322 protein-coding genes, 3 tRNA genes and 1 other RNA gene are annotated in these 331,261 nt (G+C 50.0%); 160 read left to right on the top strand and 166 right to left on the bottom strand.

All coding sequences use genetic code 11. The features are described 5' to 3' along the window. The 3 genes from Q0X97_RS03245 to Q0X97_RS03235 all read left to right on the top strand — a co-directional run. Positions 1 to 422 (top strand): DUF2345 domain-containing protein (locus Q0X97_RS03245; protein ID WP_302067665.1); only part of this gene is annotated, 422 nt, incomplete at its 5' end. Further along, positions 415 to 1,218: a polymorphic toxin type 44 domain-containing protein gene (locus tag Q0X97_RS03240; RefSeq protein ID WP_302065528.1), complete on the top strand. Its 804-nt coding sequence runs from the start codon at positions 415 to 417 to the stop codon at positions 1,216 to 1,218. The genes Q0X97_RS03245 and Q0X97_RS03240, both read left to right, overlap by 8 nt. After that, on the top strand, positions 1,215 to 1,772 hold the full coding sequence (locus Q0X97_RS03235) for a hypothetical protein (RefSeq protein ID WP_302065529.1): 558 nt from the start codon (positions 1,215 to 1,217) through the stop codon (positions 1,770 to 1,772). The genes Q0X97_RS03240 and Q0X97_RS03235 overlap by 4 nt, the downstream gene beginning before the upstream one ends. A 75-nt stretch (positions 1,773 to 1,847) precedes the next feature. Here Q0X97_RS03235 and Q0X97_RS03230 read toward each other — a convergent pair whose 3' ends face one another. Beyond that, positions 1,848 to 5,525, bottom strand: coding sequence for a nitrate reductase subunit alpha (locus Q0X97_RS03230; RefSeq protein WP_302065530.1), 3,678 nt, complete (start codon positions 5,523 to 5,525; stop codon positions 1,848 to 1,850). A 437-nt stretch (positions 5,526 to 5,962) separates the two neighbouring features. On the opposite strand from Q0X97_RS03230, the gene Q0X97_RS03225 reads away from it, so the two are divergent. From Q0X97_RS03225 to ubiE, 4 genes are all read left to right on the top strand, one after another. Continuing rightward, positions 5,963 to 6,391 (top strand): molybdopterin-binding protein, encoded by a 429-nt coding sequence (locus Q0X97_RS03225; RefSeq protein ID WP_302065531.1) that lies wholly within the window; start codon positions 5,963 to 5,965, stop codon positions 6,389 to 6,391. Positions 6,392 to 6,571: 180 nt separating this feature from the next. Beyond that, the gene (locus tag Q0X97_RS03220) at positions 6,572 to 9,259 is read left to right on the top strand and encodes a M16 family metallopeptidase (protein ID WP_302065532.1); all 2,688 of its coding nucleotides are present in this window, start codon (positions 6,572 to 6,574) and stop codon (positions 9,257 to 9,259) included. Positions 9,260 to 9,403: 144 nt separating this feature from the next. Continuing rightward, the gene (locus tag Q0X97_RS03215) at positions 9,404 to 9,826 is read left to right on the top strand and encodes a DUF971 domain-containing protein (RefSeq protein ID WP_302065533.1); all 423 of its coding nucleotides are present in this window, start codon (positions 9,404 to 9,406) and stop codon (positions 9,824 to 9,826) included. 21 nt (positions 9,827 to 9,847) lie between these two features. Next, positions 9,848 to 10,585 (top strand): bifunctional demethylmenaquinone methyltransferase/2-methoxy-6-polyprenyl-1,4-benzoquinol methylase UbiE, encoded by a 738-nt coding sequence (gene ubiE, locus Q0X97_RS03210; protein ID WP_302065534.1) that lies wholly within the window; start codon positions 9,848 to 9,850, stop codon positions 10,583 to 10,585. A gap of 157 nt (positions 10,586 to 10,742) precedes the next feature. On the opposite strand, the gene uraH is transcribed toward ubiE, so the two are convergent. The 5 genes from uraH to cysD all read right to left on the bottom strand — a co-directional run bounded on the left by uraH (position 10,743) and on the right by cysD (position 15,326). Beyond that, on the bottom strand, positions 10,743 to 11,153 hold the full coding sequence (uraH, locus tag Q0X97_RS03205; RefSeq protein WP_302065535.1) for a hydroxyisourate hydrolase: 411 nt from the start codon (positions 11,151 to 11,153) through the stop codon (positions 10,743 to 10,745). A 189-nt stretch (positions 11,154 to 11,342) separates the two neighbouring features. Further along, positions 11,343 to 12,416 (bottom strand): sulfate/molybdate ABC transporter ATP-binding protein, encoded by a 1,074-nt coding sequence (locus Q0X97_RS03200; RefSeq protein ID WP_302065536.1) that lies wholly within the window; start codon positions 12,414 to 12,416, stop codon positions 11,343 to 11,345. Then, positions 12,413 to 13,273, bottom strand: coding sequence for a sulfate ABC transporter permease subunit CysW (cysW, locus tag Q0X97_RS03195; RefSeq protein WP_107727218.1), 861 nt, complete (start codon positions 13,271 to 13,273; stop codon positions 12,413 to 12,415). The genes Q0X97_RS03200 and cysW overlap by 4 nt, the downstream gene beginning before the upstream one ends. Before the next feature lie 100 nt (positions 13,274 to 13,373). Continuing rightward, positions 13,374 to 14,210 (bottom strand): sulfate ABC transporter permease subunit CysT, encoded by an 837-nt coding sequence (gene cysT / locus Q0X97_RS03190; protein ID WP_302065537.1) that lies wholly within the window; start codon positions 14,208 to 14,210, stop codon positions 13,374 to 13,376. Between the two features lie 201 nt (positions 14,211 to 14,411). After that, entirely contained in the window at positions 14,412 to 15,326 is a 915-nt protein-coding gene (cysD, locus tag Q0X97_RS03185; RefSeq protein WP_302065538.1) for a sulfate adenylyltransferase subunit CysD, read from the bottom strand. Between the two features lie 251 nt (positions 15,327 to 15,577). On the opposite strand from cysD, the gene argB reads away from it, so the two are divergent. Beyond that, on the top strand, positions 15,578 to 16,486 hold the full coding sequence (gene argB / locus Q0X97_RS03180; RefSeq protein WP_302065539.1) for an acetylglutamate kinase: 909 nt from the start codon (positions 15,578 to 15,580) through the stop codon (positions 16,484 to 16,486). A 146-nt stretch (positions 16,487 to 16,632) separates the two neighbouring features. Here argB and leuD read toward each other — a convergent pair whose 3' ends face one another. From leuD to leuC, 3 genes are all read right to left on the bottom strand, one after another. Further along, positions 16,633 to 17,274, bottom strand: coding sequence for a 3-isopropylmalate dehydratase small subunit (leuD, locus tag Q0X97_RS03175; protein WP_302065540.1), 642 nt, complete (start codon positions 17,272 to 17,274; stop codon positions 16,633 to 16,635). A gap of 63 nt (positions 17,275 to 17,337) precedes the next feature. Next, a complete protein-coding gene (locus Q0X97_RS03170; RefSeq protein ID WP_302065541.1) occupies positions 17,338 to 17,472 on the bottom strand; it encodes an entericidin A/B family lipoprotein in 135 nt (44 codons plus the stop codon). Between the two features lie 133 nt (positions 17,473 to 17,605). After that, positions 17,606 to 19,012, bottom strand: a complete 1,407-nt coding sequence (leuC, locus tag Q0X97_RS03165; RefSeq protein WP_302065766.1) for a 3-isopropylmalate dehydratase large subunit — start codon at positions 19,010 to 19,012, stop codon at positions 17,606 to 17,608. A 238-nt stretch (positions 19,013 to 19,250) separates the two neighbouring features. Between leuC and gshA the strand changes: the two genes are divergently transcribed. Further along, a complete protein-coding gene (gshA, locus tag Q0X97_RS03160; RefSeq protein ID WP_302065542.1) occupies positions 19,251 to 20,606 on the top strand; it encodes a glutamate--cysteine ligase in 1,356 nt (451 codons plus the stop codon). A gap of 148 nt (positions 20,607 to 20,754) precedes the next feature. Here the strand turns inward: gshA and Q0X97_RS03155 are convergent, their stop codons facing one another. From Q0X97_RS03155 to Q0X97_RS03135, 5 genes are all read right to left on the bottom strand, one after another. Beyond that, entirely contained in the window at positions 20,755 to 21,288 is a 534-nt protein-coding gene (locus Q0X97_RS03155; RefSeq protein WP_302065543.1) for an NUDIX hydrolase, read from the bottom strand. 12 nt (positions 21,289 to 21,300) lie between these two features. Further along, complete coding sequence (gene bioA, locus Q0X97_RS03150) at positions 21,301 to 22,590, bottom strand: adenosylmethionine--8-amino-7-oxononanoate transaminase (RefSeq protein ID WP_302065544.1); 1,290 nt, start codon at positions 22,588 to 22,590, stop codon at positions 21,301 to 21,303. A gap of 70 nt (positions 22,591 to 22,660) precedes the next feature. After that, positions 22,661 to 23,344: a DNA repair protein RadC gene (gene radC, locus Q0X97_RS03145; protein ID WP_302065545.1), complete on the bottom strand. Its 684-nt coding sequence runs from the start codon at positions 23,342 to 23,344 to the stop codon at positions 22,661 to 22,663. A gap of 123 nt (positions 23,345 to 23,467) precedes the next feature. Continuing rightward, positions 23,468 to 23,776, bottom strand: coding sequence for a Grx4 family monothiol glutaredoxin (gene grxD, locus Q0X97_RS03140; protein WP_085389775.1), 309 nt, complete (start codon positions 23,774 to 23,776; stop codon positions 23,468 to 23,470). Between the two features lie 22 nt (positions 23,777 to 23,798). Further along, positions 23,799 to 25,058, bottom strand: a complete 1,260-nt coding sequence (locus Q0X97_RS03135; protein ID WP_302065546.1) for an RsmB/NOP family class I SAM-dependent RNA methyltransferase — start codon at positions 25,056 to 25,058, stop codon at positions 23,799 to 23,801. A 263-nt stretch (positions 25,059 to 25,321) separates the two neighbouring features. Here Q0X97_RS03135 and Q0X97_RS03130 point away from each other — a divergent pair, with 263 nt between their 5' ends. Then, the gene (locus Q0X97_RS03130) at positions 25,322 to 25,834 is read left to right on the top strand and encodes an undecaprenyl-diphosphatase (protein ID WP_302067664.1); all 513 of its coding nucleotides are present in this window, start codon (positions 25,322 to 25,324) and stop codon (positions 25,832 to 25,834) included. A gap of 49 nt (positions 25,835 to 25,883) precedes the next feature. Here Q0X97_RS03130 and Q0X97_RS03125 read toward each other — a convergent pair whose 3' ends face one another. Continuing rightward, a complete protein-coding gene (locus Q0X97_RS03125) occupies positions 25,884 to 26,285 on the bottom strand; it encodes an RNA-binding S4 domain-containing protein (RefSeq protein WP_302065548.1) in 402 nt (133 codons plus the stop codon). A 217-nt stretch (positions 26,286 to 26,502) separates the two neighbouring features. Here Q0X97_RS03125 and Q0X97_RS03120 point away from each other — a divergent pair, with 217 nt between their 5' ends. The 6 genes from Q0X97_RS03120 to Q0X97_RS03095 all read left to right on the top strand — a co-directional run bounded on the left by Q0X97_RS03120 (position 26,503) and on the right by Q0X97_RS03095 (position 31,969). Beyond that, positions 26,503 to 27,462, top strand: coding sequence for an acetyl-CoA carboxylase carboxyltransferase subunit alpha (locus tag Q0X97_RS03120; protein WP_302065549.1), 960 nt, complete (start codon positions 26,503 to 26,505; stop codon positions 27,460 to 27,462). A gap of 236 nt (positions 27,463 to 27,698) precedes the next feature. Beyond that, positions 27,699 to 28,199, top strand: a complete 501-nt coding sequence (locus tag Q0X97_RS03115; RefSeq protein ID WP_302065550.1) for a hypothetical protein — start codon at positions 27,699 to 27,701, stop codon at positions 28,197 to 28,199. Position 28,200: 1 nt separating this feature from the next. After that, entirely contained in the window at positions 28,201 to 29,409 is a 1,209-nt protein-coding gene (locus tag Q0X97_RS03110; RefSeq protein ID WP_302065551.1) for a beta-ketoacyl-ACP synthase, read from the top strand. 45 nt (positions 29,410 to 29,454) lie between these two features. Continuing rightward, positions 29,455 to 29,943 (top strand): thioester dehydrase, encoded by a 489-nt coding sequence (locus Q0X97_RS03105; RefSeq protein ID WP_302065552.1) that lies wholly within the window; start codon positions 29,455 to 29,457, stop codon positions 29,941 to 29,943. Positions 29,944 to 30,011: 68 nt separating this feature from the next. Then, positions 30,012 to 30,740: a 3-oxoacyl-ACP reductase FabG gene (gene fabG, locus Q0X97_RS03100; RefSeq protein ID WP_302065553.1), complete on the top strand. Its 729-nt coding sequence runs from the start codon at positions 30,012 to 30,014 to the stop codon at positions 30,738 to 30,740. Next, positions 30,734 to 31,969 (top strand): beta-ketoacyl-ACP synthase, encoded by a 1,236-nt coding sequence (locus tag Q0X97_RS03095; protein WP_302065554.1) that lies wholly within the window; start codon positions 30,734 to 30,736, stop codon positions 31,967 to 31,969. Before fabG ends, Q0X97_RS03095 begins: the two co-directional genes overlap by 7 nt. Before the next feature lie 331 nt (positions 31,970 to 32,300). On the opposite strand, the gene secF is transcribed toward Q0X97_RS03095, so the two are convergent. From secF to yajC, 3 genes are all read right to left on the bottom strand, one after another. Next, positions 32,301 to 33,236: a protein translocase subunit SecF gene (gene secF, locus Q0X97_RS03090; RefSeq protein ID WP_302065555.1), complete on the bottom strand. Its 936-nt coding sequence runs from the start codon at positions 33,234 to 33,236 to the stop codon at positions 32,301 to 32,303. Positions 33,237 to 33,241: 5 nt separating this feature from the next. After that, positions 33,242 to 35,092 (bottom strand): protein translocase subunit SecD, encoded by a 1,851-nt coding sequence (gene secD / locus Q0X97_RS03085; protein ID WP_302065556.1) that lies wholly within the window; start codon positions 35,090 to 35,092, stop codon positions 33,242 to 33,244. A 67-nt stretch (positions 35,093 to 35,159) separates the two neighbouring features. Then, complete coding sequence (yajC, locus tag Q0X97_RS03080) at positions 35,160 to 35,456, bottom strand: preprotein translocase subunit YajC (RefSeq protein WP_302065557.1); 297 nt, start codon at positions 35,454 to 35,456, stop codon at positions 35,160 to 35,162. Positions 35,457 to 35,635: 179 nt separating this feature from the next. Here yajC and Q0X97_RS03075 point away from each other — a divergent pair, with 179 nt between their 5' ends. Continuing rightward, positions 35,636 to 36,685 (top strand): histone deacetylase family protein, encoded by a 1,050-nt coding sequence (locus Q0X97_RS03075; RefSeq protein WP_302065558.1) that lies wholly within the window; start codon positions 35,636 to 35,638, stop codon positions 36,683 to 36,685. 182 nt (positions 36,686 to 36,867) lie between these two features. Here the strand turns inward: Q0X97_RS03075 and Q0X97_RS03070 are convergent, their stop codons facing one another. Continuing rightward, complete coding sequence (locus Q0X97_RS03070) at positions 36,868 to 39,966, bottom strand: right-handed parallel beta-helix repeat-containing protein (protein ID WP_302065559.1); 3,099 nt, start codon at positions 39,964 to 39,966, stop codon at positions 36,868 to 36,870. A 489-nt stretch (positions 39,967 to 40,455) separates the two neighbouring features. Here Q0X97_RS03070 and Q0X97_RS03065 point away from each other — a divergent pair, with 489 nt between their 5' ends. Next, positions 40,456 to 42,054: a peptide chain release factor 3 gene (locus Q0X97_RS03065; protein ID WP_302065560.1), complete on the top strand. Its 1,599-nt coding sequence runs from the start codon at positions 40,456 to 40,458 to the stop codon at positions 42,052 to 42,054. Positions 42,055 to 42,123: 69 nt separating this feature from the next. Here the strand turns inward: Q0X97_RS03065 and Q0X97_RS03060 are convergent, their stop codons facing one another. Both Q0X97_RS03060 and Q0X97_RS03055 read right to left on the bottom strand, forming a co-directional pair. After that, positions 42,124 to 42,609 (bottom strand): NemA protein, encoded by a 486-nt coding sequence (locus Q0X97_RS03060; RefSeq protein WP_302065561.1) that lies wholly within the window; start codon positions 42,607 to 42,609, stop codon positions 42,124 to 42,126. 220 nt (positions 42,610 to 42,829) lie between these two features. Further along, positions 42,830 to 43,177, bottom strand: coding sequence for a TonB family protein (locus tag Q0X97_RS03055; RefSeq protein ID WP_302065562.1), 348 nt, complete (start codon positions 43,175 to 43,177; stop codon positions 42,830 to 42,832). Positions 43,178 to 43,772: 595 nt separating this feature from the next. Here Q0X97_RS03055 and dapF point away from each other — a divergent pair. The 8 genes from dapF to Q0X97_RS03015 all read left to right on the top strand — a co-directional run bounded on the left by dapF (position 43,773) and on the right by Q0X97_RS03015 (position 50,030). Next, positions 43,773 to 44,621 (top strand): diaminopimelate epimerase, encoded by an 849-nt coding sequence (dapF, locus tag Q0X97_RS03050; protein WP_302065563.1) that lies wholly within the window; start codon positions 43,773 to 43,775, stop codon positions 44,619 to 44,621. A gap of 1 nt (position 44,622) precedes the next feature. Then, on the top strand, positions 44,623 to 45,273 hold the full coding sequence (locus tag Q0X97_RS03045; protein WP_302065564.1) for a DUF484 family protein: 651 nt from the start codon (positions 44,623 to 44,625) through the stop codon (positions 45,271 to 45,273). After that, positions 45,274 to 45,879 (top strand): hypothetical protein, encoded by a 606-nt coding sequence (locus Q0X97_RS03040; RefSeq protein ID WP_302065565.1) that lies wholly within the window; start codon positions 45,274 to 45,276, stop codon positions 45,877 to 45,879. It begins immediately after the preceding gene. A 139-nt stretch (positions 45,880 to 46,018) separates the two neighbouring features. After that, the gene (cysK, locus tag Q0X97_RS03035; RefSeq protein ID WP_302065566.1) at positions 46,019 to 46,951 is read left to right on the top strand and encodes a cysteine synthase A; all 933 of its coding nucleotides are present in this window, start codon (positions 46,019 to 46,021) and stop codon (positions 46,949 to 46,951) included. Positions 46,952 to 47,064: 113 nt separating this feature from the next. Continuing rightward, a complete protein-coding gene (locus tag Q0X97_RS03030) occupies positions 47,065 to 47,556 on the top strand; it encodes a prokaryotic membrane lipolipid attachment site family protein (RefSeq protein ID WP_302065567.1) in 492 nt (163 codons plus the stop codon). Between the two features lie 285 nt (positions 47,557 to 47,841). Beyond that, positions 47,842 to 48,402, top strand: coding sequence for a hypothetical protein (locus Q0X97_RS03025; RefSeq protein ID WP_302065568.1), 561 nt, complete (start codon positions 47,842 to 47,844; stop codon positions 48,400 to 48,402). Between the two features lie 110 nt (positions 48,403 to 48,512). Next, positions 48,513 to 49,460, top strand: a complete 948-nt coding sequence (trxB, locus tag Q0X97_RS03020; RefSeq protein WP_302065569.1) for a thioredoxin-disulfide reductase — start codon at positions 48,513 to 48,515, stop codon at positions 49,458 to 49,460. A 78-nt stretch (positions 49,461 to 49,538) separates the two neighbouring features. Next, positions 49,539 to 50,030 carry a peptidylprolyl isomerase gene (locus Q0X97_RS03015; protein ID WP_302065570.1) on the top strand — a complete coding sequence of 164 codons (492 nt, stop codon included), beginning with the start codon at positions 49,539 to 49,541 and terminating at the stop codon, positions 50,028 to 50,030. 126 nt (positions 50,031 to 50,156) lie between these two features. Here Q0X97_RS03015 and Q0X97_RS03010 read toward each other — a convergent pair whose 3' ends face one another. The 13 genes from Q0X97_RS03010 to Q0X97_RS02950 form a co-directional block, all read right to left on the bottom strand. Next, a complete protein-coding gene (locus tag Q0X97_RS03010) occupies positions 50,157 to 50,774 on the bottom strand; it encodes a phospholipid-binding protein MlaC (RefSeq protein ID WP_302065571.1) in 618 nt (205 codons plus the stop codon). Positions 50,775 to 50,812: 38 nt separating this feature from the next. Next, the gene (locus tag Q0X97_RS03005) at positions 50,813 to 51,409 is read right to left on the bottom strand and encodes an outer membrane lipoprotein carrier protein LolA (protein WP_302065572.1); all 597 of its coding nucleotides are present in this window, start codon (positions 51,407 to 51,409) and stop codon (positions 50,813 to 50,815) included. A gap of 15 nt (positions 51,410 to 51,424) precedes the next feature. After that, on the bottom strand, positions 51,425 to 52,165 hold the full coding sequence (locus tag Q0X97_RS03000) for a nitroreductase family protein (protein ID WP_302065573.1): 741 nt from the start codon (positions 52,163 to 52,165) through the stop codon (positions 51,425 to 51,427). 20 nt (positions 52,166 to 52,185) lie between these two features. Further along, entirely contained in the window at positions 52,186 to 52,623 is a 438-nt protein-coding gene (locus Q0X97_RS02995; RefSeq protein ID WP_302065574.1) for a thioesterase family protein, read from the bottom strand. After that, positions 52,616 to 53,557, bottom strand: a complete 942-nt coding sequence (locus Q0X97_RS02990) for a glycosyl transferase family 2 (RefSeq protein ID WP_302065575.1) — start codon at positions 53,555 to 53,557, stop codon at positions 52,616 to 52,618. The genes Q0X97_RS02995 and Q0X97_RS02990 overlap by 8 nt, the downstream gene beginning before the upstream one ends. 113 nt (positions 53,558 to 53,670) lie before the next feature. After that, positions 53,671 to 54,384: a glycosyltransferase family 2 protein gene (locus tag Q0X97_RS02985; protein ID WP_302065767.1), complete on the bottom strand. Its 714-nt coding sequence runs from the start codon at positions 54,382 to 54,384 to the stop codon at positions 53,671 to 53,673. A 60-nt stretch (positions 54,385 to 54,444) separates the two neighbouring features. Continuing rightward, positions 54,445 to 56,160, bottom strand: a complete 1,716-nt coding sequence (locus Q0X97_RS02980; RefSeq protein ID WP_302065576.1) for an AMP-binding protein — start codon at positions 56,158 to 56,160, stop codon at positions 54,445 to 54,447. Positions 56,161 to 56,170: 10 nt separating this feature from the next. Then, a complete protein-coding gene (locus Q0X97_RS02975) occupies positions 56,171 to 56,659 on the bottom strand; it encodes an SHOCT domain-containing protein (protein WP_302065577.1) in 489 nt (162 codons plus the stop codon). Positions 56,660 to 56,854: 195 nt separating this feature from the next. Further along, the gene (locus Q0X97_RS02970) at positions 56,855 to 57,394 is read right to left on the bottom strand and encodes a hypothetical protein (protein WP_302065578.1); all 540 of its coding nucleotides are present in this window, start codon (positions 57,392 to 57,394) and stop codon (positions 56,855 to 56,857) included. Positions 57,395 to 57,396: 2 nt separating this feature from the next. Next, positions 57,397 to 57,645 carry an acyl carrier protein gene (locus Q0X97_RS02965; RefSeq protein WP_302065579.1) on the bottom strand — a complete coding sequence of 83 codons (249 nt, stop codon included), beginning with the start codon at positions 57,643 to 57,645 and terminating at the stop codon, positions 57,397 to 57,399. A gap of 12 nt (positions 57,646 to 57,657) precedes the next feature. Beyond that, positions 57,658 to 57,918, bottom strand: coding sequence for a phosphopantetheine-binding protein (locus tag Q0X97_RS02960; protein ID WP_302065580.1), 261 nt, complete (start codon positions 57,916 to 57,918; stop codon positions 57,658 to 57,660). Then, positions 57,915 to 58,673, bottom strand: a complete 759-nt coding sequence (locus Q0X97_RS02955) for a 1-acyl-sn-glycerol-3-phosphate acyltransferase (protein WP_302065581.1) — start codon at positions 58,671 to 58,673, stop codon at positions 57,915 to 57,917. Before Q0X97_RS02955 ends, Q0X97_RS02960 begins: the two co-directional genes overlap by 4 nt. After that, positions 58,670 to 59,413: a beta-ketoacyl synthase chain length factor gene (locus tag Q0X97_RS02950; RefSeq protein ID WP_302065768.1), complete on the bottom strand. Its 744-nt coding sequence runs from the start codon at positions 59,411 to 59,413 to the stop codon at positions 58,670 to 58,672. Before Q0X97_RS02950 ends, Q0X97_RS02955 begins: the two co-directional genes overlap by 4 nt. A gap of 145 nt (positions 59,414 to 59,558) precedes the next feature. Here Q0X97_RS02950 and ttcA point away from each other — a divergent pair, with 145 nt between their 5' ends. Continuing rightward, positions 59,559 to 60,506 carry a tRNA 2-thiocytidine(32) synthetase TtcA gene (gene ttcA / locus Q0X97_RS02945; protein WP_302065582.1) on the top strand — a complete coding sequence of 316 codons (948 nt, stop codon included), beginning with the start codon at positions 59,559 to 59,561 and terminating at the stop codon, positions 60,504 to 60,506. A gap of 96 nt (positions 60,507 to 60,602) precedes the next feature. After that, positions 60,603 to 61,091, top strand: a complete 489-nt coding sequence (locus tag Q0X97_RS02940; protein WP_302065583.1) for a DUF456 domain-containing protein — start codon at positions 60,603 to 60,605, stop codon at positions 61,089 to 61,091. Between the two features lie 54 nt (positions 61,092 to 61,145). On the opposite strand, the gene Q0X97_RS02935 is transcribed toward Q0X97_RS02940, so the two are convergent. Further along, on the bottom strand, positions 61,146 to 61,829 hold the full coding sequence (locus Q0X97_RS02935) for a class I SAM-dependent methyltransferase (protein ID WP_302065584.1): 684 nt from the start codon (positions 61,827 to 61,829) through the stop codon (positions 61,146 to 61,148). Positions 61,830 to 62,029: 200 nt separating this feature from the next. Between Q0X97_RS02935 and Q0X97_RS02930 the strand changes: the two genes are divergently transcribed. Continuing rightward, positions 62,030 to 64,138, top strand: a complete 2,109-nt coding sequence (locus tag Q0X97_RS02930; RefSeq protein WP_302065585.1) for a LysM peptidoglycan-binding domain-containing protein — start codon at positions 62,030 to 62,032, stop codon at positions 64,136 to 64,138. A gap of 136 nt (positions 64,139 to 64,274) precedes the next feature. Here the strand turns inward: Q0X97_RS02930 and Q0X97_RS02925 are convergent, their stop codons facing one another. The 6 genes from Q0X97_RS02925 to Q0X97_RS02900 are packed head-to-tail and all read right to left on the bottom strand — an operon-like array spanning position 64,275 to position 70,560. Then, the gene (locus tag Q0X97_RS02925) at positions 64,275 to 64,931 is read right to left on the bottom strand and encodes a MarC family protein (protein WP_302065586.1); all 657 of its coding nucleotides are present in this window, start codon (positions 64,929 to 64,931) and stop codon (positions 64,275 to 64,277) included. 29 nt (positions 64,932 to 64,960) lie between these two features. Continuing rightward, a complete protein-coding gene (gene rodA, locus Q0X97_RS02920) occupies positions 64,961 to 66,070 on the bottom strand; it encodes a rod shape-determining protein RodA (protein ID WP_302065587.1) in 1,110 nt (369 codons plus the stop codon). Then, on the bottom strand, positions 66,067 to 68,121 hold the full coding sequence (gene mrdA / locus Q0X97_RS02915; RefSeq protein ID WP_302065588.1) for a penicillin-binding protein 2: 2,055 nt from the start codon (positions 68,119 to 68,121) through the stop codon (positions 66,067 to 66,069). The genes rodA and mrdA overlap by 4 nt, the downstream gene beginning before the upstream one ends. After that, positions 68,121 to 68,621 (bottom strand): rod shape-determining protein MreD, encoded by a 501-nt coding sequence (gene mreD, locus Q0X97_RS02910; protein ID WP_302065589.1) that lies wholly within the window; start codon positions 68,619 to 68,621, stop codon positions 68,121 to 68,123. The genes mrdA and mreD overlap by 1 nt, the downstream gene beginning before the upstream one ends. 8 nt (positions 68,622 to 68,629) lie before the next feature. Beyond that, positions 68,630 to 69,499: a rod shape-determining protein MreC gene (mreC, locus tag Q0X97_RS02905; RefSeq protein ID WP_302065590.1), complete on the bottom strand. Its 870-nt coding sequence runs from the start codon at positions 69,497 to 69,499 to the stop codon at positions 68,630 to 68,632. A gap of 20 nt (positions 69,500 to 69,519) precedes the next feature. Further along, positions 69,520 to 70,560 (bottom strand): rod shape-determining protein, encoded by a 1,041-nt coding sequence (locus Q0X97_RS02900; RefSeq protein WP_107879142.1) that lies wholly within the window; start codon positions 70,558 to 70,560, stop codon positions 69,520 to 69,522. A 218-nt stretch (positions 70,561 to 70,778) separates the two neighbouring features. On the opposite strand from Q0X97_RS02900, the gene gatC reads away from it, so the two are divergent. The 7 genes from gatC (at position 70,779) to Q0X97_RS02865 (ending at position 76,812) form a co-directional block, all read left to right on the top strand. Further along, the gene (gene gatC, locus Q0X97_RS02895) at positions 70,779 to 71,069 is read left to right on the top strand and encodes an Asp-tRNA(Asn)/Glu-tRNA(Gln) amidotransferase subunit GatC (RefSeq protein ID WP_302065591.1); all 291 of its coding nucleotides are present in this window, start codon (positions 70,779 to 70,781) and stop codon (positions 71,067 to 71,069) included. Positions 71,070 to 71,184: 115 nt separating this feature from the next. Beyond that, positions 71,185 to 72,639: an Asp-tRNA(Asn)/Glu-tRNA(Gln) amidotransferase subunit GatA gene (gene gatA / locus Q0X97_RS02890; protein ID WP_302065592.1), complete on the top strand. Its 1,455-nt coding sequence runs from the start codon at positions 71,185 to 71,187 to the stop codon at positions 72,637 to 72,639. 36 nt (positions 72,640 to 72,675) lie between these two features. Beyond that, positions 72,676 to 73,464, top strand: a complete 789-nt coding sequence (locus Q0X97_RS02885; protein ID WP_302065593.1) for a DpnI domain-containing protein — start codon at positions 72,676 to 72,678, stop codon at positions 73,462 to 73,464. A 16-nt stretch (positions 73,465 to 73,480) separates the two neighbouring features. Continuing rightward, positions 73,481 to 73,654: a hypothetical protein gene (locus tag Q0X97_RS02880; protein ID WP_302065594.1), complete on the top strand. Its 174-nt coding sequence runs from the start codon at positions 73,481 to 73,483 to the stop codon at positions 73,652 to 73,654. Continuing rightward, positions 73,617 to 74,246, top strand: a complete 630-nt coding sequence (locus tag Q0X97_RS02875; RefSeq protein WP_302065595.1) for a zeta toxin family protein — start codon at positions 73,617 to 73,619, stop codon at positions 74,244 to 74,246. The genes Q0X97_RS02880 and Q0X97_RS02875 overlap by 38 nt, the downstream gene beginning before the upstream one ends. 35 nt (positions 74,247 to 74,281) lie before the next feature. Then, positions 74,282 to 75,709, top strand: a complete 1,428-nt coding sequence (gene gatB, locus Q0X97_RS02870; protein WP_302065596.1) for an Asp-tRNA(Asn)/Glu-tRNA(Gln) amidotransferase subunit GatB — start codon at positions 74,282 to 74,284, stop codon at positions 75,707 to 75,709. Between the two features lie 92 nt (positions 75,710 to 75,801). Continuing rightward, on the top strand, positions 75,802 to 76,812 hold the full coding sequence (locus Q0X97_RS02865; protein WP_302065597.1) for a 2Fe-2S iron-sulfur cluster-binding protein: 1,011 nt from the start codon (positions 75,802 to 75,804) through the stop codon (positions 76,810 to 76,812). 97 nt (positions 76,813 to 76,909) lie between these two features. On the opposite strand, the gene Q0X97_RS02860 is transcribed toward Q0X97_RS02865, so the two are convergent. Further along, positions 76,910 to 78,067 carry an alpha-hydroxy acid oxidase gene (locus Q0X97_RS02860; RefSeq protein WP_302065599.1) on the bottom strand — a complete coding sequence of 386 codons (1,158 nt, stop codon included), beginning with the start codon at positions 78,065 to 78,067 and terminating at the stop codon, positions 76,910 to 76,912. A gap of 385 nt (positions 78,068 to 78,452) precedes the next feature. Between Q0X97_RS02860 and iscR the strand changes: the two genes are divergently transcribed. From iscR to iscA, 7 genes are all read left to right on the top strand, one after another. Next, positions 78,453 to 78,896 carry a Fe-S cluster assembly transcriptional regulator IscR gene (gene iscR / locus Q0X97_RS02855; RefSeq protein ID WP_302065600.1) on the top strand — a complete coding sequence of 148 codons (444 nt, stop codon included), beginning with the start codon at positions 78,453 to 78,455 and terminating at the stop codon, positions 78,894 to 78,896. A 33-nt stretch (positions 78,897 to 78,929) separates the two neighbouring features. Further along, on the top strand, positions 78,930 to 80,144 hold the full coding sequence (locus tag Q0X97_RS02850; protein WP_302065601.1) for an IscS subfamily cysteine desulfurase: 1,215 nt from the start codon (positions 78,930 to 78,932) through the stop codon (positions 80,142 to 80,144). A gap of 215 nt (positions 80,145 to 80,359) precedes the next feature. Further along, positions 80,360 to 81,151: a nucleotide-binding protein gene (locus Q0X97_RS02845; RefSeq protein WP_302065602.1), complete on the top strand. Its 792-nt coding sequence runs from the start codon at positions 80,360 to 80,362 to the stop codon at positions 81,149 to 81,151. A 195-nt stretch (positions 81,152 to 81,346) separates the two neighbouring features. Continuing rightward, positions 81,347 to 81,733, top strand: a complete 387-nt coding sequence (gene iscU / locus Q0X97_RS02840; RefSeq protein WP_085362860.1) for a Fe-S cluster assembly scaffold IscU — start codon at positions 81,347 to 81,349, stop codon at positions 81,731 to 81,733. 11 nt (positions 81,734 to 81,744) lie between these two features. Further along, entirely contained in the window at positions 81,745 to 82,011 is a 267-nt protein-coding gene (locus tag Q0X97_RS02835) for a DksA/TraR family C4-type zinc finger protein (protein WP_302065605.1), read from the top strand. A 43-nt stretch (positions 82,012 to 82,054) separates the two neighbouring features. After that, positions 82,055 to 82,291, top strand: coding sequence for a hypothetical protein (locus Q0X97_RS02830; RefSeq protein WP_004284917.1), 237 nt, complete (start codon positions 82,055 to 82,057; stop codon positions 82,289 to 82,291). Between the two features lie 195 nt (positions 82,292 to 82,486). After that, entirely contained in the window at positions 82,487 to 82,807 is a 321-nt protein-coding gene (gene iscA / locus Q0X97_RS02825) for an iron-sulfur cluster assembly protein IscA (RefSeq protein ID WP_302065606.1), read from the top strand. A gap of 88 nt (positions 82,808 to 82,895) precedes the next feature. On the opposite strand, the gene coq7 is transcribed toward iscA, so the two are convergent. Next, entirely contained in the window at positions 82,896 to 83,519 is a 624-nt protein-coding gene (gene coq7 / locus Q0X97_RS02820) for a 2-polyprenyl-3-methyl-6-methoxy-1,4-benzoquinone monooxygenase (protein ID WP_302065607.1), read from the bottom strand. Between the two features lie 145 nt (positions 83,520 to 83,664). Here coq7 and Q0X97_RS02815 point away from each other — a divergent pair, with 145 nt between their 5' ends. From Q0X97_RS02815 to Q0X97_RS02800, 4 genes are all read left to right on the top strand, one after another. Next, a complete protein-coding gene (locus Q0X97_RS02815; protein WP_302065608.1) occupies positions 83,665 to 84,198 on the top strand; it encodes an inorganic diphosphatase in 534 nt (177 codons plus the stop codon). Between the two features lie 173 nt (positions 84,199 to 84,371). Then, positions 84,372 to 86,000 (top strand): ABC-F family ATPase, encoded by a 1,629-nt coding sequence (locus Q0X97_RS02810; protein WP_302065609.1) that lies wholly within the window; start codon positions 84,372 to 84,374, stop codon positions 85,998 to 86,000. 202 nt (positions 86,001 to 86,202) lie between these two features. Further along, positions 86,203 to 86,487 (top strand): metal-sensing transcriptional repressor, encoded by a 285-nt coding sequence (locus Q0X97_RS02805; RefSeq protein ID WP_302065610.1) that lies wholly within the window; start codon positions 86,203 to 86,205, stop codon positions 86,485 to 86,487. A gap of 61 nt (positions 86,488 to 86,548) precedes the next feature. Then, positions 86,549 to 87,667 (top strand): S-(hydroxymethyl)glutathione dehydrogenase/class III alcohol dehydrogenase, encoded by a 1,119-nt coding sequence (locus Q0X97_RS02800; protein WP_302065611.1) that lies wholly within the window; start codon positions 86,549 to 86,551, stop codon positions 87,665 to 87,667. Between the two features lie 82 nt (positions 87,668 to 87,749). Here the strand turns inward: Q0X97_RS02800 and Q0X97_RS02795 are convergent, their stop codons facing one another. Both Q0X97_RS02795 and ssrA read right to left on the bottom strand, forming a co-directional pair. Continuing rightward, a complete protein-coding gene (locus tag Q0X97_RS02795; RefSeq protein WP_302065612.1) occupies positions 87,750 to 87,953 on the bottom strand; it encodes a (2Fe-2S)-binding protein in 204 nt (67 codons plus the stop codon). A 272-nt stretch (positions 87,954 to 88,225) separates the two neighbouring features. Beyond that, positions 88,226 to 88,587, bottom strand: a transfer-messenger RNA (tmRNA) gene (gene ssrA / locus Q0X97_RS02790). A 143-nt stretch (positions 88,588 to 88,730) separates the two neighbouring features. On the opposite strand from ssrA, the gene Q0X97_RS02785 reads away from it, so the two are divergent. The 8 genes from Q0X97_RS02785 (at position 88,731) to efp (ending at position 94,773) form a co-directional block, all read left to right on the top strand. After that, on the top strand, positions 88,731 to 89,234 hold the full coding sequence (locus Q0X97_RS02785; RefSeq protein ID WP_302065613.1) for a DUF1841 family protein: 504 nt from the start codon (positions 88,731 to 88,733) through the stop codon (positions 89,232 to 89,234). Positions 89,235 to 89,329: 95 nt separating this feature from the next. Continuing rightward, entirely contained in the window at positions 89,330 to 89,647 is a 318-nt protein-coding gene (locus Q0X97_RS02780; protein WP_107928236.1) for a hypothetical protein, read from the top strand. Next, positions 89,647 to 89,850 (top strand): cbb3-type cytochrome oxidase assembly protein CcoS, encoded by a 204-nt coding sequence (ccoS, locus tag Q0X97_RS02775; RefSeq protein ID WP_302065614.1) that lies wholly within the window; start codon positions 89,647 to 89,649, stop codon positions 89,848 to 89,850. The genes Q0X97_RS02780 and ccoS overlap by 1 nt, the downstream gene beginning before the upstream one ends. After that, complete coding sequence (locus Q0X97_RS02770; protein WP_302065615.1) at positions 89,834 to 91,144, top strand: MFS transporter; 1,311 nt, start codon at positions 89,834 to 89,836, stop codon at positions 91,142 to 91,144. The genes ccoS and Q0X97_RS02770 overlap by 17 nt, the downstream gene beginning before the upstream one ends. A 142-nt stretch (positions 91,145 to 91,286) precedes the next feature. Next, on the top strand, positions 91,287 to 91,658 hold the full coding sequence (gene rbfA / locus Q0X97_RS02765) for a 30S ribosome-binding factor RbfA (RefSeq protein WP_302065616.1): 372 nt from the start codon (positions 91,287 to 91,289) through the stop codon (positions 91,656 to 91,658). A 14-nt stretch (positions 91,659 to 91,672) separates the two neighbouring features. Then, positions 91,673 to 92,587, top strand: a complete 915-nt coding sequence (truB, locus tag Q0X97_RS02760) for a tRNA pseudouridine(55) synthase TruB (RefSeq protein WP_302065617.1) — start codon at positions 91,673 to 91,675, stop codon at positions 92,585 to 92,587. 428 nt (positions 92,588 to 93,015) lie between these two features. Beyond that, entirely contained in the window at positions 93,016 to 94,167 is a 1,152-nt protein-coding gene (gene earP, locus Q0X97_RS02755) for an elongation factor P maturation arginine rhamnosyltransferase EarP (RefSeq protein WP_302065618.1), read from the top strand. Positions 94,168 to 94,212: 45 nt separating this feature from the next. Further along, positions 94,213 to 94,773 carry an elongation factor P gene (gene efp / locus Q0X97_RS02750; RefSeq protein WP_085359345.1) on the top strand — a complete coding sequence of 187 codons (561 nt, stop codon included), beginning with the start codon at positions 94,213 to 94,215 and terminating at the stop codon, positions 94,771 to 94,773. 80 nt (positions 94,774 to 94,853) lie between these two features. Here efp and mpl read toward each other — a convergent pair whose 3' ends face one another. The 3 genes from mpl to pgeF all read right to left on the bottom strand — a co-directional run bounded on the left by mpl (position 94,854) and on the right by pgeF (position 98,761). Continuing rightward, positions 94,854 to 96,233 (bottom strand): UDP-N-acetylmuramate:L-alanyl-gamma-D-glutamyl-meso-diaminopimelate ligase, encoded by a 1,380-nt coding sequence (gene mpl / locus Q0X97_RS02745; protein WP_302065619.1) that lies wholly within the window; start codon positions 96,231 to 96,233, stop codon positions 94,854 to 94,856. 122 nt (positions 96,234 to 96,355) lie between these two features. Next, positions 96,356 to 97,684 (bottom strand): branched-chain amino acid transport system II carrier protein, encoded by a 1,329-nt coding sequence (gene brnQ / locus Q0X97_RS02740; RefSeq protein ID WP_302065620.1) that lies wholly within the window; start codon positions 97,682 to 97,684, stop codon positions 96,356 to 96,358. 291 nt (positions 97,685 to 97,975) lie between these two features. After that, on the bottom strand, positions 97,976 to 98,761 hold the full coding sequence (gene pgeF / locus Q0X97_RS02735) for a peptidoglycan editing factor PgeF (protein ID WP_302065621.1): 786 nt from the start codon (positions 98,759 to 98,761) through the stop codon (positions 97,976 to 97,978). A 373-nt stretch (positions 98,762 to 99,134) separates the two neighbouring features. On the opposite strand from pgeF, the gene upp reads away from it, so the two are divergent. Both upp and Q0X97_RS02725 read left to right on the top strand, forming a co-directional pair. Further along, positions 99,135 to 99,761, top strand: a complete 627-nt coding sequence (upp, locus tag Q0X97_RS02730; RefSeq protein WP_302065622.1) for a uracil phosphoribosyltransferase — start codon at positions 99,135 to 99,137, stop codon at positions 99,759 to 99,761. A gap of 75 nt (positions 99,762 to 99,836) precedes the next feature. Further along, positions 99,837 to 100,154, top strand: a complete 318-nt coding sequence (locus tag Q0X97_RS02725) for a DUF2322 family protein (protein ID WP_302065623.1) — start codon at positions 99,837 to 99,839, stop codon at positions 100,152 to 100,154. Positions 100,155 to 100,279: 125 nt separating this feature from the next. Here Q0X97_RS02725 and Q0X97_RS02720 read toward each other — a convergent pair whose 3' ends face one another. The 3 genes from Q0X97_RS02720 to lon form a co-directional block, all read right to left on the bottom strand. Next, the gene (locus tag Q0X97_RS02720; protein WP_302065624.1) at positions 100,280 to 102,127 is read right to left on the bottom strand and encodes a SurA N-terminal domain-containing protein; all 1,848 of its coding nucleotides are present in this window, start codon (positions 102,125 to 102,127) and stop codon (positions 100,280 to 100,282) included. 320 nt (positions 102,128 to 102,447) lie between these two features. Beyond that, positions 102,448 to 102,717: an HU family DNA-binding protein gene (locus Q0X97_RS02715; RefSeq protein WP_085389847.1), complete on the bottom strand. Its 270-nt coding sequence runs from the start codon at positions 102,715 to 102,717 to the stop codon at positions 102,448 to 102,450. 190 nt (positions 102,718 to 102,907) lie between these two features. Then, positions 102,908 to 105,355, bottom strand: coding sequence for an endopeptidase La (lon, locus tag Q0X97_RS02710; protein WP_302065625.1), 2,448 nt, complete (start codon positions 105,353 to 105,355; stop codon positions 102,908 to 102,910). A 207-nt stretch (positions 105,356 to 105,562) separates the two neighbouring features. Here lon and Q0X97_RS02705 point away from each other — a divergent pair, with 207 nt between their 5' ends. The 3 genes from Q0X97_RS02705 to lipA are packed head-to-tail and all read left to right on the top strand — an operon-like array spanning position 105,563 to position 107,414. Beyond that, positions 105,563 to 105,832 carry a YbeD family protein gene (locus Q0X97_RS02705; RefSeq protein ID WP_302065626.1) on the top strand — a complete coding sequence of 90 codons (270 nt, stop codon included), beginning with the start codon at positions 105,563 to 105,565 and terminating at the stop codon, positions 105,830 to 105,832. 2 nt (positions 105,833 to 105,834) lie between these two features. After that, on the top strand, positions 105,835 to 106,455 hold the full coding sequence (lipB, locus tag Q0X97_RS02700; RefSeq protein WP_302065627.1) for a lipoyl(octanoyl) transferase LipB: 621 nt from the start codon (positions 105,835 to 105,837) through the stop codon (positions 106,453 to 106,455). Next, a complete protein-coding gene (lipA, locus tag Q0X97_RS02695; RefSeq protein ID WP_302065628.1) occupies positions 106,452 to 107,414 on the top strand; it encodes a lipoyl synthase in 963 nt (320 codons plus the stop codon). The genes lipB and lipA overlap by 4 nt, the downstream gene beginning before the upstream one ends. 175 nt (positions 107,415 to 107,589) lie before the next feature. Here lipA and kdsA read toward each other — a convergent pair whose 3' ends face one another. Both kdsA and panD read right to left on the bottom strand, forming a co-directional pair. Further along, positions 107,590 to 108,432: a 3-deoxy-8-phosphooctulonate synthase gene (kdsA, locus tag Q0X97_RS02690; RefSeq protein WP_302065629.1), complete on the bottom strand. Its 843-nt coding sequence runs from the start codon at positions 108,430 to 108,432 to the stop codon at positions 107,590 to 107,592. 82 nt (positions 108,433 to 108,514) lie between these two features. Then, positions 108,515 to 108,898, bottom strand: a complete 384-nt coding sequence (gene panD, locus Q0X97_RS02685) for an aspartate 1-decarboxylase (protein ID WP_302065630.1) — start codon at positions 108,896 to 108,898, stop codon at positions 108,515 to 108,517. Positions 108,899 to 109,201: 303 nt separating this feature from the next. Between panD and Q0X97_RS02680 the strand changes: the two genes are divergently transcribed. Together Q0X97_RS02680 and Q0X97_RS02675 are read left to right on the top strand one after the other, a co-directional pair. Continuing rightward, positions 109,202 to 110,440: a nitrate/nitrite transporter gene (locus Q0X97_RS02680; RefSeq protein WP_302065631.1), complete on the top strand. Its 1,239-nt coding sequence runs from the start codon at positions 109,202 to 109,204 to the stop codon at positions 110,438 to 110,440. A 65-nt stretch (positions 110,441 to 110,505) separates the two neighbouring features. Beyond that, a complete protein-coding gene (locus tag Q0X97_RS02675) occupies positions 110,506 to 111,888 on the top strand; it encodes a NarK family nitrate/nitrite MFS transporter (protein ID WP_302065632.1) in 1,383 nt (460 codons plus the stop codon). 68 nt (positions 111,889 to 111,956) lie between these two features. Here the strand turns inward: Q0X97_RS02675 and era are convergent, their stop codons facing one another. From era to Q0X97_RS02635, 8 genes are all read right to left on the bottom strand, one after another. Beyond that, complete coding sequence (gene era / locus Q0X97_RS02670) at positions 111,957 to 112,877, bottom strand: GTPase Era (protein WP_302065633.1); 921 nt, start codon at positions 112,875 to 112,877, stop codon at positions 111,957 to 111,959. Positions 112,878 to 112,952: 75 nt separating this feature from the next. Beyond that, positions 112,953 to 113,672 (bottom strand): ribonuclease III, encoded by a 720-nt coding sequence (gene rnc, locus Q0X97_RS02665; protein ID WP_302065634.1) that lies wholly within the window; start codon positions 113,670 to 113,672, stop codon positions 112,953 to 112,955. A gap of 72 nt (positions 113,673 to 113,744) precedes the next feature. Beyond that, a complete protein-coding gene (locus Q0X97_RS02660; protein WP_302065635.1) occupies positions 113,745 to 113,903 on the bottom strand; it encodes a hypothetical protein in 159 nt (52 codons plus the stop codon). Next, entirely contained in the window at positions 113,900 to 115,363 is a 1,464-nt protein-coding gene (locus Q0X97_RS02655; protein ID WP_302065636.1) for an NCS1 family nucleobase:cation symporter-1, read from the bottom strand. Before Q0X97_RS02655 ends, Q0X97_RS02660 begins: the two co-directional genes overlap by 4 nt. Before the next feature lie 286 nt (positions 115,364 to 115,649). Continuing rightward, positions 115,650 to 116,702 (bottom strand): AraC family transcriptional regulator, encoded by a 1,053-nt coding sequence (locus Q0X97_RS02650; RefSeq protein ID WP_302065637.1) that lies wholly within the window; start codon positions 116,700 to 116,702, stop codon positions 115,650 to 115,652. A gap of 423 nt (positions 116,703 to 117,125) precedes the next feature. Further along, entirely contained in the window at positions 117,126 to 117,878 is a 753-nt protein-coding gene (locus Q0X97_RS02645) for an amino acid ABC transporter ATP-binding protein (RefSeq protein WP_302065638.1), read from the bottom strand. Between the two features lie 9 nt (positions 117,879 to 117,887). Further along, a complete protein-coding gene (locus tag Q0X97_RS02640; RefSeq protein ID WP_302065639.1) occupies positions 117,888 to 118,604 on the bottom strand; it encodes an amino acid ABC transporter permease in 717 nt (238 codons plus the stop codon). After that, positions 118,594 to 119,433 carry an amino acid ABC transporter substrate-binding protein gene (locus Q0X97_RS02635; RefSeq protein ID WP_302065640.1) on the bottom strand — a complete coding sequence of 280 codons (840 nt, stop codon included), beginning with the start codon at positions 119,431 to 119,433 and terminating at the stop codon, positions 118,594 to 118,596. The genes Q0X97_RS02640 and Q0X97_RS02635 overlap by 11 nt, the downstream gene beginning before the upstream one ends. A gap of 329 nt (positions 119,434 to 119,762) precedes the next feature. Between Q0X97_RS02635 and Q0X97_RS02630 the strand changes: the two genes are divergently transcribed. From Q0X97_RS02630 to frdD, 11 genes are all read left to right on the top strand, one after another. After that, positions 119,763 to 121,694 carry an ATP-binding cassette domain-containing protein gene (locus Q0X97_RS02630; RefSeq protein WP_302065641.1) on the top strand — a complete coding sequence of 644 codons (1,932 nt, stop codon included), beginning with the start codon at positions 119,763 to 119,765 and terminating at the stop codon, positions 121,692 to 121,694. 84 nt (positions 121,695 to 121,778) lie between these two features. Further along, a complete protein-coding gene (locus tag Q0X97_RS02625; protein ID WP_302065642.1) occupies positions 121,779 to 122,306 on the top strand; it encodes a hypothetical protein in 528 nt (175 codons plus the stop codon). A gap of 129 nt (positions 122,307 to 122,435) precedes the next feature. Beyond that, positions 122,436 to 123,728, top strand: coding sequence for a 3-phosphoshikimate 1-carboxyvinyltransferase (aroA, locus tag Q0X97_RS02620; protein ID WP_302065643.1), 1,293 nt, complete (start codon positions 122,436 to 122,438; stop codon positions 123,726 to 123,728). Between the two features lie 133 nt (positions 123,729 to 123,861). Then, a complete protein-coding gene (locus tag Q0X97_RS02615; RefSeq protein WP_302065644.1) occupies positions 123,862 to 124,629 on the top strand; it encodes an endonuclease/exonuclease/phosphatase family protein in 768 nt (255 codons plus the stop codon). 296 nt (positions 124,630 to 124,925) lie between these two features. Next, positions 124,926 to 126,317 (top strand): acyl-CoA dehydrogenase family protein, encoded by a 1,392-nt coding sequence (locus Q0X97_RS02610; protein ID WP_302065769.1) that lies wholly within the window; start codon positions 124,926 to 124,928, stop codon positions 126,315 to 126,317. A gap of 361 nt (positions 126,318 to 126,678) precedes the next feature. Then, positions 126,679 to 127,530 carry a hypothetical protein gene (locus Q0X97_RS02605; protein ID WP_302065645.1) on the top strand — a complete coding sequence of 284 codons (852 nt, stop codon included), beginning with the start codon at positions 126,679 to 126,681 and terminating at the stop codon, positions 127,528 to 127,530. A gap of 207 nt (positions 127,531 to 127,737) precedes the next feature. Further along, positions 127,738 to 128,238 (top strand): SgcJ/EcaC family oxidoreductase, encoded by a 501-nt coding sequence (locus Q0X97_RS02600; protein ID WP_302065646.1) that lies wholly within the window; start codon positions 127,738 to 127,740, stop codon positions 128,236 to 128,238. Positions 128,239 to 128,416: 178 nt separating this feature from the next. Continuing rightward, positions 128,417 to 130,201, top strand: coding sequence for a fumarate reductase (quinol) flavoprotein subunit (frdA, locus tag Q0X97_RS02595; RefSeq protein ID WP_302065647.1), 1,785 nt, complete (start codon positions 128,417 to 128,419; stop codon positions 130,199 to 130,201). After that, positions 130,194 to 130,946 carry a succinate dehydrogenase/fumarate reductase iron-sulfur subunit gene (locus Q0X97_RS02590; protein WP_302065648.1) on the top strand — a complete coding sequence of 251 codons (753 nt, stop codon included), beginning with the start codon at positions 130,194 to 130,196 and terminating at the stop codon, positions 130,944 to 130,946. Before frdA ends, Q0X97_RS02590 begins: the two co-directional genes overlap by 8 nt. Continuing rightward, entirely contained in the window at positions 130,943 to 131,338 is a 396-nt protein-coding gene (gene frdC, locus Q0X97_RS02585; protein WP_302065649.1) for a fumarate reductase subunit FrdC, read from the top strand. Before Q0X97_RS02590 ends, frdC begins: the two co-directional genes overlap by 4 nt. A 10-nt stretch (positions 131,339 to 131,348) precedes the next feature. Then, positions 131,349 to 131,702, top strand: a complete 354-nt coding sequence (frdD, locus tag Q0X97_RS02580; RefSeq protein WP_302065650.1) for a fumarate reductase subunit FrdD — start codon at positions 131,349 to 131,351, stop codon at positions 131,700 to 131,702. Between the two features lie 172 nt (positions 131,703 to 131,874). On the opposite strand, the gene arcC is transcribed toward frdD, so the two are convergent. The 6 genes from arcC to adk all read right to left on the bottom strand — a co-directional run bounded on the left by arcC (position 131,875) and on the right by adk (position 138,479). After that, the gene (gene arcC / locus Q0X97_RS02575) at positions 131,875 to 132,804 is read right to left on the bottom strand and encodes a carbamate kinase (RefSeq protein ID WP_302065651.1); all 930 of its coding nucleotides are present in this window, start codon (positions 132,802 to 132,804) and stop codon (positions 131,875 to 131,877) included. Positions 132,805 to 132,870: 66 nt separating this feature from the next. After that, a complete protein-coding gene (gene allB, locus Q0X97_RS02570) occupies positions 132,871 to 134,238 on the bottom strand; it encodes an allantoinase AllB (protein WP_302065652.1) in 1,368 nt (455 codons plus the stop codon). A 27-nt stretch (positions 134,239 to 134,265) separates the two neighbouring features. Further along, on the bottom strand, positions 134,266 to 135,690 hold the full coding sequence (locus tag Q0X97_RS02565; RefSeq protein WP_302065653.1) for a YfcC family protein: 1,425 nt from the start codon (positions 135,688 to 135,690) through the stop codon (positions 134,266 to 134,268). 75 nt (positions 135,691 to 135,765) lie between these two features. After that, the gene (locus Q0X97_RS02560) at positions 135,766 to 136,794 is read right to left on the bottom strand and encodes an aspartate carbamoyltransferase (protein WP_302065654.1); all 1,029 of its coding nucleotides are present in this window, start codon (positions 136,792 to 136,794) and stop codon (positions 135,766 to 135,768) included. Positions 136,795 to 136,836: 42 nt separating this feature from the next. Beyond that, complete coding sequence (gene allE, locus Q0X97_RS02555) at positions 136,837 to 137,613, bottom strand: (S)-ureidoglycine aminohydrolase (RefSeq protein WP_302065655.1); 777 nt, start codon at positions 137,611 to 137,613, stop codon at positions 136,837 to 136,839. Between the two features lie 218 nt (positions 137,614 to 137,831). After that, positions 137,832 to 138,479, bottom strand: coding sequence for an adenylate kinase (gene adk / locus Q0X97_RS02550; RefSeq protein WP_302065656.1), 648 nt, complete (start codon positions 138,477 to 138,479; stop codon positions 137,832 to 137,834). A 213-nt stretch (positions 138,480 to 138,692) separates the two neighbouring features. Between adk and recA the strand changes: the two genes are divergently transcribed. Then, positions 138,693 to 139,739: a recombinase RecA gene (gene recA / locus Q0X97_RS02545; protein WP_085355456.1), complete on the top strand. Its 1,047-nt coding sequence runs from the start codon at positions 138,693 to 138,695 to the stop codon at positions 139,737 to 139,739. Between the two features lie 61 nt (positions 139,740 to 139,800). On the opposite strand, the gene Q0X97_RS02540 is transcribed toward recA, so the two are convergent. Next, positions 139,801 to 140,754 carry a bile acid:sodium symporter family protein gene (locus Q0X97_RS02540; RefSeq protein ID WP_302065770.1) on the bottom strand — a complete coding sequence of 318 codons (954 nt, stop codon included), beginning with the start codon at positions 140,752 to 140,754 and terminating at the stop codon, positions 139,801 to 139,803. 160 nt (positions 140,755 to 140,914) lie between these two features. Between Q0X97_RS02540 and Q0X97_RS02535 the strand changes: the two genes are divergently transcribed. Continuing rightward, positions 140,915 to 141,226 (top strand): hypothetical protein, encoded by a 312-nt coding sequence (locus tag Q0X97_RS02535; protein WP_244738475.1) that lies wholly within the window; start codon positions 140,915 to 140,917, stop codon positions 141,224 to 141,226. Positions 141,227 to 141,304: 78 nt separating this feature from the next. Continuing rightward, positions 141,305 to 142,336, top strand: a complete 1,032-nt coding sequence (gene ruvB, locus Q0X97_RS02530; protein ID WP_085362462.1) for a Holliday junction branch migration DNA helicase RuvB — start codon at positions 141,305 to 141,307, stop codon at positions 142,334 to 142,336. 55 nt (positions 142,337 to 142,391) lie between these two features. Here ruvB and Q0X97_RS02525 read toward each other — a convergent pair whose 3' ends face one another. Continuing rightward, positions 142,392 to 143,636, bottom strand: a complete 1,245-nt coding sequence (locus Q0X97_RS02525) for a multifunctional CCA addition/repair protein (RefSeq protein WP_302065657.1) — start codon at positions 143,634 to 143,636, stop codon at positions 142,392 to 142,394. Positions 143,637 to 143,772: 136 nt separating this feature from the next. Here Q0X97_RS02525 and rlmB point away from each other — a divergent pair, with 136 nt between their 5' ends. The 4 genes from rlmB to Q0X97_RS02505 all read left to right on the top strand — a co-directional run bounded on the left by rlmB (position 143,773) and on the right by Q0X97_RS02505 (position 148,324). Then, positions 143,773 to 144,522 (top strand): 23S rRNA (guanosine(2251)-2'-O)-methyltransferase RlmB, encoded by a 750-nt coding sequence (gene rlmB / locus Q0X97_RS02520; protein ID WP_302065658.1) that lies wholly within the window; start codon positions 143,773 to 143,775, stop codon positions 144,520 to 144,522. A 142-nt stretch (positions 144,523 to 144,664) separates the two neighbouring features. Next, on the top strand, positions 144,665 to 145,081 hold the full coding sequence (locus Q0X97_RS02515; protein WP_302065659.1) for an NfeD family protein: 417 nt from the start codon (positions 144,665 to 144,667) through the stop codon (positions 145,079 to 145,081). Between the two features lie 33 nt (positions 145,082 to 145,114). Further along, positions 145,115 to 146,080, top strand: a complete 966-nt coding sequence (locus tag Q0X97_RS02510; RefSeq protein WP_302065660.1) for an SPFH domain-containing protein — start codon at positions 145,115 to 145,117, stop codon at positions 146,078 to 146,080. A gap of 192 nt (positions 146,081 to 146,272) precedes the next feature. After that, complete coding sequence (locus tag Q0X97_RS02505; RefSeq protein WP_302065661.1) at positions 146,273 to 148,324, top strand: OPT family oligopeptide transporter; 2,052 nt, start codon at positions 146,273 to 146,275, stop codon at positions 148,322 to 148,324. Positions 148,325 to 148,431: 107 nt separating this feature from the next. Here Q0X97_RS02505 and cutA read toward each other — a convergent pair whose 3' ends face one another. From cutA to hda, 3 genes are read right to left on the bottom strand one after another with little or no spacing between them, the layout of a single operon-like run. Beyond that, complete coding sequence (gene cutA, locus Q0X97_RS02500; RefSeq protein WP_302065662.1) at positions 148,432 to 148,755, bottom strand: divalent-cation tolerance protein CutA; 324 nt, start codon at positions 148,753 to 148,755, stop codon at positions 148,432 to 148,434. Between the two features lie 11 nt (positions 148,756 to 148,766). Next, positions 148,767 to 149,435 carry an HAD family phosphatase gene (locus Q0X97_RS02495; protein ID WP_302065663.1) on the bottom strand — a complete coding sequence of 223 codons (669 nt, stop codon included), beginning with the start codon at positions 149,433 to 149,435 and terminating at the stop codon, positions 148,767 to 148,769. Beyond that, positions 149,432 to 150,100, bottom strand: a complete 669-nt coding sequence (hda, locus tag Q0X97_RS02490; RefSeq protein ID WP_244743147.1) for a DnaA regulatory inactivator Hda — start codon at positions 150,098 to 150,100, stop codon at positions 149,432 to 149,434. Before hda ends, Q0X97_RS02495 begins: the two co-directional genes overlap by 4 nt. Before the next feature lie 195 nt (positions 150,101 to 150,295). Here hda and Q0X97_RS02485 point away from each other — a divergent pair, with 195 nt between their 5' ends. Both Q0X97_RS02485 and mutL read left to right on the top strand, forming a co-directional pair. After that, the gene (locus Q0X97_RS02485; protein ID WP_302065664.1) at positions 150,296 to 150,946 is read left to right on the top strand and encodes a DedA family protein; all 651 of its coding nucleotides are present in this window, start codon (positions 150,296 to 150,298) and stop codon (positions 150,944 to 150,946) included. Positions 150,947 to 151,032: 86 nt separating this feature from the next. Beyond that, the gene (mutL, locus tag Q0X97_RS02480) at positions 151,033 to 152,982 is read left to right on the top strand and encodes a DNA mismatch repair endonuclease MutL (protein ID WP_302065665.1); all 1,950 of its coding nucleotides are present in this window, start codon (positions 151,033 to 151,035) and stop codon (positions 152,980 to 152,982) included. Positions 152,983 to 153,131: 149 nt separating this feature from the next. Here the strand turns inward: mutL and Q0X97_RS02475 are convergent, their stop codons facing one another. Next, positions 153,132 to 153,755: a riboflavin synthase subunit alpha gene (locus tag Q0X97_RS02475; protein ID WP_302065666.1), complete on the bottom strand. Its 624-nt coding sequence runs from the start codon at positions 153,753 to 153,755 to the stop codon at positions 153,132 to 153,134. A gap of 138 nt (positions 153,756 to 153,893) precedes the next feature. Continuing rightward, positions 153,894 to 155,390: a sodium/proline symporter PutP gene (gene putP, locus Q0X97_RS02470; RefSeq protein ID WP_302065667.1), complete on the bottom strand. Its 1,497-nt coding sequence runs from the start codon at positions 155,388 to 155,390 to the stop codon at positions 153,894 to 153,896. A gap of 189 nt (positions 155,391 to 155,579) precedes the next feature. On the opposite strand from putP, the gene Q0X97_RS02465 reads away from it, so the two are divergent. After that, the gene (locus Q0X97_RS02465) at positions 155,580 to 155,714 is read left to right on the top strand and encodes a hypothetical protein (protein WP_302065668.1); all 135 of its coding nucleotides are present in this window, start codon (positions 155,580 to 155,582) and stop codon (positions 155,712 to 155,714) included. 34 nt (positions 155,715 to 155,748) lie between these two features. Further along, entirely contained in the window at positions 155,749 to 156,603 is an 855-nt protein-coding gene (gene lgt / locus Q0X97_RS02460) for a prolipoprotein diacylglyceryl transferase (RefSeq protein ID WP_302065669.1), read from the top strand. Between the two features lie 78 nt (positions 156,604 to 156,681). Here the strand turns inward: lgt and trmB are convergent, their stop codons facing one another. From trmB to gyrA, 8 genes are all read right to left on the bottom strand, one after another. Next, complete coding sequence (gene trmB, locus Q0X97_RS02455; RefSeq protein ID WP_302065670.1) at positions 156,682 to 157,395, bottom strand: tRNA (guanosine(46)-N7)-methyltransferase TrmB; 714 nt, start codon at positions 157,393 to 157,395, stop codon at positions 156,682 to 156,684. 152 nt (positions 157,396 to 157,547) lie between these two features. After that, entirely contained in the window at positions 157,548 to 158,297 is a 750-nt protein-coding gene (locus tag Q0X97_RS02450; RefSeq protein WP_302065671.1) for an ABC transporter ATP-binding protein, read from the bottom strand. A 3-nt stretch (positions 158,298 to 158,300) separates the two neighbouring features. Further along, positions 158,301 to 159,242, bottom strand: coding sequence for an iron ABC transporter permease (locus Q0X97_RS02445; protein WP_302065771.1), 942 nt, complete (start codon positions 159,240 to 159,242; stop codon positions 158,301 to 158,303). Between the two features lie 221 nt (positions 159,243 to 159,463). Then, a complete protein-coding gene (locus Q0X97_RS02440) occupies positions 159,464 to 160,255 on the bottom strand; it encodes a hemin ABC transporter substrate-binding protein (RefSeq protein ID WP_302065672.1) in 792 nt (263 codons plus the stop codon). 317 nt (positions 160,256 to 160,572) lie between these two features. Further along, entirely contained in the window at positions 160,573 to 161,610 is a 1,038-nt protein-coding gene (locus tag Q0X97_RS02435; RefSeq protein ID WP_302065673.1) for a ChuX/HutX family heme-like substrate-binding protein, read from the bottom strand. Between the two features lie 82 nt (positions 161,611 to 161,692). Continuing rightward, positions 161,693 to 162,349 carry a class I SAM-dependent methyltransferase gene (locus Q0X97_RS02430; RefSeq protein ID WP_302065674.1) on the bottom strand — a complete coding sequence of 219 codons (657 nt, stop codon included), beginning with the start codon at positions 162,347 to 162,349 and terminating at the stop codon, positions 161,693 to 161,695. 77 nt (positions 162,350 to 162,426) lie between these two features. Further along, the gene (locus Q0X97_RS02425) at positions 162,427 to 164,658 is read right to left on the bottom strand and encodes a TonB-dependent hemoglobin/transferrin/lactoferrin family receptor (RefSeq protein WP_302065675.1); all 2,232 of its coding nucleotides are present in this window, start codon (positions 164,656 to 164,658) and stop codon (positions 162,427 to 162,429) included. Between the two features lie 320 nt (positions 164,659 to 164,978). Continuing rightward, positions 164,979 to 167,750 (bottom strand): DNA gyrase subunit A, encoded by a 2,772-nt coding sequence (gene gyrA / locus Q0X97_RS02420; protein WP_302065676.1) that lies wholly within the window; start codon positions 167,748 to 167,750, stop codon positions 164,979 to 164,981. Positions 167,751 to 168,219: 469 nt separating this feature from the next. Here gyrA and Q0X97_RS02415 point away from each other — a divergent pair, with 469 nt between their 5' ends. The 6 genes from Q0X97_RS02415 to Q0X97_RS02390 all read left to right on the top strand — a co-directional run bounded on the left by Q0X97_RS02415 (position 168,220) and on the right by Q0X97_RS02390 (position 173,073). Beyond that, complete coding sequence (locus Q0X97_RS02415; protein ID WP_367881728.1) at positions 168,220 to 169,488, top strand: mechanosensitive ion channel family protein; 1,269 nt, start codon at positions 168,220 to 168,222, stop codon at positions 169,486 to 169,488. Positions 169,489 to 169,500: 12 nt separating this feature from the next. Next, on the top strand, positions 169,501 to 169,950 hold the full coding sequence (gene nudB, locus Q0X97_RS02410; protein WP_302065678.1) for a dihydroneopterin triphosphate diphosphatase: 450 nt from the start codon (positions 169,501 to 169,503) through the stop codon (positions 169,948 to 169,950). A gap of 65 nt (positions 169,951 to 170,015) precedes the next feature. Beyond that, complete coding sequence (gene hscB / locus Q0X97_RS02405; protein WP_302067667.1) at positions 170,016 to 170,519, top strand: Fe-S protein assembly co-chaperone HscB; 504 nt, start codon at positions 170,016 to 170,018, stop codon at positions 170,517 to 170,519. Between the two features lie 117 nt (positions 170,520 to 170,636). Then, positions 170,637 to 171,287, top strand: a complete 651-nt coding sequence (locus Q0X97_RS02400; RefSeq protein ID WP_302065679.1) for a hypothetical protein — start codon at positions 170,637 to 170,639, stop codon at positions 171,285 to 171,287. A 32-nt stretch (positions 171,288 to 171,319) separates the two neighbouring features. After that, on the top strand, positions 171,320 to 172,273 hold the full coding sequence (locus Q0X97_RS02395) for a nucleoside hydrolase (RefSeq protein WP_302065680.1): 954 nt from the start codon (positions 171,320 to 171,322) through the stop codon (positions 172,271 to 172,273). Between the two features lie 317 nt (positions 172,274 to 172,590). Further along, on the top strand, positions 172,591 to 173,073 hold the full coding sequence (locus Q0X97_RS02390) for a GNAT family N-acetyltransferase (RefSeq protein WP_302065681.1): 483 nt from the start codon (positions 172,591 to 172,593) through the stop codon (positions 173,071 to 173,073). Between the two features lie 70 nt (positions 173,074 to 173,143). On the opposite strand, the gene Q0X97_RS02385 is transcribed toward Q0X97_RS02390, so the two are convergent. Beyond that, entirely contained in the window at positions 173,144 to 173,704 is a 561-nt protein-coding gene (locus Q0X97_RS02385) for a pseudouridine synthase (protein WP_302065682.1), read from the bottom strand. 142 nt (positions 173,705 to 173,846) lie between these two features. Between Q0X97_RS02385 and icd the strand changes: the two genes are divergently transcribed. The 4 genes from icd to Q0X97_RS02365 all read left to right on the top strand — a co-directional run bounded on the left by icd (position 173,847) and on the right by Q0X97_RS02365 (position 176,805). Then, the gene (gene icd / locus Q0X97_RS02380; protein ID WP_302065683.1) at positions 173,847 to 175,085 is read left to right on the top strand and encodes an NADP-dependent isocitrate dehydrogenase; all 1,239 of its coding nucleotides are present in this window, start codon (positions 173,847 to 173,849) and stop codon (positions 175,083 to 175,085) included. A 238-nt stretch (positions 175,086 to 175,323) separates the two neighbouring features. After that, positions 175,324 to 175,417, top strand: a tRNA-Ser gene (locus Q0X97_RS02375). A 277-nt stretch (positions 175,418 to 175,694) separates the two neighbouring features. Then, a complete protein-coding gene (locus Q0X97_RS02370; RefSeq protein ID WP_107879372.1) occupies positions 175,695 to 176,243 on the top strand; it encodes a DUF2062 domain-containing protein in 549 nt (182 codons plus the stop codon). Then, positions 176,230 to 176,805, top strand: coding sequence for a type IV secretion protein Rhs (locus Q0X97_RS02365; protein ID WP_302065684.1), 576 nt, complete (start codon positions 176,230 to 176,232; stop codon positions 176,803 to 176,805). Before Q0X97_RS02370 ends, Q0X97_RS02365 begins: the two co-directional genes overlap by 14 nt. 67 nt (positions 176,806 to 176,872) lie before the next feature. Here Q0X97_RS02365 and cysG read toward each other — a convergent pair whose 3' ends face one another. Both cysG and Q0X97_RS02355 read right to left on the bottom strand, forming a co-directional pair. Next, positions 176,873 to 178,279, bottom strand: coding sequence for a siroheme synthase CysG (gene cysG / locus Q0X97_RS02360; RefSeq protein ID WP_302065685.1), 1,407 nt, complete (start codon positions 178,277 to 178,279; stop codon positions 176,873 to 176,875). A 216-nt stretch (positions 178,280 to 178,495) separates the two neighbouring features. Next, entirely contained in the window at positions 178,496 to 180,292 is a 1,797-nt protein-coding gene (locus tag Q0X97_RS02355) for an assimilatory sulfite reductase (NADPH) flavoprotein subunit (RefSeq protein WP_302065686.1), read from the bottom strand. Between the two features lie 265 nt (positions 180,293 to 180,557). Between Q0X97_RS02355 and yaaA the strand changes: the two genes are divergently transcribed. The 7 genes from yaaA to Q0X97_RS02320 all read left to right on the top strand — a co-directional run bounded on the left by yaaA (position 180,558) and on the right by Q0X97_RS02320 (position 187,558). Beyond that, the gene (yaaA, locus tag Q0X97_RS02350; protein WP_302065687.1) at positions 180,558 to 181,337 is read left to right on the top strand and encodes a peroxide stress protein YaaA; all 780 of its coding nucleotides are present in this window, start codon (positions 180,558 to 180,560) and stop codon (positions 181,335 to 181,337) included. An 81-nt stretch (positions 181,338 to 181,418) separates the two neighbouring features. Further along, a tRNA-Ser gene (locus Q0X97_RS02345) sits at positions 181,419 to 181,509 on the top strand. Positions 181,510 to 181,530: 21 nt separating this feature from the next. Then, positions 181,531 to 181,621, top strand: a tRNA-Ser gene (locus tag Q0X97_RS02340). Positions 181,622 to 181,900: 279 nt separating this feature from the next. Next, positions 181,901 to 184,732, top strand: a complete 2,832-nt coding sequence (gene uvrA / locus Q0X97_RS02335; protein WP_302065688.1) for an excinuclease ABC subunit UvrA — start codon at positions 181,901 to 181,903, stop codon at positions 184,730 to 184,732. Between the two features lie 22 nt (positions 184,733 to 184,754). Continuing rightward, positions 184,755 to 185,198, top strand: coding sequence for a hypothetical protein (locus Q0X97_RS02330; protein ID WP_302067663.1), 444 nt, complete (start codon positions 184,755 to 184,757; stop codon positions 185,196 to 185,198). Then, positions 185,195 to 186,268, top strand: a complete 1,074-nt coding sequence (locus Q0X97_RS02325) for a hypothetical protein (protein WP_302065690.1) — start codon at positions 185,195 to 185,197, stop codon at positions 186,266 to 186,268. Before Q0X97_RS02330 ends, Q0X97_RS02325 begins: the two co-directional genes overlap by 4 nt. A 759-nt stretch (positions 186,269 to 187,027) precedes the next feature. Then, the gene (locus Q0X97_RS02320) at positions 187,028 to 187,558 is read left to right on the top strand and encodes a transposase (protein WP_302065691.1); all 531 of its coding nucleotides are present in this window, start codon (positions 187,028 to 187,030) and stop codon (positions 187,556 to 187,558) included. A gap of 621 nt (positions 187,559 to 188,179) precedes the next feature. Here the strand turns inward: Q0X97_RS02320 and Q0X97_RS02315 are convergent. Together Q0X97_RS02315 and uvrB are read right to left on the bottom strand one after the other, a co-directional pair. Further along, the gene (locus tag Q0X97_RS02315) at positions 188,180 to 188,563 is read right to left on the bottom strand and encodes a hypothetical protein (RefSeq protein ID WP_302065692.1); all 384 of its coding nucleotides are present in this window, start codon (positions 188,561 to 188,563) and stop codon (positions 188,180 to 188,182) included. Positions 188,564 to 188,881: 318 nt separating this feature from the next. Continuing rightward, on the bottom strand, positions 188,882 to 190,912 hold the full coding sequence (uvrB, locus tag Q0X97_RS02310) for an excinuclease ABC subunit UvrB (RefSeq protein ID WP_302065693.1): 2,031 nt from the start codon (positions 190,910 to 190,912) through the stop codon (positions 188,882 to 188,884). A 129-nt stretch (positions 190,913 to 191,041) separates the two neighbouring features. On the opposite strand from uvrB, the gene Q0X97_RS02305 reads away from it, so the two are divergent. Beyond that, the gene (locus Q0X97_RS02305; RefSeq protein ID WP_302065694.1) at positions 191,042 to 191,350 is read left to right on the top strand and encodes a general secretion pathway protein GspG; all 309 of its coding nucleotides are present in this window, start codon (positions 191,042 to 191,044) and stop codon (positions 191,348 to 191,350) included. A 14-nt stretch (positions 191,351 to 191,364) separates the two neighbouring features. Then, the gene (locus Q0X97_RS02300) at positions 191,365 to 191,571 is read left to right on the top strand and encodes an NF038104 family lipoprotein (RefSeq protein ID WP_302065695.1); all 207 of its coding nucleotides are present in this window, start codon (positions 191,365 to 191,367) and stop codon (positions 191,569 to 191,571) included. Positions 191,572 to 191,996: 425 nt separating this feature from the next. On the opposite strand, the gene Q0X97_RS02295 is transcribed toward Q0X97_RS02300, so the two are convergent. The 9 genes from Q0X97_RS02295 to Q0X97_RS02255 all read right to left on the bottom strand — a co-directional run bounded on the left by Q0X97_RS02295 (position 191,997) and on the right by Q0X97_RS02255 (position 203,666). Then, the gene (locus Q0X97_RS02295; protein ID WP_302065696.1) at positions 191,997 to 192,944 is read right to left on the bottom strand and encodes a hypothetical protein; all 948 of its coding nucleotides are present in this window, start codon (positions 192,942 to 192,944) and stop codon (positions 191,997 to 191,999) included. 32 nt (positions 192,945 to 192,976) lie between these two features. After that, the gene (gene tssE / locus Q0X97_RS02290; RefSeq protein WP_302065697.1) at positions 192,977 to 193,390 is read right to left on the bottom strand and encodes a type VI secretion system baseplate subunit TssE; all 414 of its coding nucleotides are present in this window, start codon (positions 193,388 to 193,390) and stop codon (positions 192,977 to 192,979) included. A 3-nt stretch (positions 193,391 to 193,393) separates the two neighbouring features. Further along, on the bottom strand, positions 193,394 to 193,963 hold the full coding sequence (gene tssJ / locus Q0X97_RS02285) for a type VI secretion system lipoprotein TssJ (RefSeq protein WP_302065698.1): 570 nt from the start codon (positions 193,961 to 193,963) through the stop codon (positions 193,394 to 193,396). A gap of 36 nt (positions 193,964 to 193,999) precedes the next feature. Then, a complete protein-coding gene (tssG, locus tag Q0X97_RS02280) occupies positions 194,000 to 195,133 on the bottom strand; it encodes a type VI secretion system baseplate subunit TssG (protein WP_302065699.1) in 1,134 nt (377 codons plus the stop codon). A gap of 70 nt (positions 195,134 to 195,203) precedes the next feature. Then, the gene (gene tssF, locus Q0X97_RS02275; protein ID WP_302065700.1) at positions 195,204 to 196,976 is read right to left on the bottom strand and encodes a type VI secretion system baseplate subunit TssF; all 1,773 of its coding nucleotides are present in this window, start codon (positions 196,974 to 196,976) and stop codon (positions 195,204 to 195,206) included. A gap of 21 nt (positions 196,977 to 196,997) precedes the next feature. Next, positions 196,998 to 198,614 (bottom strand): type VI secretion system protein TssA, encoded by a 1,617-nt coding sequence (gene tssA / locus Q0X97_RS02270; RefSeq protein WP_302065701.1) that lies wholly within the window; start codon positions 198,612 to 198,614, stop codon positions 196,998 to 197,000. Between the two features lie 15 nt (positions 198,615 to 198,629). Continuing rightward, the gene (locus Q0X97_RS02265) at positions 198,630 to 201,905 is read right to left on the bottom strand and encodes an ImcF-related family protein (RefSeq protein WP_302065702.1); all 3,276 of its coding nucleotides are present in this window, start codon (positions 201,903 to 201,905) and stop codon (positions 198,630 to 198,632) included. Positions 201,906 to 202,147: 242 nt separating this feature from the next. Further along, the gene (locus Q0X97_RS02260) at positions 202,148 to 202,411 is read right to left on the bottom strand and encodes a PAAR domain-containing protein (RefSeq protein ID WP_302065703.1); all 264 of its coding nucleotides are present in this window, start codon (positions 202,409 to 202,411) and stop codon (positions 202,148 to 202,150) included. Positions 202,412 to 202,472: 61 nt separating this feature from the next. Further along, positions 202,473 to 203,666, bottom strand: a complete 1,194-nt coding sequence (locus Q0X97_RS02255; protein WP_302065704.1) for a hypothetical protein — start codon at positions 203,664 to 203,666, stop codon at positions 202,473 to 202,475. A gap of 467 nt (positions 203,667 to 204,133) precedes the next feature. Between Q0X97_RS02255 and Q0X97_RS02250 the strand changes: the two genes are divergently transcribed. Further along, a complete protein-coding gene (locus Q0X97_RS02250) occupies positions 204,134 to 205,405 on the top strand; it encodes an O-acetylhomoserine aminocarboxypropyltransferase/cysteine synthase family protein (RefSeq protein ID WP_302065705.1) in 1,272 nt (423 codons plus the stop codon). Between the two features lie 131 nt (positions 205,406 to 205,536). Here Q0X97_RS02250 and nrdD read toward each other — a convergent pair whose 3' ends face one another. The 4 genes from nrdD to Q0X97_RS02230 all read right to left on the bottom strand — a co-directional run bounded on the left by nrdD (position 205,537) and on the right by Q0X97_RS02230 (position 209,386). Further along, entirely contained in the window at positions 205,537 to 207,318 is a 1,782-nt protein-coding gene (nrdD, locus tag Q0X97_RS02245; RefSeq protein ID WP_302065706.1) for an anaerobic ribonucleoside-triphosphate reductase, read from the bottom strand. Next, on the bottom strand, positions 207,315 to 207,788 hold the full coding sequence (gene nrdG / locus Q0X97_RS02240) for an anaerobic ribonucleoside-triphosphate reductase activating protein (RefSeq protein WP_302065707.1): 474 nt from the start codon (positions 207,786 to 207,788) through the stop codon (positions 207,315 to 207,317). The genes nrdD and nrdG overlap by 4 nt, the downstream gene beginning before the upstream one ends. 197 nt (positions 207,789 to 207,985) lie before the next feature. After that, entirely contained in the window at positions 207,986 to 208,789 is an 804-nt protein-coding gene (locus Q0X97_RS02235; RefSeq protein ID WP_302065708.1) for a tetratricopeptide repeat protein, read from the bottom strand. A 9-nt stretch (positions 208,790 to 208,798) separates the two neighbouring features. Continuing rightward, the gene (locus tag Q0X97_RS02230) at positions 208,799 to 209,386 is read right to left on the bottom strand and encodes a hypothetical protein (RefSeq protein ID WP_302065709.1); all 588 of its coding nucleotides are present in this window, start codon (positions 209,384 to 209,386) and stop codon (positions 208,799 to 208,801) included. 156 nt (positions 209,387 to 209,542) lie between these two features. Here Q0X97_RS02230 and Q0X97_RS02225 point away from each other — a divergent pair, with 156 nt between their 5' ends. Next, positions 209,543 to 209,887 carry a hypothetical protein gene (locus Q0X97_RS02225; protein WP_302065710.1) on the top strand — a complete coding sequence of 115 codons (345 nt, stop codon included), beginning with the start codon at positions 209,543 to 209,545 and terminating at the stop codon, positions 209,885 to 209,887. Between the two features lie 54 nt (positions 209,888 to 209,941). Here Q0X97_RS02225 and Q0X97_RS02220 read toward each other — a convergent pair whose 3' ends face one another. Further along, positions 209,942 to 211,138: an acetate kinase gene (locus tag Q0X97_RS02220; protein WP_302065711.1), complete on the bottom strand. Its 1,197-nt coding sequence runs from the start codon at positions 211,136 to 211,138 to the stop codon at positions 209,942 to 209,944. 256 nt (positions 211,139 to 211,394) lie between these two features. Here Q0X97_RS02220 and Q0X97_RS02215 point away from each other — a divergent pair, with 256 nt between their 5' ends. Next, positions 211,395 to 211,673, top strand: a complete 279-nt coding sequence (locus Q0X97_RS02215; RefSeq protein WP_302065712.1) for a helix-turn-helix domain-containing protein — start codon at positions 211,395 to 211,397, stop codon at positions 211,671 to 211,673. Positions 211,674 to 211,845: 172 nt separating this feature from the next. Here Q0X97_RS02215 and Q0X97_RS02210 read toward each other — a convergent pair whose 3' ends face one another. Next, entirely contained in the window at positions 211,846 to 212,220 is a 375-nt protein-coding gene (locus Q0X97_RS02210; protein ID WP_302065713.1) for an Mth938-like domain-containing protein, read from the bottom strand. A 118-nt stretch (positions 212,221 to 212,338) separates the two neighbouring features. Between Q0X97_RS02210 and Q0X97_RS02205 the strand changes: the two genes are divergently transcribed. The 6 genes from Q0X97_RS02205 to rbsB all read left to right on the top strand — a co-directional run bounded on the left by Q0X97_RS02205 (position 212,339) and on the right by rbsB (position 218,095). Beyond that, positions 212,339 to 213,658: a homoserine dehydrogenase gene (locus Q0X97_RS02205; protein ID WP_302065714.1), complete on the top strand. Its 1,320-nt coding sequence runs from the start codon at positions 212,339 to 212,341 to the stop codon at positions 213,656 to 213,658. Further along, positions 213,642 to 214,070, top strand: coding sequence for a hypothetical protein (locus tag Q0X97_RS02200; protein WP_302065715.1), 429 nt, complete (start codon positions 213,642 to 213,644; stop codon positions 214,068 to 214,070). Before Q0X97_RS02205 ends, Q0X97_RS02200 begins: the two co-directional genes overlap by 17 nt. Before the next feature lie 236 nt (positions 214,071 to 214,306). Continuing rightward, the gene (gene rbsD / locus Q0X97_RS02195; protein ID WP_302065716.1) at positions 214,307 to 214,708 is read left to right on the top strand and encodes a D-ribose pyranase; all 402 of its coding nucleotides are present in this window, start codon (positions 214,307 to 214,309) and stop codon (positions 214,706 to 214,708) included. Then, positions 214,705 to 216,201, top strand: a complete 1,497-nt coding sequence (locus Q0X97_RS02190) for a sugar ABC transporter ATP-binding protein (protein WP_302065717.1) — start codon at positions 214,705 to 214,707, stop codon at positions 216,199 to 216,201. Before rbsD ends, Q0X97_RS02190 begins: the two co-directional genes overlap by 4 nt. Beyond that, positions 216,198 to 217,136, top strand: a complete 939-nt coding sequence (locus tag Q0X97_RS02185) for an ABC transporter permease (RefSeq protein ID WP_302065718.1) — start codon at positions 216,198 to 216,200, stop codon at positions 217,134 to 217,136. The genes Q0X97_RS02190 and Q0X97_RS02185 overlap by 4 nt, the downstream gene beginning before the upstream one ends. Before the next feature lie 32 nt (positions 217,137 to 217,168). Further along, entirely contained in the window at positions 217,169 to 218,095 is a 927-nt protein-coding gene (gene rbsB / locus Q0X97_RS02180; RefSeq protein WP_302065719.1) for a ribose ABC transporter substrate-binding protein RbsB, read from the top strand. Between the two features lie 208 nt (positions 218,096 to 218,303). On the opposite strand, the gene Q0X97_RS02175 is transcribed toward rbsB, so the two are convergent. Continuing rightward, on the bottom strand, positions 218,304 to 219,227 hold the full coding sequence (locus Q0X97_RS02175) for an AEC family transporter (RefSeq protein WP_302065720.1): 924 nt from the start codon (positions 219,225 to 219,227) through the stop codon (positions 218,304 to 218,306). A 230-nt stretch (positions 219,228 to 219,457) separates the two neighbouring features. On the opposite strand from Q0X97_RS02175, the gene Q0X97_RS02170 reads away from it, so the two are divergent. Together Q0X97_RS02170 and Q0X97_RS02165 are read left to right on the top strand one after the other, a co-directional pair. After that, the gene (locus tag Q0X97_RS02170) at positions 219,458 to 220,318 is read left to right on the top strand and encodes a folate-binding protein YgfZ (protein WP_302065721.1); all 861 of its coding nucleotides are present in this window, start codon (positions 219,458 to 219,460) and stop codon (positions 220,316 to 220,318) included. Positions 220,319 to 220,374: 56 nt separating this feature from the next. Then, on the top strand, positions 220,375 to 220,869 hold the full coding sequence (locus Q0X97_RS02165) for a DUF4442 domain-containing protein (protein ID WP_302065722.1): 495 nt from the start codon (positions 220,375 to 220,377) through the stop codon (positions 220,867 to 220,869). A 76-nt stretch (positions 220,870 to 220,945) separates the two neighbouring features. Here the strand turns inward: Q0X97_RS02165 and Q0X97_RS02160 are convergent, their stop codons facing one another. Continuing rightward, positions 220,946 to 221,812: an ATP-binding protein gene (locus Q0X97_RS02160; RefSeq protein ID WP_302065723.1), complete on the bottom strand. Its 867-nt coding sequence runs from the start codon at positions 221,810 to 221,812 to the stop codon at positions 220,946 to 220,948. Between the two features lie 158 nt (positions 221,813 to 221,970). On the opposite strand from Q0X97_RS02160, the gene miaA reads away from it, so the two are divergent. Continuing rightward, positions 221,971 to 222,915 (top strand): tRNA (adenosine(37)-N6)-dimethylallyltransferase MiaA, encoded by a 945-nt coding sequence (gene miaA / locus Q0X97_RS02155; RefSeq protein WP_302065724.1) that lies wholly within the window; start codon positions 221,971 to 221,973, stop codon positions 222,913 to 222,915. Positions 222,916 to 222,930: 15 nt separating this feature from the next. Further along, positions 222,931 to 224,310 carry a DNA repair protein RadA gene (radA, locus tag Q0X97_RS02150; protein ID WP_302065725.1) on the top strand — a complete coding sequence of 460 codons (1,380 nt, stop codon included), beginning with the start codon at positions 222,931 to 222,933 and terminating at the stop codon, positions 224,308 to 224,310. Positions 224,311 to 224,944: 634 nt separating this feature from the next. Here radA and rplI read toward each other — a convergent pair. Genes rplI through rpsF form a run of 4 tightly spaced genes read right to left on the bottom strand, consistent with a single transcriptional unit; the run spans position 224,945 to position 226,334 of the window. After that, a complete protein-coding gene (rplI, locus tag Q0X97_RS02145) occupies positions 224,945 to 225,397 on the bottom strand; it encodes a 50S ribosomal protein L9 (RefSeq protein ID WP_302065726.1) in 453 nt (150 codons plus the stop codon). 18 nt (positions 225,398 to 225,415) lie between these two features. Then, on the bottom strand, positions 225,416 to 225,646 hold the full coding sequence (rpsR, locus tag Q0X97_RS02140) for a 30S ribosomal protein S18 (protein ID WP_004283421.1): 231 nt from the start codon (positions 225,644 to 225,646) through the stop codon (positions 225,416 to 225,418). Between the two features lie 6 nt (positions 225,647 to 225,652). After that, positions 225,653 to 225,949, bottom strand: a complete 297-nt coding sequence (gene priB, locus Q0X97_RS02135; RefSeq protein WP_302065727.1) for a primosomal replication protein N — start codon at positions 225,947 to 225,949, stop codon at positions 225,653 to 225,655. A gap of 7 nt (positions 225,950 to 225,956) precedes the next feature. After that, positions 225,957 to 226,334 (bottom strand): 30S ribosomal protein S6, encoded by a 378-nt coding sequence (gene rpsF / locus Q0X97_RS02130; RefSeq protein WP_107879231.1) that lies wholly within the window; start codon positions 226,332 to 226,334, stop codon positions 225,957 to 225,959. Positions 226,335 to 226,515: 181 nt separating this feature from the next. Here rpsF and dinB point away from each other — a divergent pair, with 181 nt between their 5' ends. The 3 genes from dinB to Q0X97_RS02115 all read left to right on the top strand — a co-directional run bounded on the left by dinB (position 226,516) and on the right by Q0X97_RS02115 (position 230,805). Continuing rightward, the gene (gene dinB / locus Q0X97_RS02125) at positions 226,516 to 227,577 is read left to right on the top strand and encodes a DNA polymerase IV (RefSeq protein ID WP_302065728.1); all 1,062 of its coding nucleotides are present in this window, start codon (positions 226,516 to 226,518) and stop codon (positions 227,575 to 227,577) included. 197 nt (positions 227,578 to 227,774) lie between these two features. Continuing rightward, positions 227,775 to 229,799: a site-specific recombinase gene (locus Q0X97_RS02120; RefSeq protein ID WP_302065729.1), complete on the top strand. Its 2,025-nt coding sequence runs from the start codon at positions 227,775 to 227,777 to the stop codon at positions 229,797 to 229,799. Positions 229,800 to 229,959: 160 nt separating this feature from the next. Beyond that, complete coding sequence (locus tag Q0X97_RS02115; RefSeq protein WP_302067662.1) at positions 229,960 to 230,805, top strand: 23S rRNA (adenine(2030)-N(6))-methyltransferase RlmJ; 846 nt, start codon at positions 229,960 to 229,962, stop codon at positions 230,803 to 230,805. A gap of 207 nt (positions 230,806 to 231,012) precedes the next feature. On the opposite strand, the gene gloB is transcribed toward Q0X97_RS02115, so the two are convergent. After that, positions 231,013 to 231,774: a hydroxyacylglutathione hydrolase gene (gene gloB / locus Q0X97_RS02110; protein WP_302065731.1), complete on the bottom strand. Its 762-nt coding sequence runs from the start codon at positions 231,772 to 231,774 to the stop codon at positions 231,013 to 231,015. A gap of 186 nt (positions 231,775 to 231,960) precedes the next feature. On the opposite strand from gloB, the gene Q0X97_RS02105 reads away from it, so the two are divergent. Both Q0X97_RS02105 and crcB read left to right on the top strand, forming a co-directional pair. Next, entirely contained in the window at positions 231,961 to 232,647 is a 687-nt protein-coding gene (locus Q0X97_RS02105; RefSeq protein WP_302065732.1) for an energy-coupling factor ABC transporter permease, read from the top strand. 65 nt (positions 232,648 to 232,712) lie between these two features. Beyond that, on the top strand, positions 232,713 to 233,090 hold the full coding sequence (gene crcB, locus Q0X97_RS02100) for a fluoride efflux transporter CrcB (protein ID WP_302065733.1): 378 nt from the start codon (positions 232,713 to 232,715) through the stop codon (positions 233,088 to 233,090). Positions 233,091 to 233,102: 12 nt separating this feature from the next. On the opposite strand, the gene Q0X97_RS02095 is transcribed toward crcB, so the two are convergent. Both Q0X97_RS02095 and Q0X97_RS02090 read right to left on the bottom strand, forming a co-directional pair. After that, positions 233,103 to 233,729 carry an NAD(P)H-hydrate epimerase gene (locus Q0X97_RS02095; protein WP_302065734.1) on the bottom strand — a complete coding sequence of 209 codons (627 nt, stop codon included), beginning with the start codon at positions 233,727 to 233,729 and terminating at the stop codon, positions 233,103 to 233,105. A gap of 198 nt (positions 233,730 to 233,927) precedes the next feature. Then, positions 233,928 to 235,835: an ATP-binding cassette domain-containing protein gene (locus tag Q0X97_RS02090; RefSeq protein WP_302065735.1), complete on the bottom strand. Its 1,908-nt coding sequence runs from the start codon at positions 235,833 to 235,835 to the stop codon at positions 233,928 to 233,930. Positions 235,836 to 236,031: 196 nt separating this feature from the next. On the opposite strand from Q0X97_RS02090, the gene Q0X97_RS02085 reads away from it, so the two are divergent. Beyond that, positions 236,032 to 236,280, top strand: coding sequence for a hypothetical protein (locus Q0X97_RS02085; protein WP_302065736.1), 249 nt, complete (start codon positions 236,032 to 236,034; stop codon positions 236,278 to 236,280). 149 nt (positions 236,281 to 236,429) lie between these two features. Here the strand turns inward: Q0X97_RS02085 and Q0X97_RS02080 are convergent, their stop codons facing one another. Then, the gene (locus Q0X97_RS02080; RefSeq protein ID WP_302065737.1) at positions 236,430 to 237,749 is read right to left on the bottom strand and encodes a tetratricopeptide repeat protein; all 1,320 of its coding nucleotides are present in this window, start codon (positions 237,747 to 237,749) and stop codon (positions 236,430 to 236,432) included. 332 nt (positions 237,750 to 238,081) lie between these two features. Beyond that, positions 238,082 to 240,976: an alanine--tRNA ligase gene (gene alaS, locus Q0X97_RS02075; protein ID WP_302065738.1), complete on the bottom strand. Its 2,895-nt coding sequence runs from the start codon at positions 240,974 to 240,976 to the stop codon at positions 238,082 to 238,084. A gap of 312 nt (positions 240,977 to 241,288) precedes the next feature. Here alaS and Q0X97_RS02070 point away from each other — a divergent pair, with 312 nt between their 5' ends. After that, the gene (locus Q0X97_RS02070) at positions 241,289 to 242,428 is read left to right on the top strand and encodes a polyamine ABC transporter substrate-binding protein (RefSeq protein ID WP_302065739.1); all 1,140 of its coding nucleotides are present in this window, start codon (positions 241,289 to 241,291) and stop codon (positions 242,426 to 242,428) included. Positions 242,429 to 242,496: 68 nt separating this feature from the next. Here the strand turns inward: Q0X97_RS02070 and Q0X97_RS02065 are convergent, their stop codons facing one another. The 5 genes from Q0X97_RS02065 to ung form a co-directional block, all read right to left on the bottom strand. Beyond that, positions 242,497 to 242,976 (bottom strand): copper chaperone PCu(A)C, encoded by a 480-nt coding sequence (locus Q0X97_RS02065; RefSeq protein WP_302065740.1) that lies wholly within the window; start codon positions 242,974 to 242,976, stop codon positions 242,497 to 242,499. A gap of 77 nt (positions 242,977 to 243,053) precedes the next feature. Next, positions 243,054 to 243,458, bottom strand: coding sequence for a diacylglycerol kinase (locus tag Q0X97_RS02060; protein WP_302065741.1), 405 nt, complete (start codon positions 243,456 to 243,458; stop codon positions 243,054 to 243,056). Between the two features lie 6 nt (positions 243,459 to 243,464). Beyond that, entirely contained in the window at positions 243,465 to 243,887 is a 423-nt protein-coding gene (locus Q0X97_RS02055; RefSeq protein ID WP_302065742.1) for a diacylglycerol kinase, read from the bottom strand. After that, positions 243,856 to 244,815 (bottom strand): glutathione synthase, encoded by a 960-nt coding sequence (gshB, locus tag Q0X97_RS02050; protein WP_302065743.1) that lies wholly within the window; start codon positions 244,813 to 244,815, stop codon positions 243,856 to 243,858. Before gshB ends, Q0X97_RS02055 begins: the two co-directional genes overlap by 32 nt. 81 nt (positions 244,816 to 244,896) lie before the next feature. Then, a complete protein-coding gene (ung, locus tag Q0X97_RS02045) occupies positions 244,897 to 245,556 on the bottom strand; it encodes a uracil-DNA glycosylase (protein WP_302065744.1) in 660 nt (219 codons plus the stop codon). Between the two features lie 188 nt (positions 245,557 to 245,744). On the opposite strand from ung, the gene Q0X97_RS02040 reads away from it, so the two are divergent. Then, entirely contained in the window at positions 245,745 to 246,011 is a 267-nt protein-coding gene (locus Q0X97_RS02040; RefSeq protein WP_302065745.1) for a DUF1040 family protein, read from the top strand. 116 nt (positions 246,012 to 246,127) lie between these two features. Here the strand turns inward: Q0X97_RS02040 and trpS are convergent, their stop codons facing one another. Further along, the gene (trpS, locus tag Q0X97_RS02035; RefSeq protein ID WP_302065746.1) at positions 246,128 to 247,138 is read right to left on the bottom strand and encodes a tryptophan--tRNA ligase; all 1,011 of its coding nucleotides are present in this window, start codon (positions 247,136 to 247,138) and stop codon (positions 246,128 to 246,130) included. 353 nt (positions 247,139 to 247,491) lie between these two features. Between trpS and clpB the strand changes: the two genes are divergently transcribed. Further along, entirely contained in the window at positions 247,492 to 250,065 is a 2,574-nt protein-coding gene (gene clpB / locus Q0X97_RS02030) for an ATP-dependent chaperone ClpB (RefSeq protein WP_302065747.1), read from the top strand. A gap of 221 nt (positions 250,066 to 250,286) precedes the next feature. Then, positions 250,287 to 250,916, top strand: coding sequence for a triacylglycerol lipase (locus tag Q0X97_RS02025; RefSeq protein WP_302065748.1), 630 nt, complete (start codon positions 250,287 to 250,289; stop codon positions 250,914 to 250,916). 16 nt (positions 250,917 to 250,932) lie between these two features. Here Q0X97_RS02025 and Q0X97_RS02020 read toward each other — a convergent pair whose 3' ends face one another. The 7 genes from Q0X97_RS02020 to dnaB all read right to left on the bottom strand — a co-directional run bounded on the left by Q0X97_RS02020 (position 250,933) and on the right by dnaB (position 256,887). Then, on the bottom strand, positions 250,933 to 251,616 hold the full coding sequence (locus Q0X97_RS02020; RefSeq protein ID WP_302065749.1) for a Sir2 family NAD-dependent protein deacetylase: 684 nt from the start codon (positions 251,614 to 251,616) through the stop codon (positions 250,933 to 250,935). Between the two features lie 248 nt (positions 251,617 to 251,864). Continuing rightward, positions 251,865 to 252,335 (bottom strand): PilX family type IV pilin, encoded by a 471-nt coding sequence (locus Q0X97_RS02015; protein WP_302065750.1) that lies wholly within the window; start codon positions 252,333 to 252,335, stop codon positions 251,865 to 251,867. 12 nt (positions 252,336 to 252,347) lie between these two features. Further along, positions 252,348 to 252,902, bottom strand: coding sequence for a PilX N-terminal domain-containing pilus assembly protein (locus Q0X97_RS02010; protein WP_302065751.1), 555 nt, complete (start codon positions 252,900 to 252,902; stop codon positions 252,348 to 252,350). Continuing rightward, entirely contained in the window at positions 252,881 to 253,867 is a 987-nt protein-coding gene (locus Q0X97_RS02005; RefSeq protein WP_302065752.1) for a PilW family protein, read from the bottom strand. Before Q0X97_RS02005 ends, Q0X97_RS02010 begins: the two co-directional genes overlap by 22 nt. A gap of 2 nt (positions 253,868 to 253,869) precedes the next feature. Further along, a complete protein-coding gene (gene pilV, locus Q0X97_RS02000; RefSeq protein ID WP_302067661.1) occupies positions 253,870 to 254,595 on the bottom strand; it encodes a type IV pilus modification protein PilV in 726 nt (241 codons plus the stop codon). Between the two features lie 33 nt (positions 254,596 to 254,628). Further along, positions 254,629 to 255,318, bottom strand: a complete 690-nt coding sequence (locus Q0X97_RS01995; RefSeq protein WP_302065754.1) for a Tfp pilus assembly protein FimT/FimU — start codon at positions 255,316 to 255,318, stop codon at positions 254,629 to 254,631. Between the two features lie 159 nt (positions 255,319 to 255,477). Continuing rightward, positions 255,478 to 256,887 carry a replicative DNA helicase gene (gene dnaB / locus Q0X97_RS01990; protein WP_302065755.1) on the bottom strand — a complete coding sequence of 470 codons (1,410 nt, stop codon included), beginning with the start codon at positions 256,885 to 256,887 and terminating at the stop codon, positions 255,478 to 255,480. 206 nt (positions 256,888 to 257,093) lie between these two features. Between dnaB and Q0X97_RS01985 the strand changes: the two genes are divergently transcribed. Beyond that, positions 257,094 to 257,675 (top strand): superoxide dismutase, encoded by a 582-nt coding sequence (locus Q0X97_RS01985; protein WP_302065756.1) that lies wholly within the window; start codon positions 257,094 to 257,096, stop codon positions 257,673 to 257,675. 57 nt (positions 257,676 to 257,732) lie between these two features. On the opposite strand, the gene Q0X97_RS01980 is transcribed toward Q0X97_RS01985, so the two are convergent. Both Q0X97_RS01980 and Q0X97_RS01975 read right to left on the bottom strand, forming a co-directional pair. Further along, positions 257,733 to 258,185 (bottom strand): DUF4124 domain-containing protein, encoded by a 453-nt coding sequence (locus tag Q0X97_RS01980; protein ID WP_302065757.1) that lies wholly within the window; start codon positions 258,183 to 258,185, stop codon positions 257,733 to 257,735. A gap of 60 nt (positions 258,186 to 258,245) precedes the next feature. Continuing rightward, a complete protein-coding gene (locus Q0X97_RS01975; RefSeq protein WP_302065773.1) occupies positions 258,246 to 258,443 on the bottom strand; it encodes a hypothetical protein in 198 nt (65 codons plus the stop codon). Positions 258,444 to 258,698: 255 nt separating this feature from the next. Between Q0X97_RS01975 and Q0X97_RS01970 the strand changes: the two genes are divergently transcribed. The 4 genes from Q0X97_RS01970 to thiD all read left to right on the top strand — a co-directional run bounded on the left by Q0X97_RS01970 (position 258,699) and on the right by thiD (position 262,740). Beyond that, complete coding sequence (locus tag Q0X97_RS01970) at positions 258,699 to 259,796, top strand: glycerol dehydrogenase (RefSeq protein ID WP_302065758.1); 1,098 nt, start codon at positions 258,699 to 258,701, stop codon at positions 259,794 to 259,796. A gap of 156 nt (positions 259,797 to 259,952) precedes the next feature. Beyond that, the gene (locus Q0X97_RS01965; RefSeq protein ID WP_302065759.1) at positions 259,953 to 261,014 is read left to right on the top strand and encodes an MBL fold metallo-hydrolase; all 1,062 of its coding nucleotides are present in this window, start codon (positions 259,953 to 259,955) and stop codon (positions 261,012 to 261,014) included. 144 nt (positions 261,015 to 261,158) lie between these two features. Then, positions 261,159 to 261,791: a pyridoxamine 5'-phosphate oxidase gene (gene pdxH, locus Q0X97_RS01960; RefSeq protein ID WP_302065760.1), complete on the top strand. Its 633-nt coding sequence runs from the start codon at positions 261,159 to 261,161 to the stop codon at positions 261,789 to 261,791. Positions 261,792 to 261,918: 127 nt separating this feature from the next. Continuing rightward, complete coding sequence (thiD, locus tag Q0X97_RS01955) at positions 261,919 to 262,740, top strand: bifunctional hydroxymethylpyrimidine kinase/phosphomethylpyrimidine kinase (protein WP_302065761.1); 822 nt, start codon at positions 261,919 to 261,921, stop codon at positions 262,738 to 262,740. Between the two features lie 165 nt (positions 262,741 to 262,905). On the opposite strand, the gene Q0X97_RS01950 is transcribed toward thiD, so the two are convergent. The 4 genes from Q0X97_RS01950 to Q0X97_RS01935 all read right to left on the bottom strand — a co-directional run bounded on the left by Q0X97_RS01950 (position 262,906) and on the right by Q0X97_RS01935 (position 266,213). Next, positions 262,906 to 263,280, bottom strand: coding sequence for a DUF488 domain-containing protein (locus Q0X97_RS01950; RefSeq protein WP_302065762.1), 375 nt, complete (start codon positions 263,278 to 263,280; stop codon positions 262,906 to 262,908). 4 nt (positions 263,281 to 263,284) lie between these two features. Next, entirely contained in the window at positions 263,285 to 264,007 is a 723-nt protein-coding gene (gene bioD / locus Q0X97_RS01945; RefSeq protein ID WP_302065763.1) for a dethiobiotin synthase, read from the bottom strand. 114 nt (positions 264,008 to 264,121) lie between these two features. Continuing rightward, complete coding sequence (locus Q0X97_RS01940) at positions 264,122 to 265,498, bottom strand: sodium:alanine symporter family protein (RefSeq protein WP_302065764.1); 1,377 nt, start codon at positions 265,496 to 265,498, stop codon at positions 264,122 to 264,124. Positions 265,499 to 265,862: 364 nt separating this feature from the next. Then, a complete protein-coding gene (locus Q0X97_RS01935) occupies positions 265,863 to 266,213 on the bottom strand; it encodes an arsenate reductase (protein ID WP_302065774.1) in 351 nt (116 codons plus the stop codon). A 115-nt stretch (positions 266,214 to 266,328) separates the two neighbouring features. Between Q0X97_RS01935 and Q0X97_RS01930 the strand changes: the two genes are divergently transcribed. The 4 genes from Q0X97_RS01930 to Q0X97_RS01915 all read left to right on the top strand — a co-directional run bounded on the left by Q0X97_RS01930 (position 266,329) and on the right by Q0X97_RS01915 (position 272,960). Then, complete coding sequence (locus Q0X97_RS01930) at positions 266,329 to 266,982, top strand: hypothetical protein (protein ID WP_302065765.1); 654 nt, start codon at positions 266,329 to 266,331, stop codon at positions 266,980 to 266,982. A 139-nt stretch (positions 266,983 to 267,121) separates the two neighbouring features. After that, complete coding sequence (locus tag Q0X97_RS01925) at positions 267,122 to 269,767, top strand: type VI secretion system Vgr family protein (RefSeq protein ID WP_302067660.1); 2,646 nt, start codon at positions 267,122 to 267,124, stop codon at positions 269,765 to 269,767. Beyond that, the gene (locus Q0X97_RS01920) at positions 269,760 to 271,718 is read left to right on the top strand and encodes a phosphatidylserine/phosphatidylglycerophosphate/cardiolipin synthase family protein (protein ID WP_302067108.1); all 1,959 of its coding nucleotides are present in this window, start codon (positions 269,760 to 269,762) and stop codon (positions 271,716 to 271,718) included. The genes Q0X97_RS01925 and Q0X97_RS01920 overlap by 8 nt, the downstream gene beginning before the upstream one ends. A 3-nt stretch (positions 271,719 to 271,721) precedes the next feature. Continuing rightward, positions 271,722 to 272,960, top strand: coding sequence for a DUF6396 domain-containing protein (locus Q0X97_RS01915; protein WP_302067109.1), 1,239 nt, complete (start codon positions 271,722 to 271,724; stop codon positions 272,958 to 272,960). A gap of 66 nt (positions 272,961 to 273,026) precedes the next feature. On the opposite strand, the gene Q0X97_RS01910 is transcribed toward Q0X97_RS01915, so the two are convergent. Further along, positions 273,027 to 273,686 (bottom strand): cytochrome b/b6 domain-containing protein, encoded by a 660-nt coding sequence (locus tag Q0X97_RS01910; RefSeq protein WP_302067110.1) that lies wholly within the window; start codon positions 273,684 to 273,686, stop codon positions 273,027 to 273,029. A gap of 65 nt (positions 273,687 to 273,751) precedes the next feature. Here Q0X97_RS01910 and Q0X97_RS01905 point away from each other — a divergent pair, with 65 nt between their 5' ends. After that, positions 273,752 to 274,639: an NAD(P)H-hydrate dehydratase gene (locus tag Q0X97_RS01905; RefSeq protein ID WP_302067111.1), complete on the top strand. Its 888-nt coding sequence runs from the start codon at positions 273,752 to 273,754 to the stop codon at positions 274,637 to 274,639. 196 nt (positions 274,640 to 274,835) lie between these two features. Here Q0X97_RS01905 and Q0X97_RS01900 read toward each other — a convergent pair whose 3' ends face one another. Further along, positions 274,836 to 275,249 (bottom strand): DUF417 family protein, encoded by a 414-nt coding sequence (locus Q0X97_RS01900; protein ID WP_302067112.1) that lies wholly within the window; start codon positions 275,247 to 275,249, stop codon positions 274,836 to 274,838. 302 nt (positions 275,250 to 275,551) lie between these two features. On the opposite strand from Q0X97_RS01900, the gene Q0X97_RS01895 reads away from it, so the two are divergent. Next, positions 275,552 to 277,285 carry a hypothetical protein gene (locus Q0X97_RS01895; protein WP_302067113.1) on the top strand — a complete coding sequence of 578 codons (1,734 nt, stop codon included), beginning with the start codon at positions 275,552 to 275,554 and terminating at the stop codon, positions 277,283 to 277,285. A gap of 124 nt (positions 277,286 to 277,409) precedes the next feature. On the opposite strand, the gene Q0X97_RS01890 is transcribed toward Q0X97_RS01895, so the two are convergent. The 3 genes from Q0X97_RS01890 to Q0X97_RS01880 form a co-directional block, all read right to left on the bottom strand. Further along, complete coding sequence (locus Q0X97_RS01890) at positions 277,410 to 278,075, bottom strand: YecA family protein (protein WP_302067114.1); 666 nt, start codon at positions 278,073 to 278,075, stop codon at positions 277,410 to 277,412. A 69-nt stretch (positions 278,076 to 278,144) separates the two neighbouring features. Beyond that, on the bottom strand, positions 278,145 to 278,939 hold the full coding sequence (locus Q0X97_RS01885; protein WP_302067115.1) for an RNA methyltransferase: 795 nt from the start codon (positions 278,937 to 278,939) through the stop codon (positions 278,145 to 278,147). A gap of 116 nt (positions 278,940 to 279,055) precedes the next feature. After that, on the bottom strand, positions 279,056 to 280,294 hold the full coding sequence (locus Q0X97_RS01880; RefSeq protein ID WP_302067116.1) for an NAD(P)/FAD-dependent oxidoreductase: 1,239 nt from the start codon (positions 280,292 to 280,294) through the stop codon (positions 279,056 to 279,058). Between the two features lie 235 nt (positions 280,295 to 280,529). On the opposite strand from Q0X97_RS01880, the gene Q0X97_RS01875 reads away from it, so the two are divergent. Both Q0X97_RS01875 and Q0X97_RS01870 read left to right on the top strand, forming a co-directional pair. After that, a complete protein-coding gene (locus Q0X97_RS01875) occupies positions 280,530 to 281,045 on the top strand; it encodes an RDD family protein (RefSeq protein ID WP_302067117.1) in 516 nt (171 codons plus the stop codon). A 212-nt stretch (positions 281,046 to 281,257) separates the two neighbouring features. Further along, complete coding sequence (locus Q0X97_RS01870) at positions 281,258 to 283,753, top strand: TonB-dependent receptor (protein WP_302067118.1); 2,496 nt, start codon at positions 281,258 to 281,260, stop codon at positions 283,751 to 283,753. Between the two features lie 68 nt (positions 283,754 to 283,821). Here the strand turns inward: Q0X97_RS01870 and hemF are convergent, their stop codons facing one another. The 5 genes from hemF to Q0X97_RS01845 all read right to left on the bottom strand — a co-directional run bounded on the left by hemF (position 283,822) and on the right by Q0X97_RS01845 (position 289,183). After that, on the bottom strand, positions 283,822 to 284,727 hold the full coding sequence (gene hemF, locus Q0X97_RS01865) for an oxygen-dependent coproporphyrinogen oxidase (protein WP_302067119.1): 906 nt from the start codon (positions 284,725 to 284,727) through the stop codon (positions 283,822 to 283,824). A 105-nt stretch (positions 284,728 to 284,832) separates the two neighbouring features. Then, positions 284,833 to 286,971, bottom strand: coding sequence for a polyribonucleotide nucleotidyltransferase (gene pnp / locus Q0X97_RS01860; RefSeq protein ID WP_302067120.1), 2,139 nt, complete (start codon positions 286,969 to 286,971; stop codon positions 284,833 to 284,835). A gap of 287 nt (positions 286,972 to 287,258) precedes the next feature. Beyond that, entirely contained in the window at positions 287,259 to 287,717 is a 459-nt protein-coding gene (gene ruvX, locus Q0X97_RS01855) for a Holliday junction resolvase RuvX (protein ID WP_302067121.1), read from the bottom strand. Continuing rightward, positions 287,710 to 288,258, bottom strand: coding sequence for a YqgE/AlgH family protein (locus Q0X97_RS01850; protein WP_302067122.1), 549 nt, complete (start codon positions 288,256 to 288,258; stop codon positions 287,710 to 287,712). The genes ruvX and Q0X97_RS01850 overlap by 8 nt, the downstream gene beginning before the upstream one ends. 121 nt (positions 288,259 to 288,379) lie before the next feature. After that, positions 288,380 to 289,183, bottom strand: coding sequence for an outer membrane protein assembly factor BamD (locus tag Q0X97_RS01845; protein WP_302067659.1), 804 nt, complete (start codon positions 289,181 to 289,183; stop codon positions 288,380 to 288,382). On the opposite strand from Q0X97_RS01845, the gene rluD reads away from it, so the two are divergent. Beyond that, positions 289,182 to 290,306 (top strand): 23S rRNA pseudouridine(1911/1915/1917) synthase RluD, encoded by a 1,125-nt coding sequence (gene rluD / locus Q0X97_RS01840; RefSeq protein ID WP_302067124.1) that lies wholly within the window; start codon positions 289,182 to 289,184, stop codon positions 290,304 to 290,306. The genes Q0X97_RS01845 and rluD overlap by 2 nt on opposite strands. A gap of 61 nt (positions 290,307 to 290,367) precedes the next feature. Here rluD and kdsB read toward each other — a convergent pair whose 3' ends face one another. The 4 genes from kdsB to lpxK are packed head-to-tail and all read right to left on the bottom strand — an operon-like array spanning position 290,368 to position 292,892. After that, on the bottom strand, positions 290,368 to 291,126 hold the full coding sequence (gene kdsB, locus Q0X97_RS01835; RefSeq protein WP_302067125.1) for a 3-deoxy-manno-octulosonate cytidylyltransferase: 759 nt from the start codon (positions 291,124 to 291,126) through the stop codon (positions 290,368 to 290,370). Next, positions 291,123 to 291,305, bottom strand: coding sequence for a Trm112 family protein (locus Q0X97_RS01830; protein WP_302067126.1), 183 nt, complete (start codon positions 291,303 to 291,305; stop codon positions 291,123 to 291,125). Before Q0X97_RS01830 ends, kdsB begins: the two co-directional genes overlap by 4 nt. Before the next feature lie 16 nt (positions 291,306 to 291,321). Beyond that, entirely contained in the window at positions 291,322 to 291,864 is a 543-nt protein-coding gene (locus Q0X97_RS01825; RefSeq protein ID WP_302067127.1) for a DUF2059 domain-containing protein, read from the bottom strand. Further along, positions 291,864 to 292,892, bottom strand: a complete 1,029-nt coding sequence (gene lpxK / locus Q0X97_RS01820; RefSeq protein WP_302067129.1) for a tetraacyldisaccharide 4'-kinase — start codon at positions 292,890 to 292,892, stop codon at positions 291,864 to 291,866. Before lpxK ends, Q0X97_RS01825 begins: the two co-directional genes overlap by 1 nt. A 370-nt stretch (positions 292,893 to 293,262) precedes the next feature. Here lpxK and Q0X97_RS01815 point away from each other — a divergent pair, with 370 nt between their 5' ends. The 7 genes from Q0X97_RS01815 to Q0X97_RS01785 all read left to right on the top strand — a co-directional run bounded on the left by Q0X97_RS01815 (position 293,263) and on the right by Q0X97_RS01785 (position 301,472). Next, positions 293,263 to 293,820: a YbhB/YbcL family Raf kinase inhibitor-like protein gene (locus Q0X97_RS01815; protein WP_302067130.1), complete on the top strand. Its 558-nt coding sequence runs from the start codon at positions 293,263 to 293,265 to the stop codon at positions 293,818 to 293,820. Positions 293,821 to 293,919: 99 nt separating this feature from the next. Next, complete coding sequence (xseA, locus tag Q0X97_RS01810; RefSeq protein ID WP_302067131.1) at positions 293,920 to 295,275, top strand: exodeoxyribonuclease VII large subunit; 1,356 nt, start codon at positions 293,920 to 293,922, stop codon at positions 295,273 to 295,275. A gap of 168 nt (positions 295,276 to 295,443) precedes the next feature. After that, positions 295,444 to 298,005 carry a [protein-PII] uridylyltransferase gene (gene glnD, locus Q0X97_RS01805; protein ID WP_302067132.1) on the top strand — a complete coding sequence of 854 codons (2,562 nt, stop codon included), beginning with the start codon at positions 295,444 to 295,446 and terminating at the stop codon, positions 298,003 to 298,005. Positions 298,006 to 298,165: 160 nt separating this feature from the next. Then, on the top strand, positions 298,166 to 299,056 hold the full coding sequence (locus Q0X97_RS01800; protein WP_302067133.1) for an NAD(+) kinase: 891 nt from the start codon (positions 298,166 to 298,168) through the stop codon (positions 299,054 to 299,056). Between the two features lie 83 nt (positions 299,057 to 299,139). Next, on the top strand, positions 299,140 to 299,982 hold the full coding sequence (locus Q0X97_RS01795; protein WP_302067134.1) for a neutral zinc metallopeptidase: 843 nt from the start codon (positions 299,140 to 299,142) through the stop codon (positions 299,980 to 299,982). 179 nt (positions 299,983 to 300,161) lie between these two features. Further along, positions 300,162 to 300,788, top strand: coding sequence for a phosphoribosylglycinamide formyltransferase (purN, locus tag Q0X97_RS01790; RefSeq protein WP_302067135.1), 627 nt, complete (start codon positions 300,162 to 300,164; stop codon positions 300,786 to 300,788). A 21-nt stretch (positions 300,789 to 300,809) separates the two neighbouring features. Continuing rightward, complete coding sequence (locus tag Q0X97_RS01785) at positions 300,810 to 301,472, top strand: DUF3108 domain-containing protein (RefSeq protein WP_302067136.1); 663 nt, start codon at positions 300,810 to 300,812, stop codon at positions 301,470 to 301,472. A gap of 75 nt (positions 301,473 to 301,547) precedes the next feature. Here the strand turns inward: Q0X97_RS01785 and Q0X97_RS01780 are convergent, their stop codons facing one another. Further along, positions 301,548 to 302,861, bottom strand: coding sequence for an anaerobic C4-dicarboxylate transporter (locus Q0X97_RS01780; RefSeq protein WP_302067137.1), 1,314 nt, complete (start codon positions 302,859 to 302,861; stop codon positions 301,548 to 301,550). 387 nt (positions 302,862 to 303,248) lie between these two features. On the opposite strand from Q0X97_RS01780, the gene grcA reads away from it, so the two are divergent. Further along, positions 303,249 to 303,635, top strand: a complete 387-nt coding sequence (gene grcA / locus Q0X97_RS01775) for an autonomous glycyl radical cofactor GrcA (RefSeq protein WP_302067138.1) — start codon at positions 303,249 to 303,251, stop codon at positions 303,633 to 303,635. 201 nt (positions 303,636 to 303,836) lie between these two features. Here grcA and clpA read toward each other — a convergent pair whose 3' ends face one another. Both clpA and clpS read right to left on the bottom strand, forming a co-directional pair. Next, the gene (clpA, locus tag Q0X97_RS01770) at positions 303,837 to 306,122 is read right to left on the bottom strand and encodes an ATP-dependent Clp protease ATP-binding subunit ClpA (protein WP_302067139.1); all 2,286 of its coding nucleotides are present in this window, start codon (positions 306,120 to 306,122) and stop codon (positions 303,837 to 303,839) included. A 5-nt stretch (positions 306,123 to 306,127) separates the two neighbouring features. Next, positions 306,128 to 306,439: an ATP-dependent Clp protease adapter ClpS gene (gene clpS, locus Q0X97_RS01765; RefSeq protein ID WP_302067140.1), complete on the bottom strand. Its 312-nt coding sequence runs from the start codon at positions 306,437 to 306,439 to the stop codon at positions 306,128 to 306,130. 249 nt (positions 306,440 to 306,688) lie between these two features. Between clpS and Q0X97_RS01760 the strand changes: the two genes are divergently transcribed. The 6 genes from Q0X97_RS01760 to guaA all read left to right on the top strand — a co-directional run bounded on the left by Q0X97_RS01760 (position 306,689) and on the right by guaA (position 310,130). After that, positions 306,689 to 306,892 (top strand): cold-shock protein, encoded by a 204-nt coding sequence (locus Q0X97_RS01760; RefSeq protein ID WP_085390429.1) that lies wholly within the window; start codon positions 306,689 to 306,691, stop codon positions 306,890 to 306,892. A gap of 81 nt (positions 306,893 to 306,973) precedes the next feature. Next, on the top strand, positions 306,974 to 307,189 hold the full coding sequence (locus tag Q0X97_RS01755; RefSeq protein WP_302067141.1) for a branched-chain amino acid ABC transporter: 216 nt from the start codon (positions 306,974 to 306,976) through the stop codon (positions 307,187 to 307,189). Beyond that, entirely contained in the window at positions 307,176 to 307,394 is a 219-nt protein-coding gene (locus Q0X97_RS01750; RefSeq protein ID WP_302067142.1) for a DUF1653 domain-containing protein, read from the top strand. The genes Q0X97_RS01755 and Q0X97_RS01750 overlap by 14 nt, the downstream gene beginning before the upstream one ends. 63 nt (positions 307,395 to 307,457) lie before the next feature. Next, positions 307,458 to 307,904 carry an SsrA-binding protein SmpB gene (gene smpB, locus Q0X97_RS01745; RefSeq protein WP_302067143.1) on the top strand — a complete coding sequence of 149 codons (447 nt, stop codon included), beginning with the start codon at positions 307,458 to 307,460 and terminating at the stop codon, positions 307,902 to 307,904. A 195-nt stretch (positions 307,905 to 308,099) separates the two neighbouring features. Then, positions 308,100 to 308,438, top strand: a complete 339-nt coding sequence (locus Q0X97_RS01740) for a hypothetical protein (protein WP_302067144.1) — start codon at positions 308,100 to 308,102, stop codon at positions 308,436 to 308,438. Positions 308,439 to 308,564: 126 nt separating this feature from the next. Continuing rightward, positions 308,565 to 310,130 carry a glutamine-hydrolyzing GMP synthase gene (gene guaA, locus Q0X97_RS01735; protein ID WP_302067195.1) on the top strand — a complete coding sequence of 522 codons (1,566 nt, stop codon included), beginning with the start codon at positions 308,565 to 308,567 and terminating at the stop codon, positions 310,128 to 310,130. A 401-nt stretch (positions 310,131 to 310,531) separates the two neighbouring features. Here the strand turns inward: guaA and ftsH are convergent, their stop codons facing one another. Further along, positions 310,532 to 312,556, bottom strand: a complete 2,025-nt coding sequence (gene ftsH, locus Q0X97_RS01730; RefSeq protein WP_367881755.1) for an ATP-dependent zinc metalloprotease FtsH — start codon at positions 312,554 to 312,556, stop codon at positions 310,532 to 310,534. 63 nt (positions 312,557 to 312,619) lie between these two features. Next, entirely contained in the window at positions 312,620 to 313,240 is a 621-nt protein-coding gene (locus Q0X97_RS01725; protein WP_302067145.1) for an RlmE family RNA methyltransferase, read from the bottom strand. A gap of 160 nt (positions 313,241 to 313,400) precedes the next feature. On the opposite strand from Q0X97_RS01725, the gene yhbY reads away from it, so the two are divergent. Next, the gene (gene yhbY / locus Q0X97_RS01720) at positions 313,401 to 313,682 is read left to right on the top strand and encodes a ribosome assembly RNA-binding protein YhbY (RefSeq protein WP_302067146.1); all 282 of its coding nucleotides are present in this window, start codon (positions 313,401 to 313,403) and stop codon (positions 313,680 to 313,682) included. A gap of 217 nt (positions 313,683 to 313,899) precedes the next feature. Here yhbY and Q0X97_RS01715 read toward each other — a convergent pair whose 3' ends face one another. From Q0X97_RS01715 to Q0X97_RS01670, 10 genes are all read right to left on the bottom strand, one after another. Further along, complete coding sequence (locus Q0X97_RS01715; protein WP_302067147.1) at positions 313,900 to 314,547, bottom strand: deoxynucleoside kinase; 648 nt, start codon at positions 314,545 to 314,547, stop codon at positions 313,900 to 313,902. Positions 314,548 to 314,587: 40 nt separating this feature from the next. Continuing rightward, the gene (folK, locus tag Q0X97_RS01710; protein WP_302067148.1) at positions 314,588 to 315,106 is read right to left on the bottom strand and encodes a 2-amino-4-hydroxy-6-hydroxymethyldihydropteridine diphosphokinase; all 519 of its coding nucleotides are present in this window, start codon (positions 315,104 to 315,106) and stop codon (positions 314,588 to 314,590) included. Positions 315,107 to 315,118: 12 nt separating this feature from the next. Beyond that, on the bottom strand, positions 315,119 to 315,490 hold the full coding sequence (locus tag Q0X97_RS01705; protein ID WP_302067149.1) for a SirB2 family protein: 372 nt from the start codon (positions 315,488 to 315,490) through the stop codon (positions 315,119 to 315,121). 63 nt (positions 315,491 to 315,553) lie between these two features. Continuing rightward, positions 315,554 to 316,120 (bottom strand): class I SAM-dependent methyltransferase, encoded by a 567-nt coding sequence (locus tag Q0X97_RS01700; protein WP_302067196.1) that lies wholly within the window; start codon positions 316,118 to 316,120, stop codon positions 315,554 to 315,556. Positions 316,121 to 316,219: 99 nt separating this feature from the next. Then, positions 316,220 to 316,504 (bottom strand): RNA chaperone Hfq, encoded by a 285-nt coding sequence (hfq, locus tag Q0X97_RS01695; RefSeq protein WP_302067150.1) that lies wholly within the window; start codon positions 316,502 to 316,504, stop codon positions 316,220 to 316,222. 260 nt (positions 316,505 to 316,764) lie between these two features. Next, positions 316,765 to 317,217 (bottom strand): dUTP diphosphatase, encoded by a 453-nt coding sequence (gene dut, locus Q0X97_RS01690; protein ID WP_302067151.1) that lies wholly within the window; start codon positions 317,215 to 317,217, stop codon positions 316,765 to 316,767. Positions 317,218 to 317,304: 87 nt separating this feature from the next. Then, entirely contained in the window at positions 317,305 to 318,504 is a 1,200-nt protein-coding gene (glp, locus tag Q0X97_RS01685) for a gephyrin-like molybdotransferase Glp (protein ID WP_302067152.1), read from the bottom strand. After that, positions 318,498 to 319,082: a molybdenum cofactor guanylyltransferase MobA gene (gene mobA, locus Q0X97_RS01680; protein WP_302067153.1), complete on the bottom strand. Its 585-nt coding sequence runs from the start codon at positions 319,080 to 319,082 to the stop codon at positions 318,498 to 318,500. Before mobA ends, glp begins: the two co-directional genes overlap by 7 nt. Further along, positions 319,079 to 319,546 (bottom strand): molybdenum cofactor biosynthesis protein MoaE, encoded by a 468-nt coding sequence (locus tag Q0X97_RS01675; protein ID WP_302067154.1) that lies wholly within the window; start codon positions 319,544 to 319,546, stop codon positions 319,079 to 319,081. Before Q0X97_RS01675 ends, mobA begins: the two co-directional genes overlap by 4 nt. 3 nt (positions 319,547 to 319,549) lie before the next feature. After that, positions 319,550 to 319,798 (bottom strand): MoaD/ThiS family protein, encoded by a 249-nt coding sequence (locus tag Q0X97_RS01670; protein ID WP_302067155.1) that lies wholly within the window; start codon positions 319,796 to 319,798, stop codon positions 319,550 to 319,552. A gap of 170 nt (positions 319,799 to 319,968) precedes the next feature. Between Q0X97_RS01670 and Q0X97_RS01665 the strand changes: the two genes are divergently transcribed. Both Q0X97_RS01665 and Q0X97_RS01660 read left to right on the top strand, forming a co-directional pair. Beyond that, the gene (locus Q0X97_RS01665) at positions 319,969 to 321,864 is read left to right on the top strand and encodes a type IV pili methyl-accepting chemotaxis transducer N-terminal domain-containing protein (RefSeq protein WP_302067156.1); all 1,896 of its coding nucleotides are present in this window, start codon (positions 319,969 to 319,971) and stop codon (positions 321,862 to 321,864) included. Further along, on the top strand, positions 321,861 to 322,514 hold the full coding sequence (locus Q0X97_RS01660) for a response regulator transcription factor (protein WP_302067157.1): 654 nt from the start codon (positions 321,861 to 321,863) through the stop codon (positions 322,512 to 322,514). The genes Q0X97_RS01665 and Q0X97_RS01660 overlap by 4 nt, the downstream gene beginning before the upstream one ends. Positions 322,515 to 322,612: 98 nt before the next feature. On the opposite strand, the gene Q0X97_RS01655 is transcribed toward Q0X97_RS01660, so the two are convergent. The 5 genes from Q0X97_RS01655 to pip all read right to left on the bottom strand — a co-directional run bounded on the left by Q0X97_RS01655 (position 322,613) and on the right by pip (position 326,753). After that, positions 322,613 to 323,272 (bottom strand): ABC transporter ATP-binding protein, encoded by a 660-nt coding sequence (locus Q0X97_RS01655; protein ID WP_302067158.1) that lies wholly within the window; start codon positions 323,270 to 323,272, stop codon positions 322,613 to 322,615. Further along, complete coding sequence (gene modB, locus Q0X97_RS01650) at positions 323,272 to 323,946, bottom strand: molybdate ABC transporter permease subunit (protein WP_302067159.1); 675 nt, start codon at positions 323,944 to 323,946, stop codon at positions 323,272 to 323,274. Before modB ends, Q0X97_RS01655 begins: the two co-directional genes overlap by 1 nt. Positions 323,947 to 324,049: 103 nt before the next feature. Continuing rightward, on the bottom strand, positions 324,050 to 324,814 hold the full coding sequence (modA, locus tag Q0X97_RS01645) for a molybdate ABC transporter substrate-binding protein (RefSeq protein WP_302067160.1): 765 nt from the start codon (positions 324,812 to 324,814) through the stop codon (positions 324,050 to 324,052). A 143-nt stretch (positions 324,815 to 324,957) separates the two neighbouring features. After that, entirely contained in the window at positions 324,958 to 325,716 is a 759-nt protein-coding gene (gene aroD / locus Q0X97_RS01640) for a type I 3-dehydroquinate dehydratase (RefSeq protein WP_302067161.1), read from the bottom strand. Positions 325,717 to 325,817: 101 nt separating this feature from the next. After that, positions 325,818 to 326,753, bottom strand: a complete 936-nt coding sequence (pip, locus tag Q0X97_RS01635) for a prolyl aminopeptidase (protein ID WP_302067162.1) — start codon at positions 326,751 to 326,753, stop codon at positions 325,818 to 325,820. Between the two features lie 155 nt (positions 326,754 to 326,908). Between pip and mfd the strand changes: the two genes are divergently transcribed. From mfd to Q0X97_RS01620, 3 genes are all read left to right on the top strand, one after another. Next, entirely contained in the window at positions 326,909 to 330,490 is a 3,582-nt protein-coding gene (gene mfd, locus Q0X97_RS01630; RefSeq protein ID WP_302067163.1) for a transcription-repair coupling factor, read from the top strand. 202 nt (positions 330,491 to 330,692) lie between these two features. Then, a complete protein-coding gene (locus Q0X97_RS01625) occupies positions 330,693 to 331,055 on the top strand; it encodes a transposase (protein WP_302067164.1) in 363 nt (120 codons plus the stop codon). Positions 331,056 to 331,058: 3 nt separating this feature from the next. Next, positions 331,059 to 331,229 (top strand): hypothetical protein, encoded by a 171-nt coding sequence (locus Q0X97_RS01620; RefSeq protein WP_302067165.1) that lies wholly within the window; start codon positions 331,059 to 331,061, stop codon positions 331,227 to 331,229. Positions 331,230 to 331,261: the final 32 nt, after the last annotated feature.

The raw sequence follows: 331,261 nt of genomic DNA, 5'->3' as shown, positions 1-331,261 counted from the left end.
TCAATGCGCTGAAAGATGCCGTCTTAACCAGTAGTGCCGGCAAAGTAACCGTAGCGGCGAAAGAGGAAATCCTGCTCACCAGTGGCGGGGCGTATATCCGGATTAAGGACGGCGAGATTGAATTGGGATGCCCGAAGGTGGTGCGGGTGAAGGCGGCGGCTTGGGAGGTTACGGGGCCAAGTAGTATGGCCATTCCTGCAATACCATTTTTTAAAATGACAGGAAATTACAAATTACAATACCAACTAAAAAATGATGACGGTATGCCTTATGCTAATAAAAAATATACATTGATTTTGGCTGACTATCAAAAAATTGAAGGGGTTACAGATCAATATGGCATGACGCAAATTTTCTATAGCGAAACGGGGCGATCAGCAGAAATCCATTTGCATTTAGATGAAAGAACGAAAAATGGCTGAAATAGATAAGACGAAAACTACTAAAGGCAGATTTGTCAAAGGTGATAATTATTTGGTTGTGCAGAAAATTACTCAGCCATGTGAACACAAAATTGATGGAGCGGTTAAAGTTGCAGAATATATCGTCGACGAAATTAAACGTAACGTGAAAAGCAAACAGGCTGAACAGATACGTTATTACAATGATCATTCAGGTCGTATGAAAGAATGGCAGGCTTTACCTTGGTACAAACGTTTAGGACAGCCGCCGCAGCCTATGTTGGTCGAAGCTATGATTGCTTGGACTATGATGGTAAGACAAAATGGCCCTTGGGATCATAAACCAATTATTCGTAAAAAATTTAGTAATTTTGCAGTAAAAAATAGACCGTTAAGTAACAAACAAAATGCTGCTTTATCACAAAGTCATTATCATAAATATAAAAAACATGATTATTTTTATGATGTATGGTCCAATATACATTATGGTTATGTTGGAATGGCTTGTGGATTTAGTGCCAGTATTTTATTAGATGGTGCAGGCTTGGAACAAATAGGTACAAATATTTTATCAGGCAAAAATGTAGAGAGAACAGGCAAAGAACAAACAGATAAACTTCGTGATTATGATAATATTGCGGATAGAGAAACTATTACTCTTGGCGTTAATCTCTTTAAAGATTTTGGTATAAAAAATATTTCAAAATTAACAATGATGGACGTTTTGCAAAGGCTAGAAATGATTCCTTTTCTTGATGATGCAAGGGTAATCCATTTATGTTTTGACAAAAATAGCACAAGGTTCACTAAAGAATGATTAGTATTCTTTTTGTTATATTGATTTTAACATTAGTATCTGGGATATGGTTTTTTTTATTAAGATTGATCCATAAAATTGGAATATATAATTTTTGGAAAAAAAGTTTAATTATAATAGTTATTTTTTTAATGCAACTTTATATTTTTAATCAATATTTTATATATAAAGAAAAAAAAATGTTCCCAACAGTAATAACACTTAAAAAAGGTGGGGATGGCGAAACGATCATTACTGGCAGTAATGCCCCCCTATCAATACCCTTCTTGCATTATTGCCGACGCATAAATGTAAATATTGATTCTAATTTTGAAAACAAATGGAATAATGAAAAAACTATTATAATCAATAAATTAAAAAAATACTCTGATTATTTTGAATATAAAGACCCTAATAGAATTTTTTTTACAAAAGAATTTACTCCCAATTTATCCCCTTTTTTTGGTTACGATGAGGTATTTTCTTTTTATGAGATAAATATTAATGATAAAAAAGGTACAATGATATATTGTAATTATGATGATTTTAGAGAAATTCCTGAAGAGTGGTTATAAATGAATAAATTAATGCCTGCCTGAAAACTCCCTTTCAGACAGGCATTTTTTACATACCAAGCTTTTCAGACGGCCTCACCTTGCCGGTTCATCCATCCAATCCACTTTGTTCATCTTACGCACAATCACCCATTCGTCGCGGTTGGAACCTACCGTGCCGTAGTAGTTGAAACCGTAAGCAAGCTGGGCGTAGCCGCCGATCATGTGGGTGGGCTTCAGGATGGCGCGGGTAACGGAATTGTGGATGCCGCCGCGTTTTTGCGAAACCTCGCCTGCGGGTGTGTGGACGATTTTTTCCTGTGCGTGGTACATCAGGATCATGGTTTCGGGGATGCGTTGGCTTACCACGGCGCGGCAGGCGATGGTGCCGTTGGCGTTGAACACTTCCACCCAGTCGTTATCGACAATGCCGGCTTTCTTGGCATCAATTTCGGAAATCCACACGTGCGGACCGCCGCGGAACAGGGTGAGCATGCGCAGGTTTTCCGAATAGGTGCTGTGAATGCCCCATTTTTGGTGCGGCGTGAGGAAGTTAAGCGTAATTTCCTTGTTGCCGTTAGGATATTTGCCGAGCAGTTTTTTGGTGGTTTTGAAATCGACGGCGGGCTTGTACACGCACAAGTGTTCGCCGAAATCACGCATCCATTTGTGGTCTTGGTAGAACTGCTGGCGGCCGGTGATGGTGCGCCACGGAATCAGTTCGTGCACGTTGGTATAGCCGGCGTTGTAGCACACTTCTTCGCTTTCCACGCCCGACCAAATCGGTGAGGTTACGATTTTGCGCGGCTGGGCGACGATATCGCGGAAGCGGATGGTGGTGTGCTCGCTCGATTTAATCAGGTGCGAGTGATCACGGCCGGTGGCTTTGCTCAACGCTTCCCATGCTTTAACGGCAACGTGGCCGTTGGTTTCGGGCGCGAGGGTCAGCACCATTTCGCAGGCATCAATGGCGGTTTCGATTTTCGGCTGGCCTTTGCCTACGCCGGTTGCTTGTACGCCGTTGAGTTTGCGCAGGAATTCAACTTCGTGCTTGGTGTCCCAAGCCATGCCTTTGCCGTTGTTGTTGATTTTTTCCAGCAACGGGCCGACTGAAGTGAATTTTTCGTAAATCGCGCCGTAATCACGCTCGACGACGGTAATTGCGGGCATGGTTTTGCCGGGAATCGGGTCGCATTCGCCGTGTTTCCAGTCTTTCGGGTCAAACGGCTGGCCGAGTTCCTGCGGGCTGTCGTGCATCAGCGGAGTGAGCACGATGTCTTTGCGTACGCCGATGTAGTCTTTGGCCAACTCGCTGAATTTTTTAGCGAAACCTTTGTAAATCTCCCAGTCGGTTTTGCTTTGCCATAGCGGCTGCACGGCCTCGGTGAGCGGGTGGATAAACGGGTGCATATCCGAGGTGTTGAGGTCGTCTTTTTCGTACCATGTGGCGGTCGGCAATACGATGTCGCTGTACAAGCAGGTGGTGGACATGCGGAAATCGAGTACGGTCAGCAGGTCAAGTTTGCCTTCGGCGGCGGGTCGCACGGTAATTTCAGACGGCTTGATGCACTCTTCGTCGTTTTCGTCGCTCAACACGGCGTTTTGCGTGCCCAGCAGGTATTTCAGGAAATACTCATGGCCTTTGCCCGAAGAACCGAGCAGGTTTGAACGCCACACAAACAGGTTGCGCGGGAAGTTTTGCGGGTTGTCGGGGTCGTTACACGCCATATCCAGCGAACCGTCTTTCAGACGGCCTGCCACATATTGGGCGGCATCCACTCCGGCGGCAGCGGCTTGATCGGCAATATCCAAGGGGTTTGCGCCCAATTGCGGCGCGCTCGGCAGCCAGCCCATGCGTTCTGCTTTGGCGTTGTAGTCGATCATGGAAAGCGAACCCATGCTGCCGTCGGCATTGGCGGCCAGAATTTCATCTACATGCACTTTTTCATGCCGCCATTGGCTGGTATGGGCGTAGAAGAACGAAGTGCTGTTCATTTGGCGCGGCGGGCGGTGCCAGTCGGTAGCAAACGTCAACGGAATCCAGCCACTTTGCGGGCGCAGTTTTTCTTGGCCTACATAGTGGCACCAGCCGCCGCCGGATTTACCGATAGAGCCGCACATCATCAGCATATTGATAATGCCGCGATACGCCATATCCATGTGGTACCAGTGGTTCAAACCGGCACCGACAATCACCATACTGCGGCCTTCGGTGTCGTGGGCGTTTTGGGCGAACTCGCGAGCCACCTGAATCACCAGCTCCGGTTTCACGCCGGTGTGTTTTTCCTGCCATGCCGGCGTGTAGGGCTTGTCGTCGAAATAATCTTTGGCAACATTTTCGCAGCCCAAGCCGTTGTCCACGCCGTAGTTGGCCACCATCAGGTCAAACACAGTCGCTACCAACGCGGTTTCGCCGTTGGCCAGCGGAATGCGTTTGGCGGGCACTTTGCGGTAAATCATGTCGTCGCATTCGCCGCCGAAGTAGGTAAAGCCTACGTTCACCACTTCATCGGCGCGCTCTTTCAGCGACAGGGCGGCGCGGACTTCTTTATCTTGTGCACGGGTTTCCAAGTTCCATTTTTGACTGCCGTCCCAGCGGAAACCGATAGAGCCGTTGGGCAGGCAGAGGGCGTCTGAAAGCTCGTCCCATATCAGAGTTTTCCAATCGGCGTTTTTTTCTTCGCCGAATGCAGACAATTCGGACGCGCGCAGGAAGTATTTGGGTGCGTAGCCTTTGCTGTCGGCATCCAAGCACACCAACATCGGCATATCGGTTAGGCGGCGCACATAATCGGTGAAATAAGGAGAAGGGTTGTCGATGTGGAACTCTTTCAGAATCACATGACCCATCGCCATCGCCAAAGCCGCGTCGGTGCCTTGTTTCGGCGCAAGCCAAATATCGCCAAACTTCGCCATCTCGCCGAAGTCGGAAGACACGGCCACGGTTTTGGTGCCTTTGTAGCGTACTTCGGTGTAGAAGTGGGCATCGGGCGTGCGTGTCATCGGCACGTTGGAACCCCATACCATTAAGTAATTCGAGTTGTACCAGTCGGCAGACTCGGCCACGTCGGTTTGCTCGCCCCAAATTTGCGGGCTGGCCGGCGGCAAGTCGCAATACCAGTCGTAGAACGACATCGCCACGCCTCCGAGCAGGCTCAAATAGCGCACGCCTGCGGCATAGCTCACCATCGACATGGCGGGAATCGGCGAGAAGCCGATCACACGGTCGGGGCCGTAGTTTTTAACGGTGTAAGCATTGGCCGCCGCCACCATTTCATTGGCCTCGTCCCAAGACGCACGCACAAAGCCGCCCAAGCCGCGTTGGGTTTTATACGACTTAGCCCGGTTTTCATCTTCCACGATCCACGCCCAAGCCTCAACCGGCGACATGGTTTTGCGCGCTTCACGCCACATTTCCGCCAACACGCCGCGTATCATCGGGTATTTCACACGCTGTGCGGAATACACATACCAACTGTACGAAGCCCCGCGCGGACAGCCCCGCGGCTCATGGTTGGGCAAATCGGGGCGGGTGCGCGGATAGTCGGTCTGCTGGGTTTCCCAAGTAATCAGGCCGTTTTTCACATAAACTTTCCAACTGCACGAACCGGTACAGTTCACCCCGTGGGTGGAGCGCACCACTTTATCGTGCTGCCAGCGGCTGCGGTAGGCATCTTCCCATTTGCGGTCTTCTTCGGTGAGCACACCGTGCCCGTCGGCAAAGGGTTCGTGTTTTTGGCTGAAAAATTTCAGGCGGTCTAAAAAGTGGCTCATGGAGTGTCCCTCACTTGTGCTTTATGGTGCTAAAGCTGTTTTTAAAACCTTTTTCGGATACCTGACAATATAAAACAGCCGTATGTCAAAAAATATGCTTCCAAAGAGGCTTATCACAAAGCATTAGAACAAGGGAAGAATTGCCCGAAAGAGCAGGATGCGTAATTCTTTAGAATAGGTAGTATAGTTCTTTATAATTAGTTCTTGTCGTATAGCGGCAGGCTTAAAAATCTTTTAAGGGCGGGTACAATCCCAGTTTTCATGCAGAGGCCGTCTGAAATCATGGTTGCAGACGGTTTAGATAAGCCTGTGGGAATGAATAAGGCAAAATATAAATATGCAAAATAACCTTGTACGATTGATTCGGCAGGTTTTACAATCGTTTTAACCATCGGCTTCAGCTTCTGAAATTTATTTATCCGGAAAAGGAATACTTCATGAAAACCAGCGCACGCAACCAATTGGCAGGTACCGTAAAACGCATCAAACAAGGTGCCGTAAACAACGAAGTCATTATCAATCTGCCGAGCGGACACGAATTAACCGCCATCATCACTTGCGAAAGCTGCGAAAATCTGGCACTTAAAGAAGGCAGCCCGGTTGTTGCGCTAATCAAATCGACCGGCATCATCATTGCGACTGATCTGGAGCACATCAAACTCTCAGCCCGCAACCAATTAAACGGCATCATCAGCAATGTTGAACGCGGAGCGGTAAACTCGGTTGTTACGATTGATTTGGGTAATGACGTTTCCATTACCGCAGGCATTACTATGCAAAGCACCGAACAACTCGATTTGCATCCCGGCCAACGTGCTACGGCCTTGTTTAAAGCCAGCAGCGTGATTTTGGGCGTGTTGGCTTAAATCACAGCCATCCGGCAGATTACCGGTTTGAATGCAAGTAAGGCAGGCCGTCTGAAAATCTTGTTTCAGACGGCCTCATCCGATTTAAAGTCTGCAAAAATGGCAGGATAAACGGTATTCAGAACGGATAAAACAAGGCATAATGCCGTTTAATAAAAATAACGGCTTCCACATTACACCATGTTATTTATCCGCCTGATTCTGATGATGTCGGTTGTCTCCGCCGCAATGTTTGTGCGTGCGGGGGAAATTGCCCACATGCAAGGCAAGCTCGCCAACGGTTTGGCGTATCACATTTTTCACGTTCCTTCGGCTGATAAAAGGTTGGTATTGCGTTTGCAGGTCAATGTCGGCGCGGCGGACGAAAACGCAGGGGAAGAGGGGCTGGCGCATATTGTCGAGCACATGGTTTTTCAGAGCGCCCCCGATTTCCCCGCAGGTTTATCTGACGCACTCAACAAGCAAGGCTGGCAGCTCGGCCGGCATTACAACGCCCAAACCGGTTATCATTTCACCCGTTACCTGCTCACTCCCCCACAAGGGAAAAAACAGCTTGGCAACGCTCTGGCCGTTTACCGTCAAATACTGTCTCCGCGCAGTTTCTCTCCGGCAGACTGGGCAAAAGAAAAACAGGTTATCCTGAGCGAATGGCGGCAGCAGCAAACGCTTGAAGGCCGTCTGAAAAGGCAGGAACACGCTTTGTTATACAGCGGTTCGCGGCAAGCGCGTTATGCGCCGATCGGCGGTAAAACGGCCATTGAAAATGCCCGAGTCGATGCTATCGATGCCTTCCGGCAAAAATGGTATGGCAGCAACAATGCCGTACTGGTGGTGATGGGCGATATTGATCCCGCACAAACCGCAGCCGCCATAGAAACCTCATTAGGCCGTCTGAAACCGATTCCGCTGCCGGAGCGCCGCCCCGAGGAATACGAGCCCGCCTTGAAAACCGGCTGGCATACCGGATATGTGCGCGACAAAGACAATACCGAGAGCAAAATCGCTTTGATTTTCCGTTTCGATAACGCTTTGTCTCAAAGCAATAATACCGAAGGATACTACCAGCAGCTGCTGGACAACTTTGCCGCATACATCATCCATCGGCGCATCGAACAATCAGGACAGCCGGTGTCGTTGAAATCCGGCAATATCGGTAAAAAAACCGGTTCGCTCGGCTTTTATATGGATGTCGCCCCGAACCGGCATGCAGCCGCAACCGATAATCTGCGCGAGTTGCAGCAACACATTTTGCAGCAGCCTGCTGCCGACGAAGAAGTCGCAGCCTACCGCAAAGTATTGCACGGCAATATGAAACCGACCGGTTTGGCGGACAATCTCGATCAAACCGTTCTTCTTGTCGATAATATTCTGCTGAACGACAAACCGCTGCCCACCGGAGAAAATCGTAAGACCGAGCGCGGCCAGCTCTACCGCATCAATACCGCCGCCGTAAACAAACGCATCGGCGAATGGCTGAGTGCAGACGATAAACTGTTGATTATCCAAGCGCCGAACTCGGAAAAGCCCGTGCCGCCGAAAATCAATCCTTTACCCGCAGGCAAAGCGAAAGCGGCAACGCAACCTGTTGCTGACAAACCGTTTTTTACCGTTCACAAGGGGCAGGGCAGAATCGTTTCCGAGGGGTACGACAGCGATAATAAAGTAAGCTATCTCCAGTTTGAAAACGGAGATAAAGCCGTGTTACTGCAACATCCTTCGGCAAACGGCAAGCTCTATTTCAAAGCCGTCAGCGAAACGGGTTATCTGCACAGCGGCGTGAACGCATGGCAGGCGCAATTGGCGGCAAAAATTATTGCGAACTCTGCTCCCGCAGGCTTTACAGCCACGCAACTCAAGCAATGGCAGCAACAGCAGGGCATAAAATTTGCTTACCAATTAAGCGGTGACAAACAAATTACCGATGCGCAAGTGCCGCAAGCCGGCTTTGAAAAGCTGCTGCAACTTTACCGCAGCCGCCAAACTGCGCCGACAACCGACAACTGGCAGGAAACTTTGGAAGCCGAAGCCGTAAAACTGCCTATTTATCTGCAATCCGTTCCCGGCAGGCAAGAATTGGAGCTGGAGCAGCTTCGCTTCGGCGTTCCGGAAAGCCGGCCGGCAAACGGTGATGAAATCCGCGCACTCGGCCGCGGCGAACTGCTGAACCGATGGCAAAACCTCGCTTCTTCTCCGGTGAACTACTATATCGTCAGCGACATGCCGTCTGAAAAAATCAAAACGCTGCTGGCGCAATATTTGGCGGACATTCCGCGCCGCACGGCCGTTCATACCGCGCCTGCGTTGCAAGAAGGTTCGACCTTGCGCCGCGCACCGATTAACGATACCGACGGCACCGACATCAACGCGTGGTCGTGGCAGGCATTTTACGATTGGACGCCGGATACTTCCGAGCAGATTCCGCTGCTGGTCAACCTTGCCAATGCCCGTTTGAAAGACGAATTGCGCAGCCGCCGCCAAAGCGCATACGGCGTAAAATTCAGCGCCATGCCGCAGCCTTCCCATAACAGGGTGGAAAGCAATTTGTTTTTCAGCACCACGCCCGAACAGGCCGCCGAAGCATGGCAGGCCGCCCGGCAGGTTTTAACGAGGCTGCCTGAAAACATCAGCAAAAGCGAAGCATACAATTTACAGCGGCTGTTTATCGAACAGGAAGCCAAACGCCGCCAAAACCCCGAAGTTTGGCTGGAACGGCTGGCCGCCAGCCACAGGCATTACGGAGATGCCCGTTATCTCAGCCGTTTGCCCGAACTGCACCGCACGATTATCCAAACCCGATTGCGGCAAACCGCCAAACTTTTATGGTCGGAGCAAAACGCAAGGGCGCTTTTGATTGATCCGCAAAAATAACCGCGGCTGCTTTCAAACGGCCCTACGGCAACATGAAAAAGGCCGTCTGAAACATTTTTTCAGACGGCCTTTCAAGCTGTTAAAATACCGTTCCGAGCCGGAGGGTGCCTGCGCACATTACCGGCCAAGCAAAAAGGCATTGCCATGAAATATAAAATTCCCCGTGAAATCCGCCTGCAAAGCAGCCGTACCGCCTTGACTTTGGTATACGACGATCTTTCCCGAAGCCTGCCCGCCGAGTTTTTGCGCGTTTATTCGCCTAGCGCGGAGGTGCGCGGCCACGCGCCCGGCCAAGAAGTATTACAAACCGGCAAGGCGGACGTAACCATTACGGGCTTGGAACCGGTAGGGCAATATGCCCTCAAAATCGTTTTTTCAGACGGCCACGACAGCGGGCTTTACGATTGGGATTACCTGTATCAACTCGTCCGCGGATACGATACAATGTGGGCGGATTATTTATGCAGAATCGAAGCCGCAGGCGCATCGCGTATTCCCGCGGCTGACGATGCCGACGCACAGAGGGCAGGGCGTTCGTGCGGTTCGGGCGGTTGCGGAAAACATTAAAGATTACATGGAAAGCAAAGTATGAGCGACAACAAAACCCATTTCGGCTATCAAACCGTCGATGAAAGCGAAAAAGCAGGCAAAGTGGCCGAAGTTTTTCATTCCGTAGCCAAAAACTACGACATCATGAACGACGTTATGTCGGGCGGCCTGCATCGGGTGTGGAAACATTTCACCATCAACACCGCACGCTTGCGCAAAGGCGACAAGGTGCTCGATATTGCCGGCGGCACGGGCGATTTGTCGCGCGGCTGGGCGAAACGTGTGGGCAAAGAGGGCGAAGTATGGCTTACCGATATCAACTCATCCATGCTCACGGTAGGCCGCGACCGCTTGCTGAACGAAGGATTGATTCTGCCCGTATCGCTGGCCGATGCCGAAAAACTGCCGTTTCCGGACAATTATTTCAATCTTGTTTCCGTTGCCTTCGGTTTGCGCAACATGACGCACAAAGATGCCGCCTTAAAAGAAATGCACCGCGTATTGAAACCCGGCGGGACATTGTTGGTGTTGGAATTTTCAAAAGTATTCAAACCGTTGGCTCCGGCTTATGATTTATATTCATTCAAACTGCTGCCGCTGATGGGCAAGATGATCGCCAAAGATGCCGACAGCTACCAATATCTCGCCGAATCCATCCGCATGCATCCGGATCAGGAAACTTTGAAGCAAATGATGTTGGATGCTGGTTTCGACAGCGTCGAATATCACAACATGACCGCCGGTGTCGTGGCGTTGCACAAAGGTGTGAAGTTTTAAAAAATTTCGGGTAAAGGCCGTCTGAAAGATTTTTAAAGCGGTATTCTCGAACGCACCGACCGATATGAAACCGCACCTTATAAAGCAGGTTTGAATACCCTGCTTTATAAGGTGCGGTTATTTTACGGCCAAGACCTTTCTACATTCCATCCGGCGGTTAGTTGCCGCGGTATGTGGAATAACCGAACGGCGACAGGGTAATCGGCACATGGTAATGGTTGTTGTCTTTCAACTCGAAAGAAACTTCGACAAACGGGTAGAAATTGTCGACTTTATCTTTGGCAAAATATTCTTTGGTTTTGAATTTAAGTTTATAGATACCTTTATTGTCGGTACCGGGTTTTAACGGCAAAAAGTTTTTGATCCGGCCGTTGCCGTCGGTTTTGTTTTCGGCAATTTCACGCCATTGGCCGTTGGCTCCCAATTTATAGAGTTCCACGCTGACATGCGGCGCGGGTTTGCCTTTGTTGATATCCAAAATATGGGTGCTCAATTGATAGTTGTCGGCGGCGAATGCTGAAGATACCAAGCCGGTCAAACCGATAAAAAGCATGGTTTTAAATTTCATAGCTCACTTCCTTGTTGAGTAAAAAATACATAAAATCAAATTCGTATGATGAATTTCTTCAACGTAAATCATTGAGGTGAATCCGACTGCAAGCCGTTTTTCAGACGGCCTCTCCGGGTAAAAAACATTCCGTTTGCCTAGAGTGTCGGAAAAATAATCTTACAACATTTCCCCTCGGCACTTAAATGCCTAAATCGAAAAATCAATCAGTTCATTTTGAGAAAATACGTAAATTTGTTTCGGCACCAGCGCGATATTCTGTCCGACCGCCAGCCCGAGGCGGACGGCGTCGCTGTCGGCAAAGGTGATGTGTATGTCGCGGCTGTTTTCCGCTACGGTCAGATGGGTGAGCGCGCCGGCGGAGCGGATGGTGTGGATGCGGCCGTTGAGCATCGGCGTTTCGTCGGCAGCGGCAACCGTCCATTCGTGCGGGCGCACGTAGGCGGTGGCGGTTTGTTCCTGCCATGCGCCGGAAAGGTCGAGAGGCCGTCTGAAGCCGTTGTAGTGCCATTCGCCTTTTTCGATGCTGCCTTCGAAGGCGTCGGTTTCGCCGAGAAATTCGGTTACGAAGGCGTTTTCGGGCTGGCGGTAGAGGCTTTCCGCGGTGCCGGTCTGCTCGATTCGGCCGTGGTTCATCACGACGATTTCGTCTGATACTTCAAGGGCTTCTTCTTGGTCGTGGGTAACGAGGATGCTGGTTACGCCGAGTTCGTGATGGATGTCGCGCAGCCATTTGCGCAGCTCTTTGCGTACTTTGGCGTCGAGTGCGCCGAAGGGTTCGTCGAGCAGCAGCAGCTTGGGTTCGACGGCTAATGCGCGGGCGAGGGCGATGCGTTGGCGTTGGCCGCCTGAAAGTTGGTGTGGGTAGGCTTTGGCCAGATGCGAAAGCTGCACGAGTTGCAGTAATTCTTCCACTTTGGCGCGGATGCGCTCTTTGCTCGGGCGTTCGGATTTGGGCAATACGGTGAGGCCGAAGGCGATGTTGTCGAACACGTTCATGTGGCGGAACAGGGCGTAGTGCTGGAATACGAAGCCGACTTTGCGCTCGCGCACATGCTTGCGGGTAACGTCTTGACCGTCAAACAGAATGCTGCCGCCGTCGGCGTTTTCCAAGCCGGCGATGATGCGCAGCAGGGTGGTTTTGCCGCAGCCGGACGGGCCGAGCAGTGATACGAGTTTGCCGGTGGGCACGTTGAGGTTGATGTTTTTGAGGGCGTGGAATGAGCCGAAGTGTTTGTTGAGTTTTTGAATGGTGATGCTCATGCGGCGTTCCTTTCGGCGGCGGCGAGTTTGCGTTCTTGAATGCGGGTAATGATGTTTTGCAGGGCGAGGGTGGCCAGTGCGAGCAGGGCCAACACGCCGGAGAGGGCGAATGCGCCGGTGAAGTTGTATTCGTTGTAGAAAATTTCCACCAGCAGCGGAATGGTGTTGGTTTCGCCGCGGATGTGCCCCGAAACCACGCTCACCGCGCCGAATTCGCCCATCGCGCGGGCGTTGGTGAGGATGATGCCGTAGAGCAGTGCCCATTTGATGTTGGGCAGGGTTACGCGCCAAAACATCTGCCAGCCGTTTGCGCCGAGAATGAGGGCGGCCTGTTCTTCGCTGTCGCCCTGTGCCTGCATCAGCGGAATCAGTTCGCGGGCGACAAACGGAAAGGTAACGAACAGCGTGGCGAGAATAATGCCGGGAATGGCGAAAATAATCTGAATGCCTTGCGCTTCGAGCCAGCCGCCGAATGCGGTGTGCGCGCCGAACAGCAGCACAAACATCAAACCGGCCACCACGGGCGACACGGAAAACGGCAAATCGAGCAGGGTGGTGAGTAACTGCTTGCCGCGGAAGTCGAAGCGGGTGAGCAGCCAAGCCATCGCCACGCCCAGCACGGCATTTACCGGCACCACCACCGCAGCGGTAATCAGCGTGAGCTTGATGGCAGACCACGCTTCGGGGTCGGTAATGGATTGCAGATACAGATTCCATCCGCCTTTCAGGGCTTCGTAAAACACGGCGGCCAGCGGCACCACCAGCATCAGCAGCAGAAACGCCAGCGCAACGGCAATCAGCGTCAGCCGCAGCCAGCGCGGTTCGGTAAGGTTGGGATTGGGTGGATTGGTTTTCATGGTTTTTTAGGTTTGGTCTTTTTTTATCGGTTTACTTTTAGAGGCCGTCTGAAAGCGAGCCGTGCGGGTTTCGCTAAAACTTTTCAGACGGCCTCAACTCTCAAACTTTCGCGCCCGCCCGTTTGCTCAAAGCCCATTGGCCGATGTTCAGCAAAAACAAAATCACAAACGAAATCATCAGCATAAACAAAGCCACGGCCGATGCGCCCTGCACGTCGAACTGCTCCAGCTTGCCGGTAATCACCAGCGGCAGAATTTCGGAAACCATCGGGATATTGCCCGCGATAAAAATCACCGAGCCGTATTCGCCCGTTGCCCGCGCAAACATCATGCCCGCGCCGGTGATCAGGGCGGGGGCGATTTCGGGCAGCAGCACGCGGCGGAAGGTGGTGAAGCGGTTTGCGCCCAAAGTGGCCGCCGCTTCTTCGTATTCGCCCGATAATTCTTCCAACACCGGCTGCACCGCCCGCACGATAAACGGCAGGCTCACCACCACCAGCGCAATCCAAATGCCGATGGGTGTGAACGCGATTTTGATGCCCAGCGGTTCAAACCACCGCCCCATCCAGCCGTTGGGCGCATACAGCGTGGCCAGCGCAATGCCGGTTACTGCCGTCGGCAGCGCAAACGGCAAATCCACCAGTGCATTGGCGATGCTTTTGCCGGGAAATTCATAGCGCACCAGCACCCACGCCACCAAAGTGCCGAACACGATATTGGTAAGCATGGCATAGAACGACATCCGCAACGTGAGCCACACCGCCGCCAATACGTTCGGCTCGGAAATGGTCTGCCAAAACGCCGTCCAGCCGATTTCGCCCGCTTTTACCGCCATCATGGTAAACGGCAGCACCACCAAGAGCGACAGGCACAACACCGTAAGGCCGAGGCTGATTTTGAAGCCGGGTAAAACGCTGGGGGTTTTCAGTAATAACATGGCAGAGGCTCTTAAAATTCGTTGTATGCAACTGTATAGAGGCCGTTTGAAAAAGGGAAAGAATGGTTGGTTTTAATTAAAGATAATTTTGTTATAAAAGAAGAAAAGGCCGTCTGAAAAGTTTTAGCGAAGCTCGTAAAGCTCGCTTTCAGACGGCCTTTTTGAACGGCACGGAAGCGCCGGAGATAACGGCGGGCTTGCTTAAAAATATCCTGCTTTTTTGCGCTCTTCCATGGCCGCTTCGGAAACGCGGTCGTCCATGCGGGTGGCGCTGCGTTCGGAAAGCGTGGCGGCGGCGGTTTCGGCGATGATGTCTTCCGGTGTGGCGGCGGTGCTGGCTACGGGGCAGGTGCAGGAAATGTCGCCGACGGTACGGAAGCGCACGCTACGCACTTGCGCGGTTTCGCCGTCGCGCTTGGGTGTGAGCGGGGTAACGGGCACGAGCAGGCCGCTGCGTTCTACCACTTCGCGTTCGTGGGCGTAGTAAATCGGCGGCAGGGCGAGGTTTTCGCGGGCGATGTATTGCCAGATGTCGAGTTCTGTCCAGTTGGAAATGGGGAACACGCGCATGTTTTCGCCGGGGAAGAGGCGGGTGTTGTAGAGGCTCCAGAGTTCGGGGCGTTGATTTTTCGGGTCCCATTGGCCGAATTCGTCGCGGAAGGAAAAAATGCGCTCTTTGGCGCGGGCTTTTTCTTCGTCGCGCCGTGCGCCGCCCATCAGCGCGTCGAAACCTTGTTCTTCAATGGTTTCGACGAGGGTAACGGCTTGGGCGGCGTTGCGCGAGTCGTTTTCGCGGCGCAAAACCACCGTGCCGCGTTTAATGGAATCTTCCACGCTGCCTACCACCAACTCCACGCCGGTGCGGGCGACGGTTTGGTCGCGGAACGCAATCACTTCGGGGTAGTTGTGGCCGGTGTCGACGTGCAGCAGTTTGAACGGCAGCTTGAGCGGCCGGCCTTCGATTTGGAAGGCTTTTACGGCCAGTGCGAGCAGCACCACGGAATCTTTGCCGCCGGAAAACAGCAGCGCGGGGTTTTTCGCTTCGGCAATCACTTCGCGGATGATGTAGACGGATTCGGCTTCAAGCCAGTTGAGGTGGTGGTTTTGGATAGACATGATGTGTTCTTTTCAGATGGCCTCGATGCGCTTTACTTTAATGAGGCCGTCTGAAAAAGGGAAAGAATGGTTGGTTTTAATTTAAGATGATTTTGTTATAAAAGGCCGTCTGAAAGCCGCATCGGTGTGAAAAGCGGTGTTCAGACGGCCTGTTCGATTGTATTTGGCCAACCGATGTTTTAACATGAGCCCGATGTTTTCATATAAACCGTTTTAACGAATATCGAAACTTTTCGGAATACAGAGGAACCATGAGCGATACCAAACATATTTCACCGGCCCAAAAAGCGGAAATCTTATCGGAGGCACTGCCTTATATCCGCCGTTTTTCCGGCAAAACCATCGTGATCAAATACGGCGGCAACGCCATGACCGAACCGTATTTGAAAGAATGTTTCGTCAAAGACGTTGCCTTGCTGAAATTGTGCGGGCTCAATCCGGTGATTGTGCACGGCGGCGGGCCGCAGATTAACGAGATGCTGAACAAGGTCGGCAAGCAGGGCGAATTCGTGCAGGGAATGCGCGTTACCGACGGCGAAACGATGGATATCGTCGAAATGGTATTGGGCGGCCATGTGAACAAAGAAATCGTGTCGCTGCTCAACCTTTATGGCGGCAAGGCGGTAGGCATCACCGGACGCGACGGCCATTTCATCAAAGCCAGAAAACTGCTTGTCGATACGCCCGAACGCAGCGGAGTCGACATCGGGCAGGTGGGCGAAGTGGAAAGCATCGATTGCACGCTGATTAAAGATATTATCGAGCACGGGCATATTCCCGTAATCGCCCCTATCGGCGTGGGCAGGCAAGGCGAGGCGTTCAATATTAATGCGGACTTGGTGGCGGGAAAACTGGCGGAAGGCTTGCATGCCGAAAAACTGCTGCTGCTTACCAATATCGCCGGCGTGATGGACGAAAACGGCGAGTTGATGCCGTGCTTAACCCTGAAGCGTATTAACGAATTGATTGCCAACGGCACGCTGCACGGCGGCATGCTGCCGAAAATCAGTTCGGCTCTGGAGGCTGCGCGAAACGGCGTGAAGGCCGTGCATATCATCGACGGCAGATTGCCCAATGCGCTGCTGTTGGAAATTTTCACCGACAAAGGTATCGGCTCGATGATTTTGGCCGAAGACGATGCGGACTGTATGCCGGATTGAAGCCGCGGCCTGCCAAACATCTAATTTGATGGCCGTACCGCCTGAACGTCGGCGTACGGCGGCCATAAAAAAACGCACCCCGAAAGTGGTTGGAAATCCGACTTTCGGGGTGCGGTTTTATTTTTCAGACGGCCTGACACGTTTAATCAGGCATTAAACAACCACGGCTGCGCTTGTTTGCGCTTGGCTTCAAATGCTTTGATTTCATCGGCGTGTTGCAGGGTCAAACCGATTTCGTCCAAGCCGTTGAGCAGGCAGTGTTTGCGGTGTTCGGTGATGTCAAAGCCGAAAGATTCGCCGCTTGGCGTGGTAACGGTTTGTTTTTCCAAATCAATCGAGAGTTTGTAGCCTTCGTTGGCCTCGGTTTCCTTAAATAGTTTGTCCACGGTTTCTTCGCTCAACACAATCGGCAGCAAACCGTTTTTATAGCAGTTGTTGAAGAAAATATCGGCGAAAGAAGGGGCGATAACGGCTCGGAAACCGTAGTCGTCCAAAGCCCACGGAGCATGCTCGCGCGATGAGCCGCAGCCGAAGTTTTTGCGGGTCAGCAGAATTTGCGCGCCTTGGTAGCGGGGCCGGTTGAGTGAAAAATCAGGGTTGATAGGGCGTTTGCTGTTGTCCATACCCGGTTCGCCGTGGTCGAGATAACGCCATTCGTCGAAACAGTTGGGGCCGAACCCCGAGCGTTTGATGGATTTTAAGAATTGTTTGGGAATAATCGCGTCGGTATCCACATTGGAGCGGTCGAGCGGGGCAACCAGTGCGGTGATTTGTGTAAATGCTTTCATTGTATGTACTTTCGGGGCGGTTTAAAAACGCCCCCGATAGCGTGCGGGGGCGTGCTTCACTATTTAGTGTGCGTGGCGGTCTGCACTTTGTTCCAGTTTGTCGCCGGCTTTTGATACGTCTTTACCGAAGCCTGATACGGTGTTGCAGGCTGAAAGCAAAGTCAGGGCAGTTAAAGCGGCCAATACGATTTTTTTCATAGTTAAGCTCCTTAGTATTTTTGAAAGTACAGACAATGTTTATTGCTGTGCTTTCTATAATGCCAAAATTCTTTTTAAAAAACAATTTGAAAGGGCATGCCGTCTGAAAAATTTTCAGACGGCATGCTTATCTTTACAGATTGCGAACATCGGTAAAGTGTCCGGTCACCGCAGCAGCAGCCGCCATAGCAGGGCTCACCAAATGAGTGCGCCCGCCGTTGCCTTGGCGGCCTTCAAAATTGCGGTTAGAGGTGGAAGCGCAGCGTTCCTGCGGCTCCAAGCGGTCGGCATTCATGGCCAAACACATCGAGCAGCCCGGTTCGCGCCATTCGAAACCTGCTTCGGTAAAGATTTTGTCCAAACCTTCTTTTTCGGCTTGTTCTTTAACCAAACCCGAGCCGGGCACCACCAAAACGCGCTTCACGTTATCCGCTTTTAAGCGGCCTTTGGCTACGGCGGCGGCTTCGCGCAAATCTTCGATGCGGCTGTTGGTGCAGGAGCCGATAAACACCACATCTACCGGAATTTTGTTCAGCGGCGTGTCGGCGGTTAAGCCCATGTATTCGAGGGCGCGCTCCATGCCGCTGCGTTTCACGGGGTCGGATTCTTGCGCCGGATTCGGCACTTTGCCGTTGATGTCCAACACCATTTCGGGCGAAGTACCCCACGTTACTTGCGGTTCGATATCGGCGGCATCAAACTCGAATACATTGTCGAATGGTGCGCCTTCGTCGGAAACCAACGTTTTCCAGTAGGCAACGGCTTGCTCCCATGCTTCGCCTTTGGGAGCGAAAGGTTTGTTTTTTACATATTCTATGGTGGTGTCGTCCACCGCCACGATGCCCGAACGCGCGCCGGCTTCAATCGCCATATTGCACAAGGTCATGCGGCCTTCCATGCTGAGCGAGCGGATGGCTTCGCCGCCGAATTCGATTGCATAGCCCGTGCCGCCCGCGGTGCCGATTCGGCCGATGATGTATAAGGCTACGTCTTTGGCGGTTACACCCGGTTTCAGACGGCCGTTGACCTTAATCAGCATGGATTTGGACTTTTTGGCGGTAATACATTGGGTAGCCATCACATGCTCGACTTCGGAAGTACCGATACCGTGTGCCAATGCGCCGAATGCGCCGTGGGTGGAAGTGTGCGAATCGCCGCAAACCACGGTCATGCCGGGCAGGGTGGCACCTTGTTCCGGCCCCATCACGTGTACGATGCCTTGGCCTTTGTCTTTGAACGGAAAATAAGCCAGCGCGCCGAATTCTTTGATATTGCCGTCTAAAGTGTCGACTTGCAGCTTGGAAATCGGGTCTTGGATGCCTTTGTCCCAGTTGTCGGTGGGCGTGTTGTGGTCGGCGGTGGAAACCACGCTGTCGACGCGCCACAGTTTGCGTCCGGCCATTTTCAAGCCTTCAAAGGCTTGTGGGCTGGTTACTTCGTGAACCAGATGGCGGTCGATATAGAGTAAAACCGTACCGTCTTCTTCTTGGCGGACGATATGGCTGTTCCAGAGTTTGTCGTAGAGGGTTTGCGGATTCATCATTGTACTTTTGTTTAAGGAGGTTAAATGGTTCGAGTGCTGCCATATTATGGTGTTCGGACGGCAATTGCAATCTTTTTTGTCTAATTTTTTTGTTCTCAAATTGTTTTCGAATTAATTTTATATATTTTTAGACAAATTGTCTTATTTTGTTGAGGCCGTCTGAAAAACTTGTCGCAAACCATCAAAAAATCTATCATGTTTCCGTTTTTCAACTCTATTAATGGAAGCCCTAACCATGAGCCTGCCCGTTATTTCCGCCGAATACGCCCGCCAATTGCAAGATTTTGAATACAAAATCTTAACCAATCAGCCCAAAATCGAAGCGTGGTTCCGTTCTCAGTGGGGAAAACACAAACCGCCGTTTTACGGTTCGGTCGATATCCGCAACAGCGGCTATAAAATGGCTTCCATCGATATGAACCTGTTTCCCGGCGGCTTCAACAATCTGAATCCCAATTTTATTCCGCTGGCCGCCGTAGCCGCCCAAGATGCGGTAGAGCGCGCCTGTAAAGAAGCCAAATCGGTATTAATCGTGCCGGAAAACCATACCCGCAACACTTTTTACCTGCAAAACGTTTATGCACTCAGCAGCATTTTGCGTTCGGCGGGTTTTGAAGTGCGTTTGGGCAGTTTGAATCCCGACATCGCCGAACCGACCGAATTTGAAACCGCTTTGGGCGATAAAATCTTGCTGGAGCCGTTGCTGCGTACCCGTGAGCGCGTGCATCTGGCCGACGGGTTTTCACCCTGCGTGGTGTTGTTGAACAATGATCTTTCCGGGGGCGTGCCCGAAATTCTGAAAGGGCTGAACCAAACCGTGTTGCCGCCGTTGCACGGAGGCTGGACAACCCGCCGGAAAACCACCCATTTCGGCGCATATAACCAAGTGGCGGCCGAGTTCGCCGAGTTGATCGGCATCGACGAATGGCAGATCAATCCTTATTTCGAACAAATCAGCGGTTTGGATTTTCAAGAACGCGAAGGCGAAGATGCTCTGGCCGATGCCGTGGAGCGGATGTTGGCGAAGATTCAGGCGAAATACGATGAAAAAGGCATTACCGACAAACCGTTTGTGATTGTAAAAGCCGATGCGGGCACTTACGGCATGGGTGTGATGAGTGTGAAATCCGCCGATGAAGTGCGCAGCCTGAACCGCAAAAGCCGCAATAAAATGGCCAAAGTCAAAGAAGGTTTGGAAGTCAGCGAAGTGATTGTGCAAGAAGGCATTTACACCTACGAAACCTTAAACGGTGCCGTAGCCGAACCCGTGGTTTACATGATGGACAGGTTTGTTATCGGCGGCTTTTACCGTGTGCACGAAGGGCGGGGAGCCGACGAAAACCTGAACGCTTCGGGCATGTTATTCGTGCCGCTCGAGCAGAGCATTCCGTCGGTTCACAGCAGCGGCAATGCCGATCCGGTTTTGCTGGCAACATGCAAACGCGTATTCGAGCAATGGCAAAATTTAGGCGTGCCGCATGTGGACATCGACAACCCCGACAACGAACCCAACCGCTTGTATGTTTACGGCGTGATGGCGCGTTTGTCGTTATTGGCGGCTTCGCTAGAGTTGGAGCAAACCGCTGCTTGATGCGGGTAGGGCCGCCGCAGCCGGATATTTCCAAGCATTATCCGGCCGTTGCTACATGATGCCCGCTTGTTATCCGCTGTTACCGATATAAAACAATCAGGCCGTCTGAAAATTTTTTCAGACAGCCTGATTGTTTTAAAGCAGATAGTTAGCTGTTCAGCAGCCAATATTGCAAACCGGCCAAGGTCTTGCCGTCTGAAACTTGGTTGTTTTTCAACGCCGCTTTCACTTCTTCGCGGCTCATCAGCACGGTTTCGGTAAATTCGTCTTCATCGTTCTGCAGCGTGCTGCCCTCGCGCACGCCTTCGGCTTGGTAGAGATACATCAATTCGTCGCAGAAACCGGGCGCGGTGTAGAAAGTGTGCAACAGTTTGACACTGTCGGCTATGTAGGGCGTTTCTTCGGCCAGTTCGCGCAGGGCGCAGACGGCGGGGTCTTCGCCGGCATCGAGTTTGCCTGCGGGCAGTTCCAGCAGGGCTTGGTCGCAGGCGTAGCGCCATTGGCGTACCAGCACCACTTCGTCATTGTCGGTTACGGCCAGCACGCAGGCGGCACCGGGGTGGCGGATGACCACGCGCATGCTTTCGTTGCCGTTGGGCAGGCGGATGGTGTCGCGGGTGATGTTGATGAACGTGCCTTGGAAAATCGGCTCGGAACTGAGTCGGGTTTCTTTCAAATCCATGATGATTCCTTGTTATTGAAACAATTCTGTTTTTTGAACGGCCGCGCCTACGGCATCGGTAAGCCGTTGCAATTCGTGCGGGCGGATGATGTAAGGCGGCATCAGGTAAACCAGCTTGCCGAACGGCCGAATCCACACGCCTTGCTGCACGAAAAACTGCTGCATGGCAGCCATGTTGACGGGGCGGCGGGTTTCGACCACCCCGACGGCGCCGATGATGCGCACGTCGGCCACGTTTTCATAGGCGGCAAGCAGCGTTAAGGCCGTCTGAAAATGTGCTTCGATGGCGGCGACTTGCGCCTGCCATTCGTTGCGTTTGAGTATCTGCATGTTAGCTTCGGCCACGGCGCAGGCCAGCGGGTTGCCCATAAAAGTGGGGCCGTGCATGAATACGCCCGCTTCGCCGCCGCATACGGTTTCGGCGACATGGCGGGTGGCGGAGGTGGCGGAAAGCGTCATCATGCCGCCGGTGAGGGCTTTGCCGATACACATGATATCGGGTTGGATGGCAGCGTGTTCACAGGCAAACAGCTTGCCCGTGCGCCCGAAGCCGGTGGCGATTTCGTCCAGAATCAATAAGATGCCGTATTCGTCGCACAAGGTGCGCACCTGCCGCAAATATTCGGGATGATACACGCGCATACCGCCCGCGCCTTGCACCATTGGTTCGAGAATCACGGCGGCAATATCGTTGTGATGTTGCGATAAGGCCGTCTGAAAAGCGGCGATATCGCTTGGCCGCCATTCTCCGTCGAAGCGGCTTTGCGGGGCGGGCACGAAAATGTGCTCGGGCAGGAAACGGCGGTAAAGATTATGCATAGAATTCACGGGGTCGCACACGCTCATGGCACCGAAGGTGTCGCCGTGATAACCGCGTTCGATAGTGAGAAATTTGCTGCGCGCTTCGCCCCGTGCATGCCAGTATTGCAAAGCCATTTTCAAGGAAACTTCCACCGCCACCGAGCCGGAATCGGCCAGAAAAATACAGTCGAGATTTTCGGGCAGCATGGTTTTCAGGCTTTGGCACAGGCGGACGGCGGGTTCGTGGGTAATGCCGCCGAACATGATGTGCGGCATGGTGTCGAGCTGCTTGTGGGCGGCGGCAAGCACTTCGGGATGATTGTAGCCGTGTTGCGCGCACCACCACGACGACATGCCGTCCACCAGCTTGCGGCCGTCTGAAAGCTCTATGTACACGCCTTCGGTGCGGGCGGCGGGATAGACGGGCAGCGGATCGATCACCGAGGTGTAAGGGTGCCAGATATGGCGGCGGTCGAAGTCTAAATCGGCGGAAGAAAGCATGAAGGTAAGAGGCCGTCTGAAAAAAGAATGGCGGAATTATAACGCTTTTCAGACGGCCTTGAATGTGTCTCTACACCGCGCGCATCAAGCCGCGCTCCTGCAAAGACGTTACTTGGCGGGCGGTTACGATGAAATGGTCTAAAAGTGTGATATCCACCAAATCCAAAGCCTGCGCCAGTTTGTGCGTGAAGGCAATGTCGGCATCGGAAGGCTCGGGCGAACCGCCGGGGTGGTTGTGGGCAATGATGATACTGCTGGCGTATTCGTCGAGCGCGAGTTTGACGATTTCGCGGGTGTAAACGGTGTTTTCCGCCACCGTACCGCGCGCCAATTCGTGCATGGCAATCAACTGGTTTTGCCGGTTCAGCAGCAGCGCAAGGCTCACTTCCACACGTTGGTGTGCCAGATGCAGACGCAGAAAATCGGCAACCTCGCGCGGATTATTCAACACGGCGGTTTCTCGCAACTCTTCGCCCAATATCCGCCGCCCGATTTCGCGCACCACGGCAAACTGCGTATAGCTCGCCAGCCCCATGCCTTTGTGCGCCGACAATTCTTTCATCTCCGCACTCATCAGCCGCCCCAAGCTGCCGAACTCGTTGAGCAGATGGCGCGCCAAATCCACCGCACTCATGCCGCGCGTACCCACCCGCAGCAATACCGCCAGCAGTTCGGCATCGCTCAACGCACCCGCACCGCGCTCCAACAGCTTTTCGCGCGGGCGTTCGCCTTCCGGCCATTGTTTGATACTCATGTAAGGTTTTCCCGTTTTATTATGAAATAATCATAACATTGATAGTTTTAAAAGAGAACGATAAAAAGAGGCCGTCTGAAATTTCTTTTTCAGACGGCCTCTTTATGAAAGGTTACTGCCGAATCAAACTTTCAACGCTTCTTGCAGTTCGCCGGCTTCGTACATTTCCATCATGATGTCGGAACCGCCCAAGAATTCGCCGTTAACATACAGTTGGGGAATGGTCGGCCAGTTGCTGTATTCTTTGATGCCTTGGCGTACGGCATCGTTTTCCAAAACATTTACAGTAACGAAGTCTTCGCAACCGGCAGCCTGCAACAATTGCACGGCGCGCGAAGAAAAACCGCATTGCGGAAACTGCTTGGTGCCTTTCATAAACAGCACGACGCGGTGGGTGGTAACAACTTCTTTGATTTGCTCTTGAATGCTCATGTGGGTTCCTGTGAATAAATGGTCAATTTTTGCGTTCCAACACGGCGGCGAAAAAGCCGTCGGTTTGATGCTTGGCCGAATCCAGCCGTAAGTATACGCCTGTATCGAGCGGAATTTTATAGCTACTTAGCAGCGCGGCGCAATCGACGGCGTGCCAATCGGGATGGTTGTCTAAAAAACGCTGCACCTGCATTTCGTTTTCTTCGGGCAGAATGCTGCAAGTGGCGTAAACCAAGCGGCCTTTTTCATGAACCAGCTTGGCCGCTTCGGCCAAAATGGATGCCTGCTGCTGTTGCAAGGAGGCAAGGGTTTCGGGCGATTGGCGGTATTTCAGATCGGGATTGCGGCGCAACGTGCCCAAACCGGAGCAGGGCGCGTCTACCAGCACACGGTCGGCTTTGCCGTAAAGTCTGCCGATGCGCGGGTCGGTCTCGCCGCCGATACGTTCGGGATGGATGTTGGTCAATCCGGCACGAACCATGCGCGGTTTAAGATTGGCGAGGCGCTTTTCGGCGATATCGAAAGCATAAATGCGGCCTTTGTTGGCCATCATTGCGCCGACGGCCAAAGTTTTACCGCCCGCTCCAGCGCAGAAATCCACTACGATTTCACCGCGTTTCGCACCGAGCAGCAAAGCCAAAAGCTGGCTGCCTTCGTCTTGCACTTCCAGAGTGCCGTCGAGAAAGCGCGGGTGTTTGTTGAGGGCTATTTTTTCTTTGAAGCGGATGCCCCACGGCGAATACGGTGTAGCTTCCGCATCAAGCTGTTCCGCCTGCAATTCGGCCAGCACTTTATCGCGCTTGTTTTTTAAGGTGTTGACCCGGGCATCCAGCGGCGCGGGTTGGTTGACGCTGCGTCCGAAGGCGAGGATGTCGGCTTCGCCGTAATGTTTTTGCAGCGTGCCGATCAACCAATCGGGCAGTTCGGAAGCGGTATCGAGGCCGTCTGAAAACTCGGTTTTACGGGCTTTTAAATTGCTTAAAAACTCGGTTTCTTCTTCGTCGAGCCAATCTTTAATGCTGTTGATATTCACGCTGCGGCCGAGCACCAGTGCGGCCAAAGCCGCTTTGCGCGGTTGCGCGTGGGGGCGGCGCAGGGCGGCGGAAATTTTTTGAAAATGGCGCAGGGCGGCAAAGGCCGTTTCGGCGATTTCGTAGCGGTCTTGCCGGCCTAATTTTTTATATTCGCGAAAATAGGTGGAAAGCACGGCATCGGCGGGTTGCTTGAAAGTGAGCATATCGGCCAATACGGTGGCGGTGTGTTCGAGTTGGATCGGGGTCATGGTCGGTTGTCTGATACGGTAACGGCGGAGATTATACGCGATAATGTGATGGCGGTATGCAGAGCTGCTGTGCGCTTCCGCCGTCTGAAACAATTATGGCGGCGTATTCGTAGCGCCTGTTTGCATGATAGTGGGAATTTTTTTCGAAACAACTACTCTTATCCTAATTTTCAGCTAATAATGATGATATAACATCATTAAAGGTGCTTTTAAAAAGTATAAGGGAGATGGATGTGCTGCATGAATTAAACAAGTATTTGTTTATGATGATCAATGCGGATGAAGATGCATACTCGCACAGCATTTATTTTGCTATTTTTTCCGCCGAGTATCTAATCGTGTGGTTCTTTTTTATTTTATTCATATACTTAGTCGCAAAACATAAAAACAACAAGCGTGTTTGGTTAAGCATAGTTTTCAGCATTGTTATCGGTGTCGCCATCACTTATCTGATTAGAAAAGGTTGGTATCATCCCCGTCCGTTTTTATTGCAGTTGGGCACGAATTTTCTGCCTCACGATGCCTCGTCGTCGTTTCCGAGCAAGCATCTGACGAGTGTTTTTGCCACCTTAGCCGGCTTGCTGGCATTGCAGCCGACGCGTGCTTTGGGATTATTGGTTTCCCCGATTGTTTTGACTATTGCGTGGTCGCGCATTTATTTGGGCGTGCATTGGCCGTTGGATATTTTGGGAGCTTTATTGGTTGGAATAATCGCGGCGGTATCGAGCAAATATATGGTTTACAAAAGCATGTCTTTTGCAGGATCGAGGCATTAAAACTAAAGAGGCCGTCTGAAAAGTTTTCAGACGGCCTCTTTACAATAATCTACCAATTCCCGCGCTTCAGTTTTTCAATCTGGCGGCGGTCGCGTTTGGTGGGCCTGCCTTCAGGATAAGCGGCCGTGATGCGGCTGGCTTGGTCGAGTAGTTTTTGCTCTTCCCGCAGGGCGGCGGTTTTCATATCTTCTTCATACAGCATACGCGCTTCGGGTGCCGGACGGCGTTGGTGGTTGAGGGCGACCACTTTGATTTTATAGGGCAGGGAATTGAGCGTTAAATCTACGGTGTCGCCGGCGGAAATATTTTTGCTGTTTTTCACTTTGGCACCGTTTACCTGCACGCGCCCCAGCTCGATGTGCTTTTGAGCCAGCGCGCGGGTTTTGAAAAAGCGGGCGGCCCATAACCATTTATCAAGGCGCATGGTATTGTTGTCATTGCTGTTTTTCATATCTAAACCGCGTGATTGAACTGTTTTGCAGTTTAGCATAAGATACAGAATTCTGCGCATTAGTATGCATGCACTAAAAATATGGTTAACGAGAAGCAGAGTGGCAGGGAGCGGCTATCGATTCTTGCCGGTATGTGAAAACATGCTGCCAAAGCAGCCATCTTCGCGTATGATTGCATTCTGATTCTTCTATTTTAATAATAAGAGCTTTACTCATATGAAACCCGTTTTTCTGGATTTTGAACAGCCTATCGCCGAATTAATCAAAAAAATCGACGAGTTGCGTTTTGTACAAGGTGAATCCGCCGTCGATATTGCCGACGAAATCGCCCGCCTGCAAAAGAAAAGCACCGATTTGACCAAGTCGATTTTCAACAAACTCACCCCCGCACAAGTATCGCAAGTATCACGCCACCCGCAGCGGCCTTATACGCTGGATTACATCAACGCCATTTTTACCGATTTTGAAGAATTGCACGGCGACCGCCACTATGCCGACGATCATGCGATTGTGGGCGGCTTGGCGCGTTTCAACGGCAGGAGTGTTGTGGTTATCGGCCATCAAAAAGGCCGCGATACCAAAGAAAAAATCCGCCGCAATTTCGGTATGCCGCGCCCCGAAGGTTATCGCAAAGCCCTGCGTTTGATGCAGACTGCCGAAAAATTCCAACTGCCGGTGATGACGTTTGTCGATACTCCGGGAGCTTATCCCGGCATCGGAGCGGAAGAGCGCGGGCAGTCTGAAGCGATCGGCCGCAACCTCTACGAGCTTACCCGCCTGCGTGTGCCGGTATTGTGTACCATCATCGGCGAAGGCGGTTCCGGCGGCGCATTGGCGATTGCCGTGGGCGATTATGTGAACATGCTGCAATATTCTACTTATTCGGTTATTTCTCCCGAAGGCTGTGCTTCTATTTTGTGGAAAACCGCAGAAAAAGCAGCCGATGCCGCGCAAGCATTGGGCATCACCGCCAAACGTTTGGCCGATTTGAACTTGATTGACCGCATCATCGAAGAACCTTTGGGCGGCGCGCACCGTGATCATGCCGAAATCGCCAAGCGTGTAAAAGAAGTGCTGGCAGAACAATTGCGTGAAGCGGAAAGCATGCCGATGGCCGATTTGCTGACGCGCCGTTTCGATCGGGCCATGGCTTACGGCGAGTTTGTCGAGAAGTAACCATATCGCCTTGGCGTGCAGACAATCTGAAAGAGCAGGCATTGCGTCTGCTCTTTGTTTTTTCAGACGGCCTGAACTTTATGGCGGAGCTATAAAACATCTGTCGTGATCCGTCATGCGCCGAATATCCGGCTTTTCGACCACATTGTTTACATCGGTTATATTTCCCGCTTTTTTCGCTACGGTGCAAATTCTCGGTTACAATACCAGAGTTTGCTGTTGCCTTTGATTAAGCTATGAAATTCAAAATATTTGTGCCGCTGTTTACCGCTTTTCTGCTGGTTGCCTGTTCAACCTCAAGCAGCTTGCCCGTGCCGCAAGTTCTGCCTGCTTTTCAGGCGGAGGATACGCGTTGGTTCAAGCTGGAGCAGACGGTTGCGGACGGTACGGTTATCCAAACCAGTTTGCTAGCCGTGCAGCCTGAAAAAGATATGCTGCGTTTCGTGCAAACCGATGCGTTGGGCGCGCCCGTTTCCCGCCAAACCGTAAGCAAGAGAGGGTGGAGCAACGACGGCTTTGTCGCCCCGAACAGCCGGTCGCGTCGTTTATTTGCTGCCATGTTGCCCCTTTTGGACGGCAATGACAAAATTTATCCGCAACAGCAAACGAAAAAGCAAGACGGAGCAACGGTTTACTTCGACCGTAACCAAGAGTTGTGGCGCAGTGAAGTTTCAGACGGCCTCATCAAGATTACTTTCCCAGACCGGACAGGCTGGCGTATTACCCCGTTAGAATAATATGAAAACCAACGTTTACCTCACCACTCCGGCTATTGTCAGTGCATTGGGCAGCGGTTTGCAGCACCATATCGACGCACTTTTAAATCCTGCCGACGAATCGCCGTTAACTTTCTCCGATCAGTGGGTTAAGAATAAAAACCGTGCTTTCGGGGTGGTGCATGAAACTTTGCGTCCGTTTCCCGAATCGTTACCTGATGTTCACCGCGGGCGCGACAATCAATTGCTTTGGCACGCGCTCGGGCAGATTGAAAATGATATTTATGCGGCAATCGAGCGGTTTGGCGCGGAACGTATTGCGGTGGTGATGGGCACTTCCACCAGCGGGGTAGATGAAAACCTGACTATGTTTCAAAGGGTGGCCGAAGGTGGAGAATGGGGGGAAATTCCTTTCAACCAAGAGCAGCAAACCCTGTCCGCACCGGCCGATTTGGTTGCGGAAGTATATGGTTTGAAAAACCTTTGCTATGTGGTTTCTACCGCATGCACTTCGGGAGCAAGGGCTTTAATCAGCGCGGCACGCTTACTGCGCGCCGGTTTGTGCGATGCGGTCGTTTGCGGCGGAGTCGATACGCTGTCGCCTTTGACCATCAACGGTTTTGCTTCGCTGGAAGTGCTTTCAGACGGCCTCGCCAATCCGTTTTCCGCCAACCGCAACGGCATCAATATCGGTGAAGCCGCCGCCGTTTTCATCATGACGCGGGAAGCGGATTTCGGTGAGAGCCTGCCGTTGCTCGGCTACGGAGCCAGCAGCGACGCGCATCATATGTCTTCGCCGCGCCCCGACGGTTTGGGAGCCGTCCAAGCTTTTCAGACGGCCTTAAACCATGCGCGGATGCCGTCTGAAAACGTCGGCTGGATCAACCTTCACGGCACAGGCACACTGCATAACGACAGCATGGAAAGCCTTGCCGTGCATCAAGTGTTCGGCAGCCGAACCTCGTGCACTTCCACCAAACCGCAAACCGGCCATACGCTCGGAGCGGCAGGGGCGGTTGAAGCCGCTTTTTTGTGGGGCATTGTCAGCCGCCGTTGCAATCCCGAAGGCAAACTGCCTCCGCAACTGTGGGACGGTGTGCACGATACCGGCTTGCCTGCCATAGGTTTAACCGACCAGAACAGCCGTTGGCCTCATGAAAAACGAATCGGTGCAAGCTCATCGTTTGCTTTCGGCGGCAGCAATGCGGTTATCGTTATCGGCGAAGAATAGGCCGTCTGAAATATGCCGTAATCAGATAAAATCAAAGAGGATATTATGCCGGCTCCTTTAGTTTGCCCCATTACCGAAGTCGCCCCTTTATTGCCGCACAGCGGGCATATGGTATTGCTGGATACGATTACCGAATACGGCGAAGGTTATCTGCACGCCACCGCCCAAGTGGGAGAAAAACATATTCTGCTGCAAAACGGCACGCTGCCTGCGCTGGCCGGAATGGAAATCATGGCTCAGGGCATTGCTGCCTTGGCCGGTTGCGAAGCACATAATGCGGGCGAACCCGTTCGTTTGGGTTTTTTGCTCGGCACGCGGAAGTTGAATCTTTTTACCGATGAAATTCCGATAGGTACCCGCTTGGCGATTAAAGTAGCCGTATCGACGCAAGACCAAACAGGCTTCGGCGTGTTCGATTGCGAATTACGTTGGACAGATGCTCCCGCCGACAAAAAACACATGCTGCCCGCCAACGGTTTGTTGGTGCAGGCGGCTCTGAACGTATTCAGCCCGAAAGAGGGTAAGGCCGTCTGAAAGCCATCGACCAACTTTTCAGACGGCCTGTTGAAATCAATCCGAACCCAATTAGTTAAGTGAAACGCATGAGTGAAACCATTTTAATTACAGGCTCCAATCGCGGTATAGGAAAAGCAGTTGCATTGGGATTGGCACAAGACGGCTACGATATTGTGGTGCATTGCCGCAGCCGTCGCGAAGAGGCGGAAGAAGTCGCCTCGGAAATCAAAGCTTTAGGCAGAAATGCCCGCGTATTGCAGTTTGATGTGTCCGACCGCGAAACCTGCCGCGAAATCTTAACCGCCGATGTGGAAGCACACGGTGCATACTACGGTGTCGTACTGAATGCCGGTTTAACCCGCGATAATGCGTTTCCTGCTTTGGAAGACGATGATTGGGACAGAGTATTGCGCACCAATTTAGACGGCTTTTACAATGTCCTCCATCCGCTTTCCATGCCGATGATACGCCGCCGCAAAGCCGGCCGTATCGTTTGCATGGCCTCGGTTTCAGGCTTAATCGGCAATCGCGGCCAAGTAAATTACAGTGCTTCCAAAGCGGGTTTGATCGGTGCGGCCAAAGCACTCGCTATCGAATTGGCGAAACGTAAAATTACCGTAAATTGTGTTGCCCCCGGCTTGATTGATACCGAAATTCTGGATGAAAACGTGCCAGTGGAAGAAATTTTAAAAGCCGTGCCCGCCCAACGTATGGGCACGCCGGAAGAAGTGGCCCATGCGGTGCGGTTTCTGATGGATGAAAAAGCAGCGTATATCACGCGCCAAGTTATTGCGGTAAACGGAGGTTTATGTTGAGACGGGTAGTGGTAACGGGAATCGGTGGCATCACCGCATTCGGCCGCGATTGGAAAAGTATTCAGACGGCCTTCAAACTCGGTCAAAATGCCGTGCAAACCATTGCGGAATGGGCGGAGCAATACCCCGAGCTGGAGGCCCGTTTGGGTGCGCCGATTAACGGCTATACCCCGCCGGCACATTGGACGCGCAAACAATTGCGAAGTATGGGGCGCGTGTCGTATTTATGTGTCGATGCGGCAGAACAAGCGTTGCAGGATGCGGGCTTGTTGGATGACGAGCGTATTAAAGACGGACGTATGGGCGTGGCATGCGGTTCTTCGACCGGCAGTACCAAAGATATTCGCGATGTCGGCGAACTGCTGATGACCGGTGCTTCTCCGCATTTCAGCGCCAACACTTATGTGCGCATGATGCCGCATACGACTGCCGCCAATATCGGTATCTTCTTCGGCCTTACCGGACGGATTATTCCCACTTCAAGCGCTTGCTCTTCGGGCAGCCAAGGAATCGGGTATGCCTACGAGTCGATTAAATACGGCATGATCGATATGATGCTGGCGGGTGGAGGCGAAGAGTTTTGCCCGTCTGAAGTGTATGTGTTCGATTCGCTGTATGCTGCCAGCCGCCGCAACGCCGAACCGGGAAAAACGCCGCGTCCTTACGATACGGAACGCGACGGTTTGGTTATCGGTGAAGGTGCGGGAATTTTGGTGCTGGAAGAATTGGAACACGCCCGTGCACGCGGAGCAAAAATCTATGCCGAGCTGGTGGGGTACGGAGCGAACAGCGACGGCAGTCATGTTACCCAACCGCAAAAAGATACGATGCAGCATTGCATGGAAATGGCTCTGCGTGATGCAGGTATCCGGCCGGACAAGGTAGGTTATGTAAATGGTCATGGAACGGCCACCGAAAAAGGCGATATTGCCGAAACACAGGCTACGGAAGCCGTATTCGGCAGCCGTATTCCGATGAGTTCGCAAAAAAGCTATTTCGGCCACACGCTCGGCGCATGCGGTGTGTTGGAATCGTGGTTTTCGATCGAGATGATGAACGACGGCTGGTTTGCACCTACCGTGAATTTGGACAATATCGATCCCCGTTGCGGCGATGTCGATTATATCCGCGGGGAAGGGCGTGAAATTCAAACCGATTATGTGATGAATAATAACTTTGCTTTCGGTGGGGTAAATACTTCGCTGGTATTTAAACGCTGGGTTGAATAAGCCGTGATTTAGTTCATGATCATTGGTTTGATGCCGTCTGAAAATGATTTTCAGACGGCATCATCATATGCATGGCTATAAAACTTAATAACTCAATATGATTGCAAATCATGGAATAAATCAGATTCGATGCCATTACGAATAAACCTTATTCTGTTACGGCGTTACTGCACCTTAGTTCGTAAAGCGGCAACAGAATCGGTTCCATACGACACGTATCATTTGCAGCTTACCGTGCCTTGTATCAAAAATAAGTTTATTTGCTACAAAAATAAAAAACGGATACCTGTTACCGGGTATCCGTTTTCAGACGGCCTCAAACTATATAACTTTAAACCACGGCCTCTTCTTTTTTCTTCTGCGGCTTGGCCAAGTTTTCCCGATCCAAACCGAACATCAGCAATAACGGGCTGGCAACCAATACGGAAGAATAAACACCGAAAACGATACCGATGGTCAAGGCCAAAGAGAATCCGTGCAAGGCGGCACCACCAAAAATCAGCATGGAGAGTACCATGGCCTCGGTCGAACCGTGGGTGATAACGGTGCGGCTCATAGTAGCCGTAATAGCGTTGTCGATAATTTGCGGTACGGTTTTATTGCGCATTGCGGGTTTGCGGAAGTTTTCGCGGATACGGTCGAACACCACCACCGATTCGTTAACCGAATAGCCCAATACGGCCAGAATACCGGCCAGCACGGTTAATGAGAATTCCCATTGGAAAAAGGCGAAAAAGCCGAGAATAATCACAACGTCGTGCATGTTGGCAATGATAGCCGAAACGGCAAAGCGCCATTCGAAACGCATCGACAAATAAACAATAATGCCGATAATCACCATGCCCAACGCAATCAAGCCGTTGTTTACCAATTCTTCGCCAACTTGGGGGCCGATAAATTCAACCTGACGCAAAGCAACGTCCGGTGCATCTTTTTTCAACAAATCCATTACGGAATTGGAAAGTTGGGAGGAAGGAGCGCCTTCTTTATTGGGCAGGCGGATCATGATGTGTTTGTTGGTGCCCAACGCCTGCACTTGTACGTCGCCAAGTTTCAGGGTGTTGAGCTTCTCGCGCACTTTGTTAACATCGGCACCTTGTCGGTATTGCACTTCCATTACCGTACCGCCCGTGAATTCCACCGAAAAATTCAAGCCTTTGGTAACCAAAAAGAATATGGCTAATACAAACGTAATTAGTGAAATAAGCGTGGTGAGCTTGCCGTAGCTCATAAACGGGATATCGCGTTTGATTTTAAATAATTCCATGTTGATTACTCCTTAACGGCCGTTTCGGTTTGTTGTTTCCATACCGAGCCGATAGAAATCTTTTGCAGCTTGCGGCGACGGCCATACCAAAGATTTACCAATGAACGCGATACCACTACAGATGAGAACATTGAAGTGAGAATACCCAAGCAATGCACCACGGCAAAACCGCGCACGGGACCGGAACCGAAAATCAACAGGGCGATACCGGCAATCAGCGATGTGATATTGGAATCGACAATGGTATCCCATGCGTGCTGGTATCCGAGGTTGATGGCGGCATGCGGCGAGGCTCCCGCCCGTAATTCTTCACGGATACGCTCGTTAATCAATACGTTGGAGTCGATCGCCATACCTAATGTCAGTGCAAGTGCGGCAATACCCGGAAGCGTCAGCGTTGCTTGCAGAGCAGACAGAATAGCAATTAAAAACAGAATATTGGTCGACAACGCAATCACGGAAAACAGACCGAATACGCGGTAATAAAGAATCATGAAAATGGCCACAACCGCAAAACCCCACAAGGTGGAATTAAAACCTTTTTCGATATTTTCTTTACCTAAAGACGGGCCGATGGTGCGTTCTTCCATGATTTCCATCGGGGCGGCAAGCGAACCGGCACGCAGCAGCAGTGAAACGTCGTTGGCTTCGGCAGTATTCATGCTGCCCGAAATCTGCACGCGGCCGCCGGTAATGGCAGAGCGGATAACGGGAGCGGTTACCACCTCGGCCTTGCCTTGGTCGATCAATACCATAGCCATGCGTTTGCCGACGTTTTGTGCCGTTAAATCGGCAAAAATGTTACCACCGGCACTGTCGAGGTTGATGTTGACTGCGGGTGCGCCTTTATCGTCAAAACCGGGTTGAGCATCGTTGATGTTGTCGCCGGTCAGTTCAACCTGTTTGTTAACCAAAGTAGGTTGCGGATGTTCGCCGGCGGTGTAGAGAAGTTCGTAACCTTCAGGCACATTGCCCGATAAGGCCGCCTGAATTTGTGCGGCATCATCGGACACCATACGCACTTCCAAAGTGGCGGTACGACCGATAATGTCTTTTGCCTTGGCGGTATCTTGAACGCCGGGCAACTGAACCACGATACGGTCGGCACCGGCTTGTTGGATAACCGGTTCGGCAACGCCTAATTCATTCACACGGTTGTGCAATGTGGCAATATTTTGCTTAACGGCATCGGTACGCACTTTATCCAGCACACTTTGCGACAAGGTTAATACCAGATTTTTACCGGAAGGCGTTAACGTTGCTTCAGGGAAGAATTTGCTTAATTCCGGCAATGCTTTCTGTAAATCGGCAGTATCTTGAAAGGGGATGGTTAAGCTGTTTTCCGTTTGGCGGATGCTGCCGATACGGATTTTTTTGCGACGCAATTCGCGACGGATATCGCCGGAATAGCGCTCAAACGTTTTATGCATGGCGGCTTTCATGTCTACTTGCATGGTGAAATGCACGCCGCCGCGCAAGTCCAAGCCCAAAAACATGGGGTTGGCTTTGATTTTGGCCATCCACTCCGGGCTGTCGGCCAAAAGGTTAAGCGCGGTAATGTAGCCGTCGCCCAAGGTGTTTTCGATAACATCACGGGCTTTAAGCTGGGTTTCGGTGTCTTTGAAACGTACTTTCAATGAGTTGTCGGCAATAAACATCCCGTCGGTTTGGATGTTGGCCGTCTGAAGAGCCGCTGCAACACGGTTTTCGGTTTGTTCATTGATGATGATGGATTGGCGGTTGGTGGATACCTGTACGGCAGGCGTTTCGCCAAAGAGATTGGGCAGTGTATAGATGATGCCCAAAATAATGGTGGCGGCAACCAGCAGGTATTTCCAAAGCGGATAGCGGTTCATGTTAAACCTTTAATTAACAATGCAAACAGCCGCAGCACGAATGCGGCGGCTTTCGGAAAATAAATGATTATGCGACTTTGCTGGCAATAGCGTTGCGTTCGACTTCAACTTCAACACCTCGAGCGATTTCTACGGTAAAAAATTGTTCGCCAACTTTTTTTACCGTGCCTTTGAAACCGGAAGCCAAGAGCACTTTATCGCCGACTTTCAATTCGGTCAGCATGGCTTGGTGGGCTTTGAATTTCTTTTGCTGCGGACGCATAATCAGAAAATAGAACACCACGAGAATCAGGACCAGAGGTGCGAATTGCATCAGAATATTCGGCTGGGCGGCAGCATCGGCGGCGTAAGCGAAATCAATCATGTTTTGTCCATTCTTTAATTATTTAAATAATGAAGGGCAGCAAACCGTTTGGATTGCCGTCGAAAGTAAGCTATTCTAAAGGGCAGGGAAGATTTTTCCAAGAAGTTTCCGTATTTATTAACCATTATTTGTCAGAAGGCCGTCTGAAAATACGGGCGGTATCGTGCGGTTTAAACGTCATGAAAAATATTATTCGCCGAATGTGCTCGCGGCTTCGGCATCTTGCCGGAAAAAAGGCCAGAACAGCATGGATAAGCCATCCGTTATTTTTGCAACATGAGCCCGGAGTGCATCATCCCGAAGCACCGGAACGTATCCGCGCCATCGAAGTGGAATTAAGAAAACAGGGTATATGGAACAGATTGCAAAAGATGGAAGCCGAAGAAGTAACCGACAAGCAACTCGCTTTGGTGCACCCGCGTAAATATTTGCGTTTTTTGGAATCTATGCAGCCGGAGAAAGGTAAAATTTACCGTATTGACGATGATACGGTAATGAGTCATGAATCTTTAACCGCTGCACGTTATGCAGCAGGAGCCGTCGTAAATGCTGTGGATATGGTAATGAATAAGAGGGCATATCATGCGTTTTGCGCGGTACGCCCTCCGGGGCATCATGCTCAAAGCGATAAAGCAGGGGGGTTTTGCCTGATTAATAATATCGCCGTCGGGGTTATGCATGCGATTGCACAATACCGCATACAAAAAGTAGCGGTGATCGATTTCGATGTGCATCACGGAGACGGAACAACGGAAATTTTTAAAGATGATCCGCGGGTATTGCTTTTAAACAGTTTTGAGAAGGATTTGTTTCCTTTCCCTTCCTCTGAAACGGTTGGAAAGAATCCCCATATCGTCAATATTGCTTTTCCGCCGGATACCGGCAGCTATGATTTCAGAAAGGAAATACGCGAAAAATGGCTGCCGAAGTTGGCAGCGTTCAAACCTGAGTTATTATTTTTATCGGCAGGGTTTGATGCGCACAAATCGGATGAAACAGGCCGTCTGAATCTTCACGAGGCAGACTATGCTTGGCTGTCGCATAAAATTATTCAGGCGGCCTCTATGTGCAAGGGTCGTATTGTTTCTGTGCTTGAGGGAGGATACACCTTGGAAAGCCTTTCAAAATCCGTAGCGGCACACGTATACGTGCTTGCCGGTATGGGCAAGCCTGACTGTGCAGTGCAATACGATAAATTGCTGAACAGGCAGATAACGGATAATGCTTAGAACCAATCGGTTAAACACCCCGCATCACTTTAATGAATTGTGCTGATGTTTGGTTTGGGTCGGGAAAATTTGGCCAAGCCACAGAAGAAAAAAGAAAAGGCTGTGGTTTAAAGTATATAGTTTGAGGCCGTCTGAAAACAATTTTCAGACGGCCTCAAACCCATCACGATGCAGGTCTTTAGTTAGAGGATATAAGCATTATTATCATGTTGCCAAGAGTCATCCTCCGGAATACTCAAGGAATGCTTATACTCCAGAATGGTAGCATGGTCTGTGAAAGCAGTTTTATTCTGCATCCCCAGAATGCCGGATAAATCCACAACAGCAGGCGACATCAAATCAGAAAGAACTAAATTGGCGCTATTTTCTTCTGTTTCTCCGTTTCCATCATCTGCTTGCAGCAAACCGGTTTTCTTCGCCGGAGACAGAACAACCGCTGAAACGGATGTCTCTCCCACGATACTGTCGGCACCGATTCCCAATTCCAGTTTTTTGTCGCTGTGATTCACCTCAAAAATAGGCTTACCGTTATGGTTATTATCATGGGCATGCACATCCGCACCGCGATATTCTATCCAACCGCGGTAAATCCCGTTGGTACGGTCGGTAATCAGCTCGTTGTCGGTTACGTTTAATTCAGGCACACCGTAGGTGCTGCGCCCGTGAATACTGACAATCGCCTGATTCATATTACCGTGCAGCTCAAAAGTATTGTTATGGATTTCATAACTTTCAGCATTGCCGATCATTTGTATACCTTCAATACTGCCGTTGGAGTTTTCCCTTACTTTAATGTAGTTGTTTTCTACGCTTACTTTGCCGCGCAGATAGCCGTCGGTGTGGTGTTCGTTAATAAATATCGGCATGGTTTTAGGGGCTATCGTTCCGATATCCGCATGGTTGTCGGATATTTCAATGGTGCCTGAACCCGGGCCATTGGTTTTGGTAAGCTGGTTTTTGGTATTGTTGATGACAGCAATCAAATATTTTGTCGAATCCCCTTCGATTTTGTTGCCGGAAATTTTAAGCGTGTAATCCATTTTCGGTTCATGATTGCGGAATTCGATACCATATGTTTGGATGGCATCTTTATATACGCTGAGATTCTTGATGGTATTTCCGCTGACTTCAAAATAACCGTAATCCTTGCTATGCAAATCTTTATACTGTGTATTGGTTTGCAATTGGATACCTGAGTAGCCGTGATAGTTAGGACGGAGGTTATCATCGGTTTCTAAACGGAAATTAGGATCTTGGATAATGGTGTTGCCGGTAACTTTGACATTATCCATACTAAACTGGCGGTTATATACGCCGATTCCGTAAAGGCGGTCGCCGATTGCAGTATTGTTTTCAATAACAATGTTATTACCATCATGCACATCGAAACCTTTGCGGTAGTTGTGATCGGTGGTATTGTTTCTAAAGGTAACGTCATAGTTGTAGCTTCCTGCCATAGCGGTAATACCGTAACCGGTGCCGCCGTCTTTTTCATGGCCGTTCCATGCAAAAAGATTACCTTCCGCAACGAAATTTTTTTGATAAGCAACCAATGCTCCGGCCGTACGGTTGTGATGCAGATGGCTGTCTACAAGGCGGTTGTTTTCGCCCAAGGGCAAGGTTTCATAGTCCTCTTGAATTTCACCGCCGATAATTCGGGCTTTGTAAGTTTTACCGCTGCCGTTAGGATCTTTCGCCAATGCTTCGGTAGACGTGAAAACCACTCCGGCACGGTTGGCACCGGAAACCTCCACTTTGCTGATTAAAGTATTATCGGCATCATTAACCAAAATACCGCTGACTTTGCCGAAATAGCTTTCTCCGGGGCGGTAGAAATCATTAACATTGGTATATTTCACAGACAAATCCGCAATGGTTTTGCCATTTTGCCCGTCAACCAAAATACCTGCATAGGCACGGATATCGTCCTGGTTAGTGTTGGAGTTGAAAACACCTGTTTGCTGTTTGTCGAAAGAAACGGTTGTGGCACCCATGCCATCACCGAATAAACCGGTAACGTTTTTATTATGGGTGTTCAATACGATTTGGTCGGAGATTTTCAGCTCTCCTTTTAAATATACGGCGGCATTTTCATGGTGTGCGGCAGCGAGAGCGGCTTTAATTGCAGCCAAGCTGTCTGTTTTACCGGTGATATCCGTACCGAATTCATGAGCATCAATATATTTACCGTAGGTCTGATGATGGTAAATATAATATTTCCCTGATGCACTGAGTTGCCTTTTGCCGGCATCGGTCGGCTGGGTTGGAGCTACAGGCTCTGCAGCATCGTTTTCTGCATTCAAACTGGCAGCGGTAATGGCGAGATCATTTTTTTCATCATGCTCACTCGGTAACAAATTTGATGTTTCAGACGGCCTCGACTCGGGATTATTCTCATGGTTGGTATTTTGGTCGGCAGAATTATTTGAAACGCTTGCAATTTGAGCGGCATCTGCAATCTCAAGTGCCGGTTTATTCTCGTTGGCAATGACTGGTTTAGGAGAATCTTCGGCTTCCGATACGATATTTTTTTCAATATCGGAACTAACCTTTACAGGAGCAATCGCGGCATTTGTATTAAGCTCAACAGGCTGTATACGGGTTGTTTCTGTTTTGGTTTCAAAATTCTCCGTATCTGCAGGAGCAGGGGATGCTTCAGTCTGTGATGCAGGAGAAGCAGCAGGGGCAATATGCCCACTTGTGTGCGAAAAAGAAGGTTGGGATGTATTATCAATCTTCGCAGGGGATGCTGCGGACGGAGCATCGTTATTTCCACCGCCGGAACCGCCGCCACCCGCAGCCAAAGCGCCAAGTAAACCTGCGCCTGCGATTCCACCCAGTATAGCCAATAATTTGCTGCCGCCAATGATGCTTTCGGCAGCATTTTTATTGATGGTAATTTGCTCTGCCAACAAATAATCGGAAGATGCTTGGATAGGGTAGGTTGCCAGCGTACCATTATTCTGCATGCCTAATACGGGGGCAGGGGGATGGTTGGCTGTTTGTGAATAATAGCCCTCAATAATTAAATCGGGACGTTCGGATTTTGTATCCTCGAAGCTGATATATAAATCCGTACCTACCTGTTCGTGTACCAATTGAGCGGGAGCCAAGCCGCTTTCCGCATCCGTCAGCTGATAAAAAACATTTTCGGCATCTACCGCTTGTATTTTGAGAGGGAGTTTGGAGTCCGTACGTAAACTGTAACGATCAAGGCGTACAGGTGTAGACATGTTGCCATTAACAACTTTGTTAATGGCTATGGTGATTTGTTTTGACATTTTGTAAATTTCCGTAATGTTTATTTTCCGACTTGCAATCGGGATTTATTTTATCTAGGTATTTTATGCAGCTTTTTATTGAAACATAGGTAAAAAATCAATAAGGCTGCTTAAATTTACCCTAGGCTTTTTATGTTATGTTTTGTAAAAATAACATAAAAAATATTTTTATGAAACTGTTATTTTATTTATTTGTTATAAAAATTGAGCCATGACAAATTAATGGTTAAAAGTGTGTTGTTAAGTAGATTTTTAACGGCTTAAATTTCGAGGCAAAATTGATACCTATTAACTGATATCAAACTGAATAAAATAAAAATTTATTTATAAATCAATATGGTTAAATTTATAATTAAATCAAAGAAAAAAAGTATTGCGAGGGTGTTTAAAATTTGAAATAAAGTGTTGTTTTTAGTACAATCGCGCATCTTTTCATCAGGCAGCTTGTGGGTTACGGCTGCCTGTTCATCATTTTTTCAAAGGCGAAGTATGTCTAATATTCCGGAACAGGTACGCCGCCGCCGTACCTTTGCCATTATTTCCCACCCTGATGCGGGTAAAACCACGTTAACCGAAAAGCTGTTGCTGTTTTCAGGTGCCATTCAAAGCGCCGGTACGGTAAAAGGTAAAAAAACAGGAAAATTTGCAACTTCAGACTGGATGGAAATCGAAAAGCAGCGCGGGATTTCGGTTGCTTCTTCCGTGATGCAGTTTGAATACAAAGACCATACTGTAAACCTGCTCGATACCCCGGGCCACCAAGACTTCTCTGAAGATACTTATCGCGTGTTAACTGCCGTAGACAGCGCTTTGATGGTGATCGACGCAGCTAAAGGTGTGGAAGCGCAAACCATCAAATTGTTGAATGTTTGCCGCTTGCGCAATACGCCGATTATTACCTTTATGAACAAATACGACCGGGAAGTGCGCGATTCTCTGGAGTTGCTGGACGAAGTCGAAAACATCCTTAAAATCCGTTGCGCTCCGGTTACTTGGCCGATCGGCATGGGTAAAAACTTTAAGGGCGTGTATCATATTCTGAATGACGAAGTGTATTTGTTTGATGCCGGCGGTGAGAAACTGCCGCATGAATTTGAAGTGATTGAAGGCATCGACAATCCGCGCTTAGATGAGTTGTTTCCACTGGAAATGGACAATCTGCGCGCCGAAATCGAGTTGGTTCAGGCGGCCTCCAATGAGTTCGTATTGGAAGAATTCTTGGCAGGCGAATTAACGCCGGTATTTTTCGGCTCGGCCATTAACAATTTCGGCGTGCAAGAAATTTTAAATTCGCTGATTGATTGGGCTCCCGCACCGAAAGGCCGAGATGCGACTGTACGTATGGTTGAACCATCTGAAGAAAAATTTTCAGGATTTGTGTTTAAGATTCAGGCCAATATGGATCCGAAACACCGCGACCGCATTGCCTTCCTGCGTGTGTGCTCGGGAAAATTCGAGCGTGGAATGAAGATGAAACACTTGCGCATCAACCGCGATATTGCCGCGTCCAGCGTGGTAACGTTCATGTCGCACGACCGCGAATTGGTTGAAGAAGCGTATGCCGGCGATATTATCGGTATCCCCAATCACGGCAATATCCAAATTGGCGACAGTTTTTCCGAAGGGGAGCAACTGGCCTTTACCGGCATTCCGTTCTTTGCACCCGAATTGTTCCGCAGCGTGCGCATTAAAAACCCACTGAAAATGAAACAACTGCAAAAAGGCTTGCAACAACTCGGCGAAGAAGGTGCCGTTCAGGTCTTCAAACCCCATAGCGGCGCAGATTTGATTCTCGGTGCGGTGGGTGTGTTGCAGTTTGAAGTGGTTACTTCGCGTTTGGCGGCGGAATATGGTGTTGAAGCGGTATTTGAAACGGCCTCCATTTGGTCGGCCCGCTGGGTGTCATGTGATGACAAGAAAAAACTGGCTGAATTTGAAAAAGCCAATGCGGCAAACTTATCCATTGATGCCGGTGGCAATTTGGCTTATTTGGCACCGAACCGTGTCAACTTGAACCTGACCCAAGAACGTTGGCCGGATATCGTTTTCCATGAAACGCGGGAACATTCCGTTAACTTAAATGCTTAGTTTATTTTAATCAAAAACAAGAGGCCGTCTGAAAAGTTTTCAGACGGCCTCTGTTTTGAAGGCTTCAAATTAATATCGTGCGCTGACCAATTTATCGTTTTGATAAACCTGTTGCTGCATTACGTTGCCATTATAAGCATAAGTAGTCAAAGTGCCGTCGACAGGGTGGGTACGAAAATCGAGTAAACGGTTACGGGGCAGGGTGTAGGGGTCGGTACGTTTCTTGCCATTATCGCCATAAAAATCCTGCACGATATATTCATTACCATGTTTACTGATTAATTGACGGTAGAAACCTCCTTTAACAGCTTGATTGCTGGTATTGCCCTTGGCATCGAAATGGGTGATGATTTGTTCTTCTATTACATGGATTCCACCATTGGTTTTACCGCTTCGAGTGCGTTCGAATCCTACCGGAATATTAATAGAAGTGCCCAAACCCACGTGCCTGCCGATATTGGTGCCGACTCCGACACCGACGGACATGCCCGGGGTACCGACCGTACAGGCTGAAAGTAATCCGGTAATCAAAGCGGCCGGGAGAATGCGTTTCATGGGTTGCTCCTCAATAATATAAATAAAAATAAGTATATCGGTATTTTCAAGCCGCTTATGTTAGTGTTGGTAAAGAGCCTGTTTTGGTATGTTGAAGTTACATGAAAACCTTCCTGTATCAATTAAACCGGTAAATCTAACCCAAATAACGGAAAAGGCATTCCTGTTCGTCAGAAATGCCTTTTAAGGCTACGGAATAGGAATGAGTGATTACCGATCATTAGCGTTTCAAGCTGACTTGAATAGCCGGTGAAGTGCTGAAATTGATTTCTTTAACGACGCTGAATTCAATCGGATCACCGTTTTTAGTTACAGGGCGCATGAATTGGGCTTCCATCCATTTTACTGCGTCTGCGTCGATAACTTTGGAACCGCTACTGCGAACAACACGCGCATTGCTTACGGCACCGTCGATACCGATGGTTAAACGCATGGCAACATTGCCGGAAATCGGAGCAGAGGCTTCGGAGGCTCTTTGATAAAACGATACTTTTTCTGCCAGTGCTGCTTGGGAACCTGCCAGCAAAGCAAAAGCAGTCAATGTAGAGAGAATGCGGCGGGTATTCATGGTGTTGTCCTCGTTTAGTAATGCATTTAAATGGGTAATGTGCTTTTTTGTGCCTTATGCTTTTTGCTTGGGCGTGAATTACCGGTCAAATAGATATAAAGCATCCGTATGCTTGTATGGATATGTATTCTGCATGCGGAGAAATAACTTTGCAATACAAGAATGAAGATAATCGGATTTTTATTTTGATAAACGGTTGTTTTCTGTTTGGGGAACACCAATCCGTTTTTTTGAGAGAAGGGATATTTTTATTTAATAATTGTTTATAAACATAGAGTTATATATTTTTCTATTTTTTGTTTTGACCATACTACTTTCAAAAATAATAAAATACCGATTATCTTGTTAAACTGCCGCTTGTCTCTTTTGTACAACGACGAAGTTCATATTTTCTTTTTTCCTATATTTCTTTAGATTATTGTCAGCATATTTATCAAAGCTTTCGGCATACGAACTGCAAAACAGGAAACAATCATAGTGATATGGTGTAAAATCTTTCGGTTTTCAGACGGCCTTCGATTTATCTTCGGCATATGGAGGCCGTCTTAAAATCTTAATAGATAGAGAATACAGAGTCTGCTTGAAGGAAAAGGCAATGAAAACGCTCAAATTTACCAAAATGCATGGTTTGGGTAATGATTTCATGGTAATAGATGGTATCAACCAGTCATTCAACCCTAAAGAAGCACCGTTAACCCTTTGGTCCGACCGCCACCTCGGAGTCGGTTTCGACCAATTATTGCTGGTGGAAAAAGCAGATTCCGATGCGGTAGATTTCCGCTACCGTATTTTTAATGCGGATGGTAGCGAAGTAGAGCAGTGCGGCAACGGAGCACGTTGTTTCGTACGTTTTGTGCTCGATAAAGGGTTAACAGATAAGCATGAAATCGTTGTTGAAACGGCACATGGCGTGATCGTACCCCGTTTGGCGGAAAACGGGTTGGTTTCGGTAAATATGGGAAAACCGCGTTTCATGCCGTCTGAAATACCGTTTATTCCTGCTGCAGGAGAAGCAGCGGATGCTTTAACACATATCGTATTGGCCGGTTTGGAGTCGATTCCGGTAAGTTGTGTAAACATGGGGAATCCGCATGCCGTTATAGTAGTAGAAGATGTAGAAACCGCACCGGTGGAGAGCTGGGGGGAAATCATTGAATCGCACGAACAATTTCCCGAGCGCGTGAATGTCGGCTTTGTGCAGATATTGGATAAACGGCATATCCGCTTGCGTGTTTATGAACGCGGAACGGGAGAAACGCAGGCATGCGGCACCGGAGCATGTGCCGCCGCAGTAGCAGGTATCCGTTTGGGGCTATTGGATGCGGGAGAACCGATATGCGTCAGCTTGTCCGGTGGCGACCTATATATAACATGGGAAGAGGGTAGCGATGTAACAATGACCGGCCCTATTGAAACCGTTTTTGAAGGTGAGTTGAAATACTAATATGGATAAAGAAAGCATTTTAGAATTTTTAAAAGCTCATCCTGACTTTCTGGCGGAGCATGCCGATGAATTGGGCATTCGCTTGCGGGATGAAAAAGTCCGTTCTTTCGCACAAGCACAGCTTGCAGCATCCCAGTTAAAAATCAATAAAATGGCCGGCCAGCTTGAAAACATGTTGGCTGATTCAGAAGTTAATAGAGCAACGGTTGAACGCTTATTGGCATTGGATTTGCAATTACTGAAAGCAAATACAATCGGCCAGTTGGTACAGGCGTTATATCAAGTCTTGAAAGACGGTTTCGGGATAAGCCAATTTAAGTTGGCATTGGTTGCAGAACCCAAAAACAAAGCACGAATTCCGGAAGAAATATTGGTAGCCGGCCATAAAGCGCGTTCGGAAATTGCAGCATTGGAAAGACCTGTTCTGGGCAATAAAATCAGCAAAGAAATGAGGAATTTACTACCCCAAAGCGAAATTGTGCCGGAAAGTTTCTTGCAACTGCCCGTACCTATCGGAAACAAAACGGGAGCGGTACTGCTGGCTGCCGATGCAGATGTAAATCGTTTTGCCGAAGATTTGGAAACAGAGTGGATTGAACGGATGGCCGAAGCGATCGGAACGGCATTGTCACGCATTATGGGCTACCGTTAAATGGCTGTAAGTTTGGATTTATGGATTTTAGCTGCTTATATATCCATATTTTTTACTGCAACTTATAAAGCCGGCGAGTTCCAATGGATGTGGGGCAGTATCCTTTTATGGTTGGGTTTCGGCACTGTCGGCTCCCGTCTGATGCCGGGTATTTGGGGCATTACCCATCTGATTACACTGTATATTCCTCACTTCTACATCACCTTAGCCAGCTTGTTTTTCTTCGTGAACCGCTGGAAAAAAATCCCTGACGAAAAAACAATGTGGCATGCCGAAGGCGGTAACAGCTTTTTAAGCCTGTTCGCCGTAAGCGGGATGCTGATGAGCATCGTATTTGCAATGTTGGCGCTTGCAGTATGGTCGCGTTTCCCGGTAGGCATTACACCGTATGTATTTCCTGCACTCTTACAGATGTATGTGTTGAAACCCTTATATTGGTTCGGTATGCAGGCCGTTATCATGAGCGTTTTCTATCTGCACCGCAGTTACATCATGCGTGAGCGGGCAAACCGCTTCAGCAGCAGCCAATTGAAGCTCGGCTTATTGCTTGCCTTGTTTCTTCAGACGGCCTGTGTGTTGATAGCTGTTTTACAGATACGCTATTAAAGTAAAGTAGGCCGTCTGAAAGCAAAACCATACAACCAAAAGTTATAAAGAAAGAAAAATTAGATATTGGTTTTTCAGACGGCATAACTTGTAAGATGCGGCCTATCGAAATTTATTGACTTCCTCTAGGAGCAAAAACATGAACATCGCACATAATATTACCGATTTAATCGGCAATACCCCGCTGGTAGAACTGAATCGCTTAAGCGAAGGTTTGCCCGGTCGCGTAGTTGCCAAATTGGAGTTTTTCAACCCGGGCAGCAGTGTTAAAGACCGTATTGCCATATCTATGATTGAAGCAGCAGAAAAAGCCGGCAAAGTTAATAAAAATACCACTATTGTAGAAGCCACCAGCGGCAATACCGGTATCGGCTTGGCTATGGTATGTGCTGCGCGCGGCTATAAATTGGCTATTACTATGCCTGAAAGTATGAGCAAAGAACGCCGTATGCTGTTGCGTGCTTTCGGAGCGGAATTGATCCTAACTCCCGCCGCAGAAGGTATGGGCGGAGCGATCGCCAAAGCTCAGGCTCTGGTGGATGAAAATCCGGAAGCTTACTTCATGCCGCGCCAGTTTGACAATGAAGCAAACCCTGAGATTCACCGTAAAACCACCGCTGAAGAAATCTGGCGCGATACCGACGGACAAGTAGATATTTTTGTAGCTGGCGTGGGCACCGGCGGCACAGTTACCGGAGTAGGCGAAGTCTTGAAAGCACGCAAGCCCGAAGTAAAAATTGTGGCAGTAGAGCCCGAAGCATCGCCTGTATTGAGTGGAGGGGAGAAGGGGCCGCATCCTATTCAAGGTATCGGAGCAGGGTTTGTGCCAAGCATTTTGAACACTGAAGTGTATGATGAAATTATCAAAGTACCGAATGAAGCAGCATTTGGAACTGCGCGTGCAGTGGCTGAAAAAGAAGGCATTTTGGTCGGTATTTCTTCGGGCGCAGCGATATGGAGCGCTTTGGAATTGGCAAAAAAACCTGAAAATAAAGATAAATTGATTGTCGTGCTGATTCCTTCTTATGGCGAGCGGTATCTTTCCACACCATTGTTTGCCGATTTAGCATAGTATTTCCATGATATTTCAAAGGCCGTTTTCAGACGGCCTTTTCTGTATAAACAAGCTAATGTGATGCAAATGCCTGTAATTGATTGTTGGATTATCTGTTAAATCTGATTATAATGTGTGATATGAAAAAGCATATCACACTCTTATTCTTATTGGGGGCACTTGCCGGCTGTGAAACCATTTACATGCCGACGTTGAAAGAAGTGCCGGTTCGCCCGACGAATGTGAAAAAGCAACCGTCGGAAAGTTATCGCTTGGCTGCAAGCCATTGGACGGATGTGTCCAAAATTCGCGATGAAGCCACCCGTTTGAGCTATCAAGTAAGTCAAGGGCAGCTTACCAAAGTGCAAGCGGCACAATATCTCAACCGTTTCCGCATTCAACAAGTTGGGCGTAATTCTGTAGACGACAGCATGTATGAAGTTTATCTGCGTTCTGCAGTAGATAGTCAACGCGGTGCCATTACTACCGAACAGTCTAAATTGTATATCCAGAATGCTTTGAAAGGCTGGAAACAACGTTGGCCCAATATGAAAAACAAACCTTCTAATCCGGCATTTACCAACTTCCTGATGGAAGTGATGCATATGAAGCCGTTGCAATAGTTGATTTGAAATTTGAACTGCATCTCTGAAGATTGATCATTTAAACCGATTTTCAGAGATGCAGTTAAATATTCATAGCAATAATTTAACATAATTATGATTATGCGAATAAATGAATATAAAAATTTATTAAACTTTCCCACAACAAAACCGATATGAATTTTAAATCCTAATTCTATTTTTTGATTCTTGATAAAATGATGTATTCCCCCATATTGAATTTCATTGGAAATCTCGGCCACATTGCCGTTTTATCTCTGTTTATCTAGCTTATACGGAACAATAATGAAACGAATTCTTGCCTTAACAGCTTTATCTGCATTTGTACTTACTGCCTGTAAAGACAATACTCAAGCGCAACTTGAACAGCAGCAAAAACAAATCGAAGCTTTGCAACAACAACTTGCGCAGCAAAATAGTCAGCAAGACAATACTGTTTATGAACTGGCTGCCAGTGCGGTTCAGGAAACCATTCCCGCTGAATTTTTGGCTAATGGCAATAATGGCGAACCTGTAACAGGCAAAGACGGCCAACAATATATTTACGATCAATCCACCGGCAGTTGGCTGTTGCAAAGTTTGATTGGAGCTGCCGCCGGAGCGTTTATCGGCAATGCTTTAGCAAACAAATTTCAAAAAGCCAAAGCCGATACCCCTGCCGTGCGTCGTGCTCAGGCCAATTATTACCAATCGGCTCAGGCACAACGCCGCACCAGCCAACAATTGAATACGAAAACAGTTCCTGCACAAAATAAAGCAGCCGCACCAACTTATCGCCAAACCAACAAAGCACAGCCTAATTACCGCAAACCGGCTCGCCGCAGTGGTTTTGGCCGCCGCCGTTAAATGAATCTGAGGCCGTTTGAAATATTGTTCAACGGCTTTGTTTTACTTATTCGGACAGCTGTTTTTTCATTTGAGGCCGTCTGAAAACTGATAGAAAACAAGGAAAAAGCATGAGCAAACATAGCAAATTGATTATTCTCGGTTCCGGCCCTGCCGGTTACACTGCTGCGGTATACGCCGCACGCGCGAATCTCCAACCTACCCTGATTACCGGTATTGCCCAAGGCGGTCAGTTAATGACGACTACCGAGGTGGATAACTGGCCCGCCGATGCCGACGGCGTGCAAGGCCCTGAATTGATGGCACGTTTTCAAGCACATGCGGAACGTTTTGGTACGGAAATGATTTTCGACCAAATTCATACCGTAGATTTACAAAACCGCCCTTTTACACTCAAAGGTGATATGGGCGAATATACTTGTGATGCTTTGATTGTCGCTACCGGAGCGTCGGCCAAATATCTGGGTTTGCCGAGTGAGGAAGCATTCTCGGGGAAAGGTGTTTCCGCATGTGCTACATGTGATGGATTTTTCTATAAAAAACAAGATGTGGCAGTAGTTGGTGGAGGAAATACGGCGGTTGAAGAAGCCTTATATCTGGCCAATATCGCCAATACCGTTACCCTTATCCACCGCCGAGACTCTTTCCGTGCCGAAAAAATCATGGTGGATAAACTGATGAAGCGCGTGGAAGAAGGCAAAATCATCTTGAAATTGAATGCACATTTGGATGAAGTGCTCGGCGATAGCAACGGTGTTACCGGCGCGCGTTTGAAGTTTAATGACGGCCACACCGAAGAAATTACGGTAAAAGGCGTATTTATTGCTATCGGCCACCAGCCTAATACGGATATTTTCAAAGGTCAGCTTGACATGAACGAAGCCGGTTATTTGAAAACCAAAGGCGGAGGCAGCGATAACGTAGGCGCTACCAATATTGAAGGTGTTTGGGCCGCAGGCGATGTAAAAGATTTTACTTACCGCCAAGCCATTACCAGTGCAGCTTCGGGTTGCCAAGCCGCTTTGGATGCGGAACGTTGGCTCGATCTCCAAAATTAATTTGAACAACAGGCCGTCTGAAACCTTTTCAGACGGCCTCGGCTGATATTTCATATAACCAACGAAAGGAATGTTTCCATGATTAAACTGCACACCAATTTCGGCACCATCGGCATTGAGCTGGATCACGAAAAAGCACCGGTTACTGCTGCCAACTTTGAGCAATACGTTAAAGACGGTTTCTACGATGGACTGATTTTCCATCGCGTGATCAAAGGCTTCATGATTCAAGGCGGTGGCATGGATGAAAACATGAAAGAAAAAGCCGGTCGCGCTCCGATTCAGAATGAAGCCCAAAACGGCTTGAAGAATGATAAATACACTATCGCAATGGCGCGCACCCAAGCGCCCCACTCTGCTTCTTCGCAATTTTTCATTAACACTAAAGACAATACGTTCCTGAACCATACCGAGCCGAGCCTGCACGGTTGGGGCTATGCGGTATTCGGTAAAGTGGTGGAAGGCCAAGATGTGGTGGATGCCATTGAAGGTGTGAAAACCAAAAACCATGGCTATCACTCCGACGTACCGGTAGATGCGGTTGTGATTACCAAAGCTGAAATCGTTTAATCAGATTGGTTTACATTACCTAAACAAAACCCCTTGTAAAAGCAAGGGGTTTTTAATGCCGTCTGAAAAATTTGATTCAAAATCTTTTCAGACGGCCTTTTAATAAGCAGTACTCTGATTAAAGACTCAGCTTAAGGATTCAGCTTTCTTCAAACCTTTGTTGCGCAGCACTTCAATTGTGCCGTCAACACCTTTTTGTTTGATCAACTCATTGAATTGATTCCGATAAACTGTAACCAAGCTCACTCCGTCCACACGGATATTATAGACTTTGTATACCGAACCGACTTGATACAGTTGATATGCCACTTCGTATTGTTTACCGTTTTTAGTGCGCACTTCGGTAAACACATCCACTTTATTTTTGCCGTTTTCAACAAACTTCGGCAATAGTTTAACTTGAGCATCTTCGGCACCCAACAACGCAGAATGGGAATACATGCCGATAATCATTTCTTTGAACGCATCAATGAAGTCGGTTTTTTGTTTGGGCGTAAATTGCCGCCATGGTAAACCGACCGCCAATGCGGAAATGCGCTGATAATCCAGATAACGGTTGGCATAGCGTTCGATCTGTTTGATTTTCTGCTGCTCGTTCAATGATTTATTCCGTGCTATCTGCAATACGGTATCCATATTCTGTTGCAGTTGCACTTGCGAAGGATGCCCGGTGGTTTGTGCGGCAGCACAAGGGGCAGCGATCACGATTGCAGGTACAGCCAGTAAAGTCATCAATTTATTCATAAAGTCTCCTTTTTCGAACCCGAATATGTCAACGGTTTCTACTGTAACGCCTGTTTTGCGAATTCATCTAAAGTTTGACCGGTTTTTACATTTTCAAACAGCATAACAGTTTTATCACCCTGCTTTTCATCCAATTCAATACGGCGAACCACATTGTCGCCGCTGATGTCGATACGGGTAAAAATCTGTTTCATCAGTGCGGTTTTCGGGTCTAAACGCAGCATCCATTTTTGCTGGGTGCCGGAAAGTTGCAGGTTAAACTGTTTTTCCAAACCGGTTGTATTGCCACCCAATAAGTCTAAAAACAGTTTGATTTGCTGCGATTGTCCGCTCATTTTACTCGGGTTTGCCGTTGTCCAATTTTTTCCGTTCCATTGCGTGATGCCGTCTGAACGTACGCGCAGACGGTTGTCGAACGGTTTTTGCATATGCCACAGCAGGCCTTTTTTCGGCAGCAGCACAAACCGGCCATTGGTTGTCATCGGCTTGGTCAACGATTTTAAATAACGTTGCTGGGTAAAGGCTCCTTGTACATTATCGGGTTTTTGCAGGGTTTGAGCCAAATCCGCCGTACCAAAAGCCCAAATCAGCGGGCTGAATAGGCTTAGTGCGGCAGTAAATATCAGTTTTCTCATTATGTTCCTTTAAAATCAGATTTCACGGTAAACATCTTCAAACGGCAAACGGAAGCGCTCGCCCCAAATGCCCCTGCCCTCTTTACGTATGCCGCAAGCCACAATCATGTTGATTTCGGCACCGCGCGGTAATTTGAGAATGCGTTTGGCCATACGGCTGTCCAGCCCTTCCATCGGGCAAGTGTCGTAGCCCTGCTCGGCCATGGCCAGCATAAAAGTTTGCGCTGCCAAACCACAGCTTTTATGAACCACCGTGCGCACGTCTGCTTCGGAAACATCCACTACAACCGGGCGGAACAGGCTGGCGCTGAGGGTAAGAATTTTACGCAGCAGCCCGAGCAAGCCGAAACAGCGTGCATAGATAAACGGCAACAGTTTGCCGTAATAAAATTCACTTTTTTTCAGACGGCCGGGTACTTTTTCGGGCGGGCTGTTACGATTGAGATTGCCGCGCTCGAAATCCAACACGGTTCGCGCACGCTCGCGGTATAAATCCTGACGGGTAACAAACACCACCATTTGCGGTGCGGTTGTTGCCGCCCCTTGGCTCAAACAGGCAACGGCAAGCTGCTTTAGTGTTTCCGGATCGGTAATATGGTAAAACTCGTAAAGCTGCATATTGGAACTGCTCGGCGCAAGTTGCGCCAACCGCAAACATTCACGCACTTTTTCGCTGTCTACTTTTTTATCCGCATCGTAATGCCGTACGGCACGGCGGTGGTTCAGCATATCGGCAAGCATCATCGGTTTCTCCATTCAAACGGGCCATATTATTTTCAGACGGCCTGAAAGCTGTGATGTTCCCGAACTGCTTTCAGCCAACTTTCAGGGGTTTGAAACTGCATTTCTCCGCTTTCGAGCGATACGGCTGCCTGAGTAGTGCCGGCTTTGGTGAGTTTCATACCGCTTTCGGCATCCACAATCGTGTAATCAATCCGCAGGCAGCTTTCAATTTCCACCACCTCCAAATCCACGCGGATTTTTTGGCCGAAACGGGCGGGCTTCACATATTTCAAATTCATCTGCACTACGGGCCAACTGAAGCCCTGCCGCCCCATTTCGGTATAGTCGTAACCAATTTCGGATAAAAACGCACAACGAGCCACTTCCAGATACTTCACGTAATGCCCGTGCCAAACAATATGCATGGCATCAACATCAAAAAAAGGCACTTCTATTTCAATGCTATGGCGGCAATAAACATGTTTAGCCATGTGTTTCGTCTTTCCAGAAATCGTAAAAATTAAACCATTGAAGCGGTGCGGCGGCGCACTCTTCCGCCAAACGGTCGGCGAAAGATTGGGCAGCCGCGGTTACGGCTGCATTGCGCTCTCCCCGCTTCCAGTTTGAGCAATCGATAAAGCGTTGTAATTTCAAGTGGTAACGCCCGTTTTGCATGATGCAGAACAAAGTATTCACACGTGTTTTCAGCAATCCGGCCAACAGCCAAGCTCCTTGCGGCATATCGGCTTCTTTTCCTAAAAACCTTACCGGTACGGTTTTGGCACCGCGTACCGGCACGCGGTCGGCGGCTATAGCAATCCATTCCCCCTGATCGAGGCGGTTGTGCAACTCCATCATTACCGAAGCATCCAAATCCGTTACCTGAATCAACTGGATTTCATCCGCCCCTGCTTTCGTTAGCGCTTCATTAAATGCCTGCGCATGACGGCTATGTACCAACACATTGAGTTTAAAGCCTTTATGGTGCGAAACCAATGCACGGCACACTTCCACATTGCCCAGATGAGAGCACACCAGAATCTGCCCGCGCAAACTGCGGTCGTCGATATCGGCATACACATTGTCCGGATCGTGCAGCACCAAATCTGCATAACGGATTTTGCGCTGCCACACGGCAAAACGGTCGCAAATTGCCTGACCGAATGCGATAAACTGTTTCAACACCGGCATACGGGCAGGCAGCTTCACATCGGGAAAAGCCGCTTTTAACCGTGCCTGATAGCGGGCGATATTGCGCCGCTGCTTGGGCGCAGTAATATAAAAATACAGCACCACAAACCAGATACACGGCTGCATCAAAAATGCAGGAAGCCAGCGCACCATCAGCGTGGTTATCGCCAGAAACAAACGGCTGCCGCGTTCGTTTTGGGCAGCCCAGTGATCGGGGTTTTTAGCATCAGCCATAATTTTCAGACGGCCTCAATTGTAGAGAGAAAGTCGGGCATTCAACCCTGACATTAAATTAATTTTCACTTTTTTTGCATTTCGTTGTTGTTAAATCTGCCAACAGGCTGCTTTCACATTCTTCCGTGCAACCGCCGCCCCAGCATCTCAAAAAACAACCGTGCGTGCATTTTGCTGATGCGCACATTGTCTTCCCAAGCATTGAAGTGCGACACGCCGCCGGTTTCGTATTTCACCGGCGTTTTGATCCATACCGGCTTGATACCCCGCCAATAGAGGCGTATCAGAATTTCAGTGTCAAAATCCATGCGGTCGCCCACATATTCTTCGCGTATCGCCGCCAATGCGGGGGCGAGCGGATAAAGGCGGAAACCGCACATACCGTCTTTGATGTCGGTAGATGCGGTGTGGATCATATTCCAAAAATCAGTGATTTTGCGCCCGTACAAACGCGATTTCGGCGCATCGCTGCCGTATTGCGGCCAACCGCAAATAACCGTTTCGGGGTGTTGCGCAGCCGCTTCGAGCAGCTTCGGCGTGTCGTCCAAACAATGTTGTGCATCGGCATCTACTTGCAAAACGTGGGTGTAGCCGAGCTGTTCGGCATATTTCAGACCGCTTTTCACCGCAGCCCCTTTGCCGCCGTTTACAGGTCGATATAATACTTCGATGCCGTCTGAAACAATTTGCTGCAATACCTCTTTGCATTCTTGGCGCGAACCGTCGTCGACTATCAACACATCCAAACCAAAACCGCGCATGGCTTGGGCGACTTGGGCGACGGTGGCAGGATGGTTGTAATGGGGGATCAGGGCTAGGATTTTCATCATTTTCTGTTTTTAAATTATTAAAACTACATCTATCAATCCGGTATTTGTAATTCTTTTTCAGACGGCCTCAAACGCCCCAAACACAATCCGCCCCGAAGCACATACCGCTTCTTGATTTTCCAATTTAAAAGTTAACTTGCTTTTTTCAGCGTCGTATTTCAGCTCAGCAGACACTTCGTCATTCGGGCGCAGAAATTGCTGGTATTTTAAGTTTTCCACACGAATGATGCTGCTTCTGCCCCACTCGAAACGCTCCGCCAAATCGCGCACCCATTGCAATTCCACCACGCCGGGCACCAACGGAAAATTGGCGAAGTGTCCGCCGAAATAGCTTAAATCGAGCGGCACGCAGGCGTTGAAGCGGTATGCTCCGTCATTTTCAGACGGCCTCTGTTGCCATTCGGGAGCGGTTAATGCCTCGGTAAAGGCCGTCTGAAAATCGACGGTAGTAATTTTCGACTGCGCATTACGCGGCAAAGATGCAGCAAAACGCCAGTAGCGCGGCAAGGCGATGGTATCCTGTGTGACGGCGAGATGTTTCTTCAATGCGGCCGATACCGCTGCCCTGCCCTGTTCCCTTAACGCCTGAATGCCGTCTGAATTCAATGCCGCCCAAACGGCCAGCCGTTTATGTTGCGGATGCAGACCGCAATGAGCATCGGCAATCCATTTATGAGCAAGCAGATCGTGCTCGATACGGGTGAGCGATACGCGTTTGTCTTCGAATTTGATGATGCGGTCTTTGCGGCCAAGCAATATAAAGCCGTCGTTTTGCGGCTCGATAACATCGGCAGTTTGCTGGCGGCCTGCCGTCCACGGTGATTCCGCCCACAATGCGCCGTCGTTATCTTGTCCGATGGAAACAGAGCCAAACGGTTGCCACGGCTTTTGATGGCGGCGGTAGGCAATTACGCCGGTTTCGGTGCTGCCGTAGATTTCAAACGGCATAACAGCATGTTGTGCCAGCAAATCGGCAGTGCTTTTAGGCAATGCCCCTCCCGCCGACACAATGCCGGCAATTTTATGCCCGACGGCCTGCCAATTTCGAGCCTCGCCCAGCCGGTTAAGCAAGGCGGGGCTGGCAATCCACACCACCCGCCGATGTGCCGAGGTAGCGGCAAGCAGGGTTTCGGGGTAGACGTTTTGTTGCCGTTCCATTGTCCAGCCCATGGTGAGCGGCAGAGCAAAACGGAACGTAAAACCGTATAAATGCTGCGGGCTGACGCTGCCGACCACAACGGCTTCTTCTTGCGTGAACGGAACCACATCGACCAAAGCCAAGGCCTCGGCCTGCATTTGGGCGGCCGTTTTTACGATAATCTGCGCCCCGCCTGTAGAGCCGGATGTTTTCAAATATGCCTCCGCATTCTCGGGAATTTGCCGGTTTTCCGGCAGATCGATTTCAGACGGCATGTCGCTTAACACAGCGGGAATGTCGTAAACCTTATTTGCATGGAGGCCGTCTGAAAACGCTTTTTCATGCGGTGCATCCGTCAACCAAACATCCGCAAAGCCGCCCCACTCCGCATTTTCTTGTGCCAGATTGGGCAACAATAAAACTTTCACTCCGGCATGCCAAGCAGCCAATACGGCACAGGCGAACAATGCCGCATCTTCAAACCATAATGCGGCGGTTTGCACATTCTGCTCTTTCAGACGGCCTGAAAGGTAGAGAACAGCATGGTTAAAGTCCGCACGTATCCAATCGGGGTTAGTGGCGATTAGAGTGGTTTGTGGGAGAGTTGGGGATAGGATTTGGGTTAGGTTATTCATAATATTTTTGCTAATGACCTAATATTTTTGCTTTTTCTTTATTAAATTCCTGCTCAGAAAGTACGCCTTGATCCAACAATTTTTTCAATTTTACTAGTTGGTCATATTTTTTATCATCAGAATAACTGTCTACATTTGCATGATTTGATTCCACACAAATAAAAATAATTTCAATTCTAGGCCAATTCCCTAAAACATGAGGTGGTACAGATGTTCTTTCTTTAATTGCTTTCATCTCCTTGTTTTGCTGACTACAAAAGGCTTTTGCTCTTTTTTCTGCACTATTTCTTATCGCTGTTGGAGGAGTAAATCCTGATGCCCCTTGATGAAAAATCCGATATTCCTGATCTTTATTTTCATTAACATTCAATATGGTTTCTTTTCCCTTATAAATCATAGCTGTATCAAATTTTGATATACTTTTTTCGATCGGTTGAATCCCTGAAGTCGTAGTGCATCCAGTTAGGATAAATGCCAATAAAATATTCAGTTTAGACATAACGTTTCCTCAATCAAATTAAATAAACAACAGTTTTTCATTTTCTTCTTTAATGTAAACCATTTTCCAAAATACTTACCGTTTAGGCAGCAAATTGAGAACTTAAATTTTCAACACTTTTTGTTAAGCTACATCTACAACTAGATATTGTAGGTTTTCAAATATCATGACAAAAATTTCGTTTTCAGACGGCCTTCAACCCTTCAAGACCACTTTCCGATAAACCCATTCCCCAGCAAACAGCAGCCCCATCAATACATAAGACACAATCCCCGTATAAAGCGCCCACCAGTCGAATTTCTCTATGTATACAAGCAGAGCGGCAATGCTGCCGTTAAGGATAAAAAAGCCGCACCAAATCTGGGTAACACGGCGGGTATGGCGCACGCCTTCGGACGGCAAATCGGGATGTTGCAGGCGGGCGAGACGTTCGATAAGGGTCTGTTTGGCAAAGAGGCTGCCGCCGAATACGGCAAGCATCAAGGCGCTGACGGCCACGGGATACCAATACATGCTGTCAGGCCGTCTGAAAAGCAGAACGGCGGCGAAAAAAGCAGCCAATATCAATGAAACAACCCGCTGCGCGCGGGTTTTCTGGATAACGGCACGGGCCAGCCAAAGGCCGCACATTAAGGCGGCGAGCCAAAAAAATGCGCCGTTGTCGCGGCCGTAGTACCACAACAACGGGTATGCAATGCTGAGCAGGCTCAGCAGTATCTGCCCTGCCGCTTTCACGTTTATTCAGCCGTGCTTTTTTTTAAGACGGCCTGTACAACGTCTTCGACGGTGCGTACGCTGCGGAAGTCTTCCGCCAGCAGTTTATGGCCGGTTTGACGTTTGATGTAATCGATCAGGTCGATGGCATCAATGCTGTCAATCTCCAAATCTTCATAGAGATTGGTTTCGGGTTGGATGCGTTCGGACTCGATTTCAAACAGATTAACCAGTGCATCAGTCAAGATTTGGCGGATTTCCTGTTCTGTCATATCGTTGCTCCTTTAAGCCTGTTGCTGGCTGCGGACAAAATCGGCCAATGTTTGCACGCTGGCGAAATGTTCGCGCAGGTTTTGCTGTTCGCCGTCCATTTGAAAGCCGAAGGCTTTTTGTACGGCCAAACCCAATTCCAAAGCGTCAACCGAATCCAAGCCCAAGCCGTCGTCGCCGAAAAGCGGGGCATCGGTTTCGATATCGGCTGCGGTGATGTCTTCCAAACCCAAGCTGTCGATAATCAGTTGTTTGATTTGTGTCTCTAAACTCATGTTGCTTTCCGTGTGAAATAGTCTTGTAAATAATCGTTCAACCGCCGGGCGGCTATCGGCAGCGGTTTTTCGGTAAGCCAATCTTGCGGATTGATGTCTTCGCCGACGGTAATTTCATAATGTACTTTGTGTGGTGGGATTTTATACCAAGGTTGGCCTTTTTTGAAATTCGGCGGACTCATTTTGATACAAACGGGCGTAATCACCACAGCACTGCGCAAGCCTATGGATACTGCGCCGCGATGCAGTTTGATTTTTCCGTCCCACTTTGTGCGCGTGCCTTCGGGAAAAATCAGCAGGCTTTGGCCGCTTTTGAATACGGCATCCACTTCGTCCAGCATTTCCATGGATTCATCGTTGGGAATATAACCTGCGGCGAGAATCGGGCTTTTCATGGCGGGGTTGTTCAATAAATCTTTTTTTACGATGCAGTTCAACTGCGGTACATGGCTGATCAACAATACTACGTCCAATAACGACGGATGGTTTGCCAATACCAACTGCCCCGGTCTGCCGAGTTTTTCCAAGCCGTCGAATTTCACATCCAACACACCGGAAATTTGGGCATAACGCACAAAAATTTTCCAAATACTCCCCACCAGCCGCCGTGCTTTCAGCTGCCTTCCGATATCGCCTTTGGTGCTTTTCAACGTATAAGGCAGTAAAACGATTTTAAACATCACTCCGGCCACGCCGAAAAGCACGAAACCGAACAGCGTGGCCAGAAAGCGGCGCAACCAATTCAAACTGTTCATTTCCGCTTCTGCCACAGCCAGCGGCGGGAACCGTAGTTCTGAGTATGCTCGAGGCCGTCTGAAAGCATGAAACGTATCCAATCTAAAGCACCGTAATATTGCTTGACCGGCTGCAAACAGTTGTTTTCAGACGGCATCATCGACACGGTATAGTCCCCGCCTTTCTCCAGCAGCATTGCCAAAGCATAAGGAAACGGCGCGCGTTTGGCTTCAACCGTATATTCGGGTTTCAGCGGCTCGTCTGCCAAAACAACCAACACCTGTTCCGCTCCTTCACACAATAGCGCATATGCTTCGGCCAAAGCGGTTTCCAAGCCGTCAAGCTGTACCGATAAAGCGGTATTTTCACTCATATCGCCGCGCAACATCGACCATTGCCCGGCCAGCGCATTATGCACCGACAAGCCGAACGAGGTCGGCGATACGTCGCCTTCTTTCAATAAAGCCAGCCACAACTCGAAACTGCGGTTCAATTCGCCGTCGTGCGAAGCAAATACCAACGGACAGTTTTCAGTCTGCTCCGCCAACGCCCACGCAGCGTCAAACATCAGCCGTGCAGATGCGCCCAATCTCCGGCGCTGCATCGCCGGTAAAAATGAAAGCGCCGGTTTGTATTCGGTTTCATCACCGGTCAGGCCGTCTGAAACCCATGCCTGCCATTGTGCGCGTTCGGAAAAATAACGGCTAACCGCCCGCCAACCTACTATATTGAAAGAAAAGTGATTCATGCCTGATTGCATTGTCATTACAATTGTTAAACCATTCTAGCTTATATTCACAGGGGCTGTCATTTTTCAGACGGCCTGCAAATGGATGCCGAACATTACCGGAAAGTTTTCAGGTACAATTCTGCCCTTTCCTATCCGTTTGCCCTGCTTTACCGAAATGTCTAAAAAATCAAAACACGAATTCGAAAACAATAAATTAAACAAACGTCTGCGCCATGCCGTCGGTGATGCCATCAATGACTTCAATATGATTGAAGACGGCGACAAAATCATGGTTTGCCTTTCCGGCGGCAAAGACAGCTACGCCCTTCTCGACATCTTGCGGCAATTGCAAGCCAGCGCGCCAGTTGATTTCGAGCTGATTGCCGTAAACCTCGATCAAAAACAGCCCGGTTTTCCAGAGCATGTTCTGCCCGAATACCTCGAAAGCATCGGCGTTCCTTATAAAATCGTCGAAGAAGACACTTATTCCGTGGTTAAGCGCGTTATCGAAGAAGGTAAAACCACTTGCTCGCTGTGCAGCCGTTTACGCCGCGGCGTGCTGTATCGCGTAGCCAAAGAGATCGGCTGCACCAAAATTGCACTCGGCCATCACCGCGATGATATTTTGCAAACCTTGTTTCTGAACATGTTTTACGGCGGCAAACTCAAAGCGATGCCGCCCAAGCTCGTAAGCGACAACGGCGAACATATCGTAATCCGCCCGCTTGCCTATGTTAAGGAAAAAGATTTGGAACGCTACGCAGAATTGAAGCAGTTTCCGATCATTCCTTGCAACCTATGCGGCTCGCAGCCCAACCTGCAACGCCAAGTGATCAAAGAAATGCTGCAAGATTGGGATAAACGTTTTCCTGGCCGCATCGAATCTATGTTTTCGGCCATGCAGAATGTCGTGCCGTCGCATTTGGCCGATACCGAATTGTTTGACTTTGCCGGCCTGCAACGCGGGCAGAAATTGAAACACGGCGGTGATTTGGCCTTCGACCGCGAAACCGTGCCCCAACGCTTTTCAGACGGCCTCGAAGACGATAACAATGAAATCAGGGTGGAAATGCCTACTCCGAAAAAAGTCATCAATATTTTGGCAAGCAAACCGAAAGAGTGAAGATCAAAAGCGCCTTAAGAGATTTGACTTTTATCCGACCTTGCCCAAAATATCATTCACTCATCCGCTTTGCCTTTTGAAATAAGGACAACTTACATGACCACCATTTTAATTATTCTCGGTCTGATTGCTTTGCTGGCCGGTTTGCTCGGCACAATTTATCCGGCCATTCCCGGCTTGGGACTAATGTTTGCAGGCGCTTGGATACTTGCCTATGTAGGCGATTATCAAATCATCGGCACCGGCACGCTGATTTTTTTGGGAGTCGTTGCTGCCGCAGGCATGGCTTTAGACTATGTAGCGGGCATGTTGGGTGCCAAATTTACCGGAGCAAGCAAAACAGCCATTTGGGGAGCATTTTTCGGAGGCATTGTCGGTGCATTTTTCTCACTGCCCGGTCTGCTGCTCGGCCCCTTAATCGGTGCAGCCCTCGGAGAGTTCTGGGCACGTAAAGATTTATGGTCGGCCGGAAAAGTAAGTATCGGCACGTTTATCGGTTTTATTATCGGAGTGGTGGCCAAAGTCGGTTGCGCGCTTACCATTATTTTGACACTGGCTGTTTTAGGTATTGTCAGCCTGTTTTAAATTTTAAAAAAGGCCGTCTGAAAACTTTCAGACGGCCTTTTAAACTACCGGTTGTTATAGTTTCAATTTGGCGATGCCCAAAGCTACTTCACCTTCACTTTCCAGCACCTGCTCATACTCCTGCAAAGGCCGCACACCTACTACCCGTTTCACCAAAACCAAACCATAAACCGCCGCACCTGCAGGCCACCAGCGGTTTCCTGCCAACTCCATAAAGCCCAACCATTTCAATGCAGTTTCATGATTTACGGGAGGCACATACACCATGAATTGCCCTCCCTCTATTTCAAACCCCAACGATTTGAATTGTTGTTTCACTTGGTGCAACGAGCGGCATTTTCGTTTTTCAGGAAGCCTGTTGCCGTCGAACCAACGGCTGAAATGCCATAATGAATGAGGGTTGAATCCCGTAAGCACGATTTTCCCTTCCGGCTTTAAAACGCGGAATGCCTCTATTGCCAAAATTTCAGGTTCAACGCAACATTCCTGCGCATGAGGCATCAATAGCAAATCAATCGATTCGTCTTCCCAAGCGAACGCCGATGTCTCCATGAAAACATCGCGTCCTATACATATCGTATTTTCAGACGGCACAAGCCATTCGGCCATTCCGGTCTGAACTGTCGTATTGGCTTGAATGCTTTTCAAACTGTGTGAAAAAAAACAACGCTCCTGATGTGCGGTATAGCGCCCTACTGGAGTATCCGTAAACCATTTCTCAAAAACCTTGCCCGCCATATAATTTAGCCTATTTTTCAAAATATATAATCATACCGCCATAAATTTATACCGTAAAAAATCTTTTCATACGGCATGATTTACATAGTAAACATTTAAATTATTTCAAATATTTTTTTTAGTAACATCTTGACGATATTTCATTCAGACATTACTATCCATTACATTCAAAATCACTATTAACAGTATATTTCAAGACTATGGCCAAATTAAAATCTATAGCCTTAGCCGTTACCGGCGTATCGGCGGTTTCAGGCGCGGCATATAGCCACGCCGCTCCTTCCAACCAAGTAGGGATGGCGATGATGCGCTTGAACTCATCACTGCTCGACCAAGAACAAAAAAACCTCGCATCCGGCAGCTTGTGGAGTGCCATGCGTAAAGATTTCCGCATGGCTGAAGTCAATTCTGAGCTTGTACGTCGCCATGAGAGCAAGTTCTCTGCAGGTCGCGCTTATTTCGACCGCACAATCAATCGCAGCAAACCCTACATGTACCATATTGCGAACGAAGTTAAAAAACGCAATATGCCTGCCGAAATTGCATTGCTGCCCTTTATTGAAAGCGCATTTATTACCAAAGCCAAATCACATGTCGGCGCATCCGGTTTATGGCAATTTATGCCTGCTACCGGCCGCCATTTTGGTTTGGAACGTACCGCCTTATACGACGGCCGTCATGATGTTTATGCAGCTACCAATGCCGCACTAAATTATCTCGAATATCTCCACCGCATGTTTGGGGACTGGTCATTAGCTCTGGCCGCGTACAACTGGGGCGAAGGCAACGTAAGCCGCGCTATCAACCGTGCACGAGCCCAAGGCTTGGCTCCCGTGTATGAGAATTTGCGTATGCCTGCGGAAACCCGCAATTATGTACCCAAACTGTTGGCCGTTCGCAATATCGTAAAAAACCCGCAAGCTTTCGGTATGGGGTTAAGTGAAATTGAGAACAAACCCTACTTTAAAACCATTAGCATTGACAAGCCGATTGATACAAGTGCAATCGCCCGTCTAGCCAATATTAGCGAAAGTGAATTTTTAGCTCTCAATCCTGCATTCAATGCTCCTGTGTTTGTTCCCAAAGCAAACCGTAAACTGTTGCTGCCTGTTCATGCAACCTCTACATTCGAGAAAAATTACCGCAATGCCAAACCTGAGACTTTGATTTCTTGGGATTTATACACAGCAGGCGGAAAAACCAAGTTAAGCAAAATTGCTGCCGAAGCGGGTATGAGTGTTGCAGAGCTCAAGCGGCTGAATAATACAAGCCGAAATTCTTTAGCTAACGGACGCAATCTATTGGTTGCAAAAGGTAGCACCAAAAAAAACAACGGTTTTAATTATGTTCGTGCAGGTGGAAATAACAATCTCACTCCTGATAGCTATCGCGAAAATACTGCATCACTGCAATATGCTGTTGGCCGCACTACTCTCGCAGCCAATGATATCAAGCTATCCGAATCTAAATCGGCTCCAATTGCAATCTTATCAAATAAACCAAAGGCTTCTCCTGAAACCCGTATCACTGCTTCTTCTGCTCCGATCTCTATAGCTGCATCTCTCATTGCAAAAAATGCAGCTCCTGAAAATTCGGCTGTTGCAGTAACAAATAAAACTGAAATTAAAAATATTCAGGAAAGCGTATTGGCTGTAGCAGAACCCCTGCCATTGCCTACTCAAACATCAGCAGCACCGGCTCCTGAACCTACTCCATCTGAACCTATAGATCTGGCAATATCTGAGCCTTTATCATTGCCTAACCGCTCTCCGGTAGCCGCTGAATCTTCTGAAGATGCATTAATGGCTTTAGTGAATGATACTGAACAAGATCGTATTAATGCTATTGATCGTATTAGAAATACGCTTACTCAATTGGAAGAAGAAACTGTTACTAAAGCGAGAATTGACCGTATCGTTGCTAGCCGAACCAAGCAGCAACAACGTACCGAAGCACGTTTGGCTCGTGCCAATGCTGCGGCACAACAAGTTGCATCGGCGACTACCCATCGTGTAGCTGCAGGTGATACTTTATTCAATATCTCCCAACGCTATAACTTGAGCGTAGCTGACTTGATTACTGTAAATAATATCAAGGGCAACAGTATCCGCAAGGGTCAACTTTTGAAAGTTACAGCAGCTCCTGTGCAACGTAATACTGTACGTAATGTGTCCTATACTGTACGTAAAGGCGATACGTTAAATACTATTGCCACTCGCTTTAATGTTGATGTTAATGATATCCGTCGCTGGAATCGTAACACCCGTTCAGTTACCCCAGGCCAACGCTTGAAACTCATGGGAAGCTGATTATTTCAATTTCATCATAAGCTTTGATATATACAAAATACCCGGCTCTGGAGCCGGGTATTTTGTATATTATATGGATAAACGTTTGTATTTAGGGCACTACTAAATTATTAATTATTAAAATTATTATTTCAACCTACCCTACCAGTTGCGGAAACAATCCCTTCACCCCGGCAACAATAATTTCAATAGAAACTGCCGCCAACAGCATGCCCATGATACGGTTAAGAATAGTTAAACCGGTATCTCCCAGCCATTTACTCACACTAATTGCAGCCATTAATACAGTAAAGCAAATCAAACTAATAATTAAGCCTGCAGCAAGAATAGAAAGAATATCCCAATAACCTTTAGCCGCCGACGCATAGATAATAACCGTAGAAATCCCCCCCGGACCTATCATCATAGGAATAGCTAATGGCACTACTGCAATAGCAGCAATATTTTGCATCTGTTTGGGCTGAATAGTAATGTCATTGCTTTCCTCGGTTCCTACATCCGGCTTGGCCGGATTATTACCGCCATTCATCATAGAAATAGCAATCAACAATACCAAAATACCGCCACCTACTTGGAATGAGCCGACACTAATACCCAACAACTTTAGAATTACCCCGCCAGTCAAAGTAAATGCTGTGATTACAATCAAGACCGTTAATGAGGCTAATTGTGCAACTTTACGGCGCTCTCGAGTGCTGAGATTACGGGTTAAGTCTAAATAAATCGACAATGCGCCAAACGGGTTAATCAGTACCATAAAGGCAAGTATTAATTTGCCGATTTCGAGTCCCATCGTGTGTATCCTTTTATTATCGTCATATCTTAATTACGGCGTTGATTGCCTATACTCATCAATAATGCCAGCACCACCATAATCGATAATGTTGCTGTGCCACCATAGCTAACCAATGGCAGTGGAACACCAACTACAGGTAGAATACCACTGACCATGCCCATATTCACAAAAGCATAACAAAAAAATGTCATCGTTAATGCACCGGCCAGCGTACGGCTATAAAGTGTAGGTGCTTTAGCTGCAATATATAAACCGCGTCCGAGGATTAACAGGTAAATTACCAACAATAAAACATTACCGATTAAACCGAATTCTTCACCATAAACTGCAAAAATAAAATCTGTAGTTGCTTCAGGAATATAGTCCAAATGGGTTTGCGTGCCATTTAGCCACCCTTTTCCCCAAATACCACCAGAACCGATAGCAATCATGGATTGAATGATATGATAGCCGGCACCTAAAGGGTCTTGCGTAGGGTCAAGCAAGGTCATCACTCGGGTTTTCTGGTAATCATGCATGCCGTAATTCCAAATTAACGGTAATGCGGCCATAAAACCGATGATGGCAGTAAAAATAACTTTCCATGGCAATCCCGCAAAAAAAATAACGAATAAACCGGATGCCATAATTAATGTAGCCGTACCTAAATCGGGTTGTTTTAAAATCAACGCCCCCGGCACCAATACCAACATTAATGCACCTAAATAGTGATACCAACGTAGCGACATTTCATATTTTTGAAAATACCAAGCCACCATCATCGGCAATGCTATTTTCATGATCTCAGACGGTTGAATACGGCCTATACCGATATTCAGCCAACGGGTGGAACCATTAACTGTTACACCGAAGAAATGCACGCCTAACAACAAAATCACACCGGTTGCATACATTGGCAGAGCAAAAGATGCCAAAACCTGTGGACGTGCACGGGCGATAAACCACAGTAAAATAAAAGCCAATATTGTATGAATGGTTTTATTTTCGAGCTGATCAATTGCTTGCCCATCAGCAGAATACAACAAGAACAGGCTCATGATATAAATGGCCAACATAGCGTAGAACAGCCATGGATCCATAGGCTCCCAGATAATGCGCCTAATTTTCCCCAACATAGTTTCTTCATTTATATTCATTTTATAGCTCCGGATGCCGACTGGGCTTTCACAGCATCATAGGCCGTCTGAAAAACAGATGGAACAGGATTTTTTACAATAGGTTCACTCGCTGCTGTTGACGCATTATCTTCTGCTTGCTTCTCCTTAATGGCGGCAGGCATGCCTATCGGCATATCTTGCCCTGTTTTCAATTTCAATAAATAAAAATCCGTTAAACTTCGAGCCAACGGTGCAGCGCTTGCCCCCCAACCACCATTTTCAAGCAAAACGGCAATAGCAATTTGTGGCTTTTCGACCGGAGCGAATGAAATAAACCAAGCATGGTCACGGTGTTGTTCGGCAAGTGAGGCAGCATTATACTTCTGCCCCTGCTTAATCTGTACTACTTGTGCCGTGCCAGTTTTCCCTCCCATGCTATACGGCATACCGTAACCTATGCGGTGTGCCGTTCCACCCGGTTGCAATACTTTGGCCATAGCTTGTTTAATATATTCAAAGTTACTCTGCTGAAACGGAATGGTACGTACCGGTTTAGGATCAATCAATGTAATCTCGCGACGTTCGTGGTTTAGCAACTCTTTTACCAAATGAGGTCGGTATACTACCCCGTTATTAGCTAATGATGCAGTAGCATGGGCCATTTGTAAGGGCGTATACGCGTTATAACCCTGCCCGATACTGACTGAAACCATTTCGGACGGATTCCATATACGTGCAGACTCACTCTTGGCTTTGGCGAAACGTTTGGCTTTCCATTCTCTAGATGGCAATACGCCTCTGTACTCATGCGGCAAATCAATACCTGTTTGATCTCCCAAGCCGAATTCAGCTAAATAGGGAACGGTTTTATCAATACCTAATTCGTATCCCAAACGGTAGAAAAATGTATCCGAAGACACTTGAATCGCTTTACTTAAATTGGCAGAACCATGTCCGCGCCGTACTGAATCCCGAAACAAATGACGGGACCCGGGAATACTCCAAGCTCCGGGAGCAGGTACTATGGTATCTTGAGTAATTTTTCCACTTTCCAGTAAAGCCATGCCCATGAAAGGTTTAAATGTGGAACCCGGAGGATACAGTCCTTGGGTAACCCTGTTAATTAATGGACGCTCCCAATCTTCATTCAACCGTTTCCAGTTTTCAGCATCAATACCGTCAATAAATAAGTTAGGATCAAATGAAGGCTTAGACACAAATGCCAGCACTCCGCCAGTTTGCGGATCGATAGCAATAATCGCTCCTCTTCGACCGCTTAAAAGACGGTCTGCCTCTTGCTGCATACGGATATCCATCGCCAAACGCAATGTTTGTCCGGTTTTAGAAGGCACGGTTTTCAATATCCTAACCACATTGCCATAAGCATCTTTTTCCACTTCCTGATAACCGGGAGACCCGTGTAGCTGGCGTTCATAGAAACTTTCCAGTCCCGATTTACCGATATGGGTGCTTCCCCGATACAGAGCCGTTAAATTATCTTCATCAATCTTTTTTTGATCACGATCACTAATTCGGCCGATATACCCGAGAAAATGAGCCGTCAATTCAGGATAGGGATACTCGCGGAACGTACGTGCATTGATTTCGACACCTTTAAAATGATAGAGCTGCGCAGCCAATCTTGCCGCTTCCTCGGGTCGCAACTTAAGTTTAAGCGGGATATTTTCGTAAGAGCGAAACTCTGTACGAAATTTTTTGAAACGCTTCAAATCACCATCGGTAATTTCCACATAACGGCGCAATGCTTCTATCGTGTCATCTATTTTGCCTTCCAGCTGGCTTGGAACTATTTCAAGTGAATAGGCAGGATAATTATGTGCCAACACTACACCGTTTACATCAACAACTTGCCCCCGTATTGGAGCGGTTGGTACTAAAGAAATGCGGTTTGTATTGGCTTTAACCACATATTCTTCATGTTTGAATATTTGTAGATAAACAAAACGCCCCAGTAACACCATAAAAAGAACCACGATTAATGCAAATGCCACAACCAGCCGCAGGAGATAATCTCTTTGGCTGGTTGCTGTATCCGGTGTGGGTTCACGATATTGACGGAGTGTTTTCATCAGCGGAGACGACGTGAATTGAGAATCGTGAGCATGACTTTGCTTAACAACGGCCACAGTAATGCCCCGACAAAAGGCGCGATAAAGCCGGGCAAATCGGTAAATCGATGATCTTGCAACAACCGTATAAGTGCCAATACTATACGGTTACAAAACAACGCTCCTAATGCCGCAACAGCTTGAAAGCCGTAACTGTATAATACAATCTGCCTTTGTCGTTGCTGGATAATAAATACCATCAACATATAAGACAATGCATGCATTCCGAGAGGAGCTGCGGTACCTATATCGATCAATAAACCGATCGGGAAGGCCGCACCTACCCCTATAAGCTGAGGTCGATGAAGTGCCCAATAAAGCAGAATCAGTGCGGTAAATTCCGGTAGCCAAAAAAACACTTCAAACGGAAACGGCATAAAATCCAGCAACATGACAACAATGAAGCTGGAAATGACAATGCGTTTTGGCACACGGCTATGAAAATCTTCAAAATCAGTCATGATGCAGACTAAGGATTACGCTCTACTGGCGGTGTCGATAATTGAAGGGGCGGTGTTTGCTGCGGCAAAGTCAATACGTATTTACTGCTTCTAAATGCAGCCAACGGCATCAGTGAAACCCGGTAATACGGCATGCCGGAAGATTTTACTGCTTGCTGAATTTCCGCTACGGGAATTCCTGCCGGATATACACTATCCAAACCCGAAGTAACTAAAATATCTTTAGGTCGCAAATCAGCATCGGCAGGAAAATAACGTAAATTCACTGTGCCGCCATTTCCATAAAGAAGGCTTCGCTCCCCTGTTCTGGCGACCATAACGGGAATAACCATTTTGCTATTGGTAATCAATGTTAATTCGGCGCTAAGCGATTGCACTTGCGTTATTTGTCCAATCAAACCGTTTTGATCAATGACCGCATCTCCGGCTCGCAAACCGCTTTGACTGCCTTTGTTCAAAATCAATTTGTCGGACAGAGGATCTTTACCATTGGAAATAACTTCTGCACTGCCTGTTGCCTGAATACCGTTTTGCTGCAAACCTTGCAGTTTTTTCAACTCACCCAATTCCCGCTGGTGTAATTCAGCTTGGCTAAGTAATGTTTTCAGACGGCCATTTTCAGCTACCAAACGTTGGTTATCCGCCATTAAATTGACTTGCGACTGTAAAAAACCATTCGTATATCGATACAACTGCACCGGTTGGTTGGCCAACCATTGCAACGGATAAAGCACAGTTGCCACATACCCTTTAGCATGTTGCACAGCCGAATAACGACTATCCAGCATCATCAAAGCAATACTGACAATGGACAACACGATCAGTTTGCTAACAGGTTTAATGCCTTTTTGTGCAAAATTTAAAGACGGTTCGGACATGGCTCAGGCGGCATTCAAAATTACGGATTAACCACGAATATAGAATTCAATTTACCAATCATATCCAGCGCCTTACCTGAACCGCGTGCCACGCAAGTAAGCGGATCTTCGGCAATCATCACAGGTAAGCCGGTTTCTTCTGCCAATAAACGGTCGAGTCCTTTCAGTAAAGCGCCACCACCTGTCAGCACCAAACCGCGCTCGGCAATATCCGCTCCCAATTCAGGCGGCGTTTGTTCTAAAGCATTTTTTACCGATTGAACAATTTGATTCAACGGCTCGGTTAATGCTTCTAATACTTCATTGGAACTGATGGTAAAGGCACGCGGAATACCCTCTGCCAAATTGCGGCCTTTTACTTCAATTTCATTTACTTCCATCCCCGGGAAAGCCGAACCGATGCTTTTCTTAATTTCTTCAGCGGTAGCCTCACCGATTAACATACCGTAATTGCGACGCACATAATTGATAATACTTTCATCAAACGCATCACCGCCCACACGGATGGAATGCGAATACACCACACCGCTTAAAGAAATCACTCCCACTTCAGTGGTACCGCCACCGATATCGACCACCATAGAGCCGGTAGCTTCTTCAATCGGTAAACCTGCACCAATCGCCGCAGCCATTGGTTCCTCAATCAGATTAACTGTCGAAGCACCTGCCGCCAATGCTGAATCCCGAATGGCTTTACGTTCCACTTGTGTCGAACCGCAAGGCACGCAAATGACAATACGCGGGGCTGCTGCAAAACGGCTGTTGTTCACTTTTTTAATAAACTGTTTCAGCATTTTCTCGGTAACATTGAAATCGGCAATCACACCGTCTTTCATCGGGCGGATAGCTTGAATACTGCCCGGCGTGCGGCCCAACATTTTTTTTGCTTCCGTGCCCACCGCCAAAATAGCACTTTTACCGTGGGAAGCATCGGTTTGCATGGCAACTACCGAAGGTTCGTCCAAAACAATACCTTTATTACGGATATAAATCAAAGTATTGGCTGTGCCCAAATCAATAGCGAGGTCATTAGAGAAATAGCGGGTCAAAAAGCGAAACATGGGGATTTCCTGAACAGAATAAATTCAATAACAATATTTTTAAGGGATGCAGAAAGCGGATGGGCATGGCTTTTCAGACGGCCTGCTTGAAGTGGAACTTGCTGAAATTCGCCATGCCGCAGCATTGGTTTTCGGTTATAATTCTTTGCTTCATTGAAGAAACACGCAATGATACCTTATATTAAGTATTTTGCTAATCGAAAATTAAGGATTTTTTTATGGCCCTGACCTTAAGTGATGTGGAAAAAATAGCCAAACTTTCCCGCCTGAGCCTTACAGAAGAAGAAAAAGCGCAAAATTTTCAAGAATTAAATGATATTTTTGCTTTAGTAGAAAAAATGCAAACCGTTGATACCGAAGGCGTTGAACCCATGGCCCATCCACATGAATTAGCTCTACGCCTACGGGAAGATACCGTTACAGAAACCGACCATGCCGCCGAATATCAAGCAGTCGCACCCGAAGTGCGCAACCGCCTATATATCGTACCTCAAGTGATTGAAGAATAATAAAGCCAGACGGATAATATCTAAATTTGGTACCGGCGCAAATTCACAATATTTTAAGACGGCCTCTTCAATCATATACTTCAAAGGCCGTCTGAAAAATGGTTGAAAGACGAACATGACTCAATATACCTTAAAACAGGCTAGCGAACTGCTGCAAAACAAACAAATCTCCTCCACCGAGCTGGCACAAGAATACTTAAACGCCATTGATGCCCGAAACCCCGCCATCAACGGCTACATCACTTTAGACAAAGACCTCACGCTCGCCGAAGCCAAAGCTGCAGACGAGCGCATCGCCTCCGGCAACGCAGGCATTCTCACCGGCGTACCCATTGCCTATAAAGACATCTTCTGCCAAAAAGGCTGGAAAAGCGCCTGCTCCAGCAAAATGCTCGACAATTTCATTTCCCCTTACACAGCTACAGTGGTTCAAAACCTGCTCAACGAAGGCATGGTAACCCTCGGCCGCACCAATATGGATGAATTTGCCATGGGGTCGACTAACGAAACTTCGTTCTACGGCGCCACCAAAAACCCGTGGAATTTAGAAAACGTGCCCGGCGGTTCTTCCGGCGGTTCCGCAGCCGTGGTAGCGGCCCGTTTGGCACCGGCAGCTTTAGGCTCAGACACCGGCGGCTCCATCCGCCAACCCGCCTCACATTGCGGCATCACCGGCCTGAAACCCACTTACGGCGTAGTTTCCCGTTTCGGCATGGTGGCTTACGCCTCCAGCTTCGATCAAGCCGGCCCGATGGCGCAAACCGCCGAAGACTGCGCCATTCTGCTCAACGCCATGGCAAGCTTTGACGAACGCGATTCCACCAGCTTGGAACGCGCCAAAGAAGACTACACCCGAGACCTGAACCAACCCCTTAAAGGCTTGAAAGTCGGCCTGCCCAAAGAATATTTCGGCGAAGGCATGAGAGCAGACGTACAAAAAACCGTTCAGACGGCCATCGACCTATTAAAAGCACAAGGCGCGGAAATGATAGAAGTGAGCCTGCCGCAAACCGAGCTTTCCATCCCCGCTTATTATGTACTCGCCTCCGCCGAAGCCAGCACCAACCTGTCGCGCTACGACGGCGTGCGCTACGGCCACCGCGCCGAGCAGTTCGGCAACTTGGAAGAGCTGTACAGCAATACCCGCGCCGAAGGTTTCGGCAGCGAAGTCAAACGCCGCATCATGATCGGCACCTATGTACTCAGCCACGGCTACTATGATGCTTACTACCTGAAAGCCCAAAAACTGCGCCGCTTGGTCGCCAACAATTTTCAGACGGCCTTACAGCAATGCGACATCATCCTTGCACCGACCGCACCGACCGCCGCGCCTAAACTGGGCAGCGACATCAACGACCCCGTGCAAATGTATCTGAGCGACATCTACACCATTGCCGTCAACCTCGCCGGCCTCCCCGCCATGACCCTCCCCGCAGGCTTCTCTTCAGACGGCCTACCGATTGGCGTGCAATTGATTGGCAATTATTTTGCCGAAGCGAAATTGCTGGGCGTGGCGCATCAGATGCAGTTGGAGAGTGAATGGCATATTAAGACGCCTGCCGGAGTTTAATAGAGGGCTACCTGAAAATAATGAGGCCGTCTGAAAATGAATTTGCAATTCAATACTCGGTTAGCCGAAGGCTATAAAAGTGCATCTCAAATTGCCCGTGTGTTGTCGGAAAACTGGATGGCCGAAAATGTTTATTGCCCGAGTTGCGGCCGCAAACCAATTAAAAAGGTAGAAAATAACCGACCTGTACAAGATTTTCTTTGCCATCAATGCGAAGAACAATTTGAATTGAAAAGCAAGAACGGCAAATCAGTAGGTAAAAAAATCAATGATGGCGCATATCAAACCATGATTGAGCGTATTCAGGCCGACGATAACCCGAACTTCTTTTTTCTGTCGTACAGAAAATCAGATTATTCCGTGCAGCAATTAATGCTTGTTCCCAAGCATTTTATTACTGTCGATATGATTATCCGCCGCAAACCTTTATCAGAAACAGCCAAACGAGCAGGATGGGTAGGTTGCACAATTGATATCGGCAAACTACCTGAAGGTGGCAAGATACTGTTGGTTCACAAGCAGCAAATCATTGAGCCTGAAAAAGTACACGAGCAATGGCAGACTAATTTGTTTTTAAGGCAGCAGCAATCTAAAAACAAGGGCTGGCTCTTGGCAATAATGAGATGTATTGAAAAACTGCCTGAGCAATTTGAGTTAAAACAGGTGTATGCGTTTGAGCAGCAATTGGCTATCCAATTTCCTGAAAACAACCACATTAAAGACAAAATCCGCCAACAGCTGCAAATTTTGCGTGATCAAAACATGATTGAATTTTCTGGTCGAGGACGGTATAGGAAAGTAATGCCAAATAATCCTGATTGGTAATAAAAAGGAGTTTCTAATGACTAAGCGCGAAGAACTTTTAGAAAAACAACGCCAGCTTCATGTTGTGTTCAACGCATGGATGGCAGATAAAAAACAGCGTGAAGTTGTGGTATACCTTCGTGAGAACGGTGATTTGATACGTCATTATCCTGATGGCAAAGAAAAAGTTATTAAATATGCCGTCAAATAATTTAGCTGTTTTCTACTGTGGCACGAATGGTGCTGGAAAATCCACATTGCGTTCATTTAATCAGGATGCTGTTCAAATCATTATCGATTCCGATCATATTGCGGCACAAATTCATCCTGCAGCACCACGTTCAGTAGATTTTGAAGCGGAAAAAGAAGCACTCAAGCTGTTTAAATTTGCTTTAGAGAAGCGTATTTCTTTTTCAATGGAATCCACTTTATCGGGCCATTCCATTGTGCAGCGAATCAAAAAAGCCAAACAATACGGGTTTTATGTGCGGCTAAATTATGTGGGTGTAGCCGATGTGGAGTTGAACGTAGAGCGTGTGGCTGCACGAGTAGCGGCGGGCGGACATTTTATTGACGAGCAGACAATACGGCATCGTTATGAAATCAGTCGGACAAATCTGCCTTTAGTTTTGCCGTTTTGTGACGAGGTCTTTATTTACGATAATTCGGATGACAAGCCTAAAATCATTTTTTGGTTACACAATAAAAATCTGATGCAAATGGAAACCAAACTGCCTAAGTGGTGCGCAATGTTAAAACAAGAATTACTGGATATGGGTTTCATATCCGACCTATCTACTTAAATTTTAAAATATTCTTTGATTTTGAAAGATTCTTTATGACCTGGGAAACCGTAATCGGACTGGAAATCCATGTCCAATTAAATACCAAATCCAAAATTTTCAGCGGTGCTTCTACCGCTTTCGGTGCCGAGCCGAACGCGCATGCTAGTGTAGTGGAATGCGCTTTGCCAGGTGTGTTGCCGGTGATGAACCGCGAAGTGGTGGAAAAAGCCATCAAACTCGGTTTGGCTTTGGATGCGAAAATCAACCGCAAAAACGTATTCGACCGTAAAAACTACTTTTACCCCGATTTGCCCAAAGGCTATCAAATCAGCCAGTTGGATTTGCCGATTGTGGAACACGGCAAATTGGAGATTATGGTGGGAGGCGAAGTCAAAACCATCAATGTAACCCGTGCGCACATGGAAGAAGATGCGGGCAAATCGGTGCATGAAGGTTTGAGCGGTGCAACGGGCATTGACCTCAACCGCGCCGGTACGCCTTTGCTGGAAGTGGTTTCCGAGCCGGAAATGCGTTCCGCCGCCGAGGCTGTGGCTTATGCCAAAGCTTTACACGGTTTGGTAACGTGGTTGGATATTTGCGACGGCAATATGGCGGAAGGCTCGTTCCGTATCGATGCCAACGTATCGGTGCGCCCGAAAGGCCAGCAGGAATTCGGTACTCGTCGTGAAATCAAAAACTTAAACTCTTTCCGCTTCTTGGAGCAGGCGATTAACTATGAAGTGGAAAGCCAAATTGAGATTTTGGAAGACGGCGGCAAAGTACAGCAGGCAACGATGCTGTTCGACCCCGATAAAGGCGAAACCCGCGTGATGCGCCTGAAAGAAGATGCGCACGACTACCGCTATTTCCCCGATCCCGACTTGCTGCCGGTGATCATTTCCGACGAGCAAATGGAACGCGCCCGCAGCGAAATGCCGGAGCTGCCGTCTGAAATGGCGCAACGCTTTATCTGCGATTTCGGCGTGAGCGACTACGATGCCCGTTTGTTGACCGCCAGCCGTTCACAAGCCGCTTTCTTTGAAACCGCCGCCCAAACCAGCGGACAAGGTAAATTGGTAGCAAACTGGATGAACGGCGAATTGGCTGCTACCTTGAACAAAGAAGGTTTAAGCCTGTCTGAAAGCCCGATTCAGGCCGACCGCTTGGCCGGGTTGGTAGCGAAAATCGCCGACGGCACATTAAGCAACAAACTCGCCAAACAGGTGTTTGAAGCGATGTGGGGCAGCGATTTAGATGCCGAAGCCATTATCGAACGCGACGGTTTGAAACAAATGACCGATACCGGTGCGATTGAGAAAATCATCGACGAAGTGTTGGCGGACAACGCCAAATCGGTGGAAGAATTCAAAGCCGGCAAGGAAAAAGCCTTTAATGCACTGGTGGGCCAAGTGATGAAAGCCAGCAAAGGCAAAGCCAATCCGCAGCAGGTGCAGGAATTGCTGAAAGCAAAACTGGCTTGATTGTGTAACATCTAAAGAGGCCGTCTGAATATTTTCAGACGGCCTGAAGCCTTTAAAGCCCTTCCGATAAACAATTTTATCTTCCGCAACTTATGTCTTACATTGTTACCCTTGTGCCGGATCATGCGACTTTTAGCGTTGAAGCCGGCGAACCGATATTGAATGCGGCCAAGCAGCAAAATTTCAATCTGCCCCACTCTTGCCAAAGCGGTATTTGTGGCCAATGTAAGGCTGAGGTACTCAACGGTTACGTCAAGCAAGGACCGCATGCTGAAATGGCATTAAGCAAGGAAGAACAAAAAAAGGGCAAAATCTTGATGTGTTGCAGCACAGCGGAAAGTAACATAGAGTTGAAAGTGCCCGGCTATAACGGTATAAATACCCCGCCCGTCAAAACCTTTCCCGCTCGGATTTCAAACATCAATCGTGTTCGCGATGTAGCCATCATTACATTGGCTTTACCCAAAGCACCTCCATTTGCATTTTGGCCGGGACAATATATCGATGTGCTGTTAAAAGACGGCAACAGCCGTAGTTATTCAATTGCCAGCAGCCCCTGCCGAACCGACATGATGGAATTGCATGTCCGATATCGGGAAGGTGGATTATTTTCTGAGATGTTGTTTGGTGAAAAGGCCGTCTTAAAAGAAAAATCCATCATGCGTATTCGCGGCCCTTTAGGTACGTTCACTCTCCAAAAAACTAATGCCCCTATAATTTTGCTTGCCACAGGCACAGGATTTGCCCCTATTGCCAGTATATTGCAGAGCATGATCATTAACGGCGATAAACGTTCCGTACATTTTTACTGGGGAGCAAGAACAGAAGCCGATTTATACCAATTGCAAACTGCTGCTGATTTGATCTCTCAACTGCCCCAAGCCCGTTTCACTCCCGTGCTTTCCCGCCCGCAAAATGATTGGAAGGGAGCCATAGGCTATGTTCAAAATCTTGTTGCCGAGGATTACCCTGATTTACACACTTACGAAGTGTATGCCTGCGGTTCGATGGCAATGATCACGGATGCAAAAAAGCTGCTGAAAGAAAAATGCAAGCTACCTTCCGAAGCTTTCTTTTCAGACGTATTCTTACCTGCAAGTTGAAATCATTCCCTCACACATTCAATATATCCACAAAAAAACGGCTAAATCTTCTCAAGAATGATTTAGCCGTTTTATTACCACTAAAAGAAAACTTAAATTAATAAGTGCCTTTTACCAGAATATCTTTAGTTACATTTTGAATATCACGATGGCCGGTAAACGCCATAGAAACATCCATTTCTTTATACAGGATTTCCAATGCGCGGGTTACGCCATCTTCACCGTAAGCTCCCAAACCATAAAGGAATGCACGACCGATCATCGTACCACGGGCACCCAGCGCCCATGCTTTGAGGATATCTTGGCCGCTGCGGATACCGCTATCCAACCATACTTCGATATCGCTTCCAACTGCACTTACCACATCCGGCAAGGCTTTGATAGAAGAAATGGTATCGTCAAGCTGGCGGCCACCGTGGTTGGACACCACAATCGCATCCGCACCGCTCTTCACGGCCAATTCGGCATCTTCCGGTTCCATAATACCTTTGATAATCAGCTTGCCGCCCCACAAATCTTTGATGCGGGCAACATCATCCCAACTCAAGCGCGGGTCGAACTGTTCCGAAGTCCAAGAAGACAATGAAGACAAATCGCCCACATTTTTGGCATGGCCGACAATATTTCGGAACGTGCGGCGCTCAGTGTTCAGCATTTTCATGCACCACTCGGGCTTGGTTGCCAAGTTAATCAAATTGGCCAGCGTCGGTTTAGGCGGTGCAGACAGGCCGTTTTTAATATCTTTGTGGCGTTGACCCAAAACCTGCAAGTCGGCGGTTAAAATCAATGCGGAACATTTGGCCGCCTGAGCGCGCTTAATCAGGTTTTCCATAAATTCACGGTCGCGCATTACATACAGTTGGAACCAAAAAGGTGCACTGGTATTTTCGGCAACATCTTCGATTGAGCAGATCGACATGGTAGACAAAGAAAACGGAATACCGAATTTTTCCGCCGCACGTGCAGCCAAAATTTCACCGTCGGCATGCTGCATGCCGGTAAAACCGGTCGGTGCGATGGCTACCGGCATTTTCACATCATGGCCAACCATTTTAGTTGCCAAGCTGCGGCCTTCCATATTTACCAACACTCGCTGGCGGAATTTAATCTTTTGAAAATCAGTGGTATTGTCACGATAAGTCGTTTCAGTCCACGAACCGGAGTCGGCATAATCGTAAAACATTCTCGGCACTTTGCGTTGTGCAACACGGCGCAAGTCCTCAATACAGGTCATTTTGCTCAAATCGCGTTTCATACTTAGCTTACCTCAGTGTATTGTTTGTTGTATTGTGTTATTGGAATAGCTGCATTTCGGATATATAAAACAAAGCCGTCTTAGAACGTTCAGACGGCATTATGAATCCGAAGACAATCAGACATAAATCTATACCAAGCCACCGAATATTGCAAATGCTTTTTTCGCCTGAAATTTTCCTTCCGTACACCCCTCAGAGGCCGTCTGAAATATATTCAGTCTAAATCACCTGCAAATACAAAATCTAAACAACAAACCACTACAAACATTTTTATCTTCCCCATAAAAACAAGCAATCATAACAGCCTTTAGATTACTTGACTAAAACACTCAGATATTAGACAATTCGCAACACTATACTAATACATAAACCACAAACACCATCATGCGATTAACCACCAAAGGACGGTTTGCCGTTACTGCCATGATAGATTTGGCGATGCACGCGCAAAACGGCGCAGTCAAACTCAGCGCCATCAGCGAGCGGCAGAATATTTCCCTTTCCTACCTGGAACAACTGTTCAGCAAACTGCGCCGTGCCCGCTTGGTAGAGAGCCTGCGCGGGCCCGGCGGCGGTTATATTCTCGCCGCACCAGCATCAAGCATCAACATCGCCCAAATCATTACCGCCGCCGAAGACAAACTCGATGCCACAAAATGCGGCAGCAAAGCAGACTGCCACAACGGCACCGCCTGCCTGACCCACGAATTGTGGGAAAGCCTGAACAAAACCATTCACGACTACTTAAGCAGCGTTACCCTGCAAAACATCGTCGACCAGAAAAACGAAAGCAACGGCAAAGTCGTTACCTTCACCCACATCCACTAAATACCGAAATATAAAAACGAAAGAGACCGAACCATGACCGTTAAAACCCCGATTTACCTTGATTACGCCGCCACCACCCCCGTTGACCCGCGCGTAGCCGAAAAAATGATTCCCTACCTGACCGAGCTTTTCGGCAACCCCGCTTCCAACAGCCACAGCTTCGGCTGGACGGCGGAAGAAGCAGTAGAAAACGCCCGCAACGAAATCGCCCGACTGATTAACGCCGATTCCAAAGAAATCGTTTTCACCAGCGGTGCCACCGAATCCAACAACCTCGCCCTCAAAGGCGCGGCGCACTTCTACAAAACCAAAGGCAAACACCTCATCACCGTTAAAACCGAGCACAAAGCCGTTTTGGACACCATGCGCGAACTCGAACGCCAAGGCTTTGAAGTTACCTACCTCGGCGTGCAAGAAAACGGCCTGATTGATTTGGAAGAACTCAAAGCCGCTATCCGCCCCGATACCATCCTCATTTCCGTGATGTGGGTCAACAACGAAATCGGCGTAATTCAAGACATTCCCGCCATCGGTGCCATCTGCCGCGAAAACAAAATCATCTTCCACGTAGATGCCGCCCAAGCCTGCGGCAAAACCCCTGTGGACGTAGAAGCCGCCAAAGTCGACCTGCTTTCCATGTCCGGCCACAAAATCTACGGCCCCAAAGGCATCGGCGCACTCTATGTACGCCGTAAACCCCGCGTACGCCTCGAAGCTCAAATCCACGGCGGCGGCCACGAACGCGGCTTCCGCTCCGGCACCCTGCCCACCCACCAAATCGTCGGCATGGGCGAAGCCTTCCGCTTGGCACGTTTGGAATTGGAACAAGACATCGCCCACGCCCTCAAGCTGCGCGAAATCTTCCTCAAAGGCATCGAAGGTATTGAAGAAGTGTATATCAACGGCGATTTGGAACACCGCGTCGCCACCAACCTTAATGTGAGCTTCAACTTCGTCGAAGGCGAAAGCCTGATCATGGCCGTAAAAGAACTCGCCGTATCCAGCGGCTCCGCCTGTACTTCCGCCTCGCTGGAACCCAGCTACGTTTTGCGCGCATTAGGCCGCAACGATGAACTGGCGCACTCTTCCCTGCGCATCACCTTCGGCCGCATGACTACCGAAGAAGAAGTGGCTTTCGCCGCCGAACTGATTAAATCCAAAATCGGCAAACTGCGCGAACTCTCTCCTCTGTGGGAAATGTTTAAAGAAGGGATTGATTTGAATACGGTTGAGTGGGCGGAGCATTAAGATTGATGCGTGAGGCCGTCTGAAACGGTGCGCCGGTTCTCGAAGCCAACAAAACACATTTTTCAGACGGCCTTGTAAACTATTTTTCGTCGAGTGTATACCCAAAGGCACGCATGCTGCGAGTGAGCAATACAAAACACATGAGAGACTATGCCGTTCCTCTGCATAAAGGCTACGCCTTGCTAAAAATTTAATTGAATTCGAGGTGTTGAATTATGAAATTTTCTGGTACAAAAGCTGAATTACAAGATAAATTACAGCAATTAGGATACTCATTTGAAATTAAAGAAACAGATAATTTTATCCAATTTAGAATGCAAGATGGTGGGATTCTGAATTGGTATCCTTCAACGAAAACGCTTCAGTGCCAAGGAGCTTCTACTGCTAAATCAGCGTTACAGTCTAAAATCAATACCATATTAGACGATAATAATACGGAGCATACCCGGCCCGTCATGATTCAGCAGGTAGAAACAATTACTCAAAAACAAAACTCAGCAATATCCCCATCCACATTTAAATCCAATGGTTCCAAGGAGAAAGTATTTGTTGTTCATGGGCACGATGAAAATGCAAGAGAACAACTAGAGCTTATTTTACATAAACTCGGACTAGAACCTTTTGTATTACAAAATACAGGAGGTTCTGGTTTAACTATTATAGAAGCATTAGAAAATGAGATAGGTTCTGCTACTAAAACAAAATTTGGCATTGTTCTACTAACACCTGATGATTTAGGCTACTCTCAATCAGAAGGCTCAGAAAATATTAAACCACGAGCTAGACAAAATGTAGTATTAGAAATGGGCATGTTGTTGTCTTCCATAGGAAGAAGAAATGTTGCCATTTTACAAAAAGGATATTTAGAAACCCCATCTGATGCACAAGGTATTTTATATATTCCTTTTAATAAACATGTAAAAGAAACCGTGCCAAAATTAGCTGATAGATTGCAAGCGTCAGGCTTTGAACTTGATGCTGCAGCTATTTCTAAAGCTTCATCTTAAAAATAACAAGCGACCTTCGAACTAAAAACCAACAGGCGTAGGTTGGGTTGAAAGCCCAACCTACTGAATACTGCAACCGATAAATTAAAAACTTTTGATTTATCAAACATATAACATCGTCTGAATACTTGAATTCTTTTTCAGACGGCCTTAAATAAACCGAATAACCCAATATATACACAAGGAACCCACATCATGGCATATAGTGACAAAGTGATTGATCATTACGAAAACCCCCGCAACGTCGGCTCGTTCGACAAAAACGACGAATCGGTCGGCACCGGCATGGTCGGCGCGCCTGCCTGCGGCGACGTGATGAAACTGCAAATCAAAGTGAACGACCAAGGCGTGATTGAAGATGCCAAGTTCAAAACCTACGGCTGCGGCTCCGCCATCGCCTCTTCTTCACTGATCACCGAATGGGTAAAAGGCAAAAGCCTTGACGAAGCCTTGGCGATTAAAAACAGCGAAATCGCCGAAGAATTGGAATTGCCGCCGGTAAAAGTGCACTGCTCGATTTTGGCGGAAGACGCGATTAAAGCCGCAGTTTCCGACTACAAAAAGAAACACGGCGCGGAATAAGGCTAAACAACATGGCGGGCGGCTGGGCGCCGGACGGCGCGGAGCAAGAGCAAATCGAAGCCTCGCTGGAAGATGCGCTGGCTTTGGTTCGGCAACACCTTCCCGCAGGTGAAAGTGCTCGCGAATGTATCGAATGCGGCGAACCGATTCCCGAAGCCCGCCGCCAAGCCTTGCCGGGTGTACAGTTATGTATTGCCTGCCAAGAACAAGCCGACAAGCAACAGGCTTTTCAGACGGCCTACAACCGCCGCGGCAGTAAAGACAGCCAATTGAAATAGGCCGTCTGAACACACAAACGCATTTAAAAACAAGGTGATCGCCATGCCCTTCACTCCCGAACAACAGCAATCCCTGCTGGCACAAAAAGGCGTGGGCAAAACCATTTTGCAACGCTTGCAGCAAATGGGCTTGGACGACACCGCCAAACTCGCCGCGGCAGATGTGGACGATATTTTGCAGCAAGGCGCAGCGTTAACCGGTTCAACCTGCTGGAAAAACAGCCCGCAAGCCAGAGCGGCCATTGCCGCAGCGGTAGAATGGGCTAAGGCGCAAAATTAATTTTCAGACGGCCTCAAGCTCATAAAGGCCGTCTGAAAAACCGTAGGGTGGGCATCCCTGCCCGCCGCTTGGGGAAATGAATAATTTTTACCGTATAACATTTTGCTCGTGATGCAACGGCGGGTAGGGATGCCCGCCCTACAACAAATACCCGCAGCAAAGAAATACCCGCACATAAGCGTAAAGGATAAGACGATGATTACATTAACCGAAAAAGCCGCCAACCATATCCAAAACTTCCTTACCAAGCGCGGCAAAGGCGAAGGCATTCGCTTGGGCGTGAAAACCAGCGGCTGTTCCGGCATGGCCTACACGCTTGAATTTGTGGATGAAATCCAGCCCGAAGATTTGGTATTCGAAGGCTACGGCGTGAAAGTGTTTGTCGATCCGAAAAGCCATGTTTACCTCGACGGCACACAGCTCGACTACACCAAAGAAGGCTTGCAGGAAGGCTTCAAGTTCCAAAACCCGAACGTGAAAGACGAATGCGGTTGCGGCGAGAGCTTCCACGTTTGATTTCATCCGATAAACAATGATTTCGATATAGCAAGAGGCCGTCTGAAACTTTTCAGACGGCCTCTTTTAGCTTTTAACAAACCGACTATCAAATGCGATAGCTGATGGTAGTCATAATTTTAGAAGTGAGTTTCATCATTTCTTTTACCGGCAACGGCAGCGGCGCTGCACCGAAGTTGCGCGCCATGTCGGCATGCTGCATTTCATCCAAACGCATTTGCGCTACGATGGCGCGGCTTTTGGCATCTTTCTCCGGCAAACCTTCCAAATGCTCTTCCAAGTGGGCGGTTACTTGATTTTCGGTTTCTTCCAAAAAGCCCAAGTTCCATTTATCACCCAATAAGCCCGCTCCCAAACCGATAAGCAGCGAGCCGGCATACCAAACGGGATTCAGCAGGCTGGTACGTCCGCCTAATTCTTTTACCCTCTTTTCCGTCCATGCCAGATGCTCCACTTCTTCATAGGCTGCGTATTGCAAGGCTTCGCGGTTGCTTTTGTCGCGCGCGGTCAAAGCCTGCCCTTGATACAGAGCCTGTGCGCACACTTCGCCCACGTGGTTTACCCGCATCAGCCCTAAAGCATGGCGCTTTTCCGCTTCGCTCAATTCGCCCTCTTCCAAACCCGCATCGGGATACGGGCGACCGGTTGTGGCAGGCGCGAATAAGGTACGTAAAACGGTGTCGATATGGGGAATCAGTTTTTTGGCCAACATAGCGGTTTCCAATCAATTAAATGCTGCCGCATTATACAACATAGGCCGTCTGAAAAATAAGTTTTCCTGTTTCAGACGGCCTTTAGCGCGCGCCTTAAAACTGCTATACTCACGCCCGTTCAAACCCTATTTTAAGGAACCGATTATGGCTGATTTTAACAAGATTCTTACGCCGGGTGATGTTGACGGCGGCATCATCAACGTAGTAAACGAAATTCCCGCCGGCAGCAACCACAAAATCGAATGGAACCGCAAACTGGCCGTTTTCCAACTTGACCGCGTAGAACCCGCCATTTTTGCCAAGCCCACCAACTACGGTTTTATTCCGCAAACACTTGACGAAGACGGCGACGAACTCGACGTATTGCTGATTACCGAGCAACCTTTGTCTACCGGCGTATTCTTGGAAGCCAAAATCATCGGCGTGATGAAATTTGTCGACGACGGCGAAGTGGACGATAAAATCGTTTGCGTACCTGCCGACGACCGCAGCAACGGCAACGCCTACAACAGCTTGGCCGACTTGCCGCAGCAATTAATTAAACAAATCGAATTCCACTTCAACAACTATAAAGCCCTGAAAAAACCGGGCTGCACCAAAGTCGAAAGCTGGGGCGATGTTGAAGAAGCCAAAGCCGTGATTAAAGAATCTATCGAACGTTGGAACAAACAAGCCTGATAAGATTTTGCACTGCAAGAGGCCGTCTGAAAAACTTTCAGACGGCCTTTAATTGTTTCGATTTCCCTACCCGCTTCGGGCAAGTTTTCAGACGGCCTCAGCGTTAAGATTTCCTTCAAAATATGCTATAATCTCGCACTTTAAATATTTCATTTTGCAAAAGGTTTATATCAATGATTTCTACCAACGGCATAACCATGCAGTTCGGCGCGAAGCCGCTGTTTGAAAACGTGTCTGTCAAATTCGGCGAAGGCAACCGCTACGGGCTGATTGGTGCCAACGGTTCGGGTAAATCCACCTTCATGAAAATCCTCGGCGGCGATTTGGAGCCGACCAGCGGCGAAGTGGCCATCGAAAACGGCGTGCGTTTGGGTAAACTGCGCCAAGACCAATTCGCTTACGAAGACATGCGCGTGTTGGATGTGGTGATGATGGGGCACACCGAAATGTGGGCGGCGATGACCGAACGCGATGCCATTTATGCCAACCTCGAAGCCACCGAAGACGATTACATGCGCGCCGCCGAATTGGAAGCCAAGTTTGCCGAATACGACGGTTACACCGCCGAAGCACGCGCGGCCGAGCTGTTGAGCGGCGTAGGTATCGAAGAATCATTGCACAATGCCCAAATGAGCGAAGTGGCTCCCGGCTTCAAACTGCGCGTATTGTTGGCGCAAGCCTTGTTCTCCAAACCCGACGTATTGTTGCTCGACGAGCCGACCAACAACTTGGACATCAACACCATCCGCTGGCTCGAAGGCGTGTTGAACCAATACGACTCGACCATGATCATCATCTCGCACGACCGCCACTTTTTGAACGAAGTGTGCACCCACATGGCCGACGTAGACTACAACAGCATCACCATCTACCCCGGTAACTACGATGATTACATGCTGGCTTCCGCACAATCCCGCGAACGCGCCATGCGCGACAACGCCAAAGCCAAAGAAAAACTACAAGAATTGCAAGAATTCGTGGCACGTTTCTCGGCCAACAAATCCAAAGCCCGCCAAGCCACCAGCCGCTTGAAACAGGCCGATAAGATCAAGGCCGAAATGGTGGAAGTGAAGCCGTCTACCCGTCAAAACCCGTATATCCGCTTTGAAACCGACGAAAAAGCCAAGCTGCACCGCCAAGCCGTTGAAGTGGAAGGCTTGAGCAAACGCTTTGAAAACCAATTGTTTAAAAACCTGAGCTTTATTTTGGAAGCCGGAGAACGTTTGGCGATTATCGGCCCCAACGGTGCCGGTAAATCCACCTTGCTGAAATTGTTGGCCGGCGCATTCAATCCCGAATACAGCGAAGGTGTCCAACCCGATGCCGGTACCATCAAATGGGCGGAAAAAGCCAACGTCGGCTACTATCCGCAAGACCACGAAAACGACTTCGATGTAGACATGAACCTCACCGAATGGATGCGCCAATGGGGTCAGGAAGGCGACGACGAACAGGTTATCCGCGGCACACTCGGCCGTTTGCTGTTCGGCAGCAACGACGTGGTTAAACAAGTGCAGGTGCTTTCGGGCGGAGAGAAAGGCCGCATGCTTTACGGCAAGCTGATTCTGCTGAAACCGAACGTGTTGATTATGGACGAACCGACCAACCACATGGATATGGAAAGCATCGAATCCTTAAACATGGCTTTGGAAAAATACAAAGGCACGCTGATTTTCGTATCGCACGACCGCCAGTTTGTATCTTCACTGGCCACCCAAATCATCGAACTGGACGGTAAAGGCGGTTACGAACACTATCTGGGCGATTACGAAAGCTATTTGGAGAAAAAAGGAGTGGTATAGTTTTTATAACTTTCCAATGTTCTTTTTCTTGAGAGGCCGTCTGAAATTGATTTTCAGACGGCCTCTCGCCTATTGTTTCTTTAAAGCATGTAGAAATTTCAATATTTTGTTTTATATCATTTTTTAGTTAAATCCGACCATCCGTTTCCTTTACTCTGCCCCACTCTCTCTATATACTCCCCATAGTATATGGAGATGAATCATGCCCTATTCACCGGAAGATAAAAAACGTGCCGTCAACCGCCTCCGCCGCATTCAGGGGCAAGCTGAAGCCTTGAGCAGACAAATCGAATCCGGAGCCGAATGCTCCGACGTATTGCAACAGCTTGCCGCCATGCGCGGCGCGGTAAACGGCCTGATGCGCGATGTAATGGAAAGCCATTTGAGAGAATCTTTCGGCCATGCGAACTGCGATAACCCACAACACCAAACCCTGCACCAAAGCATTGACGATGCCATCGCATTGGTGAAATCGTATATCAAATAAATATAGTGGGTGGTGTATGTCAAAGCCTTCCCGAAATATTCATAGCCGACAGGAGAACATTATGGACTACATTAAAACCCGTGCCGCGGTTGCTTGGGCACCGAACGAACCGCTGAAAATCGAAGAATTGGATTTGATGCCGCCGCAAAAAGGCGAAGTGCTGGTACGCATTATCGCCACCGGCGTATGTCACACCGATGCCTATACTTTAAGCGGGCAAGACAGCGAAGGCGTGTTTCCCTGCGTGCTCGGCCACGAAGGAGCAGGCATTGTGGAAGCCGTGGGCGAAGGCGTTACCAGTGTCAAACCCGGCGACCACGTGATTCCGCTTTACACTGCCGAATGCGGCGAATGCAAATTCTGCAAATCAGGCAAAACCAATCTGTGTTCTTCGGTACGCGCCACACAAGGCAAAGGCCTGATGCCCGACGGTACCGTGCGTTTCTTTAAAGACGGCCGGCCGATTTACCACTACATGGGTTGCTCCACCTTTTCGGAATATACCGTCGTGGCCGAAGTGTCTTTAGCCAAAATCCAACCCGAAGCCGACTTAAAAGAAGTGTGCCTGCTCGGTTGCGGCGTAACCACCGGCATGGGCGCAGTGATGAACACGGCCAAAGTAAAACGCGGCGACACCGTAGCCATTTTCGGCTTGGGCGGCATCGGATTGGCTGCAATCATCGGCGCCAGAATGACGGGAGCAAGCCGGATTATCGGTATTGACATCAATCCTTCCAAATTCCCGATGGCAGAAAAACTCGGTGCCACCGAATGTATCAATCCGAAAGACTTCGACAAACCCATTCAAGAAGTGATTATCGACATGACCGATGGTGGCGTGGACTTTTCATTTGAATGCGTCGGCGATGTGGACATCATGCGCGCGGCACTGGAATGCTGCCACAAAGGTTGGGGCGAAAGCGTGATTATCGGTGTGGCACCCGCCGGCGCGGAAATCCGCACCCGCCCGTTCCAACTGGTTACCGGCCGCGTATGGCGCGGTTCCGCATTCGGCGGTGTCAAAGGCCGCAGCGAACTGCCGGGCATTATCCAGCAATACATGAACGGCGAATTCGCCCTTTCCGACTTCATTACCCACACCATGCCGCTGGAGGACATCAACAAAGCATTCGATCTGATGCATGAAGGAAAATCCATCCGCAGCGTGATACATTACTAACCCCCCCCAAATCCTCAAACGATAAAAGCCGTCTGAATAATTTCAGACGGCCTTTTGCATTGAAAAGATCAACAACCGGCAATCAGCTTTGTACGTTGATGCCTGCAGTAACAGTGCTTTGTGTTTGATTGCTGCTATTTAAATAAGAAGCAGCCAGATCGCTGCAACATCCGCAGCAAGTGGCTACGCCCAATTGAGCCTGCAAATCGCTCAAGCTGCTCGCACCGGCTGCTACGGTTTCCTGAATTTGACGGTCTGTAATGGCATTGCAAATACATACAAACATTGTGTGCTCCTAATTCCGTAATATTGTAATATTAATGAGACTTAGTTTTATTATTAAAAGCAAATATAAATAAAAACCGTTCTTACTGCAAGTATAGATAATGTAAATTATGCGGATAAATTCACTTTAATATCACGTATTTCAAATTTATCCGCTTCTTTTCCACGCAACGGAAGTAAAAATTCGGTTCTTAAATTCGCCGTTTTCACGAACCTTACTGTTTCCAAACAGCAAAAAACCCGCAAAACCAAAAAGTTTTACGGGTATTGATCTGGTGGAGGCGGGGGGAATTGAACCCCCGTCCGAAAGTCCTCTACAAAGCGTTCTACATACTTAGTCTTGCCTACTTAAAATCTCGTTCCCATTCCGCCGACAGACAGGCTGTTTGGAAACCAGCTACCTTAAATCTTATTTCCTGCCAAGTAACCCGACAGAAAACCAGTCAATGTAAAATGACGTTGCCGTAGCTTGCGCTACACAGCCCATTGACCAACTGCTGCAACGGCTAGCCTTAAGCGGCTAAAGCGTAAGTTTCGTCGTTTGCGACTATTTTCGTTCAGTGTTTTACGGGAATCTGAGACCCCGGTATGCCCGCATCTGCTTCGCAACCCCCGTCGAAACCAAGATCGCCCCCAGATAGGAAAAATTTATTATACGCGGATTGTACATAAATTGCCAATAAATCTGATAAGGCCGTCTGAATGTTGCCGCAAGCGTTTCAGACGGCCTTATCGGTTATAATGGCCGTCTGAAAACAACAGCCGCGGATTTCAAACCATGTATGATGTAAACACCCATGATGTGCGCCGTTTTTTTGCGCAAGTCTGGCAGCAGCGTATGCTGCCTTTGCAAATGGATGCCTTGCAGCAAAAAGCATTGCGGATTATCGAAGCACATCCCGAATATCATCATTACTTGGAAAACATCGAAGACTATCTGGATAAAAACTGGACACCCGAGGCAGGCGAAACCAATCCTTTTCTGCATATGTCGCTGCATCTTTCGATACAGGAGCAGGCGGCGATAAATCAGCCGCCGGGTATCCGTGCCATTCATGAAAAGTTGTGCGCGAAACATGCGGGCGACTGGGTGAAAGCGGAACACGATATGGCCGATGCGCTGGCGGAAACGATTTGGGAAGCGCAGCGCTTCGGGCGCGGGTTGGATGTGAACGCCTACATCACGCGCTTACGCAAATTGATTGGTTTGGGGCAGGAAGACAATGCCCGCATCAATCCGCACGAAGTGGGTTTATCAGATAAAATCAGCGGGCGCGGATAAGAGGCCGTCTGAAACCTTCCGATTTCAAGCAATCCCTTATACTTCAATCTATTACATTACTTAAATTCTTTATCTGAGGCCGTCTGAAAACCATCATGCACTACTTCAGCATCCACACCCAAGCAGGCGAACATCTGGGCTTTTTGATTATGTTGCCCGACGACGAATCGGAAAATCCGCCGCAAAGCGGCCGTTTTGCGGTAAAACTGCAAAGCGAGCAACCTCCGCAAAACACTGCTGCCGTACATGCGCTGGAGCCTTATCAAAATGCCGCGCAGCCTCTTTATTGGGCGGTCGAGAAAGACTGCGTCGCTTTGTTCGACGACGAATCCGCCATCGGTCGAATCCGCAATGAATATTTCAGCATCGGCGGCCAAACGTTGGTGCTTAACGATTTAACGGGAATGATGTAATGGAAAGCGTATTTATCCTGATTCCTATCAGCATTATTTTGGCTTTTCTGATTGCTTATTTTTTCTGGTGGTCGGGTAAAAACGGGCAATTCGACGACCTTGAAGGCCCTGCCCACCGCATCCTGATGGATGATGACTCTACCGACAGGCTGAATCCCGACTTTGATCAAGAAAAAGACAATCAAAATGAGCCTGAAAGATAATCTGAACTTCTCTACCGGACGTCGTTTCGCACCGCTTTTCGGCACGCAGTTTCTCGGCGCATTCAACGACAATCTGTTCAAAACCGCGCTTTTTGTGATGATCAGCTTCTACGGCTTGGGCAAAAACGATATTTTGCCCGCCAGCCAAATGCTGAACCTCGGCGCATTACTGTTTATTCTGCCTTATTTTCTGTTTTCCGCCATTTCCGGACAGCTCAGCACCAAGTTCGACAAAGCCTATCTGGCACGGATAATCAAGCTGCTGGAAATCTTGGTGATGTCGGTGGCGGCTTTCGGTTTCTACATCCAATCCGCCCCGCTGCTTTTGTTTTGCCTGTTTTGCATGGGCACGCAGTCGACGCTGTTCGGCCCGTTGAAATATGCCATCCTGCCCGACTACCTTAACGATAAAGAACTGATTATGGGCAACAGTCTGATTGAATCGGGCACGTTTATCGCCATTCTGCTCGGCCAGATTCTCGGCACCGCCGTGGCAGGCGTGCCGCCGCATATTGTCGGCACGTTGGTGATGCTGGTGGCGGTCGGCGGCACGTTGACGAGCCTGTTTATGCCTTCCGTACCGGCCAAAGACACCGAAGCCCGTATCGAGCCGAATATTATCCGCGGTACATTCACGTTGCTGCGGCACACCTTCGCCCAACGCAAACTGTATGCGGCGATTATCGGCATTTCGTGGTTTTGGTTTGTCGGTTCGGTTTATACCACCCAACTGCCGACCTTCACGCAAATCCATCTCGGCGGCAACGACAATGTGTTCAACATGATGTTGGCCCTGTTTTCGATAGGCATTGCCGCAGGTTCGGTGTTGTGTGCCAAAATCAGCCACCACCGTTTGCATCTGGGCTTGGTAACGGTCGGTGCCATCGGATTGACAGCCAGCGGCCTGCTGCTGGTTTGGCTGACCCACGGCCGGCGCTTTACCGAACTGCAAGGAATCATGTGGTTTTTGTCGCAAGCCAATGCCTATCCGGTTATGCTCACCATGATTGCCATCGGCTTTTTCGGCGGCTTCTTTTCCGTGCCGCTTTACACTTGGCTGCAAACCGCCAGCACCGACACTTTCCGCGCCCACGCCATCGCCGCCAACAACATCGTCAACGGTATGTTTATGGTAACCGCCGCGCTGATAAGTGCCGCGTTGCTGTGGCTGTTTGACAGCATTACGCTGCTTTATCTCGCTGTGGCCTTGGGCAACCTGCCGTTGGTTGCTTATCTGCTGAAGCTGGAACCGCAATTTTGGAAAGACTTAAAAAGCTATTTAGGTTTGGCATAAATAACCGAGGCCGTCTGAAAACCTTTTTCAGACGGCCTTACCTTATCCGCCCCATCCGCTTTTAAGCTATAATTACGGCTATTGATTACTCAGGCCGTCTGAAACCTTTTTCAGACGGCATCATTGATTATTAAGGAATATCATGAGAAAACCACAACGCGGCTATGCCCGTCAAGACCGTGTAAAAGAGCAGATTATGCGCGAACTGGCGGAGCTGGTGCGCACCAGCCTGAAAGACCCGCGTGCAGGCTTCATCACCATCAACGAAGTAGACGTTACCCGCGATTACAGCCACGCCACCGTGTATTACACCGTGCTCGACGACAGCACCCGCGAAATCACCGAAGAAGCATTGGAGCACTCCAAAGGCTATCTGCGCAGCGAACTGGCCAAACGCATCAAACTTTTCCGAATCCCCGAGCTTCACTTCAAATACGACGAATCGCTGGAGCGCGGCATGAGTATTTCGCATCTGATCGAACAAGTTGCAGCAGAAAAACCGGTAGAAGACTAAGGCCGTCCGAAAGCATGAACAAACCGCAAAAACGCCCCGTAAACGGCGTGCTTCTGCTGGACAAACCCACAGGCTTGTCCAGCAACACCGCCTTGCAGAAAGCCCGCCGCCTTTATCGTGCCGAAAAAGCCGGACACACGGGCGTGCTCGATCCGCTGGCTACCGGCCTGTTGCCGGTCTGCTTCGGCGAAGCCACCAAGTTTGCCCAGTACCTGCTTGATGCCGATAAAGCCTACACTGCCACCTTAAAGCTGGGCGAGGCTACCAGCACCGGAGATGCCGAAGGCGAAATCGTTGCCACCGCCCGCGCCGATATTTCCCTTGCGGAATTTCAGACGGCCTGCCAAGCACTTACCGGCGCCATCCGCCAAGTGCCGCCGATGTTTTCCGCGCTCAAGCACGAAGGCAAACCGCTTTACGAATATGCCCGCAAAGGCATCGTTATCGAGCGCAAACCGCGCGATATCATCATCTACTCCATTGATATTAAAAGTTTTACCGCTCCCCAAGCCGTTATCGACGTGCGTTGCAGCAAAGGCACTTACATCCGCACCCTGAGCGAAGATATCGCCAAACACATCGGCACTTTCGCCCATCTGACCGCCCTGCGCCGCACCGAAACCGCCGGTTTTACCATTAGCGAAACCCATACTCTCGAACAATTGGCAACTTTAAGCGAACCCGAACGTGATGCGCTGCTATTGCCATGCGACGTTTTGGTTTCCCACCTGCCCCGCATCACCCTGCCCGAAAGCAGTGTGAAAATGCTGAAATTCGGTCGGCAGCCCGACTATCAAGCAGAGTTACCGGAAAGTACGCCCGTTCGGATTTATGCGGAAGACGGCAATTTTATCGGTCTGGCGGAATACCTGCCTCAACAAGGCCGTCTGAAAGCCTTGCGGCTCATGAATACGACTGAAAACAGATAACATTATTCGCCTGCCATGTTGAAGTAAAAACTCGGTTTTCAGACGGCCTACAAAGGCTGCAACCATAAAATTTCTCTTCTTACACAGCCCGATTTAGCACCTTTCAAAATATGCCATATTCCTAAAATCAAGCCCGGTCAAGCCTTTGACGGTTACTCACAAAAGCTGTGGATAAGTTTGTGGACAGTATGTGAAATACAGGCACTTTTCCCGAAAAATCAGGCTTTCCACATGGTTGCACAAAATTTAAGCCTTTTTATAAAATTTATATTTATCAATTGTTTAAGTTGTTTTTAAAGTTGTCAAGCCTTCCTGCCGTAGCGGTGTCATATCACGATACTGCCAATGTGGATAAAAGCTGTTTTTACTCTTGACAACCCCCAGATCAACATAAACCCTTATTCGACCAATATTTAAGCCCGATCATTATGCCGTCTGAAAATAAATCCCCTCAAATTTGCTGGTTGTTTTGCAATGTTATCGATAACTTCGGCGATATCGGCGTGTCGTGGCGGCTGGCAAAAATGCTCACCCGAGAGCTAGGCTGGCAGGTGCATTTATGGGTGGACGATACCGCCGCCCTGCGTGCCCTTTGCCCCGATTTGCCCGCTACGCCCTGCACCCATCAACACATCACCGTGCGAACATGGCAGGCAGAGCGTGCAGACGGCTTGGATAACGCCCCGCCGCCGCGCATCGTTATCGAAACCTTCGCCTGCGATTTACCGCCCGATGTTTCGGCAGTTATCCGCCGACACCGACCGCTGTGGCTCAACTGGGAATATCTCAGTGCCGAAGACAGCAATGAAAAACTCCATGGCCTGCCCTCGCCCCAAACCGACGGCCTGCAAAAATATTTCTGGTTTATGGGGTTCAGCGAACGAAGCGGCGGCCTCCTGCGCGAACGAGATTACGAAACACACTGCCGTTTCGACGAACACGCGTTCCGCCAAACCTTAAAACTCCCTCCGAAAACCGCCCCCGAATGGCTGCTGTTCGGCTATCACAGCCCTGCATGGGCAGAATGGCTGACCATGTGGCAGCAAGCCGGGCAGCCGCTTACCCTATTGTTGGCCGGCAACCCAATCATCGACAGCCTGAAAAAAGCGGGTGCCATTCCGCCTCATGCCTTAAACAGCGACGGCAGCATTTTTCAGACGGCCTCGGTTCGGCTCATCAAAATCCCGTTTATTCCGCAAAGCGATTTCGACCGCCTGCTGCACCTTTCAGACGGCCTCATCATCCGCGGCGAAGACAGCTTCGTGCGCGCCCAGTTCGCCGCCAAACCCTTTTTCTGGCACATCTACCCGCAGGAAGAATCCGTACATATCGACAAACTGCACGCCTTTTGGCACAAAGCCTATACGCACTACCCCGATAATATTCAGACCGCACATCAAGCCCTGTCGGACGAACTCAACGGCGCACGCTCCCTAACGCCCGCACAACGCCTCGAAGCATGGCAAACCTTACAGCGGCATGCCGACGAATGGCGGCAAAGTGTCGCGGATTGGAAAAACACACTTTTCAAACAGCCTTCCGCCATCGAAAAACTAGCCAAATTTATCGAACACCGCTAAAATAACGCGTTTATTTTTAACCGAATCATTGATTGGAAACACAACATGAAAACCGCACAAGAACTGCGCGCAGGTAACGTATTTATGGTCGGCAACGACCCGATGGTAGTACAAAAAACCGAATACATTAAAGGCGGCCGCAGCTCTGCCAAAGTCAGCATGAAACTGAAAAACCTGCTGACCGGCGCAGCCACCGAAACCATCTACAAAGCCGACGACAAATTCGACGTCGTGATTCTGGCCCGCAAAAACTGTACTTACAGCTACTTTGCCGACCCCATGTACGTATTCATGGACGAAGAGTTCAACCAATATGAAATCGAAGCCGAAAACATCGGCGACGCACTGAAATTCATCGTAGACGGCATGGAAGACGTATGCGAAGTAACTTTCTACGAAGGCAACCCGATCTCCGTAGAACTGCCCACCATCATCGTGCGCGAAGTAGAATACACCGAGCCTGCCGTTAAAGGCGACACTTCAGGCAAAGTGATGAAAACCGCGCGTTTGGTCGGCGGCACCGAAATCCAAGTTATGGCCTACATCGAAAACGGCGACAAAGTCGAAATCGACACCCGCACCGGCGAATTCCGCAAACGTGCTTAATATATAGTTTGCCGCACAGCAACAAAAGGCCGTCTGAAAATACTTTTCAGACGGCCTTCTAATTCATGATTATTTTCCCATCAGGCTTGCAAAGCGGTAAGCAGTTTGTCGTGAATACCGCCGAAGCCGCCGTTGCTCATTACCAAAATATGATCCCCCTCTTGAGCGTGCTTCACAATTTCCGCCACAAACGCATCAAAATCCTTGCCTGTGTGCAATTTGCCGCCAAGCGGCGCAAGAGCGCCGGCAACATCCCAATCCACACCGCCCGCATAGCAAAATACCAAATCGGCTTCCGTCAAACTTTCCGGCAATGCGGCTTTCATCGTGCCAAGCTTCATGGTGTTCGAGCGTGGCTCCAACACGGCGAGAATACGGGATTTGCCTACCTTCTGCCGCAAACCCGCTACGGTGGTGGTGATTGCGGTGGGATGGTGGGCAAAATCGTCATAAACCGTAACGCCTTTCACCGTGCCTTTGGTTTCCATACGGCGTTTTACGTTTTTAAATTCCGCCAACGCTTCACAGGCCGTCTGAATATCCACACCTGCATGGCGGGCAGCCGCAATAACGGCCAGTGCATTCATACGGTTGTGCTCGCCGATAATATCCCAAGCCACATGCCCTACCCGCTTGCCTTCCAGCAACACATCAAATGAACCGTCTTCGCCCACGTTCGCTATCTGCCAGCCGTTTTCACTGCCGAAAAATGCTACGGGAGTCCAGCACCCCTTATCTAAAGTGTTGCGCAGACTTTGTTCGGTTCCGTTGCAGGCAATCAGCCCTTCAGACGGCACGGTGCGGACGAGATGATGGAATTGGGTTTGAATTGCGGCCAAGTCCGCAAAAATATCGGCATGGTCGAATTCGAGATTGTTCAGAATGCAGGTGCGCGGGCGGTAGTGAACGAATTTGGAACGTTTGTCGAAAAACGCCGTATCGTATTCGTCGGCCTCAATCACAAAAAACGGCGATTGCCCGTGCGGGTCTTGGCGCGGAATCTGAGGCAGACGGGCCGATACACTGAAATTTTGCGGCACGCCGCCTATCAAAAAGCCCGGAGCCAATCCTGCATATTCCAGTACCCATGCCAACATGGATGCGGTGGTGGTTTTACCGTGCGTGCCGGCTACGGCCAGCACCCAACGGCTGTGCAACACGTTTTCAGCCAACCATTGAGGGCCCGAAATATAAGGCAATCCACGATTTAAGACGGCCTCCACCACTTCCATGCCGCGTTTGGCCACATTGCCGATCACATACACATCCGCTTCAAAAGTATCGAGTTGTGTGGCATCGAATCCTTCGTGAACGCCGATACCGAGGGCTTCAAGCTGTGTGCTCATCGGCGGATACATCTTCGCATCGCAACCGGTTACTTTAAAACCCGCTTCTTTGGCAATAGCGGCAATGCCGCCCATAAATGTGCCGCCGATACCGATAATGTGTATGTGTTTCATGATATGTTTCGTTGCTCGAAAAAGTGGAATTATAGCCGAATTCGACGGGCTTTAGGATATGACCTGCCGACAAAAGGCCGTCTGAAACCGGTTTCAGACGGCCTTTGGCAATCATGCTGCCATCAGGCTTTTTTCTTAATGGCCACATTCAGGATACAGCCCAAAATGAAGCCGGCGGAAGCGGGCACAATCCAGCCCAAGCCGATATCGTAGAAAGGCAATGTATTGTTAATGGCTTCGGCAGTTTCAGGGCTGAAACCGAATGCGGTTTTATACGCGTCCAACAAGCCCACAACCAGTGTGAAGAAGATAGTGCAGACATAAACCAAACGGCTGCCGTTGAAAAATTTATCTAAAAACGCCAGCACAATAATCACGACAGTAAGCGGATACAGCAGCAGCAGCATCGGAATCGAAAAGCTGATGATGCCTGCCAAGCCTTTATTGGCCAAGCCGCAGGAAACTAACGTAAAAATAACGGCGAATGTTTTATACGAAATGCTCGGAATCAAACGGTTGAAATATTCCGAACATGAAGTAATCAACCCCACGGAAGTGGTCAAACAGGCTAAGAATACGATCACGGCAAGCAGTATATTACCAAAGTTGCCGAAATAAAATTGCGCACTCTTCGACAATACGGCGGCTCCGTTTTCCTGTAAACCCAACTCCGCCACACTGGTTGCTCCCATATAAGCGATAAACACATAAACCACAGCCAAACAGGCGGCGGCAATCAAACCTGCTCCGGCAGTAAGCCCCAGCACTTGGCGGTTGTTGCTCACGCCCATTGCACGCACGGCATCGATCACAATGATGGCGAATACCAAAGAAGCCAACGCATCCATGGTGCCGTAACCTTCAATCATACCTTTTGCCAACGGCTGCAAAGCGTATTCGCCCTGCGCAGCTTGCAATTCGCCCATCGGATTCATGGCCGCATAACCGACCAAAATCACAATGGCAATCAATAGAATCGGTGTCAGTACTTTACCGATGCGGTCAACCAACTTACCCGGAGACATCGCCAACCAGTAGGAAACGGCGAAAAAGAGAATACTGAAAACGGCCAGTGCAACCGTTTTGTTTTCTTTGCCCCAAAATGGCGCGACACCGACTTCAAAAGACACCGTTGCCGTACGAGGCGTGGCAAACAGCGGGCCGATAGACAAATAAAGCAGTGAAGCGAACACGATGCCATACCACGGTGTAACGCGCGAAGCCAAGTCCTGCACGTCGCGCGAACCGGAATAGCCGATGGCAATCACACCCAGCAGCGGCAATCCCACGCCTGTCAGCAAAAAGCCCGTAACCGAACTGAAAATATTACTACCGGCCTGCTGCCCCAGCAAAGCCGGGAAAATCAGGTTACCCGCACCAAAAAACAAAGCGAACAGCATCAGGCCGGTGGCCACGAACGTTGCTTTCGTGTGCGTATTTGGGGTACTCATACAGACACCTTTTTCTTTCTTTATTACTTGAAGTTAAAAACCTTCACTCATTGTAAAAATGTGTGAATTGGCAGAATATAGCAGAAATCCTGAAAAAACCGATACTTCCGCAAAATATAAAAACAATCTCTCAATATTTAAATAAATACAGGCATTTTTTTAATTCTTTAACCGAAAATCAAGCATCATTCGGTCAAGATTCAGGAAAAATCGACATTGTCTGCACAACGCAACTGTAAAAGCAATAGATTTAAACATTATCTTAACGGTTTAATTCTCAGATAAACAGTTTCAGACGGCCTTTCCCAACCAAATGATGCTGGCCATGCGGCCGGTTTTTCCGTTGCGGCGGTAAGAAAAAAAAGTATCGCGTTCCAACACGGTGCAATGATGGCCTCCATAAATCATGCTCACTCCCTCCCGTCGCAACGTCATACGGGCCAGTGCGTAAATATCGGCCAAATATTTACCGTTCCCGATAGGTTCAAAGGCATTTTCCGCCTCGTGCATGCGGGCGTAAAAAGCATCGAACACATCCTGCCCCACTTCAAAAGCATCCGGGCCGATGGCCGGGCCGAGATAGGCCATAATTTCAACCGGCGGCACGTTCATGGCCGCAATGGTATTTTGCAATACCCCGCCGGCCAAACCACGCCATCCCGCATGTGCGGCCGCCACTACCGTACCCGCTTTATCGCAAAACAACACGGGCAAGCAGTCTGCCGTCATGCTGGCACAAGCCGCACTGCCGCTGCTGTCTACCGCTGCATCTGCATCGGGCGCATTGCCGATATGTTCTGCCGCTTTCACGACATTTGCGCTGTGTATCTGATTCAGATATACCACCGGCACACCGACTTGCTGCTGCACGATTTCACGATTTCGGGCTACGTGAAGCGGATTGTCGCCGACATGCGCCCCCAAATTCAAACTCGCAAACACTCCTTCGCTCACACCGCCGTTGCGGGTAGTAATAAGTGTTTTCACATGGGTTGGTGCCGGCCAGTCGGCATGCAGAAACGGGGCATTGTGTGTACCAATACCGATAGCGGCGTTTAAATCAAACGATTTGTCCATAAAACTCCTTGTTTTCAGACGGCCTGAAGCAAGACAAAGGCAAGATAATAAAGGAAGCGGAGTGAGCTTACAAATACGGCCAGCCAAACCGCACTTTTCAGACGGCCTGAAATCTTTTCACGGCACCCATCGCCCGTGCCACTATAAATGAACATATCTGCGCCCGCACTTGCCGCGTCTTAAACCGCATTTGCATTCAGAATATCGCTTAAATAAAGATTTCAACCCGTTCCTTACGAATAATTGGGCAAATACACATAGAGTCAAAACATCTGCTTATACGCTTTTGCCCCCTTAACCCGACAAAACCGCTTTTATCGTACCTGCCAACGTTCTATAATAACGCCGCGAAGAATGCCGAGAAAGATACACCATGAAAGTTACCATCATTGACCATCCGCTGGTTAAACATAAATTGACCTTGATGCGCGAAGCCGAATGCAGCACTTATAAATTCCGCACCTTAACCACCGAACTTGCCCGATTGATGGCTTACGAAGCCAGCCGTGATTTCGATACCGAAAAATATATTATCGACGGCTGGTGTGGTGAAATCGAAGGCGAGCGCATCAAAGGCAAAACGCTGACCGTCGTACCGATTCTGCGCGCCGGCCTCGGCATGCTTGACGGCGTACTCGACTTGATTCCTACTGCCAAAATCAGCGTAGTCGGCCTGCAACGCGATGAGGAAACCCTGAAACCCGTTTCCTATTTTGAAAAATTCGTTGACAGCATGGAAGAACGCCCTGCCCTGATTATCGATCCTATGCTTGCCACAGGCGGTTCTATGGTTGCCACCATCGACCTCTTGAAACAAAAAGGCTGCCACAACATTAAAGCCCTCGTGCTGGTTGCCGCCCCGGAAGGCGTGAAACTGGTTAACGAAGCCCACCCCGATGTTACGATATACACCGCCGCACTCGATAGCCACTTAAACGAACACGGCTATATCATTCCCGGCTTGGGCGATGCGGGCGATAAAATTTTCGGCACCCGTTAAATAACTTTGCCCTTAATCACGGAAGGCCGTCTGAAAAGTTTCAGACGGCCTTCCATCGAAATAAAGAAAGCACTTATGAATTTTCAAGAAAACCTTGCCGCCATGCCCGCTATCGACCATCTGAGCGGATTAGATGTTTGCAACTCCGATGGGCAAGTTGTTCACCATATTCCTGCCGCGCCGGGTAAGCTCGGCTCGCTCAAACTTTACAATGCATTGGCACAAGAATTTAATCATGAGTTAAATGCAGAGGCGGCCGAACGCGGCTTGATATGGTTTGCCGAACATGTAGCCGATGCCCAAGCCCACCCGGGCAAACATCCTAATATTGATTTGCTGTTTAAAGTTCAAGCGGAAAACCTTAAATTGCAGTTGAAGCCTTTAGCTGTTTAACCTGCAAACCCATATGGATTTCATGATGCCATAACTTTGTTTGCTTCAAAATATTTCACTATTTTAAAAAATAAAAAACGGAACCGTTATTTTACGGTTCCGTTTCTATCATCTTTCAGCGAATACTATTCCGCTGCGCCATTATTCACTTTTTGCGCACCCTGCTGCTGCTTAATATTACCGCGTAAGTAAGTCAGCAAACCGTTATACGCATTTTTCGTTTGGATTTCGGCCAACGCCCGCTTAGCCGGAACGAGCTGTTCGTCAACACGTTGGGGAGGCGTAATAGCTTGTACTTCCACTAATACCGGTGCAGGCAAACCGGACAACAGTACATAAGCCGGCTTGTCTTTAGCCGGACGCGCCTTCACCAATTGACCGTATGCCTCGGGAGGCATAGATTGGCGCGCCTGTTCAGCAGTCAGTTGAGATACGGGAGACCATTTCAAGTCAGGTTTGCCTCCTTTCTGCAATTCGGCCAAAGCATGTTTGGCTTGAGCATCTGCAAGTCTGGCAGTCTCTGTACGCAGATAATCCGCCTTCACATATTCTTTAGCCTGCTCAAAAGGCTGGGTCATTTCTTCACGCACCTCTTTGGCACGAACAACCCATATCAGCCCCTCGCCCACAGTTACCGGCTCGGAGTTGTGCTTTTTCTTAATCACATCTTCACTGAATACCGCATTAATCAGATTATCCGGCATTCCGGCTGCTTTACCGTTTTCTTTAGTCAACCAATCTTCAGGCGCTTCCAATTTCAGACCGGTTTTCTTGGCCGTTTCAATCAAACTGTCCGGGTGGTTAAAGGCTTCCTCCGCCAGTTTTTCCTTAGCTTCATTAAATGCGGATATCGCTTTTTTCTGTTTCAACCCTGCTTCGATACGGCCTTTTTCCTGATCGAATGAAGGGGCATCTTGAATATTTAAAATAGTAATGATGTGATAGCCTGCGGCCGTCTGCACCAAATCGCTGATTTCGCCTTTTTTCAACGAGAATGCGCTGTCTTCAAATTCTTTCAACAAACCGCCGTCTTTTGCCAGATAGCCGAGGTTCCCGCCATTCTCGGCAGAAGCAACATCACGTGAATGCTGTTTGGCAAGGGAAGCAAATTTTGACGGTTTTGCCTTAACTTGCGCCAATACCTTTTCGGCCTCGGCCTTGGCAGCCGTGCGCACGTTGTCAGGAGCATCTTGCGCCACTGGGAAAAGCATATGGGCTATTTCGCGCTTAGGTTTGATTGCCTTGCTGTTTTTTTCAAATTCCGCACGCAATTCTTCTTCGCTCACCACCTGTTTTGCAGCCAGATCTTTAACATCCAATGCCACATATTCCAGTTTTACCGCCTGAGGAATCACATAATCTTTTTTATTGGTTTCGTAATATTTTTTCAGTGCCGCATCATCAGCTTTAACTTGCGAAGCAAATGCTTGCGGGTCGAAAGAAACCGTGCGTACGGTACGTTCGGACTGCGTTAATCCAATTAACTGTTTGGCTTGCGCATCGCTAACCAGAGTACCGTTCTGTACCAAATTCATCAGATTTTGCAAGGCAAACTGAGCCCGTATCTCTTCGACAAACTGATCTTCGGTAAGGTAACGCTGGCTCAAATACTGATTCAGCAAGGCTTGGCTGAACTTGCCTTCGGCATCGTGAAAACTAGGATCGTCCACAATAATTTGTTTCAACTGCTCCGGTGAAACAGTAATACCCATCTGCTTCGCACCTTCGGTTAACAACGCACGCTGTACCAAAACTTCGAAAACAGCATCACGTGATTCATTACCACCTGTTGCCTGCACATTTTGCATAGCGTTGTTTAAATCATGTTCGCTTACTTTTTGATCACCAACTTTAACAATGTAATCCGAACCGGGAGAAGCTACGGTACTGACACCGAAACCGATAAACGTAAGTGCTATCAATCCCAGCAAAATTTTTGCCGGGCCGCTGTATTTTTCTACGGTAACAAACATAGTCTGAAAATGGAGTGGAAAAGTAAAACCGCATTGTAACAGTGTTTCATCAATACTGTGCATTTTTGCAGAAAGACTGCATATTTAAATACCGGAAAATTGAATTGCCCTGCCAATATATCGCCGATACATTTAATAATGCGAATCCTACTTTGCATTGCCGTACCATATGCACCTTTATATGAAATGGTGATTTGTTCAGACAATTAATCTTTCATATTTTTCTTCTTAACGTTTTCTCAGGCTGTCTGAAAACAATCAGCAAGAAAAAAAGCAGACGGATATGTCTGCTTTTTTGAAAACACATTATCTAAAAAATATTACAGCGCGTCTTTCAATGCTTTACCAGCACGGAATTTCGGAGTTTTAGCGGCTGCGATAGTCAAAGGAGCACCGGTTTTAGGATTACGGCCTTGACGCTCAGCACGCTCACCAACGTAGAAAGTGCCGAAACCGACCAAAGTTACGGTGTCGCCTTTTTTCAGTGCATTGGTAACGGCATTCATCATACCGTCCAAAGCTTTGGCTGCGGCAGCTTTAGAAATATCAGCTTCTTGAGCAATGGCTTCAATCAATTCAGACTTGTTCACAATAAGTCCCTTTCTATCGTTTGAAATAATGAAAGCCCCAACTATCGGGCGTTTAAGGTACAAATCTTGTACGTCTACGACTTTATAACAAGCCTAAAATCGCCGTGTCAAGCTAAAAGATGCGGAATCTTGAAGATTTGCAAAGAATTTTTATCAATCACCGCATCTTTTACAACACACACATATAAATTTAATGCTTGGTGGCCTTTACGCTTGACTTGTTACGTGATTTGGACAGTGCGGAATCCTCAGTGGTTCCTTCATTTTTCCAAGGTTCCGGCTGGCGTTCCAATCCAAAAGCCAATACTTCTTCTATCCATTTCACAGGGTGGATAGTCAGCCCTTCTTTAACATTATCGGGAATTTCTTCCAAATCTTTGACATTGTCTTTCGGAATCAGCACATGCTTGATACCTCCGCGAAGCGCCGCCAACAGCTTTTCTTTTAATCCGCCAATCGGTAATACTTCACCGCGCAAAGTGATTTCTCCGGTCATGGCCACATCTGCGCGTACCGGAATCTGTGTAAAAGCAGATACCATAGCCAAAGTCATCGCAATACCGGCACTCGGGCCATCTTTCGGCGTGGCTCCTTCGGGCACATGGACATGGATGTCTTTTTTCTCGTAAAAATCAGGGGAAAGCCCAACTGCTTCGGCACGTGAACGTACGACACTCCAAGCTGCCGATACCGACTCTTTCATCACATCACCCAATTGGCCGGTACGCAAAATATTACCTTTACCCGGCAAAGCCACCGCTTCAATAGTAAGCAGCTCTCCACCGACTTCGGTCCATGCCAAACCGGTTACTTGGCCTACGCGATTTTCATCTTCCGCAACACCATAATCAAAACGGCGGACACCTAAATAGTCATGTAGATTTTCCTTGTTAACCTTTACGGCTTTCGGTTTTGAACTACGTGTTGTTTTCACAGCTTTTTTGTCTTCTGCCAAAGTGATTTTCATCACTACTTTACGGCAGATTTTGGCGATTTCGCGGTCAAGCGAACGTACACCTGCCTCTCGGGTGTAATAACGTATGATGTCGCGCACCGCACTTTCATCGATAACCAATTCCCCATCTTTCACGCCGTTGCGTTTCATTTGCTTGGGCACAAGGTACTGCATGGCGATATTGATCTTCTCGTCTTCGGTGTAGCCGGACAAGCGGATGATTTCCATACGGTCAAGCAATGCGGGAGGAATGTTTAAGCTGTTTGATGTTGCAATAAACATCACATCGCTCAAATCATAATCAACTTCGGCATAATGGTCTGCAAACGTATTGTTTTGCTCCGGATCCAGAACCTCTAAAAGAGCGCTGGCAGGGTCGCCGCGAAAATCACTGCCTAACTTATCGATTTCGTCTAATAAGAAAAGCGGATTTTTCACACCGGCTTTTGCCATATTTTGCAGAATTTTACCCGGCATAGAACCGATATAAGTGCGTCGGTGCCCGCGGATTTCGCTTTCGTCGCGCACGCCGCCTAAAGCCATGCGTACATATTTGCGGCCTGTTGCTTTGGCGATAGACTCACCCAGCGAAGTTTTACCTACCCCGGGCGGGCCTACCAAGCACAAAATCGGGCCTTTGATTTTATCCATGCGTTTTTGCACGGCTAAATATTCCAAAATGCGTTCTTTGACTTTTTCCAAGCCGTAGTGATCGGCATTCAATATCAAATCTGCTTTAGCCAAATCTTTGCTGACGCGTGATTTTTTCTTCCACGGCAATTCAAGCAAGGTGTCAATGTAGTTACGCACTACGGTAGACTCGGCCGACATCGGCGGCATCATTTTCAGTTTTTTAAGCTCGGACAAGCACTTTTCTTCGGCTTCTTGGGTCATGCCGGCTTCTTTAATCTGCTTCTCTAACGTTTCCAACTCGCCGCGTTCGTCTTCTTCGCCCAATTCACGCTGGATGGCTTTAACCTGCTCGTTCAAATAGTATTCGCGCTGCGATTTTTCCATTTGACGCTTCACGCGGCCGCGGATACGTTTCTCGACCTGCATAATGTCGAGCTCCGCTTCAAGTTGGCCCAGCAGGTACTCCATGCGTTCGGCAATGCTGACCGTATTCAATACTTCCTGACGTTGTTCCAATTTCAACTGCAAGTGTGCCGCAACGGTATCGACCAAACGGCTGTTGTCGGTAATGCCGTGAATGGTGCTGATCACTTCTGCGGGAATTTTTTTGTTTAGCTTGGCGAACTGATCAAACTGTGAAAGCAGCGTGCGGCGCAGTGCTTCCATATCAGTGCCGTCGGCATCGATATCGTCTGCCATTTCAACGTGAGCAAGAAAAAATTCACCCGTATCCTCAACGGTAAGTGCCTGCCCGCGTCGGATACCTTCCACCAATACTTTTACCGTTCCGTCGGGCAGTTTCAATACTTGTAAAACTTGGGCAACGGTACCCATTTTGTGCAAGTCTTTCGGATCCGGCTCTTCATCGTTGGGGTCGCGTTGGGCGAGTAAAAAAACCGGCTCGTCTTTCTCCATTGCCATATCGAGTGCGGCAATAGATTTCGGCCTGCCCACAAACAAGGGCAGCACCATGTGCGGATACACCACTACATCACGCAGTGGTAAGGTAGCCAGTGCAATGTATTCCTCAGAATGTTTGTCTGTTGCCATTTTTCATCTCTAGTTGGTTAATAATCAGTTGCGGCCTAAGTTGGGCTGAACGGCTTTATTTCAAGTCTTGAAAAATCGGTTCGGCAGATGCATGTTGACACCAGATGCAACGCCATAGTGTTTGCGTTAAAATATTGCCTAAATATTGATTATATCGCTTAAAGGCCGTCTGAAACCTTTTCAGACGGCCTCAATTAAGGAAGTATTATGTCTGAAGACACCAAAACATTGATTGAATTTCCCTGCACTTTCCCTTTAAAAGTAATGGGAGCGCAACATCCCGATTTCGAATCGGCAATTTTGGAAACCGTGCGCCTGCACGCGCCTGACACGCAACCGCATCATATTAACGTACGCCCCAGCAGCAAAGGCAATTATTTGGGCGCAACCGTACAAGTTTATGTAACCGACCAAATACAGCTCGACAACATCTATCGCGCCTTAACTTCGCACGTTTTGGTGAAAGTGGTACTGTAACCATGAAAATCGTGCAATTGGGGTTGGCCGAATACCAACCCGTTTTTGAGGCGATGAAAGCATTCAATGCCTCGCGCACCGACAATACCGAAGATGAATTATGGGTGGTGGAACACCCCCCCGTGTTCACGCAAGGGCTGGCGGGAAAGCCGGAACATCTGCTGATACGGGACGACATTCCCGTAGTGCAAATCGATCGCGGCGGGCAAATCACTTATCACGGCCCGGGCCAACTGGTTGTTTATACGCTGATTGACTTCAAACGCCGCAAAACCAGCGTCCGCCATATTGTATCCGCACTTGAAAACAGCATTATTGCCACCTTGGCGGAATACGGCATTGAAGCGGAGGCCGATCCCGCCCGTCCCGGAGTATATGTAAAAGGATGCAAAATTGCATCACTCGGCCTGCGTATCAAAAACGGCTCGGTTTACCACGGCCTTGCACTCAATGTAAACATGGATTTAAGCCCGTTTACCCACATCAACCCCTGCGGATATGCGGGCATGGAAATGGTTCAGATAGCCGATTTTCTCAACCCGTGCCCTTCAATTGCCCAAGTAGCAGAAAAACTTACCACGCACCTCATCAAACAACTCGCCCCGAAAGACACCGCATCATGAGTGAAAATAAATTAGACAACCGCCAAGGCGTAAAACACAAAGGCGCGGCGAAAACCGCCCGTATCCCGATCAAAATCGTTCCGCTTGAAGAAAAACTCAAAAAACCCGAATGGATTCGCGCCAAACTTCCCTCCGGCAAGAAGTTTTTTGAAATCAAAAACATCCTACGCGATCAAAAAATGCATACCGTCTGCGAAGAAGCCAGTTGCCCCAATATCGGCGAATGCTTCAGCAAAGGTACCGCCACCTTCATGATTATGGGCGACATCTGCACCCGCCGCTGCCCTTTCTGCGACGTTGGACATGGCAGACCCAATCCGCTTGATCCCGACGAACCCAAAAACCTTGCCGACTCCGTAGCCGCCATGAATCTGCGCTACGTTGTGATTACTTCGGTCGACCGCGACGATTTGCGCGACGGCGGGGCCCAACATTTTGCCGATTGCATTGCCGCCATCCGTGAAAGAAGCCCGCATACCAAAATCGAAATCCTTGTTCCCGACTTCCGCGGGCGCTTGGATATCGCCCTCGACATCCTCTCGCACACACCGCCCGATGTGATGAACCACAACCTCGAAACCCACCCGCGCCTATACAAACAGGCACGCCCGGGTTCCGATTACAAACACTCGCTCGAACTGCTGCGCCGTTATAAAGAAATGCAGCCCGACATTCCCACCAAATCCGGCATTATGGTCGGCTTGGGTGAAACCGATGAAGAAGTACGCGAAATCATGCGCGATATGCGCGAGCACAATATCGAAATGATTACCGTCGGCCAATACCTGCAACCTTCAGACGGCCACTTGCCCGTACTGCGCTACGTAACGCCCGCACAATTTAAAGAGTTTGAAAAAGAAGCCTACGAAATGGGCTTTACCAATGCCGCTATCGGTGCGATGGTACGCAGCAGCTATCATGCAGACGAACAAGCCTCTCAAGCTCTGAAGGAGTTGTAATTCAGCGGGCACGGCTCATTGCTGTTTTTACGATAAATACGAGCGGAAAGAAATCGAACACGACACGATTCGATTTCTTTCCGCTCGTTTTGATTATTCCAACCTAGGCAGCCGTTGCCGTATAGCAAAAGGCCGTCTGAAAATTTCAGACGGCCTAAAATCAAATTTTACAAAATCAGTCTATCGCCAGCACCGGAAACGATTTCACCACTTCATCAACCGCTTTCACGCGCACCAGAAAATCTTCCAATTTCGCCAACGGCAACGCGCTGGGGCCGTCGCATTTGGCTTCGTCGGGATTCGCGTGCGACTCCAAAAACAGCCCTGCCAAGCGCGTACCCATGCCGGCCAATGCCAAATCCAACACTTGGCTGCGGCGGCCGCCCGATGCGGCGGCACCCGATTCGCGCTGTTGCAGCGAGTGGGTTACGTCGAAAATCACCGGCAGATTGCCGCAGGTTTTCTTCATCACGCCGAAACCAAGCATATCGACCACCAAATTGTCGTAGCCGAACTGTGCGCCGCGTTCGCACAAAATCACTTGTTCGTTGCCGGCCTCTTTAAATTTTTCCACAATGTTTTTCATTTGCGGAGGGCTTAAAAACTGCGGCTTCTTCACATTGATGACATTGCCGGTTTTCGCCATTGCCACCACCAAATCGGTTTGGCGCGCCAAGAATGCGGGCAATTGGATCACGTCGCACACTTCGGCAACAGGCCGGCATTGATACGGCTCATGCACGTCGGTAATCACGGGCACATCGAATTCTTTTTTCACGGCGGCAAAGATTTTCATGCCTTCGTCGAGGCCGACGCCGCGGTAGGAATGAATGGAAGAACGGTTCGCCTTATCGAACGATGCTTTGAACACATACGGAATGCCGAGTTTTTCGGTAACTTTAACGTAATGCTCACAGGCTTTGAGGGTGGAATCCAAATCTTCCAGCACATTGATGCCGCCAAACAGGGTAAACGGCAAATCGTTGCCGACGGTGATACGGTTGATTGCTACATTCATGATATGGCCTCGCTTGTTTGTGAAGGCCGTCTGAAAATGGTTTTGCAACGCACCACTGTTTTCAGACGGTCTCGATGTTTGCTTATAAAACGGTATGCGGCGGCTCGTAGTGAATGATGCTGCGGATTTTGTTTTGCTCGTTTACCAGCACGACTTTCGGCTCGTGTTTGGCGGCTTCTTCGTTGCTCATCATCACATACGACATGATGATCAGGATATCGCCTTTCTGCACCAAGCGTGCCGCAGCACCGTTCAGGCAGATCACCCCGCTGCCGCGTTCGCCCGAAATGGTGTAGGTTTCTAGGCGTGCGCCGTTGTTGTTGTTGACGATTTGTACTTTTTCATTCACGCAGATGCCTGCTGCGTCTAGTAAATCCTGATCGATAGTAATACTGCCGACGTAGTTGAGGTCGGCTTCGGTAACGGTGGCGCGGTGAATTTTGCCGCCGAGCATGGTACGGAACATGGTTTTCTTTCTTTTTAATGTGAAGCGGAAAAGCGGTAAGGCCGTCTGAAAAGGCTGCATTGTACACCCATTGGAAAAATCTTTATATCGGGCCGTCTGAAAAAATGCTTCTAATCCTTACGGCTTAGTTCCTTACTCTTTCGGACTAATCTTTTCTATACCGATGTTTGCAATACCCCGTGCTTTCTGCCGATATTCAATAGACAGATAGAAGCGTAATGTTGCATTGTAAAAAATTATTTACTTTATTTCGCGCCAACCGTTAACTTTTGTATGGTGGTGCTGTTGAAAGGACTTTCCATAATGGCTTCTCTGAAATACAAACGTTATGCCGTGCTTGCTTCCAGCACATGGTCGTTTACCGTTTGCTTCATGATTTGGATGATGTTGGCCGTGGTCGGCATTCCCGTTAAAAACGAGTTGGGTTTGAGCGAAACCGAATTCGGCATTTTGGCAGCCACCCCCGTACTTTCCGGCTCGCTGGTGCGTGTGCCGCTAGGCATCTGGACCGACCGTTACGGTGGCCGTATCGTCTTGTTTCTGTTGATGCTTGCATGCGTGCCTGCGGTATTTCTGATGCAGTATGCCGACCATTTCTGGCAGTTTTTGGTTATCGGTTTGGTGATGGGCTTGGCCGGCGGTTCGTTTTCGGTGGGTACGCCGTATGTAGCACGCTGGTTTCCAAAAGAACAGCAAGGTTTGGCAATGGGCGTGTTTGGCGCGGGTAATGCCGGTTCCGCTTTAAATAAATTCTTGGCCCCCGCTCTGATTGCTTACGGAACTTGGCATCTGGTGCCTACCGTATACGCAGCCATTATGCTCGGCACGGCCATTCTTTTCTGGTTTTTCTCTTACAGCGACGGCAGCCACAGGGTTTCTTCTTCCGTTACCCTCGGCCAACAGCTTGCTCTTTTGAAAGACCCGGGCGTATTGCGTTACAGCCAATACTATTCGGTGGTATTCGGCGGCTATGTGGCACTGGCTTTGTGGATGACCAAATACTATGTGGGCGAATACGGCCTGAGCCTGCAAACGGCGGCGTTTCTGGCTGCCTGCTTCTCGTTGCCCGGCGGTGTGTTGCGTGCATTCGGCGGTTATCTTTCCGACAAATTCGGCGCGTATAAAGTTACTTGGGCGGTGATGTGGATTTGCTGGGTGTGTTTCTTTATTTTGTCTTACCCGCAAACCGAGCTGATGATCAAAACCACCCACGGCGGTTCCGTGAGCATGCATATCGGCCTGAATGTAGTGTTGTTCACCATTCTGATGTTTACCGTAGGCGTAGCGATGGCGGTGGGCAAGGCTTCGGTGTTCAAATTCGTGGCCGACGACTACCCGACCAATATCGGCGCGGTATCCGGCATCGTCGGCTTGGCCGGCGGTTTGGGCGGTTTCCTGCTGCCGATTATGTTCGGTGCGTTGGAAGATTTGACCGGCGTGCGCTCCACCAGCTTCATGCTGCTCTACGGCACCGTGTGCGTATCATTGATTTGGATGCATTTTTCATTCAAAGCCAAACGCCGCGAGCTGGAAAAGGCTTAATTCTGGAGGCCGTCTGAAATGCGCGGAGGCTTTTCAGACGGCCTGATTAAAAAAGAGGGGTTCCCATGTCTTATACCATCAACGATTGGCGGCCGGAAGACAAAGATTTCTGGCAAAAAACAGGCCGGCCGGTTGCCCGTCGCAATTTATGGATTTCCATTCCCGCCCTGCTGTTGGCTTTCGCGATTTGGCAGGTGTGGAGCGTGGCGGTTGTCAACCTGCCCAACATCGGCTTCAAATATTCGCCCAACCAGCTTTTCTGGCTGGCCACCCTGCCCGCCTTATCGGGTGCGACGTTACGGATTTTCTATTCGTTTATGGTGCCGGTGTTCGGCGGCCGCAAATGGACGGCCATTTCCACCGCCAGCCTGCTGTTGCCCGCAGTTGGCTTGGGTTTTGCCGTGCAAAATCCCGACACCGGCTACATTACCATGATGATTCTGGCGTTGTTGTGCGGCTTTGGCGGCGGCAACTTCTCTTCCAGCATGGCCAATATCAGCTTTTTCTTCCCTAAAGCCGAAAAAGGCACGGCTCTCGGCCTGAATGCGGGCTTGGGCAACCTCGGCGTATCCGTGGTGCAATTTGTGGTGCCGCTGATCATTACCGCAGGCGTGTTCGGTGCGTTGGGCGGCGAGGCGCAAACTTGGGTGAAAGACGACGTTACCAAGCAAATTTGGCTGCAAAACGCCGGCTTTATCTGGGTGCCGTTCATCATTCTTTCCACGCTGGCCGCATGGTTCGGCATGAACGATCTGGCTTTTGCCAAAGCCAGCTTTAAAGACCAAGCCGTTATCTTTACCCGCAAGCACAACTGGATTATGTGCATTCTGTATCTGGGCACATTCGGTTCGTTTATCGGCTTTTCGGCAGGATTTCCGCTGCTGATTAAGAGCCAATTCCCCGATGTAGACCCTGTTAAATATGCGTTTTTAGGCCCGTTGGTCGGTGCGCTGGTGCGTCCTGTCGGCGGTTGGCTGTCCGACAAAATCAAAAGCGGAGCCTTTATCACCCAAATCGTGTTTATCGGCATGATAATCGCCGTGTTCGGTGTGATTTCCTTCCTGCCTTCAAACGGGCAAGGAGGCAGCTTCTGGGGCTTTTTCGCCTGCTTTATCGCCCTCTTCGCCCTCACCGGCCTCGGCAACGGCTCCACTTTCATGCAAGTGCCGGTTATCTTTCTGAACATGCACCAGAAATTTGCCGAACAAGGTTTGGTATCGAAAGAACAGGCTTTATTGGATGCGAATAAAGAAGGCGCGGCCGTTATCGGTTTTACCGCCGCATTCGCGGCTTACGGCGGTTTCTTTATCCCGAAAAGCTACGGCACTTCCATCGCTTTGACCGGCAGCGTGAACGGCGCATTAATCGGCTTCATCATCTTCTACGCCGTCTGCGTGTTGCTGAACTGGTGGTTCTATGCCCGTAAAGGTGCGGAAGCGAAATGCTGATTTAAAAAGCCGAAGGCCGTCTGAAAACTTTCAGACGGCCTTTTCCAAAGCGGTTGCTGCGCCGGCTCCTACAATCCCAATTCCTGCAAAAAACGGATATCGTCGGCCCAGCCGGATTTCACTTTAACCCATACTTTCAAAAACACCTTGATATCAAAGAGTTTCTCCATATCCAACCGTGCTTCGGTAGAAATTTTCTTCAATTTCTCACCGCCTTTGCCGATCACAATCGGTTTCTGGTTTTCTTTGTCCACCAACACGGCGATATAGATGTGGTACATGCCGTTTTCTTCTTTAAACTGTTCCACTTCCACATTCATGGCATACGGCAGCTCTTCGCCCAAATAGCGGAACAATTTTTCGCGCACGATTTCCATTGCCAAAAAGCGGCTGGATTTATCGGTAACCATATCTTCGGGGTACATCGGAATGCTTTCGGGCAGATACGGTTTGAGTTTTTCCAGCAGGTTGGCAATCCGCAAGCCGTGTTTCGCGCTTACCACTTCCGCATCGGCAAAATCAAACTCGCTGCGTACGCCGGCGATAAATGCGTCCAAAGCCAATTTGTCTTTAGCCTTGTCTTTATCGATTTTGTTTACCACCAAAACCACCGGCGTATGCTTGGGAAGCTGTTTCATGACCGTGCGGTCGGCTTCGGTAAAGCGCATCGCTTCGATAACGAACACAACCACATCCACGCCGCTCATGGCTTCGGTTACGTTTAAATTCAAACGGTCGTTAAGGGCGTTGCGGTGGTCGGTTTGGAAGCCCGGAGTGTCGACAAACACAAACTGCGCCGTGTCGTCGGTATAGATACCGGTAACCTTGTGGCGCGTGGTTTGTGCTTTTTTGCTGGTGATGCTGATTTTCTGGCCGATGAGGTGATTCATCAGCGTCGATTTGCCCACATTCGGGCGGCCGACAATCGCCACAAAGCCGCAACGGTAGCCGTTTGCATCGGGCATGGCGGTTATGTTTTCAATATCCATATTTTCTTTCTTTCGGTTTGCCGAACCGTGGTGCGCCGGTTCGGGCATTTTCAGACGGCCTCTAACACCGTGCTTCTATTTTTTCTTCACTTTCAGGGGATGCTTCTGCTCCAGCCAAGCGAATGCTTCTTTGGCCGCATATTGCTCGGCTTGGCGGCGACTGTTGGCTTTGGCAAGAGTAATGCAGCCCAGTTCGCCCAAATCGCAGGCAACGGTAAATTCGGCTTCGTTGCCTTCGCCGGTTTGTTGTTCGATACGGTATTTCGGCAACGCGAAACGACGCGCCTGAAGCGCTTCCTGCAATAAAGTTTTCGGGTCTTTGCCCTGATGCTCGCTCTCGGCTTTTTCGACACGCACGGCAAACAGGCGGCGTACGGTGTGTTCGGCGGTGGCAAAATCGGCATCGAAGCTGATGGCGGCAAAGGTGGCTTCTACTGCGTCGGCAAGAATGGAAGGCCGTCTGAAACCGCCGCTTTTCAATTCGCCCTGCCCTAAAAACAAGGCATCGCCGATATTCAAGGCGGCGGCGATTTCCGCCAGCACATCCTGATTCACCAAGTTTGCCCGCATGCGCGACAGCCTGCCTTCGGGCAAATCGGGAAAAGCATCGAACAGCATTCGGGCAACGGTGTAGTTGAGAATGGCATCACCCACAAACTCAAAGCGTTCGTTATTGCGGGAGGAAAAACTGCGGTGCGTGAGCGCCCTTTCGAGCAAGGCGGGTTGTTTGAAGGTGTAGCCGAGTTTATTTTGAACGTGCAGCAAGGCCTGCTGCTTTCTGGAATCGGGTTTCATATGTGCTTTCGTAAAATCAGCCCGAATGCTTTTCGACACTTAACCGGCCGGTGCGGTAAATGCGGAAAAGGTTTAAGGCTGGGGTGTTGATGATTCGCACAGGCCGTCTGAAAAATCGTTTTCAGACGGCCTGAAATGGATATTGTACCGTATCCGGCGTATGGGAAACAGCGCTACTTCATTATTTTGAAGGCCGTCTGAAAACGATTTTTCAGACGGCCCGACAGTCAAATCTTGATGTTGCCTTTGGCAAAGCGGTAATACAGCAGCCCACCCACAACCATACTGATAACCAAAGAAAACGGAGCCAGATGGTCGATTACCTTAAAAAACGCATTATCTACGTTCATATCGGAAAGCAATACGATGGCGATACTGAGTGCGGAAGCCGGAACAAGCGCTTTGATGGCGGCACGGTTGTAACCGTTTTGATACCAATAAACACCTTCGGGCGTATCATCAAACAAATCGTCGACCTGTATCACGCGCTTGCGCAGGCGGTAGTAGTCTATCAAGATGATGCCGTACATCGGCCCCAGCGTGCCGGCCAAAAGGTCGATGGTGTGGTGGATAACCTGCGGAGAGTTGTATAAGTTCCACGGCAGGATAATCACCGACAACACCGCCGCAATCATGCCGCCGAAACGCCAACTGATGCGGCCGGGATAAAGATTGGAAATATCGTTGGCAGCGGAAACGAAGTTGGCCACGATATTGGTGCCCACCGTAGCGGTAACGAAAGTAAACGATAGCAGCAGCACAATGCCGATATTGTCGATTTTGGCCACGATACCCAGCGGATCCATAATCATTTGGCCGAAAATCACCGGCGTACCGGTAATGGTAATGATGGCGGTGAGCGCAAATGCGGTAAAGTTTACCGGCAGCCCCCAGAAATTGCCCACTTTCACATCTTTCATCGAGCGGCAAAACCGCGAAAAATCACCGAAATTCAGCGTGGGGCCTGCAAAATAATTCACAATCAGCGACATACCTACCAGCATTGCGCCGATGGTCTGCCAAAAATTCAATTGTTCGGTAGAAAGCGAAAAACTGATGTTTTCCCAGCCTGCATGGTAAACAATCCATATCATCAACAAAAACATCACGATATAAACCGCCGGGCCGGAATAATCCAAAAACACTTTGATGGCTTCCATTTTCATCAAAAACAGCAACGTCTGCATCGACCACATGATGAAAAAACTTATCCATCCCAAATAAGGCAAGCCTAAAAATGCGGTTTCGTTCCAAGCAATGAGGGAGGGAAAAAATTTCAGCAGAATGATGGTGAGCGCGATGGAAGCCAGATACGTTTGAATGCCGTACCAAACAATCGCAATAATGCCCCGCAGCAGCGCCGGAATGTTGGCACCGTAAACACCGAACGACATACGGGCGATAACGGGATAAGGCACGCCGGCCAATTGGCTTGGCTTTGCCAACAAATTGGCCATCACCATCACAATGGAGATACCGAGAATCAAGGTGATGAAAATCTGCCAAGAGGTCAGGCCGAGAGCAAACAGCGTGCCGGCAAAGATATAGCCGCCGACACTGTGCACGTCAGACATCCAGAATGCAAAGATGTTGTACCAGTTCCAAGTTTGCTTGGCAGGCAGCAAATCATCGTTTGTCAAACGCGGATTAGACGGCTTAATTAGTTTCAACTTCTTGATATAGGCAGGCATATAAGCTCCTCAAGAGTAAGCAACGCAAAAGAAATTCAGACGGCCTTAAAACACCCAGCCATCAATGCTGTTGATGATGCGTTTTCACCCACACTATATAAAAGCGTAGCTACTGCAACCTGTCATATCACGACAACCACCTGTTATCTTACGCCATGCCAAATGTAAAGCCATTTTATGTCAACGCGGCGTGGCGGGCGGAAAGAAGCGCCTTTTCAGACGGCCTCCCGCACAATTTCAGGTTATAATCGTTTCGGATAAGAGTTTTAAAATTTTATTATTAAAATCAAATACTAATTAATAAACTATTTTCTCTGTGCTGTAACGGCGTACACCCGAACCAACGATGACTGGCACGGATAAAATTGCTCAAATCGGAAAATCCGAGTTGGAAACCGATTTCCGTAATGCTCTGGTTACTGTGCATTAATAAATCATGTGCGATTTCTTGACGGATATCGTCCAACAGACTATTGAAAGAATGCCCTTCGTCACGCAGCCTGCGCTGCAATGTTCGCGGCGAAAGATTGAGTTTCGATGCAATATCGCACAAACGCGGTTCGCTGTTTTTCAGCTCGTCTCGGATCAACGTACTTACCCGTGAAGAAATATTCATGTTGTTCAAACGGTTAAGATATTGCCCCACCACCGCTTCATTCATATGCATCAATTGATGATTTGCTCCCGCATACGGTTCGATCGTGTCTTCGTAAGCAAACGTAATGGAATCTTTTTCACAACCCAAATTGACAGGCACTTGGAAATAATCGTCCAACCGCCCGGTATTGCCGCATTCGGGCATAGACAAAGTAACCGAAACAGGCTGCACATGATGTTGCGACAAACTGCAAGCCTGCCGGTAGATAAAGGCCAACATCGCCAACCGCGCCGCATTCATCGGCTCCGAGCCGTGATCGGTACGCAATACCAGCTTGGTGCCTTTCAATTCGGGCGTGTGGTCGAAACTTATCCTCATCGTGGTGGAAATGATTTTGCAGTAGCGCACCATAATCATCATCAAATCAGCCAACGAACCGCAAGAAATAATTGCCAACCCCAAACCCTGCAAAGCGGATGCCTGAATCTCCTGCCCCACCTTCAACCCGAACAAAGGATCGCCCGTAGCCCGAATCAGCAATTCCCAAAAACGACGTACGCCGTCCAATTGGTAACGGGCATCGGGAATATGCAGCAGCCTTAAATCCAAACCCGCTTCTTCCAACAAAGGAAGCGGATCGACACCATACCCCCGCGCAGTCTGGCAAATAGAAGAAACCCAGCTGACCAGCACACTGTGCCCAAGCACTTTAGTGTTCGCTACATTACTTACTCCCGTCATGAGACTCTCCCTCCTACGGCATATTTCCATGTAATAAAACACAGTCGTTCTATAAACTACCAAACACCCGGGCAAATCCGAAACCCGCAATTTTATTTAAAAATAACATAAAATTTAGATAAAATCATTAACCATATTAACAATATAGAACATTTTATGCTCAATTTAAAATAATCGTTATTTTTATAATCATTCTAAAAAACATCACCAAATTGCTATTAACTAAACAAATAATCATCTAAAAATCATATTTTTGCTATTCAATCCCAACAAGCATTTATAACTAACCAATAATTTCCGATACGAAGCTGCAACGTTTTATCCTTTGTAAATAGCCAATAAACTTCATTACCTAAATCTTCAACCCATAGCATTGAGGCCGTCTGAAATGTTTTCAGACGGCCTCAATTAAGAACAAATACTTTATGCTTCTGCGCGAATCTGCTTCAAGAAACGCCTGGTGCGTTCGTGTTGCGGGTTGTGAAACAGTGCTTCAGGTGCCCCTTGCTCCACAATCACACCGCCGTCCATCACAACCACCAAATCGGCCACTTCCATGGCGAATTTGATTTCATGAGTTACCACGATCATTGTCCAACCTTCTTTCGCCAGTTCTTTCATGGTGTTCAATACATCTTGTACCAATTCGGGATCGAGCGCTGAAGTCGGTTCGTCGAACAGCATCAAATCCGGTTGGATGGCAAGCGCGCGGGCAATACCGACGCGCTGCTGTTGGCCGCCTGAAAGCTGGAAGGGATATAAATCCACTTTGCTGGCCAAACCTACTTTCTCCAGTAAAACCAAAGCATTTCGACGTGCCTCGGTAACAGGAATGCCTTGCACGGCAACCGGGCCTTCCATCACGTTTTCCAACGCGGTTTTGTGCGGGAAGAGATTGTATTGTTGAAACACCATGCCCGATTTACGGCGCAGGGCAAGAATGTCTTTTTTGGAAGGATGGATAGCGAAATCAATATGCAGCGGTTTGTCGCCGTCGAATTCGATGCTGCCTTGTTGCGGCATTTCCAACGCGTTCAAGCAGCGCAGGAAGGTTGTTTTTCCCGAACCCGACGGGCCGAGAATCACCACTACGCTGCCTTTGGCTACGTCCAAATCAATGCCGTTCAAAATCGAATTGTTGCCGAAAGCTTTATGGATATTGCGGATTTTAATCATGGTTTATGCTCACTTGGCAACGTAGCGGTCAAGCCGTTTTTCCAGCTTGGCCTGTCCGATAAACAGGAAGAAACAGAACACCCAATAAACCAAACCGGCTTCGATATACACGGGTAAAAAGTCGTAGCTGGCGTTGGCAATTTGCTGTGCCACGCGGAAAAGCTCGGTAATGGTTACTACGGAAGCCAGCGAGGTTTCTTTAAACAGACTGATAAAGGTGTTGCTCAAAGGCGGTACGGAAACACGGAACGCTTGCGGCATAATGATACGGCGGAAGGTCTGCATATAGGTCATGCCGATGGAGAAACCTGCTTCCCATTGGCCTTTGGGCACCGACAAAATCGCCGCGCGTATGGTTTCGGAAGCATAGGCACCGATGTTCAGCGAAAAGCCGATCACCGCAGTCGGCAGCGGATCAAGCGTGATGCCGATGGCAGGCAAACCGTAAAACACCACCATCAACTGCACCAGCATCGGCGTGCCGCGGATGGCCGAAACATAAAACTTCACCACGCCCAGCAGCACACGGTGCAATACGCCCGATACGGGGATCACGCGCACCAACGCAACTGCCAACGCAATCAGAATGCCGAAAATAAAAGAAACGACGGCGAGCGGAATCGAATATAAGAATCCCGCTTTTACCATCGGCCAAAATGCGTTTATGACCAAAGCCGCACGGGCCTCGGTCATAAACGGCAACGCACTTAAAAGATCACTTAACACTTACATCTACGCCAAAGAATTGTTCACCTAATTTTTTCAGCGTGCCGTCCGCACGAAGTTCTTCAACCGCGTCGCTGATTTTTGCCAAGGCTTCATCGTTGTTTTTGTTGACAATAAATCCCGCACCTAATTTTTCTTCCGCAGAGGCAGTCCATGCGGTTTTTAAGCCGGAATTCGGGTTTTTCTTGAGATAGTCGAGCAAAGCAAGGGAATCATTAAACGTGAAATCGGCACGTTTTTGCTGCACCAATGCCAAAGCCTGCGCCATGCCGTCGACCGGAATGATTTTGGCTTCTGCTTTTTGCGCCATTTCGCCGTAGTTGCTGCTCAGGGTTTGCGCGGCAGACAAGCCTTTCACGTCCGCCAGCGTTTTGATGCGGTTGTCGTCTTTGCGGTCAACCGCCATCGGGCCGGAATAGCTGTATTCGGCAGATTTGTCGAAAGTAGCGCGGCGTTCGGGCGTGGTCAGGCTCACTTGGTTGGCCACGATATCGAAACGTTCCGCTTTCAAACCAGCCAGCATGGCGTCCCATTGGGTTTCTTTGAAATCTACTTTAACGCCCAATTTTTCAGCTACGGCGCGGGTAACTTCCACATCGTAACCGGTCAGCTTGCCGCTTTCATCATGATAAGTGAAAGGAGCATAAGTACCTTCGGTGCCTACGGTGATCGTACCTTTGTTGTTGATGCGCTCCAACAGCGAACCTGCAACCTGTGTTTCGGGCGCGGCAGAAGCCGGTGCAGACGCAGAAGAAGCGTTGCCGCCGCCGTTGCCGCAAGCGGCCAACACAAAAGCAGCCATGCTGCCGAGTACAAATTTCTTCAACATAATCATTCCAGTAAAGCGTCAATTCAATATAGAAGCGTGCATTGTACGATAATCAAAAACACAATACAAAGAACGATTACTTCTATTCTTTATAATAGAAAAGCATAAGGCCGTCTGAAAACACCGTTCAAACAAACCTACGGCAAAATTGCATGGAAATCATGTTTTCAATACAAAACCTTACCGATTCTTTTTCAGACGGCCTGGAAACTTGCCGATACCTCCGTCCGATTCGGTTTCTGTTGTAATCTCCGAAATTACCGGCCTGTTTTATTCCGGGCAGAAAAGGTAAAATAACGTCCTTTTGCCCGACCCTACGCCATTTCCCCATGATCGAACTCAAAAACCTCACCCTCCAGCGCGGCCTGAAAGTGTTGCTCAACCAAGCCAACCTCACCGTCAACCCCAACCAACGCGTCGGCTTAATCGGCAAAAACGGCACCGGCAAATCGAGCCTGTTCGCCCTGATTAAAGGCGAAATCACACAGGATGCGGGCGACGTGCTGATTCCCAAATATTGGAAAATGGCGGCGGTGGCGCAGGAAACGCCCGCGTTGGATACTTCGGCTTTGGACTACGTTTTGCAGGGCGATGCCGAATTGCAGCAATTTCAGACGGCCTTGGCAGAAGCCGAAGCACAAAACGACGGCATCAAAATCGCCGAATGGCACGCCAAGCTCGAAGAAATCGATGCCTACACCGCTCCCGCCCGCGCCGCCAAACTGTTAAGCGGATTGGGTTTCGCTCAGGAAGAACACGGCAAGCCCGTGAAAGCCTTTTCAGGCGGCTGGCGTATGCGTTTGAATTTGGCCCAAGCCCTGATGTGCCGTGCCGATTTGCTGCTGCTCGACGAACCGACCAACCACTTGGATCTCGAAACCGTGCTGTGGTTGGAAAACCATCTCGCAAGTCTGCCGTGCACCCAAATCATCATTTCGCACGATCGCGACTTTCTGAATGCCACCACCACGCAAACCGTTGAATTATCGAATCAGAAACTTACCCAATACGGCGGCAACTACGATTTTTACCAAACCGAACGCGCCCAGCGTTTGGCGCAACAGCAGGCCGCGTATGTGAAGCAGCAAACACAGATCAAGCATTTGCAATCGTTTATCGACCGTTTCAAAGCCAAAGCCACCAAAGCCACGCAAGCGCAAAGCCGCATGAAAGCGTTGGCCAAACTGGAGCGCATTGCCCCCGCGCATCTCGACAGCGAATTTTCATTTGAATTCGAAACGCCCGCACACTTGCCCAACCCTTTGTTAAAAATGGATAAAGCCGATTTGGGCTACGACAATACGGTAGTGCTGCACGACATCACTTTATCGCTGGAAAGCGGTGCACGCTACGGATTGCTGGGTGTGAACGGCAGCGGAAAATCCACCTTTATCAAAGCCTTGGCCGGGGAATTGGCTTTATTGTCCGGCCAGATAGTGAAATCCGAAAAGCTCAACATCGGCTATTTCGCCCAGCACCAGCTTGACACCCTGCGTGACGACCAAAACCCCGTTTGGCACATCCAGCAGCTTTCGCCCGAGGTGCGCGAGCAGGAAATCCGCAATTTCCTCGGCGGCTTCAACTTTGTCGGCGATATGGCTTTGCAGAAAATCGAACCTTTTTCCGGCGGCGAAAAAGCGCGGCTGGCATTGGCGATGATTGTGTGGCAAAAGCCCAATCTACTGCTGCTCGACGAACCGACCAACCATCTCGATTTGGATATGCGCCACGCGCTTACCGTGGCTTTGCAGAGTTTTCAGGGCGCATTAATCGTGGTGTCGCACGACCGCAGCCTGCTCGAAGCCACCACCGACAGCTTTCTGCTGATCGACAAAGGCCGTCTGAAAAACTTCGACGGCGATTTGAACGATTACCGCCAATGGCGTCTGGCACAGGAAAATGCCGCCGCAGCGCCCGCCGCTTCGGCACAAACCCAAAGCCGCAAAGACACCAAACGCCTCGAAGCGCAAATTCGGCAGGAAAAAGCCAAACGCACCAAGCCCATACAGCAGAAAATCGACAAAGCCGAGAAGGAAATGGCCGTCTTAAACGATATTCAGACGGCCTGTGAAACATTTTTGGCACAAGAAGATGCCTATTCGGAAGCGAACAAAGTAAAACTGCAAGAGACGCTCGCCGAACTGGCAAAAACTAAAGTAAAATTAAGTAAATTGGAAGAAAGCTGGCTGGAATGGCAGGAAGAGCTGGAGCGGATTTTGTCGGAAATCGAAGCCGAATTCGGCGTAGCTCAGGCTTCTTAACCTCCACGCAAAGAGCCGTTTTTCTTAATCGACCAACCTTTAAAACCGCGGCGGTTTTGCCGCTTTTCAACACCATAGAAAACCATGAAAAAACTGTTCGGGGTAAGCACCTTTATTTTATTAAGCTCAGCAAGCATTCAGACGGCCTATGCCTCCAAAATCTACACTTGCGTGGTTAACGGCGAAATAACTTATACCTCCCGTCCGTCGGGCAACTGCCACCGTGCCGACCTGCCTTCCATCGGGCGTTACAGCAACAGCCGCTACAACGAGCCGCAACCGGCGCTCGTGGAAAGAGAAGCGCCGCAAGAGCCCCGCAAAGCCTATGTAAAAAGCAAACTTGCCAAACCGAGCCAACAGGCCGCCACACCTGCACAGCCCGCTCCCGCTTATGCACCCAAACTCTCCGCCAACAACAGCCGCCGCAGCATTCTCGAGCAAGAACTGAGCAACGAGCGCAAAGCCCTTTCCGATGCGCAACAATCCCTTGCCAATGCCCGCGCCGCCCAAAACGGCACCATCAACCAGCAACTGATCAGCCAACTGCAAGGCAATGTGCTCGACCGCCAGCAAAATATCCAAGCCTTGCAACGCGAATTGGGGCGCATGTAATCCGTGAAACAAATAAGACCAAGGCCGTCTGAAGATAAGTTTTCAGACGGCCTCGATACATTTTGAAACACCTTATTATTCTTGGCATAATACCGCTTCATTTTTTTATCGTTCACGGAAAGAAAAACAATGACCGAATCCGTTCGCCTTCCCGCCGCCACACTCAAGCCCTCCACCGTCGCCCTGCCCGGCTCCAAAAGCATCAGCAACCGCACGCTGCTGCTGGCGGCATTGTCGGACAATGTGTGCGAAATCCATTCTTTATTAAAATCCGACGACACCGACCGCATGCTCGAAGCATTGGAAAACCTCGGTGTCAAACTGGAATTTATCTCGGAAGGCCGTCTGAAAGTACACGGCACGGGCGGGCGTTTTCCCAACCGTGAGGCGGATTTGTTTCTCGGCAACGCAGGCACGGCGTTCCGTCCGCTTACCGCAGCTCTGGCGGTGTTGGGCGGCAACTACCACCTGCACGGCGTGCCGCGCATGCACGAACGCCCCATCGGCGATTTGGTCGATGCCCTGCGCACGGCCGGTGCCGATGTGCAATACCTCGGCACCGAACACTATCCGCCGCTGCGCATCCGCGAACGCACCGACAACGGCGTGCGCGTGATTCCGATTAAAGGCAACGTATCCAGCCAATTTTTGACCGCGCTGCTGATGGCGCTGCCGCTAACCGGACAAGCGTTTGAAATCCACATGGTCGGCGAGCTGATTTCCAAACCCTACATCGACATTACGCTGAAACTGATGGCGCAATTCGGTGTTAACGTCGAAAACCAAAACTACCGCGTGTTCAAGCTGCCTGCCGATGCCCGCTACCATGCGCCGGAAAATCTGTATGTGGAAGGCGACGCTTCGAGCGCGTCTTATTTCCTCGCCGCCGGCCTGCTTTCCGGCGAACCCGTGCGCGTAACCGGTATCGGCAAAAACAGCATTCAGGGCGATGTCGCATTTGCCCGCGAGTTGGAAAAAATCGGTGCCGATGTAAGGTGGGGCGACAATTTTATCGAAGTCTCCCGCCCTGCCGGCCGCCCTATCCAAGCCTTTGATTTGGATGCCAACCACATTCCCGATGCCGCCATGACCTTAGCCGTCGTCGCCCTTGCCACAGGCGCACCGTGCACCCTGCGCAACATCGGCAGTTGGCGCGTGAAAGAAACCGACCGCATCGCAGCGATGGCGGCGGAACTGCGCAAAGTCGGCGCAACCGTTACCGAAGAGCCGGAAGCCATCCGTATCATTCCGCCCGCCGCACTCACGCCCGATGCACAAATCGACACCTACGACGACCACCGCATGGCCATGTGTTTTTCACTCGTTTCCCTGCTCGGCGTGCCCGTGGTCATCAACGACCCCAAATGCACCCACAAAACCTTTCCCACCTATTTCGAAGTATTCGCCTCGCTGCGCAAATAAATCCGTTAAAGGCCGTCTGAAACCAATATTCAGACGGCCTTTTTACAAAGCTATCTTTATGTAAAAGCTGGTTTTTCAGACGGCCTATTGATATATAATCAAAAAATACACAATAACAAATATCGAGCACATTATGACCCCCGTACCCGTTACCATTACCTCTTACAACATGCACAAAGGCATGTCGGCGCTCAACCGCAAAGTACAGGTGAGCAGCATGGCCGAAGCCTTGCAGGGTTTGAATTCAGACATCCTATTCTTGCAGGAAGTGCAAGGCGAACATCAAACCCGCAGCATCAAACTGCCCGACTTCCCGCACCGACCGCACTACGACATTCTCAGCGAGCATCTGTCGTTCAACAGCAGCTACGGCAAAAACGCGGTTTACCCCGAGCGACACCACGGCAACGCCATTCTCAGCCACATGCCCATCGACACCCGCCACAACCTCAATATCACGGTCAACAAACTCGAGCAGCGCGGCGTGCTGCATTGCGAAATCCAGCCCGAATATTGGGAACACCCGCTCGTGTGCCTGTGTGCCCACCTCAACCTGCGCGAACCCGACCGCATGAAGCAGTATCAGGCGATTTTCGAATACGTCGACCGCCACGTCGATCCGCACAGCCCGCTGATTATCGCCGGCGACTTCAACGACTGGCGTTCCAAATCCGCCGCCGCGCTCGGCGAAGCATTGAACCTCGAAGAAGTGTTTGTAGATGCCAACGGCAAACGCCCCAAAACTTTCCCGTCGCGCATGCCCGTGTTGAGCCTCGACCGCATCTACACCCGCAACCTCGAAGTGCTCGATTCGCAAATCCACAAAGAAAAACAGTGGCAAATGCTCTCCGACCACCTGCCCTTGAGCGTGAAAGTGCTGCCGCGCATCAAACAGCCCTAATCCGTTTACTGCATAAACAAACAGGCCGTCTGAAAAATCATTTTCAGACGGCCTGATGCTTTACATATGGTAAACAAATTTGCTTTAGCGCAATTCGCCATATGTTATTTTTAAATGCGCACCCCAAAAATATCAGCGGGAAACCGAAACCGTGAAGATTTCTTTTCCAATAAAAACCCGCTTTTTGCCAATGATTATCAAAATTCAAAAAATATGATATAAAATAGAAATCTTACTCTAAAACGGAAACACAAAGAATCATGGCATCAGGTATTTTGGAAACGCAGCTTATTCAAATGAACACCGCTGATTTCCTACAACATATCGAATCTGCATTCAAACGCATCTTTCCCAACGGAATCAATCTGATGCAATACCTTCCCGAAAACAAATGGCTGGAGCTGAAAAAAGCCGGCCTGTTGCTGCCTTTTTTAGCCGAAAAACACGGCGGCAGAAAAAGCAGCCAGTTTGAAATTCAGGAAGTATTGCGTATTGCCGGCCATTACGGCGTACCCGTTACCCTGCGTACCGGTATCGAAGGCGCATTGGTTTTGCAGCCTCTGGTCGAATTCGGCAACGAAACCCAAATCCGTACCGGCCTCGATTTCATTTTCAACGGCGAAGGCGGCGGCCTCGCCATTACCGAGCCGGAAACCTCCGGCGCCGCGATTGCCCGCGAAATGCAGTCGCATTACGAGTATATCGACGAGCAAACCGTTTACGTTAACGCAACCAAATACTGGCAAGGCAACTCCACCAGCGAATTTCTGCTGGTGGCCGCCAAAGAGCGCAAAAACGGCAAACTGTCGAAAACCATCAACCTGCTGCTGGTCCCCAAACAATACATCCGCTGCGAAACCCTCAATTCCGAAGGCTTGCTCGCCGTGCGCTACGCGGTCAACCACATTGATGCCAAAATCCCCGCCGATTGCGTGATGAAACTTTCCGAAAGCGATGCCGCCGGCTTGCGCGCGTTCCAAAACATCTTCATCCGCAGCCGCCTGCAACTGGTGGGCATGACCCACGGCATCATGGAATACATCATCGAAAACATGAACCGTTTCGTGAAGCAAGACATCAAATTCGTCGCCCGCGAATGCCGCGAAATCATGCAACGCTACGGCATCTCGCAAGTGCTCTACCGCTTCACCTGCAACCGCGTCTCCCCCGATGCGGCCGTCGCGCACCAGTTGATGGAAGCCAACATTATCAAAACGCTGGCCACCGAATACACCTACGGCGCGGCGCAAATCCTGCAAAAACTGCTCGGTGCCAAAGGCTTCGAACACGGCCATCCCGCCAGCAACATTGCCATCGACATCCGCCCCTTCACCATCTTCGAAGGCCCGAACGATATGCTCTACGCGGAGATTTACGACCAATTCACCCGCGCCACCATCGAAGAGAAAGAGCAAGGCATCAAGCTCGATAAAAACCAAACCCTGCTGGAACGCCTGCAATCGGACAAACGTTTTACCGACATCCGCCAAGCCGAACGCACCGCCCTGCCCGCCGACATTGCCGATTTCTTGTCGCAATACAATTTGAGCAATGCCGACGCTTTGGAAAAAGTATTTCTCGGCAAGATTGTCGCCAAACTGTTTGTGTGGGTTCAGGCGGAAGACGAAGACACCGCCGCGTTTGTGCTGAGGGATATCCGCAAAGATATGTTGGACTGCAAAGATTGAACCGCTTTTGTGCGATAGAACGGGGAGGCCGTCTGAATATGTTTTCAGGCGGCCTCTTGTTATATAAAAATCGTGCGCTAAGCGACAAAAGGGGTGTGCAGCCTTACCTATATTGCGCTAGGCAGGGATGTCCGCCCTTATTTTCCATCCGTTCAAACCTTAAAGGCCGTCTGAAAACCTCTTCTTCCCCCTATCATCAAAGCCATCTAGACTTAATGAAAACAATGGGTTATATTGCCAATATAACATCCAATCGCAACAGTATCGGATAAGATAATTTCAAAACATCGGAAAATCCGTCCGCATTGCAAGATTGATGCCGGATATGGTTCGACAACATTTGACGGCGAAGGAGAAGCCAATGGATAACTACCTTCCGGAAGAGGCGAAAACCGGCATCGTGCCGGCGATTAGAAATATACAGGTGGGGTCGGTTGATATTTTGGGAAACACGGTCGTGAATGTGCTGACCATGCACAACGAGTATGTGATTTATGAAATCGACAGCCCGAATATTCAGAACAGAATCAAACTTTTTATCGACGGCCACACCGATGAATCTGAAAAAATCATACGGGACAGATTCAATAAAGTGCGGTGCGATTATATTCTCGCCAAAGGCATTCTTTCGCGCTCGATTAATTTCGAAACCAACAAGCAGCGGATTGCCCACGCGCTGGCGATGTGTTTGAACAACGATGACGAAGACAATGTCAACTTGTTCCCCCGCCTGATTGATGCGATTCACGCCGAGCAAAACCTTATTTTGAAAAACAGGCTGCTTTATCTGCTGCCGAACATTATTTCGATTTGTTTGTGTGTGCTGTTTAAAGTGGTTTCGGAAATGTTTCCGTTTGAAAAATACTATGCTTTTCTCAAAAATTTTCTTGATATTCTGCCGTTTATTTTCGCCATTCTGCTCGGCAACAGCACGGGGGTGCTGATCAATTCCAAAAACTTGAATTTTCAGGAATTCGAAAGACGGCATTGCTATTTTCTGATCGGTTTGGAGCGTTTGTTTCTGGCCTTCTTCACAGGCAGCATCACTTATATTCTGATTAAATCCAACCTGATCAGCTCGGTGATTTTGTCGGACGACAATCCGTGGTCTCTCATGCTGGTGTTGATTATCGCCGGCTATTCGGAAAGTTTTATTCCGGGCATTTTAACGAAATCGGAATCCGCCATTCTTACCTCTGCCGCGTCCAAATAAGCATTGCCGATAAAACAGGCCGTCTGAACAAAATTTTTCAGACGGCCTGTTTTACTTAAGATTTCCAATGAGATTATAATATTTATTAACAATCAGGAACAAAACTATTCCTTTCCTCTCTAAACGGTATAACATAAAAATGAAAAGTTGCTTGTGAAAACAGATATTTGCCGAACCACTTATCCAACTAAGAAAAAGGAGTAAAGAATGAAACTACGTCTTTTGGCTGTTTTGGCAACATCCCTGACATTGGCTGCGTGTGCCAGCAACGATAAAAGCCCGCAAGTGCTGCAAGCTGATAGTTGCAAGGCAACTAACAAACAAGAAATTGCCGCTTTGTTTGACCGCTGGAACAATTCCCTGCAAACCGGCGATCCCAAACAAGTGGTGGCAAACTATTCTGTCGACGGCATTCTGCTGCCGACCCTTTCCAACAAACCGCGTTTGACTCCGGCTGAAAAAGAAGATTATTTCAAACATTTCTTAGAGAAAAAACCGGTGGGCAAAATCGACATGAGCCACATTCAAATCGGCTGTAATGTCGCGTTGGATAACGGTTTATACACCTTTACTTTCGCCGACGGTACGAAAGCCGCCGGCCGCTATACGTTTACTTACGGCTGGAACGGCGACCAGTGGATGATTACTTCGCACCACTCTTCCCTGATGCCTGAAAAAGCCGGCGGCAAATCCGGCAAGAAGCATTAATCCGACATCTTGAAAGACCTGAGGCCGTCTGAAAACCCGTTTTTCAGACGGCCTTTTTCATGCCTCACGGTATGTTTCCAAGAGGCTTAAAGCCGCAAAGCTTGATTCAAATAAATACCGGCTCTGGCAAAATGGATTATCTTGTTGCCGATTTACCTTCAAACATCGCGAGGCTTATATGTCCACAATTCAGGCCGATATGGTAATCGTCGGCGCGGGCGGCGCAGGTTTGCGGGCGGCGATTGCGGCGGCGGAAAGCAATTCCGATCTGAATATTGCGTTAGTATCCAAAGTTTATCCCGTGCGCAGCCATACTGTGGCTGCCGAAGGCGGGGCGGCGGGAGTGATTCTGCCGCACGATTCTTTCGATGCACATTTTCACGATACGGTGGCGGGCGGAGATTGGCTGTGCGATCAGGAAGTGGTGGAATATTTTGTGAAACACTGCCCGCACGAATTGATCCGACTCGAGCAATGGGGCTGCCCGTGGAGCCGCAAAGCGGACGGCTCGGTAAATGTGCGGCGGTTCGGCGGTATGAAAAACGAACGCACTTGGTTCGCCGCCGACAAAACCGGCTTCCATATTCTGCACACCTTATTCCAAACTTCGTTGAAATACCCGCAAATCAAACGTTTCGACGAATACTTCGTACTGGATATTCTGGCCGACGACGGCAAAGCCTGCGGCGTGGCCGCCTTAAACCTGATGGAAGGCAGCTTGGTGCAAATCCGCGCCAAAGCGGTGATTCTGGCCACCGGCGGTGCCGGACGGGTTTACCGCTACAACACCAACGCCGGCATCGTTACCGGCGACGGCATGGGCATGGCCTTTCGCCGCGGCGTGCCTTTGCGCGACATGGAATTCGTGCAGTACCACCCCACCGGCCTGCCCGGTTCGGGCATTCTGATTACCGAAGGCAGCCGCGGCGAAGGCGGCATTCTGCTCAACAAAGACGGCTACCGCTATCTGCAAGACTACGGCCTCGGCCCGGAAACACCGGTCGGGCAGCCGCAAAACAAATACATGGAGCTCGGCCCGCGCGACAAACTGTCGCAGGCGTTTTGGCACGAATGGCGGCAAGGGCGCACGATTGCCACACCCTACGGCGACGTGGTGCATTTGGATTTGCGCCATTTGGGGGAGAAAAAACTGCAAGAACGGCTGCCGCTGATTTGCGAACTTTCCAAAGCCTATATCGGCGTGAACCCCGCCGAAGAGCCGATTCCGGTGCGCCCCACCGCACACTATACGATGGGCGGCATCGAAACCGATTCGGAATGCGAAACCCGCATCAACGGCTTGTTTGCCGTGGGCGAATGCTCGTCGGTCGGGCTGCACGGAGCCAACCGCTTGGGGTCGAACTCTTTGTCGGAAATTTTGGTATTCGGGCGCGTGGCCGGAGAAGCCGCCGCACGCCGTGCAGCCGCCGCACCGCAATCCGACAACCGCTTTGCCGATGCCCAAGCCCGCGACACGGCAGGCCGTCTGAAAAACTTTATGCGGCAGCAAGGCAGTGAAAGCTGGGCAACCGTCCGCAACGAAATGGGCTTGGCGATGGAAGAAGGCTGCGGCATTTACCGCACTGCCGCATCGATGCAGAAAACCATCGACAAACTGGCCGAGCTGCAAGAACGCTACCGCCGTATCCGTATTGCCGACCAATCCAAAGTGTACAACACCGATTTGCTGTACGCGTTGGAACTGGGCTTCGGTTTGGACGTGGCCGAAGCGATGGTGCATTCCGCCTTTGCCCGCAGGGAATCGCGCGGGGCGCACCAACGTTTGGACGAAGGCTGCACCGAACGCAACGATGCCGATTTCCTCAAACATTCGCTGGCGTTTTATCGGGCGGGAAGCGCACCGGAAATCGGCCACAGCCCGGTGAGAATTACCAAGCTCCCGCCGGCCGAACGCGTGTACGGAGCCGCCGCGGAACAACAAAAGGAACCCGCCCATGAGTGAGCCACGCACCATCCATATCAAAGTGATGCGCTACAACCCCGAACACGACCGCGAGCCCCGTTATGACGATTATCACGTGCCCTACGACGAGCAAACGTCGCTGCTGGACGCGCTGGGCTATATCAAAGAAAAACTTGCGCCCGATTTGTCTTACCGTTGGTCGTGCCGCATGGCGGTTTGCGGCTCGTGCGGCGTGATGGTGGATAACCGGCCGACACTGGCCTGCAAAACTTTCGTGCGCGAATATGCAGGCAAAACCATTACGGTGGAGGCATTGTCGCATCTGCCGGTCGAACGCGACTTGGTGGTGGACATGACCCCGCTGATGGACGGCATACAGACGGTCAAACCCTATATCATCGGCAACCGGCGCACGGTTTCAGACGGCCCCAACACCCAAACGCCGGCGCAAACGGCCAAATACAAACAATTTGCCGACTGCATCAACTGCGGCCTCTGCTACGCCGCCTGCCCGCAATTCGGCCTCAACCCCGAATTCATCGGTCCCGCCGCCATCGCTCTGGCACAACGCTACAACCTCGACAGCCGCGACCGCGGCCAAGCCGAGCGCATGCCGCCCCTGAATAGCGATAACGGCGTGTGGTGCTGTACTTTTGTCGGTTATTGTTCGGAAGTCTGCCCACAAAACGTCGACCCCGCCGAAGCCATCCAACAAGGCAAAGTGGCCAGCAGCACCGATTTTTTCCTTTCCATGCTGCGCCAATCCAAAAGGAGCACGTCATGAGTTCCGCCCGCAAACCCTATATCCGACCGGTAAACGGCAGTTGGTGGAAAAAGTCGGCTTTCTACCGTTTTTATATGCTGCGCGAAGCCACCGCCCTGCCCGCCGTATGGTTCGGCATCGTATTGCTGCGCGGCATGTATGCTTTGATTGCAGGAGCCGACGCATGGGCCGGTTTCATCGGTTTCCTGCAACAGCCTTTGGTTTTCTGTGCCAACCTGATCGCTCTAGCCGCTTCTTTGCTCCACAGCAAAACATGGTTCGAACTTGCGCCCAAAGCCGCTACCGTGATTATCAAAGGCGAAAAACTCAAGCCTGCTCTGGTAATTAAAACCTTATGGGCTGCCGCTGTTGCCGCCGGTGTTGTTTTGCTGCTGGTTGTTTTGCTGAAATAGGAGAAAAATAATGAAAACCGATAAACGCTCAAACGAACCGATATTCTGGGGCATGTTTGGTGCCGGCGGCATGTGGAGTGCGGTTTTCGCGCCGGTAATGATATTGCTCGTGGGCATTTTACTGCCGCTCGGCCTGCTGCCCGACGGCGTTTTAGATTACGAACACGCCCTCTCCCTCGCCGGCAGCCCGTTAGGGCGGATTTTTCTTTTTCTTACCGTAAGCCTGCCCGTGTGGTGCGGCATGCACCGCATCCATCACGGCCTGCACGATTTGAAACTGCATCTGCCTGCCGCCAAATGGCTGTGCTACGGGTTTGCCGCTCTTATCAGCATATCGGCCTTAATCATGGCATGGATGCTGTGATTAAAACGACGGCAGCACGGTCGGGAAAACGGATACCTGCGGCCACACCGCCAAGCACTTCACATTCAGGCCGCCGATTATGGTTCAGGCCGTCTGAAAACTCCCGCAAACCATTAAAGCGGGCTGCGGCAGATAAAACCGCAGCCCGCTTACAAACATCGTTTACATCTGTTTAACGGTACTCGATACCTTGCGTATCTTTGCTGATGCGGGTGCCCGCTTCTCCCGCCACAATGCGTTCGATATCGCTCAGTTCGCCGATAACTGCCGTTTTGCCTGTGTCGCGGGCAAAGTTGACTGCCGCCTGAACTTTCGGCCCCATCGAACCGCTGGCGAAACCGATTTTTTCGATTTCGTCGGGATGCGCCGCACGCACGGCTTTTTGTTGGTCGGTGCCCCAATTGAGATACACGCCGTCAACATCGGTGGCAATAATCAGCAAATCCGCATCAATCGAAGAGGCCAACAAGGCCGTGGCAAGGTCTTTGTCGATAACGGCTTCGGCACCGCACAACCTGCCCGACTCGTCGTAATAAGTCGGAATGCCGCCACCGCCGCCGCAAATTAAGATGTAGTTGTTTTCGATTAATGTTTTCAACGGTTTCAAGCCAAAAATGCGGGTGGGCAGCGGGCTGGGCACAACGCGGCGGTATTTGTCGTTATCCTGAGCCATAGTCCAGCCTTTTTCGGCGGCAATCGCATCAGCTTCTTCCTTGCTGTATACGGGGCCGACGGGTTTGCTCTGTTTTTGGAAAGCCGGGTCTTTGGGATCGACTTCGGTTTGGGTGATTACGGTGGCCAATGACACGTCTTTCGGCACGAAATTGGCCATTTCCTGTTGAATCATATAGCCGATCATGCCGACCGATTCCGCACCCAATACGTCCAGCGGATACATCGGCACTGCTTTGTAAGCATTGCTTTGCAAAGCCATCAGGCCGACTTGGGGACCGTTGCCGTGGGTGATGATCAATTGGTTGCCGCCGTACACTTTGGCAATTTGTTCGCAGGCGATACGCACGTTGGCGCGTTGGTTTTCAGATGTCAGCGGTTCGCCGCGTTTCAAAAGGGCATTGCCGCCCAAGGCTACAACTATTCTCATGGTGGTTTCCTTCATATTTGAACGGGAGGGCGCACGGAATGTGCGCCCTTTCCGCATGATTGGTTTTCAGACGGCCTTATGGGCCAAGCGTGCCGCACGGCCTGATGCCTCGCCTTTGATGCCTTCCTCGAGCGTGTAAATCTCCTTACCGCGCAGGAAGGTGTGGGTGATGCTGCAACCTACTTCAAAGCCTTCGTATGCACTGATTTTGTTTTTATACAATAGCTTGTCGGCAGTGATGGTATAAGACCGGTTGGGATCCAAAATCACGATATCGGCATCTTTGCCCAAACTCAGCGCACCTTTGTCGATTAAACCGAAGCGGTTGGCCGGTTGGGTAGCCAGCGCATTCATCAGCGTAACCGGACTGATATTGCGTTTTTTCACCGCCGCATCAAACATGGCATCCACGCTGTTTTGGCAGCCGCTGATGCCGCCCCATGCTTCAAATGCGTTCGGGCTGGATTTCAAATCGGGCGTACACGGCGAGTGGTCGGAGCCGATGATGTCGATGATGCCGCCCGCCAGTAATTCCCACATTTTTTGCTGGTGCGCTTTATCGCGTATCGGCGGCGAACATTTGGCTTTGGCACCGATGGCATCCAAATCTTCCGTTGCCAACAAGAAATAATGCGGGCAGCTTTCAAAGCTGGCATCCACACCGCGCGCTTGGGCTTCCAACACCGCTTCGATGGCTTCGTGGCAACTGCAATGCGCGATGTGTATGCGGCAACCGGTTTGCTCGGCAATATACAACACGCGGCGTACTGCTTCCACCTCGGTAAATATCGGGCGGCTGGCAACATAGTCGGATACCGAAGTTTTACCTTCCGCTTTGGCTTTGCGGCCCAGTTCGTCGGTAATCGTGGCGTTTTCGCAATGCACCACCAGCAAATCGCCCGTTTCCGCCAGAGTCTGCATACCAACATACAGTTCGTAGTCGGTTACGTTTTTAAAGTCGCCCGGCTTGCCCGAACCGCAAGTGGCTACAAAGGCTTTGAACGCGCCCACGCCTGCTTGGGAAAGCGCTTTCAGGTCGTTCAGGTTGTGCGGCACCAAACCGCCGAAAAACGTATAGTCGACATGGCTTTGCCCTTCCGCCGCTTGGCGTTTGATTTCCAAACTTTCCAAGTCTATCGTGGCGGGAATGGTATTCAGCGGCATTTCAACATAAGAGGTGGTGCCGCCGGCCGCCATCGCTTGCGTACCGGTGCGGTAGCCTTCCCATTCGGTGCGGCCGGGTTCCGAAATATGCATGTGCACATCCACCATGCCGGGTAAAACATACTTATGGCCGGCATCAATGGTTTTCTTGGCCTCGTCTTCGATTTGCGGGGCAATGGCGGCGATTTTGCCGTCTTTCACCGCGATATCGCCGTGCAGCATTTGGTCGGGCAATACCAGCAAACCGTTTTTAATCAATAAGTCATACATCTTGAATCTCCTTTTTCAGACGGCCTGTTACAAAGCACCCACACCGATAGACTGCATAAAGTAAAGTGCAACGCTGGCAAGAAGGCCGAGAATAAGCATCAGCGGAGTGTAGAAACGCAGCCATTTACCGTATTCGACTTTGGCAATCACCAAGGTGGCGACGAAGAAGCCTGAAGTCGGGAAGAAAATGTCGGTAAGCTGTCCGCCCCAAGCGTTTGCCGAAACCACGGCTTGTTGTGAAATATCCAGCAGGCTTGCCAGAGGCGAAATAATCGGCATAGTCAACACGGTTAATGCGGTAGCGCCCGGGATCAGGAAGTTAAACAGAGATTGTTCCCAGAAAATCGCAATGGCCGTGAGTTCGGGCGGCACGGAGCGCATCATGCTTTCCAGCCAGAACACCAACGTATCGGTAATCACACCTTTATCCATCACAACGGCAATCGCAGAAGCCACACCGCACAATAACGCAGCAACCATCATATCGCGCATACCGGCATTCACGTCGTCGCAAATTTGTTGCGGAGATTTGCCGGCAATCGCAGCAGCGGCAATACCGATGAAGAGGAACAAACCGCCGATGGCTTCAAAACCCAAGTTGTTTTTCAAAATCATGGCGATGGCAATCGGGAACAGCACCATGCAGGCAATACCGGCATATTTTTGACGTGCAGTGAACACCACATCGCCTTTTGCGGCTTCTTCTTCGGCGAATTTGGCACGAATCTCATTATCGCTTTCGTAAGTGAGGCTTGCTTGCGGATTGTTTTTCACTTTAATGGCGTAACGCATTACATAAATGATGGCAATCACAATCACACAAACCAGAATCACGGCGCGGAAAGGCGAACCGGAGAACATCGGCAACTGGGCGATTTGTTGGCCTACACCCACGGAACCCGGAATGGTCAAACCGAAAGTAAAGCCCATACACGGCCCCAACAAGGCTACGGCCGTCGCGGTCATGCCGTCATAGCCCAAGCGGTAAAACAACGGCAGCAGCACCGGCAAATAAGCCAACGAAAGCTCGGGCACGCCGATAAAAGCGGCCAAACCGGCAAAGATACTGATCAGAATCGGAATCACCAGAATATCTTTATTGCCCACGGCGGCGCTCAATTTTTGCACGCCCATGTCAATCAGACCTGCGCGTTTGATCAAGCCCATACAGCCGCCCACCATGAAGGTGAGGAACACGATACCGGCCGCACGTTTCAAACCGTCGGGAATCGCAGTAACCACGTCCATAAAGCCGACGGGGTGCTGCTCGACACTGTGATAAGTTCCGGCCACTACCAATTTCTGTACACCGTGGGAAGTTTCCACCATTTGGCGTTCGTATTCCCCTGCTGGAATAATGTAGGTAAAGACTGCGGCGACAAGAATGAATATCGCCAATACGATATAGATATCTGGCATCTTAAAAGATTTTTTCGGTTTTTGCGTACTCATGACACAACTCCTGAAAGAAAAGAAAAAGGCTGCCTCTGCACCGGCAGCGGCAGCCGTTGCTCATCATCTGGCCGGTTAATTGACACCGACAACGGCGCTCAACAGAGCCATTCTCACCGCTACTGAGAAACCGATGGCACGGAAATATAATTGGTGCTCGGTATTGTCGATGCCGAAATCGAATTCGCCTGCGTTGCGCGGCAGCGAATGGTGCACACCCACGACCTTGCCGCTTTTCTCTTTAATGCGTTTGAGCATATCCAGAGAAATGTAGTAGTTCATCATTTTCTTCATGAAGTCTTCACGGTTCGGGTCGTCTTTTTTCAGAGAGCTGCCCGGCAGGTAAATCAAGTCGACACCGTTTTCCGCATAGAGTTCTTCGTTTTGTTTTTCGGTCAGGTCGAAATGCTCTTCAAAACGTGCACCCATTGCAGTCAGCTTGTTACGCACCACTTCTGGCGTGCGCAATTCGCTGGTGCCGGTATAGATGATTTTCGCTCCCATGGATGCCAACGCCAAAGCGAACGATTGGCCCGAACGTGCGCGGGATAAATCGGGAGTAGCGATGGCAACGGTGGCGTTGCTCAGATCACCGAACGCACGCCAGCAGGTGTAGCTGTCTAACAAACCTTGCGTCGGATGGGTAACGTGGCCGTAGCCGCCTGAAATCACCGGCGAAACATACTCGCCCAGTTCGTCCAACGCACCCAAACATTCCTGATCGTCGGGGTGGCGCATCACGATTACGTCGGCGTATTCGGAAGTAACGCGCAAGGTGTCGTAGAGGCTCTCATTTTTCGCCACCGCCGCATTGTGCGTGGGGTCTGACTCGGTAATCACTTGGCCGCCCAAACGCAGCATGGCGTTTTCATGGCTGCAACGGGTGCGGGTGGAAGGTTGGAAAAACAGGGTGTACAGCACTTTGCCGTCCAGCAGGTTCAAGCCGGTGCGCATATAGGGTTCCAACATTTTCGCCGCTTCAAACAAAGCCAAAATTTCTTCGCGTTTGAATTCATCCAAAAACGTAATGTTTTTGCCGCGCATATTGGTGGCTGCCAAAGTTTCACGGATATCAAGGGGTCTGAAATTTTTATCTAAAGCCATGATTAAGTTCCTTCACTGAATTGAATTATTGATACGAAAACATCAGATTTCCACATCGCGGTGGCAGTCTTTAGAATAAATGTAGCTGAACGGCCCGCGTCCTACGGCATAAGATGCTTGTTTGCAATATGGGCCGAACCAAACAAAGTCCTCCTCTTTGATCAAATACCAATTTTCGTCCAGCAGGTAGCAACCTTGTCCCTCATATACATACGCACCGTGCTCTTGCACGTGGGTTTCGATGATGTTGTGGCTGGCACCCGGGTCAAAACTCAAAACGTGCATGTTCATATCGAAGTTTTGCTCTACCGGCAGCAAATCTTTAATGTGGACGTTGGCCATGCCGTCATAATCCGTCCATTCGATATCATTGACATTGCCAAACACGGTATAAGGTTTCAAACCGGCCGGATGTTCGATATAACGTTGTTTGTAAAGCAGAATACGGCCTGCTTTGTGATTGGCGTTTTCAAACTGGATACCTACTCCCGGAGGAGAATACGCATAGCCCCCTTGGGTCAGCGTGCGGCTTTCGCCGCCGACGGTTACTTTCAATTCCGCTTCGCCGTCGAGTAGATAGATAAAAGCTTCTTCATGGTCTTTCGCGCCGTAAGCCAGCGTAGTTTTTGCGTTCTCTCCCAACTGGCCGATCAACTGCACAAAGCTCGCACCCATTTTCGGCGTGGCCAGAATGGTCATCAAACAATCTTCGATTCCGGGAATCACATTGATTACACGGCCTTCCGGCGTAATGAATGCATAATTTCCATGTTTAACCACTGAACGGTTTTTCAAAATATCTTGTGGATAGCCTGGCATTTTTTTCTCCTAACTAAACTAACGGTGATGTTTTGCTGTCGAGCCCAATATACCGCTAAACACCCTGCTTATCTCTTGTTCATCATGACAATGAGTTGTCTTTGCACGCCAAACTTGATTCCGATTACTGCGCCTAAAGAAAGCAGGCGCAAAAAAACAGGCCGTCTGAAAAGATTTCAGACGGCCTGTTTACCAAATCTGCCGTATCAATAAAAAAACTATCCGCCCAAAGCGGCCAACACTTCGGCTTTAACGGCATCAACGGCCTGCGTACCGTCCACCTTGATATATTTCGGTGCGTGTTCGCCGGTTAATTTGCTGTAAAAACCGATCAACACCGCCGTTTGGTCGTGATAAACCTCAAGGCGTTTTTTCACCGTTTCTTCTTTGTCGTCGTCGCGCTGAATCAAGTCTTCACCGGTAACGTCGTCTTTACCTTCCACTTTCGGCGGATTGTAAGAAACATGATAAGTACGGCCCGAAGCCAGATGCACGCGGCGGCCGCTCATACGGTCGACAATTACCGCATCCGGCACGTCGATTTCAACCACCGCATCCAAATTCACACCGGCCTCAACCATCGCCTCGGCTTGCGCCAATGTGCGTGGGAAGCCGTCGAACAAAAAGCCGTTTCTGCAGTCGTCCTGCGCGATCCGCTCTTTAACCATGCCGATGATGATGTCGTCGCGTACCAAACCGCCTTCATCAATGATTTTTTTCGCCTCCAAACCCAACGGCGTGCCGGCCTTAATCGCCGCACGCAGCATATCGCCGGTGGAAATCTGCGGAATGCCGAAAGCCGCCGTAATAAATTGAGCCTGTGTGCCTTTACCCGCACCCGGCGCGCCGAGCAGTAATACTTTCATTCTGTGTTCCTTGAATATTGGTCAAGATAAGAAAAACGCTTCAAGGCTTATCTTAATATGGTTATGCCGTTATGAAAAGGTTTGCGATGTTTTCAGACGGCCTCATACACAACCTAAGGCCGTCTGAAAGCCCGATGAAAACTTTTTCGAAAAGCAGCGATTTATGCGATAATCTGCGCCGAAATCCTTACCATCATTCCACACGGAAACATCATGTCAGACGAAAAAAGCAAAGCATTAGCCGCCGCGCTCGCGCAAATCGAAAAAAACTTCGGCAAAGGCTCCATCATGAAAATGGACGGCAGCCATAAAGACGAAAATTTAGAAGTCATCTCCACCGGCTCGCTCGGTTTGGATTTGGCGCTCGGCGTGGGCGGCCTGCCCCGCGGCCGTATCGTAGAAATCTTCGGCCCCGAATCATCCGGCAAAACCACCCTGTGTTTGGAAGCCATCGCCCAATGCCAGAAAAACGGCGGCACCTGCGCCTTTATCGATGCCGAAAACGCATTCGACCCCATCTACGCCCGCAAACTCGGCGTGAAAGTGGAAGAGCTGCTGGTTTCCCAACCTGACACCGGCGAGCAAGCGCTTGAAATCTGCGACATGCTGGTACGCTCCGGCGGCGTGGATATGGTCGTGGTCGATTCCGTAGCCGCGCTCGTGCCCAAAGCCGAAATCGAAGGCGAAATGGGCGACAGCCACGTCGGCCTGCAAGCCCGCCTGATGAGCCAAGCCTTGCGCAAACTCACCGGCCACATCAAAAAAACCAATACCTTAGTCGTATTCATCAACCAAATCCGCATGAAAATCGGCGTGATGTTCGGCAGCCCCGAAACCACCACCGGCGGTAACGCGCTGAAATTCTACGCCTCCGTGCGCCTCGACATCCGCCGCACCGGTTCTATCAAAAAAGGCGACGACGTTTTGGGTAACGAAACCAAAGTCAAAGTCATCAAAAACAAAGTCGCCCCACCCTTCCGCCAAGCCGAATTCGACATCCTTTACGGCGAAGGCATCAGCTGGGAAGGCGAACTGGTCGATTTGGGCGTGAAATACGATATCGTTGAAAAATCAGGCGCATGGTACAGCTACAACGGTGCCAAAATCGGCCAAGGCAAAGACAACGTGCGCGTATGGCTGAAAGAAAATCCCGAAGTCGCCAACGAAATCGACGCCAAAATCCGCGCCAAAGTCGGTGTGAATGTTCAAATCACCGAAGGCACGCTGGACGATACCGACGGCGAGCAGCCGGAAGAGTAATTTGGTTTGAGTAGATAAGCAGGCCGTCTGAAAACCTTTTCAGACGGCCTTATTGATTGATTTAATCTTCCGATTCCCGCCGTTTGGCTTTATCCTCTTTCGAAGCCCAATAAGAAGCCAGCAGCGAACCTGAAATATTGTGCCATACACTGAAAATCGCGCTGGGCACGGCGGCAAGCGGGGTGAAATATGCGGCGGACAAAGCGGCTCCCAAGCCCGAGTTTTGCATGCCCACTTCGATGGACAAGGTTTTTTGCACATCGTAAGGCAGCCTGAACAACTTGGCCGTGAAAAAGCCGAGCAAATAACCGATGGCGTTATGCAGCATCACCACCACTAAAATCAGCATGCCGCTTTCGAGGATTTTTGGTTTGCTCGCGCCGACCACCGAACCGATAATCAGCACAATCGCCGCCACCGATACCAGCGGCAGCACACCGGCGGCGGCTTCCGTCTGCTTTCTGAACAAAATATGCGCCACCACGCCCAACACAATCGGCAGCAGCACAATCTTTAAAATCGACACAAACATCGCCGAAGCCGAAATATCAAGCCATTGATTCGCCAGCAGATAGAAAACCGCCGGCGTGAGCACCGGAGCGAGCAAAGTGGAAATCGACGTTACCGCCACCGAAAGCGCCACATTGCCGCGCGCCAGATAAGTGATCACGTTGGAAGCCGTACCGCCCGGGCAGGAACCCACCAGAATCACGCCGACGGCAATTTCCGCAGGCAGGTTCAGCCCCAATGCCAACGCATAGGCCGTCAGCGGCATAATCACAAACTGTGCCGCCACGCCGATTAACACGGCTTTGGGGTGTTCGCCCAAAATCCTGAAATCACGCGGAGCAAGTGTCAGCCCCATGCCGAACATAATGATGCCCAGCAGCACGGGAATATACGGCAGCACCCACTTAAACGTATCGGGAGCGATAAATGCAATCGCGGCAAACAAAGCGGCCCACAACGCAAAAGTTTGGCCGACCAAGCGGCTGAATTTGGCTAATGCTTCCATTTCTCGTCCAAGAATATGCAAAACGCCAAGAATACGCCAATTTACTTGATGCCGCGATAAAAGTTTTACAGGCGGTTTCATTCAGAGGCCGTCTGAAACACGCTATAATCCGTCCGTTAAATAAAACTTCTGCCCTAAACCGTTTCAGACGGCCCGAATAATGAATATTGAGTTACTGCACCGAAAAATCAGCAACAGCGACTATCTGCGCCTGATTACCGTCAACAGCGAAAACTTCAGCACGGCGGAACACGAATTGCTGGGCGAAATCCTCAGCGGTTTCGAATTCGACGTCGTGCAAGAGCAGGCATTGGCGCAAGCCGTGATGCAGCAGGCGCGGTTCGACCCCAACGCCCTGCACATCGAAGACGACGACGAAGACATCACCGGCGTATGCCCGCACTGCATCAACCCGCCCATGCCGCCGCTGCGGGATTATCTGGTCTGGCGGCAAACCCGCGACAGAGCTTGAAACCGATGATTCGAGAGGCCGTCTGAAAGCACGGTTTTCAGACGGCCTCGAAACCTTTAACCACACGAGCCGTACACCATGCTGCAAACCGACAACCTGAGCGCGGCACAACCGCAACGCATCATCACCGCCCAAAGCATCTCCGCCCAAGAAGAGCTGCTCGAACGCGCCCTGCGCCCGAAAACGTTGGGCGATTACATCGGCCAGCACAAAGCCAAAGAACAGCTTGCCATCTTTATCGAAGCGGCGAAAAAACGCGGCGAAGCACTCGACCACACCCTGCTGTTCGGCCCGCCCGGATTAGGCAAAACCACGCTGGCACATATCATCGCCAAAGAGTTGGGCGTAAACCTGCGCCAAACCAGCGGTCCCGTGCTCGAACGCGCCGGCGATTTGGCTGCCCTGTTGACCAACCTCGAGCCGCACGACGTATTGTTTATCGACGAAATCCACCGCCTCAGCCCCGTGGTGGAAGAAATCCTCTACCCCGCACTCGAAGACTACCAACTCGACATCATGATCGGCGAAGGCCCCGCCGCCCGCTCGGTGAAAATCGACCTGCCGCCGTTCACGCTGGTGGGCGCAACTACCCGCGCCGGCATGCTTACCAACCCGCTGCGCGACCGTTTCGGCATCGTTTCCCGTTTGGAATTTTACGAACACAACGACTTGGCCACCATCGTCGCCCGTTCCGCCCAGCTTTTGCAGTTGAACATGGGCGAAGAAGGCGCAATGGAAATCGCCCGCCGCAGCCGCGGCACACCCCGCATCGCCAACCGTTTGCTGCGCCGCGTGCGCGATTACGCCGAAGTGAAAAATCAGGGATTGATTAACGCCGAAACCGCCGATGCCGCCTTAAGCATGCTCGATGTCGATGCGGTGGGCTTGGACGTGATGGACAGGAAATTCCTCGAAGCCGTAATCTACAAATTCAGCGGCGGCCCGGTCGGATTGGAAAACATCGCCGCCGCCATCGGCGAATCCACCGACACCATCGAAGACGTTATCGAACCGTATTTAATCCAACAAGGCTTCCTGCAACGCACCCCGCGCGGGCGCATGGCTACCGAACGCAGCTACCTGCACTTCGGCGTGAGCATGGATAAATAAAGTTTTCAGACGGCCTCAAACGTTTGAAAAACACTCAACTTGAAACTTTGCCGGTTTACCGATGCCCGCTTTGCACCCGTGCTTTGTAGGCCTCTTGAACCGGCCTGATTTTTTCCAAACGCGCTTTGTCGATCGCCTCGGCGATTTTCTGCGGCGTTCCTGCATGGGCGGCGACAATGGCGGCGGTGTCGATATCGTTTGCCGCCGCCAGCAAATCCAGCCAATGTTCGCGTTGCGGATACGGCGAGTTTTCGCGGTTCAGACGGCCTCTGGCATCGGCCACGCATACGTTCAAGGCCGTCTGAAAACGTTCGGGGCGGCGCAGCGCGTCTACTTTTTTCAAAGTATTTAACACGGTAGCTGGCCTGAATTCGCCGACGCTGTGCAACATGATGTGCCAGCGGCAAACCAATTCGGCGAGCTCGGCGCAATGTTTGGGCACTTTCCAGCGCGCGTTGACGGCGCGCACGGGTTCGACACCGGCAAGGTCGTGCCCGTGGTGTTTGGGCAGAATGTCGGCGGGCGTTCGCGCTTTGCCCAAATCGTGCAGCAGCGCGGCATAACGTTCGGGCAGGCTCAAATCCATATCGGCGGCACATTGCAGCACCATCATGGTGTGGATGCCGCTGTCTACTTCCGGATGGTAATCGGCACGCTGCGGCACGCCGAAAAGCGCGTCGACTTCGGGCAGCAATATTTCCAACGCGCCGCATTCGCGTAAAATTTCAAACATACGGCGCGGCTGCTTTTCCATCAGCCCTTTCGCCAACTCCTGCCATACCCGCTCGGCCACCAGCGCGTCTGCTTCGCCGTTTTCCACCATCCGCTTCATCAGTTCCATCGTTTCCGGCGCAACGTCAAACCCGTAGCGGGCGGCAAAACGGGCGGTGCGCAAAATCCGCACGGGGTCTTCGGCAAAAGCGGGGGAAACGTGGCGCAGGATTTTATGCTGCAAATCCCGCCGCCCGCCGAAAGGATCGATAACGAGGCCGTCCGAATCCTGCGCCATGGCGTTGATGGTTAAGTCGCGGCGGAGCAAATCCTGCTCCAGCGTTACGTCTTTGGCGGCGTAAAACGCAAAGCCGGCATAACCTTTGGCGGTTTTGCGTTCGGTACGCGCCAGCGCATATTCTTCGTGGCTTTCGGGGTGGAGAAACACCGGAAAATCTTTGCCTACCGGCTGAAAGCCTGCCGCCAGCATATCGGCCGCGTCCGCCCCCACCACCACCCAATCGCGGTCGGTAACGGGCAGGTTTAACAAAGCATCGCGCACGGCTCCGCCGACTAAGTAAATCTGCATGATGAAAAGGCCGTCTGAAAAATGAAAACATTGTATATCAATCTGCTCCGCTTGGCTTTTTCAGACGGCCTGAGAGCAGTCTTTCCCCTCCAAACCCTGTATAATGCCGTCTGAAACCTTCACTACAAAGCAAAACATGGCAAACCAACGACTTATCTACGGCTTCCACGCCGTGAACGCCCGATTGTGGCAAAACCCGAAAAGCATTACCGAACTGTATGTCCAAGAAGGCAAACACGACACCCGCACCCGCGAAGTGCTGGAAAAAGCCGCCGCCGAAAACGTGCGCGTGCATTTTGCCGCCGCCGAACGCTTAAACACCATCAGCAAAGGCGCGCGCCATCAAGGTGTGGTCGGCTTTATCGACGCCTCCAAAAACCACGTCCACCTCGAAGACGTGTTGGAAAACCTGCGCGAACCGGCACTGCTGCTGGTGCTCGACGGCATCACCGACCCGCACAACCTCGGCGCGTGCCTGCGTACCGCCGACGCGATGGGCGTTCACGCCGTGATTGCGCCGAAAGACAAAAGCGCGGGGCTGAACGCCACCGTGAGCAAAGTGGCCTGCGGCGCGGCCGAAACCGTGCCCTACATCACCGTAACCAACCTTGCCCGCACCCTGCGCGAATTGAAAGAATACGGTATCTGGGTGGTCGGCACCGACATGGGCGGCGAAGCCGATCTCTATCACGCCAAACTGCCCGAAAGCATCGCATGGGTGATGGGCAACGAAGGCGAAGGCATGCGCCGCCTCACCCGCGAACATTGCGACATGCTCGTTTCCGTGCCCATGTTCGGCACGGTGGAAAGCATGAACGTATCGGTAACCGCGGGCATGGTGTTGAGCGAAACCCGCCGCCAACGGGTGTTGAACGCCGAGAAATAAACCGTTTCCGTTTAAAAGGCCGTCTGAAAACTCTTTGCGCAAACCGTTTCAGACGGCCTTTCTACCGTTCCCGCCGAAAACATTGAATTTTCGCCGAGAATCTTTATCATTGATTCGATTGAAACAACGAAGGGGGCAACCTATGATTGCTTGGTTTATCGCCGCCGTATTGGTGCTGATTGTCGAACTGTTTGTCGGCACGATTTATCTGTTGGTGGTCAGCGCCGCCCTGTTCGGTGCGGGCTTGACCGCTTGGCTGTTCGACAGCCTCGCCGCCAGCATCATCACCGCCGCCGTGCTGGCCGCCGTGGGCGTTTGGTGGGCACACGGCTGGATTAAAAAACACCGCCGCCCGCCCGTGGAAGAATCCGCCCGCAACGATTTGGACATCGGGCAAACGGTGCAGATTCTGCGCCATCTGCACGGCAACCTGTATGAAGTGCACTACCGCGGCACGCTTTGGCAGGCGCAGGCGGAAAACACAGCCGGCACGTCCGCCCCTCAAACCGCCGTGATTACCGGCAAAAACGGTAACTTTCTGCTTATCCACCTGAATTAATACTCTGATTTAATTGTGATTTAAGGAATCATCATGGATCTCAACCTGTTTCTCAGCTTTCCGATTTTAATCCTCATCGCCGTGATCGTATTCGGCTTCAAAGCATTTACCGTGGTGCCGCAGCAAGAGGCCTATGTGGTGGAGCGTTTGGGCCGTTTCTACAAAGTGCTCACGCCCGGTCTGAACATTCTGATTCCGTTTATCGACCGCATCGCCTACAAGCACACGCTAAAAGAAATTCCGCTCGACGTGCCGAGCCAAGTGTGTATCACCCGCGACAACACCCAGCTTACCGTCGACGGCATCATCTATTTCCAAGTAACCGACCCGAAACTCGCTTCATACGGTTCGAGCAACTACATCATGGCAATTACCCAGCTTGCCCAAACCACGCTGCGTTCGGTTATCGGCCGCATGGAATTGGACAAAACCTTTGAAGAGCGCGACGAAATCAACAGCATCGTCGTTTCCGCGCTCGACGAAGCCGCCGTATCGTGGGGCGTGAAAGTATTGCGTTACGAAATCAAAGACTTGGTACCGCCGCAAGAAATCCTGCGCGCAATGCAGGCGCAAATCACCGCCGAACGTGAAAAACGCGCCCGTATCGCCGAATCGGAAGGCCGCAAAATCGAACAAATCAACCTTGCCAGCGGCCAGCGCGAAGCCGAAATCCAGCAGTCCGAAGGGGAAATGCAGGCCGCCATCAACGAATCGAACGGCCAAAAAATCGCCAAAATCAACCGCGCCCAAGGTGAAGCCGAAGCCCTGCGCCTCGTGGCCGAAGCCAACGCCGACGCCATCCGCGCCGTTGCCAATGCTCTGCAAACTCCGGGCGGCAACGAGGCCGTGAACCTGAAAGTGGCCGAGCAATATGTAGAAGCCTTCAGCAAACTGGCCAAAGAAAACAACACGCTGATTATGCCCGCCAACGTGGCCGACATCGGCAGCTTGGTTTCCGCCGGCCTGAAAATTGTCGAAGGCAACAAAACGGTTAAATAACAAGGCATAAGATCGGCTCCGGCCAAAGAAGCAAAAGGCCGTCTGAAAAACTTCAAACAGGTTTTCAGACGGCCTTTGCAATAGGAATAAACATAACATATTAATATTTACGTTGGTTAACAACTCTAACATTTCTTGACAGCTTTTGTTTTCCGAAACAATATAAAGCCTTCCAATCAGGAGAATGAAATTATGTCCCAACAATCACACCGTCATGATCCCTATTCGGGATACCGCGAATTGACATTGCGCGGCATGATTTTAGGTGCGTTGATTACCGTTGTATTCACAGCTTCCAACGTTTATCTCGGCTTGAAAGTCGGCCTTACCTTCGCTTCTTCCATTCCTGCTGCAGTTATTTCGATGGCGATTTTGAAATTCGCCAAAGGCAGCAACATTCTTGAAAACAATATGGTGCAAACGCAGGCTTCGGCTGCGGGCACGCTTTCCACCATCATTTTCGTTTTGCCCGGTCTGCTGATGGCAGGCTACTGGAACGGTTTTCCGTTTTGGCAAACCGCCCTGCTGTGTATGGCGGGCGGTATCATGGGGGTTATTTTTACCATTCCGCTGCGCTACGCCATGGTGGTGAAAAGCAACCTGCCCTATCCTGAGGGCGTGGCGGCCGCCGAAATTCTGAAAGTAGGCAGCGGCGAACTGCAAGACGATGCGGACGGAGACGAAACCGCCCGAAACGGCGGCAGCGGCATCAAAGAAATCGCCGCGGGCAGCGTGCTGGCCGGCTTGATGAGTTTTCTCAGCAACGGCCTGCGCGTAATTGCCGACAGCGCCGGTTATTGGTTCAAATCGGGCAATGCCATTTTCCAATTGCCGATGGGCTTTTCGCTCGCCTTGCTCGGTGCGGGCTATCTGGTGGGGCTGACCGGCGGCATCGCCATCCTGTTCGGCATCTTTATCGCGTGGGGCGTGGCCGTGCCTTATTTCTCGTCTTCCGTTCCGCAGCCCGCCGACATGGAAATGGCCGCTTACGCCTTGCAGCTTTGGAAAGAAAAAGTACGCTTTATCGGCGCGGGCACCATCGGTATCGCCGCCATTTGGACACTGATTACGCTGTTCAAACCGATGATGGAAGGCATGCGCCTCTCGTTCCGTGCATTCCGTAGCGGCACGCACGCCTCCACCGAACGCATCGAGCAGGATTTATCGCCCAAAGCCATGATTTTATGGACTTTGGGCATGATGTTGGTGTTGGCGTTCAGCTTTTACCACTTTATCGAAGCAGCCGCCATTCCCGCCGGCTTAGCTTGGCTGCTGGTTATCGTGTGTACGCTGCTCACTTCTTTTATCGGCTTTTTAGTCGCCGCCGCCTGCGGTTACATGGCTGGTTTGGTCGGCTCTTCATCCAGCCCGATTTCCGGTATCGGCATTATTTCCATCTTGGCCATTTCATTGGTGTTGCTGCTGATCGGCGACTCGTCCGGCCTGTTTGCCGACGAAGGCAGCCGCCAGTTTATGCTTGCACTCACCTTATTCTGCGGCTCGGCAGTGATTTCGGTGGCTTCGATTTCCAACGACAACCTCCAAGATTTGAAAACCGGCTATCTGGTTAAAGCGACACCGTGGCGGCAACAGGTTGCGCTGATTATCGGCTGTGTGGTCGGCTCGCTGGTTATCGCACCCGTGTTGGAAATCCTTTATCAAGCCTACGGCTTTACCGGCGCATTGCCGCGCCCGAATATGGACGCATCCCAAGCACTCGCCGCCCCGCAAGCCACGCTGATGACCACCATTGCCCAAGGTATCTTTGCGCACAATCTGCAATGGACATACATTTTCACGGGCGTTGTCATCGGTATCATCCTGATTATCGCGGACTTAGTGCTGAAGAAAAGCTCGGCGCACAAACTGAGCCTGCCCGTGCTGGCGGTGGGCATGGGCATTTATTTGCCGCCTTCTGTCAACATGCCGATCTTTATCGGTGCTTTGGTTGCCGCCTTCATCAAATACACCATCCGTTCGCGTTATAGCGACAACAACGAACGCCACCAGCGCCATGCCGAGCGCACCGGCACACTGTTTGCCGCCGGTTTGATCGTCGGCGAGAGCTTGATCGGCGTGATTTTGGCCTTCATCATTGCCGCATCCGTTACCAGCGGCGGTTCCGACGCACCGTTGGCACTAGGTTTGGAAAACTGGGAAACCGCCGCCTCTCTGCTCGGATTGGCCGCATTTGCCGCCGGCGTGCTGATTTTCATCAAACGTGTTTTAAACTCGGCCCGCTAACGATAGGTAAATAGGAAAACAAGAGGCCGTCTGAAAAAGCCGTAAAACAGCTTTTTCAGACGGCCTCTTAACTTAAAATTTGAATACTTTATCCGCCGTCTTAACCGCTACAAACCCAACTGCTCCCGCATCCAGCGCAGATACGGCACAAAGCCTCTGCCCACCGGCTGCATCAGAATTTGCGGGCAGTCGTAGCTGTGGTTTTGCACGATGGTTTTTTCCACCGCTTTATAGTGGCAGCGGGCGGTTTTAATCACGATGCGGATTTCTTCGTCGTTGCACAATTCGCCGTCCCACACATATTGGCTGCGGATGGTTTCGTATTGCACGCAGGCGGCGAGACGGTTTTCCAGCAGCAGACCGCCGATGCGTTCGGCTTCTTCGCGGTTGGGCGCAGTGGTTACGACGACAACAGGTTTGAATTGGGGCATTTCAGACGGCCTTATCGAAAATTCAGCACGGGCCAGCCTTTTTCTTCGGCTTCCTGCTGCAAGGTTTCATCGGGGTTGACGGCTACGGGGTCGCTCACCAAACGCAGCAGCGGCAAATCGTTTTTGGAATCGCTGTAAAAATAGGTTTTGCCATAGCTTTCAAGCGTTTCGCCGCGTGCTGCCAACCATTCGTTCAGGCGGGTGATTTTGCCTTCTTTCAGGCTTGGCGTGCCGACGTAATTGCCCGTATAGCGGCCGTCTGAACCGGTTTCGAGCTGTGTGCCGATAATGTTTTCGATACCGAACAGACGGCAAATCGGGGTAATAATAAATTCGTTGGTGGAAGAGATGACCAGCAGTTCGTCGCCTGCGTTGCGGTGGCTCTGCACCAGCATTTTAGCCATCGGCGAGATGTGCGGGGCGATAAATTCGGCGGTAAATTCGCGGTGCATTTCGGCCAATTCTTCTTGGCTGAAGCGGCTTAAAGGTTCGAGATGGAATTTGAGAAACTCGTCGATATCCAAACAGCCGTTTTGGTAGTCGCGGTAAAACTTGTCGTTTTGGGCGCGGGTGTGTTCGACATCGACCACGCCTTTTTTCATCAGATATTGCGGCCAAGAATGGTCGGAATCGGTGTTGATCAAGGTGTTGTCCAAATCGAAAATGGCGAGGTTTTTCATTCTGTTTCCTGTTGTTTTAAGAGTTGGCGCAAAAGCGGCAGGGTGATGCGTTTGCCCATCATCACGGCGTAGTTGTCGAGCGTGTCGAGCATCTGCATGAGGCTGTCCATATCGCGCCGCCAATGGTTGAGCAGGTATTGGAAGATTTCCGGTTCTACGGTTAATTGTCGCGCCGCCGCCATGCTCACTAATGCATTGATTTTTTCTTGGTCATTCAAAGGTTTGACATCGTAAACCAAACAATAGCCCATGCGTGTGCGCAAGTCTTCGCGAATCACCAGTTGCGGCGGCGGCACGTCGGCACTCAGCAACAGAAAGCCGTGTTTGCTGTTGCGGAAGCGGTTGAAGGCTTCAAACAATACCGCCTGCTCGCCGTCGTTGAGTTTGTCGACTTGATCCACCGCCAGATAGTCGGCTTCAAGCACTTGGTCGGTAAGCGGCATGCGGGCGGCATCGATGTAAACGGCGTTGTGCCCCGCCTGCAAAGCCTGCGCCACCCAAGCCTGCAAAAGATGGCTTTTGCCGGAACCTTCCTGCCCCCAAACGTAAATAAACTGCCCGTGCTGCTGTTGCAAAACGTGCAGGAGTTCGGCGTTGGAAGTGCCCAAAAATTTATCGAACGAAGGGTAATCGCGGGCGGCAAAATCGAATATGAGCTGGTTCACGGAAAAGGTTTTCAGACGGCTTTCAGACGGCACATTGTACGTTGTTTCAACAAACAGCGGCAAGCCGCGGCAACGGTTTGGCAGAATTTAAAGTTTTCACTTAAAATGACGAACTTCACATACGGCGGGGCCGTCTGAAAGCTGTTTGATTCCGTTTTCAGACGGCCTCTATATTCATCAACCGAAAGCACCCACATGGAATTTATTTCAACCATCATCGACTTTATCCTGCATATCGACCAGCACCTTACCGAGCTGGCCGCACAATACGGCGCGTGGATTTACGCCATTCTGTTTCTGATTATTTTCTGCGAAACGGGGCTGGTGGTTACGCCGTTTCTGCCGGGCGATTCGCTGCTGTTCGCCGCCGGCGGCATTGCGGCCATCGGCGAAATGAATATCCATGTGATGGTGGCGCTGCTGATTGCTTCAGCCATCATCGGCGACGCGGTGAACTTTATGATCGGCAAATACTTCGGTGCCAAGCTGTTTGCCAACCCCGATTCCAAAATCTTCAAACGCAGCTATCTCGACAAAACCCACAAGTTTTACGAGAAATACGGCGGCAAAACCATCATCATCGCCCGCTTTGTGCCCATCGTGCGCACTTTCGCCCCGTTCGTAGCAGGCATGGCGCACATGCACTACGGCCGCTTTATCCGCTTCAACGTGATCGGCGCCGTTTTGTGGGTGGTGCTGTTTTCCTACGCGGGCTATTTCTTCGCCAATATTCCGGTGGTGAAAAACAATCTGGGCTTAGTGCTGGGCGCGATTATCGTGATTTCGGTGCTGCCCGGCGTGATCGAAGTGATCCGCGCCAAACGCGCAGGCAAACGCTCTCGATAATTCCCACACGGGCCGTCTGAAAAGCATTCGGACGGCCTTACGTTTATAATAGGCCGTCTGAAACCGTTTAACCCGAAGGAAGCGCAATGAACCGCATCGCCGCCCTGCCCGACCATCTTATCAACCAAATCGCCGCCGGCGAAGTGGTGGAACGCCCCGCCAGCGCCTTGAAAGAAATCGTAGAAAACAGCATCGACGCGGGCGCAACGGCGGTTGATGTCGAGCTTGCCGGCGGCGGCATCAGGCTGATTCGCGTTACCGACAACGGCAGCGGCATCCACGCCGACGACATTTCCCTCGCCCTGCACCGCCACGCCACCAGCAAAATCAAATCGCTCACCGATTTGGAACACGTTGCCAGCATGGGTTTTCGCGGCGAAGGCTTGGCCAGCATCGCATCGGTAAGCCGCCTCACGCTTACCAGCCGCACCGAAAGCAGCGCACACGCCAATCAGGTAAAAGCGGAAGACGGCAAACTCAGCGAAAGCGGTGCGGCGGCGCACCCCGTCGGCACCACCGTGGAAGTGGCCGAGCTTTTCTTCAACACCCCCGCGCGGCGCAAGTTTTTAAAATCCGAAAACACCGAATACGCCCACTGCGCCACCATGCTCGAACGCCTCGCGCTGGCACATCCGCACATTGCTTTTTCACTCAAACGCGACGGTAAAAGTATTTTCAAACTGCCAGCACAGAGTTTGCGGGAACGCGTCGCCGCCATCGTAGGCGACGATTTTCAGACGGCCTCTTTGGAAATCGACAGCGGCGAAGGCATCATGCGGCTCCACGGCTTCATCGCCAAGCCCACCTTTGCCAAAGGCAAAACCGACAAGCAGTATTGTTTCGTCAACCGCCGTTTCGTGCGCGACAAAGTGATGCTGCACGCCGTGAAACAAGCCTACCGCGACGTGTTGCACAACGCCCTCACGCCCGCTTTCGTGCTGTTTCTCGACCTGCCGCCTGAAGCGGTGGATGTAAACGTGCACCCCACCAAAACCGAAATCCGTTTCCGCGACAGCCAAGCCGTGCACCAACTGGTGTTCCACACCCTCAACAAAGCCCTTGCCGACACCCGTGCCGACCAAACCGAAAGCGTGAGCAACGCCGGCAGCGTATTGCACGAAATGCTGGGCGTAACGATGCCGTCTGAAAACCCCAGCGCGTCGGAAAACCTTTCAGACGGCCTCAACCTGACTACGCCGCCGCAGCAACAACATTTCGGCGGCTTCGGCGGCAAATCCGCACCCGCGCCCTATTCCGCCGCCCGCGCACCGCAGCAACGCACCCTCTCTCTACGCGAAAGCCGTGCCGCCTTAAACACTTACGCCGAGCTATACCGCAAAACCGAACCGAACGAAGACATCGAGCTTAGCCAGTTTGAGCAAGCCCGTTTCGGAGCGGAGAGGCCGTCTGAAAACCATGCCCCGCATCAAGAAACACAAGCGCCCGAACTGCCGCCGTTGGGCTTTGCCATCGCCCAGCTTTTAGGCATCTATATCCTTGCCCAAGCCGAAGACAGCCTGCTGCTGGTGGACATGCACGCCGCCGCCGAACGGGTAAACTACGAAAAAATGAAAACCCAGCGCGACACCCTCGGCAGCCTGCAAAGCCAGCGGTTGCTGATTCCCGTAACCTTCGCCGCCAGCCACGAAGAAACCGCCGCCCTTGCCGACCACGCCGAAGCCTTGCGCGGATTCGGCTTGGAGCTTTCCGACATGGGCGGCAACACCATCGCCGTGCGTGCCGTGCCCGCCATGCTCGGCAAAAGCGACGTGGCCTCGCTCGCCCGCGACATGTTGCGCGAAATCGACCAAAACGGCAGTTCGCAAACCATCGAGGCGCGTGAAAACCAAATCCTTTCCACCATGGCTTGCCACGGCTCCGTGCGCGCCGGTCGCCAGCTTACCCTGCCGGAAATGAACGCCCTCTTGCGCGACATGGAAAACACGCCGCGCAGCAACCAATGCAACCACGGCCGACCCACTTGGGTGAAGCTCACTTTGAAAGAATTGGACGCGCTGTTTTTGCGCGGACAGTAAGATAAGCAATCGGAAAAGGCCGTCTGAAAACAAAACATAATGTTTTCAGACGGCCTTAAATTTTGTTCCTGAACGGCATGGCGCAGAAAAAGGTTGCAAATGCAATTTCCTAACCGTGTTTGCCGATCAATACGGAGCGGCAAGCCTCGTCAAACCGCCTTGCCGTCGCGCTCCGCCAAAACCCGCATCACGGTATCCACCACCGCTTGGGTTTGCGGATCCACTTCGATATTGATCACATCGCCCGTTTTGCGGCTGCCGAACAAAGTCCGCTCCAAAGTTTCGGGAATCAGATGGACGTTGAATTCGGTATCGCCCACCTCGCCGATGGTCAGGCTGCAACCGTCCAAGCCGACAAAGCCTTTCGTTAAAATATAAGGTTTCAATTCGGCAGGCAGAACAAACCAAACCGTGCGGTTGTGTTCGTTTTGCTCGATGCGGGTAATGGCGGTGGTGGCGATAATATGGCCGCTCATCAGATGCCCGCCGATCTCGTCGCCGAAACGGGCGGCGCGTTCGAGGTTTACCAAGCTGCCCGCTTCAAGCAAACCGAGGTTGGTTTTGGCCAGCGTTTCCGCCATCAAATCGAAATCCACTTCCCTGCCGTTGATTTTGGTAATGGTCAGGCAGCAACCGTTGTTGGCGATTGATGCGCCGATTTGCAGGTTGTGCGCCATTTCTGCGGGCAGCTCGACAGTGTGCGTGCGGAAATCGGCGGAGGGTTTGCGAACGGCCGTAATCCGCCCCATGCCTTGTACGATGCCGGTAAACATGTTGTTCCTTGTTTGAAAAGAGGGATGCGGTATTGTATATCATTGTGATACCGCCATCACGCCGCAGCCGATATTTCTCCGATCCCATGCAAGAGGCCGTCTGAAAAACTTTCAGACGGCCTCTTCGTAACCTGCCGGCTATTTCGCCAAGCGGTATGCTTTGTCGGCTTCCTCAAACTTATCCTGCACTTTTTGCGGTGCCTTGCTCAAAAGCGACACTACCACAATGGCGATAAAGCAGGCGATGAAGCCGGGCACGATTTCATACAGGCTGCTGCCGGTTAACGGTTTCCACGCCACCACGACCACAGCACCGGCGATCATGCCGACCAGCGCGCCGAGAGCGGTCATGCGTTTCCAAAACACCGATAAAATCACCACCGGCCCGAATGCCGCGCCGAAACCGGCCCATGCGTAAGACACCAAGCCCAGCACCTTGCTTTCGGGGTCGGCGGCGATAATGATGGCAATCACGGCCACGGCCAGCACCATCAAACGGCCGATCCACACCAATTCTTTTTGCGGCGCATCGGGGCGCAGGAAGCCTTTGTAGAAATCTTCGGTAATCGCACTCGAACACACCAGCAGTTGGCAAGACAAAGTGGACATCACCGCCGCCAGAATCGCCGAAAGAATGATGCCGGCAATCCACGGGTTAAACAGCAGCGTGGTAAGCGCAATAAAAATGCGTTCGTTGTTGCCGCCCATCGCCACCGCCTGATCGGGATTGCCGCCGAAATAGGCAATGCCGAAATAGCCTACCGCACAGGCACCGGCCAAACACAGAATCATCCACGTCATCCCGATACGGCGGGCGGATACCAGCGATTTCACGTTCTCCGCCGCCATAAAGCGCGCCAGAATGTGCGGTTGGCCGAAATAACCCAAGCCCCATGCGGCGGTGGAAATAATGCCCATCAGCGTGGTGCCGGCCAGCAGGCTGCCGTATTCTTTGCCGGTGGAAACGGCCACGCTTTGGATGGCGGCGTTCATTTCATCGGCACCGCCCAAGGCCAGATACACCATAATCGGGGTCAGAATCAGGGCGAAAATCATCAGAGTGGCCTGAATCGTGTCCGTCCAACTCACCGCCAAGAAGCCGCCGATAAAGGTATAGGCAATAGTTGCGCCCGCGCCGAGCCACATGGCTTGCGTGTAGGTAACGTCAAACAGGCTTTGGAACAGGCGTGCTCCGGCCACAATGCCGGAAGCGCAATAAATCGTGAAGAAAAACAGAATGATGGCTGCCGAAATCACTTTCATCGCCTTGCCTTGCGCACCGAAGCGGTTGAAAAAATAATCGGGCAGCGTTAAGGCGTTGTTATTGTATTCGGTATGCACGCGCAGGCGGCCCGCCACCAAACGCCAGTTGAAATAGGCACCTATCGTCAGGCCGATGGCAATCCATGCTTCGCTCAAGCCGCCGACGTAAATCGCCCCGGGCAGACCCATCAGCAGCCAGCCCGACATATCGGAAGCCCCCGCCGACATGGCCGTTACGAAGCTGCCCAAGCTGCGGCCGCCGAGGATATAGTCGTCAAAACTGCGGGTGGAATAATAGGCCGCCATGCCGATCAGCAGCACGGCAATCAGATAAATTCCGAAGGTTACGTACATCGGATTAAAATTACCCATATAAACCTCAATTTCTTGCTTTTAAAAAAACCGCTTGCTTCACGCAATACGGCATCAATCGTTTCTTTTTCTATTTCACAGCCGCCCGAAAAACGGTTGTAGCGGCATTTAAACCCACGCTTTGACATTAGTCAATATTTGTTAATGCGCGTTTCACAACGCCGGATTAACGGTTATTAAAGAAGCAAAATGCCGTCTGAAAAAGCAGCTTACCCGCCTTGCCGGCCTTTTCAGACGGCCTCCCGTATGCCGCCTGCCATCCGATCCGCCGATAAAGCCTCCCGAACGGCCGCGCGCCCCCAAGCTCCTGCCCAACTGTTATAATGGCCGCCTTAAAAACACGAAGGCGATAATCATTATGATGATACATCCACAGTTCAGCCCCGAATTGTTCAGCATCGGCCCCTTTGCCGTGCGTTGGTATGCACTCAGCTACATTCTGGCATTTGTTCTGTTTATCCTGCTCGGCAGACGGCGCATCGCCCAAGGCAACTCCGTTTTCACCAAAGAAATGCTCGACGACCTGCTCACCTACGGCGTATTCGGCGTGATTTTGGGCGGGCGTTTGGGCTACGTGCTGTTCTACAAATTTTCCTACTACCTTGCCAATCCCGCCGACATCATTAAAGTATGGGAAGGCGGTATGTCGTTCCACGGCGGTTTTTTAGGCGTGCTCGCCGCCATGTGGCTGTTCGGGCGCAGGCACAATATCGGCTTCTGGCGCGTGGCCGATTTCGTTGCCCCGCTGGTGCCGCTGGGTTTGGCTTCCGGACGCATCGGCAACTTCATCAACGGCGAACTGTGGGGCCGCGTTACCGACATCAACGCATTCTGGGCCATGGGCTTTCCGCAAGCCGCCCATGAAGACTTAACCTCTGCCGCCCATAACCCGCAATGGGCGGAATGGCTGGCGCAATACGGCATGCTGCCCCGCCATCCTTCGCAGCTTTACCAGTTTGCCTTAGAAGGCATCAGCCTGTTTGTTATCGTATGGTTGTTTTCGAAAAAACCGCGTCCGATCGGGCAAGTGTCGATGGTGTTTCTCGCAGGCTACGGCATCTTCCGCTTTATCGCCGAGTTTGCCCGCCAACCCGACGACTACCTCGGTTTGCTGACTTTGGGCTTATCGATGGGGCAATGGCTGAGTGTGCCGATGATTGTTCTCGGCATTATCGGGTTTGTTTATTTCGGCAAACGCAACCGGCCGCTTTGATTGGTTAACGATACAAAAAAGGCCGTCTGAAACTTTTTCAGACGGCCTTTTACTTTTATATGCTGCCTTTATTTGGCTTTATTCCGCTTTGGTAAACACCAAATCCCATACTCCGTGCCCCAAGCGTTTGCCGCGGGCTTCGAATTTGGTTTCAGGGCGGTAATCGGGCGTGGGCGCGTAATCTTCGGCGGTGTTGCGCAAATTGCCGAAACCGCCCAACACTTCCAACATTTGCACGGCGTATTCTTCCCAGTCGGTAGCCAGATGAATGTAACCGCCTGTTTTCAGTTTCGGCAGAAGTTTGGCAATAACCGGGCTTTGAACCAAGCGGCGTTTGTTGTGGCGTTTTTTGTGCCACGGATCGGGAAAGAAAATATGAATGCCGTCCAAACTGCCGTCCGCCAGCATATTTTCCACCACTTCCACGGCATCGTGGCGCATCACGCGGATGTTGCTCACCTGCTCTTCTTCAATCAGTTTCAAGATATTGCCGACACCGGGGCCGTGTACGTCGATGGCTAAAAAATCTTTTTCGGGCAGGCGTTTGGCGATTTCCACCGTTGCCACACCCATGCCGAAGCCGATTTCGAGCACTTTGGGATTATCCCGCCCGAACCGCTGATTCAGATCAATGGCATCGGTTTGATAATCTATACCGAAATCCGGCCATAAAGTGTCGATGGCTTTTTGCTGGGCGGCGGTCATATGGCCTTGGCGCAAAACGAAACTGCGGATGCTGCGTTTGTATTGTTCAGGCACTTGGGATTCGTTGTGTCGGTTTTGTTCGGTCATGTTGTTTTGATAATTTGCAAGAAGTTGTTCAGAGGCCGTCTGAAAAGTTTCAGCCTCGCAAAACTTTTCAGACGGCCTGATATTAAAAAAGAAAGAAGCGTATTTTACTCGGCTTTTGCCATGTTGGCACCGTTTTCAGACGGCCTCGGCGGTCAAACCCTGAAATACACGCCCTGCCCGTCTTGAATCCGATGGATTTCCCAACCGTAAACGGCTTGCAGCCGTTCGGACTGCATCACTTCGTCCACGCTGCCGGTGGAAACGATTTTGCCTTTGTTCATCAAAATAATGTGGCGGGCGTAACGGGCGGCAAGGTTCAAGTCGTGCAGCACCATCACCGTGCTGAAATGCTTGCCGTGTGTGGTTAAGTATTGCATCAAACGGTGCTGGTGGCGGATATCGAGATGATTGCACGGTTCGTCGAGCAGCAGTATCGGGGCGTTTTGCAGCAGCGCGCGGATGATGTTGGCGCGCTGCTGTTCTCCTCCGGAAAGCGTGCCGATACGTTTCTCAGCCAAGCCGGAAAGGTCGAAATAATCCAACAATTCATCGGCTTGCCGTTGCGTTTGCTCGCGGTCTTTGTGGGTGCGGAAAGTATGCGGATAACGGCCCAGCTCGATGTATTCGCGCACGGTAAGCGGCATCTGGTATTGCCCGTGCTGGCCGACCCAAGCCACTTTGCCCTGCTTGAGCTGCGGGGCGACATCGGCACAGAATAGGCTGACATTGCCTTTCCCCGCTTGCCGTATCAAGGCTTTCAGCAAAGTGGATTTGCCTGCTCCGTTGGGGCCAATGATGGCGGTGCAGCAATCGTTCGGCAGCGATAATTCTTCCACGGAAAGAATGGTTTTTCCTTTGGTTTCCACATTTAAGCGGCTGATTCGGAAAGAAATGTTTTCCATGATTTATCCTTTCCGCATCGGTTTGACAAACAGCCACATAAAAAACGGCCCACCCAGCAAGGCAATGATGATGCCGACCGGCACGTCGACCGGATAGGTTATCCAGCGTGCCGCACTGTCCACCGCCAGCAAAAACACCGCCCCCAGCCATGCCGAAAGCAGAATCAATTTGCTGCGCCGCCCGCCAACCGCTTGCGCCAGCACGTTCGGCACCATCATGCCGAGAAAGCCGATAACGCCCGATAACGAAACCGCCGCACCAGTGAGCAAAGCCGCGCCGACTACGGTTTGTACCCGCGTCGCATTAACCGAAATCCCCATGCTGACCGCCGTGTCTTCGCCCAACATCAAACAATCCAGCCGCTTGCCCGCCCAAAACAGCAACACCAGCCCGACCGCCATCACCAGCGCAGCATACAACGGTGAAGTAAATCCCGCTTCGGCCAAACTGCCCGATAACCAAATGGTTGCGCTGCGCAATACCATGTCGTCGGATAAAAACAGAATCAGGCTCACGATGGCCGCCGAGAACGCGCTCAACACAAAGCCCAGCACCAGCAGCCCCAACGTGCCGCCGCCAAACAAACGGTGTATGGCGAGAATCAGCAGGCACACCACCAACGCTCCGGCAAAAGCGGCCAGCGGCACGCCGATCGCTCCCACGCCGAACGCCAGCACGATAATCACCCCCAATGCCGCGCCGCCGGAAGTGCCGATCAGGCTCGGGTCGGCCAGCGGGTTTTCAAACAAAGCCTGCAACGCCGCCCCTGCCGCCGCCAAAGCCGCGCCGACCAACAGCGCGGTGGCGACGCGCGGCAGGCGTATGCTTTGCACGGTTTCGTCCATCCGGTGCGGCGGCTGCCACTCGCCGAAACCGATACCGGCACAGAACCAAACAAGCGCGGCGGTAAAGATGAGGCAGAGAATTAAATTTCGGAATTTCATAATCAGGAAAGTAAGTGGGTAAGCGTTTGTTTCAGACGGCCTCTTGTTATTTACTCCATGCAAGCCGTCTGAAAGAATCATAACCGTAGGGCGGGCATCCCTGCCCGCCGCATTTGGGCTTTTTATTGATCGGGTACATGGCAGGCAGGGATGCCCGCCCTACTTGGAGTATTTTCAGACGGCCTCCGCGATTGATCGAGGCCGTCTGAAAACCGGCCGCGCTACTTCGCCAACCCGTTCAACTTTTTCACAACCTGCGGCGTATCCAAGCCGTAGCGGAACATATCGTTGGCTTTCCACAGATAAATCTTGCCGTTTTTGGCGGCGTTGCTGCCGGCGATTTCAGGGCGGGCGGCGAATTGTTTGGTGCCGCCGATCAGTTTTTCGTGGTGGTCGGCGATGATGATCACGTCGGGTTTGGCGGCGATCCATGCTTCGCGGTTGAGCGGTTTCATGCCGTCGAGGCTGGCTGCCGCGTTGATGCCGCCTGCGCGTTTGATGATTTCGTCGGCGGCGGTGTTTTTACCGGCGACGATGCGGCCGTCGTAGCTGAAAAGATAGCGTTTGCCGTTTTGCGACTGCTGTTTCATTTCGGCCTGCCATTTGCTGGCCAATGCGTCGGCTTGGGCGGTTTTGTTAATCAGTTTGCCCACGGCGCGGATGCTTTGAGGGTAGGCGGCGATGCTGTCGTCGGGGGCAACGTTCACGGCATTGACACCGGCTTTTTTCAGGTTGGCGAAAATGGTGGCCGGCTGCACCATCCACGAACCGATTGCCACGTCGGGTTTGGCGGCGATAATCGGCTCGACGGTTAATTGGCGGTGAATGCCGATGCTGGGTTTGCTTTTCAACACGGGGTTTTGAACGGTTTGGTCGCGGGCAACGATTTCGTTGGTAGCACCCAATGCGACAACGATATCGGCCACGTCGGGCGACATCACCACGATGCGTTGGGCGTAGGCGGTTTGCAGGGCGGCGCACAATACGGCGGCGGCGAAGATGGTTTTTTTCATGTGTTTTTCCTTTTGGGATATGGGGTTTTCAGACGGCCTTCGGTGTATGGAGGAGGCCGTCTGAAAGGTTTGGTTAAGACTTCATGCTGTTCGGTGAGGCGGGCATCCTTGCCTGCCGAATTTGGGCTTTTTATTTGTCGGGCACACGGCGGGCAAGGATGCCCGTCCTACTTTATAGTCAATCAACACATTTTTAATACAAGGCAGCAAGCCGAAGACAGTACAAATAGTACGGCAAGGCGCAGCAACGCCGTAGTAAAAGTTAAGTTGATTGACTATAGACGGCCTCGATGCCTGTCTGAAAACCTTACCAAGCATCAACCTGCCAGCAGCTTATCGGTAATCTCGCGCCATGCTTCGAGTTCCGGCTCGCCTTCTTGTCTTCTGCCGAAAATCTGAATCACGGTTTTGCGGCGGTTGTCGAAACCTTCCACGCAGGTAACAAAGCCGTCACGTATCGGGCGGCGCACCACCCAAGTTTCGACGATTTCGTCGTCTTTCAGGTGCATGCTGAAGCCTTCTTCTTTGCCGTCGAGCACGTTGAGATAGCCGCGGGCGCGCACGACGTTGTGCACTTTGCCTGTCTGAATCTGCACGAGGCCGCGGTTGCCGGCGAAAATCATGATTTCGATGCCGCGGTCGCGGGCGGCTTCGAGCACTTGCTGCCATGCGTCGTGATTCAGCAGTTTGGTTGCGCCTTCGGGGGCGTGGCGGTAGGCGGTTTGGCGGTCGAGATTGAATGTTTCCAACAGGCCGCCGAAGTGGTGCACGTCTTTCAATTCGTTCCAACGCTCTTGAAACGCGGCTTCTTTTTCAGACGGCAGCGCGGGCGAGGCGGTTACGGGCGGCAGTTCGCCGGTTTGGAATTCGGGCTTGCCTTCGGTGCGGAACGCGTCGAGCAAAGCCTGCCACTCGGTTTCTTTGCCCTCTTCACGCATAAAGACTTTCTGCACGGATACGCCGAATTCGTCGTAAAACTGAATCGAGCGGGACACTTTTTCGCCGTCGCGGTTGGTAACGGCCAGCACATGATGCCAGCGCGCCGGAAAAATCCGCAGGTCGATGCCGCCTACGTTCACGGCGATGCCCGAAGTCGGCGCCATGCTCACGTTTTCATACACGCCCTGCTTTTCGTGCACGCACACGCTGTTGCGCACGATGCACTGCACCAAACCCAGCGTGTGCAGTTTCAACACGATGTCGCGCACATGGTTTTTGCCGCCGAGATAAACCGTTTCCGGCGCGTCGGCCATCAGCGCGCCTTCGCTCACGCCCAAATCGGCGGCGGCTTCGCGCGGGAAATACATGCCCTTCTTTTGGGCTTTGTTGGCTTGGTATTGCTCCCAAAGATTCATTCGATTCTGCTCCTTCTTTTTTGTCTGTGCTTTTTCAGACGGCCTCTTGAACATCAAAAACGCCTGTTTGAAAAACATGACATTATGCCGTTTTTTCAAACAGCATTTCTATATAAACGCGGTCGGTCAGATTGCCGCTTTTATCCACCGCCTTATCTTGTCTGGCCATCTGAAAACACAGGCGCAAAGGCAGGCCGCGGGTCAGCGCCACGACATCATGCGGTTCGTAAAGCGTAAACCCGTAAGCGCAAAACGGCAGCGTCTGCATAAAGTTTTTCCCGCAAAAACTCAGGCACAAACGCCCGCCGGTTTTGAGCACGCGGCAGATTTCTTCCATTAACGCCGCCGGATGTTCCCAAAAATAAAGCGTATTGATGCTGATGATTTTGTCGAACGCATGGTCGGCAAACGGCAACTCCGCGCCATTATACAGATGGTAATCGGCAAGCCCCGCGTTGATAAAGGCTTGGTTGAATGCCGCCGCTTCTTCGTGCATCAAAGGTGAAGTTTCCACGCCCGTATAGTGCAGCCGCGCCGCCAGCGACAACACATACCCCAGCAAGCCGCCGTTGCCGTAGCCCAATTCGAGAACGCGGTCGCCGTCGTTCAAACCCAACGTGGAAAACGCGTTCACAATCAGCGAAAGATTGCGCAAATTCATGGCCTGGCCGAACGCTCTGCCCATCTCGCCATGCGGACAACGGAGCTGGGCGGCGGTTTGTTCGAGGGTGGGTTGCATGCTTATTCCTTAACACAGAGGCCATATTTTTCAGACGGCCTGTCTGAAACCCCTATCGAGGCCGTCTGAAATTACGGTTAAAACTTCAACTGCAACGAAGCGGCGACATTGCGGCCGGGCTGGGTGTAGGTATCTATCGTGCCGAGGTTTTCCACGCCCGCTACGTCGGCGTGCTGCCAGTATTTCTTGTTGGCGATGTTGTAAACATTCAGGCCAAGCTCCAGATTTTTAAGCGGCTTGTACCAAACGCCCGCATCCCACACGCCGTAGCCGGGTGCTTTGAAAAAGGCGGGGTTGCTGGTGCGTTTCTGCGCCGTTGCCCAGCGCAATTTAGTTCCTGCACCCCATTTTTCTTGCGCGTAATCCACCCCCAGCACGCCGTTGAGCGGGTAGGCGGTGTCCAGCGGTTTGCCTTCGCCGTCTTTGCCGCGCATCCAAGCGATGCTGGTGCCGACCTGCCAGTTGTCGTTAAGTTTCACAGCGGCGGCGGCTTCGATGCCGTAGGTTTTTACTTTATCCAGATTGTCGTATTTGAACACCCGAATCGGGCGGCCGCCTGCTCCCTGCTCAATCCCGACCTGCGTGCGGTTGATGAAATCGCGGTAACGGTTGTAGAAGGTGGTTACCTGCGCTTTGGTGCGCCCGTCTTTATATTTCAAACCCAGTTCGACGCTGTCGGAATGTTCCGATTTCAAGTTGTTGTTCGGAATCACTTTATAGCCGTGCTGGCTGTTGTTGAACGACATTGTGGCCGTATCAAACGGCGGCGTGCGGAAGCCGCGCGAATATGTGGCGAAGCCGGTAAACGCCTCGCCGAACGGCACGCTCAAACGCAGGCTGGGCGTGAACGAACTGTCGTTAAAGTCTTTCGGCAGGCTGTCTGGCCTGCTGTTCAGATAGGCTTGGTCGATTTGCGGTTTGAGCTTTTCATGCTCGAAACGCAAGGCCGGCGTCAGCACGATGCCGTTGGGAAACGCCAAGCTGTCTTGCGCATAAAGGCTGAGTGTGCGGCGGCGCGAATCGGGGAAGGTTTTGTTCGGATACAGCGCACCGGCGTACATATGGCTGATGCTGCCGTCGCGCCCCACCGTGGTGCTTTCGCGGGTGCGCTCGGTGTCAGTTTGCTTGAATTCCGCGCCTGCCACAATGGTGTGTTTCAGACGGCCTGTGTCGGCTTCAAACACGCCGCGGGTATTGATGCCTTGGGTGGTTTGGTTGAAACCGTAATCGGAATAGCGGGTTCCGTCTTCAGTGATGCGTCCGGCCATGCGGGCGGTTTCATCAGTAACCGCATCGTCTTCCGATTTCAGCCTTTGCCGGTAAACGTGGACATTGGCTTCTTTCAAGGCGGAATCGCCGCGGTAGCGGTAGCCCAATTCGATACGCTGGCGGCGGGCGCGGTCGTCCGACGAACTGGATGTCGTTGTGGTTACCCGCGGACCGCGCGGCGCACCCGTGCCCAAAGTATTGAGCAAATCGGTTTCTTTTTTGCGGTAAAAATGCTCGAACAAGGCTTCTACGCGGTGGTTTTCATTGCCCGCATCGCCTTTAGCTAAGATATTGTAACTGCGGAAATCTTGCGGATTCGGTTTGGTACGGCTGCCGTTGCGCGTATCGACGCTGCCGCGGTTTTTACTTTCATGGCCTTGGCGGTGCGTGAGCATCAGCAAACCTTGTGCATTTTCCGTATAGCCCGCCGCCGTTGCCGTTACGCCGTGGCTGCGGTCGCGGCTGCGGTAGCCGTGTTTCAGGCCGAAATGGAACGGTTTTTCGGCATCCACAAAATCAGCAGGCGAATAGGTGGAAAGATTGACCACGCCGCCCAAAGCATCGCTGCCATACAGCGCAGAATACGGGCCTTTCACAATATCCACCTGCTTCAAAGTATCGGCTTCCACCAAATCGCGGCCGGAAACCGCCGCATTGCTGCCGCCGCCCGCATAGGCTTCGGGAACGCGGATACCGTCCACCATCATCAAAATGCGGTTGCCGCCGATACCGCGGATATTCACCCCCGCATTGCCGCGGCGGCTGTTGTCGGTCGGCACGTCCACACCCGGCTCGTACAGCACCACATCATCCAAATCAGCTGCCGCCGCACTATCCAGATCTTTACGCGAAACCACCGCCACATTCGGCGCGGCCTTATCCAAAGTCTGCGCGTGGCGGTCGGCAGTTACGGTAACGGTTTCCAGTTTTGCAGTCGATATTTTGGTTTTGGGCTTCCCTTCGGTTTCCGCAGCATATGTACCGGCGGCGGAAACGGCAAATACGGAAGCAACGGCACAGGCAAGAATTTTCAGTTTCATCTCTATCACCACACCAAATAATAATAATTCTTACTTATATTCTCTTTTAAAAAGTAAAGCAAGTGATATAGCCGTAAAACCCAATCATTTTATGGTGTTACGTAACCCTGCCGCTCCTAACGGAGCCGCCCCCTTCCAAACAAAATGGGATAACGGGGCATGGAACATCGGATTTCATGGCCCTATCGTACCGCCTTCAACCCACATCTTGTAACCATCAAAAAGTTTCATAACCGGCGGTTGGTAAAGCCGATGAAAAATAAAAGGCCGTCTGAAAATATTTCTATTTTCAGACGGCCTTTAACAACATAAATTAAAAACTAGGCATTACCTTCGCCGTTATCAACCGGTTCGATGGCGTTCTCCACGCCTCCATCTCCGGCTTCCGCTTCATCTTCTTCCGGTTCGGCCACGCGTTCCAGACTAACCAGCGTTTCTCCTGCATCGAGATTAATCAGCTTCACACCTGCCGCCGCACGGCCTGTTTCGCGGATTTGCTCAACTTTGGTGCGGATCAATACGCCGCCGCTGGTAATCAGCATCAAATCGTCGGTTTCCGCCACCAGTGTCGCGGCAACCAATTCGCCGTTACGCTCGCCGGTGTTGATGGCAATGTTGCCCTGCCCGCCTTTTCCTTTGCGGCTGTAGTCGGCAATCGGGGTGCGCTTGCCGTAACCGTTTTCCGTGGCAGTCAACACCTGCAAGGTGGCGTCTTGCTCGCATTCCGGCGAGAAGGTAATCAGGCTGACGATGCGGCCGTCTGAAGGCAGGCGCATGCCGCGCAACCCGCCGCTGCCGCGACCGGACGGGCGTACGCCGTTTGCTTTCGGCGAGGCGGTTTCGTTGCTATCATCTTCGGCCGCATCGGTTTCGATGCCGTCTGAATCTTCGTTTTCGCTATCGGCATCTTCCGCTTCGTTGCTGCGTTCCCAATATTCATTGAAACGGATGGCTTTGCCGAGGTTGGAGAACAGCATGATATCGTCGTTACCGCCGGTTTTGGCGACACCGACCAAATGATCGCCCTCTTTCAAAGCAATCGCTTTAATACCTTGGCTGCGGACGTTTTTGAATGCGCTCAGTTGGATTTTTTTCACCATGCCTTGCGCGGTTGCGAAGAATACATATTCGTCTTCGGGGAATTCGCGTACCGGCAGAATTGCACTGACTTTTTCGCCCTCATCCAACTGAATCACATTGTTAATCGGACGGCCACGACTATTACGTCCTCCTTCGGGTAGTTTGTATACCTTAATCCAGTGGCATTTGCCAAAGTTGGTGAAACACATCAGATAATCATGGGTATTAGCGACAAACAAGGTTTCAATGAAATCCTCGTCTTTGGTTGCCGCAGCCTGTTTACCACGTCCGCCGCGACGTTGAGCTTGATAGTCGGTAGTCGGCTGGGTTTTGATATAGCCTCCGTGCGTCAGCGTTACTACCATTTCGCGCGGCGGAATCAGGTCTTCGTCGGCAATATCGCCGCCGAACGGGTTGATTTCGCTGCGCCGCTCGTCGCCGAACTGTGCTTTCACTTCTTCCAATTCGGTGCGGATAATTTCGTCGATACGTTCCGATTTAGCCAAAATATCCAGCAAATCAATAATGTTTGCCATGATGTTTTTGTAGTCTTTAACGATTTCGTCCTGATCCAAACCGGTCAGGTTACGCAGGCTCATGCGCAAAATGGCATCGGCTTGCAGCTCGCTTAAGAAATAGCCGTTTTGCTGCAAACCCAATCCCACCGACAGGTTTTCAGGGCGCGCCATCGTCAAATCCAAATCGGTGCGCGAAAGCATGTCTTCCACCAAAGCGGAACGCCACGGACGGGCCAGCAGCTTTTCTTTGGCCTCGGGTGCATCTGCCGATTCTTTAATCAAGGCGATCATTTCGTCGATATTGGATAAAGCAACGGCTTTACCTTCGGCGATATGGCCTTCATGGCGGGCTTTTTTCAAGCGGAATAAGGTGCGGCGGGTAACCACTTCGTGGCGGTGGCGGATAAATTCGCTCAAAATCTGTTTCAGATTCAGCAAACGCGGCTGGCCGTCCACCAACGCCACCATATTGATGCCGAAGCTGTCTTGCAACTGCGTGAGCTTGTAAAGCTGGTTTAAAACCACTTCGGCATTTTCGTTGCGCTTCAGTTCGATAACCACGCGCATGCCTGATTTGTCGGACTCGTCGCGCAAATCGGAGATGCCTTCCAGCACTTTGTCGCGCACCAACTCGCCGATTTTCTCAACCAGCTTGGCTTTGTTTACTTGATAAGGAATTTCGTCAATGATGATGGCTTCGCGTTCGCCGTTTTTACCGATGGGTTCGATATGCGTTTTACCGCGCATCACCACACGTCCGCGGCCGGTTTTGTACCCTTCGCGCACACCGCTCATGCCGTAAATCGTGGCTCCGGTGGGGAAATCGGGCGCTTTGATGGTATTAATCAGCACATCGATATCGGTTTCCGGATCCGCCAACAATTGCAGACAAGCATTGATGGTGTCGGGAAGGTTGTGCGGAGGAATATTGGTCGCCATACCGACGGCGATACCTGAAGAACCGTTTACCAAAAGAGCCGGAATTTTAGCCGGTAAAATCAACGGCTCGTTTTCGCTGCCGTCGTAGTTGGGGCCGAAATCTACCGTTTCTTCTTCAATATCCGCCAACATTTCGTGGGCGATACGCGCCATGCGGATCTCGGTATAACGCATGGCTGCCGCACCGTCGCCGTCGATCGATCCGAAGTTGCCCTGACCGTCGACCAACACGTAACGCATGGAAAAATCCTGTGCCATCCGCACGATGGTATCGTAAACCGCGCTGTCGCCGTGGGGATGGTATTTACCGATAACGTCGCCGACGATACGGGCGGATTTTTTATACGCGCCGTTCCAATTGTTCTTCAACTCGTGCATCGCATACAGCACACGTCGGTGAACCGGCTTCAAACCATCGCGCACATCGGGCAGTGCGCGGCCTACGATCACGCTCATGGCGTAATCAAGGTAACTGCGGCGCATTTCTTCTTCGAGGCTGATGGGGATGGTTTCTTTGGCAAAATGGTGATCGTTGCGGATAGTTGCGTCGGTCATAATGATTCTGATATTTCGTAGAAAAAATTTATGCGGGATTTTAGCACAAAATAGGCTTTATTTGGCGTAACGCAGTATTTCAAACAAAGATTTTTGCTCCTGTACGCAAATATGTTTTCAGGCGGCCCGAGCAAAAACCAACGGGCGGCGAACATGTAAAACAAATAAAAAACATCAGGCCGTCTGAACACTTTTCAGACGGCCTGCGGGTTAAATAGTTACTTTCGGTATCGGCAAAAAGCTGCGGTTTCACGTATAATGCCCTCCAATTTTACAACCCCCTTACTTAACCAGCAGCATGTCTCACTTATCTATCGACAATTTACACATTTCAGAAAATATCGGATTTTCCGGTCTATCCGATTTTTTTACCGGCTTGTTTGCCCGCCAACAATTCACTTCCCATTTATTAGAACGCAGCTTTTACCAGCCTATCGGTTGGGTGGAATTGGGCATAACGCTGCTCGTAATGGCGTTTACTTTTTGGCTTTCCACCTATCTGACAAAAAAACATCTACCCGACACTCCGCAACATAAAGGCTTTCTCCGGCATATCGCCCGCCGTTTGGCTTGGCCTTTATTGATGCTGCCGACAGCGATTGCCACACTGTCATGCTGGCATCTTTCCGGATTCAACGCCCTTTGGCTTCAATTATTGGTTATGGCCGCGCGCTGGATGATTCTCATCCGCCTGACGCTTGCCGTCGTTCATGCTGCCTTGCCTGAAAACAAAATGACCGACTGGCTGGAACGCTTCCTCTCCGGTGCATTGTGGGTTGCTTTCCTGCTTTGGGTTTCCGGCATCGACACCATTATTACCGACGGCTTGAAATCCGTCGTATTGCCGATTGGTTCGGCCAAACTGAATCTCTACACCGTTTTAACGGGCTTGGTGTGGGTAGCCATCATAATGGTCTTCGCCTTATGGCTAGCACGTTTCATCGAAGGCCGTCTGATGGACAGCACGCGGCTGGATATCAACCTGCGCATCGTGCTGTCTAAAATCGTCAGAACCCTGATGATCGTAGCCGCCGTGTTGATCGCACTGCCGTTGGTAGGCATCGACCTGACCATATTATCCGTATTCGGCGGCGCATTGGGTGTCGGTATCGGTTTCGGGCTGCAAAAAGTAGCCAGTAACTACATTTCCGGATTCATCATTTTAGGCGACCGCTCCATCCGCCCGGGCGACCGCTTGACGGTAGACAACTTTACCGGCTACGTAACCAAAATCACATCCCGTTATGTGGTTTTGCAAAGCGCAACCGGTTCCGAAGCATTGATTCCGAACGAAACTTTTGTAACCTCTACCGTAATCAATGAGTCTTACACCAGCAAAGCACTGTGGCAAAGCCTGAATATCCAAGTGGCCTACCATACCGACCTGACAAAAGCCTTGAGTATTCTGGAAGAAGCGGCCGCCGCACAGGAGCGTGTCGACGACAACCCCGCACCTAAAGCCGTGATTACCAATTTCGGTGAAAACGGCATCGATTTGCGCATCGGCTTTTGGGTGAAAGACCCCGAAAACGGTTTTGCCGTATTGTTTTCCACCATTTTGCTCGATATCTGGCAACGATTTAACGAGCAAGGCATCGAGTTCCCCTTCCCGCAACGTGAAGTGCGCATTCTCAATGAAGCACAGGCTCCCAGCGACATGGCCATTCTGCAGGCTTCTTTAAAATCACAGGCGGAAGATACCCGTGTCGATACACCGTTTGACAAGCAAGAAAAATAAAGAGAGATAAACATGTCGGCCAAACCTTTGAAGCAGCCCGTTTCCGTATTGGTTATTCTGCATGACGGCCAAGGAAACGTGCTGCTGATCGAACGTGCCGACCGAGCCGGTTTCTGGCAATCGGTAACCGGCAGCATAGAGCCTGGGGAAACGCTCGAACAAACCGCCTTACGCGAAGTACGGGAAGAAACTGGCATCGTGCTTTCAGACGGCCAACTGAACAACTGGCACGAATGTAACGAATATGAAATTTACCCGCATTGGCGGCACCGCTATCCGGAAGGAACAACCCGCAATACCGAGCATGTATTTTCCGCACAAATCAACCACAATACTCCCGTTAAAATAGATTTGCAGGAACATACTGCATGGCAATGGCTTCCAATCGGTGAGGCAGCGGAACGCGTGTTTTCGCCGTCCAATAAAGCTGCAATTTTAAACCTGCATAAGCATTTGTTTTAATATTAATTTTATAGGATAATATGCAAACTCTGAAGAATATCTCTTCAATGATTGCTTTAAACATGATGAATCAATACTTTGATCTGTTCGGGCTAGAACCCTGTTTCGATATCGATACCGAAACATTGGAGCAGGCTTACCGCCTTCTGGCCGCCCGGTTCCATCCGGATAAATTTGCAGCAACGTCGGCATTAGAACAAAAACAGGCCATGATGATGGCTTCCACCATCAATGAAGCCTACCGTATCCTGAAAAATCCAACCGACCGGGCCGCATATTTATTGAAGCAGCAAGGTATTGATGCAGATTCGCCGGAGCACACGCTATTTCCACCCGAATTTTTAATGCAACAGATGGAATGGCGGGAAATACTGGAAGAAGCCCGCGTCGCCAAAGATGAAGCCGCCTTGGTTGCATTAAGCGCAGAAATTGCAACCGAGCAACAAAATTTGCACGAAAAACTTCAGACGGCCTTTTCAAACAAGCAATACGAAGATGCGGCCGCAGAAGTGCGCAAAAGCCGTTTTTTAGACAAGCTGCACCAAGAAATACAAACCGCCCTCCCCTAAAAACTATTGGAAGCCCAAAGTGATTTTCATTATTTGCTAAACACATTTTCAACAAATCAAAACATCATGAAACGGATTACCTTACTTGCTGTCTCCCTACTGCTCTCAGCCTGTCAGATGAATGACGATGAAAGCCGCCGCAGTAAAATTTTACGTTTTATCGCCCAACATCCGGTTGCCGCACAAGCCATCGGCTTAGAGGGCGGAGATTCCACCAATCTGACCAGCAATGCTGCCCGCTTTGCCAAAAATACCGGCCTTAACGATACCGCCAACGGCAAGGGTAAAGGCACACAGGTAAATGCCGTGCGCAACGCGCTATGGCAAGCGGCTATCACATCGCGTTTCGGCAGCGAAATTGCAGAAAAAGCAGGGAACGCTTCCGAACACAACTCGTTTATACGGGAAGGCAAAACCGAATATTTCAGCCGTTCCGCAGCCGACTTGGCCGTTGATTTGCGCAACAACCGCCTCGGCCGCCAACTGGGCGCTTCCAATCCCAATATGGAAATGAAAGCCTTGAGCCAAATCGTATTGGAGCACTTTTATAAAGACGGCTTATGGACGGCCAAACCGGTTACTGAAAAAGGCCGCAGATACTGGCGTATCAGCCTTACTAAAATCAGCCGCGCCGATTACCAAACCGCGCTCAACAATTTGAAACCGCTCAACAACAACGGTTTTACCGAAGAAGAACAAATCCAGCACGATGCCCAAAAAACGAATGAAATCAAACAAACTATCAAAGCCATAAACAGCGTGCAGTAACATCCGTCATCCACCGCTAAAGGAATAAGGACATGTCTGAAAAAATCCGTCTGATTATCGATACCGACCCCGGGCAGGATGATGCCGCCGCCATTTTGATGGCACACGGCTTGGCCAAACGTGGCCTGATTGATTTCATGGCCATTACGGTTGTTGCCGGCAACGTCGGCCTACATCACACCGCCAACAACGCCCGCATTATTTGCGATTGGGCGGGAGAAAAAGACTTTCCTGTTTATGCCGGTGCCAGCAAGCCTCTTCTCCGCCAATTGGTTACGGCCGAAGAAGTGCATGGCAAAACCGGTTTGGACGGAGCGGAGCTGCATGAACCCGTGTGCCCGTTGCAACCCGTGCATGCCGTTCCCTATCTGATCGACACTTTGCGCAAAGCCGACGATGCCAGCATCACGCTGTGCCCCATCGGGCCGCTGACCAACATCGCCCAAGCCTTGAGCCTTGCCCCCGATATTACCCGTGCAATCAAAAAGATCGTGTTGATGGGCGGTAATTATTTTGAAGCCGGCAACATCACACCGTCTGCCGAATTTAATTTTTACGTCGACCCCCATGCCGCCCAAATCGTGCTGCAAAGCGGCGTTCCGATCACTATCTTACCGCTCGACGTTACCCATAAAGCCTGCATTACCACCCCGCGCATGGATGTTTTACGCAACCAAGGCAACGTAAATGGCCGCCGCTTGGCCGACATTCTGCAAAGTTACGAGCGTTTCGATACGCAAAAATTCGGTTTGGAAGGCGGCCCCCTGCACGACCCGTGCGCCATCACTTATGCCGTTTTCCCTGAATTCTTTAGCGGCAAAGATTGCAACGTAGAAGTTGAAACCCAAAGCAACTTAACTTTAGGAGCTTGTGCGGTAGACTGGTGGGGCACAACGGGCAAACCCGTCAACGTCCACTGGGTTACGGAAGTGAATGCCAACAAGATGTTCCACGAGCTGGCAGAATCCATCAAGCAGCTTCCTTAAAATCCAAAGGCCGTCTGAAACACTTCAGATGGCCTTTGCTTAAAACCCTAAAATATTGATAATTCCCAATTATTCCAAACCACTATATCCGCACTGATTTCCGCTTGTGCCAATAAAGCAACGTTTAATTCAAACCACTTTTAAAAACGGAATAAATACAGTATCTTTCCATAAAAATTTTACGGCACGAACATAACCTCCAATTATAAAAAAAGCAGCTTGAAATCTTAACTTTACCTCCCATTCGACCCGATATTTTTTCAGACGGCCTTATCTGTTTAACAGGCCGTCTGAAATCGCTTAAACAAGAATGAATCATGAGCCTGATTACCGTCCTCCGCCCCGCTGCTCCGCACGACTGCGAACATATTTACAATGCCCACCAATACTCCGTGCAATACACATGTGCCCGCAGCTATAACGACCAAATCCTCAACGCTTGGCGCAAACTGCTCAGCCCCGACAGCTACCTCGACACCATGAGCAACCCCAACAAAGCCTTATGGGTAGTCGAATACCGCGGCAACATCCAAGGTTTTTTCCAACTCGACCTTAAAGATGCACAGCTTGATGCCTTGTATGTGCACCCGTTCGTACACAATCAAGGCTTGGGCACTGCCCTTTTGCAACGTGCCGAAGAATTGGCCATTGATGCGGGGTTGAGCCTCATCAAGCTCTATGCCTCGCTCAACTCGGTTACTTTCTACAATCTGAACGGTTACGAATCACTCGGCAGCGCCGTGTTGCCATTAAACCGCGAAGTAAAAGTAGAATGCGAGCTGATGCGCAAATACTTGTAAGCGAGCCTAAACACATCCGATAAGTAACGAGGCCGTCTGAAACTTATTTTCAGACGGCCTCTGCAACACATCAGGGCTTTTGCCCGCAGAATGCCCATTCCCCCAAATCCAAGCCCAACTCAAATAAATTCAGACGGCCTACTGCCACCCGCACCAAACGCAAACAAGGATATCCGGCCTTTGCGGTCATCCTCCGCACTTGACGGTTTTTCCCTTCGGTAATCTTAATTTCCAACCAAAAATCGGGAACCGTTTTGCGCTCGCGCACAGGCGGAATGCGCGGCCACAGCTTCCCGGTTTCCGATGCATTTAAAAGCCGTACTTCGGCAGGCCGCGCCACAAAATCCCCCAAATCCACGCCTTTGCGCAAAATATCCAGTTTGGCTTCATCGGGAGAGCCTTCCACCTGCGCCCAATATGTTTTCTCTTTCCGATATTTGGGCTCGGCAATCTGCGCCTGCAAACGGCCGTCGTCGGTAAGCAGAAGCAAGCCTTCGCTATCAGTGTCCAACCGGCCGGCCGGATAAAATTGCGGCACATCAATATAATCTTTCAAACATTCATGCTTTTCATGCGGTGAAAACTGGCAAATTACCCCATACGGTTTATTAAAAGCTATTAAATTTTTCATCTGTCTGCCCACTCAGTTTCAGCAACCGCTATTCTACAATAAGCCCCTAGCGCAAGAACCAAAAATCAAGCATAATCGGCGAGCGTTATGCGGCCCCAAGCCGCCCCCAGAAGAAAAGAACCCGATAAAAACAGGAGACACCATGAGTCATATCAAAGTACCCGCAGAAGGCCGAAAAATCATTCCCGGCCAAGCGATTCCAAACAACCCGATTATCCCCTTTATCGAGGGCGACGGCATCGGCGTAGACATCACCCCCGTTATGAAAGCCGTTATTGATGCCGCCGTCGAAAAAGCTTATGGTGGCGAGAAAAAAATCCATTGGATGGAAGTTTACGCAGGCGAAAAAGCAACCCGCGTATACGGCGACAACGTTTGGCTGCCAGAAGAAACTCTGGAAGCCCTGAAAGAATATTCCGTATCCATCAAAGGCCCGATGACCACGCCCGTAGGCGGCGGCATCCGCTCATTAAACGTAGCCCTGCGCCAAGAATTAGACTTATACCAATGCGTGCGCCCCGTGCGTTATTTCAACGGCGTACCCTCTCCGCTCAAAGACCCCAGCAAAACCGACATGGTGATTTTCCGTGAAAACACCGAAGACATTTACGCCGGTATCGAATGGGAAGCTGAAAGCGACAACGCTAAAAAAATCATCAACTTCCTGCAAAACGAAATGGGCGTGAAAAAAATCCGCTTCCCCGAAACATCGGGCATCGGCATCAAACCCGTTTCCAAAGAAGGCACCACCCGCTTGGTGCGTGCGGCCATTCAATACGCCATCGACAACGACCGCGACAGCGTAACGCTGGTTCACAAAGGCAACATCATGAAATTTACCGAAGGCGGTTTCCGTGATTGGGGCTACGAATTGGCACAAAAAGAATTCGGCGCACAATTAATCGACGGCGGCCCGTGGTGCAAATTCAAAAACCCGAAAACCGGCAAAGAAATCATCGTGAAAGATGCCATTGCCGACGCTTTCCTCCAACAAATCGTATTGCGCCCCGCCGAATATGACGTAATCGCCACCCTAAACCTGAACGGCGACTACATTTCCGACGCACTGGCCGCCCAAGTAGGCGGTATCGGCATCGCTCCGGGAGCCAATATTTCCGACAAATACGCCGTATTTGAAGCCACCCACGGCACTGCACCCAAATACGCCGGTCAAGACAAAGTAAACCCCGGTTCTTTGATTCTTTCCGCCGAAATGATGTTGCGCCACTTAGGTTGGTTTGAAGCGGCAGACTTAGTAATCGAAGCAATGGAAAAAGCCATCGGCGACAAGCAAGTTACCTACGATTTCGCCCGCCTGATGGACGGTGCCAACGAAGTGTCTTGCTCCGCTTTCGGCCAAGCCATGATCGAGCGCATGTAAACCGTTATTCCGCCAATCAACCCGCACCAACCGAGTGCGGGTTGTTTTTTTGCCAGACCGAAATACGCCGGCGCAACCATGTCGGGCAGCACTGCATGATAATTCGGTTATCAACTATAAAAAATGAATTCAAATTTAATTCAGCCACTTATTTTTCCGCCCCGCCAAAACCGCAAAATCCTCGGCCCAACTTGCTTGACACCCATAAAATAGTCATATATAGTTCACATCTCTTTACGGAGAATTGGCTGAGAGGCTGAAGGCACTCCCCTGCTAAGGGAGCATGTGGGCTTAAACCTGCATCGAGGGTTCGAATCCCTCATTCTCCGCCAGACACTAATCCCAAACTGTTTCGGTTTGGGATTTTTTATTGGGCTTTCCCGCTGCTCAATAAACTTCTCAATAACTCTTATTATCTTAATTAAAATTAAGAGTTCCATCCGCCATATTGCCTGATGGCAAACAACCGGCAGCACCCAAACGGTTAAAGAGGCCGTCTGAAAACATGTTTGGACGGCTTTTAATTTTTGCTCTTTAAATCCGTAGGTTGTGCAACAATATAAAAATAATGCCCTTATTTAAATAAACTTCTTTTTCAAACACACGCCGATGACCGATACCAACCGCACTTCCTACCGCCACAAACTCCCCAAACGAGATCAGATTTTCGCTTCCCGCTGGACCAAGCCGTTTGCGCCGATGTTCGACAAACCATACTTCTGGACGCTCAACCGCCGCCAAGCCGCGGTATCGGTGGCCGTGGGTATGTTTTGCGGCCTGATGCCCGGCCCGACGCAAATGGTGAGCGCGCTGATTGTTGCCTATTTCTTGCGTACCAATTTGCCGGTTGCGGTATTTTCCACGCTCTACACCAATCCGCTGACTTACATGCCGCTCTACTATCTGGCTTATAAAATCGGCGCATTCTTTATGGGCGTGCATGCCGCCGACGCGCTTGTTTTTCCCTCATGGAGCAACGGGCAGTTTTTTTCCGAGCTATGGGGCTGGCTGATCGGCGCAGGTAAGCCGCTTTTAATCGGCATTCCCGTCTTGGGCGGCGTGCTGGCCGTGATAGGTTATTTCGCCGTACTCGGCATTTGGCGGCTGCGTACAGCCCGTCTTTGGCAAAAACGGAGGGAAAATCGTGAGCGGCAATAACAGCAAATGCAAATGGCGTTCTCTCACCGAAAACGAAATCGCCGTTGCGCGTAAAGTGTTTTCAGACGGCATCGACTACTCCCGCGTTAAAATCTATCGTGGCATTCCTTATGCGCCTTCGTTGAAAGTGGCCGTTTCTCCCGACGGCAACATTTACTTTCCCAGCGGCAACTGTCCGAACGATTTCACCAAAACCGAAACCCATTACCAAGTGTGGCTGATTCACGAGCTGACCCATGTTTGGCAATACCAGCACGGCTACCGCACTTGGTTCGGCGGCGCGCTTTTGGCGGTTAAGGGCGGCTATATCAAACGTAGCGCTTATGTTTATCCGCCGCTTGACACCATTCGCCGTCTGAGTGATTTGAACATGGAACAACAGGCCGACCTGATCGCCCATTACTATGCCGCCCGCTATCTCGATTGGAAAAAATACGCAACCGAGCTGCCGTTGTTCGAGGCCGTCTTAAAGCCCTTTTTCGACAATCCCCACGATCAATCGCTGCTGCCGAAATACCAAAACAACTTGAAGTGGTTCGGCTGGATAACCGACAAAAGTTAAAGCAGAGGCCGTCTGAAAGATGTTTTCAGACGGCCTCTTTCCAATCAAATGATTCAAATGACCGTGCTCAGGCAGCCAAACCTTTTTCCTGCCATTGCACTTCCTTGTCGTTAAACCAGCGCAACTCCTGCCGCAACGCCGCCACTTCGCCGATAACCATCAGCGCGGGGCGTTCGGCATTTTCAGCCAGGAGAGGCAAATCTTTCAGACGGCCTGTTTGCACGCTCTGGTTGGGCAAGGTGCCGTTCGACACCACGGCAACCGGCGTATCGGCGCTGCGCCCGTATTCGATCAGCTTGGCGGTGATATCCGCCGCCTTCAGCGTACCCATATACACCACCAGCGTTTGATTGCTTAACGCCAGCGTGCGCCAGTCGGGTTCATTACCGTTGTGGCGGCTGTGGCCGGTAATAAAAAGTGCGCTTTGGGCAATGTCGCGGTAAGTCAGCGGAATGCCGGCATACGCGGTTGCCCCCAACGCGGCGGTTACGCCCGGAATAATACGGTAGGGAATCCCCGCGTCTTTAAGCACTTTCGCCTCTTCGCCGCCGCGCCCAAACACAAACGGATCGCCGCCTTTCAGCCGCACCACCCGTTTGCCTTCCTGCGCGTATTGCACCAGCAGGCGGTTGGTGGCTTCCTGTTGGACATGATGGGCTCCCGCGCGTTTGCCGACGCTGATTTTTTCGGCATCTTTGCGCACCAAAGCCATGATTTCATCAGACACCAGCGCATCATAAAGCACTACATCGGCCGCTTGGACGGCATGCAGCGCATGCAGGGTTAGCAACCCCGCGTCGCCCGGCCCCGCCCCCACCAGCACCACTTCGCCGCCGCCCGCACGGTAATTTTGCAACTGCGCCGCCAACTCGCTTTCAGCTTCTTTCAGACGGCCTTGTGCGGCCAGCGTGTTAAAACGGCTGTCGAACAGGTTTTCCCAAAAACGGCGGCGTTCGGCCATGCCGCGAATGCCTGCTTTCACGCGCGCCCGCCACACACCGGCCACCGCCGCCATTTTGCCGGTATGCAGCGGCACCCATGTTTCGATTTTTTGGCGCAACTGCCGCGCCAGCACCGGCGACGTGCCGCCGCTGGATACGGCGATCTGAATCGGGCTGCGGTCGATTACCGCCGGCACGATAAAAGAACACAACGCCTGATTGTCGACGGTGTTGCACAACTTGCCCTGCGCTTCGGCGGCCTCGAATACCGTTTGGTTTAAGGCATGGTCGTCGGTAGCGGCAACCACCAGAAACACACCGTCTAAAAAGGCCGTCTGAAAACTTCCGCCCAGCCATGCGATACGGTTTTGCCGCAACCATTCCTCAAAACGCGGATTCAGCTTCTCCGCCACCACACGTACCTGCGCTCCAGCCTGCAACAAACTTTCGGCTTTGCGCTCCGCCACCTGCCCCGCGCCCGCCAACAACACCGCACGGCCTTTCAAATCGGCAAAAATCGGATAATGGTTCATGGCTCTATTCCTGATATTTATTAGTATTGCCGTTGATGGTAAGGCCGTCTGAAACAAAAACAAAGGAACGGTTTTTGCTTAGTTTATCGGCTTTGGTTATATAGCTTGGTTTGTACTTTTCAGACGGCATCCGCGCCGGCGATGTGCATACAATGAGGCCGTCTGAAAACGGCTTTTCAGACGGCCTCACGGCTTCAAATTCAAGCGATTAAGCGATTAATAAACATCGCGCTGGTAACGCCTGTCTTCACGCAAACCGTTCAGATAGTCTTCGGCATCGTCGCGGCTGAGTTTGCCCTGTTCGGCGATGATGTCCAGCAAAGTATTTTCCACATCGCGCGCCATGCGGGTCGCATCGCCGCACACATACACATGCGCGCCATGCTGCAACCATGCCCATACTTCGGCGGCGTTTTCGGCCAGTTTGTGCTGCACATACACTTTTTCTTCGCCCTGCCTGCTCCACGCCAAATCCGCGCGGGTCAGCAGGCCGGTTTTGCGGTATTGCAGCCATTCGGCCTGATACAGGAAATCGTCGGTAAACCGCTGGTTGCCGAATACCAACCAGTTTTTGCCTGCGTCGCCGTTGGCTTCGCGCTGCTGCATAAAGGCGCGGAACGGAGCCACGCCGGTGCCTGCGCCGATCATAATCACCGGCGTGTCGCCGTTTTCGGGCAGACGGAAATGCGGATTCGGTTCGACAAACACGCGCACGCTGCCGCCTTCTTCGAGTATGCCGCCCAAAAAGCCCGAAGCCGCGCCGGTGTAAGTGTGGCCGTGATGTTCGTAACGCACCACGCCCACGGTGAGATGAACTTCGTCGCCCACTTCGTCTTGCGCCGAGGCAATCGAATACAGGCGCGGCGTTTGGGCGCGGAACAGCCCGAACAGGGTTTGCGCATCCAGCGGGTGCGGAAAAGCGGCCAGCACGCCCACCGGCGGGGTAACGGCAAGGTAAGCGTCCAACGCTTCGGCGTTTTCCACCGTGCGCTGCAAAGTTTCGCTGCCCGACAAAGCGGCATACTGCTGCACAAAAGCAGGCGTATTTTGGGTGATGTCGGCATGTTCGGTTAAGGCCGTCTGAATATCGGTTTCGCTGCCGTCGGCAAGGTGCACGGTTTCGCTGCCGTTTAAGTTGTTCAAGGCCAGAATTTCCGCCACCAATTCGGGAGCGTTCAGCGGCCAGATACCAAGCGCGTCGCCCGTTTGATAGCGGATGCCGGAGCCGCTCAAGTCGATTTCGATATGCTCCACGTCTTTTTCGGCATTGCGGGCGGTAATTTTTTGGCGGACGGAAAGTGAGGCAGTAAACGGTTTTTCTTTGGTGTACACCTGTGCGGCAGGCGCGGCGGAAGATGCGCTCTTGAGGCCGTCTGAAACCGGTGCGGCGACTTGTGCGCACAGTTCCGCCACTTTAGCGGCAACCGTTTCCACCCAAGCATTGGCGGCCGTCTGAAAATCCAAATCGCATTCGCCGAACGCACTCAAGCGGGTTGCGCCCAATTCGGCGAAACGGCTGTCGAAATCCCTGCCCGCCTGACAAAACTTGGGATAAGAAGAATCGCCCAAGCCCAGCACGGCAAAGCTGAGTTTGCCCAAATCGGGGGCTTTTTTGCCGAACACGAATTTATACAGCGGCACAGCTTCTTCAGGCGGTTCGCCCTCGCCCTGCGTGGACGTTACCAGCAACACGATGTCTTCTTCGGGCAGCGTTTTGCTCTTGAAATCGGCCGCCGCCACCAAGCGCGCGTTGATGCCCGCCGATTCCAGTTTTACCAATAAATCGGCGGCCACACGGCGGGCGTTACCGGTTTGCGAGGCCGAAAGCACGGTTACACGGCGCGGTTCGGCAGCGGGCGCGGCGGCAGCGGAAGCATCAAAGGCCGTCTGAACAGCCGCTCCGTTCTGCTGGCTTTGCGCCCAACAATAGCCCGACAGCCATGCAAGTTGGATGGAAGAAAGTGAAGAAAGCCGTTCGGCAATTTCAGACGGCAGCGGATTGGTTTGGCTCATGCGGATTCCTTTATTCTCTTTATTCGGCGTTGTATCTTTGCGGCAAACACGTTAGGCACGCGCTTCCCAAACATAGCCGCCACTTTAAACAGGCCGTCTGAAAAAAGGAAAGAATGGTTGGTTTTAACCACATGCACTTTTGTTATATCAAATGCCCGCACGTCTTTTCAGACGGCCTGCCGACACCAAAGCACCGGTCTTTCTTGCCAAACCCCATGCAACCCACTAAAGTTGAGGCCGTTTGAAAACCTCTTGCGAGACAACCATGCTTTTCGTTTTATCTCCCGCCAAAAACCTCAATGAAAAAGACCCCGCTCCGATTGCCCGACACACCCAACCCGTCCTGCTCGGAGAAGCCGAAAAACTGATGGCCGAACTGCGCCCGCTCGCTCCGCAGCAGCTTGCCGAACTGATGCACGTTTCCGACAAAATCGCCCTGCTCAACACCGAACGCAACAGCGCGTGGCACACCCCGTTTACCCCCGAAAACGCCAAACAAGCGGTTTATATGTTTAACGGCGACGTATACGAAGGTTTGGATGCCGCGTCGCTAACCGAAACCGCCGTCGACTACCTGCAAGACCGCGTGCGCCTGCTCTCCGGCTTATACGGCGTATTGCGCCCGCTCGACCTCATGCAGCCCTACCGTTTGGAAATGGGCACCCCGTTTGCCAACTCGCGCGGCAAAAACCTTTACGAATATTGGGGCGGCCGCATCGCCGACACCCTCAACCGCACCCTTGCCGAAACAGGCGACAACACCTTGATTAACCTCGCCTCACAAGAATATTTCAAAGCGGTCGACACCCGAAAACTCAACGCCCGCATCATCACCCCCGTGTTTAAAGACGAAAAAAACGGCCAATACAAAATCATCAGCTTCTACGCCAAACGCGCCCGCGGCCTGATGGTGCGCTACGCCGCCGAACACGCCGTTACCGAGCCGGAACAGCTCAAAAACTTCGATTACGAAGGCTATGCGTTCAATGCCGCCGCTTCCAATGAAAACGAATGGTTTTTTCTGCGAAAAGAACAATCCAAATAAAAACAAAAAACTAATCCGCAATATCAGCAAAACACTTGGCAATGCGGCAGATTTCCGATAATATGCCCGTCTTCAAGAAACGGAAGCGTGGCAGAGCGGTTTAATGCAACGGTCTTGAAAACCGTCGAGGGTTGATAGCCCTCCGTGAGTTCGAATCTCACCGCTTCCGCCAATCTTGAAACACAATAAAACCGGAGGTGTGGCAGAGCGGTTTAATGCAACGGTCTTGAAAACCGTCGAGGGTTGATAGCCCTCCGTGAGTTCGAATCTCACCGCCTCCGCCAAAATTCAAAACCCGCTGATTTGTTCGGTGGGTTATTTTCTTAAGAGGCCGTCTGAAAAGAGATTTTCAGACGGCCTCTTGAGTTTGGTTATGCTTGCTTCAAACCTACGCCCTCAAACCCGATGCAAACAAACGCATCATCTTTCCACAACCGCCCCGGCTATCCCCGCAGGCCGTCTAAAAAACCGACTCCCCAACCCCTTAATCCATATACGCATCTGCCTTTTGCCGCCCGAAAAATGTTATAATTAACAGTTATTTTTCAGACGGCCTCACCATCATGAGCAAGCAAGACAACGACACCATCCGCATCCGCGGCGCACGCACCCATAATCTGAAAAACGTCGATCTCGACATCCCCCGCCACAAGCTCGTGGTGGTAACGGGTTTGTCGGGCAGCGGCAAATCCTCGCTCGCGTTCGACACACTGTATGCCGAAGGCCAGCGCCGTTATGTGGAAAGCCTTTCCGCTTATGCGCGCCAGTTTTTGCAGATGATGGATAAGCCCGATGTCGATTTGATCGAAGGCTTGTCGCCCGCGATTTCAATCGAACAAAAGTCGACCAGCCACAACCCGCGCTCCACCGTCGGCACCGTTACCGAAATCCACGATTATCTGCGCCTCTTGTATGCCCGCGTCGGCACGCCGCATTGCCCCGAACACGATTTGCCCTTGAGCAGCCAAACCGTGTCGCAAATGGTGGATGCCGTCTTAAAACTGCCTGAAGACACCCGCGTGATGATCCTCGCCCCCGCCGTGCGCGAACGCAAAGGCGAGTTTGTCGATTTCTTTGCCGACTTGCAGGCGCAAGGCTTTGCCCGCGTGCGTGTGGACGGCGAAGTCTATCAGCTCGACGAAGTGCCCAAGCTCGAAAAAAACATCAAGCACAATATCGACGTGGTCATCGACCGCGTGAAAGTGAAAGCCGACATCAAACAGCGGCTGGCCGAAAGTTTTGAAACCGCCCTGCGGCACGGCGGCGAACGCGCGCTGGCAATGGAAATGGACAGCGGCGAAGAGCATTGGTTTTCCTCACAATTCGCCTGCCCCGTGTGCTCATACAGCCTGCCCGAACTCGAACCGCGCCTGTTTTCCTTCAACAACCCCGTCGGCGCATGCCCCACTTGCGACGGCTTGGGCAGCATGAATTTCTTCGACCCCGAACGCGTGGTCGCCCACCCCGAGCTTTCCCTTGCCGCAGGTGCGATTAAAGGCTGGGACAAACGCAACCAGTTCTATTTCCAAATGATTCAATCACTGGCGCGGCATTATCAATTCGATGTCGACACCCCGTTTGAAGGGCTACCTGAAAACATCCGCAAAATCGTGCTGCACGGCTCCGGCAAAGAAGTGATTGATTTCACCTACCTTTCCGAACGCGGCACCACCTTCAACCGCAGCCACGCCTTTGAAGGCATCATCCCCAACCTCGAACGCCGCTACCGCGAAACCGATTCGCCCACCGTGCGCGAACAGCTTGCCGAATACCAAAGCCACCGCGCCTGCCCGAGCTGCGGCGGCGCACGTTTGCGCAAAGAAGCGCGTTATGTTTATGTGGGCAAACAGCCGCTGCACGAAATCTCCGCATGGCCGCTCACCCAAACGCACCAATTCTTTGAAACCCTCGATTTGGAAGGCAACAAAAAACACATCGCCGAAAAAATCCTCAAAGAAATCACCGAGCGCTTGGGCTTTCTGATTAACGTCGGCCTGGATTATCTGAACCTCAGCCGCAGCGCCGAAACCCTTTCCGGCGGCGAAGCCCAGCGCATCCGCCTCGCCAGCCAAATCGGCAGCGGCCTCACCGGCGTGATGTACGTTTTGGACGAACCCTCCATCGGCCTGCACCAGCGCGACAACGACCGCCTGCTCGCCACCCTCAAACGCCTGCGCGACCTCGGCAACAGCGTCATCGTGGTCGAACACGACGAAGATGCCATCCGCGAAGCCGATTTCGTTATCGACATGGGCCCCGGCGCCGGCGAACACGGCGGCAACGTTATCATTGCCGATACCCCCGACAAAGTCGCTGCCTGCACAAACTCCGTTACCGGCCAATATCTCAGCGGCAAAAAAGCCATCGCCGTGCCGTCTGAAAGAACGCCCGTCAACCCCGAAAAAATGCTCGTCCTCAAAGGCGCACGCGGCAACAACCTCAAAAACGTTACCTTCGAACTGCCTTTGGGTTTGATTACCTGCATCACCGGCGTATCCGGCAGCGGCAAATCCACCCTGATTAACGACACGCTGGCCAAAATCACCGCCCGCGAGCTGAACCGCGCCCACGAAGAACCCGCGCCCTACGACGACATCACCGGCCTAGAACACCTCGACAAAGTCATCAACGTCGACCAATCCCCCATCGGCCGCACGCCCCGCTCCAACCCCGCCACCTACACCGGCCTCTTCACCCCCATCCGCGAACTCTTCGCCGGCGTACCCCTCGCCCGCGAACGCGGCTACAACGTCGGCCGCTTCTCGTTCAACGTCAAAGGCGGCCGCTGCGAAGCCTGCCAAGGCGACGGCGTGATTAAAGTAGAAATGCACTTCCTGCCCGACGTATACGTGCCCTGCGAAGTGTGCCACGGCAAACGCTACAACCGCGAAACCCTCGAAGTGCAATACAAAGGCAAAAACATCAGCCAAGTGCTCGACATGACCGTAGAAGAAGCCCGCGAATTCTTCGACGCCGTGCCCACCGTATCCCGCAAACTGCAAACCCTGATGGACGTAGGCCTGGGCTACATCCGCCTCGGCCAATCCGCCACCACCCTCTCCGGCGGCGAAGCCCAACGCGTCAAACTCGCCCTTGAACTCTCCAAACGCGACACCGGCCGCACCCTCTACATCCTAGACGAACCCACCACCGGCCTGCACTTCGCCGACATCGCCCTGCTGCTGGAAGTAATAGGCCGTCTGAAAGGCAAAGGCAACTCGATTGTGATTATCGAGCATAATTTGGATGTGATTAAAACGGCGGATTATATTGTGGACTTGGGGCCGGAAGGGGGAGATGGCGGAGGGAGGATTATTGCTAAAGGCTCGCCGGAAGAAATGGTTAAGGTTGAGGGGAGTTATACGGGGAAATATTTGAAACAGGCTTTAAAATAATCTATTCACGAGATACTATCTTATGGAAAAACTACATGAATTTGCAAGATATGATGAAAATAATATCAAGATATCTTATTATTACAATTTTAATTACCGAGCACATAATGAAAATCAAAATAATGATAAAAGTCAATGGATAATTTCAAATGAAGAGATTCTAAGCATTTTCGGAAAAACCGTTGAAGAAAATTGGTTTAGTGAAAATAATGCTCACGGATATGGTTTATATTTACCAACAGAAAATCAAAAGTTCCGTCAAATAGGGCGTAATGAACAAACCAAATTTTTTGTAGCAAGATTTATACCGGATATCAATGACAAATTTGAATATCATGGTCACCCCTGTGGAAAACAAAAAGATATATCTAAACAAAATTTTGGTAATATTGGTTTAACTTGGGTTCAAAAAGGTTATATCTCACCTACACAGCTGAATCGTTTAAATAGAGGTCAACTAAAATGAATCAAATAGATAAATGGTCTATTGATATAGAAGGAAGCTATACTGATAGTTTTGTTTATTCTGGATTGCTTTTTTTAGCTGATTTTGATGGAAATATTAGAATGTTTGATTTCGAAAATCTTATAAGAACAAGGTTGGAAAAAGAAAAGAGTGCCCAATATCGCCAAAACTTTGAAAGAATTTTTCTAAGGAAATACCAAAATAATAGAGATATAGAATCATCTAATATTTTAGATAATTCATATTTACAGATAGATATAGATTTTCTGAATCAATTCCAAGAGAGTGCTTTTAATTGTAACGAGTGGGTTACTGATATAAATATTACATCAAATATTGTATATTTTTCATCTGCAAATGGATTGGAAAGTAGGAGATTATTGTTTCAAAAAAAGGAGTTAAATAAAAAGGGAAATATACTATTTAATGAGGCTAAAGTATTTAGTTTTGACAAATCTGAAACGAATAACAGACTAGTTCTATGCTGCGGAGAAGAAGGGGCTGTATACAATATTATTGTAGAACAAAATAGGTTAAGGTATATAAATGATAACAAGGAAAAAAATTGGATAGATTGCCAATGGAGTGATAACAATGAATCTGAAACCGTTTTATCCATTTGTAGTCAAGATAATTTATTATATAACCAGAATATGAAAAATTTCAGTATAGGATTTTTTGATAAAATAAATAAGAAAAAAATATCCGACAAAAGGAAAGACAAATTGAAAGATTATTTTAGTAATAAAATTGCACAATGCTTTAAAAATGACATTGAAAATAGTGAATCATATTATGAGCAAGAAGATAAGGAGATTATCTTCAAATCTCGGCGATTAAATAATATTAAGCATGAAAATTTTAAATACTTAAACTTTATACAACGTAACGATGAATTGTTCTATCAAATAAATGAAAATGAAAAAAGTATGAAAATTAGTAAAGATGGTGAAGAAATATCAAATTGGCGTATTTTCCCGAAAGCTAAAACCCATTTTAATCAAATTCATATCATATATAATGATCACATCTGCATAAATGGCTTAAATATTAATCATAATAAATACTAAGCAAGCCGTAGCCTGCATAAAACCTAAACCTCATGCGTAGGGTGTGTGCGGTACGCACGCACGCGTTGTTCGGGCTTCTGCTCCAATGCCGTCTGAAACTTTCTTTTCAGACGGCATTGTTTTGAACATAAATAATGTGGCGTGATTTTAAAATCTTAATGGCTGATATGCGCAGTTCCATTCAAAACCGCATGCGTGGCTGTGCTACACACCCTACCGATGGTTTAACGTTTGCTGTTTCAAACCTAGATCCGTAGGTCGGATTCTCGAATCCGACTTATCCCCCTTATATATCTCGGCATCACAGCATATCCTTATTTTGTCGGATACAAGTATCCGACCTACCAAGCTGTTTGAATTTTCAAAAGCAAGCCACAGCCTGCATAAAACCAAACCCCATGCGTAGGGTGTGTGCGGTACACACGCACGCGTTGTTCGGGCTTCTGTTCCAATGCCGTCTGAAACTTTCTTTTCAGACGGCATTGTTTTGAACATAAATAATGTGGCGTGATTTTAAAATCTTAATGGCTGATATGCGCAGTTCCATTCAAAACCGCGTGCGTGGCTGTGCTACACACCCTACCGATGGTTTAACGTTTACTGTTTAAATGGTCGGGCATATACCATCACACACACGCGTTGTTTGGGGTATGGCAATTCACACTCAAGGCCGTCTGAAAGCAAATTTTCAGACGGCCTTCTGCTTTCCGAACAGCTTTGTTATGATTCAAAAATTCGAAATAATAACAATAGAAATAAATGTCTCGCTATCGCCGTAACTATCTTGCGGGCGGCACGTTTTTCTTTACCGTGAAACTTGCCGACCCGAAATCGCGTTTATTGGTCGAACATATCGATCTGTTGCGCGAAGCCTACGCCTCGGTGCAAAAACGCTATCCGTTTGAAACCGTGGCGATTTGCGTCATGCCCAACCATCTTCATGCGATTTGGACTTTACCTGACAGCGATGGCGATTATTCGCTGCGTTGGCGCTTAATCAAAATCGGTTTTTCCAATCATTTTTCCGTATCAAGTGCTTTATCCTCCAGCAAACAGCGTCGGCATGAAAAAGGGATTTGGCAGCGCCGTTTTTACGAACATACCGTGCGTGATGATGCGGATTTGCAGCGTTGCGTGGATTATGTGCATTTCAATCCGGTAAAACACGGTTTTGCAGCGAGTGTTAAAGACTGGCCGTTTTCTTCTTTCCACCGCTTTGTCCGCGATGGTTTATTGCCGCCGGATTGGGGCGGAACACATGAAACTTTGGTGATGAATTTTGGCGAGTGATTTATGGGTTTGTAATATTATTAACCATAAAATCATCCGCACTTTACCAACGGCTATCATCAGAACGTGTGAAAAAATCGGTTCATTTCTATAAAGTTTGCAAGATTGGATCCGAAGATCCAACCCACTCAAGTTACCTATTGCTTAAGGCCGTCTGAAATACTTTTCAGACGGCCTCAGCAACATATGAATCCTGTGGCATTGCGGCGGGCAAGGATGCACGCCCTACACAGTAGTCGTTGCTCAAAATGTAAGTACAATCAGAAGGCACGTCGTAATCATATGAATGCTGTCAAATATATCTGTACCGTAAATAAAGCAGGCCGTCTGAAAAAGCTTTCAGGCGGCCTCGGTGTCTCCTTGCAGGTAGGAAGCCACGCACGCGGTTTTAAAGATTCCGACAACGCGTGCGTGTCGATGGCACATGCTCTACGCTTGCTGCTGTCATTGGATTTTAGGTTTTATGCAGGCTACGGCTTACTACGCTTATTTCTGCATATTTTTCTCACGCAGTCATCACCATATCACGACTTTCTAACACATTCATTCCGTCGAATAGCACGAAAAGTTTGTCACTGGCAATTTGAATATCGGCCAGTTAGATTGCTTTATCCATATTGCTTACCTTTTCTTTAATACTAATTTATTATCTGTTCTAGAAATTTCTTTGTAATTCCTTAAAGAAGTCAGAGCGCCAACTCCCCCAGCGACTACAGCTATGGCTATGGCAGAATATATTACAGTTCCACCTAGTACTCCAACAGCTGCAGGGGCAGCTATAGCCGCCGCTGTACTAGTTACCGGGGTAGCTACCCCTCCAGTACCTAGAGTGGCAATTGCAGCATATACGGCTATACCAATAGCTCCAATGGCTATAGCCCAAGCAACCCGACCTGTTGCTCTTATTTTGATTGTTTTCTTTGATAAATCACCTTCAATCTCAATAGTTTCATCTCCTCTTTTCAGAGCATCACCCAATTCTTTTTCAGTTCTTACAGTAGTCATTTTTTTCTTTACCTCAATTAAATTTAATGAAACACACTTGCCTTGCTCTGTTTTCCAAAGCTAAACCCTAAACAGAACTAGAATTGCCATTTACCTTACGTTCACGATATATATTAGTACCATCGTAGGGGTTAATAATAGGAATTATCTTATCGTCATCCAATGTTCTCCATACTGTAGCTTCTTTAAATAAAGCCGACCCATTTCATAATTTTCTTCCTTATGAGAATAAATTAAAAATTTATTAATTATCGAAGTTTGATTTATTATATAGCTACCTAACAGATTTTATTACCTTTATTATTTTTAATTAAATATTCACTCCGCCCCAAACAACAATCCTTCCTTAATCCCCCGAATCCTATCCCTTAACACCGCCGCTTCTTCAAACTGCAAATCCCTTGCCGCCTGCTGCATGGCTTTTTCAAGTTTGGCGATTTCTTTAATCGCGTCTTCTTCGGTGTGGATTTCACCGACTTTCACTTTGTTTTTCAGACGGCCTTTGCCTTTGGCGCTGCCTGAATCGTCGTGGTAAACGCCGTCGATGATGTCTTTCACTTGTTTGGTAATCTGTTTCGGTACGATGCCGTGTTCTTCGTTGAATTTAATCTGTTTTTCACGGCGGCGTTCGGTTTCGTCGATGGCGGCTTTCATGGAATCGGTGATTTTGTCGGCATACAAAATCGCTATGCCGTTCACATTGCGGGCGGCGCGGCCTATGGTTTGGATGAGGCTGCGGTGGCTGCGCAGGAAGCCTTCTTTATCGGCATCTAAGATGGCGACGAGTGAAACTTCGGGAATGTCCAAGCCTTCGCGCAAGAGGTTGATGCCGACGAGCACGTCAAACAGGCCGAGGCGTAAATCTCTAATAATTTCAACGCGTTCTACGGTATCTATGTCGCTGTGCAGGTAGCGCACTTTGATGCCGAGTTCGCTGTAATAGTCGGTGAGCTGTTCGGCCATGCGTTTGGTGAGGGTGGTAACGAGTACGCGCTCGCCTTTGGCGATGCGGTCGTTGATTTCGCTGAGTAAGTCGTCCACTTGGGTGGCGACGGGGCGGATTTCGATTTGCGGGTCAACAAGGCCGGTGGGGCGCACGACTTGCTCGACCACTTGGCCGGCGTGTTCTTCTTCGTATTTGGCGGGCGTGGCGGAAACGAAGATGGTTTGCGGCATGATTTTTTCAAATTCGTGGAATTTAAGCGGGCGGTTGTCGCGGGCGGAAGGCAGGCGGAAGCCGTAGTCGACGAGGTTTTGTTTGCGGCTGGCGTCGCCTTTGTACATGCCGCCGATTTGGGTAACGGTAACGTGGCTTTCGTCGATAAACATGATGGCGTTGTCGGGCAGATAATCCATCAGCGTGGGCGGCGGTTCGCCTTCTTTTTTGCCGGAAAAGTGGCGCGAGTAGTTTTCGATGCCTTTGCAGAAACCCATTTCATAAAGCATTTCGAGATCGAAGCGGGTGCGCTGCTCGATGCGTTGGGTTTCGACGGGGCGGTTTTCTTTGGTAAAGAAATCAATGCGTTCACGCAATTCCTGCTTGATGCTTTCGCAGGCGCGCAGCACGGTGTCGCGCGGGGTAACGTAGTGGCTGGAGGGAAATACGGTGTAGCGGCCGACGCGCTGGATGTTGCTGCCGGTGAGCGGGTCGAAGATGTCGAGGCGGTCGATTTCGTCGTCAAACAGGCTGATGCGCAAGGCGTTGTCGGAGCTTTCGGCGGGATACACGTCGATCACGTCGCCGCGCACGCGGAAGGAGCCGCGTTTGAAATCCATTTCGCCGCGCTCGTATTGCATGGAAACGAGGGTGGAAATGATGTCTCGCTGCTCGATGGTGTCACCCTCTTTCACGGAAAGCACCATTTGTTGATACTCGGTGGGGTCGCCGATACCGTAAATGGCGGACACGGTGGCGACGATAATCACGTCGTTGCGCGTCATCAGGTTTTTGGTGGCGGAAAGGCGCATCTGCTCGATGTGTTCGTTAATCGCGGAATCTTTTTCGATAAACAGGTCGCGGCTGGGCACATAGGCTTCAGGCTGGTAATAGTCGTAGTAGGAAACGAAGTATTCCACCGCGTTTTCGGGGAAAAACTCGCGCATCTCGGCATAAAGCTGCGCCGCCAGCGTTTTGTTGTGCGCCATGATGATGGCGGGGCGGCCGCTTTGGGCAATTACGTTGGCCATCGTATAAGTTTTGCCCGAGCCGGTTACGCCGAGCAGGGTTTGGTAAGCGAGGCCGTCTGAAAGCCCTTCGAGCAGGCCGGCAATGGCGGTGGGCTGGTCGCCGGCTGGCGGGAAAGGCTGGTGGAGTTTGAAGGGGGAATTTTCAAATTGGATCACTTGCATGATGCGGCCCGGCTTTATTAAAAACAGAAACATAGCATTATAACAAAGGCCGTCTGAAAAGCTGCTGCCTCGTTTTCAGACGGCCTTTGTTATAATGCTTGCTATTTCCAAACCTTAACGGATCTCACAATGAAAATATTGCCCTTTCAAACGGAAATCGCCGAACGTATGCTGGTCAACACCGAAGGCGAAAGCATCCACCCCGACGCACAATTTGTTCAGACGGCCAACGGCTACTGGCTGGCATGGCATGAAGGCTTGGCCGCCGTTCTCGCGCCGGATACGCCGCCGGACATTCCCTGTTTTTGGGTGGAAGGTGCGCACGATTTGGAAGAATTGGCGGCACTTGCGGAAAACGGCGAATTTGACGAAGTGGAAGAGTTCGACGGCGACGACGATGCTTGGCTTGCCGCATGTAACAAAAATCATGAACACTAAAGGCGACTACTAAAATGAAGCTGTTTATCCGATTAATATCTATTGCTATTTCATGCGCCCTGCTCAATGGCTGTGTAGTTGCCGCCGCTGCAGATTTAGCCGCTACTACGGTATTAACCGTCGGTAAGGTAGCCGTAAAAGGCACCGGAGCGGTAGTGCGGGCGGCCATTCCTGATGGAGACGACGAAGAAAAAGAAGAGGATAAGAAGAGGAAAAAATAAAATGCACTCTTAAATATTTGAATGCTAAATAATTTGGCATCAGGTTATCATTCAATTTTTCATAGCTTCGTCAAAATATAAATTCCAAAATAAAAGGTACCTACAATCAGGTACCTTTTTTGAAACATTATCTTTATTCAATCCAATCAACTTTTTCAGACGGCCTGAGACCTTTGCAAAATATTTAATTAATGATATTTAACACATAATATTGCTTTTAACAGTCCATACCGATTAAAAACATCTTAAATCTGCTTAATTTTGTAAGCAAATTTAAGACGTTTTTCATTTCGGCAATTTTATTTGGCAGAATATTTTAGTAACGTATGTTATTGCAAAGGTCTCGGCCTATCATCTTTCGGTTGGATAATCGATTACGCAATTCATGTATCTACTTCATAATTGAACTGAAAACACGCTAAATTTTACTCGGCAGCTTTCTGCTCTGTTACTTTTTCCACGTCATTTTGATTGGAAATAGCAGCAACATTTTGTGTTGGCGCAGAAGGATTTTCTATAAGAGTGTTTGCCGTCAAAGAACTACGCTTCTGTGGAATGCTTAAAGATATTGGCTTACGTTTTTCTTTTTCAGTAATAACATTTCTGTTTTTAGTGGGAATATCATCATTTTTTAACGTTGTTGATTCTGTCGAACTCTCTACAGTTTTTTCTGCTGCCGCTGTTGCTTCTGGCGTGGGAGCAAAAGAAGCACTCTCTTTTATTGCTTCAGAATGTAAGTTTTGACTTGAAGAAATAGATTGATTTTTTTGTGCTTTTGGCTCTTGCTCTTCAAATTTAGGTAAAGACTCTTCCTTCAATTGAGTTGCAGAAGAAGAAACAGCTTTATTTTTTTCTTCTATACCTATACCGGCCTTTTCTTCTGTGTCAGACGAATCGGTTTTAGGAGTAGTAAAGCCACTTTTCTGCTGCCCAGATTCAGAAACATGCAAACCATCACGGCTGTCACTTGATTTTGACAACTCGCTCTGCTGTGGCTTCATTTCAATATAGCAGCTTTCACCTTGTTTTATAAAAGCAATATCGGTAATCAAGAAATTTTCAGTCGGTTCGTTCTCAGGGGTATACTCTACTTCACCTTTCAATCCGACACTAACCGGAACATCAATAGGTGTATTTTTGCGGACACTAATAAGCTCCGCCATTGCTTCATAACCATATTTTCCTGATGGCAGCAAAATATATTCAGAACGGCGGGTGCAGTCTTGAAGGCGGACATATTCATTTTTAACAATAAGCATTCCGGGGAAATAACCATCTTGTTTGTGTTTGTTTGTATTTTCACTAAATACAGGAGCACTTAACGTTACTGCGCTACATAATAAAAGCACACCGCCGAAAAAATAATATTTCATAATTTTTTCTTTCATCCGAATATTGATGATAATTAAATTTTGCTTTTTCTTACATCAACTACGCCATCAGGCATGAAATAAGTATCTACGATTACAGAACCAGCTTGAGCAATACTGCATTCAAGCCGATAACATAAAATCATAATATTATCTTTAGATTCAGTTAGTTGAATATCCAAACCGGTCAATCTTGGCTCATAGCGCAACAATGTTTTACGCATATGGCTCCGTAAATCATTTGCACTTGAAGGCAAATTTTTATACACCATGCTTAAGTCAGGAATGCCATAATCGGGCAAGTGTTTCAAAGCTCCACTACGACTGTTTAAAATCCGTTGGATGTTGTCTAAAACACTCTTTATCAATTGCAAACTGTCAGGAAGCTCCTCAATAGCCAGGCCGTCTGAATAGCAACCTGTCAGCTTTTCATATAATGCAGCCTCCATAAGTTAGTACTCAGAATCTTCTTGATTTTTATTTTGAGTTTGTACTTGCCCTTGTAATCGAATTGTTTTATTGACTAAATCCACGGGTAAAGGCTTGCTGTTCGATAGTAATTTTTTAGGAATTAACAATTTCCAAGATTGCTCATCATCCGCCCGGCTGAAAAATGCCACAATGCCGATATAAGAGGCATCTTTATGATATTTTTCATATACGCCAACGGTTTCTCCCGGTCGAATAATTAACTGCTTACTTTCCAACAAATCTCCTGACAATAAGTTATTGTCTTGTTTTAATAAATCCTGATAAGAAGCTACTTCGAAGTTTTTACTGTTCTTTAATTGATATATTCTTACCACTGTTGATAAAGACTGGCCTCTTTCATTTTGATTTAAACCGTTATTGGCAATTAAATCCAGTTTCAGTACTTTTTGTTTGGCATAGAAAATACTACGTGAAGTTTCAACGGTACCATCCTTAACATTTTGCCAAGCCCCGCAACTGCTTACTGCCAAAAGTGGAAAAGTAATTAAGACTGTTTTCATATATTTTTTTGCTGTTTTTTCTAGTTTCATAGTAATCCCTGTTTATTCAACGGCATTATTAAATATTTATATAGAATATGAATAATTGCCAATCTTGATACGCTTATCTTGTACCCCTTTTCCCAATCCCGTATTAATTCCAAGCATCTGATTCGACTTTAATTTAGTTTGCGGAATCCAACTCTTCTTCAAATTAAGATAAATAAACGCATCCGTCTTATACCCTAAATATACCTTAAGCATATTTATGAGTTTTACATATAATAATTGATTCGGCAACAATTCTTGTGCAGATTCAAAAGTATCAGGGAAAATATCAATATGAATGAGATGGCTATTATCTTTAATTCTATTTCCCAATACTGTACTTCCATTATTTAATCGTAAATTACCCTTACCTAACTTCCCTTTATCACTCAAATATATCCATTGCGTTTGGAATTCAGAAACCTTAACTTCAGCATTCGGGCTTAAATATTGCACAATACTTTTAACTCCTTCTGCCGTACGGGTTCGTTGATGAAAAATACTAAGCAATCCTAATATTTTACTATCCAGCAAAGGATGTAATAATTTTTCCTGTGCTCCTGCTCCGTTTCGTTCAACTAACTGCCCAATAAGATGAAGCAATGAGATTGATAACCTATCTCCTCCACCGGAAACAAATTGAAAAGGATATCGGTATTTACGCCACGCCTGATAAAATAACTCGCTGATCCGATGATTAAAAATATCTAAAAATGCAGCAAGACTATCGGATCCTTCTTTGTTTGTTGCAATATCGTTCAAAAAATAATCAGGCAATACTGAATCGACACCATATAAGCCTAAAAATGTTGTTCTTACTGAAGATAATTTTGAGATATCTTCTCTTTTAACCGAAGCAATTTCCCCTGCTGGAAACGATAGTGCTTTAACTCTTCTAAACCGTACAAGATCACGTAAACTACTATCTGGATCATGGCTTAATAGAGCTTCTAAAATACGGCAGAACTGAAAATAATTTATTAATCCTGCATGATTACTAATATATTTTCCAAAATCGGTACTGAAAATATCATTATCATCTGCTCTATACTGGATATTGGAATTGTTTCTAGGTACAGCCCATGGAGATGGGCTTTTAACAGGTTTATTATCCTCTAATCCTAAGTTTGCCGTCTCTAAAACTACTCGGTAATCGTTCTTTTGTTTGCTCATATATTGATACAGCAGATATTTATACTTTCGAATTGATCTGTCATTTCTCTAACACTTAATTAGACTTTTTTTAAAAAGGAACAACTGTAGATTTACTATCTTTCCATGTATATCTCTTACCTGACGGTAAAGAAATAATACTTAATCGCGTGAATAAATTTAAATCTGCATACATGCCAAAAAAATGATTCAACAATTCACCAAATAAACAAATTTCGGCCTCTCCTGCATATGCATCAGAATCCAATGTTACGGTGATATGTACTCCTCTATGTACTGCTCCTTTTTCAACCCTTTGTATCGGCTGATGGGATACATCCATAATCCCGTTTAATTTACGTTTATTCAGTTCATCTTCGGTCCAATCATAAATAGCCAGAGCGCCTTTTAAGCTGTCCTTGTTTAATAAGGATAAATAATTAGGAGCCAGATGAGAAAGAATACGCCACTGAAACCGATCTTCTGTTGGCGGATAACAAGATAAAGTGGGGGTTGAAAGATTGCGGACAACTGTAACATTAGGCTCCCCTGTGTTGTAATCACATATCTGGGTTTCACGTAATGTTTTCCGCGGCAACATACCATTAGTACCTACAACCTTTAATGACAATGTTTCCAAGGGCAATACTTGTTGTTTATCCCAATATATTCCTCCCAACATGAGCCAAGTTTCATGTCTGCCTGTTACTCCTTTTTTTACTTTTGTATGAAAATAACGTTCGGGAGCTTCATGCTTCATCAAACCGCCACGATGCTGAAAAGAAGAGAAAGGAACATAACGATAACGTTGGCCATTATCATGATTAAATGCTTCAACTTCTTCTACCGAATAAATTTCCACCTGCATTCCGTCATGTAACAAAGGCTTTACAGGATACTCATAGGTTCTATGATCGACTCGAACCGGCTCCGCCTCCATATCAAACAAATTTATAGCGGGTGTGCAATAAAGCTTTAGAGCATCAAAACCAAATTTCAAATCTATAGGATAATTTCGGTTTAATGTAATATCTACTTCAAAATCATCAATATCTTCAGGTAAGTATTGAATATTCAAACCCTTTAAATCAATAAAAAAGAACTTTTGTTTAAAACAAAAATACTCTAATAAAAGCTGATATCCGTCAAAGCTGTTGTTTGCTTTGTCCCACAGTCGGTCATGATGAGAAAACCCAACGGCTTCCAACCATATTTTCGTTGTATTAACAATTCCATTTCCAGCATTAACTTGAATAGCAACCGAGTCATGCAATAACGAATGCCTTAAAGCAAAAGCAACGGGCTCATCCGCGGAAATAAACAAACGCAAATTAGATAAATCCAAACTGGCTCTTTGAGCTTGTTTCTCAATGTGAAATTTCAAACGAATAATGCTACGCCCCACTGAATCATAATCCAACATGGTTCCCGTTAATTTGAGAGGCATAATTTCCACGTCGCTTGTTGTACGATAAATGCAACGGGATTGACGATCATTCAAACTAACTTTTTCTGATTGAACCAACAGCCCTTTCTCAATTCTTTGATTACTTTGCAAAGCATTTCCATCGGGCTGAATTTCCAATATCGTTAGAGAAGGAATCATTCTTAGATAATGCGGCCACAACATATTAACTAAACTCTCTGTGAGTTCAGGCAAATCATCTTCTAATTTTTGTTGAATGCGACCGGTCAAAAATGCAAAGCCTTCAAATAAACGCTCTACATAAGGATCTCTTGTTCCCACTCTATCTAAATTTAATAAAGCGGCCCTATCAGGGTAAACCCGTGCAAATTCTAATCCTGCCTCTTTGAGATAACGCATCTCCTCTTCGAAATAACGTAATGTAGGGTCTGCTGACATTTTATTCTCAGTATTTAATATTTAATGAAATATACTTAATGCCCTAACAGCATCAATATGCATCAACCGTGTTTGTAACTGATTGATCTGTTCTTGTATTTTATATAAATCTTGCTGGATATCTTTTCGTTTGGTTTTAGCCGTCAGCAGCTTATAAAACATGCTATAAATTTCAAAGGCAAATTCTTTATCCCATAGATCAACGGTAGAATGTTGCAAACCTGCCGCCACTTGTTCCAACAAGTGCAAAGCCCAATCGCTTTTTTGCTGAGAATCTGCAAGCTTAGCCATCATAAGTAACTTATTATAATAAGCTTTTCCTGTTTGTAATTGAGGCTGACCGTCTAACCACAACATGGCGGCTTCTAATCCGGTTTCTACTGCAATTTTTGCTGCTTCCTCTTCATAAGAAATGGCCTCAGGCATGTCTTTAAAAATGTTTTCAGACGGCCTCATCCCGACTAAATTACTATTAAAATCTAATTCCGGAGTCAATACATGTTTCTGTAGCCATTCGTTGACATTATCAGAAACAAAAGGGCTACCATCTTCAAAGCTTAAATTTATTAATCCTTCACAACGCCCTAAGAAATTTTTCAACTCATACAATGCTGAATCTATCTGAGTAGCGTACATACCTCCTAAAGCCTTCTGTCCCTGCCAAGCGTAATACTGTAGATCCAGCCAATAGTGGTTTGCTCCTTCCAAAAAAGCAATTTCCACACGCTCTAATAAGTCCAGCCATTGTTTCTCCAACACCAGCCTCTTCAAAGAAGATTGCAAATCAGAGCGAGGAGGTTTTAAACGTGTTTTGCTATCGTTAGCAGGAGGGATGCTATTCAAGCCTCCCCAACGTACCGCACGAATCATCTTATACGCAGCCCAATATCCATTATCTTGCTGGCGTAAATATGCTGCCATGACACGTGTTTGATCCAACAAGGCCTTAACAGAACCAATAGCCGTAACTTGTATATCTGATTGCGCGGCTGCTTTTACTGCTATTGGCTGCTCAGTAACTTCAGAAGTAGTAATAGTGTCTTTTTGCTGCCCATATGCGGAATCAGCTAAAGTTTGTTCAAATTTTTGCAATAATGGCAATAGATTAGGACGAAACGCTTCTTCCCATTCCATTAAAAGATTTTGCAGCAGAATTAAAGCTGATAATGCATGCTCAATTTCTTGCTGATTGTTTAACTCAGTATTAGACAAAATATCTAATACCTTCTCACTCCCAAGCCAATCTAATGCACTACGTTTCTGCACCGGTTTTCTTGGCCAAACCTCCTGTCCAAACACTTTGAGCAAGCTACAAATCAGTTCGAGGCCGCCTGAAAACCCTTTTAGGCCATTCTCCCGCAAATTAGCATACGCATAATATGCAGCAACTCTTAAATCCTTAGCACTATTCTTTAACAACCGCTCGGCACATGTAATAATCAGAGCATTATCTATTCCTGACAATTTTGCCAATTCACTTTTAATTGTTTCAAAATCATCATCATAAGTAATATCATTCCCTGCCGGATTATTCGTGTCGATGGGCTGAGTCCACTCTTGCCAATTATCAATACGACTCTCAGCAATATCGGTAACATTATTACCAAATAACCGTTCTAGCCATTTTTGCAGCATCATCACATCACCCTGAGATTACGATGTTTCAAAAATCTTAGATGGAATTTGAATACTACGTAATTCAAGTAATCCCAAAGGGCCTTTTCCCGAGTTGGTGCGCATGTAAAAACGTAAAGCTTTTTCTTGCCCTACCGGTGATTCAACCAAATATGTACTGCTATCTACAGGGGTAATGCGTGATTTTTCTAGCATACGGATAAATCCCAAACGTCCATCAAACTCTTTACTTTGACGAACTCCTCCTTCTTCAGACTCCCACGTTAATCGAACCCCTGCATTACTCGTATTTCCCGGCCATTTCAAAGGTTGCCATTGCGCTTCTTGATTAAAATAATCCAATGACTGGCCATCTATCATCAAATTAAATTGAGTAATGCCCACTGTAGATGCAGGCTTCAATTCAAATGTATAACTTCCCTCTCCCCGTACAAAGAAATCATTTGCAACAGACTCTAATTTATTAATTCTACTTATAAATTCTTTGCTTACTTTTAATTCCGGATTAGGCGCAGTTACCCATTGGTTTCCTTGCTTGATTAACACTCCACTTAACTGATTTTGAATAAACTGATTAAGTAACCCTTGATCAGGGTCCAAATATTTAGCCATCATAGGAATGGAAACTTCTGTTTCGGCTGAGGTGAAGGGATAGCGTCCTCCTAAATCCTTCTTCATTGGCGTAACCAAACTTTGATTCCACATGCTATCAATATTATGTTGAGCCAAACCCGCAATTTCACCCCAAGACGTATAGAAAGGTGAAATAAATACATTTCGGGCAAAAGGCAGTAATCTATCCCCAATACCCGCCTCAATAATTCGTGCATATTGCAGGCCATCAGCAAATTCATTGCTTTCCCCGGCCAAAACATTCTGCACCATTGCTCGCGCTGCACTTCCTGTATCTGAAGCTCCCGCAATTTGAATTAATCTTTGCTTCGTAGAAGTCGCCTTCTCCAAATAGCGTTGCAAACTTAAATCGCTTTTAGGATTGACATCGGCATCTACCAATTGCAATAAATTTTCAAATTTCAGTTCTAAAGGACTGGCTAAATATTGAGTTACCTGTTCCTTGACTTCATCCACTTTTTCGGATTGTTTATCCAATAAAATATTCAATGCTTGACGGCCCCGACTTGATAATCTACCTACAGCAGCACGCTTTGCTTTACTGGCCAAAGCAGGATTAACAGCAAGTTGTTTACTATCTATCGTGCCGTTTGTTTTAATAGCACTAAATAACGCTACCAATGGAGAACGTTGAGGATCCGCATAAATATGCAATTGATTTACTGTATCTAATATTTTCTTTTGCGGCTTCCAAGCGATACTATTCAGCAAATCATACCAAGCTGCGGCATAATCATTAAAATAACGTTCTTTGAATGCATTAATCGTTATTTCATTAATCGGTTTTTCTTTCGTATCTGCATCTAATACCCAATCATTATTACTGCTTCCCTTGGCTGCCTGCTCAAATGCGGGTTTAATATATCCCTCCCAAGCACGGCGAGTATAAATTCCCGGCAAACTCTTAGATGCAATCCATATTCCTTGAATATCGCGATCAAGCAATTTTGCTAAAGGCAAGTCAACATACCGTTCTTTTGCTTCCTGAATAATACGATTGTAAATACGCTCACCAGCCTGATCTTCTCCAAACCAGACACTTAAAATTTGCCTACTATTGTTTATTAAATCAGCATTGGATTCCATTGCCCAATCTGTATGCTGAGATAAATTAGCGACAAAAAATGGAACGATACTTTGCATTTGATCTGTTGCTATACCTTGCTGCTCCAAAGTAGTGAAAATTCGTTCAGATAAAAATTTTTCATCAACTTTATCTATTTTTTCCGTGAGCATTAAATATGCTTTCAACGTATCATAAAAGCCCTCATACCCTTCCGGTGCGGACTCGGTATCAGCAAAAGACAACGAATTCATTTCCTTCAATTTATTTGTCAAACCAGAAGCTACCGGAGCAATAACAACTTGCTTTGTTGTTGCTCCATATTGTGCATAAGCTAAATTTAATAATTCTTCTCTATAGTCATATCCTAATGCTTTCGCAAGCCAATTATTGGCAGTAGATTTCTCTAACGAATTAATTTGATTTTGCAAATCTATTAAGGGAGATAAATTAGAAGATGAAAACTCATCGGCGGCTAAATGTTCTATTTTTCCATGAACTTGGCTAATATCTTTGCTATTGCTATAGGCACTATAAGCAAACATACTAAAAGCAAACAACGCTGTAGCACTTAATCCCAAAAATATTTTCTCAGGTTTTGAATATTGTAATTTTCGACCTTTGTTAAAAATATTAATGGTATTAAATGATTTAAAAACCAAATCAGGCAATGATTCCGATTGCCCTACCTGAATAAATGAAATCCTGCTTATCGAATTCAACTTATTTAGTGCTCGTTTATCCGCAAACAATGAGGCTGAAATATTTTTATTATCCGCCTCCAACTTTCTCGACAAACGTGCAGCAAATGTATTGTTTATATTATTTTCAATAGCATCTGTTCCCACAATAGCTAATTTCAAGGCAAAAGCATCCAATTCGGTTTTCATAGATGCCTGATCGGAATATTGTGCATTCAATGCATGGGAAATCACGGCTGAATTACCCGTGCTGTCTCGGTCTCTAACATAGACCACATTAACTGGTAACGACCAACCTATTTTTTTAAATACATTCTGTAAATCTGTTGAGCAATTTTCTTCCGAATTTGTTTTGTCATACTCGCGTAAATACACCACACCTTCGGCAGGCTGTTTTCCGGCTCCACGTAAAACATGCCATCCTCCTGCCGGTTCAACCGCTTTCGCATCCAACCAAAAAGCCGAATGGCTTTCGATCCATAAACTGTCTTTGATACCGGGAAAATATTTTTCCACCAACTGCTCTTGCCCTACCACCATAACCCAAGGTTTACGATGTTCTTTATACTGGCGGGTCAATTCATAGAACTGCTTTAATCTTTCCCAACGCTGCGCAATATTAAGCAAACGCGTAGATTCAGAATCATCATTATCATCTTGAATATCAACAGGATTCAGATGTTTAGTGTCAGAATAGCGACCGGACCAGCCAAGCCATAAAGAACGGCTGATTAAAGGAAGGAAAAATATCAATGATGCGACTAAAGTCAGGCATGCCCAAGCGATTATCTGCTGTGCAAAACCTGTTAATCCTATTTTGTTGCCTAAAAAGAAAATAAGAACAGCAAAAAAAAGACTGATTACAAAAAGAATTAGACCCGCAACCACTGGTTTCATAGTAAGTTTTCCAACAAGTATCAAAATAAATAAGTCAAGTAAGGCAATAAAAAAGAATCACGATGATTCTTAAAATTTATGCCCCGATGTACTTCTTCTTTTTGGGAAAGGCTTTTCTTTCACAAATCAAAACCATTTTAATGTTTTTGTTAAATTATACAAAGAAAACGAAAAAATCAACTGATTTATATTAAACGGCATATTTATCGAATAAATGTCATTTGAATAACAAATTTACTGTACTATTTTCCTCCTACCGACGGCATGGTGCTTATCAACGTACAACCGCAAGCACATGCACAACCGTCTATTGCCACTGCCCTACCTTCAAAAAACATTGTACTGCTGCCTTCTATGATCGGATTGGTACCATGTCCGGGATGCGGGCAACTAATCAAATCACCGACAAGGGCTGCAGGCCGCCCATGAACCATCATCTTCGATGAGGCTTGGATAACTTGCCCGCCATGTGTAGTCGGATCTCCCAAACGAACAATGCCTTTCATTACGGTATTCTCCTCTCGGTATAATTTCCAAATTAAAATATTGAAATAAAAATATAAGATCTTAAGCAATTGGGCTCGGCGAAGGGTTGTCCATGTACACATAAGTTAAACAAACCTCATCTTCACCAGCCTGCCATGCCAATAATTGTTTATCTTGATAATTAATATTCTCAGACGACAACGCCAATACCAATAAAGGCATATTGGGAGGGACATTGCCGATATATTTTTCAGGTAAATGCATGGCGATATTATTATCTTCATGTGACAACTCCAATTTTACTTTCCCCATGTACCCGCTTAACTTACCGGCTTTCCCTTCCTCCATTCCGGCCGGCCACAGTGTTTTAACCGTCCGACCTTTTAGACCGTAATCGACAAATTGAGACAAAGCGCTCAATGCCCCTTCTTTATCAGACAAATTGAAACTGGTCGGGCGTTGCATGAGCATCTTCACAGGTAAAGTATGTTTTTTTGCCCAATCATGGGAAGCAAATGCCGTCCAAGACATATTTTCGGTAATATCAGGCGAGTCTGCATCATCATTCAGTGCCGCGGAAAAAATAACATGTACCCCTTCCGAAATACCGTTTTCCATCCAATCGGCAATTAAGCCCAACCCGGAAGAAACTTGAACAAAAGCCATTTCAGCTTGTTGGAGCACCCCTGATTGCTCCGCTATCGATCTAAGCCTGTTTTGCCATTCCAAGAAATCTGTTTCACTCGATTCTTCAATATATATAGTGGATTTTTTAGCTTGTTTGAATAATGGCAGCGACTCCGCCCAAAATGCCGTATAAATTTCAGACAAAGAATCCGGCAATTCATCATTACGTTCGAAAACTGATGCACTTCCCATTAAAACTTTGCCCCGACCCGTTAAAATTCCTTCTACGTCAATATCATCGGGTAAAAGCAAATCTGAACCGACTACAGCGATTGTTTTTTGGGCCCAATCAATCCAGCGTTGGCGGATTTTAATTTTTTCTTGTTCCCAAGCCTTTAGACTCATTTCCCGATTCATCGTCCATATGAAAAACGTCAGCCATGTACCAAACCATATCAATAATGGCGACAACAATAAAAGCAGCCAAAATAAAACCGAATCGCTGCTTCCCGACCACAACAACCACACAGAAGGTGTTATCAATAAATACAACAAACCCAAGCCTGCCAACCAGACGGATATTCTGTTCCACTTGCTGCGGACGGGTTTGGAAAACAAGTTGGGAATATCGGGAATAGCCCAAGCCATTTCATTGCCTTTTTCTATTTATTCAAAGATTGCAAATCAATAAAAATTTGCTGACCGGTTATTTATTATACCATTGTCTTTAACAACACTTAACAAATTAAACCGCATAAAATTCGGAGCTCTGATAACTGCCGATAAATGTAAAACATATTTTGAATCAAGGCTGTTGTTAATTATCTACAATCCCGATAACACCAATGCATAACAACGATATCCGTAAAAAATGCCGTCTTAAATATTAAATTTCAGACGGCATAATCAGATATAAAATAATATAAATTACGCAGGTATTGCTTAAAGTTATCTTTAACGGCCTCACTCGATACAAACGATTCAATAAGATTACGGCAAATATTCTTAAACAACCCCAACCGATAAAATAACCGCAACCCTTTTCAGACGGCCTTAATCATTCTTCATCATGTACAATGGCGGTTTTAGCACTCGCACAAAACAACGGAGCAAATATGAAACTCGAAACCCAAGCCATTCACGTCGGCTACAAGCCCGAACCCACCACCAAAGCCGCCGCCGTGCCGATTTACCAAACCACCAGCTACGCGTTTGACAACACCCAACACGGCGCCGATTTGTTTAACCTCAACGTGGCCGGCAACATCTACACCCGCATCATGAACCCCACGACTGCCGTTTTAGAAGAGCGTTTGGCGGCGATTGAAGGCGGTATCGCCGCATTGTGCGTGGCCAGCGGCATGGCGGCGATTACCTACGCCATCCAAACCATCGCCGAAGCGGGCGACAACATCATCGCCACCAAAACCCTTTACGGCGGTACCTTCAATCTGTTTGCCCACACCTTGCCCAAACAAGGCATCGAAGTGCGCTTTATCGACCCGACCAAGCCCGAAGAAATCGCTGCCAACACCGACGCGCGCACCAAGCTGGTTTACTGCGAAAGCATCGGCAACCCCGCCATCAACGTGGTTGACCTGCGCGCCTTTGCCGAAGCCGCCCACGCGCAAGGCCTGCCTTTAGTGGTGGACAACACCGTCGCCTCGCCCGCCTTGTGCCGCCCGATTGAGCTGGGTGCCGACATTGTGGTGGAATCCCTCACCAAATACATCGGCGGCCACGGCACCAGCATCGGTGGCGCGATTATCGACGGCGGCAAATTCGACTGGACCAAAGGCGACCGCTTCAAAGTGTTGACCACACCCGATGTGTCTTATCACGGCGTGAATTACAGCGAACACTTCGGCCCCGCCGCCTACATCGCCCGCGCCCGTGTCGTACCGCTGCGCAACACCGGTGCTGCCATCAGCCCGATGAACGTCTTCTTAATCCTGCAAGGCCTCGAAACACTGGCGCTGCGTATGGAACGCCACAGCGACAACGCGCTGAAAGTGGCCGAGTTCCTGCAAAAACACCCGCAAGTGAGCTGGGTAAACTACCCCGGCTTGGCCGACAGCCCCTACAAAGCCCTGATTGAGCGCGACTTCGCCGGCAAAGCCTCCGGCCTGCTTAGCTTCGGCATCAAAGGCGGCATCGAAGCCGGCGGCAAGTTTATCGACGCGCTGCAATTGTTCACCCGCTTGGTTAACATCGGCGATGCGAAATCATTGGCCACCCACCCGGCCAGCACCACCCACCGCCAGTTGAATGCCGAAGAATTGGCACAAGCAGGCGTGAGCGAAGACATGGTGCGCTTGTCTATCGGTATCGAACATATCGACGATTTGCTGGCTGATTTGGAACAGGCTTTGGCGGCTGCCAAATAAAACATCGGTCGAGGCATAAACAAAGAAGGCCGTCTGAAAATTTTTCAGACGGCCTTTCCAACATTACCGACTCATCCCGAACCACCGGGTTTCAGACGGCCTCAATCAAATCACTCATCATCTAATTATGATCAGGCAGCTTGCCGATGGTAATAACGTAAAGCATGCTCTTTACGCCGCCCGCTACTGAAAGCGGACACCCGTTTCAAGTAGCCGATAATACGTGTACCGTAATCGATATCATGCGAACCGCAAGCACTGCATGAATGTAAAGTGCGTTTGTCGATATGGCCGCAATCGTTGCAGATGGTAATGCGCACGTTCACACAGAAATAATTGCAACCGGTTTTGGCCGCAATATCCAACAGTGAACGGTACCCCTCGGCAGTTAATGCTTCATCCAAATTCAGATGCAGCGCCGAACCGCCGTCCAGCCAGTTGATTAATTCTTTGCCGTGCAGCAAAAATTTATCGAGTGCGTTGATACTTTGGTCTTCCACCACATAGAAATAAGAGTTATAGCAATCGCGCGACACTTTGTAGCCGTCGATTTTATCCCACATGGCGTTTTTCACACCGAGGTTTTCCGCGGGAACAAACTCGGTATTGAACTTCACGCCGTATTGTTTGGCTGCAGCTTGATTGGCCTCGAATATGGTTTTCAGACGGCCTTGTACGAATGAAACATACTCTGGATTGTATCCCACCTTGATGCCTTGCGATTCCGCCGCTTCCGCCATACCGTTGATGCCGATGGTGAGAAACTGTTTGTCCAGTGTGATAAAGCCTGCATCATACACGGGCAACATGCCGGCGGTCTGATATTCTTCCATCAGTTTGCGGTAAGCATATTGGTAGCGGTGCAGTTTGCCGACCTCTTCCGTAAGATCGCGCCCGTCTTGCTCCAAGCGGTTCATGTTGAGGGTAATCACATTAATCGAGCCGGTGGCCACACCGCCCGCACCGAGCGTATAAGAAAATGTCCGGTCGTCAATCCGGTTGCGCAAGCGGCAGCAGGAAGCCAGCGAATCGGGGTTGTCGGAAAGGTAAACGAAAAACGAATTGCCTTCCGCCAACTCTTGTGCCATTTGTCCGGCAAATTCATCGTCTTTGCACCGGCCGTTTTCGGTAAGCATCGCGGCCGTAACAACCGGAAAAGTGAGAATGGCTTTGGTGCGCTCACGATTGAACCATTTCAAAAAATAGTTTTGCAGGCGGGCCACACTTTCCCATTCGGGCTTGCTGAAATCGGGGAACACAAAATCGCCGAACATCGCCTCGAAATAATGGCGGTCATACACGGAAATATTCCAAAACACACTCTGATAACCGCGTGCGGCCGCAGGTTGGTTGATGCTGTACACCACATGCTGCAAGTGATTGTTGATTTCTTCGGTATGCGTTTCCAAATAATCGTCGCCGAAATCGCGACGGGCAAAATAATCAAAATAGGTGAGAAATTCAACGGTGGCTACGGCACCGGCAAATTGTGCACTGATGGCAAACACCAGATTGATAAACGACCCGCAAAACGAAGCCAGATGTTGCGGCGCTTTCGATTCGCCGCCCAATTTGGTCAGGCCGTCGCGCAAAAACGGATACAGTGTTACCGACACACAATAAGGCTTCAAACTGGTTTCATCGTGCACATAAATCTCGTGTGCCTCAATCTGGCGGGTATATTCGTCCGCCCATTCCTGACCGAACAATTCTGTGATTTTCCGGCAAATCTGCGCACGGTTAACCTGCACCAGAAAATCTTTCATCAACTCGCTTTCCATCGTCGCGATGTTTTTGTGGGTTACATTGGCATTCGCATCCATTTTGGAGCCGTCGGCCGCATTATGCGCCGAGATATAATCGTCCATAAATTTCAGCTTGCCTGCCAACTGTTCGGAACTCAGCCTGATCATGGTGTTTCTCCTCTGATGAATAAGTGGTTCAGGTCGGCACCTGAACGAAGATCGGTAAACCGCTGGTTGGTTATCGGGCTGTTCAGCCCGCCAAGCTCGGCAATCCAGCGGCCGGTTTTCAAATAAGTGAGATAAGGCAGAAGGCCGTCTGAAAGCTCTTCCTGCTCCAAACCGGTATAAAGGCAAGTTTTCAAACCCGCTTCATTCACAATCTGCAACATGGTTTTCAATGCGTCCGGCTGCCATTCTCCGCCCAAAAACAGCACGCAGGTAATCAACCCTTGATACTGTTTCAGACGGCCTTTCAGATAATCTTCGGTTAATACGGTACCCGTTCCTGCTTTCCAAGCATCGGCACTATGGCAGCCCTTGCAGCGCAACGGGCAACCGGAAAACAGAAAGGCCAGCGTTACCTCACCCGGCACTTCCTGCCACACGATTTCTTCCGTTACAAATCTCAATCGGTACATAGCGATACCATATTTAGTATTCAAATTATCTTAAAACTACTAGATATGGTATTCTATGGATTGTAGAAATCAATTTATTGAGATAAATCAAATTACCTCACACAACAAATGTAAAAGATTCTTTTTGGATAGATATTTAAAAGGCCGTCTGAAAAAACTTTTCAGACGGCCTCCAGCCTTACTTTTAATTCATTCAATCACTGTAATATTTCAGCGTATTTACAGCCGTCTTTATCACCGTTTCGACAGGCCTGTTGAAACAAATCTTTGGCTTTGGCAAGATTTTTTACTACACCTCTGCCGGACAAATACATATTGCCTAAATTATATTGGGCAATCGCACTACCTTGTTCGGCAGCCTGCGTATACCACAGTGCCGCTTTTTCTTCATTTTTCGGCACACCTTGCCCTGCATCATAAAGGATGCCGATTTCCACTTGCGCTTCCAACAAACCTTGTTTCGCCGCCAGCTCATACCAATGAGCCGCCTGAGTCAGATTTTTCTGAATACCCGAACCTTCGGCATACATATAAGCCAAGTTTTTCTGGGCGGTGTCTTCCCCTTGCTCGGCAGACTGCCTGAACAAATCGAATGCTTTTTGATAATCCTGCTTCACGCCGTAGCCATAAAAATACATCATCCCCAAATTGTTTTGGGCGTGGCGGTTGCCTTGGTCGGCAGCTTGCTGATAAAGCCTTACGGCCCGGGACGCATTTTCTTTTACGCCTCGACCTTCGCTATACATTATCCCCAAACTGGTTTGGGCATCGGCATGGCCTTTGCGTGCCGCACGGCGGTAAAATTGGGCGGCGATTTCTTCATTTTTTTCCACGCCCGCACCCGTTTCATAAGCCAAGCCCAACTCATACTGAGCGGTTTTATCACCTGATTTTGCGGCTTTCTGCCATTGTTCGATTTCTTCAGGCGTGTTTGCGGCTGCACCAAACGCCAATCCCAGCGTTAAAACAGCCATGGTTAAGTGAGTTTTGAATGTTTTCATGTGAATATCCTATTTCAGACGGCTTTCTCTATGTGCGATGTACTGCCATTTGCGTATTGCTTTCAAAAACTTCTGCTGTTCATTCTCATCTGCAAATACTTCGGGCGGCAGCACGATAAAACTGGTGCCCATATCCAATATAATGTCTCCCGTGCGCGGATGATGGCGTATCTCCAACACGGATTTCCAAGTACAACGGACTTCATAACCGTCGTTCTGGTACATCTGGTGAAAGCCCCGGTTATTGGCGAAAAAAACACTTGCCGGAGCCAAACAGCTATTTCGGTAATGGCGCTGCATCAATATTTGACGCTTCATGTTGTGAAACACCCAATAGCCGTTGCAAATCAATAAAAGTGCGGCATAGCTGAAGCCGATATAAGGTACGAGAAAACCCACTTGATGTTTATACAGAATGGCGCTGATCCAATACACTATGCAGGCAAACAAAACCGAAGCCAGTATTAAAAATATCCGTTGGCTCAGTTTTAATTTGCCGAATGCACCTTTATGTCTTTCCACAGCCGCCGCCCACACCGAATGGGAAGCACGGGCATTCGCCTCCGGACATGGCGGCAGGTTCAGTTCAAACAACATACACGTTCCTTTTCACTTCATTTTTGCCTTCAAAACAGAAGCTATCCCTTACTTATGTGATATTGCCTTATTTAATATCAATAATAGCAAATGAATTTCATGCTGATGGCAAAATCGGATGTGCGGACGTTTTAAACGGATTTAAGGCATAAAATCATGGAAAGAAAAGAAAAAAGGCCGTCTGAAAATCAGTTTTCAGACGGCCTTCGTATAAATACGGAAGTAGTATTTCAAAATAGCAGTAAAACTATCTCATCCAAAGCCTTCAACAATCCCGGTAGAGCCTCTGCAATCAACACAGGCCGGCACATAGACCAACGGCCGGTTGCAAATACAGTAACGGTCAAAGCAATCCACTCATACGGCTTATCGGAAACAAAACATGGCATCGATGCACAACCCGAAACAGCCTCCATTATGGCGGCAGCAAACAACAAACGATTCCACAGTATTTGCCGTTCTGCTTTCACACCGTCCAACAACAAACGTCATTATCTGTAAAATACCAAAAAAGGCCGTCTGAATTGTTTCAGACGGCCTTTTTTTCAGTTTAAATTACAAACCGCTCAAGCGTGCAGTATCGTGTGCAATCATCAACTCTTCATTAGTCGGGATAACCACGGCCACAGCTTTACTGTCGGCAGTAGTAATCACACCTGCGTTGCCGAAACGTGCTTTTTGGTTGGCGTCAGCATCTTCGGTCAAACCTAAGAAGCCCAAATAGCCCAATACTTTGCTGCGGATTAAGTTGGAATTTTCACCGATACCGCCGGTGAACACCAAAGCATCCAAACCGCCGGCCGCCACGCTCATGCTGCCGATATATTTGGCCAAACGGTAAGAGAACACTTCCAGCGCCAGTTTCGCACCTTCATGGCCTTTACCCGCTTCTTCTTCAATAGTACGGCAGTCGTTAGAAAGCTCGGACACCCCCAACAAACCTGATTTTTTGTTCAACATATCAGTAATTTGGGTAATGTTCATATTGGCATTTTGAGCCAAGAAAGAGAATACGCTCGGGTCGATGTCGCCGCTGCGTGTACCCATTACCAAGCCTTCCAGCGGAGTCAAACCCATGCTGGTGTCTTGGCATTTGCCGTCGGCAACTGCGGCAATAGATGCGCCGTTACCCAAGTGGGCAATAACCATACGCAGTTTGTTTTTCTCTTTACCGAGGAAGCGGGCGGTTTCATCGGCAACAAAACGGTAGCTGGTGCCATGTGCACCATAACGGCGCAAACCGTATTTGCGGTAAAGCTCGCGCGGTATAGCATAAGTGTAGGCATGTTCCGGCATGGTTTGGTGGAACGCGGTATCGAATACGGCCACATTCGGCAAGCCTTTGAAAATGCTTTGTGCGGCGCGAATACCGAGCAAGTGCGCAGGATTGTGCAACGGAGCCAGAGGAATACATTTTTCGATACCTTCCACCACTTCGTCGGTAATCAGGATGGATTCGCTATACAATTCGCCGCCGCTCACAACGCGGTGGCCGATGGCACCGATACGGCCGTCAAGACTGTGCGCGCGCAATTCTTCCATCAAGGCTTCTACCGCGCCGGTGTGGTTGGGATGGGTAGCCAAAGAGGTAGTGTGTTTTTCACCGTTGAATTTAAATGTGATAAAAGCATCGGGAAGGTTCAATTTTTCAGCAAGGCAGCTCAGCAACACTTCGCCGCTGTCGTTATCCAGCACGGCACCTTTCAACGAAGAGCTGCCGCAGTTTAATACCAAAATCAGTTTGTCAGACATGTAAACTCCTAAATTTTCAGACGGCCTGTCAGCCGATGCAGGTTAATCGACTTTGAGCTCGGCATTTTATCAAAATTTATAGAAATATAACTAATGCTTCCTTTTGCAAAACTGAAATTGAACTGATTTAAAACAAAATGTTTCGCATAGGTACTTGTATGAAAGGCCGTCTGAAACAAAACCTGTTTTCAGACGGCCTTTGAACTTCAACCGAATGTGAAGTAAAATCCGTTAAAGCAAATTCACAAGGAAATACATGATGGGCAACAAACTCACGGCTCCCGCCGAGTTGCCGGACGAAAACGATTTACGCGCCGTGCTGGCTTATAACATGCGTCTCTTCCGTGTCAACAAAGGTTGGTCGCAAGAAGAACTCGCCCGCCGGTGCGGTTTGGATCGTACTTATGTTTCCGCCGTCGAACGCAAACGCTGGAATATCGCGCTTTCCAATATCGAAAAAATGGCTGTGGCTTTAGACTTGCCGGCTTACCAATTGCTTCTACCACCCCAAACCCGATTGGAAATGAACATATAATTATTGAAAGTTTAATTATTGAAAGCTGTTGCAAGGTTCACGATCTTGGCAACAGCTTTCACATCGATTCATATCCGACAGAGCGGCTTTCAATCTCATGTTTTGCATCGGTTCGGTTTATACGCCGGAATCCGTTTTATTTCAGACGGCCTCCCGCCCCACCATCCGCCGGTCAAGGCCATAACCATGCCCAGACTCGGCGGCCCTCACTCTGTAAAATCTTAAACGTGCTGCATGCAGACGCTGTCGTCATGCTTTCCAAACCGATGCCTTTTGCTGCTAAAGCAGCCGCTATTTTGGGATGCAGAAATACCTGTTTCTCTCCTGTTCCCACCAATATCACCTCGGGCAACATTTCATCTGATGAGGCCGTCTGAAAAAAATCTTCCGCACTAAGCTCCGCCGCCGTTTCCTTTAACGGTTTGCCGATGCGCCTGCCTTGTAAAATAACGGCTTCGTTGTAAGGCTCGCCGTTGATTTCTATGGTTCCGGGTACACAACCGGTAATATCGGGCTGTCCGGGAACGGCTTTTTCTTCAATCAGCATAATCAGGATTCCATAAAAATTCAGATGCAGAAACGGGCATTTTCGGTTAGGATTAAATCCTTTTTTATAAAACAATTTCACGTCTTCATACTAACATACAACGGCTCAAGGAGATACGATGAAGCCAGTCAATATCGGGATTTTAGGTTTGGGAACAGTCGGCAGCGGCGCTGTCGGCGTTTTACGTAAAAACGCAGTGGAAATCAGCCGCCGCTTGGGGCGTGATGTCAATGTATTCATCGTATCCACCCGCGACGCTGAAAAAGCCCGCGCGGTTTGCGACACACACACATTGGTTACCAACGACCCTTTCAGCGTGGTCAAACATCCCGAAGTCGATATTGTCGTGGAGCTGTTCGGCGGCACCGAAATCGCCCGCGAACTGGTGCTCGAAGCCATCAACAACGGCAAGCATATTGTTACCGCCAATAAAAAACTGCTGGCGGAATACGGCAATGAAATTTTCTCGCTGGCCGAGCAGAAAAACGTTATGGTGCAATTTGAAGCGGCGGTTGCCGGCGGCATCCCCATCATCAAAGCCCTGCGCGAAGGCTTAACTGCAAACAATATCAAATCCATCGCCGGCATCATCAACGGCACCAGCAACTTCATCCTAACCGAAATGCGCGAGAAAGGCAGTGCATTTGCCGATGTGCTGAAACAGGCTCAAGAGCTGGGCTATGCCGAAGCCGACCCCACTTTCGATATAGAAGGCCATGATGCCGGCCATAAAATTACCATCATGAGTGCATTGGCTTTCGGCACACCCGTGAATTTCAAAGCCTGTTATCTCGAAGGCATCAGCAAACTCGACAGCCGCGATATCAAATACGCCGAAGAACTCGGCTACCGCGTAAAACTGTTGGGCATTACCCGCAAAACCGACAAAGGCATCGAATTGCGCGTGCACCCCACCCTGATTCCCGAATGCCGCCTGCTGGCCAATGTAAACGGCGTAATGAATGCCGTGCGTGTTGATGCCGATATGGTTGGAGAAACCTTATATTACGGGGCAGGTGCGGGCGCATTGCCGACAGCCAGCGCGGTAGTGGCGGATATTGTCGACATCAGCCGCCTGATTACCGCCGACACAGGCAACCGTGTGCCGCATTTGGCTTTCCAACCCAGCCAAGTCAAAGCGCAAAACATGCTGTCTATGGACGAAATCACCAGCAGCTATTATCTACGCGTACAAGCCAAAGACGAACCGGGCGTGCTCGGCCAAATAGCCAACCTTCTGGCGAAAGAAAATGTTTCGATTGAGGCGCTAATTCAAAAAGGTGTAATCAAACAAACAATCGCCGAAATTGTCATCCTCACGCACAGCACGGTTGAGAAAAACATCAAAAAAGCCATCGTAGCCATAGAAGCCTTGGATTGCGTTTACGAACCGATCGTGATGATCCGCATGGAGAGTCTGCATGCAAGCAACGGATAAGCCGGAATTATCCCCCGAAGAACAGCGCCGCAAAGCCAAAGCCAAAATCCGCACCGTCCGTATCTGGTTTTGGGTGGTGATGGCTTTGCTGGCCGGTTTTTACTTTCTGTCGCAATGCGCCCTTTCCAAACCGAAAGCCAAGCAAGCGATTATCGAGTCCTGCATTAAAAACGTACCGTTTTCCGAAAAATGGCAGGCCGATTTAAAAGTCAACGGCTTGGAAAACAAATCGGAACAAATCATCACCGATTATTGCGTTTGTATGTGGAACGAACCGTTGGAAAAACTTTCCGAAAAGCAAATCCAATCACTCAGTAAAATCAGCGCACAAGAACAGCTCGACTTGCTCGGAGGCGCGCAAGCATTTGAAACACGCGACAAACAGTGCATCAATAATTTAAAAAACCGCTAAACACCTTTTTTCATGCATACATCAACCATATCGGCAGCTAAATACCCGATTCAATTCAGCCAATTGAATTTTAATGAAATATTAAATTGCAAATAGCATAAATTGGCTATTACACTTACCCTTAACTTAGTTAGAAATAAACCGAAGTTGCGGCCTTAATGTTGTGAATGTGTTGTTATCAAACAATTCATGTGGATCATAACAACGCACCTTTGAGTTTATGCAAAGGAAAAACCATGAAAAAAACCGGTGTACTTCACGCAGAATTGTCCAAACTGATTGCCACGCTCGGGCATGGAGATATGCTGGTTCTCGGTGATGCCGGCTTGCCCGTGCCTCCACACGTCCCCTGCATCGATTTGGCGGTAACACTCGGAATACCGACGCTGCAACAGGTATTGGAAGCGGTGTTGGAAGAAGTTTATTTGGAAAAAATCACGTTAGCCGCTCCAACTGAGACCCACAGCCCGAATTTGTGGCAATTCGCTCGAAATTATGCGGAAGCGCAAAACCTGTCAATCGATGTCGTTTCACACGACGAACTCAAACAATTGTCGCAACATGCCCGAGCCATCGTACGTACGGGCGACACAACCTCTTATACCAATATAATCCTTCATTCCGGAGTACCGTTTTGACTACCCAGCCCCGTTTATTGGTGGAAATGCGGCAAATCAACAAATCCTTCGGCCCCGTGCAGGTATTGCGCGGCATAGATTTCGATTTGCATGCCGGTGAAGTGCACGCTCTGATGGGCGAAAACGGCGCAGGCAAATCCACCTTAATGAAAATTCTTACCGGCATCTATCAAGCCGAGCAAGGTCAAGTGCTGATTGACGGCCAACCCCAAGCTATCAAAACGCCGGTTGATGCGCAAAAACTGGGCATTGCCATCATCCACCAAGAACTCAATCTGCTCCCCGAAATGACGGTGGCGGAAAACTTCTTTCTGGGTCGCGAAATCGTTAAACACGGCATCTTGCAAAAGCAGCAGATGAACCAAATTGTCGCCACCCACTTATCCGCCCTGCAAGCCAATTTTTCTCCCGATACATTAATCAAAAACCTTTCGGTAGGCCAACAACAGCTGGTAGAAATAGCCCGCGCCCTATCCGCGGATGCAAAAGTGATTATCATGGACGAACCTACCGCCGCCTTAACAGAACCGGAAATCCAACGGCTGTTTGCATTGGTAAACCAACTGGCTGAAAAAGGTGTGGGATTGGTGTATGTATCGCACCGTTTGGAAGAAATTTTCCAAATATGCCACCGCATTACCGTGCTCCGTGACGGTATATCGGCCGGCACGAAAGCCGTTGCCGATACGAATTTCAACGAAATCGTCAGCATGATGGTGGGACGGGAGTTAAACGAACGTTTCCCTGAGCGGGACAGCAACATCGGCGAAGTGAAATTGCAAGTCAGCAATCTTTCAGACGGCCTTAAAGTACATGATGTCAGTTTTGATGTGCGTGCAGGAGAAGTTCTCGCTCTCGCCGGTCTAATCGGTTCGGGCCGTACTGAAATTGCCAATCTTTTATTCGGCCTTTCGCATTGCACCCAAGGAGAAATTCGGATTAACGGCGAGAAAGTGAACATTAAAACCCCGCGCCATGCGATTCATCACAAAATCGCTTACGTTACCGAAGACCGCAAAGCCAAAGGTTTGATTCTCGATATGAGCGTACTCGAAAACAGCACTTTGGCCCACCTGCCGGTGCGACGCGGATTGATAGACCGGAAGCAAGAAGAAAATTATATAAAACAAGCGATTGAGAAACTGAAAATCAAAGTTGCCAATCCGGAAGAAGCGGTGCGCCGTTTATCAGGCGGCAACCAACAAAAAGTTGTCTTGGCCAAATGGTTGATGGAAATGCCGGAAATTTTGATTTTGGACGAGCCTACACGCGGTGTCGATGTCGGCGGGAAAGCGGAAATCTATCGCGTGATCAACGAACTGAGCAAAAAAGGAGTCGCCATCATCATGATTTCATCGGAATTGCCCGAAGTGCTTGGCGTATCTGACCGCGTAGCCGTTATGTGCGAAGGGCATCTTACCGGCATTCTAAACACCAAACAGGCCGACCAAGAAAAAATTATGGCTCTTGCAGCCGGAGGAAACGCAGCATGAAACAGTTATCAATCGGTTCGATCTTCAAAAAAATGGGCCCCTTGCTGGGTTTGGTTGTTTTGTCGGTCGTTTTAAGTTTTTCAACGCCCAACTTCCTAACTACGGGCAACTTATTCAGTGTACTCCGCCAAATCACTTACAGCGGCCTGCTGGCTTTCGGTATGACTTTTGTGATTCTGATCGGCGGTATCGATTTGTCCGTCGGCGCGATTTTGGCATTGGTCGGCATCATTACCGCCAGTCTGATTCACACCGGCATAGACCCCATGTTGGCTTCATGCGTCGGCCTTTTGCTCGGAGCCGCCTGCGGTGCAGTAAACGGCTTGCTGATTTCAATAGGCCGTATCGCACCTTTCATCGCCACTCTGGCCACCATGATTCTGTTTCGCGGCATTGCGCAGGAATATTCCCAATCCAAACCCATCAGCATCAATGTGGACGGTTTCTTCAATGAAATCGGTGCCGGCTATCTGTTTGATACCGTTCCCACTCCGGTGGTGTTGATGCTGCTGGCTTATTTCGTTTTATGGTTTATTCTGAAAAAAAACCGCTTCGGCCGCCATGTTTACGCACTGGGCGGCAGTGAAGATGTAGCGCTGATCTCAGGCTTAAAAGTAAAAAGCCTCAAAATGTGGGTTTACACGCTATCCGGCATGCTTTCGGGCTTGGCGGCGCTTGTGGTTACCAGCCGTTTGTCTTCGGCCAGCCCCAATGCCGGCGTTATGTATGAGCTGGATGCGATTGCCGCCGTCGTTTTGGGCGGCACCAGTCTGTCCGGCGGCCGCGGCTGGCTTTTCGGCACATTGGTTGGCGTGATATTGCTCGGCGTGTTGAGCAACGGTTTAAACCTCTTGAACGTATCGGCCAACTACCAATTGATTGTTAAAGGTGCGGTAATTTTATTTGCCGTACTGCTGGACCGTAAAAGCTCTTGATCTGTCTTATCAAACCCTGAATGGAGAATACTATGAAATTTCTACGCAAAGCTTCCGTATTGCTGATTACCGGCATACTTCTAACAGCCTGCGGCCAGCAAAAGGCAGAAAACGCAGCCTCGGGAACCGCATCGGCCGCCACCGGAGACACCGTCGGTTTGGCTATTTCCACTCAAAACAATCCGTTCTTCGTCAACCTTAAAGAAGGTGCCCAAGCTCAGGCAGACAAACTCGGTTTGAGACTGGTTGTGGTGGATGCCAACGACGATTCGGGCAAACAAGCCGCCGGCGTGGACGACTTACTGCAACAAAACATCAAAGTATTGCTGATCAACCCGACAGACTCCGAAGCTGCCGCCGCATCGGTAAACCGTGCCGCTAAAGCCGGTATACCGGTAATTTCTATCGACCGTTCCGTAAAAGGAGCCGAAGTAACTTCCCATGTGGCCTCCGACAATGTTGCCGGCGGCAAAATGGCGGCCGAATTTATCGTCGGAAAACTTCCCTCCGGCGGTGAAATGGTCGAATTGGAAGGCATTCCCGGCTCTTCGGCCGCCCGCGAACGGGGTGAAGGATTCCATCAAGTGATGGATGCCCAGCAAAATATCAAAATCGTTGCCAAACAGCCTGCCGACTTCGACCGCACAAAAGGCTTGAATGTGATGGAAAACATTCTGCAAAACCACCCGAACATCAAAGCCGTATTTGCCCATAACGACGAAATGGCCCTCGGCGCGGTTAAAGCCTTGGAAGCCGCCAATAAAAAAGACGTTGTCGTCGTAGGTTTTGATGCCACCGATGACGCACAAGCCGCAGTGAAAGCCGGCAAAATGGCAGCTACTGTCGCTCAAAAACCGGCCAAAATCGGCGAACTGGGTGTAGATACGGCGAAGAAAATCATTGCCGGAGAAACCGTGGAAAAATCCATTCCGGTAGAATTGGAATTGATTAAACAATAAACCCGCCGTTTTCAGGAACACTCCTCGAAAAGCAACAGGCCGTCTGAAATATCGTTTTCAGACGGCCTGTTGCTTTTGTTTTGAGATATCAATCCGACTCAAAATTCGGCGGCAGAAAAAATGCAAGCATATCATCCGGCACCCAACCGAAGAGCCGGCGGACAACGCACGACAAAAAACTCCTCGGCTCTCGATATTACCGCCCGAGCTAACGCCACAGCAGCAAAACCAACGATACCGAAAAGAACGACACAATAGTTGTAAACAATGCCGCCGCCGCAGTTTGCCGTTCAAAACCGTATTTATGCCCAAACAAGGCGTACATACTTGCCATCGGTGCGCTGGCCAATAACGCCCCCGTGAAAACCGTGTCCCTATCCGCCCCGAAAAGCCACAAGCAAAGCACCACCAGCAGCGGAAACATCAACAGCTTGCCCGCCGTTACCACCGCAATATCTTTCAAACTGCCGCGAATTTCCAACCCGTACAACCCCGCACCGATCACAAACAAGGCCAGCGGAGAGGCCGCAGAAGCCAACATGGAGCTGACTTTCTCCAGCACCGCAGGTACGGGAATGCCGCCGACGGCAAACACCAAAGCAACCAGCAAGCCGATAAAAATCGGATTCCTCATCAAATTTTTGAATATCTGCCACAATGTTTTACCGAGGCGGGTATGCTCGCTTTGGGCAAAATCAACCAAAATGAACATCAGCGGCACCACCAGCACGTTTTCAATCAGCGCATTCATGGCAAAGAATACCCCGGCGGGCGGGCCTATCGCCATCAGCAGCAGCGGATAGCCGATAAAGCCGGTATTCGACATACCGGTGCCCAAGCCGTTAAACACTGCCAGCACTTTATTCTGCCCACGCTTCAAACTCAGTAGCCAACCTGCCGTAAAAGCCAACAACGAAGCGAGCGCATAGCCATACATATAAGCGGGGTTCAGCACTTCGGCAATCGGACGTGTGGCAATCGCCGAGAACACCAGCATCGGCATACCGATATGGATGATGAATTTACCCATGCCGTTAATCTGCGCAGAGGTGAAAAAATTGAAGCGCATGGCGAAATAGCCCATGCCCATAATGATAAATACGGGAGCCGTGATGGTAAGGATGGAAAACATAATGCACCTGAACAGGCCGTCTGAAAAAGCAAACTGCGCAACACAACGGCCTTTGCGGTATCCGTTTGCTTCAAAATAACAAAGTCGGATTTTAGCAGAAAGCCCGCTATATCAACGGGCATTTTATGCACCGACACCGTTTTCAGACGGCCTCCAGAAATCCCTTTAAGCCATGCAGCCCAAGCGTTAAAATATAAACCGTACCCCCCGACACACAAAAAAGGATTCCCATGCAAACCCGTCTGCCCTTTTTCGGCATCGTGCGCGTGAGCGGCGACGACCGCGCCGCTTTCCTACACGGACAACTTTCCAACGACATCAACAACTTGCAGGAAAACCAAGCCTGCTACGCCACCTACAACACCCCCAAAGGCCGCGTAATCGCCAATATGCTCGTGCTAAACCGCGGCGGCGATTTGCTGCTGGCGATGGCCGCCGATTTGGTCGAACCCGTTATCAAACGCCTGCACATGTATGTTTTACGGGCCAAAGTCGTGTTCGAACCATTGCCTGACTTTGCCGCAGCCTGCGAACTGGGCGAAACCGCCGTACCGCAAGCCGCCGCATCCCCCGCGCTGGCTTTTGCCGCCGAAAACCGCAACGGCATTTGGAGTATCGCCCTGCCCCATCAAGGCCGTCTGAATATCGGTTTGGCAGACCTCCTGCCCGAATACGATGCCGCCGCCGAAAATAATTGGAATGTGCATGAAATCGAAAGCGGCTACCCGTGGATTTCCGCCGCCACCACCGAAACCGCCGTCGCCCAAATGCTCAACCAGCACACCATCGGCGGCGTGCATTTCAAAAAAGGCTGCTATCCCGGGCAGGAAATCATCGCCCGCGCCCAATACCGCGGCCAAGTAAAACGTGGCTTGGCCGTCTTAATCGGCACTTCGCCCGAAGCCGCCGGCGTTGCCGTACACAGCGAAGGCGAGGAAGCCGGCATGATTGTCAACAGCGCGTTAACCGAAAACGGCAGCATCAGCTTGGCCGTAATTAAGTTTTCTGCCGCCGAAGCCGTCCTAACCGATGCCGACGGCAACCCGCTCCGTCAGAAAAAACTGTTTTTCAGCACCGAAACCAAAGAATAACGGCCCAACCGTTTCAGACGGCCTCAGGCCGTCTGAAAACCGCCTTACACAAAACCATGCTCCGACTCCGTTCCTGTTTCCGCCATGCCGCCCAAGCCCGTTTTTTACTGAACCTGTGGCCGCCGCTCCTCTTCAGCGGTATCCGCATTACCGAGCTTTCGTCCGACTTCCGCCACATGAAAGCCACGCTGAAAAACTGGCCGGGCACACGCAACGCCCACGGCACGCAATTCGGCGGCAGCCTGTTTGCCATGACCGACGTTACTTATTCGGTGATGCTCAACGGCTTGATGGGCAAGCGTTATTTTGTGTGGGATAAATCCGCGCACATCGATTTCATCAAACCCGGGCGCAGTGCGGTTTATATCGAATGCACGCTTACCGACGAAATGCTGCAAGACATTTACGAACACACTCGAAACGGCGACAAATACCTGCCCGAAATGAAAGTGCGCATCTTCGACAAACACGGCGACACCGTGGCGATTGTTACCCGGGTACTGTACGTGAGGCTCAAACCCGCTTTTCGGCCGAAACAGCAAGAAAACTGAATTACACCTGCCCCAATGATAAAAAGGCCGTCTGAAAATATGGTTTCAGACGGCCTTTTTATCATTGGTGGTACATTCAATCCACAATCCTCTGCTCCGGCAATCTGCCCGCCCAATCGCAGGCAAACTGCCACGCCACGCGCCCCGAACGGCTGCCGCGCGACAGCGACCAACTCAATGCGGCTTGGCGGGCGGTATCGTCAAACGGCAGGCCGTAGTCGTCCAACCAGTTCGCCACCGCTTGCAGATAATCGTTTTGGTCGAACGGATAAAAGCTCAACCACAGGCCGAAACGGTCGGACAACGACACTTTTTCTTCCACCGCCTCTTGCGGATGCACTTCGCCGCGCCCGCCCGTAACCGCCAAATTTTCATCCATATATTCGGGCATCAGATGCCGGCGGTTGGACGTGGCGTACACCAGCACGTTGCCGCACCGTTGCGAAAGCCCGCCGTCGAGTGCGGTTTTCAAGGCTTTGTAAGTATCGTCGCCACTCTCAAACGACAAATCGTCGCAAAAAACGATGTATTTCTCTTTGCGCTTTTCCAGCAGCGTCAGCAATGCCGGCAAACTGGTCAGATCGGTTTTGTCCACCTCGATCAGGCGCAAGCCGCGATCCGCATATTCGTGCAGCAAAGCCTTTACCAACGAAGATTTTCCCGTACCACGCGCACCGGTCATCAACACGTTATTGGCCGGGCGGCCTTCCAAAAACTGCTCGGTATTCCGCACCAGCCGCGCCGTCTGCGCATCCACCGCCGCCAGCCTGTTCAACGGGAAAGTGTGCGGCTGCGGCAGGCTTTCCAACACACCGCGGCGGCCGATGCTCTGCCAACGGTAAGCCAACGCTTTCCAGTCCGGCTCCGCCGCCTCCGGCGGCAACAGCACATCCAAACGGCGCAACACCGAAGCGGCCAGTTTCAAAAATTTCGCGGGTTTCATCTATTTTCCTTTCAGACGGCCTGACGGCTTTTATCGATACGGTTTCGTTTACATTCAAAACCTTAACATTATGGCAGCTTCAAAGGCCGTCTGAAACCTTTTTCAGACGGCCTTTTGCTATAATTCCATCCTTTCCCTTAGAGGCCGTCTGAAAACCCATGAACACCCCCAAAGCCTTTGCCTTGCTCGGCCCCACCGCCAGCGGCAAAACCGGTTTGGCTCTGAAAATCGCCGAAACCCTACCAGTCGAAATCATCAGCCTCGATTCCGCCCTCGTTTACCGCGATATGGATATCGGCACCGCCAAGCCCACCACCGCTGAACGCGCCGCCGTGCCGCACCATCTGATAGACATCATCTCTCCGTTGGAAACATACAGCGCGGCAGATTTCGTCAATGATTGCGTGCGCCTGACTAACGAAATCCACGCACGCGGCAGGCTGCCTTTAATCGTCGGCGGCACCATGATGTATTTCCACGCCCTGACCGAAGGACTGAATGCCCTGCCAGAAGCCGATGCCGCAATCCGCGCCGCATTACAGGCAGAAAAAACCGAATATGGTTTGCCGCATCTGTACCAACGTCTGCAAACCGTCGACCCGCAAACCGCCGCACGCTTGGAACCTGCCGACAGCCAGCGTATCGAGCGTGCATTGGAAGTGTTCATGCTCACCGGCAAACCGTTAAGCCGGCACTTCGCCGAACGGCAAACCTATACGCCGCTGCTGGATTTATGCACCGTCGCCCTGCTTCCCGCCGACCGCGCCGAACTGCACGCGCAAATCGCCAAACGCTTTCTCACCATGCTGGAACAAGGCTTTATCGACGAAGTAAAACGGCTTCAGACGGCCTATCCCGAACTCACCGCCGACATGACTTCCATGCGTTGCGTCGGCTACCGGCAAGCATGGGACTATCTGGCAGGCGCATACGATTACGATACTTTTGTCGAAAAAGGCATCGCCGCCACCCGCCAGCTTGCCAAGCGTCAGCTTACATGGCTGCGGAAAATCCCGCTGGCGCACAGCTTGGATCCGTATGCAAACAGCCGCTACATTCAGACGGCCTCAGACTTGGCCAAGCGGCATTTCGCCCTCGCCTAAAACACAGGAACCCTCATGGCAAAAGCACCGAAAACCGTTTACCAATGCAGCGAATGCGGCGGCACCACCCCGAAATGGCAAGGCAAATGCCCGCATTGCGGCGAATGGAATACCTTGCAGGAAAGCCTTGCCGCACCCGAACCGAAAAACGTGCGCTTCCAATCGTGGGCGGCGGACACCGCACAAGTGCAGGAGCTTTCCCGAGTAACCGCCACCGAAGTGCCGCGCGAACCCACCGGTATGGGCGAACTCGACCGTGTGTTGGGCGGTGGTTTGGTGAGCGGCGCGGTGATTCTGCTCGGCGGCGACCCCGGCATCGGCAAATCGACGCTGCTTCTGCAAACCGTGGCGATGATGGCGAAAAACCGCAAAGTGCTGTATGTATCCGGCGAGGAATCCGCCCAACAAGTCGCCTTGCGCGCACAACGCTTGGGCTTGCAAAGCGAGGGCGTAAACCTGCTGGCGGAAATCCGCATGGAAGCGATTCAGACGGCCTTAAAACAACACGAACCCGCCGTGGTGGTGATCGACTCGATTCAGACCATGTATTCCGACCAAATCACTTCCGCACCCGGCTCCGTATCGCAAGTGCGCGAGTGTGCCGCCCAGCTCACCCGCATGGCCAAGCAGATGGGCATTGCCATGATTTTGGTCGGCCACGTTACCAAAGACGGTGCCATCGCCGGCCCGCGCGTGCTCGAACACATGGTCGATACCGTACTCTATTTCGAGGGCGACCAGCATTCCAACTACCGCATGATACGCGCCATCAAAAACCGTTTCGGCGCGGCCAATGAGCTGGGCGTTTTCGCCATGACCGAACACGGCTTGAAAGGCGTATCCAACCCTTCGGCGATTTTCCTTGCCAGCTACCGCGACGACGTGCCCGGCTCGTGCGTATTGGTCACTCAAGAAGGCAGCCGCCCGCTGTTGGTGGAAATTCAGGCATTGGTTGACGACGCGCACGGCTTTACACCCAAACGCCTCACCGTCGGCCTCGAACAAAACCGCCTCGCCATGCTGTTGGCCGTCTTAAACCGCCATGCCGGCATCGCCTGCTTCGACCAAGACGTGTTCCTAAACGCCGTGGGCGGTGTAAAAATCAACGAACCCGCCGCCGACCTCGCGATTATCCTGGCCATGCTTTCCAGCTTCCGCAACCGCCCGCTACCCGAAAAGATGGTGGCCTTCGGCGAAATCGGCTTGAGCGGCGAAGTCCGCCCCGTAGCGCGCGGGCAGGAACGCTTGAAAGAAGCAGAAAAACTCGGCTTCAAACGCGCCATCGTCCCCAAAGCCAACCTGCCGCGAAATCCTAAAGATTTTCCCGGCTTGCAGATTTACGGCGTAAGTAGTTTGCAGGAAGCAGTGGATGTGTGCAGGAATGCTGAAGATTGATTTAACTAAATTTGAAAACATTTCGATTTAAGATGAATAAGACTATGATGAATAAACTTACTTTATCATGGTTCGTCATATTCGAGTTTGAAGCAAACATCTTGAATATTCATTAAGCTACTGATATATATAAATTTTATGACTATATATTAGAAGCCGTGAAAACTAAACTCATACAAGAAAACGGGCCTCAGGGAGCACGGGCTGTACGAATAGTACGGAGCCGATTCTATTGCCGCTTCGGTAGTTTACAAAATTATTTTCTTAAAGTTAAGGCGTAGCACCGCCGTAGCAATTGTAAGTTTATTTGGCTATAAAACTACTTAGAGAAGGTGCTCAGGCTGGTTGCTTTCATAGTGGCTGAGAGTCAATAAATTATATAATTATTAAAGTTAATATTTCATAATTTATTCTTTGGTTTGGTTGGAAGATAACGATTTTGTAAACCACCGAAGCGGCAATAGAATCGGCTCCGTACTACTTTCGCCATCCATACAACTTGCTGCCCTGTATCAAAAATAAAAATTTATTTGCTAGGCTTCTTTTTCCGTATCAATTCGGTTGAATTAACAATAGAACAAGAAAAACAGGCCGTCTGAAAATTTCAGACGGCCTGTTTGTTTTTTAAACCGAATTACTCGGCGGCAGCTACAACCGCTACGGTAACAGTAGCAACGGCATCGGTATGCAGAGCCACTTCAACTTCATATTCGCCAACGGCTTTCAAAGGACCGTCAGGCAAACGAACGTTCGATTTAGCAGCTTGAATACCTACAGCAACTACGGCAGCCGCAATATCGGCATTGGTAACCGAACCGAACAAGCGGCCATCCACACCTGCTTTTTGAGCGATAGTGATAGTTTGACCATTCAATTTTTCTTGGCGGGCTTTGGCATCAGCCAGAATTTCAGCCTGTTTCGCTTCCAATTCGGCGCGGCGGGCTTCAAATTCTTTCATGTTGGCTTCTGTAGCGCGTTTTGCTTTACCGCTCGGAATCAAAAAGTTGCGGGCATAACCGTTTTTAACGGTAACCACGTCGCCCAAGTTGCCCAAACCACCGATTTTTTCTAACAGAATAATTTGCATCTTACTAATCTCCGTCAATTATTTATGTTGGTCGGTGTAAGGCAGCAGTGCCAAGAAACGGGCACGTTTAACCGCAACAGACAGTTGACGTTGGTAACCTGCTTTAGTACCGGTGATACGGGCAGGAATGATTTTACCGTTTTCAGAAATGAAGTCTTTCAGCAGATCAACTTGTTTGTAATCGACTTCTTGGATTTTTTCAGCCGTGAAACGGCAGAATTTTCTACGTTTGAATGATTGACGAGCCATTGTCGTTTAACCTTTATATTCTTGAATGTTCTGTATCCGCAGTACCGGCTTGGGGTAGCGTTGGCTTTTTTGTGCCAAAAATCCGCTGACTTCCACTACTGCATTTTGCCGGTGCTGCCACTTCAGCGCATCCTTACCGATAATCTTGGCAGCCATTTCAAATTTAACCAAGCATTGCTGCCCGTTTTCCTGCTGCCATGATTCATGTTTCAGCGTTACGTCCAACACGGGAATTCCGGCCGGCGTGTATCTTAAATTGCCGCATTCGGCGATTTGTGCGGTAAGGATGAAAAGATTGTTCAATCTTTAATTACGCTTCGGCTGTTTCGGTTTCTTCTTTAGCCGCACCTGTCAACAGGTTTTTAGACTTCTCTTCTTTCATCATCGGAGAAGCTTCGGTAACGGCATGTTTGGTTTTGATGGTCAGATGACGCAATACGGCATCGTTGAAGCGGAAAGCGGTTTCCAGCTCCTCAACCACTTCGGGAGTGGTTTCGATGTTCATCAAAACATAGTGTGCTTTGTGGATTTTGTTAATCGGGTAAGCCAGTTGGCGGCGGCCCCAATCTTCCAAGCGGTGGATTTTACCGCCTGCTTCGTTAATCATGGTTTTGTAACGCTCAACCATAGCGGGCACTTGCTCGCTTTGATCCGGATGAACGATAAACACGATCTCATAATGACGCATGTTATCTCCTTACGGCTATTAAATCCTTTTACCATGCGAAAGTAAAAGGCAAGGTTGGAAAACATGGAATTATAACGGCTTTGTTTTTATAAAGCAATATGATATTCCGAATATCCCGATTCGGGCTGCAAAACGGTATTACAATATGTTTTTCAGACGGCCTCTTTCGGAAACACCAGCCATGCAAACGCGCAAAATCATCCATATCGATATGGACGCTTTCTACGCCTCGGTAGAATTGCGCGAACAGCCGCACCTGCGCGGCAAGCCTGTTGTGGTGGCGTGGGACGGCCCCCGTTCGGTTATTTGTGCGGCTTCGTATGAAGCGCGGCAATTCGGATTACGTTCGGCCATGTCGGTGGCAACTGCCAAACGGCTGTGTCCGCAAGCTGTTTACATACCGCCGAATTTTGAACTTTACCGTGAAATCTCGCGCCAAATCCACGGTATCTTTGCACGCTATACCGATTTAATCGAACCGCTTTCGTTAGATGAGGCTTATCTTGACGTTACCCGCAATTTTGCCGGAATCGCTTATGCCAGCGAAGTCGCCCGCAGAATCCGGGCGGAAATTTTCAATGAAACCGGCCTGACTGCTTCGGCGGGTGTCGCATCCAACAAATTCCTTGCCAAAATCGCTTCCGACTGGCGCAAACCCAACGGACAATTTGTATTGCCGCCGCAGCATGCGGACGCATTTTTGGAAACACTCCCGCTCGGCAAAATCCCTGGCGTGGGCAAGGTAACATTGCAGAAGATGAACGCCCTCGGCATGCACACGGCGGGCGACCTCCGCCGTTTCGAACGGGGAGAACTGCTGCATTATTTCGGCCGCTACGGTTATCGTTTATATGATCTGGCGCGCGGCAACGATGAGCGGCCGGTAAAACCGAGCCACGAGCGTTTGCAGATTTCTACCGAAATCACCCTGCCCGAAGATTTGCCGCTGGCGGATACGGTAAAACACCTGCCCCACTTGGCAGACGATTTGTGGAAGCAAATCAAACGTAAAAACGTGCTGGCGCGCAGCGTTACCTTAAAACTGAAAACGGCCGATTTCCGCATCATCACCCGTTCGCTCACATATTCTTCGGTCCTGCCTGATGCCGCGGCTTTATCGGAGGCCGCACACACGCTGGTTAAACGCGTACCCGTGCAAAACGAAGATGCTTTTCGACTCATCGGTATCGGTGTCGGGCATTTGATGCCGGAAGGGAAACAGCAAACTTTGTGGAACGATTAAACCCGACCGACAAAAGCAGGCCGTCTGAAATTTCAGACGGCCTTTGCACTTTGGTTTCATGATTTCAACATAGAATAAATTTCCTGTTTTTCAACGCCGTGCATTTACTTTGCCGTTTATTTTTCAATAAAATGCTGTAATTTCATCCAATCGTCCTTATTTGTACCCAACACAATCAAGCTGTTACATTTATACGAATGAAAAAAATAACGCCTCAGTCTTTACACACGCTGCTTGCCGAAAGTTTGGAAACCACCGACTTCGTTACCATACTCAACGCGATTATCGATTTTTTACGCAAAGGCGGCGTCCGCCATGCTTCGGGCAGACTGGATATGCTTTTGCACACGCTGGAGCGCGATAAAACATTATGCGGCACTTTCGGCAGCCGTTTTTACGCGTGGCTGACCAAAGTGCACATTTATCCGGCATTGGTGGGTTTGGGCATTTTTTCGAGAAGCGGTTTCAGCCGCGAACTCGGCATCCGTCTTTACGAGCGTTTCAGCCCTTCTTATAAAGATTTGAACAACCTGCAAGATGTGTTTCTGCATCTTTTCCGCTCGCAAAACGACGAAAAATGGCTGCAAAGCATCCATCTGCGCCAATGGCTGAACCTTCACCAACTTCTGCTGGCACATGCCGATCCGAATATCGTGCAATCCGCTTCGCGGCAGCTTACTCAGGAAAGACTGCATGCGCTGGAGATGTTGTCGGTATGGGTGGCGGCGGAAGAACTCGAACCCAGCCTGATACGCATCGAACCTCGCCTGCTGGATGTCGATTCGCCGTTTGTGGCCCTCAAGCGCGAAACCGCCAAATTGGTGGAACATTACCAAACCGAAACCTCGCTTTACGACACGGCCCACATCGAGGTGATGCTCGACCAATGCCGCAACCAAGTAGAACGCCTGCAAAGAAAAGGCACGGGTGCAGGTTCCGGCTCGTCGGTTAAGGTGGCGCACCTGCTTGAGCGTTTGTCGCAAACTTTAGAGCGGTTGAGCCTGCTGCTGGAAATCCAAACCCGCCCCGAAGACCAACGCCGTTTGGCCATCAAACTGATGAATTCAATGGTTATCGCCGCCGTCGAACAGCACAGCACCACCCTGCTGCGCCGCCGCAGCATCAAAATGTTGGCCAAAAGCATCAGCGAAAACAAAAGCGGCCACGGCGAACATTACATCACGCGCACACGCAAGGAATACTGGGCGATGTTGCGCTCGGCTGCCGGCGGCGGCGTTTTGATCGCACTGATGGCGTTAAACAAAATCCATATCGGCGGAATGGGCTTCGGCGAATTCGCCACTTCGCTTTTAAACGGCCTGAACTACGGCATCGGCTTTATGCTGATCCACATGCTGCACTTCACCGTAGCAACCAAGCAGCCCGCCATGACTGCCGCCAGCTTTGCCGAACAGGTGGAACGCAACGAAAAAGGCCGTGTGGTGGAGCTCAAACTTTCCAAACTGCTGGTGGATGTATTCCGCTCGCAAAGCGTGGCCGTATTCGGCAACGTGAGCGTGGCCGTGCTGCTCGCCGCCTTGATTGCCGTGGTTTACGCCACCCAAACCGCACAACCGCTGTTGGATGCGGACAATGTCGCCTACCAGATCAAATCGGTGGAGCCGTTTACCCAACCTACGCTGTGGTATGCCGCCATTGCCGGCGTTTGGCTGTTTTGCTCGGGCATTATTGCGGGCTTTTTCGACAACCGCGCCGCTTATCTCGACCTGCGCCGCCGCCTCACGGTGAACCCGTTTTTAAAGAAATTTCTGCCTGCCGCCGCACGCACGCGCTTTGCCGAATACATGCACGCCAATTACGGCTCGCTGGCAGGAAATTTCGTCTTCGGCATGCTGCTGGGCATGACCGGCTATTTCGGCCACTTGCTCAACCTGCCGCTCGACATCCGCCATGTGGCCTTCTCTTCGGCCAACATCGGTTATGCGGCGGTGAGCGGGCATATCGGCGTGCTGTCTTTCTTCGTCAATCTGGCGAACGTGCTGCTGATCGGCTTGGTGAATTTATGGGTGAGCTTCATGCTGGCGCTGTTTGTTGCCCTGCGCGCCCGCGACACCAGCATCGACAGCATTCCGAAATTAATCAAAAGCATATGGCAGCAGATAAAAGCCAACCCGCTCAGCCTGATTTTTCCTGTTCAGACGGCCGCGCAAACCATCAAAACGGCCAAAGCGGATGAAAAAGAAAAAGACGATAAAAAATAAGCTGTTCTTGCCGACCACACAAACAGGCCGTCTGAAAACCGGAAAGCAAACCGTTTTCAGACGGCCTGCAACATTTGGCCGTTTCTCCGCAAGCCTGCAATCCGAAAATCCCGTAAAATAGCGCCTTCTCCATCAAACTTTTTCAGACGGCCCCGCCACTATGCTCAGCTACCGCCACGCCTTCCACGCCGGCAACCATGCCGATATGCTCAAACATTTCGTGCTGTATCTCACACTGGATTACTTCAACCGCAAAGACAAACCTTATTGGTATATCGACACCCACAGCGATGCCGGTTTGTATGATTTGCACGGCAACGAAGCGCAGAAAGTCGGCGAATACAAACAAGGCATCGCCCTGCTGCAACAGGCCGCCAATCTGCCGGAGCCGCTGCAAAACTTCACAGGCCGTCTGAAAAACATTCTGCCCGCGCCGAATTTATACTGCGGCTCGCCGTGGCTGGCGCAATCGCTCACCCGCCCGAACGACAAATTGCGGCTGTTTGAACTGCACCCTGCCGATTTCCAGCATCTGCAAAACAATATGCATGAAGCCCGCTTGGGCAGTCGCGGGCAAATCACGCAGGCCGACAGCTACCAAGGCTTGATTGCCTTGCTGCCGCCGCCCACCCGCCGTGCCGTGGTGCTGATCGACCCGCCCTACGAAGAAAAACAAGACTACGCCCGCGTGGTTCACACCTTGAAAGAAGCTCGAAAACGCTTTGAATCGGGCTGCTATCTGGTGTGGTATCCCTGCCTGAGCCGCGAAGAAAGCCGCAAGCTGCCGGAACAACTCAAAAAACTGTCGCCCGACAATTATCTGCACGCCGAACTGCATGTGCACGCCCCCCGCGCCGACGGTTTCGGCATGCACGGTAGCGGCATGTTTGTGATCACCCCGCCTTATCTGCTCGCACAACAGCTTCGAGAAACCCTGCCCGTGCTGACGGAAATTTTGCGGCAAGACGACGGAGCGCGGTTTGTTTTCGATGCGCAAATCAAATAAAACCGCGGCAACTGAATAAACCTGCTTTATCACGGCTCGCCATATTCGGTCTCAGCCTGCGTATGGCAGCCGGCGGCTCTTTCCGGCAGAAAAAACAGCCCGCCCGCCGCCCGAATACGGCAAAGCCGTCTCTTCTTACCCGTGCTTCGCGATGATACAAAGGCCGTCTGAAAACATGTTTCAGACGGCCTCTCTCAATCCATGCGGTTAAAAACTGTTTTTCAATTCCCTCAACGCCGCGAAAACCGCCGCTTCTCCGTTTAGCCCTACGTCCGACAACTCGGCCGTTCTCGCCGCCACTTCGGGTTTTGCCGTGCGCAGAAACGGATTGATTTTGCGCTCGTGCGCCAGCGTAACCGGCAAGGTCGGCGTGCGGTTTGCCTGTGCTAAGGCCGTCTGAATATCGGGATTATCGGGTTCGATATGGGCGGCAAAGCGCAGGTTGGCGGCGGTGTATTCGTGGGCGGGATAAAACAAGGTGTGCTCGGGCAAACCGTTGTAACGTTGCAGGCTGGCGAAAAGTTGCGCCGCGGTGCCGGTGAACACGCGCCCGCAGCCGGCTGAAAACAAGGTGTCGCCGCAAAAAACGTGCAGGCCGTCTGAAAGATTCAGCAGATAGCCCAAATGGGAGTCGGTATGCCCCGGCGTGGCCCATACTTCGACGGCATGCCCGCCGAACTCGAATTTGCCGCCCTCTCCCACCGTTTCATCCACACCGGTAATGTCGCGGCTGCCGTAAACCGTGCAGGCCGGAAACGCTTTTTTCAAAGCGGCCACTCCGCCGGTGTGGTCGTGATGGGCATGGGTGATCCAGATTTGGGCCAACGTTAAGCCGTGCTTTTGCAGATAATCCAGCACGGGCGCGGCATCGCCGGGGTCGATGCAGGCGGCGCGGTTTTGATGTACCGCCAACCAGATGTAGTTGTCGTTGAAAGCGGGAACGGCAATGATTTCAAGCGTGTTCGACATGGTATTTATCCTTTTTCAGACGGCCTCACTATAACAAACCCGATGCGGCGGAAACAAGCCGTGCCAAACGGGCCGCAGCGATATGATGCCGGCTTGAGGCCGTCTGAAACGTGTTTTCCCGCTTTCCCGCCGCCGCGCATCTGTATAATAACCGGATTTCTCCGATCCCTTTTTCGCAGGATTTTTATGAATTTTCTTGCTGCGTGGTTCACCCCCGCACCCGCGCTTGCCGCACATTTTATTTTGGCCGCCTTGCTGGCCGCTTGTGCCAAACCTGCTTTTGCCGCCGTGTCCGCACGGCCTGCCGCGGCGGGTGTGGCGGCGGTGTTTTTATCGGTGCTGTGGAGCTTGAACGCGGGCGTGGGCGGCGGGCAGCTTGCAGGCATGAATTTCCACCTGCTCGGCATCAGTCTTGCCGCGCTGATGCTCGGCGCACCCGCCGCTTTGTGGTTGGGCGCGCTGCTGCTGGTGCCCTATACTTGGCTGCACGGGGCGGAAAACCTGCATGCGGTAAGCCTGAACGTGCTGTTTCTCATTCTGCCTTCCGCTGCACTGAACCTGCTGTGCCGCCGTATTGCCGCCAAACTGCCGGCCAATCTGTTTGTCTATATCTTTTTCAACGGCTTTATTGCCGCCGCCCTTGGTATGATGCTGACCGGCGCTCTTTTGGCGGCGCTGCTGCAAACGGTGCAGGCGTATTCGGGCGAAGTGTTGTGGACATCCGTATTCCCCGTATTTTTTCTACTTGCATGGGGCGAGGCTTTTTTAACCGGCATTTTCACTGCCATTTTCGTGGCTTTGCGTCCGCAGTTTTTGGCAACTTTCGACGACGACCGTTATCTGCGCTCTGAAAACGAGATTTGGAAATCATAAAATCTCAGGCCGTCCGAAACATGTTTTCAGACGGCCTCTGCAATATAAACACACGGTAAAACAAAATGTTAAACAATCTTTCCGCCATCATTATCGGCGCGGCCTTCGGTGCGGTGTTGCGCTGGGCTTTGGGCTTGTGGTTCGCGCACACGCTTTCATGGGCGGCTTTCGGCACGCTGGCCGCCAACTGGCTGGGAGCATACATCATCGGCGTTGCCGCCGCCGTGTCCGAACTGTTTCCCGCCCTCAGCCCGCATTGGCGTTTGCTGCTCATCACCGGATTTTTAGGCAGCTTAACCACTTTTTCAGGCTTTTCGCTCGAAGTGGTGGGCATGTTGCAGATGCAGCGTTGGGGCGCGGCGGCGGCCACGGCTTCGCTGCATTTGTTCGGCTCGCTGCTGCTGACGGCGCTGGGCATGACGACGGTGCAGATGTTCCGCTGATAACGGAAACCGCTAATCTATTCCGATATCCAAACACACAATCTCGCCGCAGAATTTCTTGCCGCTCTCGGTTAAATGCGCAGGCTTGTAGGCGGCGAATGTGTAAGTAACATCGGCTCGGAACGTATCGGCATCGGCTTCGGCCGTGTCGCCGTTCAAACCGGTGGGAATGTCCAAAGCCACTTTCAGGCCGTCTGAAAGATTGAGCCGGCGGCATACCGCCGCAACCGTATCGGGCAGTTTGCCGGTGAAGCCGGTGCCGAAAATGCCTTCGATAATCACGTCGTAGCCCGTTTTCAGACGGCCTTCCATTCTTTCCGTATCGATAAATTCGATGCCCGCCAAATCCGTCAGACGGCGGCGGTTCAGCTCCGCCAGCTCCGACAAATTTTCGCCCAGCATGAACACCACGTCCGCGCGCCAGCCGTGCCGCTGCAACACCCTCGCCATCACCAACCCGTCGCCGCCGTTATTGCCTTTGCCGCACACCACCAACGCACGGCCCGCCTGCGGACGGCGTTGCAGCAAATCGGCGGCGGCACCCTGCCCCGCATTTTCCATCAATTGCTCGAAACTCGTGCCCGCATCAACGGCGGCCTGCTCGTGCACGCGCATTTCGGCGGCGGTATAAACTTTCATCGCGTCATCCTTTCTTGCATAGGGCATTGCATGTAAACACACGTCCGGCCTTGTATTTCTTTTCAGACGGCCTTTTACTTTCAATAGTTTAGATAAACTCTGCAAAAGAAGTTTTGCCACAGCGCAAGGGCTTGCCGTTCATCGGAGCCTGCCGATACAAAAGGCCGTCTGAAACGGCTTGTTCAGACGGCCTCCGCATTACTCAATTCCTTTTTGCTTCGCTTCCAGTTGTTCCCAACGTTCCAGCTTTTCCAACAGCAGCATTTCGATTTCCTCGGCACGCGTCTGCAATTTGGCGGCTTCTTGGTAATCTTTGAAAATTTCCGGGTCGGAAAGGCGGTTGTTCAACTCGCCCTGCTCGGCTTCAAGCGCGGCCAGTTCGTCGGGGAGCGCATCCAATTCGCGCTGTTCCTTATACGAGAGTTTTACTGTGCGATTGGCTTTCGGCTTGGCTTTTTCCGGCTCGGCCTGAACCGTTTTCGGCGCGGCGGCGGTTTGGATTTTTTCCTCGCGCTCTTTTGCGTCGATATAGTCCTGATAGCCGCCGATGTATTCTTTCAGACGGCCTCCTCCTTCAAAAACAATGCTCTGCGTAATCACATTATCGAGAAACATACGGTCGTGGCTCACCAGAAACACCGTGCCCTGATAATCGCGCAGCAAATCTTCCAGCAGCTCTTGAGTGTCGATATCCAAATCGTTGGTCGGCTCGTCGAGCACCAGAATATTGGCTGGGCGGGTAAACAGCTTGGCCAGCAGCAGGCGGTTGCGCTCGCCGCCGGAAAGCGACGAAACCGGACTTTGCGCACGGGCGGGGTGGAAGAGGAAATCTTCCAGATAACTCATCACATGCTTGCGCTTGCCGCCCACTTCCACATAATCGTTGCCCTGCCCCAGCGTATAAAACACCGTGTCGTTTTCGTTTAACGCGCTGCGGAACTGGTCGAAATAAGCCACTTCCTGCTTGCTGCCCAAACGGATTTTGCCGAACGTAGGTTGCAGTTCGCCCAAAATCAGCTTCAAAAACGTGGTTTTGCCGATACCGTTGGGGCCGATCAAGCCGATTTTGTCGCCGCGCTGAATCACCGTGGAAAACTTATCCATAATCACCTTATCGCCGTATTGAAACGAAGCATGTTCCAACTCGGCGATAATGCGCCCGCTTTTCTCGCCGCTGTCGAGCTTGAAATTTACCTGCCCCTGCACATTGCGGCGTTCCGCACGCTGGCGGCGCAACTCTTCAAGACGTTTCACACGGCCCTCGTTGCGGGTGCGGCGCGCTTCGATGCCCTTGCGTATCCACGCCTCTTCCTGCGCGTGAAACTTATCAAACAAACGGTTATGCTCCGCCTCAACCGCCAATTCCTGCGCCTTTTTCTCGCTGTATTTGGAAAACGAACCCGGATAAGAACGCAACACGCCGCGATCCAATTCCACAATGCGGCTGGCGATATTGTCGAGAAAACGGCGGTCGTGGGTAATCACCACCAAACTGCCGTCAAACTGCTTGAGCAAACCCTCCAGCCAAATAATCGCATCAATATCCAAATGGTTGGTCGGCTCGTCCAGCAGCAGCACATCGGGCTTCTGCACCCATGCCTGCGCCAACGCCACCCGCTTCTTCTGGCCGCCCGAAAGATTGCCGATAAGCTCATGCTCAGGCAAACCGAGCTGGCTTAAAGTCTGCTTTACCGCCGCATCCGTCTGCCAACCGTTTTGCGCCTCGATCGCAAGCTGCAACTCGTTTAACTCTTTCAGCAATCCGTCGTTCTGCCCGCCTTCGAGCAAATAGCTTACCTGATGGTAGCAGCGCAGCAAATCGCGCATCTCCCCCAAGCCCTCGGCCACCACATCAAACACCGAAGCGGCCGAATCGAAAAACGATTCCTGCGGCACATACACGATTTTCAGATTATTCTGAATAATTACCTGCCCGTCGTCGAGCTTCTGCACCCCCGCCAGAATCTTCAAAAACGAAGACTTCCCCGCCCCATTGCGCCCGATCAGGCCGATTTTTTCACCGCTGTCGAGCTGGAAAGACGTTTTATCCAAAAGAGCCACATGGCCGACGGCAAAAGAAGCATTTTCGACAGATAAGATATTCATAACATTAAGGCGCAGTAAAAAGCCGTTATTCTAACCCATTTAAAAGCCGCTCGATATGCCCGCACCCGCCGATTGAAACCTTTTCAGACGGCCTCTATCACATCTAAAACATAGAACGCCCGTTTTGCCGCATCACCCGCAAAACGCTTCTATCCGAGAAATACCGACAAACAACTTCATATGGAAAGGAAGAAAGATGAAACAAAGCATCAAACTATTACTGCTCAGCCTCGCCGCCGCCCTCAGCCTCAACGCATGCGGCCTCGGCGACAACGATTCCGACCGCCGCGAACACAATCGGCAGTACGAGCAAGACAACGACGACCGCCGAGATGACCGCGACCACCGCGACGATAGCGGCGACCGTGATAACGACCGCGACGAAGACCGGAAAGACAGAAGCAGCGACAGAGACGATGATCGGGACAACGACGATAACCGTTGATAGCGCAGCTTGATAATAAAGAGGCCGTCTGAAAAATTTCAGACGGCCTTTAATTATAGTAATTTTTTGATGTTTGAGATTGATTGCGTTGCTAAGATGCATTTGCAAACTATATAAATATCTAGAGCAAGGTTCATATCCGATTGGAATTACAATTTAATTAACTTCTTTCTTGACTCTGCCATTTCAACTTTTTTCTTGATCTCAGGTGAAGTGTCATCTTTAAAACGAGAAATTAATTCATTATAAGTATTTAGTGCGTTGTCATAATATTTAATTTTGTATAAACTTTCACCTTTATTCAACATTGCTAATGCGATTGTGTCCTGTATATCGGGAAGATTATTATTGCTAAAGCGCTGAATTACTTCATCATAAATATTAATGGCTTCTTCGTAATTATTTAGATTATGTAAACTCACACCTTTATTTAACATTGCTAAAGAAATTTCATCTTGTAAAGTAGGATAATTATCATTATCAAATTGCATAAGTAATTCATCACAAACTTTAATAGCCTCTTTATTACGATTAAGGCTCGCCAAGGCGAGTACTTTGTTAACCATTGATTTTGCCAATAATTTCAAATCAAGAGGTAATTCACCATTTTGTAAAAGAAAAATTAACTTATCAAAAATTTCAATAGCTTCCTCATTTTGACCAAGATCATGCAATATTAAACCTTTATTTATCATAGCGCTGACAATAGTTTCTTGTATTTCTGGTAGAAGATTTTTATTAAAATTTAAAATTAATTCGTCATACACTTTAATTGCTTCTTCATTCTGGTTCAAACGATCTAATGCTATTCCTTTATGTAACATTGCTGAAGCAACCGCCTCTTGTATTTCAGGCAGAGGATTTTTATTAAAATTTAAAATTACTTCGTCATATACTTTGATAGCTTCTTCATAAAGGTTAAGTTGATATAAAACTAAACCTTTAGCTAAAAGTATTGAGGCATTGATGTTAATAGTTTCTTCTTTAGAATGAATCTGCTGGTTAATTAATAAAAGTGCTTGATTAAACCACGCTAAAGCGTCTCCATAGTTTTTAGATGAAGAAGCTAATGTTGCTGCCTGATAAAAAAGTTCAATAGAATTTTGTTGGGAAGCTAGCTGTGCTAACTGTTGAGCATCTTTACGAACATCATCAGATTCTTTTTTATTTAATATTTCATAGTTTTGAGCGATACCAAGCAAATTATTTCTGTGAAGAATTTCTTTGCTTATTTCAGAAATGGTTTGCTTTGAAGAATAGAGAAACTGATCAAATTTAGTTTCGAATTCTTGTAACTTAGATCTTAACGAATTTAATTCTCTTTGATGTTCTTGAGTGAGTTCTCTTCGCTTTCCTTCCCAATTATTAATTTCTTCATTTACTTTATTGGTAAGTTTTTCATTCTTACGATAAATCAAGGATGGAAAAACGATACTACCTACAGCAACTATTAGCGACAACAAAGACATTATCCAGCCTCCCCAAGTTACAACTCTATCACTGGCTTTTAATTCAGCTAACTTGATATCAATGTCTTTTTGAATGTTTTGAAAGTCTTCGATCTTTGCTTCTAATCTTTCCTGTTGTTTTACGATTTGTGTTTGAAATTGTTCTTGTTGTTTTCTTAGATATTCTATTTTAGGTGATGTTTCAATTTGAAAGTTTGTTACTTCAAAAATGCTAGTTGTATCAGCCTGGGCAAAATTTGAAATAACTAATAGTAAAAAAAAGCATTTTTTTCATTTTATTCCCAAAAATAACGCCACCTAAAAAATTCATTTAGGTAGCGTTTCAATATTATCTAAATTAATTTACCGCCAACCCAATCATTGACGCTATTCAAAGCATCGGGCAATTTAGCGGCATCCGTACCACCGGCCTGTGCCAAGTCCGGCCGTCCGCCGCCTTTGCCGCCTACTTGCTCGGCAACAAATTTCACTAAGTCGCCTGCTTTTACTTTGGCGGTTAACGGTTTGGAAACGCCTGCACACAGGGAAACTTTGCCATCGTTTACGGCGGCAAGCAGTACGATGGCTTTATCGGATTTGCCGGTAAGGTCGGTAACGATTTCGCGCAAGGCGGCTGCGTCGGCTTCGATTTGGGCCACCACGAGTTTGGCTTCGCCTACGTTTTTGGCGTTATCCAAAAGTTTGGCTCCTGCGTGTACGGCAAGCTCGGCTTTGGCTTTGGCCAAATCTTTTTCCAACACTTTGGTTTGGGCGGCGTTGGCTTGGATTTTGGCCAATACGTCGCGCTCGGTTTGGGCTTTTACTTCGGCGATGATGTCTTTAATCAAACGCTCTTGGTTTTGCGCCCATTGCAGGGCGTTCAGGCCGGTGATGGCTTCGACGCGGCGCACGCCTGCTGCGATGCCGCCTTCGGAAATGATTTTGAAGAGGCCGATGTCGCCGGTGCGTTTAACGTGGGTGCCACCGCACAATTCGGTGGAGAAATCGCCCATTTTCAGTACGCGCACTTCGTCGCCGTATTTTTCGCCGAAAAGCATCATTGCGCCTGTTTTTTGTGCGTCTTCCATGCTCATCATGCAGGCGCTTACTTCTGCGTTGGCCAAAATTGCGGCGTTTACGCGGCGCTCCACTTCGGCGATTTCTTCGGCGGTAACGGGCTGCGGATGGGAAATGTCGAAGCGGGTGGATTGGGCGGTAACGAGCGAGCCTTTTTGTTCGACATGGTTGCCGAGCACTTCGCGTAAGGCTTGGTGCATCAGGTGGGTGGCACTGTGGTTGCGCATGTTGGCATCGCGGATATCGTTGTCGATTTCGGCGGTAACGGTGTCGCCCACTTTCAGACGGCCTGATGATACGACGCCGAATTGACCGAATACGGCGGCTTTGATTTTTTGGGTGTCGCGCACTTCAAATACGTTGCTGCCTGCTTTAATCAAGCCGACATCGCCGACTTGACCGCCGCTTTCGGCATAGAACGGGGTGTTGTCCAGCACAACGGCACCGGTTTCGCCTTCGTTCAATTCGTTTACGGGTTCGCTGTCTTTATAAAGGGCGAGGATTTTGGCTTCGGTTTTGCGCTCGGTATAGCCTTTGAACTCGGTGTCTTGACCGTCGTAGGCAAGCTGGGTGTCGGCTTTGAAACTTTGCGCGGCGCGAGCGCGGGCGCGTTGGGCTTCCATTTCGCGCTCGAAACCGGCTTCGTCCATGTCGATATTGCGCTCACGGCAGATGTCGGCGGTAAGGTCGTAGGGGAAACCGTAGGTATCGTAGAGTTTGAAGATTAACTTACCACTTAATTTTGGAGTAACTCCCTGAGAAGCAGCCCAGTTATTTAAAGGCCTACACCATTGAGCAATGCGAGTCCCTTTATCTGATAATTTTTCATTCCAATCAGTTAAAGTAATGTAACTAGCACCAACTAAATTATTGGCATCTGATGAAGGAATGACAATACATTCTTGGCCATCTGATTTAACATGTGCTAAAGCTTTAAAAGGTGTATTACCTGTTGAAGTTAATGCAATCCCTTCTTGAGCGTTACCTTGTTCATAAATTGGTAATAAATCATAGACCAATTGAAAAGGAATAGCTTTTTCTAATAATTCCATACCTTTTTCTAAAGTCTCACCAAAGCGAGCCTCTTCATGGCGCAAGGCTTCGGTGATGGCTTCTTGCTTCTCTTTCAATTCGGGATAGGCTTCGCCCATTTCGGCCACCAAATCGGGCACGAGTTTGTGGAAAAAAGCGCCTTTTTGGCCGAGTTTGTAGCCGTGGCGCACGGCGCGGCGGATGATGCGGCGCAACACATAGCCACGGCCTTCGTTGCTTGGCAACACGCCGTCGGCAATCAGGAACGAGCAGGCGCGGATGTGGTCGGCAATCACTTTCAGACTGGGCACTTCCATGCTGAATTCGGTGCCGGTTTCGCGGGCGGCGGCTTTGAGCAGGTTGCCGAACAGGTCGATTTCGTAGTTACTGTTCACATGCTGCATCACGGCGGCCATGCGCTCCAAGCCCATACCGGTATCTACGCTCGGCTTGGGCAGCGGGTTCATATTGCCTTGTTCGTCGCGGTTGAACTGCATGAATACGCAGTTCCAAATTTCGATAAAGCGGTCGCCGTCTTCTTCGGGGCTTCCCGGAGGGCCGCCCCAGATGTGGTCGCCGTGGTCGTAGAAAATTTCGGTGCAGGGGCCGCAGGGGCCGGTGTCGCCCATTTGCCAGAAGTTGTCGCTGGCGTAGCGTTCGCCTTTGTTGTCGCCGATGCGTATGATTTTTTCAGACGGCATGCCGATTTCGTTTTGCCAGATGTTGTACGCTTCGTCGTCTTCGGCGTAAACGGTGGCCAAGAGTTTTTCTTTGGGCAGGTTCAGCCATTCGGGAGAAGTGAGGAATTCCCAAGCGAAATGGATGGCATCGCGTTTGAAGTAGTCGCCGAATGAGAAGTTGCCCATCATTTCAAAGAAGGTGTGGTGGCGGGCGGTGTAGCCTACGTTTTCCAAGTCGTTGTGTTTGCCGCCTGCGCGTACGCATTTTTGTGCGGTGGTGGCGCGGTTGTAGGGGCGTTTGTCGAAGCCTAGGAATACGTCTTTAAATTGGTTCATGCCTGCGTTGGTGAAGAGCAGGGTGGGGTCGTCGTGTGGCACGAGTGATGAGGAGCGGACGATTTGGTGTCCTTTACTTTCGAAGAATTTGAGAAATTTTTGGCGTAATTCGTTGGTTTTCATAATATTTTCTATATTAAGTTAGAATGTTTCAGACGGCCTTTCCAAGCACTTCTGGCCGTCTGAAAAAGTTAAAATAAAATCTTGCACATATTACAGCAGTTTTCCTTTATCGCCTACTGTCCGGCAGCATGCCGCGGCTATTGTTTTACAATGTTTGCAGTGCTTTTTTTCGGAACGTTTTCAGACGGCCCCGTTCATATCAGTCTCAATATCGATAACATCTTTCTCCCCGTTGAAACTATCGTAAATGCTGGCTCTGCTCTATAATCAAGACGGCTTTCATTTTTCAAGTCAACAACCAAAGGAAATATAATGAACAGATATTTATCTTTGTTGGGTCTTATCGTACTGGCGTTAAGCGGTTGCGGCGGTAGGGCTGAAACCCAGCCTCCGAATGCAGCACAAGCCGACTCCCTTCCTGAAACCCGCGAATTGAAAATCTACAACTGGATTGAATATGTAGACCCTGCCACTCTTGCCGATTTTGAAAAAAACAATAACGTTAAAATCACTTACGACGAATACGACAGCGACGAAACACTGGAAGCCAAAGTATTAACCGGAAAATCCGGTTACGACATCGTAGCCCCCTCGAATACTTTCGTAGGCCGCCAAATCCAATCGGGCGCATACCAAAAACTCGATAAAAGCCTGATTAGCAACTACAAACATCTCAATCCCAAATTAATGAAACTGATGGAAAGCGTAGACCCCGGCAACGAATACGCCGTGCCGTTTTTTTGGGGCACCAACACTTTCGCCATCAATACCGAACGCGTGAAAAAAGCCTTGGGCACCGATAAACTGCCCGACAACCAATGGGATTTGGTATTCAATCCCGTCTACACCGCCAAACTGAAAAAATGCGGCATCAGTTATCTCGACAGCGCCGCCGAAGTTTATCCGATGGTTTTGAACTATTTGGGTAAAAATCCCAACAGCAGCAATCCCGAAGATTTGGATGCCGCCACCGAATTATTGAAGCAAAACCGCCCGAACATCAAACGCTTTACCTCGTCCAGCTTTACCGACGACATGGCCCGCGGCGATACCTGCGTGGCCATCGGCTTCGGTGGCAACCTGAATATCGCCAAACGCCGCGCCCAAGAAGCGGGCGGCAAAGAAAAAATCAGAGTGATGATGCCCAAAGAAGGCGTGGGCATTTGGGTGGACTCGTTTACCATTCCGAAAGACGCGAAAAACGTGCTGAACGCACACCGCTATATCGACGACTTCCTGAAACCGGAAGTGGCCGCGCGCAACGGCAATTTCGTTACTTTTGCCCCGTCCAGCGTGCCCGCCAAAGATTTGATGGAAGCCCAATACCGCAACGACAATACGATTTTCCCCACCGATGAAGATTTGGAAAACAGCTTTATCATGGTGCCGATAGAACCGGAAACTTTAAAATATATGATTCGCCAATGGCAGGAAATCAAAGCGGGCAAATAATCCGCATGGCAACCGAAGAGGCCGTCTGAAAAACTTTTCAGACGGCCTCTTCGGTTTATACAGCTTAATCAGTGGCTATGTTTGTGATGATCATGATCGTGGTGGTGATCGTGCCCCGCATTTTTCGGTGCGGTTTTCACTTCCACTTCCACGGTTTTAGGTTTGGCTTTTTTAAATTTCAGAGTGAGCGGAAACTTATCGCCTTCTTTCAGCGGCGCTTTCAAACCCATAAACATCACATGGTATCCACCCGGTTGCAGCTTGGTTTCTTTACCTTTGGGCAACGGAATGCCGCCTTTTACTTCGCGCATCCGCATCACGCCTTTGTCGTTGATGTGGGTATGTATTTCAACGCGGTCGGACACGGGGCTGGTGGCTCCCACTAAAGCATCGTCGCTTTTGGTTTCGTTTTTAATGTCCATAAACGCACCGCTCATGGCCATGCCCTCCACAGTAGCGCGCGCCCAAACATCGTCTACGTCTATATCCGCGGCAAATGCGGTTTGGCACAAGCCGGCAAGTACCAATGCACTTAATAGTTTTTTCATGCTTTACTCCTTTTATTGTAGGTGTGGGAAAACAATGCCGTTATACGGCAAAAAACCGCTTAGGCGTTTGATTTATATTAAAAAAGATTCAATCCATATTCGCGCCAAAGTGCCATAAACCACAGAACGGCCAACAAAGCCAAAGCCAGCATCTGAGCCGCCGAACCGGCATCTTTAGCCCGTTTGGCCAGCTCGTGGCGGGCGGTGGAAGTGTGGTCCACCGCTGCTTCGATGGCGGTATTGAACAACTCCACAATCAGCGACAAAAACGAACCGATGATAAGCATCATGCGGGTTGCAGGGCCGAAATCCAAAACAAAAACCAACACCAGCAAGATACCGTTCAGCCATATCAATTGGCGGAATGCACTCTCGTGCCGATAGGCTGCGCGCAGGCCGTCTTTGGAATAACCGGCGGCGTTGATGATGCGTTTGACTCCGCTTTTGCCTTTAAGTTTTCGCGCATATTCTTCATTTGACATGATTGTTTATCCTGTTAAAGCCATCACCCACAAAACGGCCAATGTCGCCAATGTAATATATTGCGCCGCCGAGCCGACATCTTTGGCCTTTTTAGCCAGCACGTGCTTTTCTTCGGAAGTATGGTCGACGGCGGCTTCCAAACCGGTATTAATCAATTCGACCACGATAGACATCACCGACACCAGCACCAATATCATTTTAACGGGCAAGGTAAAGTCTGCAAAAAACAGCCCGGCGAACAAAGCGGCATGAATCCACAAAAGCTGTCTAAACCCCTGCTCTTCGCAAGCCGAACGCACGCCGTCGGCGGAATAGCCCAATGCCTTGATGATGCGTTTGATTCCACGGCCGCCTTTCATAGAAGCAGCATAAGTTTTCGGCTTATGCTCCATGTTTTCAGACGGCCTCAGACCATTCGGCCACGGCATCGGCAAACATAGCGGCCACATCGAAGCCCTTCTGCTTCATGATTTCCTGAAAACCGGTGGGGCTGGTTACATTCACTTCGGTCAGATAGTCGCCGATCACGTCCAAACCGGCCAGCAAAATGCCGCGGCGTTTCAACTCGGGCGCAAGGGTTTCGGCGATTTCGCGGTCGCGGGCGGACAGTTCCTGCGCCACACCGCGCCCGCCGGCAGCCAGATTGCCGCGCGTTTCGCCCTGCTGCGGAATCCGCGCCAAGGCAAACGGCACCACTTCGCCGCCGATAACCAGCACGCGTTTGTCGCCGTGCACGATTTCGGGAATATAACGCTGCGCCATAATCGTGCGCGTATCCATCTGCATCAGGGTTTCGAGAATGCTGCCGATATTGGGGTCGGTTTCGGTCAGACGGAAAATGCCCATTCCGCCCATGCCGTCGAGCGGCTTCACGATGATGTCGCCATGCTCTTTCAGAAACGCGCGCACATCGGCGGAGCGGGTCGATACCAAAGTGGGCGAGGTAAAGCGGCTGAAATTCAGAATCGCCAGCTTCTCGTTGAAATCGCGCATGGCCTGCCCGCTGTTAAATACTTTCGCGCCTTGCTGCCCGGCCAATGTGAGCAACTGGGTGGCGTAGAGATATTGCATGTCAAACGGCGGGTCGGTACGCATAATCACGGCATCAAAGTCTTTTAAGGCCGTCTGAACTTTATCGGCGGCTTTAAACCATTGTTTATCATAATCTTTTTTCGCACCGCCGAATTCAAACGCCGCAGCCTGAGCCGTTACCACGCCGTTTTTTACCGCCAATTCGCTGCTCAAGGTGTGCGACAAACGCCAACCGCGCATGGCCATTTCGCGCATCATTGCATAAGTGGTGTCTTTATAAGTTTTAAAAGTCGCCATCGGGTCGGCGATAAACAAAATGTTCATGAACTTTCCTTATCATATCAACGGCTTCATCATGCCGCATCGAGGCCGTCTGAAACGTTCAGACGGCCTCATCCGTTTTGGCTATACCTGCCAGTCTATTGGCGTTTCGCCATGCTCTTGCAAATAACGGTTGGCTTGCGAGAAATGGCGGCAACCGAAAAAGCCGCGGTGTGCCGACAAAGGCGAAGGATGCGGCGAAGTCAGCACAAGATGGCGGCTGCGGTCGATAAACGCACCTTTTTTCTGCGCATGGCTGCCCCACAAAAGAAACACGATATGCTCTCGGTGCCCGTTTAACTGCGCAATCACGCGGTCGGTAAACTGTTCCCACCCCAAAGAAGCATGCGAATGCGCCTGCCCTGCACGCACGGTCAGCACCGTATTCAGCAGCAGCACACCCTGCTCCGCCCAATGTTGCAGGCAACCGTGGCGCGGAATCTGAAAACCGGCAATATCGTTCGCTAATTCTTTATAGATGTTCACCAACGACGGCGGAATCGCAATGTCCGGCCGCACCGAAAACGCCAACCCGTGCGCCTGCCCCGCACCGTGGTAAGGGTCTTGCCCCAAAATCACCACTTTAACTTGGTCGAACTCAGTCGCTTTAAACGCATTGAACACATCGGAAGCAGGCGGATAAATAATCCGGCCGGATGCGCGCTCCTGCTTCACGCTTTGAATGATATGTTGAAAATACGGCTGCTGTTTTTCTGCGCCGATGGCCTCATGCCACGTATTCATGATATTTCCGAATCAAATAACGCTGATGCGGCAGATTATAGCAAAACATTTTTTCAGACGGCCTCTCTATTAAAATGAGGCCGTCTGAAAATGTAGTCGGCTGTCTTTGAAATTCATCAGCAAATTCTTTAAACTGCCAACCGTATATTCAAACATTTTTATCGATATATCAAAGAAAAGGAAGCCTTATGCGCTCACACCGCCTGCGTGAACTGTTGGAGCTGCTCGAACAGTATTGGAAACAAGACCCTGAAATGCATTTAATGCAAATTCTGCAAAAAATTGCCGACGAAGCGGGTTTTGACAAACCGCTTACCGAGCTTTCCGACGAAATCATCATCTACCATCTGAAAATGGCCGGCAAAGATAAGCTGGCTCCTATTCCCGGTTTGCAAAAAGATTATGAAGAAGACTTCAAAAGCGCATTGCTGAAAGCACGCGGCATTATCAAATAAATCTCTTTTCTGCTCCTGCTGCAAAAAATCGCCGAAGTAACGACAGCGGCATCATACCCGATTCCATTATAAAGGCCGTCTGAACTTTTTTCAGACGGCCTCTCGACTTTCTTATTCTACTTCAAAGCCCGTATTCCCACGGCATCGCGCACTTGATCAAGCAACACGCGGGCCTGTTTGCGGGCTTTTTGCGCACCGGCCTGCAAAATGTCTTCGATTTGCGCAGGGTTGGCGGTTAAGGCGTTGTAGCGTTCGCGCGGTTCGGCCAATTCGGCGTTGATTTTCGCAGCGAGCATTTTTTTGGCTTCGCCCCACGCCAAGCCTTCGGCCAGCATTTGCGTGAACTCGGCGGTTTCGGCGGGGGTGGCAAAGGCTTTGTAAATCTCAAACAGCGGGCTTTCGTCGGGCTGTTTCGGTTCGCCCGGCTCTTTTAAGTTGGTGATGATTTTGTTGACCGATTTTTGGGTTTTCTTATCGTTTTCCCACAGCGGAATGGTGTTGCCGTAGCTCTTACTCATCTTACGGCCGTCCAAGCCCACCAGCAACTCGACGTTTTCGTCGATTTTCACTTCAGGCAGCGTAAACACTTCTTTAAAACGGTGGTTGAAACGGCCGGCAATATCGCGCGCCATTTCAACGTGTTGGATTTGATCGCGGCCCACCGGCACTTCTTGCGCGTTAAACATCAAAATGTCGGCGGTCATCAGAATCGGGTAGCTGTACAAGCCCATCTCGATTTGATGGTCTTGATCTTCCTGCCCTTTATCCAGATTTTCCTGCACCGCCGCTTTATAGGCATGGGCGCGGTTCATCAGACCCTTGGCAGTGATGCAGGTCAGAATCCAGTTCAATTCCATGATTTCGGGAATGTCGCTCTGGCGGTAAAACGTGGTTTTTTCGGGGTCTAAACCGCAAGCCAGCCAAGTGGCGGCAACAGCTTGGGTGGATTCGTGAATCATCTCGGGATCATGACATTTAATGATGCCGTGGTAATCGGCGAGAAACAGGAAAGATTCGGTATCCGGCGCATGCGAGGCCGCAATCGCGGGACGGATAGCGCCGACGTAGTTGCCCAAGTGCGGAATGCCGGTGGTGGTTACTCCGGTTAAAACACGTTTTTTAGTCATTTTTGCTCTTTCCTGCGGTTTTCAGACGGCCTTTTAAATCAGGCCGTCTGAAAAATAAAATATCGGTAATGGTTAAAAACAAGGAACGGATTATACATCAAACCACTCTTTACCTTAGCGATTTTCAGACGGCCTCACCTTCCGGCAGTTGAGGCCGTCTGAACAGCCGAAAAGTATCTTTTCAGACGGCCTCAAAATATTATCCACAGCCTATAAAAAGATAATTTTTTAAATATTTCAATGAAATATAAATTAATTTAATACAAAGCCCTTTATACGGTATTGACTTACCCACAGGCAGACCCATATAGCTTTCATCCGAACAACACACAAACTTTAAAGAAAGAAAACAGATGAGATTCGATAAATTAACCGCAAAATTCCAACAAGCTCTGGCCGATGCCCAGAGCTTGGCTTTGGCTGCCGATAACAGCTATCTTGAAGCAGGCCATGTATTGAAAGCCCTGCTCGACGATGCCGAAGGCGGCACCGCAGCCCTGCTTTCACACGCAGGCGTAAACGTACCCCAAGTAAAACAACAGCTTACCCAAACTTTGAACAGCCTGCCCAAAGTATCGGGTACCGGCGGCGAAATTTTGCCCAGCCGCGAATTGCAGGCCGTCTTAAACTTGATGGACAAAGCTGCCGTGAAGCGTGGCGATGCTTATATTGCCAGCGAACTGTTCCCGCTTGCCTTGGTACAGCAAAACGACAACACCGGCCGCATCCTGAAAAACGCCGGAGCCACCGAACAAAACATCAACACCGCCATTGACGCGGTACGAGGAGGAGCCTCTGTGGATAACCCCAACGCCGAAGACCAACGCGAAGCCCTGAAAAAATACACCACCGATTTAACCCAGCGCGCCCGCGAAGGCAAACTCGACCCCGTGATCGGCCGCGACGACGAAATCCGCCGCGCCATCCAAGTCTTGCAACGCCGCACCAAAAACAACCCCGTGTTAATCGGCGAACCCGGCGTGGGTAAAACCGCCATTGTGGAAGGCTTGGCGCAACGTATCGTGGACGGCGAAGTGCCCGATTCCCTGCGCAACAAACGCCTGCTGGTGCTCGATTTGGCCGCATTGATTGCCGGTGCCAAATACCGCGGCGAGTTTGAAGAACGCCTGAAGGCCGTCTTAAACGACTTGGCTAAAGATGACGGCAACACCTTGATTTTCATTGATGAAATCCACACGCTTGTCGGTGCCGGCAAAGCAGACGGCGCAATGGACGCAGGCAATATGCTCAAACCCGCTTTGGCACGCGGCGAGCTGCACTGTATCGGAGCCACCACTTTGGACGAATACCGCCAATACATCGAAAAAGATGCCGCACTGGAGCGCCGCTTCCAAAAAGTATTGGTGGGCGAACCGAGCGTGGAAGACACCATCGCCATTCTGCGCGGTTTGCAGGAGCGTTACGAAATCCACCACGGTATCGACATCACCGACCCGGCCATCGTTGCCGCCGCAGAGTTGAGCAACCGCTACATTACCGACCGCTTCCTGCCCGATAAAGCCATTGATTTGATTGATGAAGCTGCCAGCCGCATCAAAATGGAACTGGATTCCAAACCCGAGCAGATGGACAAACTCGACCGCCGCATCATCCAGCTCAAAATGGAAAGAATGCACGTTGAGAAAGAAAGCGACGATGCCAGCAAAAAACGCCTCGATTTAATCGACGAAGAAATTACCGGACTGCAAAAAGAATACGCCGATTTGGACGAAATCTGGAAAGCCGAAAAAGCCGCTTCCGCCGGCACCGCCGACATCAAAAAACAAATCGACGACATCAAAGTCAAAATCGAGCAGGCCAAACGCCAAGGCGACTTCGCCCGTGCATCCGAGCTGGAATACGGCGAACTGCCCAAACTCAGCCAACAGCTGCAAGCGCTGGAAAACAATCCGCAAGAGCAGCAGGCCAACAAACTTTTCCGCACCAAAGTGGGCGCGGACGAAGTGGCCGAAATCGTATCGCGCATGACCGGCATTCCGGTGAGCAAAATGATGGAAGGCGAACGCGACAAACTCTTGAAAATGGAAGAAGTATTGCACAACCGCGTGGTGGGGCAAGACGAGGCCGTACGCGCCGTATCCAACGCCATTCGCCGCTCCCGCTCCGGCTTGGCCGACCCCAACAAACCATACGGCAGCTTCCTTTTCTTAGGCCCGACCGGTGTCGGCAAAACCGAGCTGTGCAAAGCATTGGCGAGCTTCCTGTTTGACAGCGAAGACCATTTAATCCGCATCGATATGTCGGAATACATGGAAAAACATGCCGTTGCCCGCTTAATCGGCGCGCCTCCCGGCTATGTCGGCTATGAAGAAGGCGGCTACTTAACCGAACAAGTCCGCCGCAAACCTTACAGCGTGATCCTGCTCGACGAAGTGGAAAAAGCCCACCCCGACGTGTTTAACATCCTGCTGCAAGTGCTGGACGACGGCCGCCTAACCGATGGTCAAGGCCGCACGGTGGACTTTAAAAACACCGTGATCGTGATGACTTCCAATATCGGCAGCCACCATATCCAGCAAATGGGCACATCGGATTACGAGGCAGTGAAAGAAGTGGTCATGGAAGACGTGAAAGAACACTTCCGCCCCGAAATGATTAACCGTATCGATGAAGTGGTCGTGTTCCACGGCTTGGATCAGGCCAATATCCGCAGCATCGCCAAAATCCAGCTCAAAGGCTTGGAAAAACGCCTTGCCGCCCAAAACCTACACCTCAAAGTTGACGATGCCGCGCTGGATCTGATCGCCAAAGCAGGCTTCGACCCCGTATACGGCGCACGCCCGCTCAAACGCGCCATCCAAGCAGAAATCGAAAACCCGCTGGCTCTGGCTTTGCTCGAAGGCAAATATAAGCCCGAAAGCACCATTCATGTGAAAGCGGATGGAGATAAGCTGGCGTTTGATTGATTAAGCTAAACCGTAGCAAGCGGTATGAATGAAAGCCGTCTGAAATTTTTCAGACGGCCTTTTTCAGTTTAAGCTATTATTGAAACAATAATAATGATGAAATCCTGCCATTATTGAATTTTCCCTGCCATCTGCTCCTTTACACCTTGCCTCATTATTTAAGTTTCTTGTCCGTGCTTTGAAAACCAATCATAGATCATAGAAGAACACAGGAATTCAAAATGACTTCTCACGTTTTATTACTGCATGGTTTGTACATGGGAACATGGATTATGCAGCCTCTTGCCCATAAACTGAAAAAGCATGGGTTTACGGTAGATACTTTCGGTTATTACAGCATCCGGCAAACATTACCGCAACATGCGGTTTCACTGACAGAGAAAGTGGAACAGTTTTACCGTTGCCATAACGAACCGTTACACTTTGTCGGACACAGCCTGGGTGGTTTGGTGTTGCGCCATTTCGCTGCGATGCATCCCGACTTAATACGGGGGCGTATTGTTACTCTCGGCACCCCTCATCAAGGCAGCTCGGTAGCGGAACGGTTAAAAAATATGAAATTCTCCCGTTTCACTTTGGGTGGCTCCTACCGTAACGGCTTAGACGGCAATGTTCCCGCATTACCACCCGGCATAGAATTAGGTAGCCTTGCCGGAAACCGTCCAATCGGAGCGGGCAATCTGTTGGGGATTAAAGGAGAAAACGACGGTACGGTTTGCGTAAAAGAAACCTTCTGTGAAGGAATGAAAGACCACATCGTATTGCCTGTAACACATACCAGTATGCTGCTCAACAAAGACGCGGCCGCACAGATAGAGAAATTCCTGCATTGCGGCTATTTTCTGCCCTAGGCCGTCTGAAAAATTTTCAGACGGCCTGTTCAATCAGATAATCCACCAAACTCGGCACACCGTCTTTAGCTCTTTTGGCAATCACTTCGATACCTACTTCTACTTGCTGCGGATTCGGATCAACCAAATAGCACTCAGCCGTCGGCGGTGCAAAATGAAGCAACGAAGCCGCCGGATACACTTTCAACGAAGTACCGATTACTATCACGATATCGGCATCCCTCATAATTTCAACCGCCTGCGGAAACAACGGTACTTCTTCACCAAACCACACAATATACGGGCGCATCGGATAGCCGTTGCGATCAGTATCGTTTAAAGACTGATCGCCACTCCATTCAAGCACATCATCGTCATTCACACTGCTGCGAACCTTGTTTAATTCTCCATGCAGATGCAACACATTTTGGCTGCCTGCACGTTCATGCAGATTATCAACATTTTGAGTAATAATCTTCACATGGTAACACTGCTCCAGCTTTACCAATGCTTTATGAGCAGCATTCGATTCTGCTGCATTGGCCTGTCGGCGACGTTCGTTATAAAAATCCAATACCAACTGCGGATTGCGCTCAAAAGCTTCAGGCGTGCAAACATCAGTTACTCTATACCCTTCCCATAAACCACCGGCATCACGAAAAGTTTTCAAGCCGCTGTCCGCACTAATACCTGCCCCGGTAAGAATCACGCATTTTTTCATGGTTTCATCCCGATTGTTGTATTCAAATGATTATAACGTATTAGTGATAGCCGCGTTGTTTACGCAGCAGATTGAAAATAAAGCCTGCAAAGCCGCAAAAAAGCATTTTGCTTTTTAAAAAATATACAGTGTTAGCATAAAAATAATGATTAATATCACTCGGTCATTTTGTAGAAAGAATAGGGAATAAATATACTTTATAGTAATAAATAAGAGGCTAACCTAGATTAGCCTCTATTGTTTTCTTACTATTTTTTACCACCGATTTGTTCACATTTTCCACTAGTATCATACCTTGTAGCGGAAGCTGCATCCTCACAGCGATAAGCATTACCTAAACTATCCATCCACATGGATAATTTATAATTCGTACCTGCTTTAGGTACTACGCGCAGATTATAGCGCTTACTCTTTGAATCCGGCATTTTTACTGAAATTTCGTATCTTTTTTTTACCTCAGGCTTTTTAGCATAATCATTCACAAATTTAGTTACTTCTGCCTCAGTATTCCATTTAGAAGGTTCTCTTACCCGTGCTGTTCTTAATGCAGTATTAATATCGACTAATTCTGTATGTGCTTCTGCTAAATGACCTCTTTCAACATAATAAGAATAAGAAGGTAGAGCAATGGCCGTGAGAATACCAATAATGGCTACTACTATCAGCATTTCTACTAAAGTAAATCCTCTATAATAATTTTTTATTTTTTTAAAATCCATTTAGTTCTACCTTTACTCAACAGATATATAAGATTGCAACATAACAACCGTATTATTATTTTTACCCCATGCTTTTGAAGTAACCCGGTAAATAGGAGAACCATCTGGTTGTGTACCAACGTATTCCACAATATATCTAGCATTACGTTTACCTCTGCCTACATCATAGATCTTACCGTTTGTATCAATACACAGAGAACCTCCACATTCTCTTTTTCTTTTCCATGCCGGAGTATCGCCACCTGCCTGCACCACCCTACGTGGGGTTGTAGATACTTCAGAACCCGCAGCAGCACATAAACCATTTTTACAATCGGTTGAAAAAACAACTTGAGAATCTTTGAAACTCAAAATTTCCGCTTCCCCTACTTGTAGTGCCACTTCCGCCAAAGATAAAGCAAATTTTCTATCTGCATCATTAGTACTGATGCGTTGCTCGGTATTATAAGATTGAGTAGCCGATACCACCAAAAATGCGATAACAAGCATTACTATTAACACAATGAATAAGGAAAATCCCTGCTGTGCGATTTTCAAATTATGTTTCAAAATGTACGATTTGCGCATGTATTTCCTCCGCGAACAGCAGCTTCAATATTATAAACATTAACGTTATTAGCCTCAGCTCCAATTTTTCGCTCTGCATTAATTGAATTATTGTTCAATGTGAAACGTATCAGTGTTGGCGCTACAGCATCGGCACCAGTTTTTAATGTATCAGTAAATTCAAAAGTTTCTGTTAACGATTGATCTTTTGGGCAGTTATTGACATATACATATTTTATAGTCATATTATTAACACCAGATATCAATAACTGAGGTTCACTCCAACTGCCATCATTAGCCAATTGGAAACGGAATAACCCTGTTTGATCTCCAACTCTCCCTACTGCATAAGCATTAACAATATATTGCATTACAGAGATATCTCCTCTCCTATCAGAGCCGGGATTCCCTAAATGCACTAAATTATTATTAATAACATTGTTTAGCTCATTATTAACAGGACGCACTAAACTATTACAGCTGCTTAAAACAATTTGCGAATTAGCCGGTATTTCCTCTGTCGGATTTGCAATAGAACCTGAACCTATTCCATACTGAAAAACCAGCACATCTGAACTTGGAATAAAGTTCTTTGGCGTAAAATCATCTCGGGTTATTATCCTAATTGGAATTAAATTATCGGATGCTCCCCCCGGACTCACTAACTGAAAAGCAGGAATTCCAGAAAGTGCGCTTCTATCTAACGCATTGACTTTAGTATGAGTTGCCATGTTAAAACATCCAAAGCTACCAGCCATTCGCGCATCACGCACAATTAAATTAGATGCGTTTCTTAAATCCTGTTGTACATCCAATCTTGAGCCTGCCGTATGATTTAACTGCCTAGCAATAAAATATCCAGAACCAACCGCAACCAATACAATCATACTCAATACACTTGCTATCAAAAATTCTATCAAGCTAAAACCTTGCTGTTTTTGATTGCTTGTAATGTGTGGGTATATATTATTTTTTTTCAAATTCATATTTATTCTCCCACTCGGGCTTGATAAGAATAAACAATACTTGTACCATCTTGATTCAATGGACCTTTACGATCTTCTGCATTTTTCCCACCACTTTCAATATCCGTTTGCCAAACCACTTTGATAACAAGTGGATCTCCATTACTACCCTGACAATTGTGTACAACTTTTCCATTGGTTATAGTCATGTCCCTACCCGATGAATCATTACACACCGCATAATAAATTGTAGCATCAGGAAGTGCCTTAACCAATGTATCTTCAAATCTACCAAGTTGATCCTCTAATAGAGCCCTCTTATCCAAGGAAGTTAAACTGTTTTCCGATTTGCACCATCTACTAGCTTCACATGTCCTAGCTTTCCTAGGGATCAAAACTCGATAACTTAATTCCCTATTGCGCCCTAAATCTCTACCATTATCATCATACCTTTTCCTCACCCTTCCCGTATCTTTCCTTTGCCCTTCTGGTGTTGTACTAATTTCCTTAGATAAAGTCGGATTAATCATCATCCCTTCAATCAAATTCTGCACAGCCTGAGCAACTATTGTTTGGCCTTCTGCTTCGCGCACACTAGATACCGTACGTAGTTGTGTCGCCAATAAAGCCAGTACACCTATAGCAAGCACAAACATAGAAATTAAAACTTCTAGAAGTGTCATACCACTTTGTTGCTGCTTAAGGTGGAGATTATGGGAATTTAAATATTTTAAAAATGATGTTTTCATAGCTATTAATAATATTTATTCTCTATTGTTACTTTAAGTTTTGCTTGAAGGAGCTTTGTATTCACATTTTTTGCTATCATCTGAATTCAAGCATACGCTTGCCCTACCGCCACTATTAATTAATACCACTTTCGACCGATCTTTTTTAGCACTTTCATCTGTCACAGAAGCGTCTGTCATAGAAATTTTGACATAACCGGCAGACCTCGTAAGAGTTTTAATATCGACACTACCCCCACTACCCTTATTTAACTTTGAATAGCCGAATGTACCGTTGGAGAAAAAAACCCATCCCAAATTGCCTTCAGTACAAACATTATTAAAATCACAAGTTTCAAAAGTATGAACCACTCGTTTGGCTTCATTATTTGAATTGAAGATAATAGTGCGTAAACCCGTATCTACTTTGCGTTCGTATTTTCCATCTCCATTTCTATCTGCAAAGGCGGCCAAACCCTGACCTGCATATTGCTCATTACAATATGCATTGGGGTTACCGTCTTTCCTAATCTGCACGGGACAAACATAAACGGGGAGATTCAAACGAATTGCTTCGCTTCGGGCAAAGCGTAAAAGATTAACCATTTGTTCTGCCTGAGAAGCCACACGGCGGGAGGCGATCCAATGGTTCATATTGGGAAGTGCGATGGCAGCCATAATTGCAACAATGGAAATTACAATTAAGAGCTCGATTAAAGTGAAGCCTTGTTGTTTAGGGCGCATGAGCAAACCTGATGACGTTATTTATAATTAAGTAATGTGTAAGGTTAGTTGCAACTCTTAATGCAAACTTTATTTAAATTATGCCGCTTATTGTAAACGACAAAAACATTATAAGCCTAATAAAATATGAAATCAGGCTAATTTTTACAATAATCTGTATCAATCTTCCATCATTGCCGCTTCCGGCACATAAGCTGCATTTTCAAATTTGGTAAATTGACCGATAAATGTGAGGAATACTTTACCGGTAGGGCCGTTACGGTGTTTACCGATAATACACTCTGCCAAGCCTTTAAATTGCGTTTCGGCATTGTAGTATTCATCTCGATACATAAACATAATCAAATCAGCATCTTGTTCAATCGCTCCGGATTCCCTCAAATCCGACATCATCGGGCGTTTATCGGTACGCTGCTCCACGGTACGGCTTAATTGGGACAAAGCAATAACGGGTACTTGCAACTCCTTTGCCAACGCTTTAAGCGAACGTGAAATTTCACCCAACTCAGATGCCCGGTTGTCGGAACGGCCGGAACCTGCCATTAATTGCAGATAGTCGATAACGATCAATCCCAACTTGCCGTCGAACCGGCGGGCAAGGCGGCGGGCGCGGGCGCGGAGCTCGAGTGCGGTTAAACCCGGCGTTTCGTCGATAAACATCGGAGCGTCCGAAAGTTTTACTACCGCTTCATTCAGACGGCCCCAATGCTCGTCTTCCAAACGGCCCGTTTTTAACACATGCTGATCAAGCCGGCCTACCGATCCGAGCATACGCATAACCAGTTGTGCACCGCCCATTTCCATTGAAAACACGGCAACGGGCAGTTTTGACTCTACCGCCACGTGTTCGGCGATATTGATGGAAAACGCTGTTTTACCCATAGACGGGCGGCCCGCTACGATAATCAGGTCGCCGGGTTGGAGACCGGAAGTTTTTTTATCCAAGTCGATAAAACCGGTAGCGACACCGGTTACTTCATCGGGATTATCGCGTGAATACAGCATGTCGATGCGGGCAACCACTTCCCGCAGCAACTCCGGCATTTCAAGAAACCCTTGCTTGGCCTTCGCCGTACTTTCTGCAATTTGGAATACTTTGTTTTCCGCTTCATCTAAAAGCTGCCCGGCATCCCTGCCCTGCGGATTGTATGCACTGCGTGCGATTTCCGTACCTACTTCCGCCAGTTGGCGCATAATCGAACGCTCGCGCACAATTTCGGCATAGCGTCCGATATTGGCTGCCGACGGCGTGTTTTGTGCGAGGGTAATCAGATAATTGAACCCGCCTGCGGCCTCGAGTTCTTCGCTACGCTCCAATGCTTCCTGCACGGTAATAACGTCGGCGGGGCGGCTGCTGTTAATCAAAGCAGCAATCGCCCGGAAAATCAAACGGTGTTCGTGCCGGTAAAAATCTTCGCTCGAAACGACATCGGCGATTCGATCCCATGCTGCGTTTTCAAGCAGCAAACCGCCCAATACCGACTGCTCCGCCTCCATTGAATGCGGAGGCAATGACAATGCGCTGATTTCACGGTCTTCAGACGGCATCATATCGGTGTAATCATTCATGGGACAGCCTCAAAGCGGATGTTTGTTGCGAAATTTTGTATTATAGCCGAATAGAAGTTTTTATTGGTCTTTTAAAAGCGGAACGGGTAAAATTCAAAACGTATCTTTTTGCAGATGCACACAACGCAAACCTTTGCAGCCGTCGATAAAAACCGGCAACGGCTGTTCGGCTGCACCAATAAAACAAACCACAACAGGAGTACCCCATGGAACACCAACTACCACAACTGCCGTATGCTTTAGACGCTTTGGAACCCCACCTGTCTAAAGAAACGTTGGAATACCACTACGGCAAACACCACCAAACCTATATCACCAATTTGAACAACCAAATCAAAGGCACCGAATTTGAAAATGCGCCTTTGGAAGAAATCGTAAAAAAATCTTCGGGCGGCGTGTTTAACAACGCAGCCCAAATTTGGAATCACACTTTCTATTGGTTGGGCTTCACACCCAAAGGCCAAGGCAAACCTTCCGACGAGCTAGCCGCTGCAATCGATGCCAAATGGGGCAGTTTCGAGAAGTTCCAAGAAGCCTTTAATGCTTGTGCTGCGGGCACTTTCGGTTCAGGCTGGGCTTGGTTGGTAAAAACGCCTGCCGGCGAATTGGACTTGGTTTCTACCGGCAACGCTGTTACTCCTTTGGCTACTGAAAATACTCCGCTGCTGACTTGCGACGTGTGGGAGCACGCTTACTACATCGATTACCGCAACAGCCGCCCCAACTACCTGAAAGGTTTCTGGGAAATCGTAAACTGGGATGAAGTAGCCAAACGCTTCGCTGCTTAATACCGGCTGATAATTGCAAAGAGGCCGTCTGAAAACTTTTCAGACGGCCTCTTTCGATTATTTCAGTGTTTCCGCAGATGAAACATCGTCTGCCGCACTGTTTTTCAAACCATCCAATTTCTTCTGGGCTTCGCTTACCGCTTTTTCCAAACCCTGAATGCGCTCTTGATATTTTACGTAATTGCGTTCATTGCCATAACGCACCTGCTTGCCTTCTACCAAATTTTTTTTAGCCTGATCCAACAGTTTTTGTGCAGCACGGATTTCAGCCGATAGTGCATGATCAGTGTTTTTTTCAGGCGTATCGGAACTCGGTCGGGTCGGCACGATGGTTGCAGGAACAGACGTATAAACGGCTGGGCGGCCCAAATCAGTTTTGTTACAACTGCTGCCGGGATTTTGCGTATAAATACGCTGACCGTTTTTATCGACGCACTCATAAACGGATGCGGCCGATGCCGGAAAGGCGGCAATCAACAACAGCGGCAGAAAATATTTTATCGTTTTCATCGGTTTTCCTTATTTTTCATGTTGGTTTGCTATCGGAAATGGTTGTTTTCAGACGGCCCTTTAACGCAGCCAAAACCACCATATTGCCAACAATATCAATGTAATCAATATATTACTTATCCACACCGTTTTCCATTGGCGTTTGGCATGACGGCTGTTTACAGTATTGCCTCGGCGCACATAAAAAAACGGGCTGAGCAAAACGGAAACCGCAGAAATCAGGATAACGGCGGCATAATATATCTTTTCTTTTTCCACTTTAATCCCTCGCATTCGATATTGCTTTCCACAGCATTATAACCGAATCGCCAACCTTTATATCCGCCCTCTATCGGGGCAACGATTTTCTGCACGCCCAAACTGCCGTTACGCAATACGTTCACAAAATTAAAGATTACGTAAATATTTAATATATAAAAAAATCTTTGACTTGGCACAAACAGAGCCCGCCATAACCGGCGTATAAATGTAAGAAAATTTCACGTATCCAAAACATTCAAGAAAGGAACGCAAATGGCAGCCGTTAAATCCATCACCTCCCCCATGAAATTCCTCATCCAAGCCGGTTTGTTGGGCGATTTGGGCAAACACATCAAGCAATACGGCGATGCCGGTTTGATTATCTGCGACCCGTTTATTCTTGAAAAAGCCAAAACCGAAACACGCTCCGGCTTGGAAGAACACGGCGTAAAGGCAATATTCAGCGTATTCGGCGGCGAAAGCTCCGATGAAGAAATCGAACGCCAAAAAACGGAATTCGGTGCCGGAAACTGCGAATTCGTCGTCGGTATCGGCGGCGGCAAAACGCTTGATACCGCCAAAGCGGTGGCTTATTACCAAAAAGTGCCCGTCGTTATTTTCCCCACCCTAGCCTCAACCGACGCACCGTGCACGGCTTTAACCGTGGTATACAACCCCGACGGCTCGTTCAACCGCTATCTGTTCCTGCCCAACAATCCGGACGCGGTATTGGCCGACACCAAGTTGTTGGCTGCCGAGCCCGCACGCTTTTTTGCAGCAGGTGTCGGAGACGGTTTGGCCACTTATTTTGAAGCGCGCACTTGCTACGCCACCAACGGTATCAATTTGGTATTGATGCAGCCGAGCCTAACCGGCTTGGGTATTGCCAAAATGTGTTACGAAACCATCCGCGATTATGCCCCGCAAGCCATGAGCGCCGTTGCCGCCAAATCCGTTACTCCAGCATTGGAGCGCACGATCGAAGCCACCATTTACATGAGCGGCGTAGGGGCGGAATCGGGCGGATTGGCCGCCGCACACGCTATCCATAACGGCATGACCGCCGTTCATGACCTGCACGGGGCCATGCACGGCGAAAAAGTGGCGTTCGGATTGGTGGCGCAATTGGTGCTGGAAGGTGCGCCGACCGAAGAATTGGAAGAAGTTATCGGTATTATTAAAGCCGTCGGCCTGCCGCTTACCCTGAAAGACTTAGGCTTGAAAGAATTTAAAGAAGCCGAATGGCACGAAGTGGCGAAACTTGCCTGCGCGGAAGGGGAAACCATCCATAACGAGCCGTTCAAAGTAACGCCCGACATGGTATACGATGCCATCGTGGCCGCCGACAAACTGCTGCAACAATATCGATAAACTCCCGCTTTAACCGAACAAATAGGCCGTCTGAAACTTTTCAGACGGCCTATTTGTTTCAATTTAATTAAAGCCTGCACGCTGCCGCTCCCATTATCGTGTGCCCGACATTCAAGGCTATAATACCCGTTCCCACACCCTGCACAGGAACGCGGTTTGAAACTCAAACACCATACCGTTTTGTCGTATCTCGGTTCGGCTGCCTTTTTACGGCCCGGCCGTCGTCCCGTTTATCCCGCCAGCGATCACTATTGCCCTACGAAAAAGAAATTTTTCAATACCCCGCCGATTGGTGCGATGGATTTAAAAGGCATGTTTTCCGCACAATGGGAAATCATGTTCAACCGCTCGAAATTGGCTCCGCCCTCCCCCTTGCCGATGATGAAACCTGATTGGCAGGCTTTCTTGGCTCCCAACTCGGACGGCAAATTTATCTGGTTCGGCCATTCCACTTTAATGATGCGCCTGAACAATCAAACCATCTTAATCGACCCTGTGTTCTCGGATTACGCTTCGCCCGTTCCGGCATTCATCAAACGCTTCCAACCTCCGCCGGCCGGCTGGGAAGACCTGCCGCCCATTGATACGGTGGTGTACAGCCATGACCATTACGACCACTTCGATAAAGATGCCGTGCGCCATTTCGCCGATAAACCGGTGCAATTTATCGTGCCGCTCGGTTTTGGCGTTTTGCTGCGAAAATACGGCATCCGGTCGGAACGGATACACGAGCTGGACTGGTGGCAATCGCTTGAATACCACGGTGTAAAATACCATGCCGTACCTGCGCGGCATTACAGCGGGCGCAGTTTGTTCGACCGCAACCGATCCTTGTGGGCGGGTTGGGTGTTTCAAACCCCTGCCGGGCAGATTTATTATTCGGGAGATTCGTCTTACCCCGGTCATTTCGTCGAAATAGGCAAACGTTTCGGCGGTTTCGATATCGCTTTCATCGAAAACGGGCAATACAACACCGCTTGGGCAGACAACCACATGATGCCCGAACAAACCGCCCAAGCCGCCCGCGAGGTAAAAGCCAAACGCTTCGTACCCGTGCATTGGGGTGCTTACGCCCTTTCCATCCACGCATGGAACGAACCCGTTTGCCGAAGCGTACCGCTGGTCAAACAATACGGCATCGAGCCGCTTACGCCTGTTTTGGGACAGGTGTTCGACCGAAATACAGCTACACGCGAATGGTGGGCGGAAGTAAGATGAGGCCGTCTGAAAACATCGGTATGCTTTCATGCTGAAATGGCTTACCATACATACTCTGTTACGATTTGAAGATGCCGACGCAATGCCAAACTGCGCACCTGCAAGCGCACGATGATCCGGTTTATTGATTATTTAGGAAATATCATGGATTTACACCATATCCGCGAAGATTACAGCAAACAGGAATTATCTGAAAACGAATGCGATGCCAGCCCGATTGTGCAATTCGAACACTGGCTCAACGAAGCGGTGCGGGCGGAAGTAAACGAACCGACCGCGATGAACGTCGCCACCGTCAATGCCGACGGCCGCCCGAGCAACCGCATGGTTTTGCTGAAAGAAGTCAATTCGAGGGGCTTCGTGTTTTTCAGCAACTACCGCAGCTGCAAAGGGCAGGCGCTGGAAGCCAATCCGTTCGCTTCGCTAACCTTCTTCTGGCCGGAATTGGAACGTCAGGTGCGCGTGGAAGGCAGCGTTGAAAAACTGAGCGCAGAGGCTTCCGACCAATACTTCGACTCCCGCCCCTATACCAGCCGCATCGGCGCATGGGCCAGCGAGCAAAGCACGGTAATTTCAAGCAAAACCGTATTGGTAACGCGGGCAGCGGCAGTCGGCCTGAAACACCCGCTGCACGTACCGCGCCCGCCGCATTGGGGCGGCTACATCATCATTCCCGACCGTGTGGAATTCTGGCAGGGCCGCCCGAGCCGTTTGCACGACCGCATCCAATACCGTCTTGAAAGCGGCACATGGGTTAAAGAAAGGCTCGCCCCCTGATTTTCAGACGGCCTGATGAAACTAAAATAAAACATCTGCATCTATTTAAAACCCACCCTTCCCGTACGCCCGTCATACGGGCAGAACGGTCGGATACTCCAAACACACGCATTAAAAAGGAAACGCCATGCCGAACAAACCGCTTACCCGCTCGCTTACCATAGCCGGCTCCGATTCCGGCGGCGGCGCAGGCATTCAGGCAGATTTAAAAACATTCGGTGCGCTCGGCGCTTACGGAGCCAGCGTGGTTACCGCCGTTACCGCACAAAATACACAAGGTGTGCAAGGCGTGTATGTGATTCCGCCGGAAATGATTGCCGAGCAATGCCATTCCGTCCTCTCCGACATCCGTTTCGACTCGGTCAAAATCGGCATGCTGCCCGACAAAGCATCCATTCTGGCCGTGGCAGCAGCCTTGCGTAAATACAGCGTACCGTTTGTGGTGCTGGATCCTATATTAACTGCCACATCGGGAGAAAAACTTGCCTTGGACGACACCGTTGAAACCATCTGTACGGAGCTCTTACCATTAGCCGATCTCATCACACCCAATCTAGACGAACTGGCCCGGTTAACGGACACCCCGCTTGCAAAAGATGAAACCGAAATGCTGGAACAAGGCAAACAACTTTTAGAAAAAGGAGCAAAAGCCGTGCTGCTCAAAGGAGGACATTGGGAAAACAGCAAAGAAGCCCGCGATTGGCTGATGGCTTATGAACGCGAACCCCAATGTTTCTGCAACAGCCGTATTGACACGCCGCATACCCACGGCACAGGCTGCACATTGTCCGCCGCCATCGCCGCCCTGCGCCCGCAGCATACCAATCTGAATACTGCCGTTGCCGCGGCCAAAACCTATCTGCACGGAGCTATCGAGAGAGGCGCAGGCTGGCGGCTGGGCAAAGGCCGCGGCCCTCTGGCGCATTTCTGGCGTTTATACAGAGATTAATTCCCCCTGCATCTGTTTCTTTACACATAAAAAGGCCGTCTGAAAAGATGAACTTGCCTCTCAGTCGGGTCTTTTTCCTCGGCTTGATATCTGTCATTTGATGATACAACCGTGTTCGAACTTTGAAAGGCGATTCAAAGATTCAGACAGCCTGAAGTCTTGCCGCTACCGATAAATAAACCGTTCTCCCAAATATTCCTCCAGCACGGATACATGCGAACGGATGGGTTGCTTCACGGCGGTCAACAGTAACACCGCGCGGTTTTCAGCCGCCAATGTTTTCAGACGGCCTATCGCTTGTTGCTGCCTTTCTCCCTGCAGTTCCCCGACATAGCGCACGGCAAACGCTTCAAAACGCTGCCCGGGGTTTTCATGATACCAACGGCGTAGTTGCGTGCTCGGCGTAAGGTCTTTCAACCATTCCGCCGCAGCCATCTTCTCTTTGGCAATTCCGCGCGGATAAAGGCGGTCGACAAACACGGCCGCCTGAAAATCTTGCCGTTCCGGTTGGTAATCGTAAATTCTTTGCACCACAAACATGGTTTCAGACGGCCTCCAACGGTTTTACATCCAGATAACGTGCCGCCTCTTCCGCCCCGCCGTCCGGCAAATACGGCATCACACCGAGTAAGGGCGCGGGAAGGCGTTGCTTCAAAGTGGCCAAATAATCATCCAAACGATGCGGCTGTGCGCTGATACAGTTGGCAATCCATCCCGCCAAAGGCAGCCCGGCATGCTTAACGGCTTGCACCGTCAAAAGCGCATGGTTGATGCAGCCGAGTTTCATGCCCGCCACTAAGATAACGGGCAATTTTTCCGCCGCCACCCAATCGGCAAAATCGGCCCCGCCGCTCAACGGTGTAAACCAACCTCCGGCTCCTTCCGTCAGAATAAAATCGCCTTTCTCTTTAACCGCTTGCAGCCCGCCGCTCAATACTTGCATCTCTATCTTTCTGCCCTCGTCCGCCGCGGCAAGATGCGGAGCGGTGGCTTCGGCAAAGGTATAACGGTTATGCATGTGATACGGCAGCTTCACGGCGGAAGCGGCTTGCAGAGCCAATACGTCGGCATTGTATCCTTCGGCATCCGCTTCCGAGGCTACCGGCTTGAACCCGATACTGCGGTACCCTGCCTGCGATGCGGCATGCAGCAAGGCGGCGGTGCAGAACGTTTTGCCCACCTCGGTATCGGTACCGGTAACGAAACAAACGGTTTTCATGTTTTCAGACGGCCTTTTCAAATATTCATCCTCACTCATCGGCAACATTATATCGCTATGCAAAACAATACGGCTCACAGGCTTTTCAGACGGCCTCAAACAAAACGGCCCGAGCAATACGCTCAGGCCGTCTGAAAAACCTTTGCAGCAAAACGGTAAAGATTAAGGCAGTTCGCCGCTTCTGCGCTTGGCTTTGAAATCCTGCGTTTCGCTGACGATAATCTTCGACAGCAGAATCAGGGCAATCAAGTTCGGAACCGCCATCAGGCCGTTGAACGTATCCGCCGCCAACCAAACCAAATCAAGGCTTACCACCGTACCCAACATCACGGTAGCCACATAAAACACCCGATATAAGTTTGCGAAACTGTCGCCGAACACGTAAGCCGCACATTTTTCGCCGTAGTAACACCAACCCAAGATGGTGGAATACGCGAAGAAAATCAAACCGATGGTAACGATCCAACCGCCGGGGCCGGGCAAAAGCCGGTTAAAAGTCGTGGTCGTCAACGCCGCACCTGAAATTTCGGGTTTCACAAATCCGCCGTCAGCACCCAGCAGCCCCATTACCAACACGATGCCGGTAATCGAACACACCACGATGGTATCCAGAAACGTGCCGGTCATAGAAACCAATGCCTGACGCACGGGATGGTCGGTTTTGGCTGCCGCCGCCGCAATCGGAGCCGAACCCATACCGGCTTCGTTTGAAAACACGCCGCGCGCCACGCCGTAACGGATAACGCTGCCGATCGCACCGCCGGCCACGGCCTGCCCGGTAAAAGCATCGGTCAGAATCAGTTGGATAGCGGGCGCGACCAGAGGCAGGTTAAGCAAGATAATGCCCAAGCCGCCCAGCACATAAAGCACCGCCATCACCGGCACGATAAACGAAGAGGCGGTCGCAATGCTGCGGATACCGCCCAACACCACAATCGCCGTAAGAATCGTCAAAACAATGCCGGTATAAACAGGATCGACATTGAAACTGGTATGAATCGCTTGCGCTACCGAATTCGACTGCACCGAACTGCCGATACCGAACGAAGCCACCGTACCGAACAAAGCGAAAGCATAAGCCAGCCATTTCCATTTGCGGCCCAAACCGCGTTCGATGTAATACATCGGGCCGCCCGACATCTCGCCTTTTCTGTTAACGGTACGGTATTTCACCGCCAATACACCTTCGCCGTATTTGGTCGCCATACCGAAAATAGCAGTAATCCACATCCAAAATACCGCTCCCGGACCGCCCGCCACAACCGCCGTAGCAACGCCGGCGATATTACCCGTGCCGATGGTAGCCGAAAGCGCGGTCATCAACGCACCGAAATGAGAAATATCGCCATCGTGATCGCTACCGTCTTCCTTTTTCGTATGCGGCCTGAACGCTTGCTTCAAAGCATAACCCAACATGCTGAACTGCAAGCCTTTCAGCATGAACGTCAACAGCACGCCCGTGCCAACCAGCAATATCAGCATCACCGGCCCCCAAACCCAACTGCCGACGGTGTCGAAAAAATTCTTCAATACATCCATGCACTCACTCCTCAATATTGGCATTATTCTGATTTACGGCATTTCAGCATAAGGAGTTAAGAAATGCAAGCTGGGGTTAACCTGCTTTAATCGGTGATTATTTTGCCCGTCGGCATTTTCCGAAACCGGCCGACAACGGAAAAAACACGTATAAACCGCGGTAACGATACAAATATACCTTATATATACCGACAGGCCGTCTGAAAATATAAACTGCACCTCCAACTTAATGAAGGTGCAGTTTGCTTGCGGGCCGATACACTCCAAACTTCCGATATCAACAGCACGGTTCGAATGAATTTAACCGTACTCCGAATTCAAAAAGGAAGTGCATATTTTCAGACGGCCTTTCGTTGCCAATCCCTTATTTAGCGAAAATCTCTTCGTAAGAGGCCGTCTGAAAACCGGCATAAAACCGCCCGTTGCAGTTCAAAACAGGGCGTTTGATCAAACTCGGCTGCGCAACCATCAAACCCACGGCACCTTCCCGAGTATCGGCCAACGCCTGTTCTTCAGCGGTAAGTTTGCGCCAAGTCGTGCCGCGTTTGTTGAGCAGCGTTTCCAGCGGAATATCCTTCAGCCAGCTTTGCACCAACCCTTCATCCGGCGGCGTTTTTTTGAAATCGACAAATTCGGCAACAATACCGTTTTCCGCCAACCAAGCACGGGCTTTTTTAACGGTGTCGCAGTTCGGAATACCATAAATAATCGTCATCGGATTCACTTCGATATATTTCAGACGACCTGTATTGTACGGATACCGGAAGGGTTTGTCATGAAGCATGAAAAGGGCTATGCTAGCAGCCGTTCCCTACATCTTGGAGATACGCATGAATAAACTTACCCTAACCGCAGCCGCCTTGCTGTTGGCCGCCTGTTCCAACGGCAACAATGCCGATAAAACAACCTTCGAAAAAACCATCAACCGCTATGCATCAGGCAACAGCGTTTGCCTGCCCATCGCCTTGAACGTACAAAACCATAACGGTATCAATATCATATCAACCGACACCGTTTTAGGAGAGCCCGTTATCAAAATCGTCGAAAAAAACCTCGACGGCAAAAACGTTAACGAACAAGCCATCAAACAAATGCAGATTCTCGACAGCGAAGGCTTATATAAAAAAGGCGAATCCGAAACATTGAACGTACTCGACAGCAAAAACAACATCAAAATCCGCGTATACACATTAACCGAAAAAGGCCAAACCCGTACCCGACTTACCCCGCAAGGCCCGCGTTTCTGCCTCGGCAAACAAACCGTTAAAAAAATCAACTGGTTTACCGAACCCGCCCCCTACAACGGCGTGATCATGACCAAAGTATCTTACGAAGCCCGCTTCGAACCGGAACGTTGGGCGGAAAAACTATTGAAAGAAAGCGGCAAAGACTGGGAACATGCCAAACAAGACGTTCACCAAACCGCCACACTGATTAAAACCAACGACGGCTGGCGCGATATTCGCGAACTGAAACAGCCGTAAACACTCTATTTGGCCAACCAATAAAGGCCGTCTGAAACAAGCCGCTCAGCTTTTCAGACGGCCTTTCATTTAAACCGGATAGCATAACAATACCCGTATGGTTTAAAATCTTGCTTATTTTTCCAGCAGATTGCCTATCATGCAAACCCAATCCTACCATCTCCGCTTCTCCCGCTTCAGCCCCAACCTTTCCGTCGTCTCCTTCACCGCCAGCGAAGCCCTCAACAACACCTACCGTCTCGATATCGAACTCACCTCCAGCGATGCCGACCTACCGCTGTCGTCGTATATCAACCAAACCGCCACCTTTACCGTTACCCCCGTCAGCTCCGATGCGTTAGGATTAATCGAAGGCATGCTCGCCCCCGATGCGTTGAAAAGCTGGCACGGCATCATCACCCGTTGCGAGCGGCTGGACACCTCCGCCGACGAAACCCGTTACCGTTTGATGTTGGAGCCGCGTTTAGCGGCTCTAACACACTTTACCGCCTCGCGGCTGTTTCAAAACCAATCCGTGCCCGACATCATCGCCGCGGTGTTGAAGCACCACCGCTTCGCCGGTGTCGATTTCCGTTTCCACACTTCGCGCGAGTACGCCGTACGCGAGTATGTAACCCAGTATCAGGAAAGCGACTTCGCCTTCATCAACCGGCTGTGCGAGGAGGAAGGCATCTGGTACGCCTTCGAACAACATGAGGAGTATGGCGATGTGGCGGTATTCGGCGACGATGCCGGCCATTATTGCCGCCGCAGTAGTCTGCCGTATCCCTACCGGCCTCAGGCGGGGTTGGAGAGTGTCGGTGCCGAGGCCTTCCATACCTTCAACACCGTCCACAACCCGATTCTCGAATCCATTCGTGTCGGCGACTACAACTACCGCGCTGCCGACAGCGACCTATGGTCCGAAGCCACGGCAAAGAGTGCCGACAGCGACAACAGCGTCTTACTCGGCCGCGACAGCCGTTGGGGTTTACACCACAAGACTCCCGAGGAAGCGCAACTGCAGACGGCGTTACTGCAACAGCTCGATCACTGCCGCCGCATTGTCGCCTCCGGCAGCGGCAACGTGACCGCCGTCAGTCCGGGACGGGTGTTGCAGACGGCCCCGTCCTTAGCCGAAGCCGAACACGGTTGGCTGATCGTGTCGGCCCAGCATCACGGCGGCCGCAGCGACAGCTACCGCAACAGCTTTACCGCCATTCCCGCCGACAAGGTGTTCCGCCCCGAACGGATTACCCCGCTGCCGAAGATCCAAGGCAGCTTACCCGCCAGAATCACCAGCCCCGGCAACTACACCTACGCCTATATCGACAACATGGGGCGTTACCGCGTCAAACTGCCGTTCGACCTCGACGAATGGAGCCCGGGCGGGGAAAGCCGCCCCATCCGCTTAGCCAAACCCTATGCCGGCCCCGCCTACGGCCAACACTTCCCGCTCCACGAAGGCACCGAAGTGATGTTGTCGTTCGTGCAGGGCAATCCCGACAGACCCTACATCAGCGGCGTGATGCACGACAGTTCCCACCCCGACCACGTGCCCGCCGACTGGAACACCCGCAACGTTATCCGTACTTGGGCCAATAACAAACTGCGGATGGAAGACAAACAGGGACAGGAACACATCAAACTGGCGACCGAATACGGCAAGAGCCAGCTTAACCTCGGCCATATCGTCGACGGCCAACGACAAAAACGAGGTGATAACGGCGAAGGCTTCGAGTTGCGTACCGACAGTTGGGGGGCTCTGAGGGCGGGTAAGGGTTTGTTCATCAGTGCCGATGCCCAAAATCAGGCTTCGGGACAGGTATTGGATATGGATGCCGCCATTGCCCAAATGGAACAGGCACTCAGTTTGGCCAAAAGCCTCAACCAAGCCGCCCACACCGCCAAAAACGAAGCCACCGCAGCCGAAGCACAGGCCGGCCGTCTGAACGACAGCCTCAAACGGTTGCAACGCGCGGGCATCATCCAATCCGCTCCCGACGGCATCGCCACCGCCACCGCGCAAAGCCAACTGCACAGTGCCGGCCAACACATCCACCACATCAGCGGCGGCGACACCGACATCAGCGCCGGCCAAAACTTCACCGCCCATGCGGTCGAGAGCGTCAACCTGTTTGCCCAAAGCAACGGGGCGAAGTTACAGGCCAATCAGGGCAAAGTGGAGATTCAGGCACAGAACGATGAAATGCAGATCAACGCCCTCAAAGATGCCGTCTTAACCAGCAGTGCCGGCAAAGTAACGGTAGCGGCGAAAGAGGAAATCCTGCTCACCAGTGGCGGGGCATATATCCGGATTAAGGACGGCGAGATTGAGTTGGGATGCCCGAAGGTGGTGCGGGTAAAGGCGGCGGCTTGGGAGGTTACGGGGCCGCAGACCATGAATTTGGCTCATCCGGAGTGGCCCCAAACCTTACCTAAACGTCCGATGCGTATTGGTTTACACCAGTCTCCACATTCGGATAATTTCTATATCGGTATGCCATATAGGCTTTACGCCGATGGCACAGAAATTCAAAAAGGCGTAACAGACAGAACAGGTTATATCAATATCGAACATGAAATACCGACAAGCAGGTACAAAATTGTTTTTGCGAACGGAACAGAATTCGTAGTACCGATTACAGACGAATTTAAAGAAAATACCTCAAGAGACGAGATAACCAATCAGGGTTTCCATGCTTTGAAATACAACGGCTTAAAACTTTCTCCGTTACAACAGGCAAAAAAATACTTTGAAATTATTAATGGTAAACAAGATTCCGAGGAGTCTGAAAATGAGTAAATGCACGGCAGCAACAGCCACGACAACAAAATTGAGCACCAATGTTTCTATGAACTGGTTTTTAGACAAAACAGAAGACTGTTCTCCTCCTGTGGCGGCAACGTTCAAACCGTTGATTAACGGAAAAGAAGCATTTACAACGCTTCACGAAAAAATTGAAAAAGCCGACTCGTCGATTGATATTGCCATATGGGGGTTTCAACCCTCCATGCATTTCAAGAGAGATGGTAAAAGCAAATGCATTGGCGATTTACTGATTGAAAAAGCAAATGCGGGGGTGCAGGTTCGCATATTGGTTTGGAGCATACCTTTCAAGCTGCAAACTTTTAAAGAGGCCAATATGGGAAATGCACCAGGTGTCATTGAAAGTGGTGTACCAGGTGTTACACAAGAGCAACGGGATTATGATGCGAAGTGGTATCTGGCAATTGAAGGAAAGCTGCATACAACGTATCAAAGCCCTCAAGGAGCTGACAATGATACAGTCAAAATCAACATGCAAAAACAATACAACTTGCAGCGTAAATATCCTTTACTAATGGAATTTTCCAAATCCCAAGCAAGAAAAAACCTGCAATTTCGTACTCGTAGTGTTGCAGCTCAAGAGAATAACTACTTAGATAAAGAACTACCGACAAAGGCTGAATATATATTAAATAAATTTCCTTCACACCATCAAAAAACCGTTTCGATTGATATCGAAAAACCTTCACAGGCGATAGGTTTTGTGCTTGAGCACAATATGATTGACAATTACTGGGATGATAATAGTCATTTTTACGGCAAAATATCGCCTCCCAACAAAGGTAAAAATGTAGAAACACCTTTACAAGACGTATCCAGCATTGTCAGCGGTGAAGTCTTATGGTTTATCAACCGCAACTTCTGTCAATCATGGGATCGCGTCAGCAATGAAAAACTGGAAGAAAAAAGAAAAAAACTGACTCTTGACCAATACCCGTTAAATAAGTCATTGGGCACACCGCTTATGGCGCAAATTCTACGCACATACGACAAGCCCGATATTGAGGACATAAAAAAGATTTACCTACAAAATATTAAAAAAATCTCCAGCTATATCTATACCGAAAACCAGTATTTCAGATGGCCGCCACTGGCAGAAGCATTTATCCAACACTGGCAAAATCTGCGCAAACAAGGTCGGCCTGCCAGCATGCCTATTCATTGGTTTGCCATAACCAACAGTTCAGACGACGGATTGGGCAAAGGTACGTTTACTACCAACAAGATGTTGGAAAAATTAGGGCGGCAGGATGTGATGCCGAATGTTGGGGTTACAGAAAGAAAAAGCGAAGTCAAAAATTTGAGCTTGGCACTGTCTGCATCATCGACCCATCCAAGCCGTCGTCTTGGTACCAAGCAAGAAGCCGAATTTCAGAAACGTAGGGAAGAGCTGTTAAACCAAGGCGTAGAATACTCGGGAGAAAAATATCAGCCTTACACCAAAGAAGCCGAAAAAATTCGTGAATCCGATGTGGTAAAACAGCTGAAAAAAGAACTTGGAGTAAAAGTACATGTTTGCACCTTAACCGCATCCAATGCTTGGAAAGAGGTTTATATCCATTCCAAAGTAACCGTTATTGACGACGTATTTACCGTAATCAGCTCAGCCAATCTAAACACCCGCAGCATGCAGGTAGACACCGAGTTGGGTATTTTTACCGAAAGTAAAGCGGTTGCCCAAAAGTTGCGCAAAGATTTGTGGAAACTGCATACCCGAGATTTACACCGTGCTGATAGCGATCCGTTAAAATACAGCGCAAAAGCCAACCCCAACGGTATGCATGATCCAGCAAATGCAAAAATTGCTTTTGAAAGATGGGGTAAATTAATGAAAAAAAACAAAGAGCAAATAGAAAACGGCATGCCCCCCTTGTACCCCTTGTGCGAATTTCTACGGCTGGATCCCAAAATCACCACTTTGGATTAACACATGAAACGTTCCACAAAAATCACTTTGTCCGTGCTCGCCCTTATCGGCTTGGCACTCTATATGGCCTACCGATGGATTGCCTGCATCGATATGGGCGGCACCGGACAAGGCAAACCGGATTTCTGCTACAACAAACCCAACTGGTTTGAACGGCAGCAAGCAAAAAGGGAAACCATGAAAAACATCGAAGAAATCAAACGAAACCTCGAATTCACCTGCGTACACGAACAGCGCCCGCCTTTATCGGAAGAAACACAGCAGCTCTATCATTACGCGCTGCACCGCGATTTGAACCATATGTGGCCGGGTGAACGCGGCGACGGTTTTTGGGACAAACTGCTGCCCTATTACCGCATCGCCGCCGCCAACGGCGACTATAAAGCCAATGTGCGCCTGCAATTCATTCTCAGCGACGGCTGGACACAAGTGCCTGAGATAGAAGCGGAAATAGAAGTGCATCAGCTCAATAAACTGCTGCAAAAACAACTCCCCGCCACCGCCTATTACCTGCTCAAAGGCTATATCGAAGACGGCTACGGCGTTTCCGCCCCGCCAGACAGCGAACTGGCCTTTCTGCGTAAAGCCGCCGATATGGGCAGTAGGGATGCCCAATTCGTTTTGGGTAAAACACTTATGGGAATCGATGATAAAGAAACACTTCAATTTCGTTTGGAACTGAAACGCAAACTCTACCGCTGCGCTTCCGAACAAGGCCAGGGAGATGCATCAGAATGGCTGGGGATTGATTTACAAAATATCAAACAATATCCGGAAGCGGTAGCGGCTTTTTACCAAGGCGTAAAGAACGGCAACAGCCAATCAGCCTTATGGCTTGTAGACGGCTTTCAAGGCCTGGAGTTAAACCTTACTCCGGATGCCGAACGAGCACGCCGCTACGAAGCCATCAGAGACTATCTTTCTACTTACGACTTCATGTCTCCCAAAGTCCCTGATTTGGATGAAATAGTGCCATTACCTCCAGCACCATTGCCGGACTGGGACGGCAAAATCGCCTTCCAACGCTGGGTAGAGGGGAAAGAACCGCCCAAACCCTCCGACGAATTGATGCAAAAACTGGCCGATCAAGCCAAGCTGGATGTGAAAACAGGCCTTCCTATTGCCACACCAACCCAACCGGAAGCAGCCAAGGCATATTCTGCCAACCCTGTTTCCTCGAGCCCGCCGCAGAAACCGCAACTCCTGTCTTGGCGGCAAAAGTTTAAAAACCTGTTGTCTTGAAATATGCTTGAGGCCGTCTGAAAATCTTTCAGACGGCCTGTTACATTCTTTCAAAATTCCAAACTGTTAAGATAACCCCAACACCACCCACACTACTGCCGCAGCCACCGCAACGGCGGCGATAAATTTACCGGCTCCGGCAAATTTCAGCACGGGCAGTTTGCCTTCGAGGTATTTATAACCGGTAATCATCGGGGTGATAAGGTTGTGTTTCTTCACAAAGCGGTACAGCAAAATCGTGGCAACGTGTACTGCGGCCAAGCCCAATAATATATTGAAAAAAGTGATATGGATTTTGCGTATTGCGCTGCCGGTATCTTCGCTGATTAAAGCGTTCAGATAGCCGTTGTTGTCGAACGTGTTTTCGTCGGGCGAGAACAAACCGGTTGTTACCTGAAACAGCACTGCTCCGAGCAAAGCCAGCACCATCAGGGCACCCAGAGGGTTGTGTCCGGGTTGTTCGTTTTCGGTAATTTCGCCGCGGATATAGCGTTTAATTTGTGCAGGGCCGCGGACAAAGCCGGCAAACCGTGAGGTGTCGCTCCCCCAAAGCCCCCAACACACTCGGAAAACGGCCAAGCCAAGAATCAGCAGCCCTACGCGCAAATGCCACAGCAACATGTTTCCGCCTGTTTCTGCGCTATACCACATAAAGGCAATTGCCAGAACCAGCGTCCAGTGAAATATACGTGTGGGTAAATCCCATACTTTTAATTTTTGCTTCATATATTACTTTCATTTATGATGGTTTGTGTCCGGTTATTGTAACCAATTTGTATTCTGGAATCATTATGTTTTCCGCTGCTTATCAAACTTTGGATTTCGACACACAGTTTCAGACGGCCTTACGGTTTCCGCAAGTATTCAGCCCCCGCGACAAAAACAGCCATAAGGGTACGCACGGTACGCTGGGCATTATCGGCGGATCATCGGGTATGAGCGGTGCGGTTATTCTGGCGGCGACGGCGGCCATTTATACCGGCTGCGGTAAAGTGTGGGCAGGCTTCAATCAACCTGCCCTACCTTTGCCGGTTATTCCCGAACGCCCTGAAATTATGCTTGCCACCGCGCCGATATTGCAGCAACGCGATGATGTCAATGCATGGGTAATCGGTTGCGGTTTGGGTCTGGACACAAATGCACTTGCTACTCTGCACACCGGCTTAACCGCTCATACCGAAACCCCTCTGCTGCTTGATGCCGACGCGCTTACCTTATTGGCCCGCCATCCCGAATCAGCAGAAAAAGCGAAACAACGCCGCACTTTAGTGCTCACGCCCCACCCTGCCGAAGCTGCCCGTATGCTCGATATCTCTACCGCCGAAGTGCAAGCCGACCGCCCTGCCGCCGCACGCCGCATCAGCAGCAATTTCAACGCCTATACCGTACTGAAAGGCCGTCAAACGCTGGTATGCAACCCCAACGGCAATCTCTACGCCAACCACAGCGGCAATGCAGGTTTGGCTACCGCAGGCAGTGGCGATGTCTTAAGCGGCATCATCGGCAGCCTGCTGGCTCAAGGCATCGACACGGAGCAAGCGGTATGTGGCGGCGTATGGCTGCATGGTGCGGCTGCTGATGTATTGTGGGATTCGGAAATCGGTGAAATCGGCATGCTGTCCGGCGAAATCGCTCCTGCCGCCCGCTGGCTGAGAAACCGTATTGTTGCTGCTTTATAAGCTGCGCTTTGTTTTAAATATTTGAGGCCGTCTGAAAACTTTTTTCAGACGGCCTCAAATATCAACATTAATCTCTATGTGCGGAAGCGAATCAATTTGCCGGCTCCGCCGTTTAGGAATCTCTTCCCTCGCCAAACAAATTAAATAATCCTGTTCGGTAAAGCGGTAATTTTCCTAAATTGGTTTAAAAGAAAGATCATGCCGGTTTGCCCAAATCATGTTTCAACAACACCAAGCCGATACCCATCAACATAACATCTTTGAAAACAAAGCTATTAAAGCCAATCTGCGGCAGCAAACTCAGTGTAACCAAACCGGTAACGATAACCAAAACATCTCCCGTAATGCTCAAACGCGGTTTGAAAAAGCCCAAAAACAATGAAATATAAGCCACACCTTCTACAACACCGAGAAGATAGCTGGCACCATGGGCACCTAACAACGGATAAAGGAAAGCCATCCAAGTGTTCTTCAGCATGCCTTCTAAAATATCCACTTCAAACTGCATCCATTTGAAAATGCCGAAAGTTAAAAAAACCACAAATACACCTGCACGCAGGGCGAAAATATCAAAATCCGATTTTCGGAATGCTTGAATCAATTTTTCCATTTTTATCACCTAATCATCTGTTAAAAAAAATCTACATATTTAAATAGACCTTGCGAAATAGACGTTCATTCCTATTAAAACTTACATGAATGTCGGCTTTCTTTATCCAACAGCAGCAAACAAGCAGTATTTGAAACCAAAAGGCCGTCTGAAACCAAACATTTCAGACGGCCTCTATCTTGCTCAACCGCAAATTCCATTAAGCTGGCAAACCATAGAACTTTTACCGCCGCACGTACTCTTTAACACATATACCTTATTGATATGCTGACGAATATTTATTCACACAATGGAGAATGACGATGAGTACAAAACAATGGTTAGGCATCAACGGCGCCGAAAGCCGCGACACCGATAACAACGAATTCGATTCAAACAACGGGCTGCTTAAGTTTACCGGCCAAGTTGCCGAAGAAACCGACAAAATCGAAATCCATGTTTACAGCCCCGCAAAAGACATAAACAATCAAATCATCGAACAACACTTCCAAAAAAGCGCCATCCCCATCAATCAAGACGGCACGTTTACAGCAGAGTTGGGCATTCCGTCCTCCACCAGCGGCGATATCCGGGTCGAATTAAAAGCGTTCGACAAACAAGGCAACGTTACCACTACCCAGATGACCGGCTACTTGGACGGCAACGAACAGGAAATCGACATTGTTTCCGACAGCGGCGTCATCAAAGACAACGAAAACGCATGGCACAGCTATTCCAACAATCTGGAAATCAAAGGCAAAGTGGAGGCCGGCAGCAAATTGGTTCTTATCAGCGAAGGTTATGAAAAACCAAGCCACGCCATGAAAAACATTACTCATTTAATTGATGAAAACGGCAATTTTTCCTACAAACTCGACAACCTCTCGCCCGGCAACCACGTTATCAACGTCGCTTCTACCGATGCCGATGGCAATCTCGCCTCGGAGCTGTTCCACATCAGCATCGGCCGCAAGCCCGGCGGCGTGGTGATGATTGATGGCGACGAAAATGTTTGGACGGCGAAGGGCAAAGAAATCAGCGGTTCACTGTTCGACAACCTGCATCCCGATTCTCGCGCCGCCTCACCGCGCATCACCTCTTTTTCCGTCGACGGGAAACATGCCAAAGTCGGCGAATCGATTGATATCGACAACGTAGGTACCATTAAAATTGAAAACGACCGATACACGTTCACTCCGTTTGCCGACTTTACCGGACGCGTTCCCGACATCACCTACCATTCCACCACCCAACTTGCCCCCGGTATCCGCCGCTCTTTCCCCCGCGAGCCGGATAACGATGATTCCGTGCTGTCCATCCGCGTTAACGATACCGCTGGCAATCCCTACGAATACCGATTGGAAGCAGGCGACAACGCCCGCGGCAAAAACGCCGAGCTGCAAGGCAATATGGGTAAAGACGTTTTAATCGGCGATATGCGCAACAGCGCCGAATTGGATATCAACGGCGAAAAAATCACCTACACCGTCAAAGCAACGCACGACACCCTCGAAGGCAACAACGGCAACGATATTTTGTTCGGCGACAACATCAGCACCGCAGGGCTGGATTTCAAAGCCGAAGACGGCAGCGATGCCTTCCATGCCTTGCAAAACTACGTCGGCGAACATCTCGGCAGCACAAGCAACCATGCCGTGCGCCACTTCATCGAAGAAAACTGGGCGCAACTGCTTGACCGCAGCAGCAACGGCGGTAACGACACCCTGCTCGGCGAAGCGGGTAACGACATCTTAATCGGCGGAGCCGGCGACGATTATTTATTCGGCGGCGCAGGCAAAGACAGCTATGTGTTCGTAACCAACAGCGACAGCGGCCACGATACCGTCGTCAACTTCGATTTCGACCAAGACAAATTGGTGTTTACCGAACTGCTGGATAAAAAACAGCACTTTCTGGAATGGGATCAGGAAGAGCATGTTTTATCTTTCCGCGGCGTGAAAGACGGCCAAACTTATCAGAATTCGATAACCTTCGAGGGCATCAAGTCCGATGTTACTTTAGACGATATTTTGAAAGTTCAGGAAGTATTGGGTTAATCATCGACGGCTGAGTTTTTTATATCATCGCGCCGAGTAATCGGAATAAGGCCGTCTGAAACCAAACATTTCAGACGGCCTTATAAAGTTTTTCAAAGCAATCCGCTGCAATCAGTAGGAAAACTCAGACGCTTTTGCCGCAGCAAGTCTTATACTTCTTGCCGCTCCCGCACGGGCACGGGTCGTTTCGGCCTATTTTTTCACTTTCGCGGTGCACAGTTTTTGGTTTGTTAATCACACTCTGCCAATAGTAATAAATATCTAACAGCACATGTGGCAGTTCGGATTCGAGCTGGGTCAGCTCCCGATTGGTGAGATGCAGCACCATTTCGCCGTTTTCGTCTTCGTCGTAAATACCGCCCAACGCCATAATCGGGTAAAACAAATCTTCAAATTCTTCGTCGTCGATGGTTTCAAACCAATCGGTAGGCACAACATCAAGCGCGTAAAGATAGGCATTACACCAAGTATGGAAATCGGGATGCTCCGCCGCATCTTCATACAGCCATAAATCGGGCAGCATTTTTTCCTGAAACTTCATGCGCATGTCTAATACCATGCTCATCACCAGTGATTCGATTTCGTCGCACTCTTCTTGGCTGAACAGGCTTTCATCCCCGACAACTTCCGGCAGCCATTCGGATGTATTCAAATCATCGGGGCCGGAAAGCAGCGCCATCATATATGCCTGCACTTCGTCACAGCGCATGGTATTGGCGGTTTCCGCTTTGGCATCGAGCAACTCGGATAGCCTTTGCAGAGAGGCTTCATCAAACGGTCGCAATTGCATGGTTGTTCCTTATATTCGATATTTTTCGGAAATTCTAATATAAGGCCGTCTGAAAACAATGATTTTGGGTTAAACGGACTTTATTTGAAGCCGCTGGCGCATTTGCTCGAACAAACACACCGTTGCCGCCATCGCCACATTCAGCGATTCGGTTTGCCCGGCCATTGGAATTTTCACGCAACCGCCCGCTTTTTCAAGCAATGCCCCGCTGATGCCGCTGCCTTCGTTTCCGAATATCCATGCCGCAGGTTCCCGCAAATCCATCCCGTAGAGGCTGTGGTTATTGCGTTCCGACAAAGCCGTCGCCCAGATTTTGCCGGAGTAATCCGCACACCATTGCTGCAAATCAACACGGGAAAAAATATTAAGCAGAAAATGTGCGCCCATACCGGAACGCAATACTTTAGGCGACCACACGTCGGCACAGTCCGGGCTTAAAACCAACTGTTTCACGCCCGAAGCGGCGGCACTGCGGATAATCGTGCCGACATTGCCGGGGTCTTGCACACGCTCCAACACCACGCAATCGCCCTGCTTCGGCAGCGCCGGCGGTTCGGGAACCTTAATCAGAGCCATCACGTCTTCGGCTTCGGTAAGACTGGTGATTTTCGACAGGGCGGCGTGGCTTACTACGGTAACGACACTCTCGGGCAACCGTGCCAATAATTCGCCGATTTCGGTTTGACGAATTTTGGATTCAGGCACGTAAACCTGTTGCACGGGCAATCCCGCCTGCAAACAGGTTTGCAAAAGATGCACGCCTTCCAGCACGGTTTGGCCGTATTCACGCCGTGCTTTGGCCTGGGAAAGCAGCTTGGAAAGGTGCTTGAGTTGTTCGTTGTGAGCTGAAGTAATCTGTTTCATGGCTACCATTATATAGTGAAGCAACCGAACCGTTCCACGGCACGGCGGTTCTCACGGATAGTCATACAAGCAGGCCGTCTGAAAATTTCAGACGGCCTGCACGGTTTGATATCCCGTTAATGCTGTTTTGCTTCGCCCACCAATTCGGCCAAAGCATTCAAGCGGCGTTCGGACTTCGCCACATAAGGGTTTTCGGTATCCCACGCGTAACCCGCCAAAATCGACGACAGCATGCGGCTGATGTCGGAATTGCAGTTTTCGGCATAAATCACATCTTGGAAGCGGCCGTTATACCAGCCGGTAACATAAGTACGGAAAGTGTTCACACCCAGCATCAGCGGTTCGGCAAATTCGGTCTGCCAATCGGCGGCTTTGCCTTTAAGCTGCTTTCCGAGCAAATCGGCCGCCAGCTTCGATGAATGCATGGCGATGGTTACACCCGATGAAAACACGGGGTCAAGAAACTCGGAGGCATTGCCCAACAAGGCAAAATGCTTGCCGTATAAAGTTTTCACATTGGCGGAATAGCCTTGGATACTACGGAACGGAAATTCGTTTTCCCACACGGCTTTATCCAAAATTTCGGCCAGCATCGGGCATTCGAGGGCAAATTTTTTCAACACGGTTTCCGCATCGCCGGCCAACGTTTCGGGCAGGCCGACCACGCCGATGGAACAGCGGTTGTCGCCGAAAGGAATCGTCCACAGCCATACGTCGCGGTGTTCGGGGTGGGTGGTAATCAGGATTTTATTACGGTCGAATTTAGAGTTGTCGATATTGTCGTCGATATGGGTGAAATGGGCGATGCGCAGCGGTAGATCGGAAGGGGTTTCCAAGTCGAGCAGGCGCGGCAGCACCCGCCCGTAGCCGCTGGCATCCAACACAAACCGCGCCCGCAATTCATATTGTTCGCCTTTATCGGTTGCCACGCTCAAAACCGCCGCATCGCCGCTGTTGTCGAACGCGGTAACGCCGTGGCCAAAACGCACCTCCGCACCTTGCTTGGCGGCTTCGTCAATCAGGATTTTGTCGAACACGGCGCGGCGCACTTGAAAAGTGGTGCCGGGGCCGTCTGAAAACTTGTCGGTAAAGTCGAAATAAGTATAGCGGTTGCCCCAAGTGAAAGCCGCCCCGTTTTTAAACTGAAACGACGGTTCGGCTTTCACGGCATCTGAAAATCCCGCTTCCTCAAGCATTTCCATACAGTGCGGCAGCAGGCTTTCGCCGATCACGAAACGCGGAAAATGCTGTTTTTCCAACACGCATACGCTGAATCCCTTTTTAATCAGCAACGCTGCGGCAACCGAACCCGAAGGGCCCGCACCGATAATGGCGACATCAAACGATTTATTCATATTTCTCTCTCTGTTTCAGGATATTTTTAAGACGGCCTTAACGCAAAAACTCAAGCTATTATCGTATGTTTGCACAGCAAGCGGCAACGGCTCCGTTCAGGCAAAAGGCCGTCTGAAAGGCTTCTGTTTTTCACTGATATGTCGCGAAACGTTTGTTTCTACCAGTGCGCCAAAGCTGCCCACAAGCAGCGCGGTTTCTGCTAATATCCGCGCAGTTTATTAGCACGAAGCCATCATGTCTGATTTTCCTACCGCCCCGCTCAAACGCCGTTTCGCCGCCCTGCTCTACGAAGCCCTGCTCATCGGTGCCGTTACCGCCGTTGCCGCGTTAGCCGCCGGTGCTGCGGCCATGTTGTTGAACGCCGTTTCTCCGGTTCTTGCCAGCCTTGCCGCCACATTGTTGCTGCTCGGTGCATGGTGGCTCTATTTCAAAGCAAACTGGCACAAACAAGGGCAAACGCTGCCGATGCGCGTCTGGAAAATCGGCCTGACCAATTTTCACCGCGCACGCCCGCCGCTGTCGCAACTGCGCCTGCGTTTTATGTGGGCATGCGTATTTATCGTTTTTGTGCCTATGCTGGCTTACGCCGCTCTGCGCCACTTGCTCGGCATCCCGCCCAAACCCGCGTTCGGCGCGGCATTGATTTGGTGGATATTGCCGTGGGGATTTGCGCTGTTAAACCCCGACCGCCAGTTTTTATACGATTATTTGGCTGGCACCCGATTGGTGGATTTGAAAGAAAAAAAATAACGGCATTTACATTTTACATCGACACAGAGGCCGTCTGAAAACTTTTTCAGACGGCCTCTCTTTTAATATCAAGTTAAATTTTTTATATGTGAAATTGATATTACTCACATCTTGCCGTTGACTTCTTAACTTAAATTAACTTAGAATGCAAACGTTATATTATAACAACACTAAAAGAGGTTAATTTAACAATGTTTGCAAAAAAAATAATCATGTTATCGTTGTTGGCAGTAGGCAGCGGAGCATGGGCTGAAGTAGTTGAAAATAATGAAACACTGCCTGAAGTTAACGTGAAAGCCAAACGCATTGCGAACCAATCCCTGCCTTTTGCGCAAGGGCGCAAAGCGAGCGATGTAGTCATCAACGGTGAAAAATTCAAAACCCGTTCCGCCACATTGGGAAACGCACTGGCAGGTGAATTGGGCGTACACAGCAACCCGTTCGGCGGCGGAGCCAGTGCGCCGGTTATCCGCGGCCAAGAAGGTGTGCGGGTAAAAATTCTACAAAACGGATCAGACGTGGTCGATATGTCCGCCCTATCTCCCGACCATGCCGTTGCAGCCGACACGCTGCTTGCCAAACAAGTGGAACTGGTGCGCGGCACACCCACATTGATGTATGCCTCCGCATCGCCGGCGGGCGTAGTCAACATTGTCGACAACCGCATTCCCGACCGAGTGCCGGTAAAAGGCTATGAAGGCGAAGCAGTGGTGCGTTTCGATACCGCAAGCCAAGAAAAAGCGTCTACCGTAGGCGCTACATTGGGCGTGGGCGACCACATCGCCATCCGTGCCGAAGGTTTGGCACGGAAATCGGAAAACTATAAAGTGCCCGGCATCAATTTAGGCGAGAAACTGTATTACCTGCCGGATTCCAACAATAAATCCCATGTCGGCACGATAGGCGCATCATGGATAGGCAGCAAAGGCTATATCGGAGCATCATACAGCCATCGCAAAGATGAATACGGCATACCGGGGCATAACCATATGTTTGATCCATGTAGCGCACATATATTCGATATACAGGGGAATGATTTCAAACATTATGATTATTTGAATGTATATCCGCATTTGATGGGCGACGAGCATATGGTAAAAAAACTCCATTTTCATTGCGGTACGCCCTACGATGCAAACGAACCCCACAACCATAACAATGTTTATGGGCACAAACATGATCATAGCGGCCCGGGGCCGCAAATAGAAATGCGCTCAAAACGTTATGATCTGCGGGGGGAATGGCGCAAACCGTTTCCCGGCATAGACAAATTCAAAGCAAGCATAGCTTACGCCGATTATTTCCACGATGAGCTCAATGACGGCAAGTTTTATGATGATAAAGACTACGGCGACTCTGCTAGAAAGCTGAAAAGAAAAAAAGCTATGGAAAGAAAAGGTAAACCTGACGCCAGCTTTAGCAACAAAGGTTTCAACACCCGTTTGGAAACCTATCATACCCCCATTGGTAACCTGAAAGGTGTATTCGGCATCCAATATCAAACACAAAAAAGCCGTGTTGAACAGTACCATGAGCGTTTTTTTAAAGACCGGCATGTATTGGCACCCAACACCAACAAGCAATTCAGCCTGTTTGCGGTAGAGCAATACCGCTTGAAAGATTTTATCTTTGAAGCCGGTGCGCGTTGGGAAAAACAACGTATTCCGATTCATTACGACCACGACGCACTGAACCGCTACATCGCCAATCATGAAAACGAATTTAAAAAAATCGAACGTCCCGACCTTTCGGCCTATAAACAAAAAGCTTTTTCATATTCGGGCACTGCATTATGGGACTTTCACCCCAATTACCGCCTCTCTTTGAGCGCTTCGCACAACGAAAGACTGCCTACACCGATGGAGCTTTACTATCACGGCAAGCACCTTGCAACCAACTCTTTCGAGCATGGCAATAAAAATTTGAAAAAAGAAAGTTCAAACAATTTTGAAATCGGCCTGATCCATCAATCGGAAAAATGGGACTACAAAATCAGCGCCTATCATAACCGTTTCCACAATTACATTCACAACGAGAGTCTGCACAGAAGCGGTAACCTGTTTATCCGCCGCTACAACCAAACCAAAGCCCGTTTCTACGGTATAGAAGGCGAAGCCGGATACCGTTTCCTGCCCGGACACAAAGCCACGGTATTCGGCGATTATGTTCGCGGCAAACTGGTTAACCTGCCTAATATTTACGGAGATAAAATCTACGGGCCGGGATACGACTGTACCGATGCTTCCGGCGACATCGATACCTGCTACGATTTAATCGGCATAGAAACCGTGCATCAGCCCGACCGCAACGCAGCACGCGTGCCGCCCGCCCGTCTCGGGTTCCGCCTCAACAGTGAATTCAATGAACGTTGGTCAGGATCACTAGAATACACCCGTGTGTTCGCTCAAAATAAAACGTCGACATCTTTGTTTACCAAAGAAAGAAACCTGACTGAAGAAGAAGAGGAAACCGGAGAAATAAAAAGCAGCAAACTTGTGCCGGTGCCGATTTTAGAAGATGCTACCAAAGGTTATCATCTGGTCAACGCAGGCATCAGCTATCGTAACAAACTCGGAAAATCGAAATATACCGTATCATTAAACGGTAACAACCTGTTGAACGAAAAAGTATATATTCATAATTCTTACCTGCCTTATGTACCGCAGATGGGCAGAAATTTTGTGTTTAACTTCAATTTGCAATTTTAAAACAACCGCTAGGCAAGAGGCCGTCTGAAATCTTTTTTCAGACGGCCTCTTTCATGATTCCGAGCAGCTTAAGCCAATTTCTCCAACCAATCGCGCGGTTTCAGAAATTCGTTCAAGCGCGCTTCGGGCGTGCCTGCTTCAGGCTCGTGAGCGTATTCGAACCGCACCAGCGGCGGCATCGACATCAAAATGCTTTCGGTGCGCCCGCCGCTTTGCAGGCCGAACAGTGTGCCTCTGTCCCACACCAAATTAAATTCCACATAACGGCCGCGGCGGTAGAGCTGGAATTGGCGTTCGCGCTCGCCGTATGCCGTGGCTTTTCTGCGGGCGACGATGGGGCGGTAGGCTTCGACATAACCTTCGCCGACGGCGCGGATGAAATTCAGGCAAGTATCGAAATCCCAACGGTTCAAGTCGTCGAAAAACAGCCCGCCCACACCGCGCGTTTCGCCGCGGTGTTTGAGGTAGAAATACTCGTCGCACCATTGTTTGTAGTGCGGATAAACATCGGCACCGAAAGGCGTGCACACGGCGGCGGCGGTTTGGTGCCAGTGCAAAATATCTTCTTCAAACGGATAAAACGGCGTTAAATCGAAACCTCCACCGAACCACCACACCGGCTCTTTGCCTTCGGGGTAGGCAATAAAAAAGCGCACATTGGCATGGCTGGTGGGCACATAAGGATTTTTCGGATGGATAACCAACGATACGCCCATCGCTTCAAACTGCGCGCCGGCCAGCTCGGGGCGGTATGCGGTGGCGGATGCGGGCATGGCATCGCCTTTCACATGCGAAAAATTAACTCCCGCCTGCTCGAACACGGCACCGTTTTTCAAAACTCGGCTCTCGCCGATGCCGAGTTTGCTTTGCCATTGGTCGGCAACAAAACGGGCTTCGCCGTCTTCTGCTTCCAAGGCGGCGCAGATGTGGTTTTGCAGCATTTTCAATACTGCCAATACGGATTCTGTATACATGATTTTTCCTTATTTTTCCGTCCATCGTTTTTTCAGACGGCATCGGTAATAAACGGAATAAGGCCGTCTGAAATCTTTTTCAGACGGCCTCTTGTGCAGACCGGATTACGACTCGCCGTCAGCCTGTTGCTCTTGGCGCGGCTCGCGTTCGGGCGCTTCGATCAAAGCTTTCATCGACAGGCGCACACGGCCGCGGTCGTCCACTTCTAATGCTTTCACTTTCACGTTTTGGCCGACTTGTAGGTAGTCGCTCACGTTTTTCACGCGCTCGTGGGCGATTTGGCTGATGTGTACCAAACCGTCTTTACCCGGAATCACGGAAACGATGGCGCCGACGTTGTTATCCAACAGTTTCAACACGGTGCCGTCGTACACTTTGCCCACTTCCACTTCGGCGGTGATTTCTTCGATGCGTTTTTTCGCCGCATCGCCCGCTTCTTGAGTGGTGGCGGCAATGGTAATCGTACCGTCGTCGGCAATGTTGATTTCGGTACCGGTTTCCGCAGTAATCGCGCGGATGGTTTCGCCGCCTTTGCCGATCACATCGCGGATTTTGTCTTGGTTGATCTTCATGGTAAACAGACGCGGAGCATGTTGGGATAGCTCTTGCGGGCCGTCAACCGCTTCTTTCATTTGCGCCAGAATGTGCATACGCGCTTCTTTGGCCTGTTCCAAAGCAATCTGCATGATTTCTTTGGTAATACCTTGAATCTTAATGTCCATTTGCAGCGCGGTAACACCTTCGGTGGTACCGGCCACTTTGAAGTCCATATCGCCCAAGTGGTCTTCGTCACCCAAAATGTCGGTCAACACGGCGAATTTATTGTTTTCCAAAATCAAGCCCATGGCGATACCGGCAACATGCGCTTTCAACGGCACACCGGCAGACAGCAGGCTCAAACAGCCGCCGCACACGGAGGCCATCGAAGACGAACCGTTAGACTCGGTAATTTCGGAAACCACGCGCATGGTGTAGCTGAATTCTTCCGGAGAAGGCAACACAGCAACCAGCGCGCGTTTGGCCAAACGGCCGTGGCCGATTTCGCGGCGTTTCGGCGCACCCATACGGCCCACTTCACCGGTAGAGTATGGTGGGAAGTTGTAGTGCAGCATGAAGCGGTCGGTGTATTCGCCGCTCAAGGCATCAATGATTTGCTCGTCGCGCTGAGTGCCCAAAGTGGCCACTGCCAAGGCTTGGGTTTCGCCGCGGGTAAACAAGGCGGAACCGTGGGTGCGCGGCAATACGCCGGTTTGGATGTTGATCGGGCGCACGGTGCGGGTGTCGCGGCCGTCGATACGCGGTTGGCCGTCCAAAATCTGGCCGCGCACAACATCGGCTTCCAGTTGTTTGAAAATGCCTTTGATTTGGTTGGCGGTAAGCGTGTCGGTTTCTTCGGTAATCAACGCATCTTTAACCGCATTCCATGCTTCGTCGAGCTTGGCGGAACGGGCTTGTTTTTGGCGGATTTTGAACGCTTCGCCGATGGTCTCGCCGGCGATTGCACGGATTTTTTCCACCAATGCGCTGTCGGTTTCGGCAGGTTTCCAATCCCATACTTCGGGGTTGACTTCGTCGGCAAATTCGTTGATGGCATTAATTACGGCCTGCATTTGCTCGTGGCCGTAAACCACCGCGCCCAACATCACGTGCTCGGGCAGCTCTTGCGCTTCGGATTCCACCATCAGCACGGCTTTTTGCGTACCGGCAACCACCAAATCCATTTGCGATTTCGCCAGTTGCACTTTGGTCGGGTTCAGCACATAAACGTTATTCACATAACCCACGCGCGCAGCACCGATCGGGCCGGCAAACGGCACGCCGCTCAACACCAGCGCGGCAGAAGCACCGATCATGGCAGGGATATCGGAGTCGATTTCGGGATCAACGGAAACCACCATCGCTACGATTTGGATGTCGTGGTAGAAACCTTCGGGGAACAGCGGGCGGATGGGGCGGTCGATTAAGCGGCTGGTAAGGATTTCTTTTTCGCTTTGCTTGCCTTCGCGTTTGAAGAAACCGCCGGGGATTTTACCCGCAGCATAAGTGCGCTCGAGATAATCAACCGTCAGCGGGAAAAAGTCTTGGCCTTCTTTAACGTCTTTATTGGCGGTAACGGCTACCAAAACCACGGTGTCGCCCATAGAAACTTTCACGGCTGCCGCGGCTTGGCGGGCGATTTCGCCGGTTTCGAGGGTAACGGTGTGTTCGCCGTATTGGAAAGATTTAACGTGTTTGTTGAACATTTCGTTCCTTTCGGTAAGAGCCGCAGCCGCTAAAACACTAATGATGCACACAAGCTGAATATATGTGCATGGTTAGGGTTTCAGGCAGGCTTTGGCTCAGGTTAGATACGTTTTCAGACGGCCTGTGTTGCTTCAGGCCGTCTGAAAAAGAATTATAACGTGAAACAAGGGCGGACTCCAAACGGAATCTGGTGTGCCAAGTGAATATCACTGCATGCAAAAGGCCGTCTGAAAACAAGGCTCCGGCAAAGCTGCAACCTTGTTTTCAGACGGCCTTCGTTTAATTTTCAACCGGTTTCCCCGCCGTTAAAATACTCGGCCGCACCGCCTTCGAAAAAACTCTGCAAAATAGCTTGGGCGGCCACTTGGTCTAACACTTGTTTTTGTTTGCGGCCGAACACTTGCGCTTCCGCCAGCAGGCTTTCGGCATAGAGCGACGACATCCGTTCGTCCACCCAATAAACCGGCAACCGAAACCGCCCCTGCAAACGGCGGCCGAATTTACGGCTCAAGCGGGTAAGCTCGTGCTCGGTTCCGTCGGCATGAACAGGCAGCCCCACCACCAACTGCACCGGCTGCCATTCGTCGACCAATTTGGCAATCGCGGCAAATTTGACATCATTACCCTCTCCCGCAACGGTGGCAAGCGGGTGCACCGTGCCTACTTCGGCATCGCCTTCCGCCACGCCGATGCGCGCCTCGCCGAAATCAAACGCCAACGTTGTGCCGTGCGGTGCTTTAAGCATGCCCCGACCCGCTCATAATCAGGTTGGGATTGATGCCGATTTTGGCAAACGCGGCTTCGTACCGCTCGGCATAAGGTAAATCAAACAAAATATGCATGTCGGCAGGCACGGTCAACCACGCATTTTCCGCCAGCTCGCGCTCAAGCTGGCCTGCTTCCCAACTTGCATATCCGATGCTGACAACGGCTTTATCCACCGCATCGGGCCGCGACAAATTCTCAATAATATCGCGCGAAGTGGTTAATGCAACGTCGTTGTTTACCACCAAACTGCTCTGCCAGTCGCCCACTGGCGTGTGCACCACGTAACCGCGGTCTATCTGCACCGGCCCGCCCATCATTACCCATTCGTTTTGGAAACGCTCGGGGATATTGGTATCGGCGGCAGCAAAAATCAAATCCATCGTTACCGGCGAGGGTTTGTTGATAACAATGCCCATTGCGCCGTCTTCGTCGTGTTGGCATAAATAAACCACGCTGCCTTCGAAAAACGGGTCGTCCATCGAAGGCATGGCCACCAGAAAATGATCTGCTAAATTCATGGCAAAATTCTCTCGAATATTTTTACCGCACATGGGGTCATGTTTGGCTTTTACAAGCAAAGGCCGTCTGAAACGGGTGTTTCAGACGGCCTTTATCATAATGATACCGATTTCATGCTTTTTACTTCCAATAACGCCACCACGGCATGCCGTCCACGCGCCATTCTTTTTGCAGATACGGGCTGTTGGGGAAGTTTTTCTCCAACACGCGGCGGGCATCGTCTGCCAACCCGAGTTGGTTGATGCGGCGGTAGGCCAGCTCCATGATGGCCAGCGACTCTTCCACAAAACGGGTGTTTTGATATTGCTGCACCACTTTTTGCGCGCGGTTGGCGGCTGCCAGATAAGCGCCGCGTTTCATGTAATAGCGGGCAACGGCGATTTCATTGCCGCCCAAAGCATCAACCAATTTGGCCATACGCTCGGTGGCATCGCCTACATATTTACTGTTGGGGTATTGGGAAACCAACTGCGAGAAAGCCTGATACGCTTCACGGTTGGCTTTGGGGTCGCGGTCGGACCAGTCTTGCGAAGCCAGTTTGTTCAGGAAAGACTTATCTTCGTTAAACAATACCAAGCCTTTGAGGTATAAAGCATAATCCATATTGGGATGCTGCGGATGGTTGCGTTGGAAGCGGTCGATGGCTGCCAGCGCTTTTTCCGGTTCGTCGTCTTTATAATAGGCGTATGCGGTATCCAATTGCGCCTGTTGCGCGTAGCGTCCGTTAGGGAAACGTGATTTCAAAATTTCGTATAACTTAACGGCTCGCGTATAATTGTTGCTGTTTAACTCGTCTTGGGCTTCGGCGTAGAGTTTTTCCACCGCCCAGTCTTGAGTAATTTGAGCATCTTTGTCGATTGTGCCTGTCGAGGCGCAGCTGCCCAGGGCAAAACCTAAAGCAACCACTAAAAGAATTTTTTTCATGCAGAACTCTTCCTTTGAAAATGAAGCCGATTATAACGATGATTTGGAATTTTCGGCAGCCCCTGATGTAGAAAGTTGCGTTAATTTAACCGTTCCGGTTGATTTGGCGGGTACGAGACTGGATGCGGTGCTGGCCAAACTTCTGCCCGACTATTCCCGCAGCCGCCTGACTTCGTGGATTAAAGAAGGCAGCGTGCAGGTTAACGGAAAACCCGCCCAGCCGAAAGACAAAATGATAGGCGGCGAATTCATCGATGTAACCGTACGCCCCAGCGAAGAAAACATTGCTTTCACACCCGAAGCAATGGATTTGGACATTATTTACGAAGACGACACGGTCATCGTGCTGAACAAACCCGCCGGCTTGGTGGTGCATCCGGCAGCCGGCAACTGGACGGGCACGCTGCTCAACGGCCTGTTGGCGCATTGCCCCGAATTAAGCCAGATTCCGCGTGCCGGCATCGTGCACCGGTTGGACAAAGACACCAGCGGCCTGATGGTGGTGGCCAAAACCCTGCCCGCCCAAAACGCTTTGGTACAGCAGCTTCAAGCGCGCACGGTAAAGCGCATCTACCGTGCCGTAGCCAACGGCATCGTGCCTTTCGACGGCAAAATCGATACTTTAATCGGCCGCGACCCGCACAATCGCCTGAAAATGGCCGTAGTCAAATTTGGCGGCAAACCCGCCGTTACCCACGTTAAAGTGCTTGAGCGTTATCTTGCCCACAGCTACATCGAATGCTCGCTCGAAACCGGCCGCACCCATCAAATCCGCGTGCACATGCGCGAAGCCAATCATCCTCTGGCCGGTGATCCTGTTTACGGCAATCCGCGCCATTCTTGTTCCGACACCGCCAAAGAAGCGGTAAAAGGTTTGGCGCGCCAAGCCCTGCATGCTTACCGTTTGAGCTTCGTCCATCCCGCCACCGGCGAAACGGTGTCGTTTGAAGCGCCGATTCCGCAAGATATGTATCACCTGCTTTCGGTATTGCGCTTGGAAGCCGGCTTAGATTCCTCGTTAAGCCACGAAGCGGAATGGCAGGAAAAAATCGGCAACGATGAAGACGACGACGATTGGAACGACGACGATTACGATGTCGAAGTGGTGTACGTGAGAGATTGACGAACCAACCGAAAAGGCCGTCTGAAACTATCTTTCAGACGGCCTTTCATTATCATTAAAGCTATCGCGGAAACACTTCCCTTACCCTATCCAAATCTTCCTGCGTATCCACACCGGCGGCGGGAGCCTCGGCGGTGATTCTTACCGCAATCGGGTGGCCGTGCCACAACACACGCAGTTGCTCCAAAGATTCGGTGCTTTCCAGCGGCGACGCACTCATGGCGGCATAATCTTTCAGAAAACCGGCACGGTAGGCATAAATACCGATGTGTCGCAGCGGCACGGTTTCTTTCGATACCTCGCGCCTGCCCTCGCGCATCAGATCGCGCGGATAAGCAATCGGCGCACGGCTGAAATAGATGGCGTTGCCGTTTTTCGCCAGCACCACTTTAACCACATTGGGATTAAGGAATTCGTCGAAATCACTAATTTCATGCGCGGCAGTGGCCATCGGTGCGCCGTTTTCCGCCAACACCTCGGCCGTTTGGTTAATCAGATCGGGGTCGATCAGCGGCTCGTCGCCCTGCACGTTTACCACGATGGTTTCGGCAGGCAAGTTCAGCTTTTCGGCGGCTTCGGCCAAACGGGTGGTGCCGCTTTCGTGTTTATCCGAAGTCATCACCACTTCCACGCCGTGGGTTTTGCAGGCCGTCTGAATATCGGCGTGGTCGGTTGCCACCACCACGCGCGCCGCCGCACTCTTGGCGGCTTGTTCGGCCACACGCACCACCATCGGCTTGCCGTGGATGTCGGCCAGCGCTTTGAGCGGCAGCCTCGAAGACGACAAACGGGCGGGAATCAAAACGATAAATTCCGTCATGCGTGCAGCTCTTCTTCAGTGAGTTGGCGGGCTTCGTTTTCAAGCATGTAAGGAATGCCGTCTTTAATCGGATAAGCCAGCTTGCTTTGGCGGCACCATAATTCCTGCAATTCGGGTTTGTATTCCAACGGTGCTTTGCTGACCGGGCAGACGAGAATATCTAAAAATTTCTTTTCCATCGATTTATTTACCTTTTCAATTACATTCATCTTTGCCGCAAACCAACCGGTTGATTTCGCGTTTCAAGCGCGGCGCGTTTTGCTGTTGGTAATCATTGAGCTGCTTTTGCATCAGATTATTCATCGGCACCATCACCGCCTGCAAATATTGCGGCATTTTGGCATTGATCGATTTGCCGACGGGCGAGCTGTAAAACTTAATCAACGCATCCACTTCTTCTTGGGTAAACACTTTCGCCCCGCCCTCAATGCCGACCTTGCGGATTTCGGCACGCATTTGCGGCGTATTCATCTGTTTAACCATCTGCTCGGCATACCGGTTGATTTTGGCGGCCACCGCATCGCGTTTGGCGGCCGGAATTTGTTTAAACCAATCTTGCGATTGCAGTTGCTCTTTGGCAAATGAAGGAACGCTCCTGTTCATTTCGTCGAGCATTTTATCGAACTGCTGCACTTCAAACAGCTTTTCCAACGAAGCCTTGCTTGCCTCTGCCGCCCAAACCGAACCTGCTGCCAAACACAAAGCGGTGGCCAATACCCATTTATTCTTCATCTTCATCACTTCTCCCTGATGTCTTTCAGACGGCCTGCCACAAACGCCGCCAAATCAGGTTCGATTATCGCACAAACAGGCAGCACCCACACATTTTCCGCGAGGCCGTCTGAAAGTTTTACCGCGTCTTTTTCAGTAACCAGCACAATATCGGCGGCGGGCAACTCGGCGGCGGAAATATCGGCGTGGTCGGGCAGCGCACGGGTTTCCGACAACGCAATGCCCATGCCGCGCAAAGTGTCGAAAAAACGTTCCGGCTTGGCAATTCCCGCCACCGCCGCCGCTTTTTTGCCCGCCAAACCGCCGATATCGAGTTTTTCATGCGGACGGTTCAGGCGGTAAATCTCTCCCGCCTCCACACGGCTTGCAAACAGGTTTTCAGACGGCCTGAAATAAGCTCTGTCCAAACCGCCTTTACAGCCGCTCACCACCACCGCATCCGCCGACTGCAACCGCGAAAAAGGCTCGCGCAAACCGCCGTTGGGCAGTAAATCCAAATCGCGTCGGCCCATATCGGCAAACGGAAAGACCACAATTTCCAAATCGCGCTGCAACGCATAATGCTGCAAGCCGTCGTCGGCCACCATTACCTGCACATCGGGAAACGCCGCCAGCAACGCCCTGCCCGCCTGCGCACGGTTGCCGCCCACCGCCGTCGGCGCGCCGGTTTGGCGATACAGCAGCAGGGGTTCGTCGCCCGCATCCGCCGCCGTGCTGTTTTCATCCAGCACATGCACCGCCGCATTCTTGCGGCCGTAACCGCGGCTGATGATGCCCGCCCTGATCCCACGCGCCTGCAATCCGGCCACCAGCGCGGAAACCACCGGCGTTTTACCCGCCCCGCCCGCATGAATGTTACCTACCACCACCACCGGCACCAGCAGCTTTTCGCTTTTCAGACGGCCTGTCCGATAACGTTCGCGACGAATGGCGGAGGCCGTCTGAAACAGGTACGACAAAGGCTTCAGCAAAACAGCCAGCACGGGATTGGGGGTTTGCCAATGGCGTTCGATGATTTGGTGGAGTTTGGGCATTTCAGACGGCCTCTCGGAATATGTGCACTACGAATATTTTACCGTACCTAACCCTCTTCGGGCACAAACACCTTCCGAAGATGAGATTACAATTGAATATCTATAAAAACAAATAGTTAAGATACTTTCTCTTTCTAGAAAACAAGATGGAAGCATATTTATTTGATAACATTCAAACAACGGGAGAAAGTGCCGAGGCAGGCTTTTCCAACCTCGTTGCTTTAGCAATAGGCCTGATATAATATCCTTGTCCCACATACAATGATTATCATTATGCATAATATGATGCATCGATTGATTAGCGCAACATGATATATCATGCTACTTTCTTCTTTAATCGCCACTTTCTATGTTAAAGGAATCACTCTATATGTATAAAAAATTATTTGCCGCCGTTATTATCAGCCTGTCTTCATCTGCCGCCTTTGCCGCCGGTGCGTTCACTCTGAAGGCAGACGATATCAAAAACGGCCGTTTCGGTTCGCAGCAAGTCTTAAGCGAAGATTACGGTTTCGGCTGTTCCGGCGAAAACCTTTCCCCCGCCTTATCTTGGAAAAATGCTCCCAAAGGCACTAAAAGCTTTGTACTTACCATTTACGACAAAGATGCCCCGACAGGTTTGGGTTGGGTACATTGGGTAGTCGCCAATATTCCTGCCAATGTTAACAAATTGCCGGCCGGCATTACCGCCGACGGCAAAAATCTGCCGGCCGGAGCACTGCAAACCCGTACCGATTTCGGCAATCCCGGTTATGGCGGAGCCTGCCCGCCCAAAGGCAGAAAACACCGTTATGAAATAACCCTAACCGCTTTAAAAATAGACAAGCTGCCCAATGTTGCGCCGGACTCCATGCCGGCCTTAGTCGGTTTCCTAACTAAAGCAAACTCATTAGGTTCGGCAAAAGTTACCGTCGTATACCAACGCTAACAACAACTCAAGGCGGCGATTGCCGCCTTGAGTTGTTGTAACGCATACTTATAATGTGTCATATCCAAATTCTACCTCATTGATACCGCCCAAACCGCCATGTCCGAACTCTTCGCCCCTGCCGCCATTTCCGTTTCCGAATTGAACGCCCTAGCCAGAAGCCTGCTGGAAGACAACCTGTTCGGGCTGTGGGTGGCGGGCGAAGTGTCCAACCTCACCCGCGCCGCCAGCGGGCATTACTATTTTTCGCTCAAAGACAGCCGCGCCCAAGTGCGCTGCGCCATGTTTAAAGGCACGGCGGCGAAGTTGGCCGCTCCTTTGAAAGAAGGCGACCATATCGAGCTGACCGGCAAAATCAGCATTTACGAAGCGCGCGGCGAGTTTCAAATTACCGTGAACGAAGTGCGCCTGAAAGGTTTGGGGCAGCTTTACGAAGCCTACGAAAAACTGAAAGCCCAATTGCAGGCCGAGGGCGTGTTTGCGGCGGAACGCAAAAAACCGCTGCCCGCCCACCCGCGCACCATCGGTATCGTAACCAGCCTTGCCGCGGCGGCTTTGCGCGACGTGGTCAGCACGTTGAAACGCCGTGCGCCGGAAATCCCCGTGATTGTGTACCCGACCGCAGTTCAAGGCGCGGGCAGCGAATTTCAGATCGCCCAAGCGATTCAGACGGCCTCTGCGCGTGCCGAAGCAGACGTGTTAATCGTGTGTCGCGGCGGGGGCAGCATCGAAGATTTGTGGGCGTTTAACGAAGAGCCGGTCGTGCGGGCGATTGAGGCGTGCGAAATTCCCGTAGTCAGCGGCGTGGGGCATGAAACCGATTTCACGCTGGCGGATTTTGTCGCCGACGTGCGCGCACCCACGCCCACGGGTGCGGCAGAACTGGTCAGCCCCAACCGCTTGGAGTCGCTGCACAAGCTCGCACAGGCACAAGGCCGTCTGAAAACCGTGTTGGAGCAACGTTATTACGATGCCAGCCAGCGCGTCGATTGGTTCGCCCGCCAAATCCGCCACCCGCAGCAAAAGTTAAACGAACAGCGCAACCAACTTGCCGCCTTGCAACAGTCGCTGCGCTTTTCCATGCAAAATAACCACCGCTTCAATGTGCAGAAGCTCGCCCGCCAACAGCAAACCCTCGCCCATCTGCGCCCCGATATTTCAACATCCAAACGCGACGTAATGCGTTTTCAGACGGCCTTACAGCAAAGCCGGTTGTCTTTGTTCGCGCTGTACCGCCAACGCCTTGAGAAACAGGCCGCCCTGCTCGAAGCCGTGTCGCCGCAACACATTTTGGAACGCGGCTTCAGCGTGGTTAAAAACAGCCGCGGCCAAGTCATCCGCAGCGCCCATGCTTTGAAGCAAGGCCAGAAACTGCACATTACCTTTGCCGACGGCGAAACCGACGTGCGCGTAACCAGCGAACATAAGCAGCCGGATTTGTTTGATTATTCTTAAAACCTGAGCGTATCGGGTGCAGAGGCCGTCTGAAAACCTTTCAGACGGCCTCAAACCTTTTTGCGCCATCAACAACGCCCCGTACAGTCGGATATAATAACAAGGTCGCCAACCCTTTTGCAGAGGCCGTCTGAAAGGTTTTCAGACGGCCTGCTACGGAAACCCGCCATGCAAACCGTGATTCAATCCGCCGTTCAAGAGCTGCAATCGGAAAAGCAGCAAGCCGTTGCAGCCTACCGCAGCAAACGCCAGCCGATGATGTTTTTCGAGCGTTACGGCAAAGCATTGGAAAAAATGCTGTCGGTGTTGTGGCGGGAACTGTTCGGCAACAGCCATTTATGCCTGCTGGCCACGGGCGGATTCGGGCGCGAAGAGATGTATCCGTGTTCCGACTTGGATTTGGCCGTCGTGTCACCCGATCCGCTCACGCCCGAAGAGCAGGAAAAAATTGCCGGATTCGTGCAGATTCTGTGGGACATGAAACTCGCACCGGCCGTGAAGAGCGGCGGCATAGAAGAATTGTGCGACAGCGTGCGCGACGACATCACCGGCGACACCGCCCTGCTCGAAGCACGTTTTTTATCCGGCAACCGCCAAGCGGCCGACCGCTTGTTGCAACGGCTGAGTTTGCAGCGCGATACCGCCTCGTTTATCGAATCCAAACTGCTGGAAATGGAGCAGCGGCATACCAAATCGCAAGGTTCCGGAGCGGTGTTGGAGCCGAACATCAAAACCTGCCCCGGCGGGTTGCGCGACATCCACACCATTTTGTGGTTGGCCAAAGCGCAAGATTTGGACGCGCCGATACACACGTTGATCGCCCAAGGCATCATCACCCGCACCGAAGCGGGTATGCTCATGAACAGCCACAAACGGCTGGCCTCCATCCGCATCGAGCTGCATTTGGCCGCCGGCCGTGCCGAAGACCGTCTGATTTTCAATCTGCAAAGCCAAGTGGCGGAAAACATGGGTTGGTACGACGATGAAAAACACATCAAAAGCGAAAAATTAATGCGAGTGTTTTACCGCGCCGTCAAAATCGTCAAACAGCTCAACGGCATTCTGCTGCCCATGCTGCGCGGGCGCATTTATTCGCTGCTGCCGCGCTCGGTACACGATATCGACGAAGACTATTATCAGGTAGGCAACCAAATTGCCGTGAGAAATAAAGAGCTGTTTGCACACCACCCCGAACACATCTTCAAAATCGTCGAAATCCTGCAAAGCCGCAACGATCTCACTTCGCTCGCCCCCAAAACCCTGCGCGCATGGTGGGCGGCCACCCGCAAAATCAACCGCGGTTTTTATGACAATCCCGCCAACCGCCGGCGTTTTGCCGGATTTTTCAAAAACGGCGACGGCTTAACCCATATATTGCGTTTTCTCAATCTATACGGCGTATTGGGGCGTTACCTGCCCGCATGGGGGAAAATCGTCGGTCTTCTCCAGCACGATTTGTTCCATGTTTATCCGGTAGACGACCATATCCTGATGGTGGTGCGCAACATGCGCCGCCTCGCGTTAGATTCGCACAGCCACGAACTGCCGTCGGTTTCCGCGCTGATGCACTCGTTCCCCAAACAGTATGTGCTTTATCTGGCGGCGTTTTTCCACGATATCGCCAAAGGCCGGGGCGGAGATCATGCCGTACAGGGCATGGCCGATGCGCGCGATTTTGCCGCCGACCATTTTTTGGATGCGGAAGAAAGCGAATTGCTGGTGTGGCTGGTGGAAAACCATCTGCTGATGTCGGCCACCGCCCAAAAAGAAGACATCCAAGACCCCGATGTCGTCAATCATTTCTGCGGCAAAGTGAAAACACCCGAACGCTTAACCGCGCTTTACCTGCTCACCGTGGCCGACATACGCGGCACCAACCCCAAACTCTGGAACGGCTGGCGCGCCGGCCTGCTGGAAAACCTGTTTCACGCCGCCATACGGCGTTTTGCCGGCGAAAGCGGCAACCGCACCGTCATCGTCAGCCGCCGCCAACAGGGAGCGGCCGACCAGCTCACCTGCGCCGGCACGCCCGACAAACAGCAGAAACAGCTTTGGCGCGCGCTCGGCTCGGCTTATTTCGTGCGCCACGAATTGCAGGAAATCCTGTGGCACACCGCCAACCTCGTCCATTGCCTTGAAGAACCGCAGATACGCAGCCGCCTGCTGCCCGAAAGCGACACGCTTCAGGTAATGGCCTTCATGCCCAACGGCCCGCGCCTGTTTGCCGGCTTGTGCCGCATTTTCAGCCGCCACAGTTTGGATATCCTCACCGCCCGCGCTTTCGTTACCGAACACAACTACATTCTCGATACGTTTATCGTGCAAATGCCGCCGCAATACGGTTATGCCGACTATCCCAACATCCAAAGCGCGCTTGAAGCCGAACTGAACAATTTCGTGCACGGCCATATCAACGGCGGCAACGACGAACGCCGCACCGTCCGCAGCCGCCGCAGCCGCCACCTGCCGATTACGCCGAACGTGCTGCTGATACCCGAAGAAGACGCGCCCGGCTGGTACACGCTGGAGATTGTCGCCGTCAACCGCCCCTACCTGCTGGCGGATGTGGCCGGCGTGTTGTCCGATCAAAACATCAGCGTGCGCTATGCAAAAATCGCCACCCTCGACGAGCGCGTGGAAGACAGTTTCCTGCTGTACAGCCCCGAACTCGACACGCCGAAAACCCAGCTTGCCCTGAAACAGGCTCTGTTGGAACAACTGAGCGTCTGAGCAGGCCGTCTGCAGGCCGTCTGAATTTGATTCGTTTCAGACGGCCTGCATCCTTTCCGATATATTCCAAACGCTTACCGCCCTTCCGACTACATGCGTTTTCAGGCCGTCTGAAAAACCGCTATAATCTAAGTTTACGACACCCGCAACGGATTGCGCCATGAACAGCCAATTCAAACACATCGGCATCGTTACCCGCCCGCAAACACCCGGCATTCGGGAAAACCTGCACACTTTGGTGGATTTCCTACATAACGCCGGGCTGGATATTTATCTTGACGAAGCCAGCGTTCAAGACGATACGGCGGCCGCGCAGGACGCAGCCCTCTGCCACATTGCCGATAAAGAAAACCTCGGCAAAAAATGCGATTTGGTCATCGTGCTCGGCGGCGACGGCACTTTCCTGTCCGTCGCCCGCAAACTTGCTCCGTACCGCGTTCCGGTTATCGGTGTCAATCAAGGCCATCTGGGATTCTTAACCCAAGTGCCGCGCGAAAGCATGGTGCACGGCTTGAGCGGCATGCTTACCGGCAAATACCTGCCCGAAGAGCGCATTTTGCTGGAAACCTCGCTGCACCGTAACGGCGAAACGGTTACCACTTCGCTGGCGCTCAACGATGTGGTGCTTTCTCGCGGCGGCGCAGGGCAGATGATTGAGTTCGAAGTGTTCATTAACAAAGAATTCGTTTACACCCAGCGTTCGGACGGCCTGATCGTATCCACGCCCACCGGCTCCACCGCCTACGCACTTGCCGCCGGCGGCCCGATTATGCAGGCCAGTCTGCGCGCGTTCACTTTGGTGCCGATTTGCCCGCAATCGATGACCAACCGGCCGATTGCCGTTTCGGACACCTGCGAAATCGAAATCCTGATTACCAAAAGCGGCGATGCCCGCGTCCACTTCGACGGCCAGTCTTTCGTCGACGTACAAAACTTCGACCGCATCCAAATCCACCGCTACCGCCACCCGCTGCGCGTTTTACACCCCACCGACTACCAATACTACAAAACCCTGCGCCAGAAACTGCACTGGGGCGAACAGCTTATCTGAGGCCGTCTGAAAACAGTTCGGTTCGGTAAAACAAACAGATACCGTATAATGTCCGCAACAACCAATACAAAAGGAATCCAACCATGCGCTGGGAAGGAAGAAAACGAAGTTCAAACGTGGAAGACCGCCGCGGCCAAGGCGGGCGCATTCCGGGCGGTAAAGGCACCGGCATCATCGGCATCATCATTTTATTGATCGGCGCATATTACGGCGTGGACTTATCGGGCGTAGTCGGCACCCCGGGCATCGGCTCCCCCGCCGTGCAGCAAACCAAACTCGACAGCAAACTGGAAGCCCAACTGAAAGCAATCGCCGAAGTAACGCTTGCCAGCACCGAAACCGTATGGAGCGAGTATTTCGCCAAAAACGGCAGCCGTTATGCCGCACCTACGCTCGTGCTTTACACCGCCGGCACGCAAACCGCCTGCGGTACGGGACAAGCTGCCATGGGGCCGTTTTACTGCCCTGCCGACCGTAAAGTTTATCTGGATTTGTCTTTCTACGAAGATATGCGTAAAAAACTCGGCGCTTCGGGTGATGCGGCTTTTGCTTATGTGATCGCCCACGAAGTCGGCCATCATGTGCAAAACCTGCTTGGTGTATTGCCGCAAGTGAATCAGGCGCAGCAAACCGCCGGAAAAGCTCAGGCCAACGCCTTGTCGGTCAAACTCGAACTTCAGGCGGACTGTTTCGCCGGCGTATGGGGGCACTACGCCGCCAACGACAATCTGTTTGAACAAGGCGACTTGGAAGAAGCGTTCAATGCCGCCGAAGCCGTCGGCGACGACCGCCTGCAACAGCAATCGCAAGGTTACGTCGTGCCGGACAGCTTCACGCACGGCTCGTCCGCACAACGTCTGGCATGGTTCAAACGCGGCCTGAAAAGTGGCGACATCAACCAATGCAACACATTCGCGTCAAACTGAATCCGTATGATATGCAAAGGCCGTCTGAAAAAAGTTTTCAGACGGCCTTTTCCATATTTGGCTACAATAACGCTTTATTTTCGGCCTGCAACTTTAAAAAGCCGTTAAATTAGGCTAACCCGCTTGCTTGCCCTTTCCCGCAGATTTATCTTAACCGACTCTTTCCATACCGCTTAACCATGAAAAACATCGTTATCCTGATTTCCGGCCGTGGCAGCAACATGCAGGCCATCGTGAATGCCGGCATCCCCAATGCCCGCATCGCCGCCGTATTGAGCAACAATGAAAACGCCGCCGGTTTGGCTTGGGCTGCGGAACGCGGCATCGCCACCGATTGTCTTAACCATAAAAGTTTCGACAGCCGCCTTGAATTCGATCAGGCCATGATACAAAAAATCGACGCATACCAACCCGATTTGGTGGTGCTGGCGGGCTTCATGCGCATTCTCACGCCCGAGTTCTGCCGCCGTTACGAAGGCCGCCTGATCAATATCCACCCTTCCCTGCTGCCCGCCTTTACCGGCCTGCACACACACGAACGCGCGCTGGAAGCCGGCTGCCGGATTGCCGGCTGCACCATCCATTTCGTTACGCCCGAGCTGGATTGCGGCCCGATTATTTCGCAAGGTGTCGTGCCGGTTTACGACAACGATACTGCCAACGACATCGCCGCACGGGTATTGGAAGTGGAACACCTGCTGTTCCCGCAAGCCGTGGCCGATTTTGTAGAAGGCCGTCTGAAAATCAACGGCAACCGCGTGATGAATCCGCAGTGCCGTCCGAAAAACCAACCGTTGCTGGCCTGATTTCCCGAGAAAGGAAACCGCATGAAAAAATTAAGTTTGACCTTACTTGCCGCCGTATTTGCTTCACCGGCATTTGCTTCGGAGCTTCCCCAATCTGCCGAGCTCAAATATTCGGGCAGCTACGGCATTCCCGCCACCATGACTTTTACCCGCAGCGGAAACAGCTACAAAATCGTATCGCGCATCAAAGTGCCGCTATACAGCATCCGCTTCGAATCAGGCGGCACCGTATCCGGCAACACCCTCAAACCCGCCTACTATAAAGACGTGCGCGGCGGCAAAACTTATGCGGAAGCCAAATTCGGCAACGGCCAAGTTACCTACGGAAAAACCGGCGAACAGAAAACCGAAGCCTCTTCCGGCATCACGATGGATTTATTTACCCTCGCATGGCAACTTGCCGCCAACGATGCCAAACTCCCGTCCGGCCTGCGTATTACCAACGGCAAAAAAATCTACCGCGTCGGCAGCCTCAACAGCGCGGGCAGTTCGCAATATAAAATCGGCGGCGGCACGACCACAGTCAACAAATACCGCATCCAACGCGGCGACAGCACGGTCAATTATGCGTTTGCACCGGAATTCAACAATATTCCCGCCCAAATCAGCTACACCGATGACGGCAAAACCTACAATCTCAAACTTACCGGCGTGAAAATCAACGGCAAAGAAGTCAAACCTTGACAATGCGCAATCCGACTAAAGAGGCCGTCTGAAAACTTTTCAGACGGCCTCTTCACAATAAGCATGTTGAATCTATTATAAAAACAGGTTCGCAAACAATAAGCCGAACGCCAAGCTGAACGCCATGCTCAATAAGCCCGGAATCATAAAGCTGTGGTTGAAAATGAAGCGTCCGATTTTGGTTGTGCCCGTACTGTCAAAATCGATTGCCGCGATAATCGGGCCGTAGTTCGGAATGAAGAAATAACCGTTCACCGCCACAAACGTACCAATGATAATCGGAGCAGGCACGCCGAGCGAAATCGCCACGGGGAACAAAGTCGCCACAGTAGCTCCTTGGCTGTTTACCAACACAGACAACACAAACAGCGCAAAAGCAAAAGTCCACGGCGCAGTTTGCACCAAGCCCGATACGGCTTCCTGTACTTCCGGCAAATGGCCGTGCATCAACGTATCGCCCAACCAAGCGATACCGAATACCGCAATCACCGCACGCATACCCGCATGAAATACCGAGCCTTTGGTAATATCGTCGCCATTCGGTTTGCAAAGCAGAATAATCAGCGCGCCGGCCGACAACATCACAATCTCAATCGTATGCGCCATACCCATCGGCTTGCCCTCGAATACCGGACGCAACTCAGGTACCGCCCCCATCAACACCACCAACAAAGCGGCAAAAAGGAAAATACCCAGCGAAACTTTGGCCGTTTTGCTGACTTCCATATTGCTGATATCGACCTGATCTTCACTCATTTCATTATTATCGGAATTTTTCAGCAAGTTCTGATAATGCGGATCGTCTTTCAATTCTTTGCCCATTTTATTCACAAACACACAGGCCAAAGTAATACCCAACACCGTTGCCGGAACCGTTACCTTCAGCACATCTGCCAACGTGATGTTCTGCGGTTCCAAATAGGCGACGCACGCAACCACGGCGGCGGCAATCGGGCTGGCCACGATGGCGAATTGAGAGGCGATCACCGCCATCGAAAGCGGCCGTTCCGGGCGGACACCGTTGCGGCGGCTTACCTCGGCAATAACCGGCAGCACCGAATAAGCAACATGCCCCGTTCCGGCCAATACGGTGAAAGTATAAGTTACCGCCGGTGCCACAAAAGTGATGTATTTCGGATTTTTATACAAAATACGTGTGGCGATTTTAATCATATAGTCCAAACCGCCCGAAGCCTGCATAGCTGCGGCGGCGGACACTACTGCCATAATCATTAACATCACGTCAATCGGCGGGCTGGTAGGCTGCAGGCCGAAACCGAATGCGAGCACGGCCAAACCGATGCCGCCGAACACACCCAAGCCGATGCCGCCTACCCGCGCACCGATCAAGATGCACAGTAAAACGATGGCAAACTGAAGAAAAAACATGATTGTTCACTCCGCAAAATACGAGAATACCGTCATTGTTTTAAATGCTTACCGCAAAGAAAAAACCAACTTGCTTTTTCAATCCGAACGGCATACAAACGATATTGACCTTAATTTGAAAAACCGTAAAACCATGCATATTTGTAACATAATTTCACACAATCTGGAATATGGCGCACAATAATCTTACTTAAATCAAAGAATATAAAAAAATAATAAAAATAATATTATTAAACAGAATCTTAATATATATTCCCCATTATCTTCCCGACAATTCCCTGTAGCTTTCCGTAATTTGATTTAAGTCAATTTAAATTCATACACGGGGTATACAATATTTAACCAGTAATATTAAACACCTAATTTAACAACGAGAAAGGATAAAGCATGATTAAAGGCATTCAAATTACCCAAGCTACCGACTCAGCCTTGCTGAACTCATTCTGGCTGCTTGACGAAGACACCAAAGAAGTACGCTGCTTGTGTTCTCAAGGCACTAAATTCAAAGAAGACGAAGTGGTTGCCCTGTCTGCATTGGGCGAAGTTTCTTACCGTGAAATTCCGGTTGATATCACTGCCCGCCCGAAAGTGGAAGGCGGCCAACATTTGAACGTAAACGTGCTTACCCGCGAAACGCTCGAAGATGCCGTAGCCAATCCTGACAAATATCCGCAGCTGACTATCCGCGTTTCAGGTTATGCCGTTCGTTTCAATTCCCTGACTCCCGAGCAACAACGCGACGTTATTGCCCGTACCTTTACCAATAGTCTGTAAAAAGTCAGAAAAGCAATGCCGCTGTTTTATACGGCGGCATTTTTTTATGCGTGGAGAAATCCGGCAGCCTGTCTTCGGCTTGCCCTTTGTATCAATTACGGTTAATCAACTATATATCCAAATCCGATACCCCATCGGCAAACCAAAGGCCGTCTGAAAACATCTTCAACATCTTTTCAGACGGCCTTTCCAACCAAACAATCACACAGCCGCTTCCACCGTTTCCTTACGCTCTGAAAGTTTCTTGAACCCCAACACGGCTTCTTCTTTTTCGGCGTTCCAGTCTATCCGCACGAACCCGCCGTCTGCAAGTTTGCCGAACAGCAATTCATCGGCCAGAGCCTTACGGATTTTGTCTTGAATCAGCCTGTTCATCGGGCGCGCACCCATTTGCGGATCAAAGCCTTTTTTCGCCAGATATTGACGCAATGCAGGGGTAAATTCAACTTCCACTTTTTTATCGAGCAATTGCTGCTCAAGCTGAAGCAGGAATTTGTCCACCACTTTGGCAATCACCGCTTCGTCTAAAGGAGCAAAAGAAATCACGGCATCCAAGCGGTTGCGGAATTCCGGCGAAAACTGCTTGTTGATGGCCTGCATTTCATCACCGCGCTCCCGTTTGGGCGTAAACCCTACTCCGGGCCTGCTCAAACTTTCCGCACCGGCATTGGTAGTCATGATAATGATTACATTGCGGAAATCGGCGCTTTTGCCGTTATTGTCGGTAAGCCTGCCGTAATCCATCACCTGCAACAGCACATTGAAAATATCGGGATGTGCTTTTTCGATTTCGTCCAACAACAATACGCAGAACGGCTGCTTGCTGATGGCCTCGGTCAACAAACCGCCCTGTTCGAAACCGACATATCCCGGCGGGGAACCGATCAGGCGCGATACGGCATGGCGTTCCATATATTCCGACATGTCGAAACGCTGCAACGGCACACCGAGCGAAAAAGCAAGCTGCTTGGCCACTTCGGTTTTACCGACACCGGTCGGGCCGGAAAACAGAAAACTGCCGATGGGTTTTTCAGGCTGCCCCAACCCCGAACGTGCCATTTTTACGGCCGCCACCAACGCATCAATGGCGTTATCCTGCCCGAATACCATGTTTTTCAGATTGCGGCCCAAATATTGCAACACCTGTTTATCGTCGTGCGAAACGGTTTTTTCAGGAATACGAGCCACTTTCGCCACCACCGCTTCGATCTGCGCTTTGCCGATTACTTTTTTCTGTTTGGATTTCGGCAAAATCCGTTGCGCAGCACCGGCTTCATCCATCACATCGATTGCTTTATCAGGCAGAAAGCGGTCGTTGATATAGCGGGCGGAAAGTTCGGCAGCCGCCTCCAATGCCGCGCCGGTATAGCGCACCTGATGGAAACTTTCAAACATCGGTTTCAGGCCGCGCAAAATCTGCACGGTTTCGGCGATACTGGGTTCGACAATGTCGATTTTTTGAAAACGGCGGCTCAGAGCATGGTCTTTATCGAAAATAGTGCGGTATTCGTCGTAAGTTGTCGCACCGATACAGCGCAACTGCCCTTTGGCCAAAGCAGGCTTGAGCAAATTGGAAGCATCCATCGTGCCGCCCGAAACACTGCCGGCTCCGATGATGGTATGAATCTCATCCACAAACAAAATGGCGTTCGGAATTTGGGTAAGCTGTTTTAAGACGGCCTTTACCCGCGCTTCAAAGTCTCCGCGATATTTGGTACCCGCCAACAGCGAACCCATATCCAGCGAAAACACCGTTGCCTCTTGCAAAGTTTCCGGCACGCTGCCGTTCACAATCTGATGCGCCAGCCCTTCCGCCAGCGCGGTTTTTCCTACGCCGGCTTCCCCGACCAAAATCGGATTGTTTTTACGGCGGCGGCACAGCACTTGCACCAAACGCTCCATTTCATGCTTGCGGCCGATCAAAGGGTCGATACGCCCCGCTTTCACTTCGGCATTCAGATTCACGGTGTAGCTGGCCAAAGCATCGCTGTTTTCCGAGGATGCAGAACCGCCCTCCGAATAATCGTCGCTATCTTCATGATGGTTTTCGGATGCCGTACCGTAAGCCAAAGAACGCAAAACATCGTAACGGCTTACCGACTGCAATTGCAGAAAATACACCGCATGGCTTTCATTCTCGCTCATCAGGGCAACCAGTATATCGAGCGGATACACTTCCTTTTTATCGGCCGATTGCGCATGCATGATGGCCCGCTGCACAACGCGCTGAAAACCGATGGTGGGTTGTGTTTCGGTTCGATCAAACAGGTGCTGCGGCAGCTCGGGCGTATTTTCTTCGATACTTTCTTCAAGCTGGCGCGACAGAATATGGCAGTCCGCCCCGCATTGCTCCAACACATTGCGTACGTCCTGACTGTGCTCGATAAGTGCCAGCAATAAATGTTCCAAACTGATCAACTCATGTTTTTTCTCCCGCGCATGTGCATAAATATGTTGCAGAATCTGTTCAAGTTCGGCGGAAATCATTTAATTTAAACCTCCTCAATAATACATTGCAGCGGATGCCCTTCGCTCTTCGCCCACTGCATCACCTGCTGTTGTTTGGTATGAGCGATATCGTGCGTATAAGTGCCGCACAATCCTTTGCCTTCGTGATGAACCAGCAACATAACCGCCACCGCTTTATCTTGCGGCAGCATGAAAATTTCCGTCAACACCTGAACCACAAAATCCATTGTGGTGTAGTCGTCGTTCAATAAAAACACACCGTATTTTTTCGGTGGGGGAACCTTCTCTTTGGCGGTTTCATTTTCAGTTTTGTGTTTGATATTCACTTTACTCATACTAAATCTTTATAAGCATTTCAAATGTGGTTTATGTTGTTTTTTGCGTTATTTTAATAAATTTCGGTTTTTTTCCCAAACACTACTTGACTACACTCCTTAACATAGGTAAAAAGCCTTCCTAAGCAGAGCTTGGCATCTCGGCATAAAGCATAATGGTTTGGAGAAACTCAAAACTTTTAAGTTGTCCGCTTTGCCTATATTTGCTGTTTTCATTATTTTTTTGTTATTTTTAGTATAGGAAGTGCAATGGCAACCGGTATTGTTAAATGGTTTAACGACGCTAAAGGTTTTGGTTTTATTACTCCGGACGAAGGTGGTGAAGATTTGTTCGCCCACTTCTCTGCAATCAACATGGAAGGTTTCAAAACATTGAAAGAAGGCCAACGCGTTTCTTTCGAAGTTACTACCGGCCCTAAAGGCAAGCAAGCCGCCAACATTCAGGCTGCTTAATTTGATTGAACCGGTTTTTCCGGCTGCAATAACCAAACTATGGCGGGTTTCCAACCTGCCATTCGTTTTTTCAGACGGCCTATGAATCCCGACTACCAGCGTGCTTTACAACAACTCGACGAATTAATGGTTTTTTTTCGCTCCACCGGAGAAGTAAGCTGTGCCGTTGCCGAGCAGGAAGACATTATTCTGATCAAGCTCAACAGCTTGAAGCATACTCTCAAACCTGAAGACACCCAAGCCATACACAATATCGACCGATACTACCGCCGCCACATCCGCCATGACCACGATTAAGCCGGGCATCTACCGCCATTACAAAGGGAATCTATACGAAGTTATCGGCACCGCGCAGCACTCCGAAACCGAAGAAAAAATGGTTGTATACCGCGCTTTATACGGCGATTTCGGATTATGGGTGCGCCCCGCCGGTATGTTTGCGGAAACAATAACCTACAACGGGCGAGAACTGCCGCGCTTTACCTGCATCAAATCATTCTGATTGTTCAGACGGCCTCTGTTAGAATACCGAGGCCGTCTGAAAAACATTTAAGCGATATCCACCATGAGCATAGCCAACAATAAAAAAGCGTTTCACGATTACTTTATTGAAGACCAGATCGAAGCCGGTTTGGTGTTGGAAGGCTGGGAAGTCAAAGCCATCCGTGCCGGCCGCGTGCAGTTGAAAGAAAGCTATATCCATTGGAAAAAAGATGCTTTCTATCTGGTCAGCTGCCATATTACCGCCCTGCCCACCGCATCCACCCACGTGAAACCCGACCCCGTACGCCAACGCAAACTCCTGCTGAAACAATCGGAAATCAACAAGCTCATCGGAAAAACGGAGCGGGCGGGCTACACCATCGTGCCCTTAAATATGCACTACCACCGCGGAAAAATCAAAATGGACATCGGCTTGGCAAAAGGTAAGAAACAGCACGACAAACGCCAAAGCATGAAAGAAGCCGACTGGAAGCGTGAAAAACAACGCCTGATGAAAAATGCGGGATAATCGGTTTCAACATCCGAAGCCGCTTTTCCATAGCGGATTGCTCAAGCCGGCATAATATTTCAACAGTACAAAACACACTTGCAACAAGCCCCTGCACCATTTGAGTAAAAACACGCAAGAATTCTGTTCAAATCTTTTTCAGACGACCTGCCGTTTATACAATGCAGGCCGTCTGAAACTTTTCGGAAAACCGCCATGCCCCAATCATCACTTGCTTTACCTTTATTCCTGATTATCGCCGGTGCCGTTTGGTTTTTGAAAACAACCGGTATCCTGCCAGCCACTGCCACATTAATCGCCATTGCCTTGGCGATTGCCGGTGTCGTCGTGCTGGTTATAGACGGCATTAACAAACAATCTATCGTATCCGGCCCGCTGCTGATTTACATCGGAGCAGCCGTTTATCTGAAAAGCCAATACTTGCTCGGCTACTCGCCGCTGATTGCTTTGGGCATGATGATACTGGGCTGCCTGCTGCTTCTTTCCCGCAGCAACATGGTGCCCTATAAGCACAACAAACTGCTCGACAAATAAGCCCATCCTTTTTATGCGGCATCTCTTCAGGCCGTCTGAAAAATGGTACAATATCAGCCTTTTCAGACGGCCTCATTTTATTCCCCGTCGTCCGCATTTAACACATCCCAACCCGAAGAAACCACCATGATTCAAGACAAAATCCTCATTCTCGACTTCGGCTCGCAAGTTACCCAACTTATCGCCCGCCGCGTGCGCGAAGCCCATGTGTATTGCGAACTGCATTCTTACGATATGCCTTTGGAAGACATCAAAGCATTTGCTCCCAAAGGCATTATTCTTTCCGGCGGCCCCAATTCCGTTTACAACTCCGATTATCAGGCCGACACCGGTATTTTCGATTTAGGCATTCCCGTGCTCGGCATCTGCTACGGCATGCAGTTTATGGCGCATCATCTCGGCGGCGAAGTTTCCCCCGGCGACCAGCGCGAATTCGGCTACGCTCAAGTAAAAACCATCGATTGCGAACTTACCCGCGGCCTTTCAGACGGCCTGCCCAACACACTCGATGTGTGGATGAGCCACGGCGACAAAGTATCCAAGCTGCCCGAAGGCTTCTGCATCATCGGCGACACGCCAAGCTGCCCCGTGGCCATGATGGAAAACGCCGAAAAACAATTCTACGGCATCCAGTTCCACCCTGAAGTAACCCACACCAAACAAGGCCGCGCCTTGCTCAACCGTTTCGTGCTCGACATCTGCGGTGCGCAACCCAGCTGGACCATGCCCAACTACATCGACGAAGCCGTAGCCAAAATCCGCGAGCAAGTAGGCAGCGACGAAGTGATTCTCGGCTTGTCCGGCGGCGTAGATTCTTCCGTAGCCGCCGCGTTGATCCACCGTGCCATCGGCGACCAACTCACTTGCGTATTCGTTGATCACGGCCTCCTGCGCCTGAACGAAGGCCAAATGGTGATGGATATGTTTGCCCGCAACTTAGGCGTCAACGTGATTCACGTCGATGCCACCGACGACTTCATGGGCAAACTCGCCGGCGTGACCGACCCCGAACAAAAACGCAAAATCATCGGTGCCGAATTCGTGGAAGTGTTCCAAACCGAAGCCGGTAAACGCCAAAACGCCAAATGGCTGGCACAAGGCACGATTTACCCCGACGTGATCGAAAGCGCCGGTGCCAAAACCAAAAAAGCCCACGCCATCAAGAGCCACCACAACGTAGGCGGCCTGCCTGAAACCCTCAACCTGAAGCTGCTCGAACCGCTGCGCGACCTGTTTAAGGACGAAGTGCGCGAACTCGGCGTAGCCCTCGGCCTGCCGCGCGAAATGGTGTACCGCCACCCCTTCCCCGGCCCCGGCTTGGGCGTGCGCATTCTCGGCGAAGTGAAAAAAGAATACGCCGACCTCCTGCGCCGTGCCGACGATATTTTCATCCAAGAGCTGCGCAACACTACCGACGAAAACGGCACTTCATGGTACGACCTCACCAGCCAAGCCTTTGCCGTGTTCCTGCCGGTAAAATCCGTCGGCGTCATGGGCGACGGCCGCACTTACGAATATGTGGTTGCGCTGCGCGCCGTCGTAACCAGCGACTTCATGACCGCACATTGGGCCGAACTGCCTTATTCGCTGCTGGGCAAAGTGTCCAACCGCATCATCAACGAAGTACGCGGCATCAACCGCGTGGTGTACGACGTGAGCGGTAAACCGCCCGCTACGATTGAGTGGGAATAAGCAGTATAAAAAACTCCTTGATCTTTCCCTCTAAAGGCCGTCTGAAAATATGGTGCAGGCTTCCTCTGCAAAGTTTTCAGACGGCCTTTTATTTTGAAATATGAGTATGGTAGGTAAAGCATATAAGAAATGAATCTGGCGCTTTATACTTTTGTTTGCCAAATGCCCGCCACTCACTTAGCTCCACTCATATGATGCGCTCTCCGTACCGAAAAACTGTATTTATAACGGAACCCTTATAACCGGAAACAACGGCTCACAGACAATACAAACAAATCCCGAACCGATTCCATTGCCGTTGTTATAAAAGTTTCAAGGCTGGCGCTTTTAAACAAAGTCTTACGCCATGAAAAACGGCAACCGGTTAAAACCGGTTGCCGTTTTTCTGTCTATTCAAACCATCAAACTTTATCATTTGTATTGCCGCGTGTTTCTTCAGCAGCAATGGTTTGAGCATCATTCTGTTTATCTTCAGCAATATTGTCAGAAGCAGAGACTTCGAGATTCTCAGTAGTTTCAGAATTTGCATGATCAATTTCCAAAACTTCTTCCTTCCGAACAGGTGCCACTTCTTCCTCCTTGCGGATATTGTAGCTGTAATCTTTAGGTGGGCTGGGTTGCTTGCCTTCCATGATTTCCAGCACCTGATCACGGTCGATGGTTTCCCATTCCATCAGAGCTTTACACATGGTTTCCATCTTGTCGCGATTTTCATCCAAGATTTTATATGCCACCGCATATTGCTCATCCAAAATACGGCGCACTTCGGCATCTACTTCCTGCTGGGTTTTTTCGGAAATATGCTGCGAACGGGTAATCGAACGACCTAAGAATACTTCGCCTTCATTCTCCGCATACACCATTGCCCCCATTTTATCGCTCATACCGAAACGCGTTACCATTTCACGGGCAATCTGCGTTGCGCGTTCAAAGTCGTTGGAAGCACCGGTAGAAATACGGCCGACAAAGAGATCTTCAGCAATACGACCGCCGTACAAAATCGAAATCTGGCTCAACATTTGGTCTTTATACATACTGAGGCGATCGCGCTCAGGCAATTGCCAAGTTAATCCCAATGCACGTCCGCGCGGCATGATGGTTACTTTATGCACAGGATCAGTAAAGTCCAAACTTTCAGCCACAATAGCATGGCCTGCTTCATGATAGGCTGTCGCACGTTTTTCGTCTTCGTGCATCACCATAGAGCGGCGTTCCGGACCCATGTAGATTTTGTCTTTGGCATCTTCAAAATCGCTTTGATCCACTTTAACTTTATTGCGACGGCCTGCAAACAAAGCGGCTTCGTTTACCAAGTTCGCCAAATCGGCACCGGAAAAGCCCGGTGTACCGCGCGCCAAAGAAACCAAATCTACCGATTCATCTAACGGCACTTTTTTCGCATGCACCTTCAAAATTTGTTCGCGACCGCGGATGTCGGGCAAAGGCACTACTACTTGGCGGTCGAAACGTCCGGGACGTTGCAATGCCGGATCGAGTACATCAGGACGGTTGGTAGCAGCGATGACAATCACGGTTTGATTGCTTTCAAAACCATCCATTTCAACCAGCAATTGGTTCAGGGTTTGCTCGCGTTCGTCGTTGCCGCCGCCCAAACCTGCTCCGCGTTGTCGGCCTACGGCATCAATTTCATCAATAAAGATGATGCAAGGGGCATTTTTCTTAGCCTGTTCAAACATATCGCGGACACGGCTGGCACCTACACCGACAAACATTTCTACGAAGTCAGAGCCTGAAATGCTGAAAAACGGCACTTGTGCTTCGCCCGCAATGGCTTTGGCCAGCAAGGTTTTACCGGTACCGGGGCTGCCCGCCAACAGAATGCCGCGTGGAACACGTCCGCCCAGACTTTGGTAACGGTTGGGAGCTCTGAGGTAATCAACGATTTCCTGAACTTCTTCTTTAGCTTCGTCGCAACCGGCAACATCGGCGAATGTTACTTTATTGGTGTCTTTATCCAACAATTTGGCGCGGCTTTTACCAAATGAAAACGCACCGCCCTTACCGCCGCCGCCCGCCTGCATACGCATGAAGTAGAACCATGCGCCGATCAACAGCATTACCGGCAGCAAGCTGAAAAACAGACTAGTCAACATGCTCGGCTTTTCTTCCGGCGTTACTTTAACGCGTACTTTTTTCTCCAGAAGCGTTTGCACGAGCTTGTCGTCTAACGGAGCATTGGTAAAAAACTGGCTCTTATCGGCACGTTCGCCTTTAATCAGATAGCCGCTCACAACTGAGCCTTCGATATTAACGCTGGCAATTTCGCCTTTGTTCACTTGCTCAATAAATTGTGAATATTCAATCTGTTGCTTACTTTCTTGCTTGTCGCTGATGGCATTGAATGCTGCCATTAAGCAGACACCCAGTATCAGCCAAACTAAAAGATTTTTGAAAATATTCCCCACTGAAACAGGCTCCATATAAGGGTCAAAATGAAAAACGAATTGTAAATCAGGCCACCCGCATTGTCAGCGTTTATTTTTTCCTAATAAATAAATCTCACTGGAACGATTGCGTGAGGCTTCCGGTTTACGGGTTTGCACGGCGGAAAATGCTTCCCGCATAGCAGCCATGTATTCCTGATAGCCTGCGCCCTGAAATACTTTAACCAGAAAATTACCGCCTTTTTTCAAATGGTTAATGGCAAAATCCAAAGCCAGCTCGCTCAAATAAAAACTGCGTGCCTGATCCGTCACGGCGTTGCCCGACATATTGGGTGCCATGTCGCAAATTACAAGATCCAGCGGGCGGTTTTTGAGTAATGATTCAAATTCAGCCAGCACGCTGTCTTCGCGAAAGTCGCCCTGAATAAACGACACGCCTTCTATATCATCCATCGGCAGAATATCCAAGGCAAAAACCTGCCCCGACTTCCCAACCAGCTTGGCAGCCACTTGCGACCAACTACCCGGTGCGCTCCCCAGATCGGCCAGCACCGTGCCGGGTTTGATTAATTTGTCTTTTTCGTTGATTTCCAAAAGTTTGTAAGCGGCTCTTGCGCGATAACCGTCTTTTTGCGCCATGTGAACATAATGGTCGTTCACATGTTCGTTCAGCCAAGCCTTGGAAGATTTGGAACGGACAGACATAAATTTTCCGAAAAAATAAAAAAATGTATTGTACGTTATCATCGATAGAATTTGAAATCGGCTTCCGGTTTCAGACGGCCTATCCGTTCTATATTTTCCCTGAAAGTCGGCGGTTCGCGTACAATACGTGTTTGTTTATTATTTCACCGAAGCAGTAAAAATGACTGAAAAACTCAACACTAAAGAAATCTTGGAACTTAAAGCACGCGCCCATCATTTAAACCCAGTGGTTATGATCGGCCAACACGGTTTAACCGAATCGGTAATCAAAGAAACCGATGCCGCCTTAACTGCTCACGAATTAATCAAAGTGCGTGTGGCAGGCGATGATCGTGCCGAACGTATTGCCATTTGCGAGGCATTGTGCGAAGCAGTAGATGCGCAACTGGTACAGCATATCGGCAAATTATTGGTTTTGTGGCGCAAGAATATCGAATCTTGATTCACTCTATCCGACAAATAGCCGACAGGCCGTCTGAAAACTTAATTGTTGATGTCTATTAAGTTTTCAGACGGCCTTTCCATATGGTACAAATGGGCTTTAGTGCTTATGTATTTCATTGTAACCGTGAAACCCGACAATTCTGAGTATCGGCAATTCCATCTGATGGTCAGGTTTCAATACCGTAAATTATTCGGTTTATCCGCTATCCGGTGCCCTACCCTTCACTTAAATTCAGATAGTGGCGGCTGCCCTGCATATTGCTCATTGCCCGCAGCAGCATTTCAAAATGGTCGTCATTATTGATGAAATCCATTTCATCGGCGTTGGCAATCAGCAGCGGTGAATTCTGGTACAGATGGAAGAAACGGCGGTACTCGTCTTGGATTTGCCCCAAATAACCGGAAGGAAACAGATTCAACATGCCGTCGTTGCGTTTTTGCAAGCGTTTTTGTGCACTCTCATCGGAAGTTTGCAGATAAATCACCAAATCGGGTACAGGGTACTCCGGCATGATTTTGCGTTTCATCTGCCAAAACAATGTTTGCTCGTTGCCCGGATCGCTGCCTTTCAAGACAACCGGCACAAAAATCTGGTCTTTTTCAAGCAGGAAATCGGCGATGATGCGCTCGTTTCTTTCTTCTTCGGTATTAATCATCTCTACCGCTTCGGCACGGCGCATCAGAAAATACAATTCGGTTGCCAAACCGTGGTGGGCGGCATTCAGGTAAAACTGCTCCAGAAAAGGGTTACGTTCCGGGCTTTCCGTCAGATGCAGCGCATCGAAGTATTGCGCCAAACGACGGCTGAGTTCGGATTTGCCGCTGCCGATTGAACCTTCTACAACAATATAACGATAATTCATTTAGTGAGTTTTCCTGTTTAAAATGCTTGCAGATGTATTTTCAGACGGCCTTTTGTGTCTGATTGTTTTTCAAAATACGTATGTCGGCACTACCTGTTTTTACGGCCAATTCTTTCGCCGTACCGTAGTTGCCGATTACATAGTCGGGAGAAATTTCGGCCAGCGGGCACATAACAAACCCGCGTTCATGCGCGCGCGGATGCGGGAGGGTTAAATGCGGGTCGTCGCTAAATTCACCATTGTAATCAATAATATCCAAATCAAGCGTACGGGGGGCGTTACGAAAACTGCGCTCACGCCCGAATGCCTCTTCGATGCCGTTTAACACCGCCAATAAATCTTTGCCGCTCAAAGTGGTTGCCACTATACAGACGGCATTTACAAAATCGGGCTGGTCGGCATAGCCTACGGGGGCCGTTATATAGAGTGAAGAGGTTTGTTGCAGTTCAATCTGACCGTACGCGGCAATTGCTTTCAAGGCCGCCTCCACTTGCCCGGCAGGGTTTTGCAAGTTGCTGCCCAAAGCGATAACGGCTGTTTTTACGGTATGCGTCGGCATGTTCAGACGGCCTTAGAAAGGTTTGTAATAGGCAAGATAGATTATGGATACGATGCACGCCATGGATAAAACGTAACCGAGATTGGCTTTGGGTGTGCGCGGCTGCGCTTTTACCGTCATCATGCCCAAACCGATGTAAGCCAACAAAATTAAAATTTTCACCCCCAGCCAATCGGCATTGCCAAACGGAGTAAAGTGGGTAATCTTCATCAACCACAAACCGGTAAACAGCAACAAAGTGTCATTAAAATGCGGAATGATTTTCAACAATTTGGGCAGAGGGTTTTCGGGTTTGGCGCAACGCATCCAAAAACGCAGGTTGAATAGCAGGATGGTAATGGCGACAAAGGTAATGTGGCTGTGTTTGACAATCAGATATTGCATGGTGAGCGGTTTCTTTATAGTTAATAATATGGTTTGATGCCGCGTATTTTACCCGAACCTTGATTATTCACGCAGCTTTTCCACAGCCAAAAGGTAAGGCGGTCGGTTGCGGCGGTTGACGAAGCCGTATTTCAACACGGCAAACCGGTGTTGCGGCAATTCCGCCGCCCAACGTTCCACCGCTTCGGCTTCGTGCCTCCCTTCTTCATGCCCGGGATAAAGTACGGCCAACAGCAAACCGCCGTTTTGCAATAAATCCAGTGCGGCCTGAAGCGCGCGGATGCTGGTATCGGTTTGCGTGGTACAGCTTTTATCACTGTTCGGCAGCCATCCGAAATTGAATACGGCGGCGGATAACGGCCCGCATACATAATCTGCAAGCGTTTCGTGCCCGCCCAATACGAGATTTACCCGTTCACGCACCCCCGCCTCTTTCAGACGGCCTGCCGTAGTATCCAAGGCTTGCTGCTGCACGTCAAATGCCCATACCTTGCCTTCTTTGCCGACGCACTGCGCCAATAAAAGCGTGTCGTGCCCGTTGCCTGCCGTACCGTCGAGTACGGTATCTCCAGAGCGGATTTTCTCGCGGAGCAGATAATGGGTAAAAGGGAGGATGTTTTTCAACAGCATGGGGAAATCACAAACCGAAAAAGCCGGAGCTTTCATTTGAACCGGCACGATAAAAAATACCTTACCAAAAACATGGTAAGGTATCTTAAGTTCTACCGTTTATTCGGCAGGTTGTGTGGTTTCCACCTGCACGGGAGCCGCGGCTGCGGGTTGTTTATTTTCATGTTGCAGGCTTACGGCGCGGGCCGGAACAATAGTCGAAATGGCGTGTTTGTAAACCATTTGCGTAACCGATGTGTTGCGCAACAACACAACATATTGGTCGAATGATTCAACTTGCCCCTGTAATTTAATGCCGTTTACAAGATAGATAGAAACAGGCACATGCTCTTTACGCAAGGCGTTCAAAAAAGGATCTTGTAACATTTGTCCTTTAGCTGTCATTGTTTTTTAACTCCGTTATTATGGTTTTAGAATATTTCGGTAGAAATAGGTGCCGATTGTAGCCCCGAATGGATATTTTTACCAAATATTTTTCAGTAATAATATGCAAACTTTCCAACATTAATCCGAAAGCAATTGTTAACTAAGATAGTTGCGCCTCTTCAAAAGTTCGCACAAATTGCAACATTTACTCAAACATTGCCTTTGTAATAACTCTTAAATCAATGATTTGATTTTCTTCCGTAAGTATCCGGCCCGTATTAGGCCTTGCCGGTGCTGCCGAAACCGCCTTCGCCGCGCTCGCTGGCATCGAATTCGTCAACGATTTTAAACGCCGCCTGCACCACCGGCACGATCACCATTTGGGCGATGCGCTCCATCGGTTCGATGGTAAACGCTTCTTTTCCGCGGTTCCATAACGACACTTTCAATTCGCCTTGATAGTCTGAATCAATCAACCCGACCAGATTTCCGAGCACGATGCCGTGTTTGTGCCCCAACCCCGAGCGCGGCAGCAGTACAGCCGCATAGGCGGGATTGGCCAAATGGATGGCGATGCCGGTAGGTGCCAGAAAGGTATCGCCCGGCTCAAGGGTAACGGCGGAATCGATACAGGCACGCAAATCCAACCCTGCGGAACCCGGCGTTGCATAGGCGGGTAACATGTCTGCCATTTTGGGGTTTAAGATTTTCAGTTCGACTTCGGTTTGCATAATGTTTCCGTGGTTGGTTTTTTTAATCCGTGCATTATACACAAAGGCCGTCTGAAAAACCTTTTCAGACGGCCTCCATGCTCTTTGCTAACCGGGCAGCAGATACAGCGTAACCGTATCGCCTTCCCGCACCACCGTACCGGCGGGCACTTCACACAAAGCGTCGGCTACGGCACAGGTGCTGAGCATGGCCGACCCTTGGTTCGGCAACAGTTTGGCGACGGTTTCTCCTTTTTCGTTTACCTCTGTGGCGACACGCAAAAATTCGCGGCGTTTGACGGCTTTACGGGTATTGAATACGGCTTTGGCGGTTACTTTCGGCAAACTTAAATTACGGTGTTTTTTGCCCATTAAAGCGTTCAACACCGGCAGCAACAGCATATGGGCGGTTACAAAAGCGGCCACGGGATTGCCCGGCAGAATGAACACTTTTGCCGGCCCGATATGCCCCCATGCAAACGGTTTGCCGGGCTTGATGGCCAGCGTATGGGTGGTGAGCGAACCGACATTCTCAATCGCCTGTTTCAAATAGTCGGCTTCTCCCACTGAAGCGCCGCCGCTGGTTACGATAACGTCGAATTTTTTGGCGGCGTAGCTCAAGGCCGTTTCGGTACGGGCCAAATCATCGGGCAGAATACCGCCGTCCATCACTTGCGCACCGCGGGTTTGCAGCCATGCAATCAGTTGGTAGCGGTTGGCATCGTAGATTTTTCCCTCGGCCAAAGGTGTGCCCGGTTCGGTGATTTCGTTGCCGCTGGAAAATACGATTACTTTCAGTTTTTCAAATACGGGCACGCGCTCATAACCTTGCGATGCCGCCAAACCGAGCGCAGCAGCATTGAGTTTGCTGCCTTTTTCGAGCAATTCCTGCCCTACTTCGATTTCTTCGGCTTTTAAGCGCATGTGCTGGCCGGGTTCGATATCGGCGGTAACATGCAAGGCTTCGCCGTCGGTTTCGGTTTGCTCCTGCGGCACGACGGCGGTGGTATTTCCGGGCAGCGGCGCGCCGGTGAAAATGCGGACTGCTTCTCCCGCCTGCAACGGTGCGGCGGCTATTTCGCCCGCTTGGATGCGGCTGACGACGGTAAAGTTTTTCAGACGGCCTTCCGGATCACAAACGGCATAGCCGTCCATCGCGCTGTTATCAAACATCGGGCTGGGATATTTGGCCGGCAGCGATGCCGCCAGTATGCGGTTGGCCGCCTCCGCCAGTGTTAAGTTGACGCAGCCGAGCGTGCATGGGTGGGTGTCGAGCAACCGGCGGCGGGCAATCTCAAAATCTAACATGGTGTGTTCTCCATATCTTGCGGGGAGTTGTAATTAACGAATTCGGCTTCGGAGGCAAACGGCACTGGACGGGCGCGCTGCTGCTGCAACCAGCCGCGCAGGGTACGCATGCCGGTATAGAGATAAGCTACCGTGCTCTGCAAAAGCTGTGGGCGGATAAACATGATGCTGTAATGCGGCTGCGCGCCGGTTTCGGCGTAAAACGCGCTGGCCACCGGCGATTTGCGGGCGGCGTTTAAAAAGGTTTCCACCAGATTGTGAGGCAGGTTCAAGCTGTCGCACGGCACAATCAGCAGCCAATCGGTTTTGGCCAGTTGGATATCATTGGCGGCCGTGCACAATGCGGCCAGCGGCCCCAAACCCTGCCATTGGCGGGCATCGGGAAAAACATGCGTGCTGCGCTTGGCATACTCTTCCAAATTGCGGTTGGCACTGATGGCGATGTGGCTAACCTGCGGGCCGATGCGGTCGATTACATGGTCGATGAAGGCTTTGTTTTTCCACATCAGCATGCCTTTATCCTGCCCGCCCATGCGGTTGCCTTCTCCGCCCGCCATAATGAGTACGCCTACGTTCATCGGCGCTCCTCCCATTGCAAGGCGGCGGCCCGATCGCTTTGTTTGGCTTCCACCCATCTTTCGAGGCCGTCTGAAAAGATTTCTTTCTTCCAAAACGGCGCTTCGGTTTTGAGATAGTCCATTATAAACTCGGCGGCGGCGAAGGCTGCTTTGCGGTGCTCGGAAGCAACCAACACCAGCACGATTTGTTCGTCCGCCGCCAATATGCCTACGCGGTGGATAATCGTGCAGGCGGTCAGCGGCCAGCGTTGCGAGGCCGTCTGAACAATACGGGCGATTTCGTTTTCGGTTACTTCGGGATAATGTTCGAGAAAGAGACTAGCAAGCGGCGTGTCGGTATCGCGGTCGCGCACCAGCCCGACAAACCCCGTTACCGCGCCGATATTGCCGCCTTGTTGCAACAAGGCCCGGTATTCGTTTTGCAGATTGAAATCGGCGGTTTGAATGCGGATTACCGGCTGCATGGTTCAGCCCCCCGTTACCGGCGGCAACAGGCCAACTTCGGCTCCGTCGGGAATTTCATCATCCCAGCCGCTGATTTTTTTATCAATCACCAAGCGGAAAATTTTATCCTGCGCCAATGCATTTTCCCATTCGCTGCCGCGTGCCTGCAAACAGGCCAGCAGCGTGCGGCCTGTGCCGCCCTGCCAGTCGATTTGCTCCCAGGCTGTGTTCAGATGCTGCTTCAACACGCCGAAATATAAGATAGTAATCATATCGGTTCAGGCCGTCTGAAAAACGGTTTCTCTAAATTTGAATGAATAGTGGCAGAATTTTACCTTAAAACCCAGCACCGTTCGGCGAATCTCTCCTCAGCCTTTAGGAGGATTGTATATAACCCTATAAAATGATACTTTAGTAGTAGTTCCAATGATTTATCTTGCAAATGAAAATGTTACCCGCGTCGTCCGACGGCCTCAGCCTTTCCGCCCGATTGAAACTGCTCACCTGCGTTTGGGTGGGCGCGGCTTTATTTTCGATTGCCTTCACTTTGGTATTGTCTTGGCGGCTGGAAGGCGCGGGAGCGGCCATCAACGATGCCGGCAGCCTGCGGATGCGCACTTACCGGCTGGCCTATATGCTCAGCCAGCATGCCGCACCGCAAAATATCCAAGAGCAAATCCAATCGTTCGAGCATACGCTCAACACCATCCGCAAAGGCGATCCCGCCCGCCCGCTGTTTCTGCCCGACGAACTCGAAATCCACACGCGCATGCAGGCCATGCAGCACGACTGGCAAAACAGCATCAAGCCGCGCCTGCAACGCAGCGAAGCGCCCACTGCCGCCGAGCTGACGCAATTCGTCGGCATTATCGACAGCTTCGTGCGTTCGGTCGAAACCGTCAACACCCGCAACACCGAGCTTTTGCGCCTTTTTCAGACGGCCTTGATGATATTGGTAACGGCAGGCTCGGGCGTGATGGTGGTGCTGCTGTATCTGTGGGTGATCCGCCCCATCGACATTCTGCGCGAAGGCGTGCAGGCCATACGGCGCGGCGACTTCGGCACGCAGGTCGAAACCGGCAAAGTGAGCGAGTTCGCCCAGCTCGGCAACGGCTTCAACCTGATGAGCACCCATTTGCAAACGCTCTATACCGATCTTGAAGGCCAAGTTGCCCTGCAAACCGAAAATCTGGCCCGCAAAAACCGCGAATTGGAAACGCTTTACCAAACCACCCGCGATTTACACCAAAGCCACACCCCCTCCCGTGCCGCCGAAAAATTCCTTGCCCGCATCCTGCCCGAAGTGTCGGCACAGGCAGGCAGCGTGCGGCTGATCGACTTCGACCGCAAGCGCATGGACTTGGCCGCCAGCGTCGGCCTGCCGGACAAACTGCAAACCGCCGAACAATGCGAACGCCTCGAAGAATGCCTGTGCGGAGCGGCGGCCAGCGAAGCCAATGAAAAACCAGTGTATTTTTTCGACACCCACCCGCCGAAATCCCCGCCCACCTTATGTGAAAACGCCGGTTTCAACGACGTGGCCGTATTCCCCATCTATTATAAAGAACAGGAGATCGGAATCTTCACGCTTTACTTTTCAGACGGCCATGCCCTAGCCCCTTCCGATACCGAACTTTTACAAGCCCTGTGCGGGCAACTCGGCGTATCCATCGCCAACAGCCGCTTGGCGCAGGAAAGCCGCCAGCTTGCCGTATTGCAAGAGCGCAACCTGATGGCACAAGGCCTGCACGACAGCATCGCCCAAACCCTCACTTTCCTCAACCTTCAAGTACAGATGCTGGAAAGTGCATTGGCGGCCGACGAGCACGAACAAATCGAAGAAAATATGCGTTTTATCAAAGACGGCGTACAGGAATGCTATGATGATGTGCGCGAACTCTTACTCAACTTCCGTACCAAAATCACCAAAAAAGAATTCAGCGATGCCGTCAATACGCTGGTCAAACGTTTCGAGCAGCAAACCCAAATTCCCGTTGAAACCCGCTGGAGCGGAGAAGGGCTGCCCCTGAGCAACGACGAACAACTGCAAGTGATTTTCATCTTGCAGGAAAGCCTTTCCAACATCCGCAAACACGCCCAAGCCAAGCGTGTTTGGCTGGATATCGCCAACGAGCAGGATTTCATCATGAGCATACGCGACGACGGCACGGGCTTCGATTTAGGCCGTCTGAAAAACCTTTCTTCCGAACACGTCGGTTTGGGCATCATGCACGAGCGCGCCCGTCGCATACAGGCCGCGCTCGACATTCAATCGCAACCCGAACAAGGCACCTGCATTACACTGACACTGCCACAAAACAAGAGAACAGCCACATGACCATCAAAATCCTCCTTATCGACGACCACACCCTGTTCCGCAGCGGCATCAAAGCCCTGTTATCGCGCCAAGAAGATTTCGAAGTAATCGGCGAAGCGGCTGACGGGTTATCCGGTGTGAAACTGGTCGAACAACTCAGCCCCGACATCGTATTGCTCGACCTCGACATGCCGGTAATGAACGGCCGCGAAGCCCTCGCCCAAATTCTCAGCACCCGCCCCGAGCAAACCGTGGTGATGCTTACCGTTTCCGAAGACAGCGACGACTTGACCGAGTGCATGCGCATCGGCGCGCGCGGCTTTCTGCTGAAAAACATTAATGCCGATTTTCTGCTCGACAGCATCCGCAAAGCGGTGGACGGCGACAATGTTTTCTCGCCCGAAATGACCGCCCGCTTGGTGCAATCGCTGATTTCTCCCGCCGCGCCGCCGAAAAACAACGAGCTGGCCAGCCTTACCCCGCGCGAACTGGAAATTCTCGGCTATCTTGCCGCCGGCCACAGCAACAAAGTGATTGCCCGCCGTTTGGATTTGGCCGAATCCACCATCAAAGTGCATGTGCAGAACATCTTGCGCAAACTGGAGCTGTCCAGCCGCGTGCAGGCCGCCGTGTATGCCGTGCAGCACAAAGTGCCGCAGCCCGAAAATTAAACCGACATGCAAAGGCCGTCTGAAAACATCTTTTCAGACGGCCTTTTACCGACACATGCCCATCGAAACCTTTTGCAAACGCCGCCGCCCGAACGGGCTTACGCCGACTCTTTCGCCACCCGCCCATTGTCCATGCGCCAGATTTCGTCCGCCAGCACTTCGGCATCAGCACGGTCGTGGGTAATCAAAATCATCGGCACGCCGCTTTGCGCCTGCAATTGCAGTAATTCCTCGCGGGTATGGCGGCGCAGGTCGGCATCCAGCGCGGAAAACGGCTCGTCCAGCAACAGCAGTTCGGGCTGCATAATCAAAGCGCGCGCCAGCGCGGTACGCTGCTTCTGGCCGCCCGAAATCTGATGCGGATAATGCCCCGCCACATGGGAAAGCCGCAACAAATCAAGCCAATGCCGCACTTTTTCAGATGGCCTGCCTTTAGGGTTCAGCAGCCCCTGCCGCAAGCCGAAACCGATGTTTTGCACCACGGTTAAATGCGGAAACAGCGCATAATCCTGAAACATCAGCCCCGCACCGCGCCGTTGTACGGGAATATCGGTGCGGGATTTGCTGTCAAACCATGTTTGGCCGCCGATGCGAATATGGCCGCCATCCGGTTTCAGCAAGCCCGATACAAGCTGCAAAGTCAGGCTTTTTCCCGAGCCGGAAGCCCCCACCAAAGCCAATTTTTGCACATCAGACCGAATACGCACCTCCAAATCGAACGACGGCAGCCGCTTGCGGATTTCAATATCAAACAGCATCAGCCCCTCCCGTCTCGCGCCCGCGCCAAATGGCCGACCGCCAGCAAAATCACCACGCACACCGCCGAAATCAGCAGCACCAGCCGGTTGGCCAGCACATCGTCGCCCGCCTGCACCGCTTCGTAAACGGCAATCGACAAAGTCTGCGTCTGCCCCGGAATGCTGCCGGCAATCATCAATGTCGCGCCGAATTCGCCCAAAGCGCGGGCAAACGCCAACAACACGCCTGCCAAAATGCCGCGCCAAGCCAGCGGCAGGCTCACACGGAAAAACACCGCCCACTTGCTTAGCCCCAACACCCGTGCAGCCTGTTCGAGTTGGGGGTTTACGCCTTCAAACGCCGCCCGCGCCGGTTTGAACACCAGCGGAAACGTAACCACCGTTGCGGCAATCACCGCGCCCTGCCACGTGAAAATCAGATTGATGCCGAACGTATCTTTCAGCCAGCCGCCCAATGCGCTGTTGCGCCCGAGCAGCACCAACAGATAATAGCCGAGCACGGTCGGCGGCATCACCATCGGCAGTGTCAGCAAGGTATCGAGCACGTTGCGGCCGACAAAACGCCGCCGCGCCAACACGAATCCGGTTGCCGTGCCGAGGATGATGTTCAGCAAGGTCGCCAGCCCCGCCACTTTCAAAGAAAGCAGCAGCGTAACAGTAACGGCTTCTACCATTATGGAAAACCCTTTTAATCACGTAACAAGGCCGTCTGAAACATTTCCGCCTGCCGAGCTGCGGGCTGGTTTTCAGACGGCCTCCCACCAAGCCGAAAACGGCTTAAGGCTTTTTAAACCCGTATTTGTTCAACACGGCCTGTCCTTTGGGCGACAACACGAACACCGCGAAACGTTCGGCTTCTTTCCGCGCTGCAGTTTGTTTGGCAACCGCAATCGGGTAAGAAACCGGTTTTTCGGTCGGCACGGTTTTCAGCACTTTGACTTTGTCTTTCATCAACGCGGCATCGGTGTTGTACACAAAACCCGCGTCCACTTCGCCGCGCGCCACGTAATCGAGCGACTGGCGCACATGTTGGGTGTTGATGATTTTCGGTTGCAGCGTATTCCAAACGCCCGCTTTTTCCAATGCGGCTTTGGCATAACGGCCCACCGGCACGCTGGCGGGATTGCTGACGGCAATGCGGTCGAACCGCTCGCTTTCCAAATCGCCCAGTTTGTTCACTTTCAGTTTGCTGTCTTTCGGCGCGGCAATCACCAAAGAATTGAGGGCGAAATTGCGGCGGGTTTTGGTGTCGATCACATTCTGAGCCTGCGCCTTATCCATGGTTTCCTGATCGGCAAACGCCAGCACGTCCACCGGCGCACCTTGCAGCACTTGCTGAAGCAATGTGCCGGAACCAGCGGTGTTCAGCTTGATTTTGTCTTGCGGATACTGTTTCTCGTATTGGGCGGCGATGTCTTTAAACGCATTGCTCAGGCTGGCGGCGGCAGACACGGTAATGTCGGCGGCAAGCGCATTCGGTGCGGACGCAGCCAGCGCAACGGCGGCCAGAGCGGCTTTTAAAGCGGTTTGATACGGTTTCATCCTCTCTCCTCTTGCAATCGGAATAACGGCGCTTTTTAACATTTAAGCAAAACGCTTAACACCATACTTTATAACTACTGCCAAATAACTAGAAGAGGCCGTCTGAACTTTTTCAGACGGCCTGAATGCTTGCTAAACACCGCTTACTTTCCGGCCAACACGTTCAAAATAAAGCGCAAATCGTTCGCACCGATCTGCCCGGGCGCGGAAGCGGTTCCCGCCAAGCCGAAAGTCATTGCCGAGCCGAAGGTTTCGCCCGCCAAGCGGCTTACCACGCCCAGTTTGCCCATCGCCATCGTTACCAGCGGCTGCCGCGCATATTGATGGAACATGGTTTGCGTGGCATCGAGCAACACCAGCACGTCGGCGGCGGATTGCGGCATCACGGCGATTTTGCAGATGTCCGCGCCCCAATCCTGCATGGTTTTCAGACGGCCTATGATCTTTTCTTTCGGCGGCGTTTTATCGAAATCGTGGTTGCACAGCAAGGCCGCCACGCCGTTGGCTTTGGCCAGCGCAACGGTTTCTTTCACTTCGGCTTCGCCCGCAAACAGTTCGATATCGATGATGTCGGTCAAGCCGGAGCGTATGGCCGTCCGAACCAGCGAAAAATAAACCTCCGGCGGCACGGGGCACTCGCCGCCTTCTTCGGCGCGGCGGAAGGTAAACAGCAGCGGCGTATCCGGCAGGGCGGCGCGCACTTCGCGCAGGCGTTCCACGATATAGCCGCTATCGGCTGCGCGTTCGAAAAAGTCCGCACGGAATTCCACCACATCAAAAGCCAAGCCCCGCAAGCCTGCCAAAGCGGTTTGCAGGCCGTCTGAATCTTTTGCCACCAGCGGCACGCAGATTTTCGGGCTGCCTGCGCCCAGCACGGTGTTTTTGATTTTCACGGTATTCATCGAGGCGGATTCCTTTAAAAAACGGTCGGCGTATTGTACGGGATTTCAGACGGCCTGAAAGCCTGCGGTTTGAGGCCGTCTGAAAAACACGGCCGCTCTGTTCAGACGGCCAATTTGTCTGCAAACTCGTCCGCCGCCCGCACCAAGCCTTTGGCCACTTCGCCTTCAAACGAGGCATGGCCGCCCTGCACAATCCGCAAATCGGCTTCGGGAAACGCCTGCTTCAGCTCCCACGCGCTTTTCATCGGCGTGCAGATGTCGTAACGCCCCTGAACGATCACGGTGGGGATATGGCGGATTTTGTCTACATTCGCCAGCAATGCTTTTTCGTTCTCCAGCCAACAGCCGTTGACGAAATAATGGTTTTCGATGCGCGAAATCGCCAACGCCTGTTCCGCATCTTCTTCCACTGGTTTCGGGTCGAACTGCACCAGCCAGCTTTCCCATTCCGCCCATGCTTTCGCCGCCCGCAAAGCCTGTTCGCGGTCTTGGCCGAACAGCATTTCATGATAAGCCTGCACGATTGCGCCGCGCTTTTCTTCGGCCACGGGGGCGAGGTAATGCTGCCACTGTTCGGGATAAATGTGTTCCGCGCCGCCTTGCTCGTTCAGCCAGTCGATTTCACTCTGCCGCCCCAAGAATATGCCACGCAAAATCAAGCCGCGCACACGGTTCGGATGGGTTTGCGCGTAAGCCAGCGAAAGCGTGCTGCCCCAAGAGCCGCCGAATACCAGCCAACTGTGTATGCCGAGCATTTCGCGCACTTTTTCGATGTCGGCCACCAAATCCCAAGTGGTGTTTTCATAGGTTTCGGCATACGGCAGCGAACGCCCGCAGCCGCGCTGGTCGATAATCACCACGCGGTATTTGTCGGGGTTGAAAAAGCCGCGCGCTTTCGGCGACGCGCCCGCCCCCGGCCCGCCGTGCAGAAAAATCACCGGAATGCCGTGCGGATTGCCGGATTCTTCCCAATAGATTTGATGGATGGCGGATACTTTCAACAGGCCGCTTTTGTAAGGCTCTTGAATCGGGTACATTTGATTGGCTCCTGAATAACGAACAATGCTTCCATGCTAAACCTTTTTCAGACGGCCTGTAAATGGAGCACGGGGATACATGATAAAATAAGCGTATCTTCAACACAGGCCGTCTGAAACTTTTTCAGACGGCCTAAACTGCTGTCCGTACCGATATGAACTATCCTATCCCCGCCCCCGCCCAAAAATCCCGCTGGCTCGACCTTTCCCGCGGCAGCCTGCCGTTTTTCCTAGCCCGATGCCTGCCTGAAAAGCCCGTTAAAATCATTCTCACGCAAGATGTGGAGCAGGCCCTGCGCCTGCAAACCGCGTGGCAGTTTTTCCGCCCGCAGGATAAGGCCGTGTTTCTGCCCGACTGGGAAACGCTGCCGTATGAGCGTTTTTCGCCGCATCACGATTTGGTGTCGGAACGGCTGGCCGCGTTGTGGCAGATTAAGCAGGGTGCGGCGGATGCGGTGTTCGTGCCGGTGGCCACCGCCATGCAGAAACTCGCGCCGGTGTCGTTTTTGATGGGGCGCACGTTTTGGCTGAAAACCGGCCAGACTTTGGATATCGACGCACTGCGGGAAAACTTGGTGGAAGCCGGTTACAGTAATGTTTCCAACGTGATTGCCGCCGGCGAATTCGCCCTGCGCGGCGGCATTTTGGATATTTTCCCCAGCGGCAGCGACGCGCCCTACCGCTTGGATATGTTCGGCGACGAAATCGACAGCATCAAAACTTTCGACCCCGACACCCAGCGCACCATCGCGCCCGTTTCCGAAATCCGCCTGCTGCCCGCACACGAGTTCCCGACCGACGACGACGCGCAAAAAATCTTCCGCAGCCGTTTCCGCGAAGAAATCGAGGGCGACTACAACGCCGCCACCGTTTACAAAGCCGTAAGCAACGGCCATTTCGGCGCGGGCGTGGAATATTATCTGCCGCTGTTTTTTGAAAACGAATTGGCCACGCTGTTCGACTACATCGGCGAAGAAGCGCTGGTGGTGTGCATCGGCGACGTGCACGCCGAGGCTTCGCGCTTTTGGTCGGATGTCAAATCGCGCTTTGCGATGGCTAAAGGCGATGAAACTTACCCGCCTTTGCATCCACAGCATTTGTATCTCAGTGAAGACCAGTTTGCAGGCCGTCTGAAACCTTACGGCCAAATCCTTCCCGACTTCCACGGCAAACAACACGCGCTGCCCGATGTGGCCGTAAACCGCCAATCCGAAACCCCGCTTGCCGCGCTGCAAAGTTTTCAGACGGCCTTTAACGGCAAAGTGTTGCTGTGCGCCGAAAGCGCGGGCCGCCGCGAAACCATGCTCGGCTTTATGCAGCAGCACGGCTTGAAAGCGCAAAGTGTGGACGGCTGGCAGGCGTTTTTAGACAGCGACGCATCGTTGTGCATTACCGTAACGCAGTTGGCTTATGGGTTTCAGTTGCCGTCTGAAAACGCCGACCGTGTTCTTGAATCGACTCAAACCGTAGGTCGGATTCTTGAATCCGACAAAACGGAAAACCAGCTTTCAGACGGCCTTTCAGGTAGCCTGCCCATTGATACGGAAACCGTAGGTCGGATTCTCGAATCCGACGCCCGCACAACCCAAACCTTGTCGGATACAAGTATCCGACCTACAACCGGCCTCGCCGTTATCACCGAATCCGACCTCTACCAATACGTTGCCCGCAGCCGCACCTCGCGCCGCAAGAAGCACGCCCAAGTTTCAGACGGCCTCTTGCGCGACTTGGCCGAAATCAACATCGGTGACCCCGTTGTACACGAAGAACACGGCATCGGCCGCTATATGGGTTTGGTCAACATGGATTTGGGCGACGGCGACAACGAAATGATGTTGCTCGAATACGCAGGCGAAGCGCAGCTTTACGTGCCCGTGTCCAACCTGCACCTCATCAGCCGCTATTCCGGCCATGCCCATGAAAACGTGCAACTGCACAAACTCGGCACCGCCGCATGGAGCAAAGCCAAACGCAAAGCCGCAGAAAAAGCGCGCGACACCGCCGCCGAACTGCTCAACCTCTACGCCCAACGCGCCGCACAAGAAGGCTTTAAATTCCAATTCAACGAGTTAGATTACCAAGCCTTTTCAGACGGCTTCGGCTACGAAGAAACCGAAGACCAAGCCGCCGCCATCGCCGCCGTGCTCCAAGACCTCACTCAAGGCAAGCCGATGGACAGGCTCGTGTGCGGCGATGTCGGTTTCGGCAAAACCGAAGTCGCTCTCCGCGCCGCCTTCGTGGCCGTGATGGGCGGCAAACAAGTGGCCGTGCTCGCCCCCACCACGCTGTTGGTCGAACAACACGCACAAAATTTCAGCGACCGCTTCGCCGATTTTCCCGTTAAAGTCGCCCAACTTTCCCGCTTCAACAGCAGCAAAGAAACCAAAGCCACGCTCGCCGGCATGGCCGACGGCACGGTGGATATCGTGATCGGCACACACAAACTCGTGCAAGACGACATCCAATTCAAAAACTTAGGCTTGGTAATTATCGACGAAGAACACCGCTTCGGCGTGCGCCAAAAAGAGCAGCTCAAACGCCTGCGCGCCAACGTCGACATCCTCACCCTCACCGCCACCCCCATTCCGCGCACCCTCAGCATGGCGCTCGAAGGCTTGCGCGACTTTTCACTCATCACCACCGCCCCCAGCCGCCGCCTCGCCGTCAAAACCTTCGTCAAACCCTTCAGCGAAGCCAGCGTGCGCGAAGCCGTGCTGCGCGAACTCAAACGCGGCGGGCAAGTATTCTTTTTGCACAACGAAGTCGAAACCATCGAAAACATGCGCGAGCGCCTCGAAACCCTGCTGCCTGAAGCCCGCATCGGCGTAGCCCACGGCCAATTGCGCGAGCGCGAACTCGAACAAGTGATGCGCGACTTCTTACAACAACGCTTCAACGTGCTGCTCTGCTCCACCATCATCGAAACCGGCATCGACATCCCCAACGCCAACACCATCATCATCAACCGCGCCGACAAATTCGGCCTCGCCCAACTGCACCAACTGCGCGGGCGCGTCGGCCGCAGCCACCACCAAGCCTACGCCTACCTGCTCACGCCCGAATACATCACCAAAGATGCCGAAAAACGCCTCGATGCCATCTCCTCCGCCGACGAACTCGGCGCAGGCTTCACGCTGGCCATGCAGGATTTGGAAATCCGCGGCGCAGGAGAAATCCTCGGCGAAGGGCAAAGCGGCGAAATGATGCAGGTCGGCTTTACTCTCTACACCGAAATGCTCAAACAAGCCGTGCGCGACCTCAAAAAAGGCCGCCAGCCCGACCTCGACGCACCGTTGGGCGTAACCACCGAAATCAAACTGCACAGCCCCGCGCTCCTACCCGAAAGCTACTGCCCCGACATCCACGAGCGCCTCGTTTTATACAAACGCCTCGCCACCTGCGAAACCGAAGCCCAAATCAACACCGTGCACGAAGAACTCGTCGACCGCTTCGGCCTGTCCGAACAACCCGTCAAAACCCTGATCGAAAGCCACCGCATCCGCCTGACGGCCAAAGAAATGGGCATAGACGCGATTGATGCCACTACCGACGCCGTTACCCTCACATTCGGCAAACACCACAACATCGACCCCGCGCAAATTATCCTGCTGATGCAAAGCAACAAAAACTACCGCATGGCCGGCGCGGACAAATTGCGCGTGAGCGCGGTGATGGAAGATGTTGAAACACGGATTCAGACGGTGAAAGCGGTTTTGAAGAAGTTGGGGGAGGAGTAAACAGGCTAACTGAAAGAAAAGGCCGTCTGAAATTTCAGACGGCCTCAAAACCAACCGTAGGGCGGGCATCCCTGCCCACCTCTTGCTCGGTAGAGCAAGACAACATAAGGTAATAACAGTATCTTGGACAAACGGCGGGCAGGGATGCCCGCCCTACGAAATGGTAAGAACCAATAAACAAAACACAAAAAAGGAAAACGTCATGCCCAATTTCCGCCGCCATTATGTGCCGGGCGGTATGTATTTTTTCACGGTGAATCTGAACGACCGTTCAAAGGATTATCTTATCCGCTATATCGACGAATTTCGGGCGGCCTACCGTGAAACGCTGCGCCATTTGCCGTTTGAAACCGTGGCCATCTGCATTTTGCCCGACCACTTCCATTGCATTATGCGCTTGCCCGAACATGACCGTGATTTTTCACGGCGCATTCAAAATCTGAAAATCAATTTCAGCAAACGGTTGCCCGAAGAAATCCGTTCGCCCAATACGGCTCAATCCAATAAGCGGGAAAGCGGGATTTGGCAAAGCCGTTTTTGGGAACATGCCATCCGAAACGAGTAGGATTTGGAAAACCATATTCATTACATTTATTACAATCCTGTGAAGCACGGCCACGCCGAGCAAGTGTGCAACTGGCCTTATCCTTCGTTTCATCATGACGTGGCTTTAGGCTTATTCGATGCTGCTTGGGGTGGCAATATGCCGTCTGAAATTCAAAATTTATATCACGATTAAGCCGTAGGGCGGGCATCCCTGCCCGCCGTTTG

This window comes from Neisseria sp. MVDL19-042950, assembly GCF_030504625.1.
Taxonomy (GTDB): Bacteria; Pseudomonadota; Gammaproteobacteria; order Burkholderiales; family Neisseriaceae; genus Neisseria.
The sequence above is the reverse complement of the archived record's forward strand: the minus strand, read 5'-3'. Positions and strand labels throughout refer to the sequence as shown.

What these genes read in the sequence shown, in the direction of transcription:
- Q0X97_RS03240 (WP_302065528.1), top strand. Translation starts at nt 415, where the DNA reads ATGGCTGAAATAGATAAGACGAAAACTACTAAAGGCAGATTTGTCAAA.
- Q0X97_RS03235 (WP_302065529.1), top strand. Translation starts at nt 1,215, where the DNA reads ATGATTAGTATTCTTTTTGTTATATTGATTTTAACATTAGTATCTGGG.
- Q0X97_RS03230 (WP_302065530.1), bottom strand. Translation starts at nt 5,525, where the DNA reads ATGAGCCACTTTTTAGACCGCCTGAAATTTTTCAGCCAAAAACACGAA.
- Q0X97_RS03225 (WP_302065531.1), top strand. Translation starts at nt 5,963, where the DNA reads ATGAAAACCAGCGCACGCAACCAATTGGCAGGTACCGTAAAACGCATC.
- Q0X97_RS03220 (WP_302065532.1), top strand. Translation starts at nt 6,572, where the DNA reads ATGTTATTTATCCGCCTGATTCTGATGATGTCGGTTGTCTCCGCCGCA.
- Q0X97_RS03215 (WP_302065533.1), top strand. Translation starts at nt 9,404, where the DNA reads ATGAAATATAAAATTCCCCGTGAAATCCGCCTGCAAAGCAGCCGTACC.
- ubiE (WP_302065534.1), top strand. Translation starts at nt 9,848, where the DNA reads ATGAGCGACAACAAAACCCATTTCGGCTATCAAACCGTCGATGAAAGC.
- uraH (WP_302065535.1), bottom strand. Translation starts at nt 11,153, where the DNA reads ATGAAATTTAAAACCATGCTTTTTATCGGTTTGACCGGCTTGGTATCT.
- Q0X97_RS03200 (WP_302065536.1), bottom strand. Translation starts at nt 12,416, where the DNA reads ATGAGCATCACCATTCAAAAACTCAACAAACACTTCGGCTCATTCCAC.
- cysW (WP_107727218.1), bottom strand. Translation starts at nt 13,273, where the DNA reads ATGAAAACCAATCCACCCAATCCCAACCTTACCGAACCGCGCTGGCTG.
- cysT (WP_302065537.1), bottom strand. Translation starts at nt 14,210, where the DNA reads ATGTTATTACTGAAAACCCCCAGCGTTTTACCCGGCTTCAAAATCAGC.
- cysD (WP_302065538.1), bottom strand. Translation starts at nt 15,326, where the DNA reads ATGTCTATCCAAAACCACCACCTCAACTGGCTTGAAGCCGAATCCGTC.
- argB (WP_302065539.1), top strand. Translation starts at nt 15,578, where the DNA reads ATGAGCGATACCAAACATATTTCACCGGCCCAAAAAGCGGAAATCTTA.
- leuD (WP_302065540.1), bottom strand. Translation starts at nt 17,274, where the DNA reads ATGAAAGCATTTACACAAATCACCGCACTGGTTGCCCCGCTCGACCGC.
- Q0X97_RS03170 (WP_302065541.1), bottom strand. Translation starts at nt 17,472, where the DNA reads ATGAAAAAAATCGTATTGGCCGCTTTAACTGCCCTGACTTTGCTTTCA.
- leuC (WP_302065766.1), bottom strand. Translation starts at nt 19,012, where the DNA reads ATGAATCCGCAAACCCTCTACGACAAACTCTGGAACAGCCATATCGTC.
- gshA (WP_302065542.1), top strand. Translation starts at nt 19,251, where the DNA reads ATGAGCCTGCCCGTTATTTCCGCCGAATACGCCCGCCAATTGCAAGAT.
- Q0X97_RS03155 (WP_302065543.1), bottom strand. Translation starts at nt 21,288, where the DNA reads ATGGATTTGAAAGAAACCCGACTCAGTTCCGAGCCGATTTTCCAAGGC.
- bioA (WP_302065544.1), bottom strand. Translation starts at nt 22,590, where the DNA reads ATGCTTTCTTCCGCCGATTTAGACTTCGACCGCCGCCATATCTGGCAC.
- radC (WP_302065545.1), bottom strand. Translation starts at nt 23,344, where the DNA reads ATGAGTATCAAACAATGGCCGGAAGGCGAACGCCCGCGCGAAAAGCTG.
- grxD (WP_085389775.1), bottom strand. Translation starts at nt 23,776, where the DNA reads ATGAGCATTCAAGAGCAAATCAAAGAAGTTGTTACCACCCACCGCGTC.
- Q0X97_RS03135 (WP_302065546.1), bottom strand. Translation starts at nt 25,058, where the DNA reads ATGACCCCGATCCAACTCGAACACACCGCCACCGTATTGGCCGATATG.
- Q0X97_RS03130 (WP_302067664.1), top strand. Translation starts at nt 25,322, where the DNA reads ATGATGATCAATGCGGATGAAGATGCATACTCGCACAGCATTTATTTT.
- Q0X97_RS03125 (WP_302065548.1), bottom strand. Translation starts at nt 26,285, where the DNA reads ATGAAAAACAGCAATGACAACAATACCATGCGCCTTGATAAATGGTTA.
- Q0X97_RS03120 (WP_302065549.1), top strand. Translation starts at nt 26,503, where the DNA reads ATGAAACCCGTTTTTCTGGATTTTGAACAGCCTATCGCCGAATTAATC.
- Q0X97_RS03115 (WP_302065550.1), top strand. Translation starts at nt 27,699, where the DNA reads ATGAAATTCAAAATATTTGTGCCGCTGTTTACCGCTTTTCTGCTGGTT.
- Q0X97_RS03110 (WP_302065551.1), top strand. Translation starts at nt 28,201, where the DNA reads ATGAAAACCAACGTTTACCTCACCACTCCGGCTATTGTCAGTGCATTG.
- Q0X97_RS03105 (WP_302065552.1), top strand. Translation starts at nt 29,455, where the DNA reads ATGCCGGCTCCTTTAGTTTGCCCCATTACCGAAGTCGCCCCTTTATTG.
- fabG (WP_302065553.1), top strand. Translation starts at nt 30,012, where the DNA reads ATGAGTGAAACCATTTTAATTACAGGCTCCAATCGCGGTATAGGAAAA.
- Q0X97_RS03095 (WP_302065554.1), top strand. Translation starts at nt 30,734, where the DNA reads ATGTTGAGACGGGTAGTGGTAACGGGAATCGGTGGCATCACCGCATTC.
- secF (WP_302065555.1), bottom strand. Translation starts at nt 33,236, where the DNA reads ATGGAATTATTTAAAATCAAACGCGATATCCCGTTTATGAGCTACGGC.
- secD (WP_302065556.1), bottom strand. Translation starts at nt 35,092, where the DNA reads ATGAACCGCTATCCGCTTTGGAAATACCTGCTGGTTGCCGCCACCATT.
- yajC (WP_302065557.1), bottom strand. Translation starts at nt 35,456, where the DNA reads ATGATTGATTTCGCTTACGCCGCCGATGCTGCCGCCCAGCCGAATATT.
- Q0X97_RS03075 (WP_302065558.1), top strand. Translation starts at nt 35,636, where the DNA reads ATGAAAAATATTATTCGCCGAATGTGCTCGCGGCTTCGGCATCTTGCC.
- Q0X97_RS03070 (WP_302065559.1), bottom strand. Translation starts at nt 39,966, where the DNA reads ATGTCAAAACAAATCACCATAGCCATTAACAAAGTTGTTAATGGCAAC.
- Q0X97_RS03065 (WP_302065560.1), top strand. Translation starts at nt 40,456, where the DNA reads ATGTCTAATATTCCGGAACAGGTACGCCGCCGCCGTACCTTTGCCATT.
- Q0X97_RS03060 (WP_302065561.1), bottom strand. Translation starts at nt 42,609, where the DNA reads ATGAAACGCATTCTCCCGGCCGCTTTGATTACCGGATTACTTTCAGCC.
- Q0X97_RS03055 (WP_302065562.1), bottom strand. Translation starts at nt 43,177, where the DNA reads ATGAATACCCGCCGCATTCTCTCTACATTGACTGCTTTTGCTTTGCTG.
- dapF (WP_302065563.1), top strand. Translation starts at nt 43,773, where the DNA reads ATGAAAACGCTCAAATTTACCAAAATGCATGGTTTGGGTAATGATTTC.
- Q0X97_RS03045 (WP_302065564.1), top strand. Translation starts at nt 44,623, where the DNA reads ATGGATAAAGAAAGCATTTTAGAATTTTTAAAAGCTCATCCTGACTTT.
- Q0X97_RS03040 (WP_302065565.1), top strand. Translation starts at nt 45,274, where the DNA reads ATGGCTGTAAGTTTGGATTTATGGATTTTAGCTGCTTATATATCCATA.
- cysK (WP_302065566.1), top strand. Translation starts at nt 46,019, where the DNA reads ATGAACATCGCACATAATATTACCGATTTAATCGGCAATACCCCGCTG.
- Q0X97_RS03030 (WP_302065567.1), top strand. Translation starts at nt 47,065, where the DNA reads ATGTGTGATATGAAAAAGCATATCACACTCTTATTCTTATTGGGGGCA.
- Q0X97_RS03025 (WP_302065568.1), top strand. Translation starts at nt 47,842, where the DNA reads ATGAAACGAATTCTTGCCTTAACAGCTTTATCTGCATTTGTACTTACT.
- trxB (WP_302065569.1), top strand. Translation starts at nt 48,513, where the DNA reads ATGAGCAAACATAGCAAATTGATTATTCTCGGTTCCGGCCCTGCCGGT.
- Q0X97_RS03015 (WP_302065570.1), top strand. Translation starts at nt 49,539, where the DNA reads ATGATTAAACTGCACACCAATTTCGGCACCATCGGCATTGAGCTGGAT.
- Q0X97_RS03010 (WP_302065571.1), bottom strand. Translation starts at nt 50,774, where the DNA reads ATGAATAAATTGATGACTTTACTGGCTGTACCTGCAATCGTGATCGCT.
- Q0X97_RS03005 (WP_302065572.1), bottom strand. Translation starts at nt 51,409, where the DNA reads ATGAGAAAACTGATATTTACTGCCGCACTAAGCCTATTCAGCCCGCTG.
- Q0X97_RS03000 (WP_302065573.1), bottom strand. Translation starts at nt 52,165, where the DNA reads ATGGAGAAACCGATGATGCTTGCCGATATGCTGAACCACCGCCGTGCC.
- Q0X97_RS02995 (WP_302065574.1), bottom strand. Translation starts at nt 52,623, where the DNA reads ATGGCTAAACATGTTTATTGCCGCCATAGCATTGAAATAGAAGTGCCT.
- Q0X97_RS02990 (WP_302065575.1), bottom strand. Translation starts at nt 53,557, where the DNA reads ATGGCTGATGCTAAAAACCCCGATCACTGGGCTGCCCAAAACGAACGC.
- Q0X97_RS02985 (WP_302065767.1), bottom strand. Translation starts at nt 54,384, where the DNA reads ATGAAAATCCTAGCCCTGATCCCCCATTACAACCATCCTGCCACCGTC.
- Q0X97_RS02980 (WP_302065576.1), bottom strand. Translation starts at nt 56,160, where the DNA reads ATGAATAACCTAACCCAAATCCTATCCCCAACTCTCCCACAAACCACT.
- Q0X97_RS02975 (WP_302065577.1), bottom strand. Translation starts at nt 56,659, where the DNA reads ATGTCTAAACTGAATATTTTATTGGCATTTATCCTAACTGGATGCACT.
- Q0X97_RS02965 (WP_302065579.1), bottom strand. Translation starts at nt 57,645, where the DNA reads ATGACAGAACAGGAAATCCGCCAAATCTTGACTGATGCACTGGTTAAT.
- Q0X97_RS02960 (WP_302065580.1), bottom strand. Translation starts at nt 57,918, where the DNA reads ATGAGTTTAGAGACACAAATCAAACAACTGATTATCGACAGCTTGGGT.
- Q0X97_RS02955 (WP_302065581.1), bottom strand. Translation starts at nt 58,673, where the DNA reads ATGAACAGTTTGAATTGGTTGCGCCGCTTTCTGGCCACGCTGTTCGGT.
- Q0X97_RS02950 (WP_302065768.1), bottom strand. Translation starts at nt 59,413, where the DNA reads ATGCAATCAGGCATGAATCACTTTTCTTTCAATATAGTAGGTTGGCGG.
- ttcA (WP_302065582.1), top strand. Translation starts at nt 59,559, where the DNA reads ATGTCTAAAAAATCAAAACACGAATTCGAAAACAATAAATTAAACAAA.
- Q0X97_RS02940 (WP_302065583.1), top strand. Translation starts at nt 60,603, where the DNA reads ATGACCACCATTTTAATTATTCTCGGTCTGATTGCTTTGCTGGCCGGT.
- Q0X97_RS02935 (WP_302065584.1), bottom strand. Translation starts at nt 61,829, where the DNA reads ATGGCGGGCAAGGTTTTTGAGAAATGGTTTACGGATACTCCAGTAGGG.
- Q0X97_RS02930 (WP_302065585.1), top strand. Translation starts at nt 62,030, where the DNA reads ATGGCCAAATTAAAATCTATAGCCTTAGCCGTTACCGGCGTATCGGCG.
- Q0X97_RS02925 (WP_302065586.1), bottom strand. Translation starts at nt 64,931, where the DNA reads ATGGGACTCGAAATCGGCAAATTAATACTTGCCTTTATGGTACTGATT.
- rodA (WP_302065587.1), bottom strand. Translation starts at nt 66,070, where the DNA reads ATGAATATAAATGAAGAAACTATGTTGGGGAAAATTAGGCGCATTATC.
- mrdA (WP_302065588.1), bottom strand. Translation starts at nt 68,121, where the DNA reads ATGAAAACACTCCGTCAATATCGTGAACCCACACCGGATACAGCAACC.
- mreD (WP_302065589.1), bottom strand. Translation starts at nt 68,621, where the DNA reads ATGACTGATTTTGAAGATTTTCATAGCCGTGTGCCAAAACGCATTGTC.
- mreC (WP_302065590.1), bottom strand. Translation starts at nt 69,499, where the DNA reads ATGTCCGAACCGTCTTTAAATTTTGCACAAAAAGGCATTAAACCTGTT.
- Q0X97_RS02900 (WP_107879142.1), bottom strand. Translation starts at nt 70,560, where the DNA reads ATGTTTCGCTTTTTGACCCGCTATTTCTCTAATGACCTCGCTATTGAT.
- gatC (WP_302065591.1), top strand. Translation starts at nt 70,779, where the DNA reads ATGGCCCTGACCTTAAGTGATGTGGAAAAAATAGCCAAACTTTCCCGC.
- gatA (WP_302065592.1), top strand. Translation starts at nt 71,185, where the DNA reads ATGACTCAATATACCTTAAAACAGGCTAGCGAACTGCTGCAAAACAAA.
- Q0X97_RS02885 (WP_302065593.1), top strand. Translation starts at nt 72,676, where the DNA reads ATGAATTTGCAATTCAATACTCGGTTAGCCGAAGGCTATAAAAGTGCA.
- Q0X97_RS02880 (WP_302065594.1), top strand. Translation starts at nt 73,481, where the DNA reads ATGACTAAGCGCGAAGAACTTTTAGAAAAACAACGCCAGCTTCATGTT.
- Q0X97_RS02875 (WP_302065595.1), top strand. Translation starts at nt 73,617, where the DNA reads ATGGCAAAGAAAAAGTTATTAAATATGCCGTCAAATAATTTAGCTGTT.
- gatB (WP_302065596.1), top strand. Translation starts at nt 74,282, where the DNA reads ATGACCTGGGAAACCGTAATCGGACTGGAAATCCATGTCCAATTAAAT.
- Q0X97_RS02865 (WP_302065597.1), top strand. Translation starts at nt 75,802, where the DNA reads ATGTCTTACATTGTTACCCTTGTGCCGGATCATGCGACTTTTAGCGTT.
- Q0X97_RS02860 (WP_302065599.1), bottom strand. Translation starts at nt 78,067, where the DNA reads ATGAAACGCGATTTGAGCAAAATGACCTGTATTGAGGACTTGCGCCGT.
- iscR (WP_302065600.1), top strand. Translation starts at nt 78,453, where the DNA reads ATGCGATTAACCACCAAAGGACGGTTTGCCGTTACTGCCATGATAGAT.
- Q0X97_RS02850 (WP_302065601.1), top strand. Translation starts at nt 78,930, where the DNA reads ATGACCGTTAAAACCCCGATTTACCTTGATTACGCCGCCACCACCCCC.
- Q0X97_RS02845 (WP_302065602.1), top strand. Translation starts at nt 80,360, where the DNA reads ATGAAATTTTCTGGTACAAAAGCTGAATTACAAGATAAATTACAGCAA.
- iscU (WP_085362860.1), top strand. Translation starts at nt 81,347, where the DNA reads ATGGCATATAGTGACAAAGTGATTGATCATTACGAAAACCCCCGCAAC.
- Q0X97_RS02835 (WP_302065605.1), top strand. Translation starts at nt 81,745, where the DNA reads ATGGCGGGCGGCTGGGCGCCGGACGGCGCGGAGCAAGAGCAAATCGAA.
- Q0X97_RS02830 (WP_004284917.1), top strand. Translation starts at nt 82,055, where the DNA reads ATGCCCTTCACTCCCGAACAACAGCAATCCCTGCTGGCACAAAAAGGC.
- iscA (WP_302065606.1), top strand. Translation starts at nt 82,487, where the DNA reads ATGATTACATTAACCGAAAAAGCCGCCAACCATATCCAAAACTTCCTT.
- coq7 (WP_302065607.1), bottom strand. Translation starts at nt 83,519, where the DNA reads ATGTTGGCCAAAAAACTGATTCCCCATATCGACACCGTTTTACGTACC.
- Q0X97_RS02815 (WP_302065608.1), top strand. Translation starts at nt 83,665, where the DNA reads ATGGCTGATTTTAACAAGATTCTTACGCCGGGTGATGTTGACGGCGGC.
- Q0X97_RS02810 (WP_302065609.1), top strand. Translation starts at nt 84,372, where the DNA reads ATGATTTCTACCAACGGCATAACCATGCAGTTCGGCGCGAAGCCGCTG.
- Q0X97_RS02805 (WP_302065610.1), top strand. Translation starts at nt 86,203, where the DNA reads ATGCCCTATTCACCGGAAGATAAAAAACGTGCCGTCAACCGCCTCCGC.
- Q0X97_RS02800 (WP_302065611.1), top strand. Translation starts at nt 86,549, where the DNA reads ATGGACTACATTAAAACCCGTGCCGCGGTTGCTTGGGCACCGAACGAA.
- Q0X97_RS02795 (WP_302065612.1), bottom strand. Translation starts at nt 87,953, where the DNA reads ATGTTTGTATGTATTTGCAATGCCATTACAGACCGTCAAATTCAGGAA.
- Q0X97_RS02785 (WP_302065613.1), top strand. Translation starts at nt 88,731, where the DNA reads ATGTATGATGTAAACACCCATGATGTGCGCCGTTTTTTTGCGCAAGTC.
- Q0X97_RS02780 (WP_107928236.1), top strand. Translation starts at nt 89,330, where the DNA reads ATGCACTACTTCAGCATCCACACCCAAGCAGGCGAACATCTGGGCTTT.
- ccoS (WP_302065614.1), top strand. Translation starts at nt 89,647, where the DNA reads ATGGAAAGCGTATTTATCCTGATTCCTATCAGCATTATTTTGGCTTTT.
- Q0X97_RS02770 (WP_302065615.1), top strand. Translation starts at nt 89,834, where the DNA reads ATGAGCCTGAAAGATAATCTGAACTTCTCTACCGGACGTCGTTTCGCA.
- rbfA (WP_302065616.1), top strand. Translation starts at nt 91,287, where the DNA reads ATGAGAAAACCACAACGCGGCTATGCCCGTCAAGACCGTGTAAAAGAG.
- truB (WP_302065617.1), top strand. Translation starts at nt 91,673, where the DNA reads ATGAACAAACCGCAAAAACGCCCCGTAAACGGCGTGCTTCTGCTGGAC.
- earP (WP_302065618.1), top strand. Translation starts at nt 93,016, where the DNA reads ATGCCGTCTGAAAATAAATCCCCTCAAATTTGCTGGTTGTTTTGCAAT.
- efp (WP_085359345.1), top strand. Translation starts at nt 94,213, where the DNA reads ATGAAAACCGCACAAGAACTGCGCGCAGGTAACGTATTTATGGTCGGC.
- mpl (WP_302065619.1), bottom strand. Translation starts at nt 96,233, where the DNA reads ATGAAACACATACACATTATCGGTATCGGCGGCACATTTATGGGCGGC.
- brnQ (WP_302065620.1), bottom strand. Translation starts at nt 97,684, where the DNA reads ATGAGTACCCCAAATACGCACACGAAAGCAACGTTCGTGGCCACCGGC.
- pgeF (WP_302065621.1), bottom strand. Translation starts at nt 98,761, where the DNA reads ATGGACAAATCGTTTGATTTAAACGCCGCTATCGGTATTGGTACACAC.
- upp (WP_302065622.1), top strand. Translation starts at nt 99,135, where the DNA reads ATGAAAGTTACCATCATTGACCATCCGCTGGTTAAACATAAATTGACC.
- Q0X97_RS02725 (WP_302065623.1), top strand. Translation starts at nt 99,837, where the DNA reads ATGAATTTTCAAGAAAACCTTGCCGCCATGCCCGCTATCGACCATCTG.
- Q0X97_RS02720 (WP_302065624.1), bottom strand. Translation starts at nt 102,127, where the DNA reads ATGTTTGTTACCGTAGAAAAATACAGCGGCCCGGCAAAAATTTTGCTG.
- lon (WP_302065625.1), bottom strand. Translation starts at nt 105,355, where the DNA reads ATGGCAACAGACAAACATTCTGAGGAATACATTGCACTGGCTACCTTA.
- Q0X97_RS02705 (WP_302065626.1), top strand. Translation starts at nt 105,563, where the DNA reads ATGTCTGAAGACACCAAAACATTGATTGAATTTCCCTGCACTTTCCCT.
- lipB (WP_302065627.1), top strand. Translation starts at nt 105,835, where the DNA reads ATGAAAATCGTGCAATTGGGGTTGGCCGAATACCAACCCGTTTTTGAG.
- lipA (WP_302065628.1), top strand. Translation starts at nt 106,452, where the DNA reads ATGAGTGAAAATAAATTAGACAACCGCCAAGGCGTAAAACACAAAGGC.
- kdsA (WP_302065629.1), bottom strand. Translation starts at nt 108,432, where the DNA reads ATGAATGTAGCAATCAACCGTATCACCGTCGGCAACGATTTGCCGTTT.
- panD (WP_302065630.1), bottom strand. Translation starts at nt 108,898, where the DNA reads ATGTTCCGTACCATGCTCGGCGGCAAAATTCACCGCGCCACCGTTACC.
- Q0X97_RS02680 (WP_302065631.1), top strand. Translation starts at nt 109,202, where the DNA reads ATGGCTTCTCTGAAATACAAACGTTATGCCGTGCTTGCTTCCAGCACA.
- Q0X97_RS02675 (WP_302065632.1), top strand. Translation starts at nt 110,506, where the DNA reads ATGTCTTATACCATCAACGATTGGCGGCCGGAAGACAAAGATTTCTGG.
- era (WP_302065633.1), bottom strand. Translation starts at nt 112,877, where the DNA reads ATGGATATTGAAAACATAACCGCCATGCCCGATGCAAACGGCTACCGT.
- rnc (WP_302065634.1), bottom strand. Translation starts at nt 113,672, where the DNA reads ATGAAACCCGATTCCAGAAAGCAGCAGGCCTTGCTGCACGTTCAAAAT.
- Q0X97_RS02655 (WP_302065636.1), bottom strand. Translation starts at nt 115,363, where the DNA reads ATGCCTGCCTATATCAAGAAGTTGAAACTAATTAAGCCGTCTAATCCG.
- Q0X97_RS02650 (WP_302065637.1), bottom strand. Translation starts at nt 116,702, where the DNA reads ATGACGGGAGTAAGTAATGTAGCGAACACTAAAGTGCTTGGGCACAGT.
- Q0X97_RS02645 (WP_302065638.1), bottom strand. Translation starts at nt 117,878, where the DNA reads ATGATTAAAATCCGCAATATCCATAAAGCTTTCGGCAACAATTCGATT.
- Q0X97_RS02635 (WP_302065640.1), bottom strand. Translation starts at nt 119,433, where the DNA reads ATGTTGAAGAAATTTGTACTCGGCAGCATGGCTGCTTTTGTGTTGGCC.
- Q0X97_RS02630 (WP_302065641.1), top strand. Translation starts at nt 119,763, where the DNA reads ATGATCGAACTCAAAAACCTCACCCTCCAGCGCGGCCTGAAAGTGTTG.
- Q0X97_RS02625 (WP_302065642.1), top strand. Translation starts at nt 121,779, where the DNA reads ATGAAAAAACTGTTCGGGGTAAGCACCTTTATTTTATTAAGCTCAGCA.
- aroA (WP_302065643.1), top strand. Translation starts at nt 122,436, where the DNA reads ATGACCGAATCCGTTCGCCTTCCCGCCGCCACACTCAAGCCCTCCACC.
- Q0X97_RS02615 (WP_302065644.1), top strand. Translation starts at nt 123,862, where the DNA reads ATGACCCCCGTACCCGTTACCATTACCTCTTACAACATGCACAAAGGC.
- Q0X97_RS02610 (WP_302065769.1), top strand. Translation starts at nt 124,926, where the DNA reads ATGAACACCGCTGATTTCCTACAACATATCGAATCTGCATTCAAACGC.
- Q0X97_RS02605 (WP_302065645.1), top strand. Translation starts at nt 126,679, where the DNA reads ATGGATAACTACCTTCCGGAAGAGGCGAAAACCGGCATCGTGCCGGCG.
- Q0X97_RS02600 (WP_302065646.1), top strand. Translation starts at nt 127,738, where the DNA reads ATGAAACTACGTCTTTTGGCTGTTTTGGCAACATCCCTGACATTGGCT.
- frdA (WP_302065647.1), top strand. Translation starts at nt 128,417, where the DNA reads ATGTCCACAATTCAGGCCGATATGGTAATCGTCGGCGCGGGCGGCGCA.
- Q0X97_RS02590 (WP_302065648.1), top strand. Translation starts at nt 130,194, where the DNA reads ATGAGTGAGCCACGCACCATCCATATCAAAGTGATGCGCTACAACCCC.
- frdC (WP_302065649.1), top strand. Translation starts at nt 130,943, where the DNA reads ATGAGTTCCGCCCGCAAACCCTATATCCGACCGGTAAACGGCAGTTGG.
- frdD (WP_302065650.1), top strand. Translation starts at nt 131,349, where the DNA reads ATGAAAACCGATAAACGCTCAAACGAACCGATATTCTGGGGCATGTTT.
- arcC (WP_302065651.1), bottom strand. Translation starts at nt 132,804, where the DNA reads ATGAGAATAGTTGTAGCCTTGGGCGGCAATGCCCTTTTGAAACGCGGC.
- allB (WP_302065652.1), bottom strand. Translation starts at nt 134,238, where the DNA reads ATGTATGACTTATTGATTAAAAACGGTTTGCTGGTATTGCCCGACCAA.
- Q0X97_RS02565 (WP_302065653.1), bottom strand. Translation starts at nt 135,690, where the DNA reads ATGAGTACGCAAAAACCGAAAAAATCTTTTAAGATGCCAGATATCTAT.
- Q0X97_RS02560 (WP_302065654.1), bottom strand. Translation starts at nt 136,794, where the DNA reads ATGGCTTTAGATAAAAATTTCAGACCCCTTGATATCCGTGAAACTTTG.
- allE (WP_302065655.1), bottom strand. Translation starts at nt 137,613, where the DNA reads ATGCCAGGCTATCCACAAGATATTTTGAAAAACCGTTCAGTGGTTAAA.
- adk (WP_302065656.1), bottom strand. Translation starts at nt 138,479, where the DNA reads ATGAAAGTATTACTGCTCGGCGCGCCGGGTGCGGGTAAAGGCACACAG.
- recA (WP_085355456.1), top strand. Translation starts at nt 138,693, where the DNA reads ATGTCAGACGAAAAAAGCAAAGCATTAGCCGCCGCGCTCGCGCAAATC.
- Q0X97_RS02540 (WP_302065770.1), bottom strand. Translation starts at nt 140,754, where the DNA reads ATGGAAGCATTAGCCAAATTCAGCCGCTTGGTCGGCCAAACTTTTGCG.
- Q0X97_RS02535 (WP_244738475.1), top strand. Translation starts at nt 140,915, where the DNA reads ATGAATATTGAGTTACTGCACCGAAAAATCAGCAACAGCGACTATCTG.
- ruvB (WP_085362462.1), top strand. Translation starts at nt 141,305, where the DNA reads ATGCTGCAAACCGACAACCTGAGCGCGGCACAACCGCAACGCATCATC.
- Q0X97_RS02525 (WP_302065657.1), bottom strand. Translation starts at nt 143,636, where the DNA reads ATGCAGATTTACTTAGTCGGCGGAGCCGTGCGCGATGCTTTGTTAAAC.
- rlmB (WP_302065658.1), top strand. Translation starts at nt 143,773, where the DNA reads ATGGCAAACCAACGACTTATCTACGGCTTCCACGCCGTGAACGCCCGA.
- Q0X97_RS02515 (WP_302065659.1), top strand. Translation starts at nt 144,665, where the DNA reads ATGATTGCTTGGTTTATCGCCGCCGTATTGGTGCTGATTGTCGAACTG.
- Q0X97_RS02510 (WP_302065660.1), top strand. Translation starts at nt 145,115, where the DNA reads ATGGATCTCAACCTGTTTCTCAGCTTTCCGATTTTAATCCTCATCGCC.
- Q0X97_RS02505 (WP_302065661.1), top strand. Translation starts at nt 146,273, where the DNA reads ATGTCCCAACAATCACACCGTCATGATCCCTATTCGGGATACCGCGAA.
- cutA (WP_302065662.1), bottom strand. Translation starts at nt 148,755, where the DNA reads ATGCCCCAATTCAAACCTGTTGTCGTCGTAACCACTGCGCCCAACCGC.
- Q0X97_RS02495 (WP_302065663.1), bottom strand. Translation starts at nt 149,435, where the DNA reads ATGAAAAACCTCGCCATTTTCGATTTGGACAACACCTTGATCAACACC.
- Q0X97_RS02485 (WP_302065664.1), top strand. Translation starts at nt 150,296, where the DNA reads ATGGAATTTATTTCAACCATCATCGACTTTATCCTGCATATCGACCAG.
- mutL (WP_302065665.1), top strand. Translation starts at nt 151,033, where the DNA reads ATGAACCGCATCGCCGCCCTGCCCGACCATCTTATCAACCAAATCGCC.
- Q0X97_RS02475 (WP_302065666.1), bottom strand. Translation starts at nt 153,755, where the DNA reads ATGTTTACCGGCATCGTACAAGGCATGGGGCGGATTACGGCCGTTCGC.
- putP (WP_302065667.1), bottom strand. Translation starts at nt 155,390, where the DNA reads ATGGGTAATTTTAATCCGATGTACGTAACCTTCGGAATTTATCTGATT.
- Q0X97_RS02465 (WP_302065668.1), top strand. Translation starts at nt 155,580, where the DNA reads ATGCCGTCTGAAAAAGCAGCTTACCCGCCTTGCCGGCCTTTTCAGACG.
- lgt (WP_302065669.1), top strand. Translation starts at nt 155,749, where the DNA reads ATGATGATACATCCACAGTTCAGCCCCGAATTGTTCAGCATCGGCCCC.
- trmB (WP_302065670.1), bottom strand. Translation starts at nt 157,395, where the DNA reads ATGACCGAACAAAACCGACACAACGAATCCCAAGTGCCTGAACAATAC.
- Q0X97_RS02450 (WP_302065671.1), bottom strand. Translation starts at nt 158,297, where the DNA reads ATGGAAAACATTTCTTTCCGAATCAGCCGCTTAAATGTGGAAACCAAA.
- Q0X97_RS02445 (WP_302065771.1), bottom strand. Translation starts at nt 159,242, where the DNA reads ATGAAATTCCGAAATTTAATTCTCTGCCTCATCTTTACCGCCGCGCTT.
- Q0X97_RS02440 (WP_302065672.1), bottom strand. Translation starts at nt 160,255, where the DNA reads ATGAAAAAAACCATCTTCGCCGCCGCCGTATTGTGCGCCGCCCTGCAA.
- Q0X97_RS02435 (WP_302065673.1), bottom strand. Translation starts at nt 161,610, where the DNA reads ATGAATCTTTGGGAGCAATACCAAGCCAACAAAGCCCAAAAGAAGGGC.
- Q0X97_RS02430 (WP_302065674.1), bottom strand. Translation starts at nt 162,349, where the DNA reads ATGCAACCCACCCTCGAACAAACCGCCGCCCAGCTCCGTTGTCCGCAT.
- Q0X97_RS02425 (WP_302065675.1), bottom strand. Translation starts at nt 164,658, where the DNA reads ATGAAACTGAAAATTCTTGCCTGTGCCGTTGCTTCCGTATTTGCCGTT.
- gyrA (WP_302065676.1), bottom strand. Translation starts at nt 167,750, where the DNA reads ATGACCGACGCAACTATCCGCAACGATCACCATTTTGCCAAAGAAACC.
- Q0X97_RS02415 (WP_367881728.1), top strand. Translation starts at nt 168,220, where the DNA reads ATGGCGTTTACTTTTTGGCTTTCCACCTATCTGACAAAAAAACATCTA.
- nudB (WP_302065678.1), top strand. Translation starts at nt 169,501, where the DNA reads ATGTCGGCCAAACCTTTGAAGCAGCCCGTTTCCGTATTGGTTATTCTG.
- hscB (WP_302067667.1), top strand. Translation starts at nt 170,016, where the DNA reads ATGAATCAATACTTTGATCTGTTCGGGCTAGAACCCTGTTTCGATATC.
- Q0X97_RS02400 (WP_302065679.1), top strand. Translation starts at nt 170,637, where the DNA reads ATGAATGACGATGAAAGCCGCCGCAGTAAAATTTTACGTTTTATCGCC.
- Q0X97_RS02395 (WP_302065680.1), top strand. Translation starts at nt 171,320, where the DNA reads ATGTCTGAAAAAATCCGTCTGATTATCGATACCGACCCCGGGCAGGAT.
- Q0X97_RS02390 (WP_302065681.1), top strand. Translation starts at nt 172,591, where the DNA reads ATGAGCCTGATTACCGTCCTCCGCCCCGCTGCTCCGCACGACTGCGAA.
- Q0X97_RS02385 (WP_302065682.1), bottom strand. Translation starts at nt 173,704, where the DNA reads ATGAAAAATTTAATAGCTTTTAATAAACCGTATGGGGTAATTTGCCAG.
- icd (WP_302065683.1), top strand. Translation starts at nt 173,847, where the DNA reads ATGAGTCATATCAAAGTACCCGCAGAAGGCCGAAAAATCATTCCCGGC.
- Q0X97_RS02370 (WP_107879372.1), top strand. Translation starts at nt 175,695, where the DNA reads ATGACCGATACCAACCGCACTTCCTACCGCCACAAACTCCCCAAACGA.
- cysG (WP_302065685.1), bottom strand. Translation starts at nt 178,279, where the DNA reads ATGAACCATTATCCGATTTTTGCCGATTTGAAAGGCCGTGCGGTGTTG.
- Q0X97_RS02355 (WP_302065686.1), bottom strand. Translation starts at nt 180,292, where the DNA reads ATGAGCCAAACCAATCCGCTGCCGTCTGAAATTGCCGAACGGCTTTCT.
- yaaA (WP_302065687.1), top strand. Translation starts at nt 180,558, where the DNA reads ATGCTTTTCGTTTTATCTCCCGCCAAAAACCTCAATGAAAAAGACCCC.
- uvrA (WP_302065688.1), top strand. Translation starts at nt 181,901, where the DNA reads ATGAGCAAGCAAGACAACGACACCATCCGCATCCGCGGCGCACGCACC.
- Q0X97_RS02330 (WP_302067663.1), top strand. Translation starts at nt 184,755, where the DNA reads ATGGAAAAACTACATGAATTTGCAAGATATGATGAAAATAATATCAAG.
- Q0X97_RS02325 (WP_302065690.1), top strand. Translation starts at nt 185,195, where the DNA reads ATGAATCAAATAGATAAATGGTCTATTGATATAGAAGGAAGCTATACT.
- Q0X97_RS02320 (WP_302065691.1), top strand. Translation starts at nt 187,028, where the DNA reads ATGTCTCGCTATCGCCGTAACTATCTTGCGGGCGGCACGTTTTTCTTT.
- Q0X97_RS02315 (WP_302065692.1), bottom strand. Translation starts at nt 188,563, where the DNA reads ATGACTACTGTAAGAACTGAAAAAGAATTGGGTGATGCTCTGAAAAGA.
- uvrB (WP_302065693.1), bottom strand. Translation starts at nt 190,912, where the DNA reads ATGCAAGTGATCCAATTTGAAAATTCCCCCTTCAAACTCCACCAGCCT.
- Q0X97_RS02305 (WP_302065694.1), top strand. Translation starts at nt 191,042, where the DNA reads ATGAAAATATTGCCCTTTCAAACGGAAATCGCCGAACGTATGCTGGTC.
- Q0X97_RS02300 (WP_302065695.1), top strand. Translation starts at nt 191,365, where the DNA reads ATGAAGCTGTTTATCCGATTAATATCTATTGCTATTTCATGCGCCCTG.
- Q0X97_RS02295 (WP_302065696.1), bottom strand. Translation starts at nt 192,944, where the DNA reads ATGAAATATTATTTTTTCGGCGGTGTGCTTTTATTATGTAGCGCAGTA.
- tssE (WP_302065697.1), bottom strand. Translation starts at nt 193,390, where the DNA reads ATGGAGGCTGCATTATATGAAAAGCTGACAGGTTGCTATTCAGACGGC.
- tssJ (WP_302065698.1), bottom strand. Translation starts at nt 193,963, where the DNA reads ATGAAACTAGAAAAAACAGCAAAAAAATATATGAAAACAGTCTTAATT.
- tssG (WP_302065699.1), bottom strand. Translation starts at nt 195,133, where the DNA reads ATGAGCAAACAAAAGAACGATTACCGAGTAGTTTTAGAGACGGCAAAC.
- tssF (WP_302065700.1), bottom strand. Translation starts at nt 196,976, where the DNA reads ATGTCAGCAGACCCTACATTACGTTATTTCGAAGAGGAGATGCGTTAT.
- tssA (WP_302065701.1), bottom strand. Translation starts at nt 198,614, where the DNA reads ATGATGCTGCAAAAATGGCTAGAACGGTTATTTGGTAATAATGTTACC.
- Q0X97_RS02265 (WP_302065702.1), bottom strand. Translation starts at nt 201,905, where the DNA reads ATGAAACCAGTGGTTGCGGGTCTAATTCTTTTTGTAATCAGTCTTTTT.
- Q0X97_RS02260 (WP_302065703.1), bottom strand. Translation starts at nt 202,411, where the DNA reads ATGAAAGGCATTGTTCGTTTGGGAGATCCGACTACACATGGCGGGCAA.
- Q0X97_RS02255 (WP_302065704.1), bottom strand. Translation starts at nt 203,666, where the DNA reads ATGGCTTGGGCTATTCCCGATATTCCCAACTTGTTTTCCAAACCCGTC.
- Q0X97_RS02250 (WP_302065705.1), top strand. Translation starts at nt 204,134, where the DNA reads ATGAAACTCGAAACCCAAGCCATTCACGTCGGCTACAAGCCCGAACCC.
- nrdD (WP_302065706.1), bottom strand. Translation starts at nt 207,318, where the DNA reads ATGATCAGGCTGAGTTCCGAACAGTTGGCAGGCAAGCTGAAATTTATG.
- nrdG (WP_302065707.1), bottom strand. Translation starts at nt 207,788, where the DNA reads ATGTACCGATTGAGATTTGTAACGGAAGAAATCGTGTGGCAGGAAGTG.
- Q0X97_RS02235 (WP_302065708.1), bottom strand. Translation starts at nt 208,789, where the DNA reads ATGAAAACATTCAAAACTCACTTAACCATGGCTGTTTTAACGCTGGGA.
- Q0X97_RS02230 (WP_302065709.1), bottom strand. Translation starts at nt 209,386, where the DNA reads ATGTTGTTTGAACTGAACCTGCCGCCATGTCCGGAGGCGAATGCCCGT.
- Q0X97_RS02225 (WP_302065710.1), top strand. Translation starts at nt 209,543, where the DNA reads ATGGAAAGAAAAGAAAAAAGGCCGTCTGAAAATCAGTTTTCAGACGGC.
- Q0X97_RS02220 (WP_302065711.1), bottom strand. Translation starts at nt 211,138, where the DNA reads ATGTCTGACAAACTGATTTTGGTATTAAACTGCGGCAGCTCTTCGTTG.
- Q0X97_RS02215 (WP_302065712.1), top strand. Translation starts at nt 211,395, where the DNA reads ATGATGGGCAACAAACTCACGGCTCCCGCCGAGTTGCCGGACGAAAAC.
- Q0X97_RS02210 (WP_302065713.1), bottom strand. Translation starts at nt 212,220, where the DNA reads ATGCTGATTGAAGAAAAAGCCGTTCCCGGACAGCCCGATATTACCGGT.
- Q0X97_RS02205 (WP_302065714.1), top strand. Translation starts at nt 212,339, where the DNA reads ATGAAGCCAGTCAATATCGGGATTTTAGGTTTGGGAACAGTCGGCAGC.
- Q0X97_RS02200 (WP_302065715.1), top strand. Translation starts at nt 213,642, where the DNA reads ATGCAAGCAACGGATAAGCCGGAATTATCCCCCGAAGAACAGCGCCGC.
- rbsD (WP_302065716.1), top strand. Translation starts at nt 214,307, where the DNA reads ATGAAAAAAACCGGTGTACTTCACGCAGAATTGTCCAAACTGATTGCC.
- Q0X97_RS02185 (WP_302065718.1), top strand. Translation starts at nt 216,198, where the DNA reads ATGAAACAGTTATCAATCGGTTCGATCTTCAAAAAAATGGGCCCCTTG.
- rbsB (WP_302065719.1), top strand. Translation starts at nt 217,169, where the DNA reads ATGAAATTTCTACGCAAAGCTTCCGTATTGCTGATTACCGGCATACTT.
- Q0X97_RS02175 (WP_302065720.1), bottom strand. Translation starts at nt 219,227, where the DNA reads ATGTTTTCCATCCTTACCATCACGGCTCCCGTATTTATCATTATGGGC.
- Q0X97_RS02170 (WP_302065721.1), top strand. Translation starts at nt 219,458, where the DNA reads ATGCAAACCCGTCTGCCCTTTTTCGGCATCGTGCGCGTGAGCGGCGAC.
- Q0X97_RS02165 (WP_302065722.1), top strand. Translation starts at nt 220,375, where the DNA reads ATGCTCCGACTCCGTTCCTGTTTCCGCCATGCCGCCCAAGCCCGTTTT.
- Q0X97_RS02160 (WP_302065723.1), bottom strand. Translation starts at nt 221,812, where the DNA reads ATGAAACCCGCGAAATTTTTGAAACTGGCCGCTTCGGTGTTGCGCCGT.
- miaA (WP_302065724.1), top strand. Translation starts at nt 221,971, where the DNA reads ATGAACACCCCCAAAGCCTTTGCCTTGCTCGGCCCCACCGCCAGCGGC.
- radA (WP_302065725.1), top strand. Translation starts at nt 222,931, where the DNA reads ATGGCAAAAGCACCGAAAACCGTTTACCAATGCAGCGAATGCGGCGGC.
- rplI (WP_302065726.1), bottom strand. Translation starts at nt 225,397, where the DNA reads ATGCAAATTATTCTGTTAGAAAAAATCGGTGGTTTGGGCAACTTGGGC.
- rpsR (WP_004283421.1), bottom strand. Translation starts at nt 225,646, where the DNA reads ATGGCTCGTCAATCATTCAAACGTAGAAAATTCTGCCGTTTCACGGCT.
- rpsF (WP_107879231.1), bottom strand. Translation starts at nt 226,334, where the DNA reads ATGCGTCATTATGAGATCGTGTTTATCGTTCATCCGGATCAAAGCGAG.
- dinB (WP_302065728.1), top strand. Translation starts at nt 226,516, where the DNA reads ATGCAAACGCGCAAAATCATCCATATCGATATGGACGCTTTCTACGCC.
- Q0X97_RS02120 (WP_302065729.1), top strand. Translation starts at nt 227,775, where the DNA reads ATGAAAAAAATAACGCCTCAGTCTTTACACACGCTGCTTGCCGAAAGT.
- Q0X97_RS02115 (WP_302067662.1), top strand. Translation starts at nt 229,960, where the DNA reads ATGCTCAGCTACCGCCACGCCTTCCACGCCGGCAACCATGCCGATATG.
- gloB (WP_302065731.1), bottom strand. Translation starts at nt 231,774, where the DNA reads ATGTCGAACACGCTTGAAATCATTGCCGTTCCCGCTTTCAACGACAAC.
- Q0X97_RS02105 (WP_302065732.1), top strand. Translation starts at nt 231,961, where the DNA reads ATGAATTTTCTTGCTGCGTGGTTCACCCCCGCACCCGCGCTTGCCGCA.
- crcB (WP_302065733.1), top strand. Translation starts at nt 232,713, where the DNA reads ATGTTAAACAATCTTTCCGCCATCATTATCGGCGCGGCCTTCGGTGCG.
- Q0X97_RS02095 (WP_302065734.1), bottom strand. Translation starts at nt 233,729, where the DNA reads ATGAAAGTTTATACCGCCGCCGAAATGCGCGTGCACGAGCAGGCCGCC.
- Q0X97_RS02090 (WP_302065735.1), bottom strand. Translation starts at nt 235,835, where the DNA reads ATGAATATCTTATCTGTCGAAAATGCTTCTTTTGCCGTCGGCCATGTG.
- Q0X97_RS02085 (WP_302065736.1), top strand. Translation starts at nt 236,032, where the DNA reads ATGAAACAAAGCATCAAACTATTACTGCTCAGCCTCGCCGCCGCCCTC.
- Q0X97_RS02080 (WP_302065737.1), bottom strand. Translation starts at nt 237,749, where the DNA reads ATGTCTTTGTTGTCGCTAATAGTTGCTGTAGGTAGTATCGTTTTTCCA.
- alaS (WP_302065738.1), bottom strand. Translation starts at nt 240,976, where the DNA reads ATGAAAACCAACGAATTACGCCAAAAATTTCTCAAATTCTTCGAAAGT.
- Q0X97_RS02070 (WP_302065739.1), top strand. Translation starts at nt 241,289, where the DNA reads ATGAACAGATATTTATCTTTGTTGGGTCTTATCGTACTGGCGTTAAGC.
- Q0X97_RS02065 (WP_302065740.1), bottom strand. Translation starts at nt 242,976, where the DNA reads ATGAAAAAACTATTAAGTGCATTGGTACTTGCCGGCTTGTGCCAAACC.
- Q0X97_RS02060 (WP_302065741.1), bottom strand. Translation starts at nt 243,458, where the DNA reads ATGTCAAATGAAGAATATGCGCGAAAACTTAAAGGCAAAAGCGGAGTC.
- Q0X97_RS02055 (WP_302065742.1), bottom strand. Translation starts at nt 243,887, where the DNA reads ATGCCGTGGCCGAATGGTCTGAGGCCGTCTGAAAACATGGAGCATAAG.
- gshB (WP_302065743.1), bottom strand. Translation starts at nt 244,815, where the DNA reads ATGAACATTTTGTTTATCGCCGACCCGATGGCGACTTTTAAAACTTAT.
- ung (WP_302065744.1), bottom strand. Translation starts at nt 245,556, where the DNA reads ATGAATACGTGGCATGAGGCCATCGGCGCAGAAAAACAGCAGCCGTAT.
- Q0X97_RS02040 (WP_302065745.1), top strand. Translation starts at nt 245,745, where the DNA reads ATGCGCTCACACCGCCTGCGTGAACTGTTGGAGCTGCTCGAACAGTAT.
- trpS (WP_302065746.1), bottom strand. Translation starts at nt 247,138, where the DNA reads ATGACTAAAAAACGTGTTTTAACCGGAGTAACCACCACCGGCATTCCG.
- clpB (WP_302065747.1), top strand. Translation starts at nt 247,492, where the DNA reads ATGAGATTCGATAAATTAACCGCAAAATTCCAACAAGCTCTGGCCGAT.
- Q0X97_RS02025 (WP_302065748.1), top strand. Translation starts at nt 250,287, where the DNA reads ATGACTTCTCACGTTTTATTACTGCATGGTTTGTACATGGGAACATGG.
- Q0X97_RS02020 (WP_302065749.1), bottom strand. Translation starts at nt 251,616, where the DNA reads ATGAAAAAATGCGTGATTCTTACCGGGGCAGGTATTAGTGCGGACAGC.
- Q0X97_RS02015 (WP_302065750.1), bottom strand. Translation starts at nt 252,335, where the DNA reads ATGGATTTTAAAAAAATAAAAAATTATTATAGAGGATTTACTTTAGTA.
- Q0X97_RS02010 (WP_302065751.1), bottom strand. Translation starts at nt 252,902, where the DNA reads ATGCGCAAATCGTACATTTTGAAACATAATTTGAAAATCGCACAGCAG.
- Q0X97_RS02005 (WP_302065752.1), bottom strand. Translation starts at nt 253,867, where the DNA reads ATGAATTTGAAAAAAAATAATATATACCCACACATTACAAGCAATCAA.
- pilV (WP_302067661.1), bottom strand. Translation starts at nt 254,595, where the DNA reads ATGAAAACATCATTTTTAAAATATTTAAATTCCCATAATCTCCACCTT.
- Q0X97_RS01995 (WP_302065754.1), bottom strand. Translation starts at nt 255,318, where the DNA reads ATGCGCCCTAAACAACAAGGCTTCACTTTAATCGAGCTCTTAATTGTA.
- dnaB (WP_302065755.1), bottom strand. Translation starts at nt 256,887, where the DNA reads ATGAATGATTACACCGATATGATGCCGTCTGAAGACCGTGAAATCAGC.
- Q0X97_RS01985 (WP_302065756.1), top strand. Translation starts at nt 257,094, where the DNA reads ATGGAACACCAACTACCACAACTGCCGTATGCTTTAGACGCTTTGGAA.
- Q0X97_RS01980 (WP_302065757.1), bottom strand. Translation starts at nt 258,185, where the DNA reads ATGAAAACGATAAAATATTTTCTGCCGCTGTTGTTGATTGCCGCCTTT.
- Q0X97_RS01970 (WP_302065758.1), top strand. Translation starts at nt 258,699, where the DNA reads ATGGCAGCCGTTAAATCCATCACCTCCCCCATGAAATTCCTCATCCAA.
- pdxH (WP_302065760.1), top strand. Translation starts at nt 261,159, where the DNA reads ATGGATTTACACCATATCCGCGAAGATTACAGCAAACAGGAATTATCT.
- thiD (WP_302065761.1), top strand. Translation starts at nt 261,919, where the DNA reads ATGCCGAACAAACCGCTTACCCGCTCGCTTACCATAGCCGGCTCCGAT.
- Q0X97_RS01950 (WP_302065762.1), bottom strand. Translation starts at nt 263,280, where the DNA reads ATGTTTGTGGTGCAAAGAATTTACGATTACCAACCGGAACGGCAAGAT.
- bioD (WP_302065763.1), bottom strand. Translation starts at nt 264,007, where the DNA reads ATGTTGCCGATGAGTGAGGATGAATATTTGAAAAGGCCGTCTGAAAAC.
- Q0X97_RS01940 (WP_302065764.1), bottom strand. Translation starts at nt 265,498, where the DNA reads ATGGATGTATTGAAGAATTTTTTCGACACCGTCGGCAGTTGGGTTTGG.
- Q0X97_RS01935 (WP_302065774.1), bottom strand. Translation starts at nt 266,213, where the DNA reads ATGACGATTATTTATGGTATTCCGAACTGCGACACCGTTAAAAAAGCC.
- Q0X97_RS01930 (WP_302065765.1), top strand. Translation starts at nt 266,329, where the DNA reads ATGAATAAACTTACCCTAACCGCAGCCGCCTTGCTGTTGGCCGCCTGT.
- Q0X97_RS01925 (WP_302067660.1), top strand. Translation starts at nt 267,122, where the DNA reads ATGCAAACCCAATCCTACCATCTCCGCTTCTCCCGCTTCAGCCCCAAC.
- Q0X97_RS01920 (WP_302067108.1), top strand. Translation starts at nt 269,760, where the DNA reads ATGAGTAAATGCACGGCAGCAACAGCCACGACAACAAAATTGAGCACC.
- Q0X97_RS01915 (WP_302067109.1), top strand. Translation starts at nt 271,722, where the DNA reads ATGAAACGTTCCACAAAAATCACTTTGTCCGTGCTCGCCCTTATCGGC.
- Q0X97_RS01910 (WP_302067110.1), bottom strand. Translation starts at nt 273,686, where the DNA reads ATGAAGCAAAAATTAAAAGTATGGGATTTACCCACACGTATATTTCAC.
- Q0X97_RS01905 (WP_302067111.1), top strand. Translation starts at nt 273,752, where the DNA reads ATGTTTTCCGCTGCTTATCAAACTTTGGATTTCGACACACAGTTTCAG.
- Q0X97_RS01900 (WP_302067112.1), bottom strand. Translation starts at nt 275,249, where the DNA reads ATGGAAAAATTGATTCAAGCATTCCGAAAATCGGATTTTGATATTTTC.
- Q0X97_RS01895 (WP_302067113.1), top strand. Translation starts at nt 275,552, where the DNA reads ATGAGTACAAAACAATGGTTAGGCATCAACGGCGCCGAAAGCCGCGAC.
- Q0X97_RS01890 (WP_302067114.1), bottom strand. Translation starts at nt 278,075, where the DNA reads ATGCAATTGCGACCGTTTGATGAAGCCTCTCTGCAAAGGCTATCCGAG.
- Q0X97_RS01885 (WP_302067115.1), bottom strand. Translation starts at nt 278,939, where the DNA reads ATGAAACAGATTACTTCAGCTCACAACGAACAACTCAAGCACCTTTCC.
- Q0X97_RS01880 (WP_302067116.1), bottom strand. Translation starts at nt 280,294, where the DNA reads ATGAATAAATCGTTTGATGTCGCCATTATCGGTGCGGGCCCTTCGGGT.
- Q0X97_RS01875 (WP_302067117.1), top strand. Translation starts at nt 280,530, where the DNA reads ATGTCTGATTTTCCTACCGCCCCGCTCAAACGCCGTTTCGCCGCCCTG.
- Q0X97_RS01870 (WP_302067118.1), top strand. Translation starts at nt 281,258, where the DNA reads ATGTTATCGTTGTTGGCAGTAGGCAGCGGAGCATGGGCTGAAGTAGTT.
- hemF (WP_302067119.1), bottom strand. Translation starts at nt 284,727, where the DNA reads ATGTATACAGAATCCGTATTGGCAGTATTGAAAATGCTGCAAAACCAC.
- pnp (WP_302067120.1), bottom strand. Translation starts at nt 286,971, where the DNA reads ATGTTCAACAAACACGTTAAATCTTTCCAATACGGCGAACACACCGTT.
- ruvX (WP_302067121.1), bottom strand. Translation starts at nt 287,717, where the DNA reads ATGCTTAAAGCACCGCACGGCACAACGTTGGCGTTTGATTTCGGCGAG.
- Q0X97_RS01850 (WP_302067122.1), bottom strand. Translation starts at nt 288,258, where the DNA reads ATGAATTTAGCAGATCATTTTCTGGTGGCCATGCCTTCGATGGACGAC.
- rluD (WP_302067124.1), top strand. Translation starts at nt 289,182, where the DNA reads ATGCAGAACTCTTCCTTTGAAAATGAAGCCGATTATAACGATGATTTG.
- Q0X97_RS01845 (WP_302067659.1), bottom strand. Translation starts at nt 289,183, where the DNA reads ATGAAAAAAATTCTTTTAGTGGTTGCTTTAGGTTTTGCCCTGGGCAGC.
- kdsB (WP_302067125.1), bottom strand. Translation starts at nt 291,126, where the DNA reads ATGACGGAATTTATCGTTTTGATTCCCGCCCGTTTGTCGTCTTCGAGG.
- Q0X97_RS01830 (WP_302067126.1), bottom strand. Translation starts at nt 291,305, where the DNA reads ATGGAAAAGAAATTTTTAGATATTCTCGTCTGCCCGGTCAGCAAAGCA.
- Q0X97_RS01825 (WP_302067127.1), bottom strand. Translation starts at nt 291,864, where the DNA reads ATGAAGATGAAGAATAAATGGGTATTGGCCACCGCTTTGTGTTTGGCA.
- lpxK (WP_302067129.1), bottom strand. Translation starts at nt 292,892, where the DNA reads ATGCCCAAACTCCACCAAATCATCGAACGCCATTGGCAAACCCCCAAT.
- Q0X97_RS01815 (WP_302067130.1), top strand. Translation starts at nt 293,263, where the DNA reads ATGTATAAAAAATTATTTGCCGCCGTTATTATCAGCCTGTCTTCATCT.
- xseA (WP_302067131.1), top strand. Translation starts at nt 293,920, where the DNA reads ATGTCCGAACTCTTCGCCCCTGCCGCCATTTCCGTTTCCGAATTGAAC.
- glnD (WP_302067132.1), top strand. Translation starts at nt 295,444, where the DNA reads ATGCAAACCGTGATTCAATCCGCCGTTCAAGAGCTGCAATCGGAAAAG.
- Q0X97_RS01800 (WP_302067133.1), top strand. Translation starts at nt 298,166, where the DNA reads ATGAACAGCCAATTCAAACACATCGGCATCGTTACCCGCCCGCAAACA.
- Q0X97_RS01795 (WP_302067134.1), top strand. Translation starts at nt 299,140, where the DNA reads ATGCGCTGGGAAGGAAGAAAACGAAGTTCAAACGTGGAAGACCGCCGC.
- purN (WP_302067135.1), top strand. Translation starts at nt 300,162, where the DNA reads ATGAAAAACATCGTTATCCTGATTTCCGGCCGTGGCAGCAACATGCAG.
- Q0X97_RS01785 (WP_302067136.1), top strand. Translation starts at nt 300,810, where the DNA reads ATGAAAAAATTAAGTTTGACCTTACTTGCCGCCGTATTTGCTTCACCG.
- Q0X97_RS01780 (WP_302067137.1), bottom strand. Translation starts at nt 302,861, where the DNA reads ATGTTTTTTCTTCAGTTTGCCATCGTTTTACTGTGCATCTTGATCGGT.
- grcA (WP_302067138.1), top strand. Translation starts at nt 303,249, where the DNA reads ATGATTAAAGGCATTCAAATTACCCAAGCTACCGACTCAGCCTTGCTG.
- clpA (WP_302067139.1), bottom strand. Translation starts at nt 306,122, where the DNA reads ATGATTTCCGCCGAACTTGAACAGATTCTGCAACATATTTATGCACAT.
- clpS (WP_302067140.1), bottom strand. Translation starts at nt 306,439, where the DNA reads ATGAGTAAAGTGAATATCAAACACAAAACTGAAAATGAAACCGCCAAA.
- Q0X97_RS01760 (WP_085390429.1), top strand. Translation starts at nt 306,689, where the DNA reads ATGGCAACCGGTATTGTTAAATGGTTTAACGACGCTAAAGGTTTTGGT.
- Q0X97_RS01755 (WP_302067141.1), top strand. Translation starts at nt 306,974, where the DNA reads ATGAATCCCGACTACCAGCGTGCTTTACAACAACTCGACGAATTAATG.
- Q0X97_RS01750 (WP_302067142.1), top strand. Translation starts at nt 307,176, where the DNA reads ATGACCACGATTAAGCCGGGCATCTACCGCCATTACAAAGGGAATCTA.
- smpB (WP_302067143.1), top strand. Translation starts at nt 307,458, where the DNA reads ATGAGCATAGCCAACAATAAAAAAGCGTTTCACGATTACTTTATTGAA.
- Q0X97_RS01740 (WP_302067144.1), top strand. Translation starts at nt 308,100, where the DNA reads ATGCCCCAATCATCACTTGCTTTACCTTTATTCCTGATTATCGCCGGT.
- guaA (WP_302067195.1), top strand. Translation starts at nt 308,565, where the DNA reads ATGATTCAAGACAAAATCCTCATTCTCGACTTCGGCTCGCAAGTTACC.
- Q0X97_RS01725 (WP_302067145.1), bottom strand. Translation starts at nt 313,240, where the DNA reads ATGTCTGTCCGTTCCAAATCTTCCAAGGCTTGGCTGAACGAACATGTG.
- yhbY (WP_302067146.1), top strand. Translation starts at nt 313,401, where the DNA reads ATGACTGAAAAACTCAACACTAAAGAAATCTTGGAACTTAAAGCACGC.
- Q0X97_RS01715 (WP_302067147.1), bottom strand. Translation starts at nt 314,547, where the DNA reads ATGAATTATCGTTATATTGTTGTAGAAGGTTCAATCGGCAGCGGCAAA.
- folK (WP_302067148.1), bottom strand. Translation starts at nt 315,106, where the DNA reads ATGCCGACGCATACCGTAAAAACAGCCGTTATCGCTTTGGGCAGCAAC.
- Q0X97_RS01705 (WP_302067149.1), bottom strand. Translation starts at nt 315,490, where the DNA reads ATGCAATATCTGATTGTCAAACACAGCCACATTACCTTTGTCGCCATT.
- Q0X97_RS01700 (WP_302067196.1), bottom strand. Translation starts at nt 316,120, where the DNA reads ATGCTGTTGAAAAACATCCTCCCTTTTACCCATTATCTGCTCCGCGAG.
- hfq (WP_302067150.1), bottom strand. Translation starts at nt 316,504, where the DNA reads ATGACAGCTAAAGGACAAATGTTACAAGATCCTTTTTTGAACGCCTTG.
- dut (WP_302067151.1), bottom strand. Translation starts at nt 317,217, where the DNA reads ATGCAAACCGAAGTCGAACTGAAAATCTTAAACCCCAAAATGGCAGAC.
- glp (WP_302067152.1), bottom strand. Translation starts at nt 318,504, where the DNA reads ATGTTAGATTTTGAGATTGCCCGCCGCCGGTTGCTCGACACCCACCCA.
- mobA (WP_302067153.1), bottom strand. Translation starts at nt 319,082, where the DNA reads ATGAACGTAGGCGTACTCATTATGGCGGGCGGAGAAGGCAACCGCATG.
- Q0X97_RS01675 (WP_302067154.1), bottom strand. Translation starts at nt 319,546, where the DNA reads ATGCAGCCGGTAATCCGCATTCAAACCGCCGATTTCAATCTGCAAAAC.
- Q0X97_RS01670 (WP_302067155.1), bottom strand. Translation starts at nt 319,798, where the DNA reads ATGATTACTATCTTATATTTCGGCGTGTTGAAGCAGCATCTGAACACA.
- Q0X97_RS01665 (WP_302067156.1), top strand. Translation starts at nt 319,969, where the DNA reads ATGAAAATGTTACCCGCGTCGTCCGACGGCCTCAGCCTTTCCGCCCGA.
- Q0X97_RS01660 (WP_302067157.1), top strand. Translation starts at nt 321,861, where the DNA reads ATGACCATCAAAATCCTCCTTATCGACGACCACACCCTGTTCCGCAGC.
- Q0X97_RS01655 (WP_302067158.1), bottom strand. Translation starts at nt 323,272, where the DNA reads ATGCTGTTTGATATTGAAATCCGCAAGCGGCTGCCGTCGTTCGATTTG.
- modB (WP_302067159.1), bottom strand. Translation starts at nt 323,946, where the DNA reads ATGGTAGAAGCCGTTACTGTTACGCTGCTGCTTTCTTTGAAAGTGGCG.
- modA (WP_302067160.1), bottom strand. Translation starts at nt 324,814, where the DNA reads ATGAAACCGTATCAAACCGCTTTAAAAGCCGCTCTGGCCGCCGTTGCG.
- aroD (WP_302067161.1), bottom strand. Translation starts at nt 325,716, where the DNA reads ATGAATACCGTGAAAATCAAAAACACCGTGCTGGGCGCAGGCAGCCCG.
- pip (WP_302067162.1), bottom strand. Translation starts at nt 326,753, where the DNA reads ATGTACCCGATTCAAGAGCCTTACAAAAGCGGCCTGTTGAAAGTATCC.
- mfd (WP_302067163.1), top strand. Translation starts at nt 326,909, where the DNA reads ATGAACTATCCTATCCCCGCCCCCGCCCAAAAATCCCGCTGGCTCGAC.
- Q0X97_RS01625 (WP_302067164.1), top strand. Translation starts at nt 330,693, where the DNA reads ATGCCCAATTTCCGCCGCCATTATGTGCCGGGCGGTATGTATTTTTTC.